Source organism: Microbulbifer mixtoriginis (SeqCode) (genome assembly GCF_052467515.1).
In genome coordinates, this window is sequence record NZ_CP174314.1 from 3,398,364 (window position 1) to 3,859,736 (window position 461,373).

At 47.7% G+C, this 461,373-nt stretch carries 366 protein-coding genes, 3 tRNA genes and 4 pseudogenes (1 of these 373 cut by a window edge); 164 read left to right on the plus strand and 209 right to left on the minus strand.

Annotated features, from left to right (window positions below; genetic code table 11):
• Together ACJJIT_RS14720 and ACJJIT_RS14725 are read right to left on the minus strand one after the other, a co-directional pair.
• On the minus strand, window positions 1–92 hold the start of the coding sequence (locus ACJJIT_RS14720; RefSeq protein WP_252084889.1) for an SGNH/GDSL hydrolase family protein. Its footprint begins 553 nt before the window's first position; only the first 92 of its 645 coding nucleotides appear in the window; its start codon is at window positions 90–92; its stop codon lies beyond the left edge, outside the window.
• Between the two features lie 113 nt (window positions 93–205).
• A complete protein-coding gene (locus tag ACJJIT_RS14725) occupies window positions 206–1,405 on the minus strand; it encodes a multidrug effflux MFS transporter (RefSeq protein ID WP_444898873.1) in 1,200 nt (399 codons plus the stop codon).
• A 523-nt stretch (window positions 1,406–1,928) separates the two neighbouring features.
• On the opposite strand from ACJJIT_RS14725, the gene ACJJIT_RS14730 reads away from it, so the two are divergent.
• Window positions 1,929–2,900, plus strand: coding sequence for a glycosyltransferase family 25 protein (locus tag ACJJIT_RS14730; protein WP_444888256.1), 972 nt, complete (start codon window positions 1,929–1,931; stop codon window positions 2,898–2,900).
• 176 nt (window positions 2,901–3,076) lie between these two features.
• Here the strand turns inward: ACJJIT_RS14730 and ACJJIT_RS14735 are convergent, their stop codons facing one another.
• The 4 genes from ACJJIT_RS14735 to ACJJIT_RS14750 all read right to left on the minus strand — a co-directional run bounded on the left by ACJJIT_RS14735 (window position 3,077) and on the right by ACJJIT_RS14750 (window position 6,464).
• Window positions 3,077–3,514: a potassium channel family protein gene (locus ACJJIT_RS14735; protein ID WP_252084886.1), complete on the minus strand. Its 438-nt coding sequence runs from the start codon at window positions 3,512–3,514 to the stop codon at window positions 3,077–3,079.
• Window positions 3,501–3,956, minus strand: coding sequence for a tRNA adenosine(34) deaminase TadA (gene tadA, locus ACJJIT_RS14740; RefSeq protein ID WP_252084885.1), 456 nt, complete (start codon window positions 3,954–3,956; stop codon window positions 3,501–3,503). Before tadA ends, ACJJIT_RS14735 begins: the two co-directional genes overlap by 14 nt.
• Before the next feature lie 73 nt (window positions 3,957–4,029).
• Window positions 4,030–4,833, minus strand: a complete 804-nt coding sequence (locus tag ACJJIT_RS14745; RefSeq protein WP_444885808.1) for a putative RNA methyltransferase — start codon at window positions 4,831–4,833, stop codon at window positions 4,030–4,032.
• Window positions 4,830–6,464, minus strand: coding sequence for a GMC family oxidoreductase (locus ACJJIT_RS14750; protein ID WP_444891055.1), 1,635 nt, complete (start codon window positions 6,462–6,464; stop codon window positions 4,830–4,832). The genes ACJJIT_RS14745 and ACJJIT_RS14750 overlap by 4 nt, the downstream gene beginning before the upstream one ends.
• An 83-nt stretch (window positions 6,465–6,547) precedes the next feature.
• Here ACJJIT_RS14750 and ACJJIT_RS14755 point away from each other — a divergent pair, with 83 nt between their 5' ends.
• From ACJJIT_RS14755 to ACJJIT_RS14765, 3 genes are all read left to right on the plus strand, one after another.
• Window positions 6,548–7,237 carry a class I SAM-dependent methyltransferase gene (locus ACJJIT_RS14755; protein WP_444898874.1) on the plus strand — a complete coding sequence of 230 codons (690 nt, stop codon included), beginning with the start codon at window positions 6,548–6,550 and terminating at the stop codon, window positions 7,235–7,237.
• 409 nt (window positions 7,238–7,646) lie between these two features.
• Window positions 7,647–8,135, plus strand: a complete 489-nt coding sequence (locus ACJJIT_RS14760; RefSeq protein ID WP_444885811.1) for a hypothetical protein — start codon at window positions 7,647–7,649, stop codon at window positions 8,133–8,135.
• A gap of 76 nt (window positions 8,136–8,211) precedes the next feature.
• A complete protein-coding gene (locus ACJJIT_RS14765) occupies window positions 8,212–8,709 on the plus strand; it encodes an RDD family protein (RefSeq protein ID WP_444885812.1) in 498 nt (165 codons plus the stop codon).
• Window positions 8,710–8,736: 27 nt separating this feature from the next.
• Here ACJJIT_RS14765 and lptG read toward each other — a convergent pair whose 3' ends face one another.
• Entirely contained in the window at window positions 8,737–9,798 is a 1,062-nt protein-coding gene (gene lptG / locus ACJJIT_RS14770) for an LPS export ABC transporter permease LptG (RefSeq protein ID WP_444885813.1), read from the minus strand.
• Entirely contained in the window at window positions 9,791–10,921 is a 1,131-nt protein-coding gene (lptF, locus tag ACJJIT_RS14775; protein WP_444898875.1) for an LPS export ABC transporter permease LptF, read from the minus strand. Before lptF ends, lptG begins: the two co-directional genes overlap by 8 nt.
• Before the next feature lie 187 nt (window positions 10,922–11,108).
• On the opposite strand from lptF, the gene ACJJIT_RS14780 reads away from it, so the two are divergent.
• The 6 genes from ACJJIT_RS14780 to ACJJIT_RS14805 all read left to right on the plus strand — a co-directional run bounded on the left by ACJJIT_RS14780 (window position 11,109) and on the right by ACJJIT_RS14805 (window position 19,213).
• Window positions 11,109–12,575 (plus strand): leucyl aminopeptidase, encoded by a 1,467-nt coding sequence (locus ACJJIT_RS14780; RefSeq protein WP_444885815.1) that lies wholly within the window; start codon window positions 11,109–11,111, stop codon window positions 12,573–12,575.
• Between the two features lie 89 nt (window positions 12,576–12,664).
• A complete protein-coding gene (locus tag ACJJIT_RS14785; RefSeq protein ID WP_252084876.1) occupies window positions 12,665–13,096 on the plus strand; it encodes a DNA polymerase III subunit chi in 432 nt (143 codons plus the stop codon).
• Between the two features lie 15 nt (window positions 13,097–13,111).
• Window positions 13,112–14,029 carry a hypothetical protein gene (locus ACJJIT_RS14790; RefSeq protein ID WP_444898876.1) on the plus strand — a complete coding sequence of 306 codons (918 nt, stop codon included), beginning with the start codon at window positions 13,112–13,114 and terminating at the stop codon, window positions 14,027–14,029.
• Window positions 14,030–14,177: 148 nt separating this feature from the next.
• A complete protein-coding gene (locus tag ACJJIT_RS14795) occupies window positions 14,178–16,952 on the plus strand; it encodes a valine--tRNA ligase (RefSeq protein ID WP_444898877.1) in 2,775 nt (924 codons plus the stop codon).
• 559 nt (window positions 16,953–17,511) lie between these two features.
• The gene (locus tag ACJJIT_RS14800; RefSeq protein WP_444898878.1) at window positions 17,512–18,135 is read left to right on the plus strand and encodes a suppressor of fused domain protein; all 624 of its coding nucleotides are present in this window, start codon (window positions 17,512–17,514) and stop codon (window positions 18,133–18,135) included.
• Window positions 18,136–18,649: 514 nt separating this feature from the next.
• Window positions 18,650–19,213 carry a hypothetical protein gene (locus ACJJIT_RS14805; protein WP_444898879.1) on the plus strand — a complete coding sequence of 188 codons (564 nt, stop codon included), beginning with the start codon at window positions 18,650–18,652 and terminating at the stop codon, window positions 19,211–19,213.
• A 90-nt stretch (window positions 19,214–19,303) separates the two neighbouring features.
• Here ACJJIT_RS14805 and csrA read toward each other — a convergent pair whose 3' ends face one another.
• Complete coding sequence (gene csrA / locus ACJJIT_RS14810) at window positions 19,304–19,492, minus strand: carbon storage regulator CsrA (protein WP_413664641.1); 189 nt, start codon at window positions 19,490–19,492, stop codon at window positions 19,304–19,306.
• An 860-nt stretch (window positions 19,493–20,352) separates the two neighbouring features.
• On the opposite strand from csrA, the gene ACJJIT_RS14815 reads away from it, so the two are divergent.
• From ACJJIT_RS14815 to ACJJIT_RS14900, 18 genes and pseudogenes are all read left to right on the plus strand, one after another.
• Window positions 20,353–21,108 carry a hypothetical protein gene (locus tag ACJJIT_RS14815; RefSeq protein WP_444898880.1) on the plus strand — a complete coding sequence of 252 codons (756 nt, stop codon included), beginning with the start codon at window positions 20,353–20,355 and terminating at the stop codon, window positions 21,106–21,108.
• 93 nt (window positions 21,109–21,201) lie between these two features.
• Window positions 21,202–22,458, plus strand: a complete 1,257-nt coding sequence (locus tag ACJJIT_RS14820) for a DUF5677 domain-containing protein (RefSeq protein WP_444898881.1) — start codon at window positions 21,202–21,204, stop codon at window positions 22,456–22,458.
• A gap of 578 nt (window positions 22,459–23,036) precedes the next feature.
• Window positions 23,037–23,435: a hypothetical protein gene (locus ACJJIT_RS14825; protein ID WP_444898882.1), complete on the plus strand. Its 399-nt coding sequence runs from the start codon at window positions 23,037–23,039 to the stop codon at window positions 23,433–23,435.
• 107 nt (window positions 23,436–23,542) lie between these two features.
• Window positions 23,543–23,989, plus strand: a complete 447-nt coding sequence (locus tag ACJJIT_RS14830) for an SF0329 family protein (protein ID WP_444898883.1) — start codon at window positions 23,543–23,545, stop codon at window positions 23,987–23,989.
• Window positions 23,990–24,127: 138 nt separating this feature from the next.
• Window positions 24,128–24,384 (plus strand): annotated as a pseudogene (locus tag ACJJIT_RS14835) (transposase); the annotation flags it as partial.
• 181 nt (window positions 24,385–24,565) lie between these two features.
• Window positions 24,566–24,832 (plus strand): annotated as a pseudogene (locus tag ACJJIT_RS14840) (IS30 family transposase); the annotation flags it as partial.
• Between the two features lie 12 nt (window positions 24,833–24,844).
• Window positions 24,845–25,735 (plus strand): annotated as a pseudogene (locus ACJJIT_RS14845) (IS3 family transposase); the annotation flags it as partial.
• Between the two features lie 360 nt (window positions 25,736–26,095).
• The gene (locus tag ACJJIT_RS14850; protein WP_444898884.1) at window positions 26,096–27,007 is read left to right on the plus strand and encodes a hypothetical protein; all 912 of its coding nucleotides are present in this window, start codon (window positions 26,096–26,098) and stop codon (window positions 27,005–27,007) included.
• Window positions 27,008–27,902: 895 nt separating this feature from the next.
• Window positions 27,903–28,385 carry a YcxB family protein gene (locus ACJJIT_RS14855; RefSeq protein ID WP_444898885.1) on the plus strand — a complete coding sequence of 161 codons (483 nt, stop codon included), beginning with the start codon at window positions 27,903–27,905 and terminating at the stop codon, window positions 28,383–28,385.
• 124 nt (window positions 28,386–28,509) lie between these two features.
• On the plus strand, window positions 28,510–28,878 hold the full coding sequence (locus ACJJIT_RS14860) for a DUF6559 family protein (RefSeq protein ID WP_444898886.1): 369 nt from the start codon (window positions 28,510–28,512) through the stop codon (window positions 28,876–28,878).
• A gap of 514 nt (window positions 28,879–29,392) precedes the next feature.
• Window positions 29,393–29,638, plus strand: a complete 246-nt coding sequence (locus ACJJIT_RS14865; protein WP_226648534.1) for a VF530 family protein — start codon at window positions 29,393–29,395, stop codon at window positions 29,636–29,638.
• Between the two features lie 622 nt (window positions 29,639–30,260).
• Entirely contained in the window at window positions 30,261–30,947 is a 687-nt protein-coding gene (locus ACJJIT_RS14870; RefSeq protein WP_444898887.1) for a DUF1963 domain-containing protein, read from the plus strand.
• Between the two features lie 282 nt (window positions 30,948–31,229).
• Window positions 31,230–31,508: a hypothetical protein gene (locus tag ACJJIT_RS14875; RefSeq protein WP_444898888.1), complete on the plus strand. Its 279-nt coding sequence runs from the start codon at window positions 31,230–31,232 to the stop codon at window positions 31,506–31,508.
• 82 nt (window positions 31,509–31,590) lie between these two features.
• Entirely contained in the window at window positions 31,591–31,866 is a 276-nt protein-coding gene (locus ACJJIT_RS14880) for a hypothetical protein (RefSeq protein ID WP_444898889.1), read from the plus strand.
• Between the two features lie 586 nt (window positions 31,867–32,452).
• The gene (locus tag ACJJIT_RS14885; protein WP_444898890.1) at window positions 32,453–33,073 is read left to right on the plus strand and encodes a class I SAM-dependent methyltransferase; all 621 of its coding nucleotides are present in this window, start codon (window positions 32,453–32,455) and stop codon (window positions 33,071–33,073) included.
• Window positions 33,074–33,548: 475 nt separating this feature from the next.
• Window positions 33,549–33,698 carry an IS3 family transposase gene (locus ACJJIT_RS14890; RefSeq protein WP_444900923.1) on the plus strand — a complete coding sequence of 50 codons (150 nt, stop codon included), beginning with the start codon at window positions 33,549–33,551 and terminating at the stop codon, window positions 33,696–33,698.
• A 318-nt stretch (window positions 33,699–34,016) separates the two neighbouring features.
• Window positions 34,017–34,274: a hypothetical protein gene (locus ACJJIT_RS14895; RefSeq protein WP_444898891.1), complete on the plus strand. Its 258-nt coding sequence runs from the start codon at window positions 34,017–34,019 to the stop codon at window positions 34,272–34,274.
• Complete coding sequence (locus tag ACJJIT_RS14900) at window positions 34,268–35,512, plus strand: cytochrome-c peroxidase (RefSeq protein ID WP_444898892.1); 1,245 nt, start codon at window positions 34,268–34,270, stop codon at window positions 35,510–35,512. Before ACJJIT_RS14895 ends, ACJJIT_RS14900 begins: the two co-directional genes overlap by 7 nt.
• 328 nt (window positions 35,513–35,840) lie before the next feature.
• On the opposite strand, the gene ACJJIT_RS14905 is transcribed toward ACJJIT_RS14900, so the two are convergent.
• On the minus strand, window positions 35,841–35,981 hold the full coding sequence (locus ACJJIT_RS14905; protein ID WP_444898893.1) for a hypothetical protein: 141 nt from the start codon (window positions 35,979–35,981) through the stop codon (window positions 35,841–35,843).
• Between the two features lie 53 nt (window positions 35,982–36,034).
• Window positions 36,035–36,433: pseudogene (locus tag ACJJIT_RS14910) on the minus strand (reverse transcriptase domain-containing protein); the annotation flags it as partial.
• 54 nt (window positions 36,434–36,487) lie between these two features.
• Between ACJJIT_RS14910 and ACJJIT_RS14915 the strand changes: the two are divergent.
• A complete protein-coding gene (locus ACJJIT_RS14915) occupies window positions 36,488–36,646 on the plus strand; it encodes a hypothetical protein (RefSeq protein WP_444898894.1) in 159 nt (52 codons plus the stop codon).
• Window positions 36,647–37,211: 565 nt separating this feature from the next.
• Window positions 37,212–37,445, plus strand: a complete 234-nt coding sequence (locus ACJJIT_RS14920) for a DUF5062 family protein (RefSeq protein WP_252084850.1) — start codon at window positions 37,212–37,214, stop codon at window positions 37,443–37,445.
• Between the two features lie 259 nt (window positions 37,446–37,704).
• On the opposite strand, the gene ACJJIT_RS14925 is transcribed toward ACJJIT_RS14920, so the two are convergent.
• A complete protein-coding gene (locus ACJJIT_RS14925; RefSeq protein ID WP_444898895.1) occupies window positions 37,705–39,114 on the minus strand; it encodes a YdgA family protein in 1,410 nt (469 codons plus the stop codon).
• A gap of 563 nt (window positions 39,115–39,677) precedes the next feature.
• On the opposite strand from ACJJIT_RS14925, the gene ACJJIT_RS14930 reads away from it, so the two are divergent.
• The 15 genes from ACJJIT_RS14930 (at window position 39,678) to ACJJIT_RS15000 (ending at window position 56,642) form a co-directional block, all read left to right on the plus strand.
• Complete coding sequence (locus ACJJIT_RS14930; RefSeq protein WP_444898896.1) at window positions 39,678–40,388, plus strand: DUF3885 domain-containing protein; 711 nt, start codon at window positions 39,678–39,680, stop codon at window positions 40,386–40,388.
• Between the two features lie 455 nt (window positions 40,389–40,843).
• Window positions 40,844–41,257, plus strand: a complete 414-nt coding sequence (gene ndhC / locus ACJJIT_RS14935; RefSeq protein ID WP_252084847.1) for an NADH-quinone oxidoreductase subunit A — start codon at window positions 40,844–40,846, stop codon at window positions 41,255–41,257.
• Window positions 41,258–41,275: 18 nt separating this feature from the next.
• The gene (locus ACJJIT_RS14940) at window positions 41,276–41,923 is read left to right on the plus strand and encodes a NuoB/complex I 20 kDa subunit family protein (RefSeq protein WP_444885845.1); all 648 of its coding nucleotides are present in this window, start codon (window positions 41,276–41,278) and stop codon (window positions 41,921–41,923) included.
• A gap of 41 nt (window positions 41,924–41,964) precedes the next feature.
• A complete protein-coding gene (gene nuoC / locus ACJJIT_RS14945; RefSeq protein ID WP_252084845.1) occupies window positions 41,965–43,770 on the plus strand; it encodes an NADH-quinone oxidoreductase subunit C/D in 1,806 nt (601 codons plus the stop codon).
• A 130-nt stretch (window positions 43,771–43,900) separates the two neighbouring features.
• Complete coding sequence (gene nuoE, locus ACJJIT_RS14950) at window positions 43,901–44,467, plus strand: NADH-quinone oxidoreductase subunit NuoE (protein WP_444898897.1); 567 nt, start codon at window positions 43,901–43,903, stop codon at window positions 44,465–44,467.
• Window positions 44,445–45,719: an NADH-quinone oxidoreductase subunit NuoF gene (gene nuoF / locus ACJJIT_RS14955; protein WP_444898898.1), complete on the plus strand. Its 1,275-nt coding sequence runs from the start codon at window positions 44,445–44,447 to the stop codon at window positions 45,717–45,719. Before nuoE ends, nuoF begins: the two co-directional genes overlap by 23 nt.
• Before the next feature lie 56 nt (window positions 45,720–45,775).
• Entirely contained in the window at window positions 45,776–48,616 is a 2,841-nt protein-coding gene (gene nuoG / locus ACJJIT_RS14960; RefSeq protein WP_444898899.1) for an NADH-quinone oxidoreductase subunit NuoG, read from the plus strand.
• 3 nt (window positions 48,617–48,619) lie between these two features.
• Window positions 48,620–49,576: an NADH-quinone oxidoreductase subunit NuoH gene (gene nuoH / locus ACJJIT_RS14965; RefSeq protein ID WP_252084841.1), complete on the plus strand. Its 957-nt coding sequence runs from the start codon at window positions 48,620–48,622 to the stop codon at window positions 49,574–49,576.
• A gap of 40 nt (window positions 49,577–49,616) precedes the next feature.
• Window positions 49,617–50,135, plus strand: coding sequence for an NADH-quinone oxidoreductase subunit NuoI (gene nuoI / locus ACJJIT_RS14970; protein WP_444885850.1), 519 nt, complete (start codon window positions 49,617–49,619; stop codon window positions 50,133–50,135).
• Between the two features lie 167 nt (window positions 50,136–50,302).
• The gene (gene nuoJ, locus ACJJIT_RS14975; RefSeq protein WP_252084839.1) at window positions 50,303–50,827 is read left to right on the plus strand and encodes an NADH-quinone oxidoreductase subunit J; all 525 of its coding nucleotides are present in this window, start codon (window positions 50,303–50,305) and stop codon (window positions 50,825–50,827) included.
• Window positions 50,817–51,134 (plus strand): NADH-quinone oxidoreductase subunit NuoK, encoded by a 318-nt coding sequence (gene nuoK, locus ACJJIT_RS14980; RefSeq protein ID WP_435583630.1) that lies wholly within the window; start codon window positions 50,817–50,819, stop codon window positions 51,132–51,134. The genes nuoJ and nuoK overlap by 11 nt, the downstream gene beginning before the upstream one ends.
• Window position 51,135: 1 nt before the next feature.
• A complete protein-coding gene (gene nuoL / locus ACJJIT_RS14985) occupies window positions 51,136–52,974 on the plus strand; it encodes an NADH-quinone oxidoreductase subunit L (protein ID WP_444898900.1) in 1,839 nt (612 codons plus the stop codon).
• Window positions 52,971–54,563 (plus strand): NADH-quinone oxidoreductase subunit M, encoded by a 1,593-nt coding sequence (nuoM, locus tag ACJJIT_RS14990; protein WP_444898901.1) that lies wholly within the window; start codon window positions 52,971–52,973, stop codon window positions 54,561–54,563. The genes nuoL and nuoM overlap by 4 nt, the downstream gene beginning before the upstream one ends.
• Window positions 54,560–56,101, plus strand: a complete 1,542-nt coding sequence (locus ACJJIT_RS14995) for an NADH-quinone oxidoreductase subunit N (protein ID WP_252084836.1) — start codon at window positions 54,560–54,562, stop codon at window positions 56,099–56,101. The genes nuoM and ACJJIT_RS14995 overlap by 4 nt, the downstream gene beginning before the upstream one ends.
• A gap of 82 nt (window positions 56,102–56,183) precedes the next feature.
• Window positions 56,184–56,642: a hypothetical protein gene (locus ACJJIT_RS15000; RefSeq protein ID WP_252084835.1), complete on the plus strand. Its 459-nt coding sequence runs from the start codon at window positions 56,184–56,186 to the stop codon at window positions 56,640–56,642.
• A gap of 68 nt (window positions 56,643–56,710) precedes the next feature.
• On the opposite strand, the gene ACJJIT_RS15005 is transcribed toward ACJJIT_RS15000, so the two are convergent.
• The 7 genes from ACJJIT_RS15005 to ACJJIT_RS15035 all read right to left on the minus strand — a co-directional run bounded on the left by ACJJIT_RS15005 (window position 56,711) and on the right by ACJJIT_RS15035 (window position 67,410).
• Window positions 56,711–59,233, minus strand: coding sequence for a TonB-dependent receptor plug domain-containing protein (locus ACJJIT_RS15005; protein WP_444898902.1), 2,523 nt, complete (start codon window positions 59,231–59,233; stop codon window positions 56,711–56,713).
• Between the two features lie 504 nt (window positions 59,234–59,737).
• Window positions 59,738–60,448: an aspartate/glutamate racemase family protein gene (locus ACJJIT_RS15010; RefSeq protein ID WP_444898903.1), complete on the minus strand. Its 711-nt coding sequence runs from the start codon at window positions 60,446–60,448 to the stop codon at window positions 59,738–59,740.
• Between the two features lie 119 nt (window positions 60,449–60,567).
• Complete coding sequence (locus tag ACJJIT_RS15015) at window positions 60,568–61,386, minus strand: MBL fold metallo-hydrolase (protein ID WP_444898904.1); 819 nt, start codon at window positions 61,384–61,386, stop codon at window positions 60,568–60,570.
• Between the two features lie 148 nt (window positions 61,387–61,534).
• The gene (locus ACJJIT_RS15020; protein WP_444898905.1) at window positions 61,535–62,038 is read right to left on the minus strand and encodes a protein disulfide oxidoreductase; all 504 of its coding nucleotides are present in this window, start codon (window positions 62,036–62,038) and stop codon (window positions 61,535–61,537) included.
• Between the two features lie 82 nt (window positions 62,039–62,120).
• Entirely contained in the window at window positions 62,121–64,154 is a 2,034-nt protein-coding gene (locus tag ACJJIT_RS15025; RefSeq protein ID WP_444898906.1) for a protein-disulfide reductase DsbD family protein, read from the minus strand.
• Between the two features lie 975 nt (window positions 64,155–65,129).
• Window positions 65,130–66,158: a glycosyltransferase family 4 protein gene (locus ACJJIT_RS15030; RefSeq protein ID WP_444898907.1), complete on the minus strand. Its 1,029-nt coding sequence runs from the start codon at window positions 66,156–66,158 to the stop codon at window positions 65,130–65,132.
• A 94-nt stretch (window positions 66,159–66,252) separates the two neighbouring features.
• Window positions 66,253–67,410 (minus strand): NAD-dependent epimerase/dehydratase family protein, encoded by a 1,158-nt coding sequence (locus ACJJIT_RS15035; protein ID WP_444898908.1) that lies wholly within the window; start codon window positions 67,408–67,410, stop codon window positions 66,253–66,255.
• Between the two features lie 1,090 nt (window positions 67,411–68,500).
• Here ACJJIT_RS15035 and ACJJIT_RS15040 point away from each other — a divergent pair.
• Window positions 68,501–70,129 (plus strand): di-heme oxidoredictase family protein, encoded by a 1,629-nt coding sequence (locus tag ACJJIT_RS15040; RefSeq protein ID WP_444898909.1) that lies wholly within the window; start codon window positions 68,501–68,503, stop codon window positions 70,127–70,129.
• A 57-nt stretch (window positions 70,130–70,186) separates the two neighbouring features.
• Here ACJJIT_RS15040 and ACJJIT_RS15045 read toward each other — a convergent pair whose 3' ends face one another.
• Entirely contained in the window at window positions 70,187–70,669 is a 483-nt protein-coding gene (locus tag ACJJIT_RS15045) for a GFA family protein (RefSeq protein ID WP_444888210.1), read from the minus strand.
• 92 nt (window positions 70,670–70,761) lie between these two features.
• Here ACJJIT_RS15045 and ACJJIT_RS15050 point away from each other — a divergent pair, with 92 nt between their 5' ends.
• Window positions 70,762–71,556 carry a class I SAM-dependent methyltransferase gene (locus ACJJIT_RS15050; protein ID WP_444898910.1) on the plus strand — a complete coding sequence of 265 codons (795 nt, stop codon included), beginning with the start codon at window positions 70,762–70,764 and terminating at the stop codon, window positions 71,554–71,556.
• 115 nt (window positions 71,557–71,671) lie between these two features.
• Here ACJJIT_RS15050 and ACJJIT_RS15055 read toward each other — a convergent pair whose 3' ends face one another.
• From ACJJIT_RS15055 to trmJ, 23 genes are all read right to left on the minus strand, one after another.
• Window positions 71,672–72,493 carry an MBL fold metallo-hydrolase gene (locus ACJJIT_RS15055; protein WP_444888208.1) on the minus strand — a complete coding sequence of 274 codons (822 nt, stop codon included), beginning with the start codon at window positions 72,491–72,493 and terminating at the stop codon, window positions 71,672–71,674.
• Window positions 72,494–72,658: 165 nt separating this feature from the next.
• A complete protein-coding gene (gene tsaA / locus ACJJIT_RS15060) occupies window positions 72,659–73,348 on the minus strand; it encodes a tRNA (N6-threonylcarbamoyladenosine(37)-N6)-methyltransferase TrmO (protein WP_444898911.1) in 690 nt (229 codons plus the stop codon).
• A gap of 53 nt (window positions 73,349–73,401) precedes the next feature.
• On the minus strand, window positions 73,402–74,865 hold the full coding sequence (locus ACJJIT_RS15065; protein ID WP_444888206.1) for an NAD-dependent succinate-semialdehyde dehydrogenase: 1,464 nt from the start codon (window positions 74,863–74,865) through the stop codon (window positions 73,402–73,404).
• A gap of 138 nt (window positions 74,866–75,003) precedes the next feature.
• Complete coding sequence (gene der / locus ACJJIT_RS15070; RefSeq protein WP_252084821.1) at window positions 75,004–76,398, minus strand: ribosome biogenesis GTPase Der; 1,395 nt, start codon at window positions 76,396–76,398, stop codon at window positions 75,004–75,006.
• 139 nt (window positions 76,399–76,537) lie between these two features.
• Window positions 76,538–77,701 carry an outer membrane protein assembly factor BamB gene (bamB, locus tag ACJJIT_RS15075; protein ID WP_252084820.1) on the minus strand — a complete coding sequence of 388 codons (1,164 nt, stop codon included), beginning with the start codon at window positions 77,699–77,701 and terminating at the stop codon, window positions 76,538–76,540.
• Entirely contained in the window at window positions 77,701–78,405 is a 705-nt protein-coding gene (locus ACJJIT_RS15080; protein ID WP_444898912.1) for a YfgM family protein, read from the minus strand. Before ACJJIT_RS15080 ends, bamB begins: the two co-directional genes overlap by 1 nt.
• Window positions 78,406–78,474: 69 nt before the next feature.
• A complete protein-coding gene (gene hisS, locus ACJJIT_RS15085) occupies window positions 78,475–79,737 on the minus strand; it encodes a histidine--tRNA ligase (protein ID WP_444885867.1) in 1,263 nt (420 codons plus the stop codon).
• Between the two features lie 63 nt (window positions 79,738–79,800).
• A complete protein-coding gene (gene ispG, locus ACJJIT_RS15090; RefSeq protein ID WP_252084817.1) occupies window positions 79,801–80,913 on the minus strand; it encodes a flavodoxin-dependent (E)-4-hydroxy-3-methylbut-2-enyl-diphosphate synthase in 1,113 nt (370 codons plus the stop codon).
• Between the two features lie 100 nt (window positions 80,914–81,013).
• On the minus strand, window positions 81,014–81,982 hold the full coding sequence (locus tag ACJJIT_RS15095) for a RodZ domain-containing protein (protein WP_444898913.1): 969 nt from the start codon (window positions 81,980–81,982) through the stop codon (window positions 81,014–81,016).
• Window positions 81,972–82,751 carry a type IV pilus biogenesis/stability protein PilW gene (gene pilW, locus ACJJIT_RS15100; protein ID WP_444898914.1) on the minus strand — a complete coding sequence of 260 codons (780 nt, stop codon included), beginning with the start codon at window positions 82,749–82,751 and terminating at the stop codon, window positions 81,972–81,974. Before pilW ends, ACJJIT_RS15095 begins: the two co-directional genes overlap by 11 nt.
• A gap of 358 nt (window positions 82,752–83,109) precedes the next feature.
• Complete coding sequence (locus tag ACJJIT_RS15105) at window positions 83,110–85,065, minus strand: cytochrome c peroxidase (protein WP_444898915.1); 1,956 nt, start codon at window positions 85,063–85,065, stop codon at window positions 83,110–83,112.
• Between the two features lie 494 nt (window positions 85,066–85,559).
• Window positions 85,560–87,539, minus strand: a complete 1,980-nt coding sequence (locus ACJJIT_RS15110; RefSeq protein ID WP_444898916.1) for a cytochrome c peroxidase — start codon at window positions 87,537–87,539, stop codon at window positions 85,560–85,562.
• Between the two features lie 210 nt (window positions 87,540–87,749).
• Complete coding sequence (rlmN, locus tag ACJJIT_RS15115; RefSeq protein ID WP_252084812.1) at window positions 87,750–88,868, minus strand: 23S rRNA (adenine(2503)-C(2))-methyltransferase RlmN; 1,119 nt, start codon at window positions 88,866–88,868, stop codon at window positions 87,750–87,752.
• Between the two features lie 63 nt (window positions 88,869–88,931).
• Window positions 88,932–89,360 (minus strand): nucleoside-diphosphate kinase, encoded by a 429-nt coding sequence (gene ndk / locus ACJJIT_RS15120; RefSeq protein WP_108731991.1) that lies wholly within the window; start codon window positions 89,358–89,360, stop codon window positions 88,932–88,934.
• 199 nt (window positions 89,361–89,559) lie between these two features.
• A complete protein-coding gene (gene iscX, locus ACJJIT_RS15125) occupies window positions 89,560–89,754 on the minus strand; it encodes a Fe-S cluster assembly protein IscX (RefSeq protein WP_444885872.1) in 195 nt (64 codons plus the stop codon).
• Window positions 89,755–89,783: 29 nt separating this feature from the next.
• Window positions 89,784–90,122 carry an ISC system 2Fe-2S type ferredoxin gene (fdx, locus tag ACJJIT_RS15130; protein WP_152451921.1) on the minus strand — a complete coding sequence of 113 codons (339 nt, stop codon included), beginning with the start codon at window positions 90,120–90,122 and terminating at the stop codon, window positions 89,784–89,786.
• A gap of 77 nt (window positions 90,123–90,199) precedes the next feature.
• Window positions 90,200–92,071, minus strand: coding sequence for a Fe-S protein assembly chaperone HscA (gene hscA / locus ACJJIT_RS15135; RefSeq protein WP_444898917.1), 1,872 nt, complete (start codon window positions 92,069–92,071; stop codon window positions 90,200–90,202).
• 81 nt (window positions 92,072–92,152) lie between these two features.
• On the minus strand, window positions 92,153–92,680 hold the full coding sequence (gene hscB / locus ACJJIT_RS15140) for a Fe-S protein assembly co-chaperone HscB (RefSeq protein WP_444898918.1): 528 nt from the start codon (window positions 92,678–92,680) through the stop codon (window positions 92,153–92,155).
• Window positions 92,681–92,802: 122 nt separating this feature from the next.
• Complete coding sequence (gene iscA, locus ACJJIT_RS15145; protein ID WP_435583629.1) at window positions 92,803–93,114, minus strand: iron-sulfur cluster assembly protein IscA; 312 nt, start codon at window positions 93,112–93,114, stop codon at window positions 92,803–92,805.
• 51 nt (window positions 93,115–93,165) lie between these two features.
• Window positions 93,166–93,588: a Fe-S cluster assembly scaffold IscU gene (gene iscU / locus ACJJIT_RS15150; RefSeq protein WP_252084807.1), complete on the minus strand. Its 423-nt coding sequence runs from the start codon at window positions 93,586–93,588 to the stop codon at window positions 93,166–93,168.
• Window positions 93,589–93,615: 27 nt separating this feature from the next.
• Window positions 93,616–94,830 carry an IscS subfamily cysteine desulfurase gene (locus ACJJIT_RS15155; protein WP_252085971.1) on the minus strand — a complete coding sequence of 405 codons (1,215 nt, stop codon included), beginning with the start codon at window positions 94,828–94,830 and terminating at the stop codon, window positions 93,616–93,618.
• A gap of 64 nt (window positions 94,831–94,894) precedes the next feature.
• Window positions 94,895–95,371, minus strand: a complete 477-nt coding sequence (gene iscR, locus ACJJIT_RS15160; RefSeq protein WP_252084806.1) for a Fe-S cluster assembly transcriptional regulator IscR — start codon at window positions 95,369–95,371, stop codon at window positions 94,895–94,897.
• A 106-nt stretch (window positions 95,372–95,477) separates the two neighbouring features.
• Window positions 95,478–96,269, minus strand: coding sequence for a tRNA (cytosine(32)/uridine(32)-2'-O)-methyltransferase TrmJ (gene trmJ / locus ACJJIT_RS15165; RefSeq protein ID WP_444885875.1), 792 nt, complete (start codon window positions 96,267–96,269; stop codon window positions 95,478–95,480).
• A gap of 135 nt (window positions 96,270–96,404) precedes the next feature.
• Between trmJ and ACJJIT_RS15170 the strand changes: the two genes are divergently transcribed.
• On the plus strand, window positions 96,405–97,208 hold the full coding sequence (locus ACJJIT_RS15170) for an inositol monophosphatase family protein (protein WP_252084804.1): 804 nt from the start codon (window positions 96,405–96,407) through the stop codon (window positions 97,206–97,208).
• 52 nt (window positions 97,209–97,260) lie between these two features.
• On the opposite strand, the gene ACJJIT_RS15175 is transcribed toward ACJJIT_RS15170, so the two are convergent.
• The gene (locus ACJJIT_RS15175; protein WP_444885876.1) at window positions 97,261–99,264 is read right to left on the minus strand and encodes an ATP-binding protein; all 2,004 of its coding nucleotides are present in this window, start codon (window positions 99,262–99,264) and stop codon (window positions 97,261–97,263) included.
• A gap of 567 nt (window positions 99,265–99,831) precedes the next feature.
• On the opposite strand from ACJJIT_RS15175, the gene ACJJIT_RS15180 reads away from it, so the two are divergent.
• Entirely contained in the window at window positions 99,832–100,155 is a 324-nt protein-coding gene (locus ACJJIT_RS15180) for a hypothetical protein (RefSeq protein ID WP_444898919.1), read from the plus strand.
• A 172-nt stretch (window positions 100,156–100,327) separates the two neighbouring features.
• The gene (locus ACJJIT_RS15185; RefSeq protein ID WP_444898920.1) at window positions 100,328–101,488 is read left to right on the plus strand and encodes an acyl-CoA desaturase; all 1,161 of its coding nucleotides are present in this window, start codon (window positions 100,328–100,330) and stop codon (window positions 101,486–101,488) included.
• A 52-nt stretch (window positions 101,489–101,540) separates the two neighbouring features.
• Here the strand turns inward: ACJJIT_RS15185 and ACJJIT_RS15190 are convergent, their stop codons facing one another.
• The 6 genes from ACJJIT_RS15190 to ACJJIT_RS15215 all read right to left on the minus strand — a co-directional run bounded on the left by ACJJIT_RS15190 (window position 101,541) and on the right by ACJJIT_RS15215 (window position 108,971).
• Window positions 101,541–102,545, minus strand: a complete 1,005-nt coding sequence (locus tag ACJJIT_RS15190) for an alpha-L-glutamate ligase-like protein (protein WP_252084800.1) — start codon at window positions 102,543–102,545, stop codon at window positions 101,541–101,543.
• A 9-nt stretch (window positions 102,546–102,554) separates the two neighbouring features.
• Entirely contained in the window at window positions 102,555–104,087 is a 1,533-nt protein-coding gene (locus tag ACJJIT_RS15195; RefSeq protein ID WP_252084799.1) for an inactive transglutaminase family protein, read from the minus strand.
• A gap of 55 nt (window positions 104,088–104,142) precedes the next feature.
• Window positions 104,143–104,835 carry an ATP-dependent zinc protease family protein gene (locus tag ACJJIT_RS15200; RefSeq protein ID WP_252084798.1) on the minus strand — a complete coding sequence of 231 codons (693 nt, stop codon included), beginning with the start codon at window positions 104,833–104,835 and terminating at the stop codon, window positions 104,143–104,145.
• A 283-nt stretch (window positions 104,836–105,118) separates the two neighbouring features.
• Window positions 105,119–105,442 carry a YqcC family protein gene (locus ACJJIT_RS15205; RefSeq protein WP_444885880.1) on the minus strand — a complete coding sequence of 108 codons (324 nt, stop codon included), beginning with the start codon at window positions 105,440–105,442 and terminating at the stop codon, window positions 105,119–105,121.
• A 105-nt stretch (window positions 105,443–105,547) separates the two neighbouring features.
• The gene (dinG, locus tag ACJJIT_RS15210; RefSeq protein WP_444898921.1) at window positions 105,548–107,686 is read right to left on the minus strand and encodes an ATP-dependent DNA helicase DinG; all 2,139 of its coding nucleotides are present in this window, start codon (window positions 107,684–107,686) and stop codon (window positions 105,548–105,550) included.
• A 115-nt stretch (window positions 107,687–107,801) separates the two neighbouring features.
• Window positions 107,802–108,971, minus strand: a complete 1,170-nt coding sequence (locus tag ACJJIT_RS15215) for a 1-acyl-sn-glycerol-3-phosphate acyltransferase (RefSeq protein ID WP_252084795.1) — start codon at window positions 108,969–108,971, stop codon at window positions 107,802–107,804.
• 327 nt (window positions 108,972–109,298) lie between these two features.
• Here ACJJIT_RS15215 and nhaC point away from each other — a divergent pair, with 327 nt between their 5' ends.
• From nhaC to pgi, 4 genes are all read left to right on the plus strand, one after another.
• Window positions 109,299–110,804 carry a Na+/H+ antiporter NhaC gene (gene nhaC / locus ACJJIT_RS15220; RefSeq protein ID WP_444885882.1) on the plus strand — a complete coding sequence of 502 codons (1,506 nt, stop codon included), beginning with the start codon at window positions 109,299–109,301 and terminating at the stop codon, window positions 110,802–110,804.
• Entirely contained in the window at window positions 110,797–111,873 is a 1,077-nt protein-coding gene (locus tag ACJJIT_RS15225) for a DUF3549 family protein (RefSeq protein WP_444898922.1), read from the plus strand. Before nhaC ends, ACJJIT_RS15225 begins: the two co-directional genes overlap by 8 nt.
• A gap of 490 nt (window positions 111,874–112,363) precedes the next feature.
• The gene (locus tag ACJJIT_RS15230) at window positions 112,364–112,558 is read left to right on the plus strand and encodes a hypothetical protein (RefSeq protein ID WP_252084792.1); all 195 of its coding nucleotides are present in this window, start codon (window positions 112,364–112,366) and stop codon (window positions 112,556–112,558) included.
• A gap of 311 nt (window positions 112,559–112,869) precedes the next feature.
• Window positions 112,870–114,492, plus strand: coding sequence for a glucose-6-phosphate isomerase (pgi, locus tag ACJJIT_RS15235; protein WP_444898923.1), 1,623 nt, complete (start codon window positions 112,870–112,872; stop codon window positions 114,490–114,492).
• 77 nt (window positions 114,493–114,569) lie between these two features.
• Here pgi and ACJJIT_RS15240 read toward each other — a convergent pair whose 3' ends face one another.
• The 4 genes from ACJJIT_RS15240 to sbcB form a co-directional block, all read right to left on the minus strand.
• A complete protein-coding gene (locus tag ACJJIT_RS15240; protein WP_252084790.1) occupies window positions 114,570–115,334 on the minus strand; it encodes a slipin family protein in 765 nt (254 codons plus the stop codon).
• A gap of 85 nt (window positions 115,335–115,419) precedes the next feature.
• A complete protein-coding gene (locus tag ACJJIT_RS15245; protein ID WP_444898924.1) occupies window positions 115,420–116,853 on the minus strand; it encodes an NfeD family protein in 1,434 nt (477 codons plus the stop codon).
• A gap of 118 nt (window positions 116,854–116,971) precedes the next feature.
• Entirely contained in the window at window positions 116,972–117,988 is a 1,017-nt protein-coding gene (locus ACJJIT_RS15250) for an aspartate carbamoyltransferase (protein WP_252084788.1), read from the minus strand.
• 110 nt (window positions 117,989–118,098) lie between these two features.
• A complete protein-coding gene (gene sbcB, locus ACJJIT_RS15255; RefSeq protein ID WP_172975478.1) occupies window positions 118,099–119,550 on the minus strand; it encodes an exodeoxyribonuclease I in 1,452 nt (483 codons plus the stop codon).
• A 135-nt stretch (window positions 119,551–119,685) separates the two neighbouring features.
• Between sbcB and argS the strand changes: the two genes are divergently transcribed.
• The 3 genes from argS to ACJJIT_RS15270 all read left to right on the plus strand — a co-directional run bounded on the left by argS (window position 119,686) and on the right by ACJJIT_RS15270 (window position 124,148).
• Window positions 119,686–121,422: an arginine--tRNA ligase gene (argS, locus tag ACJJIT_RS15260; RefSeq protein WP_444898925.1), complete on the plus strand. Its 1,737-nt coding sequence runs from the start codon at window positions 119,686–119,688 to the stop codon at window positions 121,420–121,422.
• 163 nt (window positions 121,423–121,585) lie between these two features.
• Window positions 121,586–122,473, plus strand: coding sequence for a dTDP-4-dehydrorhamnose reductase family protein (locus ACJJIT_RS15265; RefSeq protein ID WP_444898926.1), 888 nt, complete (start codon window positions 121,586–121,588; stop codon window positions 122,471–122,473).
• 205 nt (window positions 122,474–122,678) lie between these two features.
• Window positions 122,679–124,148, plus strand: a complete 1,470-nt coding sequence (locus ACJJIT_RS15270) for a nucleoside hydrolase (protein ID WP_444898927.1) — start codon at window positions 122,679–122,681, stop codon at window positions 124,146–124,148.
• Window positions 124,149–124,264: 116 nt separating this feature from the next.
• Here ACJJIT_RS15270 and ACJJIT_RS15275 read toward each other — a convergent pair whose 3' ends face one another.
• From ACJJIT_RS15275 to ACJJIT_RS15290, 4 genes are read right to left on the minus strand one after another with little or no spacing between them, the layout of a single operon-like run.
• The gene (locus ACJJIT_RS15275) at window positions 124,265–125,446 is read right to left on the minus strand and encodes a hypothetical protein (protein ID WP_444898928.1); all 1,182 of its coding nucleotides are present in this window, start codon (window positions 125,444–125,446) and stop codon (window positions 124,265–124,267) included.
• A gap of 9 nt (window positions 125,447–125,455) precedes the next feature.
• Complete coding sequence (locus ACJJIT_RS15280) at window positions 125,456–126,232, minus strand: outer membrane lipoprotein-sorting protein (protein WP_444898929.1); 777 nt, start codon at window positions 126,230–126,232, stop codon at window positions 125,456–125,458.
• A gap of 20 nt (window positions 126,233–126,252) precedes the next feature.
• Window positions 126,253–128,580 carry an efflux RND transporter permease subunit gene (locus tag ACJJIT_RS15285; RefSeq protein ID WP_444898930.1) on the minus strand — a complete coding sequence of 776 codons (2,328 nt, stop codon included), beginning with the start codon at window positions 128,578–128,580 and terminating at the stop codon, window positions 126,253–126,255.
• 52 nt (window positions 128,581–128,632) lie between these two features.
• Window positions 128,633–129,643, minus strand: coding sequence for a class I SAM-dependent methyltransferase (locus ACJJIT_RS15290; protein WP_444898931.1), 1,011 nt, complete (start codon window positions 129,641–129,643; stop codon window positions 128,633–128,635).
• Between the two features lie 527 nt (window positions 129,644–130,170).
• Here ACJJIT_RS15290 and moeB point away from each other — a divergent pair.
• The 10 genes from moeB (at window position 130,171) to ACJJIT_RS15340 (ending at window position 144,437) form a co-directional block, all read left to right on the plus strand.
• On the plus strand, window positions 130,171–131,340 hold the full coding sequence (moeB, locus tag ACJJIT_RS15295; RefSeq protein WP_444898932.1) for a molybdopterin-synthase adenylyltransferase MoeB: 1,170 nt from the start codon (window positions 130,171–130,173) through the stop codon (window positions 131,338–131,340).
• Between the two features lie 27 nt (window positions 131,341–131,367).
• Complete coding sequence (locus ACJJIT_RS15300; RefSeq protein WP_252084779.1) at window positions 131,368–131,778, plus strand: Mov34/MPN/PAD-1 family protein; 411 nt, start codon at window positions 131,368–131,370, stop codon at window positions 131,776–131,778.
• A gap of 21 nt (window positions 131,779–131,799) precedes the next feature.
• A complete protein-coding gene (locus tag ACJJIT_RS15305; protein WP_252084778.1) occupies window positions 131,800–132,072 on the plus strand; it encodes a MoaD/ThiS family protein in 273 nt (90 codons plus the stop codon).
• Between the two features lie 221 nt (window positions 132,073–132,293).
• Window positions 132,294–134,207 (plus strand): CoA transferase, encoded by a 1,914-nt coding sequence (locus ACJJIT_RS15310; protein ID WP_444898933.1) that lies wholly within the window; start codon window positions 132,294–132,296, stop codon window positions 134,205–134,207.
• Complete coding sequence (locus tag ACJJIT_RS15315; RefSeq protein ID WP_444898934.1) at window positions 134,204–135,883, plus strand: class I adenylate-forming enzyme family protein; 1,680 nt, start codon at window positions 134,204–134,206, stop codon at window positions 135,881–135,883. The genes ACJJIT_RS15310 and ACJJIT_RS15315 overlap by 4 nt, the downstream gene beginning before the upstream one ends.
• Window positions 135,884–135,934: 51 nt before the next feature.
• The gene (locus ACJJIT_RS15320) at window positions 135,935–137,128 is read left to right on the plus strand and encodes an MFS transporter (RefSeq protein WP_252084775.1); all 1,194 of its coding nucleotides are present in this window, start codon (window positions 135,935–135,937) and stop codon (window positions 137,126–137,128) included.
• 1 nt (window position 137,129) lies between these two features.
• Window positions 137,130–138,245 (plus strand): hypothetical protein, encoded by a 1,116-nt coding sequence (locus tag ACJJIT_RS15325; protein WP_444898935.1) that lies wholly within the window; start codon window positions 137,130–137,132, stop codon window positions 138,243–138,245.
• Window positions 138,246–138,274: 29 nt separating this feature from the next.
• The gene (locus ACJJIT_RS15330; RefSeq protein WP_444898936.1) at window positions 138,275–140,692 is read left to right on the plus strand and encodes a hypothetical protein; all 2,418 of its coding nucleotides are present in this window, start codon (window positions 138,275–138,277) and stop codon (window positions 140,690–140,692) included.
• Between the two features lie 16 nt (window positions 140,693–140,708).
• Window positions 140,709–143,213: an aminotransferase class III-fold pyridoxal phosphate-dependent enzyme gene (locus ACJJIT_RS15335; RefSeq protein ID WP_444898937.1), complete on the plus strand. Its 2,505-nt coding sequence runs from the start codon at window positions 140,709–140,711 to the stop codon at window positions 143,211–143,213.
• Window positions 143,214–143,270: 57 nt separating this feature from the next.
• Window positions 143,271–144,437 (plus strand): acyl-CoA dehydrogenase family protein, encoded by a 1,167-nt coding sequence (locus ACJJIT_RS15340; RefSeq protein WP_444898938.1) that lies wholly within the window; start codon window positions 143,271–143,273, stop codon window positions 144,435–144,437.
• Between the two features lie 56 nt (window positions 144,438–144,493).
• On the opposite strand, the gene ACJJIT_RS15345 is transcribed toward ACJJIT_RS15340, so the two are convergent.
• Both ACJJIT_RS15345 and ACJJIT_RS15350 read right to left on the minus strand, forming a co-directional pair.
• The gene (locus ACJJIT_RS15345) at window positions 144,494–145,723 is read right to left on the minus strand and encodes an MFS transporter (protein WP_444900924.1); all 1,230 of its coding nucleotides are present in this window, start codon (window positions 145,721–145,723) and stop codon (window positions 144,494–144,496) included.
• Window positions 145,710–146,711 carry a helix-turn-helix domain-containing protein gene (locus ACJJIT_RS15350; protein WP_252084770.1) on the minus strand — a complete coding sequence of 334 codons (1,002 nt, stop codon included), beginning with the start codon at window positions 146,709–146,711 and terminating at the stop codon, window positions 145,710–145,712. Before ACJJIT_RS15350 ends, ACJJIT_RS15345 begins: the two co-directional genes overlap by 14 nt.
• Window positions 146,712–147,209: 498 nt before the next feature.
• Here ACJJIT_RS15350 and ACJJIT_RS15355 point away from each other — a divergent pair, with 498 nt between their 5' ends.
• Entirely contained in the window at window positions 147,210–147,401 is a 192-nt protein-coding gene (locus ACJJIT_RS15355) for a hypothetical protein (protein ID WP_444898939.1), read from the plus strand.
• A gap of 475 nt (window positions 147,402–147,876) precedes the next feature.
• Here the strand turns inward: ACJJIT_RS15355 and ACJJIT_RS15360 are convergent, their stop codons facing one another.
• On the minus strand, window positions 147,877–149,091 hold the full coding sequence (locus ACJJIT_RS15360; RefSeq protein ID WP_444898940.1) for a hypothetical protein: 1,215 nt from the start codon (window positions 149,089–149,091) through the stop codon (window positions 147,877–147,879).
• Between the two features lie 436 nt (window positions 149,092–149,527).
• Here ACJJIT_RS15360 and ACJJIT_RS15365 point away from each other — a divergent pair, with 436 nt between their 5' ends.
• The 3 genes from ACJJIT_RS15365 to ACJJIT_RS15375 all read left to right on the plus strand — a co-directional run bounded on the left by ACJJIT_RS15365 (window position 149,528) and on the right by ACJJIT_RS15375 (window position 153,942).
• Window positions 149,528–149,755, plus strand: a complete 228-nt coding sequence (locus tag ACJJIT_RS15365) for a hypothetical protein (protein WP_444891135.1) — start codon at window positions 149,528–149,530, stop codon at window positions 149,753–149,755.
• A 734-nt stretch (window positions 149,756–150,489) separates the two neighbouring features.
• Window positions 150,490–153,381, plus strand: coding sequence for an aminomethyl-transferring glycine dehydrogenase (gcvP, locus tag ACJJIT_RS15370; RefSeq protein ID WP_444898941.1), 2,892 nt, complete (start codon window positions 150,490–150,492; stop codon window positions 153,379–153,381).
• A gap of 279 nt (window positions 153,382–153,660) precedes the next feature.
• A complete protein-coding gene (locus ACJJIT_RS15375; RefSeq protein ID WP_444898942.1) occupies window positions 153,661–153,942 on the plus strand; it encodes a zinc-ribbon domain containing protein in 282 nt (93 codons plus the stop codon).
• Window positions 153,943–154,078: 136 nt separating this feature from the next.
• Here ACJJIT_RS15375 and ACJJIT_RS15380 read toward each other — a convergent pair whose 3' ends face one another.
• From ACJJIT_RS15380 to purU, 5 genes are all read right to left on the minus strand, one after another.
• A complete protein-coding gene (locus ACJJIT_RS15380) occupies window positions 154,079–155,398 on the minus strand; it encodes a glycosyl hydrolase family 18 protein (protein ID WP_444898943.1) in 1,320 nt (439 codons plus the stop codon).
• A 112-nt stretch (window positions 155,399–155,510) separates the two neighbouring features.
• Entirely contained in the window at window positions 155,511–158,249 is a 2,739-nt protein-coding gene (locus ACJJIT_RS15385) for a TonB-dependent receptor (RefSeq protein WP_444898944.1), read from the minus strand.
• A 462-nt stretch (window positions 158,250–158,711) separates the two neighbouring features.
• The gene (locus tag ACJJIT_RS15390) at window positions 158,712–159,443 is read right to left on the minus strand and encodes a helix-turn-helix domain-containing protein (RefSeq protein WP_444882582.1); all 732 of its coding nucleotides are present in this window, start codon (window positions 159,441–159,443) and stop codon (window positions 158,712–158,714) included.
• Window positions 159,444–159,551: 108 nt separating this feature from the next.
• Window positions 159,552–160,004, minus strand: coding sequence for a hypothetical protein (locus ACJJIT_RS15395; RefSeq protein ID WP_444898945.1), 453 nt, complete (start codon window positions 160,002–160,004; stop codon window positions 159,552–159,554).
• 32 nt (window positions 160,005–160,036) lie between these two features.
• Window positions 160,037–160,873 carry a formyltetrahydrofolate deformylase gene (gene purU, locus ACJJIT_RS15400; RefSeq protein WP_444882584.1) on the minus strand — a complete coding sequence of 279 codons (837 nt, stop codon included), beginning with the start codon at window positions 160,871–160,873 and terminating at the stop codon, window positions 160,037–160,039.
• Between the two features lie 83 nt (window positions 160,874–160,956).
• Between purU and pepQ the strand changes: the two genes are divergently transcribed.
• Both pepQ and ACJJIT_RS15410 read left to right on the plus strand, forming a co-directional pair.
• Entirely contained in the window at window positions 160,957–162,270 is a 1,314-nt protein-coding gene (pepQ, locus tag ACJJIT_RS15405) for a Xaa-Pro dipeptidase (RefSeq protein WP_444898946.1), read from the plus strand.
• A 280-nt stretch (window positions 162,271–162,550) separates the two neighbouring features.
• Window positions 162,551–164,602 carry an amidohydrolase family protein gene (locus ACJJIT_RS15410; RefSeq protein ID WP_444898947.1) on the plus strand — a complete coding sequence of 684 codons (2,052 nt, stop codon included), beginning with the start codon at window positions 162,551–162,553 and terminating at the stop codon, window positions 164,600–164,602.
• A 78-nt stretch (window positions 164,603–164,680) separates the two neighbouring features.
• Here ACJJIT_RS15410 and metE read toward each other — a convergent pair whose 3' ends face one another.
• Window positions 164,681–166,912: a 5-methyltetrahydropteroyltriglutamate--homocysteine S-methyltransferase gene (metE, locus tag ACJJIT_RS15415; protein WP_444898948.1), complete on the minus strand. Its 2,232-nt coding sequence runs from the start codon at window positions 166,910–166,912 to the stop codon at window positions 164,681–164,683.
• A gap of 182 nt (window positions 166,913–167,094) precedes the next feature.
• On the opposite strand from metE, the gene ACJJIT_RS15420 reads away from it, so the two are divergent.
• A complete protein-coding gene (locus tag ACJJIT_RS15420; RefSeq protein WP_444898949.1) occupies window positions 167,095–168,030 on the plus strand; it encodes a LysR family transcriptional regulator in 936 nt (311 codons plus the stop codon).
• Between the two features lie 101 nt (window positions 168,031–168,131).
• The gene (locus tag ACJJIT_RS15425; protein ID WP_444898950.1) at window positions 168,132–168,671 is read left to right on the plus strand and encodes a cytochrome b; all 540 of its coding nucleotides are present in this window, start codon (window positions 168,132–168,134) and stop codon (window positions 168,669–168,671) included.
• An 81-nt stretch (window positions 168,672–168,752) separates the two neighbouring features.
• Here ACJJIT_RS15425 and ACJJIT_RS15430 read toward each other — a convergent pair whose 3' ends face one another.
• The 41 genes from ACJJIT_RS15430 to ACJJIT_RS15630 all read right to left on the minus strand — a co-directional run bounded on the left by ACJJIT_RS15430 (window position 168,753) and on the right by ACJJIT_RS15630 (window position 236,900).
• On the minus strand, window positions 168,753–170,522 hold the full coding sequence (locus tag ACJJIT_RS15430; protein ID WP_444898951.1) for a DEAD/DEAH box helicase: 1,770 nt from the start codon (window positions 170,520–170,522) through the stop codon (window positions 168,753–168,755).
• Window positions 170,523–170,743: 221 nt separating this feature from the next.
• Window positions 170,744–171,997 (minus strand): capsule biosynthesis protein, encoded by a 1,254-nt coding sequence (locus ACJJIT_RS15435; protein WP_444898952.1) that lies wholly within the window; start codon window positions 171,995–171,997, stop codon window positions 170,744–170,746.
• A gap of 691 nt (window positions 171,998–172,688) precedes the next feature.
• The gene (locus tag ACJJIT_RS15440) at window positions 172,689–173,759 is read right to left on the minus strand and encodes a phytanoyl-CoA dioxygenase family protein (protein WP_444898953.1); all 1,071 of its coding nucleotides are present in this window, start codon (window positions 173,757–173,759) and stop codon (window positions 172,689–172,691) included.
• A 136-nt stretch (window positions 173,760–173,895) separates the two neighbouring features.
• A complete protein-coding gene (locus tag ACJJIT_RS15445) occupies window positions 173,896–175,908 on the minus strand; it encodes a capsular polysaccharide biosynthesis protein (protein WP_444898954.1) in 2,013 nt (670 codons plus the stop codon).
• Between the two features lie 29 nt (window positions 175,909–175,937).
• Entirely contained in the window at window positions 175,938–176,858 is a 921-nt protein-coding gene (locus ACJJIT_RS15450; protein WP_444898955.1) for a glycosyltransferase family 1 protein, read from the minus strand.
• Window positions 176,859–176,892: 34 nt separating this feature from the next.
• On the minus strand, window positions 176,893–178,623 hold the full coding sequence (locus ACJJIT_RS15455; RefSeq protein WP_444898956.1) for an SLC13 family permease: 1,731 nt from the start codon (window positions 178,621–178,623) through the stop codon (window positions 176,893–176,895).
• 748 nt (window positions 178,624–179,371) lie between these two features.
• On the minus strand, window positions 179,372–181,564 hold the full coding sequence (locus tag ACJJIT_RS15460) for a glycosyltransferase family 2 protein (protein WP_444898957.1): 2,193 nt from the start codon (window positions 181,562–181,564) through the stop codon (window positions 179,372–179,374).
• Between the two features lie 94 nt (window positions 181,565–181,658).
• Window positions 181,659–182,600, minus strand: coding sequence for a sulfotransferase domain-containing protein (locus ACJJIT_RS15465; RefSeq protein ID WP_444898958.1), 942 nt, complete (start codon window positions 182,598–182,600; stop codon window positions 181,659–181,661).
• Between the two features lie 841 nt (window positions 182,601–183,441).
• Complete coding sequence (locus ACJJIT_RS15470; protein ID WP_444898959.1) at window positions 183,442–188,208, minus strand: hypothetical protein; 4,767 nt, start codon at window positions 188,206–188,208, stop codon at window positions 183,442–183,444.
• A gap of 710 nt (window positions 188,209–188,918) precedes the next feature.
• Window positions 188,919–189,782 carry a class I SAM-dependent methyltransferase gene (locus ACJJIT_RS15475; protein ID WP_444898960.1) on the minus strand — a complete coding sequence of 288 codons (864 nt, stop codon included), beginning with the start codon at window positions 189,780–189,782 and terminating at the stop codon, window positions 188,919–188,921.
• Window positions 189,783–189,940: 158 nt separating this feature from the next.
• Window positions 189,941–190,636 carry a CatB-related O-acetyltransferase gene (locus ACJJIT_RS15480; RefSeq protein WP_444898961.1) on the minus strand — a complete coding sequence of 232 codons (696 nt, stop codon included), beginning with the start codon at window positions 190,634–190,636 and terminating at the stop codon, window positions 189,941–189,943.
• A 114-nt stretch (window positions 190,637–190,750) separates the two neighbouring features.
• Window positions 190,751–191,527 carry a sulfotransferase gene (locus ACJJIT_RS15485; protein ID WP_444898962.1) on the minus strand — a complete coding sequence of 259 codons (777 nt, stop codon included), beginning with the start codon at window positions 191,525–191,527 and terminating at the stop codon, window positions 190,751–190,753.
• A 27-nt stretch (window positions 191,528–191,554) separates the two neighbouring features.
• On the minus strand, window positions 191,555–193,270 hold the full coding sequence (locus ACJJIT_RS15490) for a heparinase II/III domain-containing protein (protein ID WP_444898963.1): 1,716 nt from the start codon (window positions 193,268–193,270) through the stop codon (window positions 191,555–191,557).
• Between the two features lie 9 nt (window positions 193,271–193,279).
• Window positions 193,280–195,439 (minus strand): glycosyltransferase, encoded by a 2,160-nt coding sequence (locus ACJJIT_RS15495; protein WP_444898964.1) that lies wholly within the window; start codon window positions 195,437–195,439, stop codon window positions 193,280–193,282.
• Window positions 195,440–195,442: 3 nt separating this feature from the next.
• Entirely contained in the window at window positions 195,443–198,745 is a 3,303-nt protein-coding gene (locus ACJJIT_RS15500) for a glycosyltransferase (protein ID WP_444898965.1), read from the minus strand.
• Between the two features lie 64 nt (window positions 198,746–198,809).
• Window positions 198,810–200,090 (minus strand): UDP-N-acetyl-D-mannosamine dehydrogenase, encoded by a 1,281-nt coding sequence (gene wecC / locus ACJJIT_RS15505; RefSeq protein ID WP_444898966.1) that lies wholly within the window; start codon window positions 200,088–200,090, stop codon window positions 198,810–198,812.
• A gap of 58 nt (window positions 200,091–200,148) precedes the next feature.
• The gene (gene wecB / locus ACJJIT_RS15510) at window positions 200,149–201,285 is read right to left on the minus strand and encodes a non-hydrolyzing UDP-N-acetylglucosamine 2-epimerase (protein WP_444898967.1); all 1,137 of its coding nucleotides are present in this window, start codon (window positions 201,283–201,285) and stop codon (window positions 200,149–200,151) included.
• Window positions 201,286–201,312: 27 nt separating this feature from the next.
• Window positions 201,313–201,780: a hypothetical protein gene (locus ACJJIT_RS15515; protein WP_444898968.1), complete on the minus strand. Its 468-nt coding sequence runs from the start codon at window positions 201,778–201,780 to the stop codon at window positions 201,313–201,315.
• Between the two features lie 260 nt (window positions 201,781–202,040).
• Window positions 202,041–202,952 (minus strand): glucose-1-phosphate thymidylyltransferase RfbA, encoded by a 912-nt coding sequence (gene rfbA / locus ACJJIT_RS15520; protein WP_444891161.1) that lies wholly within the window; start codon window positions 202,950–202,952, stop codon window positions 202,041–202,043.
• Window positions 202,953–203,059: 107 nt separating this feature from the next.
• On the minus strand, window positions 203,060–204,703 hold the full coding sequence (locus ACJJIT_RS15525; protein ID WP_444898969.1) for a polysaccharide biosynthesis/export family protein: 1,644 nt from the start codon (window positions 204,701–204,703) through the stop codon (window positions 203,060–203,062).
• An 81-nt stretch (window positions 204,704–204,784) separates the two neighbouring features.
• Window positions 204,785–206,014 carry a hypothetical protein gene (locus tag ACJJIT_RS15530; protein ID WP_444898970.1) on the minus strand — a complete coding sequence of 410 codons (1,230 nt, stop codon included), beginning with the start codon at window positions 206,012–206,014 and terminating at the stop codon, window positions 204,785–204,787.
• A gap of 33 nt (window positions 206,015–206,047) precedes the next feature.
• Window positions 206,048–206,707, minus strand: a complete 660-nt coding sequence (locus ACJJIT_RS15535; RefSeq protein ID WP_252084739.1) for an ABC transporter ATP-binding protein — start codon at window positions 206,705–206,707, stop codon at window positions 206,048–206,050.
• On the minus strand, window positions 206,704–207,450 hold the full coding sequence (locus ACJJIT_RS15540) for an ABC transporter permease (protein ID WP_444898971.1): 747 nt from the start codon (window positions 207,448–207,450) through the stop codon (window positions 206,704–206,706). The genes ACJJIT_RS15535 and ACJJIT_RS15540 overlap by 4 nt, the downstream gene beginning before the upstream one ends.
• A 1,801-nt stretch (window positions 207,451–209,251) precedes the next feature.
• Window positions 209,252–211,459 (minus strand): glycosyltransferase family 2 protein, encoded by a 2,208-nt coding sequence (locus ACJJIT_RS15545; RefSeq protein ID WP_444898972.1) that lies wholly within the window; start codon window positions 211,457–211,459, stop codon window positions 209,252–209,254.
• Between the two features lie 88 nt (window positions 211,460–211,547).
• Window positions 211,548–212,837: a hypothetical protein gene (locus ACJJIT_RS15550; protein WP_444898973.1), complete on the minus strand. Its 1,290-nt coding sequence runs from the start codon at window positions 212,835–212,837 to the stop codon at window positions 211,548–211,550.
• A gap of 108 nt (window positions 212,838–212,945) precedes the next feature.
• Complete coding sequence (locus tag ACJJIT_RS15555) at window positions 212,946–215,909, minus strand: glycosyltransferase (RefSeq protein WP_444898974.1); 2,964 nt, start codon at window positions 215,907–215,909, stop codon at window positions 212,946–212,948.
• A 13-nt stretch (window positions 215,910–215,922) separates the two neighbouring features.
• The gene (locus ACJJIT_RS15560; protein ID WP_444898975.1) at window positions 215,923–217,761 is read right to left on the minus strand and encodes a hypothetical protein; all 1,839 of its coding nucleotides are present in this window, start codon (window positions 217,759–217,761) and stop codon (window positions 215,923–215,925) included.
• 128 nt (window positions 217,762–217,889) lie between these two features.
• Window positions 217,890–219,479, minus strand: coding sequence for a heparinase II/III family protein (locus ACJJIT_RS15565; protein WP_444898976.1), 1,590 nt, complete (start codon window positions 219,477–219,479; stop codon window positions 217,890–217,892).
• 371 nt (window positions 219,480–219,850) lie between these two features.
• A complete protein-coding gene (locus tag ACJJIT_RS15570; RefSeq protein WP_444898977.1) occupies window positions 219,851–221,935 on the minus strand; it encodes a glycosyltransferase in 2,085 nt (694 codons plus the stop codon).
• A complete protein-coding gene (locus tag ACJJIT_RS15575; protein WP_444898978.1) occupies window positions 221,932–225,384 on the minus strand; it encodes a glycosyltransferase in 3,453 nt (1,150 codons plus the stop codon). The genes ACJJIT_RS15570 and ACJJIT_RS15575 overlap by 4 nt, the downstream gene beginning before the upstream one ends.
• Before the next feature lie 76 nt (window positions 225,385–225,460).
• Window positions 225,461–226,741 (minus strand): UDP-N-acetyl-D-mannosamine dehydrogenase, encoded by a 1,281-nt coding sequence (gene wecC / locus ACJJIT_RS15580; RefSeq protein ID WP_444898979.1) that lies wholly within the window; start codon window positions 226,739–226,741, stop codon window positions 225,461–225,463.
• A 71-nt stretch (window positions 226,742–226,812) separates the two neighbouring features.
• Window positions 226,813–227,937, minus strand: coding sequence for a non-hydrolyzing UDP-N-acetylglucosamine 2-epimerase (gene wecB, locus ACJJIT_RS15585; RefSeq protein WP_444898980.1), 1,125 nt, complete (start codon window positions 227,935–227,937; stop codon window positions 226,813–226,815).
• Window positions 227,938–227,959: 22 nt separating this feature from the next.
• The gene (locus ACJJIT_RS15590; protein ID WP_444898981.1) at window positions 227,960–228,427 is read right to left on the minus strand and encodes a hypothetical protein; all 468 of its coding nucleotides are present in this window, start codon (window positions 228,425–228,427) and stop codon (window positions 227,960–227,962) included.
• A gap of 51 nt (window positions 228,428–228,478) precedes the next feature.
• Complete coding sequence (gene rfbB / locus ACJJIT_RS15595; protein WP_444898982.1) at window positions 228,479–229,558, minus strand: dTDP-glucose 4,6-dehydratase; 1,080 nt, start codon at window positions 229,556–229,558, stop codon at window positions 228,479–228,481.
• A 171-nt stretch (window positions 229,559–229,729) separates the two neighbouring features.
• Window positions 229,730–230,602 carry a dTDP-4-dehydrorhamnose reductase gene (rfbD, locus tag ACJJIT_RS15600; RefSeq protein ID WP_444898983.1) on the minus strand — a complete coding sequence of 291 codons (873 nt, stop codon included), beginning with the start codon at window positions 230,600–230,602 and terminating at the stop codon, window positions 229,730–229,732.
• Window positions 230,603–230,756: 154 nt separating this feature from the next.
• Window positions 230,757–231,305 (minus strand): dTDP-4-dehydrorhamnose 3,5-epimerase, encoded by a 549-nt coding sequence (gene rfbC / locus ACJJIT_RS15605; protein ID WP_444898984.1) that lies wholly within the window; start codon window positions 231,303–231,305, stop codon window positions 230,757–230,759.
• Window positions 231,306–231,354: 49 nt separating this feature from the next.
• Complete coding sequence (rfbA, locus tag ACJJIT_RS15610) at window positions 231,355–232,293, minus strand: glucose-1-phosphate thymidylyltransferase RfbA (RefSeq protein WP_252084724.1); 939 nt, start codon at window positions 232,291–232,293, stop codon at window positions 231,355–231,357.
• 101 nt (window positions 232,294–232,394) lie between these two features.
• Window positions 232,395–234,023 (minus strand): polysaccharide biosynthesis/export family protein, encoded by a 1,629-nt coding sequence (locus ACJJIT_RS15615; RefSeq protein ID WP_444898985.1) that lies wholly within the window; start codon window positions 234,021–234,023, stop codon window positions 232,395–232,397.
• 136 nt (window positions 234,024–234,159) lie between these two features.
• Window positions 234,160–235,398: a hypothetical protein gene (locus ACJJIT_RS15620; RefSeq protein ID WP_444898986.1), complete on the minus strand. Its 1,239-nt coding sequence runs from the start codon at window positions 235,396–235,398 to the stop codon at window positions 234,160–234,162.
• A gap of 3 nt (window positions 235,399–235,401) precedes the next feature.
• Window positions 235,402–236,112 carry an ABC transporter ATP-binding protein gene (locus ACJJIT_RS15625; RefSeq protein ID WP_252084721.1) on the minus strand — a complete coding sequence of 237 codons (711 nt, stop codon included), beginning with the start codon at window positions 236,110–236,112 and terminating at the stop codon, window positions 235,402–235,404.
• The gene (locus tag ACJJIT_RS15630; protein ID WP_286037003.1) at window positions 236,109–236,900 is read right to left on the minus strand and encodes an ABC transporter permease; all 792 of its coding nucleotides are present in this window, start codon (window positions 236,898–236,900) and stop codon (window positions 236,109–236,111) included. Before ACJJIT_RS15630 ends, ACJJIT_RS15625 begins: the two co-directional genes overlap by 4 nt.
• Before the next feature lie 1,431 nt (window positions 236,901–238,331).
• Between ACJJIT_RS15630 and ACJJIT_RS15635 the strand changes: the two genes are divergently transcribed.
• Both ACJJIT_RS15635 and ACJJIT_RS15640 read left to right on the plus strand, forming a co-directional pair.
• Complete coding sequence (locus ACJJIT_RS15635) at window positions 238,332–238,970, plus strand: hypothetical protein (RefSeq protein ID WP_444898987.1); 639 nt, start codon at window positions 238,332–238,334, stop codon at window positions 238,968–238,970.
• Between the two features lie 156 nt (window positions 238,971–239,126).
• Window positions 239,127–239,381 (plus strand): tyrosine-type recombinase/integrase, encoded by a 255-nt coding sequence (locus ACJJIT_RS15640; RefSeq protein WP_444898988.1) that lies wholly within the window; start codon window positions 239,127–239,129, stop codon window positions 239,379–239,381.
• Between the two features lie 57 nt (window positions 239,382–239,438).
• On the opposite strand, the gene ACJJIT_RS15645 is transcribed toward ACJJIT_RS15640, so the two are convergent.
• The 5 genes from ACJJIT_RS15645 to gltX all read right to left on the minus strand — a co-directional run bounded on the left by ACJJIT_RS15645 (window position 239,439) and on the right by gltX (window position 243,825).
• Window positions 239,439–240,296, minus strand: a complete 858-nt coding sequence (locus tag ACJJIT_RS15645; protein WP_444898989.1) for a hypothetical protein — start codon at window positions 240,294–240,296, stop codon at window positions 239,439–239,441.
• A 269-nt stretch (window positions 240,297–240,565) separates the two neighbouring features.
• Entirely contained in the window at window positions 240,566–241,171 is a 606-nt protein-coding gene (locus ACJJIT_RS15650) for a hypothetical protein (RefSeq protein WP_444898990.1), read from the minus strand.
• A 39-nt stretch (window positions 241,172–241,210) separates the two neighbouring features.
• Entirely contained in the window at window positions 241,211–241,780 is a 570-nt protein-coding gene (locus ACJJIT_RS15655; RefSeq protein ID WP_444898991.1) for a hypothetical protein, read from the minus strand.
• 351 nt (window positions 241,781–242,131) lie between these two features.
• Window positions 242,132–242,207, minus strand: a tRNA-Ala gene (locus tag ACJJIT_RS15660).
• Window positions 242,208–242,349: 142 nt separating this feature from the next.
• Window positions 242,350–243,825, minus strand: coding sequence for a glutamate--tRNA ligase (gene gltX / locus ACJJIT_RS15665; protein WP_444898992.1), 1,476 nt, complete (start codon window positions 243,823–243,825; stop codon window positions 242,350–242,352).
• Window positions 243,826–244,100: 275 nt separating this feature from the next.
• Here gltX and ACJJIT_RS15670 point away from each other — a divergent pair, with 275 nt between their 5' ends.
• From ACJJIT_RS15670 to ACJJIT_RS15695, 6 genes are all read left to right on the plus strand, one after another.
• Window positions 244,101–244,628 carry a hypothetical protein gene (locus ACJJIT_RS15670; RefSeq protein WP_444898993.1) on the plus strand — a complete coding sequence of 176 codons (528 nt, stop codon included), beginning with the start codon at window positions 244,101–244,103 and terminating at the stop codon, window positions 244,626–244,628.
• A gap of 48 nt (window positions 244,629–244,676) precedes the next feature.
• Window positions 244,677–247,193 (plus strand): TcfC E-set like domain-containing protein, encoded by a 2,517-nt coding sequence (locus ACJJIT_RS15675; protein WP_444898994.1) that lies wholly within the window; start codon window positions 244,677–244,679, stop codon window positions 247,191–247,193.
• The gene (locus tag ACJJIT_RS15680) at window positions 247,180–248,130 is read left to right on the plus strand and encodes a hypothetical protein (protein ID WP_444898995.1); all 951 of its coding nucleotides are present in this window, start codon (window positions 247,180–247,182) and stop codon (window positions 248,128–248,130) included. The genes ACJJIT_RS15675 and ACJJIT_RS15680 overlap by 14 nt, the downstream gene beginning before the upstream one ends.
• Before the next feature lie 406 nt (window positions 248,131–248,536).
• Complete coding sequence (locus tag ACJJIT_RS15685; RefSeq protein ID WP_444883875.1) at window positions 248,537–249,064, plus strand: hypothetical protein; 528 nt, start codon at window positions 248,537–248,539, stop codon at window positions 249,062–249,064.
• Window positions 249,065–249,204: 140 nt separating this feature from the next.
• Window positions 249,205–251,634 carry a TcfC E-set like domain-containing protein gene (locus ACJJIT_RS15690; RefSeq protein ID WP_444898996.1) on the plus strand — a complete coding sequence of 810 codons (2,430 nt, stop codon included), beginning with the start codon at window positions 249,205–249,207 and terminating at the stop codon, window positions 251,632–251,634.
• Entirely contained in the window at window positions 251,576–252,547 is a 972-nt protein-coding gene (locus tag ACJJIT_RS15695) for a hypothetical protein (protein WP_444898997.1), read from the plus strand. The genes ACJJIT_RS15690 and ACJJIT_RS15695 overlap by 59 nt, the downstream gene beginning before the upstream one ends.
• A 269-nt stretch (window positions 252,548–252,816) precedes the next feature.
• Here the strand turns inward: ACJJIT_RS15695 and ACJJIT_RS15700 are convergent, their stop codons facing one another.
• Together ACJJIT_RS15700 and ACJJIT_RS15705 are read right to left on the minus strand one after the other, a co-directional pair.
• On the minus strand, window positions 252,817–253,500 hold the full coding sequence (locus tag ACJJIT_RS15700; RefSeq protein WP_444888093.1) for a fimbria/pilus periplasmic chaperone: 684 nt from the start codon (window positions 253,498–253,500) through the stop codon (window positions 252,817–252,819).
• A 182-nt stretch (window positions 253,501–253,682) separates the two neighbouring features.
• Window positions 253,683–254,006, minus strand: a complete 324-nt coding sequence (locus ACJJIT_RS15705) for a hypothetical protein (protein WP_444883871.1) — start codon at window positions 254,004–254,006, stop codon at window positions 253,683–253,685.
• A gap of 271 nt (window positions 254,007–254,277) precedes the next feature.
• Here ACJJIT_RS15705 and ACJJIT_RS15710 point away from each other — a divergent pair, with 271 nt between their 5' ends.
• Entirely contained in the window at window positions 254,278–254,970 is a 693-nt protein-coding gene (locus tag ACJJIT_RS15710; protein WP_444883870.1) for a glycerophosphodiester phosphodiesterase family protein, read from the plus strand.
• Complete coding sequence (locus ACJJIT_RS15715; RefSeq protein ID WP_444898998.1) at window positions 254,954–256,162, plus strand: FAD-dependent oxidoreductase; 1,209 nt, start codon at window positions 254,954–254,956, stop codon at window positions 256,160–256,162. The genes ACJJIT_RS15710 and ACJJIT_RS15715 overlap by 17 nt, the downstream gene beginning before the upstream one ends.
• Before the next feature lie 45 nt (window positions 256,163–256,207).
• On the opposite strand, the gene ACJJIT_RS15720 is transcribed toward ACJJIT_RS15715, so the two are convergent.
• Window positions 256,208–256,636 carry a GNAT family N-acetyltransferase gene (locus ACJJIT_RS15720; RefSeq protein WP_444898999.1) on the minus strand — a complete coding sequence of 143 codons (429 nt, stop codon included), beginning with the start codon at window positions 256,634–256,636 and terminating at the stop codon, window positions 256,208–256,210.
• Between the two features lie 654 nt (window positions 256,637–257,290).
• On the opposite strand from ACJJIT_RS15720, the gene dusA reads away from it, so the two are divergent.
• Genes dusA through ACJJIT_RS15735 form a run of 3 tightly spaced genes read left to right on the plus strand, consistent with a single transcriptional unit; the run spans window position 257,291 to window position 259,759 of the window.
• Window positions 257,291–258,268 (plus strand): tRNA dihydrouridine(20/20a) synthase DusA, encoded by a 978-nt coding sequence (dusA, locus tag ACJJIT_RS15725; protein ID WP_444899000.1) that lies wholly within the window; start codon window positions 257,291–257,293, stop codon window positions 258,266–258,268.
• Window positions 258,269–258,324: 56 nt separating this feature from the next.
• Window positions 258,325–259,320 carry a transaldolase gene (gene tal, locus ACJJIT_RS15730; protein WP_444883866.1) on the plus strand — a complete coding sequence of 332 codons (996 nt, stop codon included), beginning with the start codon at window positions 258,325–258,327 and terminating at the stop codon, window positions 259,318–259,320.
• A complete protein-coding gene (locus ACJJIT_RS15735) occupies window positions 259,301–259,759 on the plus strand; it encodes a tellurite resistance TerB family protein (protein ID WP_252084695.1) in 459 nt (152 codons plus the stop codon). Before tal ends, ACJJIT_RS15735 begins: the two co-directional genes overlap by 20 nt.
• A gap of 49 nt (window positions 259,760–259,808) precedes the next feature.
• Here ACJJIT_RS15735 and ACJJIT_RS15740 read toward each other — a convergent pair whose 3' ends face one another.
• From ACJJIT_RS15740 to hrpA, 7 genes are all read right to left on the minus strand, one after another.
• Entirely contained in the window at window positions 259,809–260,327 is a 519-nt protein-coding gene (locus ACJJIT_RS15740; RefSeq protein ID WP_252084694.1) for an STAS domain-containing protein, read from the minus strand.
• 205 nt (window positions 260,328–260,532) lie between these two features.
• Window positions 260,533–261,711: a PP2C family protein-serine/threonine phosphatase gene (locus ACJJIT_RS15745; protein ID WP_444899001.1), complete on the minus strand. Its 1,179-nt coding sequence runs from the start codon at window positions 261,709–261,711 to the stop codon at window positions 260,533–260,535.
• Between the two features lie 38 nt (window positions 261,712–261,749).
• Complete coding sequence (locus ACJJIT_RS15750) at window positions 261,750–262,649, minus strand: MlaA family lipoprotein (protein WP_444883863.1); 900 nt, start codon at window positions 262,647–262,649, stop codon at window positions 261,750–261,752.
• A gap of 173 nt (window positions 262,650–262,822) precedes the next feature.
• Window positions 262,823–263,605: an HvfC family RiPP maturation protein gene (locus tag ACJJIT_RS15755; protein WP_444899002.1), complete on the minus strand. Its 783-nt coding sequence runs from the start codon at window positions 263,603–263,605 to the stop codon at window positions 262,823–262,825.
• Window positions 263,586–264,431: an HvfB family MNIO-type RiPP peptide maturase gene (locus ACJJIT_RS15760; protein WP_444899003.1), complete on the minus strand. Its 846-nt coding sequence runs from the start codon at window positions 264,429–264,431 to the stop codon at window positions 263,586–263,588. Before ACJJIT_RS15760 ends, ACJJIT_RS15755 begins: the two co-directional genes overlap by 20 nt.
• Before the next feature lie 81 nt (window positions 264,432–264,512).
• The gene (locus ACJJIT_RS15765; protein WP_252084690.1) at window positions 264,513–264,851 is read right to left on the minus strand and encodes an HvfA family oxazolone/thioamide-modified RiPP metallophore; all 339 of its coding nucleotides are present in this window, start codon (window positions 264,849–264,851) and stop codon (window positions 264,513–264,515) included.
• A 233-nt stretch (window positions 264,852–265,084) separates the two neighbouring features.
• A complete protein-coding gene (gene hrpA, locus ACJJIT_RS15770; RefSeq protein WP_444899004.1) occupies window positions 265,085–268,999 on the minus strand; it encodes an ATP-dependent RNA helicase HrpA in 3,915 nt (1,304 codons plus the stop codon).
• A 167-nt stretch (window positions 269,000–269,166) separates the two neighbouring features.
• On the opposite strand from hrpA, the gene ACJJIT_RS15775 reads away from it, so the two are divergent.
• Window positions 269,167–270,660: a peptide MFS transporter gene (locus ACJJIT_RS15775; RefSeq protein ID WP_444899005.1), complete on the plus strand. Its 1,494-nt coding sequence runs from the start codon at window positions 269,167–269,169 to the stop codon at window positions 270,658–270,660.
• Between the two features lie 126 nt (window positions 270,661–270,786).
• Here the strand turns inward: ACJJIT_RS15775 and ACJJIT_RS15780 are convergent, their stop codons facing one another.
• The 10 genes from ACJJIT_RS15780 to dnaX all read right to left on the minus strand — a co-directional run bounded on the left by ACJJIT_RS15780 (window position 270,787) and on the right by dnaX (window position 279,457).
• A complete protein-coding gene (locus ACJJIT_RS15780; protein ID WP_252084687.1) occupies window positions 270,787–271,968 on the minus strand; it encodes a vWA domain-containing protein in 1,182 nt (393 codons plus the stop codon).
• A gap of 100 nt (window positions 271,969–272,068) precedes the next feature.
• On the minus strand, window positions 272,069–272,914 hold the full coding sequence (locus tag ACJJIT_RS15785; RefSeq protein WP_444899006.1) for an AAA family ATPase: 846 nt from the start codon (window positions 272,912–272,914) through the stop codon (window positions 272,069–272,071).
• A 141-nt stretch (window positions 272,915–273,055) separates the two neighbouring features.
• Window positions 273,056–273,736 (minus strand): YEATS-associated helix-containing protein, encoded by a 681-nt coding sequence (locus tag ACJJIT_RS15790; protein WP_252084685.1) that lies wholly within the window; start codon window positions 273,734–273,736, stop codon window positions 273,056–273,058.
• 364 nt (window positions 273,737–274,100) lie between these two features.
• Window positions 274,101–274,481 carry a hypothetical protein gene (locus ACJJIT_RS15795; protein ID WP_252084684.1) on the minus strand — a complete coding sequence of 127 codons (381 nt, stop codon included), beginning with the start codon at window positions 274,479–274,481 and terminating at the stop codon, window positions 274,101–274,103.
• A 59-nt stretch (window positions 274,482–274,540) separates the two neighbouring features.
• Entirely contained in the window at window positions 274,541–274,990 is a 450-nt protein-coding gene (locus ACJJIT_RS15800) for a YcgN family cysteine cluster protein (protein WP_252084683.1), read from the minus strand.
• Window positions 274,991–274,999: 9 nt separating this feature from the next.
• Complete coding sequence (locus tag ACJJIT_RS15805) at window positions 275,000–275,287, minus strand: YcgL domain-containing protein (protein WP_444899007.1); 288 nt, start codon at window positions 275,285–275,287, stop codon at window positions 275,000–275,002.
• On the minus strand, window positions 275,284–276,414 hold the full coding sequence (gene rnd / locus ACJJIT_RS15810; protein ID WP_444899008.1) for a ribonuclease D: 1,131 nt from the start codon (window positions 276,412–276,414) through the stop codon (window positions 275,284–275,286). The genes ACJJIT_RS15805 and rnd overlap by 4 nt, the downstream gene beginning before the upstream one ends.
• A gap of 5 nt (window positions 276,415–276,419) precedes the next feature.
• Window positions 276,420–277,028: a recombination mediator RecR gene (gene recR, locus ACJJIT_RS15815; RefSeq protein ID WP_444891255.1), complete on the minus strand. Its 609-nt coding sequence runs from the start codon at window positions 277,026–277,028 to the stop codon at window positions 276,420–276,422.
• 28 nt (window positions 277,029–277,056) lie between these two features.
• The gene (locus tag ACJJIT_RS15820) at window positions 277,057–277,401 is read right to left on the minus strand and encodes a YbaB/EbfC family nucleoid-associated protein (protein ID WP_152451685.1); all 345 of its coding nucleotides are present in this window, start codon (window positions 277,399–277,401) and stop codon (window positions 277,057–277,059) included.
• Window positions 277,402–277,462: 61 nt separating this feature from the next.
• Window positions 277,463–279,457: a DNA polymerase III subunit gamma/tau gene (gene dnaX / locus ACJJIT_RS15825; protein ID WP_444899009.1), complete on the minus strand. Its 1,995-nt coding sequence runs from the start codon at window positions 279,455–279,457 to the stop codon at window positions 277,463–277,465.
• A 235-nt stretch (window positions 279,458–279,692) separates the two neighbouring features.
• Here dnaX and ACJJIT_RS15830 point away from each other — a divergent pair, with 235 nt between their 5' ends.
• From ACJJIT_RS15830 to ACJJIT_RS15850, 5 genes are all read left to right on the plus strand, one after another.
• Entirely contained in the window at window positions 279,693–280,220 is a 528-nt protein-coding gene (locus ACJJIT_RS15830; RefSeq protein WP_252084678.1) for an RNA polymerase sigma factor, read from the plus strand.
• 289 nt (window positions 280,221–280,509) lie between these two features.
• Window positions 280,510–281,553 (plus strand): FecR family protein, encoded by a 1,044-nt coding sequence (locus tag ACJJIT_RS15835; protein ID WP_444899010.1) that lies wholly within the window; start codon window positions 280,510–280,512, stop codon window positions 281,551–281,553.
• A 112-nt stretch (window positions 281,554–281,665) separates the two neighbouring features.
• Complete coding sequence (locus ACJJIT_RS15840; RefSeq protein ID WP_444899011.1) at window positions 281,666–284,575, plus strand: TonB-dependent receptor; 2,910 nt, start codon at window positions 281,666–281,668, stop codon at window positions 284,573–284,575.
• Window positions 284,576–284,809: 234 nt separating this feature from the next.
• The gene (locus ACJJIT_RS15845; protein WP_444899012.1) at window positions 284,810–287,758 is read left to right on the plus strand and encodes a TonB-dependent receptor domain-containing protein; all 2,949 of its coding nucleotides are present in this window, start codon (window positions 284,810–284,812) and stop codon (window positions 287,756–287,758) included.
• A gap of 72 nt (window positions 287,759–287,830) precedes the next feature.
• Entirely contained in the window at window positions 287,831–289,657 is a 1,827-nt protein-coding gene (locus ACJJIT_RS15850; RefSeq protein WP_444899013.1) for a tetratricopeptide repeat protein, read from the plus strand.
• Window positions 289,658–289,673: 16 nt separating this feature from the next.
• Here ACJJIT_RS15850 and ACJJIT_RS15855 read toward each other — a convergent pair whose 3' ends face one another.
• Window positions 289,674–290,393 carry a 2OG-Fe(II) oxygenase gene (locus ACJJIT_RS15855; protein ID WP_444899014.1) on the minus strand — a complete coding sequence of 240 codons (720 nt, stop codon included), beginning with the start codon at window positions 290,391–290,393 and terminating at the stop codon, window positions 289,674–289,676.
• A gap of 1,103 nt (window positions 290,394–291,496) precedes the next feature.
• Here ACJJIT_RS15855 and ACJJIT_RS15860 point away from each other — a divergent pair.
• Window positions 291,497–292,192: a 2OG-Fe(II) oxygenase family protein gene (locus ACJJIT_RS15860; RefSeq protein WP_444899015.1), complete on the plus strand. Its 696-nt coding sequence runs from the start codon at window positions 291,497–291,499 to the stop codon at window positions 292,190–292,192.
• Between the two features lie 486 nt (window positions 292,193–292,678).
• Window positions 292,679–295,420 carry a TonB-dependent receptor plug domain-containing protein gene (locus tag ACJJIT_RS15865; protein WP_444899016.1) on the plus strand — a complete coding sequence of 914 codons (2,742 nt, stop codon included), beginning with the start codon at window positions 292,679–292,681 and terminating at the stop codon, window positions 295,418–295,420.
• A 126-nt stretch (window positions 295,421–295,546) separates the two neighbouring features.
• On the opposite strand, the gene ACJJIT_RS15870 is transcribed toward ACJJIT_RS15865, so the two are convergent.
• Window positions 295,547–296,680: a tetratricopeptide repeat protein gene (locus ACJJIT_RS15870; RefSeq protein ID WP_444899017.1), complete on the minus strand. Its 1,134-nt coding sequence runs from the start codon at window positions 296,678–296,680 to the stop codon at window positions 295,547–295,549.
• A gap of 240 nt (window positions 296,681–296,920) precedes the next feature.
• Here ACJJIT_RS15870 and ACJJIT_RS15875 point away from each other — a divergent pair, with 240 nt between their 5' ends.
• A complete protein-coding gene (locus ACJJIT_RS15875) occupies window positions 296,921–298,702 on the plus strand; it encodes a peptide MFS transporter (RefSeq protein WP_444899018.1) in 1,782 nt (593 codons plus the stop codon).
• 137 nt (window positions 298,703–298,839) lie between these two features.
• Here ACJJIT_RS15875 and ACJJIT_RS15880 read toward each other — a convergent pair whose 3' ends face one another.
• The 9 genes from ACJJIT_RS15880 to fabV form a co-directional block, all read right to left on the minus strand.
• Window positions 298,840–299,670, minus strand: coding sequence for a sulfite exporter TauE/SafE family protein (locus ACJJIT_RS15880; protein WP_444899019.1), 831 nt, complete (start codon window positions 299,668–299,670; stop codon window positions 298,840–298,842).
• A gap of 126 nt (window positions 299,671–299,796) precedes the next feature.
• Complete coding sequence (locus tag ACJJIT_RS15885) at window positions 299,797–300,621, minus strand: sulfite exporter TauE/SafE family protein (RefSeq protein ID WP_252084670.1); 825 nt, start codon at window positions 300,619–300,621, stop codon at window positions 299,797–299,799.
• Between the two features lie 106 nt (window positions 300,622–300,727).
• Window positions 300,728–301,501, minus strand: a complete 774-nt coding sequence (locus ACJJIT_RS15890; protein ID WP_444899020.1) for an MBL fold metallo-hydrolase — start codon at window positions 301,499–301,501, stop codon at window positions 300,728–300,730.
• A gap of 2 nt (window positions 301,502–301,503) precedes the next feature.
• Window positions 301,504–302,697, minus strand: a complete 1,194-nt coding sequence (bamC, locus tag ACJJIT_RS15895) for an outer membrane protein assembly factor BamC (RefSeq protein WP_252084668.1) — start codon at window positions 302,695–302,697, stop codon at window positions 301,504–301,506.
• A gap of 34 nt (window positions 302,698–302,731) precedes the next feature.
• On the minus strand, window positions 302,732–303,607 hold the full coding sequence (dapA, locus tag ACJJIT_RS15900) for a 4-hydroxy-tetrahydrodipicolinate synthase (RefSeq protein ID WP_252084667.1): 876 nt from the start codon (window positions 303,605–303,607) through the stop codon (window positions 302,732–302,734).
• A gap of 92 nt (window positions 303,608–303,699) precedes the next feature.
• Window positions 303,700–304,665, minus strand: a complete 966-nt coding sequence (gene lpxL / locus ACJJIT_RS15905; protein ID WP_252084666.1) for an LpxL/LpxP family Kdo(2)-lipid IV(A) lauroyl/palmitoleoyl acyltransferase — start codon at window positions 304,663–304,665, stop codon at window positions 303,700–303,702.
• Between the two features lie 112 nt (window positions 304,666–304,777).
• A complete protein-coding gene (locus tag ACJJIT_RS15910; RefSeq protein ID WP_252084665.1) occupies window positions 304,778–305,011 on the minus strand; it encodes a DUF2789 family protein in 234 nt (77 codons plus the stop codon).
• 73 nt (window positions 305,012–305,084) lie between these two features.
• Window positions 305,085–306,128, minus strand: a complete 1,044-nt coding sequence (locus ACJJIT_RS15915) for an NADP(H)-dependent aldo-keto reductase (protein WP_444899021.1) — start codon at window positions 306,126–306,128, stop codon at window positions 305,085–305,087.
• A gap of 185 nt (window positions 306,129–306,313) precedes the next feature.
• A complete protein-coding gene (fabV, locus tag ACJJIT_RS15920) occupies window positions 306,314–307,492 on the minus strand; it encodes an enoyl-ACP reductase FabV (protein ID WP_444899022.1) in 1,179 nt (392 codons plus the stop codon).
• Window positions 307,493–307,972: 480 nt separating this feature from the next.
• Here fabV and ACJJIT_RS15925 point away from each other — a divergent pair, with 480 nt between their 5' ends.
• From ACJJIT_RS15925 to ACJJIT_RS15935, 3 genes are all read left to right on the plus strand, one after another.
• Window positions 307,973–308,401: an acyl-CoA thioesterase gene (locus ACJJIT_RS15925; RefSeq protein WP_252084662.1), complete on the plus strand. Its 429-nt coding sequence runs from the start codon at window positions 307,973–307,975 to the stop codon at window positions 308,399–308,401.
• Window positions 308,402–308,477: 76 nt separating this feature from the next.
• Window positions 308,478–309,050 (plus strand): tRNA-(ms[2]io[6]A)-hydroxylase, encoded by a 573-nt coding sequence (locus ACJJIT_RS15930; protein WP_444885957.1) that lies wholly within the window; start codon window positions 308,478–308,480, stop codon window positions 309,048–309,050.
• A 97-nt stretch (window positions 309,051–309,147) separates the two neighbouring features.
• Window positions 309,148–309,858, plus strand: coding sequence for a DUF2238 domain-containing protein (locus ACJJIT_RS15935; protein ID WP_444899023.1), 711 nt, complete (start codon window positions 309,148–309,150; stop codon window positions 309,856–309,858).
• Between the two features lie 4 nt (window positions 309,859–309,862).
• On the opposite strand, the gene ACJJIT_RS15940 is transcribed toward ACJJIT_RS15935, so the two are convergent.
• Entirely contained in the window at window positions 309,863–310,339 is a 477-nt protein-coding gene (locus ACJJIT_RS15940) for an Lrp/AsnC family transcriptional regulator (protein ID WP_444899024.1), read from the minus strand.
• Between the two features lie 186 nt (window positions 310,340–310,525).
• On the opposite strand from ACJJIT_RS15940, the gene ACJJIT_RS15945 reads away from it, so the two are divergent.
• Complete coding sequence (locus ACJJIT_RS15945) at window positions 310,526–312,199, plus strand: aminotransferase class V-fold PLP-dependent enzyme (protein ID WP_444899025.1); 1,674 nt, start codon at window positions 310,526–310,528, stop codon at window positions 312,197–312,199.
• A 25-nt stretch (window positions 312,200–312,224) separates the two neighbouring features.
• Here ACJJIT_RS15945 and ACJJIT_RS15950 read toward each other — a convergent pair whose 3' ends face one another.
• Together ACJJIT_RS15950 and ACJJIT_RS15955 are read right to left on the minus strand one after the other, a co-directional pair.
• Window positions 312,225–313,127, minus strand: coding sequence for a universal stress protein (locus ACJJIT_RS15950; RefSeq protein WP_444899026.1), 903 nt, complete (start codon window positions 313,125–313,127; stop codon window positions 312,225–312,227).
• On the minus strand, window positions 313,127–314,632 hold the full coding sequence (locus tag ACJJIT_RS15955) for a SulP family inorganic anion transporter (RefSeq protein WP_152451629.1): 1,506 nt from the start codon (window positions 314,630–314,632) through the stop codon (window positions 313,127–313,129). The genes ACJJIT_RS15950 and ACJJIT_RS15955 overlap by 1 nt, the downstream gene beginning before the upstream one ends.
• 396 nt (window positions 314,633–315,028) lie before the next feature.
• Between ACJJIT_RS15955 and ACJJIT_RS15960 the strand changes: the two genes are divergently transcribed.
• From ACJJIT_RS15960 to ACJJIT_RS16000, 9 genes are all read left to right on the plus strand, one after another.
• The gene (locus ACJJIT_RS15960; protein ID WP_444899027.1) at window positions 315,029–316,309 is read left to right on the plus strand and encodes an efflux RND transporter periplasmic adaptor subunit; all 1,281 of its coding nucleotides are present in this window, start codon (window positions 315,029–315,031) and stop codon (window positions 316,307–316,309) included.
• Window positions 316,310–316,406: 97 nt separating this feature from the next.
• Window positions 316,407–317,108, plus strand: coding sequence for an ABC transporter ATP-binding protein (locus ACJJIT_RS15965; protein WP_252084656.1), 702 nt, complete (start codon window positions 316,407–316,409; stop codon window positions 317,106–317,108).
• Between the two features lie 13 nt (window positions 317,109–317,121).
• The gene (locus ACJJIT_RS15970; protein ID WP_444899028.1) at window positions 317,122–318,444 is read left to right on the plus strand and encodes an ABC transporter permease; all 1,323 of its coding nucleotides are present in this window, start codon (window positions 317,122–317,124) and stop codon (window positions 318,442–318,444) included.
• A gap of 10 nt (window positions 318,445–318,454) precedes the next feature.
• Window positions 318,455–319,663, plus strand: a complete 1,209-nt coding sequence (locus tag ACJJIT_RS15975; protein ID WP_444899029.1) for an ABC transporter permease — start codon at window positions 318,455–318,457, stop codon at window positions 319,661–319,663.
• Window positions 319,664–319,733: 70 nt separating this feature from the next.
• Window positions 319,734–320,267, plus strand: a complete 534-nt coding sequence (locus ACJJIT_RS15980) for a nuclear transport factor 2 family protein (RefSeq protein WP_444899030.1) — start codon at window positions 319,734–319,736, stop codon at window positions 320,265–320,267.
• A 114-nt stretch (window positions 320,268–320,381) separates the two neighbouring features.
• A complete protein-coding gene (locus ACJJIT_RS15985; protein ID WP_444899031.1) occupies window positions 320,382–321,734 on the plus strand; it encodes a sigma-54-dependent transcriptional regulator in 1,353 nt (450 codons plus the stop codon).
• The gene (locus tag ACJJIT_RS15990; RefSeq protein WP_444899032.1) at window positions 321,734–323,056 is read left to right on the plus strand and encodes a sensor histidine kinase; all 1,323 of its coding nucleotides are present in this window, start codon (window positions 321,734–321,736) and stop codon (window positions 323,054–323,056) included. The genes ACJJIT_RS15985 and ACJJIT_RS15990 overlap by 1 nt, the downstream gene beginning before the upstream one ends.
• A 309-nt stretch (window positions 323,057–323,365) precedes the next feature.
• Window positions 323,366–325,684: an immune inhibitor A domain-containing protein gene (locus ACJJIT_RS15995; RefSeq protein WP_444899033.1), complete on the plus strand. Its 2,319-nt coding sequence runs from the start codon at window positions 323,366–323,368 to the stop codon at window positions 325,682–325,684.
• A gap of 176 nt (window positions 325,685–325,860) precedes the next feature.
• Window positions 325,861–326,145, plus strand: coding sequence for a hypothetical protein (locus ACJJIT_RS16000; protein ID WP_444883830.1), 285 nt, complete (start codon window positions 325,861–325,863; stop codon window positions 326,143–326,145).
• Here ACJJIT_RS16000 and ACJJIT_RS16005 read toward each other — a convergent pair.
• Window positions 326,142–327,104, minus strand: a complete 963-nt coding sequence (locus ACJJIT_RS16005) for an AraC family transcriptional regulator (RefSeq protein WP_444883829.1) — start codon at window positions 327,102–327,104, stop codon at window positions 326,142–326,144. The genes ACJJIT_RS16000 and ACJJIT_RS16005 overlap by 4 nt on opposite strands.
• 377 nt (window positions 327,105–327,481) lie before the next feature.
• Here ACJJIT_RS16005 and ACJJIT_RS16010 point away from each other — a divergent pair, with 377 nt between their 5' ends.
• Together ACJJIT_RS16010 and ACJJIT_RS16015 are read left to right on the plus strand one after the other, a co-directional pair.
• Complete coding sequence (locus ACJJIT_RS16010) at window positions 327,482–328,624, plus strand: efflux RND transporter periplasmic adaptor subunit (RefSeq protein WP_444899034.1); 1,143 nt, start codon at window positions 327,482–327,484, stop codon at window positions 328,622–328,624.
• A gap of 110 nt (window positions 328,625–328,734) precedes the next feature.
• Window positions 328,735–331,929, plus strand: coding sequence for an efflux RND transporter permease subunit (locus ACJJIT_RS16015; RefSeq protein WP_444891280.1), 3,195 nt, complete (start codon window positions 328,735–328,737; stop codon window positions 331,927–331,929).
• A 54-nt stretch (window positions 331,930–331,983) separates the two neighbouring features.
• On the opposite strand, the gene ACJJIT_RS16020 is transcribed toward ACJJIT_RS16015, so the two are convergent.
• Window positions 331,984–332,364: a hypothetical protein gene (locus ACJJIT_RS16020; protein ID WP_252084645.1), complete on the minus strand. Its 381-nt coding sequence runs from the start codon at window positions 332,362–332,364 to the stop codon at window positions 331,984–331,986.
• Between the two features lie 198 nt (window positions 332,365–332,562).
• Between ACJJIT_RS16020 and ACJJIT_RS16025 the strand changes: the two genes are divergently transcribed.
• Complete coding sequence (locus ACJJIT_RS16025) at window positions 332,563–333,345, plus strand: glycosyltransferase domain-containing protein (protein WP_444883826.1); 783 nt, start codon at window positions 332,563–332,565, stop codon at window positions 333,343–333,345.
• A 68-nt stretch (window positions 333,346–333,413) separates the two neighbouring features.
• Here ACJJIT_RS16025 and ACJJIT_RS16030 read toward each other — a convergent pair whose 3' ends face one another.
• From ACJJIT_RS16030 to aceE, 5 genes are all read right to left on the minus strand, one after another.
• Window positions 333,414–333,701: a hypothetical protein gene (locus tag ACJJIT_RS16030; protein ID WP_444899035.1), complete on the minus strand. Its 288-nt coding sequence runs from the start codon at window positions 333,699–333,701 to the stop codon at window positions 333,414–333,416.
• Window positions 333,691–333,987 (minus strand): hypothetical protein, encoded by a 297-nt coding sequence (locus ACJJIT_RS16035; RefSeq protein WP_444888061.1) that lies wholly within the window; start codon window positions 333,985–333,987, stop codon window positions 333,691–333,693. Before ACJJIT_RS16035 ends, ACJJIT_RS16030 begins: the two co-directional genes overlap by 11 nt.
• Window positions 333,988–334,100: 113 nt before the next feature.
• A complete protein-coding gene (locus ACJJIT_RS16040; protein WP_444899036.1) occupies window positions 334,101–334,370 on the minus strand; it encodes a hypothetical protein in 270 nt (89 codons plus the stop codon).
• Window positions 334,371–334,689: 319 nt separating this feature from the next.
• Window positions 334,690–336,330, minus strand: coding sequence for a dihydrolipoyllysine-residue acetyltransferase (gene aceF, locus ACJJIT_RS16045; RefSeq protein ID WP_444899037.1), 1,641 nt, complete (start codon window positions 336,328–336,330; stop codon window positions 334,690–334,692).
• Window positions 336,331–336,347: 17 nt separating this feature from the next.
• Window positions 336,348–339,017, minus strand: a complete 2,670-nt coding sequence (aceE, locus tag ACJJIT_RS16050; RefSeq protein WP_252084639.1) for a pyruvate dehydrogenase (acetyl-transferring), homodimeric type — start codon at window positions 339,015–339,017, stop codon at window positions 336,348–336,350.
• A gap of 3 nt (window positions 339,018–339,020) precedes the next feature.
• Between aceE and ACJJIT_RS16055 the strand changes: the two genes are divergently transcribed.
• A complete protein-coding gene (locus tag ACJJIT_RS16055; protein ID WP_444899038.1) occupies window positions 339,021–339,233 on the plus strand; it encodes a hypothetical protein in 213 nt (70 codons plus the stop codon).
• Window positions 339,234–339,465: 232 nt separating this feature from the next.
• Here ACJJIT_RS16055 and ACJJIT_RS16060 read toward each other — a convergent pair whose 3' ends face one another.
• The 6 genes from ACJJIT_RS16060 to ACJJIT_RS16085 form a co-directional block, all read right to left on the minus strand.
• Window positions 339,466–340,041 carry a class GN sortase gene (locus ACJJIT_RS16060; protein WP_444900925.1) on the minus strand — a complete coding sequence of 192 codons (576 nt, stop codon included), beginning with the start codon at window positions 340,039–340,041 and terminating at the stop codon, window positions 339,466–339,468.
• A complete protein-coding gene (locus ACJJIT_RS16065) occupies window positions 340,041–342,425 on the minus strand; it encodes a marine proteobacterial sortase target protein (RefSeq protein ID WP_444899039.1) in 2,385 nt (794 codons plus the stop codon). The genes ACJJIT_RS16060 and ACJJIT_RS16065 overlap by 1 nt, the downstream gene beginning before the upstream one ends.
• A 367-nt stretch (window positions 342,426–342,792) precedes the next feature.
• Complete coding sequence (locus ACJJIT_RS16070; protein ID WP_444899040.1) at window positions 342,793–343,404, minus strand: hypothetical protein; 612 nt, start codon at window positions 343,402–343,404, stop codon at window positions 342,793–342,795.
• A gap of 438 nt (window positions 343,405–343,842) precedes the next feature.
• Window positions 343,843–344,946, minus strand: a complete 1,104-nt coding sequence (locus ACJJIT_RS16075; protein WP_444899041.1) for a phosphoribosylaminoimidazolesuccinocarboxamide synthase — start codon at window positions 344,944–344,946, stop codon at window positions 343,843–343,845.
• A gap of 275 nt (window positions 344,947–345,221) precedes the next feature.
• Entirely contained in the window at window positions 345,222–346,307 is a 1,086-nt protein-coding gene (locus ACJJIT_RS16080; protein WP_252085962.1) for an AI-2E family transporter, read from the minus strand.
• Between the two features lie 20 nt (window positions 346,308–346,327).
• On the minus strand, window positions 346,328–346,606 hold the full coding sequence (locus ACJJIT_RS16085; RefSeq protein ID WP_444888055.1) for a sulfurtransferase TusA family protein: 279 nt from the start codon (window positions 346,604–346,606) through the stop codon (window positions 346,328–346,330).
• Window positions 346,607–346,814: 208 nt separating this feature from the next.
• Here ACJJIT_RS16085 and ACJJIT_RS16090 point away from each other — a divergent pair, with 208 nt between their 5' ends.
• Window positions 346,815–348,323: a M48 family metalloprotease gene (locus ACJJIT_RS16090; protein ID WP_252084633.1), complete on the plus strand. Its 1,509-nt coding sequence runs from the start codon at window positions 346,815–346,817 to the stop codon at window positions 348,321–348,323.
• 91 nt (window positions 348,324–348,414) lie between these two features.
• Here ACJJIT_RS16090 and nadA read toward each other — a convergent pair whose 3' ends face one another.
• The gene (gene nadA, locus ACJJIT_RS16095) at window positions 348,415–349,467 is read right to left on the minus strand and encodes a quinolinate synthase NadA (protein ID WP_444899042.1); all 1,053 of its coding nucleotides are present in this window, start codon (window positions 349,465–349,467) and stop codon (window positions 348,415–348,417) included.
• Between the two features lie 208 nt (window positions 349,468–349,675).
• Here nadA and ACJJIT_RS16100 point away from each other — a divergent pair, with 208 nt between their 5' ends.
• Window positions 349,676–350,776, plus strand: a complete 1,101-nt coding sequence (locus ACJJIT_RS16100; protein WP_444899043.1) for an NAD(P)/FAD-dependent oxidoreductase — start codon at window positions 349,676–349,678, stop codon at window positions 350,774–350,776.
• Between the two features lie 121 nt (window positions 350,777–350,897).
• Here the strand turns inward: ACJJIT_RS16100 and ACJJIT_RS16105 are convergent.
• The 17 genes from ACJJIT_RS16105 to ACJJIT_RS16185 all read right to left on the minus strand — a co-directional run bounded on the left by ACJJIT_RS16105 (window position 350,898) and on the right by ACJJIT_RS16185 (window position 363,291).
• Window positions 350,898–350,973 (minus strand) — tRNA-Lys (locus ACJJIT_RS16105).
• Window positions 350,974–351,076: 103 nt separating this feature from the next.
• Window positions 351,077–351,152 (minus strand) — tRNA-Lys (locus tag ACJJIT_RS16110).
• 131 nt (window positions 351,153–351,283) lie between these two features.
• On the minus strand, window positions 351,284–351,961 hold the full coding sequence (gene queC / locus ACJJIT_RS16115) for a 7-cyano-7-deazaguanine synthase QueC (protein ID WP_444899044.1): 678 nt from the start codon (window positions 351,959–351,961) through the stop codon (window positions 351,284–351,286).
• Between the two features lie 38 nt (window positions 351,962–351,999).
• Window positions 352,000–352,659 (minus strand): 7-carboxy-7-deazaguanine synthase QueE, encoded by a 660-nt coding sequence (gene queE, locus ACJJIT_RS16120; RefSeq protein ID WP_252084629.1) that lies wholly within the window; start codon window positions 352,657–352,659, stop codon window positions 352,000–352,002.
• A 125-nt stretch (window positions 352,660–352,784) separates the two neighbouring features.
• The gene (locus ACJJIT_RS16125) at window positions 352,785–353,609 is read right to left on the minus strand and encodes a YbgF trimerization domain-containing protein (protein WP_444891296.1); all 825 of its coding nucleotides are present in this window, start codon (window positions 353,607–353,609) and stop codon (window positions 352,785–352,787) included.
• An 18-nt stretch (window positions 353,610–353,627) separates the two neighbouring features.
• Window positions 353,628–354,113 (minus strand): peptidoglycan-associated lipoprotein Pal, encoded by a 486-nt coding sequence (gene pal, locus ACJJIT_RS16130; protein ID WP_444899045.1) that lies wholly within the window; start codon window positions 354,111–354,113, stop codon window positions 353,628–353,630.
• A gap of 94 nt (window positions 354,114–354,207) precedes the next feature.
• Window positions 354,208–355,503: a Tol-Pal system beta propeller repeat protein TolB gene (gene tolB / locus ACJJIT_RS16135; protein WP_444899046.1), complete on the minus strand. Its 1,296-nt coding sequence runs from the start codon at window positions 355,501–355,503 to the stop codon at window positions 354,208–354,210.
• Window positions 355,500–356,294 (minus strand): cell envelope integrity protein TolA, encoded by a 795-nt coding sequence (gene tolA, locus ACJJIT_RS16140; protein ID WP_444899047.1) that lies wholly within the window; start codon window positions 356,292–356,294, stop codon window positions 355,500–355,502. The genes tolB and tolA overlap by 4 nt, the downstream gene beginning before the upstream one ends.
• Before the next feature lie 7 nt (window positions 356,295–356,301).
• Window positions 356,302–356,733, minus strand: a complete 432-nt coding sequence (gene tolR, locus ACJJIT_RS16145; RefSeq protein WP_444883811.1) for a protein TolR — start codon at window positions 356,731–356,733, stop codon at window positions 356,302–356,304.
• A 20-nt stretch (window positions 356,734–356,753) separates the two neighbouring features.
• The gene (tolQ, locus tag ACJJIT_RS16150) at window positions 356,754–357,443 is read right to left on the minus strand and encodes a protein TolQ (protein WP_152451559.1); all 690 of its coding nucleotides are present in this window, start codon (window positions 357,441–357,443) and stop codon (window positions 356,754–356,756) included.
• A 4-nt stretch (window positions 357,444–357,447) separates the two neighbouring features.
• Window positions 357,448–357,852 carry a tol-pal system-associated acyl-CoA thioesterase gene (ybgC, locus tag ACJJIT_RS16155; RefSeq protein ID WP_444883810.1) on the minus strand — a complete coding sequence of 135 codons (405 nt, stop codon included), beginning with the start codon at window positions 357,850–357,852 and terminating at the stop codon, window positions 357,448–357,450.
• A 55-nt stretch (window positions 357,853–357,907) separates the two neighbouring features.
• Entirely contained in the window at window positions 357,908–358,930 is a 1,023-nt protein-coding gene (ruvB, locus tag ACJJIT_RS16160; RefSeq protein ID WP_444883809.1) for a Holliday junction branch migration DNA helicase RuvB, read from the minus strand.
• Window positions 358,931–358,954: 24 nt separating this feature from the next.
• Window positions 358,955–359,566: a Holliday junction branch migration protein RuvA gene (ruvA, locus tag ACJJIT_RS16165; RefSeq protein WP_444888053.1), complete on the minus strand. Its 612-nt coding sequence runs from the start codon at window positions 359,564–359,566 to the stop codon at window positions 358,955–358,957.
• A 59-nt stretch (window positions 359,567–359,625) separates the two neighbouring features.
• Complete coding sequence (gene ruvC / locus ACJJIT_RS16170) at window positions 359,626–360,153, minus strand: crossover junction endodeoxyribonuclease RuvC (protein ID WP_444899048.1); 528 nt, start codon at window positions 360,151–360,153, stop codon at window positions 359,626–359,628.
• Window positions 360,154–360,319: 166 nt separating this feature from the next.
• Entirely contained in the window at window positions 360,320–361,063 is a 744-nt protein-coding gene (locus ACJJIT_RS16175) for a YebC/PmpR family DNA-binding transcriptional regulator (protein ID WP_252084619.1), read from the minus strand.
• Between the two features lie 105 nt (window positions 361,064–361,168).
• Window positions 361,169–362,947, minus strand: a complete 1,779-nt coding sequence (gene aspS, locus ACJJIT_RS16180) for an aspartate--tRNA ligase (protein ID WP_444899049.1) — start codon at window positions 362,945–362,947, stop codon at window positions 361,169–361,171.
• A 77-nt stretch (window positions 362,948–363,024) separates the two neighbouring features.
• Window positions 363,025–363,291: an FmdB family zinc ribbon protein gene (locus tag ACJJIT_RS16185; RefSeq protein ID WP_252084617.1), complete on the minus strand. Its 267-nt coding sequence runs from the start codon at window positions 363,289–363,291 to the stop codon at window positions 363,025–363,027.
• A gap of 288 nt (window positions 363,292–363,579) precedes the next feature.
• Between ACJJIT_RS16185 and ACJJIT_RS16190 the strand changes: the two genes are divergently transcribed.
• The 5 genes from ACJJIT_RS16190 to ACJJIT_RS16210 all read left to right on the plus strand — a co-directional run bounded on the left by ACJJIT_RS16190 (window position 363,580) and on the right by ACJJIT_RS16210 (window position 368,823).
• Window positions 363,580–363,987 (plus strand): HU family DNA-binding protein, encoded by a 408-nt coding sequence (locus ACJJIT_RS16190; RefSeq protein WP_252084616.1) that lies wholly within the window; start codon window positions 363,580–363,582, stop codon window positions 363,985–363,987.
• Window positions 363,988–364,241: 254 nt separating this feature from the next.
• A complete protein-coding gene (locus ACJJIT_RS16195) occupies window positions 364,242–365,972 on the plus strand; it encodes a proline--tRNA ligase (protein ID WP_444888051.1) in 1,731 nt (576 codons plus the stop codon).
• Between the two features lie 209 nt (window positions 365,973–366,181).
• Window positions 366,182–366,724 carry a lytic transglycosylase domain-containing protein gene (locus ACJJIT_RS16200; protein WP_444885956.1) on the plus strand — a complete coding sequence of 181 codons (543 nt, stop codon included), beginning with the start codon at window positions 366,182–366,184 and terminating at the stop codon, window positions 366,722–366,724.
• Window positions 366,725–366,727: 3 nt separating this feature from the next.
• Window positions 366,728–367,795, plus strand: coding sequence for a helix-turn-helix transcriptional regulator (locus tag ACJJIT_RS16205; protein WP_444899050.1), 1,068 nt, complete (start codon window positions 366,728–366,730; stop codon window positions 367,793–367,795).
• 185 nt (window positions 367,796–367,980) lie between these two features.
• Entirely contained in the window at window positions 367,981–368,823 is an 843-nt protein-coding gene (locus tag ACJJIT_RS16210; RefSeq protein ID WP_444899051.1) for a sterol desaturase family protein, read from the plus strand.
• 18 nt (window positions 368,824–368,841) lie between these two features.
• Here the strand turns inward: ACJJIT_RS16210 and ACJJIT_RS16215 are convergent, their stop codons facing one another.
• From ACJJIT_RS16215 to ACJJIT_RS16230, 4 genes are all read right to left on the minus strand, one after another.
• Window positions 368,842–369,795, minus strand: coding sequence for an AEC family transporter (locus ACJJIT_RS16215; protein ID WP_252084612.1), 954 nt, complete (start codon window positions 369,793–369,795; stop codon window positions 368,842–368,844).
• 142 nt (window positions 369,796–369,937) lie between these two features.
• Window positions 369,938–370,342, minus strand: a complete 405-nt coding sequence (locus ACJJIT_RS16220) for a DUF4345 family protein (RefSeq protein WP_444888048.1) — start codon at window positions 370,340–370,342, stop codon at window positions 369,938–369,940.
• Between the two features lie 641 nt (window positions 370,343–370,983).
• Window positions 370,984–371,460: an Lrp/AsnC family transcriptional regulator gene (locus ACJJIT_RS16225; protein WP_226644702.1), complete on the minus strand. Its 477-nt coding sequence runs from the start codon at window positions 371,458–371,460 to the stop codon at window positions 370,984–370,986.
• Between the two features lie 134 nt (window positions 371,461–371,594).
• Window positions 371,595–372,803: a pyridoxal phosphate-dependent aminotransferase gene (locus tag ACJJIT_RS16230; protein ID WP_444899052.1), complete on the minus strand. Its 1,209-nt coding sequence runs from the start codon at window positions 372,801–372,803 to the stop codon at window positions 371,595–371,597.
• A gap of 503 nt (window positions 372,804–373,306) precedes the next feature.
• Between ACJJIT_RS16230 and ACJJIT_RS16235 the strand changes: the two genes are divergently transcribed.
• The 4 genes from ACJJIT_RS16235 to ACJJIT_RS16250 are packed head-to-tail and all read left to right on the plus strand — an operon-like array spanning window position 373,307 to window position 376,441.
• Complete coding sequence (locus ACJJIT_RS16235) at window positions 373,307–374,326, plus strand: S41 family peptidase (protein WP_444899053.1); 1,020 nt, start codon at window positions 373,307–373,309, stop codon at window positions 374,324–374,326.
• 29 nt (window positions 374,327–374,355) lie between these two features.
• Window positions 374,356–375,078, plus strand: a complete 723-nt coding sequence (locus ACJJIT_RS16240) for an aspartate/glutamate racemase family protein (RefSeq protein ID WP_444899054.1) — start codon at window positions 374,356–374,358, stop codon at window positions 375,076–375,078.
• Between the two features lie 59 nt (window positions 375,079–375,137).
• On the plus strand, window positions 375,138–376,070 hold the full coding sequence (locus tag ACJJIT_RS16245) for a DUF4124 domain-containing protein (RefSeq protein ID WP_444899055.1): 933 nt from the start codon (window positions 375,138–375,140) through the stop codon (window positions 376,068–376,070).
• 44 nt (window positions 376,071–376,114) lie between these two features.
• Window positions 376,115–376,441 (plus strand): hypothetical protein, encoded by a 327-nt coding sequence (locus ACJJIT_RS16250; protein WP_252084607.1) that lies wholly within the window; start codon window positions 376,115–376,117, stop codon window positions 376,439–376,441.
• 152 nt (window positions 376,442–376,593) lie between these two features.
• Here the strand turns inward: ACJJIT_RS16250 and ACJJIT_RS16255 are convergent, their stop codons facing one another.
• Window positions 376,594–377,034 carry a YqaA family protein gene (locus tag ACJJIT_RS16255; protein WP_444899056.1) on the minus strand — a complete coding sequence of 147 codons (441 nt, stop codon included), beginning with the start codon at window positions 377,032–377,034 and terminating at the stop codon, window positions 376,594–376,596.
• 335 nt (window positions 377,035–377,369) lie between these two features.
• Here ACJJIT_RS16255 and ACJJIT_RS16260 point away from each other — a divergent pair, with 335 nt between their 5' ends.
• A complete protein-coding gene (locus ACJJIT_RS16260) occupies window positions 377,370–378,356 on the plus strand; it encodes a transposase (protein WP_444899057.1) in 987 nt (328 codons plus the stop codon).
• Window positions 378,357–378,811: 455 nt separating this feature from the next.
• Here the strand turns inward: ACJJIT_RS16260 and ACJJIT_RS16265 are convergent, their stop codons facing one another.
• The 3 genes from ACJJIT_RS16265 to ACJJIT_RS16275 form a co-directional block, all read right to left on the minus strand.
• Window positions 378,812–384,841, minus strand: a complete 6,030-nt coding sequence (locus tag ACJJIT_RS16265; RefSeq protein WP_444899058.1) for a toxin TcdB middle/N-terminal domain-containing protein — start codon at window positions 384,839–384,841, stop codon at window positions 378,812–378,814.
• A gap of 186 nt (window positions 384,842–385,027) precedes the next feature.
• Complete coding sequence (locus ACJJIT_RS16270; protein ID WP_444899059.1) at window positions 385,028–388,909, minus strand: hypothetical protein; 3,882 nt, start codon at window positions 388,907–388,909, stop codon at window positions 385,028–385,030.
• 395 nt (window positions 388,910–389,304) lie between these two features.
• On the minus strand, window positions 389,305–389,544 hold the full coding sequence (locus ACJJIT_RS16275; protein ID WP_444899060.1) for a hypothetical protein: 240 nt from the start codon (window positions 389,542–389,544) through the stop codon (window positions 389,305–389,307).
• 223 nt (window positions 389,545–389,767) lie between these two features.
• Here ACJJIT_RS16275 and ACJJIT_RS16280 point away from each other — a divergent pair, with 223 nt between their 5' ends.
• Both ACJJIT_RS16280 and ACJJIT_RS16285 read left to right on the plus strand, forming a co-directional pair.
• Window positions 389,768–391,165, plus strand: a complete 1,398-nt coding sequence (locus ACJJIT_RS16280) for an aminotransferase-like domain-containing protein (RefSeq protein WP_444899061.1) — start codon at window positions 389,768–389,770, stop codon at window positions 391,163–391,165.
• A gap of 123 nt (window positions 391,166–391,288) precedes the next feature.
• A complete protein-coding gene (locus ACJJIT_RS16285) occupies window positions 391,289–391,486 on the plus strand; it encodes a CPXCG motif-containing cysteine-rich protein (RefSeq protein WP_444899062.1) in 198 nt (65 codons plus the stop codon).
• A 64-nt stretch (window positions 391,487–391,550) separates the two neighbouring features.
• On the opposite strand, the gene ACJJIT_RS16290 is transcribed toward ACJJIT_RS16285, so the two are convergent.
• The 3 genes from ACJJIT_RS16290 to ACJJIT_RS16300 are packed head-to-tail and all read right to left on the minus strand — an operon-like array spanning window position 391,551 to window position 394,932.
• The gene (locus ACJJIT_RS16290; protein WP_444899063.1) at window positions 391,551–393,029 is read right to left on the minus strand and encodes a cryptochrome/photolyase family protein; all 1,479 of its coding nucleotides are present in this window, start codon (window positions 393,027–393,029) and stop codon (window positions 391,551–391,553) included.
• Window positions 393,026–393,961 carry a MerR family transcriptional regulator gene (locus ACJJIT_RS16295; RefSeq protein WP_444899064.1) on the minus strand — a complete coding sequence of 312 codons (936 nt, stop codon included), beginning with the start codon at window positions 393,959–393,961 and terminating at the stop codon, window positions 393,026–393,028. The genes ACJJIT_RS16290 and ACJJIT_RS16295 overlap by 4 nt, the downstream gene beginning before the upstream one ends.
• A gap of 8 nt (window positions 393,962–393,969) precedes the next feature.
• Window positions 393,970–394,932, minus strand: coding sequence for a YbgA family protein (locus ACJJIT_RS16300; protein ID WP_444899065.1), 963 nt, complete (start codon window positions 394,930–394,932; stop codon window positions 393,970–393,972).
• A 242-nt stretch (window positions 394,933–395,174) separates the two neighbouring features.
• Here ACJJIT_RS16300 and ydiJ point away from each other — a divergent pair, with 242 nt between their 5' ends.
• The 4 genes from ydiJ (at window position 395,175) to ACJJIT_RS16320 (ending at window position 401,215) form a co-directional block, all read left to right on the plus strand.
• The gene (gene ydiJ, locus ACJJIT_RS16305; RefSeq protein ID WP_444899066.1) at window positions 395,175–398,213 is read left to right on the plus strand and encodes a D-2-hydroxyglutarate dehydrogenase YdiJ; all 3,039 of its coding nucleotides are present in this window, start codon (window positions 395,175–395,177) and stop codon (window positions 398,211–398,213) included.
• A 68-nt stretch (window positions 398,214–398,281) separates the two neighbouring features.
• Entirely contained in the window at window positions 398,282–399,034 is a 753-nt protein-coding gene (locus tag ACJJIT_RS16310; protein ID WP_444888038.1) for a tetratricopeptide repeat protein, read from the plus strand.
• Between the two features lie 518 nt (window positions 399,035–399,552).
• A complete protein-coding gene (locus tag ACJJIT_RS16315) occupies window positions 399,553–399,954 on the plus strand; it encodes a 3D domain-containing protein (RefSeq protein ID WP_444883789.1) in 402 nt (133 codons plus the stop codon).
• A gap of 859 nt (window positions 399,955–400,813) precedes the next feature.
• Window positions 400,814–401,215, plus strand: a complete 402-nt coding sequence (locus tag ACJJIT_RS16320) for a 3D domain-containing protein (protein WP_252084600.1) — start codon at window positions 400,814–400,816, stop codon at window positions 401,213–401,215.
• 237 nt (window positions 401,216–401,452) lie between these two features.
• Here the strand turns inward: ACJJIT_RS16320 and ACJJIT_RS16325 are convergent, their stop codons facing one another.
• Both ACJJIT_RS16325 and ACJJIT_RS16330 read right to left on the minus strand, forming a co-directional pair.
• Window positions 401,453–401,986 carry a hypothetical protein gene (locus tag ACJJIT_RS16325; RefSeq protein ID WP_444899067.1) on the minus strand — a complete coding sequence of 178 codons (534 nt, stop codon included), beginning with the start codon at window positions 401,984–401,986 and terminating at the stop codon, window positions 401,453–401,455.
• 219 nt (window positions 401,987–402,205) lie between these two features.
• The gene (locus tag ACJJIT_RS16330; RefSeq protein WP_252084598.1) at window positions 402,206–402,466 is read right to left on the minus strand and encodes a hypothetical protein; all 261 of its coding nucleotides are present in this window, start codon (window positions 402,464–402,466) and stop codon (window positions 402,206–402,208) included.
• Window positions 402,467–402,665: 199 nt separating this feature from the next.
• Here ACJJIT_RS16330 and trhO point away from each other — a divergent pair, with 199 nt between their 5' ends.
• Entirely contained in the window at window positions 402,666–403,661 is a 996-nt protein-coding gene (gene trhO, locus ACJJIT_RS16335; RefSeq protein ID WP_444899068.1) for an oxygen-dependent tRNA uridine(34) hydroxylase TrhO, read from the plus strand.
• Between the two features lie 9 nt (window positions 403,662–403,670).
• Here trhO and ACJJIT_RS16340 read toward each other — a convergent pair whose 3' ends face one another.
• Together ACJJIT_RS16340 and apbC are read right to left on the minus strand one after the other, a co-directional pair.
• The gene (locus ACJJIT_RS16340; protein ID WP_444899069.1) at window positions 403,671–404,063 is read right to left on the minus strand and encodes a hypothetical protein; all 393 of its coding nucleotides are present in this window, start codon (window positions 404,061–404,063) and stop codon (window positions 403,671–403,673) included.
• Between the two features lie 736 nt (window positions 404,064–404,799).
• Window positions 404,800–405,951: an iron-sulfur cluster carrier protein ApbC gene (apbC, locus tag ACJJIT_RS16345; RefSeq protein ID WP_252085959.1), complete on the minus strand. Its 1,152-nt coding sequence runs from the start codon at window positions 405,949–405,951 to the stop codon at window positions 404,800–404,802.
• Between the two features lie 214 nt (window positions 405,952–406,165).
• Between apbC and metG the strand changes: the two genes are divergently transcribed.
• Window positions 406,166–408,193, plus strand: coding sequence for a methionine--tRNA ligase (gene metG, locus ACJJIT_RS16350; protein ID WP_444883785.1), 2,028 nt, complete (start codon window positions 406,166–406,168; stop codon window positions 408,191–408,193).
• A 28-nt stretch (window positions 408,194–408,221) separates the two neighbouring features.
• Here the strand turns inward: metG and ACJJIT_RS16355 are convergent, their stop codons facing one another.
• On the minus strand, window positions 408,222–409,124 hold the full coding sequence (locus ACJJIT_RS16355) for an EamA family transporter (protein ID WP_444899070.1): 903 nt from the start codon (window positions 409,122–409,124) through the stop codon (window positions 408,222–408,224).
• A 147-nt stretch (window positions 409,125–409,271) separates the two neighbouring features.
• On the opposite strand from ACJJIT_RS16355, the gene ACJJIT_RS16360 reads away from it, so the two are divergent.
• The 4 genes from ACJJIT_RS16360 to ACJJIT_RS16375 all read left to right on the plus strand — a co-directional run bounded on the left by ACJJIT_RS16360 (window position 409,272) and on the right by ACJJIT_RS16375 (window position 411,386).
• Window positions 409,272–410,213: a D-2-hydroxyacid dehydrogenase gene (locus tag ACJJIT_RS16360; protein ID WP_444899071.1), complete on the plus strand. Its 942-nt coding sequence runs from the start codon at window positions 409,272–409,274 to the stop codon at window positions 410,211–410,213.
• A gap of 168 nt (window positions 410,214–410,381) precedes the next feature.
• Entirely contained in the window at window positions 410,382–410,630 is a 249-nt protein-coding gene (locus ACJJIT_RS16365; RefSeq protein ID WP_252084591.1) for a hypothetical protein, read from the plus strand.
• Between the two features lie 41 nt (window positions 410,631–410,671).
• Window positions 410,672–411,166, plus strand: a complete 495-nt coding sequence (locus ACJJIT_RS16370) for a hypothetical protein (protein ID WP_444899072.1) — start codon at window positions 410,672–410,674, stop codon at window positions 411,164–411,166.
• Complete coding sequence (locus ACJJIT_RS16375; protein ID WP_444899073.1) at window positions 411,144–411,386, plus strand: hypothetical protein; 243 nt, start codon at window positions 411,144–411,146, stop codon at window positions 411,384–411,386. Before ACJJIT_RS16370 ends, ACJJIT_RS16375 begins: the two co-directional genes overlap by 23 nt.
• Before the next feature lie 83 nt (window positions 411,387–411,469).
• On the opposite strand, the gene yghU is transcribed toward ACJJIT_RS16375, so the two are convergent.
• On the minus strand, window positions 411,470–412,345 hold the full coding sequence (gene yghU / locus ACJJIT_RS16380) for a glutathione-dependent disulfide-bond oxidoreductase (protein ID WP_444899074.1): 876 nt from the start codon (window positions 412,343–412,345) through the stop codon (window positions 411,470–411,472).
• Window positions 412,346–412,699: 354 nt separating this feature from the next.
• Between yghU and rsxA the strand changes: the two genes are divergently transcribed.
• The 7 genes from rsxA to ACJJIT_RS16415 all read left to right on the plus strand — a co-directional run bounded on the left by rsxA (window position 412,700) and on the right by ACJJIT_RS16415 (window position 419,577).
• Complete coding sequence (gene rsxA / locus ACJJIT_RS16385; RefSeq protein ID WP_444883780.1) at window positions 412,700–413,275, plus strand: electron transport complex subunit RsxA; 576 nt, start codon at window positions 412,700–412,702, stop codon at window positions 413,273–413,275.
• A gap of 9 nt (window positions 413,276–413,284) precedes the next feature.
• Window positions 413,285–413,899, plus strand: a complete 615-nt coding sequence (gene rsxB / locus ACJJIT_RS16390; protein WP_252084588.1) for an electron transport complex subunit RsxB — start codon at window positions 413,285–413,287, stop codon at window positions 413,897–413,899.
• A gap of 116 nt (window positions 413,900–414,015) precedes the next feature.
• A complete protein-coding gene (gene rsxC / locus ACJJIT_RS16395; RefSeq protein WP_444900926.1) occupies window positions 414,016–416,043 on the plus strand; it encodes an electron transport complex subunit RsxC in 2,028 nt (675 codons plus the stop codon).
• Window positions 416,043–417,095, plus strand: a complete 1,053-nt coding sequence (locus tag ACJJIT_RS16400) for an RnfABCDGE type electron transport complex subunit D (RefSeq protein ID WP_444899075.1) — start codon at window positions 416,043–416,045, stop codon at window positions 417,093–417,095. Before rsxC ends, ACJJIT_RS16400 begins: the two co-directional genes overlap by 1 nt.
• Entirely contained in the window at window positions 417,095–417,799 is a 705-nt protein-coding gene (gene rsxG / locus ACJJIT_RS16405) for an electron transport complex subunit RsxG (RefSeq protein ID WP_444883777.1), read from the plus strand. The genes ACJJIT_RS16400 and rsxG overlap by 1 nt, the downstream gene beginning before the upstream one ends.
• Entirely contained in the window at window positions 417,799–418,512 is a 714-nt protein-coding gene (locus tag ACJJIT_RS16410) for an electron transport complex subunit E (RefSeq protein ID WP_444899076.1), read from the plus strand. Before rsxG ends, ACJJIT_RS16410 begins: the two co-directional genes overlap by 1 nt.
• A 354-nt stretch (window positions 418,513–418,866) precedes the next feature.
• Window positions 418,867–419,577, plus strand: coding sequence for a TetR/AcrR family transcriptional regulator (locus tag ACJJIT_RS16415; protein ID WP_252084584.1), 711 nt, complete (start codon window positions 418,867–418,869; stop codon window positions 419,575–419,577).
• A 92-nt stretch (window positions 419,578–419,669) separates the two neighbouring features.
• Here the strand turns inward: ACJJIT_RS16415 and ACJJIT_RS16420 are convergent, their stop codons facing one another.
• Both ACJJIT_RS16420 and ACJJIT_RS16425 read right to left on the minus strand, forming a co-directional pair.
• Window positions 419,670–420,824 carry an SO2930 family diheme c-type cytochrome gene (locus tag ACJJIT_RS16420; protein WP_444899077.1) on the minus strand — a complete coding sequence of 385 codons (1,155 nt, stop codon included), beginning with the start codon at window positions 420,822–420,824 and terminating at the stop codon, window positions 419,670–419,672.
• Window positions 420,817–422,118, minus strand: coding sequence for a parallel beta-helix domain-containing protein (locus ACJJIT_RS16425; RefSeq protein WP_444899078.1), 1,302 nt, complete (start codon window positions 422,116–422,118; stop codon window positions 420,817–420,819). The genes ACJJIT_RS16420 and ACJJIT_RS16425 overlap by 8 nt, the downstream gene beginning before the upstream one ends.
• A gap of 257 nt (window positions 422,119–422,375) precedes the next feature.
• Here ACJJIT_RS16425 and ACJJIT_RS16430 point away from each other — a divergent pair, with 257 nt between their 5' ends.
• Entirely contained in the window at window positions 422,376–422,861 is a 486-nt protein-coding gene (locus ACJJIT_RS16430; protein WP_444899079.1) for a hypothetical protein, read from the plus strand.
• Window positions 422,862–422,876: 15 nt separating this feature from the next.
• On the opposite strand, the gene ACJJIT_RS16435 is transcribed toward ACJJIT_RS16430, so the two are convergent.
• The 3 genes from ACJJIT_RS16435 to ACJJIT_RS16445 all read right to left on the minus strand — a co-directional run bounded on the left by ACJJIT_RS16435 (window position 422,877) and on the right by ACJJIT_RS16445 (window position 426,035).
• A complete protein-coding gene (locus ACJJIT_RS16435; protein WP_444899080.1) occupies window positions 422,877–423,812 on the minus strand; it encodes an alpha/beta hydrolase in 936 nt (311 codons plus the stop codon).
• A gap of 185 nt (window positions 423,813–423,997) precedes the next feature.
• Window positions 423,998–424,594, minus strand: a complete 597-nt coding sequence (locus ACJJIT_RS16440) for a Yip1 family protein (RefSeq protein ID WP_252084579.1) — start codon at window positions 424,592–424,594, stop codon at window positions 423,998–424,000.
• A 373-nt stretch (window positions 424,595–424,967) separates the two neighbouring features.
• A complete protein-coding gene (locus ACJJIT_RS16445; protein ID WP_444899081.1) occupies window positions 424,968–426,035 on the minus strand; it encodes a branched-chain amino acid aminotransferase in 1,068 nt (355 codons plus the stop codon).
• Window positions 426,036–426,621: 586 nt separating this feature from the next.
• Between ACJJIT_RS16445 and ACJJIT_RS16450 the strand changes: the two genes are divergently transcribed.
• The 15 genes from ACJJIT_RS16450 (at window position 426,622) to glpQ (ending at window position 445,085) form a co-directional block, all read left to right on the plus strand.
• Entirely contained in the window at window positions 426,622–427,917 is a 1,296-nt protein-coding gene (locus tag ACJJIT_RS16450) for a tetratricopeptide repeat protein (protein WP_252084577.1), read from the plus strand.
• 166 nt (window positions 427,918–428,083) lie between these two features.
• Entirely contained in the window at window positions 428,084–429,241 is a 1,158-nt protein-coding gene (locus tag ACJJIT_RS16455; protein WP_444899082.1) for a hypothetical protein, read from the plus strand.
• A 17-nt stretch (window positions 429,242–429,258) separates the two neighbouring features.
• A complete protein-coding gene (locus ACJJIT_RS16460; RefSeq protein WP_444899083.1) occupies window positions 429,259–430,482 on the plus strand; it encodes a hypothetical protein in 1,224 nt (407 codons plus the stop codon).
• A 95-nt stretch (window positions 430,483–430,577) separates the two neighbouring features.
• Entirely contained in the window at window positions 430,578–432,131 is a 1,554-nt protein-coding gene (locus ACJJIT_RS16465; RefSeq protein WP_444899084.1) for a tetratricopeptide repeat protein, read from the plus strand.
• Window positions 432,132–432,406: 275 nt separating this feature from the next.
• Window positions 432,407–434,497: an SUMF1/EgtB/PvdO family nonheme iron enzyme gene (locus tag ACJJIT_RS16470; protein WP_444899085.1), complete on the plus strand. Its 2,091-nt coding sequence runs from the start codon at window positions 432,407–432,409 to the stop codon at window positions 434,495–434,497.
• A 13-nt stretch (window positions 434,498–434,510) separates the two neighbouring features.
• A complete protein-coding gene (locus ACJJIT_RS16475) occupies window positions 434,511–434,717 on the plus strand; it encodes a hypothetical protein (protein ID WP_444888021.1) in 207 nt (68 codons plus the stop codon).
• 25 nt (window positions 434,718–434,742) lie between these two features.
• A complete protein-coding gene (locus tag ACJJIT_RS16480; RefSeq protein ID WP_252084571.1) occupies window positions 434,743–435,537 on the plus strand; it encodes a MotA/TolQ/ExbB proton channel family protein in 795 nt (264 codons plus the stop codon).
• A 47-nt stretch (window positions 435,538–435,584) separates the two neighbouring features.
• Complete coding sequence (locus tag ACJJIT_RS16485) at window positions 435,585–436,889, plus strand: hypothetical protein (protein WP_444883766.1); 1,305 nt, start codon at window positions 435,585–435,587, stop codon at window positions 436,887–436,889.
• Complete coding sequence (locus ACJJIT_RS16490) at window positions 436,879–437,961, plus strand: VWA domain-containing protein (RefSeq protein WP_252084569.1); 1,083 nt, start codon at window positions 436,879–436,881, stop codon at window positions 437,959–437,961. The genes ACJJIT_RS16485 and ACJJIT_RS16490 overlap by 11 nt, the downstream gene beginning before the upstream one ends.
• The gene (locus ACJJIT_RS16495) at window positions 437,958–438,962 is read left to right on the plus strand and encodes a VWA domain-containing protein (protein ID WP_252084568.1); all 1,005 of its coding nucleotides are present in this window, start codon (window positions 437,958–437,960) and stop codon (window positions 438,960–438,962) included. The genes ACJJIT_RS16490 and ACJJIT_RS16495 overlap by 4 nt, the downstream gene beginning before the upstream one ends.
• A gap of 23 nt (window positions 438,963–438,985) precedes the next feature.
• The gene (locus ACJJIT_RS16500) at window positions 438,986–439,654 is read left to right on the plus strand and encodes a hypothetical protein (RefSeq protein ID WP_252084567.1); all 669 of its coding nucleotides are present in this window, start codon (window positions 438,986–438,988) and stop codon (window positions 439,652–439,654) included.
• A gap of 11 nt (window positions 439,655–439,665) precedes the next feature.
• Window positions 439,666–440,328 carry a hypothetical protein gene (locus ACJJIT_RS16505; RefSeq protein WP_444899086.1) on the plus strand — a complete coding sequence of 221 codons (663 nt, stop codon included), beginning with the start codon at window positions 439,666–439,668 and terminating at the stop codon, window positions 440,326–440,328.
• Between the two features lie 28 nt (window positions 440,329–440,356).
• Window positions 440,357–441,817, plus strand: coding sequence for a M48 family metalloprotease (locus ACJJIT_RS16510; RefSeq protein ID WP_444899087.1), 1,461 nt, complete (start codon window positions 440,357–440,359; stop codon window positions 441,815–441,817).
• Between the two features lie 347 nt (window positions 441,818–442,164).
• Window positions 442,165–443,796 carry a long-chain-fatty-acid--CoA ligase gene (locus ACJJIT_RS16515; RefSeq protein WP_444899088.1) on the plus strand — a complete coding sequence of 544 codons (1,632 nt, stop codon included), beginning with the start codon at window positions 442,165–442,167 and terminating at the stop codon, window positions 443,794–443,796.
• A gap of 191 nt (window positions 443,797–443,987) precedes the next feature.
• The gene (glpQ, locus tag ACJJIT_RS16520; protein ID WP_444899089.1) at window positions 443,988–445,085 is read left to right on the plus strand and encodes a glycerophosphodiester phosphodiesterase; all 1,098 of its coding nucleotides are present in this window, start codon (window positions 443,988–443,990) and stop codon (window positions 445,083–445,085) included.
• A 36-nt stretch (window positions 445,086–445,121) separates the two neighbouring features.
• Here glpQ and ACJJIT_RS16525 read toward each other — a convergent pair whose 3' ends face one another.
• The 5 genes from ACJJIT_RS16525 to ACJJIT_RS16545 all read right to left on the minus strand — a co-directional run bounded on the left by ACJJIT_RS16525 (window position 445,122) and on the right by ACJJIT_RS16545 (window position 450,340).
• Window positions 445,122–445,901 (minus strand): enoyl-CoA hydratase, encoded by a 780-nt coding sequence (locus ACJJIT_RS16525; RefSeq protein WP_252084561.1) that lies wholly within the window; start codon window positions 445,899–445,901, stop codon window positions 445,122–445,124.
• Window positions 445,902–446,276: 375 nt separating this feature from the next.
• A complete protein-coding gene (locus tag ACJJIT_RS16530) occupies window positions 446,277–447,197 on the minus strand; it encodes a dimethylarginine dimethylaminohydrolase family protein (RefSeq protein WP_252084560.1) in 921 nt (306 codons plus the stop codon).
• An 85-nt stretch (window positions 447,198–447,282) separates the two neighbouring features.
• Entirely contained in the window at window positions 447,283–448,530 is a 1,248-nt protein-coding gene (locus tag ACJJIT_RS16535; protein ID WP_444899090.1) for a Zn-dependent hydrolase, read from the minus strand.
• Window positions 448,531–449,279: 749 nt separating this feature from the next.
• Window positions 449,280–449,702 carry an ExbD/TolR family protein gene (locus tag ACJJIT_RS16540; RefSeq protein ID WP_252084556.1) on the minus strand — a complete coding sequence of 141 codons (423 nt, stop codon included), beginning with the start codon at window positions 449,700–449,702 and terminating at the stop codon, window positions 449,280–449,282.
• 185 nt (window positions 449,703–449,887) lie between these two features.
• Window positions 449,888–450,340: a methylglyoxal synthase gene (locus tag ACJJIT_RS16545; protein WP_444883759.1), complete on the minus strand. Its 453-nt coding sequence runs from the start codon at window positions 450,338–450,340 to the stop codon at window positions 449,888–449,890.
• Between the two features lie 157 nt (window positions 450,341–450,497).
• On the opposite strand from ACJJIT_RS16545, the gene ACJJIT_RS16550 reads away from it, so the two are divergent.
• Together ACJJIT_RS16550 and ACJJIT_RS16555 are read left to right on the plus strand one after the other, a co-directional pair.
• A complete protein-coding gene (locus ACJJIT_RS16550) occupies window positions 450,498–450,902 on the plus strand; it encodes a hypothetical protein (RefSeq protein WP_252084555.1) in 405 nt (134 codons plus the stop codon).
• A gap of 1,494 nt (window positions 450,903–452,396) precedes the next feature.
• Complete coding sequence (locus tag ACJJIT_RS16555) at window positions 452,397–453,317, plus strand: hypothetical protein (protein ID WP_444888013.1); 921 nt, start codon at window positions 452,397–452,399, stop codon at window positions 453,315–453,317.
• Window positions 453,318–453,387: 70 nt separating this feature from the next.
• Here ACJJIT_RS16555 and ACJJIT_RS16560 read toward each other — a convergent pair whose 3' ends face one another.
• The 4 genes from ACJJIT_RS16560 to ACJJIT_RS16575 all read right to left on the minus strand — a co-directional run bounded on the left by ACJJIT_RS16560 (window position 453,388) and on the right by ACJJIT_RS16575 (window position 459,777).
• Window positions 453,388–454,353 carry a phosphoribulokinase gene (locus ACJJIT_RS16560; protein ID WP_444899091.1) on the minus strand — a complete coding sequence of 322 codons (966 nt, stop codon included), beginning with the start codon at window positions 454,351–454,353 and terminating at the stop codon, window positions 453,388–453,390.
• Window positions 454,354–454,467: 114 nt separating this feature from the next.
• Complete coding sequence (locus tag ACJJIT_RS16565; protein ID WP_444899092.1) at window positions 454,468–457,620, minus strand: efflux RND transporter permease subunit; 3,153 nt, start codon at window positions 457,618–457,620, stop codon at window positions 454,468–454,470.
• A 2-nt stretch (window positions 457,621–457,622) separates the two neighbouring features.
• Window positions 457,623–458,810 carry an efflux RND transporter periplasmic adaptor subunit gene (locus tag ACJJIT_RS16570; RefSeq protein WP_444899093.1) on the minus strand — a complete coding sequence of 396 codons (1,188 nt, stop codon included), beginning with the start codon at window positions 458,808–458,810 and terminating at the stop codon, window positions 457,623–457,625.
• 268 nt (window positions 458,811–459,078) lie between these two features.
• Window positions 459,079–459,777, minus strand: a complete 699-nt coding sequence (locus ACJJIT_RS16575) for a cyclic nucleotide-binding domain-containing protein (protein WP_252084550.1) — start codon at window positions 459,775–459,777, stop codon at window positions 459,079–459,081.
• A 343-nt stretch (window positions 459,778–460,120) separates the two neighbouring features.
• Between ACJJIT_RS16575 and ACJJIT_RS16580 the strand changes: the two genes are divergently transcribed.
• Entirely contained in the window at window positions 460,121–461,356 is a 1,236-nt protein-coding gene (locus ACJJIT_RS16580) for a TonB family protein (protein WP_444899094.1), read from the plus strand.
• Window positions 461,357–461,373: the final 17 nt, after the last annotated feature.

Sequence of the window (461,373 nt, forward strand, 5' to 3'; positions counted from 1 at the left end):
CCAGGCCAACGCTGGGCAAATGTCATGCGCTGTCGCGTATCCGGAATGATGCCCCAGGAAACACTATCGGAATAAACCAGAATATTATCCATCTTGCCGACCTCCTTCCTTATATTTGGGGAACTCACTTACAAAGAGATTCCCGAACTTTATGGACAAAGGGGCCAACTCCTTAGGAAATTTAAGCCCAAGCTAAAATTAAACTCTAGTATGGCACCGCCAAATGCGCTATTCCCCGCAAAGTTAGACGTGAAATAATCAACGAACTGACACCACAAACAGCAATAGCTGCCGTTAACGGCAAAGGCGTGCCATCAAAAACCAGACTGGTTAAAACAATAGCCAATGCTCCGAGCAACATTTGTAAAGCGCCACCCAGGGCTGCGGCAGTACCAGCAATGGGGCCATGTTCTTCAAGAGATAACACCATGGAAGTGGGAATAACCAGCCCAAGGAATATATTACAGGTCAACAACATTGCCACCAGTAATAAAAATTGATCATTACCCCAAAACACAACCATACACATCACCAGAGAGCTGATGGCAAAACCAGCAGTAGCCCACTTCACCACCGCCACTGAACCAAAACGGGCCCCCAGGTTTGCAGCAAACTGACTAGAGATAAAGAAACCCAGCGCATTTAAGGCAAAAGCAAGGCTGAACTCCGTTGGTGTCAGCCCATAAAAATCGGTGTACAGGAAAGAGGCCGTGGCAAGGAAAGAAAAAAAGCTGGCGATACCCAAACCACCGATGCTAGTCAGACCCACATACACAGGGTCGCGCAGCAATGTCGAGAAAGCGCCAAGCATGGCATTTAAACGAAATGGTACACGGTGATGATGATGTAAGGTCTCCGGCAAGCTGGTTACTGCCAGCAATAAGCTGGCCAGGGTCAGCAGAGCAATCAGTAAAAATACACTGCGCCACCCAAAAGGGACTATCAAGGTACTGCCTATCAGCGGGGCGAGCATCGGCGATATAGAAATAACCAACATCACCGTAGTCATTAAGCGAGTGGCCTGGGTACCAGTGTAATAATCTCGAATCACAGCCCTGGGGATCGACATCACCGAAGCGGCACCAATGCCCTGTAAAAACCTTAGAGCGATCAGCGCCTCTATTGAGGGCGCCAGAGCACAACCAATAGAAGCCAAGGTAAAAAGAACCAATCCAAAATACAGCGGTGGCTTTCTACCAAACATGTCCGAAGCGGGGCCATAAAATAGTTGGCATACCCCAAAAGCAACAAAGTAAGATATCAGGGTGTACTGAGCAGCCTCTATAGGGGCTCCCAAATCCTGGGCGATATCCGGTAGGGCCGGCAGATACATATCAATAGCAACAGGCCCAACACAGCTCAATAAGCCTAGAATGAGTGCCATCTTAATAAAATTCAACTTCATAGAATGTCCAATAAATCAGGCTCGGAAATACAAAAAAATCGAAATGTCGCTATCAGGAAATAACCTGATGCTTCCAGAGTAAATTCTCTTATTTCATTCAAGCTAGCGCTCTTGCAGTACAGAATACCTGCCTAGGTATAAGAAATGCGAACACAAACGTTTACAGCCCAAAAGTCGGCTCAACCTCGCAATCTTTTTACTCCCCAATTCCCACAGTTATTCAGTGGCAACTAAAAGCTCTATCGCCCAGAAGTACTGACCATTTCCTAAAAGCCTATACCGACTGGATAGTCGGACATTAAGATTAGCCAAGGCAAAATTTTGGATGGCAATGATCTAGGAGGATAGCGTTCAAGACGCTGGGGGTTAGGTAAAAATAGATGAAATTATGCGTCCGCTCCCCTATTGACCCTGTTTAGCCCTCCTGATGATGGGGTAGAAATATGTTCGAATCCTATATCTCACTAGCCAGACTGCAGTTTCCTATCGGTGGTTTTATCCGTTCACAGAGAAATCAGAAATTGTGGCACTAGAAAAACGCCGCAGGAATCACTCTGTACCCAGTTGGTCATTAGCGGCTGCAAAAGCCGAACGTTTGCCCCTGCGCTCTCGCCACCGCTTTGCCCCACAAATTCCTTTGCGCACTCGGCCGGCACTCAACCGGCGGCAGCAAAAAACCCCTTTGTTTATTGCCCACACGCCCTGCTGGGTAATCACAATGTATCCAGAGGGCGAAACTGTAAATCGGTTACTGGGAACCCTAAAATCTCAGCGCCTTCGTGCCAGCCAAGTCGCTGGCGTTGAAGGGCGCAATGGTATACCCAAGCTTGAGGACGATGAGGTTCTCTGTAACGCCATCACGCGTTGGCGTCACTTGTGTGAGCTGAAAAGTTCTGAGATTGGTTGTTATCTGGCTCACCTTCGCGCTATTCGTCAGGCTTATCAGGCTGGTCTACAAAGGGTATGTATCCTTGAGGATGACGTTCAAGTGGAAGGTGACTTTGCCAGAGTATTGGCGGAGCTGGAGCGATTGCCCCCAGAAGTGGAAATGATCCGTTTGATGGGCCTGAAAGTACGCAAGCGCAAGATCATCCGATCCCTCAATGATGGTGTGCACAAGCTAGTTCGCCCAGAGCGGGGTTGGTGCGGGGCCCAGGGTTATTTGATCAATCGCTGTGGAATGGAAAAGGTTCTGAGGTATGCCAGGCGGATTTTCGAGCCTATCGATAAGGTCTTTGATCACTTTTGGCAGTTTGATCTGAAGCTTTATGGTATCGAGCCCCATCTACTATGGGAAACCGAACACATTTCCAGTATCGAAAAATCTAACGTCCACAAGGCCAAGGTGGCCCGTTGGCTGTATTGGCTACACCCTTTTGGCAAGCTGTGGCGCAGTATTGAAAGACATAGCTACCTATATCGTTTTAAAGGCGATTTTTACCCAGCAGAGAAACCAAAGAAACGCCCAGGGCGCACTGCCCGAATGAAACTCTAATTCAAGAGATAACCAGGGCGCCTCTGAATAATTCCGTGATGCCTCTGGGTTTCAGAGCCGTTCTCTATCAAAAAGTGGCTTTGCACAAATATCTAAGACCTTTCAAGAGAGCACAACGCATAGTGTGAACACTCCACAAGGCCCGCATAGATCTTATGGAATTATTCAGTGGCTCCCTAGATATCCCAATAGCGCTGCATTTTTAAAAACATGAAAGAGGCCGTCCAGGTAATCATGACCAACCCCGTTAAAGCCTCTAAGCCAGCAGTGAAGCGTAGATGCCCCAAAGGCTCAATATCGCCAAAGCCAAGGGAGGTATAAGTGGTAAATGAGAAATACGCACAATCAAGCAGGCTGCCGTTGAAATTACCTTCTAGTGTGCCGAAGTAAGGCGAATTCACCATAAAGTAATAGCCATAGGCAAAGAGCCAGATTTCCGCTACGTGAGCCAAAAGGGCACCAAACACCCCCAGCACTATGGCAAAGTTGTGCCGCACCGGTAGCCAGCGCCCCAGGTGCACCAAAGCATTGAGGACTTCATGATGAATCAGCACCACAATAGCAACAATGATGCTGTTCACCGCAAATGCAAAAGCCAATTCAGCGTCGATCATGGAAAAACTCGCGCACCAGCCTCCCGGCCTCTTCAGCCATCACACCAGACTCCACAGAAATTTTGTGATTGAAGAAACCAGCTTCACCAAGCTTCAGCTGGCTTTCCACCACGCCGGCACGTGGCTCTTTGGCACCAAAAACCAAACGACCAACACGCGCATGCATCAAGGTTCCAAAACACATAGTGCAGGGCTCGATGGTGACGTAAAGCGTGGTATTTGGCAGGCGGTAGTTTTGCTCTGCCTCCGCCGCGTGACGCAATGCGACAATTTCCGCATGAGCGCTGGGGTCACAGTTACCAATAGGGCGATTACTGCCCTCGCCAATGATTTTACCTTCCCGCACCAATACGGCCCCAACCGGTACCTCTCCCCGCTCTGCGGCAAGCTCGGCTAATTCCAGGGCTCTGCGCATAAACGCATAGTCTTTAGGTGTCGCCATAACTCTTTCTTAGACCTCTACTACAGGGAGTACCAACGCATACACAAAGTATTTCGCTGTCATTTCTACTAGATTATTTTCTCTTGATGAAACGACGAACAATAAAATCCGCCTCGAGAACCAGGCTTTCCTGCCCTTCAAGCTCCGCGCGAGCCTCTCGATTGCCCTTCCAGGCAAAAGGCGTCATCGCGAGAAAATCTGCAATCGCTTCGTGCCCGCGCAATTCAAAAGGAAAACAGCAGCGTAAATCGACCTCGGGATACAGCCCCTCAATCAATTTTGGGGCTGGGTGTTTACGAGGCTCCCGGTAGAGGTGTCCCTTCAAACTCCACAAGTGATCCGGACCGGGAGAAACATCCAGCAAATGCCCCCCCTCCTTTATTACCCTAAGCATCTCAGTATCCGGTGCAGGCGCAAAAATACGTAAGAGGTGATCCACGCTATTTGAAGCCACTGGCAGGTTGGTATTGCTGGATACAACAAACTGAGCACCACTGTCGGCTTTAGCCGCCATACGGACACCTGACTTGGAAATATCTACCCCGGCCAACGCATGGCCGTGCCATCCGGCAGACTCCAACTGGCGTAAATAGTAACCTTCGCCACAACCGATATCCAAAAGCCGGCGCCCAGACTGGTAGGGCAGCAGCGCGGTAATCGTGTCCACTAGTGGGCGATAATAGCCCGCCTTGAGAAAGCGGCGACGGGCATGCAGCATTTCTGTGGAATCTCCCGGGTCCTTGCGCCGCTTGCGATAGACGGGTAACAAATTAACGTAACCCTCCCGCGCGCGATCAAAACTGTGCCGGTTACTGCAGTGCCAGGTATCTTTACCCAGCGTCAATGGCGTTGCGCAGAGGGGACATTGCCAAATCATTCAACTTCCTGAACTTGTGTATTCTTCATCATTGAGGGAGGGGTGCGCTGTAAAATAAGATCCGCTGCCTTCTCCGCAATTGCGATCACCGGTGCATTGGTATTACCGCTGACCAGGGCCGGCATTATGGAGGCGTCCACAACCCTCAGTCCATCTACTCCATGTACTTTTAACTCCGCGTCGACTACTGCGAGATCATCATTGCCCATTTTACAAGTGCCCACCGGGTGATAAATTGTCTCGGCATGCTGACGAATATAGTGTTTGATGGAAGCCTTGCTGCTGAGCTTATGCTCCGGCAGCCAGAGGCGCTTCTGGTAGCGTTGTAAATCTTCCTGGTGGATGATGTCCCGAGCCATTTCGAATGACTCCAGCATCACCTGCATATCTTCGGGCTCGCTAAGATAATTGGGTTGGATACTCGGCAGGGCCTTGGGATCCTCTGTATTGAGAGTTATTTCACCCCGGCTTTTGGGACGCAATGCACATGCATGCAAGGTGTAGCCATACCCCGACTGTTTATTGAAACCGTGTTCAAAGGATGGCACTGCCGTGAAGTGGAATTGTATGTCCGGGCGGCCGTTGGCCAAGGTTGAACTCGCGAATCCCCCCGCTTCGGCAACATTACTGGTCAATGGGCCCCGATTCAGGAAGAACCATTCAGGCGCACGCATGGCGTGCTTCACTCTCGCCCACAAGTCATTCGAAAAAGTGATTGGGTCTGAGGTCTCCACCACTTGAGAGATATCGAGGTGGTCCTGGAGGTTTTTACCCACCCCTGGCAGGTGGTTCTGCGGCAGAATATCAAACTTACGCAGCTCCTCTTGTGGGCCAATGCCTGAGAGTAATAGTAAGTGCGGGGTCTGTATTGCGCCTGCGCAGAGTAATACCTCCTTATTGGCCAATATTTTTTTACCATTGAGCAATTCCACCCCCACAGCCCTGTCACCTCTCAATATCAGCCGAGCAACTGGACTACGCGTGAGTACTCGTAAATTGGGGCGCTTTTTTATCGGATGTAAATAGGCTGCAGCAGCAGAGCACCGCCGACCTCTGCGCTGTGTTACCTGGTAAAAGCCCACTCCATTCTGCTGGCTGCCATTAAAATCACTGTTTGCCCGGTGTCCAGCAGACTGAGCTGCGCGCAGGAAAGCCTGCCCAGACTCAGTTTTCCATTTCAGATCACTTACCGTGAGCGGTCCATAGCCACTATGGTGCGCATCACTGCCACGCTCATTGCCCTCCGAGAGAAGAAAGTAAGGCAATAAACTACGCCATCCCCAGCCTGCATTACCTGCGGCTTCCCAGGCATCATAGTCTTCACTTTGACCACGGATATAAACCATCGCATTAATCGCGCTACTGCCACCGAGGGTGCGGCCTCTCGGCCAGAACAATCGACGCTTGTTCAGGCTTTGCTGTGGTTCCGTGTAATGGTGGAGGTTATAGTCTGTGCCTGACATCAACATCCCGATACCCAGGGGCATGGATATCAACGGACTGCGATCCGGGGGCCCTGCCTCGAGCAGGCAAACACGATGCTGCTCATCAGCACTCAGCCGGTTGGCCAATACACAGCCGGCAGAGCCGGCACCTACGATCACATAATCAAACACCATTTGAGTGGACATGGGACCTCAGCACCTTTGCAGCTGGATTTTCCTCGACGGTACACTCAACCTCGTCAAAATTACAGAGATGAAGGGACGCAAAGATGAGGGATTGCGAATTTAGTGACAATAAAGTCCTACGCAGCTGGCACAATAATGCCGGCGAGTGGGTGAAGGTGGTGGACCGGGGAGCAATACCCAGCCGCAGGCTGATCACCGACCAGGCAATTTTTGAGTCTGTCCTTGCGCATAATCCCTCCAGCGTGCTGGATATTGGCTGTGGTGAAGGATGGCTATCCCGCCGCCTGGCAGCAGAGGGCATGGATGTCTGGGGGATTGATGGCGTGGACGAGTTAATTAATGAAGCCAAGCGCCGAGGGCAAGAACGGCAACAATTCCGTACCGTTTGTTATGAAGAGCTAGATCCGCAGGCATTTGAGCGTAAATTTGATTTGATTGTATGCAACTTCTCTCTGATTGGGGAGGAAGCCACCAATGCCATTTTTCACAGGGCTTGCTCCCTGCTCAACCCACAAGGTTATCTACTCCTCCAAACTTTACATCCCCTACTCTCCTGTGGCGATGAAAAGTACCTGGATGGATGGCGACCGGGTTCCTGGCAAGGTATAGACGGTGATTTTCAGGAGGCAGCGCCCTGGTATTTCCGTACGCTATCAAGCTGGACCCAATTATTCATCGAACATGGATTGATGCTCACCACCCTGCAAGAACCCCTCAACCCAACCACAGGAAAACCTGCCTCATTAATCCTGGCAGGACAAGTTTGCCCTTAACCCCTAAAGCAGTTACTGGCGCCAGTTTTTGAATGCCCGGTTATCAGCGTAGTCGCTTTTAGCGACACTTTCGCGCTCAAGTCTACTGAAAACCCACAAGCTCCTCTCAAATACGGCGCTCAAAGCAAGACCGTTTTTTCATCAACCATGGCGCACCAATATCAAAAAAATAATAAAAAAACATTGGCGCTCACCTGATCACAGCTAGGACTGCTTGGACAAAAATGGAAAAGGGTCCAATCCATGCGGCTTTCAGGGATGTTTCCGACAATTTGCGACTGTCCAGTAAGTGAAGTAGCAGAAGCCGCCTATTTTCTATGGGAAAACGCTTCGAGGTGGGTATCCCATAATAAATTCAACGACCGCTTGCGGCCTTCCGAAATGAGATGCAACACCTGGGGTAGATAGAATGGCACTCTGCAGTTTCAGAATCAGACCGGGCAAATCCTTACCCAAAACAGTTGGATTACTGCTTTTTCCCACCTGTTGTATCTGCTCTGCGGACGAACTTTTTATCCCCGATTCACAACAAGCCCTAAATATACAATCCGTGAACCTGTTTTTCTCCGACAGTGCCTTCGCCATGGACAATGCTGCACTATTCCAAGCCGCAGATTATCTCCGCAGTAATTCCATGAATAGTACGCAACGCCGCCTCAACTACCAGTGGCTACAAATGCATACCTACCCCAGTGAGTTTCGACCAACCACTGGCGGTAAGGCACTATTCAAAATTGTTAAGATTGGTTTAGATACCTACAAGCAGCGCAACAAGAGCACGGTGCAAAAAAGTCTTCTGCGTTACACCACCAACCGGGGCAAGATAGGCAACTCGGTAGATTATGGCATCAACCTTTCTGACGACAAATTCAAGATTTCTTTCGAGTACGAATTTTAGACCTGGCAGACGACTTGCCCTTGCCCTCCCCTAGTTTTGTTAGAATCTCCGCCAATCGATTTTGGCGGAGATAGCCGTGAGCAGCTCAAGTACCCCTTCTTCATTTCCCGAACTTCCAATCGCCAGCGTCGGCCGGCGCTTGGCGGCCCTGATGTACGACCTGTTAATCCTGATGGGACTGATGATGGTGTACGGCTTTATAGCCCTGCCAGTGGCCTCGGTATTTGGTGGGTTAAGCTGTCAGCCAGCAGCTATGGATTACAGCCCGTGTGTCGGCGGACCAATTTATCAACTGGGCGCTCTAGCGGTGATCGCCGGCTACTTCTTCTGGTCCTGGCGGGTAGCCGGACAAACTGTGGGAATGCGCGCGTGGCGCTTGATCGTGGCGAATCCAGATGGGGTACAGCTTACTTGGCGCCAATGTATCCTGCGAGCCATTGTCGCCCCTCTCTCTATCGCCTGCCTGGGCCTCGGCTACTTTTCCGCCTGGGCCCGCTCCGACAAGGCTACTTGGCACGACTTGATTTCAGAGTCTCAAGTGCGCCTTTTACCCAAAAAGAAGAAAAAAGGGTAACTGCCAACAAATTAAGCTCAAGGGGCCCTATCGGGCCCGCTTGAGTAATAGCCAGCCCGCACCAAAACAAAGAAGAACCGGTAGCAGTACAGCCAGCAGTGGTGGAAAACCAAAAACCAATGAAGAGGGGCCGAGTATCCCCTGCACAGTTTGGAAGATGATCCCCACCATAATCCCGGTAAAAACTCTCAACCCCGTGGTTACTTCACGCAGTGGGCCAAAGATGAAAGAAATTGCCACCATAACCAAACTGGCTATGGTCAGTGGTTGTAATATTTTCTTCCAAAACTCCAGCCAGTAGCGGCCGGAATCTTCCCCCTTACGATCCAGGTAAGTACCGTAATCCCAGAGGTTGCGCGGGGAAAGATCCGAGGGCAGCGGCACGATCAGGGCAAACAACTCCGGCGAGACCTCCGCTTTCCATACACTGGTTGGCAGGTCTTTACTCTGCGTATCTTCCCCCAGGAACTGGGTGCTACGGCTGTTCTTAAGCAGCCACTGCTCATTCTGAAACTGCCCCCGTTCAGAGAACTCCACCCATTGCAGCTCCCGGTTATCGGCAAAGTGATAACGGGTTACGCCATAGAGTTCACCATCTGGCAGGGCAGCATTAAAGTGCACAAATTCGCCGCTATCTTTTAGCCACAAACCGCTTTCGAGGCCACTTGCTTCGAGCTCACCCAGGGCGCGTGCTTTGTTGTTCTCGGCGATTACATTGGTCTTGGGAATCACAAACTCCGCCAGGGCCAAACCGATAAAAATCAACAGAATGATTGGTTTCATTACCGCCCAGGCAATACGGCCGATAGAGACACCAGCCGCGCGCATAACGGTCAGTTCACTGGTGCCGGCCAGTGTCCCCAGCCCCACCATACATCCCACGAGGGCGGAGAAACCCAACTGCTCATAAATACGCCCCGGCAATCTCCACATGACATATTGTATTGCCTGGCTAAAGCCGTAATCGCGCTTGAGGTCTCCCAGTTGGTCGATAATGGCGGAAATAATATCCAGGCCGAGAATAATCAATAGCACCACGAAAACCGCTAGGGCGATGGTGCGGCCAATATACATATCCAGCTTATACATCGGCCGACTCCTTAACACCTTCCGGCAATGGTTTGGGTTTAGGGCGCCAATTTCTCGCCGCCAGAAGCAATAACCCAATTAGTAGGAAGGGCGGGTGTACCAACCATATCACCGCGGGGTTGGCGAACTTGCCATCCTCTACAGCTCCGCGAACCCCCTGCAGAACCACCAGGTAAATGAGGTATAGGAGTATCGCGGGGAACATCTTAATAAAGCGTCCCTGGCGGGGATTAGTACGCGATAGCGGTACTGCCAGCACCGCAACCACCAGCACCAACACCGGCAAACTCAAGCGCCAGTAGAGGTAGGCCGTCTCCCTGGGGTTGTCACTGCCAATCAACTGCGTAGTAGGGGCCGACTCAATTTGGTCGCGCCAACGACTGCGCAACCGTGGTGGTTCCATTAGTACCTCGTAGCTGGAAAACGACATCTGCCTGTATTCCCGCTCACCCGGCACGCCCTCATAACGGTAGCCATCGCGCAGTACCAGGTAGCGCAGCCCTGTCTCGGGATCGATTTGCTGGACCCCTTCTTTGGCGCGAGTAACCACCTGGCGATTCGCCTCAGTCTCAGCTTCCGTGGCCCTCAACTCGGCGAGGAACACTCCCAGCATGGTGGACTTATCCTCACTCAGGGCCTCTGCGTAATACACTGCCTGGCCGCCACTGGTGGATATAAATTTCTTCGGTATCAGGTGATCAAACTCATTGCGGGATTTTTCCGCGTTGAGCATCAGGTTGGAACGCTCGGCACCAGCGGGGGTGAGGTACAAACTCATTGAAGCCACAAACAAGGCCACTGCCAGAGCCGGTGCCAGGGTGTAAAACAGCAAACGCCATTCGCTGAAACCACAGGCGTGCAGCACTGTCATTTCGCTCTCTATATAGAGGCGCCCATAGGCCAAAAGAATCCCGACGAATAACCCTAATGGCAATATCAATTCCAGGAATCCCGGTAAGCGGTAGGCCATTAAGGAGAAAAGGATATTAGCCGAAAGGTCCCCTGCGGCGGCTTCCGCAAGGTATTTCACAAATCGGCCACTCATCACCATTAATAGCAAAACTGCGCTGACCGCCAGCGTGGCAAACAGCAGCTCGCGGCAGAGATAGCGGAAAATAATCACAGGGCGAACGAATTCCTTGGTGACAGCGGTGTGATGAATTGGACTTCAGTCGAACAAGTTGCCCACTAGGTACAGCAATCCATAGACGAGCAGGTTAAACTTGTGCGACGCATTATCACTAAAAATTCTTGCTATGTCTCGGTTCAGAGCTATGCAATCTATTGTCAGATTTTAAGGAAAGCGAAAAATGCAGTTCTCCGCAAAGGTCTCGGATATCTCCAAACAGCGCGCAGCCTGTTCCGTTATTTCAGCTGATGCTAAAAATGGCTTAAGCCCCAGCGGTAAAAACCTCGATCAACTCGCAAAAGGAACTATTGGCAAAATTCTCAAGCGTGGTGATCTGGGCGTAAAACCCGGCAGCACCCAGTTAATCGACCTGCTGGACGGACCCAGTGAGCGAGTGCTGGTCGTTCGCACCGGCAAGGGAGACATCAGCCAGGCAGAGTTCCGCAAGCTGGCCAGCGCCAGTGCCGCAGTGGTGAAAAAGTTCAAAGACGCTACCAGCTACCTGTGCGAGCTCGAAGTAAAAGGGGCTGATAAAGCCTGGCAAGCCCAGCAGATTGCGCTGGCCACAGGTCTGGCCACCTACCGCTTCACCCAGTGCCTCACTGATGCCAAACCCTACCCTCTCACCAAGTTCACCCTGCATGCCATTGATCGCAAGCAGCTAAAAACCATCCAAAAAGGGATGGAGATTGGTGCCGGCCAAGCACTGGGAAGCAATGTAGCACGGGAACTGGGTGATCTGCCTGGCAATATCTGTACACCCAACTATCTGGCAGCTCAGGCCCGCACACTGGCCAAAAAACACACAAAGCTCTCCACAACTGTGCTCGACGAGAAAAAAATGAAAGCGCTTGGTATGGGCGCACTTCTCAGCGTAGCAAAAGGCAGTGACCAGCCCCCAGCCCTGATCGCCATGAACTACAAGGGTGGCAAAACCAGCGAAAAACCCATTGTGCTGGTGGGCAAAGGCATTACCTTCGATAGCGGTGGTATCAGCATCAAGCCCGGCCAGGCTATGGATGAAATGAAATACGATATGGGCGGTGCGGCCAGTGTTTTCGGTGTGATGAACGCCCTGGTGGAGCTGCAACCATCTATCAATGTGGTGGGCCTGGTCGCCGCCGCAGAAAATATGCCCAGCGGCCGCGCCAGCAAGCCCGGTGATATCGTCACCTCCATGTCCGGAAAGACAATCGAGATTCTGAACACCGACGCCGAAGGCCGCCTGGTACTTTGCGACGCACTCACCTATGCCAGCAAGTACAAGCCGCGCGCGGTCATCGATATCGCCACTCTCACCGGTGCCTGTGTAATCGCTCTCGGCCACCACGCCACTGGCCTCTATGCCAATAACGAAGAACTCGCCCAAGACCTGCTCAAGGCCGGCGAAACCAGCGGCGACCGCGCCTGGCAAATGCCTCTTTGGGATGAGTACCAGCCCGCCCTGGACTCCAACTTTGCCGATATGCAAAACATCGGCGGCCGCGATGCCGGCTCTGTAACCGCCGCCTGTTTCTTGTCCCGCTTTGCCGAAGAGTACACTTGGGCACATATGGACATCGCCGGTAGCGCGTGGAAATCCGGTGCCGCCAAAGGGGCCACCGGTCGTCCGGTACCGCTTCTGGTGGAATACCTGCTGGGAAAATAACTGGCAAAAGCGCACAATAGCCGCCCCCGAGCGGCAGCCGTAACGGCCCCTCGCGGGCCGTTGTCGTCTCTGTACAAATAAAAGCCAGCATGACCCGTATCGACTTTTACATCCTCTCCTCCGATCAGCCCCAGCAAGCGGATATCTTCGCCTGTCGCCTGGCGGAAAAGGCCTATCGCAACGGTCTTCGGGTTCTGCTTGCCGTGGATAATCAGGAACGTGCCGAGCAACTCAACCAACTGTTGTGGACCTTCCGTGAAGACAGTTTCCTGCCCCATGCCAACCAAGCGAATGGCGAGCAGGCAGCCATCGAAATCAACTGCGGTGAAGATCCGCAGGCACACCACGGCCTACTGATCAACCTGTGCAGCAAAGTCCCCAACTGGTTCAGCCGCTTCGAACGTCTCGCCGAGATCGTCGTTCAAGAAGCCAATGCCCTGCAACGCTCACGATCGCGATTTGGTCACTTCCGCGATCGCGGATATCCGTTACAATCCCATAAGATCAACCAGAGCATGTAATCACTAACTACCGCCATGTCCGGTCGAAAGAACAAGCACAAGCAGCGCGGACAACCACGCAAACCTTCCAGCGAGCTGCTCGATGAGCTGAACTCACTGCACGACCTACTCAACAGTGACGATCTCAATGAAATCCCACTGCTCAACCAGGTAGCGGGCCAAGTAACGGGGAAGGATGAGCCAAAAACCCTAACCGCTGCACCTCCTACAGAGCCTCCATTGTTATCCACCGAGCCTGAAGCCCCTTCCCCTTCCCCAATGGATGACACCTTGGGAGAGGAACTGCTGCAGCAGGAGGACCTGCCCATATTGTTTTCCCCTATCGAGGAGACACTGGGTGAAGAACATAAAGTGCAGTTGGCCGAATCAGATCTAGCCCTATTGCGCCCCTTACAAAACCTGCCCGGCAAAACAACGGCAGAGCCCCAAGTGCAGGCTTCCCAGGAAGCGTCAGACCATGACCATGACCATGACCATGACCATGACCATGACCATGACCATGACCATGACCATGACCATGATGACCAGCCTGGCAATAACGCTCAATCGAATAGTGAGGGGACTGACATGGATCGTACAACCGTAACGGATGCAGCCGCGGAAGCTCCCGTACCGGCACCCGACAACCCCTTCTTACCAGCCCATATTCGCTCGCGGCTTACCGGGGGGCGTATTCCATCCCATGAAAGGCAGCCACAAACCAAACCCGAGGCCATAGAAACCGCCAGCGCGGGTACCCGTACCCAAGCATTGGTAATGGCCCAGGCGATTGCAGAAAAGGAGGGGCCAGTAGAAAAATTGGAGCCCTCAGAGAAAGAGCGCCAGCGCAACGATTTGATTGAAGAATTGGTAGCCCAACAGCTTCCTCAACTGGAAAAACAGTTGCGTGCCCAGATAGAAAAAGTGGTCGACGAGCTAGAGATCTGGGACTGAGTGCGATTTAGCCCCACAGCTGCCTTTTGCCCACCCTACCCCCGGCGGTATAATTGCCGCCTTTTCCGCGCAGCCCGAGCAAGCACCAGACTATCCTGAGCCAAAACGCTGTGCACGCAGTCAGTTAAACACAAGGTTTCCCGCCCGCATGGACAAGACATACCAGCCCAACGCCATCGAACAGCAGTGGTACAAAACCTGGGAGGAGAACGGCTACTTCAAGCCTTCCGGGGATACTGAGGCCAAGCCCTACAGTATTATGATCCCGCCGCCGAACGTCACCGGCAGCCTGCATATGGGCCACGGTTTCCAGGAGTCCATCATGGACGCCCTGATTCGCTACCACCGCATGCAGGGAGACAACACCCTGTGGCAAGTGGGCACCGACCATGCCGGTATCGCCACCCAGATGGTGGTAGAGCGCCTGCTGGGCGCCGAAGGCGTATCCCGCCACGACCTGGGCCGCGACAAGTTTATTGAGAAAGTCTGGGAGTGGAAGGAAGAGTCCGGCGGCACCATTACCCGCCAGCTGCGCCGCCTCGGTGCCAGCCCAGACTGGTCCCGCGAACGCTTCACCATGGACGACGGCTTCTACAAAGCGGTGCAGGAAGTCTTTATCAAACTGTATGAAGACGGCCTGATTTATCGCGGCAAGCGCCTGGTGAACTGGGACCCGAAATTCCACACTGCGATCTCAGACCTCGAAGTATTAAACGAAGAGAAGCAGGGTCACCTGTGGCATTTCCGCTACCCGCTCTCCGACGGCTCCGGCCACTTGGTAGTTGCCACTACCCGCCCGGAAACCATGCTCGGCGATACCGCCGTAGCCGTACACCCGGAAGACGAGCGCTACCAGCACCTGATTGGCAAGACCATCAAGTTGCCCCTGGCGGATCGCGAAATTCCAATTATTGCCGACGAATACGTCGACCGTGAATTCGGCACCGGCTGTGTAAAAATCACCCCAGCCCACGACTTCAACGATTACGAAATGGGCCAGCGCCACAACCTCGAGATGATCAACATCCTCGATGCCGACGCCCACCTGAACGACGCAGTGCCGGAAAAATACCGGGGCATGGAGCGCTTTGCCGCGCGCACCCAGATTGTCGATGACCTGGACGCCCTCGGCCTGCTGGAAAAAGTAGAGCCCCACACCCTCAAGGTACCTCACGGAGACCGCTCCGGCGCCGTGATCGAGCCCTGGCTCACCGATCAATGGTACGTAAAAACCCAGCCCCTGGCCGATGAAGCCATCGCCGCTGTTGAAGATGGCCGCGTTGAGTTCGTACCGAAAAACTACGAAAACATGTACTTCTCCTGGATGCGCGATATCCAGGACTGGTGTATCTCCCGCCAGCTGTGGTGGGGCCACCGCATCCCCGCCTGGTACGACAACGAAGGCAAAGTCTACGTTGGCCGCAGCGAAGAAGAAGTGCGCGAGAAGCACAACCTGGGCGCCGACATCAGCCTGCGCCAGGACGACGACGTACTCGACACCTGGTTCTCTTCCGGCCTGTGGACCTTCGGCACCCTGGGCTGGCCAGAAGATACCGAAGAGCTGAAAGCCTTCCACCCCAGCTCCGTACTGGTCACCGGCTTCGATATTATTTTCTTCTGGGTCGCGCGCATGATGATGCTGACCCTCTACTTCAAAAAGGAAGTACCGTTTAACACCGTGTACGTGCACGGCCTGGTGCGCGACAACCACGGCCAGAAGATGTCCAAATCCAAGGGCAACGTGATCGACCCTATCGACTTGATCGACGGTATCGACCTGGAGAGCCTGGTAGCCAAGCGTACCTCCGGCATGATGGTGCCGCACCTGCGCGAGAAGATTGAAAAGCAAACCCGCAAGGACTTCCCCGAAGGTTTCTCTGCTTTTGGTACCGATGCCCTGCGCTACACCTACTACTCCCTGGCATCCACCGGCCGCGACATCAAGTTTGACGTGGGCCGTATTGAAGGCTTCCGCAATTTCTGTAACAAGATTTGGAATGCCTCCCGCTACGTACTGCAAAACTGTGAAGGACAGGACTGTGGCCAGGACAACAGTAGCGACTTCGAGCTGACTGTCGCCGACCGCTGGATTATTTCCCAACTGCAGCGCACCGAAATCACCGTGCGCGAAGCCATGGACACCTACCGCTTCGACCTCGCCTCCCAGGCACTGTACGACTTTATCTGGAGCGAGTACTGCAGCTGGTACCTGGAACTGTCCAAGCCGGTACTGTGGGACGACAACGCCTCCGACGCAGTAAAAAAAGGTACCCGCCGCACCCTGATCCGCGTACTGGAAACTATTTTGCGTCTGGCCCACCCGCTGATGCCGTTTATCACTGAAGAAATCTGGCAGCGTGTAAAAACCCTCGCCGGTTCCAACGGTGACACCATTATGCTGCAACAGTACCCAGAGGCCGATAACAGCAAGATCGATGATGAAGCGGAAGCGGCCGTTGCCTGGTTGAAGCAGGTTATTGAAGGCGTGCGTAATATTCGCGGTGAAATGAATATTTCCCCAGCGAAGAAAATCCCACTGATTCTGCGCGGCGGTTCCAGCCGTGACCAAGAACTGCTGGAACAAGCCCGCAGCCTGCTGATCAAACTGGCGAGCCTCGAAGAAATCACCTGGCTGGAAAGTGGAGAAGCTGCACCAGCCTCCGCCACCGCCCTGGTAGGCGATATGGAATTGCTGGTACCCATGGCCGGCCTGATCGACGTTAAAGCCGAGAGCGCCCGTCTACAAAAAGAGATTGATAAACTTTCCAAAGAACTCGCACGAGTTGAAGGCAAACTCAACAATCCCAAGTTTGTAGACAAAGCCCCCGAAGCCGTTGTTGCCAAGGAAAAGGACAAGCTTACAGAAATGAAAGGTGCTCACGAGCGTCTGCAACAGCAACTTGAGGAAATCAGTAACCTTTAATGGTTCTGGTAGTCCGCTCCATTAAAGAGCGGATCTGATTTAAAAAAGGGGGCTCTGCCCCCTTTTCTTTTTGTGATATAAATCAAGCAACCCCTTCTTGCCCTAGTGCCTTTCGATTGTCTATCAACTTCAGAACCCGAGTAGGTACTCAATTTACCTACATCGCCTATGGGTTTGTCCGCTCCAAAATCAGTATTACCGAAGTGATATACGACCTAAAGCGCACTAAAACGCTTCAAACATTGCTCCATTTTTCAACCATCCTAAGTACCTGATAAAAAATCAACATGATTTTCAATCGGCTTGTTGGCTGTTATTTTTTATAAAGATCCTGATTGATTGAAGCTCTAGGTACCATAGTGAGTTAGAGAAAGTCTATTTATTGAGGATAATGGGCACAGTGATCATTTTGCATTTGGGACGAGAGTTCAGGCTTTTATGTAGTTTTTTAATCTCTCAAGGTTTTTACGCACTTATTCCTTAGATTGATTCCAGGATAGTAATCATGATAATAGTGGTCAGAATGATTACTATATAAATGTTATATGAAGGAAAAAGTATGAGCTTCCTTGAAGACTCCTGGAAAGAACGAGAAGAAACAATATACAGGGGAATATTTGGTGATCTAGGACCCGGAATTTATACTTTATCAAACGAAACCTTTGATCGCATGAATGCTAAGGCTGTTGATCCTCGCTGGTTTACACATGGAGTTTTCAAGAGTCAGCCATCCAAAACAAGGAATACCTGGGCTTATGTAACATCTGGTATGTCCAACCCTTGGGAGACTGAGGAACCAGAAGAGTTTTCTGGATTGGGCGTAGAGTTTGTCATGGAAACAGACGAAGAGGCGGATTGGGCAATTGGGGTCTTACAAACCTTAATGGCTTATAATTTACTTCTCATCTCCGGTCAGATGGGCGATTTTCCGCCTCTTTATTATGGGCACCGTGTTCCCTTTGCGCTTTCTACTTCCATAAAAACGATGATGTTTACTCACCCTGTGAATTTCCCAGAAAAATTTGCCATTAAATCTGGAGCAGTCGACCTTATTCAAGTTGTGGGTATCACACCATCAGAATTAGAGGCTGCAAAAGAAACATCATCTGATGAGATAAAACAAAAACTTATTAGTAACACAGGTGGTCTGGTCACAAATAAGGAACGAGAAAGTGTGGTATAAATCATATAACCAGCGCAGCCATAAACGCCCTTCCGGCTGGACACGTCGCTGCGCTCCTCGCCCATGCTACGGGTGTAATAGAGCTTTCGCAGTATCATGATCTTGACTCCAATCAGACTCGTAGCACTTATTTGGCTACCGGTTTTCCTAGTCGCCGTAGCTACTCAATTCTTTCTTTCAAGTGCCAACGAACATGATTCATGGGCCACTGTTTACTATTTGTATTCAGCTCCGGTCCAGATAATTGCATTCGTTATTAGCGCTTTTGGGGTGAAAGGTGCTGCCAATGCTAAACGATCAATTCTATTCTCAACGGTGATTTTTGTTGGCTTGCTTTGTATTGGCTACATCGGTGTGTGGTTAGTCTATTTTTTGACGGGGGGAAGGATGTGAATTCCTATATCCAGCACAAGCATCGTACGCTTGACCCACTGGACACTTTGCTCCTACAAAGCGCCCGCCGATCCAATCACGACTGTTGTGAGCGTTATACGCAAGCTCATCCGGCCTAAATATGGATAAAGAAATTATTAGACTGTTGGAAGCGGGTAAGGCTGATCAAGTGGATAGTTATGTTAAAGCTATGCTTGTAACAGATAATCACTTGAGTTGTGGTGTAAACGATTTTCTTTTCGTCTATGCAGCAATATATTCAAGAATATTTTCAGAAGAAAAAGTAAGCTTAAATTTTTTAAACAGCGCACTTTTGTTACTTCGGCATTTACAATCAAACTATCCAAATGAAAGCCGCTCACTTGCCTCGCAGGAAATGTATCTTTTGGTGCGTGCAATCAAGGCTGGGCAGGGTGATAAGATAGACCGTGATCGTGCAATTAGTAGAATATTCGAACTGTTCAGGTCTGGTACCGGTGCGTATACGCCTGAATCAGCGAGGCAAGAAGCAATTTCTGTTAATGGCGCTATGGCTTCTGGTAATGGTAAATCTGTAATTGATTCAATGCGAAATTTACGAGTTATCAAAAACCTGCTTGGTCCAATCGAATTGTTGTCTGGCCTGGGGGTTCATTTGCCAAGTGTTTACAGTGATTGGCTCAAAATAAAGGGTGATCTGCCATGAAAGAGCGGCGCATAACAATGCAAGGCAAGAGGGGCCGCCCGGCTTACTGAGCGCACCAACGCGCGCCGCTGCTTCGCGCGCTCCGAAGTCTCAACCAACTCCATCCCCCAACACCCCCTCCTTTTGCAAACGTCTATAGATTTCCTCACGATGAACGGGTAGAGATTTTGGAGCACGTATGCCTATCTTTACCTGATTGCCCTTAACTTCCAATACCGTAATTGAGACGTTCGCTCCAATCCGCAAGTTTTCACCCGTTCGGCGCTTTAAGATCAACATAATTGCTTCCTATGAATACTCAAACCATGCGTAGACCTCCCTTAATGGAAGGATTTGAAAGTAACTTTTAAGGAAGCATCAGGTGGAGCGCGAGAACGGTAGGCATAGAGGTAGAAAAGGCAGACGCAACGCTTCCAGAGCCAAGGGACACACCCCAAACTACTGAATGGACTCCACTTTATTGAAGACGAGCGGGTTTCTAGCGTATGATCCATAAAGCCATTTTGATACTGTGCTTATCAATTTGGTTAGCTGGCCCATGGTGTTCCACCACCTTGGGTCAGCGCCTTTTACTTACTCTTACGTCACGCTACCGTTCTCCTTTGAGGGAATGGTTTTTAGAAAATTCTTGATTCTCTCGAATCTCTTTGGTCATCGGCCTTTAGAAGGCTGTTCAATGACGACCCAAATATCGATAAATATCCACCGATTTTACTCAGCTTTGACACTAAAACAAACTCTAATAAAATCTAATAAGTTTATTTTTGTGCCTATATTTTTTGTTGCTTACGCTTTGAAAATTTAGGTTGCGTATAAACATGGCCGTTAAGACTGGTACTCTCCACTGCCTTTCAGTTTGGGACCCAGATGCAATAGTCATCCTTAGTAGCTTCACTTTGCTGCTTTTATATACACTTTGTTGTTTTCTCCCGCAACCAATATCGAAGATCAAGAGCAGCCGCAGATATCCACAGTAAAAAGATCGTTAACTTGTTGATTTTGAGTAGTTTACGTCTGCGATGAAAAGCAGCAATATATCCACTAGAGGGTTTTTCTACTCTTTGAATATATTGAGTGATGATATAATGCGGCTACTTTTGAATATACTGTTATGAGCCACGAGAATCCTGGGAGGTTTAATGTCCACTAATGGGAGTGAAATAAAAGCATGCTACTTTATTAATGAATTGAGTTGCTACGAAGTAGTTAAAGATTTTTCCAGTCCTGTAATTACTGCTTTAGTGGCTGGTTTCACGGTTTGGTTCGCGTTCAAGAAAATTGGAAAACAGCATCGGAATACTCTAGATGCCCAGAGAGAGGAATCAAAGCGAGCAGTAAAAATTGAATTGTTTAAGGAGATTGTCGCACTCGTATGCAATGTTTCTGCTGTAGTAAGAGAAATTAGTTCTTTTTGCACTGTAAAAAAATATTCGAATATCGAAATGATCGGCGAATTGAACCATTCCGAATATTTAGAATTGAGCGGGAAGCTAAATCATTCTTTGCTGGCAGTCGTTAGTAAAATTGAATCCAATGAAATTGTAAATCCAACGTTGTTTAGGGTATCTAGATATTCGCTTCAGTCTATTGTGCATGACGTGATGAAGCTGCAATTCCTGGAGGATCGTGCCCTTATACTAGAAAAAATCATTGAGTTGACTGGAGATGCACAGTGCTATTTAGGTGATTTTAAAGTATGTATGCAAAATATGACATACGGGGATGTGTTTAATACAAAGCTTGCTCCAAGAGCACCATTGGATAAAGAATGCAAGGTGATAAATAACGACCCGATACAATTGGAGTTGTTAGAAAAATATTTTCTCAATGAAACCAATTGGGGCAAAAACAATAAGCGCGTTAATAAAGAAGTTGCTGAGAGCCTTGACTCATAACCACGCAGAGCAGACTATAGCCAACTTTGCGCGGTCGCAGTGCTCCCATTGTTACACAAAATTAGCCGCGACTAATTGCGACGTTAAGTTTCTATGAGTGAACAAGATATCTCAAACAATCCCTTATCACTTTTGATCTCGCCAAAAACGATCAAAGTTGATCCAAATGAATTGATAGCTAGAGAAGTGGAGCAGGATGATTTTTTCTTCGAAAAATATTGTAATTATCTAGAGGGGAAACTGAAAGGCTATATAACCAGAGTATCTATTTCACGAATTGAGCCAGGATTTTATAAACGTACTGAAAATGGGTGGAAACACGTTACAGATAATCCACCCCAAGAAGATATCGATTATATAGCATCTACAATACGCGGGGGTTATCGTCCTGCGCTGCATATTTATCAGAATCTCAATAAAGACCGTGAATTTGACTTTGTATGTGCTGATGATGTCGCCACGTATCATGCATATTCATCTTTAGGAGTCAGCAAACCTCCAGCAATTATTCTCGGATCAAAAAAAGGCTTAGAAGAATCTGCGCTAACAATTAAAGGGTTTAAGCACACTAATAACCTTTATACTCATCTCATATACTCAATGGAGAAAGTCAACCGGGACTCTTTCTTCTCATTACTTGGTTCTAATGTAAGCGATGATATATCTTTAGAACTTGCAAAGCTAGAAGCCTATATTGAAGTTCTTAAAGATGAGTTTCGACAGTTCCATTCTAATAAAAGATCAGATGTAAGCTACCATCAGGTGATTTTCAGCATTCTTGCTAGGGCATCTGAAATGCTGAAGTCAATTAGAGTTCTAGTAGATAAAGATTTAGCTATTCAGTCATCAAATATAGTGCGGAGCTTGTATGAGCTTTCGTTAAATTTTTACTTGTGCTGGTTAAGTCCGCACGGAATCACCCAGATGATTCAATTATCAAGCGTGATGTCTGAAAGTGAATGGAAAAAAGAATGTAATAAAGCAGTCAAAGAGCAGATCTCCAAGAAGCTCGATAGAAACTCCGCTGAAAAAATAAAGGAAGCCAAACTGTATCAATTTAATATTTCTAAATCGGTTATAGAAAAGGCTAGACTTTCCCCTTTTGGAGAGCCTTACTATAAAGAGATCTATTCCTTCTTATCTGATATAGCTCACCATGACTTTAGCATGTCTGCAAGATATAAAGGGGCTTTAGAGCATGGAGACGATGCTGTATATGACCGCGATGTAAGGGGTACTATCGTAAGAATAGTTGATTTTTGCATAACAAAAATATTTGTCCGAGTGGCAGATGATATTGGATCGGACATTACATTCAGCAAGGACAAACTTAAATCAGGTAGCCGGTAGTTTCTAGCTACCGGTCCACGCCCTGTCCATCATGCGGGACTGTAATGGGCGATTCCCTATCCGCAATGAATCCCTACCCAACGATGCTGCTGTGTTCCACCATATTTTCCATCCCCGGATGGCAGCTAGCGGGTTACGCCTATTTGTGAGTCAGCGGCCACGCTGACAGCTTCACAGCAGCAAGCTAAGCAGCCCCCCAGTTAAGAACATAAACTTTCACTACATAACTGCACCATTGACTCTACCCGTTAGATCACGTGGCTTCGCTGTCCCTGGCCACCTCACCTCCAGGCTAAGCCTTATAGGATGTTTCTGTTCCTCAGCTCGTAGTTTTACTAGCGGCTTCCTCCCCACAAGACCTCACAGTATTGCAGTTGCCATTCGCTAGTAGTTAGCATTTAATGGAACCCATTAAATGGTGACACTCCTACAGGGGACTTTCACCCCATTAGTCCACGCCCATGCTGGGCGTACTAAGGCGAAGCACGATAGCTAGCAAAGCTGGCTGGACCTACATTCCATAGCTTCGCTGCTTCATTTCGGTCCATGCTGGCAGTGTTATAACTCATGAGGGCTCTGTGACCTACATAAAGTACTTGTTTGTAATCTTGTTTCCTTGGTTAGCTTTTTTCGTAGGAGACATGATTTATGGTTCTTCGCATGTGATGTTTCATCATCCCTGTGAACAATCAGAATATGGATGCTGGCCTATGGATTCTACAAGTTTTGCTATAAAAGGGGCGTTGTTTGGTATCTTTATAGGCTTGGCAAATTTGTCGTCCTCTCAGCTTAAAATATCATTGGTGTCGGCATTAGTGTTGTTGGCTTTGATTACCGTCAGGCTGGGTGCTGTTCAAATGGAGGGTATTCTGTCTGTAGTGTTGGGCGGGTATTATTGGTTAAGTTTATTTGTCCCATTATTATTTAGTGCAGTGTTTTTTTACCTAGGTTCAAAGTATGTATCAGGTAAGTTATAACCATACCAAGTACGATCACCGAAAAATCTGGCTGGACCTACATTCCGCAGCTTCGCTGCTCCATTTCGGTTCGTGTTGGCGACGTTAGTATTATAGAGATATGAGCAATGGGAAGACCTTGGAGTAAACTGCAAAAGGAATTTTATTTGCTGCGAGCAGATGGACTTGATCTGCAATTGCAATGCCGAGCCTATAGAATGAATTCGCAAATGGGATCTACCGATATTCCTAGATATTGGATTACCTTAGGCAAGGAGATAATCTGGGACTATCCAAGAGATTTTATTGGGAAGAATCATCCTAAACGAGTAAATACTAAGTGGTATCCTTATGGCAATGATGTTTCAGATATTTCCAATCTAATACGAGAGTATATTGACACCCCAAAAGATGAGCTGATATCAAAGAGTTTTCAAAATGACCATTGGGGGTTGATTAACATATTTCGAGCTTCAGATAAGCGTATAGGTTTAAGACGCCTACCCGAGCTAAAGAGGAAAACAAAAAATAGGGCAGCATTGAAAGTAATTGAGGCGCGGCTAGAAAAGCACTAAATCTGGTAGCCGGTAGCTTCTAACTACCGGACCCCAGGCCACCCATCGTGCGGGTCCACAATGGGCGGTGTGTAGTGGTCTACTAAACCCGGACACCAATTTAGGTGGTAAAGTTGCCACCGAAGATAGAGGTATTCAATGAGTAAACAACGTCGATCCTTTTCTCCCAAATTTAAGTTAGATGCTGCCCCCTTGGTTGTAGATCAAGGCTATTCAATCCCTGAAGCCGCTCGGTCGCTGGATATTGGTACAATGGCTATCCGTCGAAACAACTAGAGACAGAGCGTGGTGGGGAGACGCCTACAGGTAAAGCGCTTACCACTGAGCAACAGAAAATTAAGGAACTTGAAGTCCGCATCAATCGCCTGAAAAGGGAGAAAGAGATACTAAAAAAGGCTACTGTAGATTCAATTGATCAGTGCAACGCCCCTGTAGGAATATGGCCTATTGGGGGATCATTGAATGAAACGCATATTTACAGCAGAAGAAAAAGAGTGGATTTTCGACGATTGGAAAAAAGGCATTGGCTTTAGTGAAATTGCCAATGCCATAGATTCTAAGCCAGGAACCATTGTAATGGAGCTGGCGAAGCACGCTGAATTTACGGAAAAGACAGGTGTTCCTGTCTTCTTCTGCGATCCTCAGAGCCCCTGGCAAAGGGGAACGAATGAGAATACCAACAGTTTAATCCGCCAGTGCTTTCCAAAAAAGACATGCTTGGCGCAGCATACTCAGAGGAAACTCAATCAAGTTGCTAACGAGCTTAATAGCAGGCCAAGAAAAACACTGAGCTTTGCGACACCAAAGCAGGTTATTAAACAGGGTGTTGCCTTGACAGGTTGAACCTACAACAGCTCTCTTGATGTCCGACGAGATAAATCGTACGCGTTGTTAGACCGATTAAGTGAGCGGGAGCCCGTGGAACTGGCCTGTAAAGCTTTTGAAATACCTCGGTCATGCTACTACGAATATAGGAAAAAGAAGAACTCCGTTGATATACCCAGAATGCAGCTCCGTTCCAAAGTTATTGAGTTTTTCGAGAACAGCCAAGGCTCTGCTGGGAACCGCACAATCGTAGCTTTACTTTGTGAGTAGGGATATCAATCGGACGTTTTAAAGTCCAAAGACTCATGAATGAGGCGGGTTTGGTTTATAAGCAACCAGGTTCTCATAAATATAAGAGAGCAATCGAAGCGGACTTAGATATACCCAATAAACTTGACGGTCAGTTTAATATAGAGAAACCATAATCAAGTATGGTGCGGCGATATTACCTATATCTGGACTGGCTCAAGCTGTTGTTACCTAGCTACCATTATAGATTTACATGCTCATCGTATCGTTGGATGGGCTCTCTCAGGGCACCCAGATACAGTATTAACTATAAAAGCACTGGAAATGGCCTGGGAACAGCGAGGAAGATCCGATGGAGTTATGTTCCACTCGGATCAAGGCTGTTAGTATACAAGTCATCAGTTCCGCCAACGGCTGTGGCGCTACTGAATGACTCAGAGCATGAGTTGACGTAGAAATTGCTGGGATAACACACCAATGGAGAGACTGTTTCGGAGCATGAAAAGCGAATGGATACCTTCTCTCGGTTACACCTCCATCACAGAAACAAGCCGCGACATCAGCCATTACTTGATGACTTACTACAACTGGAAGCGTCCCCACCAATACAATGACGGATTACCGCCTGCAAAAGTGGAAGAAAAATTTAACCTACTGTCCAGAAATAGTTGACCACTACACCTCCTTCCGATACCTAAATATCAAGATATTGAGACATTAGAGAGGAAAATTGCCAAAGAAGAACTAATGTGGCTTTCATGACAAAAAACAAAATTATGAATATTAATTCTTAAGCGTGTTTCTTCTCCTTCGACCCACAAAATAAGTACGATTGTTCGACTCCTTATTGCCTGCTGCATTTATGTATGCAATATTTGGGTGGATTTTTTACCTCATGAAATCTAGAAAGGAGAATTTCTATCCAAAAAATCCACATGATAGATCTATATGATCTTTTTCTGCCCTATTTCTCATCTGAATTCTCACACCATTAAGAATAAATATAAAATATACGATTAGAAATGCAATTTTATGAAAATTAAAGCCCTGTATGGAAAAGCTCTTTTACTCATACTTATTTCCCTTTGTTTTACCTCCACAGTAAATGCTCAGTCTGGTTTTGAGGCTGTAGTGCCAGGGCCGGTTCATCTGGGTGTAAATGTCAATACTGAAGATGTTCCGTTTTGGAAAACATTGGATAATGATCATCAAGATGACTGGGATGGACGTGTACTCCATTACCCTGCCGATTGGCGAATAGCGAAAGGCAGCGATGGTCGTTGGATCACTTTTCCCCATGAGTGGGATCACCGCGAGGGTTCGGATGGCCGAATTGTTGCCTATCCCCACGGTTTTTACACACAAGAAGGAGATGATGGAAGGGTAATTTCCTATCCTTATAGTAAATGGAGGTACTTTGAAGGGGGAGATGGTCGCGGCGTGGCAATTCCAGGGGATTGGGATGTAGATGAACACGGTAACAAACTGTGGGGAAAAAATGTTAAAGCAGGCAGTGATTACCGCAAGATTGTAGTACCTCCCGGCTGGGAATCCGATCAAGGACGCGATTCAAGATTGATAGCTTATCCTGCAGGCTGGCTAACAGACTCCGGTTTTGATGAAAGGCTGGTAGCCATTCCATCTCTCTCACCATGGAAGACCGCCTGGGGGAGGGATGGGAGAATGATTACCTACCATGAAGGTATAACATCAAGAGTTGTTGAAGGGAATGACGATAGAAAAGTCGCAATCACCAATAACTGGTACTATCGATCAGGTCCCGACGGAAGAATCAAACAAAGGCCCAAAAGTACAATTAAAACACCTTTAACTTTTGATAATCCAGCACAGATTGCACTGATTAAGAAGCTGAAGGAAGATGCCGAATTATCAGATGAGGAGTACCATGATTATCTGCTTTACATATATCTCAATAGTGACTAGATTTCACTAATAATAAATCATCGTGAAGGCCACCCTTACAGCGAGTGGCCGCATGCCACTCACCAAGGGGTAATTAATAGTTTTGGCAGGATTCAAACTATCACGTTATTTTACTTCAATACACGTCGACTATTAGCGACTTCCAATTAGACACCGCAGATAGAAAAGTAATTTAATAGTTGGCTTTGGAAGGAGTTTTACTACTGCTAAAGGATACCTTCCTCCTCTATCTCCACTTCTATAGTTTTACCACTCACATATCATTAATGGATTACCGCCGGCAAGCTCATCAACTGGAGCATACTGCACCGCTCGACAGTGCAGTAATCAACTATTTCCGGACGGTAAGTTAAGTTTTTCTTCCGCACTTTGCCACTGCAGCTGATTCATGGAGCTTCCCTTCGAAGTTGATGGAGGGACATCATGCCAGTCTGCCATAGCAATTTATAAAATCTCGTTCATGTACCGCTTACTGATTAACTCTACTCGTTAGATCAGCCGGGGGGGCCTTGGCCACTCCGTCTCCAGGCTAAGCCTTATAGGATATTTCTGTTCACCAGCTCGTATTTACCAGCGGCTTCCTCCCCACAAGACCTCACAGTATTGCAGTTGCCATTCGCTGGTAGTTAGCATTTAATGACGCCCATTAAACGGTGATCTTCCTAGAGGGGACTTTCACCCCATTAGTTCACGTCCATGCTGGGTGTGCCAAATTTAGGCAAGTGGACAAATTACTACGCCTTCGATTTCGTAATTTGCCGTTGCTAAAGGCGTTATGTGGGGCTAAACCTAGGTCTTATTGAGAGATGTGGCGTAATTGACATTAGCTTAAAGAATCATCCTGACACTCACTGTAGTGCTACGACAAATTTACCAGATACAATAAGTTGTTTTTATGCAGCCTTTTAATACTCAATTTACCTTATCTAGAGAATACCTTGCCGAATGCTATGATCAGTCTCTACCCCATGGGAAAAATGTCAAGCCCAATTATCTTCTTCCTACATTATTATTATCTTCTGGTGCGGGATTACTGTTATTTACTGAGCAACCTAAGATCGCAAGTTGCACGTTAATTGCATTAGGCGTGCTGGAACTGATTCACATTCGATATCGACGAGCTTGGTGGTTAGCACGGCAGATGCTTGGGAAAAGTGCCGATAGTGAGGTGAAATTAACCATAGATAAGGATGGAATCCAGACACAGAATCCTTATACGGTAACAGCTCTATTGTGGGCAGATATCGAGCGTATTATTGAAACCGATTTAGGGCTTATTTTGGTGGCTAAATCCGGGGGGCAGCAGTACTTGTCTAAATCGTTATTACCTGCTGAATTAATTAATGAGATAGTTACCAAGATTAAGGGTAAACATTGATTTCAATAAAAATTAAAGTCGTGCCTACAATGCAGCTAGTACAATGCATAACAAGCTGCCCAAACGCGACGACCCTACGGGGTCGCCGCTTGGCAAGGCGTTAAATGCACACAAGGAACACGTAATGCAGTTCATTCGAAGAATACAGCGAAATAGAGCGATAAAATCGTACTTACGGAAATTGCCTAAGTTGCTAGCGAAAGATTATGGGAAATCTAAAAGGTATCGCCCAAAACAAGTAAGGGCTACGATTGAGAGGTCAGGGCTCTCAATTATTTATACCTGTTACGCGATTTCAATTTTTTGTTCAAAGAAGGATTTTGATGCATATCATCATGAAATTGGTGAAATGTGTGATTACGGAGCAATGCGTGGAGAAGTAGGAAATCTTCATTTTTACGGAAATGCAAATTTTAGTAGTAACGATGTTGCATCTGTTGGCTCTGACTTTGGTGGCGGTTCACATGGTATCGATGGCGGCGGCACAGATTGAGGCATTTAAATCGGGTAGCCGGTAGTTTTTAGCTACCGACCCCCACACCGCCCATCAGCGAATCCACAATATCCGTAATGCATCTCTACCCAACGATAGTATCGAGTAGCTCTTCATTTGAGCTGAGTGTCATGGCAGTGCGCTACTTCTGAGTCAGCGGCCACGCTGACAGCTTCCCAGCAGTAAGCTAAACAGACCTCCCCAGACAAGAACCTGAAGTTTCACTACACAACCACGTCATTGACTCTACCCGCTAGACCAAATGGCTTTGGTCTCCTTGGCCAGCTCCCCTCCAAGCCAAGCTTTATAGGATGTTTCTGTTCGTCAGCTCGTAGTTTTGCCAGTAGCTCCCTCCCCCACAAGACTTCCTGGTGTTGCAGTTGCCATTCGCTAGTAGTTAACATTTAATGGCGACCATTAAATGGTGATTTTCCTAAAGGGGACTTTCACCCCATTAGTTCACGCCCATGCTCGCGGCATTATGCGTCATTAAACATAGGGTATTGATTGAAGAATGAGTAAAGAACAACCAAATAATCCGCTACATGGTATTACTCTTGAGAAAGTTGTTACACGATTGCAGGAGCATTATGGCTGGGATGGTTTGGCAGATAGGATTAATATCAATTGCTTTAAGAGCGACCCATCAATTAAGTCTTCGCTCAAGTTTTTACGCAAAACCCAGTGGGCGCGAGATAAAGTCGAGAATCTGTATATCTCAACTTTTGAAAATAAATCTCCGTGGGGTAATCGTAAATAAGCACTATTTGGTAACCACATAGATGTCGCTGTGATTGGGCAGGGACAGGCGCATAAATCGGATAGCCGGTAGTTTCTAGCTACCGGCCCCCACACCACCCATCGTGCAGGTCCGCAATGGGCGCCTCTCTATCCGTAATGGCTCTCTACCTAACGATAGTGCCGAACAGCTCTTCATTTGAGTAGAGTATCATGGCAGTACGCTACTTCCGAGTCTGCGGCCACGCAGACAACTTTACTGCAGCAAGCTAAACCTATCTCCCCAGATAAGAACGTTAACTTTCACTATCCAACTACACCATTTACTCTACCCTTAGACCACCCCGTTTCGGTGCCCCTCCAGCCTAAGCCTTATAGGATGTTTCTGTTCGCCAGCTCATAGTCTTGCTAACGGCTTCTTCCCCACAAGATCTCACAGTGTTGCAGTTGCCATTCGTTAGTAGTTAGCATTTAATGGCGCCCATTAAATGGTGACTTTCCTACAGGGGACTTTCACCCCATTAGTTCACGCCCATACTAGGCGTACCAAGTTACTCAAGTACACTCCGTTCCGCTTTCACGGGACAGCCTACACTGAGTTTCAGCTGCCTATTAGCAAGGGTTTAGAGTACACAAGGATAAGTATGATTACTCGTAATACAATAAAATTCAAAGTAACTGAATTACCGATTTCTGATGTTGTTACAAAATTTGGCGGTCAGCCTAATTGGCTTGAGGAAGCTCAATGGCCAATAAGCTCTGAAATGGATTCTCCCATGCGCTTTATTTGTCAGATCAAACTTACAAATAATCTATTTCCAGGCTGTGAGGGAAAAGTGGCCTATATCTTCATGACAGATGATGATGAGTACGTTGATGGAACATGGGAGCCAGATGGTGGCGAGAATGCAGTAATTATTCAACCGGGTGGTAAGCCTCAAATTAAGGTACGAAATATCACCACTGGACCAACTTTACAGGACTATGTTGAAGTAAAGGGGAAAACTGGTCTTTACCCAATAGATATCGAATTAGCTGTTGATCTTTCAGCCTCAAAAGACCCAGAGTTCATTCCAGAAGCAGAACGCTTTGATCTAGCTGACGAGGACTATGAAAAATACTGTAATAAGCTGGGAGGAAATAAAATTGGTGGGACACCCAGCTTTCTTCAAGGTGACGAATTTCCCGGAAATACGGACGACTGGTCACTTCTTATGCAGCTAGATTCGTGTGAAGTTCCATTTAGTATCAATTTTGGAGACTCCGGTGTTTCATACGCATTCATAAATAAAGAGGGAACGATTGGTAAGTTCCTCTGGCAATGTTGTTGAGTAGCTCAAAATCGTGTAGCCGGCAATTTATAGTTACCGACTACTACACAACTGCATCTTTGACTCTACCCGTTAGATCACCCGGCTTCGGTGTCCTTGGCTGTTGCAGTTGTCATTCTCTAGTAGTTAGCATTTAATGGAACCCATTAAATGGTGATCTTCCTACAGGGTACTTTCGCCCCAATTAGTCCACGCCCATACTGGGTGTACCAAGCATAGGCACGCCGACGAAACTGGCGTTGCGCTTAAATTTTGCTCGCGCTACGAGCGCTAGGTGTACGCATGGATATTACGATTGATGGACCAACTTTCTACGACCAAGAAGATGAAAATATTTTCTTTTCCTGCATCTATGAGCTTCCTGATTACAAACAGGTGCGAGGCCATGGACTGGAGCTAACTATCAGCTTTAACCAATCACCTTCAGATGAGGCCATAATTAAGTTATTGGTAATCTGTAGGCGCTGGCATATTAATGCAAATGTGCTTGAGCGTTTTAAACGTAAATCAAATTTAAAATGCTACTTATGGCAAAATAAAATCCCACAGTCGAGCACCTAACAAATAAAGGCTGTACGCCCTGCGGACTGGACGTGCTAACGTGCGCCGCTGCTTTGGGCATTATGTGTAGGGAAGAGAAAAAATGAAAACCTTTGCATTAAGCTTGATTATTATTGGTAGCGTTATTGGTCTATCTAACTGGGTATCAGGGCTAAATGCTTTAATAAAGAAAGGTAGTACATCATTTTTTCCATATATAGGCGGTATAATTTGCTTGGGCGGAGTATATTTACATCCAACATTACACTTATCGGATTATTGGTGGCTTGCTTTAATCGTAGACTTTACATTGCTTCCATTAATGTTAGTGTTAGCTTGTCAAGCTGCTAGAAATATAGGAAGAAATGAAAACACATAAATCGGGTAGCCGGTAGTTTCAAGCTACCGGCCCCCACACCACCCATCGTGCAGGTCCGCAATGGGCGCCTCTCTATCCGTAATGGCTCTCTATCCGTAATGGCTCTCTACCTAACGATAGTGCCGAACAGCTCTTCATTTGAGTAGAGTATCATGGCAGTACGCTACTTCCGAGTCTGCGGCCACGCAGACAACTTTACTGCAGCAAGCTAAACCTATCTCCCCAGATAAGAACGTTAACTTTCACTATCCAACTACACCATTTACTCTACCAGCTAGACCACATGGCTTCGGTGTCCCTGGGCACCTCGCCTCCAGGCTTATAGGATTTTTCTTTTCATCAATTCGTAATTTTACTAGCGGCTTCCTCCCCACAAAACCTCGCGGTGCTGCAGTTGCCATCCGCTAGTAGTTAGCATTTAATGAAACCCATTAAACGGTGATCTTCCTACAGGGGACTTTCACTCCATTAGGCTACGCCCATGCTGGGCCTACCAAGTAAAGACAGCATCGCCCCTCGGGGCTAGACCTCGCTACGCTCGGCCGCTGTTGGCGGCGTTAGATTTTCTACTCATCGGAGATAGGGAATGTCAACGAGAGAAATCTCCAACTATTATGATTCAACAGAACATAGTGATACTCGTGAAGATTTAATTTTTGCTCTTAGCAAAGTAAAAGGAAGAAAGATTGCTATTGATTGTGGCTGTGGAGCAGGATCAGATATAGCTTATTTGCGCAGTAATAATTTCACGGTTCATGCCTTTGATATCGAGAATGAATCTATATCTAGATGTCGTAAACGATTCAAAGATGATGAGCAGGTTACTCTATCAAGGGATAGCTTTAATACTTTCCATTATCCTGAGTCCTCGTTGGTAGTTGCTGATGCCAGTCTTTTCTTTTGTCCTGAAAAAGATTTTGAGTCAGTTTGGTTGAAAATAACTAACTCTTTGACAGAGGGTGGAATCTTTTGCGGTTCATTCTTTGGGCCGAAAGACACAATGGCTGGGCCTGAGTATGATAAGGAAGCATTTTGGAGTGATACTCTAGTTATGAATGAATCGAAGATTAAAAAATACCTCGGTAAATTTGAGCTATTAAAGTGGACTGAACATGACCTTTCAGGAGAAACTGCAGATGGTACACCGCACCATTGGCATATATTCTCCATCGTAGCGAGAAAAAAATCTAAACCGGGTAACCGGTAGTTTCTAGCTACCGGCCCCCACACCATCCATCATGCATGTCCGCAATGGGCGGTTCCCTATCCGTAATAAATCTCTACCCAACGATACTGTCGAGCAGCTCTTCAATCGAGTTGAATGTCATGGCAGTGCGCTACCTCAACCTTATCCAACTGGAAACATATCGGTGGTCTAGCCCTGCCTTGTAGCTTATGGATTTTAGGTTCAGTGTAGTGATCTAATCCATCCAGACACTTCGCGAAGATGGTAAAACTACCGAGCAAGGTGAAGTATGAAAACAAAAGGTTCACGTCGGCATTTCAATCCGGCATTTGAGAAAGACGCCGAAACTCTTGTCTCTGAGCAAGGATATTCGATTTCCAAGGTAGTAAAGACTGTAGGAACAACTGCCAGCAACCTGCGGTGCTAAATAAAGAACCTGAAGCAGGAAGAGGGAAATTATTGGGACAAGGTACCGACTTAACGTTTTTTTAGCGGCCTGAAGCGAGAGTGGTTAATGGGAAATCTCTATCCGACAAAAGAGGAGGCGATAGCAGATGTAAGAGCCTATATTGCTTTTTACAACTCAAGCAGAATACATACAACACTGGGGGACCTAGCCTCTATCGAATTTAAGAAATGTAATTAGAGAAGTGTTCGGTTGGAGTTGAGCACAACAGAGTGGGGGGAAAGGACTGAAATAGGCGTTTAAATTTACTAACGGTGGTAAGAGTCTGGCAATCTGACTTATGTGCGCCACGCCCCTGAGCTATTTTTTTAAAGAGGCTAGGCAACCTTAGATTATTGAATTGCAAATAAATATATCTGATTGCCAGTTTATAGGAAATCTATAATCTAAAGTAGCTAATAGATTCGCTTTGGGACTTAAAGGGTCTTTAATAGAAAGATAGATAGTGAACCACTGGCTCCCTGGTCAACTATTACATGAAATCAGGACTCTTAACTCATGAGTAAAGATACAAGATTTTTTCATAGTGTTTTTTCAAAATACGGTGATCTTTCCAAGGAGCAGTGGAAGCTGGCGCTATGTAATGTAACGCAAATGTATACAGCGGATAAGATTAAAATGGTCCCTGTCTCTGAAAGAAAGGGAAGAAGCGAAATTGTAGCTTCAGCGAGAGAATTTGCTGTAAAGCAGCATGCAGAGTACGAGGGTTACAGCAAGATAATTAAAGCTAATAGGCGCGGAGGCTGGGTATGTTGATCGTGGCCGGCACCATGATTGCCTTCTCGGTCTTCGTCCTCCCTTTGACGGGGGAAACGGCCACCACATCAGACACGACACCCGCGGCGCTTCCGCCGCTGCAGGACACCTCACTCCCCGATCGGGTTAAGCTGGGATTCCTTCTTTACAACGACCTGAACATCTCGGCCAGGCGTAACACCGGCTGCGTCACCTGTCACGCGCACTCGGCCGGTTTCGCCGATCCACGCAGTGCCGCCGATCCCGTAAACATGCCGGTCTCCCCCGGGTCCGAGCCCGGGAAATTTGGCACGCGCAACGCCCAGACCGCCGCTTACGCGACGTTTAGCCCCCCATTCCACTGGGATGAGCAGAACCAGACCTATGTCGGCGGGCAGTTCTGGGATGGCCGGGCCAACTCGCTGAAAGACCAGGCAATCGGACCGCCACTCAACCCACTGGAGATGGCCATGCCGAACAAAGAGGCGGTTCTCGCGCGCCTCGCGGAGAATCCGGTCTATCTCGAGGCCTTCCGACGGCTCTACGGCGTAGACCTCAAGTGGCCACAGGTCGAGATGGTCTACCCCAAGTTCGGCGCCGCTATCGGGTCCTTCGAGCCCACTGACGAGTTCGCCGAGTTCAACTCCAAGTACGACTACTACGTTGCAGGCAAGATCGACCTGACCCCGCAGGAACAGTTGGGACTCCAACTGTTCAACGGCAAAGCAAAATGCAGCAACTGCCATAGTAGCAAGCCGCCGGCGAACTACCCGCACGCCCTGTTCACCGACTTCACCTACGATAACCTGGGACTCCCTGTGAACCCGCGAATCGCCGGCCTGCACGGCGTCGACAGCCTGCCACTCGACTTGGGCCTGGGCGGTCGGCCAGAGATCGCCGCCAAGCACCCCGACGGATCGCAGAATGGTAAATTCAAGGTCCCCACTCTCCGCAACATTGAGATCACCCCACCCTACGGGCACAACGGCGTGTTCGCCACGCTCGAGCAAATCGTCCATTTCTACAACACCCGTGATACGCTCGGTGAAGTGCCCGACGCAACCGACCCGAACTTCGGAATCACCGGCTGGCCCAAACCAGAAGTCCCCAAGAACGTCAACCGGGCCGAGCTGGGCAACCTCGGGCTGACAGACGAAGAGGAAGCTGCGGTCGTGGTGTTCCTGAAGACGTTGACCGACGACGCGTTCGACGAAAAGGACCTCGAACACCCCGAAGGCGAGGCGCCGCTGCGCCGTTGACGATAATCAAATTGTCGAGCATGTTTGGATGTCTGGAGTCCATTCAATATCACTGAATCCTATCCAGGTAGTAGACTTTCGGACATCTCGCTCAGCTGGATGGTAGCTAGTGCCACTAAGCACACCGACCTCTTTCTCGATGAAAAATGCCTCCCATACCCAGATAGCTTTGAATCCAACATCAGGGACTGGTTACGAGAGTCAATCAACCTTGAATCTGACTTCTAGACTTTATCCCTATCAACGTCTGATGAATTAGAAACTACCGGATAGTAGGGATATCGGTGAGAGGTTTCGACACAAATTCGAGAGCACTGATCGACGCAACTTACTGCCTGCGGGTTTCAAAACAATCGAGGATTACTTGGCTTTTAGTATCGTTAACCTTGAGCTTAAGCTTGCGCTCAACAAAGCGTTTAATACTCGCCATAACCCATCCACCCGCGCGTTTAGAGGAAACGACGATCACAAAGTTCTCCGCATAGCAGATAAAATTGTGTCAACGCTTTTCCAGTTCTTTGTCTAACAGGTCGAGTACAATATTGGAGAGCTGCGGCGATAAAAGGCCACCTTGTGGCACCCCTCATGACAGGCTTTCCAATATCCATCTTCTACACATCCTGCGCGCAAGTAGCTTGCGATCAATTTGAGTAAACGCTTATCGCTGATTCTTTGGCCAAGTAAACTCATAAGGAAATCATGATTTACTCGATCAAAAAATTTAGATAAATCGACATCCTCCGCTATTCGTTTCCCTTCCTCGATATATTTTCTAAGCTTGCTCACTGCATGATACTGTGATCGCTTTGGACGGAAGCCATAGCTAAACTCCGAAAAAGTTTTATCGAAGATTGGGTGGATAACTTGGGCAACAGCTTGCTGAATAACACGATCAAAGATTGTAGGTATCCCAAGACCTCGCTGACCACCATCTGGCTAGCGAATGTAGACTCGCCTAGCGGGAAGCGGTTGATAATGGCCTTGCCGAATAATTTCAACAATCGCATCGCCAATTACCTTGAAGTGCTGAACAAACTCATCGATGGTAATCCCATCAATGCCTGCGGCACCTTTATTGCCGGATGGCAACATATCGGTAGGCTGCCCTGTCTTTTAACTCTGGAGTTTGGTTGAGACCTTCACCGTGTCCAAGGTATTAATCTTGGCATTTGGCTACTAGGCCGTCGGCTGAGTTCCGTTAAATCACCCTGGTCATTTCTGACCGAGGCGCTGGCTATGTTCCACCATTTTTTCTACTCCACGATAGTGGTGGACCTACTTATGAGTCAGCGCCCACGCTGACAGCTAAACAGATCTCCCTAGATAAGAACGTGAACTTTCACTGCACAGCTGCATCATTGACTCTACCTGTTAGATCACCCAGCTAAACCTTATTGAATGTTTCTGTTCGTAAGCTCGAAGTTTTGCTGGCGGCTGTCTCCCCAAAAGACCTCGTGGTATTGCAGTTGCCATTCGCTAGTAGTTAGCATTTAATGGAATCCATTAGCGGTGAGCTTCCTACTGGGGACTTTCGCCCTATTAGTCCAGGCCCATGCTGAGTGCACCAAGCGCCTGTAAATTGACCTCCGGCCATTGTCATCTTTTTTGCCAAAACCTTAATAAATAAGGTGACAGTAGCCACCGGCAGTTGAGGCGGGCGTTAGGTGCGTAATATCGACGACCTCTTTGAGAGATGATAATGAAGAAACTCAAAAACGAAAAAGAGATGGTGAAAAAGGCTATAGCACTCGGTACTGCATATGGCACCAAACGAGGCGTTGTCGAATTCGAAGCTACCGATTCAGCTCACGAGAAGCTCGAATATATTTACCGTCTTTTAGTTCACGATAAATTAATTCAACCCCTTCCAGAAGACAAAATATCACAGAAGGCTATCATGCATAGGTTAGCAATATGGGCCTCAAAGCAGTGAAGAGAGGAGTTTTATCGTAAGACCAGGAAGTATTTGGTAGCCATACTAAAAGGGCTTAAAAAGTCATAGTCATGGATTAGCAGCCATTAGCGCCGATATTCCTACGTTTCACCACAAATAAAAACGAAACCATGTCCGGCTTTGTTTATAGCTTAGGTAAACACCGTTAACACAAGAAAACCGATAAATCGTCAGACTTAGAAGAGGAGTATGAAGTGGCTTAAGATAAGCCACTTCAATCACAAACAGCTAATATCCGCTAAAGGGGCAGCGGCATAGGTTTTTCATTCACCTTAAACTCGCTGTCTTTCAGGCTGATATTGGAGCTGTAGCCGTCATTGGTTGATACTAACAAACCTTGTTGCTCAAGAGACGCTAATATGGTTGGTACTTGTTGAGCAGCTACTTGCTCCAGCTGCTCTTCACTCATGCCTTGGGTTTGCGGGTTATTTTTCAATTGAGCTTTCATCACTTGTACTGCCATAAATTCAATCAGGGCTTTATCGCCGCTTAGCTTGCCGTCAACTAAGGCATGTGACAGCCAGAAAGCCGGATCTAGTGGTTGCTCCGGTAACACGCTAATGCCAACTAAGCTAGTATGAAGGTTACTGTTAAAGCTGCCTTGCGGGAAAGTACCACGTAAGCTGGTAATATTCACTTGAGGTTCGCCAGCCACTAAAGATAACAGATTAGCGTTCATAAACTCCATAGCCTTAGCTCCTGCCTCTTCAGCAGGCAGCGTATTGAGTGAGTTCGCAAAATCCTGATAAGACTTCAAAAATTCTTGGCTGATATTGGCGACCTCAATCTCAAGAGCCAGATCTTCACCATGGAATTCAGCTATGTCGACCTTTTTAGAGCCGTAGGAAACCTGCATATTTCCCAGTTGTTTTTCTTGGTTGAATTCAGTACTGCCCTTCACATATAGGTCAGCAATGTCAATATTTTCGTTTTGTTCTCTATCATTTAAACTGATGGCACCAAGGTTAATTGTTATATCAGAATCATAAAAAGCACTTTCAAAGATTGCCTTAAAGGAGGAAGCCATGGTCATATCCATAGTCAAACTTTCAGCCTTGACGTCCCTTAACTCAGAAGTGACAGTAAGGCTATCGGCACCCCCCTGGTAAGTTAGTTGCCCATCCTGATATTGCCCTTTACCCTGGAAACCGCTGAAAGTTAACTGAGCTTTATGATCTTCAATATCAGTAGTAAATGGCGTAATGCTGTCGTTATAGTAATAACCACCTAAAACATTCATATTGCCATGAAGCTGGTAAAAAGGCGTTTGCTCAGCCCACACCAAATGTTCACGTAATTGATCACCGGCAGCTTCTAGTGTCCAGCCAAGCCATCCGAAACCGGCATGTTCACCGAAGCGAAAGGGGCCGTGGGAAGCACTGAAATCTACTTCTACAGAAAAAGATTCAAGTTCAGGGGTATCTGACACATCCGAGAAAGCATTGAAATCCATGCTTACCAAAAAGGTAGTCTGGGTTGAAAACCAGGATGAATCCATGCTTTTTATTTCAACCGTGTATGCCGAATTTTCATTTGCGGCAGTGACTATTTCATCAATGGATGACTCAAGTTGAATGCCGGCAATTTTCGGTGCAACAACACCAGTAAGCACTGCTGCTGGAAGCAATACACTCAATAATTTCTTCATTAAAACAAATCCAAACTACAAATTGGCTGAGAAGTAAGTCTATTATTATCTCATATTTACAGGCAGCTGTAAGCCAAAATATAAATACTTATTCTTTCTTGGTGTAAACTACAAACGGACACCCCTATAACAACAATATGTAAAGTGGACTCAATGAAACTCACCACATCTAGTCCTTAATATTGGAGGCGGGAAGCCTTGCTCGCCGAAAATGCGAACGCTGTAATTAGTTGTAACTGGTACAAATTTTTATATTCGATAAGGGATCGCGCAAATGTAACCATTGGTAAGTTGAGATTCCGTTTGCTGGGCCACCCGAAAGTATAAATTCATGTATTTGTGATTGTAATTATTGCCTGCATTCAGCTTTAAAGTGCATCACTTACTTTACCCGTTAGATCTCCCGGCTTCTGTATCCTTGGCCAGCTCGTTGTTTTTCTATCGGCCTCCTCCCCACAAGACCTTGCGATATTACAGTTGCCATTCACTATTAGTTAGCATTTAATGCAATCCATTAAACGGTGATCTTCCTACAGGGGCTTTCACCCCATTAGTCCACGCCCATGTTGGGTGTACCAAAGCCATCAAGCATTGCCAGCAAAGCTGCCTGGACCTCCGCACTTTGTGCTCCAGCAGGTTATGACGGCGTTAAGGCTACAATGAATATTCGAGAATCTATCCAGTCTCAATTTTCCGGAAAAGCTTTCGAAAGACCTTTGTTCTATACCCACAAAGGAGGTCTTCGTTTTGAGCTTTCCTTAGGTGGAGATTGGCTCGATCAATTTGACTTAGCATTACGTAAATCTCACGAGATATGTGAAGAAATATTCGATAAGGAGATTGTTGCCTGTTACCGTATCTTTAGTAACGAACCCCTAGTTTCTTCTATCTCCACTTTTCGTGAGCTTAGAAACATTGGATTATTTCCCGAGAAAGTGAAAGAGAAAGAGCACTGGCTTGAGCATGTAGCGGTAGATGAAGGCTGGATTGAGGGGGAAACTGAAGATTACTGGCATACAATTGCGATAAAACTACCCAAATCAAGTCTGAAGAAGCTACTTTGGTGCAGCATGGCACAAGACTTAGGCGTCAAGCCATGTCCGCTAGTAAACATCTACCTCTTTGATCTAACTAAAGGAGTTGAAGCTTGGCCTTATGATGTTCGAGGCATGGACGTTATTGGCAACAAGGCCATACTGTCTCAGCTATACAAGAAATTCAACTCATACCTTCTCGACTACGATAGAGAGATGATGGACACCAATTTTAGCTAAGGTCTTAAGTCGGGGGGCACAGTCCCCTGATTTATCTCCGCACCACTCCCCACACTAATCCCAATCCCAGCTCTCTCTATCTTGAATCGCCTTTTCACCCATTTTCTTGCACCATACATTTCTTAAATATCTCCATTTATTGACACAAAAAGCAAGTTTTCCGATCACTGACGTTAATTATCACAGAATTCCATCTAATAAAAAGTAAAGGCATAAGAATTAAACGTTCCTTAGTGATACTGGCGTAATCTTGGACTAAGCCTTATAAACAGTGAACAAGCAAACAAGGATTTTGGGAGCTAGCAGGCACCTCGTTGAAGTAGAGGGCAACTCAAAAGTATTCCATTCGTTTTCTGTACCAGAAATCGTTCCTATCAAAAAAATACCAAGTATTTTCGCGGCGGTACTAATAATCAATTCGGGCGTGACCCATAAGAAAAACGGGGAGAAAGAAGTTGAACTACCCAGAGCAGCTCAACCCGGAAGTGTGGCCTCTTGTCGTTTATTGCCTTGCTGTACTCGCACTAATTGTCCTGATGCTGAGCCTTTCCTATTTTCTCGGGCAGAAGAGAAGAGATCCCGCAACAGATGAACCTTTTGAATCCGGGATTATCTCCCAGGGCAGTGCTCGCCTGCGAATTTCAGTTGCCTACTATTTGGTTGCCATTTTATTCATTGTATTCGACCTGGAAGCGGTTTATCTGTTTAGCTGGTCAATTGCCTTCTTTGAGACCGGACTTCTCGGCTTTATCGAAGCCACAATCTTTATTGTCATCCTACTGGTAGGGCTGATCTACCTATGGCGCCTGGGTGCATTGGAGTGGGGCGGACAACAAAAAAGTTTGATTGGCCGCAAAAATAATCAATAAAGAAACCAGGAAAACACCATGCGCTGGCAGCTGAGTAAGGCAGATGATGTCATCGCCTCTGACTCCCGTAAGTCAAGTGGCGAGGAATTCGAAGAAGACCTGCAAAAAAATGTTCTACTCGCCAAGTTGGAAGAGTTAGTCGCCTGGGGACGCTCTAATTCACTTTGGCCATTTAACTTCGGGCTTTCCTGCTGCTATGTGGAAATGGCCACTGCATTTACCAGCCGCCATGATATCTCCCGTTTCGGCGCAGAAGTCATTCGTGCAACGCCACGGCAAGCTGATCTTATTGTAATTTCTGGCACCGTATTCCTAAAAATGGCGCCTGTGGTACAGCGGCTCTACGAACAAATGATCGAGCCTCGCTGGGTGATATCCATGGGCTCTTGTGCCAACTCTGGCGGCATGTACGACATTTACAGCGTGGTGCAAGGTGTCGATAAATTTTTGCCTGTTGATGTATATGTCCCCGGGTGCCCCCCACGCCCAGAAGCATTACTGCAGGGTCTCACTCTGCTACAAAAATCCGTTGCTGCCGAGCGCAGAAATTTCAGTTGGGTAGTGGACGAACAGGGAACCAGAAAAGTAGCCAAACCAAGCCAGCGGGATTTGCATCGAGAAGAACGGATGCGTACGGAACTATTGCGCTCTCCAGATACGGTTTAAAGCTTAAAGCGCTCCAATAAAACAATAACAATGGGACCCTCATGACAGGCGTTATAGCAAAAAGTATTCACAGTGAGACTGCCTATAGCAAGGAGGCTGAGCTATTCCTGCGTGATCTCGACCAGGAATATCATTTGCACAATTACTGGTTGCAACCAAATTGTGGAGATATGCCCACTCTATGGGTAGATGCCCAGTCCCTGATTCCCATATTGCAATTTCTCAAGGTAGATATTTCTCGTCCATTCGCCATGCTTTACGACCTCAGCGCAATAGATGAGCGCTTGCGAGTAAACCGCGGAGAAGGACCAGAAAAGCAGCCAGCTAGTGATTTTACCCTGGTCTACCAACTCCTATCTTTCACTCGCAATTTATTTATCCGCATTAAGGTCGCTCTGGCCGAATCCAAGCTTTCAGTACCATCAATTGATGACATTTGGCAAAACGCCAATTGGTATGAGCGGGAGGTTTGGGACCTCTTTGGGATTAATTTCGAAGGGCATCCACATTTGCGCCGGATTATGATGCCCACTACCTGGAAAGGACATCCCCTGCGTAAAGATCATCATGCGCGCGCCACAGAAGTAGACCCTTTCAGTCTTTCTGAAGAAAAAGAGCGTAAGGAGCAAGAGGCACTATTATTTCGTCCTGAAGATTGGGGCATGGCTCGTGCCAATGAAGACTCAGAATTTATGTTTCTAAATCTGGGGCCAAACCACCCCAGTGTGCATGGCGTTTTTCGCATCGCCCTGCAACTCGATGGTGAACAAATAGTGGATGCGGTACCGGATATCGGTTATCACCATCGCGGCGCAGAAAAGATGGCAGAACGCCAAGCCTGGCATACCTATGTGCCCTATACAGATCGCATTGATTACCTGGGTGGCGTTATGAATAACCTGCCCTACGTTTTGGCTCTTGAGCAACTCGCCGGAATTCAGGTGCCCGAACGTGCCCAGGTTATTCGTGTAATGATGTGCGAGTTTTTCCGCATTTCCAGCCATCTCGTCTTTTTCGGCACCTTTGCTCAGGACGTCGGACAGATGTCCCCAGTCTTTTACATGTTTATCGACCGGGAGAAACTATTTGGCATAGTCGAGGCCATCACTGGTGGGCGTATGCATCCGGCCTGGTTTCGGATCGGCGGTGTAGCCCAGGATCTACCAGAGGGTTGGGAAAAGATGGTCCGGGAATTTCTCGACTATATGCCACAACGCTTGCGCGATTACGACGGGATGGTAATCAAAAATAAACTGCTACAAAAACGTACACGGGGCATCGGCGTCTACAATACCGCTGAAGCACTGGAGTGGGGCGTGACGGGTCCCGGTCTGCGCGCAACCGGGCTTGAATGGGATTTACGTAAAAAACGCCCTTACAGTGGCTATGACCAATTTGAATTCGATATTCCCAGCTATGATGGTGGTGACTGTTTTGATCGGTGTCGTGTGCGAGTGGATGAAATGTGGCAGAGCCTGCGCATTATCCGTCAGTGCCTGGAAAATATGCCAGCTGGGCCCTATAAATCCGATCACCCATTGACGACGCCTCCACGAAAGGGGCGCACTATGCAGGATATAGAAACCCTCATCCAACACTTTGTAAATAACAGTTGGGGACCTGTAATGCCCGCCGGTGAAGTGTGTTTTCCAATCGAAGCCACTAAAGGTCTCAACAGTTATCAAATTGTCAGCGATGGAGGGACGACATCATACCGCACTAGAATACGTACCCCCTCATTCCCACATTTACAAATGATTCCACTTATGTCACGGGGGCTGTTAATTGCGGATCTTATTGCAATCATTGCCAGTATTGATTTTGTTATGGCAGATGTTGACCGATAACAACAATAAATTCAGTTTAGATTATGGGGAGATTTATGAAATACAGGATTCGATGCTCTTATGTCGCAGTAACGACCGGCGACAGTAGCATCTTCTAGATGCCTCCGTGATTCGACTATAGGAGGCGAAAATGTCCAGCGTACTAGAACCGGAACTGATCGAAGTAATGGAGCAAAGTAACAAGGATCCAGAAGAACTCTCCGAAACCCTCACCGATGAGGAAAAGCGAGAAATTGATGAAGAGGCCTCTCACTATGAGGGAAAATCTTCTGTGGGTTTAGAAGCACTTAGAATCGTACAAAAGTATCGGGGCTGGATTTCAGACGGTAGTCTACGGGCCATTGCAAACTACTTGGACATGCCTGTAGCTCAATTGGAGAGCGTAGCCACTTATTTTCAACTGATTTTTCGTCAGCCCGTTGGGAAAGAAGTGATCTTGCTTTGTAAAAGTGCCAGCTGCTGGGTTATGGGCTGTGATCAATTACAAAAACACATAAGCCAGAGTCTACAAATTGAACCAGGGCAGACAACAAATGATGGAATATTTACTCTATTGGAGGCTCCCTGCTTAGGCGATTGTGATAAAGCGCCTGTACTCATGCTGGGAGAGGAAATGTATAGAAACCTCGATGAATCAGCTATCGACGCACTAATCGATAAAAAGAAACAAATCCATGCTGACAAATCCTCTCACTAAAAATATCACCAAAGAAAATACCGCAGCAGATATCACCCGGTACCTGGATAATGATGGTTACCAAGGATGGCGCAAAGCGCACTCTATGGTACCGGATGACATTATCAACCTTGTTAAAGATGGCGGGTTACGTGGACGCGGTGGGGCGGGATTTAACACTGGATTGAAGTGGAGCTTTGTTCCCCGAGGCGAAGGATCCCCTGAGCAAAAGTTTGTTGTCTGCAACGCAGATGAAATGGAGCCGGGCACATTCAAAGACCGCCTCCTTATGGAGCGTGATCCACATTTATTATTAGAAGGGATGGCAATTGCTGCCTACGCCATAGGCGCATCCATTGGTTACATATTCATTCGCGGGGAATATCACCTGGCAGCAGAACGCCTGGAGCGAGCAATAGAGGAAGCAAAATCTCAAGGTCTTATCGGAAAAAATATTTTTGATAGTGATTTTTCATTGGAAATTTTTGTGCATCGCAGTGCAGGTAATTATATCTGCGGTGAAGAGACAGCGCTTCTCAATGCTCTCGAAGGGCAACGTGCAATCCCCAGAGCTAAACCACCATTCCCTCAAGTAAGTGGCTTATGGGGTAAACCTACAGTTGTAAATAATGTAGAAACCTTCTGCAATATACCCCATTTGGTAGCATATGGAGTCGACTGGTACCGTGGCTTGGGCGTCGGACAGGATGCTGGCAGTAAAATATTTGGCGTCAGCGGCAAAGTCAAAAATCCCGGCACTTGGGAATTGCCAATGGGTACCCCTATTCGCGAAATTATTGAACAGTATGCCGGTGGCATGAGAGATGGACTTCGGCTAAAAGGCTTCCTACCAGGCGGAGGATCTACTGATTTCCTGGGGCCCGATCACCTTGATCTTCCTATGGATTATGACGTGATCGGCAAGGCTGGTAGCCGTATGGGGACCGGTACAATTATTGTGTTAGATGATAAAACCTGTCCTATTGGGCTGGTACTAAATCTTACACAGTTTTTTGCGCGCGAATCCTGTGGATGGTGTACTCCTTGCCGAGATGGCTTGCCCTGGATTGTGAAAGTTCTGCAAAGAATCGAGAGTGGGGAAGGTCTGCCCGAAGACCTTGAATTGCTACATGAGCAATGTAAGCGTATTGCCCCAGGTAAAACTTTCTGTGCATTGGCTCCTGGGGCAGCAGAACCCATTCAGAGTTCCCTCAAACTATTTGAACAGGACTATATAGATCATATCAAGAAAGGCTGTTGCCCCTATAAATAACTAGCGAAAGAGATTGGCCGGACTCCCAATAATATCAAATAAATAATGGATTAACGATGCCAACCATAACGATCGATGGCGAGAAGTATCAGGTTGATGGCGATCAAAATCTTCTCAGCAGCTGTCTGACTGTAGGTCTAAATGTCCCCTATTTTTGCTGGCACCCTGAAATGGGCTCGGTAGGTGCTTGCCGGCAATGTGCCATGATCGAATATAAAGACAGTGAAGACCAATCGGGTCGATTAATTATGAGCTGTATGACACCAGTTCGAGATGGTGGTATCTACAGTGTCAATGCCGAGGCAGCAAAAGAATTTCGCGGTAGTATCATTGAAGACCTGATGACCAATCATCCCCACGACTGTCCAGTTTGTGAGGAAGGTGGTGAGTGTCACTTGCAGGATATGACTGAAATGTCAGGTCACACCATGCGCCGCTATAGGGGCACCAAGCGCACACATCGCAATCAATATCTTGGTCCATTTATCAATCATGAAATGAATCGGTGTATTACGTGCTACCGTTGTGTACGGTTTTACAACGATTATGCTGGAGGGAGTGATTTACAGGCACTCGGTCGTAATCATCAGGTTTATTTTGGTCGTCAAGAAGAAGGTCGCCTACAAAATGGCTTCAGCGGAAACTTGGTTGAAGTCTGCCCTACCGGTGTATTCACTGATAAAACATTCAGTGCACATTTTGTTAGAAAATGGGATCTACAAACAGCGCCTTCGGTTTGTGAACATTGTGCAGTAGGGTGTAACACTGCACCTGGTTCAAGAGAATCCAGTAATGGTAACGACCCTGTACTAAGGCGTATTACCAATCTCTTCCATCACGATATAAACGGTTACTTTCTCTGCGATCGAGGTCGTTTCGGGTACGAATATGTCAATGGCTCAACACGCATTGATCAGGTATTGAGTGTACATAATGAGGAGCTTATTAGCTCCACCGCAGATTCAAAAGATAAACTTCACTGTAAAGTAAACCCCCGCGATGGTGTTCTACACCTATCGGTACAAGTCACCGCAGCTCAACGCCAACTCCGCCGGATCATTGGCGTTGGCTCTCCCCGAGCATCAATAGAAAATAATTTTGCTCTACAGCAACTAGTTGGAGCCGACAATTTCTTTTCTGGGCTAAACCGTTTCGATCAGCAATTATTGCAACAGATCAACGCTATACAGAGTGACGAACGAATAAAAAGTCCCAATACTCCAGAAATAGAATCCGCAGATGCGGTTCTGATAATCGGTGAAGATATCTATAACACGGCGCCCCGTATTGCCTTGGCTGTGCGTCAAGCAGCACGTAATCGTCAAAAAAAGCAGGCTCAAAATTTAAAAATTCCTTTGTGGCAAGATGCTTCCGTAAGACAACTAGAGGGTGATCCCAGCCCGATTATTTTTATAGGAACAGAGCTTACCGACCTCACAGATATAGCCAAAACTACCCTGTTTGAGTCACCAGAAAAAGTTGTACAGTTTACTAATGCGCTCACAGAGGAAATCAAAAACTCTAACAACCAGGGAACTGAAAACACCTCAGAACTACAGAAACAGATTAGACGCGTGGCTCAAATACTGGAAAACGCAAATAATCCACTGATTATATCCGGAGTATCCAGCAGGCATCCCAACACTTTAAGCGCCGTAGCCAATCTGGCTTGCGTAATAAGCGATCGCAAAAAGTCACCCACTAATCTGTATTTAAACTGTGGCGAAGTTAACAGCTTGGGATTAATTCAGCTTGTTAATGAAAGTGATAACAATCTGGATCAGCTCTTGGAGTCACTGACAACAACAAAGAATACTATTCCAACCAGTCTTGTTGTGCTGGAAAATGATCTATATCGGCGACTGGATACACCATCTGCAGAGAAGATTTTTTCTCTAGTGGATGAAGTTATTCTGATGGATTCTCTACTTACGCCTACCGCCAAGAGAGCCAACTGGATCTTCCCAGCATCTACAACAGCCGAATCACAGGGTACTTATATAAATAATAATGGTTTAGCCCAGCGATTTTATGCAGTCTATGAAGGCAAAGGATACATTCAGGAGAGCTGGCGCTGGCTTGTGGATGCTGTAGATTTCTGTACTGAGAAGTCCGCTAACCTCTCAGTGATCAACAGCTGGAAGCACAGTACAGATCTCAGTAATGCCATAGCGAAGGAGTTCACGACACTGGGGGTTCTCGCTGATCTCGGCCCCAATGAAGACTATCGCATAGATGGTCTTAAGATCGCTCGACAAAGTGCCCGTTATAGTGGGCGTACCGCTATCCACGCCCAACAACATGTTTCAGAAACACCCCCCATTAAAGATCCTGATGCTCCCATGAGCTTCAGTATGGAAGGCATACACAATCCCAATAAAACTCCACTCCAGGCAAATATTTGGTCACCAGGATGGAACTCCAACCAATCTATCTTTAAGTTTCAACAACAAGTTGGTGGTGAGCGTAAAGGGGGGCCGTCAGGAAAAAGAATTGTACGAGCTCCACGACCTATCTCTGAATACCTCCCCTCTAGTGGTGAATTAGAGCATCCATCAGAAACCTCCAATAAAGTACAGATGCTTCCCATTTATCGCCTCTTTGGTAGTGAGGAACTCAGTAACCAATCAATGTCTCTCTCTGAGATTATTGACGCTCCATTTATATTAATACATCCAGATACCCTAGCTCACTACACTCTGACTATGGGAGAACTGGTAGATATAGAAACTAGCAGTGACACCCATAGAGCAGAAATAAGACCCTGCAACACCATACCCCATGGGTGTATTGGTGTGCCTTTTGGATTACCGGGAATGGAGACCCTGGCTCCTCAGATTCCTGGCTATGCCTCTCTACGTCCGGCAGTGGCACCTATGATTAGCGAGGATCAATAAGCCATGAGTACACCAATCTGGATTACTCTGCTCAATATTTTCGGTGTACTTATCGTTACCGTGTTACTCGCAGCTATCCTCACTTGGGGAGAGAGACGACTTCTTGGATTTTGGCAGGATCGGCCAGGTCCAAATCGGGTGGGTCCCTTCGGCACATTACAAGTTCTTGCCGATATGATTAAGCTGTTCTTTAAAGAAGACTTCATTCCTCGGTTTGCCGATATTCCTGTCTTTGTTCTAGCGCCTACAGTCGTTATGGCAACCATGCTGATTGCTTTTGCCGTAGTGCCCATGTCACCAAGTATTGGGGTTGCCGATCTTAATATTGGTCTACTGTTTGTGCTTGCAATGAGCTCCATTGCCGTTTACAGCATCATCCTTGGTGGCTATGCCTCTAATAATAAGTATGCGCTACTAGGTGGTCTCCGAGCCGCTGCACAGACAGTCTCCTATGAAGTCTTTATGGGATTGAGCCTGATGGGTGTAGTGATGATGTCCGGTAGTTTCAATTTGAGGGATATTGTTAATGCCCAGGCGGACACCTGGTTTATTGTGCCCCAGTTTCTGGGTTTTATTGTTTTCTTTATTGCCGGTATCGCCGAGAGTCGCAGGACACCCTTTGACCTCCCCGAGGCAGAACATGAATTAACAGCAGGATTTCATACTGAGTATTCAGGTATGAAGTTTGGAATGTTTTTTGTTGGTGAATACCTTGCTGTAATTCTGATATCCGCACTAATCACCACTTTATTTCTAGGAGGGTGGCATGGCCCTCTACTCCCTCCTATTATCTGGTTCTGCCTAAAAACTGCTTTTCTGGTTGCCATTTTCATTCTATTGCGTGCAGCCCTTCCCCGTCCTCGATACGACCAGTTGATGAAATTTGGCTGGAAGGTCATGTTGCCCTTGTCTCTGTTTAATCTGCTCGCAACCGCTGGAGTACTGTTATGGATCGCCTAGGCCTTCAATCACATCCCCACAGTATTGCCGGAGGACGGAAATGATCGCCAGTCAAATTCGCAGTATGTGGTTAATATTTAAACATCTATTCCGGCGTAATGTCACCGTTCAGTATCCAGAGGAGAAACCTTACCTAGCGCCACGCTACCGTGGGAGAATTATTTTAAGCCGGGATCCCAATGGCGATGAGCGCTGCGTAGCTTGTAATCTCTGTGCAGTTGCCTGCCCGCCAGATTGTATTTCTTTACAGAAAACCGAAGATCCTGATGGTCGTTGGCGTCCAGAATATTTCCGTATTAATTTTTCCCGCTGCATCATGTGTGGACTCTGTGAAGATGCATGCCCAACTTATGCGATCCAATTAACACCTGATTTTGAAATGTGTGAATACGATCGTCAAAATATGGTGTATGAAAAGGAAGATCTATTGATCGATGGACCAGGAAAATATCACGACTATAGTTTTTATCAGGTCGCAGGAAAAGCCATAAAAGGAAAAGATAAGGGCCAGGCAGATAATGAAGCAGAGCCAATTAATGTTAAAGGCCTGAATCTATAGCTTTAAAAAACATACATCATTATTGACCCAAACAATCACCAACAAGTCAACAACCGCCGACAAAGAAAACAATAATTAAAAAAACAAAATTATTCATTAAATAAGAAAAAGTCGCTGAGAAAAACAATCACTCAATCGACTAACACAATACCAGGGAGCCGAAAGGCATGAATCTTATCTTCTATTTGACAGCTGCCATAGCGGTAGCGTCCACAACCATGGTTATTTTTCATAAAAATGCTGTACATGCCCTTCTTTATCTAGTGACATCGCTACTCGCAGTGGCTGTAATCTTTTATCAATTTGGGGCTCCTCTCGCTGCTGCCTTAGAAGTAATTATTTATGCCGGGGCAATTATGGTATTGATTATTTTTGTCATTATGATGCTCAACCAGGGAGATTCCACTGTAGCTCAGGAACAGGCGTGGCTTCAGCCCAGAACCTGGATCGGCCCGGCTTTATTGTCTGCCTTATTATTAGCTCAACTTATTATATTGGTGAGTAATGGACAAATCTCTTCAAGTCAAACCTATCACTACATAGGCCCCAAACAAGTAGGTATCGCGCTATTTAGCCACTATGTTCTCGCTGTAGAGTTGGCTTCAATGTTATTGCTGGCTGGATTAGTTGGTGCATTCCACTTAGCTCGTCGTAGAAATATTGATTCAGAGGGATCTAATAATGCCAATTGAAACCGCACCAGGTCTTGAGGCAGGTGTTCTACTTGCAGCCATCCTTTTTTGCTTGGGACTGGCAGGTTTAATGATGCGAAGAAATGTCATTTTCATGCTGATGTGTGTGGAGATTTGCACAAATGCTGCAGCACTGATGTTCGTAGTCGCTGGTGCACATTGGGGAAATGCTGATGGCCAGGTAATGTTCCTATTTGTCGTCACTCTTGCGGCAGCTGAAGTAGCAATTGCGCTTGCTTTAGTTCTGCAATTTTATCATCGCAAGCATACTGTTGATATTGATCAATTAAATGAACTGAGAGGCTAACATGCAGGGCCTATTAGCTTGGGTGCCACTTTTACCACTGATTGGCTTCCTCACATTGGTAGCTATCCCACTATTTTATCGGGATGAGCCTTCGCAAAAAGTGATTGCCTATATCGGCGTAGGCAGTGTTGGCTTGGCTGCTCTATTTACGATAATTGTGGCCATTGTTTTATTTTGGGGGAATCCCTCTGAATCAGTCAATATTTCTCTATGGTCGTGGATGTTGGTGGACAACCTGAAACTAGGTTTCAATTTCCACGTGGACTGGCTAACCATGGTGATGTTACTGATTATCACTGGTGTTGGGTTTCTTATCCACCTCTATTCAGTGGGCTATATGCGGGAAGACCTGGATTTCCGCCGTTACTTCGCTTACCTAAACCTGTTTGTCTGTGCCATGTTGATTCTGGTTTTGGCTGATAATCTGGTCTTACTTTATCTTGGCTGGGAGGGTGTTGGACTCTGCAGCTATCTTCTGATTGGTTTTTGGTATAAGAATCCAGCCAATGGAGCAGCTGCCCAAAAAGCTTTTATCGTCACCCGTATTGGTGATACGGCAATGGCTATCGGCTTGTTTCTGCTTTTCTATGAATTCTCAACACTAAACATTCCTGAGCTTGTCTCGACCATAAACGGTCCAGATGTAAACAATGACATAGTCACTTTAGCGTGCCTTCTCTTACTGGGTGGTGCCGTGGGTAAGTCGGCACAATTACCATTGCAAACCTGGCTACCTGATGCCATGGCTGGTCCAACACCAGTGAGTGCCCTGATACATGCTGCCACTATGGTTACCGCAGGTGTATATTTAATTGCCCGTATGCATCCTCTTTATATGTTATCCGAAGTGGCAATGACCGCTGTGGCAGCCGTTGGCGCTCTCACACTACTTCTGGCTGGCTTCAGTGCAATAGCTCAAAGTGACATAAAAAGAGTACTCGCCTACTCCACAATTAGTCAGATCGGTTACATGTTTCTTGCTTTAGGCGTTGGTGCTTGGTCTGGCGCTATTTTTCACTTAATGACTCATGCATTTTTTAAGGCCCTACTATTCCTATCTGCAGGATCAGTAATTTTAAGCCTGCATCATGAACAAAATGTTTTTTCAATGGGTGGACTGTATCGAAAAATACCACTTACTTTTATTTGTTTTACCATTGGATGTGCATGCCTTGCTGCACTTCCCTTCACCTCAGGATTCTATAGTAAAGACCATATATTATTGAGCGCCTGGGAATATCACCATGGCATTAACATCTTGTGGCTCGCCGGCATACTCGGAGCACTCGTAACCGGAATTTACAGTTTCCGTGTATTATTTCTCGTGTTTTTGGGAAGAGAAGGTCAAGCTTCCACTCATTGTAAAGATGCCAATATCCCTGTAATGAGCATACCTCTCTGTATTCTCGCAGTGTTGGCATTATTTGGTGGCTTATTGGCCCCGCCGCTGCAATCCGTATTTGGTGTTCGCCCAGACGAAGTCCACTCCCCCTGGATCGAAGGCACTGCTATTGCAATGCCATTAATAGGCCTTGCCATTGCCTGGAAGTTATTCCGTCATGAGCAAAGAACAGGAGAACAACGTTCAAGTCTATTGCAGTTCTGGTTCTCCGGCTGGGGATTCGATTGGATATACGATCATCTACTGGTGCGACCTTTCAAGTTTCTTACTCAAATAAACCACAATGATATTATTGATAGTATTTACAAAGGCACTGCAACAATTAGCCGACAAATGCATGCTCTTCTAAGTACCTCGCAAAATGGACAAGTGCGTTGGTACCTAACTACCTTCGCCGTTGGTTCCATTCTATTCCTCGCACTTCTGGTGGCGTTATGACCCTTTTAACGATCATTATTATATTGTTCGCCGGCGGCGTGCTAGCCTGGCTAGCTGAGCGCAATTTTAAAACTGGTGGACGCTGGATCAGTATGATCAGCTTATTACTTGCCGCCTTATTACTCACAAACTACTCAACATTTATTCATTCAACAGAAGTTGGCACATCGGAGCCTTGGTGGGAGAGTTTACAAATACCCTGGATTCCCAGATTTGGAATTGACTTCCATTTAGCCATTGATGGCTTAAGTTTTCTCATGCTGGTACTGACACTGGCAATGGGAATTTTTGGGATAGTAATGACCTGGAATGATATTAATTTTCGCAGAGGTTTTTTCTATTTCAATTACCTATGGACTTTAGCCGGTGTTGTTGGTGTCTTTACCGCTATTGATCTTTTCCTTTTCTTCTTTTTCTGGGAAGTCATGCTGATACCCATGCTGTTCTTAATCGCAGTATGGGGTTATGAGCAACGTATTTACGCCGCAATCAAGTTCTTTATTTTTACTCAAGCAAGCAGTCTTCTAATGCTTATTGCGATAGTTGCGCTTGTTTATATCCACTACACCAACACCGGGCAGCTCACTTTTAATTACAATGCCCTGCTAGATGCCCGTGTATCACCCGGAATTGCCTACTGGATAATGCTAGGGTTCTTTGTTGCTTTCATAGTCAAATTACCAGCTTTACCTTTCCATACTTGGTTACCAGACGCACATACTCAGGCACCTACAGCAGGGAGTATCCTACTGGCCGCCATTCTCCTTAAAACGGGTGCTTATGGCTTGTTGCGCTTCAACCTACCGCTATTTCCTGAAAGCTCAGTAGCATTTGCACCGGTAGCAATGACTATTGGAGCACTCAGTATTATTTACGGAGCAATGCTCGCCTTTGCTCAAAGAGACATGAAGAGGTTGGTAGCCTATTCCAGTGTTAGCCATATGGGGTTTGTATTACTTGGCTTGTATGCCCTTGATACTATTGCTATTCAAGGAGCTGTTATGCAAATGATCGCTCACGGCTTGAGCACTGCAGCTTTATTTGCCCTGGTGGGTGCTATTCAGCATCGCTTTCACACTAGAGATATGCACCAGTTGGGCGGTCTTTGGGCCAGATTGCCAAAGTTATCTGCCGTTGCACTTTTCTTCGCAGTAGCATCTCTGGGCCTACCTGGTTTAGGCAATTTTGTTGCTGAGTTCACCGTACTTGTAGGTAGTTTCCGAAGTAATCACTGGCTAACAGCCCTGGCTGCAGTTGGACTTATTGGTGCAGCGCTCTATGCCTTACTTATGATGCAAAAGGTATTCTTTGGAAAACTGAACAAGCGACTGGAAAAGCCGATTCAGGAGCACGAGGCTACAGATCTCAGCATACGGGAATCTAGCGCCCTTCTCACTCTCGCCGTCCTATTAGTCTTTATCGGTTTACGCCCACAACCAGTTTTTGATATTGCCGATCCAACCGTTCAACGGTCCGCAACAAGAATTGATGCTGCTTTAAGTGATCAAAAAATATCAAATGAACAATTATCATCTAAGACTCTCTCACCCAAGCTTAAACCGACCTCAGTTGAGGATAACACCCCATGAGTGCACAGGAACTTTTTGGAATACTGCCACTACTGATACTTAGTGCAGGTATAGTTATTCTATTGTTACAGGTATCTTTTTGGCGTGGGCACCTGGGAGCATTGGTAACCACCCTAATCACTCTACTGCTTGCCATGGCTTCTTGCTTTTGGGTTGCCGATGAACTGACTGGTGCAACAAGCTCGCTTCAGGTAACTGAGCTTATCCTGATCGACTACACTGCATTATTTTTCACACTTATATTATTGGTAACCGCCTTTGCCGTCAGTATTATGGGGTTCAACTACCTACGTCTACGCTGTGACCCAAAAGGAGTAGCTGGTAGTTATCCAGAGGAATATTATATTTTATTGCTTCTGGCAATGCTTGGTGCCTGCACTCTGATTTTCTCCAGCCATTTTGCAACTTTTTTCCTGGGACTTGAGTTAATTAGCCTCTCTCTTTATCCCATGCTAGGTTTTTCCTTAACTGGCGATCTATCCCCAAAAAGAGAGCAGCTTCAGTCCCTTGAATCAGCCATTAAATATTTAATTCTATCAGCACTATCCACTGCATTAGGCCTGTTCGGTATTGCGCTTATTTATAGCGCTTCTGGCGCGCTAGACTTTACCGGCATAGCTTCTCGAATTACCGAGTTATCCCAGACCTCCACGCTATTTGCGACTGGAGTTACTTTATTTCTTATCTCTGTGGCTTTTAAATTATCACTTGTGCCCTTTCATATTTGGACACCTGATGTTTACCAAGGGGCCCCCACGCCAACAACAGCCTTGATTGCAACCGTAGCCAAAGGAGCGGTTATTGGCTTCCTATTACGTTTCTTTAATACTCTGGACCTATACAGCAGCAAAACTTTAATCGATATGCTTTCTATTGCAGCCATAGCCAGTATGATTGTAGGGAATCTTCTCGCATTAATGCAGTCGAATATCAAACGCCTTTTAGCCTACTCTTCAATTGCACATATCGGTTATTTGATTGTGGCTTTTATCATAGGAAAAAGCACCTTTGGCACAGAGGCCGTTATTTATTACTTGATAGCTTATATAATTACTACCCTAGGTGCTTTTGCGATAGTGGGCTTGGTCGCCGATTCGGTTGAAGAAAAAGTGCTTAGTGGAGAGTACCCTGAAAATCCCACTTCAGATAGCCAGAACCCCTATCAGCGCGCATTTTATCAGGGGTTGCTCTGGCGCTCCCCCTGGTTGGCCAGCTGTTTCGCTGCCATGCTCCTCTCCCTTGCCGGCATACCGCTAACTATTGGCTTCATTGGCAAGTTCTACGTGTTTACAGCAGGGGTTGAGGGTGAAATGTGGGGGCTTCTAGCGGGTGTGGTTATCGGTAGTGCTCTGGGACTTTTCTATTATCTAAGACTACTTCTTACCCTAGTACAGCGTGATAGCTCCCTGGATACAACCTCTAACGGTACAGTACAAATTGCTGCATCTGGCCAGTTGTTACTACTGGCACTGACGGGGGCTCTGTTAGTATTCGGTATTTTTCCTCAGATCTTGATCAACTGGATAAATGCACTATAAAGATTAATTAGGGTATGGCCGCAAGAAGATACGACCTGTTTTCCGCCCAATAACAATTTCCTGGGTATCAAAGGGCAGACCTATGAAGACTTTCAAGCAGGCATTTGAAATCATTCAGGATGCAGAAAAGTTTCACCTGGATATGGCAGACCTTTACGAGAATTTACTTGAAAAATCTGAGGATTATCGAACTCAGCTGTTATTAAGGCATATGTTAGAGCATGAACAACGTATGGCGAGAAACCTCTCAAACTATGGAGAAATCGCCCAGCAAAAGGTCATGCAGACCTGGTTGCAGTACACCCATGAAGAATCCGCCCATGATTTTATTCGTCAACTACCACTTAGTGACCCGCCCACGATCAAAGAGGTCAATAATATTGGAAGGGAAGTAGACCGATATTTTTCCAGTCTTTATGAAGCGGTGTACGGCGCTATTGAGTCCATGGAAGTGAAAGAAGTCTTTGAGGACTTGAAGCAGATACAAGACAAAGAACGTATCACCTTATCTATGGCAACTAACTCTCTCTGGGACATGTAAAAAAGCCCGCATAAAGCGGGCTTTTTTACAGTAACGATAGCTTTTAAGTAAAGCTATTCACTGAGGGCTTAAAACTCATACTGTGCACGTACATAGTAGAGCGCACCATTAAAGCCCATTGGTGCTGTCTCGGGGTATTCAGCGCCTGCAACACCTGACCAGGGGTTCTTATCTGGGTAGTTATTAAACAGATTTTCAGCCCCTGCGATCAGCGACAGCGAATCGCTAAAGTCATAGGCACCCTCTATATCCACAGTCCACTCATCACCGGCATCAATGGGTAAGCTGTAATCATCCAGGTGCGCTTCCCAGTAGCTGCCATAGTAGTTCAATCGAACTAGACCACGCCATCCTTCACCCGCATGAGAAATGGTTGCATTACCACGAATGTTGGGTAGACCATCTTCCAACTGCCCAAGGCGCATATCACTGATGGTTTCTTCCCGATACTTGGTGACTTCTGTATCAGTCCAGTTTGCTGCGAAACTTAAGTCAGTGGCATCTCCGAGCGGATAGGTTGCCACCACATCAATTCCACGGGTCTTGGTGTCGAAGTCGTTGGTATAAAAGCGAATCGATGTTAGAGAATCAGCTCCGCTAATACCATCGGCTACTAGTTGCGCTTTTTCCGCTTCACTTAGTTCCTGATCCGCAGACTGGGTGATACGATCACTTACGGAAATTTGGAAATAATCGAGGGTAATATCCCAGTCACCGGCAGCAATAATGGCGCCAATAGTAAAGTTTTTCGACTCTTCAGGTTGTAGTTGCTTCCCACCTTTTAATACCGCAACAGGGTTTGTCGGTGGGATAGTACCTTTATTCTCTAGCTGACCATCTGCAAAGGCCGTAGTCACATTACTTATATTTGACTGAGCTGGTGTAGGTGCACGAAAGCCGGTACTGTATGTAGAGCGCAAGGCGATTACATCATTAATTGCCCAATGTCCGGAAACCTTATAGTTGAAAGTACTGCCGAAGTCTGAGAAATCTTCCCAGCGTAGGGCTGTGCCCAAGCGAAGATTATCAGTCGCTTCCAGTTCAAAGTCGGTATAGAGCGCAATATTATCGCGGTCGAAAGTACCAATAACTTCAGGTCCGAACCCAGAAAAACCATTAGAACCAATAAGGAATTCTTGTTCTGTCAATGGACCTTGAGTCCATGAGGCTTCATCCCCCATATTGACTTCGAACTCTTCCTCACGCCACTCAAAGCCCCCGGCCATATACAATGCCTTACCGGAAATTTCAGTAGCCTTGGTCAGGTCAATATTAAAGTTAGTCTCAGTTTGCGCATAACCACCAGGGCTAAAGCTGGTCGGGGTATTTGGGCCCATTGTGGCATTAATGGTATTGTAGATATGGAAATCTACTTTGTTCTGGCCCCTACTGGCACTGACATCGTAACCAATACCATTGGCCAATTCACCACGCAACCCGAAGACCATGGAGTAATCTTCTAGATCACCACCAAAGCGCGGAGTAAACCCGCCAGGGAACATCTCGGTAAAGGAGAAACATTCATCGAGATCATGGGCTTCAGAGACACTGACATTCTGACAATTATCAATACCATTGCTGGGATCTAAGTCACCTATCAGAGGTAAAACAACCTCCTTGTCAGGGACCCCATCACCATTTGTGTCAATCTCATCCTTATAGGTAAAAACCCCATCTCGATTTTCTGGATTACGGAAATAGAATCCCCCATCGGTTGAACGGCTGGCGTAGTTACCAAAGGCATATAGCTCAGCAGTATCGTTCAGCTCAATGGCACTGTTAATAAAGAACTTGGTGTCATCATCAACTTCGGGCTGACCCCAAACTTGCGCTGGGTTAGCAACATGAGTATTGCCATCGGCGATCAGCTGCGCAGCATCGTCCCGCTGGGTACTGCGGCTTGTGGAGTCCTGCTCGCGATACTCCATACTGAAGTTTACAAAACCAGAATCGGTCAACGGCAGTCCAAAGTTGGCGGCAACCATACTCTGGTCGCCATCACCCTCGGCAGTGGTAGCATGCTTCACCTCAACGGTGCCACCCTCAGCAGCATCTTTAAGCTGGAAGTTAATCACCCCGGCAATGGCATCAGAACCGTATTGGGCGGCTGCACCGTCGCGCAGTACTTCTACTTGCTTCAGTGCTATGGCTGGTATAGCAGAGATGTCCGGGCCCTGAGCGCCATCTGATACGCCACTACCAAGGAAAGCAATCACAGAAGCACGGTGGCGGCGCTTACCGTTTACTAGAACCAGGGTGCTATCGGGCGGCAGTCCACGCAAGTTGGCCGGGCGTACAATCGATGCGGCATCAGAGATCGGCTTGGCATTAACATTGTAGGAAGGCACAACATTGCGCAGCAGGTTGTTGAGGTCACCATCACCTTGGTTAACAAATTCGTCACCAGTAACGATGTCGATAGGTGCGGAGGAATCCGTAGCCGAACGCCCCTCAACACGGGTACCGATAGTGATGACTTCCTCCAGAAGTGCATCCTCGGCAACTGCGGGGCTGGACACAGCGGCAACCGCCATTGCCAATAGCGATGGCGCGCCACAGGCCGCTAGCCAACGCTTCTTATTTTCTTTCATGTAATTACCCTGTCAATTATTGGTTTTATCTTCCAATGCTAATCGATCATTTTTCGGCAGTGTGGTACCGGGTACGAAGCAATCTATCCTGATTGGAACAGTACGTGCCGAATAGCGTACTGATATAGCCCGCCCCTCAAATGATGGACATCATCATTCTTCATCACTGCAAGAAGCGTGACACAGGTAAAAAATGCCAGCAAAAATGGAAAATTAAAATACCTAAATAACAGGTATTTACAATTTAAATCATGTCTATTGAGGTGATAATGACATTCATGTCACTGTGAGAATTCACAGCAAAACGAACTAAGGGAGATTAATAGGGAGTAATTTTCAGAGTACTAGGTAGGCAACTGTCATACAAACAAAGGATATGCGAAATAGTAACTGATTTTTACTCCAGAGTGAAATAGCCCATCCTAAAAAGGTAAAATAAGTAGGGACCAACATCCACATAAAGGTATTGGACCCCAATATATTCCTATAGGCCCCAAAAACTGACTAGGAAGCCTTCAAGGAAAATTCCACAGCTTTATTCGCATGAATTTGAGTAGTATCCAACAGTGGGATAGTCACATCCTCTTGTGAAACCAGCATACCAATCTCGGTACAGCCAAGAATCACACCATCCGCCCCTTGAGCCGACAACGAGTGGATAATACGCAGATATTGCTGCTTTGATGCAACTTCAACTTTGCCCTTACAAAGCTCCTCATAAATTACCCGATGGACAATTTCCCTATCTGGGGCTGCGGGAACTATTAGGTTTATTCCGTACTTTTCCTGTATGTATTTACGATAAAAATCCTGCTCCATGGTGAAAGCAGTACCCAGTAACCCTACCTTATTGACTTTATCTCTAAGCAAAACTTCAGCTACAGCATCGGCAATATGTAAGAGAGGAATACCTACGGAAGCCGTCACCTGATCCGCTACTTTATGCATGGTGTTGGTACAAATTAGAATGCAATCTGCCCCAGCAGCTTCCAACGCTTTGGCGGCTTGTGCTAAAAGGTAGCCTGCCTCATCCCAGTTACCGGATCGCTGTAGCTTCTCCACTTTATAAAAATCGACACTGTATAAAATAATCTCTGCTGAGTGTAATCCCCCAAGACATCGATTGACCCCTTGGTTAATTAACCTGTAATAAAGCTGTGTACTCTCCCAGCTCATACCGCCAATTAGGCCAACTTTTCTAACTTCACGCTTCACTACTTGCTCACCTAACTTTTATAAAATTAAGCAACAAATTTAAAGTAACCCAGCAGTAGAAACAACCAATAGAAAAACAATCAGATAAAAGAAATAAAAATGTAAAATATAGCCAGTAGCTACTCGGTGTACTTTGATGAATCCATGGACATACAAGAAGCAATCAAGTTTCTTTTACTGAAGTTATAACCTGAAAGAAGAGCCATCATATTCTCCCTCCCCAAAAGACGACGAGTAATTTCTTTAAGTGATACTCCCTGGCGCCCCAGCTCCTGAGCAGAACTCGACAGGTTAAGCAAGTAATCATACTTTTCTTGAAGCCTTTTCTTACCATTCTCTACCAAACCCCGATGGGGACATAAGATAAGATCAAATTCATATTGAAGTACTTTGCGCATGCTTTTCATCAAAACCGGAATACTCTCATCCTTACGCAACATTTTTAGATGACTGGCCACATAGAGGTCAGCAGTAAAAATCCAGCCCCGGTCTTCCATCAGGTAACAGGTCATATCCTTAGCATGGCCTGGTGCGGCGATAGGTATTGTTTTCTCACCGGCTATACGCAGATCTTTTGGCAATTCGGCTGCTTCAGCCAGCCCGGCAGCTCCCCAAATTAGCCTTTGAATTGGCGGTATACGAAAACCCCGTTTAAGAATTTCTATAGTGGCTTTAGGCGCACGAGGTTGAACTCCTGTCAACTTATAGATAGCGCCTGCATTGCCGCTATGATCCTCATGATGGTGAGTAAGAAGAAGCTGACGAAACGGTTTGTTTTTCACAAACCACTTGACATACTTCCATTGATTGCTAGGCCCTGTATCAATAATGGTATCTTTTAAGCGATAAACAATAAATGTGGTATTGATCCCAAAATCAAATCTGCCAACTCTCTGCGCATCAAGATCTTTGTAGTCAAATGAATCAATGACCGACACACAAGCCTCCCATGCCTGAGACCGAAAAATTGAGAAGACTAGAGATTTAAGATAGTAATACCTCAGTGTGAAGGTCTAGATATCTAATAAAGTAGGGATAAAATTGGTGACAGCATCGACTTATTGAGTCATTAATCTGCTAAAAAGACTATTCCGTGAGTTCCATACGCAATTTCAAGCCAAGCTTGGTGGTAGCACCACTGGTAGTCCAGGCAATCTTTCCGTCATTCCCCACAATAATCATCGTTGGCGTTACTTTGATTCCCCAACGGGAACTTATTCTGCCCACGGGGTCATTGATTGTAGGAAACTTCAGATTGTGCCGGAGCATATATTTCTCTACCTCATCCTCATCACCAGATTGCATGGCAATTCCCAAAACCTGATATTCTCGCGCCAGCTCAGATATTTTGGGAGATACTATACGGCAATAAGGGCACCAGGAGCCCCAAAAGTAAATAAGGACTGGTCCATGAGTTGTCATCTCTTTAAGGTTTAACAAGTTTCCATTTATGGTTTTACCTTCTAGTGGTGGAGCTGTGTCTTTGGGAAGGTCTCGTTGCTGATAATAGCCAACCGCAGCCATTACCAGTATAGCTAGCATAGAAAAGGCTACTATTTTTACCGCCGCCCGGTACCGTTGAATTTGCACCGTAAACTTTTCCTATATTTTAAATTTTTCTAGCCAATTTTGGATATCCATCTCACCCAGTACAACTAAGAGTGGTTCAACTCTATCGCTCCTCATCCTCTTCGTTGTTATTACTATCTTCGAACAAATCGACAATCATAAATTCCTGCAATACCTGAGGTAGAAGCTTGGGTCTCTTTGCTCCAGCAGGATACCAAGCATAAACAGGGATTGAGTTGCGCCCTAATGCGGCCAGAGATTCAGTAATTTCTGGGTCTTCTCGAGTCCAATCAGCACGCAGTAACAAAACATTATTATCCTGAAAGAGTTTTAATGTTTCCTCTTTATCAAGCACTCGCTTTTTATTTACCTGACAGGTAACACACCAAGCAGCTGTATAGTCGACAAACACTGAACGCTTTTCCTGTTGCGCCTGTTTAAGCAGTTCAGGATCATACTTTTGCCATGAAACTAAAGTTTGTATCATTTTCTGATCTGCTCGCTCCATAACCTTAAAAGCTAACGGTAAACTGATAAATAAGAGACCCCAGGAAATTCCCCTAACTAAACCTGTGGAGTTATGTATCATCCAGAGGATAATCGTTGCTATCAGTACCATAGAGGTACCCATTAGCCAACCCATCTCTCCTTCCATTCGACCCAGAATCCAAAGGAGCCAAATTACTGTAGCGTAGAGTGGAAAAGCCAGAAATTGGCGAAGTTTTTCCATCCATGGCCCCGGAGATGGAAGCCTTCTTAGGAGTGATGGACTAACACAGAGAATTAAGAATGGAGCTGCTAAACCAATCCCCATAGAGATAAAGATAAGCATGGCCTCCAGTGGAGGTAATATTGTTGCAGAGCCCAACGCTACGCCCATAAATGGTCCAGTACAGGGTGCAGCAACAAACACTGCAAGGGCACCTGTACCAAAGGTTCCCCCTTTACTCAGGCCTGCAACCTTCACCAAGTGTTGGCCAAATTCAAAGACTCCATGAAAAGACATGGCCATCACCCAAAATAATACAATCAGGCTCAACACCACTTCAGGGGACTGAAGTTGAAAGCCCCACCCTATAGATGCCCCACCTGCTCGAAGTAGTAAAAGTAGCAAGCCTAGGATCGTAAAGGTGCTAACCACGCCAGCAGCATAAATGAGCCCTTCCAACGGGCGAGATCCACCGCTATAGCCCTCCCCTATTAAGCCAAGCAGTTTGATTGAAAGAACAGGGAAAACACAGGGCATCAGATTCAATATGACCCCGCCAATAAATGCCGTGAGGATGATCAGCCAAATGGGACGCCACTTCTCAGTAGGTAGAGGGCTACCGAAGGAGACATCATCAAACTTCCAGGCCTGTTTTCCATCACTGATGACAAAACTAGTTACCGCGGGAGTAGTCGCCTCAGGCTGGCGCTGGAAGAGATAGATGAGTGACCAACCATCTCGTCGGACCCTTGGCTTGGCGGGAGAGATGACTTTTCCATCCAGTGGAAAAACCTGTGGTACCTGACCTTTCTCACGTGCTTCAATCAACAGGCGTATGCGGTCTTTTCCTTGAGGAACCAGCGATTTTATCATCCAAGGGCTGCTTTCACTCGAGATAGGCACTCTCTCTGCAAAGTAATCCCTTATTATCAGGTCATCTCCTGTCCACTTGGGCTGCTTCCCAACAGGGCGGGTTAAGGTTATGGTGCCACGTCCTGGAATGCACTCGATCTTACACACAAGCCATTCAAGATCCGCTTTCAAAGCGACTTGCTCAGCTCCTGACTTGGGTTTCAGGTCAAAAAGATAGGCAACACTGCTCTCATAACCCAGGTTTGTAAGGTGTTCCACCTTCAAACGAGTTGGAAAAGGCCATTCAATATTTCCTATGCTTGCCCCCGAAGCCTGTATATTAAAACGGGGCGCGGCTCCGGAATCTCCCGGATTTCGCCAATACACGTGCCACTCAGGGTCCACCTCGAAGTAGATACCAATTTTTTCGGTGCGTACTTCTTCAAAGCTAGAAGGGGCCAACCAACGTATACGCACATGATCGCCGGAAGTCTCTTCCTGTGCATAAAGGAAAGAACCATAAAAAGAAGCTAATCCACTAATGATGATTATCAAGACAAACTTGATTTTAAACACACTCTTTTCCTTGGGCCTTATGCCTGGGAAATTTAAAAATGCAATACTGGTTATCTATGAACACTATACTGAGAGATAACCACTTAAGATCAATAAATTGGACGCAGATTACCCCGTCAATATCCCCTTACTAACTTTTGTAATTAGACGCAGGTTCTCGTTTGAGATCTTCGTCAGCCCTTTAAGTTTTTCAATAACCTATAACCATCGCTCCTTAGGCTCCAGGCTGGTCAGAGACCTAAAACTTACTCACAGCTCATCTTGGCACAAAAAATAGCCATCGATTAGCCTGATATTTAGATACTTATCAGCACATAGTAGGAAAATTATTGATTGGAAATAGATATCGAGGCTCTGGCAGACCGCTTACAGATCAACTACTTGTCAGTCGTCGAACATTATAACGGCGTCCCTTATGCCCTTTCCATCGCTTATTACTTCCCATATTGGTCTCTCGCTTATTCAGTATCAACCTTAGGGAAAAGGGAGTAACCTCTAAGAAAAAGGCAATTATCTGAAATTTATCGGCAAAATCCGCCAGAATATATTTTCTGATTTAATGTATCTGCACTTTTACGGCGAATAGTGCCTCAAAAATATAGGTAATTTAATCTGACAGGCTATAAAGAAAAACAATCAGAAGCAATAATTCTAGTGAGTACTTATCTTTCAACGCAATATTTAAGGTTTCTTTTATTTCTGGCCTCAAAAAGAGTGGAGAAAGTAATTATAAAGTAACAATGGCACTCAGGAATTGAGTCTTTGGGCGTGAAAATCTGTAAAATTCAACCTCAACTTTCTATGAAAGTTTTAATGATATCACTGATATATATAATACCCTTGCGCGAGATCGAAAGACCCCCCAACACATACCTTCATCTTTAATCTGAAATGGGTCATTACACATACTTATTAGATACAAGCGGGATTTAACTCTTTTTATCCACACTATCAATATTTATGTAATTTATCTTTTCAATATTCAGCCAATAAAGGATGCTCAACATTAACAGGAACCAAATTCTCCAAAAAATCCTCAGTAGCCAAATCCCAGCAGAATGTTCTCGCTCGTGCGATACAATCCTCTGATTTGAATGTAAGAGCTTTTTGAATAGCCACCCCAAGATCTTCATCCATAGCACCAACGGGTGCATCGCCAATGATATCTCTTGGCCCGGTGACCGGATAGGCTGCAATTGGCAGGCCACAAGCTAACGCCTCAAGATTCACCAAACCGAAGGTATCTGTTAAAGATGGAAATACAAAAACATCCGCTCCAGCATAACACTCGGTTAATGCCTCTCCCTCTTTTATCCCCAGATAAATCACCTCTGGAAACTCTTTCTTTAATGCATTTAATTGAGGACCATCTCCTACCACCACTTTGGTTCCAGGAGTATTAATAGACAAAAACCTATCTAGTGACTTCTCCACAGCAATACGACCAACATTTAACATAATTGGCCTGGGCAGCCCTGAAAAAATTTCAGTTTCAACGGGGTGGAATTTATCCAGCTCCACTCCTCGACGCCAGCGAACAACCCTACTAATACCTAAACTTCTTGCTTCTGCCTCCATACTTGTAGTTGTCACCATCGTTTGAGCTGCAGACTGGTGAAAATCCACAAGTAGTCTATGCAACCAACTTACAGGTATTTTGTATCTTAGGGAAACATATTCAGACAATCTTGAAAGCCATGAAGTTGTATACCTTAAACCTCGCTTTTTACAATATCTCCGCATGGAAATACCAATTGGCCCCTCTGTCATAATATGAATAGTATCTGGGGAAAAATCATCAACAATACGAGCAAGACGGGAACCAGGGAATACTGCAATTCTAATTTCATGATATCCAGGCCAGGGAAAATACCTAAAATCATCAACAGATAAAAGCTTAACTTCATGCCCTCGAACAGACAATTCTTTTATGGTTTTCTCTAGAACCCGCGATACACCATTAAGCTGCTTCGGATAGGTGTCCGTAGCAATCAATATTTTCATACCATAAAACCTTTATCTAAAGACAAGAATCGTTCCAAAACAGTGCCAACAAAAATACGAAACCACTAAATAAAGCTTGAGACGATTCCGACACTTACCATTTTGACAAGCAGGGTATTTTTCTCTGATCACAGCGACTGGAATATTTCTTTGCCACCTGCTCCACTTCTGATAAAAGCTTATCACTCAGCGTGATCGGCTGTAGCCCCATCTCCAGCAACTGGTCATTAACAGCCAGTAAATCATTTTCTGGAGACTCTTTTCTTGGGTTATCCACATAGGCAATAGCCACATCTGTTTTATCAGCAATCAACTTCGCCAGATCTCTGACTCTATGTATTTCAGTCATCTGGTTCAATATTTTGACCCGATCATCTTTTTCCGGAGGATTTTCTATCGCTAACTGTATACAACGGCAACTATCCTGAATATGGATAAAAGCACGTTTCTGCCCACCGGTACCATGAACTGTAAGGGGATAATTAATCGCAGCCTGCATTAAAAATCGATTCAATACAGTGCCATAATCTCCATCATAATCAAATCGATTGATAAGATACTCATCCCTACGGGTTTGGTTTGTTTGTGTGCCCCAAACAATACCCTGATGTAAATCAGTAATACGCAGCCCATCATTTTTATTATAAAAAGCAAACAATAACTGATCCTGAGCCTTAGTCATATGATAGATAGAACCAGGATTTGGAGGATATAAAATTTCCGAACTTACAAATCTACCTGCCTCTTCCACTTGCACCTTAAGGTATCCTTCTGGGATTTTCATGCCGGCAGTGCCGTAACCATAAACACCCATAGTTCCCAGGTGTACAAGATGAATATCCAGCTTACTTTCTACAATTGCGGCAAGAATATCGTTGGTCGCACTCAAATTATTATTAACCGTCAAACGTCTATGGCTTGATGACTTCATCGAATAAGGCGCTGATCGCTGTTCGGCAAAGTGTACAATTGTGTGCGGTTTCTCGGTAACCAATAGCTCTAGCAGCCTGTGATATTCTTTACCGATAGTGATTACAACATGCCGAATATTCTTGCCCGACACTTCTCGCCAAACCCTCAGCCTCTCTCCTAATGGCTGAATAGGCGTGAGCGACTCGACTTCAAGCTCTATATCGGTTTTTCTCCTTGAAAAATCATCGACAATTATAACTTCATAGCCTGCATCAGAAAGATGAAGGGCGGTTGGCCACCCGCAGAATCCATCCCCACCAAGAACCAGTACTTTTCTCACCCTAACCTCATTTATTAGTGACAGAAAAATGACTTCTATTTGAATACACTGAATCAACTATTGATAACGAACTAGATTATCTTCACTAGCGGCATATCCAATCCAAGAGCAAAATCCTTTCGCTTATTGGTTATCTTTATCAGTAATTTCCACTCAAACTTAACTCACGGATAAAGCCAAGCATCTCTGCTAGAACTATCTCACTGTTTGCAGTGTGAAATATATGGCGTCAAAGACAAAACAAGCGCCAATCAAAGGGAAATAGCGCCAATCTTCACTTTCTTTGGCTTTTGTGGGAACAGAGTAGATCATTCAGGAATTCAGCGTTACTTTGAACAACCTTCAAATTACTAAGCATGTCCCAACCGATCAGACAAGATTTACAATCATTTTTGATTATCTTCACCGTCATAGATCACCACCATTTCATGTGCAACAGACATTTGCACATTCCTTCCACATTCCAATCATGATTAGGAAAACCTGAGTCCATCCACGCAAGGCAGAGCCAACAGAGCGACCAAACCTATTCCTCACTTTGAAGAAAACCTGCACTCATAAAAACACGGGCTTTATTATTTTCTGCACCAAAAATTTATGCCTGCCAGATTAAAATACTGACCACCATTACCAAGAGGCCCACTGTCATCGAAAAACAACTTTTTAATTTATCTAAATTAATGGGAACTTCACACACCGAGATGACAACTAAGACACGTAAGACAAATACAAAAGGTCTGCGCAGCAGCGCAGAGGGTTATGGGCAAAAAATAAATATCTGGGGTCGTACTTAGGGCATTAGCTCTAGCAGAAAGTTAGCTTTCTAAAAAAGCCAACTATCAGCAAATCTCCCTATTTTTTTGAGCCTACTTTCGCAAACGGTTTTCCGTAAGCGGCTTGCAAGGATGCATTTAAGCTTTATTGAAATGCACTTTGTGGGAATAAAAATATCCTGATCAAGAATCTATTTAGCAATTTTTCCTGAGACTGACTGATCAGCCCCTGGATAAATTGCCGTATTTTCTACCCGTGCATTTTCATAAATATACTGCTCCATCCGCATTCTATTTCGTACCGGGAGATATAGCTGATGATTTCCAGAAGACACTTATTGCCTATTTCCCTGGCAATATCGGCCCTAACATTTATTGCACCTCCAGTCCTCGCGGATTTTGGTTCTAAACATGACAAGCATCGGGTACCTAAGAACGCAAGAAAAGGTCCGCGGCCACCCAAGCAACAACCCTTCGATTTCAGTTCAATCTTTAACACCGTCCAGATTCTGGAAGCTGGTGCTGTGGAAATACACCTCGGTGGCCATATAGACCAGGCCACACTGGAAGCAATGGACCCAATTGAGGCCTATGTTCATGCTTTCGAAGAAGGTGATGAGCTATTTGAAATGAACTACAACGCGCTCGATGGGGTAGGTGTCAATGTCGGCAACGGTAAGCGCTTCACCAGTTTTCCGCGCCCTGATCTCAGAGGCCCAAGGGCCTGGGCCAATATTTTGCCCCATCGAGCTACAGGCCCCAACGGTGATTCCTGTATCAGTTGTCACAATGTTCCCGTTGCCGATGGCGGCGGTGGTGTGAACGATAACGTGATCCGTATGGACCCAGAGCGTAAACAAAAAGGCTTTATTGAGCGTAACTCCCCGCACCTGTTCGGCATGGGCGCGGTACAGTTGGTGGCCGAGGAAATGACCACCGAATTACACAACCTCAGGGATCAGGCTGTCGACGACAGTTGTGCCTCCGGTGACAGTGCCACTGTGGAAATGGTAGCCAAAGGGGTGGATTTTGGTGAAATATCCGTTTCCTGTGAAAACGTCAACTACGACAGTCTCGCTGGCATTGATACAGATCTTGTTGTGCGCCCCTTTGAGTGGAAGGGACTCACCGGCTTCGTACGTGCTTTTGTGCGAGGTGCTGCGCACCAGGAGCTCGGTATGCAGGCCACCGAACTGGTCGGTGATGCCGATAGCGACTTCGACTCTGTCAGCAACGAACTGAGCGTGGGGGATATCACCGCACTGGCAATCTACAATGCTGCACAACCACGGCCAGTCACCAAGCTCGAATTAAACAGCGTGATTGATACCCTGAATGAAGAGGAAAGGGAAACCTACGGGCTACCTCTCAGTGAGGCAGATATTGCCAGCATTCAAAATGGCGAGGAAATTTTCTCCTCTATCAGCTGCGCCTCCTGCCACTCTCCCGAGATGGAAGTCAGCTCACCAGTATTTTATGAACCGTCGAAACACGCCAGCTATCGCGATGAGACCTACCCAGCGGGCAACATTGCCGGGTTACCCACTACCTCCCTGCAATTTAACCTGCTGACAGATATTCTCGACAACCCTCAGGAGCTACCTTCCGGCCAGACATTGGGACAGTTCGAGGAGTCCGAGAATGGCGGAGCAATTGTACGCCTCTATGGCGACCTGAAACGCCACGATATGGGCCGAGCCATGGCTGAGGAGTTCGATGAGGGCAACGTGGGTGCCTCGGTATTCCTTACCGAAAACTTGTGGGGAGTAGGCTCCACACCACCCTATCTACACGATGGCCGCGCCACCACCATGACGGAAGCCATTCTGTTTCACGGAGGGGATGCACAATCCAGTAAAGAGCAGTTTGTAGCCCTTAGCGATGCTGACAAAGCCGACCTGCTGAATTTCCTAGATAACCTGGTACTTTACCTGGCTCCAGAGTAAGCCTCTAAAAACCCACAATCCAACCGGGGCGGCCTATCGGCTCGCCCCTTTCACATCTCAGTACAAATTATGGCGTTGATGCCACTCTGCCAGTGACTCATCTGGGTACTCATCGAAATGCTTGTCCGCGGCTCGAATATCCGGCTCTACCCAGGTTTTGGCAAAGGCCAGCATCATATGAGTAAGTTCTGGTGGTACGGGAAGTTCACTATCTATCGCAGAGGCAAATGGGTGGACCAGATCGGGCCAGCGGGGGTCCCACAACCAAAGCGCACTGCCACAGCGGGAACAAAAATGGCGTTGCGCCGGGCTGGCACTATTGCTGCCAGACTTATCTCGCAATATTGCCTGATACACTGAGATAAACTCCTTCCCCTTTACCGTCAGCGACTGGTAATCCCCTCCCAGGTTAACGGCATAGCCCCCTCCCCCAGCCGTCTTGCGGCAAATCGAACAGTAACAGCGGTTAAATGGGTATGGTTGTGCACATTTAAGATTGAATTGCACCGACTGGCAATGACAGGAACCATTTAGTTTCAATATAAAATCTCCCCACTTGTCTTGCTTACACCTCCAATGCCTGTATCTAGGCTAGACTGGTTAGCGGTCCCACAATCAAGGTTTATGCCGCCATGGCAATAGATAAGCCCGTCAGACACGATAAGTGGCAGGCCCAAGAATATGTAAAGGCCTCCTCCATGCAGTGGCGGCACGCTATGGAAGCTATCCAGCGCTGCAACTATCAAGGCGCCAGTACTATCCTCGATGTGGGCTGTGGCGATGGCAGAATCACCCGCTATCTAGCCGAACACCTCAAGAGTGGCAAAATCGTCGGTGTGGACCTCACTGAGGATATGATTCGCCACGCCCGCAAAGCCCACTCCGGCGTACCCAATCTCTCCTTCGAGCAAATGAGCGCCGATGAAATTCAGTTTGATAAGCAGTTCGACATTATTTTTTCTTTCAGTTGCTTGCACTGGGTGGCAGACCAGAAGAAGGTCTGGAATGGCTTTTACAAACACTTACGAGAGGATGGCAAGATTGTGGTCGGCTTTCAGGTTGACCATGAGAATTTCTGGGATACTGTGTACGAATTCCAAAACAATAATCAATGGCAGGCACATTTTGAGAACTTTCTCGATCCTTACAATCATTATTCCCTGAATGAAATGCGTAATTATATCGAGGATGCTGGATTTTACCTGCCCAGGATCGATGAAATCCATCATGTGGAAAATTTTGGCACCCGAGACACGCTCACAGCGTTTTTCTTATCTTGGGTGCCTCAATTTCGACATCTGCAGAACTCGCAAAGACAAGAATTTGCCCAACAAGTGATGGACGCCTTCTACCAAAAAATACATCCAGAAATGCGCAAACATGCTGGAGTACGGATCAAGCGATTTATTATTGAAGCCGTCAAATGAATCGGAATCCATGTATTAATTTTAAAGCTAGTGAACTCAAATCACCCTTAGCTGCTAACTTTTTAGAGCTTAACCATTCTCTGCAAACTTTTGAAAAAGTATCAACAAAATAAAATCACGAACGGGCCATTGTATCTAGGTCCACCTTCAAGCAAGAGGCAATTAAGTTTCTCTTACAAAAGTTGTGGCCAGTTAAAATACTTACCAAACCCTCTTTTCCCAGCAAACGCTCGCTGATTTGCTCTAATGGCAGCCCTTGCTGATCAAGCTGCTGTGCCTCTGCAGATAAATTCAACAGAAACTCATACTTCTGCTTTAACTGCTGCCAGCCATTTTCTACAACTCCTCGATGGGGACAGAGAATGACTTCGAAGGAGCGCTCCAATACACTTTTGATACTGTTTAACAGGATGGGGATATCTTCATCGATGCGAAGAAACTTTAAGTAATTGGCAATATATAAATCTGCACTGAACAACCAGCCGCGCTCAGGCAACAGGTAACAGGTCATATCTTTGGCATGACCAGGGCTAAATAGGGGCTGCACTTCTTCAGTGCCAATGCGGATATCTTCTGGCAATGGCGCTACTTCGGCTTTTCCAGCAGTTCCCCAGAATAGTTTTTGCATGGGGGGAATACGAAAGCCCCTTTTTAATATCCCTATAGTTAAGTCCGGAGCAAAAGCCTGCACGCCGGTGAGCTTTTGGATAGCACCGGCGTTGCCGCTGTGATCCTCGTGGTGGTGAGTTAGCAATAGTTGTTTTAGCGGTGTATTTTCAATAAACGGCTTAACATATTTCCACTGGTTACTAGGGCCAGTATCTATTACTGTGCCATTAAGCCTATAAACGACAAATGTGGTGTTGACCCCCATATTCAGGCGACCAACTCGGATTGCCTCCAGGCCCTGATAATTAAATGTTTCTCTTACCGACATGGGGAACTCTCTTACAGATTTTGGAGTATTTTCAGGCAAGTGGCACAGGTGGAGAAATTGCAATTTCCTCGAATGTAGGTGACATATCACTACTAATCTCTAGAAGGGGACAAGCAAGAAGGCCCAAGTGAGGCATAAATCCCCTAACCCAGTAGCAAACTGTTCTCACAATGCTTCCAGCGACACCACCTCAATCCCTCTTTCCGTGTAGCGCCAACACAAATTGAACCCACACAGCGCCATGCCATAAATTCGCTGTGGATCGTTTTTTTGGTAAGCCGGCCGGGGATCTTGTGCCAGAACCTGCTCAATTAACTTCGGCAGATCGGTGCCCCAGTCATCTTTATAGGCCTTGGATTGGTGAAGAATCGCTTCCGGGATATTTACAGTGATCAATGCGGGGGCGGCATCGGCAAAAGCGCTTTCAGCATGGTGTAGGGCATCGGCATAGGGCACATAGGGTTTGATATCCAACACTGGTGTGCCGTCTACCAGGTCGGCTCCACCGACAATCAATTCCACTTTGGGGGAGGTGCGCACTTCCAGTAAACGCACCACGGAAAGACCAATATTATTGGGCCTAAAGGGGGAACGAGTGGCGAGTACACCGAGCTTTTTATTACCACCCAGACGCGGAGGACGGACCTTGGCGGACCATTGCCCGGCAGCCTGGTGAAACTGGAAAACAACCCAGATATGACTGTTTTCCTCCAACCCCGCTACCGCATCTGCCACATTCAGTGGCGCTAGTAGTTCGATACTGGCCCGGCTGGCATCGGCGAGCAGTGGCTGACGGGGAACACCAAATTTTTCACCAAAACAGGAGTGCACACGGGCAATGGGCTCAACAACCATGGAAAATCCAGACAGCCAATAATGAGCCCGATATTTTAAACCAGTTGCGGGAATTATTTATCGACACCAGCAATACACAAATATTTTATTTCCATGTAGTCCTCAATACCGTATTTAGAACCTTCCCGTCCCTGACCAGATTCCTTTACACCTCCAAAGGGCGCCATTTCATTGGAGATAATCCCTTCATTCACACCCACCATGCCGTACTCCAGCGCTTCAGACACTCGGCAAACCCGTCCAATATCACGGGAATAGAAATAAGAGGCGAGGCCAAACTCGGTATCATTAGCCATGCGAATCACCTCTTCTTCCGTGGAGAATTTAAACAGTGGTGCCACTGGACCAAAGATTTCCTCTTTAAACAGATTCATTTGCTCAGTGGCATTTCCCAGTATTATGGGTGCATAGAACTGATCTCCCATAGCATCGGGTCCGCCAGCAACCAGAGTTTTCGCACCTTTTTGTAGGGCATCTTCTACCAACCCCTCCACCTTTTCGACCGCTTTGACGGTAATCATAGGGCCAATATCGGTTCCCTCTGCAAAGCCATTCCCCATTGTTAGCGCGTTAACTGCCTGGGCAAATTTCTCCGCGAAAGCCTCGTAAACCCCTTCCTGTACGAAAATACGATTGGCGCAGACACAAGTTTGCCCGGCGTTGCGGTACTTACAGACAATGGCACCTTTCACTGCCTCATCCAGATCCGCATCATCAAAAACAATAAATGGCGCGTTGCCGCCCAGCTCCATGGAGGTTTTCTTCATGGTTTCAGCACACTGGGCCTGCAGTTTCTTACCCACAGCGGTGGAACCGGTAAAGGTAAACTTGCGCACTAGAGGATTCTTCGTCATCTCGGTGCCGATGGCCGGCGCATTTTGACCAACCACAATATTGAAGATCCCCGGGGGAATACCCGCTTCCTCCGCCAGTACCGCCAGCGCCAGGGCGGATAATGGCGTCTCATGGGCCGGCTTGGCGATAAATGGACAACCGGCCGCCAGGGCCGGCGCCATCTTGCGGGCGATCATGGCATTGGGGAAATTCCATGGCGTGACTGAACAAGTGACCCCAACAGGTTGCTTGATCACCACGATGCGGCGGTCGTTGGCGGGGGGCGCTATGACATCGCCATAAATGCGCTTAGCCTCCTCGGCAAACCACTCGATATAGTTGGCACCGTAGACTATCTCTGTGCGTGACTCAGAGAGGGGCTTCCCCTGTTCGGCGGTAAGAATTCTGGCTAAGTCCTCGGTGTTATCGATCACCAAGTTGTACCAATGCCGCAGTAACTTGGCCCGCTCCTTAACCGGAGTAGCAGCCCAGTCTGGCCAGGCAGCACTGGCCGCCTCAATAGCGCGACGGGTCTCATCGGCACCAAGGTCAGCTATGCTGGCCACTACCTTGCCGGTGGCCGGATCTTTAACGTCGAATGTAGCGCCGGAATCGGCATCGACCCATTGGCCGTTGATATAGGACTGGGTGCGCAATAGCGCGGGTTTTTTCAGCTCCAGCATCGCCATCTCCTTAGGTGTCGTCCCTGATCCCGGTCGGACCCGCGATCTACCGCTAAGGATATTAACCCGTAAAATGCCCCCCGCAGTGCAAGACAAGGGGGGGATTGGCGACACTCTGGCTTGTAGGCGTGTGGAACTTTATTTTTTCTTTTTCACAAACTTCATCAGGCGGCGTTTCTTGGCCTTCTGGCGATCACTCAGTTTGTTTTTCTTACCGGCGTAGGGGTTGTCACCGGTACGGAATTCGATTTTCACCGGTGTCCCGTGTAGCTCCAAAGCCTTGCGGAACGTCTTTTCCAGATAACGTACATAGTGCGCAGGCACCTGTTCGGTCTGATTGCCGTGAATAACGATCACCGGCGGGTTCTGGCCGCCCGCATGGGCGTAACGCAGTTTGATACGATGGCCGTGCACAAGCGGTGGTTGGTGCTCACTTACTGCCCATTGCAGAATACGCGTGAGGTGGTTGGTGGAGAGTTTATCTGTCGCACTCTGATAGGCGGCCTCGATAGACTCGTACAAATGGCCAACGCCAGTACCGTGCAGGGCGGAAATAAAGTGCACATCGGCAAACTCGACAAAACGCAGGCGGCGCTCCAGCTCCGTTTTCACGTAGTCGCGGTGATCTGCCTCCAGGCCATCCCACTTGTTCAGAGCCACCACCAAGGCTCGCCCGGCCTGAATCACGCTGCCCATCAGGTGCATATCCTGGTCCACCAGGCCCTCGCGAGCATCAATCACCAGCACCACCACATTGGCGTCTTCCACCGCCTGCAGGGTTTTGACGATAGAGAACTTCTCTACCGATTCCTTAATGTTCTTGCGACGGCGAATACCGGCAGTATCGATCAAGGTATAGGGCTTCTCATCGCGCTCATAATTGATATAGACACTGTCGCGCGTGGTGCCAGGCTGGTCGTATACCACTACGCGGTCCTCGCCGAGCAGGCGGTTGACCAGGGTAGATTTACCCACGTTGGGGCGCCCAACAATGGCAATCTTGATTCCGGTGGCCTCTTCCGGCTCCTCTTCAGCCGCCACCTCAGGAAGATCCTCAACCACGCGCTGCATCAGGCTGCGCACACCACGACCGTGGGTGGCAGTGGTGGGAAAGAGTTCACCGATACCCAGCTCATAGAAGGGCGCCAGGGCGATATCCGGGTTGACACCATCGACCTTGTTGGCAACCAGGAAGGTCGGCTTGGAGCGAGTGCGCAGCCGGTCTGCGATCATTTCATCCGCCGGGGTCAGGCCATCGCGACTATCCACCAGGAACAGCACGATATCCGCTTCTTCGATAGCCTGCATAGACTGCTGCGCCATGGCCGCATCAATGCCCTCTTCTCCGCCGGTGATACCGCCGGTATCTACGAGAAGTACTTTGCGTCCATCGATTTCGGCCTCGCCATATTTGCGGTCGCGAGTAAGACCGGCGTAATTAGCCACCAAGGCGTCACGGCTCTTGGTAAGACGATTAAACAGTGTGGATTTGCCCACGTTGGGGCGCCCGACCAGGGCGATAACTGGCAGCATAGAATTCTGGCTTTAGCCTAATAAATAAATACAAACGCCCGCACAAGGCGGGCGATTTCAATTCACCTGCGAAGCAGGCTCCTTTTGCGGGCTGGTGCCCAAAAGCGGACTGCCTGTCCGCCACAGCAATATTGCGCGCTTAGCTCCGAGCGAGGGTCAGGGCTACCAACTTGCCGTCATCAGACAGGACAAACAACAGGTCGCCATCCACCAGCATGGGGATACGAATCGAATCGTTATCCACCTCTTCGCGGCCGATAAACTGACCGGAACTGGGGTCAAGCACATGCAGGTAACCTTCCAAGTCGCCGACAATCACAACATCCTGGAAATAAGCCGGGCCACTCAGTTCGCGGCGCAGTAATTCATTGTTACTCCAGGCGATCTGGCCAGCGCCCACATTGTAAGCGTATACACTGCCCGAGGCGCCGCTCAGGTACACATGCCCTCCACCAACAGCCACTGAGTGGTTGGTAGAGGCATCACGCGCCCAAAGGCCACGACCGTTTTCCTTGGATAAAGCGACAACACGACCCTGGTAGCTGGCGGCAAACACCAGATCACCGCGCACTACCGGCGACCCGTCGATATCCACAACCCGCTCCAATTCAGCAGAACCCTGCGGAATGGCAACGCGCTGTTCCCAGCGAGTTATGCCGTCGCGGGCGTCCAGGGCAACCAATTTGCCATTATCGAGACCGGCAATTACCAGACCGCCGCTAATCACGGGGGCCGCGGTGCCGCGGAGAGTCAGTACCGGCAAGGTGGTGGTTTGGCTCCACAACTCTTCACCGCTGCTGGCATCCAGGCCCACCAACTTACCGTCAACGGTTTGCAGGACCACAACACTGGATCCTATTGCCGGAGCGGAGACCACTTCACCAGAGACTTGATAGGTCCACAGTTGAGCGCCATTTCGCAAGTCCAGGGCCACCGCACGGCCGCGGTAGTCAACAACTACAGCGATACCCAATCCAACACCGACACCACCGCTCAATTCAATATCCAGATCGGTTTCCCACTGGGGCCTACCGCTGCTGCGATCAAAAGCGGTCACTTCACCGTCGCTGCTGGCGGCAATCAGTTTACCGTCAGCCAGACCCGGCTGCAGCATCGCATAACGCTTCTCATCGATGCTGCCCACATCCGCCGACCAGACTTCGCGCAGCTGAACACTAGGCGCGAAATCGACCAGGTCTACCGGCTCGACATCCTCCTTACTCTCGTTGGAGGCGCAGGCACCCAGAGCTACCGCTAGGGCAACCGCTGCGGTGCGCCCCACAGCGCGATTGAGAAATCCCATTATTCGCCTCCCTCAGGTGCTGGTTCACTTGGTTTCTGCTCTTCGCCAGAGGCCACTGCTAGGCTCTCAACTTTGAGTTGTAGCAGCTGGGTACTGCCCACCTGCTCTGGTAACAGCTCGGTCAAAGCCTGTTCGTAGGCGCTGCGCGCGCCGGCGTCATCGCCTTTCTGTCGAAGAATATCACCGCGCGTCTCGGAATAGAGGGCGGCAAAGGCCGGGGGCACACTGCCCTCAATCAGCTTCAAAGCTTCATCTGGTTTGCCGCGCGCGGCAATCACCGTGGCCAGGCGGCGCTTGGCCAGCAGCTTCATGGCGTCTTCTTTGGTGTTGTCGAGCACCCACTGCAAGTGAGTCTGCGCGACTTCCAGGTCATTCTTTTCCACAGCAATTGCGGCCAGGCGCAAAGAGGCCTGACTAGCGTAGATACGGCTGCCGTACTCGTTTTTCAGCTGCTCGGCAAGTGACTTCGCAGTAGTCAGCTGCTTGTTGTCTGGCTGGTTGTCATTAGCGGATACCGCCTGGATAAAACCTTGGTAAAGGTCCGAGGCCGCCTCAGCCTTGGAGCGCTGGTCACCCTGCCACCATTGATAACCAAAGTAGCCGGCCAGAGCCAGGACTATGCCGGTAAGAATGCCCCTGCCGTTTTCCGCCCACCAGCGCTTCAGCGTTTCTATTTGTTCTTGTTCGGTAAGATGCTCAGACATTGGGTAAATCGCCTTTCCTGTGGTTTCTAACTATCCTGGCGGGGGCCACCGCCACCCTGAGTATTTGAATCAGCCCTGCAGCAATGCCGCAAGTTCCGTGAGCGCGAGAGTCTGCTGCTGTTGCTCAGAGCGCAGATATTTCACTGTAATCTGACCATTTGCAGCCTCATCCTCGCCGATAATCAGTGCGTAATCGGCACCGCTTTTATCCGCTTTCTTCATTTGGCTCTTAAAGCTCCCACCTCCGCAGTGCGCCTGTAGACGCAACCATGGTAGCTCGTCGCGCAATTGTTCGGCGGCAGCCAAGGCGGCTGATTGTACATCACCCACCGCCACCAGGTAGGCATCTACTTGCTGCGCCAGACTCTCCGGTAGTACTTCAAGGGTTTCCAACATCAATACCAGGCGCTCGGCACCCAGGCCAAAGCCAACTGCTGGAGTGGGCTTCCCACCCATCTGTTCTACCAAACCATCGTAGCGGCCGCCGGCACAGACAGTGCCCTGGGCACCGAGACTGTCGGTTACCCATTCAAAAACGGTTTTACCGTAGTAATCGAGACCGCGCACCAGTTTGGGGTTGATCTCGTATTTCACCCCTGCTGCATCCAGTAGCTCGCGCAACTGGGCAAAATGGGCGGCAGATTCCTCATCGAGGAAATCCAATAGACAGGGCGCCTCGGCGAGCAGTTCCTGGGTTTGCGTATTTTTACTGTCGAGAATGCGCAAGGGATTGCGCTCCAGACGGCGCTGACTGTCCTCATCCAGCTGCTCGCGGCGCTCGCTTAGGTAGGCCACCAGGGCCTCACGATAGGCTGCGCGGCTGTCGGAATTACCCAGGGAGTTCAACTGCAGGGTGACATGTTCACCGATACCCAGCTGACGCCACAGCCGCGCGGTCATAATCAGCATTTCCGCGTCGATATCCGGCCCTTCGATGCCGAACACTTCCACTCCAAACTGGTGGAACTGGCGCAGACGGCCTTTCTGTGGGCGCTCATAGCGGAACATAGGGCCGAAATACCACAGGCGCTGGGGCTGAATCAGCAGGTTGTTTTGGATCGCTGCGCGCACGGTGCCTGCGGTGCCCTCTGGGCGCAGGGTAACGCTGTCTCCGCTCTTGTCCTCGAAGGTGTACATTTCCTTTTCGACAATATCGGTAGCCTCGCCCACGGCGCGGCTGAACAGCTGGGTTGCCTCCAGAGTGGGCGTACGGATTTCACTGTAGCCGTAGCGGGCAAAGAGTTCACTGAGGGTGGCTTCCACATACTGCCAAACCGGGGACTGTTCCGGCAGCAGATCGTTCATGCCGCGAATTGCGCGAAGTTGTTTCAACGCTGTTCCTTAAATTTCTAATTACTTAAATCAACGAATAGGGCAGTGCAATAGACGTGCCCGCTACGCTTTGGCGATGATATCTGCCTCACGCTCGGCCTTGGCAGCGGCCTTTTCGCGAATTAGGCGTTCCAAATCATCCACTAAATTCTCATTTTTGAATTTGCGGTCTGGCTGGCCGTCCACATAAATCGCGTGGCTCGGTGTACCGCCGGTGAGGCCAATATCCGCCTCCTTCGCTTCGCCCGGGCCATTGACGATACAGCCGATCACCGCCACATCCAACGGCGTGGTGACATCTTCTAGGCGCGTCTCCAGCTCATTCATGGTTTTTACCACATCAAAGTTCTGGCGTGAGCAGCTGGGGCAGGCGATAAAATTGATCCCCTTGCTGCGCAGGCGCAAGCTCTTCAGAAGATCCCAACCTACTTTCACCTCTTCCACCGGGTCTGCCGCCAGGGATACCCGCAGGGTATCGCCAATACCGTCGAGCAACAGGGCGCCGAGGCCAATTGCGGATTTCACCGTACCGGCTCGCAGGCCGCCGGCCTCTGTAATACCCAGGTGCAAGGGCTGCTCAATTTGCTGGGCCAGTTTGCGATAGGCAGCGGTAGCCATAAAGATGTCCGAGGCTTTCACGCTCACCTTGAAGTCCTGAAAATTCAGGCTATCAAGAATCTCAACATGGCGCAGTGCGGACTCCACCAGTGCATCTGGCGTGGGCTCACCGTATTTTTTTTGCAGGTCTTTTTCCAGAGAGCCCGCGTTTACACCGATACGAATCGGGATGTTCAGATCGCGGGCCTTGTCCACCACCGCACGAATACGCTTCTCACGGCCGATATTACCGGGGTTGATGCGCAGGCAATCCACCCCCAGGTCGGCCACTCGCAGAGCAATGCGATAGTCGAAGTGAATATCCGCCACCAGCGGAACATTCACCTGCTTTTTAATTTCCCCGAAAGCCTCAGCGGCCTCCATGCTGGGCACTGAGACCCGCACGATATCCGCACCGGCATTTTCCAGACGCTGGATCTGGCCCACAGTGGCGGCCACATCACAGGTTTCGGTATTGGTCATGCTCTGCACCGAGATCGGCGCATCGCCACCGACCGGTACATTACCCACCATGATCTGGCGCGACTTGCGGCGGACAATGGGAGATTCAAATTGCATAGGGCTGACCTGGCAGTATTGCTGCTAAAAATTCGAGGGGGAGATTATAGAGAGATTGGGCGCAAACCTACAGAGTTCGCGCCCAAACGGGGGAGATCCTTTAATTGCCCACAATCAGGCGGCGGGTGCGGCGATTGCCAATGGGGTCGCTTTCAATCGTCTGCTCGCGGTAAACCACCTTGGTTGCACGGGCATTACCGAGCATCACTTCGAAGGGCGCGCGACCATCCAGGTTCTTGGAACTGCCGGCTTGCTGAACACCGGCGAGCAGTACAACACCCTCGGCATCCTTTACTTCAACCCAGGAATCCTCGTCGAAACTGAGACGCAGCGCTCCTTGCAACTGTTCATCCAGCTGCGCAACGGTTGCGGGTAGCTGGGCGGTAGCGTCTTCAGCTTGCAGGCTGACCTGGGGTTCAGTAAGCGCATTATGCTCGGGAGTTTGAGCCTCCTCCGAGACTTCTTCCCCGGCGGACTCTAGTTGTTGCGCCGGTGCCTCAGCAACCTGCAACTGGGTTGAACCAGGCTCCGCCAATGCTATTTCATTGATATTTACGGATGGCTCAGCAACGGATAGCTCAGCAGTTTCGACAGGGGCTGCATTTTGCTCTACTGAGTTCTGCAGGCCGGGAATATTTACCGGGCCAACATAGAGCCACCAAAATACAGCGCCCGCCACCACAAATGGCAGAAGAGCCAACAGACCATAGCCGTGTTTGCGCGCCGGGCGCAGGGCGTCGGCTTTCATCTCGATACGTCGCGATTCTTTGCGCACCTGCTGTTTTGGGCGTGCGGCATCGTAGGCCGTAAGCACAGGAGCGGAGTCAATGCTCAGCTCCCGGCAAATATTGCGGATATAACCTCGCGCATAAACCGCTTCCGGCTGGCGCTCGTAAAGGTCTTCTTCTAACCACTCCACCGTATTGTCGATAATACACAAGCGCCGGGACAGCTCCTCGCGAGACAGCCCGGCCGCCTCGCGCGCAGAGTGCAGTAGCGCACCGGGAGAAGCCTGTGTACTGGATTCGATTTGGCCGCTGTCGCGGTGCACGGAGTTACTATCCGTCATTACCACTCAACTCCTGATATTTCAGTGTTTCCGCAGAGTACGGGTACAGATTTTTTAGCGCAAGAGCATAACTCAGCTCCTTGTCGCGGTTGCCAAACACCTTTTCGATACGTACCCCCAACCATAGGGATTGGGGTGTCTGGCGTTTATTCTCACTGTAACGATCAAGGTACTGTTTGGCCGCAGAATAGTCGCCGGCCTCATATTTAAGCTCCGCCAACTCCAGTAGCGCTACCGGCAGATTGCTGTTGAGAGCGAGCGCACGCGTGTAGGCCCGTTCTGCTTCATCTGCTAAGCCCAGGCGATTGGCAGTACGGCCATAGTTAACCAGGGCAAAGAAACGGCGGTTGTAAGTCAGGTCATTGGAGGCGTGACGAAATTGCTCTAAAGCATCCTCGTAGCGCTCCTGCTGGTAAAGGAACACGCCATAGTTTGTGCGCGCCATGGAGAAATTGTCGCTGTAGCGCAGGGCCTTTTTGAAATGGGACTCGGCCACCTTCAATTCGCCATCGGCCTGGTACAGCAGAGCCAGGCCATGGTGGGCCATAGGATTCTTCTTGCCCAGCTCCAGCGCCTTGTTGAAGTGGCGGCGAGCCAGCTCGCGGTTCTCTCCACTCTGCAGATAGCGAATACCCAGTTGAACATGGGTTTCCAAAGCCTTCTCCAGATTGACCTCCTGGCGCTCTGGCAAACCAGTGGTTACACACCCCCCCAGTAACACAGTGAGAATCAGGCCTAAGAACCGCAGGCCAAAAGAATTTGCAGACACGACATCACCTGTACATTTATTTTTCATCTATCCATCAAGCGGGATCGCAGTGATTAATCACTATCGATCAAGCACCAGGGCGGGGGCAAAGTAAAAAAATAGTGGTGTGCCCACTGTGATGGCAGAGCAGTCCCCAAGATAACCTGTCTGCAATGCCTCTTCCGATACTGGACCCGGACGCTGATCCTGCCTCCCGACCCATATAGTGCCGCAAAGCACCGTGAGTTTCAGCTGTGTACCCCTAATTAATTCCAATTGACCCGGCGATATCTCTCGCTGATAACAAAATAAAATCGGGGCAGTGCGGAACCCACACAAAAGTCAGAAAATTTCGTTAATACCGGTAATAAAACCACCACTAGAGCTCCTTACCGGAGCTATCCCTCGCATCCAGCTGTTTGCCATCAGGACCCCCGTCGCGGGTAGGGATCAGGGCGCGAACGGAATTTGAGGAGGTGTTGGCCGCATCCGGGTCGGTCAGGGTCTCAAGAAAACGCACGACCAGGTCGATCTCGGCATCGCTGAGATTATTACCGGCATCACCACCGGTGGTCGCAAGGATTGCCTGGGAGAGCGCAAGGCCATTGGGCGCCACCTTACTGGCACAATCTGTTAACCCAGAAAATTGTGACAAATCGCACATTTCGTTGTTGGTGTAATACCGGTTAACCGATGCCGCACGGTCGCGATAGTGTTCGACATTTCTGCGTAGCGTCTCAAATTGACCACTGTGCCCCCAAGGGCCAGTGAGCGCGACATTCAGTAATGTTGGGGGGCGGAAGGCACCAGCACCGTTCGCCCCCAGATCCGCGCCACTGCCATTCTCATCGGTGCCTATACCAATTTGTGGATAATTCGCAGGCCGTGGCCCTTCAGTGGTAAAAAATGCACCCGCATGGCAATTAGTACAGCCGGAATTCCCTGACATAAAAGTAATGGCACCGCGCTTTTCATCATTATCGAGCGCATTCAAGTCGCCATCTACATAGTCGAAGAAAGGGTTGTCGATAAAGAGCTGCACGGCTTCAAAAGCGGCTATAGCCTGCGCAATACGGCTGAAAGTAATCTGGTCGTCACCAAAAGCTGCGTTAAATAACCCACTCCAGGATTCCCGTCCCAGATTGGCCGCCACTATATCTTCACGGTAATCGGTGGTGCCGCTATCACTACTCGCATCGTAACCAAATTGAGTAACGTCACCCATTTCCGCAGGATTGGTTACGGGAAAATGCGCCTGCGCCATCATCAGGGCCAGTGTGCCAGTACCCACCGCCGCTTCGGTATTGAAGCTGACGTCCCGTGAGTCGGTGCGGATACCGCGATCGTTAAGTGCCACCCGGTTATCCCAAAAGAGCCCACTACCCCACAATGCCACATTACATATCGGCTGAGCGTTTCTGGGTACTATGGGTACCTCATTGATACCGTCAGAGCGGCCTGGGCCAACCAATGCAGGATCTAATGGATTCACACCCACGGGCATAGAGAGATTGTCACCGCCACAGCCGATAGCAGCGTGGTGACAGGAGGCACAGGCTACATCGCCATTGGCACTGAGGGATTGACTGTAGAACAAGCGCATACCCAGCTCGACCATGGCAGGGTCTTGTTCACTTCGCACCCTGGCAGCAAAAGCGCGCATATCTTCCAGATGCCCAGCCAGGTTGTTCGATTCCAGCATGGCCGCCAGGCAAGTATCCAGATCTTCATCTAATAAATTCAATGCACTGCGAACATTTTTACATTCACTAATGTTCACAAGGCGCTCGAGGACCGGTGTCGCAACCGCACCATTATTAAGGCCGCCATTCGTATTATTGATTAGTGTTTTCGCATTGACCCGGGCCGTTTCACTCTCGCTGTTCACATCGCCACTGGTCACTGAGTAGCTGTACTCGGTATTTATCGAAAGACCCTGGTCAACATAAAAATGATTATCTGTCTCGGCAATTTTTTCTCCGCCACGATAGATGGCATAGGTTGCCCCATCGCGCTGCCAGGAAAGGCCGATACTCGTTCCTGAAAAAGCATTGGCGATCAAGGCCTTCGGCGCAATGCCTTGCCCGGTCTCTGTGCCATTGCCTGCATCATCGTCATTATCTGTGTCGCCGTCATTACCCGTATCATCACCACCGGAGTTTGTATCGGTATTTCCCCCAGCGTCGGTGTCAGCTTCCACCGTTTCCGAGCCAGAGCTGTCATCGCCACCGGATGAACCGGAGCTGCAGCCCACTGCCAACAAAACAAGCGGCAGTAGCACTAATCGCAACAGTGCTGCGCATGATATCGGCAAATTATTGCTCTGGGTTTTCATAAATACAGCTCGACTCCGCCACTGAAAAATCGTTTTGAACAGCACTGGACAGACAATGGAGCTACTAGTGCCCCGCACGGCACCAAAAGCTAATATTTTGGAACTATCCAACATTTTTAAAGGTAGTTTTTTGGGGAGCAGAAAGAGTTGCCTGCCCTCACAATACTTTTCATGAAACCGAACTTTTTTGTCAATTTCATGGTATACCGAGGTAATGACCCTAAAGCTTTTACTTGGCAAATTCTGTTGAGAAAGTCGCAAAGCACTGATGCTGGTACAGTGATATTGGATACTGTGAATTGTCTCTGGGTTTAAAGAAATAGAGAAAACGGTATTGAGAAGGCTACAAGCTAAGTTTGCCCATACTGCGACCCAGCCTAAAAAAATAATTGCACAAATCGCAAAGATAAGTATGAGGGTATAAAAACTATACCCTCTGTACTTTTGACTTTTTTTAGCTATTCACTTGGCTATAAAACAAGATAAAGAGGGAATTACAAACTCTCCCCATTCCGATTTCTAGCATCCAGCTGTTTGCCATCCGGACCACCGTCTCGAGGGGGAATCAAAAATTGAATCTCATTAGAGCTACTATTGGCGGCGGCTGGGTCAGTGAGAGTGCCCAGAAAAATGACAACAAGGTCGATCTCATCATCAGTCAGGCGGTTGACACCACCACCACCATTCCTTGCAAGAATATCCTGGGACAGAACCAAACCATTAGGCGCTACTTTACTGGGGCAATCCTGTAAATCTGTAAACTGTTCAAGATCACACATTTCATTATTGGCAAAGTAACTGGCAATTGAGACACCCTGATCCCTGTAATGCTCGACATTTCTACGCAAGCTGCCAAACTGCCCGCTATGTCCCCAGGGGCCAGTAATCGCCACATTTAACAAAGTTGGGGCTCGGAATGCTCCAAAACCCAAAGACCCCTCACCACCCAAATCGGCTCCACTGCCACTCTCGTCAGTACCAATTCCAATCTGCGGATAGTTGGCAGCCATCAGCGCCTCGGAAGTAAAGAAGGCCCCCTTATGGCAGAAAGTACAGCCAGAATCTCTCGACATGAACGTGATAGCACCACGCTTCTCTTCGGCGCTAAGCGCTTGTAAATTGCCCTCGACATAGGCAAAAAATGAATTATTTATAAATATCTGCACCGCCTCATAAGCTGCAATAGCCTGGGCAATACGACTAAAGTTAATCTCAGGATCACCAAAAGCGGATGTAAATAGCGGCCCCCAAGCTTCGATATCCAGATTCGCCGCCAATATATCTTCGCGGTATGCAGTAAAGTTTTCGTCGACAGAATCATCGTAGCCAAAGTCGACGATATCCCCCATCTCAGGTGGTGCTGTAACAGGGAAGTGTGCCTGTGCCATCAGTAGTGCCTGGGAACCAGAACCTACCGCGGAGGAAGTATTTCGGGTAACGTCCGTTGAATCTGTGCGCAGCACACCATTAGGACTCAATGAAACCCGGTTGTCCCAAAACAGGCCACGAGACCAGAGCGAAGTGTTGCAGGTCGCTGGTGAATTCCGCGGCACTATCGGCACTTCATTAATACCGTCAGAGCGCCCCGGCCCTAGCAACGTACTATCTACCGCATTAATGCCAACCGGTATTGATAGATCATCCCCACCACAACCTATCGCCGGGTGGTGACAAGAAGAGCAGGAAGCATCTTGATTGGCACTCAGGGATTTATTGTGGAACAGGCGCATACCCAGCTCGACCATGGCTGGTTCCTGCTCGCTGCGAACACGCGCGGCAAAAGCACGTATATCCTCAACAAGAGAGGCCATGCGATTGAGCTCAAGCATGGCTGCCAGGCAGTTATCAAGATCTTCCTCGAGTAAATCCAGGGCGCTGGAGACATTTTTACACTCGGCAAAAGTGGATATACGCTCGTTTAAGACATCGTCTTCTGTGCCGTTATTTAGCCCTGTATTCGTATCATTTACCAATGTCTTAACAACAATCTGATCGGCCTCAGAGGCGCTGGCAGTATCGATTGTATTTAGCGAGTAGCTATACTCAGTCGCTACCGTGAGGTTTTTATCGACAAAAAAGTTATTACTGGTTTGCGCGACTCTTTCACCATTGCGATAAACAAAATAGGTCTCACCATCCCGCTCCCAAGCAAGGCCGATGCTGGTCCCGGAAAAGGCATGGCCAATCAATTTACCGGGCCCACTACCCCGCTCAGATTGCGGATCGGGGTCTGGGGCTGAGTCTGAGTCTGGGGCTGAGTCTGAGTCTGAGTCTGAGTCTGAGTCTGAGTCTGAGTCTGAGTCTGAGTCTGAGTCTGAGTCCGAATCACCCTCTACAGTATTCGGTGTCGAAGTATCATCATCACCTCCAGATGATCCTGAACTGCAAGCTGCCAAGGATATACAGAGTATTAAAAATAAATATCGCAATAGGACATTGGCAGACACCTTAAAATCCACTTTTTCAGTACGCATAAAATTTAACAGTCCTTTCCATTCACTTTCGTAAAGTTTTGGACTGTTAACGCAGTATCCAGGGATTTGGTTGACACCAATAAAAGGGAGATCAGAATAAAATGGAGAGGCTTTAAAGGAATTACGACCCTAAGGCCTACAGAAATGATAGGACAAGCCCGGATCTAAGCTAGCAAGTGGCTATGCAAATCATCCAGGCTGGATGAGTGATCAGCCGACTATACGGACGGGGCGTTCGGCGTTGCGGTAGCGCTCGGAGCGGCGGGTGCGGTCGTTAACACTGCCGGCCAGCTGGCCACAGGCTGCATCGATATCGTCGCCGCGGGTAGTACGCACGGTGACCGTATAACCCTTATCAAGCAGTATCTGCTGGAAGCGACGCAGTGCGTTATTGCTCACTCGCTGATAGTCGGACAGCTCAAACGGGTTAAAGGGAATCAGGTTAATTTTCACCGGAATCTCTTTCAGCAGCTCCGCCAATTGCTCAGCGTGCTCCGGGCGATCATTAACTTCGCGCATCAGCGTGTATTCAATGGTCATTTTACGGTGCGTATCCGGCATACGCTCGATATAGCGCTTAGCGGAATCCAACAACACCGCAATGGGGTATTTCTTATTGATCGGCACCAACTCGTTGCGCAATTCATCGTTGGGCGCGTGCAGGGAAATCGCCAGGCTCACATCGGTCACATCGGCTAGGCGGTCCAGTGCGGGCACCACACCGGAAGTTGACAGGGTGACGCGACGCTTGGAAATACCGTAGGCATTGTCTTCCATCATCAGGTTCATGGAATCGACCACATTGTCGAAATTGAGCAATGGCTCACCCATGCCCATCATCACCACGTTGGTGACTTTGCGCGGTCCTTTCGGGTCCAGCTGGCCGAAAGACTTACAGGCGATCCACACCTGCCCGATAATTTCTGCCGCGGTTAAATCGCGGTTAAAGCCCTGCTTGCCAGTTGCACAGAAACTGCAATCCAGGGAACAGCCCACCTGCGAGGAGACACACAGAGTGCCGCGATCGCCATCGGGGATATAAACCGTCTCGATAGCATTGCCACCGGAGACTTTAATTAGCCACTTGCGTGTGCCGTCGGCAGAATCCCACTGATTCAATACTTCCGGGGCACGGACTTCGGCCACTTCCGCCAGCTTTTGACGCAGGGCCTTGCTGACATTGGTCATCTCAGCAAAATCATCAACCCCATTCTGGTGAATCCACTTTAAAACCTGAACTGCGCGGAAGCGCTTCTCGCCCAATGATTCAAAAAAGGCGGCCAGCTTTTCTACTGAAAGGCCGAGCAGGTTGGTTTTCTCTGTGGTCATTCATTTCACCTCGGGGGAAGAATTGCACCGGTCCGGACAGACCGGTGCGATTTGTGGCGCTAATTAAGCGCGCGCGCAGATTTCGTCGTCGGCGAAGAAGTAGCTTACTTCGCGGGCAGCGGACTCTGCGGAGTCGGAACCGTGTACAGCGTTGGCGTCGATGCTGTCAGCGAAGTCAGCGCGGATGGTGCCAGCAGCCGCTTCTTTCGGGTTGGTAGCGCCCATCAGATCGCGGTTTGCCAGGATAGCGTTCTCGCCTTCCAGAACCTGTACAACAACCGGACCGGAAGTCATGAAGTCAACCAGGTCTTTGAAGAAAGGACGCTCTTTGTGCTCAGCGTAGAAACCTTCAGCCTTTTCACGGGACAGTTGAACCATTTTCATGGCAACGATGCTCAGGCCAGCTTTCTCAAAACGGCTCTCGATTTCACCGATTACATTCTTGGCTACTGCGTCCGGCTTGATGATGGAAAGGGTACGCTCCAGGGCCATGGTTATCTCCAAATTGATTTTTTGTAACTTAACTTACATATAGAAAGAGCAACCTACACAGTTGCTCTTCCCTAGTATTCCTTTCATACCCACCGGGGGTACTCAATTTTTGATCACCGCATTTCGCGGCCGGCGGATTATACGGGGTATTGATCGACTTTTGTACTCCAATACCAATACCCCCTTAAACCCATTCTGACTACTCGCGTTCCTCAATCCAGGCGGCCTGAATAGCCTCCAGAATCTTTTCACCACAACGGCCCGGCTCATCATCAAACTCAGGTAACGCCATCACCCAGTTGCGCAAGTCGACAAAATTGACGGTGAGCGGGTCCACATCTTCATGGGCTTCGCAGAGCTCAATAGCGATATCGTGAATATCGGTCCACTTCATTGTTTTGGCTTCCTCACTACCCGCGGTACTCAGTGCTTTTCCGATACCTGATTGATGGTGTATTTGGGAATTTCCACCACCAGATCTTCATCTTCAACGATCGCCTGACAGGACAGGCGCGACTCGGGCTCCAGGCCCCAAGCCTTGTCCAGCAGGTCTTCTTCCAGCTCATCGGGCTCCTCCAGGGAGTAGAAGCCTTCGCGCACAATCACATGGCAGGTAGTACAGGCACAGGCCTTCTCGCAGGCGTGCTCGATCTCGATATCGTTGGCCAGTGCCGCATCGATTACACTGACACCGCTCTCCGCTTCCACCACTTTACCTTCAGGGCACATTTCCGGGTGGGGTAAAAATACTATCTTCGGCATGGGTACTGACTCTCTATGGTCTCAATCCGACGGGGGCAAGCCCCGGCCGCAAGTTGTGCGGGCTAGGCGCCCACCGCTTATTTATCAAATTCATCCAGGCTGTGGCCGCGCATGGCGCGCTTGATAGAAGCATCCATACGTTTGGCCGCAAAGGGCTCTGACAGCTGGTTAAGGGTCTCCATACGCTGACGAATCTCATCGGCATCGCCCCCGTTATGGCCCAAGCGCAGAGCTTCCATTGCATGCTCCAACTCACTCAGCTCATGCTCTTCCAGCAGCTCGGCACCGTTTTCACGCAGGGCCATCAGCAAGCTCTCTAAAGTCCGCTCCGCCTCAACCTGCGCCTCGCGCAAAGCACGCAGGGCAATATCCTCGGCGGCGTGGGTATAGGATTCCTGCAGCATGCGCGCTATGTCCTTATCCTCCAGGCCGTAGGAAGGCTTCACTACGATATCTGCACTAACACCACTGCTCTTCTCCATGGCAGTCACCGATAGCAAGCCATCCGCATCCACCTGGAAGGTCACGCGAATATGAGCGGCACCCGCCACCATTGGAGGAATTCCGCGCAATTCGAAACGTGCCAGCGAGCGGCAGTCGCTAACCAGCTCTCGCTCACCCTGCACCACATGAATCGCCATGGCGGTCTGACCATCTTTGAAAGTGGTGAATTCCTGAGCTTTAGACACCGGAATGGTGGTATTGCGCGCAATCAACTTCTCGGTGAGTCCACCCATGGTCTCAATACCCAGAGACAACGGGATTACATCCAGCAGCAGCAGGTCGTCGTCGGATTTATTGCCCACCAACACATCGGCCTGCAGGGCGGCGCCAATGGCTACCACTTGATCCGGGTCGATTTCCGCATGGGGCGCACGGCCAAAATAGTCTTCGACCCGCTCACGCACCCGCAAAGTCCGAGTGGAACCACCCACCAGGACCACTTCCTGTACTTCATCCACACCGATATCGGCATCGCGCAGGGCGCGTTTACAGGCGCGCAGGGTCTTGTCGATCATGGGGTCCAGTAACGAGGCCATGGTCGCCCGGTCGAACACGCCACGCCAGTCCCCATGGTGTATTTCTACCTGCTCGGCACCACTCAGGGATTCCTTAGCAGCGCAGGCACTGTCCAGCAACAACCGCTGAGTCGACGCATCCAGATCGGTGCCCAAACCCGCTTGCTCGGCGATCCAGGCCGCAATAATGCGGTCGAAGTCATCGCCACCCAAGGCGGTATCACCACCGGTGGCCATTACCTCAAAAACACCGCGGGACAGCCGCAGGATTGAAATATCAAAGGTGCCGCCGCCCAGGTCATAGACAGCGATCACGCCCTCTTCCCCCCGATCGAGGCCATAGGCTACCGCCGCGGCAGTCGGCTCATTGAGCAGGCGCAGCACCTTCAGGCCGGCCAGCTTGGCCGCGTCCTTGGTCGCCTGGCGCTGGGCATCATCAAAATAGGCCGGCACGGTAATCACTGCGCCGTCGAGCTCGCCATCCACTTTGCCGTAGAGTGCATCGCGGCCACGCTGGGCCAGCTTCTTAAGGATTTCCGCAGACACCTGCACCGGGTTGACCGGGCCGGCGGCAGTTTCAATAGTGGGCATACCGCCATCGGTATCGGAAAAATGATAGGGCAGCTGCTCGCCCAGGCTTTTTACATCGGCGACCCCACGGCCCATCAAGCGCTTGATCGACAGCATGGTGTTGTAGGGATCAGCAGCAGCACGCAGACGCGCCTCGCTACCAACGGTAATACCGTCGCGGCTGTAGTGCACCGCCGAGGGCAGGATGACACTGCCATCCTCTGCCGCAATGGCCTCTGCCGAGCCGCTGCGCACCGTGGCCACCAGTGAGTTGGTGGTGCCCAAGTCGATGCCCACCGCGTATTTGCGCTGATGGGGGTCGGGACTCTGTCCCGGCTCGGAAATCTGCAGTAATGCCATTACTTATCTCTTCTATCAGCGGGATTGTTCGCGTTGGCACCGCCTGTGCCTGATCCCGGTTTATTTTCTGGTAGCGCTTGTTTAATCGCCGAACAGATCAGCTTCCAGCTCTTCCACTTGCGACTGCAGCTTGACCAGGAATTGCTGCTTGCGCAGGGCGTCTTCTGCTTCGCTAAACTTGCCCACGGCATAGGTCTCAGCAAATTGCCGCTGCGCACCGCGGTAGAGGCCATCCACCTCTTCGGCGAGTTCCTCCAGGGCAACAGTGGGATTTGCTTGCTCGCGCACTTCCTCCAGGCGCTCGCGCAGCACCATCTGCTGCATCAGGAACTCTGTATCGGCAGTAGTCTGCTCAGGTGGCACTTCCACCCCAGCCAACTTGAGCAGGTAAGCAGCGCGTTGCACCGGATCGCGAAGTACCGTGTGGGCTTCATTGATCTGCGCAGCCATTTGAATAGCGAGCAACTGTTCGCGCTCGGATTTGGAAGCGTATTTATCCGGGTGGAATTCCCGCTGTAATTCCCGATAGCGTGCGGACAGAGCACTGCGATCGAGTTCAAAGGCGGGGTCAAGCCCGAATATTTCAAAATGGGTCAGGTTGGTTGCCATCTCAGTTCACCTGCCGGCACTGGGCCTTAAAAACTGGGCGGCGGCGCCCCACCCGGCAACTGCCGGGCCAATAAAAAGGCCGGCATGCGCAGTGCATCCGGCCTCGCTGAAGCGGGCCACGCTCAGACGTGGAAACTCTCGCCGCAGCCACACTCGTTTTTGACGTTGGGGTTGGTGAAGGTGAAGCCTTCGTTGAGCCCTTCCTTAACGAAATCGAGCTGGGTACCGTCTAAGTAAACCAGACTCTTGGGGTCTACGATCAGCTTTACTCCATCCTGCTCGAATACCACGTCTTCGGCCTCTGCCGAATCGACAAACTCCAGTACATAGGCAAGGCCTGAACACCCGGCGGTCTTAACACCCACACGAATGCCGATTCCCTTACCGCGCTTGGCCAGCTGACTCTTGATATGAGCCTCAGCGGCCTCGGTCATAGTAATAGCCAAAACAATACCTTCACTGCTATTGGGCCCTGGGCCCGGTGGTTAACCTGCGGCGGATTCCGGCGCGTCAGCGGCTTCGGCAGACTCACCGCGCTTTTCACGGATGTTGCGCACCGCAGCCTTGATTGCATCTTCGGCCAGCACGGAACAGTGAATTTTCACCGGTGGCAGCGCCAGTTCCTCGGCGATAGCGGTATTTTTGATCTGCTCCGCCTCATCGATCGTCTTACCCTTCACCCACTCGGTGAGCAGGGAGCTGGAGGCGATAGCGGAACCGCAACCGTAGGTTTTGAACTTGGCGTCTTCAATCACACCCGCGTCGTTCACCTGGATCTGCAAGCGCATCACATCACCACAAGCGGGCGCACCCACCATACCGGTGCCTACATTGTCCGCCTTGTCGTCCATGCGCCCGACATTGCGGGGGTGTTCGTAGTGGTCAATTACTTTATCGCTATAGGCCATGACTTTTCTCCTAACTCTTGTGCGCGCTTAGTGAGCGGCCCATTCAATCTTGTTCAGGTCCACACCGTCTTTGTACATATCCCAAAGCGGCGACAATTCACGCAGTTTCTCCACTGCCTTGCGCACGGCGGCCGCGGCGGTGTCCACGTCCTGCTCGCTGGTGAAACGGCCGAAACTGAAACGCAGGGAGCTGTGCGCCAGCTCATCGTTTACACCCAGGGCGCGCAGCACGTAGCTGGGCTCGAGACTGGCGGAGGTACAGGCGGAACCGGAGGAAATTGCCAGGTCGCGCAGGGACATAATCAGGCTCTCGCCCTCTACAAAGGCAAAGCTCACGTTCAAGTTGCCCGGTACACGCTGTTCGGCGGAACCATTGATATGGACTTCTTCCATATCTTTGATCTGATCCCAGAAGCGGTTGCGCAGGGAAACCAGACGCTCGCCCTCTTGCACCATTTCCTCTTTGGCGATGCGGAAGGCTTCACCCATACCGACAATCTGGTGAGTCGGCAGAGTGCCGGAACGCATACCGCGCTCGTGGCCGCCACCGTGTATCTGCGCTTCCAGACGGACGCGGGGTTTGCGGCGTACATACAGTGCGCCGATACCTTTGGGGCCGTAGATTTTGTGGGCGGAGAAAGACATCAGATCGACCTTCATCTCCTGCAGGTCGATAGGCAGTTTGCCTGCGCTTTGCGCCGCGTCCACATGGAAAATAATTTTGCGGGAGCGACACAGCTCACCGATCGCGGCGATATCGTTAATTACACCGATTTCGTTGTTCACGTGCATCAGGCTTACCAGAATGGTGTCCTCACGCAGCGCTTCCTCAACCTGTTGCGGGGTCACGATGCCGTCTTCACGGGGGTTCAGATAGGTTACTTCGAAGCCTTCACGCTCCAGCTGGCGACAGGTGTCTAGTACCGCCTTGTGCTCAATTTTGGAGGTGATGATGTGCTTGCCGCGGCCCTGATAGAAGTGCGCCGCACCTTTGATCGCCAGGTTATCGGACTCGGTGGCACCACTGGTCCAGACGATCTCGCGGGGGTCAGCATTAATCAGCTCAGCCACCTGACGACGGGCATTTTCCACCGCCTCTTCGGCTTTCCAGCCGTACAGGTGAGACCGTGAAGCCGGGTTACCGAAGTTGCCTTCCATCGTCAGCTGCTCTGCCATCTTTGCAGCGACACGCGGGTCAACCGGACAGGTAGCTGAATAATCCAGGTAGATGGGAAGCTTCATAGTCATACCGTTTCCGCTCAATAATTCTCAAATATTCCGCTTTGGCCACAGTTGTGGCCGATATTTACAAGCCGCCGAGTACGGCGACCCGCTCTTCCGGCGCTTCGCGCATATCCTGGCGGCGTGCCACTTCCTGTACCTCGGCGCGAGACACCAAGTTGGCCAGGCTGATTCCGCTCAGGAAACCGTGAATCTGATCACTCAGGTCTGACCAGAGGTAATGGGTCAGACACTGTTCGCCATTGGCGCAATCGGCGTTGCCGCCACAGCTGGTGGCATCCACCGATTCATTGACTGCATCAATGATCTGAGCCACAAAAATCTCTTCGCCATCGCGGGCTAGACGATAACCACCGCCGGGGCCGCGCACACTGGACACCAGTCCGGATTGCCGCAGGCGGGAAAATAACTGTTCCAGATAGGACAGGGAGATGCCCTGCCGTTTGGAAATATCTGCCAAGCTGATCGGCCCACGCTCTGCATGCAACGCCAGATCCAGCATGGCGGTTACCGCATAGCGGCCTTTGGTTGTTAAACGCATACCAGCTCCCAACTGATGAACAGCCCTTTTCCGATCGGGGCGCGAGTATGAAATAACCCAGCACCTTAGTCAAGTATATAACCAAGCAAAGTACTCGGGTACTCAACTAGTCTGGGCGCCCCTTGCCACCAGAGCGGTGAATATAGTTCTGGATGGAGGTGAGCATGCCGCGCAGGATACCCAGCTCCATATCATCCGGGCGCACACGGCTGTACAGCCTGCGCAGTCGGGTCATAGTCTGGCGAGGGTTATCCGGATCGATAAAGCCCAGTTCACCTAAAGCTTGCTGGAGGTGCTCAAAATAGAGCTCCATATCGCTGGCTTTGGACGGTGGGCGATCCCAGTCTGCATAACTCACAGGCTCGCCTTTCTCTGCTTCCAGCGCCGCCATACGCACCTCATAAGAAAGCACCTGTACGGCGGTCGCCAGGTTTAGAGAGCTGTACTCGGGGTTGGCCGGAATATGCACATGGTAATTGCACGCCTGAAGCTCTTCATTGGTCAGGCCGCGGTCTTCACGACCAAACACCAGCGCCACCGGGTGGCTGGAGGCCTCGGCCACTGCGCGCTCACCGCACTGGCGCGGTGTCAGCAGAGGCCAGGGAATACGTCGCTCGCGGGCACTGGTGGCCACCACCAGGCCGCAATCTGCCACCGCCTCTTCCAGAGTGTCCACTACTACTGCACTGTCGAGCAGCTCCGCCGCACCGGCGGCGCGCCACACGGCATTGGCCGCAGGGAATTCCCGCGGTGCAACCAGATAGAGCTGGCTCAGGCCCATATTCTTCAGGGCGCGCGCCGCGCCGCCAATATTTCCTGGGTGGGCACTGTTAACCAGAACCACACGCACATTGTCGAGCGCACTGAGCGGAGTCGTGTCTAATGGGGACTTGGCCATACTGAAAGTAATAATTCGGTGTCATGGGGGCGCGCGAGTGTAGCAAAAAGGAGCGGGAATCCATACAATCGCGTCCGCTGCGGTTAACCCGCGGTCTGCTTTTTAACCACTTCAACCACTTAGTGCGGAATAGTTATGGAACCCATGCTAAATATTGCCCTGCGCGCGGCGCGCAAGGCCGGAGAATTGATCGAACGGGCCTGGGAGCGCGGCGACCTGATGAAATTCGAGGAGAAGGCGCGCAACGATTTCGTCACCGAAGTGGACAAGGCCAGCGAACAGGAGATTATTTATCACCTGCGCAAAGCCTACCCCAAGCACAGCATCCGCGCTGAAGAGAGCGGCCTGATCGAAGGCGCCGAGCCCGACTACGAGTGGATTATCGACCCTCTCGATGGCACCACCAACTTTATCCACGGCGTACCCCAGTTTGCGGTATCTATCGCCTGCCGCTACCGCGGCCGCATTGAGCACGCGGTGGTACTCGACCCGATTAAGCGCGAAGAATTCACCGCGAGCCGCGGTCGTGGCGCGGCCCTTAACGGCCGTCGCATCCGCGTTTCCCCCCGCCAGGGCCTGCGCGGCGCTCTAATTGGCACCGGCCTACCCTTCAATGGCCCCGCTCTGGAAAACATCGACCCCTACCTGGGCGCTTTGAAAGAGATCGCCGGGCAGACCGCCGGCATCCGCCGCCCCGGCGCCGCCGCACTGGACCTGGCCTATGTAGCGGCCGGGCGCTTCGACGGTTTCTGGGAGATGTATCTGAATACCTGGGATATTGCTGCAGGCTCGCTACTGGTCAAAGAGGCCGGCGGTTTAATCAGCGACTTCCGCGGTGGAGAGGACTACCTGGAATCCGGCAATCTGGTCTGTGCCACCCCCAAAGTCTTCAAGCCGCTGGTGCAGATCGTCGGTAAGCACCTGGGCTCCGTGCGCTAAGCTTTATTCGCTCACTGGCCCGGCGACTGCCGGGCCAGCTGTTACGGTGCCGCTAAACTGACCGACCGGCCCGCCCAAGGGTTTCCGCCAACACACGCGACAACTGCATAAAGTCAAACTCTGCCGGCAGTGCCGGATAGTTCTCCCCACTGGGTTTTTCACCAACCAGTACAAAGCGCATGGCTCTGGTGGCGATATCCTCCTGCAAAATAGAGATTAGGTCCGCAGCGGACATGCCCGGCACCTCACTGTGAAACAACAGTACATCGGGACGCTGCGTTCGCGCGATAAAAATTGCCTCCACCACATCGGTGGCAATCAGGCACTGAACCTGGGGACTCTCCTTCAGCATTTCCTTTAGCTGGTCGGCCGCAGCAGGGCGGTTATCCACAAGTAACACGCGCCCCTCCGGCAACTGCGGAGGCTCCTGTGGATGAGCAGAAAAGCTCATAAGGGCATCGGGCGCATCGATCATAGGGAATTCGATCCAGAAAACTGAGCCCTGCCCCTCCTGACTATCAAAGTCGATTCGCCCACCCATAGCCTCGGTGAGCCGCTTGGCAATTGCCAGACCCACGCCGGTCCCCTCTATATGACCCTTTTCCTCCCCCAAACGATTAAAAGGCTCGAACACCTCGCTGCGCCGATCCGGAGAAATGCCCTTACCGGTATCGAGAATACTCAAGCGCAGCCAGCCCTCTGCCTGGGGAGTGAAATTAATAATGACCCTGCCATTATCCCGGTTGTATTTCACTGCATTGCCGGCGAGGTTTAGAACCACCTGCTTGTAACGAACTGGGTCTGCGCAGATATAGGCGGATTCCCAGCCGAGAGGCTCGTAGACCAGACTGACCCGGCGGGTCTCCGCCAGTGGTTCCAGCAGGCGCTTACATTCGGCCACTAATTCCACCGGGCGCACCGACTCCATTGAGGGGCCAAGCCGCCGACTGTCGATACGGGCGAGCTCCAGCACATCCCCTACCAGGTGCAATAGGTGTTGACCCGCTCGGCGAATCTCCCCCAGCCGCTGGCGCTGGTCGGAGTTCAAGCTCTGATCCAATTCCACCATTTGGCTGTATCCCAAAATGGCGTTGAGAGGGGTCCGCAACTCGTGGCTCAGGCTGAATAAAAGATCGGCTCGATGGGCATTTTCCTCGCGTTGCTGGTGCAGCTCCCGCTCCAGCCGCGCCTGGCTCTCACGTCCAGCGCTAACATCCTGCAAAACCCCGAACACCCGCACCGGTTGACCGCGGCTGTCCAGTTGGGCCTTGCCGCGACAGCGAACCCAAACCAAGCTGCCATCGGAGCGCCACAGGCGGAATTCCACATCCAGGGGCAGCCGGTCGCGCACATGGTCCAACATCGATTGTTCCACCCTGGCTATATCCTCGGTGAGAATACGCGCTTTCCATTGCTCCGCAGCAGAGCGCCCAATACTGCGAATCGGGCTCACCTCGTAGCCAAGAATCCCCCAACAGGCGTCATCGAGTACCATTTCATCGGCGCGTAAATCCCATTCCCACAAACCATCTCCCACCCCGGACAACGCCTGCAGCGGTCGCTCACTGGGTAGATTGGTCAGATAGCGCTGCGAAAGTGCCTCGCTATAATCGGCACAAGTGCCAATCGCGATCACCTCGCTGCCATCGGCACTGGTCGTAGCCCGGCCACAAAAGCGCAGCCAGCGCATTTGTCCGGAGATGTCGTAGGCGCGAAAAGCGATGTCGAAGTAGCCACCCTCGCTGGCGATCCTTTTGCGTAACGCAAAAATGCGATGACGCTCATCAGAATGCACCGGATGCAACTCGGCGCCAGACCACAGACCCTGAAGGGCGCGATCAGCACTATCGGCAAACAAATGCCAGATATCCCCCTGAGCGCGCTGGGCGCCACTATTTAGGTGCCACTCCCACAGGCCGCAATCCACATCCATCATCAGCCCCTGCAGGCGACCGGTTTGGTGTGTGAGCTCCAGAACATCCAGAGAGTGCAACTCCTCTGGAGTTGCCAGCAGGAAAGGGAGATGGGGCGGAACGGGGTTCTGAAATTCGGACACGCTTAACTCGATTCGTTGGCATTGCTGGCAAAAAAAGGGGCATTTATACCTAGGCGCGAAAAGGGCGTCTATTTACCAAGCATTAGTGCCAATCAGAATTCCACACAGAGTCACAAAAATAAAATTTTTTTCGAGCGGGAGCGCTTGGAAAGAGGGATAGAAGAATAAAAAAGGCCCCGCAAAGCGGGGCCATAATCAGCGATGATGAGAGAAAACGGGGAGTTCCTCATTGGAAACGGTTTGCCATAACCCCATGCAAACTCCCCGAAGTACGGGTCATGCGTCCCGTACGCTTCTAATATTGCAATCGGTATGCCAACTTCTCGTAGGATTTTGCGGTGGCCGATCTCTTTTTTTTCCTGGCGACCAAGCAATATGAACCAACAAGTGCCAAAAAACCTAAATATCGCACCAAAAAGAGGCGCAACCTGCCAAGGCAGCAACCAGTAGAGGTCTGATGCAAATGCCTCTGAGGAATTCTATGCGCCACATGATTGGATGATCCAAAAACATCCCTTAGGTAGAAAAAACTACAACAATGCCAAAGGCCTTCAGTGGGACAACATTGTGATGGGACAACACCGCCACTCTCTGCTGATCGCCGCTAGTATGAACTTTGCTTTCGGCCTAATCCTCGGTCTGATTACCGGAGATATTGTCGCCATGTTTTTGCTGGCAGGTGTTTTGCGCATGGTAATCAATCACCATGCCGCCTTCGCTCTCAATTCAATGGGGCACCACTGGGGCAAAAGAAAATTCAGTGCGATATTGCGGCCCGGGACAACTCTGTTATCCATGCTTTTGCTTTTGGCGAGGGCTATCACAACTCCCATCACGCCTTTCCCGCGAAAGGGTCTCAGCTGGCTGGGCAGCACTTGGCAGTATGGATGACGGCAAAAAGCCCACAGCGCCTCCTCACAATAATTATCTATATTCTCTGTGTAGCGTCGTATTGGTAACTGGAAATTACCCCCAGAAATACACCGCCAAATAACATCATAGAAAAACTGCGCCACTAACTATACGGGGCTTCCCGAGGCCGTTTCACAAACAGGCTCGAATTATGAATACTGCTTCACCAACATCCACAACTAAGCGCAAATGCTTTTGGGTTCCCACAGTGCTGTTTGCCAGTACAGGTTTCCTGGCCCTGACCGCCGTGCCCATCTACGGGCTGATGGTTGGATATCACTGGTACCAGTGGCTCGCCTTCGCTCTATTAGCCGCCTTGTGCAGTCTCTCGGTAACAGCAGGCAATCACCGGCTCTGGTCCCACAGAAGCTATAAAGCCCACTGGTCTCTACGCCTGTTCTTTGCCTTGTTCAGCGCGGCTGCCTTACAAAACTCCACCCTGACCTGGAGCGCTGCGCACCGCTTGCACCACCGCCATATTGACGACAATGATCGCGACCCCTACTCAGCAATGCGCGGCTTCTGGTTTTCTCATATCGACTGGATGATGCACGAATATCCAAGCAGCCACTTGGATTATAAAAATGTCGGGGATCTAAAGCGCGACAAGATCGTGATGTGGCAACACAATCACTATATCCCCATCACCCTCAGTATGAACCTGGGCATTCCTTTAGCGCTTGGGCTTCTCACCGGCGATGTGATCGGCATGCTATTGCTCGCAGGAATACTCCGTATCGTAGTCAACCACCACACAACTTTTTTGGTCAACTCCCTAGCGCACATGTGGGGCAAACGCCCCTACAAAAACGATATCAGTGCGCGAGATAATATCTTCCTGAACCTGTTGGTTTTCGGTGAGGGATACCACAACTACCACCACGCCTTTCCTGCGGATTATCGCAATGGCGTTAACTGGTTTGCATACGACCCGACTAAATGGATGATCAAGCTGTTCAGCTGGGTCGGTATTACCAACGACCTAAAAACCCCCTCAGCGGTACAAATACAGAAAGCCAAACTGTCGGTGCAGTTCAGCCAGGCGGAGGAGAAGCTCGGAGGCAGCGCACACCGGGAGGACTGGTTAAAACTATTGGAGAACGAGGCCATACAATTCGCCAGGGCTCTGGAAAACTGGAAAAACCTGCAGTTACAGCGCGCCCAGTGCCGTGGGGATAAAATCGCGGAAAAGTGGCGTTCGCTAGCAATTCAAAACAAGGTTAAGGAGTTAGAGTTCGGCTTGAAAATGCAGAGCCGGCGTCTGAGCAGACTGATAAAGCAGTGCCAGACGGACTCAGCCACATCCTCCTAACAGTGCTGTGAAAATACTGGAAAGTGGCAATAGGCAACTGCCTTCGAGTGGGTTAAAGGGTTTTTTCCGCGGCGAATTCACGCATGGAATACGCCACCCGCTCGTCCACCCCTTTCTCGAGCATCTCTTCATCCAGCCCCTCAATAAAGCGCAGGCGCTGGCGCAGACCCACACCGTTAGCTACCTGAATTGCGAGACCGGGACGAGCATTGGCTTCGAGTAATAACGGACCGCGCTCGCGATCCAAAACGATATCGCAACCGAGATAGCCGAGACCGGTCATTTCATAACAGCTCGCCGCCAGACGCACCAGATCGTACCAACCAGGAACCTTCAGCTCACCGAAAGACATCTTGGTATCCGGGTGGTGCTGGATGCGTAGGCCGCGCTGTACAGCGTGGCAGCTCTTGCCTGTGGCCAGGTCGATACCCACTCCTACAGCGCCTTGGTGCAGATTGGCTTTACCATCGGAGCTATGGGTAGAACAGCGCAGCATTGCCATCACCGGAAAACCGCGAAACACAATCACGCGAATATCCGGTACTCCCTCAAAAGAGTAATCCTGAAACACCGGGTCGAAATCCACCAGAGCCTCCACCATTACCCGGTCAGGCTTGCCCCCGAGACTGTAGAGGCCACTGTGGATATTGTTAACGTGACGCAGAATATCCAGGGCTTCAACTTCAGAGCCGGAAATCTTCTTGTACTTATCCCCATCGCGACCGGCAATGACCAGAATACCTTTGCCACCCGAACCGCGTGCGGGCTTGATTACAAACTTCCACAAGGGATCGATCACTTCCATCACACGCTTGCGGCTGGCCGGGGTTTCAAAGGCCGCGATCAATTCCGGAACTGGTATGCCTGCGCGCTTGGCCGCTCGTTTAGTGTTCAGCTTGTCGTCGACAATTGGGAATTTTTCCCGATCGTTGTAGCGCGCAATGTAATTGATATTGCGTGCATTCATCCCGAGTATGCCCATCTCATTCAGGGCCATCGGCGAAACCATACCACCGCGAACCTTGTTGATGATGTGCTTGAATGAAAATTGAAGCATCGCAACCCCCTACTTGATCAGAGGCCGAAAACGCATCAGCTCGCTGAGGCGATAACCGGTGTAGTTACCCACAACCAGGATAAAGGCCAGCAGCACCAGCAGCAGCTCGGGGAAATTAAAGGTCCAGTGTTCCACATAGCGGTTAGTCATCACCCACCAGGCCAAAACAGCCACCAGCAGGCTGCCGCCGGCCTGTACAATTACCTCGTAGGGGCCATCCTCCTCCCAAACGATGGACATGCGCTCAATAGTCCAGGCCAAAATAATCATCGGGAAGAAGGTCACCGTCAGTGCCTGCTCAATTCCGAGCTTATAACTGACCACACTGATCACCCCCATAATGAGCACCACCGTGACTACCACGGCGGCGATCCTCGACACAAGGAGCAAATTGAGCCGACTCAAGTAGAAACGCACCCACAATCCGAGCACCAGGATCAATACAAAAATTGATAGCCCTGTGAGCAGCTGAGTTTCAATAAAGGCTATTGCCAGGAGTACCGGCATAAAGGTACCGGAAGTGCGCAAGCCGACAAAGATACGCAGCAGCACCACCACCAGGGCACCTACCGGCACCAGTAAAATCAATTTAAAGATGCTCTGTTGCTCGATGGGCAGGCTGTAGATGGAGAAATCCACCAGCGCCTCTTTTTCGCCCTTTGTGCTGCGCATGGAGACATCCCGTGCAGGCACGTCATTGGAAATGACCGAGAAAGTCACCTGCGAATTGCGGCCACCCTCCAGGTCCAGCAGACTCTTGCCACCGCGCTGCCAGATAAAGAAGTTTTCTGGAATTCCGGGCAAGCCGCTGCTTGGCTCGAAAACAATCCAGCGCTGACCATCGTAAACTTCGAGCAGATCCTCTGGAGCAAGGCGGCGACGGTCGTCCTCAAGGTAGAGGCCGCGGATGCGATGCGCGGGAATATCGGCGGTGGCCAGCATCAGCAGAGCGACATCCACCAGGGATTTATCGGTGTAGTGGCGGAAGACCAGGTTGCGATCCTGGTTACCATCGTCGTTCAGCTCAAACAGCAATTGAGTGGTGAAAGATTCCACGTCGGAGGAGCGCTCGCGGGCCTGCTTAACCAACGAATCAATCGCCAGGCGCACGGCTTCTTGCTCCCGTGCACCGAGGAAAGGTTTCTGTACCTGGGTGCTGAGATTCAAAGGCTGTTCGAGCGCCGCACCGGGAGTCTGATACACATCCAAGCGATAGAACAGGGACTGGGGTCCCTCGGCGGAGCGGCGCGTCCAAACTGCCCGATACTCATCATTTTCCCGGGCAATAAAAAAGCCAAAACCGGAGGAACTGAAAGTCTCGCCGAGGATTTCCATATTGCGTTGCTCACGGGGCAAAGTCAGCGCAGCTTTTACCGGGCCGCCCTCCGCATCGAAACCCACTTTGGCCTCAATGGTCCAGACAGTACGGTATTCACCCGGCAGCAGTGGAAAACCTAATTCGAAATGTTTGTAAGCGGTGAGACCCGCCCCGATCAATGCGAGCAATGCCGCAATAACATAAACTTGAACGCGCGGCGACATTCGCCCTTCCCCGTAACTCTAGGGTTCCAAAAGGAACCTAATCTTAATAAGCGGCCTATTTATTCCCGAACACCCGAGGCTGCCCTTGGATATTGCGCCGGCTCACATCGACAACCGCGGCATCTTTGAGGAAATTGCGTCCCAGCACCATCACAATATCGTTGCGGCCCTCATCCGTCAGACTGACTTCAACCATATGAGTAACCTCACCCACAGTGAGATTCATCTCCACTACCGGGCGACGCTGGCTCGGGAAACCAATACGGTTCGCACGGATATGGCGTTTGATGGGCAGTTCGATAGTAGAAGTTTCCGCCTTACCATCCACTTCCGGCAGTGCCAGCTGAATTCTGATCCAGTCCTCACCATCGCGCTCAAAGCGTGTCAGTGTCTGGGCACGCAGGGTGGTTGTCGGCGCACCGGTATCCACCACAGACTCAACAACCAGACCGGAGGGCTCGATAGAGATTTTCTCCACGGCTCCTAGTACCAGTTTGTCCTTGGCGACGGGCACTTCGACTACTTTTTCAAGGGTTCGTTCGATGACTTTTTCAACGACCCTGACCTCTGGCTCTGCGCAGATCACCTCCACAGGCTCTGGGCACTGGAGTATTTCGCCCTGAGATTGGCCCGATTGTGCAGTAGCGGGTTCTGCCCCTTGCTGGCTCTGTGCGGGGTACATCAGCGACTGACAGCCCAGCAATAACTGGACCGCGACCAATAACCACAGAAGGGAAAATTTCTGCATCCTAACGATTACCTCTAGCCCCATTAGCATTCCAATCCGACCGCACTGTCTTCGCAGCGTTCACGGTAGCAAGCGCAGAAATTCCTCCCAACGCAAGCAAAAGGCCGATATTAGCCTATGAAAGAGCTTGGTGAACAGGGATGTTCCTAGAGTCGAGCGATGCAAGCGCCACAATGTGACACGCGCCAGATCTTGAGAATTTGACGGCCAACCGTGAATCGTTATAGCTAACAAAGTAGATGAAAGCGAGGTGGGGCGCCCAGTGGACGCCAGAGAGGAGGACTCAGCCGCGCTGCAGGCGCTCGTCGATGCCCTTGAGAATCTTGATCAGAGGCTCAGCGCCTCCCCTCTCTTTGAAGAACTCTTCCGCGATTGGCGCTATGCCACACTGTTGCGGTAGCGGCATCTGCCCCTCAATTAGCTGGCGCATACGCGGCAAAAAGATGAATTGCAGCCACTGCGGCAGAGTCAGGGTATCTACACAGAAAGGTTCCCTGCTGGCTAAGGCTTCCGCTGTTGGGGCCTCCTCCTGCCACAGGGCCATGCGGCGCAACTCGGCTTCGAGCTGTAACAATTGATCGGCGACTTCAGAGTAAATAGCTTGCATAGATCCAATCCCTAAACCGCCCTGCCGGGCAGCTTGTAATCCCAGTGCCCCTGGCAGGAATTCCAAACCTGTAGACGAAAATGGGGCACACCAAAGAGTAAGAGGTTATTCGATATGGCGGTTAAAAGGCGGCAGTGAATTGAGAATCGCCTGGCCGTAGCGACGGCTCACTACACGGCGATCCAGCAGGGTGACTGTTCCACTATCCCCTTCCGCACGCAACAAACGACCGCAGGCCTGTACCAGTTTCAGGGCTGCATCCGGCACGGTGATCTGCATAAATGGATTGCCACCCTTGGCCTCAATCCATTCTGCCAAGGCCGCCTCAATTGGGTCATCGGGCACCGCGAAAGGCAACTTGGCAATCACCACATGCCTGCAGTAATCCCCAGGTAAATCCAGGCCCTCGGCAAAACTGGCAAGACCAAACAGCACACTGCTGCCACCACCATCGACGATTTCACGGTGTGAGTCGAGTAAATGCTGACGGGACTGTTGCCCTTGCATCAGGATACGGTTGCGCCAGGTACCGGGCAGTGCCTCGTAGACCGTCTCCATCTGGCGGCGAGAGGAGAAGAGTACCAGGGAGCCACCAGAGTCCTTGAGCAACTCCGGTAGAGCATCAATCACCGCATCGGTGTGCTGGTCCGCATTACCTGCATCCACGGCACAAGCGGGAACCTGCAGAGTGGCTCTGGAAAAATCAAAGGGACTGGGAACCACTTGGTAGCTGGCATTTTCCGGGGTACCGGCACGCATGCGCAGGCGGTCAAACTTGCCCAGTGCGGTGAGCGTCGCGGAGGTAAGCACCGCACCGTAGCAGCGCCGCCAAAGGCTGTAATCCAAAGTCTTGCCGGCCAGGATGGGCGAGCTGCACACCTCGAAATCGGTTGAACCACCCCAATCCACCAGAGTAACCCAGCGCGCCTGAGGCAGGGCGCCATCGGCATCTGCGCGGGCATAGTTGGCCCAGAGCAACAAATTGGCCTCGGCACGCCCATACCAGCTGCCTAGCTGAGGGTACCAACGCTCCAGATCTACAATAGGCACCGGAGAGTGAGCGTCCTCAAGCATACGCTGGGCCGTTTGCAACATTTTGCCGAACAGCCCCTCCAGCTCGTCAAAATCCTCGCGCAACTTTTCCGCCAGCTGCATCATGGAATCCGGCACCACTCCACCCTCGAAGCGGTGTCGAGTGGTATTACCCCTCTCATCCTCAAATTCGCACAATTCTTCAATCAGCGGCCACATTTGCTCCAAGCCCTGTTTGGCAGAGGTGAGCACCGCCGGTAGCTGCTCACCACAGCGATCCAGTTCGGCACCATCGCCGATCTCTCCCAACATCTGGCCAAGGGCCTTGTTGGCTTGGTCGAGCCAACCGGTGGAGGCGCCGACACGGCTGTGATGGGAGAAATGATTGAGGGCCTTGTCCGGCAGGTGATGGGCCTCGTCGAGCACGTAAATCGTCTCTTCTGGGGGAGGCAATATGGCACCGCCGCCCAGGGCCAGGTCCGCCAGTAACAAATCGTGATTGGCAACAATCACTTGGGTCTTGCCCAAGCTCTCGCGCGCGCGAAAGAAACTGCAATTGGTGACATGGGGGCAGCGACGGCCGCTGCACTGACGGTGATCTGTAGTGATCCGACCCCAGTCATCGGCCTCGATAGTTTCCGGCCAGTTGTCGCGGTCACCATCCCAACGGCCAGAGGTCAGACTGTCAGTCATCTTCTGGTAGAGGGCAACACTGTCCTCTCCCACCTGTGGCAGCTCGTCTTCATAGAGTCCCAGAGAGAGGCCGGTACCGCTGGCGGAAAAACTGGAGAGTAGTCGATCTAATTTTGACAGGCACAGGTAGCGACCGCGCCCCTTAGCCAGGGTGAACTCAAAGTTGAGGCCACTGTGACGCGCCACTTCGGGCAGGTCCTTGTGGATAATCTGTTCCTGCAAAGCAACTGTGGCGGTGGAAATCACCAGGGTTTTGTCCTGGGCCTGGGCCAGGGGAATGGCGGCAAGTAAGTAGGAGACCGTTTTACCGGTACCGGTACCGGCTTCCACCACACAGATATGCTCGCCATCTGTCTTACTATTGTCGCGCTCGCCACTGGCACTTTGCACAATCGAGCCCAGCGTGCGAGCAATGGCTGCCACCATCAGTTTTTGCCCATAACGGGCCTTGAGGCCACGGCTGGATAGGAATTGGCTGTAGGCAGCCTGGATGGCAGTTTTGTGTTTATCGTTGAGCACGGGGGAGAGTCTATTCGCTAGTGGGTGGCGCAGGGGGCGTTATTATCCACTAAGCGCCCCCTCCTCACCAGCACCGCAGAGGCTGAGTGCCCCTCTTACACTGATTCCAAAACAGTTATTCAAATGCGAGGCGTGAAACTACCGGATTGGCATAGGCCTGGATCGCCTTTTCCCGCCAACGCTCATCGACCTTGGCCATGCGCGCTTCAAACTTCTCACGGGTCTCCAGGTGTTCACTGGCATCCCAGGGCTTGTGCGGGTAACCCACCGGCAATCCGGACACCTCGCCGTAGATCATTTCGTAGGCGATCAGATTCGTGGGATGCAGGGTGTAATTGCCGACAATCTGGCGATCAATCTCTTCAGCGACGCTGTTAACGTCATTGAAATCCGCCTCGATCGGTGTACCAAACGCGGTGTGCACCCGCCCCTTGAAGCCGATCACACCCTTGCCGATGGAGGCCAGATCCTCGTTCTTGGCCTTCTTGTACTCGTCCTTGTGTTCGGTGATGTAGAGTTCCTTGGCTTTCTGGGCATCGCAGGGGTCCCACTCGTAGGAGATGGACAGGGGCACTATGTGCAACTTGCGCCAGAAATCCGCAAAGGGCATATCCCGATCTTTCGTCATGGCGAACATGGCCGCCAAGGCCGGATTAGTACGATCCATACCATCCTTCGCACGCCCGGAGCGCTGCGCTATCCACACATGCTCATTGTCATTCACGATGGAATGGTAGATGTAGTTAGACAGCATTGTCGCCGACTGCAGCTTTTCCCTGCGGGTGCCAGAACTGCGCTTAACGGTAAAGCACTTGTTGAGCTTCATAATATCGCCGGCAAACTGCTTGCCCAGCAGGTTATCGCCGATGGCGATTCGGGAGGTCTCATGCCCTTCCTTGTACATGGACACGATGGCAAAAGCCGGGTCCATGGCGATATCCCGGTGATTGCTTACAAAGAGACAGGCGCGGTCCCGCGGCAGGGTATCCAGCCCGGAAATCGTCAGCCCGGAGGTGGTGCGGCTCACCACCTTGTCGATGTATTTTTCTACAATCGCCTGTACACCACGTACATCGTTCACTTTGCGGAATTCAAAACGCAGGAACTGGCGTACCAGCCAGGCCAGGGGGCCTTCCAGGCGCGCCAGTTTGGGGATCAGGAAATGCGCTACAGCGTGGGACATTTCCGGATCGGCGATCAGCCTGTCCAATACAGCACGCACCTCATCGTCGCGATAAGGGCGCATATCCTCAAATTGAGCGGGGTCTAACTCACTTGCTCTCATGACATCACTACCTGCCGGACCGACTATCTACCCGTGGCCCGGGCTCATTTTATTGTACGGCCACAGGGTAGCCGGGATAAGAAATCGGCGCAGAACATACCGGAAGCCTCGCCGAACTGCTAGCACCTCACCCGACCAGATCGATGACCAAGGTGATGAAATAGCCGTTAGACGGGTCAGTCAGCAAAAAGGTCCTCCTGTCCCAATTGCTATTCAAAGTAGACTTCGCCGTCCCAAGCCGGGAGAATAGGAAGGTCAACCGCCGCCGACGGCAAAAACAACGATAACGAATACGGCACAAGCCACGCAGTCAAGCAGGAGTCCACCTTGTCTCAAGCCACCCCCACCAATGAACCGCGCACGCCCAGCCTGCTGGATGCGTTGATCCCCTTGGGGATCCTGGTCGCTCTCTTATCGCTGTCAGTGTACTTCTATGGCGCCGACTCCTCTTACGGCCCCAACCAAATTGCACTGCTGTTGTGCGCCTGTGTAGTTGCGCTGATGGGCATGAAAAATGGCCACAGCTGGAGTGATATGGAAGGCGGCATGCTGCACGGCATCGGCCTGGTATTCGGCGCGATTCTGATACTACTGGCAGTGGGTGCTTTGATCGGCAGTTGGATATTAGCCGGTACCGTGCCGTCGATGATTTATTACGGGGTACAGATACTCTCGCCCCAATGGTTCTACGCCGCCAGTTGTATTATCTGTGCCGTAGTGGGTCTTAGCATCGGCTCCAGCTGGACCACCGCAGGCACACTGGGTGTGGCTCTGATGGGGATTGCCGGTGCTCTTGGCTTGTCCCCGGAAATCACTGCGGGTGCGGTAATTTCCGGCGCCTACTTTGGCGATAAGATGTCGCCGCTATCTGATACGACTAACGTGGCTGCGGCGGTAACATCGAATGATCTGTTCCAGCACATTCGCCATATGATGTCGACCGCGATTCCAGCCTTCGTTATCGCCTTGGTGGTGTTCGCGTATCTCGGCCTCACTTCTGAAGCCAGCACTGCCTCCGCCTCAGATATCGAGTCTTTACTTACCGCCCTGAAGAGCGAATTCAAAATCTCCCTGATCAGCCTGCTGCCTCTGATCTTGCTACTCGCTATGGCCTGGCGCAAAGTCCCCGCCTTCCCCACGTTGATCGTCGGCTCCCTGGTGGGCTGTGCCATCGCATTGATTTTCGAACCGGAGACTGCCCGCCGTCTGGGGGGAGATGAAGGTGCCCTGGCCGCACTCAAAGGCGCCTGGTACAGCCTGTTCGATGGCTATAAATCCACCTCTACGAATGAGAATGTCGCCGCACTCCTCTCGAAAGGCGGTATGAGCAGCATGCTCAATACTGTGTGGCTGATCACCTCCGCCATGGCCTTCGGTGGCGCCATGGAGCGCGCCGGCTTCCTACAAGTGATTGTCAATTGGACTCTGTCGCGTATTAAAACCGTGGGCGGCTTGGTGACCTCCACCGTATTCACCTGTTTCGGCATGAACGCCGCCGCTGGCGACCAGTACATGGCAATTATTATTCCGGGCCGTATGTTCAGAGAAGCCTTTGAAGAGAAGGGCCTGCATGGGCTAAACCTGTCCCGTACACTGGAGGACTCCGGCACCATCACCTCCGTGCTGATCCCCTGGAATACCTGTGGGGCCTATATGACGGCTACCCTTGGCATTTATACCTTCTCTTACCTACCCTATGCCCTGTTTAACATCATCTGCCCGCTGCTAGCGATCGCCTACGGCTGGTTGCACTTTAAGCAGATGCCGATCTCAGTTGCGGCCACAGCACCCTCCGATAAAAAAGAAGGAAATCTACAAAGCTGTCATGAGTGAAAGCGGTACCCTGAGCGCCCTGATAGAAGAGGCGGACTTTAAATTACGCTGGTTCGATCTGGGCCGGCGTCTTCAATCTGTACCAAAGTCTACAGCCGAGGCTTTCGAGGCGGGCCAAAAAGCCTGGCCTCACCCCTATTTGCGCCAGGCCTGGAGTGGGCTCTTACTGCAGCCCGCTGAGGGTGGTGAACCGGCGGTATGGTTCTTGCGCTTTCCCCTCGATGAGCAGGGCAAGCTACAGCTACAGGCCCGCGATGGCTTGCTGCGCGCCCTGGCCCAAGAGCTGAAGCAGGCGCCCGCTTCCGAATCCGCAGCGCAGCTGGACCAATTACTGCAACAAAGCGGTCTACTTTATACCCCTTCCAACGAGCGCCAAGCTGCATTTCACGCGCACACCCAACGGCTTCTGAAGCGCACACCTAGCGCGCACTATGCAGCAGTACTCGACTATTTTCACAACCCCCAGAAGTCCCGCTGGGATAACCTGGCCCTACAGGGCATTGCCGATCTATCAGCCCACTGGGACTCCCAGAAAGAGCTTCTGTTAAATCAGTTGCCCCATATTGCTGCGCCAGTTTTTGTCAATCTGTGCCACTGTCTGGAAAATGAAGCGGTCGATCACCAGCTGGGAGAAGTCATCGCCACTCGGGCACGTGACTCTTTACACGATAACACTCCAGATTTCACCCTGATTGCCGCTGCAGTACGTGGTATCTCTCATTCGCCGGCGCAGGGGTTGCGCGGCACTTTACTGCAAGAAGTTTTAAAGCATCTGACACAAAAATCATCGAGTGGCACTCAGAGCATCAACGCTAAGTCTATAGAGCTTCTTGCTGCCATCGGCAGCCGCTGCCCCCAGGACCTAGAAAATCCACAATTAGCCAAACTCTGGCTCAATGCACTGGTAGATAGCAATAACCAGGATACCTTTAACTTATTGCTCTCTGACTTGATGTTTCTGCCCAAGGTGCGCACTTCTCTACTGAGTACATTACGCGACCCCGAACGGAATGAAACCCTGGCTCAGGCCTTCGGTCATTTCCTTCATGGACCCAAACCCATTCACTAGGGTCTTCAGTCTGGCAATGATGTAGCAAAATTTTGGCCTACCTCATTGCCATGCTTCACTCCTTAGCTTTACACACTTCACCTGTAAATGAATTTCGCCATCTTCATAAGAAGAGTACCCATCTGCGTAACGAATAAAAGACTGCCATTTTTAAATTCGCCAACTTCTATTCCAGCAATAGTTCACCTAAAATCCCGCTAAAGAAAACTGCAACAAAAAACATTAAAAAAATAAATTCCAACGCCCTCCGCCGCCACAAAAAACAATACACTTAGCAGCGTCTCAGAAAGAAAACGCTATTTTTACAGCCTAAAACCCCACAAATTGGCGCAAGCTTCTTCCTGACTTTGCACCTGACAGCTATTTTTTTCCTGCGCCTATTACACTCAATTAGGCGGCTTATTTGTAAAACACATTTTACAAAGCTGACCAACAGGTGACGTTTTATTGGCTATGCTAATGGCTAACATCAACGGAAAGGAGTTAGGGGATGAATTTCACTCCAGCCAAGTACTTAATCGGTATTATCAGTGCACTGGTTCTAGCAGGTTGCTGTAGCCCTCCGGCACCGCCAGCTTACTGCCCACCAGGTGCTGAACAAATTCCAGTTTCCATGGCCTGCCCTGCAGATGCTGACTGCTGGATGGCTTCTGACAGAGTACGCTGCATGAAAGTGGTGAAGTAAAATCTTTTCAAGCAGAACAGCGTGGTGATTCATACTAAATGAGGTTTTGACTAAATTTACACTGACAGACACACAAGTAACAAAGCATTATTTAGTATGGATCACCACCAAATGCCGCTTTAACGAGCGGCATTTGTTTTTTCTCTCCCCCATTCTTAGCGAAGACTCTTTTCTTGTAATAGACTGTACCGTCTCAGATACTGGTCCCGCGAAAGTAATAAGTTAGGATTGCCAACCCTTCGACACCAAGCGCCGTTCAGCTTGGGAAGACCGAAAAAAATTACTCATAAGAGAGTTTATTTACGACCACCATGACAAGTGAAACTCTGGCCCTGAGCCGTGCCTCCGCAATCAGACAACTCCAATTTCATTTCAAACAACAAAAGTGGTCTTTACGCGAACTTTTCGCCACCGATCCCCAGCGCACAACCAGTTTTAGCTGTGAAGCCTCTGGTATCTATCTGGACTTCAGTAAAAATCACCTGCGGCAGGACACTCTGCAACTGTTACTCGACTATGCCGAAGATCAGGATTTGAGTAGCCAGATTGCTGCCCTGCTTGACGGTGCCAATGTCAATAATACCGAACATCGTCCAGCCCTACACACCGCCCTTCGCTTTCAGGGAGCGGCAAAAACTGAACACGAACGCGCCGTGGCCGACTGCCGCGTTCAGATGCAGCGATTTGCCGATGGCATCCATCAACAAAAATGGCTCGGATTCAGCGGCAAAGCTATTCGCCATATCGTCAATATCGGCATCGGTGGCTCCGATCTCGGTCCGCGTATGGTGGTTGAGGCTCTCGGCTCATGGCACAAGGAAAGTATTCGAGTACATTTCGTAGCAAATATTGATGGTGCCGACCTCAGTAATACCCTCAAAGGTCTCAACCCAGAAGAAACTCTCTTTATCATTGCCTCTAAATCTTTTTCCACTCTGGAAACCCGAGAGAATGCTCTGAGTGCACGTCGATGGGTACTAGCGGCGGGTGCCACTGAAAAACAATTATCCCAACACTTTGTTGCCGTAAGCAGCAATATTGTGGCCGCACAAGACTTTGGTATTGCCCCAGAAAATATTTTCCCTATGTGGGACTGGGTAGGTGGCCGCTACTCACTGTGGTCGGCCATTGGTCTGCCGATCATCCTGGCCTGCGGCTACAACGTTTATGAGCAACTATTGGCTGGTGCCCATAGCATGGACACCCATTTTGCCAGTGCCCCTCTGAAGGAAAACCTGCCGGTATTGCTGGCTCTTATTCAGTTCTGGTATCGCCAGTGCTGGGGTGCCAGCAGCCAAGTGATTCTGCCCTATGCTCAGCGTCTATCCAAATTTCCCGCCTGGATGCAGCAATTGGATATGGAGAGCCTGGGTAAAAGCGTGGATAAAGAGGGCAAGCCTCTGGAGTATCCCAGCGGCAGTGTGATCTGGGGCTCCGAGGGGACCAATGGACAGCACTCCTTCCATCAACTATTGCACCAGGGCACCGACCTGATTCCAGCGGATTTTATCGCCATCAAGCAACCGACCTCTGAGCTAAGCGAGCAACACCGCTGGTTACTGGCTTGCTGTATCAGCCAGAGCCAGGCTCTACTACGCGGCAAATCCCTGCACGAAGCCCGCCAGGAACTGGAAGATGCCGGTTATACCCACCGCGAAGCCCATGCGCTGGCACCACATAAAGCCATTCCAGGTAATCGCCCAAGTAATACTTTGATACTGGAAAAGTTAGACCCGCATCACCTAGGAGCTCTGTTAGCGCTTTACGAGCACAAGGTATTCACCAGCGGTTGCCTTATGGGAATTAACCCATTTGACCAATGGGGGGTAGAGCTAGGCAAACAGTTAAGTGCGCAGATTTATAATGCCGCAGATAGAAATGTTCCCGAGGATTGGGATAGTTCAACTCGCTCTCTGATGGAAAAGCTCTTGTAAGACCCAGATAGCTCCACTAAAAAGGCCACATCAAAATGTGGCCTTTTTAGATATGTTTCACAGAGAAAGAGAATTCTTTATTTCTGCGCCTCAGCACCACGTTTCAATAGAGGCTCAATCAAATCCAGTGGAAGTGGAAACACAATGGTTGAGCTATTATTTGCTCCGGCAATATCAATCATGGTCTGCATGTAACGCAAAGTAATGGCGTTAGCATTTTGAGATAGCTGATTGGCAGCTTCTGTTAACTTTAAGGCTGCCTGGGCTTCGCCTTCTGCATGAATTACCTTGGCTCGTCGTGCCCGCTCTGCTTCAGCCTGCTGGGCAATAGCACGCACCATGCTCTCATCCAGGTCAATATGTTTAATTTCGACATTAGTGACCTTAACGCCCCAGGCATCAGTTTGCTCATCAAGAATTTTTTGAATATCCACATTGAGTTTGTCCCGCTCGGAAAGCATCTCATCTAACTCATGCTTACCCAGTACAGATCGAAGCGTCGTCTGGGCCAGTTGACTGACAGCTTCATGATAAAATTCAACATTGATAATCGCTGACTGTGAATTAACAACCCGGTAATAAACTACCGCATTCACTTTTACTGAAACATTATCGCGACTTATCACATCCTGTGTAGGGACATCCATCACTACGGTGCGCAAGTCCACGCGCTCCATGGTCTGGATAATTGGGATGATGATAATCAGGCCAGGTCCTTTCACCGTCTGAAAGCGCCCCAGAAAAAAGACCACCGCACGCTCATATTCCCGCAAGATTCGGATGGCATACATCAATAGCAGTAATACCGCGAGCACCAACAGCCCAACAAAATAACTGACCATGCTTATCTCTCCCTATAACTGCTTGTAAATTTTGCTGGGGTAAATTCGCACCAGCAAAAGCCAATTTGAATGCCAACCGCAATGACTAGCCCGGCTCAACATAGAGCAGCAAACCACGCTGGGCGATAACACGCACTCGCTGCCCAGGCTCCAGTGGCGTCTCACAGTGCGCCCGCCATATTTCACCACCGAGGTGCACCAGCACCTCTTCTTCGCTCACATTGCTCACCACCGCCACACGTCCCACCAGGGCCTGATCGGAAGCAAGTCGCGGTTTGCGCAAACTCCTGCCCACCGCCATTAAAAGACCCAAAAGAAAAACACCACTCACTCCAGCAATTGCCGCGATGAGTTTTCGCGACACTTGCATGCCCGGCACATCGGTATCGATCAGCATTACTGAACCAATCACCAAGGCAATAATCCCACCAATTCCCAAGGCGCCAAAACTGGGCATAAAGACTTCCGCCACAATCAAAAGCGCCCCAACAATAATCAACGCCAATCCGGCATAATTAATCGGCAAAACCTGCAAAGCATAAAATGCCAAAAGCAGGCAGATAATCCCCACAATGCCGGGCACAAAAGCGCCGGGGCTATACCCCTCGAAAATCAGCCCATAAATACCGATCAATAAAAGAATATAAGCCACCTGGGGATTGGTAATCAGAGCCAGTAACTCATTACGCCAATCTGGCTCGTAATTTTCTATGGGGAGTTGGGCAATCTCTGCTGAAATGGTAATTTCACCGGAATCAAGAGATACTTTACGTCCGGCCACTTGCTTCAGTAAATCCTCGTCATTCTTGGCAACAATATCGACAACATTCATCTCTAGCGCTTCCGAAGCGGTCAGAGTTGCCGCTTCACGAACGGCCTTCTCCGCCCACTCGGCATTGCGTCCATTGCGTTGTGCCAAGCCTCGAATAAAAGCAACGGAGTCATTAACCATCTTGCGCTCCATGGCGGTGCCGGATAATGGCTTTTCCTTTTTGTCCTCGTCTTTACCTTCCTCGTCGTCTTTATTCGCTTTCTCTTTTTCCTCTTTTTGGTCGCTCTCTTTCGGATTGCCACCCGGAGATGGCGTTCCCGGTGGTCCGCCTATTTGTACCGGCGTGGCGGCCCCCAGAGTTGTAGCCGGGGCCATAGCTGCTATCTGGCTGGCATAGAGGATATAGGTGCCGGCACTGGCTGCACGGGCGCCCGAGGGGTACACATACATGGCAATAGGGATAGGAGAGGAAAGGATATGCTGAATAATATCCCGGGAAGCCGCATCCAGACCGCCTGGAGTATCAATATGCACAATGATTAACTCGGCACCCCGCTCACCAGCACTCTCAGTGGCACGCTTAAAGTAATCCGTCGTAGAGGGGCCAATGGCGCCATCAATAGTCAACAGCGCCACATGGGGGGAAGTACTTTCCTGTGCGGCACTTTTTGAAATCAAAACGACGAGGAGCAGCGTCAGGATGAGCGCGCCGCGCAAGAATACCGCTGACGATATCTGATTCGACATGCATCTTTCCCTGATGCGATTGCGGAGAAACCCGGGCCAGCCATCGTATTTCTGGCCGGGGTAACTCAATCAGATTAACAGAAAAAAACGGCGTTATCCGAAAACAAGGAAAGTGACGTTAAACTGGGTTGCGACGGCTATGCCAGTTAACTTCGCGGGCGTATTTATCCACTTGACGTTCCACCCCTAATAGCAGGGCAAACAAAGCCATACGCACCAGCAGGCCGTTATCGGTCTGGCGGAAAATCGCCAGACTCGGATGTTCGTTCAGGTCGGTATCCAGTTCGTTGGCCTCTGCGCGTGAATCCCTCGGCAGGGGGTGCATAATCACCGTATTGGGCTCTGCGTAGCGAGTAAAAATCGCCCGGTTAAGGCGGAAACGCCCGCGATAGCGGTTGGCCTCATCCTGAGAGGCAAAGCGCTCTTCCTGGATACGGGTGGAATAGACGATATCCACATGAGCGATCGAGGATTCCAGCTGGTCGGTCACCGTTACCTCGTGCCCCACCTCACGCAGCTTCTCCACAATCGCATCGGGCATTGCCAGCTCCGGTGGGGAAACCAGAGTGATATGCACACTGCCAAATAAGCACAGCAGCTTGCACAGGGAGTGCACGGTACGGCCGTGTTTGAGATCGCCAATCATAGCAATGCGGAAATCATCCAGGGTGCGGCCATGGGCGGCCAGCTCTTTGCGAATAGTGTAGAGATCCAACAGCGCCTGGGTGGGATGCTCATTAGCGCCATCACCGCCGTTGACCACCGGCACGCGACTCGCTGCGGCAAATTCTGCCACAGAGCCCTCCTGCGGGTGACGCATACAAATCACATCGCTGTAGCCCGACAGTACCCGTGCCGTATCGTAGAGGGATTCTCCCTTAGCCATAGCACTGGCAGTAATCCCCACAGTTTCCCGAACCGTGCCACCCAATAAGTTAAAAGCAGCCCCAAAACTCAGGCGGGTACGGGTGCTCGGCTCCATAAACATATTGCCGAGAATCGCCCCCTCCAATACGCGCGTTACTTTTTCGCGCTTTGCATAAGGGGTCATGGCGTCAGCCACATCGAATACGCGCTCTATATCGGCACGTTCGAACTGGCTGACGGACAGAATATTGGCTCCGATAAAGTCCATGGTTACTCCAGTGATTGCGCCTTGTGGGCGCGGGTGTTCGCGAGCGGCATTCTACTCGGGCACCGCAATAGAGCCCAGTGAAAGAATGGCCGCTGGCACGATTCAACACATTAGGCGAGTAGGCTATCGCCCCAGTTTTCCAGCTCGGTAATCAGCGATATCCGCTCTGGATGCTGTACTCGCAGTTCGGACAGCTGGCGGAAGTAATCTTCGAGGGTGATAGAGGCCCCTGCGGTGGGATCGGTTAATCGCTGGAAACACCAGATCTGCCAGCGCTGATGTTCCTCGTCCGATAGCGTCTCTGGGAAGTTGCGCGCACGCATGCGGAACAATAACTCGGGTAGGCGCTTGTCACTGAATGGCACTTCGCCAGCCAGGGCTTCGGGCCCGCGGGCTGCCAAGCCGCGGTGCAGCTCACGGCAGATATCACGGTCAGCATCGCTGAGGAAACCGCCGTAGAGATCCGCCTCTACATCTTTCTGGGGAAACTCCCGATCCAGAAATACGTTGTGCAGTTTCTCGGTCAGATCAACGCTTTTCAACTTCTGCCAGTTGGCCTCGCAAACCGCCCTATCGATGCCCAGCTCACTGGCACGTTTATCATCGAGCATATTGGCTGGGGCCAATATCGGGCACTTGTTCAAGTGCACCAGTTTCAGCCCAACCGGCAGTTCGCTTTCGCCCAGCTGATCGCGAGCGGTATAGAGGCGCTCACGCAGCGTATCCGCATCCAGGTTGAGTAAAGGCTCGGGGTCCATCGCCAAATTGGCAACAATTACGGCGTTGCGATTCACCGGATGGCTGGCCAACGGCATCACGTAGGTCAAATGCCCATGATTGGCAGAAATCTTGCCGGAGATATGCAACAGCGGGCGGCGCTCACGCATATCGATCATCTTGGCGGCTTCCTGCTTGCGGCGCAGGCGGAAAACATAATCGTAAAGCTTCGGTTGTTGCTTGCGGATCAACCTCGCCATATCAATCGTAGCGTGGACATCAGAGAGTGCATCGTGAGCGCCTTCGTGGGAAATTCCATTGGCTGCGGTCAGTTCTTCCAGGCGGAAAGACGGCGCACCGTCTTCGCGTGTCGGCCACTGGATACCCTCCGGGCGCAGGGCGTAAGTGAGGCGCACCATGTCGATAATGTCCCAGCGGCTATTGCCGGAGCGCCACTCGCGCTCATAGGGGTCGAGCAGGTTGCGGTACAGGGTGTAGCGGGTTACTTCGTCATCAAAGCGCAAACTGTTGTAGCCCACTCCGCAGGTACCCGGCGCACCCAATTCAGCGAGGATACGCTGGATAAATTCAATTTCCGGCACGCCGTTAGCCAGAGCCTTTTGCGGGCTGATGCCGGTGACCAGGCTCGCCATAGGCTGCGGCAGGCAGTCCGCCGAGGGACGGCAGTAAATCATCAATGGCTCACCGACGATATTCAGCGCTTCGTCGGTCCTGATACCGGCAAACTGCGCCGGTTTGTCGGCCCCCGGGTCTGTGCCCCAGGTTTCATAATCGTGCCAATAAAGTGTGGTAGAACTCACGGTACCTCCATAATTTGGCGGCATCATACCACTGAGCACCACACCATCTGGACACCTGACCCCAGATTTGAGTCGCTCTCCAGCCCTCGCTGGTTGCAAAGCCGCCACCGCCCATTAAAATTCGGCGTTTCCACGAATTTAAGACAGCTATAACCCTCTATGAATATTCGCCAACTCCTCTCCGACAAATTCCAGGCCGCCATGCTTGCCGCCGGTATCCCCGAAGAATGCGGCCCAATTGTGGCACCTGCGAAGAAAGCCGGATTTGGCGACTACCAGGCCAATGGCGCTATGGGCGCCGCCAAGCGACTGGGCACCAACCCGCGTGAGCTGGCCAGCAAGATCCTTGAGCAGCTGGACAAGGGCGATATGATCGAAAAGGTCGAGATCGCGGGTCCTGGCTTCTTAAACATCCATCTGAGTGAACAGTGGCTGAGCCAACAGCTGTTGGCTGCCCAAGGCGACAAGCGTCTCAATATTGCCTCTGTTGAAGAACCCAAAACCGTAGTCATCGACTATTCCCACCCCAATTTGGCCAAGGAAATGCACGTAGGCCATTTGCGCACCACCATTATCGGTGATGCATTGGCGCGCTTACTGGAATTCCAGGGTCACAAGGTGGTTCGCCAAAACCATATGGGCGACTGGGGCACCCAATTCGGTATGTTACTGGCGCACCTCTCCGACAAGCTGGCAAATAGCGATGCGGAAGTAGCCCTGGCCGATCTGGAAGTCTTCTACCGCGAAGCCAAAGTACGCTTCGACGAGGAAGAGGGTTTTGCAGACCGCGCCCGTGAATACGTTGTAAAACTGCAGGGTGGCGACGAACAGTGCCTGAAACTGTGGAAACAGTTTATCGATATTTCTATCAGCCACTGTGAAGAGATCTACTCCAAGCTCAATGTCACCCTTAAGCAGGAAGACGTTTACGCGGAGAGCCAGTACAACGACGATCTGCCGGTGCTGGTTAAAGAACTGCTGGATAACGACATCGCCGTAGAGGACCAGGGTGCTATCGTAGTCTTCCTGGAAGAGATGGCCGATAAAGAAGGCAATCCAAGCCCGATGATTATCCAGAAAAAGGGCGGTGGTTACCTATACGCTACCACCGATCTGGCTGCCATTCGCTACCGCGCAAACCAGCTCAATGCAGACCGTATTCTCTACGTAGTGGATGCCCGTCAATCCCTGCACTTACAGCAGGCCTTTGTCGCTTCACGCAAAGCGGGCTTTTTACCAGAATCCGTTTCTCTTGAGCACTGCGCTTTTGGCACCATGATGGGCGACGATGGCAAGCCGTTTAAAACCCGCACCGGCGGTACGGTAAAACTGGCCGCCCTGCTAGAGGAAGCGGTGGAGCGAGCAGAAAAACTGGTAGCCGAGAAGAACCCTGAGCTGGATGCACAAACCTGTTCGGAAATCGCGCGCAAGGTGGGCATCGGCGCGGTGAAATATGCGGACCTGAGCAAGACCCGCACTAACGATTACATCTTCAGCTGGGAATCCATGCTCAGCTTTGAAGGCAATACGGCGCCTTACCTACAGTATGCCTATACCCGCGTGCGCAGTATTTTTCGCAAGGCCGGTATTGAGGCGAGTGAACTCAAGGGCGATATTAATCTGGAAAGCCCCCAAGAGCGCGCACTGGCAGTAAAACTGAACCAATTTGGTGAAGTACTGGATCAGGTAGCCAAAGACACCTTCCCACACGTGCTCTGTACTTATTTGTACGAGCTGGCCAGTGCCTATATGAGCTTCTACGAAGCCTGCCCGGTATTGAAAGAAGGGGTAAGTGAAGAACAGAAGCACAGCCGTCTGCAGCTGTGTAACCTGGTGGCCAGCACTATCGCGACTGGCCTCGGCTTGCTCGGTATTGAAGTTATGGAGCAAATGTAAATTGTTCTTGCCCGGCCATACCTCCAGCAAATATGCAGGCTGGCTGGCCGGGCGGCTCTCTGGCGGGCAGGCTTCCCTAGCCTCCAGCCAAACTATCCTGCACCATTCTTTACCCCACATAGGCCACCGTTTCCCCACTGGTCTAATTAAAGGAAAGTAACCCGTGAAAATCCTGATTACCGGCGCCTCCGGCCTGCTGGGCCGTAGTGTATTTAAACAACTTTCCAACAAACCTACTTTTTCCGTAATCGGCACCGCTTTTTGTCGCGCAGGCGAAAACTTAATTCGCCTGGACTTATCGGATAGCAGCGCAGTGAAAGCTTCCCTGAACGATATCAGGCCGGAAGTGGTGATCCATTGTGCCGCTGAGCGCTGGCCAGACCGCTGTGCTGACAATCCAGATACCGCCTGGCAACTCAATGTCAGCAGCACAGAGTTGTTGTCAAAGCACTGTAGCGAAATCAATGCACAGTTGGTGTATATCAGCACAGACTATGTCTTTGATGGTTCTGCCCCACCCTATGCCCCTGATGACATACCCAATCCCGTGAATTTCTACGGCCGCAGCAAGCTGGCGGGAGAGGAAGCAGTATTGAAAAACGGTAACCATTGGGTTTTAAGATTGCCCTGGCTGTTTGGACCCGTCTCCTACCTGGAGGAATCGGGTATTACCGCCCTATTAGAGACACTGCGAGAACAAAAACCGGTCACACTGGATCACTGGGCAATTCGTTTTCCCACCAGTGTGGAGGAAGTGGCAGAAGTATTGGAGCAATGCCTGTTGAAAACCCAGCGTGGCATCCAATTTGAAGGTATCTATCAGTGGAGCGGCGACACCGCCTGCACTCGCTTTGAACTTGCGCATATTATTGCCAAAGTGTGCGAATTGAGTGCTGACCATATCAGCGCAGATAGCAAACCCGATTTTTCAGTACCGCGCCCCTACAATTGTCAGCTGGATAAATCGCGCTTAACAAACCTGGGCATCAAAGGGACTGAACCATTGCCTCAGCAACTGGCACGCAACCTGAAATCTTTTATCCAGAATTAAAAGCTAATGGAAAACGAATAAAAGAAATTAAATGGTATAGGGATATACCTGTGCCGGCCTATAAGCCGGCATTAACTTTTGTAATTGAGCACTATTTATAGCTAACAAGCGTTAATGGTAGTTATTACAGGAGTGGCCATGTATCGACTCAGGGAGGGGTCGTGAAATCGCCAATTAAAGACTCTCGAACCATAGGGAAATATAGATGAAATTAAAACGTTGGCTATCTGCCGGAGCCCTGATTCTTGGTAGCTTTGCAACCCTGGCCTCCTGCCATGCGGATAATGGTCGTCATGGAAAGCGCCTGCACCAAGCAACCAAAAATGAAGATGCCCAACCGATTATCTGGATCGGCGACTTCAATAACTTTGACGATGCCGTAGCATTGATGCTGATTGCCAAAGACCCGCGCTACACCCTGGAGCTGGCAGTGGTTGAAGACTCCTTCAATACTGTAGCGCACGGAGCCAATACGGTTTACAACATCCTCGAGTGGTTGGGTAACAACGATACCAAAGTGATACGCGGTGCCTACTTTGCCACTGAGGAGGTCGCTTACGGGGCTAACGGTAAGGCTTCCAGCGCTCCTGTCAATGACGACAACGCTGTAACTGGCCGCGATGATTACCAGCTGCCCAACTCCTCCGATTTCAGCACCGGCACATGGAATCTGGAGCGCCGCAATGCCATGGGCATTAATCTCTTTGGCCAGTATGTACCCGGCCCTTGGCGCGACAACGGCTCCACCCTATACGGCACCGACCATCTGATCCCCCGCGCAAAACAGGATCACTATCGCTATCAGGGCAACAATGGTGTTTCTTTCAACTTTGAGCTGGCTGAAGACATTATCCTGGAAACGCTGGATAACCTGGAGCAGTCTCCAGTCGTTTTCAATACCGGCAAACTGACCACCCTGGCCCGTGTACTCGGCAAGGCCAATGAAGAACAGCTGTCTAAAATTGACCGTGTGATAATGATGGGCGGCGGCTTTGAAAATTACGAACCCTTCACCGCAAATCACGAGGCTGCTTGCTTCGGCGATAAATCCCGTAACTTGGGCGGGAATATTTTTTCTCACCCAAGCTTCGGCTGTGAAAGCGACTTCAGCACCCACCAGGAATTCAATATTCTGCTCGACCCACTGAGTGCACAGTGGGCCTTTGACGCCCTGAGCGAAAATAATATTGAAACCTATCTGGTGCCCACCAACTCCACCGATATGGCCAAGGTGCAGGGCAACACTATCGAAGCCCTGGCCGAACGCCGCGCGACGCCGGAAGCCTGTTATACCTCCCAACTGCTCAGCTCCATCCGAGAATTTGAAGGTGGAGATTTCCAGGGTAACGGCGACTTCGCTATGGATGCAGTAATTCGCCTGTGGGATATTATCGCCGCACTGGTGCTGTTGGAGCCTGAAACTCTGGAGATGGATCTGGTACCTGGGTTTATCGAAGTCGACCAGCTAAATGCCGGCCTGGCCGACAGCATGACGCCTTATGACCCCATCACCTTCGACCCCACCGTAGGTAAAACCACTTTTGCTGAAAACGGCGAGGGCCTAGAAGTGAATGTCGTAATGGGTATCAACCACGATGCCGCCCGCACTGCAATGATTGAGCGCCTGCGCGATCGTTTTAATTCTGCTCGTAAGGGATCTAGATGTAGACTGTAATTTACTAAATTGAAATTAGCCCCCCGTACTCTATTGACAGAGCGTTATGAGGGATATTGGGGGCATTCGAAGATCCTTAATAAGGTAATTTTGAGAAATTAGTCAACCCTAAAGTACTAGTAATAATATTCTAAACCTACCTCTAAATAATCATCTTTTTGGAAACTACTCAATGGATCCTCTTTACCATAACTATTAAAAATCCATCCATTCACCCTCCACAGCCAAGAATTTGTAATCCTGCTCGATGCTTCAAGCTTTATAGCTCTGGAATTAAAATAATCAAGATCCTGGGTTATCCCCAGCAATATCTCAGTCCCTGCGATATCATTAACTGCAAGTCTAGTTCCTATAAAAATATCTTGCTGCCATGCTGTCGTAGCACTCTGTCCACGGGAATCATACAAAACTTCCGTTAGAATACCTAAATCCATATTTGTATCAGTGATCCCTACAAGGCTGTATTCAAAACCTGCGGTTATTGCAAAGTACTCTTTTTCACCAGTATCACGCCACAGAGCTTCGGAAACCCAAGAAAAATCTCCTTTTAGCCACTGGGCATCAATTCCAACCTGTCTAATCTGCCGGTAAAAAGGTAACAATTGCTGCTGGTTATAGATAAAATTAGGATCTCTACCAGTGCCCTGGAAATAGCTTACCCCCAGATCAACCGAATTCATACTAGTAGAGTATCTAACTGCAAAATCCAAATGCCTATTCCCTTTCGAGGACTTATACTGAGCAGACGAATTTTCAACGCCTAAACTAAGTCTCCCATCCTCACCTGGAAATGTACGTTCTCGAAAATAAGGGAGTAGAAAACCCTCAACACTTCCCCATTCCTTAATCCATGAAACATGAAGCATCGGCTGACCGAGTTTATCCTCATTATCTAATGATTCGATACTGTCAGTTTGATTAATTATATCCACCAGATGCTGAGACTCAGTAACACCCCAAAATACCTTACCTATTCCAAGATCAACCTCAAGATCTACCTCTTTAAAGTGATATCGCAGCATAAATTCACGGATATCCCAGTGAGACCGTTCATCATCTAAAGCATCTAACCGTAAAAAAGGTACTACAGTGATGCTAGCACTGTCTTTCAAAAAAGATTGATAGAGTTCTGGTTCAACAAAAACAGAAGGCTGAAAGGTCTTCTGACCAACCTCGCCTCTAGCAAGGAATTGGCGATACTCAACTGCAGCAATCCCTCGTAATTCGACACAACTAGCACTAGAGGCGGCAGCAAGTAGAAATATAATAAACAGACAATTAAATATGTGTAGCTTCATTGTAAAAAATCAACGTATTCTTTTAAGCGTCGCTACATTAAAATCATCTTCACCCAACCCTACTTTAAATTTAAGATCATGAATGGTGAGCACAGTACTTTTGCCCGTCTGATGGTTTATCATTGTCAAAACATGTGCCCGCCAATATTGCTCCAAATATTGGCGATAGTCCTCCAATTGTAGTGTTTTTAATAACTCTCCCTTTCGATCGTAAAATTCCGTTCTAATTGGTTGATAGTGATCTTTATCAATCCAGACTACCTGCCTTGTATAGCCAGAATACTCATCAGTAGGTATTTGTTCCACAACAAGGGTTTCCCTTCCCTTTATTAGCTCCTCTCTTAGATAGCTGAACTTATATTTCTGCAATTCAAAGGAAGTCATGTCTTCATAGGCAAATTCACTACTCATAAAAGGCCCTGATTTATTTCGTGAGGCTATTCGCTTAACTCTCTTTAACCGAGGTAGATAAAGCCACTGATCATCAGGACTATTTATGTGAGAATAGGATAAAAAAGCAGTTCCTTTTACATCACGAGGCTCATCAAATACAGTTAATCCTCTATCTCCATCACCTTCAATTTCCAGAGTTCTAACCCTAAGTTCTCTTGAGCTAGTTTCACCCAATGCATTTTTCAACAACATACTGACAGTTGCAATTGAGTCTCTCCAGCCTTCATCTCTTACCTTTCTCTCTTTGGCAATTTCCAGCCCCATTTCGGTATTCGCCATCGCGAGGGAAGCCAAAAGAAGTAACAGGCAAGTTAAAATTCCATTCTTTATCATGATTTTTCCTATTGATATTTTTAATTGGCAGCAGACAAAAGCTCATTGTTGGCCTTGGCTTGCACAATATCCGTTCTTCTATCAAAAATTAAAAGCACAGCTGGCAGAAGTAAGAAATCGACAACTAGGGCAATTGTAATCACTAAAGCACTTAAAAGACCTAAATCTGAATTCAATCGAAAACTAGATAATGCAAGAACAAGAAATCCAGCAACCAGTACGAGAGAAGTAACCCAGAGAGCACGCCCCACGGTATTAAAAGAGTAGGATATTGCTTCTTCCACAGAGTTTCCCTGCCGACGAGAATATTGATATTTACTCAAAAAATGAACAGCATCATCCACCACAATACCCAATGTAAGTGACACGACAACAGACAAACCTAGATTCACCTCTCCTGAAATAAATGCCCATAAACCAAACCCCAATAAAACTGGAACCAATGTAGGTAACAAGCTGATTATTCCAATCCTCAAAGACTTTAATGCAATAACTAAGAGTGTAGAAATTAACACTAAAATAATTGGTAATGATTTAAGCATGCTATGCATGTTTGTCTCTCCAATATGTGCGAACATAAGAGAGGGACTGGATGCAACTATTTCATATTGTGGAGCATTACTACTGAACCAGTCATATATTTTGTTTTCAAAATCAACAAGCTCACCGCTACCTAAATTTTTAGTTGTCAATTGCAGTTTAACCGCTGATTTATCAATATCGACTTCATTATTAATATCTAATCCATAGGGCAAGGAAAGTTCATACAATAGAAGATATTGTGCAGCCAACTCTCTATCATTGGGTAACTTGTAGTATTCTTCCTTGTCACCATGTAGGTTTTTATTTAACCTTTTATAGGTATCCACTAGACTAGCAACATGATCTATTTGTGGCTGCATACGAAGCCAATTTGTAAAATCATCTAGCATAGAAATAAAATCAGGATCAACTACACCCTGCGATTTACCAGACTTGACAGCAATACTAATATTAGTCATGCCGCTAATATGGTTCTCCATATAATCGGCAGCAATTCTAAATTTATGACTGGAATCAAAGTACTCTATCGGCTCATCATTTATTCGATTCTGCATCACCATATAGCCAGCAATCAAAACCACAATAGTGGAGACACAAAAGATACTTCGATGGTAACGAATTATCAGATTTGGTAGCAATTGAAATAATTTAGAAGAAACACCTCCTCTTTCCTTATATACTTTTACTGGCATCAATAATAACAGCACTGGCAAAAGGAAAATCGAAAAAACAAAAGCCAGCATAACTCCCAAAGCAGATAAACTACCCATATGCCGTAAGACAGGCGAATCAGAAACATTCATTATTAGGAATCCGATAGCCGTCGTCACAGAAGTAATTAAAATAGCCATAAAGTTCAGTTTAAAACTATGAACAACAGCTTCTCGATTCCCCAATCCCTGCCTTTTGCCTTCATTGACAGAGGTAATCAGGTGTACACAATCTGCCACTGCCAAAGTCATTATCATTGTGGGAACATTAACTGTGGCAATGCTCAAATACATTCCTGCCCAACCATAAATCCCCATAGTTGCCACTACACTTGTAACAACAATAACCAAGGTTAAAATTACATAGGTGATCGACCTTAGCGTCATAATTAATAATAAACTAATTACCGCAAACATTACTGGCACTAAAGTGAGAATGTCTTTTTGAGCAGCCTTGGTAAAGGAAGAGTTCATAGCAACGATGCCAGCCTGATGAAATGAAACATCAGGGTATGACTCTTGATAGGAAGCAAGCATCCTATCTGAATGGTCCGTGATTTCAGCTACTCGAGCGGTCTTATCGCCTGACGGCAATTGAAAAGTGATATTAATAACTGCGGAATCACCTGTTTTTGAAACCAAGGCCCCCTTAAGCCTTGGGGCATTCTCAGCAACAAACTTAACTTTATTAATATATTCTGTATTTAACGGATAATTCTTGAATACGAGATTTTCAACTAAAAGATCATCTTCTTGAGCCTCAGTATGCTGATAGTTGGCAATGGAATCCACTCTACTGGAATAAGGAATATTCCAAGCATCTTCTGTGAGGAGCATTATCAATTCGAGATATTTTTCAGTATAAATATCGCCAGTTTCTGGCGCTATAATTATCGCCAAACTGTCAGTCTTGTTAAAGGTACCTTCAATCTCATTAAACGCCTGAAGCTCTTTATTCGAATCGTCAAAAAAAATTGCATAATCACCACGAAAAAAAAGGTTTTTAGCACCAACTGTACAGGCAACAAAAAAAAGCAAAAAAACAGACAATACCAATTTTGGACGCGATAGAATCCCTCTAAATAGTTGCTCCATTATATATGGTCTCCCAAGAGAATATTTTTCTAACAAAAATTAGTAACCATTACTAAGCAATTCCACTCACCAGCTCGATATCACCAAACGGTGTCTTCAAGACTTGAGTAAAGATATCTTTAAAGCAAGCTTCAGCAAGAGCTTTTTCTACTGAACCAGCAGATAAAGAGAGTGGACCCAACTTTAGTTCTGCGTGAATACGACCAACAATGTGAAATTCAGGAGATGTTCTTTCGCTGTTCAGCTTTTCATGAAAGCTAAGGAACATTCCACCAGGATTAAGAGATTGACGTATTTTCTCTAAGGTATGAATAAGATCATCGGCGTAATATAAGACCATCGAAGCAAAAACTAAATCATATCCGCTCCCTAGAGAAGCTGTGTTCATATCACCTTCTAAAACATTTATCTGTGCTTTTTGAAAAACTTGATTTTTAATTAGAGAGGCAATACCAGGCAAATCAAAAATTGTTACTTTAAGATCTGGCTTAACCGAAAGTAGATCTATAGCCAACTGCTCTGAACCTGCTCCGAGATCCAATATATGATTAACATCAGACCAGTTAGGCTGTGACATTAGAACATCTAAAACTATTGAATTTCTAACTGATAAATGAAATAACCTAAGGCCTTCTATCATATCGTTCCAAAATTCTGGATCTTTCATAGTAGGGCCATTTTTCTTCTGTTGCTTACTGCTCAGGAGGTCAATAATCTCAGATTCACTTACATGCTTTATCTGACTGAGATGTTGCAATAACCCACACAAAGAAGAATCGGAACCAGAAGTTAATAAAGAACGATAGGAGCTACTTATTTGATACTTTCCTTTAAACTTATTAATCAACCCTATTGAAACCATTGAGTTAAGGAAAAGTTCAGCCCGGTTCTCTAGAAAATCAAAGTGAAGAGCAACGTCCTTAACTGTACGTGCATCCTGCAGATAATCAAATATTTTAAGTTTTATCCCTGCTGATAGAATCTCCCACCGTAAAGGAGCCACTAGAGTATCAAATAAAAAAAATTGAGCATCATCCCCAAAGGAGGATTTATTAAACAACATTGATAATTCCAATATTTTCTGACAATAGATATCTAATCACAAACTTTATAATCAAAGATTACCCAATAAGACAGATGACCTGAAAACCCAGCGATTAACAATTGAGATTTCTAAACAAAGTCAGATTAAATTATTTATAAAATTTAAAAGCTAATAACTAAAGCTTTAAGCCATTTATTGACAAATTGGTAACAAGGTTAAGTAGAAAACGCAATAAATAGCTATAGATACAAAACAGATCTAAATCTAATTCCAGAGTTCTTATTTGCTTCAAAGTAACCTGTAAACAAAATTAGCTTCAGGATTCACATCGCTCCTTGATACTTGCTTTATGAGAACACAATAGGCTGCTCTGCAATCGTTTCCTATCATTACAGGAGCGAAGGAATATCAATTGCTGAACGCCGTTAACCCTTTCGACTGTTCGTGATATGACAAAATCTTGAGCCTAATTTTATATCGAACCTCAATAAAAAACGGTTTGATAATCAAATTCGATAGATAAAAGATATAACAAGGACTACGTAATGACACTGCCCCCGCTTGTCAGCCCCGTTCACGAACTCAGTAAACAAGAAATGGAGAGGTATAGCCGTCACCTACTGTTGCCAGATATTGGAATCGATGGGCAGAAACGGTTAAAAAACAGTAAAGTTTTGATTATTGGTGCAGGCGGACTCGGATCACCGGCATTACTGTATCTGGCTGCAGCGGGAGTAGGAACACTCGGTATCGTAGATTATGATACAGTAGATGCCTCTAATCTTCAGCGTCAAGTTATCCACGGCCAATCCAATATAGGTGAAAATAAACTCGATAGCGCAAAAGCAACAGTTCAAGAGGTCAACCCTTTCGTTCATGTTGAACTGCATGAAACACGTCTAGATAGGACAAATGCTCTAGAAATAATTTCAGATTATGATCTTATTTTAGATGGAACAGATAATTTTGCTACTCGTTACCTAGTCAATGATGCTTGCGTAATGGCCAAAAAACCTTACGTATGGGGTTCAATATTTAGATTTGAAGGCCAAGCCTCTGTTTTTTGGGAAAATGCTCCTGGCGATATAGGAATCAACTACCGTGATCTATATCCAGAGCCGCCCCCCCCTGAGCATGCACCTTCCTGTTCGGAGGGAGGGGTGTTAGGAGTCCTATGCGCAGCAATAGGCTCAATTATGGCGACTGAAGCCATAAAACTACTCACCGGTATTGGGAGTCCTCTTATTGGGAAATTGATGGTCTATGATGCACTGGATATGACCTTCCGTAAATTACCCATTTATCGTAATCCCGATAGACAACCAATTACAGAACTCTGTGACTATGAATTTTTTTGCGGACTAACTAAGCCTTCGCAAGCACAAGAAGAAATTCCCACTTTAACACCCACTGAATTGCATAAAATTCGGCAGATAGGAAAATCGCATCTGCTGATTGATGTAAGGGAGTCCGGAGAGCGAGACATCTGCTGTATTGAAGGTGCTATTCATATTCCTAAAGCTGACATTCTAGCCGGGCGTGGATTAGAGTCGGTAGATAAAAACACCTTCATAGTTTTACACTGCAAAATTGGTGGAAGATCCAGACAAGCTCTGGCCGCTTTAGAAAATCAGGGGTTCACTAATCTTTACAATCTCCATGGAGGCATTCTTGCCTGGATTAAAGATATTGAACCTGAACTTCCAGCTTATTAACACTAAAGCACAGACTGGAAATTTACTATGCTGAAGATTTTAGATGTACATATAGAATCTATTATGAATCAAGCACTTGCTGAGCACCCTATAGAGGCTTGCGGCATTATTCTTGGTAAAAAAGATAATCAAGTACCCCATAGAATAGTGCCGATGCAAAATGCAGCACGCTCTGAAAATTTTTTTGCTTTTGACCCTAAAGAACAGTTTAAGGTCTGGCAAGAAATGGAAGAAAAAAATGAAGTGCCAATGGTGTTCTATCACTCACATACAAACTCCCGCGCCTTTCCAAGTAAAGAAGATATTCAACATGCTTGGTATCCTGATGCCAGTTATGTTTTGGTTTCAACAACTGGGGGTAAACCTGGTGAAGTGCGTAGCTATCGCATAGTAGACAAAAAGGCCATCGAAGAAACAATTAACGTAGTATCGCAATAAAACAAATAGGCAGATAAAAGCATGTCAGTGAAAGTAAAGATTCCCACTATTTTACGAACTCTAACTAACAATCAAAAAGAAGTAACGTCTGAAGGACAAACAGTCAAAGAGTTAATAGAATCTCTAGAATCGCAATATCCAGGGATCAGAGACCGCTTATTAAAAGAAGGGGAAGTTCACAAATTTATGAACATTTATGTAAATGAAGATGATATTCGCTTCAAAAACCAATTAGCTACAGACATAAAATCAAGCGATGTCATTACTATACTTCCAGCTGTCGCAGGTGGTTAATTAAAAACAAATAAAAAACTGTAAAAAACTGTAAAAAACCTTAACATCTGAAAAAGGTGGTCGGCATTATCGACTCACCTTTTTACATTATATAGTGATACCTAATCTAACCGGTAGAGAAATAACCAGAGTTACCTTGTTGCTCTTAAATAACGACCTCAATTAATTTAATTGATTGATTGATTGTGTTACTGGCAACAGATTTTGGTGGTATATAAATTATGGAAATGGATAAATTTCTTAGCGATTGTACAATTATTGGTAACTTTAAAGAAGTTCCGGTTCACCTACAGTCAACAATAAATACTTTTCAGTATCAGTGCCATGCGTTAGGAATTCAAGTAGAAAATGATTTAAGTTTAAATAGTGATGTAAATTTTCCATTCAAATTTATATCTTCAGATAGACGAACTCAGGAAAACCTTTTCTCTTTTTGGTCAGATGATCCCCTACGGCAAGGCTCAGAGTCTGTGATTCAAGCCGCAACTGGCTTGATGTCGGTTCATGGACGTTCCATTGGTGGAATAGATGCCTTGAATGCTCCCTATCTATCTAGCGCATCAGCTGTTTTAACTCTTTTAGGCTGTATAGCCACCGCTATAGGCCATAGACGCGGATTAAATTCGAGAGGATTTCAAACCTCCATGGTATCTGCAGGGTTATTGTGTGTTGGGCAATACCTTGCTGGTGCAACTGTAAATGAATATGCGGAGAATATTCCTCCCGGAGTACACGATCATTCTCAACGACCACCTTTCTGTTCAGCAGATGGTGTGCTTTTTGAATTAGAAACTCTTTCTCCAGAACCTTGGCGTCGATTCTGGAGTGCTCTTGGGATCAGCCAGGAGGATATGAGCAAAGGTTGGCAGTCATTTCTGCAGCGGTATGCGAAAGCAACATCATATCTGCCAAGAACCCTCATATCAAAAATTTCTTCTTGTAAATTTAAAGATATTGAATTGTTAGCAAGTGAATCGGGGGTCGCAGTATGTCGTCAGAGAACACTTTTAGAAAGGTCCACTGATAGAGATATATCTATTTTATTGGAACGAGGCCCATGGCAACTTAGACCTGAAGTTATTAATAATGATATATACAAAGATTCTTCAGAAAATATTTTAAATCAAGATACTTCAAATAACTTTATTACTGACCAAAGTAAACCTTTGAGTGGACTTACTGTTATCGAATCCTGCCGACGGATTCAAGGGCCTATAGCTGGCCATTTACTAGCCTTATTGGGAGCTAGGGTAGTACGAATTGAGCCACCTGGTGGTGACCCATTACGAGGAATGCCTCCTCTTGCTGGAGATTGTTCAGCGCGATTTGACGCACTAAACCATCTTAAAGAGGTTCGGGAAATCGATATTAAAACACCTGCGGGTCGCGCTGAAGTTCTTTCATTAGTATCTACTGCGGATGTCTTTATTCATAACTGGGCTCCAGGAAAAGCCAAGCAACTACAACTCGATCACGAACATTTGAAAAAGGTAAACCCTGATATTGTTTATAACTATGCCGGTGGATGGGGAATTCTAGATAACGATGTGCACTATCCTGGTACTGATTTCACCGTACAGGCTTATTCTGGACTAGCTAGTGAGCTTTCACATAATAATAAGAATAATGGAGGCACCCTATATACAGCCCTCGATGTTCTTGGTGGGATAATTTCAGCTCAAGGAACCACCTTAGGTCTATTCCGTAAATTTTTTAATAACCAGGGATGTCGTGTAGATACCTCATTACTAGGAAGCGCGACACTTTTAACCCAACCAATTATTAAATCTATTAGGGAAAAACATCAAAAGCCTGAATTTCAGAAAGGAAGGCTATTCAAGACCTTAGATGGATATATCATCCTAGAGTTCTCCTCACCTAATGAACTAATTCCTTTGCTAGATGAAATAAATTTGACGGTCAGAGATTTAGAACATTCGAACATAGATGAAAAATTAGAGAAAATTCTTGAAGACAAAAATGCTCAAGAGTGGTTATTTATTTTTGAGAAACATAACATCCCATGTAGTCAAGTAATAGAGTCACTCGAAGAGCTACCCAAGCAGCCTCGCTTTAAAGAAAACTTTCAAACCTCAAATTATTCTCGTGTAACCACGCCATGGAGATTCAAATGAACAATACAGGTGTGATTGATATAGTGCCCATTACGGTGCGACAGGATTGGACTTCTAAAGGATATTATCCCGAGCAAACTGTTTATGAAAAATTTTGCGAAAACGCTATAAAACAACCAAATAAACCCGCAGTACTTGAGAAAGATACAATAACAACTTACAGCCAATTATCTGAATCCGCAGCCCGGCTTGCTAATAGTTTTTTAAAATTGGGGATTGTCAGTGGGGACGTTGTTGTTTATCAGCTGGTCAACTCCTGGCGATCATGTGCTATTGATCTTGCATGTGCTGCAATCGGTGCTGTTGTCTGCCCGATTCCACTTGGGCGAGGCAGCCTTGATATTAAATCTGTTATCAAGCGTACTAATGCCAGAGCATTGATTACTGAAAGATCTTATGCAGATATAGATTACTGTGAAATAATTCAATCGATTCGTCCAAATGCATTATCATTGAGAACATTTATCGTCCAAGGTGATAAACCAGCATCCAGTGAAACTAACTGGAATGATCTTGATGAATTATTTATAAATGATCCGCTTAAAACACCGATCAAAGTATGCCCTAATAGCCCCGTAAGGTTTCTTATTTCTTCAGGTACTGAATCAGAACCCAAATTAGTTGCTTATTCACACAATGCTATATTGGGTGGAAGAGGACGGTTTTTAGAAAGAATTACTAAGCCCAATAGAGACTTTCGTGCATTATACCTTATGCCTTTGGGTACTGCATTTGGCTCTAGTGCGACATTTGGCGTGCTTTCCTGGATGGGAGGTTCATTAGTACTTCTTCCAAAGTTTGATATAACTACTGCTATAGAGGCTATACAGCAACATAAACCAAGTCATATTTTTGGTGTTCCCACCATGTTTCAGCGTATGGCAGCGGCTGCTGAACTACAAAAAACTGACTTATCGTGTCTTACGGCTATTGTCAGTGGTGGCGCCATTATTGATCAAGCGACAATTTATCGCTGTGTTAGTGCTTTTGACTGTAGAATTATTAGCCTTTATGGATCAGCCGATGGTATTAATTGTCATAATACATTGGAAGATTCTTTAGATTCTATTTGTAGATCCGTTGGACGTCCAAATCCTAGTATTTGTGAAATTCGAATTGTAGATGATCAAAAGCAACCTTTGGCTCAAGGGGAGATCGGAGAAATAGCTGGGCGAGGGCCAATGACGCCGATGCAATATGTAAATGCCCCAGATCTAGACTCACTTTACAGGGATCATGAAGGCTGGGTTTATACTGGTGATCTGGGTTGTATTGATGATAATGGATATCTTATTCTTCTCGGGAGAAAAAAAGATATCATTATTCGGGGCGGAATGAATATTAGCCCTGTTCAAATTGAAAAAATTGCAACCTCTCATCCTGAGATTATAAGTGCAGCTTGTATTCCTGTACCAGACGAAGATCTTGGCCAAAGAGTTTGTATCTGTATCACTCTGCGCGAAGGTTCAGATCTTCTCTCACTTAATGAAATTAATGATTACCTTAGGGATCAAGGCCTGGAAGTAAATAAACTACCAGAGTATCTGCAATTTTACCGGCAACTACCGATGACCCCTGCCGGAAAAATTAATAAAAAAATGCTTGTGGAAAATATCTCTTCATTGGGAAAGAGCAGAGAACAATCAAGGAATAGTGAATACGATACTGTAACATAATTTTGCTACCATTTTGGATACCCCATCTCCCTAAAAAGGATTAAATCGATCATGAGTGCCCCTCCAACTCATATAGATCCGTTCGATAAAATAAAAATTGGACTGGTTCTTTTACTTGCAATGGCATTACCAATGTTCATTCTTTATGCAACTGGTGTGCTGAGCCCATATTTAATTAAAGCACTACAAGTACAAGAGAGTGACCTGAGCTATATTGTGATGGTTTCTTTTGGGTTAGCATCAATTTTATCCCTATTTGCGGGAAATGCTGTCGACTATTTTGGTCTTAGGGCATCATATGTTCTTCACTTCATAACAATTGCAATATCTTTTTTTATAATTAGTATCTCGGATAGCTTATGGACAATCATTGGCGCAATTTCTATAGTTGGTCTTTCTCAAGCCTTAGCCAATCCCTTAACTAATAAGTTAATTGCACTAAGAATCCCAGACTCTAGTAAGGCCATGATGGTCGGTATGAAGCAATCTGGAGTGCAGTTATCAGCATTACTTGCCGGTTTCACTCTGCCTTTTATAGCAAATAATTGGGGTTGGAGAGTATCCTTCTTGGCTGTAGTACCTATAGCAATAGTAATGGCAATACTAAGTTGGAAAGTATCTCCAAATAAGCCTCTAGTAAGGAAATCCTCTCAACAATACATTCCAAATAGAAAGCTTGCGCTATTAATGTTAACCCAAGGAGGAATTGGAGCAGTTCTTTCTGCATACATCACTTATATACCAAGCTTTGCAATCAGTTTATCCCTAAGCCCAGAGCAAGCAGGGCTTCTCATTACATTGTTTGGTATTACAGGAATGTCCTCTCGAATTATAATGACACCTATAGCCTCATCATTTGATAATCAAGCAATGTTTATCGTAGGGATGATTGGATTCGCTATTCTAGCCATATTTATCACAATGAAATCAAATATTGAGGCCTCTTGGCCAATTTATATTGGAGTCATTGGAATTGGATTAAGTATTGTGGCAACTAATGCAATAGCTATGGGGATGGTTGTAAAGGATTCAAGATTTGGCCCTATTGCCTATGCATCTGGAATGATATCTGCTGCTTTTTTTGCTGGTATAGCCGTCGGATCATCTATTTTTGGAATGATCATTTCATTCTTTGAATCTTTTTCAAGTGGATGGATATTTACTATTTTAATCCTGTTGATAAGTGGGAGTTCTTGCCTGATTCTTGCAAACCAGCATTCTCTCACTCAACAAGAAGCTGTTTAAAATGAATAATTCTTTGTTGGTAGAGAATAAAGAGTCATCTTTTTCAGACTCTTCTACAAGTGTAAATTACACTGCCATATATGCCATAACCAATACTTTAGAGAGAATTTCTTATTCTTGTGATGATAATTTCCCAATATTTACATCCCCCCAGGATAATCAGTGGAACTTTTCTTCAGGAGGTTCTTGGATGGGCGGATTTTGGTGTGGCAGCTGGTGGTTGAAGGCAAAATTCAGTGGAAAGGATATTGATAGAAATTACGCGTCTTCTATTTTAGAACGTCTCACACCAAAACTATATTCAGACACAATATTCCGCAGCATGATTTATTGGTATGCATTAGCGCCTGGTATTCGTTTATTTAACGATACTAAGTCTATTTTATTTGCGGAAAAAGCAGCAAAAACCATCTTTCAAAGTTTCAATTCGAAGTGGGATTGCTATCCCATGGGAACCGCTTTGGGGGCAGGAGAAAAAGGAAAAAACACACTAAATATTGATGGCCTTGCTGCTCTTATCCAACTGTTACAGCATGGTGACTCTGAAACCCGTTCTACTGCAAAATCACACACCGATTCAATTATTAAGTTTATGCTCGACCCAAGTGGTAATTTTTCTGCAAATGCTACACTTGGAAGCAATAAAATAAAAATAAGCAATTCTTCCAAGGGTTGGGCTCGAGGCCATAGTTGGGGACTTTTGGGCTTGGCTACTGCTTCCCGTCTTTGGGGCGGAGATTATCATACATTGGCTGAATCATTGTGCGTTGAATGGCTTAATGAATATTCTGATAAATTCCCTAAGAACCTTAAAAATGGAAATCGAAATCACCTGGATCCCTCTGCATCACTGATCGCGGCATTATCCATGTACAAACTTTCCGCATGTCCAAACAATATGATTGATTGGCGAGCAGAAGCCAACTCTATTATTAAAAATATAATTGAGTCTGACTACTTCAATATAAACGACCAGTCCCATGAGGCATATTTTAACGGTTGCTTTTTTCGTATTAACTCTAGCGAAGAAAGTTTAGGTGAAACAATATGGGGATATTTTTTTCTTCTGCAGGCTCTGCTTATATCAGAAAAAATTATTGACCCAAACGATATTTAACAAAATGAATTAGAGGCTCAACTTTAGAGATGAATCACAACATAGGGATATGCATTATTTCTGAGAATCCTGCTCTTATTGAAGAGCTGGATTATATTTTTTCTCTTATCCATGTCATTCAAAATCCTGAGGATGATTGCTCATTTACGATAGAGCCATTTTCTCTACCGCCGAAAAATAATAGGGACATATTGAATGCCACTATAAAACAAGCTCAACACTATCTAACGAATGCTGGCAAACGTCATGAATTCTCATTTACTCCATATATATTTAGAGATTTAAATGAAGCAATTAAGGTGTTGCCTGGAGAAAATACTGTTTTTGACATATTTATTGTTGACACTGAATATTTACCTGAATACTCCAAAGAGGCCAACATTAGCTTACCCGAAAGCCCTTTTGATTTATTAATATCATCTTGTAAAGTACGTACACTTACTCCATTTTCTAAAGTTATGTACGTGCCAGAAGAGAGTCTAAATAGTATTTTATCATATGTTGATGGCAGTACTCAGATTCAAGTTCTACAAGACGATCCGGATTTAGTTAGGGCGAAATTGCTAAAACTATTGATTGATCACATGGAGCACGGTTATCTCAATAAGTTATTATCAAGAACTGCAGCAACCACTAAATCACCAATTGGACTCGCCCAGGCAATCTTTAGTCACATGCAAGAATTCTGGCCGAAGCAATGGGATTTCCACTATTATACGGGCTCTATGGTAGCCAACTTAATTCGCTCAATACAGGCATTATGTACGGATGTCCAGGATGATTCATCGCCCAGATGTTTAACTGGTAATAATGAGCATTGTTTAGCTGCTGGCGCATTAGCAGGATGGCAACTATTCGAGCGTTCATACGTTATTACAGTCACTTCTGGTATGATTGATGAATTTCGTGGTACTTTATCCAACCTTCAAAGAGCAAAAGCCCCAGGTTTAATTATATGTGCTGATAGTCCAGCTGATTCTTGGTTTGCTTTTCAGGGAACAATTGACGTTGATACTGATGGGCGTGAGGTCATAGCTGCCAGAAGGATACCCCACGTATACCTACATGATCGGGAAACCTTATCAGAACAGCTGAATAAGGCTTTTCAAGTCATGCATGAAAATCCTGGTCCCGTTTTCATTTTTGCCACTCCAAATATACTCGAGTCTAGGGAGAATACATTTAGCCCATCTGAATTCATATCAAAAGTATCCGAACCTGATGATATACATCAGAATGATCTCGATACTGTTATGAACTTAATTAACAATTCTGATATCAGATTACTCTGGAACTGTGGTCCGCTTTCTAAGTATGAGCTTGAGTTGGTAACCCAGATTGCGCAAGATGCAGGTATAGCTCTAACCGATTCATTAACTCATCCAGGTACGGTTCAAGCTTATAGAAATGGAAAACTTAATAAAAACTATCTTGGAACCTTCGGCGTCTATGCTTTCAGTCGACGGGTTTATCACTACCTACATGACAATGGAAAACTACGAGGACCGGATACTCTTAGTCAATTTTTTTTAAAACATAAAATTGATCAGGCTGCGACCCCATTTTCAGAAGGTAAACTGAAGCGTAATATCCATATCGTCCAAGTTAATAAAAATAAACGTCATCTCTCTCCTTACAGCAATATTGCCCTTAATATGCCTCTTGTAAAACTCTTGGAGTATATAAAGGCGCACTTAGACGTACAGGATCACATCAAAGCAAATCGCTTAGCATACTTGACAGAGGCTACAAATCTTGACGAATGTGTACCCGGGGATTATATGGCCAGCCTTCCAATGTCAGCCAATTATTTCATGTTGAAATTAGGTCAACAGGTTAGGAGATTAATTGAGAACAATGCATTTGAATTCATTGGTGTTTATGATGTAGGACGCTGTGGGTTATCTGCAATACGTAATATACCAAGGACCTGTCGTAGTTTTTCTGGCTGGTACGGAAGAGCACTAATGGGAGATGCGCTTTCTGCCCTACCCTACATTGCTAGAACTTCTGATAAAAATGTATTGGCATTTATTGGCGATGGTGCACGAGCACTAGTCCCCAATATTGAGAGTCAACTTGTCCATGCTTTATCTCAAAACCCAAATGGGACAAAAATTAATATTACACTTTTGTATCTATGCAATGGTGTTTTATCAATGATTCAAACATATTTGGACAAAAGAACACCATCTGGCTGTGGTCGACAGGTAGTGGTGCCTTTACCACTTCAGGAGAACCATACCGAGTATAAGAGAGAGCCTGTTACTTCCCGCAATATCATTGTTAATCGAACAAGGGTTAGTAGCTATCAGGAGCAGCAAATAGGAGATCTTTTGAATCAAAAGGGAAGAATAAATATTGCTGAGGTGCTTCTATCCCACAATTCTGATGGAGATGGACTAAGCCTAATCTCTGAAGCCTCTTGGAATCGAATTACAGCTTGAATTTGGACTTAAAAGAATGAAATTTGGATTTATCGCTCACCCAACATCAGTTGCCCTGAAGCGTCATGTTAAACTTATAGATTTGGTCAACCGAAATATTGATGAGCAAAGTAATGGTTATCATGAGGACTACTGGAAAAAGCAAAACCTTGTGCCTTTTACTACTTTTGATTCCGTTATCAGTAAGGCAGGGTCACAATGTAGTGGAATTATCCACTATATGCCTCTAACCGCAGAGGAAATGCTTTCGGAACATCGAAATGTAACAAAACGTGTTATTGAGGGAATCAATGACTTACAAAGCCGAGGAGCAGAACTAGTTGGGTTAGGTGGATTCACTGGCATCGTTGGAAATCGGGGCCTGCAGACAGCAGAGAAATGCTCAATTCCAATCACCACAGGTAACTCTCTAACAGCTTATGCTGCTCAAAGAAACATTCTACAAGCTATGGAGCGGCTCGAACTTTCACCTCAAGGTATAGAAGTTGCCATTATAGGCTATCCAGGCTCTATTTCTCTCGCTATTGCTCAACTACTTATCGATAAAGGTTGTCACCTAACTTTAGTGCATCGAGGTAAGAGCGATCCTGATAAATATCTGAACTACCTGCCTAGCCAGATGCACTCATCTGTAAGGCTCACTAATAATATTGAAGATTGTTACGGTAGAATTAAATTCTATATTGCAGCAACTTCTACAGGCAGTGTAATAGATCCAGCCAGACTTCTTTCTGGCTCAATAGTGGTTGACGCAGCCTTACCTAAGGATGTAATGCCCACACTACAGCCGAGAGAAGATATTTTGATTATAGATGGTGGCCTGATTTCTGCAGGTCCTGAAGTCAGCTTCGGGGAAGCCACTAAAAATTTTGCTCCAAAGAAGTTCATGAATGGTTGTTTAGCAGAAACTATAGTTTTAACTTTAGAGCAATGCAGAGAAGACTATTCATTAGGTAGAATACTGCCGCCAGAGCGTGTATTAAACATTGGCCAACTAGCAGAAAAACATGGTTTTACCACTGTACCAATGGCCACCGACGGAGAGTGGATTACCGATTCCCATTTTTATGGGCTTCTTCGCCATCATCGTGATATTCAGGTCTCTCTTGATACTTCAAAACACCTACAGCGCACTCAAACCATTAGTAGATTTCGACATCACATTAATCCTGTGATGGCAGATTTTTACCAATTTAATCATATTGAACGTGTTTTTCATCACGGAAGTGGATGTCAACTCACTGATATGGATGGAACAATTTACTTAGATTTTGTTGCCGGTTATGGGTGCCTTAATACTGGCCATAATCACCCTAAAGTAACAAAAGCTATCACAGATTATTTATCATCGGAGAATCCTACTTTTGTTCAGTATGTCTCCATGCCATATCATGCTTCTCTACTTGCAGAGAGGCTGGCTGAGCTTGCTCCTGGAGATTTATCAAGAGTCTTCCTCAGTAACTCAGGTACAGAGGCTGTGGAAGCTGCTATTAAAATGGCTCTTGCCGCAACTTCAACGGGTCGTTTGATATATTGTGATAATGGCTATCACGGAAAAACCCTTGGGGCATTATCTATCACTGGCCGCACTAAACACAGATCAGAATTCGAACCTCTATTACCTGAATGCCATGAAATACCTTTCGGTTCCTTGACCGCATTAGAGGAGGAATTACAGAAAGGTGACGTGAGGGCATTTATCCTTGAGCCTATACAGGGTGAAGGCGGTGTTCTATTACCACCTAAAGGATATTTAAAAGAAGTCAGGCGTTTATGTACTAAATATAATGTCATAATGATTCTCGATGAAGTGCAAACGGGACTAGGTCGAACCGGTAAACTCTTTTGTTGTGAGTGGGAGAATGTGGTACCTGACATTTTAATATTATCCAAGTCACTTTCCGGTGGCACTATTCCAATTGGTGCTACGATATCAAATCCTCGTTTATGGGATAGCGCTTACGGTAGTATGGATCGCTGTATTTTGCATACATCAACTTTTGGAGGCGGAAACCTGGCTGCTGCTACGGCTCTTGCGACTTTAAATGTTATTGTAGAAGAAAATTTAGCGGCTAATGCTATAGCTATGGGAGAAAAACTTAAAAGCTCATTAGAAGAAATTGCCAGTCAATACCCCTTCATTAAGTCTGTAAGGGGAATGGGACTTATGCTTGCAATTGAATTTTCTCAGTCTTTCAAAGGCAGTATTAATGCTACTGCTCAGGAACTTGCTCATCGCTTACCCTGGAATTCTCGTGAAACTTACAAAATGCTGTCAGATAATGCCAAGCATCATATGCTTGCTGCCATTGATGCAATTGAGTCCAATTTGGAAGATATGTTTTCCCTAAGATTCGTTACAAAGCTTTCTCAAGAACATAATATTTTAACTTTTCTTACTGCCAACAATAGTCGCGTGATGCGCATTCAACCTCCATTGGTTTTGAACTCCCAAGAAGCATTAAGATTTATTTCTGCTTTCGATTCAGTATGCCGAGACATGTCTACTTTTATGGACTAACCATCATACATGTTAAGCAGTTAATTTTTAATGGAAGCCAGCAGCTAAAGGATAAACATGTCATTATTAACAAAACAACAAGAAAAGCTTGTTCAGAGAGCACGTGATTTTGTACAAACAGAACTCCTTCCTCTTGAAAAGGAGGTTGAAAAATCTGGTGGAATAAGTTCAGAATCTTCTAATGAAATCATAAGAAAATCTCGACAAGAAGGTCTTTTTGCAGCCAATATTGATCGCCGATTTGGAGGAGGGGGACTCACCACATTAGATAACGTTCTCTTGCAAGAACAGTTCGGAGCCACCAAGGAAATTCTTGCACGTCGGGCGGCAGGAAATATCTATGAGTGTATTAAGGAAGGTACATCCGAACAAATTGAGCGTTTTTTAATTCCTAGTATCAGAGGCGATCGGCACTCAGCATTAGCTGTCTCTGAGCCTGAGGCAGGTTCTGATGCGGCATCTATTACTACTAGGGCCGTACGCTGTGATACCGGCTGGATACTTAATGGAAGAAAATATTTCATTAGTGATGCGGATTTCTGTGACTACTTTATAGTTGCAGCTGTAACTCAACCAGATCTTGGTCCACGTGGAATCTCTTTATTTTTGGTTGATAGGAGTCAACAGGGATTTTCCTATGGAAAAAGTTTTAATATGCTCGGATTTAAGGGTACAACGCATCGTGAGCTAATTTTCAACAATCTTATTCTGGGAAAAGATGCACTGCTAGGAGAGGAGAATGATGGCTTTAGAATCCTGGGCGATACATTAGGAAAAGCGAGATTAAGTAAAGTCGGAGCCAGGGCAATTGGAAAGTGCCATCGTCTGTTGTATTTGATGAAGAAACACGCCCAAGATCGTCAACAATTTAGTAAAGCTCTCATTGATTTTGGCCAAATAAAACAAATGATTGTTGATAGTAATATTGAAATTGCAGCTGCAAGAGCACTTCTTCTACAAACTGCTAAGGAAATTGATACTGGCTTAGATTCTCGGGCTGCCATTTCCCAAGTAAAGATACTCGCAACCGAAACTTTGGGGCGTGTTGCAGATAGGGCTGTCCAAGTCTTTGGCGCCTCGGGCTGTCACGATGAAGAGGTGATTGAGAGTTTCTATCGCGATGCTAGACTGTATCGTATTATAGATGGAACATCAGAAATCCATATGAATATCATAGCGAAGGGTCTAAAAAGATCAGTTGGGCCTTGTTTCGTAGCCAGCTAAATTCCCTTGAAAGCCAGAACTACTATTTCAGTCAGTTTCTGGCTACACCAGAGAAATTAGATTGATTGATTTTCTTTTAGAAGGATTAACTTATGATTTTTAACTCTCCAAAAACTAACAGCGACCATTAGCCCACCTAATAATATAGTAAACATAAAAGGTGAGAGAGGGGAAAACTGGTGAAGAAATGCTCCCATCAATGGGCCCAGGGCCAATCCTAAGCCTTTACTGACGCCATTGATTCCAGCTATTTTCCCCTGTGTATTCTCATCACCACTGAGACTTAATAACGCGAGATTTCCGGGAAAAAGCAAACCCATTCCACCTCCCAGCATTGCCATGCCTAAGAATAACCACAGGTAAGAATCTGCAGAAGCAGATATAACTAAGGCTACAACTTGAATGATACAACCACCTATTAGTAACTTCTCAGGGGACCATGAAAGTAATTTCATTAACACACCCTGAGTTATAACCATAACTGTCATACTGGTCATCATTACTGCACCAGTTCTTTTAAGTGCCTCTCCCGAGGAATAACCAAATTCATCTTGTAACCTCAAACCAATAACTTGCTGTAATGTTCCATAAATTAGCAGACCACAAAATGTTATGAACAACATTGGTAGCAGATTCTTATAAGATAATTTAAATTTTGTATTTAATGACGAACTTCCAATTTCCTTTGATTCTTGTAGATTATTGCAGCCTAACCACCACAATATTAATAGACTTAATCCAACGATCGAGAAGCCTATTGCAATGGAATGCTTACCAATAAGCATTGCTATGAAACCACCAACAATAGTACCAACTCCGAATGCAGCACCCATTTTACCCATTCCTCTTGCGCGGTAGTCACGAGAGGTGAGATCAGCAATAAATGCCTGAGCTGCCGGCATAATGCCTCCAACCCCGATTGCCTGGCATAACCTTAAGCAAAGTATAATTAAAAAGACAGACACCACAGTTATATCAAAAGTTAGCTTTATATATATAGTACTTGCGGTCAATATCAAAAATAAACCCGTGACCAATATACCAATAGATATAATTTTTTTTCTTCCATAAATTTCACTTTTAACCCCCCAAAATGGAGCCGAAATCATCATAGCGAGAGAGGAGACCGTTAATATAAAACCGGTTTGAATATCTGTTAGCCCCAAATTTCTACCAAGTAAAGGAAATGTTATAACAAATAGACTGTGCGCTACTCCATTGGCAACCAGGATAAGAAGTAATAAGTTAATGTTTTGTGCTTTCTTAAAAGACTTAACTGATTCCATACTCACAGTACACTTCCTGTAGTTTTTCATTATTCCTAAATTCAATAGGAGTGCAGCTATATCTCTGTTTAAAAGTCTGTGCAAAATGGCTTGCACTGCTAAATCCACATAAGAAAGCAATATCTGTAATACTTCTTTGCTTATCTTTTAACAGTGATCGTGCTCTCGCCAACCGATAATCTCTTAGCCAACCAAATACTGTCTTGCCAAAAGTCTTTTTGAAGGTTCTATTTAATCGACTATGGCTCATCCCTACTATTCTTGACATTTCCTCCAGCGAAGGGACATTAGCTAAATCAGCCGTCATCAAGTTTATTATCTTGTCCATTTCGGATGATTTTTTTGCGACGGGAGTATCATCAGGTGCAAGTTCAGCGAGAGGTCTCAGCCATCGAGCCAATACATCGAGCGTTTTTGCCTCAGCACTCAAACAATCTAAAGCCGTATTAAAAGGGTTTCCCATTAAGTCTGAAATCCAGGATTCATTTGCTTCTTGATAACCCAGCCTCATAAGCCAAGGTGTTCCATTATCGGAAAAAATTCTAGATTTATTTGGAAAGGCAAAACCGACACGTTTTGTTGCATATTTGATTACAACCATTTCATTCTTTTGCTTAGAAGGTGTATATCGAAAAAGCTTACTGCCTCCGGTATTCACCAACCAAACATCACCAGGTCTAATCAAATAATTTATATCATTTTTGGAAAACCCAATGGAACTAACTCCTTCAAATCCAAATATCAGTAGTGTTGTATTTTTTTGATAGCGAATACACGAAAGATAGTGGTCATTAAACGTACAGCTACTTCCAGTCAAAGTAATATCGTCGCATATTCTACACGTCGTGAACTCCGTATCGCCAATTTCAGGTGGCAGAGAAGTTTGGCTCCACTTGCCCTGGGCCCTACCTGTCTCTTGTAAGTAATTATCAGAGACAATAAATGGTACGCAACCATCAATTACAGACTTTTTCCCACACAACTCCATTTGATCTAATCCATCTATCCATCAAATTTTCACATGAGAATACATTAGATTGCCTTCATTTCAAGGAAATTAAACTAACACCTTTCATTTTTTACAGGTAAGAAACTAAATAGGATGTTATTTATCTAAAGTGTTATTTTGTGACTTATCTATCTTGATTATTTGTTGAGTAAAGTTATATAAGATCTGAAGAGAGGTTAAATAATCATCTGCTTAACTGCCTGGGGCAGAAAATATCAAAAGTTTCAAAATTTCACTCTACTTTATGCCATTGATACTTTTGAAACATTCTTCCATCCATACTAGAAACTATTCTTCTACTTGAACTTTCTCGTCAGATACTATCTAAACTGTGGCCCACCAAGCCATCTTTAGGAGATTCAAGAACTATCGATTTCCCACACGAAAAGTAAGTGTTTTTGTATGCAATGTCGCATCAGCATGAGGAGGAGAGGAATACTATTTCTATACTGAGGCTGCTGTTATGGTACTTCTTACTTGAATATCGTCAGCAGTCAGCAGTCAGCAGTCAGCAGTCAGCAGTCAGCAGTCAGCAGTCAGCAGTCAGCAGTCAGCAGTCAGCAGTCAGCAGTCAGCAGTCAGCAGTCAGCAGTCAGCAGTCAGCAGTCAGCAGTCAGCAGTCAGCAGTCAGCAGTCAGCATCTTTCCATTCTTATTTTCCCATATCTAGATTACAGTTTTCCTATGCCAAACCGCTAGAAAGCCCTTTCATCTATTCAGGGTAATTATTTGTCAGACTCCTTGAGAGGTGTTTCGTTCATGTAATTAATCATACTACCTGCTCTTCTCAATACTGAAGCCTACTTAAGAAAGAACTCACAGCTTATCCTTTAAATCTGTCGGATAATCGAAATTTCTTAGACATCACTTCTACTTTTCAGCAGAATAAGTGGATATTTTATGGTTGCATATATGTTCGTCATTTAATTTCATCTGGCAACTTTAAACACCGGTAGTTCTACCTATTTTGGATGAGAAAAAAATTTAGTTTATGCTATACAAAATTTTTAACCAACAGGCTAATGTAGGCTAGGTGGTTAGCTTGCCCTTTCATATAAGTCATATTCCTGACAAGCTAAATACCACAATTCAAAATATTTTAATATCTAAGATACACTGTCAATATCTAAATCTCACCCCTGAAATTAAAAGTTCATAGTAATCATCAACCAAAATTTATTTGTATCAGATAAATAATCTTTTGCGTTATAGGTTGCATATTTCACCATACCAGACAAATGCTTACTGAATTTGCGATTATATCTGACACTCCATTCACTACCATAAAACGCGTTTCCCTGATTGGCTTCAAAGTTATGATAACTAATGCCCAAATTCCCACCGATCAGTTTTAAGTTGGCAGTAACATACAAATCTTCAACGCCTTTTGCTGGTGTTTTTCTGAATTTATCTGTAAATCCTTGAAATTTATGGGTAGTTGCAAGTGGTGTACTGAAACCAATACCGTTGTTTGCTCCCAGTATCTCGTAACCTATTTTCCCCTTCATTTTTCCTAAGGTGCCTGTAATCTCAGCTAGATAATAATTTGCTGAGTAATCATTAAGGTTTTTATTAATATTTTTCTGGTGTGCGAAACTCAAACGGGTTTCAAAGGCACCAAAATTTCCCAGATAATCCATACCGTAAGTACGACTAGAATCATTTATGGCATTATCGAAGTCTAGATTATATAAAAATACAGATAGTTGATGTTTTGTTAAAACAGGGTAGCTAGCTCGAAATAAGTGGATATCCCCTTTGAAATCTGAAAAGTTGCTATCTTCTCCATAAACACGATTGATGTTGTAGATATAGCTGTGATCTAACTGTAATTGACCCGGATTACCATATTGATAGCGTATACCATCGTATGTTCTTTCGTTCTGACGCCAGCTTGCTTTACCCTCCATGCCTCCAACAAAGCGTGGGTTATTTAAGTTAATACGCTGATTACCTACCGTAACTTTCAATTGTTCTAAATTATATCTCAAGTACACCTGATTAATCTCTGTACCTTTGGGGTCAGCCACAACAGGGTATTCAGTCTTGCCATTAACCGTAGAGTTATACTTATCTACACCAATCTCACTCACATTGTCCAACTCAAGGAAGAAGTTCGCCCCCTGAAAGCTACCACTTCTCCAGTTAATACGTGTTCTTAAAGTAGAGGCTACAGCATCTTCATACAAATTATCTTGTTCGACATACTCTGTACGGTATCGAAGGTTCAGTCCAACCTCACCCGACTTTAGAACTTCTGTTATTCTGTTGGTATTACCACCGTTAGCCTCTACTCTTTGAGTATTGCAAACACTTAGGATGAGTATTGTTACCACCATGTATAAATTATTATTTTTCACTCGCTAATCCTTTGCACATTTTAATAAGCTCCGCTACCGGATAGTATCAAAACTCAAACATCCTACTTATCTAACTACGGTAGCTTGCTAATAGTTAGATACCAACCTTATCGGATCCCGAATCATGAACCGATAAGATAAGTATTTGGCTAAGATTAACCTTAAATAAGTCTCATGTCATTTTTCCAGATTCAGCATCATAAAAATACGGCTTCATAAATTACTAGCACCGATAATTACTAACCTCCCAACCATTCTCTTGCACCATTTTCAGGTTAAAAAGACAGTCTAAATGATTATCTCCACCAACTTTATGAAGAGTTAAAGCCTGAAGTGGGATTGTAAAAAAGTCGATCCCGTAATAAACCTGCTTCACAAAAGGAAATCTATGATATAACTAGATGTACCACCCCTTAGAATATATAGTAATTATGAAATGGCGATTGCAGTGAGGATTACTTTGAAAGAGATAGAGATTACACAAAAAGACAACCTTCATTTAACGCTACATCTTTCAGGTAAAGATGAATTAAATACCTCTTCTTACCGTATAAAGCCATTAAATAGTAAAGCTATGCTATCAAATGAAAACTCAAAGAATTTGGCGTTGATGAACGTCAGATATCTAACGCGTATATATTCAAAAATTTCTTTTTGTGCTTAGAAATTATTCTTGAAGTTAAAAGTTTAGCCATCCAGTAACGTCGGTCTTGGAAAAGGATTATTTTGATTGAAGCACAAAATTTGATTGGAACAGCTCAGAATATTTCTTCTATTTAATAATATTGCTAGATTTAAGTAACAGCTGTAATAGTACACTTTTACAGATTACTAACTTTTATATCATTCATTTAAAATTTAGCCAGGCACCTTAGATGAAAGCTAAATGAATGAGCTTGGAGACAAAATTAGGTTATACCCATCTAAGGAGATCTCTAGTTTCCAGCCGTTACTGAATATACATATACTCGATGCCCTAGTAGAAGGCTACTCGCTACCGTAGGGTCTGGGACTATATGTTCACTCATACCCTTTGTTCGCACTTAAAACCATAACTTCTTCGGCTCACCCAGAACAAAATACCTCAATATCCCACATTACAGGATTTAACCCACTTTTTGCGCCAAAATTTAGCAGTTTCCCCGCCCAAAACCCGCAGATTGCCCCTACTCGCGCCGATTGCTAAGATGCGCGCCTGCCGCTATGGCCCGGCTTCCCCTCTGGTTCCGTATTGCAACACTGGGGCTGCCAGCAAACCGATTCTCCCAAGCGTTACCCTCGCCTATCCGCTACGCGGAGGCCCGAGGCTTTCCACAGGAAAAGCGGTACCGAGGCCAGGTGCTATTTTTAACCGCGAGCGCACCGCGACGACTCCCTGCGACTACAGGAACGAAGTTTATGACCCAACCATCGCTGCAGCAGTTGGAACAACACGACGCCTTTATCCATCGCCATATTGGCCCCGATGCCAAACAGGTAGAGGCCATGCTGGAAACCCTCGGAGTTGCCAGCCTCGAAGAGCTGATCGAGAAAACCGTGCCCGAAGCCATTCGCAAGACCGATGAGCTGGATCTGGCCGATGCAATCAATGAAGTTGAGGCCCTCGCAGAGCTGAAAGATATCGCGGCGCGCAACAAGATCTACCGCACCTTTATAGGTATGGGTTACCACGACACCATTACCCCCAATGTGATCCTGCGCAACGTGCTGGAGAATCCGGGTTGGTACACCGCCTATACCCCTTACCAGCCGGAAATTGCCCAGGGCCGCCTGGAAGGCCTGCTGAACTTCCAGCAGATGATTATGGACCTCACCGGAATGGAATTGGCCAACGCCTCCATGCTGGATGAAGGTACCGCAGCAGCTGAAGCCATGGCCATGTGTAAGCGCCAGGTCAAACGCAACAAATCCAACGTCTACTTTGTGGACCAGGACTGCCACCCGCAGACCATCGCCGTAGTTAAGACCCGCGCCGAGCACTTCGGCTTCGAGGTCGTTGTAGGCGATGTGGAAAAAGATATTCCCGCCGAGCTGTTCGGTGCCCTGCTGCAGTACCCCGGCAGCACCGGTCGCGTACGCGACCTGACCGACATCATCACCAAGGTGCACGAAGCCAACGCCCTGGTAACCGTGGCCGCAGATCTGATGAGCCTGGTAGCCCTGCGAGCACCGGGTGATATGGGTGCAGACGTAGTTGTTGGCTGTAACCAACGCTTCGGCATCCCCATGGGCTACGGTGGTCCCCACGCCGGTTTCTTCGCCTTCCGCGAAGCTTACAAGCGCTCCGCACCGGGTCGTATTATCGGCGTTTCCGTAGACAGCAAAGGCAAACGTGCCCTGCGCATGGCTATGCAGACTCGCGAACAGCATATTCGCCGCGAAAAAGCCAACTCCAACATCTGTACTTCCCAGGTGCTGTTGGCGGTAATGAGCGCTTTCTATGCGATTTACCACGGCCCTGAAGGCCTGAAAACCATCGCTGCCCGCATCCAGCGCCTGGCAGATATTCTCGCTTCCGCCCTACAGCAGGAAGGCTTCAATCTGGCCCACGACAGTTGGTTCGATACCCTGAATGTCACCGTTGGCGCCAAGCAGCAAGAGATTTACCAGCGCGCCCTGGCCGCTGAGATCAACCTGCGTAAAATTGGTGAAGACGCCCTGGGTGTGAGCCTGAGTGAGACCGCCACCCTGCAGGATGTGTCCGACCTGATCAATGCCTTTATCGGCACCGAACACAGCGTCGATCTGCACACTCTGGACAGCGAAATTGCCAGCAAGGGCTCTCTGGGTGTACCCGCCTCCCTGGTGCGCGATACTGAATTCCTGACCCACCCGGTGTTCAACACTTACCACTCCGAAACCGAGATGCTGCGCTATCTCAAGTCTCTGGAAGCCAAGGATATCGCCCTGAATCACTCTATGATTCCCCTGGGCTCCTGCACCATGAAGCTGAACGCCACTGCGGAGATGATCCCAGTCACCTGGCCCGAGTTCGGCAAGCTGCACCCCTTCGCACCTCTAGATCAAGCGGAAGGCTACGCGGAAATGTTCCGCCAGCTACAGCAAATGCTGTCCGCCTGCACCGGTTACGATGCGGTGAGCCTGCAGCCCAACGCCGGTTCACAGGGTGAATACGCAGGCCTGGTTGCTATCAAGAAGTACTTCGAAACGAAGGGCGAAACCCAACGCGATATCTGCCTGATTCCCGCCTCTGCCCACGGCACCAATCCGGCTTCCGCCATGATGGTGAGCATGAAAGTGGTTGTGGTTGCCTGTGATGATAAAGGCAATGTGGATATCGAAGACCTGAAAGCCAAAATCGAAGAGCACGGCGACCGCGTTGCCGCACTGATGGTCACTTATCCGTCCACCCACGGGGTGTTCGAAGAAGGTATCCGCGAAGTTTGCGACCTGGTACACCAGGCTGGCGGCCAGGTTTATATCGATGGTGCCAACATGAACGCCCTGATCGGCGTCGCGGCTCCGGGCCAGTTCGGTGGTGACGTATCCCACCTGAACCTGCACAAAACTTTCTGTATCCCTCACGGTGGTGGCGGCCCCGGTATGGGCCCGATCGCTGTTGGCGAACACCTGAAGCCCTACCTGGCGGCCCACCCGGTGACTGAAGTACCGGAAACCAATCTGGATAACGGCACCATCTCCGCTGCTCCCTGGGGCTCCGCCAGTATCCTGCCGATCAGCTGGATGTATATCCGCATGATGGGTAAGCAGGGTATGAAGCAGGCTACCGAGATGGCAATCCTGAACGCCAACTACGTAGCCAAGAAGCTGGGTGAGCACTACTCCCTACTCTACACCGGCACCAATGGCTTTGTTGCCCACGAATGCCTGGTTGACCTGCGCCCCCTCAAGGAAGCCAGCGGTATCACTGAAGAGGATATCGCCAAGCGCCTGATGGACTTTGGCTTCCACTCCCCCACCATGTCCTTCCCGGTAGCCGGCACCCTGATGATCGAGCCTACCGAAAGTGAATCTAAAGGTGAGCTGGATCGCTTTATCGAAGCGATGGCAACAATTCGCCAAGAAGTGGAAGATGTCACCAGCGGTAAATATTCTTCTGAGGACAACCCGCTGCACAACGCCCCTCACACCCTTGAGGACGTGATGAGCGAAGAGTGGACCCACAGCTACTCCCGCGATATCGCTGCGCGCCCAGCGGCGTGGTTAAAAGAGCACAAGGTGTGGCCCGCTGCTAACCGTATCGACAACGTATACGGCGACCGCAACCTGATCTGCTCCTGCCCTCCGATCGAGAGCTACGCCGAGTAAAATCCGACACTCTCATAGGAAGGTTTAAAAGCGGGCTTAATGCCCGCTTTTTTCGTTTTTATTGGGTCGAATTAAACTTCGACCACCTTCAAAGCCCCCCCTCCTTTTCCTCTCAATCAGTGATAAGGAACACCCAATGAAAAGCGGTAACCAAAGAAGAACCGAAATTAAGCAAGCTCGAAGAAAACGAGAATAGAGAAGTTAAATAGGGGCTAGATCCTTGGTCAATTCAGTGGCCCCATTCCCGGCTGGGCTATTGCGGTAGATAGGGCAGCAGTTGTGTACCACTCTTACTACATTGACATTCCTCTCTACTACTTAGATCGAGAATTCCAATGTAAAGATTGTGGCTCAGAAGAAGTATGGATAGCAAAGCAACAAAAATGGTGGTATGAAATCGCCAACGGAGACTTCAAGACCTCTGCGGTTCGCTGCCGGCCCTGTAGGAAAATGAGAAACCAATCGAAGGCAGAACAGAAAGCTCATATGGAAGCAATGGCAAAGAAAAAACTACACCACAATGAGGCCTTCTTTAAAAAGAACTTTATTAAAAAAGAGTAGAAGTGTATCCACCAAGAGTCAGAAACAACCCCTTAGGAGCTGAGTATAAGGGTTGTATTTCGGAGTGTTTACTACCCACTCCGAAATAGATTTCCTAAAGAGAATTAACTAAATCACAAATATCAATATTTATGAACTACTTAAGGCAACTAGGAACTGCTGAAGTACCTGGCCATACTGTAGAAAGGTAGCTGCTAGAATCTTTAGTCACATTAAAAATCATAGTGCCGCCACCAAGGTTATTATTTTCGTTACAGGAGGCCAAAGCACTTGCAGTAGATGCACCATTCATAACAGTGGAAGCTCCAACACCCAGCTTAGACTTATCAACACCCAGATTGATATACTTCTGGATTCTTGAAGTACAACTTGAGCCCAACCAATAGCTCATCTCCCAGCCATAAGTTAGTTGATCCCCCAGTTTCTTGCCATTCCATTCAGCCTGAAAAGCATCGGAATCACTCCAGAGTGCTTTGGAAATGATTTTATTCGGCATTTTCTCTCGCAATGCACTAGTCACTTTTACCAGGGAGTCAGAATAGGTTTGGCTGCACTGTGAGTACTCATCATCAATATCAATACCATCCAGACCATATTGATCCACTGCATCTTTCAACTGCTGAGCAAAGTCATCAGCGGATTGCTCATCGGCAAAACAAGACCAACCTGCATTTTGGTGATTTCCGAGAACGCTGAGTACCACTTTCGTACCCTTGTCTTGCAAGTCTTGTACTGTGCTCAAATTGTTATTGAGCAAGTCTGACACTTGGTCATTAAAATGCAGTACAGCTTTCTGACCATTGTAATTAATATTTGCCGCAAAGATCACAGCTATATCGAACAACTGACTGCCATCGCTCTCTGTAAAACAGCCCGCATTGCCCAGGTTATTACTGTTAACCTCTACGTAGGCAACTTTCGGAGCAGATCCACTTTCCTGAGGAGTATCAGATTTACACAGTGTTGAGCCCAGCTCACGGATTTCATTCTTGCGTGAACCACACCCATAGCCACTGCCATCCATGGAGGCATTATCGGCAAGGTTTGCAATTTCCCAGTCTCCCAGAACAGAGCACAGCTCATCTTTATAAATTTGTGCCTCAAGATAGGTAACCGGGTCTGCATCGGATGAACAACTGCTTCCACTAACAACATGTGGTGCTGAAGGTTCAGACTTACATAGTGTCTTGGACATTTGACGACTTTCATTATCCGTCAATTGGCAATTGTCACCCAGGTGCTCTATTGAAGCCCCTCCTGATAGACCGACAAGATCACCACTATTGAGAAGACCACAAAATTCATCAGGATAATTAAGCGCTTCAGAATAGCTTACTGTTGTAGCATCAGAAGGACATACGCCTGAACTAACCACTTCAATGTCTGCGTAGGCACCAGCCTGAAATAAAAAGGTAGCACAAGCAGCTTGTATTGCTCTAAGTGTTGGTTGTTTCATATCTATGCTCATTTTTTATTATGTAGTTATGTGAATTTTACAATCTAACATCTAAAGTCAAAAAATGGTGTAGTGCATTTGCTCTACACCCAATACTACGATCAACGAGGTGTTAGAATTTATAGTTTGCACCAATATAAAATCGGCGCCCAGAGTAGTTGTTGTATGTCATCCGATTTTCCTGTTTCCAATATCCCTCCGCCACTTCTTCAGTTAAATTGATAATAGAGGCAGAGATATTAAAGTTATCAGTGAAGGTATAGGTTGCATTCAGATCCAACTGTCCGTAGTCCTTATCGTATACAGCATACCCACGATGTAAACTTGTAACCCTGTCATCCACCCAATTATAGGAGGCACGAACACCGAAATTTTCATTCTCATAAAATGCAGATAAATTATATTGGTGTCTCGCGGTACCAGGTATCTCAGCTTCGATTGACTCATTAGCAAGAATGATCGTGGAAGTGCCGGTATCGGTAAATGTATAGTTGGCCATAAGACCGAAGCCACTTTCGAAAGCATACTGGGCAAACAACTCCACCCCTCTAGAAGTTGCGTTTCCTCCCCCTATCTGCCCCTTCATTTCCACTTCAATAGGGCCATTACAACAATCGTGCTCACGCTCAACAATTTCAGTTACTTGGATTGGCAGATTGTCAATATCTTTGTCAAATAAAGTTACACCCAATGCAGAACCATCGGCGTAATACCACTCTAGGCCCAGATCGAACTGCTTGGAGATCATGGCCTCCAGATCCGTATTCGCAAAGAAGCCACTTCCTCGCCCCGTCCACTCATCCGGAGAAACAATATGAACTGGTGGACCATAAGTTTCAGCCTGCCCCAAATAAGCGTAACTCACCCTTGACATAGCTTTAGAGGCTGTAAATCGTATTACCAGATCATCAGTTAGATCCCAGGCAACATTCAAACTTGGCAAAAATTCTTTTGTGGTATTACTGCGGGAGTTAGCAATAACTTCATCCGATTCCATTCCAGTAATATCATCATACGTTTCAGTAGATAATTTTGTGCTGACATAGCGAACCCCCAAGTTTCCGCGGAAGTCTCGCCATATAAAATCAGCTTGGGCATAGGTTGAGAATATTTCTTCATCAATTGTATAAGTGCCAGATAGTACTGGCATAACAGTGAGGTTGAAGTTTCCACGCACATAGTCCATCAAGGCATCGGTATCAAATGCCAGATAATCAATTGCACCTGTATTACCAGCACTATTATCAACTACCTTATCGCTAATTAAAGTTGAAGTATCTGGGTGGTAATCAGGATTATGGAACCATTGATCGCCAGGTAACCAACCTCGGTAACCGCCATTATCATCAGTCTCGTCATCCCATCGATAGATATCTCTATAGGATCTAGCCTCATGATCCCTATACTTTGTGCCCACATAAAGCTTATTAACAATTCCCCAGTTAGTATCAAATGCCAAATCTAGCTGATAGTAACTCTCTTCATCGCTATTTTCCGTAGCATCTGAGCCAAACCAGTCATAATAGGGATAAGCTTCTGTATCTTTAGTGAGATCTGTGGAAACTTCATAGTTCGGCTTACCATCTGCAATTGACCAAAGCCAGCTATCCACGGAACCATAACGAGCATCCATATTAGCGTATGTGAGTTCAGAAGTTCCCCCCTCTGCTTCTGTATGCCCAACATTTATCGCTGCGGTATAAAAATCCCCTTCATAGATAACTTCAAAATCATAAGTGTTAGATTCCGATTCACCCTTGCGGGTATAGCCTGTCAGCTGGGGAGACATCAAACCACGGTATACGTCTACACCGCCATTTACATCTCCATCGCCCCAGTTATTTTCATTAAGGTCACCATTGTCGTTAAAACCATAGGTGACGACTGTATCTCCATCCACTTCAATGCCATAGTATGCATCGTCATGATCATTCCATTCCGCAAATGTCAGGCTTTGAGTATTTGTGTCATAGCCAAGCTTGGAACCGAAATAAGTAAAACCAAACTCCAGGCGTTCAGTGGGTCGCCACTGTGCGGCAAGCTGGTATCCATCACGGGTTCGGTCTTCCTTAGAGTTGTGAATACTGACCTGCGTGGGCGCCCACACATTGTTAAAAACTTCTTCTGTGGCCTGATCAACAAGAGCTGACAAATCTGCATTTTCATCAGTATCGGAGTGCAAACGCCAGCCACTTGCATAATTGGTAACTCCGGTTACGCCACGGTCCTGGCTGGTGTACCCCACTAAAATACCAAAAGTTTCGCTCTCATTTTTCCAGGAGTAGAAAGCATTATATTGTGGGTCCCACTCTTCGGTAGTATCTGAATAAGTCGTCTCTGTGGTGATTACACCTTGTCCAGCATCAAGATCAAGAGGTTTGTGGCTATGTAGGATAACGGTACCACCGACACCACCTTCATCAATTCTTGCCTCGGGGCTTTTATAAACCTCTGCCCTACTGATCATACTGGAGGGAAGTAATAAGTAGTTAAAATTTCTGGAGGGAGCTCCACTACTGGAAGTAGCAATGTAATTTCCATTTAACTGGGTGAGAGTCCACTCTGAGCTGGTTCCCCGAATACTAACCGTGCTACCTTCACCACCACTGCGATCGATAGTGACACCTGGCACACGCTGAAGAGAATCAGCTACATTTTTATCGGGGAACTTACCAATATCTTCTGCAGTAATAGCATCTACTACAGCAAGGGAATCCCGTTTGATTTCAAGGTTTTTGGTAGCACTCTCAAGAATTCCAATGACTTGAACCTCTTCAATTCTCTCATCAGAGTCCGAAGTATCTTCCGCGATCGCCATGCTACTTACGACCAGCGAGATAGCAGTAACCATAGACTTCTGCCTGAAACCTCTGCTCCAGGTATTAACCCTTTTTCGGCTATTCTTCTTCATTATTTTCATAGCATCCCAACTTTCTATTTTTTCTCTCACCGGTTCAAAAAATGCCAGCCCCTTTCAAAGGGCTGGCGTAAAACTGTCAGGGGACCCTAAACCCCAAAAAGACAGTTCATTTGTTGAGCACTAAAACCCTAAAAAAAAACCTTGATGAAGAGGTAATCAATACTGGGATACTAATGAAACAAAATCGGCGTTTTAGATTTTTAAGAAAAAACAAGTAGTCGCAGAAAGCCAAAAATGAATCGACTAACTACCTGTTTTAAGGAATAAAATTCCAAGTCAAACTCGGGTCTAGAATTTCCGGAAATGAATGAAATGGGCGGCTGTCAACTCATCGGGGGAAGTTAACGCACAACTCTCTCTAAAGTAGCTGAGGACACTCAGCTTGTTCGGTGTTTATATATTGGACTGAACTTCACTACGATAATTTGCTGGAAGCTGTCCAAACATGCCTTTGAAGTGTCTACTGAAGTAACTATGAGATGTAAAGCCAACCCGATAAGCAATTTCAGATATTGGGCTTTGTGTTTCCACCAGCATACGACGAGAGTTCTCTAATCTAACTTCCCGAACGAATTGCATGGGTGTTTTATCCAGATATTTTTTGAAACGCCGCTCTAGTGCACTAACCGATAAACTCGCGACCTCTGCCAAATCTTCAACGGCAATTGGCTGACTATAGTTATTTTTTATGTATTCAACTGGCCTTTTAAGTTTATCCATTCTAGAGAGAGTCTTAACCGTCTCTTTAAGGTCTCGAGCTACACCATAGGTTCCTATGATTTCTCCATTGGCACTCTTTAATGGGCGCTTTGATGTCGTAAACCAAACTAACTCGCCTGTTTTACCAATATTTAATTCCAGACGATCTGTAATCGTCTCTCCTGACATCACCCTTTTGTCATCACGTATATAGTTTTTAGCGAGATAAGAAGGGGAAAAATCCATATCTGAACGGCCAACTACCTGATGTAATGACCTGCAGCCGACATGCTCAATAAATTCCCGGTTACAATGCACCACATAGCCGGATTCATCTTTTACCCAGAAAATAATATCTGATATAAGGTCAAACACTGCAATGATCTGCTGCGTAGAGACCTGTTCCAAGACTGATTTATACTTCATTATTCTTATTTACATTTTGTATAAAACTGGAATATAGCTGAGCTTACTGACTAACCTCTTAAAAATTAACAAACTCAATAAGTTTTTCTAATCAAGACACTAAAAGTATCAAAATGCCCCCTCTCTACACTCACCCCGCACTTCTCCCCCATGTGGGGAGATAATTCGCTCAATTTCAAAATAACCACGCTCGCAGAAACCGGTTTCTATCAACTTCTGCTCCAGAGCCCGATCAAAATAGGCTTCTACCCGACGACTTGAAGGGCCACCGCTCTCCACTGGCCCTCTCGGCATACGGGACTGAGCACTGGAACCTGCCACAACTGGCGCAGGGATATCACGCTGCTTTCCCTTTAACGTAAAAGTAAAACGCTTGGCGCCATTGGGAGCAACTTCTGTCTCAAAGGATTCCTTCATTCCTGGTATCGGGCTGTTACTGGTACAGCCTGTCAATATCAGGGCAATTGCCAAGCCCCCAAATAGCCGTATTGGGGAAAATGGGGAGTTAAATTTATTTTTATTCAGCACAGCAAGCCCTCTTGGCTCATCAATAGCTTCCATAAAAGGCTATTAGCCTCAGGAGACTTTATCAATTATTTGAATACCACGGTTTTATTGCCATGGATAAATACCCGCTCCTGCAACAGTAACTGCAGTGCGCGGGACAAAACCAACTTTTCCACATCGCGGCCCGCATCCGCCATGGACTCCGCCGAATAGGCATGATCCACATGTATTACATCCTGTTCAATAATCGGGCCCTCATCCAGATCATCAGTCACAAAGTGAGCGGTGGCACCGATAATTTTAACTCCGCGCTCATAGGCCTGCTGATAGGGCTTGGCCCCGATAAAGGCCGGCAGGAAGGAGTGGTGAATATTAATAATTCGGCCAGCATAATGAGCGACAAACTCCGGGGTGAGTACACGCATATACTTGGCCAGAACCAGGTAATCCGGATTGTACTCATCTACCAGAGCAGCCACTTTTTCCTCGTGCTCGCTGCGTTTCAGGTCTTGTGCCGGTACACAGTGGAAGGGAATATCAAACTTCTCTACCAACCCACCCAGGTCTGGATGGTTGCCAATCACAGCGGCTATCTCAACATCCAGTGCGCCCGAATAGCACTTCATCAAGATGTCACCCAAGCAGTGAGGCTCGCGTGTCACCATCAACACCAGGCGCTTGCGTTTGGTGGACACCAGGCGCCGCTCGGCTCCCTGCGGCAGGGCCATATCCAAATCTTCCAGGAAAGTGGTGTCGTTGAAGATACCTTCCAGGGCGGTGCGCATAAAAAAGCGGCCCTCCGCGCGGTCTACAAATTCATCATTCTTGATGATATTGAGCTGGTGCTTGTAGCAAATATTGGTAATCTTCGCGATCAGGCCCTTATCATCGGGGCAGTCGGTTAGCAGTATCTTCTTTTCCATGGTCGAATTTCAGGCCAAATATCCAGAGTTCAGACTATACACTATGCCGTCTAATCGATTCAGCGATCCATTCCGGGGAGAACATGGATAAAAACCTTTACGCAGATCATATGGCCACCCTGTGCCGCCGCTACGATGAAATATTGGAGTCCTGCGGCTTCGATACCCTGAATGTATTCAGCGGTGCACCCAGGATGCAGTTTCTGGATGACAATCCCTACCCTTTTAAGGTCAATCCCCAGTTCAAGGCCCTGGTACCGATCACCGACAACCCCAACAGTTGGGTGATCTTCAGGCGCGGGCAGAAACCCAAACTCTTGTTCTACCGCCCGGTGGACTTCTGGCACTATATCCCACCCGCGCCACAGACCTTCTGGAGTGAGCTCTACGATATCGAGCTGTTGAGTAAGCCAGCAGATGCCCGGGAATTCCTAAACGCGGATAACGCCGCCTTCATTGGTGAGGCCGACAGGTTCCAGGACTGGCCACTCGGCGAGATCAACCCCGAAACCCTAATCAACCGTCTACATTGGGCGCGCGCCTACAAGACCCCCTATGAAGTCGCCTGCCTGCGCGAGGCCAACCGCATTGCGGTGGCAGGACATCGAGCCGCCGAACTGGCTTTTCGCGGCGGTGCCAGCGAGTTCGAGATCAACCAGGCCTACTTGAGTGCTACCGGCCAGGGCGAGAACACCATGCCGTACGGCAATATCGTGGCCCTCAATGAACACGCGGCGATACTGCACTACACCCATCTCTCCACCCAACGCTTGCCTGGCACAGAGTTAAAAACCTTTCTGATCGACGCCGGGGCCGATTGCAATGGCTATTGTGCGGATATCACCCGGACCTATAGCTATGCCGACAGCGAGTTCGCTCAGCTGGTGGCATCGATGGATGAAAAACAGCTGCAACTGGTGGACGGCCTCAAGCCCGGTCTGCCCTACCCGGATCTACACCGCCAGTGCCATCTGAAAGTTGGCGAATTGCTGGCCCAGTTCGATATCATCAAATCTTCTGCCGAGAGTGCGGTGGAGTCCGGACTAACCCAGCCATTTATGCCTCATGGTCTGGGCCACTTCCTCGGTCTGCAGGTACATGATGTGGGTGGTCACCAGAGTGGCCCCGATGGCGGTAGCACACCCCCACCTGCGGAGTACCCTTTCCTGCGCACCAGCCGCACTATTGAAGAAAACCAAGTGTTTACTATTGAGCCGGGGCTCTATTTTATCGATAGTCTGCTTGCGGAATTGAAAGTCTCCTCCCTTACCAGTGAAGTTAATTGGAATAAGGTTGAAGAGTTCCGCCCCTACGGCGGCGTGCGTATTGAGGACAATATTGTGGTGGGTGCCGAAGCGAACGAGAACCTCACCCGCGCCTGCGAGGCAGAGTATTAATGCCATAGGTAAACAAATACTCTAACTCGCTCTCGCCAAGAGTAAGGCAATCTGGCAGGTTTTGCTGTCTTCCAGGTTGCCGGATCTCCTCAAGCTCTCCCTCACCCTTAACAGGTAAAATAAAAAACCACTGAGGTTTATCCCAACGCCCTGTCGCCCTGATTCATCCTTCTGCCGAAATTACTCCTAAAGCCATCACTCTCTGTACTGCTATCTCTTGCCTGAATAGAAAAAAACAGCCAACCTCCCCTGCGCAAAAACAACAAGAAAGGTTCACCCTATGAAAAAGTCCAGGCTAGCGACACTGGTCGCCGCAGCGGTATTTGCCACTGCCAATTGCGCCTATGCAAAATCAATCGAATATATCTTTTACGATAAAGAGGGTATCGCCGGCAGCGAGGTGATCGAACAAAAGGGCTCAAAAATTTCCGGAGAATTAAAGCTCGGTTGGAATAACCGCCGACTCAATCTAAAGGAGAGCTTCACGATCGGCGCTGCCAAAATGCCCGAGCAGGTCCACATTGAAGGTATCAGTCCCTTTGGCGCGCCAGTTAATGAAGAGTTTACACTGAAAGATGGTGTGGCCACTTGGCAAGGCACCGATGAACACGGCAGCGCAAAAACTTCCGAAGCGCAGTTTTATATTCCCAAAAACTCGACTCTGGCCGTACAAACCCAGCTGGTAAAAGCGCTACTTGCCGATAAGGATCACAGCATAGGTTTACTACCCCAAGGACAAGCTCAGCTACACAAGCTGGATCAGCTCACTCTTGAGCAGGGCGATGAGAAGAAAACCGTGAATCTCTACGGTGTGAGTGGCCTGGGTTTTACTCCGGACCTGGCCTGGTACGATGAATCCGGTGATCTGTTTGCTGCCGATGAAGGAGGCTGGTTCGCCATACTGCGCAAAGGCTGGGATAAATCCCACCTGCAACAACTCAAAGAACGCCAGGTTGCCGCTTCCGACCAGTATTTACTGAATATCGCCGAAAAGCACACCCATACCTCCGCCCAACCGATCCTGATTAGCAACGTCAATTTGGTCGATGTAGAAGCGGGCAAGCTTCGCAAGCGTCGCCACCTACTGGTGGAAAACGGCAAAATCACCAAGATTAGCCGCCGCCCAATCGAAGTCCAAAACGCCACCCATATCGATGCCAAAGGCCACACCCTGATTCCCGGGCTGTGGGATATGCACGCACACCTATCACCCACTGATGGTGCCCTGAATATGGCCGCCGGTATTATTAATGTGCGCGATATCGGTAATACCCACGAAAATATTATGCGCATCTCCGGCCTGTATGAGTCCGAACAGGTTATCGGCGGTGACCTGTTCCGTGCGGGCTTTATGGACCGGGAAAGTGAAAATGCCATGCGCATGGGTAAAACGGCAGATAGCCTGGAAGAAGCCAAGGAAATTGTCGAGTGGTATGCGGAACATGGCTACCAGCAGATAAAAACCTACAGCTCCATGGAGCCCGAGTGGATCGCACCCTTAGCCAAACATATCCACGAAAACGGCATGCGCTTATCCGGGCATATCCCCGCCTTTATGACCGCAGAGGAAGCGGTGGATGCCGGCTTTGATGAAATCCAGCATATCAATATGCTGTTCCTCAATTTTATGGGCAAGATCGACACCCGCAAAAAACTACGTTTTACCGAAATTGGTGAACATGCCCACGAGCTGGACTTGGAAAGTGCAGAGGTTGATGAATTCCTGGATAAACTCGCTGAGAAAGGTACAGTGGTAGATGCCACGACTACCGTATTTAGCTCTATGCTGCTACGCCAACCTGGCAAAATAGATCCGGAGTTTGAAGATATCGCCGACCATTTACCGGTGAATATTCAGCGCGCATTTGTCGGTGCCGAGCTGGATGTAAAACCGGAACACAGGGATGACTACGACCTCTCCGCCGATGCCCTGCTGAAAATGATGCGTAAACTGCATGAGCATAAAGTGACCATGGTAGCGGGTTCCGATGGTATTCCCGGGTTTACCCTACTGCGCGAGTTGGAGCTCTATGCCAAATCCGGTATACCCGCTATGGATGTACTACGTACTGCCACACTGGTACCCGCCCAGGTAATGGGAGCCGATCAATATACTGGCAGTATCACCGTGGGTAAAAATGCAGACCTGGTTTTACTGGAAGGTAATCCGCTGGAAGATATCAGCGCACTGCGTCGCACCGCATTGGTTATTGAAGGGCAAAATCTCTATCGCCCTGATGAACTGTATCAAGCCCTGGGCATCAAACCATTTCACCCCTCGGTACCATTTGAAATAAATGGTACGACTACCATTGCAGCCAAGTCTGAATAAAAAGACAAAGCGGTAAGCAAAAAAAGAAAAGTAAAAACCGGCAGTCAAAAAGACTGCCGGTTTTTTTAAAGCCAAATATTAGGCCAACTCGCTGCGTACAGTACGCGCCGCTTCCACCATGTTCAGTAGGGAGGAGCCCACTTCGGCCCAGCTGCGGGTTTTTAAGCCACAATCTGGGTTTACCCAAAGCCGCTGTATCGGCACTACTTCGGCAATTTTCTTCAGACGCTCAACCAGCTCCTCCCGCTCAGGCACATTAGGGGAGTGGATATCATAAATTCCCGGCCCTATTTCATTGGGGTAACCGCCATTCCTATCGGCAAAAGCACTGAGCAGACGCAGATCTGAGCGGGCTGATTCGATAGTAATGACATCCGCATCCAAAGAGACAATCGCCTCCATGATTGCATTGAAATTGCTATAACACATATGGGTGTGAATCTGGGTTTCCGCTTTTACCTCGCTGCAGGTAAAACGAAAACACCCCACCGCCCAGGCAAAATAATCAGCATGCTCGGATTCACGCAGGGGAACCCCTTCGCGCAGAGCCGGCTCATCAATCTGAATGATTCCTATACCCGCATTCTCAAGATCCAATACTTCCTGGCGTAATGCCTCGGCAATCTGCAAGCAACTTTCACTTCGATGGATATCCTCACGAGGGAAGGACCAGTTGAGAATCGTCACTGGACCTGTGAGCATGCCTTTTACCGGCCTTTGGGTCAGGCTCTGGGCATAGCGGCTCCACTCCACCGTCATAGCCTGTGGACGAGAAATGTCACCGAAAATAATGGGCGGTTTTACACAGCGGGACCCATAGCTCTGTACCCAACCATTGCCTGTATGCACAAACCCCTGCAGTTGCTCGCCAAAATACTCCACCATATCGTTGCGTTCTGCTTCACCGTGTACCAACACGTCCAAGCCAAGAATTTCCTGGCGACGGATCGCCTCGGCAATCTCCGCACGCAAATGCTGGGTGTAATCCGACTCACTGATCTCACCGCTGCGATGCTGGCGGCGTACCTTGCGCAATAGGTCCGTTTGTGGGAAAGAACCGATCGTGGTGGTCGGCAGCAGTGGTAACTGCCAGCGTTTTTCCTGCAGTACCGCGCGCTCCTGATAGCGCTGTGCACGCCAGCTGTCCTGTAAGCGCTCAGTGACGGAGTTGCCGGCGATAGGATTCTCTACAGGAGTGGCCGTTGATGGAACTGGCTCGGCCAATAGTTTTTGCAACTGGGCCAACTCCGCTAACTTCTGGCGACTGAAGGCAAGCTTTTGTTTTTGCTCAGCCGGCAACGATGTTTCGGTATCCAAGTCCACCGGACTGTGCAGTAGTGAACAGCTGGCCGAAACCCATAGGCGCTCGCCCAAACGATCCGCCAGAGGCTTCAACTGTGAGTGCCACTTCTGCAAATCCGCTCGCCAAACATTGCGGCCATTCAGTACCCCCGCGGAAAGTACCTGATCTTCCCCAAGCAACTGCGCGGCTTCCGCAATCTCCTCTGGCGCCCGTACGCAGTCAATGTGTACTCCCGCAACCGGCAGGGAAAAAGCCAACTGCAGGTTTTCCCGCAACGGGGAAAAATAGGTCGTCAGCAACAATTGCAAATTTGCCGTGTGGTTGAGTTGGGCATACACAGCGTGAAACGCTTTGCGCCACTGCTCTGGCAAATCCAAGCCGAGAATCGGCTCATCAATTTGCACCCACTCCACCCCCAGGCTTTCAAACTGGGAAAGCAGCTCGGCATAGCAGGGCAATAGATTGGCGAGCAAATCCAGAACATCATCAACACCCCGCCCCAACCAGAGGTAAGTGAGCGGCCCGAGAACCACCGGCTTGGCCTTATAACCCTGGGATTGTGCTTCACGTATTTCTTCCAGCAACCAATTACTATCCAGGGTAAAAGTTTGCTTCTCGTGAAGCTCTGGCACTAAATAGTGATAATTGGTATCGAACCACTTGGTCATGGCACTCGCCGCAACCGGTTGACCGGAGGGCGCGCGGCCGCGGGCCAGACGAAAGTACTGGTCCAATTTATTGCTCGCAGCCCCTTCGGCAAAGCGCTCAGCAACCACACCAAACATCAGCGAATGATTGAGCACCTGGTCATACCAGGCAAAATCACCAACCGTCACTAAATTGAGCCCCTCACTTGCCTGGGCCTGCCAGTTCTCCCGGCGAATACTCTCACCAACCTCCAGTAGCCGCTGCTGAGATATTTCACCGCGCCAATAGGCTTCCTGAGCTTTCTTTAGTTCGCGATCAGCGCCGATGCGCGGATAACCAAGGACATGCGTTTGCACCATTTTCTACTTTCCCAAGTCCGTTCCTGTGAGAGGGGCCAAGCCCTTTTTTCCTGCCCACACATGTCGGCGCTATTTGTCTACCGATTGCGGCTTCACCACTTGTGAGGCTTAGGACTTGATTGTGTGCCTGCAATGTTATTCAATCAATTTCATATTTTTTGCCATAAACATGAATAATTTTAATGATGATAGAAATGCGCCATCTGCGCGCCCTCTCTGTTCTGCGTGAGACTGGCAGCCTGGTGCGCGCCGCTGAGCATCTACACCTGACCCAATCGGCCCTCTCACATCTATTCCGGGAAATGGAGGAGCGCCACAACCTGCCACTATTTGTGCGTAAATCCCGCCCGCTACGCTTTACCAGCGCCGGCTTGCGCCTGCTGCAGCTGGCCGATGACATATTGCCGCGCGCGGCTCTAGCCCAGCGAGACTTGGCGCGGCTGGCCTCCGGCCAGTCGGGACGCTTGAATATCGCGATCGAATGCCACAGCTGTTACCAGTGGTTGATGCCGGCTTTGAATACTTATCGCGACGACTGGCCCGAGGTGGAGCTGGATCTGTGCAGTGGCTTTCACTTCGCACCGCTGCCAGCCCTTACCCGCGGTGACTTGGATCTGGTGGTCACCTCTAATCCAGACCGGGATTTGAAAGGCATCCACTATCAGCCACTATTCAGCTTTGAGATGTGCCTAGCACTCAGCCGCAAACATCCTCTATTGCAAGATGATGCCAAACGCCGCTGGGTGACTCCCGGGGAGTTGGCCGGGGAGGTACAGATCACTTACCCGGTGGAGCGGGAGCGGCTGGATATTTTCCAGAATTTCCTCGAGCCCGCTGGCATCGAGCCCGCGGGTGTACGCACGGCAGAGTTGACGGTTATGATGGTGCAGCTGGTGGCCAGTGGCCGAGGTGTCTGCGCTCTGCCCAACTGGGCCTTGCACGAATATCTGCAAAAAGGATTTGTGGCGCAGCTGCGTCTGGGAAAAAAGGGTCTATGGAGTACCCTTTATGCCGCCGTACGCGAGGAAATGCTGGAGCAAGCCTATGCCGCTGACTTTCTGCGGACCGCCCGGGATACCTGTTTTAGCCATCTAAACGGGATTCGCGCGGCGAGTTAAGCGGACTAGCCACTACTATCAGCAACAGATAACTGGAGCGGGTGCACACGCCCGCCGCAACCTAACGCCCGCGCTGGGCGCTGCTTTACAGGAGACGTTCTATGTCCACAACGAATGATCGCTGGAACTCAGTGAGTAAAGGCCTACATTGGCTGTTTGTGATTCTACTACTGGCGGTATGGGGCGCCGTAGAGCTGCACGAATTCTTTGAACGCGACGATCCATTGCGCGGCTGGTTTATGCGCCTGCACTTCTCTCTGGGTGTCGCGGTGTTAATGCTGCTGGCAGTTCGTCTCTACTGGCGTGCGCGCCACAAGCGCCCGCAGATCCAGGGCCGCTCCTGGCAGAAGGCCTTATCCAACCTGACCCATGGTGCTCTCTACTTGGTTTTACTAGCAATGCCGGTTTCCGGTATTGCGATGCGTCAGCTGTTCGGCAGGGATACAGAGTTTTTTGGCCTTTTTGCCCTACCGCGCCTACTAGCAGAGAATTCAGACCTGGGCAAGCAGCTCGGTTTCCTGCACAAGGATGTTCTGTGGCCGGCCCTGCTGATATTGGTGGGACTGCATATCGCTGCCGCGCTCTGGCACCACTTCGTCATGCACGACAGCACTCTGACCCGTATGCTACCGCAGCGCTAAGCACAGCTACCCTAGATTTGCGGCATAAAAAACGGCGCTATAAGCGCCGTTTTTTATGCCTCGGGATTCCCAGGGAAAAGATTACTCCCCACCATTATCCCGTTTGAACTTGGGCTTGCCCTTGGGTTTGCCCTTGGGCTTACCTTTTGGTTTGCCCTTCGCCTTAACGGCAGACTCATCGAAACGGGAAATCTTCATGGGCTTACCAGCCACCCGTACCTTCTTCAGATGCTGGAAAATTTCCTTGGGCATACCTTCCGGAAGGTCCACGGTGGTGAAGTCTCCATAGATCTCAATACGACCTATAAAGGAACTATCCAGATCCACCTCGTTGGCAATGGCACCAACGATACCACCCGGACGCACACCGTGCTCGCGACCAACTTCGATACGGTAGCGCTCCAGCCCCTCATCGGGTACTGGCATCTTGCGGTCTTTTTCATAACCGTCTTTCTTACGGCGACGCCCTTCAAAATCATCGTCCCGCTCGCGGCGTTCTCTTTCCCTGCGCGGCTTGGACTCCTGCTCTTTGATCAGCAGCGGCTGATCACCCTGGGCCATGGAGGCCAAGGCAGCAGCGACATCCAGTGGGTCCACTTCATTCTGGGCGAGGAATTCCTCCACTAGCAAGCGGTAGGGTGCCAGGTCTGTCTGGCCTTCCAGGGTTGCGGTAATACGCTCGCGGAAGCGCTGCATACGGGCACTGTTAACCATCTCGGCACTGGGTAACTCCAGCTTCTCAATGGGTTTCTTGGTGGCCTTCTCAATAACACGTAGCATACGGCGTTCACGCGGCGCCACAAACAAGATGGCATCCCCTTCACGACCGGCGCGGCCGGTACGACCGATACGATGAATATAGGCTTCGGTATCGTAAGGGATATCGTAGTTGATCACGTGGCTGATACGTTTCACATCCAGTCCGCGCGCTGCCACATCAGTGGCCACAACGATATCGAGCTTGCCGTTCTTGAGCTTATCGATTACCTGCTCGCGCAGGTTCTGCGCCATATCGCCATTCAGGGCGGCACTGGCGAAACCGCGCGCTGCCAGCTTGTCTGCAAGCTCAACAGTGCTGTTTTTGGTGCGCACGAAAATAATCGTTGCATCTACCGGCTCGGCTTCGAGGATACGAGTCAGGGCATCCAGTTTATGCAAACCGCCCACGGGCCAGTAGCGCTGGCGGATGGTCTCCGCAGTCTCTTGCTTAACACGGATTTTGACTTCAACCGGCTCGTGTAAATGCTCGCGAGCTATCCGAGCGATCTCTTTGGGCATGGTAGCGGAGAACAGCGCGATCTGGCGCTCTTCCGGAATCTGTTCCAATACCCACTGCACATCGTCGATAAAACCCATGCGCAACATTTCATCGGCCTCATCCAGCACCAAGGTACTCAGATTGGAGAGATCCAGGGAACCGCGACGCATATGATCCATCACTCGGCCAGGGGTACCCACCACTAGCTGCACACCGCGTTTTAATTGTTGGATCTGTCCACGATAGTCGGCACCGCCATAAATTGGAGCCACGTGGAAGCCTTTCAGGTTAGAAGCATAAGCCTGGCAAGCCTCGGCTACCTGGATAGCCAATTCACGAGTCGGCGCTAATACCAAAGCTTGCGGCCGACGGTTTTTCAGGTCCAGTTTGGACAGTAAAGGCAGTGCAAAAGCAGCTGTTTTGCCGGTGCCGGTCTGGGCCTGGCCCAGCACATCGCGATTCTCCAACAGGGAGGGGATTGTCTGTGCCTGAATCGGAGAGGGGGTCTCATAGCCCAGTTTTTCGATGGCAGTTAGGATTTCAGGCGGCAGGCCCAGCTGGTCGAAGCCGGCCGGTTTTGGGGTATCGGTCATTTCGGAATTCACTTGAAGCCTAAGTCCCTGTCGTGGGACCGGAGCGGTGGGTCAAAAGGTCGCGCAGTCTAACAGGTTAGGCGTCCCAGATCAGCCTGTTTTTTAAGCAGATATCAGAAGAAAGCCACAACAGCTGCGAAATCTCGGCCCCACAGTGGGAGAATGATAGAAGAGAAAAGACCAGGCAGGGGCCGCAATCTAGTGAAAAAACCACTAAACACTCATTTTGCATCGGTCCTGATATTAGTGCCGACAGGCTTTGATAGTGGCAAAATGGAGTCTTTTCTACCAACTTCCTTCAAACGGGCACAAACCCTGTCCACTGTCGACTTAAGCCCCCGGGAAAAGCTGCCATCCACCTGTGTGCGCTCATACAGATAAGTATGAAAACGCCGGAAAAAATTGATGTCTACCGGCTCTGGCTGTTTCCAGAAACTAGAAAGGCTGCCCTGGTGCGTCAAACCCGGCAAATCATATAAGGACCGCCCCATTACCTTGGTAGGCACCTTGTGAAGCAGTGCGGAAATGCCCACAGTACTGTTGATAGTTACCACACCCCTTGTATGGTCCAACAAGGTCGGTAAATGCAGATCATGACAATAAATCACCCGCCCACTTATCCGATAACGCGCTTCCAGTACACTGATCAGCCTTTGATAGTGGCAAAAGCCGCGGTCCATCGGATGGTGCTTAAAAACAATGACCGTATCTTCAGGCGCATTTCGTGCAAAAGATTTACACACGACATCTATCGCATTCTCAATCGAGAGCAGGTCAGAATGCTTGCGCAACTGAAAATCATCGCAGGTCTGCAGAGGAAACAGGTAAAAACGGCCACTGTACTTTCCAGTCATCTGGCGGATAAGGCCGCGCTCGTTGAACTTATAGAGCCCCTTACGATAAAAGCTTCTCAGCCAACAGACGCCCTCCTGTAACCAACTGCGATTCCGGTGATGGCGATAACTGGCAAACTCTGATTGGGCAAAACGCATAGCCAAGTAATAAGCAGATGCGAAGTAGGCACGCCGCCAAAAAGTATGACCAACTGGCGCCGCCGGGGTACAGCCTCTAGGGAGATATTGGTCTATTGCCTGCCTAGACCAATCAGTTGAGGAAAAAGCATTAACCCCACCCCACTCCATAGTGACAAAATCGGGGCGCAGATAGCCTTCCTCGAAAACGATAAAAGCAACTCCCATCGATTGGCATACTTTTTTGGCGCTTTCATGCAGCCTTCTGCAGTCGCCATATGCAAAAACCGTATCAGCGCCATGCTCAGAAAGATAACGACGAAAAAAAGATGGCCAGTCAGCTTCTCTACCGGTGAAATCTACTTGGTAGTTCCCCCAGCCAAAGTAGCGATCACCTCCATTGAAGTTGATCTTGTGGGTAACAACACCGAGTTGCGAAAACCGCTTTGCCAGCTGGGCAAAAAACGGGCCATGCGGTCCCTGTAAAAATACTGCCACAGACATGAATAGGCCTACTCCGGAGTCACCCTACTAGGGGCATTGAAACTGAACAATGAAACATCAAGGGTACGATCGATAACTCATCACATACAAACGACTGCTATAGCAGACCAATAAACATCGCAACAAGAAACACAAAGCTGGTCATTCAATAGCCCAAAAATTTCCGAATAAAAAACGAACATCGATTGTACAGGCACTAAGTTAGCGGCATAAACAGGTCTTCAGGATACATTACCGCAAATTTATCCATCAGGCGATAGCCTGAAAAGCCACCTTTAGAGACAAGTTTGCCCGATAAATAACGATGCGGGCCTGTGGATACTTCTCTGGTAAATTGATGCAGATTCAAAATTCATTTCAGTAATGGGGTTGGAAGAAGGCTCTATAGGAACCGGAATAGACACCAGTAGCCTTCACTTTATATATAGCAGAACAGATGACTCTCTGAGATTGCTCATTTGAAGAGTGTGGCGTACTTCACGGACGGCTATTCTAGAGAGTAAAGAAAATAATGCCAAGACAACCTATTACACGAGGAACTCGCCAGCAATGTTCGTCTCTAGCGGGTTTAAAATCCTCTAATATATTTCAAATAACTTGATGCGCGCTCACTTTTTCAAGAGCCAACTTTTTCTCTGCACTACAGTGCCCAACTTAAAATAAAATATATTTCAATCGATTGCATTCAGAATTATTCAGACTCAAGTATTTTGGAAGCCATCACACTTTTAGCACGATTAAAGGTACCAAAATAGTTACTCTGTTCTCCTCCTTCTGTTTTCCGGCTATCAATCTTCATCAACGCCTTCTTCCATATCCACTCAAATAGCAACGCGGTTGATCTCGGAAAAGGGGTGAACAAGGGGTTAAATGGGTTATCACGCGCCTGCATCCAAACCGTCATTCGGTGTGACTTTTGCAGCGCCCTACCACGGCAATGGAAACCATAAACATTGCCAATGATAAGCGTATTTTTCGGCACGGATAGCTTCTCCGCTTTAAAACCCATTTCTGCCAGTTCCGGAGCACTTACGCGAAATGAGCCATCCCAATAGCGCCCTGGAGCACGATCGGCCCCTTTCTTACATGCTTCTAAACTCTGCCTGTATTCCCATTTGAGCCGCCTCCATGTCAACCGGTGGGAACCGGGAACATAAACAAATGAGCCATTAGTATCTGAAGAATCATCTATGTATAACCAGGCTTTTACACATGGATGAAACGTGTCTGCATGCAAATCCCGCTGAGGATCTGGACGTGGAGTGACGTTCGCATGGTTACATAAATTTTCAATATAAAAGAGTGGAGGTCGATTCTTTGAAGAACAATAACGCATCAATCTATCCAAACCTTTATGGGAATAAAGCCTTTGAAAGTTTGGTGTTTTAGCTCTCTCCGTAGAGTCCATAAAGACTCGTTGGGTAATGGTAGTTCCCTCAATAACCTCTCTGACAGGGGCCTTCAGCTCAATCAACTCTTTAGTCAAGCGTTGAAACTCAGCCTGAGAAAGAAAATTTTTCTTAAGTAAATAACCATTACGTATGAATTCACGTCGATCTTCTGAGGAGACCAAAGGAGATAATAGTAAAAGACGAAATCGAAAAAGCAGGTGGGCCAGAATAACTCTGATCACATGTAACCCACAGTGATTTAAGAAGCTATTGCCCAGCAGGGGATTATTCTTAAAGCTTTTACCCCAGCTGAGCAACTCAAAAATCCACTTTGGTACTTTCCAGCTTAGCCCAACCATAGAACGCCACATAACACTCCCCAAATTAAAATATGTTCTAAGCAGGTTTTAACCCCCACAAAAAAGAGGGAGGCCCAACAAAATCAAACACTCAAAACCGACTTATATTTGTTGCCACATCAATAGATAAAAAGTATTGAGCTAAAATTCAATACTTTAAAAATCGACTCCGATACCAACGAAACATCTGCAAGAAAAAGCTCGCCGATTGTTCAGGCTTGCGATTTTTTTGCAAGATCTCAATGTTGGTTTTTGCATCAATAAATTCACCGCTCACCGGATCCACATATACAGGATAGAAAAGTAGAGTACCAGCGATTAATTGCTCCAAACTTAACGCTCTTTGCCGCCGAAGTTTAAAAGACTGCAAATCGAAAGCGTCATATACTGGCAAACTGAGAAGTATATCTTCTGTAAGCCCCCAACCAGCATAAAAAGGAAGCCCATAAGTTACCACTTTGATTTCTCGCAACAAAGCCTCAAAACCACACAGTGAACTCATGGTATGCACTTCATCCACTTTATCCAAAAGCAGAGAAATATCACCTTTTTCAATTAAACTGTCGTAAAGGGATTTTGCACCTACAGGCATCCCCCCTTCTCTTGCACCTTCAACAACATCTGGGTGGGGCTTATAGATAATATGGGCACTAGGATTTCTCGTCCTCACCTCTTTCAACAAAGCATAGTTACTTTTTATTAGTGGCGATCCAGTGGCAATGGAAGCATCGCTCTCAACTTGACCGGGAATTAGAATAATTTTTTTATCCCTCGGAATCTCCAGCTCATAAGGTGACAATTCTCGACCAATGTTATATTTAGTTACTCTTTTATTTATTAAATTATCTCTCAATATTTTTGCTTGAATTAAACTTTCCGATGAAAATCTAGCACTATTGAGATACACTTCCAGATCACTGGAATAGCGGGCATCAAAATAAATACCACACGCATCCAGCACCAATGAGCTTGGTTTTACCAGGTCAGCACCCAAACCCGCTGAGCGTAGAAAACCATCTTCAATTCTCCATAAATTTAATTGATTTTGTTGACACTGCTCAACCAAAGTATCTGTAACCTTACTGGCCCACACCAAAATATTGGTATTAGGTCTGGTTATTGCAGCCCTATCAAGAGACCTGAAGAAAGTAATTCTAGATTTATCCCCCAAAAAATTGGGAATAAAACTGCGTTTCCATGGGGAAAATCCAATTCCTAACCATGTCCCCTGAAAACGTTGCCACTGTCTTTTTTGTTCCAAAATCAATGACAACGTATCTTCAAATTCGCATGTAACACCCGTATAAGGATTGATATAACGGCAATAGCGAAGATAGGCCGCACAGAAAATTTCAACCAGTGTTCGTTTTACATTGCGTCTGTTAACAAGCTGGCGATCCTTTGTGAGCCCCCAGCCTGCATAGAAAGGAACACCAAAACAGTGCACTTCCTTACCTGCGATCAATGCATCAAAACCCAGCTGACTGGTAACTACATAGACTTTTTCAACGCGGTCAAATATTGACCATGGAGATAAATCCTGTCCAATAATCCTACAGCCTTCTTGCTTTGCAAGCTCTTGCAAATAACCACGTTTTCTGCCTGAAATAACGTCAGGATGCACTTTGACACAGATCTCAGCACCTGGATTTTCAGTAATCGCACTTCGCAGCATTTCCCGGAAGTGCCTCTCGGAAGCCAACCCAGCGGTTATTGATATATCACCATAAGTCTGGTCTACCACTAGGATCGCCGGACGCTCATCTGCTAAATCCAGAGGGATGTCAACCGATTTGTTATATTTGCACAAACGGTGGGTGCGAAGAAGATGAAGTCCATTTTCAGCCCTATTGAGTTCTTCAACGCTAAAATCACTCGCACTGATCAAGCCCTCAAGATCACTGGGGCGAGAGGCGTCGTAATAAATACCGCTATAGTCCATGACCAAACTATGCGCTTGTGCTCCCTCCACTCCCAATCCCAGGGAGCGTAAAAAACCATCCTCAATACAGAAGTAAGGAAGTCCATTCCGTGAGGCTATTCGCTTTGCCTTTATCGACGTAGCCTTGAGCCCCCAGCCCACCATTTGGCTTACGTTTCTATTAGGCCTGGAAAATACATATTGACACTTAGCACCAAGAAAACGCTCTAGGGTACGCATTCTGCTAAGCCCTAAGGAGCAGTGCCCAACTACAGGCATTTTTTTGCCTCACTCAGCAGTTTTCCTCTTAAAGCATCATCAGCTGCCAATTGTAAAATGCCTTCTATCCAGAGTGATGGCTCCATAGGCAATAGAATTCCATTCTCCTGATGTCGAACCACCTTACCGTAGATATCCCCCTCCGCATAAATGCCCACCGCACTTGCCTGCGTAATATCATAAAATTTGGTATGGGATCTTGCCCTATTGAAGGGGCTGTCCAAAAGAGGAGCTAAGCCTATAGAACGTCCCGGCCTCCGTAGCAAGGATAAATAAGTAGGCCATTTCATGGGGTACAGTACCCGTACTCTTGGAACACCACTAAATAAACGATTTACATGTTTATCCCCAATAATCTCAAAGCTCAGATCCGGATTTTCTGCCATTACTTCTTTGATAATTGGATAGAGCCAGTTGATGTCCTCATAGTGGGACGCTGATCCATGATAGAAAATAGAAAGTTGCTGTCCTTTATCTAGATCCAGTGGCTCTGCCGACAATAATTCAGGGGACCAATCCCGATATTTATTCTGTAGAAATGGAGTTGAGACCAGTAATTTCGCCCCTATAGACTTTAGCCAACGCTGTTTGGACCAGCTATAGCGCAGGATTTTGGCCTGATAGCGCACTGGCATCCTCGCGAAGGCCGACCAATCCAACAAATCATCATCAAGAAATACCGAAACGCCAGATAACTTGCTTAAATTCTGTTGTGTTAGTGATTGCCAGGAACGAGAAATATAACGTACAAAAATGAGCTGCGCCCCTTTGAGCTCACCTTCAGAAGGAAGCTCATTGAAATTCAAGCGCTTGATATTTACCCCAAACTTGCGTAAGTAGGGAATAACAAAGTAATCGGTCGAGGGATTAGGCCCCTCCTCTACAACGATCCAACGGCTGACTACTTCCATTCATACTCCAATAGTTCAGGTAAATATAGGGTCATCACTTAAAAGGAAATATGATTGGCAGTAGTATCAAAACAGTTATTGAATAGGCAATTGTGAGGGGTAAGCCTGCACGTAAGAAGTCACGTAAATGGTAACCGCCCAAGTTTTGTACAATTAAATTAGTTTGATAGCCAAAAGGTGTCAGGAAGCTTGCACTGGCCCCATAGGCTACAGCCATCACAAACGGCATCCAACTAACGCCAAAGCTATCGGCTAAACTCCAGGCTAATGGAAATGTGAGCGCCGCTGCAGCATTATTGGTCATCAATTCGGTTAACAACAGAGTTAACAAAAAAATACCAATAACCCCAACAAATGGCCCGGCCCCCTGGAGTGAATCTCGCATTGACAGAGCAAGACTATCTGCCAGTCCACTACCGGAGAAAGCTTCTGCTAAGACTAACGCACTGGCAATAATGATCCAGATCTGGAATGGAAAGCGCCGTTGTAGTTCAGTGGTAGTAACGATGTTCAATATCACCATAAAACCTAGCAATACCACCAAGCCTTTTAGTAGTGAAAAGAACCCCAGAGCTGATCCTGCCACAACACTCGCAAACCCCAGCCCCAGTAACCAACTGTCCCTAGAAGTTAGTTGGCGTTGTACATCAGTACCACTGATTACATAGAAGTTCTTATCAATATTACGATGATGCTTAAAATCCTGCCCTACCGCCAAAAGTAAGGCATCACCAGGTTGAAGCTCAACCTCACCAAGCTTTCCGGACAGGCGATCACCGCCTCGGCGCATTGCCACCACGGCTGCATCGAAACGAGTTCGAAACTGACAACTTTTTAACGTTTCACCGACGATACTGGAATTGGGAGTTAGAACGACCTCTGTCAGGTCCATATGCAGAGTATCATCATCCAATGCAAACAAATGCAGCCCCTCTATAGCCTGGAGCCTTTGTATGTCACGTACATCACCACTAAAAATCAGCTTGTCACCACTACGAATAAGTTCGGTGGGGGCCACAGGGCTAATACTCTGCCCTCCACGGACAATCTCGATTAGGTAAAGTGTTTCGAGTTGGCGCAAATTATTTTGCTCGACACTACGACCATCCAACGGTGAAGCGGGAGTGACTTCAGCCTCCAACAAATATTGAGCCGCCTCCTCCTCTACAGCGCCTCCTTCGGGGAGTAGATGATTGCACAGTAACAATACTACCAGCCCTACCATAACCGCAGCACTACCAATAGGTAGGAAAGCAAAAAAGTCCAGTGACGCCGCCCCCCTATCCAAGACAAAGCTATTTACAATCAAATTAGTAGAGGTGCCTATTAGTGTCAGTGTACCACCGAGAATGGCTGCATAAGATAAGGGCAACAGGAGCTTACCTGAAGGATGGCGCTTCTGAGCCTTAACGCTGGATGCCAACGCTGCGACAATGGCTGTGTTATTTAAAAAGGCAGAACTCAGGGCGGTAGCACTGGTAAGTCTAAGTAGGCTGGATATTAACTTCCCACCGATCAAACCATCAGAGATCGCCCGGAGCCAGCGTGCTTTCTCCAAGCCAATAGAGATTAGTAGTAACACGACCAATGTCACCAAGCCGGGGTTAACCGCCTTTTGTAGCACCGACTCGGCTGGAACCAACCCGGTCAAAAAACATACAATAGCAGCAGAGGCAAAAACCAAGGAGGGACGAACACGAGTAAAAATCAGCGTAAAGATAACTAGACCGAAAGTGCCAGCAACAAATAATTGGGAAAAAGTCATAAAGTTGGGGGGTCGCTCTGGTTACCTAGATAGATATTTCACCTGACAGATATCTTTGGCAAAGGCAAACTATACTAAATCTGTTGCCGGCACCCAACGCCTAGCTTTGCTCCCAACCTCGTAATGAATCTAGTTCTTCCCGCAGGGGTGAAGATGGAAGCACATTATCCCAATAGCTTCTATCAGTGACTAAAGAGATTGGGTTGTTCAGCCCTAAGTATGCCAGTGCATGAACAATAAACCACCTGCTTATAAATTAAACAGGTATCAATCTAAAATTGCTCAAAAATTACTCAACAGATAAAAAACTACCCCCGAAAAACCTCCTCTAAACCCGATATGAAATCTGTGGCAACAAATCCAAGATGTTTTGCGCCAACTACGAGCAAACTCCCATAGTATATAGCTATGGATTATGGAATCACGACAAAACAAATGGCTACGTTTTAAAGAGGCATATTTTGAAGAACCAATACTATTTACGGTGCGTAGGCCAAATATTATCTACTAAGAAGCAATAATAGGAAAAGTCATGGGCTAAAATTAAATTCTTGGGCACACCCCAGAAATTCACAAACGCCCCTCAGCACGCAACTTTTTAACATTATATCGCATACACTCACACTACAGCACATTCCACTTATAGTAAGTAGTAAGTACTCTAGTAATATAGTCGGAGTCATCTGTGGAGCTTTGATAAGTCTGCCAATGCCCTCAAAATAAGCTTTTTATCGACTGACACAATCATTCAGCGCCACAAAGGAGCCTTTGTTTTTTCATTTAGACCTAAAGAAAAGTCTTCCCTGGTATGAGTTAAGAATGGGCTGTAGTAGGGATCCTTTCCCTCGTGTGTTGACCACCTGGTTTTTAAACACATTGCTTCGCGATCAAACCTAGCCCGCTTTTCTGGCGTATTATCAATACCACGACTAATAGATTCATGGTGATACATTTCTGCCCAAGGTGTCCATAAATTGCGATAACCAGCTTCCTTAACCTTCAAACAGAAATCAACATCATTGAAGGCCACCTCAAAATGTTGTTCGTCTAACCCCCCAACAGCTTCATAAATACTCTTTCGCACCACTAAGCAAGCAGCTGTAACCGCAGAGAAATTTTGTGTACACATCAGACGATTCATGTACCCTTCTTCATTGCGATGATAAAATTTATGAGGATGACCTGCTAATCGCCCCAGACCAACAACGACGCCAGCGTGTTGTATACGACCATCACCATAATACAATTTGGCACCAACACAACCTATTTCTGGCCTTAAGGCATGTGAAACCATTTCATCCAGCCAGTCAGGAGAAATCACTTCGATATCATTGTTTATCAGGCCAATAAAATCACCACGAACATGTTGGACACCAAAGTTGTTGATTGCCGAGTAATTAAAGGGTGCATCGTACCTGAGCACTCTAACATTGGGGTATACTTTCAACGCAGACAAATATTTTAGTGTTTTCGGATCAACACTTTGGTTGTCAAGAACCAGTATTTCATAGTTCCTATAGGTAGTATGATTTACAATACTTTCGATACATTGACGAAGTATCGATAACATATCTCGTGTGGGTATCAAAAGAGAAACCAGGGGTTCTTCTTTTTGAAGGGGCCAACGAAGCTTAAGAACCTTATGGTTTGTCACAGCCTTTACTTCAACATTTCTGCATCCTACATCATTTAGATACGTCTTTAAAATATGCTCACTCTTTTGTAAATATCTTGTATTATAAAAGGATTTCTGCCTGTGAAAAAGGACTCTAGGGATATGGATAATTTCCCGTTGCGGCTCCTTTAGCTTCCGTAAAGCCTGGAGGAATAACGAGTAATCCCATGCATCTTCAGAAAATAGACTATGAATTTCATAAATATTTACTAAACCAGGAGCAAAAAGAACAAATTCACCAATATAATTCCTTGAGAAGAATAGATCTGGATTCCAAGCAGGCTTGAAATCAGGCAAGCATCTTTTCCCAGCTTCATTAAGAAAATCCTCATCCGCATAGATTAGTTTTGCATGCGGCTTGCTCTGTAAGACATGCTGTAGACAAGTGAGTGCTTTGGAGGCAAGTGATGCACGCGGAGGACATAAAAGTTGGTAAGCATCAAAAGAGATAAGATTTACAGATATAGATTTATCAAACCATTTAATTTTATTATTTCCAATAACAATTTTATCAAGCGCGATAAAAGTGTCTATTTTAATTTCATCTGAAGGTAAAATAAAAAGTTGCCAAGATTTATAATCTTGATCAAGAATTGAATCGATAGTACTTCGAATAGACTTCAGGGGATCATTTATATCAATGGGCATTAACAATAGAAATTTGATTTTATCCGAGGAATCAAGCGGATCGGGCCAAAATGTTGGTTCTATTTTATTCACCCAATCTCTATAAGATACACGTACCCCAGCTGGTCTAAATGTGGCGTCGTAGCAAGCCCAACGGTTTGTGAGCCTGAATGGTACTTGTAATTGGCGACGCTTGAGTCGTGAGCGCATTCGATCACGAGCAAAAAAAAACGATACTCGAACAAGGGTTAATTGACGAATAGTAAATTTACACTCAGTTTGAGCGGGTGAAAACTGTAATTCTTCTCCTCCCCTAGCAAACCAAAGCAAACGCTTGGATATACGTCCATTACGAACAGGTAGGTGAAGCTTCTGAGATTTATTCCTGCCATTCTGCCGTAGGGTGAAAATCGCATTTAAATAGCTTAGATTAGACTCAATTAAAACCTCGACCATATACCATCCACGTGACATATATTTGTTGTCAACGCTAAAATTTGGCTGATTGGATGTTGATCTTCCTACTACGTTACCATGGATCTCATTCTTAACTTCCAATCCCTGAAGCGGAATTAAAAGTGGACGTAAATCGTATCTAGTGAAATGAGGGATAGTAATTTTTGAAATTTCAGTTTTCATAAAAACATTAAATAACTCTTCAATATTTTCATATCATTTGTTAAAGTACTGTGATCCTAGAAAAAAAACTATACTCCTGAACGATAAATTTAATTTATTTAAACTTAGATGAACCAAATAACCTAAAAAAAAGAGACTTGAAGTCTCTAGTAATACTATATTGTGTTATTGCAGCTTCTTGACTATTAAAATAAGCCTCTAGCTCAACATTCCCACCAGAGAAAATATGGACCATATATTCAGATCCATGGGATTTAGGAAGTGAATTTGGATATTTTAACTTCCAATCAGAGAAATCATATTTCAAGTAGCACATATATCTCTTGAAAATAGGCTTTAAAAAGGTTACATCTTCTTCCGAATACCATTCCCTCCAATTTCCATAGGACTTACTTCTGATAACTCCTTTGTGATTTTTATCAACGGAGATATTATTCTCAACAGGAAAGGTAAGATATTCTTCTAACTGCCCCAAATTTCTATCAATTAAATCCTCATATTTCAAAATAAGCCAGTCCTTATTAACTGCAGTGAGGAATTTTTCAACTTTTAGGTGTAGATCTGTAATTTTTTTTGCAAATCTTGAATAAGATTTGTGACTCTGGTTAAACAAAAAAAATGTAGGTATATCTTTTGGATATAACTCTTTATGCCTGACTAATCTGAGAGTCCTTTCAAATTTATTCTTATCTGGGTTATGTGCCCGGTGCCACCTATATAAAGTCTGACTTATGAATCTATCACGAGGATCCCTAACAATAAAAATTTTTTTATCGAAATAGTCCTGATAGCGTAATATCTTTGTGGGCGATACTCCAGAATCAAGTAAGGCTTTAACAATCTCATTATCATTTGATTCCACATGGCAATTTACTCCATCTTTAGAATACAGTAGAGATCCATTAGTTTCATAGATATCATATGGCTCAAAAACTTCCTGGGAGCTCCCATGAAGTATATTTTCCATAGATTTCTTCACCATCGTATGGAGAAAAGTAGTCCCAGATTTACTCAACCCATAAATTAAAATCCGCATTAAAAATATTCACTTTTGTAAAAAACAAAAATATTATTACTGCAAAGTATATTTCACACATGCCAGAAAATATATTCTTTATTTTCCAAGCTCAAGAATAAAGATAACCAAAAATATATTTATATTGCTGTAGTTGTTGGAAAGTTAAATTTTTAGTGATTGTCTCAAAAAAGGGTTTCCACTCTTGTTAATTTCATATTAGCTTTACACATACTTACACTACTCTTTCTGAACATATGTAAACATGAAATCCAATTAAATTTGAATTTCACAGTATAATTCCAGTTAAATTCCATTCCTTTAACATCCTAAATTGAAGTAAACTACCAGCCTTAGTTTATAAATGGAAGTACTTTAAACAATCGCCGACAGACTGTGATCCTAGATAAAAATTGAAAAGATTTTTTGCTTTTAGAACATCCAATTCAATTACTTCAAGTAGTTATAAATCGAAAATTAAGTGATTAATTCAGATATATTAACGTAATATCAGGTTTATCCGTCATATTTAAAAAAACAAATAAGTAAAAATAAACTTGTAAGAAAATAATCAAGGAGTAAAAGTTATATGAGATCCGCTTAAACGGGGTACATCAAACCTTACCCTTGTCCGCTCAGAATTATACATATAAATAATTGGTGATATCTTAAAAATTTAGCCTCCTTAAAAAACAAAGAACATAAATCAGAGAGAAAAAAACGGATTATTGCAATAATTACATTGATATTAATATAGCAATAAAACTAAAGTTAAGTAAAATCCACCATAATCTTTTGTGAAAATTTTTACTATAAAACTTAACTGTAAAGCTATGCAGAATAAATTTTTATATTGATAAACTCAGCAAGGTAATGGCTCTCTACCTTCCTCCTTACCCATCGATATATAATGAATCAATGGATTAAATCCACTATCTTTTACATCAGGATTACTATCAAGGTACCATTGACTATCAAAATTAGGGCCTGGGTTACGACCTTCAAAAGCGCCAAGTTTCAGATAGTGTAAAGCAGGATTATTGCCTAAAAATTTATCCTCAGTAACGTCTGGATAGGTTGTTAGGTACCATTCCGCATTAAATAAATCCGAGTGACAAATTTGTTCTAGTTCCTTTTTTTGTTTACGTAATTCTTTTGCCTTCCTTGCAAAAGGCATATTAACAAGAAGTCCTTTTTTATTGTTAGCGCGATTCTCTGGTGTAGCAATTTTTTTACTCTTCTCTTCTATAGACAATCGTAGATCTGTAATTACCATCTCCTTCTCTTCCAATAATTTAGTCAGCAATGCTAATTCTTTAAATCGTTCTTCAACCGAGCTTGTTGCTCCAGAAAGGTCGGATTTTAATGATTGTATACGCAGTTGTAATTGTTGTTTTTCTTGAAGAAGTTTATCACGTTCTTTTACAACAATAATTCTCTTCTGCTCAATACTCTTACAGCGAGAATCAAGTTCAGACAGCGACTCCTCAAGCCCCGCCTTACTTAGCTCTATTAATCTAAGCTTTTGTTCCGTGGATTTAAGTGAGCCTTTAAGATTCTTATTTTGTTCATCCCACTCTTTATTGCAATTTGATAGATCTTTTCTCAGATTATCAATTACTACATCACGATTTTTCTCAGTTTTCTTTTGTTCATCAAGTATTATACTTCGCTCCTCGAGCTGATGTTCCAAGTTTTTAATGGTTAGCTCAAGATTATTGATACTTTTCAGATAGTTATGGTACTTTTTCTCGTATAAAACATCCGCTTCATCTTTCTGTTTTTTAAGATTTTTAAGATCACTAACAAGCTTCTCCAGCTCAAGATTGCGATCATTCAAAGATTTATTTTTTTCATCAAATTCCTTTTCTAAAGATTTTAATTCAACTTCTAGGTTTTTATTTTTATTTACAACGCCTGAATAACTTGATTTAAGTTCAGAAAATTCGCTCTTTATGTGCTCTGAATTTTCTTGCTCTTTCTGTAAGCTATCATTTAAGGTGTTTTTTCTTTTTTCTAGATCATCTTTTTCAACCCATAATTTTTCATATCTTTTTTTATGTTCTGCAAGATCCTTCTCAAGTTTAAATTTAATATCTCGCATCTCATTTAAACTTTTGTTTTTAATTTCTAAAGACTTCAAACGTTGAGTGAGGTCATGATTTTGTTTTGTAGCATTTTCATATTTTTGCTCAAGCATACTAATATTTTGTTTGAGATTATCTGCCAACCGTTGTGATTGATTCTTCTCTTTTTCTTCAATCTCTAGAGCTTGTATCCACTGATCAAGCTCGCCCTCTTCAACAGTCAATTGTTGTAATTTATTATCTAAATCGAATATTCTTTGCTCGAGTGTTTCGACATATTTCCTAGTTTTTTCCAATTCAAGGTTGATTTTCTCAAAACTCTGAACATGCTTTTCAAGCTTGACTTTTTCGGTGTAAATGGAATCATACTTACTATGAGACGCTAAAAGATCCTTCTCTAATTTTTCTATACTTTGTTTTGATTTTTCCCAAATACCCTTCTGAGTCTTAAACTTTTCTAACTCCGAAGTAAGCTTTTCCTTCTCAACTGTCAAATATTTAATTTTTTTAGTATTTTCACCAAGTTGATTTTTTAAATCAGATAAAATGGTTCGGTCTTTTTCCCATTGTTGCTGTTTTATATGATATTCATGTGCCTGAACTGAAAGTTTATTATGTTCTTTTTTTGAAAGTTCATATTTTTGAGACAAATTAGTAAGGTCACTCTCTAGTTGTACAGCTCTAATCTTAAAAGGCTGCAATTCCTGAATTTCGACATTAAGAGTTTTTACTTGGCTTTTTAGATCTGCTGTCTCTAATAAATCTTTTTCAGCTTTAAGTTGATATTTCTTATAATCTATCTCTAATTTATCCGCATGACTCTTGACTTCTGCCCATTTATCTTGCTCAGCTTTAAGCTCCTTTATTTGATCTCTAAGTTTTCTTTTCTCTATAGAATCCGTCTCAGATTTACAAATTAATTCCTTAATTTTTTTCTCAAGATTTTCAATTTTAGTTTTAGCATACTCCCACTGTTTTTTTTCAAGATTAAGAGTCTTCAAATCATTCTCTAGTTTATTCCTAGCTGAAATAGAAGATTCATGCTTACGGCTAACTTTCTCAAGCTCTTTTCCCATTTTCTTAGCAAGAACTTCCATTTCACGTAACTCATGATGCTTCTCTCTTAAAGTTTGCACTCTATTTTTTAATTTTTTCTTAACTTCTTCTCCATCATCAAGTTTACTTTGTAAAATAGAAATACTTTTATGCAGCTGTTCTGCATGTTTTACCTCCTCCTGTCGTTGTACACTGATTCTTTGTAGTTGATTTTGAAGCTGCTCCTTTTCTGCACTAATTATTTTATATTTATTCTCAGACTCCTTAAAAGCTTCGTTTATTAATTCAAGTTTTTCTTGAGAAATTTGCGATCTTTCTTGTTCTTTACAAAGCAAATTAACTTGTTCTTTAAGATTGATTTTCTCACGTTCATTTTTCTCTTGCTTACTTACAAGATCAGCCTGTACTTTCTCCAAGGATTTTACTTGGGCCTGATATTTTTTTCTAAGTGAGTGTTCCTCATCAAAGAGTTGTATTTTCTCTTCTAATTTATATTTTGCAGAAAGTACTTTCTCATTTTCGGCTCTTAAATCTAAGCAATCTTTCTCAAGTTGCTTGGTCCGCTTTTGTGAAGACTTCCAATTCTTTTGCTCTATCTGAAAATCTATGATTATATTTTCAAGTTCATCTTTCTTAAAGATAACACTTTGATATTTAATTTCTTTTTCCTTAATTTCACTTTTTAATTTTTCTACGTAAATTTGAGCCTGGCTCCACAGTAATTGTTTTTCCTGTAATTCATGGATATCCTTTTCGAGGCTATTCTTTTCTGAAGTAACAGATTTAAAATTGCGCGTTATTTGTTCAAGCTCAATCTGCATCTTCTCAGCTTGATTGCGAATCTGAGAATAATCATTTTGCTTCTTCTCAATTTCATTTAACTCTCTTTCAAGTGCTAACTTATCCTTAATTATGTCTTCAGATTTTTTCGAGAGTTCCAAGTAACTTTTTTCAAATTCCTCAGACCGAATTTTTTCTTTTTGTCGCTGGTCTTCCTTTTCTACCAATACAGATTTTAAGCTTTCATTTAATGCACGCTGAGCATCTAGAGCCTCCTCTTTGTTATTAAGTGTTCTATTTACGTTATCCAATTGATCTGTCAAAGATGAGAGTTCTTTACCATGTTTTCTGCGGGATTGTCGCTCAATTGCTAGTTCAGATTCTAGCGACTTAATCTTCTCACCTTGTGATACTGAAGTTTTATTTTGAGACTGTCTTTCCTTGATATTTTTTGACAGCTCTACTTGTAATTTATCCACCTGCTCATTTCTTGTGGATAGCTGCTCATTTAAGGCCTCTATGCAAGAGTTGAGTGTGCTCCCCTTATCTCGTTGTTGCTCATACTTTTGTTGAAGGTCCTGTAGGCTATTCTGTGTCCTAAGCAATTCTTCCGCGATTGATTCAGATTTTAATTGGTACTTTGAAAGTTCACATCTATATTCCCCACTTGCTGCTTGCAACTGAAGTAGCTGTTGATTACGCTCATCCATCTGGAGGTACTGGTTTTCCAACCGTTGGCGTAGCTGAATTATTTCAGACTTTAATTCATCACGGAACTCCTGCAGGATACTAACCCGTTCAGCTAATTGACCCCTTTCTTGGGCATGTCGCTCTAAAGACTGCTCAAAACGTTGATTAAAAGTAATTAATTCATTTCGCTTGGATTCTAATAGATCTCTAGTTTTGTCATAGTTATCGCCTAATTTCTGAAGTTTCCCTTCGTTCTCATTAAGACGTGCCAGCAGAGCCTCAGCCTTCTGCTGGTATTCACCAGCAAATAAAGAGTCTTTACAAGTCTTTCCCAAACGAGCAAATACATCTCGAACAATCTTTATTGCTGAATTGGATTCACTCCGCTCAAAAAGTTTTACTAACAATGGACTCAACTTACTTCCTAATGAAACAACACCTAATCCCTCTCCATGTTGGAATATAAAAAATGGTTTATCTTGAGCAAGATTATTAAATGTACTAAATGTAGTATTACTTTTAACGCGTTTTGATATACCTGGTACCAGCAAAATACCATGAGGGGACATCTTAGAATACCAGCATGAAAGCAAGCTTTCTAAATCCTCATCGACATCAGGATTTACCAAAATTAAATCAATACTGGAATCATCAAATTGATTTACGGCTCTCATTAAGGGGCTGTCAAGGAAAAAAGAGAAACTATCATAATGCTTATCATTGTAGTTTCGTGTCTGATTTCGTAAGGATGAGCTTTCATTTATTTGTTCATTACAAATAACATAACAACAGCTATCTAACCTTAGTTGTTGTATAGACTGACAAAGTGCAAAGTGTGCTACCCCAGACTCCATTCCTAAGGAAACCGAAACTTTTGGTTGATGTGCCTCTGTTAACCAGAACAAAAAAGGGACATGCTCAAGCCAATAAGAAGTCTTAAGATAATCTGGCTTCCAAAACATGGAACTTTGAGCTAGAGTATTGATCGCTGGTTTTATAGCTAATTCAGATTGCATTTCTAAGTTCCTTTTTAGACTTGTATCCCTTGCAATTACTAATAAGTATAGCTTAGTTATTCTTTGTAACAATTATCCCGAAAATCTAATAACAAAATAACTTGTATTTTCTTTTGAAAAAGATGTGAAGCTTGTATTAGGGATAGGTTAAATTATTTAACTAAATTTATTAAGATGCCCTATAAAATATATTTTTATTAATCTAGGAGGAATCATTTTGATCTTAGCTAACTAATATTAATATTTTTTAAATATTAGAAACTTGTTATGATGAAATACTTAAGCCCCCAATAACTCCGAGTTTGTTGTGTACTTATTTAAGGGTTAGTTTAACAATTTGTAATGACACCCCATTAGTCACCCCTTGTGTCTTATACATATGCCGGAATGAAAGTACACAAGTAATGTGCCTGGCCAGTGGTATATCCTCAAAACTCTGCATTGGATCGGGACTCTCGACTCACCGTCGTGATATTTCAAAGAAAAATCTTGTAATCGCTCTGTAAACTTATCATGTTTCGTCAGACTGAAAATATACTATTGTTAAAACTTGCTCAGCTAATAGTGACTCTTCCGTATCTCTTTCTAGATTCTTAAAGTCACTAACTGAACTCCCGCCACCAATTACACTCGGTTTCTATGGATAAAAAATTCTAATTCGTTCCACTAAAAGATATTCATTATGAGTGTTATATTTAAATAAACATCAATCAAAGGTTTGATTGTTTAAAAAAAGACATATTTCTTTCGAGAGATTTTAGGTACTTAGGATCATTTTTTGTGAAATTCTTCAGAAATTGTGAACTTATAGAATCTTCTATATTATTTAAATTCTTCATGCGACCCAATCCCTTTTCTAAAGTTAGGTATTCCAAACTAAAGTTATGGTCTTTTACCCAGCGCTCGCATATGGTCTTCTCTTCTTTACGAATAGTATCATCCATCCAAACTTCAGCCCTGCTGGTCAACTTATTGAAAAGAGCAGGTAGCGCTGGGTACCGACTATATGGACAAGTAGCTCCCGGTGGTCCATCTATCCAAAGCAGATCAATATTATCAATTCCATCAAATAGAGACAAAGGATACCAGTGGCAAGGACTATTGGAATCGTCAGAGTTTAAATGTTTACCGCTCCAAAGTTCTAAATCACCAACTCTTAGATCAACCCAAGATTGTAAATACTCAACCTCGAGTGTAGATAATGTTTGAGCTCCATAATTATCGCTATGCTCAATAGAAATTAACTTACCCACTCCATTTTGGCGTAAAGCATCAGCAATGACCAGTGTAGAAGCACCGCTGCCCAACTCAACAACTATAGCTGGACGAGTAGACATAATATGTGTATGTAATAGAAGCAAAACGTCGGGAGATGCAGCCCATCCACGTAATGGTGGTAACTGCCCCTTAATTGACAGGCGTTTCTGAAGCCAGCTAAGGCTTTCAAGCTGAGCGTAAACACGATTCTGAACAGTTATTAAGTCTCGTGTAAGCTTACTAGCATTGTCTTTTCCTGATTGAATAATTTTCTCTTCAATACTTTTTAATATGGTATCAAGATCATCCAATTTCATTCTCAACTGTGAAGTTATTTTTTAGAATTACTTATAAATCAAGAAATATCAATATTCAAAAGTTATTACAATAGTAAACAGAAAATCCATTTGAAGAAAATCAATTATAACACATTTTTTAAAAGATCATAAAGATTAAACCAAATAGAAAGAGCGTTTTATGAAATATGATAGGTGTCATAGTTTTTGAAATTATTTTTATTTAAGGCATTTAAGACCATCAAGCGATCTTGTAGTTCCAAATCCTTTGTTTCTAATAAAATATCTTTAGAATATTCCCACCAAAGACTATCCAAAACTGATGAAAATAGAGATGAATCGATCCTGTATTTTATATGTCTTGCTGGTGAACCAGCAACTACGCTGAAATTACTAACATCTTTAGTAACAACAGCATTTGCTCCAATGACCGCACCTGTACCAATCCTTATCCCAGGTAAAATTATAGCTCCATCACCTACCCATATATCATTTTCTAAAATTACTGGACTTGTTGGTGTTTTTTTTGATAACCCCGGATAGGTTGTTAAATTTTTCATGGAGTGAGATCCTGCGCCAATGGTTACACGCCTACCAATAGAGCAATATCTTCCTATAAAGCATTGTTTTAAGTATCCACCCTCGCCTATGTAAGAATGTGCACCGATAAATGACCTAAATTGACCTGTTAATACTGAAGCGTTAAGCCTCACAGATTCTTCAAAGAAAGCATTCTTTAGCGCCTTTGGGCTTTTTATATTTATATATTCACAATCTAAGCTATCAATATATGTTGAATAATTTTCAGGTATGTTCGGTAGTTCCGATAAAAAAAGGGCTAATTTATCAAACAGTAAAGAGTTAATTGCATGCATAAATCTAACCCTCACTATAGAATATAATATGAATTAAATATCGAGTTTAATTAAATAGTATATCATAAATCTAAAAGAGTAAACATCATTGACAATTAATATCCATAATAAATATCAAGAATTTTCTGATTCAAGAAATTGATCTTCTATTTTTTTATACTCATGACAATTCGAAATAAACTCCTCCTCATCAACTGTAAGCTGTTCCACCGGAGATGAGTCTTTAGTAACTTTTTTTACTTTTTCAAGTGTGTTTTGAGGAGAAATTCTATTAATGCATTCGATAAAATCCGCATTATATTTGAGATTAAGAATATCGAAGATTGGGCGATAAACTTCAAATGGTTGTAATTTGTCGAGCTTGTCAACATTTATGAAAATTATTCTATCTGGATACTTCTCCTTTATTTCTGTATAAATTCGATAGCTATTCTTGTAGTTTTCAAAGAGATCTTTAAATGGCAATTTATTCCATTGTATGTTTTTTAAATTCTTTATACTTCTTAAAACATCATAGGCATTTCTTGCGCAGTAAATATAGATTGGCTTATTTATAGAAAATATTTCTTCATAGGTTTGATAATGTTTTTCAGCTCTAGGCGTCTTATTTCCAATAATTACTGCCTTATGTGATTTTTCTATTTGGTCAAATGTACAACGAAGAGTCCAATAATTTTTAACTAGCAATTCTTTCCGCAAAGGAATTGAATCTTCATCGACACGCTTGCTTAGGAAAGAAGAAATCTGTCGATTAGCAAGATTTAACAACATCTCTACATTGTAAAATTCATCTGTTATACAAATGTCGGGATGTACATTAAGCACTGTTGCACACATTCGTGTACCGCTTCTAGGATTACCAAAAATAATTACAGGCGGAGAATTTAACATTACGCAACTCCTTGAGAGTCATGCAAATTAAGAGTTAATAAGTGAAATATAATAATTTAAATCAAGCTCAATAATTTTTTCAGATTTTTGTAAGTAAATTTTTGAAGAGGATCTAGATTCAATGGTAATATCTAATTCGTCTTTTTCGCCTAATTGAACAAGTGTTAAAAAATAATCACTTTTAGTTTCGAATACAATACGTTGGCTTGGATGTTTTATGTTAAAATTTTTTGCGTAAAATCCTGGTTGAATAGAGCCAGTTGTTCTTTGCTCTGGGATATTATCTGGTTCATTAAACTGAAATTGTTCTATTCGACAGACTCTGACACCGTTTATGTCAATTAAATTAGCGTGAACCCCATCTATAGACGCCTTAAAGCAAGACCCTACATGAAAAAACTGCTCCATGCTTTGATGCACTCCATCCAATGTATCATAAATTAAAAATATATTAGGTTTCACCCAAATAATCAATCTGTCAATTGTGCATGACTGGTAGTCTGATATTTTTGCTAGTGCTATTTCGACTTCATTTAGATTACGATATCCAATTATTTTTGATCGGCCAATATTGCTCTGATAGTTTTGATTTTCTTGGGAGAGATTGATCTCAATTATTTCTTGATTTTCACCTTTAGGGCATACTGTATTGTGAAAAGATGTTTTTTTTATTTCTATTGAGCTATCTGTTTTTTCATAATTTAGAAATCCTGGATCAATAAAAACATCCTGACCTTTATAAAAGAGATTAAAGGCCCCATTATCACCATGTTTATGGACATGAGTTTTATAACCAGAGCAAAAGTAGGCCCAAACAATATCATCCGGATCTCTAAATATCACTTTATTTGCATCTTTCAGATACTTACTCGAAAGTCCTTGTGATGTTTTATATTTAACACCAGCATGAGTATCCCCGATGGCAGGGACTGAACCATCAGGTCTTGCAATGAGCATTGCATATGCCGAAGCTTTTTCTAAGACACAAGAGGCTAGTTTATATAAATCTGTATCTATGTAAGCTAAAGGGTCAATAACTTTCTCTAAGAAACTTAATAGCCAGAAATGATAGCCAGGGCTATTTTCAACATGGACACCATCAGAGGTTATATCTCTAGAGATAGAATGGTTCAGGCGAGCAATTAAATTTAGCTTATAGCTTGCTGGGTAATTTATGTGTTCACCATCAAGAGTATTAATAAGGCCTAATAATGAAAGATCCATCATCAGTCCGTGATTGTAATGGCTATAGTTTTTAATATCAGATAAGTAATCTCCATTTTTAATAAGATATTCAATAAGCTTATCGGGAATTTTTTTACCTGCATGTCGCATGCATACTAATAAATAACATAGAGATTGTGTTCTATTTGAAAATGCATGATCTCCATGCAAAATTTTTCTCATTTTTTTATTTATTTTTTTAAAACCTTGTGCTTCCCATTGATAAAATCCATCAAATAATTCAAGCGCATTATTTAGGTATATCTCGTTCTGTGTAATCTCATACGCATTAAGCAAATATGAAATTGGATAAAATGCGTATATATAGAGAGAATAGGTACTTTGAGCTGATGTAAATCGCCTCCACCATAAATCATTTAAACTAGTTACAGAGATATTTGGCAAAGTGGGGAATACTTTAATATTATTTCTAATTATTGAATCCGCAACCTGAACAGTGTCTTTTGTTATTGGGGTCAATCTAATTATTTTTTCTGAATTATAAAAATTAAAATTCATTTCAAAACCTCAAAATAGTGAAATTAGCCTATCAGAGTTTAATTTATGGCAAAATTTTCTTGTATAATTTTTCTGAAGGTTTGAATCATGGCTTTTATTTTTCTTTATATAATTACAAGCGGTGCTAATTGTATTGAAAATATAATTGCTATTATATATGTATTCACTCCCAGGCCAATTTAACAGAATCGGTGTTGAGCCAGAGGCCATACCCTCAGCAACCGACAAGTGAAAACTTTCATTATCGCTTACAGATAGAATCCAGCCAATTTTTCGAAGCCATTCATCAATTGGCCCAAATCCTTCGAAGATGACATTATTCATCCAGTTATTTGTTTCAATTCTTTTATATAGTTGCTTGTAAAAAAATAATTCATTTTTTTTTGCTTTAGAGTGCATCCATGGATATTCTTCTGGCCTTTTTCCTTTTATAAAAAGTTTATATCTATTATCGTTTTGGTATAGATCCTCAAAAATATCTAAAGCTCGATCTAGTCGTTTAGATTGAGGTACATCCCCTATCATACCCAAATTAAATTCTGAACCAGACAATTTCGGCTTGTCAAGAAACTCCCTGTCAATCATATTAAAGATCATTCTGCATTTATTTCTAGCAAGAGAATATTTTTCTACCATCAGCTCATAATAATAGGGTGACACGAAAATATAAAAATCTATATTTTCATGATTACATCTTTTAAGATGTTCAGTTTTTAACTCTTGAGCGTGGACACGTGTAATAAGTTTTTGTCCTTTTTTCTTGTTTTTGGAATACCAAACTAAATTCCCTAGTCCCCATTCACAAAAGATTACATCAGCCTGATTTAAAAGATCTAGGCTCTTTTCTTCATCATGCTTTTCATGACTTTCCCATTTATCAACTAAAACAATGAAATTTGTATTTTTTTTAACCTCGTTAATAAAAAATTTGGCAAATTTCAAATCATGTCCAGTTATCAAAATGACTTTTTTATCATCCTTAAATGTCAGTGTCTCTCTGGCTTTTTCGGCATTATGTTTACATGAATAACTTTCTGCCTCATTCTTATCTATTATGTAACGTCCTTTAATCATGCCATACATTGCATCAGCAATCCCTTCAATATTATCTTCGCTGAGGGACGCACCTCCCAACTTAGAAAGTATATCTGGGACATAACCATTCTTCATAGTAACAGCCAATACAGGTCTTTTGGCACCAAGGTAATCAGCTAATTTTCCTGGAAAAAATGGACTGTAATCCAGACCTTGCTCACTAAATTCTGCATCGCGTAAAAGTAAGCAATCTGCCTTAGTCATCAAAGTAAGGCTTTTTAAATAATCAACAGTTCCTTTAAAACTCACGACCTCTTTGAGGTCATATTCCTCAGCAGCCTTAATAAAAGAGTCATTGGCTCCATAGAAGTCAATTTTAATTCTTCCTTTTAGATTAGGATGCTTCTGTAGTAACCGTTGTGCTCCGAGCATAAATGGTTCAGATGTTCTCTTAAATTTATAAAGCATTCCGATATGCATGAAGCGAAAAATGCTTGTCTTTTCACCGGCTTTATTCTTTTTCTGTAATTCCTTTTCATACATTCGCTCATCAAAACAATGTGGAAGAACAAAAAATTTACTTTTTTTAATTGGTTTAGTTTGTGAACTTAAAACTATTTTTTGCTGATATGGATTCGTGACAATAATGCGATCTGCTTTTTGTAGGACTTCCTCTTCTAGTTGAATATCCTCTTTGAGCATGGGGAATTTGTATGAATGGTTATATGGATTTGCAGCTATTGGATCCCCGAAAGATGCTATCCAACGTAATTGAGGGTTAAGGTTTTTAATGGCCATTGCAGCCATATGTGAAATATTCTCATGTGAGTGAGAGAGTAATACTGAATAATGGTTATGATCTTTTAAGATTCTATAATAATCGATTACTCTTTCTACAAAGTACATTCTTGATTCAGTATTTCGTGCATCTTCCGAGGGTACCGTTACTTCGTATCTATTAAAGCAACTTAATGAGTAATTAAACATTCTCTCGTTGTCAGGTATCTCATCTCGGTAAGCCTGAATTACATCAAACTCAAAACATGTGTCTTTTAAGCGTTTAAATAAATTGAATGCTGATGAACTCTTATAGGGAGGGAAATGCCAAGATATCAATAATATTTTCTTCTTCATTTTTTAAAGATGCCCCCAATAGATAAAGTCCTCTAAGGCTTCCGGAATAATGTTATCTTTCATGTCAGCTTTTAATACGTTTTCAGTGTTGTAAAAACTATTTTCTGAAGGATAAAACTTCTTTGCAAAATTCATAGCATAAGTAATAGAATGAGAAGACTGGTTTAAGTAATGATAAGCTGATTCAAAGTTTTCTAGTTGAATAAATAATTTTTTATTTTGAGCTGTTTGTTCTTTAAATATTTTTTTTGCCTGGTCTATTTCTTTTTCATTTTTAGCTGTCAAAGCCAACGTGGCATCTGGATATGAAATTTTCACGTCTAAACCAATTAAATTACATAATTCTTGGATACGATGACCATAAGTGTGAGATCTCATAACTCTTCTAACTCCACAGCGTGAAAGATTTCGGTATTCATCTGGAGACCTTTCTAACTCCCCAAGTTGACTAGTAATTGTTTTGTTATTCTTGGGCATGATAACAATATCACCAAATAATTTTCTAACACCAACTGAATCATTGCTTATAACTGGAGTACCTGAAGCTAGCGATTCATAAACTCTACGGGCAAACATTGTTTCCGAATCTTGAACCGAATTAATATTTACTTGATATTTATAACCTTGGTGAGCTTTCCAAACTTCAGAAGGTATTAAATTTCCAATAATGTTTTCTTGATATTTTTCTGGGAAAATAAATTTTTTGATATTTTTTCCAAAATTTCGATCGAAAATATCAAATTCTAAGCCTGCGTTTTCTATTTGATCAAATATAAATTTAAAATCGGAGCATCGTTTAGGTTTATCCTCATAGTATGACCCAGCAAATACTGTTTTAGGTTTTCTTATGAGAATACTTCGTGGGTTATGAATTTTCGGCTGTGCAGCAAAAGAGAGTGGATACACATCAATACCATAATCCTTCTTATAAATAGGAATCATATTACTATCTGTAGTAATTGCCACATCAAAGAGCTTAGCAATAGGGCCGAATTTTTGATAGTGAGGTGGATCCTCTTTATTCCAAAAAATTGTAGGAATATTTTTCTTTTTGCAGAAAGTAAGTAGTCCACTAAGCTTTTTTCCAGCTCCGCTACCCTTACTAAGGGTTCCCCAATTATTGTTGTTTCCTTTCCAACAGCTTTCAACTAAAAGAAAATTAGGATGATTCTTTTCTAATTCATAAGCCCAATTTTCTTGTGTTATCTTTATTAAAATAACCTCATGCTCTAAACATTCTGTAGTAAATTCATCCAGAATACATGCGACAACTAAATCTTTAATTAAACGCTTATGAGTAGGTTCATGAACAATTGCTGGAGGCATAGGCTGACGCTTTAAGAACTCTTTCTTACGAAGCATTTCTGCTTCTTTGTTATAGCATCTACCAAGAATACGTATATCAATATGTTCACCTGACTTCAAACCAAGACTTGCAACGGATATTGCCACACTCGCGACATCATCAGGAAGATTCAATTTGAAGATTTCTTTTACATCATCCTCTAGTGAGTTATTATTTTTATTCAAATATCGAAAATGTTGATCAAATGCAGCAGCAATTCCAACCCCAGGAATACGCTTAATGATCTTTTCAAATTGATCGAAAAATTGGAAGAGAACTACGGCTTTACGCGTAGTTTGAGAATTACTAACATGATATACAATCGTCGAAGATAATTCTAGTATTGATCCATGTATAGGAATTTGTATTTGAGCAACATCTTCTCTTGTATTTTCTTTTAGTCTAATTGTTTTTTCTTTAATATACTGAGCTTCATTTATTAATTCTTGTTTTTCAGTTTTATTTTCAGTATATTTATTTGATGGTCCATTTGGAAATTTTTCACTCAACCTATTTGTAATTGGTTTAACATTTTTTAAATAAGAATTAGATCGATTTTCATTAAAGTCAGCTCGTAGTTGATCTTGATTGGCCAGCTGAAAACTTATGTTAGAAGAAGCTCCTTCTAAAGTTTCTATTTTTTTTCCAAGCTGCTTTACTTCCTCCTCTCTATCTTCGTAATTTCGTGAAGACTTAAAACATTTTGGCTGAAAGTTTTTGGTCTTTAACTCCGAAACTAACTCTGAGATATAATCTTTTAATAATGGAATTTGATTCGTATTTGAATCAGGAACATTTAATGAATTATGAATGCATTTCACTAAATTATTGATATTTCCGGATTCGAATACAGTAATATTTTTATTTTTCCCTACAATTTCATTAAGTGGTACTACATCTGATACTACAAGCTGCTTCCCAAATGCAATGGCTTCTGCAACCTTTATCGGTGAAACTAGTTCACATACGGCTAATTTTTTACGTGGAATTACAACTGTATCGATAAGTGCATAATAATCAGCAACCAATTCATGTGGTACTCGTCCTACCTGAATAAACCAAGATTCATTGGAAATTCTTTGTGGTGTTGATATCGTTTCATTTACTGGTTCATAATCTCCTACAAGTAGTAATTTGATTTTCTCTTCTTGGATTCTTAACTTTTTACAAGCATCAATAAGTAAATCTATTCCTTCATATGAAGAGAAACTACCAATATACCCTACAACCTTGTCATCATCATTTATTCTCAGCTTAGCCCTCAAATTAGAAATACTTTGCCTAACTTTTGGAACCTCACTTATACAGTTAGGTACAATAGATATTTTATTATTGTCCAATCCACGTTTTGTAAGCTCGGCTTTCATTCTTTGGTTTAATGTAAAGATTTTTATTGCTTTACTACTTACAAAAGAATTACGATCTGCTTCTATTTGAAAATCCAAAGTTTTTTCAAAACCAGGTTCTCTGGCTGCTTTTGAAAGCTCCCAAAATCCTCTAACCTCATTATAAAAAGGCAATTCCAGTGATTTAGAGGCAATCCATGCTGGCAAGCCGACCGTATAATCTGAAGCTGCTAATATAATTTCTGGCCGATAAATGCTAAAAAGGTCTAAATAACAAGCTACACTTGCTTCAAGTGAAGCTTGTTCATTGTTAGGAGGTATGTCATTTTTCCATCGGCTATGAATATATCTTACTCCATTAATTGCAACCTCTGGATTAATTGAGCCTTTTTTTACCCCCAACTCCCATGGTCTACCAGGGCGAACAAAGCAAAGAGTTTCTAATCCATTTATATTTAATGCTTTGGCTATCGCTTGTGTTCGTATTGAATAACCGTTGCTAGCATAACTTTGTCCGTGGCTGACTACATAGGCAACACGACCTTGAATTGGTAAATACACATCCTTTATAAGACGACTAGCAAGATCTTCAGCGTGTTTTAATAATACATCCATATTGAGTTCTGCCCAACGGTTTGAAAGTTAGAGGGATCAAACGCTTTGCTGTATCATTAAATAGCTAGCTAAGAAGGCCAACTACGTCGATAATATTATCTTTCTGATCGAATTTATTTGCTAATTTTTGAAATTCATTGTGCTTTACAAGTATGCAAAAAATATCTGCATTCATTAATGAGTGATCTAAAGAAACTAGTTCAACATTTTTATTGGAAAGATTTTCAGGTAAAAGTTGGATATTAGGCTCAACAATTTGTAAGTTACAGTCAAGATTTGTTATTCCCTCTGCAATCATTAAAGCAGGACTCTCTCTAAGATCGTCAATGTTTGGCTTAAAGGTAATTCCCAAGCAAGCAACAGTAATATCTCTGCTAGTGTAGCCGGGATTCTTGACTCTTATATTTTTTAAAATAACCTCTAACTGACTCAATACCCATTCAGGTTTACGGTCATTTACATCACGTGCTGTACGAATGAGTCTTGATTCAGCAGGACATGATTGAACAATAAACCAAGGGTCGACTGCTATACAGTGTCCTCCTACGCCAGCACCTGGTTGAAGGATATTGACTCGGGGATGCCTATTAGCAAGAGATATCAATTCCCATGTATTGATATTTAATTTGCTGCAAATAACTGATAGTTCATTTGCGAATGCGATATTTATATCCCTAAAACTATTCTCTGTAAGTTTGCTCATCTCAGCAGTACGTGCTGTAGTTAACAAGCATTCACCTCTAACAAAAATCTTATATAGGCTTTCTGCTGCTTCGGAACATTTTTTTGTTAGGCCACCTATAACACGATCGTTTTCAACAAGTTCATGAAGGACATTCCCAGGCAATACTCTTTCTGGACAATAAGCAATTCTTATATCGGATAACTCTCCATCAGCGTGTGGAAATGTGAGATCAGGGCGTGCTTCGGCAAGCCACTCCGAAATTTTCTCTGTTGTACCTACTGGAGAGGTTGACTCAAGTACAATTAAATCACCAATTTTTAATAAAGGCGCTAGTGATTTCGATGCAGCCTCAATATATCCTAGATCTGCTTTTTTATCTTTAACTTTTGACTCCTCAATAAAAGGAGTAGGAACAGCAATTAAAAATGCATCAGCAGATTGATGTTTAGTCGTTGCATGTAAATATCCGCTAGATACTGCCTTCTGAACAATTTGTTCCAGGCCCGGCTCTATAATATGTATATTGCCTGAGTTGACAATATTTATAGTGTCTTGATTAATGTCAACACCGATTACGTTAATTTTTTGAGTTGCTAGCATAGCAGCTGTTGGTAATCCTATATACCCTAAACCAACTACTGAGATTTTTTCAAAGTTCATAAATATCCCTATTTGAACAAAAGTGTCTTTTTAAAAAAAGCTTTTTAAACTATATATTTTATCTTTGAAAATTTTTTTCAAAATCAGCTAACACATTAATTATTTTATTTGATGCTTGACCATCCCCATATGGATTATGGGCAAAACTCATTTTATTATAGCTGTCTTTATCAGTAAGTAATATAGATGTTTCCTTAATAATAACATCTACTTTTGTTCCTACTAATTTTACAGTTCCGGCTTTAACAGCTTCTGGTCGTTCTGTTGTGTCACGCATTACTAGTACTGGTTTACCTAGCGAAGGAGCTTCCTCCTGAATTCCACCAGAATCTGATAGAATAATGTATGATTTATTCATTAGATAGATAAATGGAAGATAGTCTAAAGGCTCTATCAGGAAAATATTATCTACGTCATTTAATAGTCGATTAACAGGTTCCCTTACATTTGGATTTAAATGTAAGGGATATACTATTTGTACATTTCTATGTGATTTCGCAATTTCCAAAATGGCTTGACAAATACGTTCAAACCCGCCACCAAAGCTTTCGCGTCGATGCCCAGTTAATAAAATTAATTTTTTATTGTCATCAAGGTAATTAAATTCATTATTAAATTTATCATATATCTTCTTATCTTCATCTAATTTTCGTACAACTTCTAACAAGGAATCTATTACTGTATTGCCAGTAACAAATATTTTCTCAGAGCTTACTCCTTCATTTAGAAGGTTTTTCTTTGAATTTTCTGTTGGTGAAAAATGAAGGTCTGCTAAGGCACCTGTTAACTTCCGATTTGCCTCTTCTGGCCATGGAGAAAATAAATTTCCGGTTCGTAGGCCTGCTTCTACATGACCTATGGAGATTTTTGAATAATATGCTGCAAGACTTGTAAAAAAAGTTGTTGCCGTATCACCATGAACTAATACAATATCAGGTTTTGCTTCTTCAAGAATCTTATGCATACCTTGAAGTATTCCTACGCTTATATCAGTTAAGTTCTGACCAGATCTCATTAGATCTAGGTCATAATCAGGAATTAATCCGAATAGATTGAGTACCTGATCTAACATTTCTCTATGTTGAGCTGTTACACAAATTTGAGTATTAAATCTTTGATCAATTATCAGTTTTAAAGCTAATGGTGCCATTTTAATAGCTTCAGGACGAGTTCCAAAAACAATGAGTACCTTCATTTAAAACCTACCTTACAAATACAAGATTCAATTTTTTTCATCTATGATTTGATATTCAAGCTCTCTGCATCGTCTGACATACTTTTCAAGTAAACTTTGAGTTTTTTTTAATTGATTTTTAAACTCTTCATTTAAATTTTTTTTTTCATTATCCGTCTCAGGAAAAAACAATTTATTAGTATCAACATTCAAATCTTTTTTTGTAAGAAAATTTTTCTCTTTTACTGCTTGTACTTCCCTTCCTTCTCGTTTTCCAAATCGGAGATAGTGAATAAGTGGGTTTTCATTTCTCAGAGCTACATCGGGATATTTATTATGGTAACCTACTCCACAAAATAAAGATGATGGACTTCTTCCCATTCTCCACCCATATCGTAGATAATGTTGCTCTGGTGTTATCTCTATACTCTCGACATCTGAATGTTGTGACAAATACCATTCAGGGTCGAATAATATTGAATTTTCAAGTAGCTTCACCTGATACTTCTCATCCATTTTTATACCATTCAAATTGAATATCTAACTTTTTAATTGCCTTACTCAAAAACTAAAAATTACTAAGGGTTTTACATAAAACAATTTCTATAAACTTAAATCATGATCAATAAACTAAATATAAAGTTTTAATTTAAAATATTTAGATAACCTGAGTTCAAACTCTAGAGAAATTAATATAACTGAGGCAACCCTGTTCAACCATTAATAATAGAAAAATCTTATGTTAATTTTGTTGTATTTCATGATATCATTAATGTTTATACGAAATTATGATCTCTTTGTGCGTCATTCAAGATACGCATCAAATATTCACCATATCCACTTTTCATAAATAATTTAGCTTGAACTTCAAGCTCATCAAGTGAGATAAAACCTTTACGAAATGCGACCTCTTCAGGGCATGCAATTTTTAATCCCTGACGACGTTCAATTGTTTGTACGAAGTGTGCCGCTGCGAGCAAATTATCATGCGTTCCAGTATCTAACCATGCAGAACCGCGGCCCATTAACTCTAGACTAAGTTCGCCTCTTTCAAGGTATATTTTATTGAGATCCGTAATCTCCAACTCTCCACGATCACTTGGCCTGATCTCTCTGACTAAATCGCAAACATTATTGTCATATAAGTATAATCCAGTAATAGCATAATTTGATTTGGGTTTATTTGGTTTTTCCTCAACACTTATAACTTTTCCATCTTTATTGAATTCAGCAACTCCATATGCGCTTGGGTCCGCAATCCTATACCCAAAGATTGTTGCTCCTTGAATTCTTGAATTAGCTCTCTTTAAAAGTTCACTAAATTGATGAGCATAAAAAATATTATCTCCAAGAATTAGCGCGCAGGGACTGCTCTCTATATGATCCTGTCCAATTATAAATGCTTCGGCCAAACCATTTGGTGAAAATTGCTTGGCGTAACTTAGATTAATTCCCCACTGAGATCCAGTACCCAAAAGTCCCCTAAACAAACTTTGATCCTGGGGGGTAGTTATAATTAATATTTTTCGTATTCCAGCCAACATTAAAGTTGTTAGCGGATAGTAAATCATGGGCTTGTCATATACTGGCATTAATTGCTTGCTGATACCTTTTGTTAATGGATACAGACGGGTACCAGTACCACCAGCCAGAATAATTCCCCTTCGTTCGGTATCAGTTTCAGCCATAATTCCTCCATCAATTCTTGAAATTAGAAACAGCTAAATTTCTATAGTAGTATTTTAAATATTGTCTTCAAAGAAGTTATTTAAAAATAAGATATTTATGTTGTTTTTCAGAATGATAGTATGGCCGCAGTCCCAACTGCTATACGATATAAAATTTCCGTAACATCTTTAGTTACCTGTAGTTCACTTGAATTAATTTTTGGCATTACCATTATTTCATCCCCAGGACGCAATCTATTTCCAAGTTTATTATCAAAGTCTCTATCATGAACTCGTGTTATCGTCCCGTCTAAATGTAAAATAATCAGTTCGTTACGGTTTGCATTGTTGGCAAATCCACCCGCTAATTCGATATAATCTTCTAATGTATATTTTTTATGATACACAAGTGAAGTTGGAAAAATTACCTCCCCAACTATAGATATGGTTGATGTTTTCAGAGGTACAGTTATTTCATCACCATCTTCAAGTAACATTTTTCCAGCGTCTGGGTTATTAGCAATTACTACCTGCCCTTTTGGAATGACTCTTCGAGCTTTTTTTATGAAATTTTGAATCATTAAAGCGTTATCTTTCTGGGTATCTTTTTCAAGATCAGTTTTCGGTTGACGAGTTAAAACTTCCATTTGTAAAGCATCTAGTGATCTATCCAATGCAACCTGTTGTTTTTCAGCAACACTTTTTCGATATAACTGAATTGAATTTTGATCAGCATTTTCACGAAATTTTAATTTTGTCATCAACATTTCAAGTGTTGCGCCATATGGAAGCACATAAGTAGCGGGGCCATCTAATTCACCAGAAACAATTACTGAAATCGAATGAATATCATTATCGCGGACTAGTTCTACAATTGCGCCTGGGTAAAGGCGTGTTGTCATTGCATTAGTTAAGGGTTGGTAACTTGCTTGTTTGACTCCATCAACTACCTGAGTAATACGAGCAAAATTTGCAAGAGGATCTGGCTTAATAACTAATAACATCTCTCCCAATTGAGTATAAGGACCGATAAATTCTAGTTGAGCCGACTGTTGAACTGCACCTTTAACCGTAACAAATCCTTTTTTTCCACCAACTACTATTACATCACCATTTCGCAGCTGTACGGCAGGCATTATCCCATCTACAATAAAACTATATAAATTAATTTCCTGTATTATTTTGTCCCTTCGAATTATCTTTATATCGACAAAACTACCACTTTGTGAACTTATTCCTTCAGCACTATCCAAATAATACAGAATTGAATCCGAACTAAAACCATTGAATAAACCAGGATTATTTACATACCCTGTCACAAACACTTTAACCGGCTGACTTGCTTCCAAGTTCGCATAGGCTTGTACATTATTTTTAAAAACACGCTTCACATGGCGTAACACAAAATTATTTAAGTCGCCATTTTGTACTCCAGCTACATGAACCGGTCCTACTTCTGGTACAAAAATATTTCCCTTTGGATCAACAGTTAAAGTTGCACTAAAACTATAAGCGCCCCATAATTGAAGATTAATCTGATCCCCAACCGTGATTCTATAGTCCGGGTTGAAACCATTGAATGGCTGATCCTTAAATGTTCCCTGAAATAAAGATTGACCAAAAATTGGTATCTCATTTTTTGGTGTGGGCTGAGAATCTATACCATCTACTAACTGGGTTTCTAATGCAAAAGCCAACCCATGACCCAAAATGATCAGTAAAGTTATTATCAGGGATAAAATATTTTTCTTTACTCTATTAATAGGTATCATGATTCTACAAGGCTTCCTTTATAGCTATTGAATAGCTCAACATATTATATTGTTCGATAATGAAAACTCAGCCTATAAATTTTACATACGATGATCTCGAATACTGGCTGACACCATAATTCCAACACCATATAATAAGAATAAAATCACTGTTAAACTTACTAAATTATATATTTTATGTGGGTACTCAGCCTCCTCTGCCAATGAAGGCCGTGTAATTACTATCAGATGTTTCAACTTACCAGAAGCTTCCATTCTTGCACTTTCCAAAGCTTTTAGTGATGCGGCGTAAGCATCAGTAGCAAATTGTAGATCTAATTCAAGATTCTGAAAGTGTGCACTTAGAGTATTGAGTCGCTGTTCACCTTTCTCGTCACTTATACCAACCAATCGAACTTTCTCTACTTTAATTTGATTTTCTAAGGCGCCAATTTCAGCTTGAATTGATATTATTTGTGATGAATCAGTATTTAAGTAGCTTTTGGCGGCTGTTAGTTTGGCGCGCTCTTCTGCTAATCGCGTCTCTAATCCTTGAATAATACTGCTTATCCCTTTAGTTAACTCTTCGGGGCTAACTAAATTATTACTATTCTGAAAATCTAGGATATCTTGTTTTATATTTCTCAATTTTCTTTGAGAGAGTTCTACTTCATTATTTACGAAGTCAACTTGTTTATTGGCTAGTTGATTACTCAAAGCATTAACGAATAATTCTGATTTTTGTATTACAGTCTCAACAAGAATACGAGCAAAGATCGGTTCATAAGCTTGCATCTCTATTGAAATTATACCATTTGTCTCATCATGACTAACATCTACATGATTTCTATAGTATTCTAAATATTCTTCTTGTGTTGCATCCGAAGACAAACGGGAAAATACGTCATACTGATTACTTTTATAGTAATTTTTTAATCCTAATTCCCTATCCAGATACAAGGCCATATCAAGTGACTGGATATAGTTTACAACTAAAAATGTATCTTGATTATCAACTCCTATACTAGGTATAAGAAAACTAATCCCCGTTGACGATCCTTGAGATGACGCTGTATCTTTAACAATTAATTGTGTAGTACTTACAAAACGATCAGTTACCCAAAATAAATAGTACCCACTCACACAAACGATGGGTACTATTACAATCATAGTAAAACCATAATACCAAGGTAAATGTAATCTATGTTTATTTTTTATTTTTAAACTTTTTGTTTTTGAAGAAATATTCTTACACCAAGAAATAAGTAAATTAAAGTAAATATGTGTTTTATTACTCCACCAGTTTTTATTAAGCACTCTTTTAACATCCATATTTAAACTTTAAGTTTTATCATTTATGAAAATTTATACACTATTTTGGTAAATGCTTATGGCTTCATTTATAGATTGACAAATTCTAACCTTTCCATTTTCAATGTAGATTCCTACCTCACAATTTTTCTTTAAAACTTGAGTAGTATGAGCCACAATAATAAATGATGCTTTTTTTCTTTTTTCTTTAATTATATCTTCACATTTTTTTTTAAAGTGTACGTCCCCAACCGACATAACTTCATCAACTAAATAAACATCAAATTCTAGGGCGATACTTAGGCCAAATGCTAAACGCGCGCGCATTCCAGAGGAGTAACTTTTAATTGGTAAATCAAAATAATTGCCAATTTCAGAAAACTCTTGCACATAATTCATAATTTTACATTTATCTTTTCCCCATACACCATGAATTCCGCAAACAAAAGCCACATTCTCTCTACCGGTCATACTTCCCTGGAACCCGCCAGAGAGCCCCACTGGCCATGAGATTCTCTTATCTGTGATTACTCTACCGGAATCTGGATAATCAATCCCCCCCATAATTCTAAGTAACGTAGACTTACCAACCCCATTGCGCCCTAAAATTCCAATATTCTTGCCCTCAGGAAAGATCGCATTAACATTTTTAAAAAGTGTTTTCCTTTCGTTTTTTGTTTTATACGATTTTGTGAGATTTTCAAGCCTAATCATTGACTACGCACCAAGTCTTTCCAGAAAGCACGATATGTCAGAAGACCTAAAGCAAGCATCATTATTGATGAATATATTAAATATTTAAAATTTGCAAAAATTCCATGATAACTTTTAAATAAACTTTCTCTGGTTAATTCTATGATATGTACTAATGGGTTCCAAACAAGGTAGCTGTGATATTCTGAAGGAATTTGTTCAAGTGAAAAGAATACTCCTGAAATGAAGTAAAGAGGTCTTACAATCAATGGAAGAACTTTAGACATCTCAGGTAATTTCTCACCAATGACCGCTAATGTCAAAGATAACCCAAAAGAAAAGCATAAAAATAAAAAATTCACCTGAAAAAGTAATAAAAAATCTCCAAATTCAGCTCTAATACCAATCCAAGATAATAAAGCTAATAGCGTAAGCATGCATAAGATATAAATAAAAAACTCTAATAATACTCTACTCAAAATTGCATCAAATGGTCGTAACTGACGATAGTTAAATAATCCACGATTTGATGATACAGCAGCAATTCCTTTATAAAAGCAGTGACTAAAAAATAAAAAAGGTGCAATTCCTCCCAACATAAATAAAGTTGTCGGAATACCTGGATAAAAGTTCCTATCAAGGAAATTAAATATTGCTGCCAGCATTAAAATATGAAGAGCTGGCTCAAGTAGTATCCAAGCATAACCCAGTCGCCACTTACCAAACCTTGTATTCATCTCACGAATGAGAAGTGAATAGATCACATCTCTCTGGATCTTCCATATAGTTCGATTAGATGTAGGAATTTTTATGCTCATATACTAGCGACTAGTCTCTTGTACACTCTTATTATTTAGAGTTATGCTAAAGTTATACGTATATATAGCGAATATTCCTGATAATGCCACTTAAAATTTTAAATTGGCGCCATAATTATTAAAGTGTCGTCTTTTGGCTCTTTTTAATGAAAAAATCTATCCTCACTAATTATTTAAAAAAGTTTACTATCATTAATTTCAACATTCATATTAATTTTTATTTTCTTAATCAAATGCTGTGATTACATTGATATTCAATTGAATTGATGTCTGTAAGAATATAACAGACCTTACCTTATATATCTTCCGTGGATTTATTATATCTAGATGTTATGAACAGGAAATAGCAACTGCCAAGGCTTATAATAAATTTTTCATTTTAGAATGATCTTTTATTGTAAGCTTTCCTACATTCAAGCTACCCGCAAACGGGATAGATTATACTAGGAATGAAATATTTATTAAGGTTTATTAATACAGGTTATCTAAGGCCAAATATAACAAATTACATTGAAAAATATTTATATCAGTTTTGATGAAGCACTCTAAGCTTAAAACATAATGAGTCAGACTTTATCTAACAATTACCAATACTTCAGAATGTGTTATGTCACGTCAGATTTGGTTGATACGTTTTCTTTCAGACGGCCTGCCCATCTTCAACTGTTACTATCAATATGCAGCACAACACTTTTAGCTTGATAAGTACGATTAATATTATAATAGATAGACCATTCGTTTAAATTTTTTTCCTCTGTTGACCGATAAATCTTTCGATATAATGATGATTGGTAGAGCTCTTGTAAAATAGTTTTATGGAATCTTCCATCGATACACTGGTTTGTAAATGGCTTGCTGTATATATTTCATTCATACTTAATAGCCGTGTTACACTAGATTGTAACAATATTCTGTTCTACGATCATTCAGGTAACATAAAACTGTAAGATAATGTATGGCATAAAACGGAAATACAATGTCCTTCAGAAAGTCCTAAAAAGTAATTTGTATTTCGATGGTATACAGCTTGCAATAAATTTCTGTTAAAAAAGCATCGATATAGCCTTGCTGTTAAAAATGGCAAACCCCTTAAACTTTCCTACATAGAAGATATCCCGCGAGTCTAGATAGACTGGATGTTTCCCCTCAGGCTCCACCATGATGTCGCTATCTATCCGAAGCCTGATCCTGCTACTCCGTAAGAATTGGCACCTCCTGAGTACCTTGGCTTAAAGCGTCTTTAATCACAATTGAGACTTAGCCAAGCCATGCCACAGCCAGGTATTAAAAACCCCAATAGAGTAAACAAATACACTGCCTTTAGGCAGTTCATTGGAAACGTATAGTTTTCCATAGACAAGCTCTTACAAAAAAGACAAAACGCTAACTTCAATAACATAGTTTGCCTGATTTCTATGGTTGGGTACGAGCAGATTCATCTCAAGAAGAGTATCTACACCAGCAGTTTAAGCATAGAATGTGAAAGTCATTTGATATATTAAGCATATTCCAAGCTTCGTAGATGTTCCCATATCTAATTAAACAATCCGATTTTTAGTTAATGTTACGATCATTAGTAAGGATCATGAGGTTTATCCTTAGTTTGTTTTTAAACGCAAATCAAAACAATAAATTATATTTTTATAGAAGGATCTATCAGATATGGTCTAAAATAATTAAAGTTATTTATATGGCTGCAAGATAATTTTCTTACAGCCTTGAGGAATTGAAATTAATATTATACTTATTATCGGAACATTGGTGCTTCAATATCTTCATTTAAACCGAGAGAGAAATCCTCTCTTTTATGAGTAAGAAATGGGCTATAGTAAGGATCAATACCTGAATGAGTTCTCCATCGATTTTTTAAACATGTAGCTTCTCGTTCAAATCTTGCACGTTTTTCTGGTGTGTTATCAAGGCCACGGCTAATAGATTCATGATGATACATTTCTGCAAAAGGTGTCCAAAGATTACGAAAACCGGCTTTTTGGACCTTCAGGCATAAATCCACATCATTAAAGGCTACCTCAAAATTTTTCTCATCCAACCCTCCAACTTTCTCATAGGTTTCTTTTCGTAGTAATAAACAAGCAGCTGTTACTGCAGAAAAATTTTGGGTGCAAATTAATCGGTTCATATAGCCCATCACACTTTTTTTAAAAAATTTATGCGCATGACCTGCCAGCCCACCAAGTCCAATTACAACCCCAGCATGTTGAATTCGATTATCACTATAATACAGCTTTGCCCCGACACAGCCTATATTTGGACGGCTTGCATGAGCAACCATTTCCTCTAGCCAATTCGATGAAATAACTTCTATATCGTTATTAATCAAACCAATAATTTTTCCATGGGCATGTTTCACCCCGAAATTGTTAATAGCTGAATAATTAAATGGTTGGTCATATTTTATAACTCTTACTTTATTAAAGTTTTTTATGTATTCTAGGTACTCTATTGTCTTTGGGTCTTTACTTTGGTTATCTAGAATTAATATTTCATAATTTTCATATGAAGTCTTTTTGAGAATACTTTCTACACATTGTTTTAGTATCGGTAACATATCCCTAGTAGGAATTAGAAGGGAAACCAATGGATTTTCATTCAGAATCGGCCAACGTACATACAGTGCACCTTGATCTTTTTCATATTCAACTTCAACATTCCTTTGACCTTTATCATTAAAATATCTTTTCAAAATTTTTTTTGAACTTTCCAGGTAAAGATCTTTATTAAAATCACTAAACCTATGGAAGAGAACTCTTGGTATATGAAAAATAGAATCATTGGGTTTCTTTATTTTTTTCAGTATTTGAAGAAGTAAGTTATAATCCCAGGCCATCTCATTCTTCAAGTTACTGAATGAAGAGGCTTCTAATAGTCCAGGAGCAAAAACAACAAATTCACCTATATAATTTATTGAATAGAATAAATCTGGATTCCACGCTGACTTGAAGTTCGGTGAAGACCTTCGGCTAGCACTATTAAGCATGTCTTCATCAGAATAAATAATTTTCGCTTTTGGTTTCTTACGTAAAATGTATTCAAAACAAGAAAGGGCTTTATTAGCAAGGGCCGCCCTAGGGGGGCACATGAGATAGTAGGTATCTTTATTTAAAATTTGTTCAATCGATTGTCTATAATTAACTCTATCAATCAATCTTATTTTTTCATTAAAACCAATTAGAGACTTAATCTTAGAGATTATCTTTCTATCTAGAAATTCCATTGGGATAATGAATAGGTTCCAGTTCTTATATTTTTGAGATGTTATAGAGTATACAGTTCTTTTAATGCTATCTAAATTACTAGACTGGTCGACTGGTATCAAAATGGTAAAGCTAACTTCAGTTAAACCGTCTAGTTTAGGCCAAAGGCTTGGTTCAACTTTTTTTATCCACTCTCTATAGGAAATTCGGACACCATTAGGATTGAAAGTGGAATCATAATATGCCCATCGATAAGTTAATCTTGATGGAACTGAAAGTGACCTGCAAGATAGCCGGGCACGCATTCGATTGCGTGCGAATAACATAGAAACACGAACTAATGTTAATCTCTTAATTATAAAATTGCATTTATTTTGTGCTGGAGAAAACGATAAATTTTCTTCTCCTCTGGCTAACCAAATCAATCGTTTTGCCATACGTCCATTTCGTACGGATAAATTCAACTGTTTAGATTTCCGCCCTGATTTATGATGAATTGTGAAAAAGGTCTCAAGATAGCTTGTATCTGATTCAATCAAAACTTCAACCATATACCAGCCCCTTTCAAGTCTATTCTGCTCTATAGTAAATAGAGGCAGATTTGATATTGATTTCCCAACAATACAACCATTTTTATTTGTCTCGGTTAATATATCCTGGGAAGGGCGAAGTAATGGGCGTAAATCCAGTCTTGTTAAATGGGGAATATTATTAGTTAGGCGCTTAGCTAATTTATACATCTTTATGAGCCCCATTTATATATTTCATTGTCTTAGTTAAATTAAAAATCTATTTTAAATTATTTTATTCTTATTGTCTGCCTTAAAGTCATGTATTTTGTACAGAAAAAAATATAATCAAAGGGTAAGAATATTTTAATTGAGTGTCTTTAGACCACTTTTCTATCCATTGACCCTGACTTACTATTATTTCTTCACGCTCTTTATCATTTAATCCAGCCCATTTTTTTTCAATTTCATCTTCTAGGCGATAGCCAACTATTGGTGCTCTAATAACAAAGCGACCATTAGTTTGCGCCAGTAGATAATTTGGACGTACCTGATTGAGTATAGTAACATCTATATTTCCAGCTGAATGAATAAATATTACTTCAGAAAAAATTCTAGAAACATAATCCAGCATTGTATAGCTAGATGAAGATCCAAAAATCAAACACTTGGCAGAAACCAAGGCCTCTTTATTTTGAGTAATCAGGACCCGCCCCATATTAGGTAAATGGTTATCATAATGAACCCATTGACGATATGAAATACCACTAGGTATCAACTCGCGAGCAGTCCGCCTCGGAAATATCTTATTTCCTAAATCTCCCGCTCTAACAGCCTCTCTAAATTTATCATCTGAAAATAAACTCGCGACTGCTACGGTATCCAAACCTAGAACTTCTAAAGCAGCTAATAAACCACATTGTGCACCTTTGTGAGTCCAGTGGGTATCACATACACGAAAAACTCTATCCTTTGATGCTTGCATTCTCTTCACTGGATGCACAACATTATGCTTTTTATCTGCCAATTTCTCCACTTGCTCTACGGGGGTCGTTGACCCTTTTCGATGAGGATAATAGTCTGACATCACCATTTCTTTACTTGGTGCTATCAATACTGAATGAGCAGAGAGATATTCCTCTGCTAACTTACTTAAAGAATCCAAATAATCATACCAAGCCCGCTTTTCACGCCAATCTAATAATAATTTTCCAGTAAATTGTTCGACACTCTGATTGGTATCATTATCAAGAAAGAGCCAACCATCAAGCCCTTCAATAATCTTTAAACTCCCCTCTATGATAATTTGCATTGTGTCATAGTCACATTTATTATTTTCAAACCCAAAAAAGCAAGTATCACTATTTAACGGTACAGCTGCACGAAATCCACAATATAATCGTGGATGTCCCTTTGACTCTTCATTTAAAACTCTTCTTATGACATCTGGCCTTGATAGATTTATCTTTAAATAATATTTCTTTGAATTCAATCTTATATAAGGTCTAATTGTAGCGCCTTCTTTAGCCAGAACCCAACCTTGGAAAATTAAACCACTTCCCAAAAGAGTTTCAGCATCATAGGTCTGTTCACGACGCGGATAATCCATACACCACCGGAAGACTTCCGGGCAACTATTCGAGAGTGGTATTATTGAAATTTGATACATATTTTAGTTTTTAACAACGCTTTACTAACTCTAAAAAACCAATACTAATTATTCTCGTATAAGTTCGTGATCTGTTATTAATGCTAGCGCTCTTTTGAGTTGACGAAGCATAACAGCCTCACAGAAATGCTGTTCCACTCTCTGCCTACCTCTCTTCCCCATACGTAAGCGTAATTCTCTATTTACTACTAATTTATTAATTCTATCTGCTACTTCATCAATATTGCCAAAAGGCACCAAAAATCCGGTGTCATTATCTCGAACAAGCTCAGGTATAGCCCCACGATGATAGGCAACCACAGGAAGTTCAGAAGCCATAGCTTCCAATACCGTTCGACCAAATGACTCATGAAAGTGGGAAAGATTGACCACAATATCAGCCTGGGCCAAGGCCTTTTGCGGGCTGGTAGCATAACCAACGAATTTAAGGTTCTTAGTAATTAGTCCCCGATTTTGACTGACTTGTAGGTCTTTAATATAATCATTCTCTGGACCTATTAATATACAGACAGCAGGAATAGCTTTATTTTCAAGTCTCCTTGCCAAATCTACAAAATCTGATAAACCTTTCTTGGGTAAATTACTACTTATTAATACTACCCGAACAATCCTCTCATTCGAACTGTCTGCCTCAATAGATAACTTGTATTGATTTGTATTTACAATATTCGGTACTACTACCGTATTAACTGCGCCTAGTTCACTCTTAACAGATTCCGAGTTTACTAACACTATATCAGCTAGTGACTTAACATGAGAAATAATATTCAATGCATCAGTTTCTAACAATTTGCAAAGAGCTATATCATGTTGTGGTAATTCACGTACATGAACTAAGGTTGGTACCTTCTGAGCTCTTGCCGCTAATAGAGGCTCATTAAGTACAAGTGTATTGGTATAGACTGCCTTGATATTGAATCGAGTTATCAGTGCCTCAAATTGTCTTAAGGTGACATGGTTTGCTGGCCGGTCAAATTTCCACCAGCCATAAGGGAGAATTACCACTCGCCAAGCATAATCCCTAATTTGTCCAACATAAAAACTATTGAGAGCACTTGGTAGCGCTACAATAAGATTAACATTCAATTTGTTTAAAGTAGACAACACATCGAGGAAGCTTCTTTCTGCCCCGTACAACAACTCACCAGCTTGATGTGCACACAGAAGTATATTCAAAGACTTCGGTCGATATTCTTGTTTCCCTGAAATCTCTGGTAGAGGCTCAAATTGACTTTCAATACCTATTGTCAAATAGTGATAAAGTGCTGGTATATTATCTTTACCGGACTCCATATATTTGTATCTATAACCAGATTCACTAAAATCTGGACCTGGATCCCTTCCCTCTGAAGCACCGACGGTCCAATAATGCTCGAATAAGTCTTCGGATAAATTCTGCAAATCTGGGTACATTTCTAAGTACCATGATTGATTGAAACGTCCTGATTGCTGCACGATATCCATAGGATTTGGCTTCAATACTTTGTTCGCATTAAGACATAAAGCCTTAGGTGCTAAAAATGGACGGTGCTTTGGACTTGACGGCAAATAAAGATCTCCCATCTCCATAGCTTCTGAGTGCCAACGCCTTGCAGCATCTTCATAATCCTTACGAAGCCCAACAAAACGTGTGCTAACGTGTGTTTCACTATTTTGACTCAGGGAGTTGTTTGTAATGCGGCCAAAACTAAGTGGTATATTTGGTAACACTTCAACTAAAGCTTCCTCACCAAAAACCTTTAGTAACCTATAGTAATATTCAGTATCAGCATTTACAGACACTCTGTCCCAATAGCCGATAGTATCTATTACCGAGCGACGTACCATCAATGAAGAAATATTGCGATGTACCCAACTCTCATCTGGAAACCAACGAGAAAAGTATAGATTGCTGTTAGCGCGCACCCAATGTGAAATAGAACCCTGTGCATTTTCTGATTGAAGTAAAGCTTTGGCCTGTATTTCTATCTTTTGAGGATGAGACCAGTCATCACTGTCGTGAGTGGTTATCAAGTCGCCTGTCGCACTCTCCAAAGCAGTATTACGAGCACCATAAGAACCTTGATTCTTTTGATGACGAATTAGATGAAGCTCTAACCCAGGACGAAAATGACTACATCTTAAATACGAATTTAGTATTCGCCAAGTCCCATCCGTACTCGCATCGTCAACGATTATAACCTCTAGATTACGCCAAGTTTGATTACATAGTGATGTTAACGCTGTAATCAATGTATCCTCAGAGTTGTAAGTAGGTACAATAACCGAAACTTTCGGATCAGACTCCCCACCTACAATAGTAATCGGTAAAGTAGGAGTTATGGTATCCAAGCCTAATAGACCGTCACCAGTATTGGTCAAACTACACAACTCGTATCGAGTAAGAAAACTATTGATCAATTCCAGGCGCTGATAATTAAGCTGACTACTTGACCGAGTACCATCTAATCGACTTAGTAAATTAGATTTGGCTAGCTTCAAATCAACGCACTCACCAAAACGCTGGGCTAATATGTCAAGCTCATTTTGAGCAATATCCAAATGTCCACATCGAAGTGCAGCCTCCAACATAAGTAAGTTTGGACCAGCATGAGCTGGATAGGAAAGTCCTTTCTCATGAAAACGCAGTAAAATATTTAACACTTTCTGCCAGTCATTTTTTACTGCGTACCAACGGGAGGTAACCCATGCTGCATAGTGACGCTCTAGCTTAGTGGCATCCGGTGTATCTATAAGGCCAATCAGCCTTGGTAATAAGAGTTTGTTCCCCTCGCGCCACAGGTGATATTCCCAAGCAAGAGCGCGATTATTATATGGTAATCTACCTTCAAATTGTCCATGATTAATATAGTGTAAAAGAGGATCTATTCCCGAAGCAGCAACATCAGTATAGGTCTTTAAATACCACTCAGGATCAAAGTTCTCTATGCATGGTACAGTATCCTTAACATTAGTAAAATTTTTTTTGCGCCTATTCTTATACCAACGCAAAAGATGCTTCAATCTCAACATTTTTTTAATCCATTCAATAGGGTAGGGGCTCGCGCCCTTCCTTTCGACCCATGGATATATAATGTAATAATGGGTTAAAGCCACTATCTTTAACGTCTAAATTAGTATCCAAGTACCATTGACTATCAAATCCAGGTCCAGGATTACGCCCCTCAAATGCACCATGTTTTAGGTAATGTAAGGCTGGATCTCTTGCTGCATCTTCATTACATGCTACATCAGGATAATTTCTTAGGTACCATTCTTCATTAAAAAAACCTGATTTAATGATTTCTTGTAATTCTTTTCTTTGCCTATGTTTTTGTTTTAAACCTTTACCCAAAATCTTGGCTACTGAAAAGGTACGTTCATTGAATGTGAGATTATTAGTTAATATAGCCTTACCATCAGGATCTAAATTTTTTTTACGTAGTTCTTTAATTTGAAGTTCTTTTTCTTCAAGTAGGCTTGTCAACAAAGACAACTCTCTAAACCTTTCATCAACAGATTTTTTTTCTTCTAAAAGATCATCTCTCAGAGATTGAATTTGCACCTGGAGTAATTTCTTCTCTTGGTTTAGGTTATCACGTTCATTTTTAACAAGCTTTAAGTCCTGTTCAATTTCCTTATATCTAGAATTAAGTTCTGTGTTTACTTTATCTGAATCATGCTTAGCTTTCCTCATCTGTTCTAAATTGGACTCATGGGTTTTTAACTGTGATTCAAGGCTAGTAATATTTTTTTCTAATTTATGAATACTTTCTGCAGACTTAAGATGTCTGTCTTTTTGCAACTCTTGCTGTTCAGTTTCCTGTTTCCTCATCTTCTCAAGTAACTGTGTGAGGGTGGCCAGCTCCTCAAAACGTACTTTAAGGGCTATATCTTTTTCAACGAGCTCCTTGTCTTTTTGTCGTATCTGCGAGTTCAAATTATTTTTCTCAATCTCCAGATTTCTAAAATTTTGTTCAACCTCTAACTCTCGCTGTTTTATACGTTGGCTAAAATCAGTAAGCTCCTTCCTTTGTAAATTAAGCTCAGCGTTAGCACCTGCATACTCCGCACTCAATTTTTTTAATTTATCTTTTTTAGATAAAAGATTTATCTCTAGGGATTTTACTTTTTGTTGATATTTTTTCGCCTGCAGTACATCAATATAGGTTTGCCCTAATCTCGCGAAGTTATCGCGAACAACTTGCCAGGAAGAGTTATTCTCGTCACGATCAAATAAATTTATCAGTGTCGAACTTATCTCATCTCCTATAGAGATAACACCCAGCCCTTCCCCATGGTATAAAGAAAAATTGGTATATTCCTCTTTTAACAACTCAAAAATTCGGAAAGTCTGACACCCTGGATTCTTTTTAGAGATTCCTGGCACCAGTACAATACTTCGTGGGGACAATTTAGATTTCCAGTGTGCTACTGTACTCTCAAGATCATGTTCATCCGTTGGTATAAAAAGTAGCAAGTCAATACTGCCATCTGAAAATTGACTTGCAACATCAGACATTGAACTTTCAAGAATATATGAGAATGTATTATAATATTGGCTATTGTAATCTTGACATTCGTAATTTAAGCCATCAGATGTTTCATTCTGTACATCGATACTCAAATAGCAACTAGCCTTTAGGCGAAGGTGTTTTATCGCTTGACAGAGTGCGAAGTGTGCCACATCTGAGGTGGCCCCTAAAGAAACTGCCTTCCGTGGCTGATGTGCCTCAATCAGCCAAAACAAAAAAGGTAAATGCTCTAACCACTTTGAAGGTCGAAGATAATCCGGTCGCCAAAAAATTGAACTATGGGCTAGAGATTTGATAGCTGGTTTTTTAGCCAAGTTTTTTGATATTTTTTTTTGCTTTTTAGTCGACATCTGAAATTTCTCAAATTATATTTAGGTAAAAGCACAGCATTAAATATTGCTAAAAATACACTTCAACTCTACTCAAATATTTTTTTGTCATAGCATTGATTTTATATAAAATAATTCTACTTTTTGAACTACTCGATTTTCAATCTAACTTCTAGAGTTTTATCCAAACCACCAAGCAACACTCTATTGCATTTAGAAAATTGGCCATATTTTTTTGAGAAAATTGAGTTGGTACTCAATTCATTTGAAGACCAACCACGCATTATCCTTTTTGACTCCGACTGGTCAGAGCTAATAACCAGTCTGAAATTAGTAAATTCAATCTTGACTCCCTTGTTTGATAAAGTTATATCACGATCACCAATGATCCAGTTAGAGGATAAATCTTGGTCATCGCATTCATCCCTCACAATCAATAACCCGTTATTTAGGTTAGAGTAATCAATTTCCCTCATAACCTTAATACCATATCCATAGCTTATACCACTCAGCACTTTTTTATTTGCCTCATGGATTAACTTCGGAGGTAAAGACAACTTTGACCTTTCTCGGATGAATGGACGATTAATGACTGGCATTGTGTGAGCATGAACGGATCTTAGGTATTTTCTTTTAGGGTTTTTTTCATCATGTAAACCAAGTCCACCATCACCTAAAAGTGTCTCACCATCTACATTAAGATAAATCATCAGATCATCATCATGACGATGGTAATTAGAGTCATGGCAGCATTTAAATATCAGGGTGAACGAGTGCTTCTTTTTGATTTTACCCTTAACTATTAGGTAACCTGAAGAAGAATAGTCGTAGACTCTATATCCCTCTTCAGGAATTTCATCATCAACAAGCCCTTTGTCCTCACTTCGAGTATCTCCAATTATCGGGAGATAACCATTAGGTAAGGTTATTGCTTTAAGAAAGGACTCTGCCTTCGCTATGTAGTGCTCCCCTAATTTCGTTACTTTATCTTCTCCAAACACTGATAGCGAAGTTAGCTGCCTTAATCTTCCGAGCATTGCTTTCTGATAGCCAGGACTATTCTCTTTATGAACACCTTCAACAGTGAAAGCAAAAGTCACCTCATTTTCTAAACGCTCACGATTAATCCTACGATAGGGTTCAAAATCATCATGTGTGAACATTAAGCATACTGTTAGTCCAATCATAGCCTGATCAAATCCATGATTGGTATGAATGGAGTAATTCTTATCATCTTGCAACCAGTCAAGATGCTCAAAAACTAGATCTTCTAACCAATTCACTTTAACATCAGCACCAACTGGTAACTCTGCAACTTGACAAAATATAAACCAGTTAACTAAGTTTTTAAGTCGAAAAGCCGATGCATGATCGTGCCAAACTAATGGAGAATCTTTGTTGTCTTTCCCATTGTTTATCCAACATAAAATTGCTTTAAGACATAAAGAAAAATATTCTAATCTTTCCTCTTTGGTTTGTACCTTATAACTATTAATATACCAATTCAGAAATGGTAATGCCTGCAATTGCCACCACCAATTGCGGTCACATTTAACACTGTTCCAGTCGAAATTTAAAACATCTAGATCCACATCAGAAAAACTATTGGCTTCATATTTTCTTTCCGAAAATAATTTCTTCAGCTTGTTGTAGTCCGTCTGATTCCTGCTAAATATATTTTTATCAATATATAGTTTTGTTTCTGAAGCAATACCCATTTTCAGATTATTGATAGACATCTTGCTGCAAACTCTTTCTTTCAATTTTCTCTAGAATTTATATTTAACACACAACCTTAATCATAAGGAATATTAATTAAACAACCTTAATAACAAAAAAATCTTCCTATTATATTTTCATTCAAAACCTGATGCACCTAATACTAGTGCGTCATATATTAGTCATCCCTAGAAATTATTAAAGACTTAAATCTTGATGGCAATTAAATATATTTTTAAATACACCATCCTTAAATATCTCAGGGGGGTGACGAACTAAAACTTTAAAATTTTATCAAATACTTTTTTAATTTTAGTGGTGGGTTGTTACACTCACCACTAAAATTAAAGGGCAATCAGTTATTAAAACTCTGACAACTATTATAATTGAATTAAATTCGTAAGACTTCTCTCATGTTGGAATAAATTATCTCTGAATCGAACTGGCTTGCAGCATAGCTAGTTACATTTAATTTATGCTGACCATCCAAAATATAACTAACCAAAGCTTCTTCATCTGAAAATATATTACTGCTAGGGTATACAGTTGATGCCCCTTTCCATGGTAAAATTACTGGTATCGCGCCTGACGCCATTCCTTCTGCAACGGCTTGATGACTCCCTTCATAATCACTAACAGAAAGCAAATAATCAATTTGTTTATACCAATCATCCATATCATTACCATGAGAGTCAAAATATACATTTCTCTTCCATGGTGCATTTTCAATTTTTTTAAATAATTTTGTGTATTTCTCGAGCTCACTAACATGTTGAGGATTATTCATCCAAGGCAGTTGTTCCGGCCTCTTACCTTTAACACGCAATTTGAAACGCTTATCTATGCCCCATAATTTTTCAAAAATATTTATGGCTCGATCTAATCGTTTCCCCCAGGGTACAATACCGACTATGCCCAATGTAAAGCCATCGCTATTTCTATTCTTAGAATTAAATCTTTTTGTGTCAACTGTGTTAAATATCATTTTAGCTTTAGATCTTGGTATATCAACCTTCTCTACAAACTCCTCATAACGATATGGAGCAATAAAAATATAACCATCAATCTTTTCAGCTTCCGATTCACAAAGATAATCTAATCTCTGAATCTCTTGTCGATGAACCCTTACAAAAAGTTTTTGACCTGGTTTTTTATTTCGGGAATACCATCGAATATTTCCTAAACCCCACTCACAAAATATAATATCCGATTGTTCTAACTTAACCAAACTTTGTGTTTCATCATGAACTGTGTGGCCTTTCCATTGATCTATCAGAATATCATATCTCTCATCTTTCTCAAAAGACCGCATGATATCTCCGATAAACTTAAGGTCATGGCCGGCAAATAGAATTGTATCTTTCTTATAGCTTACTAACCGTCTTACAATGTCTTGATGATTTACCCTTTTGGAAAAAGATTTGTAGGCCCCATATGACATTTTTGCAGCTTCACTATAAAGCTCAACACAGGTTAACGCTTGAAAGCACTTTTCTGCTGCTTCATCACAATCGTTTGCAAAAAGTGGATAATTTTGACCTAATAAATCCTTGTGCACTGTTGTTGGTCTGAGAATTACAGGTTTACCAGCACTCATGTATTCAAATAATTTTGTAGATAATTCCTGTGAGTTGTTATTATCAATTTCACTTGAGCGTAATGCAAAACCAATATCGGAACTACGTGACAATCCAATACTTTCCTGCCGTGAAACCTCTCCAATCCAATTAACATTACTATCATTTGAGAAAAATTCTTGTACTTCTTCTCGTCTACCACCAAGATCACCGTGAAACTTATTTCCTGCAATATTTAATTTCACATAGTGAAGTTTCTTTTTTAACTTCTTGAAAGTATCGACAAGACCTGGCGTCCCCCATTCTTCAGAAAACTTCCCAGTATAACATACGGTGTTAGAGCTATTTCTGAAACTAGGATTCTTTACTATTGGTGGAATCAATGGGGGCAAGATATAAATGTGTTCTTTCGGAATAGAAAAATCTGAGGAGTAGCTATTCTTCATTCGCTCACTTTGCACAATAGTAAATGCAGTCTTATTTAGAAGATTTTGTATCTCTTTATTTTCCTCAGGGGAAAATTCACCCCTTCTCTGAAAAGGCTCAAGGGTGTAATAAACAAGCCTGTTAGGTAGGAACTCAATAAGATCCAGTCCTAAACTAATATTACCACGGACAAGAATCCTCTCATATTGATTCTCATTATCTAGGTCACGTATGGATTCTACCACCTGTTCCAACTTCATTGGCTTAGGGTGTTTTTCTATCCGTTTTATATTTTTTATTTCATTAACTTGTGCATTCAATGGGCCACCTTCATCTGGGGCTTTTTGCAGAAAATCTAACTGAATTCGAGGGTCATTCGATAATAAACGCAAGAGCTCAACAAGCCAAACAGAAGACCCATCCATAATATTTAGATTTACATCCGCATACACTAATAATTTCAACGTATTCATGCTGCGAACTCTCTATTTGATTGGTTTGATTGCTCTACTTGGAATTGTGTTTTAATTGCTTCATCTTCTATGAAATTTTTGGAGTAGGTATCTTGCAGGTCCATTTTTAATTCAACACCATCAATAGGTTTAGCGAACTCTGTAAGAACTCTAAAAATTTCTTCATCGGTATTTCTATTGAGATATGAGTGTAAGAGGTTACTGTTTTTTAGATTTACAACAAGCCTCTTGCGGTGGTAGCTCTGTTTTTGGAATGCATTTCTTGCAATTTCAACCTCTTCATCACTACCGACAGTATATACAACATTAATAATTGGCAGGTGTGGCTCTACAAGTATGCCTAAACGTTCGCAAACTTGTTCTAGGCGATCTGCCAAAGTATGTCGTCCAAGGGTTTCTCGAACTCCAGCATTACTTATACGCTGATATTCTTCTGGGTTCTTCAAATGGTTAAGAAAATCAGATATCTCTCTTTGATTATCGCTTGCACATACAATCCCCCCAAATTGTGTTATCACACCTTCTGAGTAATTGCTAATAACTGGTGTTCCACATGCTAATGACTCATACACACGGCGGGCAAACATAGTTGGACTATGTTTTACGGTATTTAAATTTATGGTATATCGATAGGATTTATAAGCTTTACTCATTTCATGAGGTTCTAAGTAACCTACAACATGACTTTTGTATTTCTTAGGAAACTGTAAATGTGCAGTCTCCCTTTTTAAACACCGATCATAAATATCGTAATTAATTTCAGCTTGTTTTAATCCAGCTACAATTGTATGGAAGTTTTCACATCGTTCTTTTTTATCACTGTAATAAGATCCAGCAAATGCCGCTTTATTATTCCTTGGTGACATACAAATGGGGTTGTGCACCTTTGGCTGACAGAAAAATGATAATGCTTGTGCATCAATTCCATAGTCTTTCTTATAGGCCGGAATCATATTTGCATCACTGGTATAAACGTAATCGAACAATTTAGCTGTAGGAGCAAAGCGTTTATAGTGAACAGGATCTTCTTTAGCCCAAAAGATGCTTGGTATACCTTTTTGTCGGCAGTAGGTAATGACTTTAATTAATTCATCCATTCTGTTGGGGCCGTTGGAAGTATAGCCATACATTAAGCCACTCCAACTGTTACCATTGCCAAACCAACAGCTTTCTACAAATAAAAAATCAGGATGCTTTTTTTCTAATTTTTCCCGCCAGTTTGAAGGGGTAATCAAAGTAAGGTTTACCTCCGGCCGAAAGCATTCCATGGTAAATTCATCAAGAATTGCTGCGACTTTAATATCTGACAGTTTACGCAGTGGAGTTTTTGTTTCTTCTCTACTATTAACGGAGGGAGTTTTAATAGTAGGGTTAACTTTAATCTCAGATTCGAGAATAAAGTTACCATCTAGCCAGACCTTACTTTTAGCATTCCATCGCTGCAACCCAATAGCGGCCTCCACAGCTCCTTTTGGTGGCATCAGCTGGACAATTCGTTCTTCTTCAGCGCTGATATATGAAAATGAACCTACTGTTTTAGACAAAGGTAGACCTGAATAAGGACCAGGAATTTCTTTCTTTTCCTTATCGAAATATTTAACTCTTACAATGATAGATTTGCTATGTTTATCTTCTGATTTTTCAAATTTAAGTTTTGCATTTAGACTATGTGGAATAAACTCATTGACTCTAAAATTTTCCCAAAGAGGTTCCTGATTTAACTCTATTAGATCTTTCTTCTTATTAAAGGCTTGAAATTCTCTAACATTAAACTCACGAACTATTACTATCTCCCCTTCCTGATAGTTAAAAGCACAAAAACCAAGCTCAATTTGCTCAACTCCTTTAGGAATAACAAATTTATGTCTCTCCTCTAACCCTTTATCAGATTCAAGGTACTTAAAATATGAATCAAGATGTGTAGACTTCGCTAACTTCCCTAGCGGCTGATCTATTTCATTTCCATTCATATCTTTTGATTTTAACAACATCACCGCTTTACGTTTATGATGCTTATGTAATTTTAACGAATCCTGATATTCTATGTTTGCATCAATAACAAGTTCCTGTCCTGGAACAACTTGAATTTGGAACCAAATAGGCTCTTTATTCGCTAGCGGTAAGGGTTCAATTTTTTTTATTAATTCTCTTGGGTTAGAATTATTATTAGACTCTTTTCTTTCACAATTCTTGCTGTTTAGCCCCTTTAATATATTAACCAATGGTAATATACGTGTAGCCAACGTTAGGTCATTAATTACACTATTCTGTGTTGCAGGTTTCCTTAAGCTTTCTTGCAAACATTGTGTTAAATGGCTAGGTACTTCAGCCTTAAATGTAATCAAATCTTCATATTTGTTGTCATTTTCAGCCAAAGGAATCACATCAGATATTACGATTCGCTTTCCATAGGCCATTGCCTCAACCAGCTTCATCGGTGATACTAGTTCACATACCGGCATTTTTTTTCGCGGGATTACTACCGTTTCTATTAACGCATAATAATCTGCTACTTTCTCATGAGCTACACGACCAACTTGAATTAACCAGGGCTTACTAGCAAGTCTTTGATCAGCCGCAATAAAATCATTTACTGGCTGCTCATCACCTACCACCAATAATTTTATATTTTCTCCTTGCTCAATTAGTTCGGCACAAGAATCCATCAATAGATCTAATCCCTCATAAAAATTCAAGCTGCCTACATATCCTATAACTCTATCATGTGACTCTATACCCAATTTCAAACGTAAATTATCATCTTCGGGATTTTTCTTTGGAAAAGAATTAATCCCATTTGGGATAGCATGTATTTTGTTCGCACTAACTCCACGGTCAACCAATTCTGATCTCATTGCGAGATTAAGAGTAAATACCTCTAAGGCCTGCTTACTCACAAAAGAGTTACGCTCAGCTTCAATTTTAAAAAAAGAGGTGTTTTCAAAATTTGGTTCCCGGGCAGCACGAGAAAGTTCCCAGAAACCACGAACTTCATTATAAAATGGTAAATTGAGGCGTTTTGCCGCGATCCATGCGGGTAGCCCAATAATATAGTCTGAGGCAGCTAATACTACTGCTGGTCTATAAACTTGGAATAACTCAACAAAGCGCGCCACACAGGCTTCCAGGTGTGCTGTTTCATCAGCCGGTGTTTGATCATTATGCCAACGGCTATGGATGTATAAAACCCCATCAATTTCAGCCTCTGCATTGATTATATTTTTCTTTGCTCCCAGCTCCCATGGCCGACCCGGACGAACAATACATAACGTCTCAAAGCCATGGCTATTCAATTCCTTTGCAACCTCCTGAGTTCGTACTGCATATCCGTTACTGGCATAACTTTGCCCATGACTAACTATATAAGCTATACGCTTATCAATAGGGGTATACAATCCATTAACGGGGTGGCGCGCAAGTGTTTCAGCGTGTTTTAACAGTACATCCATAGGAAATTGTGTCCAGCGATTAGCAAACTGATAATTACTATTAGGTTTTAGCGGCAGGTTCCGCTCAACTAAGTACCTAGCTAAGTAGGCCTACTGAGTCGATAATGAAATTCTTAGCTGATAGGTTTTTAATTTCTTCTGTGAAAGGGCTATGTTTAACAAGTATACAAATCACATCAGCTTCATCCAGAGATTGCCTCAAAGATACAAGTTCTATATTTTCTCGTACAAGATCCTTCGGAAGGCGTTCGATATTAGGCTCAACAACCTGTACCTGACATCCTAATTTTGAAATTTCGCTTGTAATACTCAGTGCAGGACTTTCACGTAAATCGTCAATATCCGGTTTAAAAGCAATGCCTAGGCATGCCACTTTAATATCACTTGTGGTACACCCAGTTTTACTTTCGCATGACTTGATCAATGCATCTTTAACTTGATTCAATACCCAACTCGGCTTTTTATCGTTCACCTCACGTGCCGTGCGTATCAAATGTGCCTCTTCAGGACATGAGTCAACAATAAACCAGGGATCTACGGCAATACAATGACCTCCAACACCTGCACTTGGTTGTAATATATTTACTCTAGGATGACGATTGGCGAGGGAAATCAACTCCCATACATTTATATCTAGTTTTTCACAAATAATCGACAATTCATTCGCAAAGGCAATGTTTACATCTCTAAAACTATTTTCGGTTAACTTCGCCATTTCAGCAGTTCTAGCTGTCGTTACCAAACATTCACCTGAAACAAAAATTTTATACAGAGCTTTGGCCGCTTCAGAACATTTTGGTGTCATGCCTCCAATGACACGATCATTTTCAACCAGCTCACGTACCACGTGTCCAGGTAGGACTCGTTCAGGGCAGTGTGCAATACGAATATCGGAAGATTCGCCATGAGTTTGGGGGAAGGTAAGATCTGAACGAATCTCAGAAAGCCATTCAGACATTTTTTCAGTTGCTCCTACAGGAGAGGTAGATTCTAATATTACTAGATCCCCTGATTTTAGAACTGGGGCTAAAGCTTTTGCAGCAGCTTTAATGTAGCTAAGATCTGCTTCATGATGATTATTCTCAAGTCCTGACTTAAAAGGCGTAGGCACTGCAATCATAAAGGCATCTGATGGCTGTGGCTTAGTTGTAGCCTGGAGATATCCTTCTGTTACCGCAGCGTGTACGATCATATCTAGCTCAGGTTCTACAATGTGAATTTCACCCCGGTTAATCGTATCCACAGCATTTTGGTTTACATCTACGCCTATCACTTTTTTCCTCCGTGAAGCGATCACGGCGGCAGTAGGTAATCCAATATAACCTAACCCAATAACGGAAATAGTTTCAAATTTCATAAACACCTTTAAAGAACTTTCCTGCTTGTTATTTTAAAAGTAAAGCAATTAATTTACTCTGCCTTTTAATCCTATTTTTTTAAACTGATTAATTCGTTGATTATTTTTTCACAGGCCTTGCCATCACCATAGGGATTATGTGCAAAGCTCATTTCCTTATATGCACTCTCATTTGTGAGCAGCAAATTTAGTTCCCGAGTAATATTATCTACTTCCGTCCCGACCAGCTTCACGGTTCCAGCAGAAATAGCCTCTGGCCGTTCCGTAGTATCCCGCATTACTAAAACCGGTTTGCCAAGTGAAGGGGCTTCCTCTTGAATACCTCCAGAGTCAGTTAGAATAATATTGGATTTATTCATTAAGTAGATAAATGGTAAGTAATCCAGTGGCTCTATAAGGTATATATTCTCTATTCCCTTCAATATACGATTCACTGGTTCACGAACATTTGGATTTAAATGTACTGGGTATACTATTTGAATATCTGGGTGTTCTTTAGCGGTATTTACTAATGCCTGACAAATTCGCTCAAACCCACCACCAAAGCTTTCTCGTCTATGCCCCGTTACCAAAAGCATCTTTCGAGCATCTTCTAAAAAAGGAAATTCCTCCCTTACCTTTTCATAAGTTGACTGGTTGCTATCAAGCTTATGGACGACTTCCAGTAGAGCATCAATTACTGTATTTCCTGTAACAAAAATACTCTCTTCTAAAACCCCTTCTTTTATTAAATTATTTTTGGAATCATTTGTAGGAGCGAAATGTAATGCGGTTAAAGCACCTGTAAGCTTACGATTCGCTTCCTCTGGCCAGGGTGAATAAATATTCCCCGTCCGCAATCCTGCTTCAACATGCCCGACAGGGATTTGTTGATAGTAGCAAGCCAAACTCGTTGCAAAAGTTGTCGCTGTATCGCCGTGCACTAATACAATATCTGGCTTTGATTTTGTCAATACTTCACGCATTCCCTGAAGAATACCCGTCGTTATATCTGTTAAATCTTGCCCCGGTTTCATCAAATTCAAATCATAATCTGGTTTTAATTCAAATAGACTAAGAACTTGATCAAGCATTTCTCTATGTTGTGCGGTAACACAGACTGATGCATCAAACCGAGTATCACGCTGTAACTTTAACGCCAAAGGAGCCATTTTTATCGCTTCTGGGCGTGTCCCAAACACGATTAGAACTTTCATCTCCACATTCCCCTAAATAAACTTATCTTTTTGCATCCATAATTTGATACTCAAGTTCCTGACAACGCAAAAAATACTTTTCTAATAAACGTTGAGTTTCTTTTAATTGCATGAGAACTAAATCATTTGATTGAGAAAGATCTCTATTACTTACCTGAAAACTGTTACTCCCCTTATTTAAGTCAATATCAGATCGTATATTCAGTTTTTTATGATCTACAGGCTTTACTTCACGCCCCTCACTTCGTCCGAAATTTAAGTAATGTATAAGTGGGTTCTCATTATTCTGAACGACATCAGGATACTGTTCTTGATAACTTACACTACAAAACGAAACCGAAGGGTTTCTCCCCATTCTCCATCCATAACGTAGATAATGCTGTTCAGGTGTTAGCTTTTTGCTTTCCACATCTGGATGCTGATTTTTGTACCATTCAGCATCAAAAAGAGGAGATTCCATTAATAATTGAATTTGATATCTCTCATCCATTACAGCTTCCTCATAACTCATCACTTAAAAAATTTCGTTAACACCTAAAACTTACTTCTGGTAATTGTTAAGCACTATAGGTCTCCACCAAGTATCATTTTTGAGATACCAGCTAATAGTTTTCTTTATACCTGATTCAAAAAATTCACTCGGCTGATATCCTAATTGTGAAACAGCCTTATCTGTGTTCACAGCATATCTACGATCATGGCCAGGGCGATCAGAAATAAAAGTTATTAATTCTTGTGCCCTTCCTTGTATTGCATGTACTGCCAGAGGATATTGTTTTTTTAGTTCAGGGTCTCTGGAAAATTCTTTATTGATTTTTTTACATATCAGCTTAACGATATCGATATTGGTCCATTCATTATTCCCACCTATGTTATAACACTCCCCTAACTCTCCTTTTTGTATCGCCAGCTCAATCCCACGGGCATGATCAGCTACAAAAAGCCAGTCACGTACTTGCTGGCCATCACCATATATAGGCAATGATTTGTTCTGTAGAATATTGGTGATTACTAGTGGTATTAGTTTCTCTGGGAAATGGTAAGGCCCATAGTTGTTCGAGCAATTACTGGTTGTAATCTTTAGGCCATATGTATGATGGAAAGCACGCACCAAATGGTCAGAAGCTGCCTTACTGGCTGAGTAGGGGCTATTAGGTGCATAAGGTGTGGTTTCCCTAAATGGTGAATCCTCAGAATTCAAAGCTCCATAAACTTCATCCGTGGAAACATGATGAAATCGATGGCTATCTTTGTTTATTCCTTCATCCAACCACACCCTCTTAGCAGCCTTAAGTAAACTGTATGTTCCGATAATATTGGTTTCAATAAATGAATCTGGACCACAGATAGACCTATCTACATGACTTTCTGCCGCAAAGTGTACCAGCGTATCAATTTTATACTCTTTAAGTAGAGCTTCTACTAGAGATGTATTACAGATATTTCCATGACAAAAATAGAAATTAGTATTTTTTGCTACCGGATTCAGATTCGCTTTATTTCCTGCATAGGTTAAAGCATCGAGAACTATAATTCGATCCTCAGGGTGATTTTCCATCCAATAGTGTACGAAATTCGCACCTATAAACCCTGCGCCACCAGTCACCAGTAAATTACTCATTCTGTAGCTACCACTTCTTTTTATAAAGTAGGAAAGAAATAATTGAATATATGCATAGCTCTAAGTAATCGATAATTAAATATTAAAATATGACGTATTTAACTTCTAACTTTAGGCTCCTATATCCTTTTTGTAAGTTACAAAAAAGGATATAGGAATCGAGTATACTTTTTAGCTATTAACTTTTTCTTGTAACACTTGACGCAATGCTTGACGCCAGTGCTTTAGCTCAATACCTAGATCTTCTACGAGGCTACTTTTATCCAATACACTGTATGACGGCCTTACCGCGCAAGAATGATATTCGGCATTTCCAATTGGTATAATATTGACATTAGCGTCTTTGGTTAGCACCCCTAAATTTTTGGCTTCCTCATAGATCGCTACAGCAAAATCATACCAGCTGGCTGTACCGGCATCGGTGCAATGATAAATACCGCTAACTTCCGGTTTGCTTACCAAAGTAAAGATAGTTTCAGCCAATGTTATACAGCTAGTAGGGGTACCTATCTGGTCTGCAACTACACCTAACTGATCACGGTCGCGCATAAGTCTAAGCATAGTGTTGGTAAAATTAGCTCCGTGGGCGCCATAAACCCAGGCTGTCCGTAAAATGACTGCTTGTGGTAATACACTTTGAACGGCAGCTTCACCAGCAGCTTTACTTTCTCCATAGATACCCAATGGACGAATCGAATCCTGAGGTTTGTATGGGCTACAACCCTGGCCATCAAATACAAAATCTGTGGAGATATGTATTAAGCGAGTATCCATTTCGTGACAGGCCCTAGCTAAGTTTTCCGGACCCGTAGCATTAATTGCGAAAGCTTGCTCTCTCTCTGATTCCGCCTTGTCTACCGCCGTGTAGGCAGCGGCATTAATCAACGTATCTGGTTTGTACTTATTAACAGCTTGCATAACCTGATTACTATCTGTGACATCCAGATCATTGCGGGTTAGCGCTACCAGATTGACATCGCGCGGTTTGCGTTTTTGTAATTCTCTTGCCAGCTGGCCATTTCTACCTGTTACTAGGATTCTCATTTACTTATTCACACTGAATTAGTTAGTGCCAACTGTTCCTGTCCCTTATGGTGGAAACTAGGAATGATGAAGCTTATCCCTCAAAGTTACATACCTGAGCCTATTCATTATTTTGGCTATACTTTGAAGAATAGATCTTGTCTACAACGAGCCTTTACTCGAAAACAAACGCTTCTTTTAAATATTTTCCCTCAGCATCTTTAGCCGAGAGTTTTGGCTCCTCGCCATTTACCAAGGGCCATTCGATCGACAGTTCAGGATCATCCCAGCGGATGGAGTGCTCATACTCGGGTGCATAGTAATCAGTACATTTATAAACGAACTCTGCCTCAGAACTAGTGACATAGAAACCATGAGCAAAGCCTTCCGGCACCCAAAGTTGGCGTCTATTTACTGCTGAAAGCGTCACACCAACCCACTGGCAAAAAGTTTGCGAATTTTTACGTAAATCAACCGCCACATCAAAAACTTCACCTTTAGTGACTCGAACCAGCTTACCTTGACACTGCTTGGTTTGGTAATGGAGGCCACGAAGTGTTCCTTGTGTAGATTTGCTGTGGTTATCTTGAACAAAAATTCTATCTTTACACTCTTTATTGAAGAAATCCTGGCGAAAGGATTCGTAAAAGAAACCACGATCATCATTAAAGATTCTAGGTTCAATAATTTTCACATCTGGAATTGCGGTTTCAATCACTTTCATGCGGTTTCTCTAACTGCTGATTTTTCTCAACATGGGTCAAGCATTTAGGTCAAAGTAATGTGGCTAAGCGTTGCTGAGTTAAAGAGGAGATTTCGCCATTTTCGTACAATAGGTTCATGAGATATTCACCATACCCACTCTTCAAAAGTGACTGAGCTTGCTTTTCCAGCTGCTCTGCGCAGATAAATCCCTTACGATAGGCTACCTCCTCTGGGCAAGCAATTTTCAACCCCTGACGACGCTCCATAGTTTGAACAAAATGTGCGGCCTCAAGCAGGTTGTCATGGGTTCCGGTATCCAACCAAGCACTACCACGGCCTAAGAACTCAACGTTTAGTTGATTTCTGTTCAAGTAAGCATTATTGATATCAGTAATTTCTAGTTCACCACGAGTACTAGGCTTCACTTCTCTAGCTAAGTCACACACCTGATTATCATAGAAGTAAAGACCAGTCACAGCATAATTAGATTTAGGTTGAACCGGCTTTTCTTCTAGGCTTATTGCTTTACCTTCCTTGTCAAATTCAATGACTCCATAATCCTTTGCATCTGCTACTCGATATCCGAATACCGTTGCACCATCTTCACGTGCATCAGAGCGCTGCAGTATCTGACTAAAATGTTGGGCATAAAATATATTGTCGCCAAGTACTAAAGCACTACTATTGTTTCCTACATGATCACGGCCTATCAAAAATGCTTGTGCTAAACCATCTGGGCTTGGCTGTATCGCATAGCTAATATTAATACCCCATTGTTCACCACTTTCAAGTAAGCGCTGGTACAAATATTGCTCTTCTGGAGTAGTGATAACCAATATATCTCGGATACCCGCAAGCATTAGAGTTGTCAGGGGATAATAAATCATTGGTTTATCATAGACGCCCATCAGTTGCTTGCTTACCCCTTTAGTTAGGGGGTATAAGCGCGTACCAGAGCCACCAGCAAGAATAATTCCCTTCCTGGTTGAGCTTCCTTTTATTTCCATAGTTTTCCCCTGAAGCTAAATAAGCTGCTCCCTCCTTATTATGTTTGCTTTCTCACTCTCAATTACCAAAAGTAATTAAAAGAAGGAAGTAACTTTAAGTTTTAGAAGGACAAAACTGCCGCCGTTCCTACAGCAATACGATAAAGAATTTCTGTGACATCTTTAGTCACCTGTAGCTCACTGGAGCGCACTTCTGGCATCACCATTATTTCATCGCCAGGGCGCAAGATATCCTTCAGACGATTATCGAACTTCCTTTTTTTAACCCGGCTGATTGTGCCATCCAAATGCAGGATCACCAGTTCATCTTGATTGGCGTTATTGGAGAAACCGCCAGCCATTTCAATATAATTTTCCAGTGTATGGCGCGCATTAAATACCAGTGATGTGGGGAAAATCACTTCACCTACTACTGAAACGGTCGAGTTCTTCAGGGGCACCACCAGCCTGTCACCATCTTCAAGCAACATCGTTCCAGCATTGGGATTGTTAGCCAGTATCACTTGACCACGGGGATGTGCTTTTCGTGCCTCAGCAATAAATTTTTGAATCATTGCCGCATTTTCAGACTGAGCGCCTTTTTCTAACTCAGTGTTTGGCTGGCGGGTAAGAACTTCCATCTGAAGTGCATCAAGGGAGCGTTCTAGTGCTGCACGCTGCTTCTTGGCCACGCTCTTACGATATAACTGCACTGCAGATTGATCGGCATTACCGCGATACTGAAGCTGCGACAAGAGATCTTCCAGGGTTGCGCCATAGGGAAGGACATAGCTGGCAGGGCCATCCAATTCACCACTTACGCTAACGGATATCGATTTGATGTCGTTATCTCTAACCAACTCAACTCTGGCCCCAGGATAAAGCGCAGTATTCAGAGCTTCCTCTAGAGGTAAATAGCTGGCTTGCTGCTGATCATCGATCACTTGGGTAATACGGGCAAAATTAGCCTGCGGATCTGGCTTGGTAACCAGTAACATCTCCCCTAACTGGGTGTAAGGACCGTTAAATTCAATTTCTGCGGCCTGTTGCACCGCGCCTTCGATAGAAACGGCTCCGTTACGTGCTCCAATAACAATGGTATCACCATTACGCAGCTGCAATGCGGGCATGCTGCCCTCGGTAAGGAATTTATACAGATTGACGCTTTGCAACAGCTGATCACCACGTACAACTTTAACATCTATAAAGCTGCCACTATCGCGATCAATACCACCGGCACTATCCAGATAGTAGAGGATGGAGTCAGAGGAGTATCCATTATATAAGCCTGGATTTTTCACATAGCCAGTTACAAATACTTTGACTGGCTGACTCGCTTCCAGATTGGCATAGGCGCGCACATTTTTCTTAAATACGCTTTTAACGTGACGCAGAACAAAATCATTGAGTTCGCCATTTTTCACGCCGGCTACATGTACCGGCCCAACCTCAGGCACAAAAATATTACCCTGGGGGTCCACCGCCAAGGTCGCGCTAAAACTATAGGCGCCCCACAGCTGTAGGTTAATCTGATCACCTACGGTAATACGATAGTCTGGGTTAAAGCCACTAAAGGGCTGATCTTTAAAAGCACCTTGGAATAGGGATTGACCAAAGACCGGCACATTGGATCTGGGAATCTCTGTAGATTCATTCTTATCCAACAGTTGGGTTTCCAGGGCCTGCGCATTTGGCAAGGCAAAGCCAGTCAGTAAGCCTAATAATACCCCAAGGGTTTTTAAGTTTCTCACGATCATTTTTTCGGTTTTTTAGTTTGTGTATCTATTTCTAAAGCCCAAATTTTGAATTAAAAATTTTGGCTAGTTTCGTTTTCAATAATTCAGCTACTTTCAGTACCCTCTAAACCTTCAACAGGGATTAACGATACTAAATCCTGTGGTCGCGGATACTGGATACCAGCATCTTCACAATGCCATAAATTAATAACAGGATAATTGCCAAGCTAGTGAGGTTATAAAGTTTGCGTGGATATTCCGCTTTCTCAGCCAACGACGGCTGACTGACAACCATTAAATGCTTCAGCCGTCCGGAAGCCTCCATTCGCGCTGTCTCCAAGGCTTTAAGGGATGCGGCGTAAGCATCGGTGGCAAACTGAAGATTCAATTCCAAATTCTGAAAGTGTGCACTCAAACTGTTGAGTCGCTGTTCTCCCTGAGCGTCTGAGACACCTACAAGGCGTTCCTTTTCTGCAGCTATTTGCCCTTCCAAGGCATTAATTTCAGCCTGCATAGAGACAATCTGAGAGGAATTAGGATTAAGGTAGGTTTTGGCCGCAGTCAGCTTGGCACGCTGCTCAGCAAGTTTTGCCTCCAATCCTTGAATAATGCCGCTGATGCCTTTGGTAAGCTCTTCTGGGCTGACAACTTTATTGCGGTTTTGAAAGTCGAGAATCTCCTGCTTAGAGGCACGGAGTTTATTCTGCGCCAACTCCAGCTCACTGCGAACAAAAGCCACTTGCTTGTCAGCCAGCTGATTGCTAATCGCATTTACAAAATCTTCAGATTTCTGGGTAACAGTTTCAACTAACCTACGAGCAAATTCAGGCTCAAAAGCCTGCATTTCGATTGTAATAATGCCAGTCGACTCATCGTAATCAACTGCAATATGTTTGCGGTAGTACTTCAAATAATCTTCCTGGCTGGCCTCCGAACCGAGACGAGAGAAGATGTCGTAGCGATCGCTCTTGTAGTAATCACTTAATTGCAATGTTTTATCCAGATACACCGCCATGTCCAGAGACTGGATATAGTTGACCACTAGGAAGGCATCCTGATTGTCTATTCCCACCCCAGGCAACAGGAAACCGAGCGAGGGGGACATTCCTTGGCTGGAACCGTTGTCTTTTACAATAAGCTGGGTACTACTGACATAGCGATCCGAAACAAAGAATAGATAATAGGCGGATACCAGAAACAGCGGTAGGCCAACACAAAGCAGTAATCCATGCCAAGAGCTCATGCGCGAGCGACCTGCACCAGGTTGTGGCTGCGGTTCATTCGCAGCAAAACTTGCAAATATACCTTTCACAACCTCAGCGGTTCTTTTAAATGCGCCACTATCGGGCTTAGTCTTTTGCTCTGTGACAAGCTGCGTATTTGTTTTCATTGTCTATGCCTTAAGTGCCTGTGCGGCCCTGTTCTGTAGTTGCACCTTGGGCTTGGGGATTCCCTGCTGATAAACCTCTATAGCCTCTTCTACGGTATCGTATATCTGTAACCCTTCCGGCCCGAGATAGATACCAACATCGCAGTTCTTTTTCAGTTGCTGCATTGCATGGGCCACAATAATAAAATTGGCTGATTTACGTCTCTCCGCGATAATCTGCTCACATTTGTGTTTGAAATGTGCATCGCCAACCGACATCACTTCATCTACTAAGTAACAATCAAAATCTACAGAAATACTTAGGCCGAACGCTAAGCGGGAGCGCATACCAGAAGAGTAAGACTTAACCGGTGCATTAAAATAATTACCAATTTCTGCAAAATCCTGAACTCTATCTAATACCTTTTGCCTAGCCGTTCCCCAAATCCCGTGAATACCGCAGATAAACTCGGCATTCTCTCTGCCTGTCATACTACCCTGGAAGCCACTGGCAAGCCCCATAGGCCAGGATATGCGCTCGTTGGTAATGACTTGTCCATAATCGGGATAATCAATGCCGCCCATAATCCGTAACAGGGTTGATTTGCCGGCACCATTACGTCCAAGAATGCCAATATTCTTGCCTTCAGGGAAAATAGCATTCACATCTTTAAACAACATTTTGCGACCATTCGGTGTTCGAAAGGACTTAGTCAGATTTCTTAACTCGATCACTTGCTGCGTACCAAATCTCTCCACTGGCTGCGGTAAGCCAACAAACCAAAAGCGAGCATTGCTAACGAACTGAAAGCCAGATAAGGCAAGTCTGCAAACATGCCGTGATAACTACTGAACAATCCCTCACGGGTTAACTCAATCACATGTAACAAAGGGTTCCAGGCAAGAAATGGATGGTATTTTTCAGGTATCTGTTCCAGGGAGAAAAACACTCCCGACATAAAATAAAGTGGTCGCTGGATTAAGGATCCGAACTTCGAAATCTCAGGATATTTCGCGCCTGCTACACAAAGAGCCAAACTCATGCCGAATATGAAACAAAGATAGAAAATGTTTACTGCAACTAACAGTAGAAAGTTATTAAACTTTGCTGATATACCACCCCAAGCCAGTATCCCTAATAGCCCAACCATGCTTATTATGTATATAGCAAACTCCAACATCACTCGGCTCAAAACGGCATCAAAGGGGCGTAGTTGTCGATAGTTGAAGAGACCACGGTTAGAGTCCACCGTAGCCATAGATTTACCAAAGCAATGGGAAAAAAATAAAAACGGAGCGATACCACCGAGCATGAACAACGCAGTGGGAATCCCAGGATAAAATTCCCGCCCAATGAAACTAAAGATCGCAGCCAAAACCATGATATGCATGGTGGGCTCCAAAAGAGCCCAGGCATAACCCAACTTCCACTTGCCAAACCTAGTTTTCATTTCGCGCACAAGCAGTGCGTAGATTACATCCCGCTGGATCTGCCAGACAGTTCGCGAAGTTTTTGGGCCCATAGCAGCTTTTCTTGAATAACTGTGAACCAGTCCCGCTATCTAAAACGTGAAACTGGGATAATGACTTCAAATCCATTTGGAAGGATTTACTTCAAATACCCGAGTGATACTTGGTAGAACTTCACTCATCTACTTCTGATAGCTTCAAAGCTTGCAGGAATAGATGATGATGACTCCTCCTGAGTACATCAGCAGCCTTGTTGGTCAGCGCGGCATATTATCGCGGCGATTGATCTACGTCACACTAAATTAATTACGCGCCATTACGTGAACCCCGTCTGATAACTTGCTTTCTTACAAGTCGCAGAACTTACACAGATTAAAAACCAGTCTCAATGTGCGTCTGGTGCCTGTCATCAATGGGCAAACAAGTAGCTCTCTCTTAACTTACTTTGTGAGCACTTACCTCTCTCTAAAGCCATAACGAAAACACAGTATCATTTTTATACGAATCGAGCTGATTTTATACACATCCATAAATGTGATAGGACTAAGCCCCTAAGGGTTTACCCCCAAACTTGCAAGGTAATTTTTCAAAATCGCTACCAAAAAATTGTGGAATGGCCCAGCATCCAAGACTTGCTCTGAATTCCCCTAGAAAAATAGAACTTGTACTAGATGTAAATATGAAAGGGAGCAGGGTAGCGCTCTAGAAGTTGGTTAGCACTCACAACCTACTTAAAAGTCATGCTGACCTCATATGCCCGCAAGTAATCAGTACGGAAATCCTCCTATCGATTAAGGAGCAAGATTTACAGACACAACTCATTTCCGAAAATGACTTGAAACTTTGGTACAGTTTTCATGGGATGGCTAGGCCGAGCACTCTGAACTTGATCATGTTTCGCAGTGAGCAGGCACAACACACGCTAGCTTGCAAAAGCATCTCTGCCTACTATCAAAATTATGAGTGTACAAACACAGTCGTCTAATAACTGAGCAACTTCGAAACATGTTTTGAGCATATGAGGATCAAATCTTATAGCTCTTTCATACTCTGCTCCTACCTTAACAGCTGGCTCCACTGATACTTACCCCCAATAAAGTCAAACCCTCAATAAAGAAGACACTCTTGATTGCTAAAAAGTGCGTGTCCATGACATAAAAGGCACGGCTCAAATCTTTCATAGATTCAATTTTCAACAGCTGCCATCCACATAGAATCATCCCTTCTGTGTTACCACCTGGGCAGCGACATGCGGTTAACTTTGACCAATTCATAAGCCAGCTAAACCTGCTGGCAGGCTGAGAGCAGGTAACTCAGTCGTCTGGCTAGGAAATGGCCAGACCTAAGAAACCCCATATGGTGGGTGACACAGCATTGCCGGACAACCTCTAACCGGACCCGTGCCACAGGGAAAACTGCTGGCGCTATCGCCGCCCGGATGGCTCCAACAAAATCTTCAAAGCATCCTTTGAGATACTTTGCGTATGGCGGAGCAGGCCAATGCTCACCGGGGTGATAACGTAAAACGCAAACCCGGCAAGGTACCCGATAGAGTCAGCTTTGCTCATCATACCGTGCACGATATGGAATGGCGGGTGGAGAATGACCCACGCTTACCCAGTAAAGCCAGCTGGCGTAATCGCTGTAACGCACTGAAGCGGTTTGGGGAGGACTTTGAGGCCATCCACATACACAAGGCCAAACTCGCGGATCTGCGCAAATGGTGGGAGTCCCTTACCTTTCACCAGCAGCATGCACGCCGTTCGGAATTTAATAAATTCTTCAATTTTTTAATGGCTGAAGGATTGTGCAAGCTCGAAAGCAACCCGTTTACCACTACCGATGATCGACCGCGCCTACTGGAAAAAGGAAAACCTACCAAGAAACGTCAACGCCTAACCCTAGAGGCTTACTGGACCATTTATGAAAAGGCCGGTGAGATGGGTTATGAGGCTCTGCAAATAGCTATGGGTATCAGTATGCTCACCACTATGCGCCGCGCTGATATTTGCGAGCTGAACTTTGAGAAACACCTTCAAGGTGACCACCTTCGCAAAACGATTAATAAATCTGAAGCGCAACGAGATAGCCTCGCCGCCAGCCACTTAAGTTTTAATTTATAAACCCACCAACAACTTGGCAAACTTATTCACCGCGCAAGAGAACTTAGCCTAAGAAATTACCGCTGCCCCTATATACTGAGCCACACACCTAAGCAACGGCGAACGGGAAAAATTAAAGAGCATGTTTGCCAGGTAATCCCCGACCGGTTGAGCGATATGTTTACAGAAGTTCGCAACGCTAGCGGACTCTATATCGGCTTACCCAAAAACCAAACTCCACCCAGCTTCCACGAAGTACGCAGTCTGGCCTCAAACCGGTATAAGCGAATGGGGTATGACGTTAAGTCAGTGCAGCAGCTAATGGCGCATACCGATGAACGTGTCACACAAGCTTATCAAGCGGGACACGGCATCGATTATGATGAAATTAGTATTTACTTAGATGAAAAGACCTTGGGTAGAGAGTTTTGAAAAAGTTATAAACACTCTCTATTCAGCATATCACAATGCAATACATTAAATTACTTCTTATAGATTAACTCCACTTAAAACACCCCTTACCTCCCCAGAAGAAAGCAAAAAAGTAGACTCTATTTCCCTCTTAATTTTATCTGCATCTTTTGAATTTATAGCTTGTGCTTTTAGATGAATATGGCCATTGTCATTTTGCATTGCCCCATAACTAATAAGTCCAGGGTGATTCATTACAAATTCAAAAATTTCATCACGAAGAGAAGGCTTCACACCCTCAAGACAAATATCTATATCACTTCTGGAAAAATCAAGCTCTGATCTGTTATTAATGCGATTGTTATGTTCTAGGCGATTCATTGAGCGTCTTAAATTTTTCAACTCTTCAATAATAAATTCCTGCCCAGAAACCTCTGCCTGGTCAATCTTTGCTATTTTAAACTCACCAAAATGCTTTAAAAAAGTTGTATAGTTTTCATCTTCTGAAAAATTTTTATATGTGGCTTTTATCTTTTCGGAAAGCTTTTTCTTAAAATCAACAATTTTTGAAAACCTGAGATCTCTTGGATATTCCAAATGCTCTATTGCAGATGTATCAAAAGAATATGTTGTTTTATCATCCTTTATGATTATAGTTGGCTTATCAAATGCTAACCTCATCCCCAATTCAAACATAACATTAGGGTTTTTACCGCTAACATCACAAACAACAATCGGATTTTCGTATAAATTTTGAATAATTCTTTTATGAATGATACCCACCTCATCAGCATTACTTACCAGTTCACCATAAAATCCTGCAGCACGTGCGGATTCAGAAACAATCCCCAAAACTTCAGCCCAGTGAGATTCAGAGCACCCATCGATAGATGAAATAGGCATTACTATTCCACATTGTAATTTTTCTTCACTCATTATAATTCCCTGTACCCTTAACGAAAAGAACCACCCTAAATAGAACCTTACACAACTATACTTTTATTGATCCTGATACACTTAGAATTGATTTATAGATAAAATAAATTAATGCTTATATTTTTTACTGACATTTTCACAAGCAGTATTTTGAAGCCACCTAAGACGCCGCTCACTTATTATAACGTATGTTTTTAGCTCCAAGACCATTCATATAAACCATTTAAAGAGTCAAACATTCACAAGAAACAATGATACTGTTAAATATTTTATGGCTCATTTTTTTGTAGTGACACTCGAGCACCACCAGTAAGCCGTTCAACTCTCTGGTATACAAACAGATACAGATTTGATGAGAACATTCCTACAACAACTGAAACAAGAATCATTGAATAAATTTCATTTCCTACTCCAGAAACCGCCACACTTACATCTTGCGAATCTTGAGCTTGCGAAACTGTCACATAAGGAGCAACTAACGCCAAAAATATCTTACTCTTAATCCCAAGCCATGAGAAGGAGGCCATCAAACCTGAAGAAAAAACCAACTTTAAGTTCTCTATGACCTTCAAGCCTGAGAGCATCACTCTTGATGAAGCCCCTAAAATACCAAAAAGCAAAGGAACAGCCAAAATAACGACAATATTATACGCATCAGTAATAACTAAAAGTGTATCTTTGTGCAAAGTAAAAATATTAGGATTTAGGCTGGCTGTATATATCAACGCTGCACCAATCATAACCAAGCCGTAAAGAACTAGAATAAATTGGTAAGTTTCCTTTCTACCCATTGAAAATAAAAATTTTCTCTCATTATTATTATCATCTATATCCTCACTACTATTTATTTTGATAATTTTTTCTTCTTTACTCATAGCCCCCTCCAATTAAGCAACCTTACATTTAACCATCATCTACGGCTCCATTTCAGTTTTGCTTCGCTCAGTGACTTTACTTCTTAAGCCATCTTCCTCCAATTCTGGTAAGGAACTCACAAGTGCAGATAGCTCATCCACAAGTTTATATGCCTTCTCATGAAAGGCCGCCAACTCTCCAACAGTAAAAGTTATATAACTCTTCTTATGCTTCTTAGTGTTTGGCATGCCACCTGAAAAATTAGTACCAAAAATCTCATCATCAGTGCTTCGAATCCAACAAAAGTGCGCAAATTTATTACGACTTGCCCTTAATTCTGTAATACGATCATTAACATCTAATATTTCCTTCAACTGATTTTCATTAATCAAAGAGCAGTTATAACGTTGCTTATGAATATCAACACCCTCCTTGATAGCGGCTTGGAGTTTTACTGCGCTCATCTGATCTGTATAGGACCGAGCTAGAAACCCTGGGGTTACCAACAACCGAGAAAGCAATTGGCCCAAAAGTACCTCTATATTCGACCACTCGACAACAATTTTGCCAATAATCGTAAATTGATCGTCTGTTAGTTGAGCATATGTAGATAAATGATTTAATGGCATAACCTTCCCTAGCCTTTAATCAAAAGAAGTTTTTTCCTTGTATTTTCGCCGTTATACATCACTTTTGAAACCCATAAAATCAATGAGATATCGCTTCCTATCTATAGGTCATTGGAACCACTCTTGATCCTTTTATCGGAAGTACATTGGGAGCAAATAGAAGGTTGGATATAGTTAGACTCTGAACGTGAGTGGCAGGCTGCTGTAAAGCAGGAAAGAGAAAAATTTAGACGAAAAAAAAGAGCCCTGAAGGCTCTTTTTTCTTTCTTGCGAGTTTTTGTTCACGTTTTTGTCCACCGGATAAGAGGTCGTGCCCCTCTTCTCGCAACCCCTTGAAATACAAGGGAAATTTGGTGGAGCTAAGCGGGATCGAACCGCTGACCTCAACACTGCCAGTGTTGCGCTCTCCCAGCTGAGCTATAGCCCCAAATCCTTTTTGCTTAACGTTTCCGTTGAAAGCGAGGCGCATTTTAGCAAGGTTTAGACGCCTGTCAACAGAAAAAATAACTTTTTAATCAATTAGTTAGCAACTTAGCCGGCACAGCCCCCTACCGGGGGCTGTGGGGTACTTAGGGGAGTGAGGCGTACTCTTTCTCCCAACGTTTGAGGACTTTTTTCCCGGCGCCGCCCAGGGCGTCGATGGCCTGGCGCAGGCGGGCGCGGCTGAGGTCTGGGCCCAGTAGTACCATGGCGTCCATCACAGAGAAGGAGGCGGTGGTGCCACTAATGGCAACAAACAGGGGCGCGTTGAAGTCCTTGAGCTTAATCTCCATGGACGTGGATAGAGTCTTCACCGCCTGGAAAATACTGTCGCGGTCCCAGGCACGCAGGGCTTCCAGACGCCACAGGGCGAATTGCAGCAATTTCTTCTGCTCATCCAGCTCCAACTTATTGCCACTGAAGCTCTCCTCGGTGAGCGGCAACTTACCGGAGGCAAGGAAGCTCACCAGCGGTGCGAAATCGCCGAAAGTCTCCATACGCTTTTTGGCATGGGGCAGTACCTTAAGCAGGTTCTCGCGGTTAAACATCCAGTCAATAAGGCGGTCGGCAAGCTGCTCATTTTCCAACTCGCGAATCCACAGGCCGTTCAGCCAGGACAGTTTCTCTACATCGAACACCGGACCGCCCAAGGAAACGCGGTGGATATCGAAATGTTCGAGCATTTCCTCCAGAGAAAACTTCTCGTGCTCATCCGGCATGGACCAGCCCATACGGCCCAGATAGTTGAGCAGCGCTTCGGGCATAAAACCGGCACGCTGATAATAAAGAATAGAGGTGGGATTTTTGCGCTTGGACAGCTTAGTTTTATCCGGGTTGCGCAGCAGCGGCAGGTGGCAGAGCACCGGCATTTCCCAACCGAAGTATTCATATAGCAACTGGTGCTTGGGTGCGGAGTTAATCCATTCCTCACCGCGCAGCACATGGGTGATCTCCATCAGGTGATCATCCACCACGTTGGCCAGGTGGTAAGTGGGCATGCCATCGGACTTGAGCAGAATCTGCGCATCGACCTGGGCCCAGTCGATCTCAATAGTACCGCGCAGCAGATCTTCCACTACACAGGTACCGCTCTCCGGTACGTTCATGCGCACTACATAGGGGGCTCCGGCGGCGCGACGCTTCCCTACTTCCTCTTCCGACAGCGCCAGGTCACTAGGTTTCAGTGAGGTGCGGCCGGCTTCCCGCAGTTCTTCGCGCAGCTGCTCCAGCTCTTCGGCGGTGCGGTAACAGTGGAAGGCATGGCCCTTCTGCACCAGTTCATCGCAGTAAGTCTTGTAGATATCACCGCGCTCACTCTGCCGATAGGGGCCGTGGGGGCCGCCTACGTCTGGACCTTCCTGCCAGTCCAATCCGAGCCAACGCAGGCTATCGAGAATCGCCTGCTCGGATTCCGGGGTGCTGCGCTGCTGGTCAGTATCTTCGATACGCAACACAAACTGGCCGCCCTGGGCGCGGGCAAAACACTGATTAAACAGGGCGATATAGGCGGTACCAACGTGGGGATCACCGGTTGGAGACGGTGCGATTCGGGTTCTTACGGTCATGACAAACCTGGTTGAAGATAAATAAAGGACTCTAAAGGCGCGGGATTATAGCGCTGGCCGCGCGCCGGGCACAGATACAAGCTGGTCGCCAATAAGATCTTTTAGGCGCCATAAATCGAAAATTACCCGCAAATGACGTGACTTGCATCACAAAAAAAGTATGATCCCCGCCATAAAGATGGAATAGCTTGACTAACGCATTACCCCTGACAAGTGCAGGATCTTCGCGAGCGGCTTTTCACAGAACGATAACCAACGGCTCAGGAAGATACGCCATGCACAAAAATGTAGTTCGTTCACTGGCCTCTGCTCTCGCAGCAGGCATGCTTTTCAGCGCTTCGGCCGCCACCGTGGCAGCCACCAATAGTGCCAGTAGTGATATCACCCTTACCTTTAACCCGAGCATTGTAATTGCCGATGTCGGCGATATCACAATTACCGACCCTGCCCTGGGTACCGATGCCGTTGCCAGCGATGCCTTCTGTATCGGCGGTTTTGGCTTTCCCACCTTTAGCATTACCTTTGAAAGCAATGATGGCAATAACGATACAGCTTTCAGCCTCTCCGGCAACGGCCTAGACGTTCCCTACAGCGTCGGCTTCGACAACAGCACTAACGGTTCCTTTACTGTGGTTAATGAGGGTGAGCCACTAACTGGACTAGATCGTAACGCCGCTTCTTGCAGTGGTTCCGACAATGCCAGATTCCAAATCACTGTTGCCAATAGCGCTTGGCAGACCAACGATGTGCTGGATGGCACCAGCTACACCGATACGCTGCTGATCACTGTAGCCACAGAATAATTTTGTGGCGTGGCCGGATAGGATTTCCAGCCAAACCCATCGCAGTTTATGGCAGGACGTCTTAACCAATGGCATGCGCTGGCATTTTGTCTGGCGCAGGCCATTCACGCCGATAGCTTTGCAGCAACAGCAGCCACTTTTCTGCTGGAGACCTCTGCACCGGAAGGGTTTGATTCACTGACCGAACCACAGCAGTTATTGGCAGACCTCTACTATGGCGGCCGCCAAATAGGCGTAGCGCCAATTACTGTTGACCCCACCCATATCCAGTTCGACGAGCCAGAGCAATTGCTCCCTCTTCTACCTGAATTATTAGATAGAGAGACCGTAATAGCGGCTTTGGCCAACCCTTTGCCCAGAAATTCACAGTATCTCTGTCGTTCAAGTTGGCAGCGAAAGTGTGGCTATCTAGTGCCTGAGCAGGTGGCGGTCATTTACGATGAAAACCGCTATCGGCTCGATTTATTTTTCTCCGCAAAGTTACTGCCACAAGAAGCCGCCATCAGCGATCCCTATCTCCCAGCCTCCACCAGTGAATTTTCCATTGTTCAAAACCTCAGTGGCGCCTGGAGTGGTGTGGAGAGTAATCTCGGTGAAAACAGTCATAACGCCACTTTGAATGGCAACACCATTATCAGCTTTGGCGAGAGCGCCCTACACGCCCAGTGGTCAGCTGCCACTGCGCAGCACAATCAGATTAGCGCCTTACACTGGTCCAGGGATTATCGTGGAAAAGCCTATTCGATTGGCTTACTACAACCCCAAGGGGGCTGGCACTATTTCGGTAACCACAGCAGCCTGTATGGGTTAGAGATGCGCAGCTCCCAGCTCAGCCGTACAGACATTAAATATCGGCAGGGCAGCCCACTGGAAATCAATATGCCGGTACGCGGGCGTGTGGAAATTTACCGGGATCAGCGGCTGATCCACACAGAAATGCTGGAGGCCGGTAACCGGTTGCTAAACACCAGCACCCTGCCGCATGGTTCCTACGAAATTGAGGTGCGAACTTTTGATGAAATGGGGCGCTCGCTGCACAGCCACTCAGAGTTCTTTACCAAAGACTCCCTGCTACCGGCCCCAGGGGAATGGTCCTGGAATTTTTATGCAGGGCAACCCGCGCACAATTACAGTAACTATCAGACGCTACCCGAGCGCTACCAGGATGTGCTGGCTCAGGGATCTATAGCTCGACGCTTAAGTGGCAATCTGGGGTTCTTTGCCTCGGCAGCCTCAACCCGTGAGCAACAACTTTACGAGATTGGCGCCCGCTGGATAGGTGGCTTCTTCGAAGTTTCGCCGAGCATAGTGACTAACAAGGGTGGGCGCAGTGGTCACAGGGTCCAGGCGCTGTTGAAAACCCCATTCGCCACACTGAGTGCTATTGATACCAGGCTGGATGACGCTGCCGATTTTGATCAAACCAAGGGTCTGCAACTGCTACCACTAGGTTACTCGCAGCGCAGCCTGGCTCTACAGAGCAATCTACTGGGAGGGCAACTCTCTCTGCGCTTGCGTGAGCGAGACAGCGGGTATCGCTTGTTGCCCGGAGAGCAAGTCGACAAATTAGATAATGCGAGTAAGCTCACCAGCCTCTCTTTCAAACGCAACTTCTTACAAAGTGCTAAGTGGCTGGGCAGTGCCACTTTCTCACACCATAAGGCCGACGGGCAGCAATATACCGGCCTGGAGATAGAACTCCGACGCCGCGCCAAACACTGGCAGCACAGCGCCAATCTACACAGTGAGCGCAGTAATCACAGCGATCGCGAACAGCGCTTGCTCCTGGAGAGTCGCTGGCACGATAGGGACCTGTGGGCAGCAGAATTTGAGCAACAAATCACTGCAGAAAAAAGCACGCATGGCCGTTATCTTGAGAGCAGCAGCCATCTCGCCGGCCACTTCGGATATTTAAACAGCACTCTCAGCTTTAATAACGTTAACCATAGCAAGGCTTTCAATTATCTGGGTGGCTTCAGTACCAACCTAATTGTTGCAGAAAATACCTTCGCCTGGGGTGGTGAACGCGCACTGGAAAGTGCTGTAGTTATTGAAATCGATGGCAGCGACCAACAGAATTTTGAAGTATTAGTTGATGGCAACCGGCGCGGCTATGCCAAAGGCGGTGATAGGTCTGTAATCAACTTACCGGCATTTCAGAGTTATGACTTGTCTCTGCGCCCATTGGATAATGGTTTCTTTGATTACCGCGAACAAAGTAAATCCTTCACCCTATATCCCGGTAATGTTAGTTCCACAACTTATCAGATAGAGCAACAGCTGCTTATTTTGGGGCGTCTAACCGATATGGGTGAGGGGTTACCTAACACCCGATTATTTATCGGTGAACACAGTACCACCACCGATCGGTACGGCGTTTTCCAACTAAACATAAATACCAACAAGAAGAACCTGCTTACTCAAGCATTAACTTGGGGTCACTGTCAGGTTCCCATAAATATTCTGTCTTCTGGGGATAGCTGGTTGAATCTAGGCAGCATTGAACAATCCAAGGCCAACTGCCACATCAAAACTACTGCGGGGTTAACCAGTGCGCAACATTAAACACTTAATTGGAAAACTCCTTTGGCTGGGTGTTCTTTTTTTACATTGTCATAATCCGGCCAAGGCACAAAGCTGCTCCAGCAATGACAGCTTGCGCACCTGTAATCTGGGCGGCACACACACCCTAAATTACCAGTCCAATAGCCAAGAAGTTCCCTTTACCTTGCGAAGTCGCAGCGCATTCAGTAGCCGCGCCCTAGCTTACTACGCGGAGCTCACTCCTTTAAGTGGTAGCACTTACTCTCTAACTGCCGACAATGGCGACACTTTGGATATCTCCTTTATATTAAACCCTAGCAATAGTGATGCACAGCTACTCACACTGAACAATCTCGCTGGCCCCTTTAATGGTAGTAGCAATGATGTCAACGCCTCCTTAACCCTGAACATAGACGATACTAAAACGCCCTCCTCCAATCGCTACAATGGTAGTTTTCAAATCACCCTAGAGCAGTACTTCCTTATTTTCCTGGTTGATAGCGAAACAGTAGAATTTGATATTGTTTTGCAGGTAGAGCCTCGTATTGCAATTCGTAACCTGGGGGATATTAATCTCAGCAACTCGGGTATTTCCTTCGGCCAGGCGATTGAAGGACAGGAAGATTTCTGTATTGGCGGCATTGGGTTTGACCGTTATACCGTAAATCTATCTAGCAGCAATGGAAGCACAGGTGGAACTGGGAATCAGCCTTTTTCTCTTAAAGGTGTTAATGAAAATATTACCTATTCCGTTGGCTTTAGTAATACGTTAAACAACAACACGTTCAACAGCCCTAATAGTCAGGGTGATATCGCGGGGTCATTTACTAGACAGTCAGATGAAGCTTGTACTATTGATAACGCCAGAGTATCTATCTCAATTGCTCCCTCAGATTGGGAACAGGCCGGGGAACCTGTATATACTGATGTACTGACAATTACGGTTAGTAGCCAATAATAACTTTTACAACTTCTTATTGACCGCCAGCTTTGTAAAACAACTTTAGTATTAATTAAAATAATTACGCCAACCAAAAAAACTCCATTAGCTGGCGCTAATCCTTCAAAACTCTTATACACCTCCCTCATTAGCGTTTCTATGGGAATCGCTCTGCTAACACCTATCTCAAATTCCATGGGCGCCGCATAAGAACTCTTGTTTCATATAAAACGGCATTTTAAATACTCTAAAAACCCCACAAATCCAGGCAAACAAATATTACGACAATTCAGGCGCACTATTTATCCACAAATAAGAAATTATCACTAATTTCTACCGACCCACTGGGAAATTTTCCCTATTCTTTTAGCCGCAAGATCAACTATACCCTTCTCCGCTCACACTTAACAAAAGGACACCAATAATGAAGCACATGTTAAGAGGTTGTGTCATCCCTGTGGCGATGGCTGCTATATCCACCGTTGGGGCACAATTTGCCCTAGCAGCCACTGATCAGGCCAATACAGAAATAATGCTAAAGTTTAATGAGTCGATTGATATAAATGGCCTCGAAAACCTCACCTTTGAAGACCCCGCCCCAAGTACTGATGCCGAGGGCTGGGTGGATTTTTGTATTCGAGGTATTGGATTCACAAACTTCGAGATTCAATTTGACAGCCTCAATGGAGACGGTGCATACATACTAAGTAATGGCTCCACGGATATCGCCTACCAAGTTAGCTTTAGAAATGTTTCGGGAGGAAGCTTTTCTCCCACAAATGAAGGTGTAGCCCTGAACGGACAAATTCTTCAAAATCCTGGCAACTGTAATGGAGCTCCAGATAACTCCACCTTTGAAGTATTAATTCCAAATGCAAATTGGGAAAATCCCAATGTTTTAAGCGGCACTATATATACCGACGTTTTGACAGTGACAGTTACGTCAGAATAACCAATAGAAATAATAAAATATAATTTTGGTCAGGGAACAACCTCCCTATGGTAATGGTAAATAAAAGCAACGTCGGGAAGTTTCCCTGGATGCTCTTACCGCTATGGCTCTGGCATACAACTGCAGTATCAACAGAACCAATGCATCTCGTAAGCACAGATGTACCTGCAGGTTTTACAGATCTAACCAAGCCCCAAAGGATTGTGGCAGACCTGTACTATGGCGGGCGCAGTTTGGGCTCGGCGCTAATTATTGCCGAGCCTGAATTCGTGCGTTTTGTAGAACCTGAGGAGGCTATCAAGCTTCTCCCTGTCAGCCTAAACCCCGAGCGCCTGCTGCTTTCATTACAGGCTTCACTGGAAAAAAATAGTGATCGAATTTGTCGTGATAACTCCCAAACAGATTGTGGATTTATAAATCCAGAATACTTCGCGGTAATCTATGACGAAGAGAGGTATCGACTGGATGTCTTTTTCTCACCAGAGCTACTTCCTCAACAAGAAGCCCTGACCGACCGATACTTGCCCCCAGCCAGCAATAGTTTTTCCATTGTGCAAAATATCAGTGGTTCCTGGTCGGGAGCACAAAGCGATGAAGTAGAAAGCAACACACAAACTACTTTATCTGCTACCAGCATTATTGGATTTGGTGAGAGCGCTATTTACGGGAATTGGTACACAGCCAACGAAATTGGTACCCGTGTCAGTAGCCTGCATTGGGAAAGGGACTTCCGCGGAAAAGCCTGTAGCCTGGGATTACTGCAACCAAAAGGAAATTTCAGTACTTTCCAATCATTACACCGTCTCTACGGATTTGAGCTCCGTGACTCTCAGTACAGCCGCACAGACATCGGTTATCAACACTCCGCCCTGGTAGAAATAAACATGCCCGTGCGTGGCCGGGTGGAACTGTACCGAGATGGTCGTATGATTCACTCCGATTTAATGGAAGCTGGAAATCACTTACTGGATACCACCACCTTACCACATGGCGCTTACAACATAGAAATTCGTATTTACGACGAAGCAGGCAGATTAATTAATAATACTACTGAATTTTTTACCAAGGATTCACAACTGCCCGCACCGGGTGAGTGGCGCTGGAGCCTGCAGGGAGGAATGCCAGTAAAACCTGAAATATCCTCCGGAATGCCGGATCATTATCAGCAAGAGTTACTGCAAGGATATATTGCCCGCCGCCTTTCAAAAAATTTTGGCGTTTTCTCTACACTAGCAGCCACAGAAGGTCAGCAATTTATGGAGGTTGGTGGCCGCTGGGTAAGCTCTTATTTAGAACTCTCTCCCTCTATAGCTAGGGAGTCCAATGGTCTAGACGCCTATAAATTACAGGCTCTGATTAGAACGCCCTATGCAATGCTGAGCGCCTATCGGATCAAGATTGATGAGCAGAGAAATGATGTAAAGCCCGATAGATATACCCTGCTAAGCAATAGGTTGTCTCAAAGCAGTATTAGCCTGAGAGCCCCACTTTTTGGTGGAAACCTAACGCTAAGGCGCAGTAAGCGCAATCGAAGTCCGGGAAATTACACTGACTCACTCTCTCTGGACAGTCAATTCAGTGAAGCCCAAGAACTTAGGACCTTGGAATATCGTAGGAATATATTTCGAGGAAGAAAATGGCAAGCTACAGCCAATCTGGCCTACAGTGACGCTGACGGGGAAAAATATACACTGCTGAGTATTGAACTTCTTCAAACCAATAAAAATTGGCAAAACTCTTTCAACCTACGTGGTGAGCGCCAACAAGGAAGCGGTGACAACCAATATCTAGAAGTCCAAACTCGCTGGCGTGATGCCGACCGCTGGGCAGCAGAAGTAAACCAGGAGTTCACTATAGAAGCAACGCCGGAAGATTACTATTTAAGAAGCTATAGTCGACTTGCTGGACAATATGGTTTTATCAGCTCCACCATTAGTCATAGTGATGTTAACAATAGCCGCTCTACAAATTATATTGGGAGTTTTAACACCAATATCATTGCCACAAAGGACCATATAGCCTGGGGCGGTGAACGCTCATTGGAAAGTGCCATCATTGTAGATATTGAAGGCAGCCAACGGGAAAACTTTGAAGTATTAATCGACGGTAGCCGCCAAGGTTATGCGAAAGGCGATAGTAGGTCCGTGATCAATCTTCACCCATTTAAAAGCTACGATATATCACTTCGTCCTCTAGGGGATGGTTTCTTTCGCTACCGTGAAAATACCGATCAAGTGACACTTTATCCTGGCAGTGTGACCACCGCTACTTACAAGATTCAACCTGTCTATCTGACCATAGGTCGAGTTATGGCTAAGGGTCAGGGGTTAGACAATGTGTTAATTTCCATTGAAGGAGAGTCAACACTCACAGATAGCTTTGGTGTTTTTCAATTGGAAATACCTCTTTCTGACGAGCCCCCTTCACATCTCGAAGTCACCTGGCTTGATTGTAATGCCAAAGTTGAGGTTGTGGAGTCCAGTGAAGATTGGTTAAACCTCGGGGTTATTGATGAAAGTTCAGCCAACTGCCAAATCTCACAGACTGCTAAAACAAATGACACCCAATAAAAAATCAAGAAAATTTATTAATAATTTTTTAATAGTTATTTTTTTACTCTACCTGTCAAATAGCAGCCTTGCAAACTGTCTAGGTGACTCCCATCTACGTGTCTGCAATCTATCTGGATGGCACACAATACATGGAAAAGGGAAGCATCAGGATATCCATTTTACTTTTCGCAGTCAGAAGCACAGCTCAGCCACTCCCTTTTCACTGGAAATTCAACCCGAGCGTGAGGGGTTCTATAGGTTATATGCAGAAAATGGAGAAGCTGTTGATATAATTTTGGCCTTATCAGCGCCACATCATAGATCCTTTACATTCAACCCCGGTACAGTTTATCAAGACATTCCGGGTAGTAATAACGATGCCAATGCAGATTTGAGAGTAAAGCTAGTTAGGCCTAGAAATTTTTCCTCTAATAGCTATCAAGGAAACTTCCAATTATTGATAGCGCAGACAGAGTCTGGAAAAACTCAAAAAATAGATTTTTCGATAGTATTAAAAATTCAACCCAAAATTTATATCAAGCAACTCGACGATATCTTTCTTAGTAATATGGGGGTCTCACCCGGGCAAGATATTGTTGGCCATGAAGACTTTTGTGTTGGTGGCAGCGGCTTTAGTCAGTACTCCGTATCCCTGTCAAGTAGTGGGGGGATCAGTGCGGGAGCCTTTGTACTTACTGGTATCAGTGAACACATGCCCTATATAGCCAGTTTCTCAGATAATATTTACCGAAGTACTCCCTCAATACCCGGTGCATCCGGGCGCATTCCAGGTCTTTTCAACCGCTCAGCGCCAGAAGAATGCCTCAGCAATAATGCCAGAATCACGATTACGGTACCTTCGCCCTTCTGGGAAAGGGCAAATGAATCGAAATACACAGATGTTCTCACCGTGACAGTTACTAGTCAGTAATCATTATTAATAGCTATGTGCAATGAGGACTTCGGTTTTTCTATACCAATAGACCTCTGCCGACAGTACATTTAGAGTTTGAATGATTGGCTTAGATTAAGCCCCAGACATAAAACAACGATGAAATTTTTAATCTGAAAAATTTCATTGCTCTGAATCAGATATACACTTTCGATATTATAAGAGGGATACCAAACCAGGCCTTAGATATCCCTTTATCGTTTTTAATCCATACCACTAAGTCAGTAAAAATCTTAGCTAACTGACTCTCAACCGCCCAAAGGGAGGCGCACTCGCTCACTATCACGCCCTCTGAGTAAGACCTCCAACTCACCTTCGGTGGGAAGGCCCTCTAACGTCAGGCTTGTTCCAGCATAAAGGCGACCTGAAATATCGAGCTTTTGACACTCACCCTCGCTTGGGCAATGGCGAGCCTCAACCACTTCAACATTGATATTTCCGGTATTCTTTAAGTAACGTTGACTCCCGTCGGCCTGTAACTCCAGCTGGTAACTTCCATCCTCAGGCTGCACAAATACTAATGCCTGGTAGGCCACAAGAATTTTCAGTGCGGTTTGCTCCGATTTAACCTCCCCAACTACCGGCTTGAAAGTAACACGATAGACCTTCTCTTCCTTTAAATCTCTATCCAACGCCATTAGACGAAAACGTTTCCGCTCTCCTGGCGCCAATATGGCCTTGGCCGGACTCACCAACAACCTGAATTCATCCGGGTTAATCACTCGAATGCGCTCTTCGTTCTCTAGCCCGGGATTATCTACCCGAAATATTTCTGTCTGAACATACAGGGTCTCTTTATCCGGATTAGTGATAACCACGTCATCACGCGCATTGGGAGCATCATCAAGATAGAAAATTATTTTATCCAGGGACATGGCTGCCAGTGCGGGCTGCCCCAATAGCAACAAGAAAGAGAGCAGTATTTTTTTCATCGCTCTATCATCCACCTAAATTAACCATTATTTTAAAAACTGCATTCATCGAATTTATATGGCTGTTTGTAATACTCTTGCCATATTTCTGTTCCAACTCAGGGAGTCCTACAGAAATTCACCCCCATACAAAAGAATTAACTTAGAGCCAGTCATTCAAAAATGATTTGTTCTTGAAATGATTACTCCGCTGAAATCATCACTCCCGAAAAGTTCTCAATGGACTTTGTTTCCAGGCACTTATCAGCACCTGAATAATATACACGCTGCTCAGAGGAAGACAGCAGAGCTTCGCTTGTTAAACGAAAATGTTTGGCCGGTATGTTGCGTAGACAAAACCTTGCCGATTCCCTGCTTCGCTCATAACGCCACTGCACCTGAGGTGTAAAACTCAGCACTATCTGTGAAGTTGCCTGGGCAGTCTGTCCTGCAGACTGTACATGCTCCGCTAACGCTAGCACAGTGGTGGAAATTGCCAAAAGCAGAATACGTCTTTTACTACTCACGGGGGCTATATACCTCTTTAACAGCGCAGTTATGCCACAGCTGCACAGACATCTAAAGGGCACACCTTAAGTTTAGCTGGCTATTCCCTAGTCTTGAGGAATGCACTTGAGCATTGAAATTTCCGCCCAACTCTACTTGCAACAACCTCTCCAGGGTCTATTTTTCCTGTAAGACCCAATTCCAGCCTGGGTCATTTGACCCTTGGGTTACAGAGCGCCTAAGCGCCTATATCCACTCGACAATAACGCCTGCTTTCCGGATTTGACTCACATGCTAATCGCGCACCGAGGCGACAAAACCCGCCACCCGGAGAATACCATCGCCGCCTTCGAGGCGGCCCATAATCTGGGCGCCTGCGCCATTCAGTGCGATGTCCGTTTTAGCTTGGATGGCACTCCCTGGTGCTACCATAGCGATACACTGCCTATGCCAAGTGATAAGCGCCAACATTTCTTCCACGATCTAAGGGACTCCCAACTCAACCGCTTACCTATCGACTCCTTTATAAAATTGGTGGACTGGGCCAGCTGTCACCGGCACCTGGATTGGTTTGTAGGCATCTCCGCAGCCAATATCACCAACATGGGTTTTACAGCCGTGGTAAAGAAGCTCATGGAGTTAATGCGTAACGAACGCGAGTCCTTCGCGCTGCTCACAAAAGACTGTCGCAGTCTTCGGGCCGCCCGCAGCATGGGCTGGCATAGGGTGGCCTTACAAATCAACAGCGTTCCACGCTGCCTGTCTGCCGATATCGTCACTCTCGCCCCGGAGTTTCTGCTGATTCGCGACAGCTTCGTCGATTGCGAAGAATTACCCCCTGGCCCCTGGCAGTGGGTTGTCTATGAAATTAACTCTGCTGAAGAAGCTGTACTCTGGCGAAAGCGAGGTGCGCACCATATCCTCACCGGTAACCTGCCACTATTGATGCGCTCCTGGGAAGCGAGTGATGTCTACGGATTTTGATGTACTGGTAGTTGGCGCGGGAATTCTTGGCGCAGGCACCGCAGAGGCCCTGGCCAAGGAACGGCATTCAGTCGTGATTCTGGAACAGCTCGGCATCGCCGCAGCCACCTCCTCACGCTCATCCAAGCTTATCCATGGGGGCCTGCGCTACCTCGAGAGCGGTCAATTCCGACTTGTCTATGAGTGCCTGCGCGAACGTCACTGGCTGCTGGAAAATAAGCCGCAGTTGGTGCGTATGGTGCCCTTCTATATTCCTATTTACCGTGACAGCAAGCGTCCACCATGGATGGTCAGACTGGGGCTTAGCCTTTACGCGCTCCTCTCCGGCATCGGCAGTGAGGCCTCGCGCTTTCGCGCTTTACCCAAATCCGAATGGGATACCCTACCTGGCCTCAAGCAGGAGGATCTACTCGCAGTATTTCGCTATTACGATGCGCAAACAGACGATGCCGCCCTAACCCGTGATGTAGTCGCCTCAGCAATTGCGCATGGTGCGCAAATCATCTGTCCCGGCAGTTTAGTTGGGGCGGAAGTTACCGAGGAGGGGGTGCGGGTTGATTACGTTGCCGACGGCAAACTCAATACTCTACACACCCGCGCCCTGGTTAATTGCAGCGGCCCCTGGGTAGCGACCACCAACGCGCGCTGTTCTCCCTCTGTAACCCTACCTCCTATAGACCTTGTCGCTGGCACCCACATATTGCTGCCACTGTCGCTCGGCAATAAGATCTTCTATGTGGAAGCCGAGGATCATCGAGCGGTCTTCGTAATGCCGTGGCAAGACAAAACCTTAGTTGGCACCACAGAGCGCCCCTTCTTCGGCGATCCACGAGAAGTGGTTCCCACCATGGAAGAGGAGGCTTATTTGCTACGTACGGTACAGCAGTATTTTTCCCAGACACGCAGCCTACAGGTGGAGGATATATGTGATAGCTATGCTGGATTGCGGGTTCTACCGGAAGCGGAAAAAAGTCCTTTCGCCCGCTCGCGGGAATCCATGATTTGCTGTGATAATGAGCGCAAGCCGCGTATTCTCGCGGTCGCCGGCGGCAAGCTTACCAGCTACCGCGCCACCGCACGCAAGCTGGCCAAAAAATTACAAGCCACCCTGCAAGGTAAGGGCCCCCCAAGCGAAAACTATTCCTCACACATTAATACGTCCAGCCCCTCAGAAAGGGAGCGCAATCTTTAAAATTATCTAAACAGCATTTAGAAGTCTGTAAATACCTAGATCCATTTATAGTGTTTTAGATAAATAATGCGATGCTTGCCCTTTGGGGCGACCGGACAAGGTTGCCATGTGCTCATAGCCATTTTTTTCATAAAATGGCTTTGCCTGCCAGCTTGTTGTCTCAACCAATGCTTTCTCACACCCTTTCTCTCTAGCGAAAAGTTCAGCGTTTTTTACAAGTTCCGCACCAACACCTTGACCTCGGCACTCTTCCGAAAGCCAAAGCAACTCAATATGCAAAGTATTCCAATAACAAGAAGCACGGATACCACCAATTACCTCATTAGAGGAATTTCTAGCAAAAACTGTAAATTTAACCTCATCTTCATTTCGCTCAAGCCCAGGAACACTTGCTTGGTTAAAGTCGATAATACCTTGACTTAATATATTGGATTCATCTTTAGACGGTGACGTTGTAATATCTATACTGAACATTTTTCACTCTTATACTTAACAACCAATAAAGCTGGACCAATACCAATTTTCACTTTTTAATTTGCATAAAAAATTGACCATCGAAGATGGTATGGTTTCCACTGTTGCAACCAAGACTTTTAATCACTTGAACTTAGTCTAATTATTATTTTTCTGCTAATACCAATTACTCCCTGAAGCACTACACAATAAGTAACAATAGGTAGTACTCACAAGTGCGATATGGTTGAAATTTACATGACCAATTATTAACCCATCTCGCACCAAAGTACAAAAAATCCACTCTTTAGAGATTTAAGTCAAGTGTTATATATGACTGTTTATTAATATTGTCGCGAGAAGATAAAATCCATTAATTTCTAAAGGTACAAATCGATAAGCAACTGGAAGAAAATATTAAATACGAATTTACAGAATTAAGATATTGATTGAATTACTCCTACCAACTCCCAATTACCTTGATTTTTCACTCTGAGGGCGAGCTAACTTTGTCACTCAGTTTTTAATAAAGCATTCAAGTATATTGAGCCACCCTCTAGCCCACTTCAGCCCCCTCTCTTTTATGCAATGTACCCTAACACTATGGGGTCTTTGTTTTACATCCCATATAATGGCGGGCTACTCTGTTTTTATTAGTCTTTTACATCGTAGTTTATGTCTGATTACAGTCCCCACCGCTTTTGCACCGCGCCACTACTCGATTGGAGTGACCGTCACTGCCGCTATATGTGGCGCCTACTGAGTAAACGCGCCCGCCTTTATAGCGAAATGGTGACCACTGGGGCAATTTTGCACGGAGATCGCCAGCGCCACCTGCAATTTGACGCTGGCGAACTGCCTGTCGCCCTACAAATTGGCGGAAGCGACCCGCGCGAGCTGGCGGAGTGCGCACGAATTGCCGAGGAGTGGGGGTATGCGGAAATCAACCTCAACTGCGGCTGCCCCAGTGACCGGGTTCAGTCTGGACGTTTTGGCGCCTGCCTGATGGCGGAACCAGATGTCGTAGCTGCCGGCTTATCTGCAATGCGTGACTCAGTGTCTATTCCGGTCACAGTCAAACACCGTATCGGTATAGACGATATGGAAGACTACCCTGGCCTGACCCGTTTTGTGGAGGCGCAGGCAGCCATCGGCACAGAGACATTTATCGTCCATGCCCGCAAAGCCTGGCTGCAGGGCCTCAGCCCAAAGGAAAACCGCGAAATCCCACCGCTTAACTACGATATGGTTTACCAGCTGAAAAAGGATTACCCACAGCTGCAAGTCATCATTAATGGTGGCATTAATTCTCTGGAAGAATGCCAGCAACATTTACAGCGGGTAGATGGTGTTATGCTCGGTCGCGCCGCCTATCAGACCCCAGCACTTCTTTCACAAGTGGACAGTGTGTTGTTTGGAGAAAATGAAGGACCCGATGCCGCGCAAGTGGTCGAGCAGATGTTGCCCTATATCGAGCGAGAACTGGCAAGTGGTCAACGCCTCAACCATATTACCCGGCATATGCTCGGGCTCTTTCAGGGCCTGCCCGGGGCACGCCGTTTCCGTCGTCATCTGAGTGAAAATGCTCACAAGAAAGGGGCAGGGCCTGAGGTTGTGGAGCAAGCTTTGTCACTGGTCACCCAAGCGGCTTAACTTGGAAGGCCAGTATTTCATAGGAAGGGAAGCCAAATACTATCGAGGGAATCGCGATGAATAAACTGGATCAACTCAAACAGCGCAGCCAGGTGGTAGCAGATACTGGCGATATTGATGCCATACGCCGCTATCGCCCCCAGGATGCCACCACCAATCCCTCTTTACTCTTTAAGGCTGCCCAACTGCCCCAATACAAGGGCCTGATCCAAGAGTCACTGGACTGGGCAACTCACCACCACAGTGGCGCTAACTCCTCTGAAACAGCGCGGCTGGCTGCAATCAAGCTGGCTGTCAGTATCGGCAGTGAAATATTGCAATTGATCCCTGGGGTAGTCTCTACCGAGGTGGACGCGCGCCTGTCTTTCGATACCCGCGCCACTATTGATTACGCCAGACACCTTGTGGCCCTATACGAGCGCGAAGGCGTAGCCCGGGAGCGAGTACTAATTAAAGTCGCCGCCACCTGGGAGGGAATAGCAGCAGCAGAGATATTGGAACGGGAGGGCATTCACTGCAACCTCACCCTGCTGTTCTGTTTGAGCCAAGCGATTGCCTGCGCCGAAGCTGGAGTAACACTGATCTCTCCCTTTGTGGGCCGCATCCTCGACTGGCATCTAGCCAATGGAGACCGCAAAGCCTTTAGCGGTGAAGAGGATCCCGGTGTACTGTCGGTACGCAATATCTATCATTATTATAAGTCGCGCGACTACTCCACCATTGTGATGGGCGCCAGCTTCCGCAACACGGAGGAGATCGAAGCGCTGGCCGGATGCGATCGCTTAACCATCAGCCCTCAGCTGCTCCAGTCTCTGGAAGAGAGCGAGGGTTTATTGGTTGGTGGGCTTCCCACGGTCAACGAACCGCTGCCACGCCCTGAGGGGCGACTCTGCGAAGCAGCATTCCGCTACCAACTCAACAGTGATGCCATGGCCACAGAAAAGCTCGCCGAGGGTATCCGTAATTTTGTCAAAGACCAGGAGCGGCTCGAAATGCTGCTGCAGAGCCAAGTGATGGGACGCCGGGAAACTGATGCTGCAACAAATCCGTAAGCTGTTTGAACAGATTGGCAACAGTGCCGATGTTGAAATGCACGATGAAAAAGACGTGCGAATGATTAGTGCCGCCTTACTGGTTGAGGTGGCTACTGTGGATCAAAAGCTAGACCCGCGCGAACGTAACACTTTGATCGAACTACTTTGCCAACACTACGCGCTGAGCAGCCATGCGGCGGCAGAGATTATTGATGAAGCCATAGAGCAAAGGGAGCGAGCCACTTCCCTGTTTGAGTTTACCCAGGCCGTCAATGACCAGTTCAGCGAGCGAGACAAGTACCTGCTGGTTCGGCAGATGTGGCAGGTGGCTTTTTCCGACGATGTGATCGAGGCTTTTGAAGAACATCTAATCCGCCGGGTTTCCGAGTTAATTTACCTTCCCCACGGACTCTTTACCCGCGCACGGGCGGAAGCTAGAGACATGCGGAGTAGCTGAAAAGTTTTGCCGGGGCGTTAAAACTTTGAAGGAGGGTGTTTGTTAAATCTCAGTGCAGGTGCGCGGAGGACTTGCTGTGGGAGCCACATTCTAGCTCGAGGGTATGGACCAGATCGCGAAAGGTTTCCGCATTTTGCTCGTTCATACTCATCAGCACCCGGTGTGCCTCTAGTACCTTCTCCCGAGCAGCACATTCATCCGGGGTTTTACAGACCAACGGAGTTGTCTCCACGGAGAAATCACGTTTCTCATCGCTGATTTCCATCAGGGAGTCGAAACCCATCGCATCTAGCAGATGTTGAATGCCCCTATCGGCAAGGAATACCAAGGGCTTCTGGCAGCCACGCTCCTGTGCGCGAATCGCGATCTTGGCCATCAGCCCCAGGGTTGTGCTATCCACACCCTCGGCACCGTGTAAGTCAAAGGCCACACCGGCAAAGTCACTGCTTGCAAACATATTATCGATAAAACTATCGAAAGAAGTGCATAGGTTGAGGCGAACATCGCCCATCAATTTAATGATGTAAACGCCCTGGTGGGCCCCAACCATAATTTGCCCGGACTGCATAACAACCCCTGGCTCACCCGAACACACTCAGTGGATTAAAGTGTACTGGATGGCGAAAGTTCACTGGTAGAGCAAAAATGCTTGCGGCGGTTTTGCCGCCTCGGCACTTTTGTGCATAGGATGGGCGGAGCTTACTCCTGACTGCTGGGACTGACAAGAGTGCTAGGGCATGAAATTCGACTATTTAGTCGCAGAAATGCCACCTCTAAACGTGGGCAAGGGTAAGAATTGTAATGTCATCGGGTAATGCGCCAAAAGTGTCCACTTTCAGGCTCTCACACAGTACTCCCAACTCACCGCCCGTAGCGCTTATCAACTCTAGTAACCGCTCTTCTTTTTGCAGTAAATCGCCTTCGAGTAACTCCAGTACACCATCGGAGCAGGCCACCAACCGCCAACTGCTGGGCAGCTCGGCACACATTACCTGCCAGTCACCCCGCTCAAAAATGCCCAAGGGCCGCCCCTTGCCCGGCAGCCAGTCGGCGCCAGCGACACTGGCAAGCGCCGGCATGGGAATCTGTCCGGCGACGGCATAGTGCAGTTGGCTAGCGGCGGTATCTACCACACCGATAAACATGCTGGCGTGTTTACCCATACCTGTGGATAAGAGCTCGCGGTTAATCAACTCCAAAACTTCCAACAAGTCGGAGTCCAGGGACTCCAGTTGGGAAAACAAAGGGCGCTCACGCAGGCGATGCATCACGCTGTTTTTGATCAGTGCCGTAACCAATGCGGAGGACACCCCATGCCCTGAGACATCCACCAGATAAAACGCCACAAAGCGCTCGCCGAACAAACCGTAATCGACAAAATCGCCGCTGAGATACAGAGAGGGGATCAGGCGGTAGGCGGCCTCAACGCCGCCGGGATAAAAATAGGGACTGCGTGGCAACAGGTGCTGCTGCAGCAAGCGACCGGCCTCCTGATCACGGCGCAATACTTCTACGTGCTCGCGCAGCTCGCTATTGCGCTGCTCCAGGGTGTTGCGGTACTCAATATTCTGCTGGGCGAGGTTTTCCGCGCCGGTGATACGGCAGATTACTTTATCGATCAATGCAGCCTGTTGAATGGGTTTGATCAGATAATCGCAGGCCCCCAGACGCATGGCCTGTAATACTTCGTGAAGCTCACCCTGCTCGGCAATCATTACAACCGCCGTCGCCGGGGAGCGGAGCTTGATTTTGCGCAGTACCTCCAACCCATCCATATCGGGCAGGAGTAGATCGACGATAACCAGCTGAAACAGTTCAGGAGTAAATTGTTCTATGCCTTGCTGGCCACTATCAGCTACAGCAACTGAAAGCCCTTGACGCGAAAGCGCTCCACGCAAGAAATTGCGGGAGCGCTCATCATCGGTCAGTAACAGGCTACTGGGGCCGGCCATGGCAGGCTCTTTTGGAAAGGGGGCTAACTAGCTGTTGCTCAGTAGTCACTGGACTCTTCGACTTCCCCCTGATCGATTGCCTCGGCAGCTTCGGTCGCGGTATCCACATCCACTTCACCATCCACAATCAAGAAATCGCGGCGCTGCAGGTAGGCGTCGCGTAGCAGAATATAGCGATCACCCTGCAGAAGGGATTCAGCCTTCAGCAGGCTAGCGCGACTCTGGATAATATCGGTAGCCTTAAGGGTATAGCGAGTGGGATCGTGCTCCACATAGGTCAGAGGATTGGTGTAGTAATCCACCACTCTAGCTGGCGTATCCCGCACGGTGGAGGGCCCTAGCAGTGGCAACACCAGGTAGGGACCAGAGGGTACCCCCCAAACCGCTAGAGTTTGGCCAAAGTCCTCACCGTCACCTTTCTCCAAGCCCATATGCTTGGCAACATCAAAAAGACCGGCAATACCAATGGTGGTATTGATTAGCAGACGACCGGCGTCATTACCCGCCTGGCCCCACTTGCCCTGTAACACACCATTAAAGGTATTGGTCACTTCAGCCAGATTACTGAAAAAGTTGCTTACACCTTGCTGTACAAATATCGGGGTAATCTGCCGATAACTCACAGCCGCCGGTTTTAGCACATAGCGATCCGCACCGTCATTGAAGCTGAATATGGCGCGGTTAAATCCCTCCCAGGGATCGCGAAGAGAAAAGTCTTCACCTTCCTCACTCTCAAATTCTTCCGCGGGGTCAAAGCCATACTCATCCAGTAGTGAACCATTGGATTCACCACTAACGTCATTCTGCTCTACCGCCTCAGGCTGGGCTGAGGGAGTGGCGGCGTCACCAAATGGGTCCTGTGTCGCCAAAGCGCCCATGGGGGAGATGGCCAGTATTGCGGCCATCAACCAGGGCGATAAATCTCTGCGTCCTAGCAAAACCCTGCTCCTCTTCTAACAAATTTCAAGGTCAAGGATTCTAACGCCCCCGCAAACTGTAAACCACCCTCGGCAGCATAGCAGCTGGTATTCATCAAAGATGCCGCAGTTTCAGGCAAGCACACGCTGTCACAGAAAGGTAATTTGCGCCAGAAATCCTAGGCCCGGCCGATCTACTCTGTCGCCTGAGGCCGCAAACCAGCGATCACTCCGTTATCCAGTAATTTCTGGAGTAACTCAATACCGAAGCCGAAAAGGGCTTCGCTATCGACTTGCGGTAGCTCGGCAGCAATTTGTGCCAACAACTGCTCCCCTGTGACATCACCCTCGGAGGCCAACTGCAATAGTCGTGCGGTTACTGCATTGATTTCCATAAAGCTGACTTCATCGCTAAGGTCGCGATAGACCAGCAAGAAGGTGGGAGAATCAGCTGGCTCCTGGGGCTGATAGGTAGGACCGATACGGTGCACCGGGAAACGGTAACTGAGACTCCACACCAGCGGCGATACCACTGGAATAGAGCTCAATAAATCTCCCTGGCGATCCAGGTCGGTGGGAATCTCCTCAGTACTCACATCCAGCGCCAGCTCTACCCACTCATAATGAGCCAGCTCCAATAGAAACGCTGGGTCTTCCTCCCGCGGTTCCCTCTCCTGTTGCAGGTAAGTGAGAAACTCCTCACTAATCTGCAGAAAGTAGGGGCTCTTGGAAGTGTGGTGCTGAACAAAATCACGCACCATTTTATGCCAGTACTCATCACTGTAGAGGCTGCGTAATACAGGGAAACCACTGGCAATAAAAGATTCGATATTGTTGTAAATCAGGTCCCGATATATGGCAACTCGCCGGTCCTCAATATCCTCTGGCGCCTCAACTTGATCAGGGGCGCGTAGGTGATTGGCTAAAGCCCGCTGTAAGCCCTGGAACCTGGCTGTCTTATCGGCGACTGATGACATAGCTCTCTTCTTCTCGGTGACAGGCCTGAATGCTCTTGATCTGTTCCACTTCCTGAAACAATTGCGGCAGCGGTGGGATATTGAAATCGCGCTCCAGCAAGGTCGGCATGACACCGTGTATCTCGTAGGCTTTGTTCAACAACTGCCACACGGGATCAATCACTGCAGCACCGTGTGTATCCACTTTCAGATCATCCGCCTCATCGTAATGCCCGGCTACATGTACATAGCGCATACGCTCGGAGGGAAGCCCGCGCAAAAATTCCAGGGGGTCATAGCGATGATTGATTGAATTCACATAGATATTATTTACGTCGAGCAGAAGGTCGCAGTCCGCCTCTTGCAGGACCGCCTGCAAAAATGCCAGCTCACTCATCTCCTGACCCGGCGCCGCATAATAGGAGACATTCTCCATGGCAATACGTTGCTCCAGGGTATCCTGCACAATGCGAATTCGCTCGGCGACATACATTACCGCTTCTTCGGTAAAGGGGATGGGTAATAAATCGTAGAGATGGCCCTTATCTGAGCAGTAGCTCAAGTGCTCGCTGTAAAGACGGATATTGTGATCGCGAATAAACTGCTTGATCGAAGCAAGCAGATCCATATCCAGCGGGTCAGACGAGCCAATAGATAGAGACAGGCCATGTAGGATAAATGGATATCGTTCGCTGAGCTGGTGAAACCAGCGGCCATAGCGCCCACCGACGCCAATCCAATTCTCCGGCGCCACCTCAAAGAAATCCACCGTACCCGATGAAAGTTCTTCACCCATCATAGAGCGACGCAGCCCGAGACCGGCACCCTCCACTGGATAATTACGCACCGCTATTTGCCTCTAGTGATAGTGAAAAGTACTTGGGGCGGCCCTTAACACAGTGCCGCCCCAATCGCGCGTGTTGGGGTATTAGTTACCGCATTTCCCCTCGCCGCACTTACCTTCTTTCTTTTTACCTTCTCCACACTTACCTTCGCCGCATTTACCTTCTTTCTTTTTGCCTTCGCCGCATTTACCTTCTTTCTTTTTGCCTTCGCCGCATTTACCTTCTTTATTCTTGCCGTGGCCGCACTTGCCTTCTTTCTCCTTGTCATCGTGATCGGCCAGAGCCAAGTTATAACCGGAGGTGAGCTCAGCAGCGGCAAACGGGTTAGCTTCAGCGGTGGATGCAGATACATTCATCGCAGCAGTTGCAATAAAAGCAGCACCAACAGCAGCTGCTACAGGGGAAAGATGCTTCTTGTTCATAATGAATCTCCTAACTAATACCCAATGTAATATAACTCTCTATGACTTTTTCTATGTCCCGCAACAGTATAATGATGCGCACTGAAAAACCGTCATATTGTGAAACCGGCTCACAGCCATCACATAGTTAATGATGCCGCGTATGCTTACCGACTCTCATTCATCTGTCGGGCCAGTTTGGGAAATATTACACAAGGCCACAAATTTTTTTGTGAACTGTGGCTAAGCAGTACTCAATCGAGCAGCTCCATGCCATCAATTTCTATCCAAACTTTGTGCAGGCGCTTGGCGGAGATCGGCATCAGAGTCTTCAACGTCTGTGCAAACAGGCTCACACGGAATTCCTCAAGCATCCAGCGATACTCTACCAGCGCAGGCTCTGATGCCAGCTCTCTCCTCGAAAACTTCTCAATCTGATTATCGAAAGACTCGGCAGCCTTGTGGTACTCCACTTGCAACTTGCGGTCGCGGTTTGGATCGAGGGCCGCCTTTTCCAGACGCACAGAAATCGCCTTGAGATAACGGCCATACTGGCGCAACCATTGCAGAGGAGTATCAAACAAGACACCCCGGTAGAAAAGTCCTGCCAATTGCTGCTGGATATCCCCCACCGCCATAGCGACTGCCAGGTTCTTTTGCTGTTTGATCTGCTTGCGCAGGGGAACCAATTGCCCCAGGGCTTTGACCAAAAGGTCGCCAATTTCCTGGGCCACTCCCACCAAATCACCCTCTTTCTCCAGTGCAGATAGAAACTCAGCTTCACTGCGTGGCCAGTTTTCATCTCCCCAGAAGACTTCACGCGCGGCAGCCATCAGAATATCGTCTGCCACTTCTTCGCGGCGCCCCAGATCTGCGGCGGAAAGCCCCAACTCTTTGCCACGCAACAGCTCTTTACGTAGATATTTCACCTTCTCGGGCAAGTGCAACAGAGCCAGGCGGCAGATCCCAGCACGACTCAGGCGTCGCGCTTCAGCGGGATTATCCAGCAATTTCAGGGAAACACTTTCCTTAGCTTCTACGAGCGCCGGATAGGCGCGCACCTTGAGCCCTCCCTGATCGAGGGTATGAGTTTCCGGCAGTTCACCAAAATCCCAGCTGGTAATATCATCCCGCTCGAAGCTATCGCCCGCATTTGCCAGTCCCTGCTGTACCCGGTCGCGATAGCGTGCCTGCAATAGCGAGAGATCGCGATCCTGATCCAGCAATTTTCCTGACTCATCCAACACCTGAATATTAAAGCGGTAGAAATCTTCCAAGGAATGTTCCGCAGATTCCCAGGCATCTTCAGGCAGCTTCTGAGCGGTCTGACGTTGCAGCTCCAAGGCCAGCGACTGCCATAGGGGAGTATTGTCTGCGCGCAGTCGCGGCAGGGCCTTATCCACAGCCGCCGGTACCGGTACAAAGTATTTGCGCCACTGTTTCGGCAGGGCTTTTATTAGGGCGATACATTTATCTCGTAAAATTCCAGGTACCAACCAGGAGAGTCGAGCAGCAGGCACCTGATGTAACGCCCCAACGGGCACCTGGATACTGACGCCATCATCTACACTGCCGGGCTCGAAGTGATAACGGAGTGGGTAAACAATACCCCCAGCCTGCAGTTCGTTAGGGAATTGCGCCTCACCCACGTGATCAGCACTCTGCTGCATCAACAACTCACGGGGGACAAACAGCAACCGCGGATCACTGGTTTCAGCTTTCTTGCGCCAATGCTCAAACCCGGCCAGGTTGACGACATCTGCGGGAACTAGCTCATCGAAAAAGCGATAAACCACTTCATCGTCCACCAAAATATCTCGGCGACGGGACTTGGCTTCCAACTCTTCCAGGGATTTCAACAGGCCAGTGTAGTGCTTATAAAAACGACCCTTGCCACGATAACGCTGTTCCACTAATGCTTGGCGAATAAATACTTCCCGGGCGATTTGCGGGTCCAACTTGCCATAGGGAATACGGCGTTTTTCTACCAGTACCAAGCCGTACAGAGAGACTTTTTCAAAAGCCATTACTTGCCCAGAGCGGACATCGTAGTGGGGCTCAAAATAATTGCGTTTTACCAGGTGCTTAGACGCAGCCAACACCCAGTCCGGTTCTATTTTCGCAACAGTGTGGGCGAACAAGCGGCTGGTTTCTAATAACTGAGCGGAAACCACCCAGCGCGGAGGTTTTTTAAATTGGCCGGAGCCGGGGAAAATATGGAAGCGACGATTACGACAACCGATAAATTCCTTATTCTCATCTCGAGCGCCAATATTACCAAGTAAACCCACGACAATGGCCCGGTGTATTGCCTCGTACTCCGCAGGTTCTTTGTTTTCTTTGACTTCGAGGTCCCGGCAAGCCACACGCAATTGGTGGTGAATATCTCTCCACTCACGCATACGCAGCCAGGATAAGAAGTTTTTCTGGCACCATTTGCGCAGCTGGTTTTGGCTCAGTTCCTGGCGCTGAGTCTCGAAGGCATCCCATAGCTGCACAAAGGATAGAAAATCCGATTGCTCATGCTGCCACTGTCGGTGCTTTTCATCCGCCGCTTGGCGCTTTTCCGCCGGACGTTCGCGCGGGTCCTGCACGGCCAGGGCAGCGACAATAATTAATAATTCGCGCGCACTGCCATTGTCCGCACCGGACAGCAACATTCGACTCAATCGTGGGTCCAGCGGCAAACGTGAAAGTGCGCGGCCCAGTTTGGTTACTCTGCCCTGGTCATCGACTGCTTGTAATTCCTGCAACAATTTATAGCCGTCATTGATTAGGCGCGGATCGGGCGGATCGACAAAGGGAAACTCACGGATATCGCCGATACGCAGCTGCAACATTTGCAGGATTACCGCTGCCAGGTTGGTGCGCAGAATTTCCGCATCGGTAAATTCTGCGCGCTGTGCAAAGTCCCGCTCTTCGTACAAGCGCACACAGACACCGGCACTGACACGACCACAGCGGCCAGCGCGCTGGTTGGCACTGGCCTGTGAAACCGGCTCTATGGGCAATCGTTGGATTTTACTGCGATAGCTGTAACGGCTGACACGCGCAGTACCCGGGTCAATCACATAGCGAATACCCGGCACCGTAATGGAGGTCTCCGCCACATTGGTGGCCAGCACAATACGGCGACCTTTATGGCCGTGAAAGACCTTAGCCTGTTCTGCCAAACTTAACCGTGCATATAAGGGCAGTATCTCTAACTGAGCTATCTGCGCATCCCGCAAAGCCTTGGCACACTCGCGGATTTCCCGTTCACCACTCATAAATACCAGGATGTCCCCGCCGCGCCGGCTGCTGGACTTTTCCTCATGCAGTAACTCTTCAACTGCTGCGACAACCTGCTCGTTGAGGTCGGCATCGCTATTTGCCGTCGGGCGATAGTGAATTTCCACCGGGTAGGTGCGACCGGATACTTCGATAATCGGTGCGTCATCAAAGTGCTGAGAGAATTTTTCTAGATCAATCGTAGCTGAGGTAATAATCAGTTTTAAATCTGGGCGCTTGGGCAGAATGGTTTTTAAATAGCCCAGTAGAAAATCAATATTGAGGCTGCGTTCATGGGCCTCGTCAATAATCAACGTATCGTATTTATTCAATAGAGGATCGCGCTGAATTTCAGCCAGCAGAATACCATCAGTCATCAATTTGACATGAGTGTGCTCGGTGCTGTGGTCGGTGAAACGAACCTGGTAACCGACTGATTCCCCCAAAGGTTGCTGCAATTCTTCAGCAATTCGATTGGCCACTGTGCGCGCGGCGATTCTACGTGGCTGTGTATGCCCAATCTGGCCATAAATACCCCGCCCCAGGGACAAGCAGATTTTGGGTAACTGGGTGGTTTTACCGGAGCCGGTTTCACCAGCGATAACAACAACCTGATGCTTTTCGATCAGCTCGGCGATTTCCTCACGCCGCGCCACTACAGGTAACGACTCCGGCCACTGCACTTCGGGCAATTTGCCCCGGCGCTCTTCTGCCAGAGACTGGGAAACCTGCAGCTGCTGCTCCAGCTGGGCCAACATACGATCGACCGGCTTGCCCTCTTTCTGGCGCCGGCGCACATTTTTAACCGTTCGATACAGCTGGAAGCGGTCCTGCCCCATACAGCCGGAGATTCGGGCCTGTAAAGCGCCCAGGCTTTTATCTGCTTCGGTGTGACTCATAATTCATACAGAATTGGTAAACGTGAGATTATACCCGCACTTTGCTAAGGGGCAGAAAATCCCTTGGTGGCGCTCAACTATACTGGTCCAGATAGTGATTTTTTTCACAGGCGCACTGCTTTTGGTGGCAGTGCTGCGCCTTAGGGTCACACCTTGCGAGCAGTACTATGCAAGAGATCAAGCCCAAGCCCCCCGCCAGCGCCGGACAGCTGTTTGGCCACCCCAAAGGGTTGTTTCTGCTGTTTGGCACCGAGATGTGGGAACGTCTCAGCTACTACGGCATGCGCGGTATTTTTGTCTTTTACCTGACTTCCACAGCCACTGCCGCAGTCTTTGGCTGGGAACAGCTCACCGATACTGAATTGCAGTCCAAAGCCCTTAGTTATCTGGGCTGGTATGCCATGTTGGTGTACCTGACCCCCATTATCGGTGGCTGGATGGCTGACAACCGCTGGGGGCAGCGCCGCTGCATCATGTTTGGCGGTACCCTGATGATGCTGGGGCAATTCTCCCTGGGTTTTCCTCATACCTGGCTACCAAACGGTAGTGAGATTTATATGCTATGGCTGGGGCTGGCCCTACTGATTATCGGCAATGGTTTCTTTAAACCGAACATCTCCACTATGGTCGGGGATCTCTACGAAGAGGGGGACCACCGCCGCGATACCGCATTTACTATTTTCTATATGGGGATCAACCTGGGCTCAATTCTCGGTTATTTGGTCGTAGGCTGGATTGGGGAAAAGGTGGACTACCAGCTCGCCTTTATTGTTGCAGGCATTGGTATGCTGCTGGGCCTGATTCTGCAAATGACTCAAGCCAAACGCTACTTGGGAGAAATAGGCGTAGAACCCTCCGCTCATCTGGAACTGAAAAATAAAAAAAATGAGGAGGAAAATAAACACCGCCCCCTCACACAGGAAGAGCGGGATCGCATTAAAGTCATTCTGGTTCTGGGTGTGTTTATCGTGGTTTTTTGGGCTGGTTTTGAGCAAGCTGCCGGGTCAATGAATCTATTTGCCAAGTACCGCACCGACCTGAATATCTTTGGATGGGAAATTCCTGCCAGCTGGCTACAAATGGTCAATCCCTTGTTTATTATTATCCTCGCACCGATTATGGCCTCTATCTGGGTAGGTATGGGAGATCGCGAGCCGAGTTCACCGGCTAAATTCAGCTTGGGGTTAGTTTTTCTCGGAATCGGTTTTCTCTCTATGTGCGGCGCGGCACTACAAATCGGCGACTCCGAGACCATTAAAGCAAGCATCTGGTGGCTGATTTTCGCCTACATTTTTCACACCATTGGTGAACTTTGCCTGTCACCTATCGGACTTTCTGTGGTGACCAAATTATCTCCCCTGCGCTATTTATCCCTGATGATGGGACTCTGGTTTGCCTTTATTGGTATCGCCAACAAAGGGGCAGCAGAGATCGGTAAATTAGTGGGGATTTCTGGACCACTCGCCACTTTCGGCGGTGTCGCACTAACTGCCATAGTGGCCGGTTTTATTCTATATTTGATTCGTGAAAAACTAGTGGATTGGATGCACGGTGCAGAAGAGGTGCATGTTACAGTGGGCGAAACCACCAGAGAAGAAATCAGTATTACTGCTGATCACGAGGGAACGCCACCCAAACACTTCAGCGGTAATAAAAAGTAGTACTTGATTAACTCTAAAATTATCTATCGGGTAGTTCGGCACAGGAGTGTGCCGCCTGTGGATAATTCCTTGCCTAAAACTCCTTAGATTAGAGCTTCTTGCAAGGAACCTTCATTGACGCCGCTATTAGCGGCCTTTGACTAAATAGGCAATCGCCCGATCCAATCCCTCAAGGGTCATCGGATACATATGGCCATCCACTAGACGCTGGGTCATGCCGATACTGGGCGTAAACTGCCAATACTCCTCATCAACCGGATTTAGCCAGATCAGATTGTGGTAAATATCGGTGATACGTTCCATCCAGGCTGCACCCGGCTCTTCATTCATATGTTCAACACTGCCGAAACGGCTGGTAATTTCGTAGGGTGCCATAGAGGCATCACCGACAAAGATTACCTTGTAGTCCTTGCCATAGGTACGCAGTACTTCCAACAGAGACGTATTCTCGCTATAGCGCCGCTGGTTGTCTTTCCACACATGTTCATAGACAAAGTTGTGAAAATAAAAATACTCCAAATGCTTAAATTCTGAGCGGCAGGCAGAGAATAACTCTTCACACACACGCACATAAGGGTCCATAGAACCGCCCACATCGAAAAAGATCAGCACTTTTATTGCGTTGTGCCGCTCTGGCACCATCTTAATATCCAACAAACCCGCATTGCGCGCAGTGGAAGAAATGGTGTTATTCAAATCCAGCTCTTCTGCTGCGCCAGTGCGGGCAAATTTACGCAACTTGCGCAGAGCCACTTGGATATTGCGGGTTCCCAGGCTGATACTGTCATCCAGATTTTTAAATTGGCGCTTCTCCCAAACCTTGGATGCCGAGCGATTACGTCCCTGCCCTCCCACCCGAATACCCCCCGGGTGATAGCCACTGTTACCAAAGGGGCTGGTGCCACCGGTACCTATCCAGCGATTGCCGCCACTGTGGCGCTTTTTCTGCTCTTCGAGACGCTTTTTGAATTCCTCCAGCAACTTTTCCAAACCACCCAGGCTTTGAACTTTGGCCTTTTCCTCTTCGCTTAATTGCTTGAGAAATTCCGCTCTGAGCCAGTCTTCCGGAATCATTTGCTCAACGATATCGTCGAGGGTTTCCAAATCTTTGAAATAGGCCTCGAAAGCGCGGTCGAACTTATCGAAATGTTTTTCATCCTTCACCAGACAGACACGAGCGAGGAAATAAAATTCCTCCAGATCTGCAAAAACCAGGCGCTGTTGTAAAGCCTCCAGCAAGGCCAACAACTCGGTGATGGATACCGGTAATTTATAGCGACGTAAATTCAGGAAAAAGCCAATCAGCATAGTAATTCGCAGTCAGCAATGGGAAAAAATGCTCAGTGGTACCGAGCGGAACATCATCAGGGGCAGAAGTTTACCCCTAATGAAAGGCAACAAGGCTTGCTCAGCGGTTGTCACGACGTGCCATAAACGCCAGGCGTTCGAGCATATGCACATCTTGCTCATTTTTCAGCAAGGCGCCATACAGCGGAGGAATAGCACTGTTGTTATCGCGATTCTTGAGTACTTCTTCCGGAATATCATCGGCCATCAGCAACTTCAACCAATCAATCAGCTCTGAGGTGGAAGGCTTCTTCTTTAAACCCGGTACTTCGCGCAACTGGAAGAAAATATCCATCGCTTCTGCGACCAGTTGCCCTTTGATTTCTGGGTAATGGACATCGACAATTTTGCGCATGGTATCGCGGTCGGGAAAGCTGATGTAATGAAAGAAGCAGCGGCGCAGGAAGGCATCCGGCAGTTCTTTTTCATTATTCGAAGTAATAATGACAATGGGGCGGTGCTTGGCCTTGATAGTTTCTCCGGTTTCGTAAACGAAGAATTCCATACGATCCAGCTCCACCAACAAGTCGTTGGGGAATTCGATATCCGCTTTGTCAATCTCATCGATCAGCAGCACCACACGCTCTTCCGCAGCAAAGGATTCCCACAGCTTGCCGCGCTTGATGTAATTGGCAATATTGTGAACCTTATCCACCCCCAACTGGGAGTCGCGCAGGCGGGATACCGCATCGTACTCGTAAAGTCCCTGCTGGGCCTTAGTGGTAGATTTGATATGCCATTGGATCAATTTCATTCCAAGGCTCTCGGCAACCTGTTCCGCGAGCAGTGTTTTGCCGGTGCCCGGTTCGCCTTTGATCAACAAAGGGCGCTGTAAGGTGACGGCTGCGTTCACCGCCATCTGCAGGTCTTCGGTAGCTACATAGCTATCGGTACCGGTAAATTTCATGCTTACTCCAATCCTGTCATCACGCTATCTTCAGATTTAGCGAATGATAATTGAACAGCGGGGCGGGTGGCGAGGCGGGAACGATCAAATTGGATGACCAGCCCGAGTAGAGACTAAATGAAGGGGGTTATCGACTATGGCTCAAGCCATCTGAGTGCTGCGGCGGTGTACTACTTGGCGCCCCTTACCGGTGATATACCAGCGAATCCCCAGGTGACTGTGGATTTTGCCCACCATTTCTAATACAAGCAGGCTGTTAAGGGCACGGGCAATAGAATTGGTCTCCATACCACTATCTTGCACCATACCACTTAGGGAGCGGAATACACACTCGCCGTCATTTAGCAGATTGAGTACCTGCAGGGCATTGTCGTCCAGCTTGCGAATTTGGTTGAAATCCAGCACCGGCCCCTGCTCCAGATCCCCTTCTATCTCATGTTCCAGCAAAGGCATCATTTCCAACTGCATAGTGCGCAGTTCCTGCTCCATATTTTCCACTCGAGCACGGGCGATACTGGCATCGCGCAGCTGGCGACGCGCAGCATTAAACACGAACATGCGGGAAGCTATAGCGGCAAGCAGACAATAACCGGTAAAAATCAAAAGCCGCGAAGGGTCGCCTTGGATTTCGATCAGTAAATCGCTTTGGGTAAACTTCAGGAAGATTGGCACCATTAAGGCACCACATAATCCCATAATCAGGCAGCGAGCAAGGCCGGCGGGATCCTCCTCCGTAAACAGCATTTGATAATAGTTCACCAGCCCACCGAGAATGCCCGATACCAGCATTACTGCAGTGAGAATCAGCAGGTGGTCGAGCATCAGGGTTCCTCAGCCTTCTGGCAACCTGCGCCATAACTATGGGCGAAAATCTACGCCAAGGGCAATTTATAAACTTTATCTGTCGTGAGTCTGGCTTACCAACAAGTAACTCACTCCACTGGGATATTCAGGAAATACAATCCATGATTTCCCAACAAGGGCTTGTTTATTGGTCTTTATCGGTACGCCGGCTCGTCTGGCCTCACGCCAAGTGCGTAAGCGGCCTAATAGATATAGCAGCTGTCACCATCCACAGAGAGGCTAGAGAAAGGAAGGAACGCCTTTGATAAGCAAGGGGAGAAAAGTGAGTGGGCCCAGTTGCGATGAGCCCTGTGATGAGGGAAGATCTGGATGAAAAATCCCGTTACTGTTCCTTGAAGTATGGGTCTTCGTCGAAACGACGGCGGCGACTGCGACGAAACTTAGATAATAGCGAAACCAGTCCCCACACAATCATCACCGCTAAAGCACCACCTGCAGCAAATACCAAATTTGCTGTCACTTCCGGTGCAGCCCCATTTTCTTCAAATAATACCTGGTAGAGATACAGGGGTAGTACGGGCATGGCTACTGACTCGGCCACCGGTATTTTTACCGGCAGCAGTAGTACACCAGCCAAGACCAATAACAAGGTGCGGCGCAGCCAGCTCCAGCGCCAATTGCGCATAAACCACCAGCCGGCAGCTAGTAAAACCAGTGTCGAGCCGGTATATACCAACCAGGCAAGTTGAAAATCTTCAGACATTTTTTATTTACTCTATGTTTCCCGCCCAGTTCAGGAACTAGTGACTATGCCTCACTAGCTCAACCGGCTTCCACCCAGGTGACGATGTGCTCCTCCATATCGTCCGGGTGAACCAGCTCCTCACTGATGACACTGCCGCGCACAGACATACCCGCTTTGTGTACAGACTGGCTATCTCCACTCACAAGCGGATGCCACTCCGGCAAAGGGTGCCCTTCGGCCAAGCGACGGTAGGCACAGGTGCTCGGAAGCCAGGTGTATTGGTCTATATCCTCTACCCGCAACTGCACACATCCAGGCACCAATTCTTTTCGCCTTGAATACTGGCTACAGCGACAGGAATCTGTATCCAGCAAACGGCAGGCGACATTGGTGTTGTAAAGCTCACCAGTTTCCTCATCTTCCAGGCTGTGCAGGCAGCAGCGCCCACAACCATCACACAGAGCTTCCCATTCAGGTTCACTCATTTGCGCTAGAGTTTTACGTCGCCAAAAAGGCAATTGTGCCATTAATCTAACTCAGCGCTGCAGTTTGCTGTTTTTCAATGCGATCGCACGCATTTCAGAATCGGCCACCGGCGGCATCTGCAAATAGTAACCTTGCACACGTACCTCTTGCAGGACTTTGTCGGCATTTGCGCGCGCCAGTTTGCGCTCTGGAGTCATTAGCATGGTAGTGACGTGCTGGGGGCTGCCAAACAACTCCAATAAATTTTTAGGTACCCGCGCAGTCCCCTCACGCTTATCGACGTACAAATACATTTCTTCTTTTTTGGGACTACGATAAATATCACACAAGACTTTCACTTCATTTCCTCTTTGCGTAAATGTCGCAGAACTTTAAGCAGGGGCCGACCAACCACTTCGGCGCGCCAACCACAGAGACGCCCCTGCAACTGGGGGTCGCGAGCAAGGACCAGGGCTTCCAACTCTTTTTTGCGAATTAGGATTTCTGCAGGCAGCTTTTCACGCTCTGCAATACTCGCGACCTCTTTACGCAGTAACTTCAGTAACTCCCCCTGTTGTCGGTTGAGCGGCTGCGGTAAACGCGTCGGTAAATCGCTGCGCTCCAGAGCGCGGGAAATCAACTGCAACAACCTATCACCGTGTTCTCGCAGGGCACGGCCCTCGAGGCCAGCCTGGCTCAAGGCGCTTTTATGCCGCGGCAACTGCTGGGCCATGGTCATACAGAGATTTTCCTTGAGCAGGTGGTTGCGCGGCATATTTCGGGTTCGCGCCTCACATTCCCGCCAAGTACAAAGGTCCTGTAACACGGCCAAATGTTTGCCGCGCAGGCGCCAGGCACCTTTCACTTTCTGGTAATAGAACTCAGGGGGTTGCGGGCTTCGCGCAGTTGCCACCAAAGTTGCGCAGTCTTCAACTAGCCAAGTTTCCCGCTGCTGCTCCTGCAACCGCTTTAGCAAGGCACCATAGAGAACCGGCAGCCAAGCCACATCGAGTGCGGCGTAGGTTTTCTGGGCATCACTGAGAGGGCGCTGCAACCAATCCGAGCGGGTCTCGCTCTTCGGCAGTTCAATACTCAATAGCTCGCGCACGGTAGCGGCGTAACCGAGGCCTGCCCCCATACCACTAATCGCCGCGGCGATCTGAGTATCAAAAATGGGCTCGGGGATCACCCCCAGCAGACGCTCCAGAGTCTCCAAATCCTCGCTGCAGCTGTGCATGATTTTTGTAACAGCCGTATCCAGCAGCAGATCACGCAACGGTTGCAGGTCTTCAATGGCGAGATTATCGATGAGGTAGCAGTGCCTGCCATCCCCAACCTGTACTAGGGCCGGCTGAGGATAAAAGGTGCGACTGCGCATAAACTCGGTATCCAGAGCCACAGCGCGCTGCTGTCGCCACTGTGCGCACAAAGCCGCCAACTGCTCGCAGGAGTCCACCCAGCGTGGAGTAGCATCTATTTCAACCATCGGTATTACTCTGCTGGGGGGAAGAAGGCGGTGCGACTATTGAAGGCGTGCGCCAGGGTACCGCCGTCGATATATTCCAGCTCACCGCCGATGGGAACGCCATGGGCGATACGACTGACAGTCACTCCCTGCGCTTTGGCGCGCTCGGCGATGTACTGGGCTGTCGCCTCCCCCTCTACTGTGGGATTGGTGGCGACAATCAACTCCTGTAATGGCTCACTGGCCAACCTGCACTCCAGCAGGTCCATTCCAAGATCTGCGGGGCCGATACCATCGATCGGAGACAAGTGACCATGCAGCACAAAGTAGCGGCCATGGTAGTTACCAGCCTGCTCAATCGCCAGCACATCGGCGGGAGTTTCAACAACACAGAGAGAGGTTTGTTCTCGGCGGCTGTTATTGCACAGGGTGCATACGGCTTCTTCGGTCAATGTACGGCACTGCTGACAACGACCGACCTTCTCCACAGCCTGCGCTAGGCTGCGCGCCAGTAATTCTGCAGCGTCGCGATCCTTTTCCAACAAGTACATCGCCATGCGCTGGGCCGACTTGGGGCCCACACTGGGCAGGCAGCGCAGCGCGCGAATCAACTCTTCGATTAAGGGACTAAACATATAAGGCTAAACAACCGGGCTCTGCCCCTTAAAATGGAAACTTGAAGCCTTCCGGCAGATTCATGCCAGAAGCGAGGTTGCCCACCTGCTGCTTTTGTAACTCCTGGGCCTTCTCCTCAGCTCGGCGCACAGCATCGTTCACTGCCGCGGCCAAAAGGTCTTCCAACATCTCTTTGTCTTCGGACAGCAGGGAAGGGTCGATTTCCACAGAGATAACATCGTGCCGGCCATTCATGGTGACCTTAACCATACCCGCGCCGGATTCACCGCACACCCGTAGCTCATTTAACTCCTGCTGTACCTTCTGCATTTTTTCCTGCATGTCGGCCTGCATTTTCTGGGCCTGTTGCATCAGATCGCCCAAACCTTTCATAGGTAACCTCTATCTCTATTATGTGTGAGCCCGGTTAGACGCCGGGTAACCAAAAACTCTATCAATCCGCCTTCGCCAGGGATTCAACAGTATCTGACACTAACTCAGCGCCCAGCTCGGACTGAAGTTCCTGAACCAGGGGGTCTGAGGTAAGGGCATCCCGCGCTGCTGCTAGGCGCGCATCGCGAGTCGCCGCAGCCAAACGTGCCGGCGTACTGCCTTGTACCTGCCCCACCTGAATCTGTGCAATAACCGGCTGCTGGAAAAAGTCTCCCAGCAAGTCCCCCAGGCGCCGCTGATGCACCTCGTCATAGAGGCTGCTAAAAGATTCGTCCAGGGTAAAGGAAAGTATATTGTCCTGGCGCCCCACTAGCTCCAGATGCTGCGCGATCGAGTGCAATATGCCGCTGACGCCCAACTGCTTATAGAGTGCCGGCCAACTACCTGGTGTGAGGGCATCAAAGCGTGCCGGCGGCGCTTCAGCAACCTGAGCAACCGCTTCCGTTCTCGTGGGGGCCTGGTTTTCTACCGCAGGGGGAGAGGCCTCGACTTCCGCTACGCGTTGGCGAAGGTCAGCTAGAACCCCCTCCCGCGAGCCAGAGGGCTGCGCGCTGGGTACCTCTAGTGGCCGCTCAACTATTGCAGTCTGGGCACCCAGTACTAACTCGCCGGCTTGTTCTGCATGGTATGGAGGCTGCTGAGGCGCGGGTTCTTCAAGTTTAGGAGGCATATCCCCTCTAGCTGGCACCGAGTTCTGAACCGGGCTTTCATTCTGCGCAGCCGCTATCGCTTCGGCATGAGGCCCTGGAGTTGGCACAGCCTCGGCACTCTCAGAGTGCTGAGGCACCACAACTTCAGACTTTTTTTCGGCGGCATTCTCCTGCTCGATAGGCGCCTGTTCTCTAAGAGCCGTCTGAGTTTGTGCACTAGCAGTTGTTTCAGGCAGTTCTGCCCTTGGAATTGTCGCTACACCCTGCGGACGGAACGCCAGCATGCGCAACAGCGCCATTTCAAAGCCGCTACGGGGATCTGGGGCCAGGGGCAGGTCACGGCGAGCATGCAGGGTCATTTGATAGTAGAGCTGTATATTCTCTGGGGCTATGCGACTGGCAAGCTGTCGTAGCCGCTCGCCATCCCCCAGGGCGTTATCTATCGACTGGGGCAAAATCTGGGCGACCGCCAGACGATGTAAGTTATCGGAGAGCTCTGCCAGGGTGGCGCCAAAGTCTGGAGCCTGTTGAGCCAGCTCAGCGACAGTAGCAAACAACGTCGCCGCATCTTCATCTGCCAAGGCATGTAGCAGTTTCCACACCAAGCCGGTATCGATACTACCGAGCATGCCGCGCACTTCGGCTTCACTGATTTTGCCACCGCCAAAAGCGATAGCCTGGTCGGTGAGACTCATACCATCGCGCATACTGCCGTCTGCCGCGCGGCCTAGCTGCCAAAGGGCGCCTTCTTCAAAAGGCACCTGTTCCTCCCCCAGTACAAAGCGCAGATGCTCGACAATCCGCTCGGGGCTCATATTCTTAAGCTTGAACTGCAAGCAGCGGGACAACACAGTTACTGGCAGCTTCTGTGGGTCTGTGGTAGCGAGCAGGAATTTTACATGGGGCGGTGGCTCCTCCAGGGTCTTCAGCAGGGCATTGAAGGAGCTGTTCGAGAGCATATGCACTTCGTCGATCAGATAGACCTTGTAGCGACCTCTGGTCGGAGCATACTGGACATTTTCCAGCAGCTCCCGGGTATCCTCCACCTTGGTGCGGGATGCCGCATCCACCTCAATCAGATCGACAAAACGGCCATCGGCTATCTCATTGCAGGCATTGCACTGTCCGCAGGGCTCAGAGCTGACACCCTCCTCACAGTTCAGGCATTTGGCCAGAATTCGGGCAATTGTGGTCTTTCCCACTCCCCGAGTACCGGCAAACAGGTAGGCGTGGTGCAGCCGGCCGTTATCCAAGGCATTGATAAGTGCCTGGAGCACGTGCTCCTGCCCCACCATCTCCTTAAAAAGACGCGGGCGCCATTTACGTGCCAGTACTTGATAGCTCATCCAGTCTCCGGTGCTCGGCACACCTCTGCCAACTTATATCTCAGCGCCTTTGGCGCGGGCGCCATTATACCGGCATAGACGACGAGGCATAGCGAATAGCAGGCTATCATTCCAAGAGATCGTTTCGCGCCACTCGTAGCCCAAGCCAACCTTGTGATATAACTGCGCCAGCTCGCACTAAGAACAAACAATTCACAACGATAAAGCGAGCCTGGGACGGGGAAAGCAGTACGCAATGAATAAAGCCAGGAAGACACTTCTGGAGAGGCTATTTGCCGAGCACGGCCAAGCCTTGGTGCGCTTTGTCGCACGTATTGTCAAAAGCCCAGACGATGCCGAGGATATTGCTCAGCATGCCTACCTGCGCCTACAAAAACTTAGCGATGAAAAGGAGTTGGAAAACCCTCGCGCCTACCTCTACCAAATCGCAAACAATCTGGCTGTTGACCAACTACGTCGAGGCAAGCTGCATGTGGAGTACCTCAACCAGCAAGTCTCATTAGAGGGGGAGACTCACGGTAACGACCATACCGATCATCAGTCCCCAGAACGGGTTCTCGCTGCACGCCAACAGTTACAGTCCATCTATGAGGCAATGGATAAACTGCCACTGAAATGCCGACAAGCCTTTCTGCTGCATAGAACTCGCGGACTCTCTTATAGTGAAATCGCCCATGAAATGAACATCTCAGTGAGCAGTGTGGAGAAATATATTCTACAGGCACTAAAGGCCTGCCGGCGCAAAGTGGATTCCTCCCCGTAAACCCGAAGCTTCCATTCAGTCTCCTCACTAATTTTTGTTGAGGGGGGCACCTTCTCAGCCGTCTCAGTGTGCATGAGTGGAGCTTAAATCCTGACAAAACCTGAAAAGTGAGGCACTTTCAGAATTATTTGCTGCTACATGAGACAGTTGCGTTGCGATTATTCTGTAGAAAGATCTTTACCTTCACCGGCATCGCAAAAGTCGGGCAGTTTTGAGTAAGATGCACTGAATTTTGAGACCAAAGTCCCACTCTTAAAGCGTTATTTAACCCTTAACTACCAGAGCAAATATGAACAGCAACCCCCAAAGTCAAACAAGCGATGAGAGCCTGGACCAGGCCTGTGCTTGGGTTGCTCGCTTACGCTCAGAGGCCATGAGTAGCGCGGAAAAGCATGAGTTCGAAGCCTGGCTGTCGGCTTCTGAAGCTCATCGCCAGGCTTTCGATGAGGTGGTCGAGCTCTGGGGCGACCTGGGTGCCCTCGCCCATATGCCAATCGATCAACTGTTCCCTGAGAGTGTACCCAGCCCCCACACCCAAAATGGAAAAGCTCAAGAAAAGAAAAGAGTACAACCTATTCATTGGGGACTACCGCAATGGTTCATCGGTGGCGGACTCGCCACCTGTGGTGTATTCCTCGCTGTCTGGGTTGGCCTGCAATGGCTAGGAAACAGCAAGACTGATCAACAAATTTATATCACCCAGCTAGGTGAGATTCGCACCATCAGCCTGCCTGATGGGTCCGAAGTAAAGCTGAATTCTAATAGTGAATTTCGCGTCAGCTTTAGCCGCAAAGAAAGACAAACGCAACTCCTTCGTGGAGAGGCCTTTTTTGACGTCGCTCGCCAAACTGCCCGCCCTTTCACCGTTGCCGCAGGCAGTGCAAGTATCCGTGTACTGGGAACCGAATTTAATGTAGAGCTGAACCCAAAGAATACCCGAGTATCGGTCACCGAAGGTAAAGTCTCTGTCAGTGAAACAGAGAAAACACCAGGCCTAACCCCCGACTCCGTTACGCTAATCAAGAACCAAAAGGTCAGCGTATCTGACCAAGGCCTCACCCAAGTCCAGCGCACCTCACCGGAAGAGGCGACAGATTGGACTCGCGGTATCCTGGTATTTGAAAGAACTCCCCTCAAAGAGGCCTTGCAAGAGCTAAACCGCTACTTAGCCACCCCTGTTGTCGCTGCACCACAAATCGAGGGGCGCCTAGTATCTGGCACTTTTGCCATATCCGACCCAGATAACACACTCGAAGCCATTACCACGGCCCTGGACCTTCAGCAGGACCGCAGTAACAACAACCTGACTATCTTGTCTCCCAAGCACAACTAGGTTATAACCGTCTCAAATGGCGGTCGTTTATTAAGCAAATAACCAACTCCCCGCCCGCAAACACAATAGATACACCCGCTCAGTTAAATTCAAACTGCTGGGCGCAATAAAAATGGGCAATTTCTTGACGGTAAAGCACTGGGTTACAGCTTTTTTAGCACTCATGCTGTCGGCAAATAGTGCAGCCGATGCACTGTGCCCAAAGCCCAGAATCGAGCTTCCGGCGAGCTCTCTGCCAGAGGCCCTCATTTCTTTGGGAAGGCAGTGCCAAGTCTCTATTCTGGTACCAACCTCCTCAGCTTCGTTATATCAACTACCTAAGCAGACACTGAATACAGGGCAAAACCAATTTGAAGCAACAATTGAACAACTACTAGAAGGCCTTCCATTTTCCTATCACCGTATAGGCCCGACCTCCTTCGCGGTGACTCCAAATAAGGAGTCACCGCCTCGATCTGAACAGCAATCCAGCAAAGCACCTGAAGAAATCACAGTTACCGGCCAAAGCCTTACCGGCAGCCATTTGCGCCATTATCAGCTAGACGGCTATGCTCCTATCGACAGACTAACCCGGGAGCAGCTTGAACTTACCGGAGCGCAAACTGTTGCCGATGTACTCAAGTTTCTCCCAGCCATTTCGGGAAATTCCACCAGCACCTCAGTCAGCCAACAGGATGACGGCACAGCCACCGTCTCTCTCCGTTACCTTCCTGCCAGCAACACACTGGTCTTGATCAACGGCCGCCGCATAATTGGAGATGGTTACAACGGAGAGGCTACTGACCTCAACACAATTCCTTTATCTTTAGTTGAGCGTGTCGAAATCCTAAAAGACGGAGCTTCTGCAGTTTATGGGTCGGATGCCATTGCTGGAGTGATCAACATTATCCTCCGCAAGGACTTCGAGGGCCTATCTATAGATAGCTACTATGGGCAATCAGGAGCTGGCGATCGCGAAACCGAATCCCACCATTTAACCTGGGGGAGACACGGCGAGCGGGGTCATATCATGCTCAACCTGGCACAATACACCCAAGGCTCAATAATGAGCCGCGACCGCAACTTATCTGAGTCTGCAGACAGCCGAAATTTTGGTGGCACAGATAAACGCTCATCAGCCACCCCCGAAGGATTTATCGCGCTTGATAACGGTGCCACTCTGACCAGCCAAACCTCCAATAATTATCGGGACTGGTCCCTAGAAGATCGCTACAACTATAACGACTACACCTCTGCCGTCACTCCACTCAAAAGTAACTCCGCTTACCTATCTGCTAATTTTGACCTTTCAGACAACCTCCTTTTATTTGCCGAGGCAATGGGGCTACACACCTCTGCAGAGTCGACCAAAGCGCCCTCCCCAGTCTTCACACGCTTCGATAACGGTGATTTGACAATAGCAGCAGATAACATTTACAACCCCTTCAACCAAACAATTACAGATGTTAGGAAGCGCATTACGGAGCTAGGTCCACGCATTCAAAAAAACCGCACAGCTACCTGGAGACTGAATACAGGAATCAAAGGGGTCTACAACCAGTGGCACTGGGAACTGAATACCTCCCTGCAAAGGGCAAAAAAATCTGAAAAGCTCAGCAACCTTATCAACCCCCTAGCGCTCTCTCAAGGCTTGAAAGGGCCTACCAGCTGCAATTCGAGTAACGCCTGCACCCCTATCAATCTCCTCGGCCCCAGCGGCAGCATCCCTCAGGAACAACTGGAGTTTATTCGAGGCACAAGCACTACTAACAGCCGTACGAGAATGGAATCTCTCACCTTTATCTCAGACGGATCCCTAGGGGAAACCAGAGCCGGAGAAATTTTAGCGGCAGCAGGGTTTGAGATTAGACATGAAACCCTGACCAGCGACTCAAATGACCTAAACGGCCTTTCCTATATTGGTGGGCACTCCCCAGGAGCGACTCGAGGCTCACGCACCATTAAAGAAACTTTCGCCGAGGTCTCAATCCCAATTCAGGAAGAAAAACTCTGGCTCGATGGGGCCGTCCGCTTATCCAGCTATAGCGACTTTGGTAATACCTACAACCCCAAGCTCGCCATACGCTGGCAGGTTTTGGAAGACTTAAATCTACGGGTCAGCTATGCCAGCGGTTTCAGGGCTCCCACTCTTACTGATATGTATCAACAGGGCTATCAAAGTCAGGAGTTTATCTTTGACCCCTGTACCAGTAAGAGCGCAAGCACTTTAACTGGCTGCCCAGGGCAATCAGACAGCGCACGAATTCAGTATCTTACTGAGTTTGGAGGCAACCCCAACCTCACACCTGAAACTTCAAAAACCCTTACAGCTAGCCTTGCCTGGACACCGGAGCATATAGAGGGGCTAAGCTCTGCAGTCGAAATTTTTAACATTCAACAGGAAGATGTCATTGGCAGCAACCCTCAGTTCCTGGTTGAGCAAAATGCCTATGCTGGGCTATTTAGTGATAGAGTACTGAGAGACGAGCAAGGTGAAATCACCAAAATTCTCGCAACAAGAATCAATCAAGGTCGCAGAACCATCCGTGGTTACGATGTTGCGCTTCGCTACGATCTACCCGAGAATGAGCTTGGGCAGTTCAAGCTAGCTATGAACATAAGCCATATGCTGAACTACCTCAACCAGGGAGCCGCAGGACTACCTGAAGAAGAACTGTCAGGCACTTTTGTAGACATCACAACTGGCGGGGCAGGCTCACTGCCAGAATTTAAAGCCAATGCTGGGATTTATTGGAGCAGCAACCAATGGAAGGCTGGCTACACTGTACATTTCGTCGGCAGCACTAAGGAAACCTACACTCACAACGATAAAATCATCACCCACGATATTGGCAGCTGGTTTAGCCATGATGTACAACTCTCCTTCAACCCTTCTAGCAGATTTCGATTCTCAATCGGTGTCAACAACCTACTTAACACTCCGCCTCCTCTCGCTGTAACAGCGACAGAAAATAATTTCGACCACCGTACTTACGACCTGACTGGAAGGTACTGGTATGGGGCTTTCTCCTTCGAACTATAACCTCCTATTGTCCGATAGCGGCAGACCAATTGAATCAATCCACACCCCTCCCAGACCTGCCAAAACAGCCATAACGAAGTATCAGCAAAAAAATGAGATTTTTTTTGAGGGAGTCTTTCTGTCACTCGTTAAGGGATATGTTGGGAGGAAAGCGGCCACTTGGGGGTAGCTGCTTTCAAAACTCGTCATTATTGACAACAGATTATAAATCCAACGATCAAGAGAGGATTGACAATGAAAAAGAACCTCCTGTCCGCAGCTGTGAAAGGAGCCATTGGCTTCACTGCTGCCGCAATTATGGTTCCGACCATGCCTGCTTTCGCTCAACAAGATGCGGAGATGGTTGAAGAAGTAGTAGTAACTGGCTCACGTATCAAACGCCAAGATCTAGAGTCTGTTACTCCACTGACTTCAATTGGCGCAGAAGAATTTCAGATTTCCGGTAACCTTAACGTAGAACAAAAGCTCGCAGAGCTTCCGCAAACTCTACCAAGCTTTGGGCCCAGCTCAAACAACCCTGGTGATGGCACCGCACGCGTTGACCTTCGAGGTCTTGGCAGCTCTCGTACAGTTGTACTTGTAAATGGTCGCCGCTATATTCCATCAACTCAAACAGGAGTTGTAGACCTTAACACCATTCCTAGCACCTTGATCAAAAGTGTAGATGTCATTACAGGCGGTGCGTCCGCGGTATATGGCTCTGATGCTCTCGCTGGGGTTGTTAACTTCCAGCTGGTAGATGATTTCGAAGGCGTCCAAATTACCAGCCTTTATGACGTCTCAGAAGATGGAGATGCTGCAAAGCGCAACATCGATTTAACCATTGGTGGAAATTTCGCTGAAGGCAAGGGTAACGCAACTGTATATGCCTCCTGGACTGACCGCGAAGAAGTTTTCGCGCGTGATCGCGGCTTCACCAACGTTACTTGGACCGAAGATGACACCGATGGAGATGGCTTTAATGATAGCCTAGTTCACGGCGGATCTAGCCGAATCCCCGGCGCCCTAGCAACAACTGCTAAGGCAAACCACCCTGATGCTAAGTCCGTGAACCTATATCAGACCTTCAATACAGATGGCACTTCTCGTGACTTTGTAAACCCTGATGACCTCTTCAACTACGCTCCTGATAATTATCTTCAATTACCACAAGAGCGCTTCCTTATCAGTGCATTTTCCCACTACGATATTTCGGATAAGGTAACCGCCTACGGCGAAGCAGCGTTTTCACATAACGAGGTACCCCAGGAGCTAGCCCCGGTACCCGCAGCACTAACCGTTGATGTAAACCCGAATACCCCCTTCTTTGATGAAGCTTTCCAACAGAGTCTGAAGGATATCAATACTGCTGCCGGCCTAGACGAAAACACCCCAGTTCCTGTATCAGTAACACGTCGCATGGTTGAAAATGGCTCTCGTCAAGCACGCGATACTCGTGATGCTTTTCGGATTCTCGCAGGCTTCCGTGGTGACATAAATGACGACTGGTCTTTTGATACCTATTACAGCTACAGTAATCTTGAATACTCTAGCTTGCTGAATAATGACGTTGCTGCATCTCGTTTTGCCCAAGCAGTCTTAGTTACCGATGATGGAAAAGCCTGTCAGGATACCTCTGGGGGCTGTGCACCTTTAAATATCTGGGGTGAAGGCAACATCAGCCAGGAGGCCCTTGATTTCATCAATGTTGGCGCAACCAATGTAACCACTATCACTCAAGAGGTGATATCTGCTAGTGTGTCCGGCGTCCTAGGCACAATTCCATCAGCAGATGAAGCTGTTGGTATCGTTTTTGGTCTGGAACATCGCGACGATGAATCTAGCTATCGCCCAGATACCTTCCTTTCCTCTGGAGATGTTCTTGGCTTTAATGCCGGTGAAGCAACAGAAGGTGGCTATACCGCAATGGAAGCCTTCACCGAGGTGAACGTACCGCTTATCTCAGGAAGACCGGGAGTTGAAAGCCTTAGCCTCTGGGGCGCATACCGTTACTCCGATTACTCAAACATAGGCGGCGTTAGTTCTTTCGCAGGTGCATTGAACTATGCACCAATTGAAATGGTTAAGTTCCGCGCAGGTTATCAAGAATCTGTTCGTGCACCCAATGTATATGAGCTTTACCAAGGTCAAGCTGCAGGGTTCCCTGGCGCCAACGACCCTTGCGCCAAAGACAACATTACACCCGACACTGACTTGGCTCTATGTAGCCAAATGGCTGGCACCCCAGCAGGCAGCTTCGAACAGCAAGATACTCAAATCGAAGGCTTGTTCGGTGGCAACACTGAGCTCAAAGAAGAAACTTCTAGCACCATTACTTTTGGTGCCGTAGTTGAACCTATGGATGGCCTTGATATCGCAATCGACTATTATGATATCGAGATTGAGGACGCAATTAGTGTTCTAGGTGGCAGCGTTAACAATGTTCTTGACCTGTGCTACAACCAGATTAAGGATATTAACTCCCCATTCTGTCAGGCTATCACTCGCAAAGACAGTGGAAATGTTGATGTTGTCCAAGTTCTTAACCAGAACATCGGCCTTATCGAAACCCGTGGAATTGACCTCAACATTAACTATGGTACTGACCTCGACTTCGGCTTCGATGGCAGCTCCTACTTGAATGTTACTTTTAACAGTTCTTATCTATTGCAGTACGATGTAACCCCAATTGCTGAGCTGCCTGACCGTAAGGATGAGTGTGCGGGGTATTTTGGCGCTACCTGTGGATCACCGAGAGGTGAGTTTAACTGGAACACTCGTGTCAGCTGGCAGAGTGGCCCTCTAACTGTTTCTGCGCTCGTACGTTACCTTGATGGCACTGACGATGACACTTTGATGTCTGTAACTGGGTCACGCACAATTCAGGTTACTGATGAGAATATTGCTGATCTGCAAAAAGCTGGAAGTGCTTTCGACAATGTTAGTGTTGGTGATGTTGTAACCAATCCTTTTGACGCAAGGAATCAGCTTGTTGCAGACTCCCTCGATGATGAGTTCTATCTAGACTTAAGCCTTGGTTACGCAGTTTCAGACAATTTTGACCTCAATTTTGGTGTTAAAAACGTACTCAATACTGAACCTACTAGGCTAGGGGATTCTGCAGAGCAGGGTAACACCTTCCCGTCCACATACGACATGTTAGGTCCCCGCTACTTTATGAGCGCTAGCTATCGCTTTGAATAATAACCCACAGGGTAATTTGTAACACTAAGAAACGGCGGGGCTGCTCGCCGTTTCTTTATTTGGTAATTAGGTATGCTTTCAAATCTAAGTCTTCAGGAGTTACTAACCACCTTAGGAAAAATGATTGAGACGGGAGAGGCAAGTAAAGTCTTACCTATTGCCCTCAAACTAAATAAGCAATTCCCCAATGAACCCAACATCTTGCATCTAATTGCCCTTGCCCAGGCCCAAAAATCAAATAAAAAAGATTCAAAATTATTTTTCAAAAGATCACTTGAAATAAAAAAAAATCAACCATTTGTCCATAACAATTTCGCCAATTTTCTTAAGCAGCAAAAACAAATAAAATTAGCTCGGCACCACTACAATCAAGCCATTTATTATCATCCAAAATTCGCGGAAGCCTGGCGAAATCTAGCAATATTAGAGTATGAAACAGGCAACCTAAACACAGCCTATGAACATGCACTAAAAGCATCAGAAATAGCTCCCGACCTTCTTGCAACATTAACTCTTCTTGGAAACATCTGCAGAAAAAAAGATCAGCTCAAAGAGGCCACCAATTTCTTCCAAGCGGCCAGAAAAAAAGACCCTAAAAATGTAAATGCCATTTATGGTCTAGCTATCACGTACTCAGATTTAGAGAAAACTGAAGAAGCTCTTACTTTATTTGAAGAGGCACTTAGTTTAGCCCCAACGATGAGTGAAGCTCTATACTCTAAAGCACTGGTAGAATTAAATCTAGGGCACCAAGACTCAGCTATAGAGACGCTAAAAAAACTAATTGATCTAAACCCCTTGCACGCGCAAGCCCACAAAACTCTGAATGAGGTTTATTGGCAGCTTGGAAATACAGATTTATTTTGCAGTAGCTACCTCAAGCTAACAAAAGAGAAAAGAGGGAACAAAGAAATTGCAATCCCTCACATAGAAAACCTCATCGCAGCGGGGCTAATTGAGGACGCGCAAAGTGCTTTAGATAATTGGCCTAATTCAAGCAATAAATTCGAATCAACTTTCCTTCGAGCCAGAATTGAAGAAGAAAAAGGAGATTTAGTAACCGCCCTGCAACTCTATGAAACTGCCTATTCATTGCAGTCGGATTTCAGCATTACCAAACAGTACTTGGCAATCCTTATGAAAACCCAAAATTTTGAGAGGGCAAACAAGCTAGTAAGTCAAGCGTTAGTGCACTCTCCTGACGATCAATTGTTATGGGCTATTCAGGGAACCTGCTGGAAAATACTGAACGACGAACGCCATCTTTGGCTTAATGCCAATGGGGACTATATTCGTGAATATGTGATACCCACTCCAAGTGGATTTTCTAATCTTGGTGAATTTCTTCTAACATTAAAAGAAGAACTGCTCAAAATACACAACTTAAAAGAACGCCCCCTCTTCCAGTCAGTACGCTCTGGAGTACAGACCCCAGGAAGATTACTTCACAAAAACAGACCTATAATTCATACCTTAAAAGAAAGCCTGAAAGAGGCGACCAGCCAATATATATTGAACCTCCCCGAGGAGAAAGAGCACCCTTTTTTAGGTAAAAAATCTATAAACTTTAAATTCTCCGGATCATGGTCCGTGATGCTAAAAAATAGCGGTCACCATGTTAGCCATGTGCATACTCAAGGTTGGATAAGTTCGGCTTTTTATGTTGAAATCCCACCATCTACAAGCAAACGCACTCCAAAAGATGCGGGCGATATTTATTTTGGTAAATCCCCATACCAATTAGGAGACAAAGATTTTATCGAAAAGCAAATAACACCTCAAAAAGGGACTCTAGTATTATTCCCCTCTTATACTTGGCATGGAACAGTACCATTATCAAATAATACAAAACACCTGAGAATTACAACGCCATTTGATGTTATACCGAACCATAGATAAAAGATGGTTAAACTTACTACTTAACCTGCCCTCGCCTCAACCAACCTGTAATAGAGTAGCGACTCTCTCGCGCAAATGGAGTTACGTATGAAACCGAGTGCTTCTGAGGAACTTTGAATACATTAATAGCATTAAAAGTGGGCACCAACCCTTGAGTCACATTTATTTTCCTCCCGTAAAAATGTAGTATCCCCCCCCAATCCGCATCCCAATCCGGGGTTAGATTTATTACATATGCTGCCACCCTGTTTTTACCATGAACACCATCATCATGCACCTTAAGGAAATGCCCCCGATCAAAACAAGTTGCCTGTACATCAGCAAAGGATATACTTTGATCTCCAACAATTGAGCGCATTAAAGATAAGAATGGTCGACTATTTACTAGCTCAACAATAGCCAAGAAACGCTTATCTTGACCATACCCACGACTGCAAAAATCAAATATAGGTATACTCTTGTAGAGGTATTGAAAGCCCTCTTCTGCCTGAGACCACACAACATCATTTAAAGTAGTTTTTTGCTTACTACTCCAACTACAAAAATCCAAAAAACTAATATCCGCATGAGACCCAAACTTATTAAAAGAAAGATTCCACTCCTCCTGCCCTCTCAAAAAGGAAAAAATATCCGCAGCTGATTGTGCCTGAAGAAAACTAGACACTTGCACAACCGACGCCTTTAAATATTCTTTGCGCAACTCTTCAACAGCAAAATCAGATGACATATAAAACATTAGGGGCCCAACAAATACTCTTTAATGGAACACAAATAACTAACTTTAGCAACCGATGCAAAAATGAGAGTATACAGATACAAACCATTCAAATGAAGCACCAAGCAGTACTCCAAAACAAACAACTAAAGAATTACACTAAAAAAATTAGGGATAACTTTACAACTCTCCAGAAAAATTGTGAAAGAGCACCCAGGATTCAATATTATTAGAAACCGAAAAGTCATATCAACAAGAATCTAACCCACCCCAAAAAACCACAAAGAAACCTTACATTATGGCAAATAAAAAATCTCGCAAAAACTTGAAACAGGCAAAGGAGAAAATTTTACAAAGTCCACCTCAAACTCAGAAAAAGGCATCGAAACCGTACAAAACAATATTCTGCACTCTATAAAACTAACCACCCACTATAAATTCACAAAAACTGCAGCAAACCCAAATAATCCAACCTCCCCTTAATTACGAGCCTACTCGAATCACCATGCCAACAATAAGATCTTATTTTTTTGAAAGATCAAAACGAAACTTAACCACGTTAGGATTCTTTATGTTATTAATTTTTTTAGATACAAGTTCAGGCCCCACTTCATAGCTTAAACCACCATCATTTATTCTTATTTAACACCATGAAAAGAGTAACAATGTTAACCCTTTCAATCATATTTATATTCCCAAACAGATCTAGTCGCTCGATAGCAACCATTTAAATGGCCAACCTTTCCGCACACTCCAAAATACTCTCACCTAGAAATCCACTCAGAAATTACACTTTTAGCTGGTAGCCGATGTATACTTCCACCTCGAAATCAGGTTAAGTGTGAATCTGGGACCGATACCATCACTACAGTTCCTGATAGACCTCAACCGGTCATGACCCTCATCGCTACTGATAGGTACGGCTCTTCATATGCCCCTGCTTTGATTCAATGGAAGTTAAAGCTCGATTTATCATTGCCAAGTATATCAACTATTTCCAGAATCTAACTTTCTACAGAAACTAAAACGATGAAATTTAATCAAAACCGCTATAAACATTTGATTAATCTTAAAAAGGGAAACCAGGGAGAGCCAAACAACAAATTAGCAGGAATAACATAAGCATGAAATATAAACTAAACAGTGGGTTGGACCTCAACCACTGGAATAACGTATTCAGCATTGACCTAAAGTGTCGAATCAAAAATCTATTAAACTATGAATCCGCATGCCAAATAAGAAGCGAGATTCAAGCTAATGCTAAATTTAGACAGGCTCACTTTTCAGGGAACCAATATTCTGAAATCTCAAAGGACGAGTTTGCCCAATTAGAAGCCAATCAGAGAGTTTCACTCATCAAAAGCGTTCATAATTTAGCAAGAAACGGAGTTGGATTTTGGTACGGAAGACAAGGACTCAACCAAAACTCCCCACCACATCTCGCCCAGATTTATAACCTGCTATCTAGTGAAGCGATGATGTGTAATGTTAGAGCAATCACCGGCATTCCTTCACTGGCTTACCTAAGCGCCCAATTAACAGCCTTTGCTCCAGGGGACTTTATTACAAGGCACAAAGATGATATTTCATCCGAGAAAAGGCGCATTGCATTTGTATATAACCTATCAGAAAACTGGCACCCTGATTGGGGCGGCTTACTTCAATTTTATAAGAACGATGGCACCCCTACAGACTGCTGGTCACCCTTATATAACAGCTTGTGCTTATTTGACGTCAAACACGTCCACTCCGTGACTTGTATTGCCCCATTTGCACCAAAATTGAGAATAGCTATTAGTGGATGGTTTCACGATAGATAAAAAAAATATTCAATTGATTACAGTATAAATGGATCCAGTTGCTCTTACACAATAGATTGCTAGTGTACATAACTAATAAGATGAGAACTTGGGGCAGAAAACAACAAGAATAAACGATCAATTAGCACTGCAATCAAATGATTGCAGTGCCCTCTAGTCAGCCTCCACCTTCAAGAGCCGGCGCCGATACATAAAAGCGCTAGGTTGCATTCTCCCCTCAAGGGTAAAAAATTAATACATTGAGAAAGCTTCCTAATCAGCAACAAAATTCAAGCAAAGTAAGAAAATATAGGATGAAAAAACTAAGGTGATTGGTATATCTCTATAAAAATCGTTTTCTTCACATCTCTTGATTCAGTACATAAGTCATCAAAATTGTCATAATAGTTCCATATCGAAGCTTTTTCATTTAAAGTCAGCTTTGACAGGTTATCTTGTAATTATCTTATAGCCATAAAAGCACCTTAAGTATAAAAAGGTTCCACTATGATCAAGACCAAACTGAGCGTTGCCATTGCAGCACTGGGCACAATCGCCAGCTCTGGCGTTTTCGCCCAGGAATCCATCCCCGGACCAGAGGTTGAGGAAGTAGTTGTTACTGGTTCCCGCATTGCTCGTGACCCACTATCCACTACCGGTCCCATTACTCTAGTTGACTCTGAAGCTATCCAGCGCTCCGGTGTTGGCACCATCGATGAGTTGCTCAACCAACTTCCATCCATGGGAACAACCGGTATCAATGCCAATGACAACAACGGTGGTGCTGGTCTGTCATTTGTGGACCTGCGTAACCTGGGTTCTGCGCGTACCCTGGTACTGGTTAATGGTCGCCGCTTCGTATCTTCCAGTTCCGGTGTCGCTTCTGCTGTAGATATGAACAACATCCCGGTTGATATGATCGATCGTATCGAAGTTCTAACCGATGGTGCTTCCGCCGTATACGGCTCTGACGCTGTAGCCGGTGTTATCAACGTAGTTTTGAAAGACTCTTTCGATGGCGTTCGTGTTAACGCCCGAGCAGGTGCCACTGAAGCAGGTGGCGGTGAGAATGGCGAGTTGTCCATCACCTTTGGTAAGGAGTTCGATCGCGGTCAATTTATCGCTAACGTTACCCATAGCAAGCGCGATGAAATTACTTATAAAGATCGAGACTGGGCAGGATTAACAAGTGCTGTAGCTGCCACAGGTTCCTTATTCACTAACTATGGTGATGATGGTGCTTTCACCATAAAGGAAGGCGGTACTGAACTTGGAGATTACACGCGTTACGATATTGGCCAATACATGTGGCTATCTGGTGCTATGGAGCGCACCAGCTTAACAGGAAGTGGTACCTTCTCACTTACTGACTCTATTGAGCTTTACGGTGAAGGCTCCTACACCGTAAAGACCACAAACCAACAAATGGCCGCTCAGCCGTTATACACGGGTAATGGTTTGGCCCTAACCACAGACCATCTTCCCGCCGAAATTCAGTCACAGCTAGCAGAAGCTTGGGATGAAGCAGAGAGCCAATATCAAATTGACCTAGCAGAATACGAGGCTGCTAAAGCAAAGTGGGAAGAGCTGGGCAAGCCCGATGGACTAGAACCTGAAAAACCGAAAGCCTCTCATGGTGAGAACTGGGCTGATGGTGTCTCCACTATTCTTGTGCGACCCGTAGACACAGGAACCCGTGACTCAGAACAGAAAACGGAAACCTTCCGTATTCTTGGCGGAGCACGTGGCGACCTGGCTAATGGCTGGGGTTGGGACACCTTCTTAAGCTATGGCAAAAATGAAGGTGAAAACACCTTAGCCAACGCCATCAGCAAAACAAAGTTGCAAGAAATTCTCGACGGCACCAGCGGCATTGAAGAGGAGAATATTCAGTTCTTCGGCGGTCTCAGTGATGAAGTAGCTAACTATATCGGCTACACCGACCGTGAAGATAATGAATATGAAATGATCAACTTTGGCGCCAGCCTGACTGGAGATATCGAGGCAGTTCAATTCCAAGGCGGCGCTCTTGGTTTTGCTACTGGTGTTGAGTATCGCAAAGAGTCTGGCGAGTTCAATCCAAGTATTGAAACCCAAAGTGGTGATACTTTCGCTAATAAGCAAGAAGCAACTTCCGGTGACTTCGCCGTTACCGAGGTCTTTGCGGAGTTTAACCTGCCAATTTTGTCTGGGGCCAAGTACGCAGATGAACTCTCTGTTGATGCTGCTATACGCTACTCCGACTACGATACTTTTGGCGGTCAAGCAACTTACAAAGTTGGTGCCGTTTACGCACCGACAGAAAACCTACGCTTCCGTTCCAGTCTATCTACCGCCTTCCGTGCACCTGGAATCTATGAACTCTATAGCGGCACCGCCCAGAGTTACCCATCACTAATCGACCCTTGCGCGACTAACAAAGAAGTTAATTCTAAAGGTCGAGGTGGTAACTGTGACGCACTGGGAGTTTCCGAAACTTTAGTACAGGTAGGCAGCCAAATTCCTGTAAATATTGGCGGCAATGCGGATCTACAACCTGAAGAGTCAACTAGCTTTACAGCCGGAGTTGTATGGACCCCAGCATTTACTGAAGATTTATCCATTACTTTGGATTACTTCAAGATAAAAGTTGAAGACGCGATCCAGTCTCCTGACCTCCAGCAAATACTGGATGACTGCTACCGCAATGAAGGCAAAGAAGCTGCCTGTAACTTTATTACACGCCTGAATAATAACGATATCATCGACATAAATGGCGCTAAGATGAATGTTGGTGAGATCAATACCAGTGGTATCGATATCGATGTTGTACAAAACTTCCACTATGACGCTGGTAAGCTAGCCCTCCGTGCTCAGGCTACTCACTTACTTGAATACGAAGAGCACAATTCCCAAACAGGTAGTACCACTGACTACCTCGACTACATCGGCAATACAGGCGATGCATATACCAAGTGGCGCGGCTTGGCGAGTGCAACCTGGTACGCCGATAACTGGGACTTTGGCGCAGACGTCCAGTACATTGGTGATGGCCATAGTGAAACGTTGGATATGCCGTCTCACACTTACCTGAACCTCAAGGCAGGTTGGGATGTAAATGAGGCTATGCGCTTAACCGCTGGTATCGACAACGTAACCGATCGCGATCCATCCTATACCGCAATCACTGGCGCTAACAGTTTCGATACTAATGGCACTTACGACTACCAAGGCCGCTATGCCTGGGCTGGTGTTACTTACCAGTTCTAATTAGCGAATCTCGCAAGTCAATAAATAAGAAAGGGGCCGATCTGGCCCCTTTCTTTGTTTAGCGATTAAGCATTTAAATTTAGTACGCACTTGTACTTAACATTTAATTACAAGTAGCAGAAGTTCTTAATCGTTCTGCATTATCAGGTGTAATTTTCTCTGATAGGCGTTGACTGTTGAGGGACTAGTCACCAGCGAGAAAGCCTCTTCAAAACTCTTTCTTGATGCTGCCATTTCCCCAAGCTGATATCTGGCCAACCCGAGTAAGAAGTGGAAGCGATGATCACCCTCATAACGCGATACAGCCTTGCGCAAACGATGTTCGGCACGCTTAAAGTCGCCCTGCTCATAGGCATCCCGTGCCTGGTAGAAGAGATAATAGGGATTGCGTTCCCGGTGGTAGCGGGCACGCTTGGCATATTCATCGGCAAGTGCTTGCTGGTCGTTGTATCGGTAGAGGCGCTCCAGATTGCTGATTGCAACGAGGTTGCTGCTTTCTAAATGCAGGGCTTGCTGGTAACTATGCTGCGCCTCGATTAGAAAGCCGAAGTGGCTGTACATGGCTCCCAAATTGGCCCATAAATCGCTTCTCTGTGGACGCAGCTCCAGAGCCTTGCGCAGATATAAAAAGGCTTGCTCTCTCTCCCCTTCACGCATCAACTCAACCCCGCGATTACTGTAGTAGAGAGCAAAGGCCGTTGTGTCATCCAGGATATGCTGATCGTAAGCGGGGTCATAAGCGGCAAGGTTGAAATCGACTACGCGGCGGCCTCGCGAGCTTTCCGATACCATATTCACGTGTCGGTAAACGATGAAGGTCTCAGCCTCATCGTGGCTCCAGACGGGAGGTACTTCTACCTGGTTGAAGGAGGCCTCAGCCCCTAATTCCCTGGCCATCGCCACCATCATCAGTGTGAAAGCTAAGCAGTTACCCCGTGCCTGCCGATAGGTTTCCATGGCTGTAAAGGTAGCGCTTTCATCATACTCCACAGTGAAGTCGCGCTGCTCAAAGGCCCGTATCAGGGCTGCCAAACGACGTTGCGGGCTGGCATTTGGAGCTAACTCTTTCAAATAAGCGCGTATATCTGAGTCCAACCCCAGAAGATCTTCTTGCGGCAACTCCCCCAGGGAGACCGCTCTGCCCAGCAAAGCCTCACCGCTTAAGGCATTTCCCAAGTCAATTGACTGAATATGACCAGACGGTAGCCTCGCACATGCATTCAAGAACAGGAGCAGACTTAGCAGCAATAGGGTTTTCATTGTTATTTTCCCCTTAAAATTCCATATTACGCAGGATTTACCACTTATCACGCAGCAATGGAAGCACCTGATTACCATTTCTCTAAATTGTTCCACAACGGTTCGCCTGTAATTTAGTCAGCTGGTAAACTCTGTCGGCTGTACTGGAAGCTCTGGAAGCAGCCCAATCAATCCCGCCCCTTATCCGGGAGAATGGCTAGCGGAGGTTCCCCAATAACTATTACAGACAGAGGAACTTCTATGTCTTCTAATGTCGCGGACGTCACAACGGCGGCCACTCCGAGCTCGGGCGAATTGCTCGGCCACCCGAAAGGGCTCTATATCTGTTTTGCTACAGAGCTGTGGGAGCGATTCTCCTTCTATGGGATGAAGTACTTGCTCCTACTCTACCTCACCAAGTATCACCTTTTTACCGATAGCGCGGGTTACGACGTACTCGGCGCTTATGCCGGCTTGGTATACGCTCTGCCCCTGATCGGTGGCCTACTGGCCGACCGCTACCTGGGTATGCGCAAGGCCGTACTATTTGGCGGTGTACTGCTGTGTCTAGGCCACTTGTTAATGGCTGTGGAAGGCCATCAGGCTATCTCCTATGCGGCAGGTACAGTTCTTTCAGAAGCCATTACTTTGAATGATGGCAGCGTGATTGCGGCAGGGACCACCCTGACTGAAAACGTAATTATTCAGGATGTGGTGGCCCTCAAAGTTTTCTTTATGGCCTTGGCACTGATCACCGTGGGAGTCGGCTTCTTGAAGCCCAATATTTCCACCATTGTCGGCCAACTCTATCCGAAAAATGATTCCCGCCGCGATGCCGGCTTTACCATCTTTTATATGGGCATCAACGTAGGTTCCTTTATTGCTACCCTGCTGTGCGGTTGGCTGGGAGAAACTTACGGTTGGGGCTATGGATTTGGTCTTGCCGGTATCGGTATGGTCTTCGGCCTGATCACCTTTGTTTGGGGCCAAAAGTACCTTGACGGCCTGGCAGAACCGAGCCGTCCGGAAGTACTGAAAGAAAAAGCGCTTGGTCCGATCAATAAAGAGTGGGCTGTTTACCTCGGCGCCATCCTGTCTCTTGGTTTGGTTTGGTACCTGGTACAGAGTGAGCCCATGGTGCACCTGGCTCAGAACAGCCTCTTGATCGTCGCAATCGTCGGCCTGATCCTGTTCTCCATGCTGTACAAAGACAATAAGAGTAAAGATGTTGTCGCCATTGGTATGGCCGCTCTGTCTGCCGGCCTTGGCCTGATTTGGGCCTTCAATGGCGACGACCTGTGGTTGGGCGGCATGTTGCTGGCTCTGGTAGCCTTTATTGGTTACGGCTTTGTCCGCCACTATAGTGAGGAGTTCTCACGTACCGTGGTACTGATGGTCCTCATTACTTCTACTATCGTCTTCTGGGCATTGTTCGAACAGTCCGCAGGTTCTATGACCCTGTATGCAGACCGTGTACTAGACCGCTCCATCGGCGACGGTGAAGTACGCGCCTCCATGTTTGGCTCGCTCAACGCAGGCTTTATCATGCTGCTGGCCATTCCCTTTGCCACCCTGTGGGTTTGGCTGGGCAAGCGCGGATGGGAGCCAAGTACACCGGTGAAATTCGGTTTGGGCATTATCCAAGCTGGCTTGGGCTTCGGCGCCTTAGTGCTAGGTGCTGCATACCCCACAGAGGCCGGTAAAGTGGCAATGATCTGGCTAGTGCTCGCCTACCTGTTGCACACCTCTGGTGAGCTGTGCCTCTCCCCTGTTGGTCTGTCCGCCGTGACCAAGCTGTCCATTGGCAAAGTGGTCAGTGTGAGTATGGGCACTTGGTTCCTGGCAACAGCCCTGTCAGAAACCGTTGCAACCCGTATCGGTAAGATGGCAGCTGTTCCCCAGGATGGAGCAACTGATCTCGCCTCCACTCTGGCGACTTATACCAACCTGTATGAGTATCTGATGTGGTGGGGCCTGGGTGTCGGTGCATTGATGATTGTTATCTCACCGCTGCTGAAAAAAGGCATGTGTGGTATCCGATAAGAAGAACCGCCATAGCATTAAAAGGCCGCTGTTTTACAGCGGCCTTTTAATTTTTGGCCTCCCGCCTCTCAGGGATAAATAAAGCTCGGCGAACCTAATTGGCGCCGAGCCAGGCAATCAATACGCAGTCAGTAGCTTTAGCTCAGCCCAACTAATAAATTGAAGTTCTGCCAAATAAATCGAATGCCGATAATGCAGAGCAATAAGGCAAAGCAAAGTTTCAATCGCTTGGCAGATATCTTATGCGCCAGGTTAGCCCCAAGCTTGGCAAAGAGCACGCTGGTAAGAACAATCCCTAAAAAAGCCGGCCAATAGATGTAACCACTGCTCCAGTCCGGCAATAACTTATTACCCCACCCCTGAACAACAAAGCTCAGCGAACCAGAGATGGCAATAGGCAAACCAAAAGCCGCTGAGGTACCCACTGCCCGCTGCATTTTGACAGCAAAGTGCGACAGATAGGGAACAATCAGCGCCCCCCCGCCAATACCAAAAATGGCCGCGAGCCAACCAATTACCCCCCCCGAACAAATCAGCGGGAGTGAGCCAGGTAAGCGGTCATCACTCTCCTTCTGGGAGGCTGCGCGCAAGCCACTCACGCCCATACGCACAGCCATAATTATGGCGAAGACACCAATCAGGAGTTGTAGCCAGGCTCCAGGCAATAGGTCCGCAGTCACGCCGCCCAACCAAGATCCAACAAGTATCCCAGGGGTCATAACCCAAAAAAGATGCCAGTCGACGGCGCCCTTGGCATTGTGAGCCCATACCGAGCTTATTGAAGTAATAACAATGGTTGCTAGAGAGGTACCCACAGCCATATGGGTCAGCACTTCGGGAGAAATACCCGTCGCGGAAAAGATCAGTACCAGAGCAGGAACAATGATCAGCCCCCCACCAATCCCCAAGAGGCCTGCCGCGGTACCTGCAACAGCACCGAGTAATAAATAAACAAGCAACATTTCCATGTTGCTTCAGTTTAGTCACCCTGTGTGACTAGGATGTGTTACGGGCAACAGGGAGAGTACAAAGCACCCACCCCATAACTGCGCTTTGCCAAAAGCTCAGATCAATATGACCTGAGCAACCTTACTTCACAGAGCCAGTAAGCCACTATTCAGCCAAATGAAACGTCCACCAATAACGCAAAGCAAAACTGCAAATCCATGCTTCAACCACTTTGCCGGTAGGCGGTGGGCCAGATTAGCGCCGAAGCGAGCAAAGATCGTACTGGTCGCAACAATCCCCAAAAAGGCAGGCCAGTAGATAAATCCACTGCTCCAGCCTGGCAGTAGAGTGTTGCCCCAACCCTGCACCGCAAAGCTGAGAGCTCCCGCAATGGCGATGGGCAAACCGCAAGCTGCGGATGTAGCAACGGCTCTCTGCATCCGCACCTTGCAACGGGACAGAAATGGCACGGTGAGCGAACCACCACCAATGCCAAAGATTGCCGAAACCCAACCAATCACTGCACCTGCGCCAGCTAATATGGGGGCTGCCGGTAAAATACCGGCACCCTCCTCCGCCCCACTGTGCCGCAAGCCACTCAGCCACATGCGAATGGCGATAACGATGGCAAAGACACCGATTAACAGCTGTAACCAGGCCCCAGACAACCAATCTGCTGTCATTCCGCCAAGCCAGGAGCCAATAAGAATCCCCGGAGTCATCATTCCAAACAAGCGCCAGTCCACCGCACCTTTTTTATTATGTGCGCGCACTGAGCTGATAGAAGTAATGATGATGGTTGCGAGAGATGTCCCCACCGCCATATGAGTAAGGATATCCGGGGAGATACCCATGGCAGTAAAAACCAGCACTAGGGCCGGCACGATAATTAAACCACCGCCCACCCCAAAGAGGCCGGCAATAGTCCCTGCCGCAGCCCCCACCAACAAGTAAATAAGTAAGGTTTCCATCCAGTCTCTATCCTTTAAACAACCGCTAGCACTGACCGCAGCGCCCTTGGGCCTGTGAGTTATCACTATTTTTTGAGAGGGAATTTAGATGGCACCCGAGTGCCGATTACTCACGGGCTTCAACGGTGAGCCAGTCAAACCCTTCCTGCTGACAGGCGAAAATGCAGTTCTCGACACTCTCCACCATTTCTGCCAGAGCTGAACGAGCAAGTTCGAGAGTATTGTTTTTTTCGCTAATATGGGCGACCACCAGATGCTGCAGCTGTTCATAACCCACACGCTGTAAAAATCCCGCAGCCTGCTGGTTACTCAGGTGCCCATAGGCACCACCTACACGCCGTTTCAGAGAGGGGGGGTAGGGCCCCTGGGCCAGCATCTGTGGGTCGTGGTTGGCTTCCAGAACCAGTGCATCGCAACCTGCAAAATGGGATTCCACATGGGGCGTTACTGTGCCCAGGTCGGTCAATAAGCCCAAACTACTCCCTCGGCTGCGGAATACATACTGTGCAGCTTCTCTGGCATCGTGCGGCACGGCGACAGGTGTCACCTGAGTATCCCCAATCAGGAAAGGCTGATGCCCTTCAATCAAGTGCACTTGTGGTAACTTGCCGATATCACGAGCACGAAGAGTCCCTGGAGTCAGGTAAATCGGCAGGCCATACTTACGCGCGAGCGGAGCGACACCAGAGAGATGGTCGCTGTGCTCGTGGGTTACCAGTATCGCAGCGAGGTCAGCCGGAGACATACCGAGCCTAGACATACGTCGCTCGGTTTCCTTGATGGTAAAGCCGCAGTCCACTAACAGACATTGGTCGCCACTGGCGACCAATGTACCGTTTCCTTTACTGCCGCTTCCCAGTGAGGCGAAGCGCAGACCCATTATTAAATCAGGTTCTGCTGAATAGAGAGCAGTAGCTGGGAGGCCTTGTTGCGCGAGAGAGGCTGACCGCGGGTATCGCGGATACGCACTTCGATCTCATCGTCACCACCCCGAATCACAATTAAGTAGCCGGGGAAGCCGCCCTCAGGAATTGAGCCGACACCCAAGCCTTTGATTTCCTTGAACAGCGCAGGCTCACTACCCTCAGAGGTATCGATACCGGCAAGGATCTGCTGCAGGGTTATCTGGTCGGCATTTTCGGCCAGCTCATCGTCCTGCTTGGACTTCTTACCCCAGGAGAACCAGCCACCATCATCCTCTTCACTCTCCGCCAACTCGCGCTCTTCATCGTAGGTAACGTAGAAAAGACCGATATCGGAATCCTCGCGATGCAAGCGATAAGCGCCGGCATTCACAGCGTGGGCAACGGTAGCCCAAGCACGTTCCATCTCGAGCCCCATGGAAATATAGGGTTCGTGGCCTACGGGTTCACGCAGCTGCACCTTTACAGAGCTACCACCTATGGCCTGGGCCACCAGAGAGGCCGAAGCACCGGAGGCATCTGTGGCCAGGGCAGTGGACATCTCATCGATCATCCAACCCTCGCGCTCCGGGCTGCTTGAGAGTTGCGGCCAGTTGACCGTTCCCCCCACAGGAGCATCCACCGCAACAGATAGGTGGCGCACGTGGACCTCCGTGGTGTCCGGCTGAACACCAGTCTCTATCTGCAGACGATATTTATCCTTGGTATCGGGGCTCTCGTTAAATGTCATCCAGGCGGTTTCCATAATACCGGCACTGGCATCAGACATCTCCACGGTCAGCCCGGAAGTGCGCAGAAAATAGTGCAGCTGGGGCCAAACCTCTTCGGGGGGTTGGGAAATCAATACCCAGCGGCTGTTGCCCAGCTTCTGAATTTTTACCCGCTCCAGCCCTGCATTGACCGATAGTGCCTGTGGACGCGGCACTTCAAAGTCCCCATCCTCTAAGCCATTTCCGGCGATCTGAGGAATCTCGTAGAGTTCTTCCTGGTGTTTGGCGTTGATACCCTCTGGAATCTGCAGCGGCGCCAGGCTGTCCGCCTGCTGGTAATCGTTACTGCGATCGCGAAAATAGCCATCGTTGCCGAACACACCACAACCCGCCAGGCTGAGACTAGAAATACAAAGCGCGACTCCAACGGTCAATTTGTTCATTAAAGCTTTCCTGGTTAATTCACGATTCGCAGGTTTATAGTACGCCGGCACTGCGAAGAGCCTCGCGCACTGTAGCATGATGCTCGGGCGAGAGACTGGTCAGCGGCAGGCGGATGCCACCATCAATACGCCCCATCTCCCGCAAAGCCCACTTCACCGGTATCGGGTTGGACTCCAAAAACAAAACTTTGTGCAATATTTGAATACGCTGGTCTATTGCCCGTGCAGTCACGGCGTCTCCAGCCAGCGCGGCCTCACACATCTGAGCCACTGCCGCTGGGGCCACATTGGCAGTGACACTGATATTACCTTGGCCGCCCATCAACATCAGTTCCATGGCAGTACTATCATCACCGGAGTAGAGTGCAAAGCCCTCTGGCAAGGTATCCAATAAAACTTTAGCGCGCTCCAGATCACCGGTGGCCTCTTTAATCCCAACGATATTACCAATAGATGCCAGGCGCTGAACTGTCTCAGGCAACATATCGACGGCAGTGCGGCCGGGCACGTTGTATAGAATCTGTGGAATCGGCACAGCCTTGGCGATAGCGCGGTGATGTTGATATAAACCTTCTTGGCTCGGCTTGTTGTAATAGGGCGTCACCAATAGACAGGCATCGGCACCACAGCGGGCGGCACCTTCAGTTAGATCGATCGCCTCGGCGGTAGAGTTAGCGCCAGTACCGGCAATTACCGGAATACGCCCCGCGACCTGATCCACAACCCGACGGATAATCTCAACATGCTCATTAACGTCGAGGGTTGCGGACTCTCCTGTGGTCCCCACGGCCACTAGTGCACGTGTGCCCTGTTCAATATGCCAGTCAACTAGGTTACGCAAACTGTCCCAGTCCAAGCTTCCGTCTGCAAACATTGGGGTGACCAGGGCCACCATACTGCCGGTAAACATCCTCTCTCCTTATTTATTGCGCTCGGCCTGGAATAGCACCGCCAAAGTCGAACTGGTATGTTACTTAGGGCGCAGAATCTATGCCAGTGCCACTAGCTCGCTACCTTCCTGCGCTTCTTTTTCTTCTTGCGCACACCTTCATAGACATTGGTTGCGCCCTCTGGACGGGTCTTAAAGCGGCGGTGAACCCACATATACTGCTCGGGCGCCTCGCGGATACGCGCTTCGATGAAGCGGTTGACCAGAATCGCGTCCTGTAGTTCATCACCGGAAGGAATTTCATCGATGGGATCGTACACTTTGAGGCGATAACCGGAATTGTCATCCAGGCGGGTAAGCACGTAAGGCACAACCCTAGCGCGCCCCACACGGGCAAATCGCGAAGTCCCTGTGACGGTCGCTGCAGGCACACCAAACAAAGGCGCAAAAACACCCTGCTTAATCCCATAATCCTGATCCGGAGCATACCAGACCGCCCGACCATGTTGCAGGGCGCGCAATACTCCACGCACATCCTTACGCTGATAAACGCTGCCACCACCTGTATGGCGCTCGCGTCCTTTGCGTTGCATATAGTCATAAACCGGATTTTTATGGGGCCGGTACATGCCATCCAGGGTAATACTCATACCCATCAGGGCCGCCCCCATCTCCAGAGTGGTGAAGTGCATGGCCATCAACAACACACCCTGCCCCTGAGACTGGATTTGCTGTAACTGCTCAAGGCCCTCGAAAGTACATCGCTTTCGCAACCAGCGCGCTGAGCGAAACCAGGCCATACCGGTTTCCATTAACGCGATGCCACTGGATTCAAAATTGCGGATAAGTAAGTTTGCCCGCTCGGTATCACCGAGCTCGGGAAAACACAGGGCCAGGTTGCGCTCGGCTATGGTGCGGCGGCTCTTGGCCATTCTGAGCATTGCTCGGCCAAAACTGCGTCCCATTGCCAGCTGCCAGCGATAGGGCAGTTGAGCCACCAGGAACCAAAGACCGAACAACAACCAGGTCGGCCAGTATCGGGGGTGCAGCAGGGCCGCTCGAAAACGAGGTTTTTCCATCGGGTATCGCTACGCGGCCGGGGAGTTCCCCCGGCTTAATCGGTTGAATTCGGCGTAGTATAACCTATGGGATACGGCGCAGGGGTGGACAACTGGCCAGTGACACGGCGGATTAATGACGCAGCAGTGAGTCCAGCTCATCGACTGCGACGCACCAGTCAGAATCTTCTTCTATGGCACTCTCGAGAAATTGTCTCTGCCCCTCGGTCCAGAAAGATGCTGCGGACAGTTTCTCATGCCGATGCAGGTAATGAGTGATCAGAAACTCGTGTATTTCCGCATCCTCTGAAGCCAGCCCCAGCTGGGCGAACAAGTCATTGAGAGTGTGATGCCCGGTGGTCTCCATAAAAGCTCCCTAAAGTTTTCCCTTACCGGTTACGCAATTTTCTCTCCCAATTATAGATATCTCCACCCGCGCACTAAGGTGCCGGGTTAGGGTTTTCGCTGTGGATTGCCTCAATTGCGGCCAGCACTTCCTCATCGAGCTTTAAATCAAGGCTGGCAATATTTTGGCGCAACTGCTCCATGGTTGTGGCACCGATAATATTAGAGGTCACAAACGGCTGCTGATTGACGAAGGCCAGGGCCATCTGCGCAGGGTTTAGATCAAATTGACGCGCCAATTTCACATAGGCCTCGGTAGCTGCACCAGTGCGCCCGCCCGTATAGCGCTGGAAGCGATCATATAGTGTCAAGCGTGCGCCGACGGGCTTTTCCCCTCCCAGATACTTCCCGGAGAGGACCCCAAAGGCCAGTGGCGAGTAAGCCAATAATCCACATCGCTCGCGCAGGGATATCTCGGCACAACCAATCTCAAAAGTGCGATTCAATAAGTTGTAGGGATTTTGGATCGAGGCGATGCGCGGCTTACCTAAAATCACCGACTCCCTAAGATACTCATGCATCCCCCAAGGGGTCTCATTGGATATGCCAATGTGGCGCACCTTACCCACCTTGACCAGCTCCTCCAAGGCATCGAGAGTCTCGGCAATAGCGATGCCATCATCCCCTCCATGCTGATAGCCGAGACGGCCGAAAAAATTGGTCAGGCGCTCGGGCCAATGCACCTGGTATAGGTCGATATAATCGGTAGCTAGCCGTTTGAGGGATTGGTCACAGGCCTCCAGTATCTGCGCACGGTTCAGCCGCGGGCCCGAGCGCAGATGCCCAACGCCGGAGTTTGCCTCCCCACGCCCGGCTACCTTGGTGGCGATAATCACCTTGTCGCGCCCACCGCGGGCCGAGAGCCACCTGCCGATAAACTCTTCCGTCCGCCCCTGGGTCTCTGGCCGAGGTGGCACCGGGTACATTTCGGCGCAATCAATAAAATTCACCCCTTGCTCGAGGGCATAATTCAGCTGTTCGGCGGCATCATCGGCGCTATTTTGCTCGCCAAAAGTCATGGTGCCCAGGCAGATCTGGCTCACTTTGAGATTGCTGGTACCGAGCTGGCGGTATTCCATGAAGTCCTCCCCGCAAAAACAAAAAGGGAATTATGACCCCTTGCCGCAGGTAGAAAACAGGGAAATGAAGAAGTAATTAGGGAATAAGAGAAAATGCCATGTAGACCTTAACGGTGAGGCAAAATAAAGGGGAGTAGCGACACGACTCCCCGTGAATAGGGGCTCCAACTTGAGCCCCGCAAAAATCAACGGAACTCCGCCTCTACCAATGGGCTGGTATCCGCCTCATAGTCAACACTCTCAGTGCCAAAACCAAACAGCTTGAGAAAATCCGCCTGATAGCCACTGTAATCAGTCAACTCAAACAAATTTTCCGCCGTTACCTGAGGCCACAGGTTTTCAATCTTAGCCTGGGTCTCCGGGCGCAGCTCTTTATCATCCATGCGCAGGCGGTTCTCTTCATCGAGGCGCGGCGTATCGGTATAGAGCCCTTCGGTGTAAAGACGATACAACTGCTCAATACAGCCCTCGTGAGTGCCCTCTTCTTTCATCACCTTGTAGACCAGGGAGATATATAGCGGCATTACCGGGATCGCGGAGCTGGACTGGGTAACCAGAGCCTTGAGTACCGCAACATTAGCGTTTGCCTTACCACTCTCGGTAATCGCCCTGGCGGCGCGATCCAGGTCTTCCTTGGCCTTGCCGATGGTGGCGTGGCCATAAATCGGCCAGGTGAGCTTTTCACCGATATAGGTGTAAGCCACCGTCTTGCAGTTATCGGCCAGAACCCCAGCTTCGCCCAGGGCCTGCATCCATAGTTCCCAGTCCTCACCACCCATCACCTTCACGGTGTTGGCAATCTCTTCCTCGCTGGCGGGGTCGACAGTGATATCGGAAATTTCCAGTTTGTCGGTATTCAGGTTTTTGGCGGTATAGGATTCACCGATGGGCTTTAATACGGAGCTGTAGAGTTCACCGGTCTTGGGATCTGTACGGCGGGGTGAGGCGAGACTGTAGACCACAAGGTCTACTTGCCCCAGGTCCTCTTTAATCATCTCAACAGCCTGGGCTTTTACCGTGTCGGAAAAGGCATCGCCATTGATACTCTTAGCATAAAGGCCGGCCTTATGCGCCTCGGCCTCAAAAGCTGCGGAGTTATAGTAACCAGCGGAGGCTGTGCGCTTCTCCGTGGGCGGTTTCTCAAAAAACACCCCCAAGGTATCGGCGCCACTGCCAAAGGCGGCAGTAATCCGCGAGGCCAATCCGTAACCGGTGGAAGCACCCACGACCAGGACACGCTTTGGACCATTTTCGATCACTGGCTGCGACTTGATGTAGTCAATCTGCTCACGCACGTTGGCAGCACAGCCCTGCGGGTGGGCATTGGTACAAATGAATCCGCGAACTTTCGGCTGGATAATCATCCTAACAGTCTCTCCCTATGCACTTGGGGAATCGTGGTTATGTGATCACAGATACGCGGAACACGCATCGGGGAAAACGGTGCTGCAAACCCTGCGCATCGACGCCTGAGTCACACTGATAGGTCATTCTAATGGTTGTGGCCTAGGAGTCCCATAGCCCCTCTTCCCTTCAAACAGCCTCACTGTCCAGAACCTCCCCAATAGCGGCCAAAGTGGCCAAACACCCCTAAAGTGACTTTTTGCACTATTTTTGCGCATCAGGATTAATTTCACGCCGGATATACGGCTTAAATCTCTTGTTATGGCACGCATTCCACCTGAAAAGCTCAGCTAGACTTTCTCAGGCTTGGCACGCTGTGTGCAGAACACTCCATATACGAAAGCTATCGGTTTGAATACTGGAAGCATCCAATCCGAATAGTCACTGTGCAATTACTTACCCGTCGAGCGTTAAACCCAAAGTAAGTTAGGAAGGTCAGCGTGAAATATTACTCCCGTCACTGTGTCAAACCCTGCGATCTGAATCCCGCACAGCGCCTGTTTGGCGGTCAGCTGCTCGCCTGGATTGATGAAGAGGCCGCCATTTTTGCTGGCTGTCAGATGGGCACGCCCATGCTGGTCACCAAGCTGATGTCAGAGATTGACTTTGTTAGTTCAGCCTGCTGCGGCGATGTCGTGGAATTCGGCTTTGAAGTGGTTGGTATTGGTCAGACCTCCCTGACCGTGCACTGCGAAGTGCGCAACAAGCAGACCCAACAACTGATTGTGCAGGTGGAACAGATTGTTTTCGTGGCACTGGATGCCAACGGCAAACCCACTCCCCACGCCAAGGCCGGGATGACCCTTGAGCAGGCGCGTATCGCTACGCGGCGTGAGCGGGAGCTTCGCGAGCGTCGATTGGCCGGTTAAAGCTCTCTTTAATCCCCAGAGAGCTATTCCTGTGGATGGCGGTATAATGACCATTTTGTCACTGCCGTTATCCACCATGTTGCAACTACGCTTTAAAACTCCGAGGGCCTGGGCAGAGGTAGTGCTCAAAGATTTCAATCGTTTTCTACAGGATCACGCCGCCGCCGAAAAGAAGGCCTCTGGCATGGCCGTCTCCATGTTCTCCCACTATCCGGATAAACCTCTGTTAGTGGAAGCCATGGTGAACCTGGCATTAGAGGAAATGAACCATTTTCGTCAGGTCATCAAAATCATGCACGAGCGAGGTATCTACCAAGCAGCGGACGAGAAAGATCCCTATATCCACGCCCTGCGACAGTTAATCCGCCGCGGCCCTGATGAATACTTGATGGATCGCTTGCTCACCGCAGCCATTATTGAGGCGCGCGGTTGCGAGCGCTTTGGCCTGGTGGCCGAAGTACTACCAGAGGGGCCGCTGAAAACTTTTTATCGGGTAATCACTGAGAGCGAAGCCCGCCACCATGAACTCTTTTTAGAGTTGGCACTGGAATACTTTCCTAGCCATACAGTAGAAGACCGCCTTTGCCATCTACTGGATGAGGAAGCGCGAATCACTGCGGCACTGCCCTACCGTGCGGCTCTGCACTAGTCAGGGATGGAGGCAGTAATCCGATACAACCCACGGAGATAAGCAATCGTGTATGCTGGCGCGGATATACCTTGTCTGTAATGAGGTTTCCGCATTTATGTCCACCCTTCGCCAACACTGGTACCGCTTGGTACTACTGAGCATTTTCGCCTTTACTTGGGGTTGGTCTGCCTGGCAGCCCCTACATCCGGATGACTGGTTGCTGGAAAACTATCTGGTCTTTGCAGCCCTTCCCGTTATTTTGCTCAGCGCCCGGGTATTTCCTCTATCCAGGGTTTCCTACACGCTAATCACCCTGTTTATGTGCCTGCATGTCATCGGCTCCCACTACACTTACGCGGAGGTACCATTCGGTTTCTCCATGGGAGAGTGGCTCGGCAGCGAGCGCAATATGTACGACCGATTGGTGCATTTTAGTTTTGGCTTATTACTGGCCTACCCGGTACGAGAGATATTGATCCGCCTCGCCGGTTTGCGCGGTTTCTGGGCTTACTTCTTTCCGGTGGATGTCACCTTCGCCCTGTCCTCCATTTATGAAATTATCGAGTGGCAAGCGGCGCGCACAGTTTCCCCGGAATTGGGCATCGCCTTTCTCGGTTCACAGGGGGATATTTGGGATGCGCAGAAGGATATGTTACTGGCGGGCCTGGGCGCCATAGTCGCTATGTTGATTGTACTGACCCTAAACCTGTGGCTGAACTCCAATACTTGGAAAGAAATACGCAGTAGTATGCGGGTTCCTGAAGGGGACAGGGCCAGAGGAGAAGCCAAACTCCTGCAATGGTGGCGCAACCGGCACAGCCATTAATCCTTCAGCCTGTCCCTGCGTAAGTCAGTGGCAGGCGGGTAGTCTGTTTCATGGTCTCCATCACAAAACTGGAACTGACATCGAATAGGTCAGCTTTAATCAGCGCCTTGTAAAGGCGGTCGTAACCAGGCATATCGGTAACCACCGCCTTGATCAGGTAATCAAGATCCCCACTCATACGGTGCACCTCCAATATCTCGGCGATGCCTTGCACCAACTCACCGAACTGAGCAGCCCAATGATCATTGTGCTGATTGGTTCGAATGGAAATATATACGGTCAGTGGCAGATTGAGTTTCTTCGGGTTCAGCAGTGTCACCCGTTCGGCAATCACGCCCTCCTCCTCCAGCTTGTTAATACGCCGCCAACAGGCGGATTTTGATAGCCCCACCTGCTCGGCAATATCCCCCACAGAGAGTGTCGCATCCCGCTGCAATAACTCGAGAATTTGTTTGTCCTGCCGGTTAAGTACTGCTGCCATACCTGTCCCCACACCGACCATCAAATGGCCCATCGTCTCACTTATTCAACAGAATTCAACACAAAGAATCTAAAATCTTCAAGTTACGGCACAACGTTTCGGTGATGAGCTGAAAAACCACATAAATAGGCACATTGTTTCACTCCCAAAGCCCTAGAGTGCCCCTATAAAACAGGGAAGAGAATCATGACCACTCTTATCAAGCACATCCGTGAATCTGTTATCGGCGATCGCACACCGATTCCTACTCCTTTTGGACCTAGGCCTTTGGTTTATGCCGATTACACCGCTTCCGGTCGTTCATTGACGTTTATCGAAGATGCCATCCGTCAGCAGGTACTGCCCTACTACGCCAATACCCACAGCGAGAGTTCCTTTACCGGTGCCCAGATTAGTTCGCTGCGCGAGGAAGCACGGGAAGAAATTCGCCGGGCGGTCAATGCAAGCCCCGAACACAAGGTCATTTTTTGTGGCTCTGGCGCCACCGCTGCGATCAACAAACTGATCGATATCCTCAACATCCGTTTGCCGGCTGACCTGGATAAGCGACACCAGCTACTGGAGCAAATCCCTCCGCAACAACGGCCGGTGGTTTTTATCGGACCCTACGAGCACCATTCCAATGAATTGCCCTGGCGGGAAAGCATCGTCGAACTGGTTTCTATTCCCCTGAATTGCCAAGGCGGGCTGGATCTAAGCGGTCTGGAATCCATGTTGCACACTTACGCCGAGCGACCCGTGAAGATTGGCAGTTTTTCCGCTGCCTCCAATGTAACCGGCATTAAAACCGACGTAGCGGCCGTCACCCAACTGCTACACCGCTACGGCGCTCTGTCCTTCTGGGACTATGCGGCTGCCGCGCCCTATGTGGGGATCGACATGTGTGCAGTTGGGGACAACGGGGACAAGGCAAATAAAGATGCGGTCTTTATTTCACCGCACAAATTCGTCGGCGGGCCGGGTAGCCCCGGTATTCTGGTGGTACACGAGCGGCTATTAAAAAACTCTGTACCGGCGACTCCCGGCGGAGGCACAGTACTCTATGTCACCCCGCAAGATCACCGTTACCTGGAGGACCCGGAGCGCTGTGAGGAGGGCGGCACACCCGCCATTGTTGAGTCTATTCGCGCCGGCATGGTCTTCAAACTGCAGGGGATGGTGGGCACAGAAGAAATTGCCAGACGCGAAGAGCAGTTTATCAACCGAGCGCTGCAGCGCTGGTCCCGTGAAGAAAATATCGAAATTCTCGGCAACCTGCAGGCACCTCGCCTTTCCATCGCTTCACTGCGTATTCTCTGGCAGGGCAAGGACTTGCACTACGGTTTTGTTGTGGCACTGCTCAATGATCTGTTTGGTATCCAGGCCCGCGGTGGCTGCTCCTGTGCCGGCCCCTATGGGCACGCACTGCTCGGCATTGATATGGAGCACAGCCGCGCTCTGGAAGAACAGATTCTAAAGGGGCAAAAACTACTACGACCCGGCTGGGTGCGCCTGAATTTCAATTATTTTATCGACGAAGGCACCTTTGAATACTTGCTAGAGGCAGTTGCCCTGGTCGCACAGCACGGCTGGAGGCTGCTGCCCTATTACGCCTTCGACACGGCTCAAGGAGTCTGGCGCTTCCAGCAAGAAAAACTCGGCCCAATTGTCAGCTTGGCAGAGATGGATTTTTTCGCTGGGGCAATAAACGAAGAAGAGGAGCCTCAACCGCTAAGGAACCTGAGCGACTACCTTGCTATCGCGGAGGAGGAACTATGCCGAGCTCGGCCGGAGGCGCACTACTGCGAATTAACACTACCTGCAGATGCCGAAGCACTGCGCTGGTTCACCAGCCCCAGGGAGGCAGCGTTGGCACTCTGAGGCCGCAACCCCAGAGCTTCAATGATCAACGCAACAGCAGCAGGGGTTGCCGGGTTTTTAGCAGCATCTTGGCGGTGATGCTCCCCATTAACAGATCACGCAGGCGATTGTGGCTGAAGGCCCCCATCACTGTGAGGTCAATCTGGTGTTCTGACTGATAGGCAATCAAAGCTTCAACCGGATTGCCCTCCAGGTGGCTGGCTGTAACCGCCAGCCCCGCAGTATCCAGCTCAGCGCTAGCCTGCGCCAGCAGCTTCTCCGCCACATCCGCAGGTCCCACATTGACCAGATGGCAGGACATCTGCCGGAACAGAGGGCTCTCTGCCACCAGCGACAGGGCCTTGCTCGCGGCTTCGCTACCATCGTAAGCGAGCATAATGCGCTTAGGTGGCTGGAATTCCCGGTTAACCACCAGAATCGGCTTGTGCAGGGCACGCACCACCGTCTCCAATTGCGCACCCAGGCCCTGGTCAGAATCCGCGTGCTCTTCACCGCGAATACCGAGCACCAGCACACGAATCGAATCCTCAAGCTCCACCACGGACTCGGGCAAGCTGTCGTGGCGCTGGCAACTCAGTACCTGCTCCACACCGGCAGCCTCCACGCGACTGCGCGCGGCCTGCAACATCAGTTTGCCCTGTTTTACCAGCAACTGCGCGCGCTGTTGCTCCAGCGCGGTCAGCTCTTCCAGTAACTCTTCCTGGCTGCCGAGGCCGATGCTGCCGGTGAAGTCCGTTACCGCCGGAACCTCACTGCGTTCGATGTTATGCAACAGCTTTAACGGCGCACCCAGGCTATCGGCCAGCCAGGCCGAATAATCACAGACTGCACCGGTGTAATGAGAGCCGTCGATACAGGAGAGTATCAACGGCGGTGTAGCACCACTACCAAAGGAGTTATTGTTATTGTCGCTGTTGCTTACGGCCATCAATGTCCTCCAAGAACCCGTTCAATTTCCTCGGGTTTATCATGTACGCCGAACCGGTCGACGATTGTCTCACTGGCTTGGTTAAGTCCCACCAGCTCTACCTGGGCGCCCTCGCGACGGAATTTCAGCACAACTTTGTCTAGAGCGTTCACCGCGGAGATATCCCAGAAATGTGCGCGGCTGAGGTCGATCACTACCGTATCCACGACTTCTTTGAAGTTGAATGATGCGGTGAATTTATCGGCGGAATTAAAGAAAACCTGCCCAATCACTTTATAGGTTCGACGACTCTGCGCCTCGTCCAGTTTACTGCTTACATACATAAAGTGGCTGACTTTGTTGGCAAAAAATAGCGCGGCCAGCAACACCCCAACAAACACACCATAAGCCAGGTTATGGGTCCACACTACCACAATCACAGTGGCCAGCATGACCAAATTGGTGGAGAGCGGATAGTGTTTCAGGTTGCGAATGGAGCTCCAATCAAAGGTGCCGATAGAGACCATGATCATGACCGCCACCAGGGCCGCCATAGGGATCACCGCCACCCAGTCACTGAGGAACACCACCAGGGTCAATAGGCCAATACCGGCCACCAGGGTGGAGAGTCTACCGCGACCGCCAGACTTCACGTTGATTACCGACTGGCCAATCATGGCGCAACCGGCCATTCCACCGAGGGAGCCGGCAGCGATATTGGCAATCCCCTGCCCCTTACACTCGCGGTTTTTATCGCTGTTGGTATCGGTCAGGTCGTCGACAATGGTTGCCGTCATCAGAGATTCCAGCAGACCGACCACAGCCAGGCCAGCGGAATAAGGAAAGATAATCTGCAGGGTTTCAAAATTCAGCGGTACTTCGGGCCAGAGGAAGATCGGCAGAGTATCCGGCAGTTCACCCATATCGCCGACGGTACGAATATCCAGCCCCATAGTTACGGCCACTGCGGTGAGCAGTAGGATACACACCAGCGGTGAGGGCACCGCTTTACCAATCACCGGAATATAGGGGAAAAGATAGATAATCCCCAGGCCCGCTGCGGTCATGGCGTAGACCTCCCAGGTGCCACCAATCAACTCGGGCATCTGCGCCATAAATATCAGAATGGCCAGGGCGTTCACAAACCCGGTCACCACCGCCCGGGACACAAAGCTCATCAGGCTGCCCAGCTTGAGGTAACCGGCAATAATCTGCAGTACCCCGGTGAGCAGCGTCGCCGCCAGCAGATACTGCAAGCCGTGCTCCTTCACCAGCGTCACCATCAGCAGCGCCATGGCCCCCGTGGCCGCGGAAATCATGCCTGGCCGGCCGCCCACAAAGGCGATCACTACGGCGATACAGAAGGAGGCGTAGAGTCCAACCCTGGGGTCCACCCCCGCAATAATAGAGAAGGCGATCGCCTCTGGAATAAGAGCCAGGGCCACTACCAGGCCTGCGAGAACGTCGCGACGTATATTGCCGAACCAGTCGGCTTTGGTCGATGAGAGCAGCGATGGAAGGAACATAAACGCAATAAATTTGAATTGATCAAAAAAAGGCCGCGCACTCTACCACATGCACAGTCCCCCCGCATAAATCCCCACTACAGACCAAAGATTCAGCGGATAGACCTTCGCCTTCAGTCTCCCCAGCCCTAGCTTTTTTCATCTTCCCCGGCCTCTTAGCACTAGCGGACAAAGCGGACAGCGGACACTTTTTGCGGACACTCCCGAAAAAGCCCTGGACTACCAATAAGCCAAAAAATCCATATTTTTCAAGGAGTTAGAAATTATTTCAAAGTTGGCACACCCCTTGCTGAATACCCGACAAAACCAGTTTTTTTGATTTGCATCCGAATAGAAAATTTTTTGCATCCAAGTTGGAAAAGCAAAAGCCCCAATTAGAGAGTAATGGAAAGCGAGATGATCAGAGACACTTCCAGGCAAGATACAAAAATCGAAGCCGTGCCGCTGTGGAAGAATCCAAAAGTAATTAAGAGTACCCTCGGCCTCGGCCTGGCCACCGCTTTCCTCACCTGGGGTATCAGCGCCTGGCATAGCACCAGCTCCGTGGATAACACCCTATCTCTATCAAGGATCAATATCGCCCAAGTGGAGCGCGGTGATCTAGTGCGCGACCTGGTGGTTCAAGGCAAAGTCGTCGCCGCCAACAGCCCCACCCTGTTCAGCCCCGCTCAAGGTATCGTGAAGTTTTCCGTGAAAGCCGGAGATAGCGTAAAGGCCGGTCAGATCCTCGCCAGCGTCGACAGCCCAGAGCTGTCCAACCAACTGGCCCAGGAAAAGGCGCAACTGAACCAGCTCGGTGTGCAGCTGCAAAGGCAGAAAATCCAGGCCAAGCGCCAGCAGATGGAGAACGAGCAAAAAGCCGACCTGGCCAAAGTCGATCTCACTGCAGCTAAGAGGGAGTTAAAGCGCTCCGAACTCTCGATGGAGAAACAGATTATCTCCCTGCTCGACTTTGAGCGCAGCAAAGATGAAATGGCCCGCGCCCAGCTGGAATACCAACAGGCCGTACAAAATGCTGAGCTGGAGAAAGAGTCCCTCACCTTTGAAACCCAGACTCTGGAGCTGCAGCTATCACAACAACAACTGCAAGTGGAGGAGTTGGAGCGCCGTGTGCGCGAGCTGCAGATCCTCTCTCCAGTGAATGGCACTGTCGGCAGTCTCGCCGTCACCCAACGCAGTGCAGTGCCCGCTAATTCACCGCTGATCACTGTAGTGGATCTCACCAGTTTCGAATTGGAAGCCGCCGTGCCAGAAAACTACGCCGACGACCTGGGTCTGAATATGGCCGTGGCTATCAACCTTGGAGGGCGGGAACTGCCCGGCGAAATCACCGCGATATCCCCTGAAGTCATCGACAGCCAAGTCATCGCCCGTGTGCGCTTTAGCGAGGGACAACCCCAAAACCTTCGCCAGAACCTGCGTCTCACCGCTCGCGTACTGCTGGAGAACCGCAATGATGTGTTACTGGTAAAACGTGGAGGCTTTCTGGATCAGAGTGGCGGCCGCTTTGCATTCCGTCTCAACGATCAACAACAGGCAGAGCGCGTGGCCATCCAAATCGGCGCGCTGGGATTGAAGCAAGTAGAAATTGTTTCCGGCCTGCAAGAGGGCGATCAAATCATTATTTCCGCCTCCGAAGGATTGGATACGGCGCAGCTGGTTGCCCTGAAAGAATAGGCCAAACAAGACATTCGACACGCGCAAGCTACTCCCATTCAGCTTCCGCGATTCATTAAAGATTTAAAAAATTCAGTGATAAACAAGGAATATCGCCATGCTTAAAATGCATAACGTCCGCAAGAGTTTTCGTACAGACACCATAGAAACCCACGCCCTGCGTGACTTCAGCCTGGAAGTAAAGGAAGGGGAATTTGTCTCTGTCACCGGTCCAAGCGGCTCCGGTAAAACCACCTTTCTCAATATCGCAGGGCTACTGGAAACCCCAACCGGTGGCCAATATTTGCTGGACGGTGAAGATGTCAGCAACCTGAATGACCGCCAGCGCTCCCTCCTGCGCAACGAGAAAATCGGTTTTATTTTTCAGGGATTCAACCTGATTCCAGATCTCAACCTATTCGACAATATCGATGTGCCTCTGCGCTATCGAGGCTTTAATGCTAAAGAGCGCCGTAAACGCATCGAAAAAGTTCTGGAACAAGTAGGTCTATCTGCCCGAGCCAAGCACCTTCCAGCACAGCTGTCCGGTGGTCAGCAGCAGCGTATCGCCATCGCCCGTGCCCTGGCCGGCGAACCGCGCTTCCTGCTCGCGGACGAGCCCACCGGAAATCTCGACTCCCTGATGGCGCGCCAGGTTATGGAGCTTCTGGAGTTTATCAATGAATGGGGCACTACTATCGTGATGGTCACCCACGACCCCGAGCTGGCCCGCCGCGCGCATCGCAATATTCAGATTGTGGATGGGCAAGTATGTGATCTGCGCCCGGTTACCGAGCAACCTGAAGCCGCTACTGCTTAAGGAGCCTGCAGTAATGATTGGATACTATATTTCCCTGGCTCTGCGCAGCCTGCGCAGTACACCGATATTAAGTGCACTGATGGTCGCGGCCATCGCGGTGGGTGTTGGTGCCTCCATGACAGTGCTTACTTTGAACTACACGATGTCAAAAAATGCTCTCAAGCATAAAGATGACGTACTTTTCGCAGTACAGCTCGATGGCTGGGATGTTAATGAAGCCGCAAATACCACCAATGAAATTCCCTGGCAGCTAACCTATAGAGACACTCAGGCCCTGCTACGTTCCGATATCCCCACTCACCAGGTGGCCATGCACCGCTATGGTTTCACCGTGGAGCTGGAAGATTCAGCGATCCGACCTTATACCGCCGATATCCGCGTAACCACTCGCGATTTCTTCGCCCTGTTCGATGTTCCTTTTATCTATGGAGGAACCTGGGAACAAGCAGCTGATAACTCCCCCTCGCAAGTGGTAATACTCTCCAAGGCCACTAATGAAAAATTATTCTCGGGAAAAAACAGCGTTGGCGAAACCGTTATATTAAATAGCCAGCCTTTTACAGTCATTGGCGTTATTGATACCTGGGAACCCTCACCCAAAGTTTACGATGTAAACAACAGTTCCTTTGCAAAAGTTGAATCCCTTTTCGTGCCTTTTGGCCTCCACCGCAAGCTGGAAATTTACAGCTGGGGGAACACTAATGGCTGGGGTAATAGTGGAGAAGGAGAGGGAGAAGGCTACGAGGGTTTCCTACAAAGTGAGAGCGTCTGGATTCAATTTTGGGTTGAACTCCGCGATAGCGAACAGAAAGCTGAGTACGAAAACTTCCTAACCGCATATATTCAAGGACAAAAGGACCAAGGGCGCTTCGAGCGACCATTAAAGTTTGCCCTGAGTAAACCTTCCGAGTGGCTAGTTCTTAACGAAGTTCTCAGCGATGACAATCGTATATTGGGCTGGGTATCTCTGGCTTTTCTGTTGGTTTGCGTTATCAACGCAGTAGCTCTGCTACTAGCCAAGTTTCTGCGCAAAGCGCCCGAAGCGGGTGTGCGCCGGGCGCTTGGTGCCAGCCGTAATGCCATCTTCACACAGCACCTCATTGAAAGCTCTACCATCGGTATTCTCGGTGGGATAGTTGGTATTTTACTTGCTTTTATGGGCATCAGTGGAATCCGTTATTTGGCCATGGGACAACTGGATACAGTGGCCAAGATGGATTGGATAATGGTAATAGCCGCCATCGGGCTTGCCCTGATCGCAAGCCTGCTGGCAGGGCTTTACCCAGCTTGGCGTATCAGTCGCACTAATCCATCCATTTACCTGAAAACCCAGTAAAGGACGAGTCATGCTTGAATTAAAACCCATGTTATCCGCCCTCTGGCGTAACAAAGTTCCTGCCATGCTGATCGCTCTGCAGCTTGCATTGACACTGGCAATCATCAGCAACACGGCTGTTATCGTAAAAGATCGCATTGCAAAAATAGAAAGACCTACTGGTATTGCCGTAGAGGAGATCATAGCCATCAACGTAATGGCGATCCCTAATAACTACGATATGATTGGAGCTGTATCTTCTGATTTAGAATTACTGCGAAAACTGCCTTTCGTCCAAGATGCAACGGTTACCAATCAAGTACCTTTATCCCGGTCAGGTTCCGCGGGCACTTTTTACAATCAACCTAATCAGGAAATCGGTGGAGAAGTCTCTAACCGTTACAATACAGACCCAAACTTTATCAATACTCTGGGCCTAAAATTAGTGGCGGGGCGAAACTTTACCAGTGCTGAAATGCAATATTTTGATCCCAGTGAAAATCGGGATATCAATGTCGCAGTTATTACCCAGCAATTCGCGGATAAAATTTACCCAGACCAAGATCCTATTGGAAAACCCCTCTATGATGGCAACACTTCCCATCCAATAGAAATTATTGGTATTGTCGAACGGCATCTGGGCGCTTGGGTGGATTGGCCAAAAGCAGGCAATGTGGCCTTTTTCCCCATTGTCAGAAATACTCAGGACGTCAATTATTTAGTACGTGCCGAGCCGGGAAAGCGCGATGAAGTGTTGAAGACCTTAGTAGAGAAACTGTCAGAAAGGGATCCTCAAAGAGTTATAAGAACCAGAGTTCTCTCAGAGTATGTCGCTCGCAGTTATGCAGGCGATAACTTAATGGTAAAAGTGTTATCTATTGTTGCAGCCACGCTCAGCTTTATCGTAGCACTGGGAATTGTCGGCCTGACAATCTTCTGGATTAATCAGCGGGCCAAACAAATTGGTGTAAGGCGTGCACTAGGTGCAACCCGCAGTAATATCAGCCGTTATTTTCTGATTGAAAACAGCCTGATTGCCGCTACTGGTATTGCCCTGGGCAGTGCCGCAGCCTTAATCGCCAACCAATATATGGTGCGCGATTACTCCCAGCCGGTATTAACCCTGCTGCCACTCACTATCTGCGCTCTATTGGTACTGATTGTCAGTCTTTCTGCAGCTCTAGCACCAGCACTGCGCGCTGCCAATATTTCCCCGGCGACTGCAACACGAAGTGTATAAAGATTGGACTTGGTGGTCAGCCTTTTAATAGCCTGACCACTATTCTTAAGAAAACATAGAAGGATTTTTTATGCGCAATTATTTTAGAGCTGTAGGTTTTACAGCTATATCGCTTTTCATGTCCACAGCACTTGCCGAGCAGCACCCAGTCGTTGCCGGCCCTCAAGCCACAAAGGAATTAGAACAAGAAATCACAACTGTGGATTTACAACTGTTTGATGCAGTTTTCAACAGCTGTGACATCGACAAACTGAGCCAGCTTATAACCGAAGACTTGGAAATGTACCACGATAAATGGGGAAAAACGGCAAGCTCCGCACAAGAGTTTCTCGATGGTATTAGCGGTATGTGTGAACGACAAAAATCCGGCAGCGATATCAAGGCACGCCGCGAGTTAATTGCTAAAAGCGTAAAGATATTCCCAATCAACAACTACGGCGCGGTCCAAACCGGAACGCATAATTTTTATGGTATTCACGCCAACAACAAAGAAGTACTGCGTGAAAGTGGACAATTTACCCATCTCTGGCAAAAGGTAGATGGGCAATGGAAGCTCGCCAGGGTGCTGAGCTTTGATCACCAACCTGCCAACAATAGTCAATAACTCCTAATACTTTGGTGAACGCCTTCCGCTGGGGCACATATTGCCCTAGCTGCAGTTCCCCCTTAATACCCACTCATTGCATAATGCTCAGCTTACAAGCTGGCTCTTGGCCCTATGGATAAAATACTCATTATCGACGATAACAGCGGTATCGTCTCAGCCCTAGAAATACTGTTGTCACTGCATGACCTACAGCCTCTCTGCGCCATTACCCCCCAGGCAGGTCTGCAACTGTTGCGGGAAAACCGGGATATCAGCCTGGTGATCCAAGATATGAACTTCACCGCGGATACTACCTCTGGTGAGGAGGGGCGCGAATTGTTTTTTGCCATTCGCGAAATTAACCCAGATCTACCCATCATTCTTTTGACCGCCTGGACGCAATTGGCAATGGCCGTGGAGCTGGTCCGCGCCGGTGCTGCCGATTATCTGGGCAAACCCTGGGACGATAACAAGCTGATTTCCACCATCAATAATCTTCTTGAACTCGGTGAATTGCAAAAACGGCAACGAGCTTCCCAGCAAAAGGCCATCGATGCCCGCAGTGAATTACAGGATAAATTCGACTTGCGCGAGATCATCTACCGCAGCGATAAAATGCAACAACTGCTAGAGATGGCCACGCAGGTGGCCAAATCTGATGTACCAGTTCTAATTACAGGGCCCAATGGAGCCGGCAAGGAAAAAATTGCCGAAATTGTGCAGGCCAATTCCATGCTACGTGACCAACCTTTTGTAAAGATCAATGTGGGCGCCCTACCGGAAGAGCTGATGGAGGCAGAACTATTTGGTGCCGAGCCAGGCGCCTATACCGGCGCTGGTAATAAGGCCCGTGAAGGACGTTTCGAGGCCGCCGATGGCGGCACCCTCTTTCTCGATGAGATCGGCGAACTTTCTGCCAGTGGGCAGGTGAAGTTATTACGCGTACTGCAAACTGGCGAGTTCCAGCGGCTAGGTAGCAGTCAAACCCGCAAGGTTAAGGTAAGGGTAATCAGTGCTACCAATAGCGATCTGCCCCAAGCCATCGCCAGTGGCAACTTTCGCCAGGATCTGTTCTACCGCCTGAATGTAATTGAGTTGCGCCTGCCTCCCCTGTGTGAACGCCCCGAGGATATAGCCCCGCTGGCTATGAATTTTTTACAGGATAACGGCAGTTCAAAAAAACTCTCCCCCCAAGCGTTGACCGCGCTAACCCGCTATCAGTGGCCCGGTAATGTACGTGAACTACAAAACGTGATGCAACGCGCTTCAGTTCTCTGCCGTGGAGATACGATAGATGAAGCACTGCTTGCCTTACCGAAACAGGCTCCAATAGACAGGGCCGAAGTACATTTCGAACCCAGCCGCGAACTCCTACAGCAAACGCTGGCCAGCTGTAATGGCATTATCGCCCAAGCTGCCAGGGAACTGGGCATGAGCCGTCAGGCACTGTATCGCCGACTGGACAAACACGGTATTCCCTATTGATGTCGAAATATTTCTCTCTGGAAGGCCGTATCCTTGCCTTCTCCATATTGGCTCTAGCCATCGCCACCGGCCTGCCGTGGTTATTAAGCTTTATTGGCCTGGACGCCCGTCTCTCCTGGACCCTGGGCCTTATCCTGGGAATTTGTACTCTTATCAGCCTGATACGTCTGGCACTAAAGCCCCTGACCTCTACCCTGAAATCCCTACAGGGTGGATTGCTCAACTTTCGCGATGGTGACTTTTCTATTTCACTGGTCTCTCCCCGGGATACTGAACTGAGCAAGATCACGAATTTATACAATGATATCGGCGAACACCTCAGACGCGAACGCGCCCATATCTATCAGCGGGAATTACTTCTGGATACAGTAATACAAAGCTCTACCCAGGCTTTGATCCTGGTGGACCAGAGTGATCATATTATTTATTCCAACAGTAGCGCTAAAAAGTTACTCAATGGCGGGAAACCTATTCAGGGTTTACTGTTGCAAAAGTTGCTGCCCAACAGCCCGAAAGAAATTGCCAGCGCCATACAAAATTGGGATAACGGCCTGTTTAATTACACGGATAAATATGGCAGCCACTCCATGCATATTGGCAACAGCACATTTGTACTCAACGCCCACAAGCACCGCCTGATTGTTATGCGCGAGATGACAAAGGAGCTCACCAAGGCGGAAGTAGAGGTATGGAGAAAAGTGATTCGCCTGATTAGCCATGAATTAAATAATTCCCTCGCCCCCATCTCCTCCCTGGCCCACTCAGGAAAAATGCTGATCGCCAAACCGGATAAAGCCGCAGCGCTTGGAAAGGTGTTCGATATTATTGCCGAGCGCTGCAAACACCTGACTGAGTTCACCCAAGGCTATGCCAGCTTTGCCAAATTACCCCCACCAAGCTGTGAACAAGTCAGCTGGCAAGAACTTGTAGAACGCATAGCCCCCTTACAGGAATTTATTTTAAAAGGTGAACTACCAGAGCGACCAGGCTACTTTGATCCGGTACAAATTGAGCAAGCTCTACTAAATTTAATCAAAAATTCCCGTGAAGCAGGTTCCAGCAGTAATGATATCGAACTATCGATTCACACTGATGGTCTGGGTCAACAACTGGTTATTGCCGACCGTGGTTGTGGCATGAGTGAAAAAGTGTTGCAACAAGCGCTGCTGCCATTTTTCTCCACCAAAGAACAGGGAGTGGGCCTGGGCCTCGCCCTCTGTAGAGAAATTGTCGATGCACACGGAGGGCACATTCAGTTAATGAACCGAAACGGTGGCGGCTTGCAAATCTCACTATGGCTACCCTGGGAGCAAGAAGCTTAATAGCAAAAATTTAAATTAAACAATTAAAATAGAAATTAAGCCTTCCAAGAAGGATTAAGGTAAAAAAATAATTCCAGAGTGTGCACCCACTATCTCAGTGCAAAGCAACGTAAATAACCGAGTAAAAAAATACCAAGTCCATCACAAAAAAAGTGCTGAGGCTCTTCCCTCTTACTTCGTTGAACAACATGGGGCTACTGAATAGTTCAGCCGGCCCTTAAGGTTCGGGTAATGCACCGGCAAAGTGCCCTTAAAATTTATAAAAATCTCCCGAGCTCTTTGTTAAAACAAAAATGAAAGAAGGGATCAATGCTAAAAGTAAATAGTCTGCTGCCCGTCAGCGCGCTTGCTCTCAGCCTGATGGCTGCGAGCAGTTACGCTGCACCCTCACCTCAGCTACAAGGTGGCAATCAGTTCGACCTGGTAATCGCCAACGAAGCCAAGCTGATCGACATGCTCAAGCGCTCAGGCCGCATTAGTAAAAATGCATCCATTGGCGAAGCCGAGCGCACTCTACACCAGTTTCTGAAAGAACGTGCCAGTAAAAGCCAGAACCTGGCCCAGGATTTGTCCAGTGAAACGGTACAAATGATGAAGCATGCCCGTGGCGGCAAGCATCCCAGATTAGGGCGCGGTAAAGGTAAGGGGCGCTTCCATGGCATCGGCCATGCACCGGCACCCATTCAGCTCGAAAACTATGAAGGTGAAATGCGTACCGCGAAGGTTCTCGCAATCCTGATGGACTTCCCCGATTTCCCCCACAACAGCATTGAGCCAGGGGAAACGGATATGTACTACGAGGACTATGCCGCACAACACTATGCAGACCTGCTGTTCTCCCAACAGGGTTTCACTGGTCCTCAGGGTGAAAACCTATTGTCCATGCAGCAGTTCTACTGGCAACAATCCGGTAATAGCTACTCCGTCGAAGGTGCAGTAGCCGGTTGGTACACTGCCAGTCAGCCAGCAGCTTTCTATGGTAACAATGAAAACGGCGATGCCCGTGCTCTGGTGCGTGAAGCACTGCAGGCTGCCGCAGCTGATCCCAGCGTTAACCTCGCTGACTTCGATATCGAAGACCGCTACGACCTTGATGGGGATGGCAACTATTGGGAAGCCGACGGCTTGGTGGACCACATTATGATCTTCCACTCCTCAGTGGGGGAAGAAGCGGGAGGCGGCCAGCTGGGAGAAGACGCGATCTGGGCGCACCGCTGGAATCTCGGCGATGTTTTCTCTATTGAGGGAACTACCGCGTCAGTGGATTACTGGGGCGGCACCATGGCGGCCTACGACTACACAGTACAGCCTGCCGATGCAGCAGCAGGTGTTGTCAGTCATGAGTACGGCCACGACTTGGGCCTACCCGACGAGTACGACACCGATGGTTCCGGCCGCGGTGAACCCGTCTCCTCCTGGTCAATCATGTCCAGCGGCAGCTGGGCCGGTGTTATCCCTGGCTCAGAGCCCACGGGTTTCTCTGCTTGGGCAAAGGAGTATTTGCAAACCAACCACGGCGGCAACTGGCTGCACGGCGAGACCATCGCCCTGCAAGATATTCCCCGTCGCGGCATCCCACTCCTGCTTGACGAGGCGGTACACAAGGGCACCAACAACGATGCGATCCGTATCGACCTTCCCAAAAAGGAAGTGGTCGTGACCGTACCAACCAGCGGTGAATACGCCTATTTCAGTGGCAGTGACAACAACCTGCAAAACTCCATGGTAATCCCTGTCGACCTGACCGATGCTCAGAGCGCAAGCCTGACCTTCAAGGCCTGGTATGACATTGAGCAGGACTGGGATTACGGTGCGGTTATGGTTGACCTGGGTGAGGGCTTCGTCTCTATTCCCGGTAACATTACCACCGAGACCAGCCCCAATGGGCAAAATCCGGGCTTCGGTATTACCGGCAGCTCCAGTGGTTGGGTCGATGCCGAATTTGACCTGAGTGCCTACGCTGGCCAACAGTTCAACCTGTCCATCGCCTATATTACCGATGCCTATGAAGCCAACCCCGGCCTGTTTGCCGATGACATCACCATCAATGTCGACGGCCAAGCCACCCTCTTCGATGATGCGGAGAGCGACGGCAACTTCAGCCTGACCGGCTTCAGCCGCCACCCCGGCTACAACCTCCACGACCACTACTACCTGTTGGAATGGCGTACCCACCGCGGTGTAGACCAAGGCCTGGCACACATAAATGTGGCCGGTCAAATGCTGACCTATAACGAGGGTCTCCTGATTTGGTATGCGGACACCAGCTATGAAAACAACTGGGTAGGTGTCCACCCCGGTAATGGCTTCCTCGGCGTAGTCGATGCAGATCAGCAGGTTCTGAAGTGGAGCGATGACTCCGTTGCATCTACTCGCTACCAGATCCACGATGCCACATTTGGTGTCGACTGGGCCCAGCGGCTGACACTGGACCTTCTGGAAGATTACGGCATCACCATGACCGATATCCACAACCGTCCCCAGCGGGTATTCAACGATCGCAGAAGCTTCAGCAGCGATGAGATCCCCGATGCCGGCCGCGCGATTACCCCTTACGGTTTGAAAGTTCGCGTAGTCACGCAGAGCAGAGACAAGTCGGTAGGTAAAATCCTTATCTCTCAGAAGTAATTCTGTTTTGAGATAAATCTGGAAGGCGGCCAGATGGCCGCCTTTTTTATAAGCGAATAAGATTTCTTCTTATTTCGTTTCCTTTCTGCAGCAATGCAAACCCTCCAGCAGAAATTCCAAACCGAGCTACTCTGAAATTCTGAAGACTAAAGCAAAGCGTTTTGGAAATTTTGCCAATGGAAAAACATCAGAATATTTCCCGCAGAAGGTTCCTTAAGTTATCCGGCGGTGCCCTGGCGATTCTTCCGGTTAGCATAATCGCCACTGATCGGGCCAGCGCCCAAATCAAGGCGACCAAGGAATCGGTCAATTACCAGGACACACCGAAAGATGGCAAGAAGTGTGTGGACTGCCAGCTATTTACACCACCCAATGCCTGCATAGTGGTGGAGGGCGATATCAGCCCCGAGGGCTGGTGTAGCCTGTTTGTTCTCAAACAGGGCAATGCCACTTCAGACTAAGCCGGCACCCGCAGCTCACCGCGCAGCTTGCTGACATCGGCGCGAGGCGGTAAGCCGAACATGCGGCTGTATTCACGGCTGAAATGGGAGGGGCTTTCGTAGCCCACCCGATAACTGGCGGAAGCTGCCTCCAACCCCTCTGAGAGCATCAGGCGGCGTGCCTCATGCAGACGCAGTTTCTTTTGGAACTGCAGTGGCGACATGCGGGTTATCTGCTTGAAGCTGTGATATAGGGAGGACTCGCTCATATTGGCTTGTTCGGCCAGATCGCTGATACGCAGGGGTTCGGAGAAGCGGTCTTTGAGCACCTCTATCACCCGCGACACCCGGTTAGCCTGGCTGTCCGCCATGGCAAACTTGCGCATACGCGCACCGATCTCACCCATCAGAGCCCGATAGATAATCTCCCGCCTCGCCATGGGCGCCAGTATTTGCGCGTCTGTAGGATTTCCTGCCAAGTGCACTAAGCGGCTCACTGCATCGAGAATGCCCTGATCCATTTGTGTTACACAGAGGCCGCAGCTGACCTCCGGGCAGTCATAGCCCGCTTCAATGCCGGGCGCCTTATCTCCCAGCTCCAGGACCAGGTCTGCCACCTCTTTGGGGTCAATAATCAACTTTACCCCAAGAAAAGGGACATCCTTGGAAGCCCGCTCTACTCGCCCCAAAATCGGCAAATGTACAGAAGTTGCAACATAACTGAGGGGCATATAGGAAATTTCCCTATCCCCCAACTCCAGGGTTTTATTGCCCTGGATAATAAAGTTCAGTGAAGGCGTATAGACTGACGAGGCACAGGCGAGCGGCTCATTGCAGCGAATCAAGGCCAAGCCATCCAGTGCAGTCTCCGTCAAGCCTTGCTCCGGTGCCTGGCGCATCAGGGTTTGGATCAGTTTTTGCCTGGTCGACTCCAATTCCGCCGGAATGACTTCTGCTACCGCTCTCTCTTCACTGCTCATAGTTTTTCCTCGCGCCCGCGTGCCCTGGGCGGCATCAAACAAGGTGGCTGACAGTATACGGAGTTTTAGGCAACTCTCGCAGGATTTTGCAGGATTGGGCAATTACTGTGCAGCAATAGATAACTTACCGTAATCTCCTACCGTATAAAGCCGTGATAAATTCATTAATGAATCACAAACCTAGTTATATATACAGTACTAATTGATTGACTTAAAGGTCTTTCTCAGACTGTCACCTCACTGAGAAAAATAGAAATAGGCAATCAAGCCATAGTTACCGGATACCGCCCCCCTATTGCGCCCTATTAAAGTTGCCTCCCAACTGAGAGGAGTGCCAAACGGCCCCTCTCTTCCGAAGCAAAGGGAGTACACGCGTTATGGTGAAGAAACTTACCGCCACACTGTTCGGCCTCTCCGCACTGGTCCTGGCTGGCTGCGGCAGCGAAGAGCCCACTGGGCAGCAACCGCCCCCTCCGGCCGTAGAAGTTGCCCAGGTTAGCACCGAGGCAACCACTCTGTGGCGCAGTTTTACCGGCCGCGTTGTCGCTCCGGAGACCGTTGAACTACGCCCCCGTGTCAGCGGGTATATCGACCAGGTATCTTTCACTGAAGGCGCCCTGGTAGAGCGAGGTGATGTGCTATTCACTATCGATCAGCGCCCCTACAAAGCCAAACTGCGTGCCGCTGAAGCGGATTTACAGCGGGTACGCAGCGAACTGGCATTCAATACGAAGCAGGCCCGTCGCGCCCAGCAGCTGCTCGACAGTAAAGCCATCTCGCGAGAAGAATACGACCGCCGCATCGCCGCGCGGGATGCCAAGCACGCAGCCCTGAATGCCGCCGAAGCCGCTGTGGAAAACGCGCGCCTCAACCTGCAATACACCGAGGTGACAGCCCCTATTAGTGGCCGTGTTAGCCGCGCCCAGATAACCCGCGGCAATCTGGCCAACGCGGATACAACCCTGCTGACCACCCTCGTGTCTGTAGATCCCATGTATGTGTATTTCGAAAGTGACGAGCAGACTTTTGCCGCCAGTCGCAACCTACTTAACAGCGATGCCAGGCCCCCAGTTCATATCGGCTTAGCAGGCGAACACGGCTACCCGCATAAAGGTCAGTTGGATTTTATCGACAACCGCCTCAACAGCCACACCGGCACTATCCAGTTCCGAGCTGTAGTCTCCAACCCCAAAGGCACATTTAAGCCAGGGCAGTTCGCCCGCGTGGAAATGCCTATCGAAGAAATGGCCCAGGCAGTACTGATCGATAGCAAGGCAGTACTCACCGACCAGGATCGCCGCTATGTCTATGTGGTCACGCAGGAGAACTTGACGGAACGTCGCCCGGTAGAATTGGGCCCACGGCAGGGGGAGCGCACGGTAATCCGTAGCGGCCTTCAAACTGGCGAACGAATTGTAGTCAACGGCCTCCAGAAGATCTTCTTCCCCGGCATGCCGGTCGCACCCGAGATGATCGCCCAGCAGGGTCAAGGCAGTAGCGCTCAGGCCGCCGGACACTGAGCCTAGGTGTTTCCACCACTTTTGGACACCGAGTTTTGGGCACCGAACGCCCAACGAATCCTATCAATGGAATCCGAGCGGCCTGAAAGCCGCTTCCCAGGTAGCAGCGTATGAATTTTTCCCGTTTCTTTGTCGACAGGCCCATCTTTGCCTCGGTGCTGTCGATCATTATTTTTGTAGTGGGATTGATTAGCATCCCGTCATTACCAGTCAGTGAATATCCTGAGGTTGTACCGCCTAGCGTGCAAGTAAGTGCCCGCTACCCTGGTGCCAACCCCAAGACGATATCCGAAACTGTTGCCACACCACTGGAAGAAGCCATCAATGGTGTGGAAAACATGATCTACATGAAGTCGGTGGCCGGCAGTGACGGCACCCTCACTTTGAATGTCACTTTTAAACTCGGCACCGATCCAGACCAGGCCCAGGTTCAGGTACAAAACCGGGTATCCCAAGCGCTACCCCGTCTACCGGAAGACGTGCGCCGCCAAGGGGTAACCACGCAGAAGCAGTCGCCCAACCTGATGATGGCAGTGCATCTGATCTCTCCAGACGACAGCCTCGATGCCACCTATATTCGCAACTATGCGGTATTGCATATCCGCGATGAGCTATCGCGTATTCCCGGTGTGGGCCTCGCCGCGGTCTTTGGCTCCGGAGACTATGCCATGCGCCTGTGGGTAGACCCGCAAAAAGCGGCGGCCCTGGGCGTGACTGCAGCGGATATCGTCAGCTCAGTGCGTGAGCAAAATGTGCAGGTGTCCGCCGGACAGATCGGCGCCTCACCGATGCCCAATGGCTCTGATTTCCTGATTTCTATCAACGCCAAGGGCCGCCTGCAAAGCGAAGAAGAGTTTGGCAATGTGGTACTGAAGACCGGCAGCGATGGTGAAATTACCCGATTGCGTGACGTGGCGCGGGTTGAACTGGCCTCATCCCAAGACTCTCTACGCGCCTTACTAAACGGCCGCCAGGCGGTCGCCATTCCGATTTTCCAGTCCCCGGGCTCCAATTCCCTGGAAGTCTCCGCTGCAGTGCGCGAGAAAATGGCGGAACTGGGAGAACAGTTCCCCGAAGGCCTGGAATGGAAAGTTGCCTACGACCCAACCGTATTTGTCAGCACTTCAATCAGCTCTGTGATCAAGACCCTGCTTGAGGCGGTATTGTTGGTAGTGCTGGTGGTTATCCTGTTCCTGCAGACCTGGCGCGCCTCCCTGATTCCACTCTTGGCCGTGCCGGTATCCATTGTTGGTACCTTTGCGGTGCTACTGATGCTGGGCTTCTCGATCAACACCCTGACCCTGTTCGCCATGGTACTGGCCATCGGTATCGTGGTGGATGACGCCATCGTGGTGGTGGAAAACGTCGAGCGCAATATCGAGGAAGGACTGACACCCTTAGCCGCTGCCCACCAGGCCATGCGCGAGGTGAGCGGTCCGATTGTCGCCATCAGTTTGGTGCTCTGTGCGGTATTTGTGCCCATGGCCTTCCTGGACGGCATCACCGGCCAGTTCTACCGCCAGTTCGCCACCACTATTGCCATCGCCACCATTATCTCCGCGATCAACTCCCTGACCCTGTCCCCGGCTCTAGCGGCTACCCTGCTGAAGCCCCACGGTGCCAAGCCGGATATGCCCGCGCGCATTATCGAGCGCCTGTTCGGCTGGTTATTCCGCCCGTTCAACCGCTTCTTCCAGCGCAACTCTGAACGCTACCAGCGGGTGGTGGGCCACAGCCTCAAACGCCGCGGTATCGTATTTGGGGTCTACCTGATATTGCTCGGCGGTACCTTCGCCCTGTTCCAACAGGTGCCCGGAGGCTTTATTCCGGTTCAGGATAAGACTTACCTGGTGGGCAGTATCCGCCTGCCGGAAGGAGCCTCCCTGGATCGCACTGAAGAAGTTGCGCGCCGCGTGAGTGAATTGGCTCTGGAAACAGAGGGCGTTGCCAACGCGGCGGCTTTTGTCGGCTTTAACGCCCTGCAAGGCACCAATACCCCCAACGTGGGCACGGTATTTATCTTATTCGACGACTTCGATGTGCGCGAACGCAGTGCCACCGAAATCGCCGCGGAGCTAAACGGCAAGCTCTCCCAGATCAAGGAAGGCTTCGCCATGACCTTTATGCCACCACCCATCTTCGGGCTGGGCGCAGGCTCCGGTTACTCCCTCTATGTCCAGGACCGTCGTGGTGCCGGCTACGGTGAGCTGCAAAATGCCACCAATATGCTGGCTGGGGCCTTGAGCCAGGCCAGCGGCCTCAGCTATCCCTTCAGCTCCTACCAGGCCAATGTGCCGCAGATGGACGCCGAGGTAGACCGCCTGCAGGCCAAAGCCCAGGGCGTGCGTATGGACGACCTGTTCGGCACCTTGCAGCTGTATTTCGGCTCCATGTATATCAATGACTTCAACCTGTTCGGTCGCACCTACCAGGTGGTTGCCCAGGCAGATGCGCCTTTCCGCGATGAAGTGCAAGATCTCGACAATCTCTACACCCGCAATATGAATGGAGAAATGGTGCCCATCAGCACCATGGTGACCCTGCGCCAAAGCTACGGACCCGACCCGGTCATCCGTTACAACGGCTATCCCGCAGCCGATTTGATGGGGCAATCCGATCCCAGCATGCTGTCTTCCTCTGAAGCACTGGCGGCGGTTGAGCAGGTAGCCGACCAAGCCCTGCCTCCGGGTATGCAGATCCAATGGACCGACCTCAGCTTCCAGCAGGTTAACCAGGGCAACGCCGCTATGGTGGTATTTCCACTGGCAGTACTGCTGGTATTCCTGGTACTCGCCGCACTCTATGAGAGCTGGGTGATGCCGCTGGCGGTTATTCTGATCGTGCCCATGTGTCTGTTGGCTGCACTATTCGGTGTTTGGGCTACTGGCGGCGACAACAATGTATTTGTTCAGGTAGGGCTGGTTGTATTAATGGGGCTCGCCTGTAAAAACGCCATTCTAATTGTGGAGTTTGCCCGCGAGCTGGAAATGGACGGCAAGGGTACCGTAGAGGCAGCCTTGGAGGCCTGCCGGCTGCGTTTGCGTCCAATCATTATGACTTCCGTAGCCTTTATTGCCGGCGTGGTTCCCCTGGTGCTGGCCAGCGGCGCTGGCGCCGAAGTGCGCAACGCCATGGGTATTACCGTATTTACCGGCATGATTGGCGTAACTTTGTTTGGCTTGTTCCTGACCCCAGTGTTTTATGTTGCGCTGCGCAAACTTGCCGGTGGCAGCTTGTCCAACACAACAAAAACTAATGAACCAGCACTAATTCAGGATTCAATGGAACAACCGGCGCATAGCTAGAAATAACCCTCAACTTCAAGCCCCCGCTGCGCTCTGCTCGGGGGCTTTTTTTTGCTATGGCTCTTCCTTTTTCCAGCGGGCACTGGGGAAAACCAATACATAAAGCCAGGTAAACAGACAGAGAGGCATGCAGAAAAAAATCACGATCACCCCCAGCAGCACACGCATAAAGTCACTGCCCTCTTCATGCTTTTCTGCGCGATCCCACAGATAAGACCGGTAGCAATGATCCGGCCCATCGATAGGGATAAAGGTAAAATTGATCACCCATTCCAAAATCCGCCAATAACGGCGTAAACGTGTCTCCTGCACCCGTGAGAAATAACCGCAACGACCAGAAATAGTGGCATCGGGATTGCCACCAGCAATAGCATTACCGAGCTGATCAATTGCGATGCAGACATTGATTATCCAGCTTCTTCTGGCGCCTCTCATTACACGCTCGTCTAATTAAAAGAAATCCGGCAAGCACTGCCACTCGCCAAGTAATGTATAGACGTATCGAGACAAGAGCAGCCCCCGAGTTGTACAGACCTGCCACTTCAGATAAAAGGGTCGGCTAGACTTCTCACAGGTGGCAAAGAAACCTTTGCCGGCTTAGAAAGTTGTAGGCGCAGGGGTTTCTCCTAAAAAATGTTGCATATCGCCACCATTGCCACCCACTCGGAAAGAATGTTTCCCGTACTCCAGGAATCCGCCAGACGCAATGGCGTATCACTTACCATTCTTGGGCGCGATCACCCCTGGAAAGACTTCTCATCCAAAATGGATATTTTGCTTCCTTTTTTTCAAACGCTACCTGAGGAGGACATAATCTGCTATCTCGACGGTTTCGACTCATTGATATTACCGTCAGTACGCCTGCTCGAAAAAAACTTTCACTCCTTTGGCAAGGACATTATTTTTTCCAATGACTACCGGCACGATGGTGTTCAGGGGTATTTTGAAAAAAAATTCTTTCCCAACGAACATGTTTTTTCCACGGGAATATTTATTGGAAAAAATAAAGCGCTACAAAACCTATTCCAGGCAGCCCGCGGAATGTATCCCAATTACTGCGATGACCAGAAAATACTGCGGCGCTATTATGCGCATCACACTTGTGAGCAGGTGGATATAGATCACGAGGCCAAGTTATTTTATAACTTTGACATGGCCGATCCCAGTTACAACCTGCTCAATCAAGTGGACCATATTCAGGGAGGAAAAATTTACCTGCTCAACGGGCAGAGTCCCAGCATTATCTCCTTCCCCTGCAGCTGGTTCGCCATTGGTATCAAGAAAAACCTGCATATCCTGCTGGAAAAGCTGGGCTATGACTACTACCCGGAAGTGAATATCAAGGGCACACTTAACGGCTTAAAGTACTATATAGGCACTTCGATAAAAGAAAGTATTAAAACACTGCTGAAGTAACGCAATACCTTTGCCGCTTCCATAATTTTACCCCTGACTTCACCCGGAGCAGTCACGAGCAATATCGATCAATAGAAGCTGTAACTTAATTCAAATGGTGAATAGGGCCCGGCACACCAGTCGCCAGTATCCAATTGATAACAAGGCACTCCCGCAGCAATGCAGTTGTCCAGTTCACCCATATAGGGATCACAAACCAGGCAAAAGCGTGGGAATGCAGTCAGTTCATCGGGCGGAACGGGACTGTGCTTATAGGAATAATAAATTGCGGTGCCATTTAAATCCTGCCAAAAACCATCGGCACAGCCACCGAGCAGCTGCGCCACAATCAATGACAGTAAAACTTTACTCTTCATAGGAAATACAACGCCTTCCACCGGAAATATCAAAGCAACGGGCACTCTCAGGACAAATTGATCCGGGCGCCAATTCCTCAGAGTCACCGGGGCAACTGGAATGACTGGACCTGCGTGTTGAGGGAGCTGCGGGCATTGCTTGAGAGGGATATGCGCGATATTCCGCATGGCGGGGTATCGGCGCACTGGTTGGGTAGACCACCTGGTTGCGCGTATCCGGGGTACCGCAAGCTGAAAGCAGCAAGCTGGTACACAACGCGGCAATGGCTATGGGGAATTTTTTCATGGGCTTGCCTCCGTATCGGCACCACGCGAAACCTAATTCGCGTACTTCGGTAAATGATCGGACGGTGCAGCCACAACCTTGCGCACTACCTTCCCAGACTCGCAGCTCGCTGCTTAGTACACCCTCAGAACCGGGAAGAACCAGGCGGTGGAGTCGTACACCTGGTGAGTGCAATGCCCTTCACACTCATTATTAACAGGCAAGGCCTGAGCAGGCGATGAAAGAATCGAGTCGGCTTCGACAAAGCCACCTTCCTGCCCGCTAGCCTGAGCCTCGAAAAAGAAAGGGTCTTCCCCTTCCACTTCTTCTGCGGGTAAGAATAAGCAACCCTGCACCGCCAGAGCCGCTACAAGCGGCAGAGCGAATTTCCTTGAAGGCCTCATGATCCGACACTCCACTTTCAGTGTTGCGCTGATAGCTGTCTTTCAAAAAAGTCTAGCCGGCGAGGATTATCCAGCCAGTTGGCGCCAGGTCATTTCTGCGTGCAATTCATTTTTATAAAGTTTTACGCGCCATTTTAGGTACTTTTGTGGGTAACGGGTTAAAAGTTCCTTCCCAGTAAGGCACCTACGAGTCCGCTCTGACTAAAAAAAGCAGAAAGAACTCACAACTTCTTAAAAGCCCAATTTCAGCTGAGTGGCCCCCATAAAAAAAGCGGCCATAGGCCGCTTTTTGAGGGTTGTGCTGTAGCTTATGAATAGGCTATAGCAGCAGGCGCCTCACATCCGCAAGCACACTCACCAGGTAGGTCATAAAGCGTCCGGCATCGCCACCATTGACCGCGCGGTGATCGTAAGACAGCGCCAATGGCAGCATCTGCCGCGGCTCGAATTCCTCGCCGTTCCACACCGGCTTCACCGCCAGCTTGGAAACACCGAGGATGCCCACTTCTGGCGAATTGACGATCGGGGTAAATCCGGTACCGCCAATAGCACCCAGGCTTGAAATGGTGAAACAGGCACCCTGCATCTCGTTGGGCTTCAGCTTACCATCGCGGGCTTTCAGGGCCATTTCAGTGGCCTCAGCCGCCAGCTCATACAAGCCTTTTTTATCCACATCGCGAATAACCGGCACCATCAAGCCTTTTGGCGTATCCACCGCCATACCCACATGTACATAGTCCTTGCGCACAATCTGCTCGCCATCATTGTGCAGGGACACATTGAAGCTGGGCTCTGCGCGCAGGGCCGCGGCTACCGCTTTCAGCAGGAAAGGCACAGGCGTGAGTTTCACACCGCGCTTTTCCGCCTCAGCCTTCATAGACTTGCGGAAGGTTTCCAGCTCGGTGATATCCGCATCATCAAACTGGGTGACATGAGGCACGTTGAGCCAGTTGCGCGACATATTGGCTGCGGTGATCTTGTGGATCTTGCTCATCGGCTCCACGTTCACCGGGCCAAACTGGCTGAAGTCGATATCCGGCATCTTGGCGATACCAATTCCACCGCCGACCGCACCGCTCTCGGCTTTCTTCACCTGCTCGCGGATATAATTGTGCAGATCGTCCTTGGAGACCCGGTTGCGCGGACCAGTGGGCTTCACCTTGTTCAAGGTAACACCCAACTCACGGGCCAATTTGCGTACGGCGGGACCGGCATAAACCTGGGCTGCAGCAGTGAGATTGCGCTCCAGCTGGTAATCTTTCTGCGGCACTGACGGCGGCTCAACAGATAAAGGGGCCTGCTGTGGAGCGCTCTCGACAGACGCAGCAGCTGCCGGAACCGCGGCTTGAGCTGCGGGCGCGGCGGCACCGCCTGCGGCAACCACGTTCAATACACCGAGGGTATCGCCCGTGGAAACCTTATCGCCCTCTTTAACGGCGATAGAAACTACAGTACCGGCGCTGGGGGAAGGGACATCCATGGAGGCTTTATCGCCTTCCACCACAATCAGAGAATCACCCTCTTCGACGGTATCACCGGGTTGCACACTGATCTCGATCACATCAACCGCATCGGCACCGCCCAGGTCCGGGATCTGGATCGTTTCCTCTTTCGGCTCGCCGCTCGCTGCTGCCGCAGGGGCTTCAGCTACAGGCTCTGCCGCCGGCGCAGCGTCTTCCTGGGCGGGGGCTGCAGCGGGCGCCTCTGCCGGTGCTTCCGCGACATCGGTTTCGATCTCGCCAATCACATCGCCTTCAGAGACCTTATCGCCCTCTTTTACGCTGATGCTGAGGATTTTGCCGGCCACCGGGGCCGGCACATCCATGGAGGCCTTGTCGCCCTCCACCACAATCAGAGAATCCTCTTGCGCGACGGTATCACCGACGGCAACCGTAATTTCAATCACATCCACCTGATCGGCACCGCCGAGATCAGGCACTTTAATGACTTGTTTTGCCATAGGAGTTCTGCCTTCTCTTAGCTGATGCGCGGGTTAACTTTTTCGGCGTCGATATTGAGCTTCACGATCGCTTCGGACACTTCTTTCGCATCAATCACACCCTGCTTAGCCAGCCCATTCAGAGCGGCAATCACCACATAGTTGCGATCCACCTCGAAGAAACGACGCAACTGCTCGCGGCTGTCACTGCGGCCGAAACCATCAGTACCCAGGGTGGTCAAGTCCCCATCGATAAATTCACGCAGGGGCTCCACATAGGAACGGATGTAGTCAGTGGAAGCGATCACCGGTGAGGTATTGCCCTCAAACTGCTCGGTGATCCAGGCTTTGCGCAACTCGGCTTCCGGGTGCAGCATATTCCAACGCGCCACATCCTGGCCTTCGCGGGCCGCTTCCACAGCAGAGGTGAGACTCCAAACATCGGAGGTCACGCCAAATTGGTCGGCGAGGATATCCGCTGCTGCCAGCACTTCGCGCAAAATAGTACCGCCACCAATCAACTGCACATGCTTCTTGGCAGTCTTGCCCTTGGCGCCTTTCTTAACGTTGGACTGGAGTTTATAGATACCGCGAATAATGCCCTCTTCCACGCCCTGGGGCATTTCCGGTTGCAGGTAATTTTCATTCTCGATGGTGATGTAATAGAAGACATTCTTCTGCTCCTCGTACATCTCCTTGAGGCCCCGCTGCATAACCACAGCCAACTCGTAACCGTAGGCCGGATCGTAGCTGCGGCAGTTGGGGATAGTGGAGGACAGTACATGGCTGTGACCATCCTGGTGCTGCAGGCCCTCACCATTCAAAGTGGTACGGCCGGCGGTGGCGCCAATCAGGAAGCCGCGCGCCTGCATATCGCCAGCGGCCCAGGCCAGGTCGCCCACACGCTGGAAGCCGAACATGGAGTAGTAGATATAGAAAGGCACCATCGGCACGCCGTGGTTGCTATAGGCCGTAGCCAACGCCATCCAGGCAGACATGGCACCGGCTTCGTTGATGCCCTCTTCCAGCACCTGGCCTTTCTTATCTTCCTTGTAATACATGATCTGGCCGTGATCCACCGGGGTATAACGCTGCCCTTCAGAAGAGTAGATACCCAGCTGGCGGAACAGGCCTTCCATACCGAAGGTACGGGCTTCATCAGGCACAATCGGCGCGATGTTCTTGCCGATATTCTTGTCTTTCACCAGTGCGGCGATAGCGCGCACAAATGCCATGGTGGTGGAAATTTCGCGCTCGCCGGAGCCTTTGGTCAGCGCGCTGAAGGCATCGAGACCTGGCACTTCCAGTTTTGGGCACTCAATCGGGCGACGGGGAACCGGACCGCCCAGGGTCTTGCGGCGCTCCGCCATATATTTCATTTCCGGGCTATCCGGAGACGGACGGTAGTAAGGCACTTCTTCCAGCTCTTTATCGGTGAGCGGGATGGCAAAACGGTCGCGGAAGCGCTTAAGGGAATCCAGATCCAGCTTCTTCACGGAGTGGGTATCCATCGCCGCTTCACCGGCGGAGCCCAGGCCGTAGCCTTTAACTGTTTGCGCCAGGATCACAGTGGGCTGGCCTTTATGGGCCATGGCTGCCGCGTAAGCTGCGTAGACTTTATAGGGGTCGTGGCCGCCGCGATTGAGCTTCATAATCTCATCGTCGGACATATCCTTGACCAGCTCCAGCAGCTCCGGGTACTTGCCGAAGAAGTGTTCGCGGGTATAGGCGCCGCCGTTGGCCTTGAAGTTCTGCATCTCGCCATCGACCACTTCGTCCATGACTTTCTGCAGTAGCCCCTTGTCGTCTTTCTCCAGCAGCGGATCCCACAGGCGGCCCCAGAGTACTTTAACGACATTCCAGCCGGCACCGCGGAATACGCCTTCCAGCTCCTGCACAATTTTACCGTTACCGCGCACCGGGCCATCCAGGCGCTGCAGATTACAGTTAACCACGAACACCAGGTTTTCCAGTTGCTCGCGGCCGGCCAGGGAAATGGCGCCCAGAGTTTCCGGCTCATCACATTCGCCGTCGCCGAGGAAAGCCCACACCTTGCGGTCACCGCGCGGCGATAAACCACGGGCGGACATATAGCGCATAATATGCGCTTGATAAATTGCCTGAATCGGTCCCAGCCCCATGGAAACTGTGGGGAACTGCCAGTAATCCGGCATCAACCAGGGGTGTGGATAAGAGGAGAGACCGTTACCGTTCACTTCGCGGCGGAAGTTATCCAGCTGCTCCTCATCGAAGCGTCCTTCCAAGTAAGAACGGGCATAAATACCCGGCGCACTGTGGCCCTGGAAGAAAATCAGGTCGCCGCGCTCTTCACCTTCATTGCCGCGGAAAAAGTAGTTAAAGCCCACATCGTAGAGTGTGGCGGCAGAGGAGAAACTGGAGATATGGCCGCCGAGGTGGTCGTTATTCTGGTTGGCACGCACCACCATTGCCAAGGCATTCCAGCGAATCAGGGAGCGAATACGGCGCTCCATAAATAGGTCGCCGGGCATGCGCTTTTCCGCATTGGGCGGAATGGTATTGCGGTAAGGGGTAGTGATAGCCGCGGGTAGCTGCACACCGACATCGGTAGCGCGATCAGACAGCTGCTTTAGAAGGAAGGCGGCGCGCTCTTTGCCGCTGTAGCGGATAACCGCCTGCAGCGCATCCAGCCATTCCTGCGTTTCGAGGTTATCGGTATCTTCGTGCATCAAATGCTCCTCGGCGAATTAGGCGACGTCGAGTCGGTCTATTTCTCAAAAATCGGTACGCGGGCAAACTACAGCGCAGGCGAAAAAATGCTTCCTTTTTTTCAGGCTTCCGCCAATTCACCGCCGTTGGTGGCGGAAATGCAATGTGTGAATCTTCACCCGATCGCGGCGGAGAGGAAAAGCGGCGCCAGTCTGTGCCGCGAATGCTTAGTTTGACTGTAATTATCTGTTCCGGGCCCCACTCTAACGTGGCGGACAAAGCCCCATTCCCGGTTATTAGCGGAAGCGATTGTAGTATTACTACAAAAAATTTTCCAGATAGGGCGGTTAGTAACAAACAAAACAAAACGGCAAAACAATTATTTGCCATTTTGCTGTTTTACCGGAATATTTTATGGAAAGTTTGAGAAATCAAATTACAAAATCGAGTCTCAAATAAAGGTGCCAGTCACAGCTGCACCAGCTCCCCGCCAGATTGGTATTCAGCGTAGACCAAGTAGCGCAGTGGACCACCCGCCGCCATAGCATCGAAGGGATAGCAGGTCACCAGTAGCAGGCCGCGCTCGGCAAAAACCGGCAGACGTTCGCGCTCACTATTTACGATACGCAGCTCCGTCACCCGATACGTGTGCCAGCGCCCGTCTTCACCCTGCAGGTAAATGCCATTGCCGTGCCGCAGGGTTTGCAGCCCGGCAAAGTGTGTATCCCGATGCGCAGCGATTACTGTGGTGCGAAAATCACCGGGCTTACCGGAACCATTAAGCAAGCCGGGACCAAAGGCGAGGGATTCTCCACTGCCTCCCGCCAGCACTATAAAAGGACGCTGGCCCTGCAGCTTGAGCTTGGCCACCGGCCGGGTATCCGCCCAGGGCCAGGGCTTTTGCGGAACCCCGCCCTGCAACTGTTCCTCCCAGGCACTGGCAATCAGAAACTGAGCCAGCTGCGCCTTGGCCAGTAGCCAGGAGGCGGAGCCCAACTGCCACAACCCCACCAGCAGGCACACTGAAAAAAGCAGCAGGCGCATCACTGCGGCGCACTCCCCAGCTGCGCCTCCAGACCACTGTTACAGCGGCGCAAATCCGGCACTACCTTACGCAGCAGGCGGCGGATTGCCCCCATCAAATTGGCGCGCATTGAGCGGCCCCGGCGCAACAATGCTGCCAGGCTGAGCAAGCTCAGGGCAGCAAACAGCTGCGCATAAACACCTGTGGCCGTACTGGGGTAAGCCTGGCGCTGCAACACCTGCCCTCTGGGCACCATGCTGGTGAGCGCAGTTTGGGAGAGCTTTTCTTCGGGCTTGCGCACCAGCTCTTCTTCAACCGCGACAAAGCTGGTGTAGGGGCTGGCGAGTTGATGATCCAGGGCGAGCTGTAAAATCTGTGCACGCAGAGCCTGGCCCGCATCACTCTCCTCACCCAGCTGGGTCTGGCGGTCGCGCAGGGATTCCATTTTGTTGCGCGCCCACAAACTGCCGATGCCCTTGCTACTGGGGGCCTGCTCCAGGGTCAGCGCCAGGTTGCGCACAAACTGCTTACCGGCCATACGCCCACGCAACTGAATATCCCCCTGCAGCGACTGCCCTTCCACCCTGGCCACCAGCTGCAACGGCTCGCCGCGATAGAGATCGGGGATTCGTTTGGGATAGGCATCCGCCACCACACCCTCGGGCCAGCTCAACTGCAGATCGGTGGCCATAGGGTTTTCCAGCTTGGCGAATAAGGTCTGCATGCGCCTGTGCAGCTCGGAAAGATCGCCGATGGTGACGAAAGAACCGCGGCCAAACTGGGCGGCTTTACGCATAAAATGGCTGTTGGGCGCCGAGCCAATGCCCACCGTAAATAAACGCGCATCGCCCAGGTGTTGGTGGATTAACTCGAGCAGCGCCTGTTCATTGCCCACCGCACCATCGGTAATAAATACCACCTGGTGTACCAGGCTGTTGTTATCGGGCAACTGCTGGCCCAGTGCCAGGCGCAGCGCCGCAGCCATCTCGGTGCCGCCATCGGCATTTAAGCGTTCCACCTCCCGGCGCGCACGCTGAATATTCTCCGCACTTGCTGCCACTGGACGCGGGAAAAAAGCGCGGGAGCTGTTATTAAATTCGATCACATTAAAGCGATCATTACCATCTAGACGCGAGAGCGCCAGGGTAAGACTCTCCTTGGCCTGACGGATAGAGTTGCCAGACATGGAGCCGGAGGTATCGATCACGTAAACCACTTCCCGCGGCAAGCGCTGGGCACGAGCACCCTCATCTGGTGGCAGCAGCATTAGCTGCAAATAGGTACCGGATTTTTTATCCGCACTTTCCCTGCCATCCGCCTGCACACCGGCAGCACGCTCACCAACATGCTCACTAAACAGCGCCGCACGCGGCATGGCCGAGGGCTCCGGCTGCCAGTTTAAAAGAAAGTCCCGATCCATTTTTGCCCTGCCCTTGCGCAGACGAATCGAGTAGCGCTCTCCGGCTTTTTCATCGATGGCAATATCGTGATAGGGGCTGCCGATTTTCACCAGCGGCAAGCCGCCTTCCAGCTCTACCTCAATGGCCATATTGTGACTGCCCACCGCTTCCAACTCTGCCGCCGGCTGCATCAACGGGGTAATCGCTGCGGCATCCGGTACCTGATCAGTGGGCAGCGCCCAGCCACTGCTCTGAGTGGCCAACTCCAGCTCGGTACCACCGAAAGCTTGTGAGGGAATGGGTTCACCGGGGATATAACGGGGAGTCAGGGTGGTTGGCAGCCGCAAAGAAAAGACGCCACTGTCATAGGCCACCGGCTGCAGGTAGCGAATATTCACCTGCACCGTTTCTCCCGGTGCGATATTCGCTACCTTGTTGGTAAACAGGTTGGGGCGCTGCTGCTCTAAGAGCGCCGCACGCTTACCCGTCGCGCGCGCGGCCTTATAAATCTTTGCCGCCTGTTTGCGCTCGCGCACCTTGCCGACAATACGGCGCTCGCCCAATTGAATCTCGAGGCCAACTACCGCTGCCTGCTCGGGCAGCGGCAGTGCGTAAACCGCCTCCTGCCAGCTATCGCTGGTATTCTGAAAAGCCTGCTGTAACTGCACTTCCGCAACCAGACCGCGCACCACCATTTTGACACTACTGTGCAGGTGCACGGCGGGCACATAGCGGCCCGGCTCCGCACCGGTGAACAGTAAATCCCCCGCCTGCACATCATCCAGGGTAATCAGTTCAGAGGTAATATCACCATTACTAGACGTAAGCGCCTGGGCACTGACCTCGGCTCCGATTGCCGCAATGACCACGGCCAATACCACCACTATAAATAACAACCAGCGTCCGGTACCACCGCTCTTCTGGCGGCGGCGGTAATATTCCTCCGTCGGCAACATCAGATCGTCTTTATGAAACCGCTGCCCAAACAACATCACCCTGTTCACTCACTTCCCTCCACTTTTAAATTGGATGTTGAAGTGATTAAACAGGGGCAAGCGGGCGAAAGGTGGCAGGGAATCGGGTGGAAAATGGGAGGAATTATGGCGAATTGTGGTGAAGGGAGATAATTTAGCTTTTAGCTATCTCCTCTCACCCTCCATTAAAATCATTTTCAGACATAACTCTTTTTGACATAATTCTTATTGAGTCCCAACGCAATTTATACCCTAAACCCAAATAAACTATGCCGGACATATCAAGGAAGACAGGAGCATACAACACTCCAAACTGAGTATATTTAAACTATAAAAGCTGGCGAACAATAATTCAGACTACCAACCCCATAAATTAACATACAAGTAGACTCTACACTTAAAAAATCCTGACTTTTCTAAAAATCTTACACTCATGTAAATTGGTCTTCTTAGCCCCACCGGTAACATATGATTCACGACCAAATAAATGCGCCTCTAACTCCACCAACCTATCTTTAGCTTCTGCATGCTCAAACAACGTATAAAAATCTCCTAAGTTTGACAAATTCTTACTCTTATAAAATTTCTCTTTCGTGAAAAACTTATTTGCCCCATTCCCCAACATAATTACTATGCCTTCAGGCTTCAGAACCCTATACACCTCTTCATTTAACACGGAATACCCATGAGGGCTCACCGCAATTACAACATCTACTGAGCAATCATCCAAAAAAAGGCAAAAGTTAACATTTGCACTATATATATTCTCCCATTTCAACCTGTCCTCCTCATTCAACTCCTTCTTACTCAACTTACTCAACTTACTCAACTTTTGCCTAAAGTCACCCGGCTCCCAGAAAGAAGCATATGGAGCATGTGAACGATCAACAAAGTCATAATTAATAACTTTACTACCCTCAAATCCGGACACTTCCCGAATCTCGCCGTTACTTATTGGGTGCTCACGCCCAGAACCCAAGTTTAAAATAAGAGGCCCATCAGCTTCCATAAAAAATCCTTTTCAATAATTACCAAACAAAAACAATACCCAATTTAAGAACAAGCAAAAACTTCTCAAACAAAAAATTAAATCTCATAGAAAGCTTCAGCACTTTAACACACACATAAGAGTGAAGTATCACACTTAATTACAAACCATCCGAATATAGACCCAGAAGAAAATATACAATCAAAACCACCCCACAACCATTTGAACAGCAACAACAAAACTATGGATAAAATAAAAAAGCTGACAGAGGGAAGAATTTGAATAACAGACGTACAAATTAAACTGCAGAACCTCCAAAAATCAATCAATACTGAATCAATATTAATGCACTTTCTTAAGAGAAAATCTGCACCAAGACCATCGAACCAATAAGGAATAAAATTTCCAGACACAAAAAAACCGGCGCAAGCGCCGGTTTTTTTGTCAATCAATCTGATATCAGTCGACTAGACCATAATCCTTACGCAATACTTCAAGCAATTCCGCTTTGGGGTTATCTGATATCTCCAATTTCGTACCAATAATCTTCTCAGCAATACCAATATAAGTATTAGAGAGATCCATCAGCATAGATTCTGGCAGCTCATTGTCGCGAGCCAGAGCCAGGCGCTCAGCCATGCGGTCTTTGTTTAACAGGATATCGGCATCGGGGAAGTGATTGAGCAGGGCCTGGCGGAAACCCTCTTTGGATTTTTCCACAACCTTGCCCGCGCGATACTGTTCGCCGTCCCAGATACGGGAGGAGTCCGGGGTACCCACTTCGTCCATATAGATCAGCTTTTCTACACCATTAGCATCGGTGACATAGCCGAATTCAAACTTGGTATCGACAAAGACCTGGTCGAGCTTTTCCAGCTCGGCGGAGATCAAATCGAAACCTTCTTTTAACAACTTCTCGTACAGGTCGATATCGCCCGCGCTGCGGAAGCCGAAGGCCGCAAAATTGTCTTCGATATTCTTGCGGGTGACATTGACGTCATCCACTTCCGGCACGCCGGGGATCCCCTTGAGAATACCTTTGCTGGAGGGGGTAATCAGCAATTCTGGCAGCTTCTGGTCTTTCTGCAGGCCATCGGGAATTTCAATGCCGCAGAAGTCGCGCTCGCCCTTTTGGTAAGAGCGCCACATGGAGCCGGTGATGTACTGGCGGGCGATCGCTTCGATCATCACCGGGCGCGCCTTCTGTACGATCCACACCAGCGGATGCGGGATATCCAGAATATGGCTATCGGCCAGACCCTGCTCTTTAAACCGCTTGAACCAGTGGTTGGAAATCGCGTTCAATGCCGCGCCCTTGCCGGGCACGCCGCGCATGCCGCCCTCGCCGGTCCAGATGCAGTCGAATGCGGAGATGCGGTCGGAAATCACCATTACCGCGAGAGGGGTGTCCGGGGAAACCGGGTAGCCTTTTTCCTCAATCAGGCGGCGGCTATCTTCTTCGCTCAGCCAGTAAACAGAACGGACCTTGCCGCTGTGGACAGGCTTATCGGTACGGATCGGCAGGTCATTATTGACCGCTAGAACTTTGTCAGCCAGGCTCATGGGCTCTCACCTATTCGAAGGAGCAAATAAAAGAAAGCGCGGCATTCTAGCAATGGCCCGCGTCGATACAAAGAAAAGAAGTTGGCGGGAGCCCCCGAACAATTTCGTGATGCCTCTGGCTCTCAGGCCGGTTACAGGCAGGGCTCGGCTGCGCAGGAGTGCCTAGACGTTTCAATAAGTCGCAACGCAGAGTGTGACCCGCTCTTAAAGCTCTATAGGGCGGGCCAGGTTGCGGAATAACAATGGCTCAGAGGCTCCCTGCGGGCTCGCCGGCATTACTCCGATATACGCTTGGCCTCCCACTCGGCCTGGTGCTCGCTGGTGGGCCAGGCACTCATAATGGCCTTAAGCAGGGTCGCCAGCGGAATAGCGAAGAAGACGCCCCAGAAGCCCCAGATACCGCCGAAAAACAGTACCGCCAGGATAATTGCCACCGGGTGCAGATTGACGGCCTCGGAAAACAACAATGGCACCAATACATTGCCATCGAGCAGCTGGATAATGCCGTAGGTCATAATCAGGTAGAAAAACTCATTGCTCCAACCCCACTGGAACAGGCCAATGGCCGCCACCGGGATGGTCACCACCGCCGCGCCGATATAGGGAATCAATACACTCAGGCCCACCGCCACCGCCAGCAGCAGGGCGTAATTGACCCCCAGCAACAGGAAGGCGGCGTAGCTCACCGCTGCCACTATACCGATCTCAACCACTTTGCCGCGCACATAATTGGCCACCTGGTCGTTCATCTCGTGCCAGATCTGGTGCAGCATGGGGCGCTGCTTTGGCAGGAAAGAGGTACACCAGCGGATCAGCTGGTCGGAGTCCTTCAGGAAGAAAAACACCAGGATCGGCACCACCACCACATAAATCAGCAAGCCGGCAAAAATGGGCAGGTTGGTGAGAGAAAAGGCCAGCAGGGTCTGCCCCATGCCACCCAGCTCTTTGCCGAGGGTATTAAAAACCTCGTCGATCTGCGCCGCAGAAATCAGGCGCGGGTAGCGCTCCGGCAGTAGCAACAACAGCTCCTGGCCGCGCTGCACCATATTCGGCAACTCCGCACCGAGGCGCACCAGCTGGCGCCAAATAATCGGCAGCACCACAAATAGCAGGCCCACGATAGTGCCCACCAACACCAGGCAGGAAAGTGTTACCGCGAGCCAATGGGGCACCCGCCAGGACTTCAACTTTTGCACCATGCCCTGCATCAGGAAGGCGATTACCAGGGCCGTAAGCACAGGCGCCAGCACACCTCCGAGCGTGGCCAGTACCACCAGCGCTACGGTGAGCAGCAGCACGAGCAACACCACTTCTTCCTGACTGAAGTAGCGGTTCACCCAGCCTTTAACAATCGACAACATAGACTCTCGGGATTGATTCTTCATTTGCCAGCGTACAGCCAATATAGAAAGGTATTATCACGCCTCTCGGCGCGCAGCAGGGGCCTACCACTCAGTGCGGCAAAGCTGTGAAAATCGCGCCAGGAACCCTCATCGGTGGCCATCACACACAGTAAGGTCCCCGCCTCGTATTGGCGCAGGGCCCTGCGCATAGCCAGCAGAGGCTGGGGGCAGGGCAACTGGCGGGCGTCCACCGTTACCGCCGCATGCCAGTCCGGCACGGAGTTTTTATCAACGGTATCGGAAGGGGGCACGGCCATTGGCTATCTGGTCACAAGCTTTACAGAGCCGCGGATTATAACGCGTAATCTGCGCCAGTTACCGACAATGCTTAACCCTTTTTAACCTTCCCACTGGCGCCGGCCAGAACCTTTACCGCCCCACCCTGTCTAACCCTCGACAGTTCAACGGGGTTGCGTATAGAGTTGGACTATAGATCCTTCATGGACAGACCGAGCAGTAATCAAAATGACTGATCCCCAAAAAAGCCTGCCTCGTCGATCAAACAAAGCGCCTCTCTCACTGCGATTGCGCAATACCCTAAAGGCACTCGGCTTAGGCCTGTTGCTCGGCAGCACTCCCATTGCAGCCACCGCTGACTCTGAGGGAATCCGCCTGCCGGAACTTGGAGACAGCACCAGCGGCCTGGTATCCCCCCAGCGCGAGAAAGAACTGGGCCAAATGTGGCTACGTATATTTCGTAGCCAGGTTAAGACTTCCTCCGATGCACTGCTGCAGCAGTACGTCGAAAAAACCGTTAAGGGCCTGGCAGAATACAGCCCCCTGGAGGACAAGAATATTGATGTGGTCGTGGTAAACAATGAAACCATGAACGCATTTGCGGTACCCGGTGGCATTATGGGTATTCACACTGGCCTCTTCCTATTTGCGAAAAACGAAGATCAATTTGCTTCGGTGGTCGCCCACGAACTGGGCCACCTCAGCCAGCGCCACTACGCCCGCTCCCTGGAAGCCCAGCGCAACAACACCCTACCCACCCTGGCCGGCATGCTCGGCGCTCTGGTACTCGCCGCCACCGCCGGTGGCGAAGCGGGGCTCGCCGCCATAACTGCAACTCAGGCTGCAGCGCTCGACAGCCAGCTGCGCTTTAGCCGCAAGAATGAACAGGAGGCCGATCGGGTCGGTATCGAAACCTTGGCAAGATCCGGCCGCGATCCAGATGCCGCCGGCGAGATGTTCGAGCAGATGCTCAAAGCCACCCGCTATTACCGCCGCCCTCCAGAGTTCCTGCTGACCCACCCGGTAACAGAGAAGCGTATCGCCGATGCCAAGCTGCGCTCCCAGCGTATGGAGGATGTCGAACCCAGCGATAGCCGCGATTACCATATGATGCGCGCGCGAATTCGCCTGGCCACTGAAGCCACGCCACAGCAGGCCGTTAAACGCTTCCAAGCCGAACTTAATGGTATCCATGACAACGAAGATGCCGCCCGCTACGGCCTGGCATTGGCACAAATCGCCGCAGGAAGGCCGGATTCCGCTCTGGACACCCTGCAGCCGCTCCTCGATAAGGAGCCCTCAAAAGCCGCTTTTGTCCTGGCGCGCGCAGATATTGACCTGGTGCGCCAAGACTATTCAGGCGCCACCCAGCGCTTACAGCAGGCACTGGACCGCAACCCCGGCGACCACGCCCTGGTGATGGGGCTCGCCAACGCTCATTTTAAAGCGGGCAACTATCTGGCGGCAGAGCGCATGCTGGCCAAATACAGCAGGGTGCGCAAGAAAGACCCCGCCGTATGGTACCTATTGGCCGAGACCCATGGCTTGGCCGGGGATATCGTCGGGGTGCACGAGGCACGAGCCGAATACTATATTTTGATCGGTGTTTTCGATAAGGCCCTGCAGCACCTGCGCCACGGCATTCGCATGACCAAAGACGACTATCAAACCAATGCCATCCTGAAACAGCGCCTTAAAGACGTCATCAAGATGCAGGAAAAAGCCAAGGAGCTTTGACCCCACTCATTAACAACACAAACAAAGCACAAACAAAAAGAGCGGCCTCTAGCCGCTCTTTTTTATTTGCACTGGAGCCCGCTAGGCGCCTTTAACCCTTGCGGAAATCCAGCATTCTCTGCAGCGGGATCATCGCCTTACGGCCCAACTCCGTATCTACAAAGATCTCGTTATCACCGCGCTCCAACACCCCACACAAATTCTCCAGGGAGTTCATCGCCATCCAAGGACAGTTCGCACAGCTGCGGCAGGTGGCGCCAGCTCCAGCAGTGGGGGCAACCATCAATTCTTTATCCGGGCACTCCTGCTGCATCTTGTAGAAGATGCCCTGATCGGTCGCCACGATAAAGCGCTTCTCTGGGCGGGTCTTGGCTGCATTGATTATCTGCGAGGTGGAACCCACCACATCCGCCAGTGCAACCACCGAGGCAGGGGATTCCGGGTGCACCAACACTACGGCATCCGGGTAGAGCGCCTTCAGGTCCTCCACACCTTTCGCCTTGAACTCCTCGTGCACAATACAGGAGCCATCCCAAAGCAGAACATCCGCACCGGTTTCGCGCTGCACATAACCACCGAGATGCTTATCCGGGGCCCACAGGATTTTTTCACCGTTGGCATCCAAGTGGTCCACTACATCCAGGGCGATACTGGAGGTAACCACCCAGTCCGCTCTCGCTTTCACCGCCGCAGAGGTATTGGCATAGACAACAACTGTGCGATCCGAATGCTGATCACAGAACTCGGAAAACTCATCCGGGGGGCAGCCCAAATCCAGGGAGCAGGTGGCCTCCAGGGTGGGCATTAACACACGCTTATTCGGCGTCAGGATCTTGGCGGTCTCGCCCATAAACTTCACACCGGCCACCACCAGGGTATCGGCGCTATGCTTGGCACCAAAGCGGGCCATCTCCAGAGAGTCAGATACACAGCCACCAGTCTCTTCGGCCAACGCCTGGATTAATGGGTCTGTGTAATAGTGAGCCACTAACACGGCATTCTGCTCTTTAAGCAGACGCTTGATACGCTCGCGCCAGGCTTGCAACTCCTCCTCACTGTACTGAGACACAACCGGCTCCGCCAAGTGCGCCTGCACCAGGGAGAGGGAATCTACCGTTTCTGCAACAACGGACTTTTGGGTCATGGCTAACTACCACCAGCGAAAAACGCGCAGTATAACGCATTGCGACGCCATATCAGCGCACCTAAAGTATCAACAACTGGTAATTCGACAGCACCGCAAGATAAGTTACGCCCCAGGCTTGGGCTGCAGAACCCGAGAGACCAGGGAAGTAGTTTTGCGCGCCCGCATCCAGGCAAAAAAGCCTTCCTGTTAATGGGGAGCCCTTAAAATGGAGCAGGTTGAAAACATTGTGATTGGTGCTGGGGCCATTGGTCTCGCCAGCGCCTATGCCCTGGCCATTAGAGGGCAGGATGTGCTGGTTCTGGAACAACACACCAATATCGGCACAGAGATTAGCGCCCGCAGCAGCGAGGTGATCCACGCCGGCATTTACTACCCAAGCAGCAGCTTAAAGGCTAAAGCCTGTGTCGCGGGCAAAGCCAAGCTGTATCGTTTTTGCCGCGAGCATGCGGTCCCACACAAAGCCATCGGCAAATTAATCCTGGCTACCAACGAAGCCCAACTCCCCCAACTCAAAGCCTTGAAAGCCCAAGGAGATAAGAATGGCGCCGGCCATTTACAGCTGCTGAACGGAAGAGAAGCCAAGGTAATGGAACCCCAACTGCAGTGTCACAGTGCAATTTATTCACCCACCACAGGTATCTTCGATAGCCACGCCCTACTATTAGCACTGCAGGGCGCCCTGGAAGCACATGGCGGCCAAGTGGCACTAGACACAGCAGTGAAAAAAATATCGCGGGAAAGTGACTACTACCAACTCACCATGAGAGATGGCTATCAACTCGGCACCAAGAATTTGATCGTAGCCGCAGGGCTACACAGCCACCAATTGCTCTGCAAAATCAACGACAAAAGTATTCGACAACTAGTCCCAAGCCAATTCCTGGCAAAGGGGAATTATTTTTCTCTCGACCACAAACCCCCTTTTTCCCACCTGATCTACCCCCTGCCAGAACCCGGCGGACTGGGCACTCATCTCACACTGGATTTGGAGGGCTATGCCCGCTTTGGACCCGACGTTGAGTGGGTAGAAAAAATTGATTACACGGTGGATAAAAAAAGAGGGGAAAGGTTTTATAAAAGTGTTCGCCTTTATTGGCCCGAGCTCCCCGCAGAAAGCCTAAAGCCAGATTACGCTGGCATTCGCCCAAAGCTCTCGGCAAAAGGCGGCCCAACCCAGGACTTCAAAGTATTCCACTGGGGCGAAAGTCAAGAACCACAACTAGTAGCCTTTTTCGGCATTGAGTCACCCGGCCTTACCAGTTGCTTATATTTAGGGGAGATGGCAGCAGACTGTATTTGTCGCTAAAAACTGCTCTCTGTAGAGACCAATAAATGCCTTAAAGGCTCAGACAAGTAGAGAATTTTCTGGCGCGAGCAAACCAATGTTCACAGAGAAGTAAAAAATAAAAATGAATGCAGCAAAGAAATGGTGGGTCGTGCTGGATTCGAACCAGCGACCAATTGGTTAAAAGCCAACTGCTCTACCAACTGAGCTAACGACCCTTAGGAAGTTGGGCGAACTTGGTATGTCCCAACTCAGGATGCTTTTACTTCTCTCGCAGGTCTGTAAAAGCTGTGGGGTTACTGTGGATATCCCCGGCGGAAATGGTGGGTCGTGCTGGATTCGAACCAGCGACCAATTGGTTAAAAGCCAACTGCTCTACCAACTGAGCTAACGACCCTTTTCCGTGCCTCGATGTGAGGAGCTGCGTATCTTACGGATCTATTCTGAAAAGACAATACCTAACCCGAAAAAAAATCTAACAAATTTAAGGGGTTAGGTATTTCCCATAAAAATGACACCAACTGACAATCAGCTGGCATACACCGTAGGGTCCGCCAGGCCTGCTTCCGCAAATCCCGCAGCACGCAGCCGACAGCTATCGCAGCGACCACAGGCCGCACCATCTGGGCGCGCCTGGTAACAGGATACCGTCAAACTGTAATCAACCCCAAGACGGGTTCCCTCGAGTACAATATCCGCCTTACTCATCTGCATCAGCGGCGCTCTCACAGAGAGCTTGTTTCCCTCTACCCCAGCGCGGGTAGCGAGGTTGGCCATCTTTTCATAGGCCTCGATATACTCCGGCCGGCAATCCGGATAGCCCGAGTAATCCACCGCATTGACGCCGACAAAAATATCCTGAGCTCCAAGCACCTCGGCCCAGCCAAGGGCAATAGAGAGGAATACCGTATTGCGAGCCGGTACATAGGTAACCGGGATGCCACTGGTTTCCTCTTCAGGAACCTCAATACTGTCATCAGTTAGGGCCGAGCCGCCAATTGAACGCAGATCAAGCTTCACCACTTTGTGCTCAGCCGCTCCGAGATCAGCGGCTACGCGCTTTGCCGCTAACAATTCAGCTTCGTGCCGCTGACCGTAATCAAAACCCAGGGCATAACATTCATAACCTTCTGCACGCGCCATGGCGAGCACTGTGGCCGAGTCGAGGCCACCGGACAGCAAAATTACCGCTTTCTTTGCAGTCATCTCTTCCTCAATTTTTCAATCCACAATCACCGGGCCAATCAGACACCCGGGATATCTCCCCACAGCAATTTGTGCAGCTGCATCTGCATGCGCACCGGCAACCCATCGGCCAGCACCCACTCCGCCAGCTGCCGCGCCGGCAACTGCTCATAGCTGGGCGAGAAAAGTACCTCCCCTACACGCTCTGGCAAGTTGTACTGATCCAGGGTAAACCTGGCCCACTCGTAATCGCCCCGGTCACAGATCACAAATTTGATCTGGTCATCGCGGGTGAGCACCTGCATATTTTCCATGCGGTTGCGGTGCTGCTCTCCGGAAGCTGGGGTTTTCAGATCCACAACCCGGGACACCCGCGGGTCCACCTGATCCACCGGCATGGCGCCACTGGTCTCCAATGATACCGAGTAGCCGGCGTCGCAAAGGGCTTCAAGCAAGGGCAGGCAATTGGGCTGGGCCAGGGGCTCGCCCCCAGTTACACAAACATGGCGAGCGGGATGGCTTTGCACCTGCTGCAATATTTGCTCCAGGGTCATGCGCTCGCCGCCATAAAAAGCGTATTCCGAGTCACAATAGGTACAGCGCAACGGACAACCGGTCAGTCGAACAAAAACCGTAGGCAGGCCACTTTCCCGCGCTTCCCCCTGAAGGGAGTAGAAAATCTCACTAATTCTGAGTGATTCTTTAGACAGATTGGTCATACACACCCGACACAAAAACGCCCGAATGGCACATGCCATCCGGGCGCGGGATCATAGGCTTTTTCTGCTCAAAAAACCAGCGATGCAAATTAGGCAACAGCAGCAGTTATTACTGCCGCACCGGGCTAGAAGTTCTCCTGCAGATATTTTTTAGCCAGGTTTGATGCACGGGCATCACTCGCCGCCACCTGCTCCAGCAGGTTGCGCGCTTTCTGCTGATCTCCCAGCTGGTGGTAAACCGTTCCGAGCTTGTAACGACCGTCCCAGACTTTATTAGAGTTCGGGTAGCCGTCCAGCAGGGCCACAAACCATCCGCGGGCCTCTTCCAAATTTCCCTGTACCAGCGCTATCTCACCCAGCCAATAATTGGCATTGGGGGCATACTGACCGTTGGGAAAGTCTTGTAGCAGACTCTTGAATTCGGCACTGGCGCCACCGTAGTCACCATTGCGAGCCAGACCAAAGCTGGCCTGATAGCGGTCGCGTTCACTCTTGCCGTCTTTCGGCCCCTGGGGCTTGGGTGGCATTGAGGAACCCCCTCCAACAGAGGCGCCACCACTGCCTTTAGTATCCACCGGCGGCTGAGCTGAGGGCTCTGTACCACTCAGGCGCGCTATACGCCGGTCCAGATCCATATAGTCCTCAGTGCGCTGTTGTTTGAGACGCTTAATCTCGTGGCGCAGCTCCTCAACCGTACCGCGCAATTCGCGCACTTCCTGCTGCAATACCTGCATCTGGTAGTAGGCTTCAGCCTGGGGGTTGGTCTTAGCTTTGGGACTGGGGGTTGTGGCGCGGGCGAGGTAGATGTCCTCGTTAGTAGCGTCACTTGAGACGGGCGACGGCTCCTGGCTGCTGGCAGTCAGGTCGACAATCGGGGCTTGGGAGAATACGGGCGATGCCGCAGCCATTATGGCAGCGGCGATCGCCAGTTTTCTAATCGTAAAAGCCATTGGCATCCATTTTGACGATTAGTTAATAACAACGCGACGGTTCATCGCACGGGCAGCTTCGTTAGAGCCCATTTGAGCCGGGCGCTCTTCACCGTAGCTGATTACTTCCAGGTTAGCTGCGTCTACGCCCTGCAGTACCAAAAAGTCGCGTACAGCATTGGCGCGGCGCTCACCCAGAGCCAGGTTGTACTCGCGGGTGCCCAGTTCGTCAGCGTGGCCTTCGAGGCGAACAGCAGTAGAATTACTGCGCATGCGGTCGGCGTGACGGATCAGCAGTTCACGGGTTTCCGGCTTCAGCAGGGACTGGTCGAAGTCAAAGTAAACCACATTTTCCAACGGAGCCATGGTTTCAGCTTCATCTACAACGTTAGTTTCAACTTGAGTATCAACCTCAGGCTGAGTGTACTCTTCACCGCTGGTGTTGTCGCTGCTGGTATTGCTACAACCGGCCATTACTGCCAGAACACAGGCCAACCCCAGGCCCGTTTTTACTGATTTCAACATAAGCTACTCCGCTTTTAGTGTTATCGAAAATCCTGAAAGATTTTTAAAATTGGTCTTATAAATACCCTACGCTTCAGAGCGCTGGGCCCCCGCCTCAATCAAAGTATGGCGACCATGCCGGTTCACGGACATCGCCTCTCTGTGAGGGTAAGTTGTACTTCACCCCGGCATCCAGCGATACCGCAGCCAGAATGCCCTTGTCTCCGCGCTTGGTTGCGTACATCAGCATGGCCCCATTGGGTGCAATGCTGGGGGACTCATCCAGGGTGGTCTCCGTGAGGACACGCATCCTGCCCGAGTTAATATCCATCGTGGCGATGGTAAAGGTTCCCCGGTTGCGATGTACCATGACCAACGTTTTCCCATCAGGAGAAACACGCGGCCGCGCATTGTAGTCGCCATCGAAGGTTAAGCGGTCGACTTGACCAGTGGCAAGAGTCAATTGGTAAATTTGTGGCTTCCCTCCCCTATCTGAGGTGAAAACCAGCGATTTACCATCCGGCATCCAGTTCGGCTCGGTATCGATGGAGAAGTGTCTGGTCATGCGAGTGAACTTACCACTCGCCAAATCCAGTACATAGATCTCCGGGTTGCCGTCCTTGGAGAGCACCATAGCCAACTTGGTTCCATCAGGAGACCAGGTTGGCGAGCTATTGATGCCCTTGAAGTTGGTTAGTTGTTTGCGTTCGCCTGTGCGCAAGTTTTCGCGGAAAATCGCCGGGCGGCCGGTCTCGAAAGAAACATAGGCCAGCTCCTGGCCGTTGGGCGACCACATGGGCGACATCACTGGCGCACTAAAGCGGCGAACCTGCTTGGCACGGGCACCGTCGATATCCGAGCGCATAAGCACATAGCTGGGCTTGCCACCGCGCTTCTCTTCCTGCACATACACCATCTCTGTGGAGAAGGCGCCGCGAATACCAGTGATGGCCTCAAAGATTTCATCGGCGGCGCGGTGGGCAATATCGCGCAACTGGGTTTGGCCGCCGCGTACCTGTTTGGTGAACATCTTGTGCTGGCCGAAAACATTCACCAGGTCAAAAGTCAGCAGGTAGCCCGAGGCCTGAGGCTCGATACGGCCGGTAACAATGTACTCGGTGCCGAGGATACGCCAATCGCGGAACACCACATCTTCCGGAGCTTTAGGGAAGGACAGCATGTCCTCCTTGGGTACCGGAGAAAAAAGGCCGCTGCGGCGCAGGTCGGCAGAAATAATTCCAGAGACATCCTCTTTGAGGACACCACCGCCTGACCAGCTGAATGGGGATACCGCGATCGGGGTGGGGTCATCGATACCACTGGTGATATCCACCACCAGCTGGGCGCGAGCCCCCAGGCTCACCGAGGCGATTGCAATAATGACGACTGTCTTCAGTAAACTCTTGATCATTGGCGCAGATCTTCGACTTTAAAGTTCAAAATTGTGGTGCGGACTTCCCGCTCAAATATCACCGGCTCCTCCTGGGCCAACTTGGCCACTTCAGGAAAGACTTCCACCCGGCGGATGGCGGTGAGTACCGATCGATCCAGGGCCGCATTACCACTGCCCTCGACGATATTAGTTGCCACCACCCGGCCGGTGGGGACAAAATTTATTTTTACCTTGGTCAACATGCCGTTACGGGCACTCGGTGGGCGACTCCACACGGCTTCAATTTGCTGCTGAATCGCTTGGGCTACAGACATCACCGCCTGCTGCCCATCATTGGCATCGAGCAGCTCCTGCTCATCTTCCAGCGCTTCATTGAAAGAGCTCTCTCGCTCTTTGGCCAGCTGCTCCTTGAGTTCTTTTTCCTTACGCTCTTTTTCTTTGCGCTCTTTCTCGCGCTGGGCCTTCTCCTGCTTAGCCTTGCGATCGGCTTCGACTTTGGCCTTGCGCTTTTTCTCCGCTTCCTGCTTTTTCTTTTGCTCCAGGGCCGCGCGGCGCTTGCGCTCCACTTCGGCCTTGCGTTTTTGCTCAGCCTCGCGCTGGGCGCGCTGCTGAATTTTGTCTACTTTTTTGGGCAGTTTCTTCTTTGGCGTCGCCGCCTCAATGGTTACCAGCTTGGCCTGCACAAACTTCGGCATCGGTTTGCGCTCGGCCATACTGCTGGCTTCCCAACCATAGGTAATGGCAGTGATTAGCGCCCCGTGTAACAGGAGGCTAATTATTATCGCCAATACATAAAAGCCTTTATTCACCGGCACCCTACCCCTGCGGTGGCTCTGTCACCAGGCCGACACTGGGTGCACCCGCCTGCTGCAGCTCGGTCATGGCATTGACGATTAAACCGTAGCGGGCCTCGCTATCGCCCCACACCAGCACCGGAGTTTTCGGCTTTTGCCGCAACACCTTGGCCACCGTCTCCTTGATCTCAGTGAGAGACTTGGCCTCCTGCTCATCGGTACCCAGATTTAGGTAATAGGTGCCATCGGCACGCACCGAAATAATCAAAGGCTCCTCATCGGTGTCCTCCATCGGCGCCGAGGGCGCATTTGGTAGGTCCACTTTGACCCCTTGCATCAACAATGGTGCCGTGACCATAAAGACAATCAACAGCACCAGCATCACATCGATGTAGGGCACCACATTGATCTCGGAGACCAGCTTTTTCTTGGTTCCCTTGCGAAACACACTCATAGGGTTCGCCTACTCACTACTCAGCCGGAGTGCACTTTGCGGTGCAGGATAGAGGAAAACTCCTCGGCGAAAGTTTCGTAGCTGGACAACAGCCACTCCGCCTTGGCCGAGTAACGGTTGTAGGCCATTACCGCGGGAATCGCCGCGAACAAACCCATGGCCGTTGCCACCAATGCCTCACTGATACCCGGGGCTACAGTGGCAATGGTGGCTTGGTGCATAGTGGCGAGACCGCGGAAGGAGTTCATAATCCCCCAAACGGTGCCGAACAGGCCGATATAGGGGCTAACGGAGCCTACAGTCGCCAGAAACGGCAGGTTCATCTCTACCTTTTCCTGTTCCCGGGACATGGCCACGCGCATGGCGCGCTCGGTACCTTCCATAACCGCTTCCGGGCCACTACTGCCCTGCTGGCGCAGGCGGGTAAACTCAGTAAAGCCAGCGCGAAACAGGGATTCGACCCCATCGGTCTTTCCTTTTTCAGCGCGCTCGTTGCCCTCGCGAAACAGTTTGTTCAGATCTGCGCCGGACCAGAAACGACGTTCAAAATTATTGAGCGCGCGTTTGGCCTGGGATAAGTAGAGCCCACGCTGGATAATCATGACCCAGGACACCACAGAAGCCAGTAACAGCAGCAACATGACGAGCTGTACCAACAGGCTGGCGTTCTGAATTAGCCCCCAAAGAGAAAGTTGTTCACCGGCGTTCATCTTCTTAAATAACTGCCTTTAATGCTGAATAAATAGGTTCCGGCAGGGCACAGGGCCTGCGGCTGTCGTCAGCGACACAGGCCACTTTGACCACGCCTTCGCAAATTAGCTCATCGCCGCGCCAAATTTTTTGCTCAAAAGTCACTGCGGCACGCCCCAGTTTGCCAATCGCCGCCGTGGCGCGCAACGCATCATCGAGCCTGGCGGAACGACGGTACTGGACCTCGGCGGAATGTACCACCAACAGTACACCTTCCTGCGGCATCGCCGGCTTATCATACCCGAGGGAGCGCAACAGTTCTGTGCGCGCGCGCTCCATATACTTCAAATAATTCACGTAATACACGATGCCGGCCGCATCGGTATCTTCGATATAAACCCTTACAGGAATACCGAACTCTTCCTTCATTGAATTTCCCTCACTTCCACAGCCACCCAACCCAAAAGCACCAAGTGCTGAATCATCAACTGATCTTATCCGGCTTGGGCAGGCCAAAATGTTCATAGGCGAGCCCGGTAACTACTCGCCCACGGGGTGTCCGGGCAATATAGCCCTGCTGGATCAGGTAGGGCTCCAATACATCTTCCAGAGTATCCCGCTCTTCGCTCACAGCAGCGGCGAGACTGTCCACCCCCACTGGACCACCATCAAATTTCTCGATCATCGCCAACAGCATACGTCGATCCAAAGAATCAAAGCCTTTTGCATCCACATTGAGCATATTCAAAGCGGCATCGGCGATATCAGCATCCACCGCACCATCGCCCTTAACATCTGCGTAATCGCGCACACGGCGCAGCAGGCGATTGGCAATCCTCGGGGTACCGCGGGCGCGACGCGCCACTTGTAAGGCTCCGCCTTCATCCATCTCAACCCCCATCAACCTGGCGGAGCGACGCACGATACTGGTGAGGTCTTGCACGTTGTAGAATTCCAGCCGCTGCACTATGCCGAATCGATCGCGTAGGGGCGAGGTGAGCAGGCCCGCTCTGGTAGTGGCCCCCACCAGAGTAAAGGGTGGCAGATCCAACTTGATTGAACGCGCCGCCGGCCCCTCGCCGATCATAATATCCAGCTGGTAATCCTCCATGGCCGGATACAAAACCTCTTCTACATGGGGGCTGAGCCTGTGAATCTCGTCGATAAACAGTACGTCCCCAGGTTCCAAATTCGTCATTAGCGCGGCTAGATCACCGGCCTTCTCCAGTACCGGGCCCGAGGTGGTCTTAATGGCCACTCCCATTTCGGCGGCGATGATATTTGCCAGGGTGGTTTTACCCAGCCCCGGCGGGCCGAATACCAGGGTGTGATCCAGGGCCTCTTTGCGCAGTTTGGCCGCCTGAATAAAGATCTCCATCTGCTCGCGCACCACTGGCTGACCCACATAGTCGGCCAGCGCTTTGGGGCGCACAGCGCGGTCGTACTGCTCTTCCTGCCCAGAGGGCCCCGCGGGTTCGGGGGCCACTAAACGATCGGCTTCAATCATCGCAATAACTCCAAGCCTCCCGCTTTAGGCGGGTGCCATGCCCTTTAGGGCCAGGCGGATAAGGGTGGCACTGTCGGCTTCAGGCTGCTCCTTGCTCGCGCGGGCCACCATTTTGCTGGCCTCAGTGGGCTTGTAACCCAGGGCCACCAGGGCGCTCTCCGCCTCGCCGGTATGATCTACCTTGGGTGCTGTGGCTGCCGCCATCAATGGGATATCGTTGGAATCACCGAAATCCGGGGTCAACTTATCGCGCAGCTCTACAATCAAACGCTCGGCCGTCTTCTTGCCAACGCCTGGTACCTTTACCAGTGCCGCAACATTATCCTCAGCCACACAGCGTGCCAAAGCCGCACCATCGAGACCGGATAAAATCGCCAGGGCCATCTTGGGGCCCACACCACTGACCTTGATCAGGGTCCTGAACAGTTTGCGATCGGCGTCGCGGATAAAGCCGTAGAGTTGCTGGGCCGTTTCGGAAACCGCCAAGTGCGTGTGTACTTGAACCGGCTGTCCCAGAGCGGGCAATTCAAAAATTGTGGTCATAGGCGCGAGTACTTCGTAGCCCACCCCTTGCACATCAATCAGTAACAAAGGGGGCTGTACCGCGGCCAGAGTGCCACTCAGTCTTCCAATCATGTGTTGTTCCAGGTTTATCTATCGCTGCCCACAATGAGGGCCAAGTTCTGCAGAGTTTTCTAAACGCTGAGGCGACCGCGGCGAAAGCGGCTGCGCGCTCCGCCGGCGGTAAATAGCAGGGTCTGCTCCGTGTGCATATGGCAGAGAGCCACGGCGAGTGCATCGGCGGCATCCTCCTGGGGAGTCCCCGGTAGTGACAGCAAGGATTTGACCATGTGCTGCACCTGCAGCTTGTCGGCTGCACCACTGCCCACCACCGCCTGCTTGACCTTGCGCGCCTCATACTCAGCCACGGCGAGACCACTATTGGCCCCGGCCACTATGGCTGCACCGCGCGCCTGGCCCAGTTTCAGGGCTGAGCCCGCACTCTTAGACATAAATACATTTTCAATTGCCATCTGCGCCGGTTGGTATTGCTGGGCGATCTGAGAAACCGCATCGAAAATCAGCTTTAGGCGTTCAGGTAGGGGGCCTTCGGGAATACGAATTACCCCACTGGCCACATAGCGGGCCTTACCCCGTTCTACATCAATAATTCCATAGCCGGTTTTACGCGAGCCGGGGTCGATACCCAGGATTCGGGTCAAGAGGTGTTCCCCAAATATCTGTATGTTTATATAGTGGCGGGAGTGTCCCAAGGTGGGAGCGAGGCGTCAAGGGAGATCGCAGACAGCACAGAAAAAGTGGCTGTCTGCTGAAGCGATATGAGGGTAAGCCGGAGCAAACACTGTCCGCCCCGGTCTGAACTGGGGCTCAGCCCAGCTCTTCCATCACCTCTGCGGGAATATCCGCGTTGGTGTAAACATTTTGCACATCGTCGAGATCTTCCAGCATCTCGATCAGGGCCAACACCTTCTCTGCCCCCTCTTTATCCAACGGGATAGTGGTGGACGGAATCATGGCGATTTCGGCGCTGTCCGGCGTGAAGCCTGCGGCTACCAGTGCATCTTTCACCGTGAGGTAATCCTGGAATTCGGTAGTCACCTCAACGCTGCCATCATCGTTGGTTTCGATATCCTCAGCACCCGCTTCCAGGGCCGCTTCCATCAGCGCATCTTCATCCACGCCAATGTCGTAAAACATCTGGCCTTTGCGGGTGAACAGGTAGCTTACGGAGCCATCGGTACCCAGGTTGCCGCCGCGCTTGGAGAAAGCGTGACGAACCTCGGCCACTGTACGGTTGCGGTTGTCGGTCAGACACTCCACCAGTACTGCGACACCGCCGACACCGTAACCTTCATAAACCACAGCTTCATAGTTATCACCCTCCGCATTGCCGGCGCCGCGGGCAATGGCTTTATCGATGGTGTCGCGCTTCATGTTCGCGCCCAGAGCCTTGTCGATAGTCGCGCGCAATGTCGGGTTATCGTCCGGGTTGGGGCCCGCCTTGGCCGCTACGGTCAGCTCACGAATGATCTTGGTAAAGATCTTGCCGCGCTTGGCATCCTGAGCCGCTTTACGATGCTTGATATTGGCCCATTTACTATGTCCGGCCATGTTCCGTCTCTCTTCAATCTGTGCGAGGGATGGGCCAATAAGCGAAGCGAAATGCCCATCACCACGATTTGACAGACCCGCTTCGCCCGGCCCGTCGGGGGAAAATCAGCTGATTTTTTCTTCTTTCTGGCGCAGGCGGATATTCAGCTCGCGCAACTGCTTGGCATCCACCGTGCCCGGAGCATCCGTCATGACACAGGCGGCACTCTGGGTTTTGGGGAAGGCAATCACATCGCGAATAGAATCGCTGCCAGTCATCAACATTACCAAGCGGTCCAAACCAAAGGCCAGGCCTCCATGGGGCGGCGCACCATACTTGAGAGCATCCAGCAGGAAGCCAAATTTCTCGCGCTGCTCTTCTTCATCGATACCGAGAATACGGAATACCGCCTGCTGCATGGCCTGGTCGTGGATACGCACAGAACCACCGCCCAGCTCGGTACCATTCAGCACCATATCGTAGGCTCGCGACAGTGCCCCCAGTGGGTTCTGCTCTAATTCTTCTGGGCTACAGGAAGGTGCAGTAAACGGATGGTGCAACGCGGTGAGGCTGCCGTCTTCATTTTCCTCGAACATCGGGAAGGCCACTACCCACAGGGGCGCCCACTCACTGGTGTAGAGATTGAGGTCTTCACCCAGTTTGCAGCGCAGCGCACCCAGCGCTTCGGAGACCACTTTGGCAGTATCCGCGCCGAAGAAAATAATATCGCCGCTCTCAGCCTCAAGCCGATCAAGAATGGCAGCACGAGTCTCAATGGGCAGGAATTTCACGATCGGCGACTGCAGGCCATTCTCCAGGTCGGAGCGGTCGTTCACCTTCACATAGGCCAGACCCTTGGCACCGTAGATGCCCACAAACTTGCCGTAGTCATCGATCTGCTTGCGGGTCAGCTTGTCGCAACCACCGCTCACCTTGATAGCCGCTACGCGACCTTTAGGATCATTGGCCGGTCCAGAGAACACCTTGAAGTCCACTTCGGCCATCAGGTCTTTGATCTCTACCATTTCCAGCGGAATACGCAGATCCGGCTTGTCAGAGCCGTAGCGCAACATCGCCTGGTAATGGGACATACGCGGGAATTCACCCAACTCAATGCCTTTCAATTCCTTGAACAGCTTGCGCACCATGCCCTCAGTGATCGACATAATCTCTTCCTCGTCGAGGAAAGAAGTCTCGATATCGATCTGAGTGAATTCCGGCTGGCGATCGGCGCGCAGGTCTTCATCGCGGAAACACTTGGCAATCTGGTAATAACGATCAAAGCCGGACACCATCAACAACTGTTTAAACAGCTGCGGAGACTGCGGCAGGGCGAAGAATTTGCCATCGTGGGTGCGGCTCGGCACCAGGTAATCGCGCGCGCCTTCGGGGGTAGCGCGGGTCAGGATCGGGGTTTCGATATCGAGGAAACCGTGCTCATCCAGATAATTGCGAATCGCCGTGGTGAGTTTGGAGCGGAAATACAGGTTGTTCTGCATTTCGTTGCGACGCAGGTCCAGGTAGCGGTACTTGAGGCGCACGTCTTCACCCACAGCAGTGTGCTCATCCAGCTGGAAAGGCACCGTCTCTGCCGTGTTGAGAATTTCCAGCTCAGTGCCGTAAACCTCAACTTCACCAGTCACCATATTCGGATTAAGGGCTTCGGGCGCGCGGGCGCGCACACGGCCGGTGACCTTGAGAACATATTCGCTGCGCACGCGATCGGCCATGTCGAAATGCTCGGCCGCATCCGGGTCGAATACCACCTGAACAATTCCCTCGCGGTCGCGCAGGTCGATAAAGATTACACCGCCGTGATCGCGGCGGCGGTCGACCCAGCCACAGAGGGTTACTACACGGTCTATGTCCGCGGAACGAAGGACGCCACAGTAGTCGCTGCGCATGGATGAAAATTCCCGTTATCGATAGGTAAAAAGGTTAAATAGAGAGTACACCGCACAAGCGGCTCCGCACAGCGGGTTTAAGCCGTCTTCGCCGTTTTTGCCGGCTGGCCACTTTTAGCTTTACTGCCATTGGCCGCATCGCCGGCCAAATTTTTCTTACTGCCGGTCTTAAAATCTGTCTCGTACCAGCCGCCGCCCTTGAGGCGAAATCCAGCTGCTGAAATCTTCTTGTGCAACTCGGCCTTGTCACAGGCTGGACAGTCTTTGAGGGGGTTGTCGCTCATGCGCTGCAAGGCCTCCATCTCGTGGCCGCAGGCATTGCACTGGTATTCATAGATCGGCATTACTCGGTACCCGATGCTGGAAAAAGGGGGACAGAGTATACATGAGCCCCCCAGAGGGAAGAAGCAGGCACCCCCTTTTGGCCTTTGTAGAAGGGGTTTGGGATCTCAAAACAGGTACAAAATAAGGAAAAAGCACTATTTTTCTAGTATTTTCCCGTGCGGCCAAACAAAAACTATATATACTTCCCACCATCACCCGCTGAGACGCCGTTTTGTGGATGCAGCGCAGCGGGAGACCGAACACACTTTTACCGGATATACACCGAACAACAAAGAAGGAAGTAAGCTATGGCAATCGCCAAGAAAGCTGCCAGCAAAACCACTGCTGCCAAAAAGGCTCCAGCCAAGAAAGCCGCTGCCGCTCCAGTTAAGAAAGTAAAAGCGATCAAAGAGAAGTTCACCAAAACCCAGGTGCTGAACCAGATCGCAGAAAATACTGAACTGTCCCGCAAGCAGGTACAGTCTGTTCTGGACGAGCTGAGCGATATTATTGAAGGCCACATCAAGAAGCGCGCTGTTGGCGAATTCTCCCTGCCGGGCCTGATGAAAATCACCACTGTGAAGAAGCCAGCCAAAAAAGCCCGTAAAGGTATCAACCCCTTCACTGGTGAAGAGACTGTCTTCAAGGCCAAGCCTGCAAGCATCCAGGTAAAAGTTCGCCCGCTGAAGAAGCTGAAGGAAATGGCTGAGTCCTAAGACTCCCAGCCTCAGGCACTAAACCCCGCAACTGCGGGGTTTTTTTATGCCCCTATATACCATCTAAAGATTGGCCATAGCCCCATTCTTAGCTACACCAATTACCCTTTTAACCACGCCCTTATCAATATCAGCAGGGTGTAGCTTCCATAAAAAATAACCGATCCCATACGGGAGTCTATCCGGCAATATTTATTAGCTGATGAATAGCGTAAAATAACCAGCTTACCGATAATTGAACCCAGTTTATTCCTATGCGCGCATCCCGTTACCTTATCGCCACCCAGAAAGAAACGCCCAACGACGCGGTAGTAATCAGCCATCAGCTGATGCTGCGCGCCGGTATGATCCGCCGTCTCTCCTCCGGCCTCTACACCTGGCTGCCCACCGGCCTGCGCGTACTGCGCAAAGTAGAGCGCATTGTGCGTGAAGAGATGAATAGTGCCGGTTCCCTGGAAGTATTGATGCCGGTAGTGCAGCCGGCGGAGCTGTGGGAGGAGTCCGGCCGCTGGCAGCAGTACGGCCCGGAATTACTGCGTATCCAGGATCGCCACTCCAATGACTTCTGCCTGGGGCCAACCCACGAGGAAGTTATTACCGACCTGATCCGCAATGAGATCAAAAGCTACAAGCAGCTGCCGGCCAATTTCTACCAGGTACAGACAAAATTCCGCGATGAAATTCGCCCGCGTTTTGGTGTGATGCGCGCGCGTGAATTCACCATGAAGGATGCCTACTCCTTCCACATTGATGCGGATTCCCTGCAGGAAACTTACGACATTATGCACGGCGCCTACTGCCGCATTTTTGATCGTATCGGCCTGGACTACCGCCCGGTGCTGGCGGATACCGGCTCTATCGGCGGCTCCAGCTCCCATGAGTTCCACGTTCTGGCACAGAGCGGTGAAGATGATATCGCTTTCTCCACCGAATCCCGCTACGCCGCCAATGTTGAGCTGGCCGAAGCCTTGGCCCCTGCTGGCGAGCGCGCCGCACCGAGCCAGGAAATGCAGGAAGTACACACGCCAGGGCAAAAAACCATCGCCGATGTCAGCGAATTCCTGAACAGCGACCCCACCCATTCGGTAAAAACCCTGATCGTGCTGGGTGAATGCGAAGAGGGTGAAACCGCGCCCCTGGTTGCGCTGGTACTGCGCGGCGACCATGAACTGAACGAACTGAAAGCAGAAAAATTGGCCGGCATCGCCAGCCCATTGCAGTTCGCCCCGGAGCAGCGTATTGCCGATGAACTGGGCTGCAATATCGGTTCTTTAGGACCCGTTGGCATGAAGCTCGAAACCATTGTGGACCGAGCTGCGGCACACCTGGCGGACTTTATCTGTGGCGCCAACCGCGACGATTACCACTTCACCGGCGTGAACTGGGGCCGCGACGTGGAACTCGGCCGCGTTGAAGACCTGCGCAATGTCGTTGCCGGTGACGCCAGCCCCGACGGCCAGGGCACCCTGGAAATCAAACGCGGAATCGAAGTCGGCCATATTTTCCAGCTGGGTGACAAATACAGCCGCGCCATGAACGCCACCGTACTCGATGAGAACGGCAAGGAGCAGGTCATGTCCATGGGCTGTTACGGCATTGGAGTATCCCGGATTGTCGCCGCCGCTATTGAGCAAAACCACGACGACTCCGGCATTATCTGGCCAGACGCCATAGCGCCGTTCCAGTTGGCAATTGTGCCCATCAATATGCACAAGAGCGATGTGGTACGGGAAAAGTGTGAGCACCTGTATGAATCCCTGCGCAGCAAAGGCGTGGATGTACTGCTAATGGATGAGCCCAAGGCTCGCTTGGGTGGCATGCTCGCGGATGTCGAATTAATCGGTATCCCCCACCGCATCGTTATCGGCGACCGCGGCCTGGAGAAAGGCATTGTGGAATACAAGGGCCGCGCCGATGCTGAGAGCCAGGAGTTTGCGGTATCCCAGCTGGAGGAAGTACTGCTGGAGAAATTCGACCTGCGCTAATCTGATGATGAGATAGATTTTCTTTATCTATCTCAAAATACCTCCGTGAAATACCAACACAGCACTTTAAGTCCGTTGGTATTTCACAGCCCCATTCAATTCAAATGCCTCTCCCTGTCCAGATTTGCGTAAAAGGTCCATAAAAGGCGCTACCCAATCTCCCTGGATCTCGTAAAATTCCCAGCATGATAAGAAAAGCTATTACCGCGATGGGGTTCTGCCTTATCTGCTGCAGTGCCATATCCCAGACTAACACCAAGCAAGTGGACCCCGAGTTGCGGCTCGCCCTGCGTGAGGCCATTACTCAGGCAGACAGCTTTGTCGATCGCTTCGATGCGGAGGTGTGGCTGATGTCAAAATCCCAGCCCTTAGCACGCTACATCAAAGACCCTAAAAGGCGCATGCACGTTCTTAAGGCTGTGCATCGCGAGGCAACCCGAGCGGGTTTACGCCCGGAAATTGTTCTAGCGGTAATCCAGATCGAGAGTGCCTTTAACCCCTACGCAGTATCCCGGGTAGGCGCACAAGGCATGATGCAGGTAATGCCATTTTGGAAGAAAGAGATCGGCCGTCCCGGTGACAACCTGATTGATATGGATACCAACCTGCGTTACGGCTGTACCATTCTCAAGCACTACATCAAAAAAGCGAAGGGCAATCTGGCCAACGCCCTCGCCTACTACAACGGCAGCTATGGCCGCCACACCTATAGCAGTAAGGTGCTGGATGCCTGGGCCAACCGCTGGAGATAAGTCGTGACCTCAGGCTATTTATTTTTTTCCGGCGGGGCCTGCGCCTTACTCTTACTGGCCGCAACCAAGGTTTCCGTCAATCACCGACGTCTCGCGGCGGGCCGCTGGCTGATTTTGGTTTTGATCGGTGTTATCTGTTATTTACTGTTACCGACACTCCCTCCCCTTGTCGGGCTCATGGGGCTGCTGATTCACCTGCCGGTGATTCTTGTGCCCGCCGCCTTCTGGCTGTTTACCCACTTGCTCTGTCGCGAGGAAGAACCCTTTCCCCGCTGGGGCTGGATGCCTATCGGCCTCTCCATTGCCTTTAGTGTCGCCGCTAGTCACTCGCCAATCCCTTTAGGCAATAGCGCCGAAGAGGTTTTTTTTAATCTGTCCCAATTTACCCGCTTAGGTCTGATTGGCCTGGGCATGCTCACTCTACTCGGGCAGTTTCACTCGGATTTGGTGGAGGAGCGCCGTCGCTTGCGCGCCATACTGTTGATTGCGGTAGGCACTTATATGCTGATCGTTATCAGTGCTGAATCATTGTTTGCCTACCGCCCCGTCCCCAATGGTGTGCCAACTCTTCACGCCCTACTCGCCAGCCTGCTGTCCCTGGCAGCCTGTTTATGGCTGCTTGCGCTCTCACCCAGCGCCCTGGGCGACTCTCTACCACAGCCAGCAACAGATATCCCTGAAGAGGTAGCCCCACCTCCAGCACCTTTACCAACCTTGGATGAGCAGCAGCAGATGCAATTGGCTAAATTGCAAAAGCATATGGAAGGCGGAGGCTATAGACACACCGGGTTGACCATTCGCGAACTGGCGGAGCAACTGGATACCCGCGAGCACCTGCTGCGTACACTGATAAACCGCCACTTGGGCTATCGAAACTTCAACGAATATCTCAATCAATTTCGCATTGATGAGGCCAGCGCTCGTCTGGCCGATCCGGAACAGGCGCATCTACCCGTGCTGACCATCGCCCTGGATATTGGCTACCGATCTCTCAGCCCGTTTAATGCCGCTTTTAAGCGTCGTCACAACCAGACCCCAACCGAGTACCGTCGCGACAAGCTGCCCGCCTAAGAGGGCAGCAATTCGGAATTCGTCAGCATTTTTTCATTTTCCGTAAGCCTCCGTCAGCAAAGCCCCCCAGACTGCAAGCACTGATGCAAAAGCTCCCCATGTGAGTAGCACCTAGAATCCCAATAGATCCTCAATATCCAACGCTACCCCTTTAGCAACGCCGATGAAAAAGGATGGTGAAAAAGATGGATTTCTTCGCAGATGTGGCTGATTACGGAACCACCCACTTTAAATTGACCCTATTTCGCTATGTGTTGGCGGCTTCTGTGATGAGTATCTGCGCGAGCTGGCTGTTTCGCGCCTGGATGAACCGGCGCCGCATCCAAAAACGGCGTGCTAACTGGGGGGATATTCGCCGGGAAGTCAGCTACTCCATGCTGACCGTTTGTATTTTCACCCTGTTTGGCATCAGCATAAATTTGCTACAGGATATGGGGATCGCCAAGCTGTATTGGAACTGGAATGACTACCCGCTCTGGTGGAGCGTCCTGAGCCTGCCTGTGGTAATTCTCCTGCATGACGCCTATTTCTACTGGACCCATCGGGCAATGCACCACCCAAAGCTGTTTAAGCACTTCCACAAGCTACACCATATGTCGCGAACCCCAACTCCCTGGACTGCCTACAGCTTCTCTATCGGTGAGATATTTATCAACGGGCTTTTCTCTCCACTGATCGCCCTAACGATACCACTGCACCCAAGTATCTGGCTTAGCTTCCTTTTCATAATGATTTTCCGCAACGCCATGCTGCATACAGGCCGCGAATTCCACCCACGCAGCTGGGTCGATGGCGTGCTCGATAATATGACCACCACAACTCATCACGACCTGCATCACCAGCGTTTTCAGGGCAATTACGGTTTTTACTTCACTTGGTGGGACCGCCTAATGGGCACGGAATTTAAGGACTACAAAGAAGTTTTCCGCCAGGCTGTAGACGGTAAACTACACGGCGGACAGCAGGTGGAAACTACCACGCTGGAACAGCACTCCAGCGATGACAACTCTGGGAAAATAACAGCCTGATCAATGGCTGCAGTGCAATCACTGGCTTTCAAAGTAAAGTGTCAACGGTAGTGTTATCAAACTGATAAAAGAGGTGGCAACCACCATTGCGGATGCAACGCCGCCATCGCATCCATAGCGTTTCGCCAGTACGGCGGCAATCGCCCCAGAGGGCATTGCCGCCTGTAAAACCAATAGCTCCCGCTCGATGTGCGGTAACTCAATTGGCATTGCCAGAGCCCATGCCACCATAGGCTCTGCCACCAGCTTTAACAGGACGACCACCAGGATCAGGCCCGCCAGTTGGCGCACAGCGATGGGGCGCAGGGCCAGACCGATACTAAATGCCACCAGCACTATCAAGGATTGTCCGGAAATCCGTAATATATCCTCCAGCAGCTGCACAGTAACATTCCCCTGGGGCAGGCCAAATAGGGAAATAATTGTGCCTAAAACCATCGTGATAAAAATTGGTGATACAAAGAAAGGCTTACAGGCCTGCCAAACATTGACCTGCTCTCCCTCATCCCGGCCGAAATAAATGGCCACAGCAACACCGACAGTAAATACAGATAAAAGTGCGCCATATTCACCAATGAGAACACTGTCTCTCATAACCAGAGGGTTATCGTGAAAAATCCGACGAATCAGCGATAACCCTAAAGTCGAAGAGCCGCCAAAACCCGCAACCAACACAATCGAGCCGAGGGTCTTACGCCCCAGCCCCATCAATTTACCCACTGCCCACGCAGGCACCATGATTGCAATACTCACAGCAAATAAGGCCAGTGCGGGAAGAAGAGCCTGGGAAGAAAAAGGGACTTTAATCAAGCTATGTAAAATTACTGCCGGCAGCGCAAAGTCTGTTGCCAGACGCCCAAATACTCCTTGCTCTTCTCTAAGAATCACCCCGCGACTGCGTAGCCAAATCGCGCAGGCACAGAGCGCAACCAGGATAACCAGAGCTTCCACCAAACTTTGGAATTGAGACATTACTCATATCCATCAGTGACAGGATGCGGCAAACACCAGGCCAGACTTCTCTCAGTATTAACGCGAAAAGTAAGAACTACCCACAGGCCAAAGTCACCGGTGAACAGAGCTAAGGGCGATCCCAGTATTTAGCTGTTTTGGATTAATGCCCGTGTTGCAGGGGAAGCCAACGAGATTCCCGATAACAGTAGAGTCCCCAAATTACCATGATCACTTCCAGGGCGAAGAACAGTAAATTGCGTTCATCGAAGCTACCGCTGGAAAACATGCCAAAGAGACGGCCAGCCGCGAATCCAATGTAAGAGATTGAGAGTGAAGCATAGGCGGCACGGCGGTGAGGGCGCATGGCCAACGCAATCAGTAAGAGAACGGCGATTGCCAACATAAAGCCGGCGTAAGTTGCAAGAAACTCGGGCACAGCGGTAGGTGAGGTAAATGAAAACCCGATAGCCGCAGCAAACGACTCCGGATTAAACAGGGCCCCAAGACCGATAGACGCAAAAGCCAATAAATTGAGAGTCAGGTAGACTCGCCCTAAATATTTCAACTGCCACTCCCCTGCACCAGCGGTGATTACCAGCCTCTGGATAGCAGCTTTCCAACCACTTTCGCTGCACAGAAGCCTGTCTAAAGTATATATGAGGTTACAGCCGCCACTCTTTCAATTGGATCACCAACCTCACAAAATGGACATAAAAGGGAGGTAAGTCCTTTAAATTCCGCACAGGATCAAGCCAGACCACCCGCCTGACATCTAATTCAACCGATTAGAATCCCCGAAGAAAACGGCTCAAAACAGCATGGGTACCCGCCACCTAGGCCAGCCCGAAATTAATCTGGCCGACTAGAGACACCACATTTAACACGCTTGTACAAGAAGGCAGGGCTTACCGCAACAAAATTGTCATACGCATGGCGCAGACTGAGCAGCTCTCCGCAATCTCTAGGCAGGATAACTATTAATCATGCTCAACTCTTTGAGCTGGGGCGCTTCAAGCTATTGAACAAACAGCAAGGAAAGCAAGAGAAAGGATTCTTGACCAGCTGGCAACAGTCTCTATTCGCTGTCGATATCGTCGAAGAATAAGGATCACTTTTTGACCAGCATGTCAGAAAGTGCAAACGAAAGCCGCTCCACAAATAAGGAGCAGGCAGTGGCATTAAACCTGCCCACTGCCTGGCCTGTTCCTAATCCTGGAAGAGAAGCTCCAGTGGATAACCGGTAAAAGGCTTGGTTTTCTCGATCACCAAATGCGAAGTCATACGCGAGATAGCGGCCTCCTCATTGGCCAATAACTGCTCGGAAACCCGGTTGAAGTCTGCCGCATCAGGGCAAATAAAGCGCAGCATATAATCGAATTCACCAGACATCTTCACGCAGGAAACGATCTGTGGGATATCACTGATAATTCGCCGGAAGTTTTCACTGGTGCGCGCATCCTGGCGCTTCAGGGCCACATTCACATAAAACTCAGCGTGGCGCACCTTGTCCAGATTGATCTCGGCGAGAAACTCACGGATATAACGCTCACTGGTAAGGCGCTTCACCCTGGCCAGGCAGGCGCTCTCCGACAAGCCAATTTGTTCACTCAAATTCAGGTTGCTAATACGGGCGTTAGTTTGCAGAGCCTGCAAAATACGCAAATTATGCCGGTCAATTTTCACGGAACTGATTTCTTTTGAATCTGAAAGGGGGCAAGGATAGCGGTAATCGCTGGAGGCTGAAACTCTATAACCTCCAGAGATGAAAAAGCCAGCCCCCGGCAAGAGAGGCTGAGAGCTGGCTACCGCCACTTGGGTTAACTAGCCTGGCGATTAGCGCAGGTGACAAAACGCTCGATTCGGTCCAGAGCGCGCGACAACTCACTGTCATCGGCCGCTAGCGTCAAACGCACATGATTCACCGCACTTTCACCAAAAGGTGTACCCGGCAATACTGATACCCGCTCGGCTTCCAGCAGGGCCTCGGCGAATACCTGACCAGAGCTGGCCAACTCGGAAACATTGACCATCACAAACATACCCGCATCCGGGCTGTAACAGCTAAGCCCCGGAATTTTGCCGATTCTCTCAACGATCAAATTGCGGCGACGTTCATAGGCGTCACGCATCTGTTTCACGAAATAGGTATCGAACTCCAGGGCAAAAGCCGCAGCTTCCTGGATAAACTGTGGACAGCCGAAGATAGTGGCTCCGGCGAATGCCGCAAGGCGCTCCACCAGGGGGCCACGCGCTACCGCCCAGCCCAGACGCCAACCACTCATGGCATGAGACTTAGACAGACCATCAATCACCACAATATTGTCCAGAGACTCTGCTGCTGTGCGCAATGAGGTATGGCGGCGGGCAAAAGTGATCATGGAGTACATTTCATCGGACACCAGCCAGATGTTGCGCTCACGGCAAAAGGCAGCCAGTTCACGCAACTGTTCAGGAGTTGCCATTGCACCGGTGGGGTTGACCGGGGTATTGATCATGACCACTCGGGTCTCTTCAGTGACTGCCGCTTTGATCGAGTCCACATCGAACGCAAAATTCTGTTCCGCCGGGCAGGCTACCCGCTTTACAGACAGCCTGAGACTGTCACAAATGGGGACATAACCGATATACATCGGTTCTGGGATAACAATCTCCTCACCAGGGTTCAACAGGCAGGAAAGTACCGCGTAGATAGCATTGGTACCGCCGGGAAACACCACAACATCATCGGGATTGCAAGGGTGGGGTGAAACCTTACTCTCGATATCCGCGATAGCTCTGCGCAACACCGGCTCACCGGCGGCGGGAGAGTAATGAGTCCGCCCGACACCCAGGCGAGCGCGGGCAAAATCCAGAATTGGCTCGGGGGTATCGAAGTTGGGGTCCCCCACACAGAGGAAAATGACATCCTCCCCCTTATCGGCAAGATCATGGGCCCGGTCACTGACCGCCCAGACATTGGAATCCTCACAGTTCAGAGCCTCACTTTGAAGGCTGAATTGGGGGGTAAAATCTGTCACGTTTTTCACTATTTATCTGCCATTTATGCCTGCTAAGGTAGCAACCATCAAAGTAATCTATACCGCTATATAGGCGCTTATTTCGCATTACTCAGGAGTTTCTATGGGTATTACCGCAGAAAATTCTGAAGACATTGTCTACGCATAAAGGCGGGATAGACTATTTGGCACCAATCGGTCATAAAATATCTATCGCAGGCGACCGAACAACCTATTAGGCAGATGCCAGTACATCTGCTCCCTCCGGTCACACACAGAAACAGATTCTCCAAACTGGCTCTATAAACGAATCCAAACTCCATAGATGGCGCTCAGTCTTGGGCGCATTTCAACAGCAGAAGAAAAGATAAGAGTCATACATCCATCACTTACAGCCAAGCCCCCAGTCAACCCCTCCCTACCGACTTAACTGAGGCAAATGTGCCAGAAATTATCTTTGGCGGCCTCTTTTTTCTGCAATCCAGGCCCATATATTGATTACGAGGGAATAACGAAAACAGAGGGTTACTGTAATGAAGAAATATCTAGCGGTTGTATTCTTGCTTATCTCATCGCACGGCTTCTCCGCCACTTTCTCAGCAGAGCAAAAAAAGTCTCTCATCAATGCCCTTGAGCTTGAGATTTCCAACCGCTATATACTTCAGGAGAACATCCCCTCAATTCGTGAAAGCTTGCAAAAAATTGCACACTCCGAGGCCCTAAAAAAAACTAAAACTCCAAAACAAACAGCCGATCTACTTACTAAGGCACTGGAAAAACACGATAAGCATTTTGGTGTACGTTGGTACGATCCAAACACCCCAAAGGAACAACCGAAGAGAGAGGATTGGTTCAGTAAACTGGCCAGGAAAAATTCTGGTTTTACGCGCGTTGAAGTGCTCGAAGGTAACATTGGCTATATCGATTTCTGGGGCTTTGATCATGTCAACGAAGTCTCAAAGAAACGTCTAGAAGCCGTAATGACCTTGATTGAAGATACCGATGCCATCATCTTCGATCTTAGAAATAATGGCGGCGGTGATGGCAATATGGGCCGCCTAATTAGCAGTTATCTTTTTGAGAAGCCCACCCACCTAAACAGTATTTACTGGAGAGCAACATATAGCACCACCGAATTCTGGACTCTCGAAACCCTCAATGGCAAAAGAAAAGCCAAAGTTCCAGTCTTCATTTTAACCAGTAAAGATACCTTTTCGGCCGCGGAAGCATTTACTTATTATCTAAAACATCTTAAACGAGCCACAATTATTGGCGAAGTCACCAAAGGTGGAGCGCATCCCATACAATTTCTCAGCCTTGATAAGGAGTTCAAGGTATCAATTCCTATCGCAAGAGCTGTAAATCCAATTACCAAAAGCAACTGGGAAGGTACCGGCGTTTTACCAGATATTATCGCTTCAAAAGAGGAGGCTTTTGATATTGCTTACCAAAAGTCTCTACATATCATTCAAAACACAACAAACAATCCACAGCAACTCAAGGAAGTTAGTGAACAATTAGAAGTATTGACTAACAAAGAAAGACGCAACTAGATCAACTTCGGCCTGAGTGATTTCCTCGAATGAAGAACTTAAAGAAGAATTTAAATCAGACAAAACACATCGGTCTTGTTGGTTGCTCCTCTGAGGGCGCAGCCCTATGCTATAAGACAATTTGCACAGAAAGTGGCAAATATCTTGGTGAACATACTCATCCCGAGATATCCATGCACACTCATTCTCTGGCTCGATATGTAGAATATTTAGATTCCAATGATCTTCAAAGAGTTGGCGATCTAATGCTCTCTTCCGCTGACAAGCTCAAATCCCAGGGGGCCTGTTTTCTGATCTGCCCCGATAATACTATTCACCAAGCCTTTGACTATGTAATAGAGAGATCCCCCCTACCCTGGCTACATATTGCCGACAGTGTTATTGCTGAAGCCACCATCAAGGGCTATAGAAAGCTGGGCCTACTCGGTACCCGATGGTTAGTTGAGAGCGACGTATATCCGTCCAAACTAGAGACCGCAAACATAGGTTGGTTACGGCCGCCTAAGAAGGCTGTTAAACGGATCGGGCAGCTGATTATGGGCGAGTTAGTCACTGGGGTATTTCAAAAGGAAACAGTGCAATACTTCCAGGACACTATTAACAACCTCAAACAGGATGGATGTGATGCAGTAGTCTTGGGTTGCACCGAAATACCATTGATTATCGATGATAGTAATTCTGCGTTACCAACGTTAAACTCTAACCACCTTTTAGCTGAGGCCGCGATAAAAGAGGCGATTGTAGCCTCTTGAGTCAGGTGTCAGTCAAAGAATCATAGTACCAACTTTCAATTAGTTAAAAGTTTCAAGCAGTGACTCCTCACCTACCAGCTGTATTAGCTACTCTTCTGTCTCTAATTCCACTAAGCGCGACAGCCAATATCTACAAGTGGACCGATGAGAATGGTCAAGTTCACTTCAGTGACAAGAAAATAGAACATGTTAAACAAGAAGTTATTAAGCCTAGAAAGCACAAGTCTGATTGGTCTCGATATGATATTTCCGTCGAAGCCATTGACACCAACTTGAGCAATCAGGAATTAAACAAGATTGTTACAGACGTCAACCTCGTCTATGAATTTTACGATCGCGTTCTGTTTTTTGACTTTTATAAAACGGTACCCGTTAAGGTCTTGGTTCTAAAAGATAAGAAGGCCTACTACGAACACCTAAGAAAGAGAATGGGAAAAGAACCATCAGCCTCTTATGGGATATATTTCTCTCAAGATAACCAAATTATTGTTTACATCCAAGAGGACCGAGCCAGAACATTCCGCACTATTAAACACGAGGTTAGTCATGCAATAACCGATACTGTCACTCCCTACACCCAATCCTGGTTAAATGAAGGTTTGGCCGAGCAGATGGAAACCCTCACTAAAGTGAATGGGCAACTGCGCATCACTAGTCACTGGGAAAATTATAGATGGGTAAATCCTCTCAAGCGCCATGAGAGGCTTATGGATATCAGTACATTCCTTAGACTCCCTAACACAAGATGGCGACATGCACAAAGAAATGGGACTGCGCCTTTACAAGCACAGGCCGGGCAATTTTTATACTTTCTATTATCAACACCAGTCGGTAAAAGCTTTGTAATTCGTTTAGTCCATAAGCTGGAGCGTGGTGATCGTACGCACTCGTATTATCTGGTCGATAAAGACTATATTGGCGGGATCAGAGGCCTGGAAATCAACTGGAGAAATTGGTTAAGTGGGGAAACTGACAAACATATCAACTTTTAAAACAAAGATTTAAGCAAATTTAGACAAAAAATTCGGTTTAAACTATGAAAGACTTAAGAGTCGCAGGCAAGCTCCTTCAATTCAATGGATGGCTAACACTTTTGTTTGGCATATTATTAACTGCCATTTATATATACAGTCAGGGGGCAGCCTTTACTATCAAAGCAGCAGCCCCAGCTATTTTATTTTTAAGCTGGTGTGTAGCACTTATCAGCATAGGAGGAAAGATAAAAAGCGGGGCTAGAATTTATAAAATTCCCGGTATTATTGCTGCATTACTCAGTCTAATAACTTCGCCCATAGGCTTTATTTTTGGCCTGGCTTCACTGTTTTATCAAATCAGGGGAAAAGACTCTTTTCTAAATAGCTGACTTGAGTAACTGAGGGCGCCTTCCCCTCAGCACCCCATCAACTGATGAGGACCGACCATTTAGTACATATAGCCAGAATATAACACTCATGGATTTTATATGAAATTTACTCGCTTATAGCTCAGCAAACAACACAGTCAAGCCTCCCAAATTCAGGAAACCTGCAACACCATATAACTAACAACTACATAGCGCAAAAGCTTACCTGCCGTCACCAAAATCAAAAACCATAACAATCGTATTCTTAACACCCCTGCCATAACGGTTAATGGATCTCCGACAACTGGAACCCAAGCAAAAGCTAATGAAATCAGGCCATATTTTTTAAAACGCTGCTCAGCCTTTAAAAATTCATTTTCTGACATCCTCAACCATTTTTTTATAAGCCCCAAACTTGCCCAATAGCCAAGAGCATAATTCACTAATGAACCGGCTACATTACCAATTGTTGCAATAGTCACCAATACAACTGGCGAGAAACCATTGATCAGCAGGGTGGTCAATACAATCTCAGAACTTACTGGCAAGATTGTTGCCGCCAGAAAGGCAGAAACAAAAAGACCGACACAGCCTAATTCGATCAAACTCCCCATTTAACAAAAACATCCTCTAGGAAAACTATAAGAAACCTATAGAACTCATGCAAAATAAATGGAATCACTATCTCTCCCTTGCACTAAACCCTAAAACTGCCAACACCCAAATTCAAAAAATAAATATACTCCCCTTGAGTAATCATATACTTCAACTCCCCCAATACTACTAATTTACTAGCTAAATTATTAGCAAGAATTACAGAAAGGTAGAATTTCCGATGACATTTTTGGACGCTCATCAAACATAAAGTATAAACCGCCAACACCATTGACAAAAGAGCGCAAACCCACAAAATACTGGATATTCATCCATATTAATACGCGTGTAATCAATGACTCTACCGCGAAGCACCCAGATATCTCTTGACGCAACGCCTTATTACCACTGCGTATCCCGCTGTGTACGGCGAGCATTCCTTTGCGGTCGGGATCCTGTATCCGGGAAAAATTACCAGTATCGGCGCGAGTGGATTGAAAATCGTATGCATAATTTGGCTGAGGTTTTTGCCCTGGATCTTGCCGCCTATGCAGTAATGAGCAATCACTACCATGTGGTACTCTATATTGACAAAAAATCTGCTGATAAGTGGTCTCTTTTCGAGGTAATTGATCGCTGGCAAAAAATATTCAAGGCCTCTAATTTGGCACAGCGCTATCTAAACGGCGGTACTCTTGATCCCTGCGAGCTTAAGGCACTAGAAGATGTCGCTTCGATATGGCGAGAACGCTTAACGGATATCAGCTGGTTTATGCGCTGCTTAAATGAGTCTATCGCTCGCCAAGCCAATGCTGAAGACAAGTGCACGGGGCGCTTCTGGGAAGGTCGCTTTAAATCTCAAGCTTTACTGGATGAAAGGGCCCTTGCCGCCTGTATGGCCTATGTCGACCTCAACCCCATCCGCGCCAATATGGCAAAAACCCCAGAAGATTCTGATCACACTTCCATTCAACAGCGTATTCGTGCAGCAATCTTGGGCGAGCAGCCCAAAAAACTACTTCCACTTGTAGGCGGTGAGCGGCTGAATATGCCTAAAGGACTTCCTTTTCGGCTGGATCATTATTTAGAGCTATTCGACTGGAGCGGAAGGCACTTAGCCCCCAGAAAGCACGGAGCCATTGCCGAAAATACTCCTCCCATACTAGAGCGGCTAGGAATTTCACCGAAACACTGGCTCTATCTCAACCGAAATTTTGAAAGCCGCTTTAAAGGCTTGATAGGGTCTGTTGGGACCGTACGAAACGCTTGCAGGCGACTCAATAAACGCTGGGTACACGGCATAAGCGATTGTCAGCGCTACCTTTCTGCAACACCCTGCTAATTCCCCTCCATTCTCTCGATACTGTTTCCCACGCTCACCCATAACCGCAATTTTTCTAAGGCCAGCATAGATCTTCAGCGCTTCACCTCAACTTAACTAGCAAACAGGAAGAAACAGGCAATGGAACTGGCGCCAGCAACACTGCTGGCGCCTTTCTCTATTCTATGGGTGTCCAGGATTCCTCCATTGTCCCCTAAAACTTAAAAAAAACTAAAGGGTCAACAAGGGAGCACCCTCAGAGAAACATCAAAGGAAAATAGAAGAAAAATATAAACATGCACAATCATGAAGATATCAAAGCCCCAGAATATTACCCACCTAGAACTCTGAATCTTCGCTTACGTATGACTGTAAATCTACCTCATGAATTTAATTGATTCATCCAAAACCACAAGAGATCAAACAAATCATTACACAGCTCCTTGAGGATAAAAAAATCAGACAAACATCACCATCTATTTTTTTATTCGGCCATTTTTAAAGTCAGAAAACCAAGGCCTGCTTGCCTCTTTATAAGTAATAGTAATCCTGCTATTTTCTTTTGTAATTTCACTTAGTTTAGATTTTCCAGAAAGCCTTAAAATAGCCTCATTAAACCTAGTGAAACCACTTGGCCCACATACTTCTAAGCAACCAGCAGTTCCAAATACTTGATTTCTATTATCAGGCCCGTCATGGATCAAGAAATTCCCATAGACTACCCAGGCACCACGTTCCCCTAGATCCGTACTGTGAAGACTATAGGTTCCGTCCCAAAATATAGTATGGGTTTGCTCATCCGCCAGTCCCGCTACTGACATTTTCCTACCATCATCTCTTGGCCCAAATCTTACCACTTCAAAAGTTTCTGTTTGGTCTCCCAATGATACCGTTATATTATATAAAGGAACCCCATAAAATTTATCTTTAGAACCTTCTGGGTAAGCCCAGGTCCATGTCCAATTTTCGTTTGGTGTTCCACTCACAGTAACTTTTACTTCATTTGTTGGATCACCAGGACCACCCCCAACACCTACAACCCACTCCCCTTTCGGATCAACAAAATTAATCGGGTTATTCCGCGCATAACGATACGGTGTCCAGCGCTGAGGATCCTTAAAGCGCGCCTCATGATTCAGCACTGGGTCCGGGCTAATAAAAGTACCTACGGTGGATTGTAAATAACGCCGCTCAAAGTAATTGAGCCCGGTTGACTCATCCCGCTCCTTGCCTGTGTAACCGTAAGGTGCATGAGTGCTATCGCCGAAGCTAGCCTCAACATCACCATAAGATTTATAGCTAAAGGCATTCACAACCCTGCCCGCTTCGTCCAGGGTCATAGAAGTGGAGCCCAGGTGAGTATGCAGGTAGTACTCGCTGGGGGAGAAGAGCTCACCATCTTGATCGCTGCGCGCTATACGGCGCTGGCCCACCTGGATGTACTTAAACAGCTGGCCGTCGCGCACCTCACTGTCTTCGTCAATATACAGGGTGACGCTGCGTGCTCCGCCCTCATGCTCGGTGATCTTGTAGCGGCGCTGATGTTTAAAGTCATAACCGTATTGATCTGCAGCCTCAGCGTTACCGGCATAAACCAGACGCTGATTGTAGTCCCAGAGGTAAAGCTGATCACCAGCCTGGGTCTGATTGCCGTTAGCGTCGTAGCCAATATCCCCTTCTGCCCAGCTCAGAGCCTGGGGGCCTGGCAGATTGCCGCGACCGATACGATTGGAAGCGCCGGTATTGTTGCTGTCACTGCTGCCACCGTAGCGCAGGTTGGTCACCTCGCTGAGACCGCCAGCGGCTATTTCCGATAGTCCACTACTCTCACGGCTAACTTGCAGTAAGTTGCCAATTTTGTCGTAGCTGTAAAACACCTGCTCGCTGTCATCGGCAACACCGGTGAGGCGATAGGCATCGTCATAGCCGTAGACAACATTCTTGTTCAGCAAGGCAACCTGGGCACTGGTGATACCCAACTCTGCGGCCACAGCAGCGATGGCATCAGCGGGGCGCTGGTCATCAATGGCACTGACATTAGAGACCGCATCAAACTGATAACCCCACTGCTGTAGAGGGATTGCATCACCCGTACGCAGAGTACGCAGGCCGGTGAGTCTTTGGCGCTCATCGAAGTCCCAATTTGTCTCAATACCATTGCTCAATGCCTGGTACTGCAAAGCCCCATTGGCACTGTAATCCAGCCGCTCGACAACCCCAGGGATGCGCTCGAGTAAACCACGGGTGTTGTATTCAAAGTCCACACGGGAGTTATCGGGATAGTACCGTTGGGTGACCCGCCCGGCGCTGTCATAGGCAAAACGCGTGGTATAGAGGGGGCTATCAATTTGTGGGCCGGTAATTTTGCGTTGGCGCTGGGTTACCTGGCCGCGTGCATCGTAGCTCCACTGGGTATAGCCGGCCTGGTCGGTGACTTTAGCCATGCGACCCAGCAATAGAGCACTGCTTTCTTCACCGCGCTGGTCGTACTCGTAGCTGACCACTGGAGCAGCAGAGCCCAATTGTAAATTGGGTTGCCAGCTTACACCTTCCGGCGCCTCTCCCTGCGGTGTACGCTGATATTCTGCATACAGACGATTGGCGCCGTCGTAGCGGTAGTGCCGCTCCTGGCCCAAGGCATCGCGAGTAGCCAGCTGGTTGCCCGCATCATCAAAATACTGCCAGCGCTGCCCGCGATTGGGATCATTTAAATACAGCAGCCTACCCAGATGGTCATAGTGCATGCTGCGCACATTCTTTTGCGCATCCTGCAGGCGGGTGAAGTTGTTATTGAGGTCGTAGTCGTAATAGGTCGACCAGGTTGCACCACCGGCACCGCCCTGGGTGCTGGCCCCAACGATTTCATCCAGTTGCCGCAGGCGATACTCACCCTCGTCATTTTGCAGGCCATCAAAAACCAGTTTCTTGGCGGCGCCAGTATGGGCACTGTTTGCTCGGGTCTGCTCTTCATCTTTATGAATCTGCGCCATGGGCAAATAGGTAATACGGCTAAAGACTGCCTCACCACTCTGTGTGGCGTAGGGTTGGTGTACCTCCTGAGGTCGCCCCTGGGCATCGTAGAGATATTGACGGAAGTGCTGGCCTTTATCACTAGCCTGATAGGCAAGGCCTTGGGCAAAATACGGCAAAGCCGTCCGTATTACCTGGCCCCGAGCATTGAAGTTGCTGTGTTCGCTGACAACCACCTGCCCAGATTTCTCGGCTTCACTGCGCACCATCAAGGCACGGCCCAGGCCATCGTAAAACTGGCGGCTGTCGATAGTGCCTCCAGCGCCACTTTTTTCCCGCTGACGTGTTTCCACCCAACTGATATGGTGACCATCCACTATTTTCGCCAGCTGATAATCGTACTCAACTGTGGGGAAGTGCAGGCTATCCCCCGGTTTGGCGATGGCGGTTAGACGCGCGTGAGCATCGTAACGGTACTGGGTGATCTGACCGTTGAAGTCGGTGTAATCCGTCAAAATACCCAGGCCATGATCATAACTGGCCTGTGCGCTGAGCCAGCGGCTGCCGGTATTAACACTGACCTCCGTGGGAAAGGTGTGATACTGCGAGTCGTAAGTAATTTTGGTCTCGTGCCCCGCCGCCTTCCCCCATAGAGGGTCGTAACTCTGGATACGGTTACCATACTCATCGTAGTGGTGTCGCTCTGCAGCAATATAGGCATCCGCACTACTTGCATCGCGCCATGTGCGGCGCAGGGTCAGGTTGCCTTTGAAGACTTCGCCGAAATTACCGCCGGTAAAACTTTCATCGTCGTAGAACCACTGCTCTTTACCGACCAGCTGACCACTGAGGTCGGTAACCCGGCGTTCTATAGGCAGGTTTAGGAACCCGCTTTCCCGTGCCGATGCCGATTCGGCACTGAAACGCCACAGGGTAATGCGTTCATCCTGCCAGTTGCCATCAGTACGCCCTAACTCTTTGATGTAGGTGGTGTTACCAAAATTATCATAATCGTATTCCCACGATAGGGTTACCGGGGTGCCGCTATTTCGCTCCAGCAGGTGCTGCTGGCGTTCGGTCATGGCCGCAAACGCTACATTGCGACTCTCTCCACCATAACCCGGCAGTAGCTGGCGTAACTCCCACTGTTTTTCCTCTCGCCAGAAGACCCCGCCGAAGGCATCGCGGGCTTCCACTTGTTTCACTTTACCTTGCAGGGCTTCCTGATCGATACCATCGGCAGTTTGCCCCAGATGGTATTCGTAACGGGTAACCAGTGTCGGAGTACTGGCATCACCAATACGCCGCTCTTCACTGTGGGCAAAGCCCTGGAACTCTTTATCGGTGGCATCGTAGAAGCCCTCCCAATAGTCCATTTCTGTGGTTTGCGGTTCACCACCCCGGCTATCCTCTACCAGCATGCGCTTTAAGACCTGCATGGCCACCGGTACATTCGACGACCAGGGGTTACCGGCATCGCGGTCCCTTACCATTTCATCGACAACGGTGCCGTACTCCAGAGTTGTTACAGCACCCAAGCCATTGTCGATGCGTTTTAGTTGGTTCGGTTGTTCGGAGGGAAATAGCTCGGCAAAGTAAAAAGTATTACTGCCCCGACCAGGGCTGTACCAGACAATATCGGTGGAACCGTTACCATTAATATCCACCAAGCGTACTTCTTCAGCAGAGATATTGCCTTGGGCCTGGATTAATTGTTTTTGGCTAAATTGGGCTTTCTGGTGATCACCGTTTGTTAGGCCTTGGTTCAACCAAATCGATACCTGGATCCCATTGAGATACAGCAAATCGCTGCGGCCATCGGCATTGATATCGGTCACCCGCACATTGTTCAGGTTATACAACGTAGCCGGGGTGTTGGTAAATTCTACCGCGGGGGCAAAACCGTTTAGACCGCGATTGGCAAAGTAAGCAGCATAGCCTTTATTGACCCACACCAAGTCTGCCATACCATCGCCATTCATATCCCGCAGGAATACGTTGGGGTCACCCAGGCGCACCCCCTGGCTGCCCACGGGTATCGGCAATTGAATCGGCTGTGACCAACCACCGGGCAGGTTAAGTTGTACGGTATGCGAAGTCACCATACCGCTGCTGTTAGTGGTGGTTGCCAATACATCGACACGCTTATCATTATTGATATCCAGCATCGCAACGCGGGGGCTATTCAGAGGAATATAGAGCCCGCTAAGAGTGCCGCTGTACTGCCAATTTTGCTCGTCATCAAGATGGAAGTATGCCGTGTTGCCAGAATTGTACTGCAGCATATTGACCCGACCATCGCCATCGATATCCGCCCAGGTAACCGAGTCATTGGAAATACGGCTGGTGGAATAAGTGCTCATCTGCCGGTAGCTCTGCCATTGCGGCAGGCCATCCTCACCGGGACCCAAGTTGATCCAGTAGGCATCCCGGTTGGGCCCGGTATTAATCACATCCGGTAGGCCATCGCAGTTCATATCCAGAAAGGCCACATCGGCACTATTGAGCGGTATCTGGCTGGCCGCCGGAATTGACGACATCAATACTTCACCCTGCTGGTAGTGGGTATAGTCGTAGCGCACTGTAGGTAAGAGGACAATTGAATCCCCTTCGCCGGCACTGGAGTGAATCTCCTGTAATAGGGAAAGGCTTTGCCACTCAGTCAAAGGTTCGTAAGCAAATTCATAGCGGCGCAAATGCCGCTCAGCAATTTGCGTTTCAATACGCTGTAGGCGATAAGCAGTTTTAACTTCAAAGCCGGCTTTATAGCTTGTAAGGATATCGGGGCGCTCTTCGTAGTGAAAGTTTACCGCCATATCTCCATTACTATTATATTGAATAGTATCCAGATAAATCTGCTCGCTGTTATCCAGCTTGCGGTACTGATATTCAATGCGATTGCCGTGAGCGTCTTCTATCGCCTGTAAATACCAGGAAAATACCGCTTCATCATTAAAGTCACTAATACGGCTAGCAGAATCCTGACCGAGATACCAACGTAACCCATTGGATTGGGTCACCAGCCAACCATTTTTTAAACGCTGATAACGAGCATAATCTGTGGCATTTTTAGTGCGGTAAACGCCATCCTCGACAAGAACTAGCTCCTCACCTCGGTGATTGATAAATGTATCAAATTCATCAAATTCATCCGTAACCCCATCCGCATCATTATCTGAACCATCGCTTTCCCCCCACTCAGAATAATTAGGTAAGCCCTGATCGGTCTGCCTCTGGATATAGGGAACCACTAGCTGATGCCCCAACCCCAGCAATCCATTACCAAAACCACTGTTATATTCCAAAGATATTTCTGGAATCAAACCATTACGTCCTGGGGGCACTTCCAGTTTGATTAAACGCGAGCTGGTACCGGTATTTAAATTGGGGGTAAAAGCCTCACCCAGGCCGGAAATAGTACCAGGGCCCGTGGGTAAGTTAAGAATTGGAGCTTGTAAAGCGGTGTGTTCGTCTACTGCAAATGATAACGTCGGAAACACAAGCAAACTGCAATAGAGCAATATATTGCGCAACATAAATATTCCCAGTTTTTAGACGGAAATTTAGAATTAAAATTTAAGAAGCAGTCAGATATTTAATCCGAGCCTAAAAATAGATATGCCGAGATAAGCTTATTATCTCTACTTTAAAAAAAGCAATCCAGCAAGCTAGGTACTACTGGATTGCTAAATACAGATTACCTCTTAGAAAACCAAGGCCAATTAGTGAGTTCGCATATTTTCAGGAGCAATTTTAGGATCTTTACACATCCCCTGCCCCCTTCTAGTGCTTTTGCGGTGATCAATAATTAATTCAATATCATTAATAGCGTCAAGACGCACAAGCTGCTCAACACTGTTGGCCAGTTGTATTGTCAGACGCCAATCGCTGGCTGCCACACTGCGCTCTTTAAATTCAGTCGTTCTTATACTATTCGATCCTGCCGCAGGTCCATTGCCATTGACATCTAAATAAGCAGCCATTTCTACAGTAGCACTACTATAGGGTTCAAATCCTGAAATACCTGAATAAGTCCAAAACCGAACACTGCGTGAATTCAATTCATCATTCTGTGTGGGCGATGCCGGTGATTTACTACGCATATAACTGGTACCGGCATAAGTCAGATAGGCAGGGGTTTCCGTGCTGCGACCAACAACAAACGAGAGAGGTATATTAAGAGTAATTTCTTCAATCTTATCCCCATAGGAACCCGCACTCATCAGACAAAGCTTAGTATCCTCTTCAGCTTTCCAAGATTTAACCTTCTCTTCACCTATTTCAGGCCCTTTAAAGAAAGTAATACTCCCCACAAGCTCTCTCACTGTATCGAAATTGATACTTACCCAAGTACCATAGTTATCTTCATATGATAATAAATCTAACCTCGCACGAAATGCTGACAAGGCGTCTAGTGGCGGCGCCCCTTCCTTAGTGGGATCGGGGTGGGGATATGTCTGGATGACATCGTTAACCCTGTCTACGTAACCCCAAATATCCTCCTTCAACGATATAACATCTCTTACCTGATCAACAGAGTCGAGGCTAGAGTTCGAATCAAAGCTCTCTAAAGCAGCATTATAAGCCTCTAACTGATCTGGATTACGCAGACTAAAGATAGTATTGATTGTCTCACCATACTTCCCGATAAAGGGAGATTGCCATTTATGCTCCAAAGCCTTGGTTGCATAAAACAGCTTCTCTTGTGCATCTTCAAAATTGCGTTCGGCACGTAAAATATCATCTGTTAAACGGATACCGTGAATAGGATCAGCAAAATAGCGCTGCTTTAAAAATTCATTAGTGGCAAACATCTGATTCATGACTTTCACAGCTTCATTCAGCATCGCTTCGAGGCGCTCTGCTTCCTGCTGCACTGCCACTTCAGACTGAGCAATATCCAGCTCGATAACACTAGCCTCCAGCCACATTGTACGTATCCTGGCTTCGCTAGCCACATCTAATAACTGGCTTTCAGAATCGTGTAACGCTGCACGCTCTTCTGCTGCTAAACGCAACCTTTGCTCTTCCAGTCTGCCGATAGTCTCTATACGATCTATTTCACTAAGGTTCTCTGCAACACCTGCTGCGGTAGATGCAGAAGCTTCTACAATTTTCAATGGATCATCTAGTTTTATAGACCCTAATATTTTCCCAATACCTGCAATAAATCCTGTAGCAGTCCTAACTTTTGCTGCTCTCACATTGGCATTCTTTATCTGTTGAAATAGCGAAATATCCTGCTCAGCAGTTTTCATCTTAACTTTTAGTATACCATCTTCGATATCCGTTTCATCCTCACGTTTTTGAACTTCAATATCCATTGCTGCATGTAAATTTGTCATACGCTGGATATTTTTCTCCAATGCTAGACCAGCAAGTTCGATATTTAAGGCCTGAATAGAGACGGCACTATTGGGATAGTTATTTATATTCTCATTAACACACTCCATAGAGTGGCAGGTAGGCCCAAATTCCACACCTAAGAGGGCATACAATCGATCACTGAGCTGCTTATGTCTATCAGCGTATTCGGTAGCAAGGGCATCGGCATTGTACCGAAATGCATTGTAGCTATCGTTTGCATCGTTAAAACTATCTACTGCTAAATTAATTGGACTTGTTTGTGAACCTAAATACTTTTTCAATACATCATAGGAGTGGAAGTCTGTATTTCCATCAATACCATAACCTTGATACAACAACAAAACATCCTGGGGCAACCCTAAAATATTCGTTTCTCCGGTTATCCAACCCAAGGTATTCTCCAGTCGATTCACTTGGCTCTGCCATTCGTAAACAGCTTCAGCCAAACCAGAGTAATCTCCACCCAGCTGAGTAAAGTCAGCATCATTAAATATTTCTTTCCTCAGCTTACCCTCGATTTCAGTCAAAGACTCATATAACTCATGAACTTCGGCAGCGATATCATCGGTTACTCCCCCGGAAACAACTAAAAGACGAACTTGCTTGACTTTCGTCTCAGCCAACTTATTCATCAACTGGTAGAATAGAATTATATCTTTATAACCAGACAGTAAATTATCGGGATTCACATTATCCGGAATAACATCCACTTGCTCTTGGCTATCTAGATCTGTATAGCGCGGACTCGCTTGACTTCTATATTCACTCCATTTGGGTAATAAACCGCTGAACTCCCCATCCAATAATTTCAAATATTGTTCAAAGCCAGTTTCCAACACATCATAGGCTACATTAACATGAAGAATCTCATCTACTAGAGGTTCCCCACGCAATCGAACAATACGCGCTTCATCCAAGGATTGGTTTGCCAAAATGACTTCTGCCGCCGCTTGATCATAATAATAATCTAACAGTAACAACTCTAATTCTTCATCGATTGACTGCTCATTCTTTAAATAATCTTCTAAGATTTCTCCCGCATTATTCGCCCTAGCGCGTTCTTCAGCACCATATAAATCAGAAAATTTTGGAGCAGATATGCCACTACTTAAATATTCGCTGACTATGATTTTTTGTTCTGATTCTGCATCCAACTCTAAGCTATACATCAAATCCAAATATCGAAAGGCAGCTGCATATTTAGAGAAAATCCCAATATCAGGAGCATCTTCCGAAAGTGGAACGTCATCAGCGGCGATATAATAAAGCTGTTTTAGAGCATGAACAGCTGGATCCATTTCCATAGTAACAATAAGACTGCTACTATAATCGGATTCTCCTGCTAGATTGACTGCCTTTACCTGATATTCATGATCGCCATATATCAATGGAGATTCATATGTATAAGTGGTTGCCGACCCCTCATAAACTGTTTGCCAACCTTCACTATTTCCATTTTCAAGACGCAACTGCAGCTGATATGTATCAGCTTTATCAACTAGAGACCAATCGACTGTATAAGCCTTATCAACAGATAAAGGAACAGTGACAAAAGATGGTATAGCAGGGGCAACCAGTTTTGTCGGTCCAGTTTTAAAATCACTGCATTTGTCATATTGGCTAAGGCAAGCTTTCACTCGGTACTGATAAATACTACTTGGAATAATATTTTCACTAAAACTAGTTTCTCCGCCACTGTACACTGGGCTCCAACCACTTCCATTTATACTGCGCTCCAGCTTATATTCGTCTGCATCAGAAAAATCTACCCAACTTACTTTAAATACTCCATCAACACTTGATGTATCATAATTAATCTGAGCGGGGCTAGGTATTTTATCGGGAATCACATACATAAAATGACTACCCGCAGTATCCTCTTTCATGCCCCCAGGACAATATGGTATTAGCGTATGAGGCCCATCTCGTTTATCACAATATTTATACTGATAAAAGAATTTATATTTACCTCCACCAGGAAGAAATATAGCTTTTTTATAATAGCTCCGAAAACCTCCACTTAAAGGTAGATCTTCAATATGAAGGTCATTCCTATAGATTGCTAAGTATGCCGAGGTTATAGACTTATTGGAATCATAAGCTATAGGTTTAAATGACAATTCAAAAGAACCATATTCAGCCGTATCCGGCCCATCCAATGAATCAGAATCAGAACGTGCAAAACCAGCCATAAAAACTAACTGAAGTATTAAGAAAACTCGAAGCAAATGTAACATTCTATGAACCTTATAATCTTGCTCTAACCAGATAATGTCGGAAACCTGCTTGCAGCAACCAGAAATACGGAACACCTAAAAACCAACACACACAAAAACCCCTTGCTGCCTAAAGCCACAAAACAAAGATTCCACATTAAAAAATGAACACGCCATAGCCAAACAATAAGAAAAGCTTAACTTGACGCGATGAATTCAGAAAAAATTAATCTAAACGGCACCCCCACATAAAAGATCGACAAATAACTTTTTAAAACTATCAAACATTACACAAAAGACTGTGAAAAAAGCTCAAATACGCCATCATATTTGCAAGCACACTCATACCATCAAAGTAAAAGCTTCTTACTAAACCTAACTTTTACCTACACACTAATTCTTCGCATCTAATCAAACTAGACACTCAACAAAAACCTCACAGCCGTACCAGATTTCCAGATTTCCAGATTTCCAGATTTCCAGATTTCCAGATTTCCAGATTTCCAGATTTCCAGATTTCCAGATTTCCAGATTTCCAGATTTCCAGATTTCCAGATTTCCAGATTTCCAGATTTCCAGATTTCCAGATTTCCAGATTTCCAGATTTCCAGATTTCCAGATTTCCAGATTTCCAGATTAAAAAATAATACCCACATAAAGCACTACCCAACAATAAAAATATAACACCCCACCAACCCTGCCAAATTTGAAATAAATCCAGACAAAATACACTCACCAAATAAAAAAACCTAACCGTCACTTATTTCAAGTATGATAAATTTACACAAAAAAAACAGATACAGATCAAAAGTATTAAAAGGGTACAACCTAAGATTCAAAGCGATAGGCTTCCCATGCCTATTCACGGGAGTAAGATGTGTGAGATACAAAATATTAGCCAAACAATTTATCAACGATGTTCAGCAAAAACGTGTACAACCAGGACAACGCTTACCTTCTCTACGCAGCTTTGCTGCACAACAAGAGGTAAGCCTAACTACAGCAGTAAATTGCTATCGTTACTTGGAAGAACTCGGGTGGGTGCGCTCAAGACCTAAGTCTGGTTTTTTTGCCTCAGAGCCGCTTGTCTCCTCCTCTCGCAATCAATCCGCCATTACAAAATCATCCAATGACTTGACCAAATTTTCCAAACGCCGCCTGTTAACTAATTCGGGGCCTCTTGGTATTTCGCTACCCGCTATAGATCTATTACCCACAGAGGCCCTGCAACGCAGTATGTACAGATCAATTCGAGATCAAGGAAATAAAGTCCACTTTTATCCTGACCCCTTAGGTGAACCCCACCTAAGACAAGCGCTTAGTCGACATTTTTCAAACAGCGGTTTTAATTTTAGCGAGCACGAACTCGTTATCTCAAATGGTTGCCTGGATGCAGTACGTATAGCTGTAGAGGTCACTACTAAACCAGGTGATACGGTCGCTGTTTGCTCTCCCTGCTTTACTACATTGCTACATCTGCTGGTAAAGCTTCGCCGGAAAGTTTTAGAGATTCCTCTGACGGAGAAAGGAATAGACTTGGAACAACTCGAGCAGCACATGTATATGAGAACTATTAACGCTGGTTTATTTAATTGCAGTAATATAAACCCTACGGGTATTTCCCTATGCAAGCCCCAGAAGCAAAAGCTTGCAAGCCTGGCAACTCAATACCAGATACCTATTATCGAAGATGATATTTATATAGAGCTTAGCCATCAGCCTACCCTGCCACTTCCAGCCTACCATTGGGATCAGGAAGGCTATGTGCTCTGGTGCAGTTCCGTTTCAAAGACTTTAATTGCTGGTTATCGAGTAGGTTGGTGCTTACCAGGGCGATATCTAGAACGCTACCAAGATCGGCTCCTTCATGAAAACCTAGGCATCAGCAGCCCAACACAACTCGCTTTAGCTGACTTCATTAGCAGCGGGCAGTATGCCAGACACATAAACAGTCTTCGATCTAACCTGCATCAACAAGTGCAAGAGTACCGCCAGTATCTCATTGAGAATTTACCTAGGAATATACGAGTTAGCGCTCCAGAGGGTGGGTTAGTTTTATGGGTTCAAGTTCCCGGCCTAAATACTGAAGACATGGCCAATAAGCTTTTGGAAATGGGGATAGACTTATACTTTGGAAAGGAGTTCAGCACTAATGATTTATATCACGACTACTTTAGAATTAACTGTGGCTATCCTCTGAGGAGCAAAGAGGGGGAAACTACCCTAGCAAAACAACAACTAGATCAAGTAATAATGCTCATCCATGAGACAATTTAATCACCTTACAATTAAATATATGACAATGCCAACTCACGAGTTTAAAGAGCCTCTAAAGCCTGATAAGCAGCTAGTGAGGAAATAATTTATACAAAGGTAAATATTACTTTTTTAGAGGCTAGTATGAATTCAACCATAGAAGCTACTATTCAATGCCCTTACTGCGGCGAACACTTTAGTGTGCTCATTGATACCTCTGTACTTGCGCAAGAATATACAGAAGACTGCCAGATCTGCTGTAGGCCCATAGTTTTTCAAGTTACCGTCGACTTAGAGGATTCTATTTCTATTAATGTATACAGAGAAGATGAGTCGTTTTGAACACTATCAAATGGTGTTTTTCTCTCTTAAGTTTATCTAGTTAGAGTGTTGTCTATGAACATGATTATTTAAGGTTGGCAAATACCCCTATCGCTCGCTTGCGCCCGGCACCCACATCACAAATTACTTGGGGATACCCTTCAATCATTGGGGGCTCATGAATCTCCTTGTTACTTAGTGAGGAAATTTCCGGGACATAATGTCGAATAAACTCTCCGTTAGGATCGAACTTCTGCGACTGGCTATAAGGGTTAAATACCCGGAAATAAGGTGCTGCATCCGTACCGGTTGAGGCGGTCCACTGCCAGCCGCCATTGTTTGAGGCAAAGTCACCATCAATCAAGTGCTGCATAAAATAGCGTTCACCCCAACGCCAGTCGATCAGCATATTTTTACTCAAGAACGAGGCGACAATCATTCGTAAGCGGTTGTGCATCCAGCCGGTTTCATTTAGCTGGCGCATTGCAGCATCGACAATAGGCACTCCGGTTTCGCCACTTGCCCAAAGGGAAAATAATCCTTCATCATAGCGCCAAGGAATTTGTTCTGTTTCCTCTTTAAATGGCCTGCCCATACTCAAGCGGGGAAAGTCAGTCAGTAAATGTGTATAGAATTCCCGCCAGATAAGTTCGCTGATCCAGCAAGCAATCCCTTCATCTCCACCCTGCCAAAGGCCTTTATTCTGGCTGAGGGCCATCTTGACGCACTGGCGAATAGAAATAGCTCCACTATTTAAATAAGGGGAAAGGCGAGAGGTACTATCTTTCGCTGGAAAATCTCGTTCGGCCTGATATTGATCAATAATTTTGGCAAAAACTTTCAAGCACTTTTGCGCAGCTTGCTCACCACTCTCCCAACCTTTAACCCTACCTGATCCATCAATATTGAGCGAGTAGCCCAATAAATGGTAAGGTATTTTCTGCGTTAGTTTTCGATTTCCTTTTACATCCACTGCGAACCACTTCGGCCAATGTTTGCTATTGGCAGAAGGTGGTATTTTCCTGGGAGTGGGCAAGGGCTTAACCTCGCTCCCTGCACATAACTGGATTAGGGCACGCTTGAAAGGGGTAAACACTTTGTAGGGATCACCACTCGCCGTTCTCACTGCTCCTGGCGGTAATAAGGTGCGGTCACTGTAGTATTCAACCGAAACATTGTGTTCCAGCAGTTTTTCTCGAACGGCATTGTCTCGACGCAGCTCATTCAGAGGATACTCAGCATTGGCAAACAATGCCTCTACTTTCAGACGCTGAATAATTTGCTGCAGCGCCTCCGGAACCAGAGAAAACTCAGGGACTTCGAGGAAGTACAGGGGAATATTGCAAGTTTGCAACTGCCCTTGGAGTTTCTGCAAGCAGGCCATACGAAAAGAAACCAGTGCATCGCCTTCATCGTGGTTTTTCCAGGTTTCTGGACAGGCGATAAAAATTGCGGCCAATTGTTCGCATCGAGTACTGGCATGATACAGCGCCGAATTATCCTGTATACGCAAATCGCTGCGGAACCAGACTAGGCCCCGCTGTATTGATATTTGACGGCTCATCGCTTCAGCTGCTCCCGCAGTTGCGTTACCACGAAGTCTGTAGTACCTGATAATACTGATATCATCGGTATTTTCTTTAGGTTATCCAAGCTGGCAGACTGTAACTCTACGAAATCCCCCACAAGCCTTAGAGGCTTGCTTAGCTCCTGAAATGAGCGTGGTAATTCCTCCTCAAGTAAGGGTTTTGGCTGTGCCCGATGGCTGTACCAGAGCAGCGCATGCACATTCAGCTTTCTCATATTTTCAGTAAGCCCCGGCAGAACGGCCCGATAATCCAAAACCACTACGCCAATACCGGCAGCCAAAAGTGTGGCGCAAAATAATTGCACAAAGGCCCGCTGATCTTCACCGGGGAAATCCAGCAATAGGACTCGACTCTCGCAAGCCAAACGATCTTTATTTAAATTTCTGCGAGCTATGCCGTTGGCCAATAACAACTGTTCATTAACCAGCTGCCAAAAGAAACCTTGCGCGGCTTGCGATCGCCTCAGCCTAGCCAACTCGGTATGCAGCGGCTTGAGCCAATGATCGAGTAATAGTGATGCCGGTAAGGTGGAAATCCAGTGGTCCAGTTGCTGGCGAAGCTTTGGCTCGTCAAAGTTTTGTGACAAGTTTAAGGCTTCATCTATCATCTCACGCCAACCACCTGCAGTGTTTGCCTCTCTCTCTTTGGCTGACAGGGAGGATGGACCACGTGCCAATAATTCCCGCACCTGTCCAATAGCTACACCTCGGGCCAGGCAGGCCAGTACCTCTTCGATACGCCTGACCTCTTCTTCACTATAAAGTCGGTGCCCCTTGCTGGTTCTGGCCGGTGTTAACAGGCCGTAGCGCCGCTCCCAGGCCCGAAGGGTGACAGGGTGCACGCCGGTACGACGCGCTACCTCACGAATTGGTAAGCTGGCTTCAGTAGGGGGGGCAATCTCAACCATCACAATTCTCAGCGAAATTCACACAAACCCAGCTCTGCCGGCTCAGCGGCGAGCAACACCTGGCTGTGGATAAACTGGTGAGGAGTGCGCGGCAAATAATGGCGCAACATGGTAAGCACTGCCGACAGAGGCTTATTACCCTGACGATATTCGTCAATGAGTAGCGCCAGTTCGGCTCTCTCTTCCTTGCTCAGGTAGCTCTTTAGGTGGCCCTGGCTGTGCATCAGAGCGTTAGTGCGGTCCTTTCGACTGGCCAACTGGCTGAGAATCTCCATTATTTTACCTCTCACCTCATAGGCAAACTCCTCCACCGGCAATGCGCGCGAGTTAGAAACAAACTGACCCAATGCACGGGTCATTGGCTGACTGTGCGCCAACAGTAGATATTTATAAGCGGTGTAAAATTCAATGACCCTGGCTGGGCGCAGGTCGGTGGCCACATAGCGATGCCAGGCGTCGTAAGCAAAAACACGGGTGAGGAAATTCTCGCGCAAATCGCTGGCATTAAGCCGCCCCACTTCTTCCATCGGCAAATGGGGAAAATGCTGGCGCAGGCGTGCCGCGAATAAGCCGGAGTCGTGCGCCAGCACCCCGGTACCATCTTCTTTATAGCGGGGAGTGGTTCGCACTCCACAGCTGGGAGATTTCTGCATCAGAATAAAACCACGCAGATTCTCCACTTCAGGGACAATCGTATCCGCGTAGTCCTCTAGAGCCTCGGTAACATCTAAGTTCTGATCTTCCCGGCCAACCGCACGCAACCGGTCACTCACAATAAGGTGAATAGGCGGTCTGGGCACGCCCATGCCAATGGCAACCTCCGGGCAGTAAGCCTGCAACTCAAAACAATTGCCCAGCAGTTGGGTGCAGACTTTACTGTGCTTGTGGCTGCCGTTGTAACGCACCGGATCACCCACGGCACAGCGGCTAATGCCCACCGGAATTTTTTGAGACAAGAGCTGTATATGCATAGTTTTGCTGCACAGAATCGGTTCACGTTCTTCTTTTATAGACTCTCACAACTAGTTGTACAAGAGATAGCTTTGTACAACTTTTGGAAAGTAATCAAGTCTCTATGGCCGCTTGCGCCCATACACACCATAGCTACAATGCAGGGCCGCATTTTTACCGAGCGGCAGGGCTGTGATTCTTTATCTCACCAGCTACCCCGGCAATTTGCGGCCTCCTCCTCCCCGAAAGTACGGATTAGCTCATGATTCCAGCATTGCGCGAAGTCGACGAGGTTCAGGCGCTCTATTTGCAGTTTTTGCAGGAGCTTGCAGACGCGGGTTTCCGCGGTGACACCACACCCAGTTACGCCAGCCGCACCGTTTTAGCGACCGATAACTCTATTTACCAGGTTCTACCTCAGGCAGTGGTATACCCACGTAATCACCGCGACCTGCAACTACTGGCGGAACTGGCCGAACGGGAGGAGTTCCACTCCGTAGTGCTCTCACCCAGAGGCGGTGGCACCGGTACTAACGGCCAATCGCTTACCGATGGGCTGGTGGTGGATATCTCCCGCCATATGAACCAGATCCTTGAGATCAATGTGGAAGAGCGCTGGGTTCGCGTACAGGCTGGCGTGGTAAAAGACCAGTTGAATGCCGCACTTAAACCCCACGGCCTGTTTTTTGCGCCAGAACTTTCTACCAGCAACCGCGCTACCATCGGTGGCATGATCAATACGGATGCCTCAGGCCAGGGATCCTGTGTTTACGGCAAAACCCGCGATCACGTGTTGGAATTGCACACAGTGTTAATGGGGGGGGAGCTGTGGCACTCCACCGCTATAGGGGACACTCAGCTGCAAGAAATATGCGCTGAAAATAGCCGCGTCGCAGAGGTGCATAAAACCTGTGACAAGATTGCCAGGGAAAAAGCCGAACTCATCGAGCAGAAATTCCCCAAGCTCAATCGCTGCCTCACCGGCTACGACCTGGCCCATATTCGTGAAGGCAATCGCTTTAATCTCAACAGCGTATTGTGCGGTTCCGAAGGCACCCTCGGGTTTATTGCAGAAGCCAAACTCAATCTGCTGCCCATTCCCAAGAGTGTGGCTCTGGTCAATTTAAAATACGACCACTTCCAGGAAGCGCTGCGCGATGCCAAGGACCTAATGGGCGCAGGCCCCATGTCGATCGAAACAGTGGACAGCAAAGTACTGCAGCTGGCCATGGAAGATATCGTCTGGCACAGCGTCAGTGAATTTTTTCCCGCAGAGGATCGCCCGGTCAAGGGTATCAACCTGGTGGAGTACGCTGCAGATACCGAGGAGGAACTGGAAAAAGCTCTGCAGCAATTTATTGCACATATCGAGGCTGCCATTGGCCAGCCAGGCAAGAGCTTCGGCTATTCTATCGCCCGCGGCCACGCCGAGGTGAATCGTATCTGGGCCATGCGCAAACGCGCAGTGGGTTTGCTGGGCAACGCCCAGGGGGAAAAGCGCCCGATTCCCTTTGTAGAAGATACTGCCGTACCACCAGAAAACCTGGCCGATTTTATTGCCGAATTCCGCGCAGTGCTAGATGAGGCCGGCCTCGACTACGGTATGTTCGGCCATGTGGATGCCGGCGTATTACATGTACGCCCGGCAATTGATATGAAAGATCCACAACAGGCCGCACAAATTCGCCCCATCACCGACCGGGTGGTGGCACTGACACAAAAATATAAAGGGCTGCTGTGGGGAGAACACGGCAAAGGTGTTCGTTCCGAATATGCCCCGGAATTTTTCGGCGAGCTGTATCCAGAGCTGCAGAAAATTAAATCCGCTTTCGATCCACGCAATCAATTAAATCCCGGCAAAATTGCCACACCCGATGACAGCGCCAGCCTGCTGAAAATTGATGTGGTGAGCACCCGCGGTGAACACGATCGACAAATTCCCGCGCAAGTATGGGAGGGATACGACGAGGGTGTGCACTGCAACGGCAACGGTGCCTGTTTTAATTGGAATCCAGACGATGCCATGTGCCCTTCCTACAAGGCCACGCGCAACCGGATCCATTCCCCCAAAGGGCGGGCCTCGCTGATGCGAGAATGGTTGCGTCTATTGAGTAAACACGGTGTAGACGCAGTAGCCAGCGCGCGTAAATACCGCGAGCGCTCTTTTTTTGTCGGCCTGCCCAAACGCATCGTAAATACCCTGGCAAAAACCCGCGGCGAGTACGACTTCAACCACGAAGTCAATGAAGCCATGCAGGGCTGCCTAGCCTGTAAATCCTGTGTAGGGCAATGCCCTATTCGCGTGGATGTACCGGAATTTCGCAGCAAGTTTTTGGAGCTTTATTACAGCCGCTACCTACGCCCGCTAAAGGATTACGCCGTGGGCGGACTGGAATTCCTGATGCCGCATCTAGCCAGACTACCGCAATTGTACAACTGGCCGCTAAAGCTGAAGCCTGTATCTTTTTTGATGGAGCGTGTTTTCGGCATGGTGGACAGCCCACAGCTCTCACAAAAAACCCTGCAAACCAGCATGAGAGAACTGGGAGTACCCACCGCTACAAAAGCCTGCCTGGATACTCTGGGGCCCTCCCAGCGCAGCCGCGCGGTCATCATTGTGCAGGATGCCTTCACCAGCTATTTTGATGCCGAAGTGGTAGCGGATATTTTGCGCCTGCTCAAACAATTGGACTTTGTGCCGATTCTCGCTCCCTATCGGGCCAACGGTAAACCCCTCCACGTTCATGGTTTTTTACGCCAGTTCCAACGAATTGCCGAAGGCAATAGTGAGATGCTTAACAACCTGGCGGAGAGCGGTATCCCCCTGGTGGGCATTGATCCCTCCATGACCCTTACCTATCGCTCTGAATACAAGAAACTCCTCGGGGAACGCGCTCCGAAAGTACATTTGTTACAAGAATGGCTGGTTCAACAAGAAGATCACCTGCAGCAACAGCGCGCTCGGGTAAAACCTGGCAGCTTTCAACTACTGCCGCACTGCACCGAGCAAACCAATGCCGCCGCCTCACTCAAGGATTGGCAAACGGTATTCGCCGCCTTGGGCCTGGAGCTGCAGAGTGAAAATCTCGGCTGCTGTGGTATGGCTGGGACCTATGGCCACGAGACCGCGCATAAGGAAACATCGCGGGTGATCTTCCAGCAGTCCTGGGCTCCCAAACTCAATGGTGGGGAGCACAACCAACTCGCCACCGGTTACTCCTGCCGCTGCCAGGCCAGCCGCTTTGCAGGTGTTAGTCTGCGCCATCCTCTGCAGGGATTACTGGCACAACTCGATAACTAGGGATTTACTGACGTATGAGGGCCGTAACTATGGCCCCATACGTCATCGGGCCAAGCGCGAAAATCCCTATGCATAAACCACTGCCTCATTTATACATATTTTTTTATGCACTTTTCTGCCTAACCGCACTATTAGCGGCAGTCTCCCTTATTTCGGACGTTCTCCCCAACAATACCCAGACTCACAGCGCTCAATCTCACGGGGGAGAAACCCTGGGGGCGATCCACTGGGTCAACGAAGCGGAGGCACTCGCCCGCGAGGGTAATTTTGGCGATGCCTTGCCACTCTATGAAAAAGCCATTTCCGCTCTCGGCGCCTATCCCTCCCAGCAGCACACCCTGCGCTACCGCTACGGCATAGTACTAAATGCCTTGGGGGCCAAATCGAGGCCAGATCTCTACCCGCTGGCGCGGGCCCAGTTTCAATCAGTTCTGCGCTACCTGGATTCAGGTGCACAACTACCTCACTCCAGCGCAAGAGTGCGCTCTGCCCTGGCACACACTTACCACCGCCAAGCTGCCAGCGAAGAGTTGGCCACGCAGCGTGAACACCTCCTCAGCACTGCTTATCTCCTCTATAAAAGTGCCCTTGAAGGTCTGCTCAATCAGGAGGAATGGCACAACCTTTCTATTACTTATTTCAATCTTGGGCAGGTTTGTGAGTGGCAAGGAAATATTGAAGAGGCCATTCGTTGGCTGGAGAAAGCGGTAGAACTGGATTTACAGCACAAATTACCCGACCTAAAAGAGGATAGTGACTATTTGGCCGCGCTTCGCCAGCAGGTAGAACCGGTACAGCAGAACCGTGGAACCACCCTTTAGCCCTCACTTTTCCCCAAATTGTTTGCCAGAAAATGAATCGACGAAGCCGTTTTGCTGCGTTAAAACACGTTTTTTCTTCAATTCAGACTAATTTGGTGGGGCAGTCACAAATAGTTTCAGGGAAATTTTTTACTTTTCTCGTCTGAATTAGAAAGCCGATCCGGAAAAATAGCTTGTTAACCGTAGGATGACATCGCTGTCACTGTAAATCCCACCTAAAAAATGAAATTTCTTAATCAAAAAAAAAATACGAATTATGTAACCATTAATAGCGTATAAGTGCGAACAAAACCCTTAAATATAAAAATAAAAAGGGTTATTGATTTCAAGCACTCACAATAACCAGCCATTCTTTAAGGCCTTTTGTCGCCAAATAAGAAAAAGTTGCCTCAACCCAAATCCCCAGTAATATAACCAGCGTTGATTAAATATTGATCAATCATTTCCAAAAGCACTTGGAAATTTCGTAAGCACCTTTTGGCTTGCGACCATTTGATTCCTGGAGGTAATGGGACATCATGAAACAGACTCTGCGTAACACTGCTTTTTTCATCGCCGCCCTGCTTGCTATTGGTGTGAGTGTCAATGCATCAGCCGCTCTTAAGAAAACCATGATTGTCGACGCTACCGCGTATAACTCGGTGCCCGGCCAGACAGATAGCGACCCTTGGGTAGCTGCCTGGAACAACCGCCTGCGTCCAGGCGATAAAATCATTGCCGTTTCCCGTGATTTGGAAAAACACGGCCTGACCAACGGCGCTAAAGTTCAGATTGAAGGTCTGCCCGGTACTTACACTGTGCGTGACCGCATGAACAAACGCTTCACAAACCGTATTGATGTTTGGATGGAAAAAGATATCCGCAAGGCTCGCGCCTGGGGTAAGAAGAAACTGAAAATTGTTTTTGAACCGGTAAAGTAAAGCAGAACTGATTTCAACGACCCTTTTGGCCCCGCCCTCCAGCGGGGTTTTTTTATTTCTGCCGTTAGGTAAACAATCAATAGAGAGAATTACTGCTCTCTAACTTTATGCCATCGATTATTAGTAATGATTAGTTAGAGGCTTATTCAAACTTATGCGCTTGGAACGTTGAAAGAAGAGATCTCTGTATCCCTGCATCCCTGCATCTCTGTATCTCTGTATCCCTGCATCTCTGTATCTCTGCATCTCTGCATCTCTGCATCTCTGCAGCAGAGTCTACATCCTATAGTCTCACCACAGATAGTCGAGCCTCTACAACAGAGTTAGGTAGCCACCCTTTAGCTCTTATTTACCCCATTTCTTCGCCAAAAAAAAATCAGTGACGAAGCAGTTTTTCCACCTAAAATCAGGTTTTCCCTTCAAAGCAGACAGTTTTGGCGGAATGGTCACAAATAGTTTCAGGGAAATTTTTTACTTTTCTCGTACGAATTAGAAAGCCGATCCAAGAAAATAGTTTGTAAACCGTAGAATGACATCGCTGTCACTGCAAATCTCACCTAAAAAATGAAATTTCTTAATTAGAAAAAAATAGGAATTCTGTAACCATTAGTATCGTCTAAACACAAACAAAAATCTTAAACATAAGACTAAAAAGGGTTATTGATTTCAAGCACTCACAATAACCAGCCATTCTTTAAGGTCTTTTGTCGCCAAATAAGAAAAAGTTGCCTCAACCCAAATCCCCAGTAATATAACCAGCGTTGATTAAATATTGATCAACCATTTCCAAAAGCACTTGGAAATTTCGTAAGCACCTTTTGGCTTGCGACCATTTGATTCCTGGAGGTAATGGGACATCATGAAACAGACTCTGCGTAACACTGCTTTTTTCATCGCCGCCCTGCTTGCTATTGGTGTAAGTGTCAATGCATCAGCCGCTCTTAAGAAAACCATGGTTGTCGACGCTACCGCGTATAACTCGGTGCCCGGCCAGACAGATAGCGACCCCTGGGTAGCTGCCTGGAACAACCGCCTGCGTCCAGGCGATAAAATCATTGCCGTTTCCCGTGACTTGGAAAAGCACGGCCTGACCAACGGCGCTAAAGTACAGATTGAAGGTCTGCCCGGTACTTACACTGTGCGTGACCGCATGAACAAACGCTTCACAAACCGTATTGATGTTTGGATGGAAAAAGATATCCGCAAGGCTCGCGCCTGGGGTAAGAAGAAACTGAAAATTGTTTTTGAACCGGTAAAGTAAAGCAGAACTGATTTCAACGACCCTTTTGGCCCCGCCCTCCAGCGGGGTTTTTTTATTTCTGTCGTTAAGTAGGAATCAGAGTAAAAAGTGGATGACCGCTAATTACATACCGGTCCATTATTAATAAGGACTTAATTAGAGAGCACTATAATTGTTCTCTCGGGGCCCTTATGCAAAGAAGCCCCTGAAACAAGCAGGCTCACTCTCTCCTCAAATGACTGAAAAAGGCCACAATTTCTAGGGCTCCATTTCCATCAAAATCCCCGGTAATTCCTTACAGTTCGCACTCTCCAAATGGAAAACACTCGGCTGATGCCCCTCTACGTAACGGTGCTCCAGATTTTCACCCGTGAGTAAAAGCAGATATTCAGACTTGATCCAAATATCCCCCGACCGGTACTCGGTCAACCATAACAGTGAGGGCAGCCCCTCATAGCAATAGCCGTAAAACATGCGGGTTTTTTCTACCAGCTTTTTCGTCATATAGTCGAGATACCTACCCGGATAGGTATAACGATCACCATCTGACTGATTATTACCAACTACTTCACCCGGCCTGGCAATACGTCGTATATATATCGCTAGATTCTCATCGCAATCAATGCAGTGGCGCCCTGCCACTATTGCGTATCCATGCAGCTTCGCAACTAGGCGAACCTCCTTGAGGTCTGCATAAAGCTGCTGTTGGGCAAGTGGCACCAAGGGGTCGGCATGGAGGGGAAGGAGCGGGATCTGCAAGCAGACCATGATAAAAATACCGCGCATTATCATGGGGAAGGCAACCGCTGGTTTGGTAGCACCGCCGGAGACAAAAGCTCCACAGTTGCCTCGCGACGGCGCTGTGATTGGGGTGTGCTGTCACACAGTCGCGATTCCCTTCACCATAACCATAGCAGTTATCGGCATATTGGGCGCAAAGAGCCGCCTCCCAGGACTACCGGGAAGACATCCACCAGCAGCAGATGCACTTTGAGGTCACAGCAAAACTATCTACCAGCCGCCATCCGCTTCCTGAACAGGGCCGACAAAAGTAGAGATGCCCTCTTCCCGCAAAGCGTCCAAGGCTTCCTCAAGGGCATCCTGCTCTGTCTCAAAGGCATCCTCCCACACGGTGGAGTTGTTATTCTCATCGACAATTTCGAGCAGCCAACCGCCCTCACCATCCTCGAATATATCGATTTGCACAGATACCTCGCCCTCGCGGTAGATCTGGCTCAATTCTGACTCTTTCGGTGCAAATTCTTCGCCCATGGGGTTCACCTCGCTATGACCCTGAAAATTCGGCCAGAACTTTGACAAGTTGCGGCTCCCCGGTCAACAAATATTGTTGTGCTGGGACAACAGCTGGAGCGCTTGCTAAATGTACGACAAGCTGTTTTTTTTGCGATAAAATGCGCGGCGATTTTTTCTGCCCCGGATTTACGCTCCGGACTGCATTTAAGGAAGTACCATGAATCAATTCGTTGTCTGTGCACTCTACAAGTTCGTCACTCTGGAGGACTTTGAGTCTCTGCGCACTCCCCTGCTTGACGTTATGCTGGAAAACCAAGTGCGCGGCACCCTACTCTTGGCCCGAGAGGGCATTAACGGCACTGTTGCTGGTTCCCGCGAGGGCATCGACACCATCCTCGCCTACTTGAAGTCAGACGAGCGCCTTGCCGAGCTGGATTACAAGGAGTCCTACACAGGCGAGATGCCGTTTCTGCGCAGCAAGGTCAAATTGAAGAGAGAGATTGTCACTATGGGCGTAGAGGGCATTGACCCCCGCCGAGTGGTTGGCACCTACGTCAAACCAAAAGACTGGAACGCCCTAATCAGCGACCCAGAAGTCGTTGTTGTGGATACCCGCAACGACTATGAATTCCAGGTAGGTACTTTCAAAGATTCTCTCAACCCCAATACCGAAACCTTCCGAGAGTTTCCCCAGTACGTCAAAGACAACCTGAATCCAGCCAAACACAAAAAAGTCGCCATGTTCTGCACTGGTGGTATCCGCTGTGAAAAGTCCACCGCCTATTTGAAAGAACAGGGCTTTGAAGAGGTTTACCACCTGCACGGTGGCATACTCAAGTACTTGGAAGAAGTACCCAAAGAGGAATCTCTGTGGGAGGGGGAGTGCTTTGTTTTCGATGAGCGCGTCACCGTCAACCACGATCTGGAGCGAGGCCAGTACGATCAGTGCAATGCCTGCCGTATGCCTATCACCAAGGAGGACCAGCAGTCAGAACAGTTTGAGCAGGGAGTTAGCTGTCCGCATTGCTATGACAAAGTGAGTGACGCCGATCGCCACCGCTTCCGCGAGCGCGAGAAGCAGATTCAACTGGCGAAAAAACGCGGGGAAAAACACATGGGCCAAGATGCCCGTGAAATGACTACCGCTAAACGCCTGCAGAAAAAAGAAGAGCGGCGCCGCCAGGCGGAAGCTGAGCAGGCCAAAGCCCAGTAGGCGTAGCAATCAGCGAAGTCCCGGCCTGGGAACGCCCTTGATCTGGGTGAGCCAGGCCTCAGCCTCAGCTTCGGCAACGAATTCCCGCGAACTATGCCGGCACAGGCAGGTGCCGTCGGTCGACAGGGGGGAAGTACAACGGTTGCGCGGATGTAAAACGGCAATATAAGCGCAGCGCAACACCGGGTGCTCGGCTATAAAGCTGGTGAACTGCCGCTGCTCCTCCAGGGTAACCCTCGTGCGCGCATAGCGCATATCCAGTAATACCCGCAAAGGTACACGGTGGCGGTACTTTTCTACCAATCGGGCAGCCGCCTCCATTTTTTCTGCAAATCCCACGGGCCCATAAAATAAAACCCGCGCTATACCCCCTATCGGTCGATAGCTAATATTAAAATTCATGGATGAAAGCACTCGCGCTTTTGTCTTTGTTATTTTTATCGACTACAGCTACTGCAATGCCTGATGTATGCCCTACCTGAGACCAATAACACGGTGGCCACCACAGGTTTGCACTCCTGATATTATTGCCCTCGGCGCAGGAAGTCTGTACCACGCAACCGAGTGTTATCCACGAACCGACTAAACATCTCCCGGTATATTCAGTGGATTATCGCGGCTTTTCTGATTATCCGAGTTGTCCCTCCAATAAAAGTAAAATCACATAAATACCTTGACGATTGCCAGAGGATATTCAGCAGGAATACTTACTCTTTTTACCGCAGAGGCTGAATTCGAGCAGTCATAGGCAAAACTGCCATAAGTATCTACAGAATAAATTAGGTCTGTTAAAAAAATACTAAAACCCTGACGATTAACTCGGCAGCGTACCAATAAAGGCTAACAGGCACACTAGCGCGAGCGAAGGCGCCGTAAATACAAAATCGCAATAAATAAATTATTTAAAGACCCATTTTTCAATGGCTCAACTGCGAGCCATCAACACAAGCCATTATTACGAATCTTTACAGAGACATGAAAAGCCTGCGTTAAATTCTGGCTTATCAAGATTGAGCGCTCCTGCAAAAACGAAATTTCACAGAGGCGCCCGAAGGAGTTCAATATAGGGAGTTTTGCCCCTTTAAAAAACCACAAAAAATAAAAAATTAATGCTTTGTGATCAATATCGCGGTTGGGTTCAACTAATTTCGATTTCCGGCAGTTCCTCGTCGCTGCTGGCATTCAACCAAACCTGGGCTGCAGCTTTGCGGGCAATTTCCCGGTAGAAACCGGCAATTTCACCCTCGGGATCTGCGGTTACACTGGGGCGACCACTATCGATATCGGCGCGAATTTTCTGTGCCAGAGGCAATTCGCCAAGCAGGTGGGTATCGTATTCCTCAGCGATACGCTCACCACCACCTATGCCGAAGATCGGCTCACTATGGCCACACTTGGAACAGGTATGAAGGGCCATATTCTCAACAATGCCAAGCACTGGTACCGACACCTTGCGGAACATCTCCACGCCTTTGATAGCATCCTTCAACGCCAAATCCTGTGGTGTAGTCACAATCACCGCACCAGCTAAAGTGGTTTTTTGCGCCAGAGTCAGCTGGATATCTCCGGTACCCGGGGGCATATCCACAATTAAATAATCCAGCTCTTCTTTGGCATCACACCAAAGTGTTTGTGTGAGAATTTGATTGAGTGCACCACTGGCCATAGGGCCGCGCCAAACTGCCGGGGTATCCTCAGTCATCAAGTACCCCAAAGACATTGTCTCGATACCTAATGCATCCACTGGCACGAAGAACTTCTGTTCCTTCACATGCGGGCGGACCCCTTCGGTACCAAGCATGGTGGGCAGGCTGGGACCATAGATATCCGCATCAAGTAACCCGACCCGCGCACCCTCTGCCGCCAGTGCCAAGGCCAGGTTCACGGCTGTGGTGGACTTGCCAACGCCACCCTTACCAGAAGCAACTGCGACAATATTCTTTACGCCACGCAATGGCTCTGGAGCGTTGGCCGATGAGGTGGCAGGGATATCGCTGAATAATTCAAATTGCAAGCCGTGGCCGCCTAGGGGACCACTCTTCATCAGGGGCTCACAGGCCTCGGTAACCCGCTTGCGCCAATGTACTTCCTGGCTTGCGCAGGGGTAGCCGAGGGTAATACCGACGTACACGGTATCATCTTCGTAGCCCACCTCAATATCTGCATCCAGTTGATCCAGCGGCAGGCCACTGGCCGGGTCCTGCAACTGACCAAGGCACTCTGCCAGACGCTCCAGTTCGGCCTGCACTTCCTTTGATAACTCTTCATGATCGTGGTGGTGATCGCTCACGGTATCTCCCTCTAGGTGCTTCTTGTCAGAACCGCATTGTGTCGGATGAAGCGGCCCAGCGCCAGCGACGGGCTCAATCCCGACCGCTTTATACACGAGCATGGCCCACACCTCCCCGGCATAGTACAAATCTGCTATATTTCGCCGTCTTTTGACGATCTCCGGCCACTCCAGCGGAGCCTCCGGCCGCAACCCCACAGCGATGGAAAAACCGATGCCCGATACGCGCAAAATCCTAGTCACCAGCGCACTCCCTTACGCCAACGGCTCCCTGCACCTGGGCCACATACTCGAATATATACAGACCGATATCTGGGCGCGTTTTCAACGCTCCCGCGGTAACGACTGCCTGTACATCTGCGCCGATGATGCGCACGGCACCGCAATCATGCTCAAAGCTGAGCAGCTGGGTCTGACACCGGAGCAACATATCGCCAATATGCAGGCGGAGCACGAGCGGGATTTCGCCGACTTCCTAATCGGCGTGGACAACTACCACTCCACCCACTCGGAGGAGAACCGCGAGCTGTCCGCTATGATCTATCGCCGCCTCAGTGAAAATGGCCACATCGCTTCGCGCACCATCACTCAGGCCTTCGATCCGGAGAAACAACTCTTCTTGGCGGATCGCTATATCAAGGGCACCTGCCCCCGTTGCAGCACTCCCGATCAGTACGGTGACAACTGCGAGGCCTGTGGTGCCACTTACAGCCCCACGGAGTTGATTGATCCAGTGTCCGCCATCTCTGGCGCCACGCCGGTGGAAAAAGAGTCAGAACACTTCTTCTTCACTCTCCCCGCCTTTACCGAGTTCCTGCGCAACTGGACCCGCTCCGGAACCCTGCAAGATGAAGTGGCCAATAAGCTGGCCGAGTGGCTCGAAGAGGGATTGCAGGAGTGGGACATCTCTCGCGATGCGCCTTACTTCGGTTTTGAAATCCCCGATGCGCCGGGCAAATACTTTTACGTATGGCTGGACGCCCCCATCGGCTATATGGCCAGCCTGAAAAATTACTGTGATAAAAATGGTAGCGACTGGCTCGATTACTGGAAAAAAGACAGCGATGCCGAGGTATATCACTTTATCGGCAAGGATATCGTCAATTTCCACGCCCTGTTCTGGCCAGCCATGCTGGACTCCGCCGATTTCCGCACCCCCAATAAAGTGTGCGTACACGGCTTCCTCACCGTTAACGGCAAGAAAATGTCCAAGTCCCGTGGCACCTTTATTAATGCCCGCAACTACCTGGACCATCTGAGCCCGGAATATCTGCGCTATTACTTCGCCGCCAAACTCACAGCGGGCGTGGATGACCTGGACCTCAACCTCGACGATTTTATTGCCAAGGTAAATTCCGATCTGGTGGGCAAAGTGGTCAATATCGCTTCGCGCACCGCCAAGTTTGTGAGTAAGGCCGGCGGCAAGCTCGCCACCGAACTGGCCGATGAACAGCTGTGGAATCAATTTGTCGAGGCCGCACCGCGTATTGCCGATTACTACGAGCAGCGCGAATACGCACGCGCCATGCGCGACATAATGGCCCTGGCCGATGCCGCCAATGCCTGGATCGCCGACAAGGCACCCTGGTCCCTTGCCAAACAGGAAGGCACAGAAGCGGAAGTACTGGCGATTTGCTCTCAAGGCGTAAATATGTTCCGCGCCCTGATCACCTGGCTGGCACCGGTACTACCCAATACCGCGCAAAAGGCAGCGGAATTCCTCAACAGTGAGCTGGATTGGACCCAGGCCACCACACCGCTAGCGGACCACGAGATCAAAAAATTCAAACCTCTGCTACAACGGGTGGAAAAAACCCAGGTAGATGCGGTGATGGAAGCCGCACAGGAATCACTGGCCCAGCTACAGGCTGAAGTCAAAGCGGCCAGTGGCCCGCTGGCAGAAGACCCTATCGCCGAGCAGATCCAGTTCGACGATTTTGCCAAAGTGGACTTGCGTATCGCCCTGATCGCCGAGGCGGAACACGTCGAGGGCGCCGGCAAACTGCTGCGTTTGACATTGGACCTGGGCGGAGAGACCCGCCAGGTATTCGCCGGCATCAAGAGTGCCTATGCGCCGGAAGACCTGGTGGGCAAGCACACCGTTATGGTAGCAAACCTGGCGCCGCGCAAAATGCGTTTTGGCGTGAGTGAAGGCATGGTACTGGCCGCCGGTCCAGGCGGTAAAGACCTGTGGATTCTCGAACCCCACACAGGTGCCAAGCCGGGTATGCGTGTAATGTAAGTTGTTTTTGGGGTGGACACTGTCCACCTTAGCGCAGCGATACCGCAATTAAACCGGCACATACCAGCCCCACGCCTAACAGCTGGGGTCTGTGTGCCGGTTCACCCAACAGCCAGATAGCAAGTCCCACTCCCAACGGAATACTGAGCTGGCGTAAAGCGACCACGTAGCTTACATTTTCCGTCATCGTCATCGCCAGCAGCACCAGTCCATAAGTCGCTCCCATCATCAGGCCGGTCAAGATACCAACCTTCAAATCCCGCAGATTCTCTAATAATTGTCCGCGCCCCACTCGACTCATACAGCCACACAGTAACCAGACTCCACTGACAAAAAACTGCAAGCCCAAGTAGCTATACGCCACCACCGCAGGTGTTACCGCGTCGCCAAGCGCCTCTTCCAAATAAAGCAGTGCGCCCTTATCCGCCAATGAATATCCGACCGTACCCAGTGCCGCTACCAGAGCCCAGGCGCAGTCCGCTCTCCAGTACACGCTCCAGTGCCATTGACGAAAATACACCAGCGGCACCAACAAACAGCCGATCGTCACCAACAACATGCCCAGCCAGGCTTGCCAGGGCAGAACCTGCCCTAACAACACCGTTGCCAGTGCCACAAGGAGTACCGGCAGAGCCCGTGCGATAGGGTAAACCAGGCTGATATCAGCGCGCTGATAGGCTAATGCCAGCCCTCCCATATAAATCATCTGAAAAAAACCGCTGGCCAGTAACAACAACCAGAAAGCACGCGGCAGTGAATGAGCCTGTGACAGGACCCAGAGACCAAGGGGGAGAAGTAGTAAACCCACACTGAGGGTGGCGATACAGAAAAAAGCTCGGGAGGGGGTGCGGGATTTTCCCAGTAAATTCCAGCCCGCGTGAAGAAATGCCGAGATTAAAACCAATGATGCTGCAGTTATCGATATTCCCATAAAGGCCCTCTTCATTTGTGACAGAAAGGCCCGTAAACAAACCGTAGCCAACCCTACAAGATCTGCAGCCGTCCTATAAAAGCCATTGCATTCGACCTCTGCTGACGTAGCATGCCGCTATCTCACACAGGAAATTGAGGAGATTCCATGCGCGGAGTATTTCTGGACGCAATGACCATGAAACTTGGGGAGTTGAATATACAGTCCCTAAAAAACAGTCTAGATCATTGGGATTTCTATGAGACCACCTCAGCCAAGCAAACCGCCGAACGTATCGCCGATGCGGACGTAGTTATTACTAATAAAGTGGTTTTGGACCGCACGCTTCTGGAGCAGGCCCGCTCTCTCAAGCTGATCTGTGTGTGCGCTACAGGCACGAATAATATTGACCTGCAAGCCGCACAGGACTTGGGCATTCCCGTGCGCAACGTGCAGGGATACGCCGGCGCTTCGGTACCACAGCACACCCTGGCACTAATTCTCGCCCTCGCTTCCCGCTGGCATCACTACCATCAGGACGTCATGACCGGCCGCTGGAGTCAGTCGGAAATTTTCTGTTTACTCGATCATCCTGTCGTAGAACTAGCCGGTAAAACCCTGGGAATAATCGGTTATGGTGAATTAGGGCAAAGGGTCGCCAAACTGGGGGAAGCCCTGGATATGCAGATTTTGGTGGCGGAATCCTTCAGTGGAGAAAAACGCGCTGACCGGACACCACTGGCGCAACTTACAAAGGAATCTGATGTAATCAGTCTGCATTGCCCCCTCACGAAGCAGACGGAGAAATTGATCGATCGCGATTTTATCGCCAACATGAAATCTGGCGCACTGTTGATCAATACCGCGCGGGGCGGTTTGGTGGATGAGGAGGCCGTAGCCGACGCACTGCGCAGTGGAAAGCTCGGCGGCGCCGCACTGGATGTTTTGAGTGAAGAGCCCCCACCGGCAAGTCACCCCCTACTGGCCACTGATATTCCCAACCTGATTATCACGCCTCACAACGCTTGGATCAGCCGTGAGAGCCGCCAGCGCTTACTCGATGGTGTGGTAAACAATATTGAGGCCTGGAAACGGACACTCACACCATAAATGCCATCAGCCCCTGTAGAGACACCGATCAATAGCGATATAACTAAACTCACCAAAACAGTTCGGAGTTATTTTTTAATACCCTAAACAAAGAGCCAATGCTCCTGTGAATTGATTGCTGCGACTATAGAATTCTGCGGCAATCATCCCCTGAAAAGGAGCAACCCGATGGCAACTGCAAGATCTCCACATAACTCCAGCAGGGATAAGCTGCAACAGGCCTATAATCTCGCAGGAGAGGCCGCTTCTGATGCTGCTGAAAACCTGAGACAGAGAGCGAGATCTTCTGTCCAGCAACAGAGGCAACGCGCTTCAGAGGTTATGGAAAAAGCGGAGTCTTCCCTGCGGGAAAGACCGATCCTCGCAGTCGGCTGTGCTTTTGTGGTCGGCTGGGCAATCGCCAAGCTTTTTAAATAAAGCCAAAGCGTTTGCCGTTTTAACCGGTAAGGAAACCGCCGATGGGCAATGGAGAAAAACGCCAGGGAGCTGACCAGAATTCCGACCCGACCGCGCAACAGCGCGGGCGGGACGGTTCCGCTGAAGGCAGCGGTAACGGTGATAGTAGCGACACTGGCGGCAGTTTAGAGGAGACTATGGCTCGTGTTGAAGCCACTCTCACTCTTATAACTGCATGGATGGGTAATATTCAGCGCTTATTTCAGCTAGAGCTGGAGAGAACCCTAACAGCCGGGAAAAGACTGATTATTCTGCAGTTGATGCTGGTACCCCTGGGAACCGCACTACTCGTCAGCCTTTGCGGTGGCATTGGTTTGATTGCCTACTATTTTAGCCAGTCGATCTATATCGGTTTCCTTGTATTTGTACTGATACAAATTGCCCTTTTCCTCGGTGTGTTGCTTTATCAGCAAAAGCTGCGCCCTCTGCTGGGATTTGAAGAAACCAAACGGCAGGTAAAAGAGGCCATACAAGATGTCGCTGAGACAATTAAATAGAGAAATTACACAATGCCGTGTGGACGCTGAAAAACAGCGTCGCAGTGCGTTGCGCTTGTTTGATCAACAGCAAAGGCAAATTAACCAGCAGCTGGGCAAAATTCCTATAGTGGCCATTCTCGGCGTCGCTTTTGCCGCCGGCTTTATTACCGAAAAACTCTGGCAGCTGCCACACACCTCACAAATCATTCAATTCGCACTCTCTATGCGCGTCCTATAAGCTATTTCGCCAAAGCTAAATAAGCAGAGAGACAACCATCTCACCCTGAGCGTGCAATAGAAAAAACTGCCATTCAATACTGCTCAGCTGTCTTTTTGCGCCATTTTGTCCTGGGTTTTTTCATCAAAATCACTGGCGTCATGGCGTTCATGGAGCTGCTTACTGGGATCCCCCCAGGTGCGGTTCACCATACGCCCACGCTGTACCGCCGGTCGCTGTGCAATTTCATCAGACCAGCGCACAAGGTGTTTGTAACTCTCGGTCTGCAGGAATTCGCTGGCATCATAGGCCTCATTACGGATCAGGGCTCCGTACCAGGGCCAGATGGCGATATCTGCAATGGTGTATTCACGCCCAGCGATAAACTGGTGCTTAGCCAGTTGCCGGTCCAATACATCCATCTGCCGCTTTACCTCCATGGCGAAACGATTGATGGGGTACTCCAGTTTCTCGGGCGCATAGGCATAAAAATGCCCAAAGCCTCCACCGAGATAGGGCGCCGCCCCCATCTGCCAAAACAGCCAATTGAGAGTCTCGGTACGCTGCTCCGGTGTATGCGGCAGAAAGGCGCCAAATTTCTCTCCCAGATACAGAAGAATTGATCCGCTTTCAAAAACCCGAATTGGTGGTGTCGTACTGTGGTCCACCAGGGCTGGGATCTTTGAATTCGGATTGATATCCACAAAACCACTGCCGAATTGCTCGCCCTCAGTGATGCGAATCAAGTGGGCATCGTATTCCGCCCCTTCAACCCCCAGTGCCAGAAGCTCCTCCAGCATAATCGTAGCCTTGGCACCATTGGGGGTTCCCAGGGAGTACAGTTGCATCGGGTGCTTGCCCCGAGGTAATTCTTTATCATGGGTAGCTCCCGCTATGGGGCGGTTAATTTTGGCAAACTGCCCACCACTTTCCGCATCCCACTTCCAAACCTTGGGCGGAGTATAGGGTTGATCCGGCATTACAGAGCTCCAACTGGTGTTACGGGTTAATCCAATAGAGATAAGGGCATACTCCCCGAGAGTAAAGGGTCACGCCAATAAATCCATGGAAACCTTAAATCGCCTCTCGTAAGCATCGCGCACTAGCCCAGAGGTACCAACTATTCTCAAAGCCAGAACCTAGCTTGGCGCCTTGCAGGGGTCCTCTGCTGCCAGAAGATCCCCGACTGAGTTGAAGGCCCCCCGCGACTCACCCATAATACCGGCCCTGCGCGACATTCGACGGAGCCCCAGGCCCTCTGCCTCTCACCGGGGCACCTCGACTCCGCCAAGGCGCTAGCATCATTTTGTTCCTGGGCTTCAACCGGACCTGATATGACCGAATTTGCAGTCATCCTGCTCAGCACCATCCTGGTCAACAACTATGTGTTGGTGCAGTTTCTTGGGCTGTGCCCCTTTATGGGTGTCTCCAACAAACTGGAGACCGCCGTGGGTATGGCCGGCGCCACCACTTTTGTACTCACACTGGCCTCTATCTGCTCTTACCTGGTAAATACCTATTTGCTTGAGCCCTTTGGCATCGAATACCTGCGCACTATTTCCTTTATTCTGGTGATCGCGGTAGTGGTGCAATTCGCCCGTATGTTTATCGAAAAAACCAGCCCACTGATGTACAAGGTTTTGGGTGTTTTTCTGCCGCTAATTACCACTAACTGTGCCGTACTGGGCGTAGCGCTGCAAAACACCATGAAGGCCCACACATTTATACAGTCCACCCTGTATGGCTTTGGCGCCGCGGTAGGCTTCTCCTTGGTATTGATTCTTTTTTCCTCCATGCGCGAGCGATTGTTTGCCGCGGATGTACCGCTGCCATTTCGCGGCGCCGCTATTGGCATGGTCACCGCAGGGCTGATGTCCCTGGCATTTATGGGCTTTAGCGGTCTGGTATAGGGTTACGTGATGCTGGACTGGATTTCTGAAATTTCCTCCCCCCTGCTGGTACTCGGCGGTATGGCTCTAGTGTTTGGCGCCCTGCTGGGATTTGCCGCCATTCGCTTTAAGGTGGAGGGGGACCCTCTGGTAGAACAGGTCGATGCCCTGCTGCCGCAAACTCAGTGCGGGCAGTGTGGCTATCCCGGTTGCCGTCCCTATGCCGAAGCAATTGTGCATGGCGACGCCATCAACAAATGCCCCCCAGGCGGTCAAGCCACCATCAACGAGCTGGCCAACCTGCTGGATATGGAACCCATGCCCCTGGATGCAGAGCACGGGGTCGAAGATGTAAAAAGAGTGGCCTTTATTCGCGAAGCCGAATGTATTGGCTGCACCAAGTGCATTCAGGCCTGCCCGGTGGATGCCATCGCCGGCGCAGCCAAATATATGCACACCGTAATTGCCGACGAATGCACTGGATGCGATCTCTGCGTAGAGCCCTGCCCCGTGGATTGTATTGATATGGTGCCCGTAGATATGCCGCTACAAGATTGGCATCCACAAAAACCCGAAGACGGTATCCAGCTGATTGCCACCGACCGTCGCCCGCAGCAAACAGATCAACGGGGAGGTGCAGTTTGAACCCCGAAAATGAAAACCGCACAGCGCTACAGGAAAAAAACCAGCGGCGCGAAGCGGTAGAGGAGCGTCGCGCCGCCCGCGAGGCACAGCTAATCGCCAGCGAAAAGGCGCGGGAACTGCGCCCCAACGATTTCCACGGCGGCGTACATCCACCGGAAAACAAGCAACAGAGTACCGGCGAACCCATTGGCAGCATTCCCCTGTCCGAGGATTTGATTGTGCCCCTGCTGCAACACAGTGGTGCCACTGCATTGCCCCTGGTCAAACTCGGCGATGACGTACTAAAGGGCCAAAAAATTGCCGAGGCGGATGGCCTGATCAGCAGCCCTGTGCACGCCCCCAGTTCCGGTAAAGTCGTGGCCATAGAGCCCTGCGCCGTCCCCCACCCTTCGGGGCTCGCCGAGGACAGTATTGTGATCCGTACCGACGGCGAGGAGCACTGGTGTGAACTGCAACCCTGTGAGGATTACACCCAGCTTTCGCCTGTTGAGCTTCTGGAGAAAATTCGCGACTGCGGCATCGCCGGCATGGGCGGTGCGGGCTTCCCCACCGCGGTAAAGCTCGATCCCCACGGCGGGGCGGAAATCGACACACTGATCATTAACGGGACAGAGTGCGAGCCTTACATTACCGCCGACGATATGCTGATGCGCGAGCGCGCTGAAGAGATTATCGCCGGGATTGGCATCATCTCTTATATCCTTGATGAGCCCGAGCGCGTATTGATCGGGATTGAGGACAATAAGCCGCAGGCCATTGCCGCCATGCGCGAAGCCGCCAGAGATACCCGCTTTGATATCGTAGTGTTCCCCACCAAGTACCCCTCTGGTGGGGAAAAGCAACTTATCCAGATTCTCACCGGCCGCGAAGTACCCAATCAGGGCCTGCCGGCCAATGTCGGCATCGTCTGCCAGAACGTGGGTACGGCCAGGGCCATTTATCGCGCCGTTCGCTTTGGTGAACCTCTAATCAGCCGGGTAACCACGGTTGTGGGACAAGCCCTGGAGCGCCAGCGCAATATCGAAGTGCCCATCGGTACCCCCATTCACCATATTCTCAAACACCACGGTATCCACCGCGGCCAGATGCAAAAGGTGATTATCGGCGGCCCCATGATGGGTTACACCATCGACGATGAGCGCGCCCCTGTAGTCAAAACCACCAACTGCCTATTGGTGCCCACCAACCAGGAGTTGCCACCAGCACCGGTAGCCAAGGCTTGTATTCGCTGCGGTTACTGCGCCGAGGCCTGCCCTGCTTCACTGCTGCCACAGCAGCTGTACTGGTATGCACGCGCCGATGAGCGCGAAAAGTTGCAAGCTTATAATCTGTTCGACTGTATCGAATGCGGCGCCTGCTCCTATGTCTGCCCCAGTACCATTCCGCTGGTGCAATATTACCGCGCGGCCAAAGGGGCAATACGCCTGGCGGAGGAGGAGAAAGAAAAGTCCGACCGCGCCCGCGATCGTTTTGAGTTCCGCAAACTTCGTCTGGAAAAGGCCGAGAAAGAAAAAGAAGCCAAACGTGAGGCACGCCGCAAGGCAGCCGAACTCGCGCGCCAACAGCGCGAGCAGAGCCCCGAGTCCGAGGAAGCCAAAGAGAATAAGCAACAAGCAGATATCGTCGCCGCTGCCCTGGCCCGGGTTAAATCTCGCCAGGAGGATCCCCAGCAGCTGCTCGCCCGTGCCCAGCGCACCTTCTCCAGCGCCGAAAGCCGCGTCGAACGCCTGCGCAATAAGGTGGAGGCCGCAGAAGAAGGCCAACGCGACCAGCTGGCAGCCCAACTCAAGGCTGCCGAGTTAAAACTGCAGGAAGCCGAACACAAGCTCACCCTGGCCAGGCGTCGCGCCGATCGCGATCTCACCAGAGAACCCAGTCAGGAAGAGACCAGTGCCGCCGTGCGCGCTATCACTAAGGCGCGTGCCTCGGCAGACGCTCGCTCTCAAATGAGCGATGCCGAGAGACTCGCCGCAGATATCGAGGCCCTGCAGAAGCGTCTCGGCAAAGCCGAGGCAAGGTTGCAAAAAGCCAAAAATGAAAATGATGCCAACCTGGCGGCCTTTGAGACTGCCTTGGAAAAGCTGCAGAAAAAGTTGGAAGACAAGATGCGAGAGCAAAAAGCCGCACAGGATGGTCGCCAGTAATGTCCTTGATGCGAGCCACCTCCCCCCACGCCCGCTCCGGCGATAACACGGCCAAAGTGATGTTGCAGGTAGCGGCCGCCACCGCACCTGGTGTTCTGGCTATGGTGATTTATTTCGGCATCGGCGTGTTGATCAATATTGCCTTCTCTGTAATTACCGCTCTGCTGTGCGAAGCCGCAATCATGAAACTGCGGGACAGGCCCGTGGCTTTCTACCTGCGTGACTACAGTGCCATGGTCACGGCACTCTTACTGGGCATTGCTCTGCCTCCATACTGTGCCTGGTGGTTGCCGGTAGTCGGCAGCGCCGTGGCCATCGTATTGGCTAAACAGCTATATGGCGGCATGGGGTACAACCCTTTCAATCCGGCCATGGTGGGTTATGTGGTATTGCTGATCAGTTTCCCGGTGGATATGACCCGCTGGGTTGGCGCGGCGGATGTGATCGGTGGTGCACCGGATATTGGCGAGGCCACCTCCCTGGTCTTTGGCAGTTACAACGTGGATGGTTTCACCCGTGCCACCCCCCTGGAAATCGTGCGCCTCAACGAGTCAGTGTTGCTGTCACAACTCTACGAGATGGAACCGGTTTTCAGCCAGGGGACTTTTGCCGGGGCCGGCTGGGAAACCATCAGTTTCGGGTTCCTGCTGGGCGGACTTTTTCTATTGTTTCGCGGCATTATCACTTGGCACGCGCCAGTAGCCATGCTCGCAACCCTGACCCTGATCTCTCTGTTTTTCTACGACAGCGGCAGCTCTCTTTCCGAAGGCTCACCACTGCTGCACCTGTTCTCCGGCGCTACCATGTTCGGGGCCTTTTTCATCATCACAGATCCGGTCAGTGGCTGTACCAGTAATAAGGGGCGCCTGATCTTCGGCGCCGGTGTTGGACTCTTCACTTATATTATCCGCGCCTGGGGCAGCTACCCGGATGCCGTGGCCTTTGCGGTACTGCTGATGAACTTTGCCGCACCCACCATTGATAATTACACCCTGCCACGCACTTATGGCCACAAGCGGGCGCGTCGCGCCACTGACTTGGAGGAGCACTGATGCTCAAGCAGTCTATGGCCACCAATGCCGTTGTGCTGACCCTGTTTGCCCTGGTCACTGCAGGCACTCTGGCAGTGACCCAGATCACCACCCGAGAGCCCATTGAACGGGCGATACGCGCAGCCTCTGCCAAAGCCCTGCTGGAAATTATTCCTCTGGATCGCCACAGCAATGACCTACTTGTGGACACCTATCCAATTCCCAAGACCTACTGGAATCAACTAGGGCTCTCTCAGGGTGGCGATATCAACTTAGCGCGTGGCAAAGACGGTAAGATTTCAGCGGTCATTGTACCGGCGGTGGCACCAGACGGTTACTCGGGCCCAATCAAAATGCTGGTAGGCGTCAACCGCGATGGCACCATAGCTGGTGTACGGGTCACCAGCCACAGTGAAACGCCGGGCCTTGGTGATAAGGTCGAACTTAAAAAAAGTGATTGGATTCTTCAGTTCGATGGCCTCTCACTGAAAAACCCTCCCTCTAGTGAGTGGAGAGTTCAAAAAGATGGCGGGGTCTTCGACCAATTTACCGGTGCAACGATCACCCCCCGCGCAGTGGTTGCTGAAGTACATCAGGTGCTGGAGTTTGTCGCCAACAACCATCAGCAAATATTCAGTGCACCTGTGTCCAAGCGAGCCGTTGAGGTGGAAAATCCTGAAGCGGAAAATACTGATGAGGCTCAGCCCAATACGGAGCAGAATTAATGGCGACCCCCGGTTACGCAGAAATTACCCACAACGGACTCTGGAAAAATAACCCCGCCCTAGTTCAGCTTTTGGGGCTCTGCCCCTTATTGGCAGTTACCGGCTCAGTGGTCAACGCTATTGGTCTGGGGCTCGCCACCACTGGTGTACTCACCTGTTCCAACTTGGCAGTTTCCCTAGTACGGAAACAGATGCCCGACACCGTGCGTTTACCCGCCTCGGTAATGATCATCGCCACCTTCGTCACCTGCGTCGAACTCTTGATGAAGGCTTTCACTTATGAGCTCTACCTGGTGCTGGGAATTTTTATTCCATTGATTGTTACCAACTGCGCCATCCTCGGCCGCGCCGATGCCTTCGCCAGTAAAAATCCAGTACTGCCGTCACTGGTCGATGGTTTTATGATGGGGGTTGGCTTTACCGCAGTGCTGATTGCTATCGGCGCCGTGCGGGAAATACTCGGCCAGGGCACTTTGTTTTCGGATATGGATTTGCTATTGGGGCCTATGGCCAAAGACTGGAGCCTAAACTTGCTGGGAAGTAATTATCCCGGTGTGCTGGTGGCGGTGTTACCGCCCGGTGCATTTCTGGTAGCTGGTCTACTGATTGCAGCGAAAAATGCTATTGATACGGGTATTGAACGGCGCCGCAGTCAGCAAATCAGAATTGTACCTGGCTCCAAACGGGTGCGCGTTACTGGAAAAATCTCTTAAGATTGCCCCAAACAAGCCCTTATTCCCTACGACAATCGTTTAGTGTAGCGAAAGCTATTCGATTGTCGCTGACCTACTTGCCGAGTAATTGTCATATTCCGGTGAGAAAAAGACCTAGGATTGACGCCTAAATCTTTATTTTCTGATTCAATAAAAGCCCCCTACACAAAAGTGCACCATATTGAGGAGATTCACGTAGAAAAACCACAAGTGAAGCCTCTGACTTGTGCAATCTTCGTGTAATCGAATGTAATAGCTTTATTCTCTCTTTTTGAATTCGTTTGGCTAGAATGGCACGACCGAACAGCTTGCTAGAGCGATCGGAGCCAACACAAAAAGAACAGGGATACTGCTATGACTGTAGACAATGGAAAGTCTGATCTGGTCTATCACGGCCGCCGCGCACAGCGAGCCGACAGCCGCCTGCGCCGCAAGGCCATCCTAGAGGCCACCCTGCGACTAATCGTAAAAGAGGGGATTCGCGGTATCCGCCACCGCGCCGTAGCTCGCGAAGCGAATGTACCACTGGCCGCCACTACCTACTATTTTAAAGACCTCAACGATCTGATCAGTGATTCATTCACTTACTTCGTTGAGCAGGGATTGGAAAGCACACGCCAACTTCAAGAAGAAAGTTTCAATGCGGCTCGCAACCTCTCTTCACAAGAGCGCGCATCGAGTAGTAGTCACAAACTGTTGGTGCAGCAGCTCACCCGCTTCATCCTCACACATGTGCGCAACCAGGCTGAAGATCGTGACCGCCGTTTGGTTGAGTTGGCCTTCCGCAATGAGGCGCTACGCAACGAGCAACTGACGCGGGCGGTACGCATGTCAAGCCATGCGAGAGAGTCCCTAATTCAGGAATTCTTCCACTTGCTGGGCGTTGTTGATCCAGAAGCCGCTGCGCAAATCGCTCACGGCACTATTCTCAAGTTGGAATATGAAATTTTGAGTGGCTCCATTGCACTGGATTCTCCATTGCTTGAGCGCACAGTTACCATGATGGTTCGCGGCTTAATTCCTGCAACAGCTACCCAAGTTGCCGAGACCGCAGCATACGGCTGAAATATAAAGACTATCTCACAGGTTAGCGGCACGGTGCCCAAACACTGTGCCGCCTTCTTCCTTAAGTGGCCAGCCTGATATCACTCACTGCACTATGAGCAGCTTCCCGACATAGCCGCCACCCACTGGCGTAGTAAGCTCACCCCCTCTTCATGTACCAAACTTCGCCCTAACTCCGGCATCATCGCGCCCGGATCGCTGGACTCTACACGGAAATTCAAAATTGAGTGATCCGGCTCTCCCGGTACTATGGCAAATACCCGCCCTCCACTGCCAGTACCCGCCGCTACTGGTGGTTTACACAAGCCCATCTTGCGCCAGTCTGTTTCACTGTGATGAAGCATCAGCCCCGATGTGTCAGCGGCACCGGCCGGGTTATGACAGTGACCGCAGTTGATATCGAGGTAGGCGCGAGCTCTATCTTCTAGCGATTTTGAAGTATCTGCATAACTAGCCTGGCTTGGTAGTGATATCAGCGCGGGAAGCCCTTTGAGATATCCCACTTTCTGCCAGTGGGATAACTGATTCTCTGTTCCACTAAGATAGGTAAAATCTCGATTTAAGTGTCTTGCTCTCGGGCCGAGTGGAGAAATCTTCTTTCCAGTAAAGTTGTCAGCATGGCAACCGGCGCATTGATTGGCATCGGGCACCACATAAGTAAATTCTGAGACATCCCCAGAGTCGTTCACCAGTTTAAAATGTGTGGTATCACCAGCGATTTCATAAACGGCTTCAGTTTGAGCCGCATTCCAAATATAGGGGATCGCCTGCCAGCCCCTCTGACGTTTTACTAACAGACGGGTCTCAATCAAGCGCACAGCCCGCATATCCAAAGCTTCTCCACTGCGCCCCTCAAGGTAGTCCCGAGTAAAATTATCGGTGCGCAGAACTGTATCACCCTCTCCTCTTGGATAGTAAAAAGTCTTGGTAAGTACCGTGCCCACCGGATACTCAAACTGCTCCTCACCATACTCTGCCGAGGTGCCTGCGGGCATCCACACGGTTCGCAGTTTATGGGCGTAATCGGTAAAAAGCCCAGTATTTAAATCGTACGGCAGCACACCTGCGTTGGGGATCAAACCGTTATCAATAATATTGACCAGATTCCAGTCACTAAGCCTCTCAGGAATAGCATCTTCGGCAAATAGTTGAACTGGGGCTTGGGCTTTCTCGCAGCCACTAAGGGTGACCATTAATGTAGTAATAAGGAGAAGGAAGGAGCCCACCAAGTATTTCCACTTATTCATTCCCCCCCTCCAAGACAGCCAAATGATCTCCCGCGCTTTTTTCTTCATCCGGCCGGTCAAATTTCAAAACGACCTCTGGTAGCTTTTTCAGACGGCACTGATGAGCAGAAATATCGGTAGAAATATTCTGATAGTTATTTTGGAAATCAATATTCAATATGCCCACATCCGTGTTATCGATGCATAGCCGAAGGTGGTCTGGCAGGGCGCCCTCAAACATTTTCTTGCTATCCACAACACCATCCCAAAGTACATCAGGCAAGCTTCCACCCAGCCCAAAACGCGCTAACTTTAGCGCCTTAAGTTCCAAGTGGTCTGGTGATGAACCACCTCCTGCAAAGTGATTGTTATAGATATAAATACCTTCTGGATATGGATCGAAGTCTGCCTGAGTCGACTTATCGCTGTAATAACCCGCAGTAAAGTAGCTACTCACAATAATATTGGCAGTATCATTATCCGCAATCTTGTTATCAAATATCTCAACCTGATCATTGGAATTAATCACGATACCCGATCCTGCAGGAACTGCAGCCACAGGGGTTCCTTCATGCCCAAAGTTTTTTACATTATTTTTAAATATATAGTTCTCATAAATACGCGTACTATGCCCAGGCTGAGGCAAATTTGGCATATTAAAAACCAGAATACCCCCCGTATTATTGGTTGCCACATTACCATACACATCAGCACCGATAGTATTTTCTATTTCGATGCCCGCCACATTAAACTCAGCGCGATTATTTCGCACAATCACATTGCGAGACTGACCGACATAAATGCCAGCATCTGAGGCGCCAATAGCTACTGAACCTTCCACCAAGGTGTTTCGTGTCTGCACCGGATAAATTCCATAGGCACCATTTTCTGTAGATGGGCCATTAGTCCACTCAACACGAATATTACGAATAATAATGTTTTGCCCTTCATTAATTTTTAAGGCATCACCCACCGTATCCTCTATTGCCAAGTTTTCTATCGTGAAATCGTTGGCATTGACCAACAGTCCCTCAGCCCCTTGAATTTGACTCTTAAAGGAGAGGATAGATTTATCCATTCCCATACCACGAATAGTGACATCATCAACATTTAGAGAAAGACTACGATCAATCTGAAATTCCCCTTCAGGAACAACAATGACATCACCTGGCTTAGCAGCAATAAGTTGCCTCAACAGTTTTTTCTGAAAATCAACGTCATTAGTTGCAGGATTTGATTGAGGTGCTTTCTTCTCTCCGCAGGCGGAGACTAGTAATAACGTGAGAGCCACCCCGATGTAGGACAAGGTCTTCATGCTTCACCCTTTGTTTGAATTATTGTTTGTAGCTACTACATCTGGCTTTGGTAGGTACGAATGTACCAATTAAGTCGCGCAAAAAAACTTGCTAGGCAAGCTTCTGCATACTATCTGACCCCTAGATACCCTTCAAGACACTATTATTATTTGAAAGACTAGAAAACATGCAGGGCTACCAGCTTGGCGCTTCATGCAACCAATTATTGAAAGCACGTTTGCCCGTACCCCACATTCCCTAAGGAATCGCAATCAAGATGGAATTTCGTAAGTTGATTTTAATGCCATTTGCCTTTCTAAGTTTTCAGGTGCTTGCTCAACCGACTTTAAAGATTGAGATTACAACCCCTGAGGGATGGCAGTTTCATACTCGACAGATATTGAGTGAATTAACCCTAAGTAAGGAATCTAAGCCTACATCTGCTCAAACAGCACCCTCAGAGTACCAGGCCATTCGCTGCGATGGCCCCTGGGGAGCTGTAAAATATACTATCCCCCTATTAAAGGGCCCCGGCATTAAAATCTTATATGGGACAGATAGTCTTTTTCTGCAAGTTATTGAATATTCTGTTGACAGTAAAGAAGGTGCCATTTACTCAATGAGCATTCAATGCATTGATGTCGAGCCCACACAGATAATCAATGCGATTACTGAAATTGAACTCACTATCGGAAAAGAAGCCTCTGAGCAATTGGAGCTCAGCAATGGCTATATTCTTAAATACCATTACAAGCCTGGCTAAAGAATTTACAGTAATTTAGCTATTCAGAAACCTACCTATTTTTTCATAAGCCTCCGCACAAATATCTTTGAGCAAATCTTCAACATTTAAAAATCCATGTATAACGCCCTCAAAGTGTATATATTCAGCGTGCACACCAACTGACCTCACCCTTTCAAAGTAAAATTCCCCCTCATCACACAAGGGACAAAACTCTGCTGTAATCACCAGAGTTTTTGGCAGCCTTTGAGTAAAATCCATATAAAGTGGAGATGCCGATTTTCTACACTGGCCATCCCGAAAATATTTTTCAAAGAACCAATAACATTTCTCAGCTTCTAGAAAATATCCTTTCCCATATTTTTGGTAAGATTGACAGCCTGCCGTATAGTCAACACAAGGATAAATAAGAACCTGTTTGTCTATATAAATCCCAGTGTCAAATTGTGCTATATGCGACAAAGTTGCCGATAAAGAACCACCTGCAGAGTCTCCCGCTACTGAGAGTAACTTTTGATAGTCGATCTTGTGTCGGGAAAGGCTCGCCCAAACTCCACGAGCTACAGCGCAAGTATCTTCAATATTGGCTGGATAAGGATTTTCTGGAGCAAGCCGATATTCTGGTGCCACCACAATATGCTGTGTAGATATCGCCATTTTACGACAAATAGGGTCATAGGCTTTAACACTATCCAGCATATGACCACCCCCGTGCAGATATAAAAGAACCGGTAGTGCCAAGCTCGAATTAGGGTTAAATATCCTCACAGGGACATTGTATCCACTGGTATAGATTTCATCATCTATCACCTGGTCAATGCCTGGGATGTCTGTAACATATTCCTGTATCATCCTTTCCGACCTCTCGCGAGAGTCGATAACACTAAAGGCATGACCTTTGGCTGTACGCTCTGATAACAACTCATTGCATACTCTGAGAAATTCAGAGAGGTTCGGATTTACTTTCCTCAAAAGATACCTCCAAAGAGTAACAGCACCCATAGTGTTTTGGTGCAGAAAGGAATATTACAATTGAGTTGAGATAAAATAGATTCAAGACAAGCTGATAAATGAAGGGGGTAAGCCAGCCGGCTCAAGTAAAACCGACTGGCAGATAAACACAAAAATTCACAGGTAGTGATCTGTGAAAAATAAAATCAGTGGAAAACAGGAGCGGACACATAGCTCCAAAACAATACCGTGCCCACCATTATTATTACAGCGATAACCAGGGAAACAGTAATAATTGCACTGGCAAAAAGAAATCCTCGCTCCTCTGAGACACCCATAACAATAGGAATCCCCAGGTAAAGTAGATACACCGCATAAGCTACCGCCACAGTTGCCAACAGAATATCCAACCACAACACCGGATAGATTCCCGCAATACCTGCCAAAAATATTGGAGTCGCTGTAAACCCTGCCACGACTACACCTTTCATCGGGTGCGTTTCTGCACCATAGGTTCTCGCCATCCAGTGAATTAAGTAACCAATTGAGACAACCGCCAATACCATCGTACAATAGAAAACCGCTACCAATTCCAACGCACTCTGGCCGGTTATTCTTACCGGATTCCCATTGCCGATACTCCAACCCACCTGAGTAGTGCCAAAATACCAGGCGATTGCAGGGAATAGTGCCAAAATAATAACGTAGGAGATTTGTCGGCGAAGTTTTTTCTCGGGGAGGCAGCTAATCAACTCCCACTGCTTGCGAGGTTGGAGCATCAGGCCGAACATATGGGTCAACATTCTGTTTTCCTCAGGTTCTAGGGAACTCTGAGTGCGACCTATCTAGTCAAATTGATCTTGGAACTGCCGGTCAATATGAAGGTACTACCAAAAGGCCACCCCAAAAGCTCCAGTGCGTTTCTTCTTGTATCGAGTTACTTGTAGGAGCAACAGTCGTTCAAGTCAACCGTAGAAAAGAGATTGGCGGGAATGCTTACATGCACGTTTCTCGCGGAAACATTTTTAAAGCATGAGGTGATACCAAACAACCCCAGACTAAAGGGAAAGAGGCAGAAGTAGAGAAAAATCAAATGCTGCCATGCTAATTTTGCTAATTAAAAAAAGTAACCAGCCACCAACCTACAGCCGGTTACTTTTAATTATTTAGCTAAGCTCAGAAGCTCGCAGGTTCAACAGTCTGCATCCAGCCAAAGCGATCCTCTGCCCGCCCCTCTTGAATATCCAGAAGCGCCTGACGTAAAGCTTCGGCCACAGGACCTGGAGCCTGCTGCAGCTCATAGCAATGCTCTGCATCACCAATAACGCTAATAGGGCTGATAATAGCAGCAGTACCGCAGGCAAAAGCCTCTGTGCAGCTGCCTGAAGCTATCTGGCTGAGTAATCGATCAACCGGAATGGACTCCTCTACGACCTGGTAGCCCAGGCTTTCGGCCAGCTCCAATAGTGAATAACGGGTAATACCCTCCAGGATGGAGCCGGTCAGTGCTGGCGTATGCAATGTCCCTTCAATTACCGCAAAGAAGTTCATGCCAGAGAGTTCATCTACGCTGTTTCGGTCAGACGGATTGAGCCATAGAGACTGATCGTAACCGCGCTCCTTGAGCCGTCCTACGCTCAACAGAGAGGCCGCGTAGTTACCGCCAACCTTGGCATCCCCTGTGCCACCCACTGCGGCGCGTGCATCTTCCCTCTCCACCCAAAGACGCATGCTACCGGAGTGGTAAGCCTCTGAGGGACTGGCTATCACATAGAACTCATAAGAGCTGCTAGCAGATACGGTAAGGTCCGCCTGGGTGCCAATCAGAAACGGCCGCAAGTAGAGAGACTCGCCGCTATTACCGGGTACCAGGTTGGCACAATAGGAAGCAACAGTACGCACGGCATCGAGAAACAGGGATTCTGGCACCGGGGGCATACACAAGCGTTTGGCAGAAAAGGCCATTCGCTCAGCATTTTTCTCGGGACGGAATAGAGCAATACCACCAGCCTGGGTCCGGTAGGCCTTCATTCCTTCAAAACACGATTGAGCGTAGTGCAGCACTTTTGCTGCAGGATCTATCGACAAGGGTGCATAGGGAATCAACTCACCCTGACTCCAACAACCGTCCTGATAGACTGCACGAAACATTATAGGGGCCATTGCCGTCCCGAAGCCCAACCTCTCGGGTACTTCATATCCACGCAGGCTTGCGGCCACTTCGGGATCGATATAGATGCTCACCGGCACTCTCCTCTCATTCGAATCGGCTGATTATGGCGCCTGCCGGCCAGCAATCCAAATGTAGTGACCACAGACCCCATGGCTTTAGCCGTTTTCACCTAATCAAACCTATTCATATAGGATAAAAATCCAAATACTCCTGTTCTTACCCCTGCAGCGCAGAGCCATCGAGTAGTCACTTAAATTTACTCTAAAAATTTTTGGCACTTACTTGCCGACCTTCGGCACTGCTATTTCTCCCCAGCTGCTAAACCGAAAGAGTGCCCGCAGGCATCCCGGTAACCTATTCACCGGTTGGTTGAAGTCTCCGTCACAATCCCTCTGATGACAGACTGTGCTGGCTATACTGTTTAATACGCAGCCAGGAGCGCAAAAATAAGCCTCCGGATGCGGCTTCTCTGAGCGGCTATGAGTAAAAAAGACGTGCCTTCAGAGTTGTAACAGAACCACATTTCAGGAGAGAGCTTCCACCGTATCTGTCGGTTTTCCGGCGATCGGGCGGAGACGAGATCCACACCCCTGCGTGATGGCTAAGGCCTATTGCACAGCTGTGGGCAAAGTAAACCGGAATGGAAGTGGTTCAATCGTGACACAGATAGATACCTGCAATCGCCTTGCTATCGGCTTGATGTTTACAGCCACAGCACTGCTGTGTAACGGCGCCATTGCCGCAGATGACGCCACTGCGAATCCAGATCCGAAAGGCCCTCCCCAGGCCTTTATTGAAGCCGCCTCCAAACCGCTGAAAAAAAACCGAAGACAACTGCGCCCCTCAGAGGCTGTCGAATATTACCGTGAACGCATTGAAGATCTTGAAGCTGAGTATGGTGCCTATGGTATCGGTATTGATGAGCAGCTGCTGGGCCTGGCCACTGCACTGCAGAAAGCTGGAGCCCATGAGGAAGCCGCCACCGAATTCCGCCGTGCAATGTTAGTTAATAGAGTGAATGAGGGCCTCTATTCCCTCAGTCAGATACCGATGATTGAACGCTTAATAGAAAGCCAGATTGCGCTGAATCAATGGGAAGAAGCCAACGACAACCAACAGTATCTCTACTGGTTGCACGAAAAAAATTACGGTAAAAAAGATCCTCGGATGTTGCCTGTAATCAATAACCTGAGTCGCTGGCACCTACAGTCTTATGTTGAGAAGAAAGGTGAGACTCTGGTCGAGCACCTAATCAACGCCACCAAGCTCTACACCCTCGCAGTCGATATCATCAGCAAAAATTTTGGCTCCAACGATCTGCGTCTTGTGGACGCACTACGCGGGCTGAAAGCAACGAATTACTATCTCGCCAATTACAAAGGAGAGGCCCAGGCGCCGCTCGTCGTCAATACCAGCTTTGGCGGCGGCCCCGATGTAAGTCAGCGCAGTATGGTAGACCACTATCGAATGAAGAGCTTCAATACTGGCAAAAAAGCGATTACCCGAATCGTTGATGTCTACCAGCGTAACCCTCAATCGCCCCCGGCCGCATCTGCAAAAGCAAAAGTCGAGTTGGGCGACTGGTATATGATGTTCAATAAATGGCATTCCGCGCGCCGCACTTATGGAGAGGCTTATAAATCTCTGTGGGACAATGGTGCCTCCAGCGATGAAATTGAGGATATTTTTGGTCGCCCGATCGCACTTCCTGCCCTGCCGATTTTGGAATCGGAAAGCAAAGCCCTGGCCAACTCACATATCACTGTTTCTTACGATGTCACTGCCTTTGGCAAAGCCCGCAATATTAAAATCCTCAGAGCCTACCCATCCGATAAAGTACAGATTCGCTCCAAAGTCCGAAACATACTTAAACGCGCCAAATTCCGGCCGCGCTTTGAAGATGGTGAAGCGGTAGCAACACGCGGTATTGTTCAGCGCTTTGTTTTCGATTGAGTGATTCACTGAAAAGACACTGAGTGATGTGTTGTGGAGAGCGCGCAAATAATCAAATAACAACTACTTTTAAATTTCCACACCAGCCATTTTCCGGGCAGCCGGGGAGTCGCAGAATTGATCGCGGCCTCCCGGCATAACGCCAAGCCCTTCTAGGAGAAAAGAGATGACAACTCGGAAAGCGGTACGAAAAAGTCACCGCCAGGGCATTAGCTGGCACACTCTGTTCTCTGTCGTTGTACTGACTACAGTGATTACTGGATGTAAAAGCCAGCAAACCCAATCGCAACCACCGGCGATGCCCTCTTCCAGCTCGCAATCTCAGTCTCAGAGCAGCGCCTCATCAAGCAGCAGTTCTAGCAGTAGTTCACAGAGCTCTAGCCAGTCACAGTCCAGTAGCAGTGGTGGGCAACCCAGTAGTCGTTCTTCGAGCCAACCCAGCGCGAATATGCCAACGGCACAGCGAGAGTCCCAACAAAAGTCCGGAACAGCTTCCAGTGAAAATCAACGTTCCTCCCGTGAACCCTCAGCAGGTGATAGCATGCCGGAGGCAGATTCCCGCAATCGCTCTCCATCATCCCCTGTCTACACTGATTCACAGCAATCTCCGGATGAAAGACGTACGCCTCCAGATCCCTCTTCTAGCCAGGACGGCACCCCGCCGGATGAGATCGACTTCTCCGAGGAGGAGCAAACAGCTTCGGCTTCAAGTAGCTCCCCATCAAGTAGTTCTTCCTCGAACAGCTCCTCGTCGAGTAGTTCGGCCTCAAGTAGCAGTGCGTCCACCAACGGTCAACCCAGTAATGGCTCTACTCGCGCTGGCAGTGCGCCCAATGAAGTTCCCAGCACAGCCGCGGAGAGAGTCGCAGAGCTTGAGGGCCGCTTCGAATCCACTATGGTGAGCTACGACGGCATGATCCTGCGTGAACGGGACTATGTCCGTAACAGGCCTGGTTCCGCTTCAAAAGAGGGCGAGGAAGAGGCAATGGATGAAGCGCCACCGGGAGAATCACTGGAAGATCTCATTGAATCTGCGGAAGCCGAAATCCCTCCTCCACCCGGAAGCGGAGCACCCAGCGGCGGGGGCCCACAGCAAAACAATTCCAGCGGCCAGGTAACAGGCCCCGGTTTACCCACTAAGGGGCGCCAAGGGGAGTACAACCACAGCGGCTCACAGCCAGTGGTGCCTGCAGATATTCCCAGTGGTACCGATGACGATGTGGTGGCAAGACAAATTCGTGAAGCCGCCACACGGGAGACCGATCCTGAATTACGGGAAAAGCTCTGGGAAGAGTATCGAAAATATAAAAATGCGACGAAGTAGTTACAGAGGACGCATAGATGGCACTTTTAACTCGAAAAAACTATCGCTGTTTATTTACAGCTCGGCTCGCATTGATAACTGCTGGGTTACTGGTAACTCTACTTAGCGGATGTACCACAACCGAAGTACGAACCACTGCATTTACCCCCCTCACCATTGAGGACAAAAATATTGCGGAAGATCGCCTGCTGGACGTCGGCGTTATCCAGTTCGATCCCGGTATAGACACTGTTGAAGTTGACGAAGACACCCTGGTCTTTCCCGAATTACGCCAGGCTGAGTCCCGCTTTATGGCAGTCACCCTGGCTGACTCATTGCAGTCCAGCCTGGGTTGGGGGGCAGTGAGAGTTATCCCATCTGCCCGCACCAATATTGATGTAACAGTTTCTGGAAAGATAATCCAATCCGATGGTGAAATTCTCACCATGGAAGTGACCGTTACCGATTCCCGTGGTCAACGCTGGTTTACCAAGGAATATTCGGAATACGCTTCTCACTACGCCTATGATCGTAAGCACCCCACCGAAGGAGATGCCTTTCAGGGAATCTATAACCGGGTTTCCAATGACATGTTGAATTATCGACAAGGGCTATCCAATCAACAGATTGCTGAAATCCGCACTATCTCTGAAATGCGTTTCGCCAGGAGCTTTTCCCCCGAAGCCTTTACGCGCTATCTGCAGCAAAGCCAGGAAGGTATTTACTACCTGAGCGCTTTACCTGCAGAAAATGATCCTATGTTGCAGCGAGTACGAAAAATCCGTGAGCGCGATTATCTATTTGTGGACACACTACAGGAATACTACGGAACTTTTGCCAAAACCATGGAAGTACCCTACCAGGAGTGGCGAGCACGGAGTTATGAGGAGGTTCGGCAAATGCGCGAACTCAAGCGTAAAGCCCGCAACCACACCATCATGGGAGCCGCGGCCATTATCGGCGGTATCGCCGCAGCCGGTGCAGGAGGAGGCAGTGCCCAGGCTGCGGGACAGGTAGGTATTGGTGCTGGCGGTTATTTAATTAAGAGCGGCTTTGATCGTCGCGCAGATGCCAAGATGCATCTGGAAGCTCTGCAGGAATTGGGAGACTCGATGGAGGCTGAAGTCGAACCACAAATTGTCGAACTGGAAGATCGCACCGTCACCCTGAGCGGCACAGTAGAGAACCAATATCGTCAGTGGCGGGAAATCTTGAAAGAAATTTATGAAGCCGAAACAGCGTCTTCCGAAACCAGTATATGAAGTGCAGACCTTATCGAGGTAAACCGGTCAGATTTTAACCCTTAGCAAGCACCCAAGATCTTCACTGGGTAACTTAATAAAATGGCGGAATCACTATGCAGCACCGCAATAACACCAAGGAAGATTCAACTCCGATCGAGCCCGCAGAGTTTAGCTTTGGCGGTGAGGAAGCTCGCATCCCCAAAAAAACCAGCCCTAAAACTGACAAGCCGGAAAGGGAAAATTCATACTGGCCTTTTTTGCTGGGGGCAGTAATGCTCAGTGGCTTGGTAGGGGTTTTCTGGGGACTTCCCCAAGTTGTGCAAGCTCCAAAATTACAAACCGATAAAACCGCTGTTGCCAAAACAGTAAATACACCAGAGGAAAATCCTGCACAGGCATCCCCCTATTCCGATGCTGAAATCATGCAGCAACGCAGGGATGTGCAAAAAATTCTGCAAGATATTCTCGCCCTTAAAGAGGAGCTACAAGAACGTCGAGTTGAGTTATGGGCATTCGAAGATTACTACTCCGCTGAAGACCTAGCTCTAAAGGCTGATAGCCTTTATCGAAAAAGGCAATTCATGCAAGCCCTGGAAAAGTACCGGGAATCCTTACAAGCACTAGAGACATTGCGTGACAGTATTCCCGAGCGAATTGAGTTACACCTTAGCGAGGGTAAACGTGCTTTGGATATAGGGGATAAGGATTCTGCACTAGATGCATTTAATCTAGTACTTACTATCTCTAAAGATCACCCAAGAGGTCTCAAGGGACTTGAGCGGACCGATAAGTTACCCTCTGCCTGGTGGAGATATATTCAGGCAAAAGACGCCTACTCCGATTCCGACCTAGACCAAGCTAAGTCATCTCTTGAGCAATCACTCTCGGTTGACCCTGAGACTGTTGAAGCTCAAGCATTACTGGCAAGGGTTGAAATAGAAATCACTGAGAGAGACTATCAAAAGGCTATGTCTTCGGGCTACGCAGCGATTGCCGATAAAAATTACACATCCGCTAAACAATTCTTCAATCAAGCACAAGCATTAAAGCCTACTGCTAAAGCACCGACCATCGGCCTACAACAGGCAAAAAATGGTATGGAGCGAGAGAAAATTAATAAACTACTGAGCTTGGCACGCTCACAGGAAAAAAAAGAAGATTGGCGTGATGCTCTCAAAAGTTATACGGCCTTGTTGAAAAAGGATAGTAGCCTGGTTGCTGCAGTTACGGGGAAGGCGCGCTCTTCTGCCAGGGCCAAATTAGATGATCAGTTACAAGAATTACTCAAAGACCCCCTTACCCTTAGTGAAGGTAAGCGCAACCACTTTGCCCGCACTGTCTTAGCCGATGCACGTAAAGTAAACGGTCAAACACCACGCTTAGTTCAGCAAATAGAAGACCTAGAAAATGCGCTTACCCAAGCTCTGATACCTCTACCCGTTCGTTTCAAATCCGATCGTAGTACCAGTGTCACGATTTACCATGTTGGACGTCTGGGTAATTTTGAGCAACGAGAAATCGCCTTAAAACCCGGTCGCTACACAGCCATTGGTACCCGCGATGGGTATCGGGATGTACGGCGTGAGTTCATTGTAAAACCCGGAAAACCTGTCACCGAAGTGGTCATTCAGTGCGCAGAGAAAGTAAACGGCGCTAATAATAGCTGAAGACAAGAACCCCTGAGCGAGATGAAAATCCAATAAAGAAGATATTCGCAAGGGGCAAATCCTGAGATGAATCAGAAGATTCATACACAGGAAAAGAGGTGTTCTGTGACAAACGGCTCGCTGATCGCCAACCCTCCGGTGGCAGCGAGCTAAGCTTTATTTCACACAAAAAAACATCCAACCCAGCCTTGGTATCGTCTGCGCTTTAGCGCGTATTTCATCGGTGCCAGATTATTGCGATAACTCCATAACGACACAGCAATAGGGAAGTGTAAATGGCAGTGAAAGAGGCGGTCTCAGTTCGCGATAATGAACCTGTAGTCGATGACTCACCTCTCATCGAACCTATAGGTTTCACACCGGTTCAAGTCAGCTCTAACCGTGCTCGCCTGTTCCTGTCCAAGCGTGCACTGGTAGTAGCGGCCTGCCTGTTATTAAGTCTCTTGGCGCTGACCTACTTAGTCATCGCCCGCTCCCTCATATTTGAAACCGTGCCTAACAATGCAAAAGTCAATATTGATGGCTTTGCCCTGCCACTGGGAGATGGACATCTGGTGCTTCCCGGCAACTACAGTTACACCATCAGTGCAGATGGTTATTTATCCAAGAGTGGTGAAGTTGAAGTCGGCAGCGATGGGCACAGCCGCCATGCAGTGACCCTGGATAAGCTGCCAGGCCATCTGCAAGTTGAAACAGACCCCCCGGTTCCAGTCAAAATAATAATTAATGGCGGTGAAGTGCCCAATACAAACGGACTGGTGGAAAATATACGCCCAGGTTCCCTTCGGGTAACAATTCTCTCCGATCGTTATCTCCCCTATACCCAAGTAATCAAAGTCGAGGGGCTCGACAATACTCATCGCTTGCAAGCAAAACTTCGTCCAGCCTGGGCCAATATACGTATTAGTAGTAATCCCCCAGGTGCCACTGTCACCTCCAATGGAAAAATTCTTGGTACAACACCTCTCAATACAGAGCTGGTGCAAGGGGATAGGGTTGTCTCCATCTCCCTACCAGAACATAAAACTGTCGATGTCCCGATAGCGGTTACCGCCGGTGTGGACCAAGCCCTTCCCACGGTAAATTTGGGCCCAGCCGATGGACTGTTACGAGTTGTTTCAATTCCCGAAGGCGCCAGTGTAACTGTTGATGGGGAGTTCCGCGGACACACTCCTCTTGAACTTGAATTGTCATCAGGAGAAGCTCATCGATTACGCTTTTTTAAAGAAGGTTACGCCTCTGTAGTACACACCATAGACCTTTCCGCCGGAATGGAACGGGATCTCAGCGTTAACTTAAACGCCGTGTACGGTAGGGTATTTGTAACGAGCGTACCCACTGATGCAGAGGTTTATATTGATGGGCAATATGCGGGTAAAAGCGGACAGTCATTCAACCTCCCAACGAAAAGTCACAAAATTGAAGTGAGGAAGAATGGCTACCAAGCATTTGATACCAGAGTAATCCCAAGCGACAAGCTGGAGCAGACGGTACGCGCAGTATTGTTGACCAAAGAGCAGGCTCGCTGGCAGCAGGTTCCGGCATCCTATCAACATGGCGCAAATGGAACCATGAAGTTAATGCGCCCCAATGCTGTATTCACTATGGGGTCCTCACGACGTGAACAAGGGCGCCGTGCCAATGAGGTGATGCGCCAAGTCGCTCTCAATCGTCCTTTTTATATCGGAGCCACCGAAGTCACTAATGGAGAATTCAGACGCTTTAAACGTATGCATACCTCAAGGCATGTGAATGGAGTTAGCCTGGATAATGACAACCTACCTGTCGTCAATGTCAGTTGGGCCGATGCGGCTTTATTTTGCAACTGGCTCAGTGAACGTGAAGGTCTTAACCCTGTATACCTAACCGAGCGCGGCAAAATAGTTGGGTTTGATTCAGCGGCAGATGGCTATCGTCTTCCCACAGAAGCCGAATGGGCCTGGTTGGCACGCTATGATAAGGGCACCATGCGTAAATACCCCTGGGGCAATGAACTACCTATCGGCGCCAACTCTGGTAACTATGCCGACAGCCACGCTGCCAAGCTGGTCCCGGCAGTATTACGCACCTATAGCGATCGCTATGCAGCCACAGCTCCCGTCGGCAGTTACAGTCCAAATCCTCTTGGTATATACGACTTGGGTGGCAATGTTTCTGAGTGGATTCACGACCTCTATACCATTGGTACCGGACTCTCATCGCGCCTGGAAGAAAATCCGATTGGCCCACAGGATGGCGACTACCATGTAATTCGCGGCTCCAGCTGGCGTCATTCAGGGTTAACCGAACTGCGTTTATCTTACCGTGATTATGGCGAAGCTCCCCGCAATGATATTGGATTTAGGGTCGCGCGCTGGATTAATTAAAGAAGGAGTGAAGATGTTCAGGATCATTTTAATACTCATCATTCTTTTACCCTCTTACTTATTTGCCCAGGAGAAAGAAGATACCAATGAGATGACCGTTGCTCAGGCGAACAAGGAGAAAACAGAAAAAAACAAACGCAAGGGCAATCGTTCAGATGATTACAAGTCTTCAGAAGAAATTTCTGAAGATTTATCTGTTTCTTATCCTGTGGATATTTAAAAGAGAAGCCGCCAAGGGCACCATCATGAAATTCAAATCCTCAGACTTTGTGTTCCAGATTTTTGCTCTGCTGGGATCTATTATCCTGGTTCACGCCATTTATGTTGCCATCATTCGCCCTAACGCAGATGCCTTGATAGAAGAACAGCTTGCACGGGAGGCAGCAGGAGAAACCTACGTTCAGCAACGTTCCATTTATATTGTGATGAAAGACTACGAGCAGGAAGCTTGCTTTGTACTGATGCTGTGGGCCATGGCAATCATGGGCCTAAAGGCACACCGCAGCATACGCGAGCGCAAACTGCTCGATAAAGCCCTTCTTAATATCAGCGAAGGCACACCTATATTACCCGAAGACACTCGCGACCTGTCCCGTCCCATACAAGCACTACCCGAAGAGGAGCGAAGTTATCTCGTGCCAAGAGCACTGCTCACCGCGCTACAAAGATTCGGTTCTACCAAAAATGTGGCTGCGGTTTCCAATTCGGTGAAAGAAGTGTGCGAAACAGAGGGCGATCGGCTCGACTCGGAATTAGCAATGGTGCGCTATATCACTTGGGCAATTCCCTCGATCGGGTTTATCGGAACCGTGCGCGGCATCGGCGAGGCACTTTCTCAAGCCCATAAAGCAGTAGAGGGTGATATTGCCGGGGTTACCGTAAGTCTTGGGGTCGCCTTCAACTCAACCTTTATTGCCCTGGTGATCAGCATTGTCATTATGTTTTTTACCCACCAGTTACAGCTTATGCAAGAAAGACTGGTCTTGGATACACAGAACTATTGCGATAACCGCCTGCTGAGATTTCTCAAAATCAGCTAGCCGAACTCAAAATTATCATCTCGGATATTCGCCGCGAGGAATACTCCATGGGACAAGGTGTCCTTGAAATCAATGACTGTGGTTTAAGAGTTTTTATCGATACCACGGAAGTTCTGGAAAGCCCCGGTATTGCGGTAATTGAACCGGGACGTATTCACATAGGCACCGCAGCGCAAATGCGTGCCCGCAGTCACCCCACCCAAGTCAACAACCAGTTTTGGCGAAGGCTGAGTTTAGAATCTTTAAAATCAACCAACCAGCGCTGCCGCCACCATGCCGATCTTGCCTACTGCCACTTACAAGAAATATCCGAACACTGTGATCTTCCCGAAGAACTGGTGCTAGCAGTACCAGGCAATTTTACCCGCGAGCAATTAGCGCTGTTACTCGGGATTATTAAAGAAAGCAATATGAATGTGGTTGGCCTGGTTGACTCTGCCAGTGCTGCTATTGGTGACTTGGCCCCCGCTGGATTGCAAATGCATGTAGAACTACAACTACATCAAACTCTCGTTTCCCGTATTTCGGTGGATAACCAAGCCACCGTAAAATCATCGGAGAGTGTTGCAGATGCAGGCCTATGTCATTTTCAAGAGGCCTGGGCAAGAGTTTTCACGGATGCTTTCGTTATGCAGTGCCGTTTTGATCCACTGCACTCTGCAGAATCCGAACAGCAACTCTATGATTTGATGCCCCAGTGGGTCAGCCGCGCAATGAGTCAGGGAGAGGTTCTTGCAGAGTTAGATGATCGTACGGCAAAAATATCTTTGCGCCAACTTCAGGACGCTACAGCTCCTATTCTTTCCCGTGTTCGGGCAATGATTGAAAACCTTGCAGATAGTGGCAGTGTGAGCTTTATATCCCATCGCTGGGCAGAAATTCCCGGTGGTCTGCAGATAGCCCAGCGTATGCATCTACTATCCAGGGACAGCACTGCCCAATCTATTAAGAATCGCTGGAAAGAGTTGCGCAGTACTGACTCTGCTTTGCGATTAGTGAGCAGTGTCAGAGCCGCCCCGGAAAGTGAAATCAGCCTGCATTTAGAGGCACCTTCAGAAGCCGTAGCCACACATCTTTTATATGGCCATCGCGCCCTTGCCGCACAACAACCACTATTTGTTTTCTGGCACGAAGATAAATTTCAGGTTACTCCCACCCCTCCTGAGCACCCAGCAGCGACGGTTACCAACCATGCGGGGCGTCTTGCATTAAGAGTAGATGCGGGAATTCGTCTGATGCTTAACGGTGAGGAAATTGCAGCACCGGTTAACCTAAACGCCGGAGATAAGATCGGAATTGCGGATCGCCATGACGTCATAACTGCAATCAGTGTGGAACGCTATGAGACGTAAACAGCGTCGCTTTTCTACTTTCAGCTTATCTTTTCTAGACATCATGTCCTGTGGATTTGGTGCGGTTGCACTGATTTTTCTAATTATCAAGCATGGCTCCGATCACGAAATCGAAGTAGAAACTGAGGACTTGAGCGCTGAAGTCAACCTGCTACAAGAAGAAGTTGAAATTGGGGAGGAGCACCTTGTATTGGCGCGCAACACCTTGGATATCGTCAGCGATGAACTCGCAGAGGCACAAGGACTTGCACGTCGTATACTCGAACAAATAGAGGAGGTAAAAGGCAATATTGCCGAAGTGGACAGTATTGATGAAAAGGAAGACATAAAAAGATTACAAGACAAGCTCAAAAAATTAGAACAGGCCAAAAAGGACTTGGAGGAAGAAAATAAGAAGCTCGGTAACAATGTGCGCAAATATAGTGGAGATGGTGACCGTCAGTACCTTACAGGGCTGCGACTTGGTGGTAATCGCATCCTGATTTTACTTGATGCCTCTGCTTCAATGCTCGGTGATGAACTTATCAAAGTTATTCGCGCCCGCAATATGTCATCAAGGGTTAAACGTCAGACAGAAAAATGGCGTCGGGCCATCAATACCGTTTCCTGGCTCACCGCCCAGTTACCACCAGACAGTCAGTACCAGATCTATACTTTCAATACATCTTTTCGCGCCGCAATCACCGGGACGGAAGATCGCTGGCTCAATGTAGATGATCGTGACCAGTTGGATAAAGCAATCAAACAATTGGATGAAATCGTGCCAGAAAATGGCACTAGTTTAGAAAGGGTATTCAATGCCATTCACGCCATGACACCTTTACCCGATAACATTATTTTGATCACCGATGGCCTGCCTACACAAGGCTTGAAGCCACCCAGAAGTGCCACTGTCTCAGGTAGGGAACGCCGTAATTTATTCAAACGTGCGGTTAAAGTGCTTCCCAAGAATGTTCCGATCAATATTATTCTCACTCCAATGGAAGGCGACCCTTTCGCGGCCAGTGAATACTGGAAACTGGCCATGCAAACTCAAGGATCTTTTCTCGCCCCATCAAGGGATTGGCCATGATTGGTTCTTCAAAGAAAAAGCGCCAAGAAGAATTCAGCATCTCCTTTCTCGATGTCATTTGCTGTGGATTTGGCGCTATTGTATTGCTGTTAATGATTGCCAAAACAGCCGAGCCCATTGTATTGGAAGAAGCGGAGATAGATCTGGAGGCTCAGGTTATAGAGCTTCAAGAACAAATCGCAGAAATTCGTGGTGAAACCACCGTCCTCAACCGGGACCTCAACGCCAAGCGCGAGCAGATTGACATTGAGCGCAAGCGCATTGCCAATCTACGTGGAGAACTTCAAGCTCTGCAGGCCGTCTACGCCAGTAAAACGGAAGGACAAAGCCAGGAAGGCAAGTTGAAGGGTGAGTTGACGATCGCTCTTCAGACGATGACCGAAGAAATGCGTCGCCTACTCGGCGAAAACTACCAGCGTAAAAATAATGTCATAGGTGGTATACCAGTCGACAGTGAATACATTCTTTTCATTATCGACACCTCCGGCAGTATGTTTAACTATGGTTGGGACCGCATGATGGCGGAAATGGTCAATACTTTAGACCTGTATCCCAACGTCAAAGGTATTCAGGTAATGAATGACATGGGGGATTACATGTTTTTCAATTACCGCAACAAGTGGATCCCCGATACCCCTGGACGTCGCCAGGCGATCCTCCAACGATTAAAAACATGGAACCCTTTCAGTAACTCTAGTCCTGTAGAGGGCATACAAAAAGCCGTGCGTAGTTTCTACGATCCCAGTAAAAAAATTAGCATCTATGTATTAGGTGATGAATTTACAGGGAAATCAATTCGCAATGTCATGTTGGCTGTGGATCGAGTCAATGCCCAACATGGAGAGGGTAAACGCAATATTCGCATCCACGCAGTAGGGTTCCCAATACAGTTTTCCAGGCCTCCGCATTTGCAAACTACCGGATTACGTTTTGCCGCGCTGATGAGAGAACTAACCTATCGTAATGGTGGCACTTTTGTTGGACTTAATGATTTTCGCTAGCTGATTGTTATCAGGAGTCATGCATGAAGCACAGGATAAAGGAGACACCCACATTTCATCTGGCGATTGTGGTTTTTCTCTCTCTAATGGTTACGGCCTGCTCCCATACGGTTCAGGTTGAAGGAAACTATCCCGCCCCTGTAGGTCATCAATTTCCACTCTCCGTGGGTATCTATCTGAGCGAGGATTTCAAAAATTATACCTATCAGGAGGATAGTGAGGACCGAGAGGAATGGAAAATAAATACTGGTAGAGCACAGGGAAATCTATTTGAAACAGTTCTCCGCTCTATGTTTGTCAATACTATCTCACTTTCTGAATACCCTAAGGATGTCCCCGCTAATGTTGAGCTTGTTATAGTTCCGGAAGTCCGTGAACTTCAGTTCACCATGCCCAGAGAAACAAGAGTCAATATTTTTGAGGTGTGGATCAAATATGATATGAACGCCTATGACTCCCAGGGAAACCAAGTTGCCAACTGGGTGATCACTGCTTACGGTAAAACACCAACCGCCTTTTTACAGTCCCAAGAGCAGGCCTTAACCCAGGCAATCAATATTGCTCTTCGCGATGCAGGTGCAACCTTATATACAGGTTTCGAAAAGGTTCCCGAGCTACAGGCATTTCTCTCTGGCAGGATTAGATCTGCGTCATTACAGGAATTTAAAGTAAAGTCCCCACAGGCTGAATAGAGGGTTTCATCGTGTTCAAGCCATTAATTGTTATATCCCTGCTCATCCTTAGCGGATGCACCACTGTAGTTATTGATGAATACAGACGTAGCGATGGTGAACTTGCGGCTGGGGATTCCGTGGTGATATTAGGGCGCCGCCATTCCAGTGATTACGAAACAGAACCCAATCTTATCGACTGTGTCGGCAGAGAATTACACAATCCTGAGATGGGGGTTAATATTATTCCCGAAAAAGAGTTTGTCGATCTTATGTATCCCTGGTTCGAGCCAAGAACCGCCCCCATGCATGTGCGTTCACTCGATCGCCTTATGGAAAACAAAGAGGTCCGTGAACGAATGGAGTCTTATGGGGTGAAATACATCGTCTGGATAGACGGCTCCACAGAAACCACTGCCAGTGCCGGCTCTATAAGCTGCACAATCAGTACTGGCGGAGCTGGTTGTTTCGGTTTCGGTACCTGGGATAAGGAATCTGATTATGAAGCATCAGTATGGGATTTTCGCGATCGAGAGCTGTCCGGAAAGCTGAGCGCAGATGCCAAAGGCACATCTTATATGCCCGCCATCGTAATACCAATCCCCCTGATCGCACGGGTACAAAACAATGCTTGCAAAGGGATGGCCGTGCAGCTACAGCAATTTTTGGTACCCGCAGCTGGCACCAGTTCTTAAACAATAAATAAGCAGGGAGGCAGGGTTAATGCAATATTTATTCCGGTGGTACGTCTTTTTATTGGTCTTTGTATGTACTGCATGTGCATTCAACCCGGCCACCAACCGGCCCGATCTGGTCTTGATGTCCGAGGATAAAGAGATTTCTATCGGCAAAGAAATGCATGAAAAGCTGATCGAAAGCACCCCTATCTACCAGGACCCAGTACTCACCGCCTATGTTGACCACGTAGGGCAAAAAGTAGCGGCAGCCAGCGATAGGCCCGACATCAAGTATCATTTCACGATTATCGATAGCCAGGATATCAATGCTTTTGCCCTACCTGGAGGCTATGTTTATATCAATCGCGGCCTGCTGACTTACCTTCACTCTGAAGCAGAAATGGCAGCTGTACTCGCCCATGAGATAGGCCATATCACTGCACGCCATGCCGTTCGTCAAAAGACCGCTGCCACTGGTGCCAGTGCCGCATCAGTATTATCTGTATTGGTAACAGGCAGCCGGGTTGTTGGTGATGCAGCAAATCTCTGGAGTACTGCTGCGGTGAAAGGCTATGGGAGGGAAATGGAGTTGGAGGCAGACCGCTTTGGTGCGCAGTATATGTTCAAAGCCGGTTATGATCCCACCGCAATGCTCAATGTAATAGGCATACTAAAAGATCAGGAAATCTTCGCCCGCAGACGGGCGCGTGTGGAGGGTAAAAAACCGCAGACATATCATGGCGTTTTTTCTACTCACCCACGCAACGATATTCGTCTACAGGAAGTAGTCAAGGCCGCAGGTACCCTACCTGAAGAGAGCAAGGATGTTAAAGTAGCCTATTACCGTGAAAAAACTGATGGTCTTGTTTACGGTGATAATGCCAGGCAATCCAATAAAAATCGTTTTAATCATAAACGTTTAGGCTTCTCACTGCTGTTTCCTGATGGGTGGACAGTAGCCAATCAACGCTCCTCCATCGTAGGCACCGCTCCTGACCAATCAGCAACAATTACGATTAAGGTCGCTAAGCGTGAGGGGAATCAACCCGCAGATATGGCCTTGCGTGCGCAGTACGATTTACGCAAGCTGGAACAAGATGAAGAACTAAATCAATACCGACTAGAGGGACACACAGGTAAAGTCCCACCACTTGAAAAGAATAATATTGATCTAGATCGAGTTGCAATTATCTACTATGGCAGCCGTCAATTTATGCTGGAAGGTAAAGTGGCCAATGCATCATCGCAGAAAAAGGATGATCTTGAACATTATGACACACTGTTTTTAACCAGTATTCGCAGTTTCAGACCCTTGCGGGAAACCGATATTGTAGAGAAGGATATAAGACGACTGCGCTACGTAAAAGCTACAGAAAAAACTACCTTTTCCTCCCTGGCACGACACATGGAAATTGGTGAATATGCTGAGGAACAGCTGCGACTTCTCAATGGTTATTATCCTCGGGGCGAACCAGAGCCCGGTGAATGGATCAAAATAATCCAGTAAAAAAGCTACCACCTTTCAATTATTCTTGGCATTTGTAGCAATATTCTGTATACCTGAGAAATACCGTATGGAAAATTAAATAATAACTTACGGAATTCACTATACGTGCAGAATTTTTCATTCTTCATAGAGACCCTTTGGTCTACCTTACTCACAATTGAAGAACACTCTATGCCAGCAACATCAGTGGTGTATGGATACTTTAATTAAGTGCATAGAAACATATTCACAACTTATGCACAGTACAATGTATTCTTTTTATTCTTCATTCATAGCAAGGCATAAATATCGATCCGCACAACCCTATATAGATCAAGTGCTAAAAACCATAATAATAGGAGCTTTAAATGAACGGCATGATGATGCAGTCACAACTTACCCTAACCGGTATCATGCAGCACGCCTTGAGTAATTCACCCAATAGTGAAATTGTCTCCATTACTACGGATAATCCTCAGTTTCGCTACACCTACAAAGAGGCCTTTAAACGCTCTGCCCAACTTGCCCAGGCCCTAGCCAGACTTGGAGCTAACAATGGAGATCGTATCGGCACTCTGGCCTGGAATGACCATCGTCATTTTGAACTCTACTATGCGACTTCCTGTAGCGGATTTGTTTGCCATACTATCAATCCACGCTTATTTCCTGAACAAATTCATTATATTGTCGAGCATGCCGAAGATCGCTGGCTGTTTATCGACCCAATGTTTGTTCCGCTTATTGAAAAAATGGTTGATAGACTCAACCGCGTAGAGGGTTTCATCGTTTTAACCGACAGGGCTCATATGCCCCAAAGCACTCTACATAATTACTATTGCTATGAAGAGCTTCTCGATAATCATTCTGGCGATTTCCACTGGCCGGAACTGAATGAGCAAAGTGCCGCCGCTCTCTGTTATACCTCCGGCACCACAGGGAACCCTAAGGGAGTCCTCTACTCTCACCGAGCAATGACACTGCACACCTACGGGGTACTAATGCCCGATGTCTTCGCCATACGCCGCGATGAAGCCATCCTTCCCGTAGTGCCTATGTTTCATGTTAATGCCTGGTCCATTCCCTACGCGGCACCTGCTGTTGGCGCTAAGTTAATTTTACCAGGCCCTAAAATGGGTTGTGGTGAAACGCTTAGTAGACTTATACAACAAGAGTCAGTCACCATCGCCGCTGGCGTGCCCACCGTTTGGCTAGCACTTCTCAAATATTTACGTGAAAGTGGAGAAAAGGTCTCTAGCTTGAACCGTGTGGTCGTCGGCGGCTCTGCCTGCCCTTGGAGTATCATGGAAGAGTTTGAAGAAAAGCATGGTGTCTATACCCATCATGCCTGGGGTATGACAGAGATGAGCCCACTTGGTACCTACAATGCCCGCATAGATGAATATTTACCTAGGAATGAAGCCAAGGCCCTGCGCCTGAAGCAGGGCCGTGCGGGGTTTGGAGTAGAAATGCGAATTGTAGACCCTCTCGGCAGCCCCCTTCCTCACGATGGTATTGCTTTTGGCACACTACAGGTAAGAGGCCCTTGGGTTTGCGAACGCTACTATAAAGCCGAAGAGTCTGCGCTCACGGTGGACGGATGGTTTGATACCGGCGATGTGGCCACTATAGACTCTTTAGGCTATCTGACCATCACCGACCGAACCAAGGATGTGATTAAATCTGGGGGAGAATGGATATCTTCCATTGAGCTTGAAAATTTCGCTATAACCCTTGATGGAGTTGCCGAGGCAGCAGTTATAGGTGTCGCTCATGAAAAATGGGCCGAACGGCCACTATTGATCGTGGTGCCAGAGACCGACGGAAAGCTCGAAGCCAAGCAGATTCTCGCCGCTTTTCACGGGCGCTTCGCAAAATGGTGGATTCCTGATGACTGTATTATCACCTCAGAAATCCCCCATACTGCTACGGGAAAAATTAGCAAGAAAGACTTGCGGCAGCAATTTGCACAACACCTCTGGCCTCAAGAAGTATCAGTATAAATTGCCATCAGAAAGGCAAGTATCTTAGCAACCAGTTCAACCGGGCAATAAGCCCGGTTTGCCACTTGAAACCGTTGAGCAAATCTAAATGCCCTATGGTTCACACTATATTTAACCACTTTAGCATTGATATATCTCTGTCATATTCTTTTGCTAGAAAGCTTCCCACACTTATTTGGGATCTCTTGCAAATGTTCAAAAGAATTCTGTCTACCTTATTACTCATTGGCTCTGCCAGTGCAAATATCACCTGTGCTGAAAACAGTACCGCTGGAGCCGAATCCCCCTTGGTTATCGCTCATCGTGGTGCCTCTGCTTACTTACCAGAGCACACTCTCGAAGCAAAGGCCATGGCTTATGCTATGCGACCAGATTATATTGAGCAGGATCTGGTTCTTAGCAAAGATAATCACCTGATCGTGATGCATGATATCTACCTCGATAGCACCACCAATGTTGCAGAGATATTTCCTGGACGAGCTCGTGAAGATGGGCATTACTACACTATCGATTTCACGCTGGAAGAATTAAAAAAGCTCCGTGTTAGCGAAGCTTTCTCAATAGGCGAGGATGGGCCTCAGGCAAAATATCCGCATCGCTTCCCCCTATGGAAATCCAGTTTTCAACTATCCACTTTCGAAGAAGAAATAGAACTCATCCAGGGTTTAAATAAATCCCTTGGATATGAAATTGGTATTTATCCAGAAATAAAAAAACCATACTTCCACCACTGGGAAGGAAAAGATATCGCCACAATCGCTTTGCAAAAACTTAAGGAATACGGCTATAGCGACAAACAACATAAAGTTTTTTTACAGTGCTTCGATGCAGAAGAGTTACAACGTATCAAGTTTGAACTAATGCCCGCCATGGGGATGGATCTTTCCCTCGTTCAGCTTATTGCTGCAACCAGCTGGGGGGAAAAACTGATTGAGATTGATGGCATAATTCAAAATTATGATTACGATTGGATGCTGGAGCCTGGCGGCATGCGCAAAATCACCAGCTATGCCGATGGCATCGGCCCTTGGTACCCCATGTTAATAGAAGTTGAGGATGGTAAGCCAAGGGCCAATAATATCGTCCGCCGTGCCCATCGCAGGGATCTCCAAGTTCACCCCTATACTTTTCGCGCCGACCCGGAGAAGCTTCCAGAGGAATTCGATAGTTTTAACCAATTCCTCCACTTTGCCGCCTACCAACTGCGCGTCGATGGAATTTTTACTGACCAGCCCGATCAAGCTGTCAATTACCTTTCCCGCCCTCACCATAGAAAACGCAGATATTAAGCAAACAAAAAAGTGGCCGCATCAGCGGCCACTTTTTTAATCAAACTTTGAGAAATCTGCAGGGCGCTTCTCCATAAAGGCAGTAGCCGCCTCTTTAAACTCCTCAGAAGTGAGGCGGTCCTGGAAATGGCGACCCTCCTCCTGAATAATCTCCAAACCCTTTTCCTGGGTTGCGCGACGCAATAACTGCTTGGAAAGCCGCACGGCAGCCGGTGCCTTCGCCGCTAGCTCAGCGGCCACCTCTCGGGCCCGAACAATCGCCTGCTCCGGCTCCACCGCCGCATTACAGATACCGATCTCCACAGCTTCCTGAGCACTAAACTTTTTGCCCAATAGCAATAATTCCGATGCTTTTGCGTGGCCGGCAATACGAGGCAATAAGTAACTGGAACCATACTCAGGGCATAACCCCAGGTTGACAAACGGCATTTGGAACAGGGCATCGTGTCCGGCAAATGACAGATCACAGTGCAACAGCATAGTGGTACCGATACCCACTGCAGGGCCATTCACTGCTGCAACCACTGGCTTGGGAAAGTTGTAAAGTGCGCTCATAAACTGGAATACCGGAGACTCCTCACCCTCTGCAGAGCCACCGAGAAAATCTGTCAAATCGTTGCCACTGGTAAAAATGCCCTCGGCACCAGTGAGAATAACTACGCGGATTTCACTATTATTGACTGCACTATTGAGCAACTCTGCCATGGCAGTATACATAGCCATAGTCAGTGCATTTTTGCGCTCAGGGCGATTGATGGTTATTTCCAGGATACGCTCGTTTACCTGGGCCTGAATTTCCGCACATGCGCTTTGCATAATGTTCTCCGGGTTCGAATCATTTAAGACTGATAGACAGCCGCAGCGGCCAAAAAACAGAGCTGTGAGTAAACGCAGAGCTTCTGATAGTGCTTCCGGAATACTAATAGGATCTTGGCCTAAGTGTGCAACCGCAAATAAACAGATTTCCGTTGATTAGCGCGAAATTTCTATGCCTTTCCCAAGGGAAACCACTTTTATCTTATTAGTTAGCACAAAAGGCTTGATAACCGGGTGTATAGCCGCGAGCCGCCTTTGACAGGCGATTCATATTAACGACTATAAGCCCAGAGGCGAGTTCATAACCAACCACATTCGTTGACGGGAATAACCCGGTGGCTCATAGATCACCGAGCTATTCTTTCAGGGCACTTGTTAGGGCTTTAGCGCGGACTCTCTACGCAGAGGCTGGCACATACAGTGAACACCACCACCTCCGGGAGTAATCATGGAGATATCCGGATCAATTACCTCAAGACCATGAGCCCGACACTTCTCCGCGAGGCCAGTATTGGCTTTGGGTAGCATCACTCGATCATTCCCCAGGGCCACCACATTAACTCCCAGTTCCAGTACTTGCGGGAAAGGAATATCGATAATCTCTATATTGCGACTCTTAAACCACTGCACCAGCTCCGGCTCGACGGCATCAACACAGATGGCCGCAAGCTTTTCCGCCAGCATTGCCACCATAACATCGATATGCAGGAAGAAGGGGTCAAACTGGTAGCCCTTTACCTCCCAACCCTCCTTCTCTACCCAGCTCTTCATCTGCGCAAAGCCCTGAGGACTGGTGCGCTCACCAGAATAACCGCACAGAATCACTCCCGGCTCAAGCACCATAAAGTCACCACCTTCCAGAGAGCCGGCGGTGATGACATCATAAATGGGGATATCCAGTTCCGCATACTTCTTAACGATAGGGGCCCACTCCCCCCGGCGCCAAGGGCTAAACATTTGCGTAACAATAGGTCCCCAGGGTGTCATTACCGAAGAATCACGTCCGTAGATCTGATAGGGCAAGCTGCTGTCTGCCGGAATCAAATGGGTAGTCACTCCCGCATGGCGATAGGCATCCAGCATTTCTTTATGCTGCATCTCAGCCACTTTGTGATCGAACTGCATGCCTAAGCGTTCAGCTCGGCGTGCACTGGCATTTCCCGTGCGCCAGCTGAAGTTATCCACCGGCCCGATGAGTACATCGCGCAATACGCCGTACTCCGAGTCCATTCCCCAGTTAGTCAGTGGAGCTGTACCACCGTTATCCTTGCGGTACTTCAAGGTAAATTCACTCATGATCAACCTAAATCTATTGATAGGAACCCAGCCAACCTTTTAGGCTTACCAGGCGTTCTTATTGCATATTGGCTAGTAAGGATAATCAGCCCGCTTCGGCGCTATTTAACATGGCGTGCAACAAAACATTACAGCCCGCTTCCAAGTGGCCTGGCTCAGCCGACTCCGCTTCATTGTGTGAAAGCCCCCCCGCACAGGGAACGAAAATCATAGACACGGGTGCAACCCGCGAGATATAGACCGAGTCGTGCCCAGCTCCAGAAACCATCTTACGATTGCTATAACCCAGGTTTTGTACCGCACTGTCAACCGCCTCAATACAGTCTTTATCAAAAGCCACCGGTGGTGAGAACCACTCTTCGCGTACATCTATAACAACACCGCTGGCCTCTTGCGCCTGCTCGGCTACCCGGTAGAGAGTGCGGTGTAAATGCTCCAACCCCTCCGGTGTTGGGTGGCGTAAATCCAATGCGAGCACTACTTTTTCCGGTACGGTATTGCGGCTACCCGGTTCTGCACGCAAGTCGCCACAGGTAATCCGGGCATCCTCGGAGTAAGCCTTCACTTCCCCATATAGTTCCTCGCACAGCCACGCCATGGCCTGGACAGGGTCGCGACGATCCTCCATTGGGGTGGGCCCTGCATGACAGGGGGTACCAAAGAAGGTCACATCGTACCAGCGGATTCCCTGCACCCCGGTAACGACTCCAATCACTTGATCCTGTTTTTCCAGAATAGGTCCCTGCTCAATATGCGCCTCAAAGGCCGCTTTGATAGGTGCCGGCTGGACCGGTTCAGGACCTAAATACCCAATACGCTCCAGCTCCTGGCCAATGGTTATGCCAGATTTATCCATGCGGCTGTGGCCATAATCGAGGCTAAACTCCCCCGCCCAAACACCGGATCCGACCATGGCTGGGGAGAAGCGAGCCCCTTCTTCGTTAGTCCACACCACCACTTCCAGGGGTGCCTTGGTTCGAACCCCACCCTCCTCAAGGGTACGCAATACTTCTAGGCCGGCCAGCACACCGTAAACTCCATCAAACTTGCCGCCAGTGGGCTGGGTATCCAGATGCGATCCTGTAATCACTGCGGGGAGGTCATTGTCGGTACCGGAACGGCGAGCAAAGATATTCCCCATGCGATCCACGCGAATTTCACAACCGATTTCCCGGCACCAGCGTACAAACAGGTCGCGCCCTTTACGATCCTCATCAGTCAGAGCCTGCCGGTTACAACCCCCAGCAGGGGTTGCACCAATTTCAGCCATTTGCATAAGACTTTGCCAGAGACGTGTGCCATCAATACGCAATTGTTGTGCGGGGTTTTCCATTCAAAAAGCTCCGGGCCTGATATTGAGGATCATATTAATCACTTTGGCAAAAGTTATGTTTTGATCCTTACAGATTAAAGAGAGCATTATTTCGCCGTTGATCAAAACTCGACCAGAATTTACCAAATGACTCTCACTTATAGCTCATACTTGAAAATAGACGAGCTGCTAGGGTGCCAGAAGCCCCATCAGATGGCTCTAAGCACGATGAACCTCTGTTTATTATGAAACACCAGAGCTTCGAGCTCTGGTTTAAGCAGGTGTTACATGAACAGAGCTTCCTGGTATGGCTCTTCAGTTGACTGCGCCTTACATACCCTTAAGCGTGTGGATAAAATTTACCGCACGCTGATTCAATAAGTAAATATTCTTGAAACGCTGGCACTACTGGAGTTCTTATCCTTCAGGGACCGGCTCTCAACCACCAGCGGCTTTCAGTCATTTCAGTTCTGCGAGATAAAGGTTCTGATTGGTATCTATCACAATGATCCCCTGCTGAATGAGATCTGTGAGGGCTGCTCGATATCGACTGTTCTTTACAACAATAATGGTAGAGCGAAGGATGGAAGCAAAGCAGGCACTGGCGGATCGGCCATGAGCGGGCAAAAAGCAATTTTTACCGTTCGCCTTTCCTGCGCTATTGAAGGCTCCCGTTGCGGGGTCTCAGTAATTAGCAGCAGGCATAAAAAAAGCCAGCATATTGCTGGCTTTTTTTATGCAATGCGAAGGCCCGCTCGCTTCTCTCTGGTTTACTTCTCGAAAGGCACCAGGGAAACTTGAATAGCCGGATTCACTTCCTTAGCAGCATCCGCGATCTGTACATAAGTGTCCGCACTCGACTTGTTATGCGCACGTACAATCACTATAGCTTGAGGGTTCTCGGCATACAGCTGCGCGATACGGGCACGAACTGCACGGCTATCAATACGGCTACCAGCAAGACTGATCTCATCGTTGGCGTTCACAACCAGCAGGATGTTTTGCTTATCTGAATCAGGCGGATTGTCCTGGGTCTGGTTCGGATCAGGCACATTTACGTCCAACGCTTTCTCTTTTACAAAGGACGCCGTTACGATAAAGAAGATCAACATGATGAACACTACGTCCAGCATGGGCGTTAGGTCGATATCCGCCTTCTCTTCTTCTACGGCCTTTCCGCGTCGTCTACTCATAAAACACCGTGCTGTTATCAAATACCAAGGGTGCCGGTTTAACCGGTCTCATCTGGTGGGCAAGATTGCCGCGAATCGCCAGGCATTGCAAGTACAACCTATAACCAATAGAAATAACCCTTTAAAATCAATAGGTTATAAAAGCAAACTGAATAATCAGGTCATTTTTTGATCGAAAGATCCGACTATCGCTGCTGCAGATAACGCTGGTAATCCGGTACCTCCCGGTCAAACTCACGCTCCATTAGGGTCGACTGAACAATCATGTCTGCACTACTAGAATTGCAGGCCACGGGTATATTCCAAGCGGCAGCAATACGTAACAGTGCTTTGACATCTGGATCGTGAGGCATAGGCTCAAAGGGGTCCCAGAAAAAGACTAGCAAGTCTACCTTGCCTTCACTGATTCGGGCTCCAAGCTGCTGATCCCCCCCTAGGGGACCGCTCAATAGCTTCTCTACTTTGAGACCGGTAGCTTCCTCTATCTTACCGCCAGTTGTGCCCGTAGCCAGAAGACTGTGCTTCTCCAGAAGATAACGGTGACGAAGACACCATTGTATCAAGGTCCCCTTGCGGTTGTCGTGGGCGACCAGGGCGATCCGTTTACTCGCGGGTAACGCCTTAGAGATAAATTCCATAAGGACCTCAATAAAAAGTAACTCTTCTATATTATCCCAATCACACGGAAGTTGTTCCCTCTACTCCACCCCACGAAGTATTAAGGAATTGCTCCCCACAGAAGTAGGTTCACCTCGGTATAATGGTGAAAACCTCGTACCTAAGTAAGGAGAGAATATGAGTGTAGGAGCCTGGGAGCCACAGGTGAGTGGCCGGCAAGAAGAAAACCAGTGGGAATTCGACCGGGATCAATTGCAGAGGCTTATCAGTGTTGCCGCCTCTGATAACAGCCTAAGCGCAAATCTAAATAAAGATGACTTAAAGGCCTCAAAGCTGATTCGCCTGCCGGCTCAGCAATGGTTAGAAGAGAGCCAACACTGGGACAACGAGCAGTTATGGCAACTCATACGCTTCTTCACCCTTGCAGAAATGGAACTGACCGGCTGGGATGCCGGGGCAGAGTCTGCTGTCATTCCCCTGGCCAAAGAGCTGCGCCAACGCAAAGCACCATTACAAAAAGAACAACTTCTCTGGATTCGTCAACACTCCAATAACCGCTACCTTCCCTACGGGCCACTGTAACCTTTAGATACCAAGACACGGTGATAGAGCCGCAATCCCTTCCTCTATCACCAAAGTCTCTGCTTAAGTTATCAACTCTTTATAAAGAAGAATCCATCTCCAAGCGGTATTAAGATACCTTGAAAACTTTCAGCTAATTCACCGCAATCATCATCACTATCAGAAACCACTGCAAGGGAATATCTTGTTAACCTAGAATTCTCTGCCCAGCATTAAACTGAGCCCCCTAAGGCTATTCATAGCAATGCCTACTTAGGAAGCATACTTTTAGCTCCAGGAAGTGATGACTCTACAAAAGACTCAACCTGTCACTAGATAACAAAGAATTTACTTTAAAGCCTTCATTATCCCAGTTACCCAAGTGAATGTTCTTGAGCGTTTTAACACTCAGCAAATACCCACTAACTTTTTGATACTTAGTTAACAGACCAGTTGAGTTAGTCTGCAACAAAGCGATTAGTTCCTACGACTATTTCAAGATAGCCACAAACACTCAAAACTCAACCAGAATTCAGATCGGCTGTTGGCATCAATGGGAAAATTCTTGGCCAATATCCAGCTTAACCACCGAGCTTTTCTCTTAACTCACCTAAACAGATTAATATCCCCATAAATAAAGAGGCTATCTTATTCATCAAAGCCTACATGTACACGTATAAGAAGTGCCTTACTGATCCGCGACGGCTCAGCTGAACTTTGAAGGTGTTGTACATCACTAACCTCTCGCAGGTGCAGGATAGTAATATCCACGGCTTTCGAAGTTCTTCTGTTAGACAGTGCATCCAGACTAGAGGCCCATGAAAAGAGTGGGCATTTCTCCAGAGCCTGCCACTACTTTTACTCCACTTAAGAAGCCAGAGCTTTTAAGGCATGGTTAGAGTCACTTTCACTATAGTGAAAACAGTATTCAGCCACATTAACTCAGCGCGGTAGGGTTACATCTGATAAAGACTGCAATGATTCATAGTCGCAGGCTCCGAGCTTAAGCATTTGTCGATAACAGTCCGTTAAGTTTTGTTAACTCTTTACTTGCTCAACACACTAACCCCACTACCTGGGTTTGCGCTAAATCGGAACTGTAAGTGCTCTCCAGTTTAATCTCTTATACAAAAACGAGAGTCATCAATAAACCATAGGAAATTACTCAACTATTCACTTGCAATTACACCTTTCAGTTTATGCAACGAGAGTAAAACAAAAGCCTTCTTTACTGCGCAAATACCTACTACGACTCTCTTTTTAGGTCCTCAAATTGAAAATATATAAAAAAAAACGATTTTTTTTACATGAAATAGCAAAATTCCATATAAAACACTTGCATTTAGGTATACAAATAAGCTGCAATTAGCGCCGCTCACTTGGGGGGACTCACTATCAATTGTTTTCTGCCGAAAACAGACGTCTTCGACAGTGCATTTCACTGGGAAGATGGCTGAGAATAATTGATAGGAATGCCCCCATTTAACAAAACAATACATTTGCAGGGAAATTTAAATGGCTACAAAAAAAGTATCCGCAGTCGCCACTAGCGATGTTGCACAGCTGGAAGCGGAGCTGCGCTCCCTTACCGCAAAACTGGAAAGTGCCCGTCTCAAACAAGAGAAGGACCTGACCGCTAAAGTAGAAAAGTTGGCAAACAGTGCCAAGAAAACCGCAGAAAAAGCTAAAGCGACTCAAGAAAAAGTTGCCGCTGTCCGCGCTAAGAAGAAAACCCCGGCCCAGCAAAACCAGCTGAAAAAAGCGCGTGATGCTGCTGCTGCAGCCAAAACTGCCGCTGCAGAGGCCAAAACTGCCGCTGCAGAAGCAAAAGAAGAGCTGGCCGGCATTAAAGCTGCAAACAAGCTTGCAGCTAAAGTAGCCAAAGTCGTCGCTAAAGAAGAAGCCGCTATCGCCAAGAAGCTGGCAACCGAAGAGAAGAAGCAAGCTACAGCAGAAGCCAAAAAAGCTGCAGCTGCTGCCAAGAAAGCTGCCACTGCAGAGAAGAAAAAAGCTGCTGCGGTAAAGAAAAAGCCCGGTCGCCCAGCCAAAGCTGACTCAGCTAAGAAGAAGCCAGGCCGTCCTCCTAAGGCTGCAGCCACTACTGAAGAGCCTAAGAAAAAGCCGGGGCGCCCAAAGAAAACCGAAGAAGCTAAAAAGCCCGGTCGTCCAGCCAAAACCGAAGCTGCCAAGAAAAAGCCTGGCCGTCCAAAGAAAGCAGAAACAGAAGCCGCAGCAACTGAAGCTGCTCCTGTAAAACGCGGTCGCGGCCGCCCGCCAAAGGCAGAAACTGCGAAAAAGAAGCCCGGTCGCCCGGCTAAAAGCGAAGCAGCCAAGAAAAAGCCAGGGCGCCCCAAAAAAGTCGAAGCCGCAGCCCCAGCTGCAACTGAAGCTGCTCCTGTAAAGCGCGGCCGTGGTCGTCCGCCCAAGGCTAAGTAATAAGTAACTCACTTAGCTTGTTCAGCGGGAACAACAGCGCCCGCTGAACCGCCCCCGGCAAGCCCGGGGGCTATCCTTTGTACTCACCGATTTGAACACCAATACTGACCGCGCGTATGTGGTGATCCTTCCCCAAATACAAAATGCAATCGGCCCAGTTAGGCATATCAATTAACAGATTTCGTGTTATCCGTTCATAGTGCTCAATAAAGCGGTCCAGCTCAGACTCCTCCATCCCCGCCCCTGTACGTTTATGTAACTTTTGTTCCTGTAGTTTGCGCCACTCAAAAATTGACTCCATTCCAGGAGCACACAGCATCACCATGATATCCACGCGCTGAAATAGTTCACGATAGATCCCTTCCAGTTGCTGATTAATAAAACGTCTCCAGCTGCCGGAAGTGTCCTCTAACCTCTCCAATGAATTAATAGGCTGAATTGGTGTTATCGATGCCTTAGCGCCGAGACACCATCCCTCAAGCAATACAATATCCACCTTGCCACTATGCACAGGCCAAAGGTTACTGGGCACCCTGTCATCTTTGGATTTATCAAAACGCGGCAGATAAACTTGTGACTGATCTCCAGCACTGCAAAGAGCATCCAGAGTATCTAACCCCAATTGAACATCGTGAGTGCCCGGTACTCCTCGGGTGCGCAAGAGCGGGTGAACCTCTTGGGAGAGCTGCAGCCGTTGGGAATGAGTCAGGTAAATGTCATCCAAAGAAAAAGTACAGCAGTTGAACCCCTGTTTCGCCAGGATCAGGCAAATAAAGTCTGATAACGTTGACTTGCCAGTGCCCTGCCCACCACTAATCCCCACAACCAGGGTCTGCCCTTCCTTGTGTCTTTTCATGAGCCATAAAGCCAATGGCAAGTAATAGGCCTCTATCTCATGAGAAAAATCTGCTGGCAGTTGGTGCTTCTGAATAAAACTACCAATCACTTGCCGTAGACTTGTCCCTGCTAGTTCACGGCTAAGTTTGATAATTTCCTCCGGCCAGCGACATATTCCAGTCTCTAACTTGTTTCCCAATCTTCCCTCCAGATTCTGCTCCAATTTTTAATCAAGCCTCTTATTCACCATAAAGAAACGGGGGCCATGGCCCCCGCAAAAAGTGATCACAAGAATAATTTAATACTGAATATGCTAGCTCAATCGAGGACCTGCTAACTTTCTCCAAGAGAGTTTGCTGTGTAAATGCCCAGGCAAAACCAAAAGAACCGGGGTCACCAGTAACGTCAGGAGTGTGGAGAAGGACAATCCATAGACGATAGCACTGGCCAGTTTGACCCAGAATGATGCGATTACACCGTCGACCACAACATTTCGTCCTACCATGTCGACACTCACACCTAGGGCTAGCGGCAACAAACCTAAAATCGTCGTAGCAGTAGTGAGAAATACCGGGCGTAACCTCTGCGTGGAAGCTTTGAGGGCAGCCTCTGCGGGGCTAAGGTCAGGCTCACTTTTACGTACAAAGTTATAGGTATCGATCAAAACAATATTGTTGTTAACCACAATCCCCGCGAGGGCAACAATCCCTACTCCAGTCATGATGACACTGAAGGTGCTCTGGCTAAGCAATAAACCCAACATCACACCAATCGTCGACATAATCACCGAAGACAAGATCAGCAATGACTGATAAAAACTGTTGAATTGGGTTACTAACAGGATAAACATCAAAAACAGTGAAAGTAGAAAAGCCACCCCTAGAAACTGAAAGGACTCACTCTGCTCTTCATCCGCACCGCGAAATAATAACTCCACGCTTGGATCTACCGGATTCTGCTCAAGCCAAGCCCGGATTTCTTTGACCTTATCGTCTGGCAACACACCCTCCTGAGCGTCAGCTTTTACTTGCATGCGGGTAATGCCGTCGATCCTTTCAATTTTGTCTACTTTCGGCATGGCCACTGTATGTACAAAGCTGCTGATAGGCACTGTACCGCGCGGAGTGTTGACCTTGAGTTGATCAAGAGCGGCTATACCGCGAGCACTTTGCGGGTAACGAATACGAATATCCACCTCTTCATCAGTATCATCGGGACGGTATTCAGCCACTCGCACACCGTTGGTTACCAGCTGAACCGCTCGTCCTACTTCAGTCAGATCAGCTCCATACAAGGAGGCCTTGGCACGATCCACCCGCACCTCCCACTGAATCCCTGGGAGTGGTGCAGTATTGACAATATCTCGTAAACCACCGAAATCATCTTCCATTGCCCGGTGTAGTCGCCAAGTCTCGGCCAATAATTTTTCATAGTTCTGCCCGCGTAGCTCTAACACAATATCTTTGCCAACTGGCGGGCCGCCTTCCATTACGTTAGCCGTAACCTTGATCCCTGCAAAATTTGCTGTGCGTGCACGAATATCTTCGAAAACTTCCCGGCTGCGCCGCTCGCGCTCCTCAGCCGGCAGCAGCTCCACCAACATATTGGCAATCTGGTCCGGGGCACGATCGGAGTTACCGGAAATTCCACCGGAACCGATTGTCGTATGCGCTATACGTACTTCTGGAATACTCAGGACCGCTTTTTCCACTTGGGCGACCAGCACTTTCTTCTCCGCCATGGAGAGATTGCCCTGCGCTCTAATCTCAACATTGCCGTACTGCTCTTCGGTCTCGGTGAAAAATTCAACCCCGGCACCAAAGCGGCCAAAAGCAATAAATATGCAGACCAAGAGAACAATTGTGGTGGTAAAGGCCATCCCTGGGCGACGCAAGACAAAAGCCAAGAGGCGGGCATAGTAACCGGTAATTCCCGGTAGGAGCGTGGGCTGCCCCTCCTCTAACTGCTTTAAGTAACTACGCGTTGAAGCTGTTAAATTACTTTTGCCAAATAAAGCGCCCAGCACCGGAGCAAAAAACAGTGCATAGAGCAGTGATCCCGCTAATACCGCAAAGACAGTCACCGGCAGGTAGCGCATAAACTCGCCGACCACTCCCGGCCACAGCATTATCGGAAGAAAAGCGGCGAGCGTAGTTGCCGTTGAGGCGACAACCGGCCAAAACATACGACTGACCGATGCGATATAAGCGTTACGAGCACTCAAACCCTCTGCCATTTTTCGATCGGCAAATTCGGTAATCACGATGGAACCATCAATCAGCATACCGAGGGCCAGTAACATGCCGAACATCACCATAAAATTAAAGGAGTACCCCAGATACCAGGTGACGATAGAACCGAACAGCAGCGAGAATGGCACCCCCAATCCAACCAGAATGCCTGAGCGGAAACCCAGGGCAGCCACCACAATAATCATTACCAGCAGCATTGCGGTAAGAATATTGCCCTGCATTTCACTGACCATATCCCGCGCAAAGTTGGACTGGTCAAAAACAAACTCCACTTTTACGCCTTGGGGTAAAGCTCCCAGCTCCTCTTGCACAACCGATCTGACCCGATCTGCCACATTTACGGAGCTGGCGTCATTGCGTTTCTCGACATTAATAGCGAGACCGGGGCGACCGTTGATGCTGGTAAAACTCACAGCATCCTTGAAGGTGCGGCGAATATCGGTCACATCACCCAGGGTAACAACGCCATCTGCCGAATTCTTTAACGGGATCTCATAAACATCCTGTGCACTCTCAATCAGGCCGGGAACTTTGACAGAAAAGCGCCCGCGATCCGTATCCAATTCTCCTGCGGGAATCAGCAAGTTATTACCCAGCACCGCGTTAATCAGCTCTGCACTGGTCACCTGATAGTGCTCCAGGCGCACCGGATCAATAGTTGCCTCGACTACCTCTTCGCGATTGCCGTGTAGATCTGCGCTCAATACATCGCTGATATTTTCTATTTTGCGCTTAAGTAACTGGGCACTACTGAGCAGTACCCGCTCACTAACTTTTTCCCCAGAGAGGGTAACCACAATGGTGGGAAAAGGTTGCGCCGATGCCTCCTCAACGGTGGGTTCTTCCGCATCCCTTGGCAGCTCTGCACGGGCCCTCTCCACCGCGTTGCGTATATCATCCACCGCATCATCCACATCAATTGCGGAGTCAAATTCCACCACGATATAGGCCAGGGACTCACGGGCGACCGCAATCACCTCGACAACTCCCTCAACCGCACGGATTTCCTGCTCCAAGGGGCGCACCAAAAGGCGCACGCCATCCTCGGGAGAAATCCCCTCATGGGTAACCTGCACCATGACAAATGGCGGATTCACTTCAGGGCTAGATTCAATTGTCATAGCACCGCGGGCCACAAGCCCCACTAAGACAATCAGCAACATCAGGCAAATGGCACTGCGATTGCGCGCAATCGCATTCTCCAATAATTTCATCGCTAGTTACCTTCCTGATCATCCTGTGCACTGGGCACTGAAACCGGCTCAGGGGTGATATCCACAGGCTGGGATTGCACACTGAGTGCAGGTTCTGGTGGAGACATTTCCACCTTGACAATATCGCCCTGGCTCACATATTCCTGACCGACGGTGATCAGAGTAACCGGGTCCGGCAGGCCACTGACCCAAACACCCCCGTCTCCATCACCCACCAAAGTGACATTGATAAAATCGACCCGATTGTTTTCATTGAGCACCCGCACACCCAGTGTGCCGCTGTCATCCAGAGTCAGTAGTGAGGAGTTAATATGGTGTGCCAGTATTTCACCGGTGGGCAGAGCCAAGCGACCACTTAAACCACCGCGCAGCAAGTTGCCGGGATTATTCACTGCCACCTCGACACGGTAAGCGCGGGTGATCTCTTGTGCCTGCTGGCTGATGTAACGCAATTTACCCTGAACCGGAATACCACGTTGTAATTCTGCACTGGCCGGGCCCGCGGGCACTAAATTGCCCACTTGATTCTCGGAGACCTCACCAACTACCAGAATTGGATCCAAATCCAGCAGGGTCGCACATTCTTCTCCCCGGCGAATAAAATCACCCAGCTCTACTGCGCGCTTATTGACCACGCCGGCAAAAGGCGCGCGGATTTTCAAGTTATCCACCATCACCTTGGCCGAGGTGAAATCCGCCTGCGCTTGCGCCAGAGCAACATTCTGCTGAGCCATGGCCGTATCGGACTGCAAGCCTTTCTTTTTTAGCCGCTCAGCGCCAGCATAATCCAGACGCGCTTTATTGAGCGCGGCTTCGGCCAGGGCCAGTTTTTCCAGACGGTCCTCCGCTTCGATTTCACAGATCACCTCACCCTGTTGTACTTGGCTTCCCTCTGGCACTGGCAGCCGGGCTATCACACCATCCAGTTCCGCTCTCAGGCGCACGCTGCGATTTGCTTCGGTATGCCCATTGACCAACACCCGTGTCGCGTAGGACTGAGCCTCAATCCGCCGGGCCTGAACCCGCATCGCCGCCTCGGGAACAATCCCCGCTTTTTCGGCGGCATTCGCACTCTCACTATCCTCTTCAGGTAGCAAAACTCCACTGAATAGCCAGGCAAGGGCCAGTAGGGTAACGAGTAATGCGATTCGATAATTTCGGTTAGACCAGATAGATACCAGTGCACTCATAAATAGAAACCTGTCAGGCACAAATAAAGCGGCCGGCAGCAACGCTGGCGCAGTGTTTTGAGTAGGCCAAATTTTACACAGCCCAGTCGTATTCCTAAATTGAATTTTCAGAGAAATAGACCAGCTGACAAGGCTGCGGGGCCGGTAACATCAGTCGATGTCTGAGTAAATTGAGTATAAGAAGGGGCAGGTGCTTCGCGTGGGGCAAAGAGGGGAAATCGGTCAGACTGTCTTCACAGGGCACTCCGACCGCATCATTTAGTGAGAATTAAGACAGCATCGATTCCAAAAAGCCCAGCATGTCTGACTCATCATCAATCAGTTCACCGGAACCAAATTCCGCATTCCAATCGAGAAGTATTCTGGCCAGAGCCCTTGCCTGTTCGGCCAGGGCAACTAACTCTTCGCGGCTATTCTTCGGCCCTGTGTAAAGCTTTAATTTGCGATGGCTGTCGGCCAGTTGATGGCTGGGGTACTTAGAGCGATACACTTCCAACTTCCAGCGCAGCGAATGCACCATATTGCGATAAAACGTCAATTTTGTTGGCAACTGCAGCAGAGTGAAATCTTCAAGATCCCCAAACAGGGAGCAATCGAGCCCGAGCACCTGGGTCTCGCGGCTATTGTGCGCAGCAAAAATATTTGCGCTACGAGGCTCTGCCAACAACATAGAGAGATCGCCAAATAATTCCCCTGGGCGAATAACCGCCAGGGGACGCTCGCCATTAAGCCCATTGCCCTCCACTTGAACCTGCAGTTCTCCCCGCAAAAGGAAAAAAACCCACTGATCCACATCGCCGGCGCGCAGCAGCTGTTCGCCAGGTTCCAAACTCAAAAGTCGGGAGCGCTTTAACAATACATCGTACTGCCACTCACTGGCCGCACGAATATCTCGAAACAGATGAATGACGTTAAGAAGCTTATCGACAGCTTCCCGCGGATAGTCAATAAGGGGCTTGGTTTCCATAGATACCGCAAAATTAGTGAAAACTTTTCCATTTTTTCTAAAAGTGTGGCCGATGCCACTTGGCGATGCCGGATTCTAAACGATATCGATCTGCCACACACATCGTTGGCTATGACAATCGTTTCCCACTCGGCACCCGCGATCCTGCGAAGGGGGGCATTCTAACCTCTCCAGGCTTGAACTCCATTCCAGTTGCAGTAGAGTTAGGCGAAGTGTTGAGTACAGTGTGCTCACTCACACTTTGAATGCGCACTATTTCATCTGATTTGTGTGCACCGGGGAGGGACACCTCAATCTTAATTACCGGGACCCGAGTGTCCGGATATGCAGACACCATAGAACAATGAAATCGATAAAAATTGTCTTCTCACTTTGGGTGTTAACATTTGCTGTAACTACCTCAGCTGCACCGCTCTTAAATGGCCTTGCGCTCGAACAACAATTTAACAAAGAACTCTATATAGCCGCTGTCTACTCGGAGAGTCTTTCCAGTGATTCAGCCGGCCTTTACAACCCAGAGACACCGCGACGCCTGGAAGTACGGGTGCTCGCCAAAAGCCTGCCCGCGCGCCGTTTCCGCAACCAGTGGATGGAAAGTATCGCCATCAATAACCGCGGTGACACCCTGAGCAGTCAGGCGGAGGATATGGTGACCTTCGCCAACCTGTTTAAAGGCCGCCTGCACCGCGGGGACCAGTTAGCCATCGATTTTGCTGCCGACAGCGGTATCACCTCGGTTTCCCTGAATGGCATCACCCTCGGTGAGATAGTCAATCCGGATTTCTTCAATACCCTGCTGCGCGCCTGGATCGGCCCTGTCCCCCCCTCGACAGATTTTCGTGACGGACTGCTCTCTGCCGGAAATATTCCCGACTCCCTGCGCTCCACTTTTGAGAGCCTAGAGCCCAGCAGCGAGCGGATCGCCGAACTGCAGTTGAAGTTGATTAGCCAAGAGGAAGCCCTGGCGGCGACGCAGGCACCACAGAACGAGGAGGAGCTATCCAAGCCCACACTGGTTGAGGTGGATCTCGCCCCGCCCACCATGACTCTGACTCCGGCAAGCTCCGAAGTGTTGGAGGTGGCCGAGCAAATCACAGAGCAGGTAGCTCAGACTGAAGCCACCGATGGGCTCTCACAGACAGAGGAAGCCCCCCTGCAGCAGGAAAACGAAAGTAGCGGCGAGCCTATCCAACTAGCCGCAAACGACCCCGAGGATATAGCGCTGGCAGAAATGGATGAGGAGTTTGAGGAGGAAGAAGAGGCCCCCCTAACCGCCGGTATGATCTTGGCTCGCCAAATTTACACTTCCAATCTACTGCGCCACACCTACCGTCATATTCGCTATCCGAAACGCGCCCAGGAGCGGGGCCAGGAAGGTAGTGTGCGCCTGAATGTGGTTATTAACACCCGCGGCGAAGTAGAGGAGATTCAGGCAGTGCAAGAATCCCGCTTTGGTACTCTCAACCGTGAAGCTCGCGCTGCGGTAGAGAGAGCGGCGCCATACCCCGCAGTACCCTCCCAGCTGGGCGAGGAGACTTTCAGCTTCTCACTGCCGATTACCTTCAATCTACCCGACTGACCCACTCTTTCGCAAAA

What these genes read in the sequence shown, in the direction of transcription:
- ACJJIT_RS15460 (WP_444898957.1), bottom strand. Translation starts at nt 181,564, where the DNA reads ATGAAAACTGAAATTTCAAAAATTACTATCCCTCATTTCACTAGATAC.
- ACJJIT_RS15170 (WP_252084804.1), top strand. Translation starts at nt 96,405, where the DNA reads ATGGAACCCATGCTAAATATTGCCCTGCGCGCGGCGCGCAAGGCCGGA.
- ACJJIT_RS14915 (WP_444898894.1), top strand. Translation starts at nt 36,488, where the DNA reads ATGGCCTTGCCGAATAATTTCAACAATCGCATCGCCAATTACCTTGAA.
- ispG (WP_252084817.1), bottom strand. Translation starts at nt 80,913, where the DNA reads ATGCAATTTGAATCTCCCATTGTCCGCCGCAAGTCGCGCCAGATCATG.
- lptG (WP_444885813.1), bottom strand. Translation starts at nt 9,798, where the DNA reads ATGTATAAGCTGGATATGTATATTGGCCGCACCATCGCCCTAGCGGTT.
- ACJJIT_RS16410 (WP_444899076.1), top strand. Translation starts at nt 417,799, where the DNA reads ATGGCGACCCCCGGTTACGCAGAAATTACCCACAACGGACTCTGGAAA.
- ACJJIT_RS15455 (WP_444898956.1), bottom strand. Translation starts at nt 178,623, where the DNA reads ATGACTTTTTCCCAATTATTTGTTGCTGGCACTTTCGGTCTAGTTATC.
- bamC (WP_252084668.1), bottom strand. Translation starts at nt 302,697, where the DNA reads ATGAACAAATTGACCGTTGGAGTCGCGCTTTGTATTTCTAGTCTCAGC.
- ACJJIT_RS16125 (WP_444891296.1), bottom strand. Translation starts at nt 353,609, where the DNA reads ATGGCTTTTACGATTAGAAAACTGGCGATCGCCGCTGCCATAATGGCT.
- ACJJIT_RS15205 (WP_444885880.1), bottom strand. Translation starts at nt 105,442, where the DNA reads ATGCAAGCTATTTACTCTGAAGTCGCCGATCAATTGTTACAGCTCGAA.
- glpQ (WP_444899089.1), top strand. Translation starts at nt 443,988, where the DNA reads ATGTTCAAAAGAATTCTGTCTACCTTATTACTCATTGGCTCTGCCAGT.
- ACJJIT_RS15745 (WP_444899001.1), bottom strand. Translation starts at nt 261,711, where the DNA reads ATGGCCGGCCCCAGTAGCCTGTTACTGACCGATGATGAGCGCTCCCGC.
- dapA (WP_252084667.1), bottom strand. Translation starts at nt 303,607, where the DNA reads ATGTTTACCGGCAGTATGGTGGCCCTGGTCACCCCAATGTTTGCAGAC.
- tolB (WP_444899046.1), bottom strand. Translation starts at nt 355,503, where the DNA reads ATGATCAAGAGTTTACTGAAGACAGTCGTCATTATTGCAATCGCCTCG.
- ACJJIT_RS15490 (WP_444898963.1), bottom strand. Translation starts at nt 193,270, where the DNA reads ATGAATTTTAATTTTTATAATTCAGAAAAAATAATTAGATTGACCCCA.
- ACJJIT_RS16255 (WP_444899056.1), bottom strand. Translation starts at nt 377,034, where the DNA reads ATGGGGAGTTTGATCGAATTAGGCTGTGTCGGTCTTTTTGTTTCTGCC.
- aspS (WP_444899049.1), bottom strand. Translation starts at nt 362,947, where the DNA reads ATGCGCAGCGACTACTGTGGCGTCCTTCGTTCCGCGGACATAGACCGT.
- ACJJIT_RS16555 (WP_444888013.1), top strand. Translation starts at nt 452,397, where the DNA reads ATGGCTACAAAAAAAGTATCCGCAGTCGCCACTAGCGATGTTGCACAG.
- ACJJIT_RS15960 (WP_444899027.1), top strand. Translation starts at nt 315,029, where the DNA reads ATGATCAGAGACACTTCCAGGCAAGATACAAAAATCGAAGCCGTGCCG.
- ACJJIT_RS15410 (WP_444898947.1), top strand. Translation starts at nt 162,551, where the DNA reads ATGAAAAAGTCCAGGCTAGCGACACTGGTCGCCGCAGCGGTATTTGCC.
- ACJJIT_RS15950 (WP_444899026.1), bottom strand. Translation starts at nt 313,127, where the DNA reads ATGGCCGTAAGCAACAGCGACAATAACAATAACTCCTTTGGTAGTGGT.
- ACJJIT_RS15735 (WP_252084695.1), top strand. Translation starts at nt 259,301, where the DNA reads ATGCTGCAACAAATCCGTAAGCTGTTTGAACAGATTGGCAACAGTGCC.
- ACJJIT_RS16020 (WP_252084645.1), bottom strand. Translation starts at nt 332,364, where the DNA reads ATGAGAGGCGCCAGAAGAAGCTGGATAATCAATGTCTGCATCGCAATT.
- ACJJIT_RS16275 (WP_444899060.1), bottom strand. Translation starts at nt 389,544, where the DNA reads ATGTGGGTATTATTTTTTAATCTGGAAATCTGGAAATCTGGAAATCTG.
- ACJJIT_RS15855 (WP_444899014.1), bottom strand. Translation starts at nt 290,393, where the DNA reads ATGTTTTATATGTCATCTGATTTTGCTGTTGAAGAGTTGCGCAAAGAA.
- iscA (WP_435583629.1), bottom strand. Translation starts at nt 93,114, where the DNA reads ATGACCGAGGCCGCTGAGGCTCATATCAAGAGTCAGCTGGCCAAGCGC.
- ACJJIT_RS16545 (WP_444883759.1), bottom strand. Translation starts at nt 450,340, where the DNA reads ATGGAATTTATCTCTAAGGCGTTACCCGCGAGTAAACGGATCGCCCTG.
- ACJJIT_RS14785 (WP_252084876.1), top strand. Translation starts at nt 12,665, where the DNA reads ATGACCCGTATCGACTTTTACATCCTCTCCTCCGATCAGCCCCAGCAA.
- ACJJIT_RS15450 (WP_444898955.1), bottom strand. Translation starts at nt 176,858, where the DNA reads ATGGAAGTAGTCAGCCGTTGGATCGTTGTAGAGGAGGGGCCTAATCCC.
- ACJJIT_RS16375 (WP_444899073.1), top strand. Translation starts at nt 411,144, where the DNA reads ATGTCGCTGAGACAATTAAATAGAGAAATTACACAATGCCGTGTGGAC.
- ACJJIT_RS16315 (WP_444883789.1), top strand. Translation starts at nt 399,553, where the DNA reads ATGAAACAGACTCTGCGTAACACTGCTTTTTTCATCGCCGCCCTGCTT.
- ACJJIT_RS14900 (WP_444898892.1), top strand. Translation starts at nt 34,268, where the DNA reads ATGTTGATCGTGGCCGGCACCATGATTGCCTTCTCGGTCTTCGTCCTC.
- ACJJIT_RS16200 (WP_444885956.1), top strand. Translation starts at nt 366,182, where the DNA reads ATGGGGTTCTGCCTTATCTGCTGCAGTGCCATATCCCAGACTAACACC.
- ACJJIT_RS15465 (WP_444898958.1), bottom strand. Translation starts at nt 182,600, where the DNA reads ATGCGGATTTTAATTTATGGGTTGAGTAAATCTGGGACTACTTTTCTC.
- ACJJIT_RS14750 (WP_444891055.1), bottom strand. Translation starts at nt 6,464, where the DNA reads ATGTCCACTCAAATGGTGTTTGATTATGTGATCGTAGGTGCCGGCTCT.
- ACJJIT_RS14820 (WP_444898881.1), top strand. Translation starts at nt 21,202, where the DNA reads ATGAGTGAACAAGATATCTCAAACAATCCCTTATCACTTTTGATCTCG.
- ACJJIT_RS14895 (WP_444898891.1), top strand. Translation starts at nt 34,017, where the DNA reads ATGAGTAAAGATACAAGATTTTTTCATAGTGTTTTTTCAAAATACGGT.
- ACJJIT_RS15030 (WP_444898907.1), bottom strand. Translation starts at nt 66,158, where the DNA reads ATGAAAATATTGATTGCTACGGACACCTATCCGAAGCAGCTTAATGGT.
- ACJJIT_RS16570 (WP_444899093.1), bottom strand. Translation starts at nt 458,810, where the DNA reads ATGAGTGCACTGGTATCTATCTGGTCTAACCGAAATTATCGAATCGCA.
- nuoH (WP_252084841.1), top strand. Translation starts at nt 48,620, where the DNA reads ATGAGTACACCAATCTGGATTACTCTGCTCAATATTTTCGGTGTACTT.
- ACJJIT_RS15545 (WP_444898972.1), bottom strand. Translation starts at nt 211,459, where the DNA reads ATGTATAAATTAGCTAAGCGCCTAACTAATAATATTCCCCATTTAACA.
- metE (WP_444898948.1), bottom strand. Translation starts at nt 166,912, where the DNA reads ATGGTGCAAACGCATGTCCTTGGTTATCCGCGCATCGGCGCTGATCGC.
- ACJJIT_RS15715 (WP_444898998.1), top strand. Translation starts at nt 254,954, where the DNA reads ATGTCTACGGATTTTGATGTACTGGTAGTTGGCGCGGGAATTCTTGGC.
- ACJJIT_RS16035 (WP_444888061.1), bottom strand. Translation starts at nt 333,987, where the DNA reads ATGAAAAAATTCCCCATAGCCATTGCCGCGTTGTGTACCAGCTTGCTG.
- ACJJIT_RS15740 (WP_252084694.1), bottom strand. Translation starts at nt 260,327, where the DNA reads ATGCAGTCCGGGCAAATTATGGTTGGGGCCCACCAGGGCGTTTACATC.
- queE (WP_252084629.1), bottom strand. Translation starts at nt 352,659, where the DNA reads ATGACCAATCTGTCTAAAGAATCACTCAGAATTAGTGAGATTTTCTAC.
- metG (WP_444883785.1), top strand. Translation starts at nt 406,166, where the DNA reads ATGCCCGATACGCGCAAAATCCTAGTCACCAGCGCACTCCCTTACGCC.
- ACJJIT_RS15550 (WP_444898973.1), bottom strand. Translation starts at nt 212,837, where the DNA reads ATGGATTATCCGCGTCGTGAACAGACCTATGATGCTGAAACTCTTTTG.
- ACJJIT_RS16330 (WP_252084598.1), bottom strand. Translation starts at nt 402,466, where the DNA reads ATGGGCGAAGAATTTGCACCGAAAGAGTCAGAATTGAGCCAGATCTAC.
- ACJJIT_RS14880 (WP_444898889.1), top strand. Translation starts at nt 31,591, where the DNA reads ATGAAAACCTTTGCATTAAGCTTGATTATTATTGGTAGCGTTATTGGT.
- ACJJIT_RS15230 (WP_252084792.1), top strand. Translation starts at nt 112,364, where the DNA reads ATGAATTTCACTCCAGCCAAGTACTTAATCGGTATTATCAGTGCACTG.
- ACJJIT_RS15785 (WP_444899006.1), bottom strand. Translation starts at nt 272,914, where the DNA reads ATGAAATTTACCGGTACCGATAGCTATGTAGCTACCGAAGACCTGCAG.
- dusA (WP_444899000.1), top strand. Translation starts at nt 257,291, where the DNA reads ATGTCTGATTACAGTCCCCACCGCTTTTGCACCGCGCCACTACTCGAT.
- ACJJIT_RS16575 (WP_252084550.1), bottom strand. Translation starts at nt 459,777, where the DNA reads ATGGAAACCAAGCCCCTTATTGACTATCCGCGGGAAGCTGTCGATAAG.
- ACJJIT_RS15830 (WP_252084678.1), top strand. Translation starts at nt 279,693, where the DNA reads ATGAATAAAGCCAGGAAGACACTTCTGGAGAGGCTATTTGCCGAGCAC.
- ACJJIT_RS15565 (WP_444898976.1), bottom strand. Translation starts at nt 219,479, where the DNA reads ATGTCTATCAATAATCTGAAAATGGGTATTGCTTCAGAAACAAAACTA.
- ACJJIT_RS15225 (WP_444898922.1), top strand. Translation starts at nt 110,797, where the DNA reads ATGAGTGAAAGCGGTACCCTGAGCGCCCTGATAGAAGAGGCGGACTTT.
- ACJJIT_RS15500 (WP_444898965.1), bottom strand. Translation starts at nt 198,745, where the DNA reads ATGGATGTATTATTAAAACACGCTGAAGATCTTGCTAGTCGTCTTATA.
- ACJJIT_RS15955 (WP_152451629.1), bottom strand. Translation starts at nt 314,632, where the DNA reads ATGTTCCTTCCATCGCTGCTCTCATCGACCAAAGCCGACTGGTTCGGC.
- ACJJIT_RS14860 (WP_444898886.1), top strand. Translation starts at nt 28,510, where the DNA reads ATGCAGTTCATTCGAAGAATACAGCGAAATAGAGCGATAAAATCGTAC.
- ACJJIT_RS16290 (WP_444899063.1), bottom strand. Translation starts at nt 393,029, where the DNA reads ATGAGCCGTCAAATATCAATACAGCGGGGCCTAGTCTGGTTCCGCAGC.
- ydiJ (WP_444899066.1), top strand. Translation starts at nt 395,175, where the DNA reads ATGATTCCAGCATTGCGCGAAGTCGACGAGGTTCAGGCGCTCTATTTG.
- ACJJIT_RS16265 (WP_444899058.1), bottom strand. Translation starts at nt 384,841, where the DNA reads ATGTTGCGCAATATATTGCTCTATTGCAGTTTGCTTGTGTTTCCGACG.
- ACJJIT_RS16300 (WP_444899065.1), bottom strand. Translation starts at nt 394,932, where the DNA reads ATGCATATACAGCTCTTGTCTCAAAAAATTCCGGTGGGCATTAGCCGC.
- ACJJIT_RS16075 (WP_444899041.1), bottom strand. Translation starts at nt 344,946, where the DNA reads ATGAGCCTGGCTGACAAAGTTCTAGCGGTCAATAATGACCTGCCGATC.
- rnd (WP_444899008.1), bottom strand. Translation starts at nt 276,414, where the DNA reads ATGGTTGAAATAGATGCTACTCCACGCTGGGTGGACTCCTGCGAGCAG.
- ACJJIT_RS15555 (WP_444898974.1), bottom strand. Translation starts at nt 215,909, where the DNA reads ATGTTGAGATTGAAGCATCTTTTGCGTTGGTATAAGAATAGGCGCAAA.
- gltX (WP_444898992.1), bottom strand. Translation starts at nt 243,825, where the DNA reads ATGACCGTAAGAACCCGAATCGCACCGTCTCCAACCGGTGATCCCCAC.
- ACJJIT_RS14815 (WP_444898880.1), top strand. Translation starts at nt 20,353, where the DNA reads ATGTCCACTAATGGGAGTGAAATAAAAGCATGCTACTTTATTAATGAA.
- queC (WP_444899044.1), bottom strand. Translation starts at nt 351,961, where the DNA reads ATGACTGCAAAGAAAGCGGTAATTTTGCTGTCCGGTGGCCTCGACTCG.
- yghU (WP_444899074.1), bottom strand. Translation starts at nt 412,345, where the DNA reads ATGCCGGATCAACCCTATACTCCGCCCAAGGTTTGGAAGTGGGATGCG.
- ACJJIT_RS16485 (WP_444883766.1), top strand. Translation starts at nt 435,585, where the DNA reads ATGGGACAAGGTGTCCTTGAAATCAATGACTGTGGTTTAAGAGTTTTT.
- ACJJIT_RS15880 (WP_444899019.1), bottom strand. Translation starts at nt 299,670, where the DNA reads ATGGAAATGTTGCTTGTTTATTTATTACTCGGTGCTGTTGCAGGTACC.
- ACJJIT_RS16495 (WP_252084568.1), top strand. Translation starts at nt 437,958, where the DNA reads ATGATTGGTTCTTCAAAGAAAAAGCGCCAAGAAGAATTCAGCATCTCC.
- ACJJIT_RS15440 (WP_444898953.1), bottom strand. Translation starts at nt 173,759, where the DNA reads ATGTGGCGTTCTATGGTTGGGCTAAGCTGGAAAGTACCAAAGTGGATT.
- ACJJIT_RS15475 (WP_444898960.1), bottom strand. Translation starts at nt 189,782, where the DNA reads ATGAAATTGGATGATCTTGATACCATATTAAAAAGTATTGAAGAGAAA.
- ACJJIT_RS14760 (WP_444885811.1), top strand. Translation starts at nt 7,647, where the DNA reads ATGGCACTCTGCAGTTTCAGAATCAGACCGGGCAAATCCTTACCCAAA.
- ACJJIT_RS15875 (WP_444899018.1), top strand. Translation starts at nt 296,921, where the DNA reads ATGTCTTCTAATGTCGCGGACGTCACAACGGCGGCCACTCCGAGCTCG.
- ACJJIT_RS15470 (WP_444898959.1), bottom strand. Translation starts at nt 188,208, where the DNA reads ATGCAATCTGAATTAGCTATAAAACCAGCGATCAATACTCTAGCTCAA.
- ACJJIT_RS15890 (WP_444899020.1), bottom strand. Translation starts at nt 301,501, where the DNA reads ATGGGTCTGCGCTTCGCCTCACTGGGAAGCGGCAGTAAAGGAAACGGT.
- ACJJIT_RS16355 (WP_444899070.1), bottom strand. Translation starts at nt 409,124, where the DNA reads ATGGGAATATCGATAACTGCAGCATCATTGGTTTTAATCTCGGCATTT.
- ACJJIT_RS15200 (WP_252084798.1), bottom strand. Translation starts at nt 104,835, where the DNA reads ATGCAGAAATTTTCCCTTCTGTGGTTATTGGTCGCGGTCCAGTTATTG.
- ACJJIT_RS15525 (WP_444898969.1), bottom strand. Translation starts at nt 204,703, where the DNA reads ATGATACCTATTAATAGAGTAAAGAAAAATATTTTATCCCTGATAATA.
- ACJJIT_RS14930 (WP_444898896.1), top strand. Translation starts at nt 39,678, where the DNA reads ATGTTGGGTGTACCAAAGCCATCAAGCATTGCCAGCAAAGCTGCCTGG.
- ACJJIT_RS16240 (WP_444899054.1), top strand. Translation starts at nt 374,356, where the DNA reads ATGAAGAACTTAAAGAAGAATTTAAATCAGACAAAACACATCGGTCTT.
- ACJJIT_RS16080 (WP_252085962.1), bottom strand. Translation starts at nt 346,307, where the DNA reads ATGTTGTCGATTGTTAAAGGCTGGGTGAACCGCTACTTCAGTCAGGAA.
- ACJJIT_RS15700 (WP_444888093.1), bottom strand. Translation starts at nt 253,500, where the DNA reads ATGAAAAAAATACTGCTCTCTTTCTTGTTGCTATTGGGGCAGCCCGCA.
- ACJJIT_RS15575 (WP_444898978.1), bottom strand. Translation starts at nt 225,384, where the DNA reads ATGGATGTACTGTTAAAACACGCTGAAACACTTGCGCGCCACCCCGTT.
- nuoG (WP_444898899.1), top strand. Translation starts at nt 45,776, where the DNA reads ATGCCAACCATAACGATCGATGGCGAGAAGTATCAGGTTGATGGCGAT.
- ACJJIT_RS15840 (WP_444899011.1), top strand. Translation starts at nt 281,666, where the DNA reads ATGGGCAATTTCTTGACGGTAAAGCACTGGGTTACAGCTTTTTTAGCA.
- ACJJIT_RS15300 (WP_252084779.1), top strand. Translation starts at nt 131,368, where the DNA reads ATGCTGAAGATTTTAGATGTACATATAGAATCTATTATGAATCAAGCA.
- ACJJIT_RS16400 (WP_444899075.1), top strand. Translation starts at nt 416,043, where the DNA reads ATGTCCTTGATGCGAGCCACCTCCCCCCACGCCCGCTCCGGCGATAAC.
- ACJJIT_RS15910 (WP_252084665.1), bottom strand. Translation starts at nt 305,011, where the DNA reads ATGGAGACCACCGGGCATCACACTCTCAATGACTTGTTCGCCCAGCTG.
- ACJJIT_RS15980 (WP_444899030.1), top strand. Translation starts at nt 319,734, where the DNA reads ATGCGCAATTATTTTAGAGCTGTAGGTTTTACAGCTATATCGCTTTTC.
- ACJJIT_RS14795 (WP_444898877.1), top strand. Translation starts at nt 14,178, where the DNA reads ATGGACAAGACATACCAGCCCAACGCCATCGAACAGCAGTGGTACAAA.
- tolR (WP_444883811.1), bottom strand. Translation starts at nt 356,733, where the DNA reads ATGAGTGTGTTTCGCAAGGGAACCAAGAAAAAGCTGGTCTCCGAGATC.
- nadA (WP_444899042.1), bottom strand. Translation starts at nt 349,467, where the DNA reads ATGACCCAAAAGTCCGTTGTTGCAGAAACGGTAGATTCCCTCTCCCTG.
- ACJJIT_RS16460 (WP_444899083.1), top strand. Translation starts at nt 429,259, where the DNA reads ATGGCACTTTTAACTCGAAAAAACTATCGCTGTTTATTTACAGCTCGG.
- nuoI (WP_444885850.1), top strand. Translation starts at nt 49,617, where the DNA reads ATGATCGCCAGTCAAATTCGCAGTATGTGGTTAATATTTAAACATCTA.
- lpxL (WP_252084666.1), bottom strand. Translation starts at nt 304,665, where the DNA reads ATGGAAAAACCTCGTTTTCGAGCGGCCCTGCTGCACCCCCGATACTGG.
- recR (WP_444891255.1), bottom strand. Translation starts at nt 277,028, where the DNA reads ATGTTTAGTCCCTTAATCGAAGAGTTGATTCGCGCGCTGCGCTGCCTG.
- trhO (WP_444899068.1), top strand. Translation starts at nt 402,666, where the DNA reads ATGAATCAATTCGTTGTCTGTGCACTCTACAAGTTCGTCACTCTGGAG.
- wecC (WP_444898979.1), bottom strand. Translation starts at nt 226,741, where the DNA reads ATGAAATTTGAAACTATTTCCGTTATTGGGTTAGGTTATATTGGATTA.
- ybgC (WP_444883810.1), bottom strand. Translation starts at nt 357,852, where the DNA reads ATGAAGGAAGAGTTCGGTATTCCTGTAAGGGTTTATATCGAAGATACC.
- iscU (WP_252084807.1), bottom strand. Translation starts at nt 93,588, where the DNA reads ATGGCCTATAGCGATAAAGTAATTGACCACTACGAACACCCCCGCAAT.
- ACJJIT_RS16465 (WP_444899084.1), top strand. Translation starts at nt 430,578, where the DNA reads ATGCAGCACCGCAATAACACCAAGGAAGATTCAACTCCGATCGAGCCC.
- ACJJIT_RS16550 (WP_252084555.1), top strand. Translation starts at nt 450,498, where the DNA reads ATGAGTGTAGGAGCCTGGGAGCCACAGGTGAGTGGCCGGCAAGAAGAA.
- ACJJIT_RS14735 (WP_252084886.1), bottom strand. Translation starts at nt 3,514, where the DNA reads ATGATCGACGCTGAATTGGCTTTTGCATTTGCGGTGAACAGCATCATT.
- ACJJIT_RS15795 (WP_252084684.1), bottom strand. Translation starts at nt 274,481, where the DNA reads ATGTCTGAAGATTTTCAACTTGCCTGGTTGGTATATACCGGCTCGACA.
- ACJJIT_RS15080 (WP_444898912.1), bottom strand. Translation starts at nt 78,405, where the DNA reads ATGTCTGAGCATCTTACCGAACAAGAACAAATAGAAACGCTGAAGCGC.
- ACJJIT_RS16005 (WP_444883829.1), bottom strand. Translation starts at nt 327,104, where the DNA reads ATGAGCAGTGAAGAGAGAGCGGTAGCAGAAGTCATTCCGGCGGAATTG.
- ACJJIT_RS16425 (WP_444899078.1), bottom strand. Translation starts at nt 422,118, where the DNA reads ATGAAGACCTTGTCCTACATCGGGGTGGCTCTCACGTTATTACTAGTC.
- ACJJIT_RS16270 (WP_444899059.1), bottom strand. Translation starts at nt 388,909, where the DNA reads ATGTTACATTTGCTTCGAGTTTTCTTAATACTTCAGTTAGTTTTTATG.
- nuoJ (WP_252084839.1), top strand. Translation starts at nt 50,303, where the DNA reads ATGAATCTTATCTTCTATTTGACAGCTGCCATAGCGGTAGCGTCCACA.
- ACJJIT_RS15000 (WP_252084835.1), top strand. Translation starts at nt 56,184, where the DNA reads ATGAAGACTTTCAAGCAGGCATTTGAAATCATTCAGGATGCAGAAAAG.
- bamB (WP_252084820.1), bottom strand. Translation starts at nt 77,701, where the DNA reads ATGGGATTTCTCAATCGCGCTGTGGGGCGCACCGCAGCGGTTGCCCTA.
- ACJJIT_RS15945 (WP_444899025.1), top strand. Translation starts at nt 310,526, where the DNA reads ATGACCACTCTTATCAAGCACATCCGTGAATCTGTTATCGGCGATCGC.
- ACJJIT_RS15330 (WP_444898936.1), top strand. Translation starts at nt 138,275, where the DNA reads ATGAATCACAACATAGGGATATGCATTATTTCTGAGAATCCTGCTCTT.
- rsxB (WP_252084588.1), top strand. Translation starts at nt 413,285, where the DNA reads ATGCTGGACTGGATTTCTGAAATTTCCTCCCCCCTGCTGGTACTCGGC.
- ACJJIT_RS15380 (WP_444898943.1), bottom strand. Translation starts at nt 155,398, where the DNA reads ATGAAACAACCAACACTTAGAGCAATACAAGCTGCTTGTGCTACCTTT.
- tsaA (WP_444898911.1), bottom strand. Translation starts at nt 73,348, where the DNA reads ATGGTTGTTGAGCCCATTGCCCGTGTGCACTCCTGTTTTGGTGAAAAA.
- ACJJIT_RS15055 (WP_444888208.1), bottom strand. Translation starts at nt 72,493, where the DNA reads ATGTCGGTAAGAGAAACATTTAATTATCAGGGCCTGGAGGCAATCCGA.
- ACJJIT_RS16085 (WP_444888055.1), bottom strand. Translation starts at nt 346,606, where the DNA reads ATGGCCGTGCCCCCTTCCGATACCGTTGATAAAAACTCCGTGCCGGAC.
- hscA (WP_444898917.1), bottom strand. Translation starts at nt 92,071, where the DNA reads ATGGCATTACTGCAGATTTCCGAGCCGGGACAGAGTCCCGACCCCCAT.
- argS (WP_444898925.1), top strand. Translation starts at nt 119,686, where the DNA reads ATGAATATTCGCCAACTCCTCTCCGACAAATTCCAGGCCGCCATGCTT.
- ACJJIT_RS16260 (WP_444899057.1), top strand. Translation starts at nt 377,370, where the DNA reads ATGACTCTACCGCGAAGCACCCAGATATCTCTTGACGCAACGCCTTAT.
- ruvB (WP_444883809.1), bottom strand. Translation starts at nt 358,930, where the DNA reads ATGATTGAAGCCGATCGTTTAGTGGCCCCCGAACCCGCGGGGCCCTCT.
- ACJJIT_RS16185 (WP_252084617.1), bottom strand. Translation starts at nt 363,291, where the DNA reads ATGCCGATCTATGAATACCAGTGCAATGCCTGCGGCCACGAGATGGAG.
- ACJJIT_RS15530 (WP_444898970.1), bottom strand. Translation starts at nt 206,014, where the DNA reads ATGGATGTTAAAAGAGTGCTTAATAAAAACTGGTGGAGTAATAAAACA.
- ACJJIT_RS15800 (WP_252084683.1), bottom strand. Translation starts at nt 274,990, where the DNA reads ATGGCACAATTGCCTTTTTGGCGACGTAAAACTCTAGCGCAAATGAGT.
- ACJJIT_RS15670 (WP_444898993.1), top strand. Translation starts at nt 244,101, where the DNA reads ATGCACAAAAATGTAGTTCGTTCACTGGCCTCTGCTCTCGCAGCAGGC.
- ACJJIT_RS14855 (WP_444898885.1), top strand. Translation starts at nt 27,903, where the DNA reads ATGCAGCCTTTTAATACTCAATTTACCTTATCTAGAGAATACCTTGCC.
- ACJJIT_RS14865 (WP_226648534.1), top strand. Translation starts at nt 29,393, where the DNA reads ATGAGTAAAGAACAACCAAATAATCCGCTACATGGTATTACTCTTGAG.
- ACJJIT_RS16040 (WP_444899036.1), bottom strand. Translation starts at nt 334,370, where the DNA reads ATGAGGCCTTCAAGGAAATTCGCTCTGCCGCTTGTAGCGGCTCTGGCG.
- ACJJIT_RS15195 (WP_252084799.1), bottom strand. Translation starts at nt 104,087, where the DNA reads ATGTCGCCGCGCGTTCAAGTTTATGTTATTGCGGCATTGCTCGCATTG.
- ACJJIT_RS15240 (WP_252084790.1), bottom strand. Translation starts at nt 115,334, where the DNA reads ATGGTCAGTTATTTTGTTGGGCTGTTGGTGCTCGCGGTATTACTGCTA.
- fdx (WP_152451921.1), bottom strand. Translation starts at nt 90,122, where the DNA reads ATGCCGAAGATAGTATTTTTACCCCACCCGGAAATGTGCCCTGAAGGT.
- ACJJIT_RS16100 (WP_444899043.1), top strand. Translation starts at nt 349,676, where the DNA reads ATGGAGCAGGTTGAAAACATTGTGATTGGTGCTGGGGCCATTGGTCTC.
- rfbA (WP_252084724.1), bottom strand. Translation starts at nt 232,293, where the DNA reads ATGGAAATAAAAGGAAGCTCAACCAGGAAGGGAATTATTCTTGCTGGT.
- ACJJIT_RS16500 (WP_252084567.1), top strand. Translation starts at nt 438,986, where the DNA reads ATGAAGCACAGGATAAAGGAGACACCCACATTTCATCTGGCGATTGTG.
- ACJJIT_RS16515 (WP_444899088.1), top strand. Translation starts at nt 442,165, where the DNA reads ATGAACGGCATGATGATGCAGTCACAACTTACCCTAACCGGTATCATG.
- ACJJIT_RS14925 (WP_444898895.1), bottom strand. Translation starts at nt 39,114, where the DNA reads ATGAAGAAATTATTGAGTGTATTGCTTCCAGCAGCAGTGCTTACTGGT.
- ACJJIT_RS15695 (WP_444898997.1), top strand. Translation starts at nt 251,576, where the DNA reads ATGAAAGTTCAGCCAACTGCCAAATCTCACAGACTGCTAAAACAAATG.
- ACJJIT_RS16365 (WP_252084591.1), top strand. Translation starts at nt 410,382, where the DNA reads ATGGCAACTGCAAGATCTCCACATAACTCCAGCAGGGATAAGCTGCAA.
- sbcB (WP_172975478.1), bottom strand. Translation starts at nt 119,550, where the DNA reads ATGCCGCCAAATTATGGAGGTACCGTGAGTTCTACCACACTTTATTGG.
- ACJJIT_RS16440 (WP_252084579.1), bottom strand. Translation starts at nt 424,594, where the DNA reads ATGTTGACCCATATGTTCGGCCTGATGCTCCAACCTCGCAAGCAGTGG.
- ACJJIT_RS15005 (WP_444898902.1), bottom strand. Translation starts at nt 59,233, where the DNA reads ATGAAAGAAAATAAGAAGCGTTGGCTAGCGGCCTGTGGCGCGCCATCG.
- ACJJIT_RS16310 (WP_444888038.1), top strand. Translation starts at nt 398,282, where the DNA reads ATGCATAAACCACTGCCTCATTTATACATATTTTTTTATGCACTTTTC.
- nuoK (WP_435583630.1), top strand. Translation starts at nt 50,817, where the DNA reads ATGCCAATTGAAACCGCACCAGGTCTTGAGGCAGGTGTTCTACTTGCA.
- ACJJIT_RS16285 (WP_444899062.1), top strand. Translation starts at nt 391,289, where the DNA reads ATGAATTCAACCATAGAAGCTACTATTCAATGCCCTTACTGCGGCGAA.
- ACJJIT_RS15435 (WP_444898952.1), bottom strand. Translation starts at nt 171,997, where the DNA reads ATGTCTGTGGCAGTATTTTTACAGGGACCGCATGGCCCGTTTTTTGCC.
- ACJJIT_RS15710 (WP_444883870.1), top strand. Translation starts at nt 254,278, where the DNA reads ATGCTAATCGCGCACCGAGGCGACAAAACCCGCCACCCGGAGAATACC.
- ACJJIT_RS16010 (WP_444899034.1), top strand. Translation starts at nt 327,482, where the DNA reads ATGGTGAAGAAACTTACCGCCACACTGTTCGGCCTCTCCGCACTGGTC.
- ACJJIT_RS16195 (WP_444888051.1), top strand. Translation starts at nt 364,242, where the DNA reads ATGCGCGCATCCCGTTACCTTATCGCCACCCAGAAAGAAACGCCCAAC.
- rsxA (WP_444883780.1), top strand. Translation starts at nt 412,700, where the DNA reads ATGACCGAATTTGCAGTCATCCTGCTCAGCACCATCCTGGTCAACAAC.
- rfbB (WP_444898982.1), bottom strand. Translation starts at nt 229,558, where the DNA reads ATGAGTAATTTACTGGTGACTGGTGGCGCAGGGTTTATAGGTGCGAAT.
- ACJJIT_RS14805 (WP_444898879.1), top strand. Translation starts at nt 18,650, where the DNA reads ATGGATAAAGAAATTATTAGACTGTTGGAAGCGGGTAAGGCTGATCAA.
- ACJJIT_RS16535 (WP_444899090.1), bottom strand. Translation starts at nt 448,530, where the DNA reads ATGGAAAACCCCGCACAACAATTGCGTATTGATGGCACACGTCTCTGG.
- ACJJIT_RS15835 (WP_444899010.1), top strand. Translation starts at nt 280,510, where the DNA reads ATGAACAGCAACCCCCAAAGTCAAACAAGCGATGAGAGCCTGGACCAG.
- ACJJIT_RS15865 (WP_444899016.1), top strand. Translation starts at nt 292,679, where the DNA reads ATGATCAAGACCAAACTGAGCGTTGCCATTGCAGCACTGGGCACAATC.
- der (WP_252084821.1), bottom strand. Translation starts at nt 76,398, where the DNA reads ATGCTGCCAGTTATCGCCCTGGTCGGGCGCCCCAACGTGGGCAAATCC.
- ACJJIT_RS15985 (WP_444899031.1), top strand. Translation starts at nt 320,382, where the DNA reads ATGGATAAAATACTCATTATCGACGATAACAGCGGTATCGTCTCAGCC.
- ACJJIT_RS16525 (WP_252084561.1), bottom strand. Translation starts at nt 445,901, where the DNA reads ATGCAAAGCGCATGTGCGGAAATTCAGGCCCAGGTAAACGAGCGTATC.
- ACJJIT_RS15535 (WP_252084739.1), bottom strand. Translation starts at nt 206,707, where the DNA reads ATGATTAGGCTTGAAAATCTCACAAAATCGTATAAAACAAAAAACGAA.
- csrA (WP_413664641.1), bottom strand. Translation starts at nt 19,492, where the DNA reads ATGTTGATCTTAAAGCGCCGAACGGGTGAAAACTTGCGGATTGGAGCG.
- ACJJIT_RS15395 (WP_444898945.1), bottom strand. Translation starts at nt 160,004, where the DNA reads ATGGAAGCTATTGATGAGCCAAGAGGGCTTGCTGTGCTGAATAAAAAT.
- ACJJIT_RS15690 (WP_444898996.1), top strand. Translation starts at nt 249,205, where the DNA reads ATGCATCTCGTAAGCACAGATGTACCTGCAGGTTTTACAGATCTAACC.
- ACJJIT_RS15340 (WP_444898938.1), top strand. Translation starts at nt 143,271, where the DNA reads ATGTCATTATTAACAAAACAACAAGAAAAGCTTGTTCAGAGAGCACGT.
- ACJJIT_RS15930 (WP_444885957.1), top strand. Translation starts at nt 308,478, where the DNA reads ATGTTGCAACTACGCTTTAAAACTCCGAGGGCCTGGGCAGAGGTAGTG.
- ACJJIT_RS16530 (WP_252084560.1), bottom strand. Translation starts at nt 447,197, where the DNA reads ATGAGTGAATTTACCTTGAAGTACCGCAAGGATAACGGTGGTACAGCT.
- rsxG (WP_444883777.1), top strand. Translation starts at nt 417,095, where the DNA reads ATGCTCAAGCAGTCTATGGCCACCAATGCCGTTGTGCTGACCCTGTTT.
- trmJ (WP_444885875.1), bottom strand. Translation starts at nt 96,269, where the DNA reads ATGGCCAAGTCCCCATTAGACACGACTCCGCTCAGTGCGCTCGACAAT.
- pal (WP_444899045.1), bottom strand. Translation starts at nt 354,113, where the DNA reads ATGTTGAAATCAGTAAAAACGGGCCTGGGGTTGGCCTGTGTTCTGGCA.
- ACJJIT_RS15095 (WP_444898913.1), bottom strand. Translation starts at nt 81,982, where the DNA reads ATGACGGATAGTAACTCCGTGCACCGCGACAGCGGCCAAATCGAATCC.
- ACJJIT_RS15635 (WP_444898987.1), top strand. Translation starts at nt 238,332, where the DNA reads ATGGCGGAGCAGGCCAATGCTCACCGGGGTGATAACGTAAAACGCAAA.
- ACJJIT_RS15620 (WP_444898986.1), bottom strand. Translation starts at nt 235,398, where the DNA reads ATGAAAACAAATACGCAGCTTGTCACAGAGCAAAAGACTAAGCCCGAT.
- ACJJIT_RS16055 (WP_444899038.1), top strand. Translation starts at nt 339,021, where the DNA reads ATGCTCCTCGGCGAATTAGGCGACGTCGAGTCGGTCTATTTCTCAAAA.
- ACJJIT_RS15765 (WP_252084690.1), bottom strand. Translation starts at nt 264,851, where the DNA reads ATGAACAAGAAGCATCTTTCCCCTGTAGCAGCTGCTGTTGGTGCTGCT.
- nuoC (WP_252084845.1), top strand. Translation starts at nt 41,965, where the DNA reads ATGACAGGCGTTATAGCAAAAAGTATTCACAGTGAGACTGCCTATAGC.
- ACJJIT_RS16510 (WP_444899087.1), top strand. Translation starts at nt 440,357, where the DNA reads ATGCAATATTTATTCCGGTGGTACGTCTTTTTATTGGTCTTTGTATGT.
- ACJJIT_RS14920 (WP_252084850.1), top strand. Translation starts at nt 37,212, where the DNA reads ATGAAGAAACTCAAAAACGAAAAAGAGATGGTGAAAAAGGCTATAGCA.
- ACJJIT_RS16420 (WP_444899077.1), bottom strand. Translation starts at nt 420,824, where the DNA reads ATGAATAAGTGGAAATACTTGGTGGGCTCCTTCCTTCTCCTTATTACT.
- ACJJIT_RS15270 (WP_444898927.1), top strand. Translation starts at nt 122,679, where the DNA reads ATGAAATTAAAACGTTGGCTATCTGCCGGAGCCCTGATTCTTGGTAGC.
- ACJJIT_RS15310 (WP_444898933.1), top strand. Translation starts at nt 132,294, where the DNA reads ATGGAAATGGATAAATTTCTTAGCGATTGTACAATTATTGGTAACTTT.
- ACJJIT_RS14725 (WP_444898873.1), bottom strand. Translation starts at nt 1,405, where the DNA reads ATGAAGTTGAATTTTATTAAGATGGCACTCATTCTAGGCTTATTGAGC.
- ACJJIT_RS15275 (WP_444898928.1), bottom strand. Translation starts at nt 125,446, where the DNA reads ATGAAGCTACACATATTTAATTGTCTGTTTATTATATTTCTACTTGCT.
- ACJJIT_RS15185 (WP_444898920.1), top strand. Translation starts at nt 100,328, where the DNA reads ATGAATACTGCTTCACCAACATCCACAACTAAGCGCAAATGCTTTTGG.
- ACJJIT_RS14850 (WP_444898884.1), top strand. Translation starts at nt 26,096, where the DNA reads ATGAAAATTAAAGCCCTGTATGGAAAAGCTCTTTTACTCATACTTATT.
- ACJJIT_RS15630 (WP_286037003.1), bottom strand. Translation starts at nt 236,900, where the DNA reads ATGGGCCCAAAAACTTCGCGAACTGTCTGGCAGATCCAGCGGGATGTA.
- wecB (WP_444898980.1), bottom strand. Translation starts at nt 227,937, where the DNA reads ATGAAAGTTCTAATCGTGTTTGGGACACGCCCAGAAGCGATAAAAATG.
- ACJJIT_RS14780 (WP_444885815.1), top strand. Translation starts at nt 11,109, where the DNA reads ATGCAGTTCTCCGCAAAGGTCTCGGATATCTCCAAACAGCGCGCAGCC.
- ACJJIT_RS15065 (WP_444888206.1), bottom strand. Translation starts at nt 74,865, where the DNA reads ATGCTGGAGCTGAAAAAACCCGCGCTATTGCGCACCCAGTCCTATATC.
- ACJJIT_RS15720 (WP_444898999.1), bottom strand. Translation starts at nt 256,636, where the DNA reads ATGTTCAGTATAGATATTACAACGTCACCGTCTAAAGATGAATCCAAT.
- ACJJIT_RS15640 (WP_444898988.1), top strand. Translation starts at nt 239,127, where the DNA reads ATGTTTACAGAAGTTCGCAACGCTAGCGGACTCTATATCGGCTTACCC.
- ACJJIT_RS16090 (WP_252084633.1), top strand. Translation starts at nt 346,815, where the DNA reads ATGACTGATCCCCAAAAAAGCCTGCCTCGTCGATCAAACAAAGCGCCT.
- ACJJIT_RS16250 (WP_252084607.1), top strand. Translation starts at nt 376,115, where the DNA reads ATGAAAGACTTAAGAGTCGCAGGCAAGCTCCTTCAATTCAATGGATGG.
- ACJJIT_RS15190 (WP_252084800.1), bottom strand. Translation starts at nt 102,545, where the DNA reads ATGCTTCAATTTTCATTCAAGCACATCATCAACAAGGTTCGCGGTGGT.
- hscB (WP_444898918.1), bottom strand. Translation starts at nt 92,680, where the DNA reads ATGGCAACCAACCTGACCCATTTTGAAATATTCGGGCTTGACCCCGCC.
- ACJJIT_RS16475 (WP_444888021.1), top strand. Translation starts at nt 434,511, where the DNA reads ATGTTCAGGATCATTTTAATACTCATCATTCTTTTACCCTCTTACTTA.
- ACJJIT_RS16430 (WP_444899079.1), top strand. Translation starts at nt 422,376, where the DNA reads ATGGAATTTCGTAAGTTGATTTTAATGCCATTTGCCTTTCTAAGTTTT.
- aceF (WP_444899037.1), bottom strand. Translation starts at nt 336,330, where the DNA reads ATGGCAAAACAAGTCATTAAAGTGCCTGATCTCGGCGGTGCCGATCAG.
- ACJJIT_RS15480 (WP_444898961.1), bottom strand. Translation starts at nt 190,636, where the DNA reads ATGCATGCAATTAACTCTTTACTGTTTGATAAATTAGCCCTTTTTTTA.
- ACJJIT_RS15215 (WP_252084795.1), bottom strand. Translation starts at nt 108,971, where the DNA reads ATGAGAGCAAGTGAGTTAGACCCCGCTCAATTTGAGGATATGCGCCCT.
- moeB (WP_444898932.1), top strand. Translation starts at nt 130,171, where the DNA reads ATGACACTGCCCCCGCTTGTCAGCCCCGTTCACGAACTCAGTAAACAA.
- ACJJIT_RS14995 (WP_252084836.1), top strand. Translation starts at nt 54,560, where the DNA reads ATGAGTGCACAGGAACTTTTTGGAATACTGCCACTACTGATACTTAGT.
- hrpA (WP_444899004.1), bottom strand. Translation starts at nt 268,999, where the DNA reads ATGAGTCACACCGAAGCAGATAAAAGCCTGGGCGCTTTACAGGCCCGA.
- ACJJIT_RS16295 (WP_444899064.1), bottom strand. Translation starts at nt 393,961, where the DNA reads ATGGTTGAGATTGCCCCCCCTACTGAAGCCAGCTTACCAATTCGTGAG.
- ACJJIT_RS16025 (WP_444883826.1), top strand. Translation starts at nt 332,563, where the DNA reads ATGTTGCATATCGCCACCATTGCCACCCACTCGGAAAGAATGTTTCCC.
- ACJJIT_RS15915 (WP_444899021.1), bottom strand. Translation starts at nt 306,128, where the DNA reads ATGGAATACCGCCAGCTCGGTACCAGCAATCTCAAAGTGAGCCAGATC.
- ACJJIT_RS16015 (WP_444891280.1), top strand. Translation starts at nt 328,735, where the DNA reads ATGAATTTTTCCCGTTTCTTTGTCGACAGGCCCATCTTTGCCTCGGTG.
- ACJJIT_RS15685 (WP_444883875.1), top strand. Translation starts at nt 248,537, where the DNA reads ATGAAGCACATGTTAAGAGGTTGTGTCATCCCTGTGGCGATGGCTGCT.
- ACJJIT_RS16490 (WP_252084569.1), top strand. Translation starts at nt 436,879, where the DNA reads ATGAGACGTAAACAGCGTCGCTTTTCTACTTTCAGCTTATCTTTTCTA.
- ACJJIT_RS15335 (WP_444898937.1), top strand. Translation starts at nt 140,709, where the DNA reads ATGAAATTTGGATTTATCGCTCACCCAACATCAGTTGCCCTGAAGCGT.
- ACJJIT_RS15315 (WP_444898934.1), top strand. Translation starts at nt 134,204, where the DNA reads ATGAACAATACAGGTGTGATTGATATAGTGCCCATTACGGTGCGACAG.
- ACJJIT_RS15870 (WP_444899017.1), bottom strand. Translation starts at nt 296,680, where the DNA reads ATGAAAACCCTATTGCTGCTAAGTCTGCTCCTGTTCTTGAATGCATGT.
- pgi (WP_444898923.1), top strand. Translation starts at nt 112,870, where the DNA reads ATGACAAGTGAAACTCTGGCCCTGAGCCGTGCCTCCGCAATCAGACAA.
- pepQ (WP_444898946.1), top strand. Translation starts at nt 160,957, where the DNA reads ATGGATAAAAACCTTTACGCAGATCATATGGCCACCCTGTGCCGCCGC.
- ACJJIT_RS16175 (WP_252084619.1), bottom strand. Translation starts at nt 361,063, where the DNA reads ATGGCCGGACATAGTAAATGGGCCAATATCAAGCATCGTAAAGCGGCT.
- ACJJIT_RS15350 (WP_252084770.1), bottom strand. Translation starts at nt 146,711, where the DNA reads ATGGAGTTGTGTGGGAAAAAGTCTGTAATTGATGGTTGCGTACCATTT.
- ACJJIT_RS16320 (WP_252084600.1), top strand. Translation starts at nt 400,814, where the DNA reads ATGAAACAGACTCTGCGTAACACTGCTTTTTTCATCGCCGCCCTGCTT.
- ACJJIT_RS15590 (WP_444898981.1), bottom strand. Translation starts at nt 228,427, where the DNA reads ATGGATGAGAGATATCAAATTCAATTATTAATGGAATCTCCTCTTTTT.
- ACJJIT_RS14790 (WP_444898876.1), top strand. Translation starts at nt 13,112, where the DNA reads ATGTCCGGTCGAAAGAACAAGCACAAGCAGCGCGGACAACCACGCAAA.
- aceE (WP_252084639.1), bottom strand. Translation starts at nt 339,017, where the DNA reads ATGCACGAAGATACCGATAACCTCGAAACGCAGGAATGGCTGGATGCG.
- ACJJIT_RS15970 (WP_444899028.1), top strand. Translation starts at nt 317,122, where the DNA reads ATGATTGGATACTATATTTCCCTGGCTCTGCGCAGCCTGCGCAGTACA.
- nuoE (WP_444898897.1), top strand. Translation starts at nt 43,901, where the DNA reads ATGTCCAGCGTACTAGAACCGGAACTGATCGAAGTAATGGAGCAAAGT.
- ACJJIT_RS14940 (WP_444885845.1), top strand. Translation starts at nt 41,276, where the DNA reads ATGCGCTGGCAGCTGAGTAAGGCAGATGATGTCATCGCCTCTGACTCC.
- dnaX (WP_444899009.1), bottom strand. Translation starts at nt 279,457, where the DNA reads ATGAGCTATCAAGTACTGGCACGTAAATGGCGCCCGCGTCTTTTTAAG.
- nuoL (WP_444898900.1), top strand. Translation starts at nt 51,136, where the DNA reads ATGCAGGGCCTATTAGCTTGGGTGCCACTTTTACCACTGATTGGCTTC.
- ACJJIT_RS14800 (WP_444898878.1), top strand. Translation starts at nt 17,512, where the DNA reads ATGAGCTTCCTTGAAGACTCCTGGAAAGAACGAGAAGAAACAATATAC.
- ACJJIT_RS16210 (WP_444899051.1), top strand. Translation starts at nt 367,981, where the DNA reads ATGGATTTCTTCGCAGATGTGGCTGATTACGGAACCACCCACTTTAAA.
- ACJJIT_RS16000 (WP_444883830.1), top strand. Translation starts at nt 325,861, where the DNA reads ATGGAAAAACATCAGAATATTTCCCGCAGAAGGTTCCTTAAGTTATCC.
- ACJJIT_RS16415 (WP_252084584.1), top strand. Translation starts at nt 418,867, where the DNA reads ATGACTGTAGACAATGGAAAGTCTGATCTGGTCTATCACGGCCGCCGC.
- ACJJIT_RS15420 (WP_444898949.1), top strand. Translation starts at nt 167,095, where the DNA reads ATGATGATAGAAATGCGCCATCTGCGCGCCCTCTCTGTTCTGCGTGAG.
- ACJJIT_RS15885 (WP_252084670.1), bottom strand. Translation starts at nt 300,621, where the DNA reads ATGGAAACCTTACTTATTTACTTGTTGGTGGGGGCTGCGGCAGGGACT.
- ACJJIT_RS14870 (WP_444898887.1), top strand. Translation starts at nt 30,261, where the DNA reads ATGATTACTCGTAATACAATAAAATTCAAAGTAACTGAATTACCGATT.
- tadA (WP_252084885.1), bottom strand. Translation starts at nt 3,956, where the DNA reads ATGGCGACACCTAAAGACTATGCGTTTATGCGCAGAGCCCTGGAATTA.
- ACJJIT_RS15050 (WP_444898910.1), top strand. Translation starts at nt 70,762, where the DNA reads ATGGCAATAGATAAGCCCGTCAGACACGATAAGTGGCAGGCCCAAGAA.
- ACJJIT_RS16340 (WP_444899069.1), bottom strand. Translation starts at nt 404,063, where the DNA reads ATGAATTTTAATATTAGCTATCGACCGATAGGGGGTATAGCGCGGGTT.
- ACJJIT_RS15290 (WP_444898931.1), bottom strand. Translation starts at nt 129,643, where the DNA reads ATGTTGTTTAATAAATCCTCCTTTGGGGATGATGCTCAATTTTTTTTA.
- iscR (WP_252084806.1), bottom strand. Translation starts at nt 95,371, where the DNA reads ATGCGTTTAACAACCAAAGGCCGCTATGCGGTAACCGCCATGCTGGAT.
- rfbD (WP_444898983.1), bottom strand. Translation starts at nt 230,602, where the DNA reads ATGAGAATCCTAGTAACAGGTAGAAATGGCCAGCTGGCAAGAGAATTA.
- ACJJIT_RS14830 (WP_444898883.1), top strand. Translation starts at nt 23,543, where the DNA reads ATGGGAAGACCTTGGAGTAAACTGCAAAAGGAATTTTATTTGCTGCGA.
- ACJJIT_RS15570 (WP_444898977.1), bottom strand. Translation starts at nt 221,935, where the DNA reads ATGAATACGTTGAAATTATTAGTGTATGCGGATGTAAATCTAAATATT.
- rfbC (WP_444898984.1), bottom strand. Translation starts at nt 231,305, where the DNA reads ATGAAAGTGATTGAAACCGCAATTCCAGATGTGAAAATTATTGAACCT.
- ACJJIT_RS15320 (WP_252084775.1), top strand. Translation starts at nt 135,935, where the DNA reads ATGAGTGCCCCTCCAACTCATATAGATCCGTTCGATAAAATAAAAATT.
- ACJJIT_RS15390 (WP_444882582.1), bottom strand. Translation starts at nt 159,443, where the DNA reads ATGAAGTATAAATCAGTCTTGGAACAGGTCTCTACGCAGCAGATCATT.
- ACJJIT_RS16370 (WP_444899072.1), top strand. Translation starts at nt 410,672, where the DNA reads ATGGGCAATGGAGAAAAACGCCAGGGAGCTGACCAGAATTCCGACCCG.
- ACJJIT_RS16455 (WP_444899082.1), top strand. Translation starts at nt 428,084, where the DNA reads ATGACAACTCGGAAAGCGGTACGAAAAAGTCACCGCCAGGGCATTAGC.
- ACJJIT_RS14745 (WP_444885808.1), bottom strand. Translation starts at nt 4,833, where the DNA reads ATGATTTGGCAATGTCCCCTCTGCGCAACGCCATTGACGCTGGGTAAA.
- purU (WP_444882584.1), bottom strand. Translation starts at nt 160,873, where the DNA reads ATGGAAAAGAAGATACTGCTAACCGACTGCCCCGATGATAAGGGCCTG.
- ACJJIT_RS15345 (WP_444900924.1), bottom strand. Translation starts at nt 145,723, where the DNA reads ATGGAATCAGTTAAGTCTTTTAAGAAAGCACAAAACATTAACTTATTA.
- ACJJIT_RS15650 (WP_444898990.1), bottom strand. Translation starts at nt 241,171, where the DNA reads ATGAGTAAAGAAGAAAAAATTATCAAAATAAATAGTAGTGAGGATATA.
- ACJJIT_RS15425 (WP_444898950.1), top strand. Translation starts at nt 168,132, where the DNA reads ATGTCCACAACGAATGATCGCTGGAACTCAGTGAGTAAAGGCCTACAT.
- gcvP (WP_444898941.1), top strand. Translation starts at nt 150,490, where the DNA reads ATGACCCAACCATCGCTGCAGCAGTTGGAACAACACGACGCCTTTATC.
- wecC (WP_444898966.1), bottom strand. Translation starts at nt 200,090, where the DNA reads ATGAACTTTGAAAAAATCTCAGTAGTTGGTTTAGGGTATATAGGATTA.
- ACJJIT_RS16060 (WP_444900925.1), bottom strand. Translation starts at nt 340,041, where the DNA reads ATGCGCCTGCTGCTTTTTTCAGTGTGCCTGCTGGTGGGGTTGTGGCAG.
- rlmN (WP_252084812.1), bottom strand. Translation starts at nt 88,868, where the DNA reads ATGACCACAGAGAAAACCAACCTGCTCGGCCTTTCAGTAGAAAAGCTG.
- ACJJIT_RS16540 (WP_252084556.1), bottom strand. Translation starts at nt 449,702, where the DNA reads ATGAGTAGACGACGCGGAAAGGCCGTAGAAGAAGAGAAGGCGGATATC.
- ACJJIT_RS15040 (WP_444898909.1), top strand. Translation starts at nt 68,501, where the DNA reads ATGATTTCCAGAAGACACTTATTGCCTATTTCCCTGGCAATATCGGCC.
- ACJJIT_RS14755 (WP_444898874.1), top strand. Translation starts at nt 6,548, where the DNA reads ATGAGGGATTGCGAATTTAGTGACAATAAAGTCCTACGCAGCTGGCAC.
- iscX (WP_444885872.1), bottom strand. Translation starts at nt 89,754, where the DNA reads ATGAAGTGGACCGATATTCACGATATCGCTATTGAGCTCTGCGAAGCC.
- ACJJIT_RS15655 (WP_444898991.1), bottom strand. Translation starts at nt 241,780, where the DNA reads ATGCCATTAAATCATTTATCTACATATGCTCAACTAACAGACGATCAA.
- ACJJIT_RS15675 (WP_444898994.1), top strand. Translation starts at nt 244,677, where the DNA reads ATGGCAGGACGTCTTAACCAATGGCATGCGCTGGCATTTTGTCTGGCG.
- ACJJIT_RS15755 (WP_444899002.1), bottom strand. Translation starts at nt 263,605, where the DNA reads ATGTCATCAGTCGCCGATAAGACAGCCAGGTTCCAGGGCTTACAGCGG.
- ACJJIT_RS15935 (WP_444899023.1), top strand. Translation starts at nt 309,148, where the DNA reads ATGTCCACCCTTCGCCAACACTGGTACCGCTTGGTACTACTGAGCATT.
- ACJJIT_RS16565 (WP_444899092.1), bottom strand. Translation starts at nt 457,620, where the DNA reads ATGAAATTATTGGAGAATGCGATTGCGCGCAATCGCAGTGCCATTTGC.
- ACJJIT_RS15820 (WP_152451685.1), bottom strand. Translation starts at nt 277,401, where the DNA reads ATGAAAGGTTTGGGCGATCTGATGCAACAGGCCCAGAAAATGCAGGCC.
- ACJJIT_RS16215 (WP_252084612.1), bottom strand. Translation starts at nt 369,795, where the DNA reads ATGTCTCAATTCCAAAGTTTGGTGGAAGCTCTGGTTATCCTGGTTGCG.
- ACJJIT_RS15250 (WP_252084788.1), bottom strand. Translation starts at nt 117,988, where the DNA reads ATGGACTTTATCGGAGCCAATATTCTGTCCGTCAGCCAGTTCGAACGT.
- ACJJIT_RS15325 (WP_444898935.1), top strand. Translation starts at nt 137,130, where the DNA reads ATGAATAATTCTTTGTTGGTAGAGAATAAAGAGTCATCTTTTTCAGAC.
- ACJJIT_RS16070 (WP_444899040.1), bottom strand. Translation starts at nt 343,404, where the DNA reads ATGGAAGCTGATGGGCCTCTTATTTTAAACTTGGGTTCTGGGCGTGAG.
- ACJJIT_RS15860 (WP_444899015.1), top strand. Translation starts at nt 291,497, where the DNA reads ATGAAATATAAACTAAACAGTGGGTTGGACCTCAACCACTGGAATAAC.
- ACJJIT_RS15780 (WP_252084687.1), bottom strand. Translation starts at nt 271,968, where the DNA reads ATGCTGATTGGCTTTTTCCTGAATTTACGTCGCTATAAATTACCGGTA.
- ACJJIT_RS16235 (WP_444899053.1), top strand. Translation starts at nt 373,307, where the DNA reads ATGAAGAAATATCTAGCGGTTGTATTCTTGCTTATCTCATCGCACGGC.
- ACJJIT_RS15365 (WP_444891135.1), top strand. Translation starts at nt 149,528, where the DNA reads ATGGCGATTGCAGTGAGGATTACTTTGAAAGAGATAGAGATTACACAA.
- ACJJIT_RS15940 (WP_444899024.1), bottom strand. Translation starts at nt 310,339, where the DNA reads ATGGCAGCAGTACTTAACCGGCAGGACAAACAAATTCTCGAGTTATTG.
- ACJJIT_RS15495 (WP_444898964.1), bottom strand. Translation starts at nt 195,439, where the DNA reads ATGAAGAAGAAAATATTATTGATATCTTGGCATTTCCCTCCCTATAAG.
- nuoF (WP_444898898.1), top strand. Translation starts at nt 44,445, where the DNA reads ATGCTGACAAATCCTCTCACTAAAAATATCACCAAAGAAAATACCGCA.
- ndk (WP_108731991.1), bottom strand. Translation starts at nt 89,360, where the DNA reads ATGGCCCTGGAGCGTACCCTTTCCATCATCAAGCCGGACGCAGTAGCC.
- ACJJIT_RS15995 (WP_444899033.1), top strand. Translation starts at nt 323,366, where the DNA reads ATGCTAAAAGTAAATAGTCTGCTGCCCGTCAGCGCGCTTGCTCTCAGC.
- wecB (WP_444898967.1), bottom strand. Translation starts at nt 201,285, where the DNA reads ATGAAGGTACTCATTGTTTTTGGAACTCGTCCTGAAGCTATTAAAATG.
- ACJJIT_RS15975 (WP_444899029.1), top strand. Translation starts at nt 318,455, where the DNA reads ATGCTTGAATTAAAACCCATGTTATCCGCCCTCTGGCGTAACAAAGTT.
- ACJJIT_RS16360 (WP_444899071.1), top strand. Translation starts at nt 409,272, where the DNA reads ATGCGCGGAGTATTTCTGGACGCAATGACCATGAAACTTGGGGAGTTG.
- ACJJIT_RS15850 (WP_444899013.1), top strand. Translation starts at nt 287,831, where the DNA reads ATGCTTTCAAATCTAAGTCTTCAGGAGTTACTAACCACCTTAGGAAAA.
- ACJJIT_RS15385 (WP_444898944.1), bottom strand. Translation starts at nt 158,249, where the DNA reads ATGGTTACTGCTATCTCGCTGGTCGTAAGTAGCATGGCGATCGCGGAA.
- fabV (WP_444899022.1), bottom strand. Translation starts at nt 307,492, where the DNA reads ATGATTATCCAGCCGAAAGTTCGCGGATTCATTTGTACCAATGCCCAC.
- rfbA (WP_444891161.1), bottom strand. Translation starts at nt 202,952, where the DNA reads ATGGCTGAAACTGATACCGAACGAAGGGGAATTATTCTGGCTGGTGGT.
- ACJJIT_RS16470 (WP_444899085.1), top strand. Translation starts at nt 432,407, where the DNA reads ATGGCAGTGAAAGAGGCGGTCTCAGTTCGCGATAATGAACCTGTAGTC.
- tal (WP_444883866.1), top strand. Translation starts at nt 258,325, where the DNA reads ATGAATAAACTGGATCAACTCAAACAGCGCAGCCAGGTGGTAGCAGAT.
- nuoM (WP_444898901.1), top strand. Translation starts at nt 52,971, where the DNA reads ATGACCCTTTTAACGATCATTATTATATTGTTCGCCGGCGGCGTGCTA.
- ACJJIT_RS15245 (WP_444898924.1), bottom strand. Translation starts at nt 116,853, where the DNA reads ATGTCGAATCAGATATCGTCAGCGGTATTCTTGCGCGGCGCGCTCATC.
- ACJJIT_RS15105 (WP_444898915.1), bottom strand. Translation starts at nt 85,065, where the DNA reads ATGAAAACCCAGAGCAATAATTTGCCGATATCATGCGCAGCACTGTTG.
- ACJJIT_RS15445 (WP_444898954.1), bottom strand. Translation starts at nt 175,908, where the DNA reads ATGCGTACCCTAGAGCGTTTTCTTGGTGCTAAGTGTCAATATGTATTT.
- ACJJIT_RS14885 (WP_444898890.1), top strand. Translation starts at nt 32,453, where the DNA reads ATGTCAACGAGAGAAATCTCCAACTATTATGATTCAACAGAACATAGT.
- ACJJIT_RS15285 (WP_444898930.1), bottom strand. Translation starts at nt 128,580, where the DNA reads ATGGAGCAACTATTTAGAGGGATTCTATCGCGTCCAAAATTGGTATTG.
- ACJJIT_RS14875 (WP_444898888.1), top strand. Translation starts at nt 31,230, where the DNA reads ATGGATATTACGATTGATGGACCAACTTTCTACGACCAAGAAGATGAA.
- ACJJIT_RS15485 (WP_444898962.1), bottom strand. Translation starts at nt 191,527, where the DNA reads ATGTTAAATTCTCCGCCTGTAATTATTTTTGGTAATCCTAGAAGCGGT.
- ACJJIT_RS15305 (WP_252084778.1), top strand. Translation starts at nt 131,800, where the DNA reads ATGTCAGTGAAAGTAAAGATTCCCACTATTTTACGAACTCTAACTAAC.
- ACJJIT_RS16580 (WP_444899094.1), top strand. Translation starts at nt 460,121, where the DNA reads ATGAAATCGATAAAAATTGTCTTCTCACTTTGGGTGTTAACATTTGCT.
- ACJJIT_RS15990 (WP_444899032.1), top strand. Translation starts at nt 321,734, where the DNA reads ATGTCGAAATATTTCTCTCTGGAAGGCCGTATCCTTGCCTTCTCCATA.
- ACJJIT_RS15110 (WP_444898916.1), bottom strand. Translation starts at nt 87,539, where the DNA reads ATGCGTACTGAAAAAGTGGATTTTAAGGTGTCTGCCAATGTCCTATTG.
- ACJJIT_RS15645 (WP_444898989.1), bottom strand. Translation starts at nt 240,296, where the DNA reads ATGAGTGAAGAAAAATTACAATGTGGAATAGTAATGCCTATTTCATCT.
- ACJJIT_RS16190 (WP_252084616.1), top strand. Translation starts at nt 363,580, where the DNA reads ATGGCAATCGCCAAGAAAGCTGCCAGCAAAACCACTGCTGCCAAAAAG.
- ACJJIT_RS16480 (WP_252084571.1), top strand. Translation starts at nt 434,743, where the DNA reads ATGAAATTCAAATCCTCAGACTTTGTGTTCCAGATTTTTGCTCTGCTG.
- tolQ (WP_152451559.1), bottom strand. Translation starts at nt 357,443, where the DNA reads ATGAACGCCGGTGAACAACTTTCTCTTTGGGGGCTAATTCAGAACGCC.
- ACJJIT_RS15515 (WP_444898968.1), bottom strand. Translation starts at nt 201,780, where the DNA reads ATGGATGAGAAGTATCAGGTGAAGCTACTTGAAAATTCAATATTATTC.
- ACJJIT_RS15430 (WP_444898951.1), bottom strand. Translation starts at nt 170,522, where the DNA reads ATGACCGATACCCCAAAACCGGCCGGCTTCGACCAGCTGGGCCTGCCG.
- ACJJIT_RS16030 (WP_444899035.1), bottom strand. Translation starts at nt 333,701, where the DNA reads ATGAAGAGTAAAGTTTTACTGTCATTGATTGTGGCGCAGCTGCTCGGT.
- ruvA (WP_444888053.1), bottom strand. Translation starts at nt 359,566, where the DNA reads ATGATTGGAAGACTGAGTGGCACTCTGGCCGCGGTACAGCCCCCTTTG.
- ACJJIT_RS15965 (WP_252084656.1), top strand. Translation starts at nt 316,407, where the DNA reads ATGCTTAAAATGCATAACGTCCGCAAGAGTTTTCGTACAGACACCATA.
- ACJJIT_RS15845 (WP_444899012.1), top strand. Translation starts at nt 284,810, where the DNA reads ATGAAAAAGAACCTCCTGTCCGCAGCTGTGAAAGGAGCCATTGGCTTC.
- ACJJIT_RS15775 (WP_444899005.1), top strand. Translation starts at nt 269,167, where the DNA reads ATGCAAGAGATCAAGCCCAAGCCCCCCGCCAGCGCCGGACAGCTGTTT.
- ACJJIT_RS15790 (WP_252084685.1), bottom strand. Translation starts at nt 273,736, where the DNA reads ATGCTCGACCACCTGCTGATTCTCACTGCAGTAATGCTGGTATCGGGC.
- ACJJIT_RS15280 (WP_444898929.1), bottom strand. Translation starts at nt 126,232, where the DNA reads ATGATAAAGAATGGAATTTTAACTTGCCTGTTACTTCTTTTGGCTTCC.
- ACJJIT_RS15155 (WP_252085971.1), bottom strand. Translation starts at nt 94,830, where the DNA reads ATGAAGCTTCCCATCTACCTGGATTATTCAGCTACCTGTCCGGTTGAC.
- ACJJIT_RS15560 (WP_444898975.1), bottom strand. Translation starts at nt 217,761, where the DNA reads ATGTCGACTAAAAAGCAAAAAAAAATATCAAAAAACTTGGCTAAAAAA.
- ACJJIT_RS16325 (WP_444899067.1), bottom strand. Translation starts at nt 401,986, where the DNA reads ATGATAATGCGCGGTATTTTTATCATGGTCTGCTTGCAGATCCCGCTC.